The organism is Pseudomonas sp. B16120, from assembly GCF_044218845.1.
GTDB classification, from domain to species: domain Bacteria; phylum Pseudomonadota; class Gammaproteobacteria; order Pseudomonadales; family Pseudomonadaceae; genus Aquipseudomonas; species Aquipseudomonas paracarnis.
Genome location: NZ_CP162588.1, coordinates 6,016,249 through 6,364,262 on the forward strand (window position 1 = coordinate 6,016,249; position 348,014 = coordinate 6,364,262).

The 348,014-nt window shown below is 59.7% G+C and carries 313 protein-coding genes, 1 other RNA gene and 5 pseudogenes (1 of these 319 running past the window's edge); 156 read left to right on the plus strand and 163 right to left on the minus strand.

Annotation, left to right across the window (positions count from 1 at the left end):
• Nucleotides 1-260, plus strand: the 3' end of a protein-coding gene (tauA, locus tag AB4P90_RS28175) for a taurine ABC transporter substrate-binding protein (RefSeq protein ID WP_137271334.1). The gene continues 727 nt to the left of window position 1, outside the view; only the last 260 of its 987 coding nucleotides appear in the window; the start codon falls outside the window, past its left edge; its stop codon occupies nucleotides 258-260.
• A gap of 113 nt (nucleotides 261-373) precedes the next feature.
• On the opposite strand, the gene argA is transcribed toward tauA, so the two are convergent.
• Together argA and argE are read right to left on the minus strand one after the other, a co-directional pair.
• Nucleotides 374-1,672, minus strand: a complete 1,299-nt coding sequence (gene argA, locus AB4P90_RS28180) for an amino-acid N-acetyltransferase (protein ID WP_014720395.1) — start codon at nucleotides 1,670-1,672, stop codon at nucleotides 374-376.
• Between the two features lie 133 nt (nucleotides 1,673-1,805).
• The gene (argE, locus tag AB4P90_RS28185) at nucleotides 1,806-2,954 is read right to left on the minus strand and encodes an acetylornithine deacetylase (RefSeq protein WP_072435347.1); all 1,149 of its coding nucleotides are present in this window, start codon (nucleotides 2,952-2,954) and stop codon (nucleotides 1,806-1,808) included.
• 158 nt (nucleotides 2,955-3,112) lie between these two features.
• Here argE and AB4P90_RS28190 point away from each other — a divergent pair, with 158 nt between their 5' ends.
• Nucleotides 3,113-4,480, plus strand: coding sequence for an inorganic triphosphatase (locus tag AB4P90_RS28190; RefSeq protein WP_020301821.1), 1,368 nt, complete (start codon nucleotides 3,113-3,115; stop codon nucleotides 4,478-4,480).
• 72 nt (nucleotides 4,481-4,552) lie between these two features.
• On the opposite strand, the gene AB4P90_RS28195 is transcribed toward AB4P90_RS28190, so the two are convergent.
• The gene (locus AB4P90_RS28195) at nucleotides 4,553-5,023 is read right to left on the minus strand and encodes an Lrp/AsnC family transcriptional regulator (RefSeq protein ID WP_103451968.1); all 471 of its coding nucleotides are present in this window, start codon (nucleotides 5,021-5,023) and stop codon (nucleotides 4,553-4,555) included.
• A gap of 127 nt (nucleotides 5,024-5,150) precedes the next feature.
• On the opposite strand from AB4P90_RS28195, the gene AB4P90_RS28200 reads away from it, so the two are divergent.
• The 6 genes from AB4P90_RS28200 (at nucleotide 5,151) to AB4P90_RS28225 (ending at nucleotide 10,407) form a co-directional block, all read left to right on the plus strand.
• Complete coding sequence (locus AB4P90_RS28200) at nucleotides 5,151-5,489, plus strand: hypothetical protein (protein WP_395605530.1); 339 nt, start codon at nucleotides 5,151-5,153, stop codon at nucleotides 5,487-5,489.
• A gap of 79 nt (nucleotides 5,490-5,568) precedes the next feature.
• Entirely contained in the window at nucleotides 5,569-7,263 is a 1,695-nt protein-coding gene (locus AB4P90_RS28205; protein ID WP_020301819.1) for a GspE/PulE family protein, read from the plus strand.
• Nucleotides 7,264-7,339: 76 nt separating this feature from the next.
• Nucleotides 7,340-8,260, plus strand: a complete 921-nt coding sequence (locus AB4P90_RS28210) for an SPFH domain-containing protein (protein WP_003195285.1) — start codon at nucleotides 7,340-7,342, stop codon at nucleotides 8,258-8,260.
• A gap of 10 nt (nucleotides 8,261-8,270) precedes the next feature.
• Nucleotides 8,271-8,717 carry an NfeD family protein gene (locus tag AB4P90_RS28215; protein WP_014720400.1) on the plus strand — a complete coding sequence of 149 codons (447 nt, stop codon included), beginning with the start codon at nucleotides 8,271-8,273 and terminating at the stop codon, nucleotides 8,715-8,717.
• Nucleotides 8,718-8,785: 68 nt separating this feature from the next.
• Nucleotides 8,786-9,100, plus strand: a complete 315-nt coding sequence (locus AB4P90_RS28220; RefSeq protein ID WP_003176799.1) for a DUF2388 domain-containing protein — start codon at nucleotides 8,786-8,788, stop codon at nucleotides 9,098-9,100.
• Between the two features lie 164 nt (nucleotides 9,101-9,264).
• The gene (locus AB4P90_RS28225; protein ID WP_395605531.1) at nucleotides 9,265-10,407 is read left to right on the plus strand and encodes a DegT/DnrJ/EryC1/StrS family aminotransferase; all 1,143 of its coding nucleotides are present in this window, start codon (nucleotides 9,265-9,267) and stop codon (nucleotides 10,405-10,407) included.
• 130 nt (nucleotides 10,408-10,537) lie between these two features.
• On the opposite strand, the gene gcvH is transcribed toward AB4P90_RS28225, so the two are convergent.
• From gcvH to AB4P90_RS28270, 9 genes are all read right to left on the minus strand, one after another.
• Complete coding sequence (gene gcvH / locus AB4P90_RS28230; protein ID WP_003195293.1) at nucleotides 10,538-10,921, minus strand: glycine cleavage system protein GcvH; 384 nt, start codon at nucleotides 10,919-10,921, stop codon at nucleotides 10,538-10,540.
• 52 nt (nucleotides 10,922-10,973) lie between these two features.
• Nucleotides 10,974-12,056: a glycine cleavage system aminomethyltransferase GcvT gene (gene gcvT, locus AB4P90_RS28235; RefSeq protein WP_003195295.1), complete on the minus strand. Its 1,083-nt coding sequence runs from the start codon at nucleotides 12,054-12,056 to the stop codon at nucleotides 10,974-10,976.
• Nucleotides 12,057-12,212: 156 nt separating this feature from the next.
• Nucleotides 12,213-13,829 (minus strand): iron ABC transporter permease, encoded by a 1,617-nt coding sequence (locus AB4P90_RS28240; protein WP_020301817.1) that lies wholly within the window; start codon nucleotides 13,827-13,829, stop codon nucleotides 12,213-12,215.
• Nucleotides 13,830-13,979: 150 nt separating this feature from the next.
• Nucleotides 13,980-14,984: an extracellular solute-binding protein gene (locus AB4P90_RS28245; RefSeq protein WP_014720404.1), complete on the minus strand. Its 1,005-nt coding sequence runs from the start codon at nucleotides 14,982-14,984 to the stop codon at nucleotides 13,980-13,982.
• A gap of 162 nt (nucleotides 14,985-15,146) precedes the next feature.
• Nucleotides 15,147-16,364, minus strand: a complete 1,218-nt coding sequence (locus tag AB4P90_RS28250; protein ID WP_181004904.1) for a 2-octaprenyl-3-methyl-6-methoxy-1,4-benzoquinol hydroxylase — start codon at nucleotides 16,362-16,364, stop codon at nucleotides 15,147-15,149.
• An 8-nt stretch (nucleotides 16,365-16,372) separates the two neighbouring features.
• The gene (locus tag AB4P90_RS28255; RefSeq protein WP_019817788.1) at nucleotides 16,373-16,858 is read right to left on the minus strand and encodes a DUF4442 domain-containing protein; all 486 of its coding nucleotides are present in this window, start codon (nucleotides 16,856-16,858) and stop codon (nucleotides 16,373-16,375) included.
• Entirely contained in the window at nucleotides 16,851-18,038 is a 1,188-nt protein-coding gene (gene ubiH, locus AB4P90_RS28260) for a 2-octaprenyl-6-methoxyphenyl hydroxylase (RefSeq protein ID WP_019817789.1), read from the minus strand. Before ubiH ends, AB4P90_RS28255 begins: the two co-directional genes overlap by 8 nt.
• Nucleotides 18,035-19,357, minus strand: coding sequence for a Xaa-Pro aminopeptidase (pepP, locus tag AB4P90_RS28265; RefSeq protein ID WP_395605532.1), 1,323 nt, complete (start codon nucleotides 19,355-19,357; stop codon nucleotides 18,035-18,037). The genes ubiH and pepP overlap by 4 nt, the downstream gene beginning before the upstream one ends.
• Before the next feature lie 20 nt (nucleotides 19,358-19,377).
• A complete protein-coding gene (locus tag AB4P90_RS28270) occupies nucleotides 19,378-19,935 on the minus strand; it encodes a YecA family protein (RefSeq protein WP_014720409.1) in 558 nt (185 codons plus the stop codon).
• Between the two features lie 138 nt (nucleotides 19,936-20,073).
• Here AB4P90_RS28270 and AB4P90_RS28275 point away from each other — a divergent pair, with 138 nt between their 5' ends.
• The 4 genes from AB4P90_RS28275 (at nucleotide 20,074) to AB4P90_RS28290 (ending at nucleotide 21,497) form a co-directional block, all read left to right on the plus strand.
• On the plus strand, nucleotides 20,074-20,283 hold the full coding sequence (locus tag AB4P90_RS28275; protein WP_003177365.1) for a TIGR02449 family protein: 210 nt from the start codon (nucleotides 20,074-20,076) through the stop codon (nucleotides 20,281-20,283).
• A complete protein-coding gene (locus AB4P90_RS28280; RefSeq protein WP_014720410.1) occupies nucleotides 20,280-20,597 on the plus strand; it encodes a cell division protein ZapA in 318 nt (105 codons plus the stop codon). The genes AB4P90_RS28275 and AB4P90_RS28280 overlap by 4 nt, the downstream gene beginning before the upstream one ends.
• Nucleotides 20,598-20,627: 30 nt before the next feature.
• Nucleotides 20,628-20,806, plus strand: a non-coding RNA gene (gene ssrS, locus AB4P90_RS28285) — 6S RNA.
• A 58-nt stretch (nucleotides 20,807-20,864) separates the two neighbouring features.
• A complete protein-coding gene (locus AB4P90_RS28290) occupies nucleotides 20,865-21,497 on the plus strand; it encodes a 5-formyltetrahydrofolate cyclo-ligase (protein ID WP_014720411.1) in 633 nt (210 codons plus the stop codon).
• Between the two features lie 9 nt (nucleotides 21,498-21,506).
• Here AB4P90_RS28290 and AB4P90_RS28295 read toward each other — a convergent pair whose 3' ends face one another.
• Nucleotides 21,507-21,656 (minus strand): hypothetical protein, encoded by a 150-nt coding sequence (locus tag AB4P90_RS28295; protein ID WP_010207387.1) that lies wholly within the window; start codon nucleotides 21,654-21,656, stop codon nucleotides 21,507-21,509.
• A 195-nt stretch (nucleotides 21,657-21,851) separates the two neighbouring features.
• Here AB4P90_RS28295 and AB4P90_RS28300 point away from each other — a divergent pair, with 195 nt between their 5' ends.
• The gene (locus AB4P90_RS28300) at nucleotides 21,852-22,301 is read left to right on the plus strand and encodes an EVE domain-containing protein (RefSeq protein WP_395605533.1); all 450 of its coding nucleotides are present in this window, start codon (nucleotides 21,852-21,854) and stop codon (nucleotides 22,299-22,301) included.
• Between the two features lie 115 nt (nucleotides 22,302-22,416).
• Here AB4P90_RS28300 and AB4P90_RS28305 read toward each other — a convergent pair whose 3' ends face one another.
• The gene (locus AB4P90_RS28305; RefSeq protein WP_014720413.1) at nucleotides 22,417-22,824 is read right to left on the minus strand and encodes a flagellar basal body-associated protein FliL; all 408 of its coding nucleotides are present in this window, start codon (nucleotides 22,822-22,824) and stop codon (nucleotides 22,417-22,419) included.
• A gap of 150 nt (nucleotides 22,825-22,974) precedes the next feature.
• Between AB4P90_RS28305 and AB4P90_RS28310 the strand changes: the two genes are divergently transcribed.
• The 3 genes from AB4P90_RS28310 (at nucleotide 22,975) to glpT (ending at nucleotide 27,012) form a co-directional block, all read left to right on the plus strand.
• On the plus strand, nucleotides 22,975-23,952 hold the full coding sequence (locus AB4P90_RS28310) for an NADPH:quinone oxidoreductase family protein (protein WP_137270692.1): 978 nt from the start codon (nucleotides 22,975-22,977) through the stop codon (nucleotides 23,950-23,952).
• Between the two features lie 243 nt (nucleotides 23,953-24,195).
• Nucleotides 24,196-25,497 carry an IS4 family transposase gene (locus AB4P90_RS28315; protein WP_074059269.1) on the plus strand — a complete coding sequence of 434 codons (1,302 nt, stop codon included), beginning with the start codon at nucleotides 24,196-24,198 and terminating at the stop codon, nucleotides 25,495-25,497.
• Between the two features lie 177 nt (nucleotides 25,498-25,674).
• Nucleotides 25,675-27,012 (plus strand): glycerol-3-phosphate transporter, encoded by a 1,338-nt coding sequence (glpT, locus tag AB4P90_RS28320; protein ID WP_014720415.1) that lies wholly within the window; start codon nucleotides 25,675-25,677, stop codon nucleotides 27,010-27,012.
• Here glpT and AB4P90_RS28325 read toward each other — a convergent pair.
• Both AB4P90_RS28325 and AB4P90_RS28330 read right to left on the minus strand, forming a co-directional pair.
• Complete coding sequence (locus AB4P90_RS28325; RefSeq protein ID WP_395605534.1) at nucleotides 27,009-27,662, minus strand: gamma-glutamylcyclotransferase; 654 nt, start codon at nucleotides 27,660-27,662, stop codon at nucleotides 27,009-27,011. The genes glpT and AB4P90_RS28325 overlap by 4 nt on opposite strands.
• A 27-nt stretch (nucleotides 27,663-27,689) precedes the next feature.
• Nucleotides 27,690-30,077, minus strand: coding sequence for a TonB-dependent receptor plug domain-containing protein (locus tag AB4P90_RS28330; RefSeq protein ID WP_395605535.1), 2,388 nt, complete (start codon nucleotides 30,075-30,077; stop codon nucleotides 27,690-27,692).
• Nucleotides 30,078-30,404: 327 nt separating this feature from the next.
• Between AB4P90_RS28330 and AB4P90_RS28335 the strand changes: the two genes are divergently transcribed.
• Entirely contained in the window at nucleotides 30,405-30,887 is a 483-nt protein-coding gene (locus tag AB4P90_RS28335; protein WP_014720418.1) for a hypothetical protein, read from the plus strand.
• Nucleotides 30,888-30,947: 60 nt separating this feature from the next.
• Here the strand turns inward: AB4P90_RS28335 and AB4P90_RS28340 are convergent, their stop codons facing one another.
• From AB4P90_RS28340 to AB4P90_RS28365, 6 genes are all read right to left on the minus strand, one after another.
• Nucleotides 30,948-31,916 (minus strand): CDP-6-deoxy-delta-3,4-glucoseen reductase, encoded by a 969-nt coding sequence (locus AB4P90_RS28340; protein ID WP_060766870.1) that lies wholly within the window; start codon nucleotides 31,914-31,916, stop codon nucleotides 30,948-30,950.
• Complete coding sequence (ubiD, locus tag AB4P90_RS28345; protein WP_003195329.1) at nucleotides 31,916-33,382, minus strand: 4-hydroxy-3-polyprenylbenzoate decarboxylase; 1,467 nt, start codon at nucleotides 33,380-33,382, stop codon at nucleotides 31,916-31,918. Before ubiD ends, AB4P90_RS28340 begins: the two co-directional genes overlap by 1 nt.
• A gap of 59 nt (nucleotides 33,383-33,441) precedes the next feature.
• On the minus strand, nucleotides 33,442-35,424 hold the full coding sequence (locus AB4P90_RS28350) for an acyltransferase family protein (protein WP_395605536.1): 1,983 nt from the start codon (nucleotides 35,422-35,424) through the stop codon (nucleotides 33,442-33,444).
• 157 nt (nucleotides 35,425-35,581) lie between these two features.
• On the minus strand, nucleotides 35,582-36,841 hold the full coding sequence (gene rho / locus AB4P90_RS28355) for a transcription termination factor Rho (RefSeq protein WP_003176825.1): 1,260 nt from the start codon (nucleotides 36,839-36,841) through the stop codon (nucleotides 35,582-35,584).
• 234 nt (nucleotides 36,842-37,075) lie between these two features.
• On the minus strand, nucleotides 37,076-37,405 hold the full coding sequence (gene trxA, locus AB4P90_RS28360; RefSeq protein ID WP_014720421.1) for a thioredoxin TrxA: 330 nt from the start codon (nucleotides 37,403-37,405) through the stop codon (nucleotides 37,076-37,078).
• Between the two features lie 120 nt (nucleotides 37,406-37,525).
• On the minus strand, nucleotides 37,526-38,221 hold the full coding sequence (locus tag AB4P90_RS28365; protein WP_014720422.1) for a FadR/GntR family transcriptional regulator: 696 nt from the start codon (nucleotides 38,219-38,221) through the stop codon (nucleotides 37,526-37,528).
• Nucleotides 38,222-38,477: 256 nt separating this feature from the next.
• On the opposite strand from AB4P90_RS28365, the gene AB4P90_RS28370 reads away from it, so the two are divergent.
• Genes AB4P90_RS28370 through AB4P90_RS28385 form a run of 4 tightly spaced genes read left to right on the plus strand, consistent with a single transcriptional unit; the run spans nucleotide 38,478 to nucleotide 41,317 of the window.
• Nucleotides 38,478-39,263 (plus strand): transporter substrate-binding domain-containing protein, encoded by a 786-nt coding sequence (locus AB4P90_RS28370; protein WP_014720423.1) that lies wholly within the window; start codon nucleotides 38,478-38,480, stop codon nucleotides 39,261-39,263.
• A 14-nt stretch (nucleotides 39,264-39,277) separates the two neighbouring features.
• The gene (locus AB4P90_RS28375; protein ID WP_395605537.1) at nucleotides 39,278-39,946 is read left to right on the plus strand and encodes an amino acid ABC transporter permease; all 669 of its coding nucleotides are present in this window, start codon (nucleotides 39,278-39,280) and stop codon (nucleotides 39,944-39,946) included.
• Nucleotides 39,943-40,593, plus strand: coding sequence for an amino acid ABC transporter permease (locus AB4P90_RS28380; RefSeq protein ID WP_020301810.1), 651 nt, complete (start codon nucleotides 39,943-39,945; stop codon nucleotides 40,591-40,593). The genes AB4P90_RS28375 and AB4P90_RS28380 overlap by 4 nt, the downstream gene beginning before the upstream one ends.
• Nucleotides 40,580-41,317 (plus strand): amino acid ABC transporter ATP-binding protein, encoded by a 738-nt coding sequence (locus AB4P90_RS28385; RefSeq protein ID WP_395605538.1) that lies wholly within the window; start codon nucleotides 40,580-40,582, stop codon nucleotides 41,315-41,317. Before AB4P90_RS28380 ends, AB4P90_RS28385 begins: the two co-directional genes overlap by 14 nt.
• On the opposite strand, the gene AB4P90_RS28390 is transcribed toward AB4P90_RS28385, so the two are convergent.
• From AB4P90_RS28390 to AB4P90_RS28410, 5 genes are all read right to left on the minus strand, one after another.
• Nucleotides 41,289-41,864, minus strand: a complete 576-nt coding sequence (locus tag AB4P90_RS28390; RefSeq protein ID WP_108538234.1) for a hypothetical protein — start codon at nucleotides 41,862-41,864, stop codon at nucleotides 41,289-41,291. The genes AB4P90_RS28385 and AB4P90_RS28390 overlap by 29 nt on opposite strands.
• Nucleotides 41,830-44,331 carry a fimbria/pilus outer membrane usher protein gene (locus AB4P90_RS28395; protein ID WP_395605539.1) on the minus strand — a complete coding sequence of 834 codons (2,502 nt, stop codon included), beginning with the start codon at nucleotides 44,329-44,331 and terminating at the stop codon, nucleotides 41,830-41,832. The genes AB4P90_RS28390 and AB4P90_RS28395 overlap by 35 nt, the downstream gene beginning before the upstream one ends.
• Nucleotides 44,332-44,338: 7 nt before the next feature.
• Nucleotides 44,339-44,968, minus strand: coding sequence for a fimbria/pilus chaperone family protein (locus tag AB4P90_RS28400; RefSeq protein WP_395605540.1), 630 nt, complete (start codon nucleotides 44,966-44,968; stop codon nucleotides 44,339-44,341).
• Nucleotides 44,969-45,145: 177 nt separating this feature from the next.
• On the minus strand, nucleotides 45,146-45,793 hold the full coding sequence (locus tag AB4P90_RS28405) for a DUF1120 domain-containing protein (RefSeq protein ID WP_014720430.1): 648 nt from the start codon (nucleotides 45,791-45,793) through the stop codon (nucleotides 45,146-45,148).
• A gap of 48 nt (nucleotides 45,794-45,841) precedes the next feature.
• Entirely contained in the window at nucleotides 45,842-46,804 is a 963-nt protein-coding gene (locus AB4P90_RS28410; RefSeq protein ID WP_004577240.1) for an IS30-like element ISPpu17 family transposase, read from the minus strand.
• A gap of 536 nt (nucleotides 46,805-47,340) precedes the next feature.
• On the opposite strand from AB4P90_RS28410, the gene ppx reads away from it, so the two are divergent.
• A complete protein-coding gene (ppx, locus tag AB4P90_RS28415) occupies nucleotides 47,341-48,843 on the plus strand; it encodes an exopolyphosphatase (RefSeq protein ID WP_003195352.1) in 1,503 nt (500 codons plus the stop codon).
• Nucleotides 48,844-48,971: 128 nt separating this feature from the next.
• Here ppx and ppk1 read toward each other — a convergent pair whose 3' ends face one another.
• A complete protein-coding gene (gene ppk1, locus AB4P90_RS28420) occupies nucleotides 48,972-51,194 on the minus strand; it encodes a polyphosphate kinase 1 (protein ID WP_014720431.1) in 2,223 nt (740 codons plus the stop codon).
• A gap of 18 nt (nucleotides 51,195-51,212) precedes the next feature.
• A complete protein-coding gene (gene hemB / locus AB4P90_RS28425; RefSeq protein ID WP_019819828.1) occupies nucleotides 51,213-52,226 on the minus strand; it encodes a porphobilinogen synthase in 1,014 nt (337 codons plus the stop codon).
• A 208-nt stretch (nucleotides 52,227-52,434) separates the two neighbouring features.
• Between hemB and AB4P90_RS28430 the strand changes: the two genes are divergently transcribed.
• Nucleotides 52,435-53,070, plus strand: a complete 636-nt coding sequence (locus AB4P90_RS28430; RefSeq protein WP_014720433.1) for a DedA family protein — start codon at nucleotides 52,435-52,437, stop codon at nucleotides 53,068-53,070.
• Here the strand turns inward: AB4P90_RS28430 and AB4P90_RS28435 are convergent.
• Nucleotides 53,051-54,286, minus strand: a complete 1,236-nt coding sequence (locus AB4P90_RS28435; RefSeq protein ID WP_014720434.1) for a sterol desaturase family protein — start codon at nucleotides 54,284-54,286, stop codon at nucleotides 53,051-53,053. The two genes, AB4P90_RS28430 and AB4P90_RS28435, sit on opposite strands and share 20 nt — an antisense overlap.
• Nucleotides 54,287-54,401: 115 nt before the next feature.
• Between AB4P90_RS28435 and elbB the strand changes: the two genes are divergently transcribed.
• On the plus strand, nucleotides 54,402-55,067 hold the full coding sequence (gene elbB, locus AB4P90_RS28440; RefSeq protein WP_032902239.1) for an isoprenoid biosynthesis glyoxalase ElbB: 666 nt from the start codon (nucleotides 54,402-54,404) through the stop codon (nucleotides 55,065-55,067).
• 34 nt (nucleotides 55,068-55,101) lie between these two features.
• On the opposite strand, the gene AB4P90_RS28445 is transcribed toward elbB, so the two are convergent.
• From AB4P90_RS28445 to abc-f, 5 genes are all read right to left on the minus strand, one after another.
• Complete coding sequence (locus AB4P90_RS28445) at nucleotides 55,102-55,557, minus strand: YaiI/YqxD family protein (RefSeq protein ID WP_032902238.1); 456 nt, start codon at nucleotides 55,555-55,557, stop codon at nucleotides 55,102-55,104.
• Between the two features lies 1 nt (nucleotide 55,558).
• Nucleotides 55,559-57,454 carry an FTR1 family protein gene (locus AB4P90_RS28450; protein ID WP_014720437.1) on the minus strand — a complete coding sequence of 632 codons (1,896 nt, stop codon included), beginning with the start codon at nucleotides 57,452-57,454 and terminating at the stop codon, nucleotides 55,559-55,561.
• Nucleotides 57,455-57,654: 200 nt separating this feature from the next.
• Nucleotides 57,655-58,287, minus strand: a complete 633-nt coding sequence (locus tag AB4P90_RS28455; RefSeq protein ID WP_005792425.1) for a LysE family transporter — start codon at nucleotides 58,285-58,287, stop codon at nucleotides 57,655-57,657.
• Between the two features lie 96 nt (nucleotides 58,288-58,383).
• Nucleotides 58,384-58,950 carry a mechanosensitive ion channel family protein gene (locus AB4P90_RS28460; RefSeq protein ID WP_003195372.1) on the minus strand — a complete coding sequence of 189 codons (567 nt, stop codon included), beginning with the start codon at nucleotides 58,948-58,950 and terminating at the stop codon, nucleotides 58,384-58,386.
• Nucleotides 58,950-60,860 carry a ribosomal protection-like ABC-F family protein gene (gene abc-f / locus AB4P90_RS28465; RefSeq protein WP_014720438.1) on the minus strand — a complete coding sequence of 637 codons (1,911 nt, stop codon included), beginning with the start codon at nucleotides 60,858-60,860 and terminating at the stop codon, nucleotides 58,950-58,952. The genes AB4P90_RS28460 and abc-f overlap by 1 nt, the downstream gene beginning before the upstream one ends.
• Before the next feature lie 50 nt (nucleotides 60,861-60,910).
• Between abc-f and AB4P90_RS28470 the strand changes: the two genes are divergently transcribed.
• Complete coding sequence (locus AB4P90_RS28470; protein WP_175562974.1) at nucleotides 60,911-61,375, plus strand: TIGR02444 family protein; 465 nt, start codon at nucleotides 60,911-60,913, stop codon at nucleotides 61,373-61,375.
• Here the strand turns inward: AB4P90_RS28470 and AB4P90_RS28475 are convergent.
• Nucleotides 61,372-62,562 carry an AlgP family protein gene (locus tag AB4P90_RS28475; protein ID WP_395605541.1) on the minus strand — a complete coding sequence of 397 codons (1,191 nt, stop codon included), beginning with the start codon at nucleotides 62,560-62,562 and terminating at the stop codon, nucleotides 61,372-61,374. The genes AB4P90_RS28470 and AB4P90_RS28475 overlap by 4 nt on opposite strands.
• A 192-nt stretch (nucleotides 62,563-62,754) precedes the next feature.
• On the opposite strand from AB4P90_RS28475, the gene AB4P90_RS28480 reads away from it, so the two are divergent.
• A complete protein-coding gene (locus AB4P90_RS28480; protein ID WP_395605542.1) occupies nucleotides 62,755-63,432 on the plus strand; it encodes an FKBP-type peptidyl-prolyl cis-trans isomerase in 678 nt (225 codons plus the stop codon).
• Between the two features lie 54 nt (nucleotides 63,433-63,486).
• Here the strand turns inward: AB4P90_RS28480 and AB4P90_RS28485 are convergent, their stop codons facing one another.
• The 7 genes from AB4P90_RS28485 to AB4P90_RS28515 all read right to left on the minus strand — a co-directional run bounded on the left by AB4P90_RS28485 (nucleotide 63,487) and on the right by AB4P90_RS28515 (nucleotide 69,875).
• Nucleotides 63,487-63,945 carry an Rsd/AlgQ family anti-sigma factor gene (locus AB4P90_RS28485; protein ID WP_014720442.1) on the minus strand — a complete coding sequence of 153 codons (459 nt, stop codon included), beginning with the start codon at nucleotides 63,943-63,945 and terminating at the stop codon, nucleotides 63,487-63,489.
• 209 nt (nucleotides 63,946-64,154) lie between these two features.
• Nucleotides 64,155-64,676 carry a disulfide bond formation protein B gene (locus AB4P90_RS28490; protein ID WP_032901899.1) on the minus strand — a complete coding sequence of 174 codons (522 nt, stop codon included), beginning with the start codon at nucleotides 64,674-64,676 and terminating at the stop codon, nucleotides 64,155-64,157.
• 236 nt (nucleotides 64,677-64,912) lie between these two features.
• Entirely contained in the window at nucleotides 64,913-66,154 is a 1,242-nt protein-coding gene (locus tag AB4P90_RS28495; RefSeq protein WP_032901898.1) for a heme biosynthesis protein HemY, read from the minus strand.
• 5 nt (nucleotides 66,155-66,159) lie between these two features.
• The gene (locus AB4P90_RS28500) at nucleotides 66,160-67,275 is read right to left on the minus strand and encodes a uroporphyrinogen-III C-methyltransferase (protein ID WP_395605543.1); all 1,116 of its coding nucleotides are present in this window, start codon (nucleotides 67,273-67,275) and stop codon (nucleotides 66,160-66,162) included.
• A gap of 18 nt (nucleotides 67,276-67,293) precedes the next feature.
• Nucleotides 67,294-68,052 (minus strand): uroporphyrinogen-III synthase, encoded by a 759-nt coding sequence (locus AB4P90_RS28505; RefSeq protein ID WP_014720446.1) that lies wholly within the window; start codon nucleotides 68,050-68,052, stop codon nucleotides 67,294-67,296.
• Nucleotides 68,049-68,990, minus strand: coding sequence for a hydroxymethylbilane synthase (hemC, locus tag AB4P90_RS28510; RefSeq protein ID WP_019819816.1), 942 nt, complete (start codon nucleotides 68,988-68,990; stop codon nucleotides 68,049-68,051). The genes AB4P90_RS28505 and hemC overlap by 4 nt, the downstream gene beginning before the upstream one ends.
• Nucleotides 68,991-69,128: 138 nt before the next feature.
• A complete protein-coding gene (locus AB4P90_RS28515; RefSeq protein ID WP_003195394.1) occupies nucleotides 69,129-69,875 on the minus strand; it encodes a LytTR family DNA-binding domain-containing protein in 747 nt (248 codons plus the stop codon).
• Nucleotides 69,876-70,376: 501 nt separating this feature from the next.
• On the opposite strand from AB4P90_RS28515, the gene argH reads away from it, so the two are divergent.
• Nucleotides 70,377-71,771, plus strand: coding sequence for an argininosuccinate lyase (argH, locus tag AB4P90_RS28520; protein ID WP_020302866.1), 1,395 nt, complete (start codon nucleotides 70,377-70,379; stop codon nucleotides 71,769-71,771).
• A gap of 100 nt (nucleotides 71,772-71,871) precedes the next feature.
• Here the strand turns inward: argH and AB4P90_RS28525 are convergent, their stop codons facing one another.
• The gene (locus AB4P90_RS28525; protein ID WP_130174781.1) at nucleotides 71,872-72,531 is read right to left on the minus strand and encodes a glutathione S-transferase family protein; all 660 of its coding nucleotides are present in this window, start codon (nucleotides 72,529-72,531) and stop codon (nucleotides 71,872-71,874) included.
• 125 nt (nucleotides 72,532-72,656) lie between these two features.
• Between AB4P90_RS28525 and AB4P90_RS28530 the strand changes: the two genes are divergently transcribed.
• The 3 genes from AB4P90_RS28530 (at nucleotide 72,657) to AB4P90_RS28540 (ending at nucleotide 76,299) form a co-directional block, all read left to right on the plus strand.
• A complete protein-coding gene (locus tag AB4P90_RS28530; RefSeq protein WP_014720450.1) occupies nucleotides 72,657-72,941 on the plus strand; it encodes a hypothetical protein in 285 nt (94 codons plus the stop codon).
• 95 nt (nucleotides 72,942-73,036) lie between these two features.
• The gene (locus AB4P90_RS28535; protein WP_014720451.1) at nucleotides 73,037-73,291 is read left to right on the plus strand and encodes a TIGR02647 family protein; all 255 of its coding nucleotides are present in this window, start codon (nucleotides 73,037-73,039) and stop codon (nucleotides 73,289-73,291) included.
• A gap of 167 nt (nucleotides 73,292-73,458) precedes the next feature.
• On the plus strand, nucleotides 73,459-76,299 hold the full coding sequence (locus AB4P90_RS28540) for a class I adenylate cyclase (protein WP_019819815.1): 2,841 nt from the start codon (nucleotides 73,459-73,461) through the stop codon (nucleotides 76,297-76,299).
• On the opposite strand, the gene rnk is transcribed toward AB4P90_RS28540, so the two are convergent.
• The 3 genes from rnk to cyaY all read right to left on the minus strand — a co-directional run bounded on the left by rnk (nucleotide 76,296) and on the right by cyaY (nucleotide 77,394).
• Nucleotides 76,296-76,709, minus strand: coding sequence for a nucleoside diphosphate kinase regulator (gene rnk, locus AB4P90_RS28545; protein ID WP_014720453.1), 414 nt, complete (start codon nucleotides 76,707-76,709; stop codon nucleotides 76,296-76,298). The genes AB4P90_RS28540 and rnk overlap by 4 nt on opposite strands.
• Before the next feature lie 131 nt (nucleotides 76,710-76,840).
• Nucleotides 76,841-77,059 carry a DUF1289 domain-containing protein gene (locus AB4P90_RS28550; RefSeq protein WP_032873896.1) on the minus strand — a complete coding sequence of 73 codons (219 nt, stop codon included), beginning with the start codon at nucleotides 77,057-77,059 and terminating at the stop codon, nucleotides 76,841-76,843.
• 2 nt (nucleotides 77,060-77,061) lie between these two features.
• On the minus strand, nucleotides 77,062-77,394 hold the full coding sequence (gene cyaY / locus AB4P90_RS28555; RefSeq protein WP_014720455.1) for an iron donor protein CyaY: 333 nt from the start codon (nucleotides 77,392-77,394) through the stop codon (nucleotides 77,062-77,064).
• A gap of 238 nt (nucleotides 77,395-77,632) precedes the next feature.
• Between cyaY and AB4P90_RS28560 the strand changes: the two genes are divergently transcribed.
• Genes AB4P90_RS28560 through AB4P90_RS28585 form a run of 6 tightly spaced genes read left to right on the plus strand, consistent with a single transcriptional unit; the run spans nucleotide 77,633 to nucleotide 82,220 of the window.
• Nucleotides 77,633-77,800 carry a lipoprotein gene (locus AB4P90_RS28560; protein ID WP_003195417.1) on the plus strand — a complete coding sequence of 56 codons (168 nt, stop codon included), beginning with the start codon at nucleotides 77,633-77,635 and terminating at the stop codon, nucleotides 77,798-77,800.
• A 14-nt stretch (nucleotides 77,801-77,814) separates the two neighbouring features.
• Complete coding sequence (gene lysA / locus AB4P90_RS28565) at nucleotides 77,815-79,062, plus strand: diaminopimelate decarboxylase (protein ID WP_395605544.1); 1,248 nt, start codon at nucleotides 77,815-77,817, stop codon at nucleotides 79,060-79,062.
• Between the two features lie 3 nt (nucleotides 79,063-79,065).
• Nucleotides 79,066-79,896: a diaminopimelate epimerase gene (gene dapF / locus AB4P90_RS28570; protein WP_014720457.1), complete on the plus strand. Its 831-nt coding sequence runs from the start codon at nucleotides 79,066-79,068 to the stop codon at nucleotides 79,894-79,896.
• A 13-nt stretch (nucleotides 79,897-79,909) separates the two neighbouring features.
• A complete protein-coding gene (locus AB4P90_RS28575; RefSeq protein ID WP_122300676.1) occupies nucleotides 79,910-80,626 on the plus strand; it encodes a DUF484 family protein in 717 nt (238 codons plus the stop codon).
• Between the two features lie 2 nt (nucleotides 80,627-80,628).
• On the plus strand, nucleotides 80,629-81,528 hold the full coding sequence (gene xerC, locus AB4P90_RS28580; RefSeq protein ID WP_014720459.1) for a tyrosine recombinase XerC: 900 nt from the start codon (nucleotides 80,629-80,631) through the stop codon (nucleotides 81,526-81,528).
• Complete coding sequence (locus tag AB4P90_RS28585; RefSeq protein WP_014720460.1) at nucleotides 81,525-82,220, plus strand: HAD family hydrolase; 696 nt, start codon at nucleotides 81,525-81,527, stop codon at nucleotides 82,218-82,220. The genes xerC and AB4P90_RS28585 overlap by 4 nt, the downstream gene beginning before the upstream one ends.
• Nucleotides 82,221-82,347: 127 nt before the next feature.
• On the opposite strand, the gene sutA is transcribed toward AB4P90_RS28585, so the two are convergent.
• The 4 genes from sutA to glnK all read right to left on the minus strand — a co-directional run bounded on the left by sutA (nucleotide 82,348) and on the right by glnK (nucleotide 85,128).
• Complete coding sequence (gene sutA / locus AB4P90_RS28590) at nucleotides 82,348-82,680, minus strand: transcriptional regulator SutA (RefSeq protein ID WP_073843438.1); 333 nt, start codon at nucleotides 82,678-82,680, stop codon at nucleotides 82,348-82,350.
• A gap of 102 nt (nucleotides 82,681-82,782) precedes the next feature.
• On the minus strand, nucleotides 82,783-83,208 hold the full coding sequence (locus AB4P90_RS28595) for a secondary thiamine-phosphate synthase enzyme YjbQ (RefSeq protein WP_003195429.1): 426 nt from the start codon (nucleotides 83,206-83,208) through the stop codon (nucleotides 82,783-82,785).
• A 209-nt stretch (nucleotides 83,209-83,417) separates the two neighbouring features.
• Entirely contained in the window at nucleotides 83,418-84,755 is a 1,338-nt protein-coding gene (locus AB4P90_RS28600; RefSeq protein WP_395605545.1) for an ammonium transporter, read from the minus strand.
• A 34-nt stretch (nucleotides 84,756-84,789) separates the two neighbouring features.
• Nucleotides 84,790-85,128 (minus strand): P-II family nitrogen regulator, encoded by a 339-nt coding sequence (gene glnK / locus AB4P90_RS28605; RefSeq protein WP_002555808.1) that lies wholly within the window; start codon nucleotides 85,126-85,128, stop codon nucleotides 84,790-84,792.
• Nucleotides 85,129-85,551: 423 nt separating this feature from the next.
• Here glnK and AB4P90_RS28610 point away from each other — a divergent pair, with 423 nt between their 5' ends.
• Together AB4P90_RS28610 and AB4P90_RS28615 are read left to right on the plus strand one after the other, a co-directional pair.
• Nucleotides 85,552-85,815 (plus strand): accessory factor UbiK family protein, encoded by a 264-nt coding sequence (locus AB4P90_RS28610; RefSeq protein ID WP_003195432.1) that lies wholly within the window; start codon nucleotides 85,552-85,554, stop codon nucleotides 85,813-85,815.
• A gap of 155 nt (nucleotides 85,816-85,970) precedes the next feature.
• Entirely contained in the window at nucleotides 85,971-87,467 is a 1,497-nt protein-coding gene (locus tag AB4P90_RS28615) for a YifB family Mg chelatase-like AAA ATPase (protein WP_019819814.1), read from the plus strand.
• A 27-nt stretch (nucleotides 87,468-87,494) separates the two neighbouring features.
• Here the strand turns inward: AB4P90_RS28615 and AB4P90_RS28620 are convergent, their stop codons facing one another.
• Both AB4P90_RS28620 and AB4P90_RS28625 read right to left on the minus strand, forming a co-directional pair.
• Nucleotides 87,495-89,471, minus strand: a complete 1,977-nt coding sequence (locus tag AB4P90_RS28620) for a methyl-accepting chemotaxis protein (RefSeq protein WP_395605546.1) — start codon at nucleotides 89,469-89,471, stop codon at nucleotides 87,495-87,497.
• A 174-nt stretch (nucleotides 89,472-89,645) separates the two neighbouring features.
• Entirely contained in the window at nucleotides 89,646-90,566 is a 921-nt protein-coding gene (locus tag AB4P90_RS28625; RefSeq protein WP_014720465.1) for a LysR substrate-binding domain-containing protein, read from the minus strand.
• A 152-nt stretch (nucleotides 90,567-90,718) separates the two neighbouring features.
• On the opposite strand from AB4P90_RS28625, the gene AB4P90_RS28630 reads away from it, so the two are divergent.
• Nucleotides 90,719-92,122, plus strand: coding sequence for a NorM family multidrug efflux MATE transporter (locus AB4P90_RS28630; RefSeq protein ID WP_020302861.1), 1,404 nt, complete (start codon nucleotides 90,719-90,721; stop codon nucleotides 92,120-92,122).
• Nucleotides 92,123-92,186: 64 nt separating this feature from the next.
• On the opposite strand, the gene AB4P90_RS28635 is transcribed toward AB4P90_RS28630, so the two are convergent.
• On the minus strand, nucleotides 92,187-93,851 hold the full coding sequence (locus tag AB4P90_RS28635) for a bifunctional diguanylate cyclase/phosphodiesterase (RefSeq protein ID WP_014720467.1): 1,665 nt from the start codon (nucleotides 93,849-93,851) through the stop codon (nucleotides 92,187-92,189).
• A gap of 266 nt (nucleotides 93,852-94,117) precedes the next feature.
• Between AB4P90_RS28635 and rep the strand changes: the two genes are divergently transcribed.
• The gene (gene rep / locus AB4P90_RS28640; protein WP_005792464.1) at nucleotides 94,118-96,127 is read left to right on the plus strand and encodes a DNA helicase Rep; all 2,010 of its coding nucleotides are present in this window, start codon (nucleotides 94,118-94,120) and stop codon (nucleotides 96,125-96,127) included.
• Between the two features lie 58 nt (nucleotides 96,128-96,185).
• Nucleotides 96,186-96,758, plus strand: coding sequence for a xanthine phosphoribosyltransferase (locus AB4P90_RS28645; RefSeq protein ID WP_003195447.1), 573 nt, complete (start codon nucleotides 96,186-96,188; stop codon nucleotides 96,756-96,758).
• Between the two features lie 116 nt (nucleotides 96,759-96,874).
• Here AB4P90_RS28645 and AB4P90_RS28650 read toward each other — a convergent pair whose 3' ends face one another.
• The 6 genes from AB4P90_RS28650 to dadA all read right to left on the minus strand — a co-directional run bounded on the left by AB4P90_RS28650 (nucleotide 96,875) and on the right by dadA (nucleotide 102,971).
• Nucleotides 96,875-98,797 carry an acetyl-CoA hydrolase/transferase C-terminal domain-containing protein gene (locus tag AB4P90_RS28650; RefSeq protein WP_014720468.1) on the minus strand — a complete coding sequence of 641 codons (1,923 nt, stop codon included), beginning with the start codon at nucleotides 98,795-98,797 and terminating at the stop codon, nucleotides 96,875-96,877.
• 138 nt (nucleotides 98,798-98,935) lie between these two features.
• Entirely contained in the window at nucleotides 98,936-99,343 is a 408-nt protein-coding gene (locus AB4P90_RS28655) for a c-type cytochrome (protein WP_395606115.1), read from the minus strand.
• A 182-nt stretch (nucleotides 99,344-99,525) separates the two neighbouring features.
• Nucleotides 99,526-100,074 (minus strand): cupin domain-containing protein, encoded by a 549-nt coding sequence (locus tag AB4P90_RS28660; protein ID WP_014720470.1) that lies wholly within the window; start codon nucleotides 100,072-100,074, stop codon nucleotides 99,526-99,528.
• A 116-nt stretch (nucleotides 100,075-100,190) separates the two neighbouring features.
• The gene (gene alr / locus AB4P90_RS28665) at nucleotides 100,191-101,264 is read right to left on the minus strand and encodes an alanine racemase (protein ID WP_339232027.1); all 1,074 of its coding nucleotides are present in this window, start codon (nucleotides 101,262-101,264) and stop codon (nucleotides 100,191-100,193) included.
• A gap of 80 nt (nucleotides 101,265-101,344) precedes the next feature.
• Nucleotides 101,345-101,698: a RidA family protein gene (locus tag AB4P90_RS28670; protein WP_014720472.1), complete on the minus strand. Its 354-nt coding sequence runs from the start codon at nucleotides 101,696-101,698 to the stop codon at nucleotides 101,345-101,347.
• The gene (dadA, locus tag AB4P90_RS28675; RefSeq protein WP_014720473.1) at nucleotides 101,670-102,971 is read right to left on the minus strand and encodes a D-amino acid dehydrogenase; all 1,302 of its coding nucleotides are present in this window, start codon (nucleotides 102,969-102,971) and stop codon (nucleotides 101,670-101,672) included. The genes AB4P90_RS28670 and dadA overlap by 29 nt, the downstream gene beginning before the upstream one ends.
• Before the next feature lie 156 nt (nucleotides 102,972-103,127).
• Here dadA and AB4P90_RS28680 point away from each other — a divergent pair, with 156 nt between their 5' ends.
• Nucleotides 103,128-103,616, plus strand: a complete 489-nt coding sequence (locus tag AB4P90_RS28680) for an Lrp/AsnC ligand binding domain-containing protein (protein WP_003176896.1) — start codon at nucleotides 103,128-103,130, stop codon at nucleotides 103,614-103,616.
• Nucleotides 103,617-103,687: 71 nt separating this feature from the next.
• On the opposite strand, the gene AB4P90_RS28685 is transcribed toward AB4P90_RS28680, so the two are convergent.
• Nucleotides 103,688-104,041, minus strand: coding sequence for a YkgJ family cysteine cluster protein (locus AB4P90_RS28685; protein ID WP_003195461.1), 354 nt, complete (start codon nucleotides 104,039-104,041; stop codon nucleotides 103,688-103,690).
• A gap of 115 nt (nucleotides 104,042-104,156) precedes the next feature.
• Between AB4P90_RS28685 and AB4P90_RS28690 the strand changes: the two genes are divergently transcribed.
• Complete coding sequence (locus AB4P90_RS28690; RefSeq protein ID WP_103452384.1) at nucleotides 104,157-105,449, plus strand: FAD-binding oxidoreductase; 1,293 nt, start codon at nucleotides 104,157-104,159, stop codon at nucleotides 105,447-105,449.
• Here the strand turns inward: AB4P90_RS28690 and AB4P90_RS28695 are convergent, their stop codons facing one another.
• Nucleotides 105,450-105,674 (minus strand): DUF1127 domain-containing protein, encoded by a 225-nt coding sequence (locus AB4P90_RS28695; RefSeq protein WP_032901894.1) that lies wholly within the window; start codon nucleotides 105,672-105,674, stop codon nucleotides 105,450-105,452.
• A 166-nt stretch (nucleotides 105,675-105,840) separates the two neighbouring features.
• Here AB4P90_RS28695 and AB4P90_RS28700 point away from each other — a divergent pair, with 166 nt between their 5' ends.
• Together AB4P90_RS28700 and AB4P90_RS28705 are read left to right on the plus strand one after the other, a co-directional pair.
• Nucleotides 105,841-107,265: a PLP-dependent aminotransferase family protein gene (locus tag AB4P90_RS28700; RefSeq protein ID WP_003195467.1), complete on the plus strand. Its 1,425-nt coding sequence runs from the start codon at nucleotides 105,841-105,843 to the stop codon at nucleotides 107,263-107,265.
• A 61-nt stretch (nucleotides 107,266-107,326) separates the two neighbouring features.
• Nucleotides 107,327-108,895, plus strand: coding sequence for a phospholipase D family protein (locus tag AB4P90_RS28705; protein ID WP_014720476.1), 1,569 nt, complete (start codon nucleotides 107,327-107,329; stop codon nucleotides 108,893-108,895).
• Nucleotides 108,896-109,020: 125 nt separating this feature from the next.
• Here AB4P90_RS28705 and AB4P90_RS28710 read toward each other — a convergent pair whose 3' ends face one another.
• Nucleotides 109,021-110,163: an MFS transporter gene (locus AB4P90_RS28710; protein ID WP_054919722.1), complete on the minus strand. Its 1,143-nt coding sequence runs from the start codon at nucleotides 110,161-110,163 to the stop codon at nucleotides 109,021-109,023.
• 177 nt (nucleotides 110,164-110,340) lie between these two features.
• The gene (locus tag AB4P90_RS28715; protein ID WP_003195472.1) at nucleotides 110,341-111,834 is read right to left on the minus strand and encodes an aldehyde dehydrogenase; all 1,494 of its coding nucleotides are present in this window, start codon (nucleotides 111,832-111,834) and stop codon (nucleotides 110,341-110,343) included.
• A 230-nt stretch (nucleotides 111,835-112,064) separates the two neighbouring features.
• Between AB4P90_RS28715 and AB4P90_RS28720 the strand changes: the two genes are divergently transcribed.
• Nucleotides 112,065-112,427: a cupin domain-containing protein gene (locus AB4P90_RS28720; protein WP_014720478.1), complete on the plus strand. Its 363-nt coding sequence runs from the start codon at nucleotides 112,065-112,067 to the stop codon at nucleotides 112,425-112,427.
• A 149-nt stretch (nucleotides 112,428-112,576) separates the two neighbouring features.
• Here AB4P90_RS28720 and rpmG read toward each other — a convergent pair whose 3' ends face one another.
• Both rpmG and rpmB read right to left on the minus strand, forming a co-directional pair.
• Nucleotides 112,577-112,732: a 50S ribosomal protein L33 gene (gene rpmG / locus AB4P90_RS28725; RefSeq protein ID WP_003176906.1), complete on the minus strand. Its 156-nt coding sequence runs from the start codon at nucleotides 112,730-112,732 to the stop codon at nucleotides 112,577-112,579.
• 11 nt (nucleotides 112,733-112,743) lie between these two features.
• A complete protein-coding gene (gene rpmB / locus AB4P90_RS28730; RefSeq protein ID WP_003176907.1) occupies nucleotides 112,744-112,977 on the minus strand; it encodes a 50S ribosomal protein L28 in 234 nt (77 codons plus the stop codon).
• A gap of 457 nt (nucleotides 112,978-113,434) precedes the next feature.
• Between rpmB and AB4P90_RS28735 the strand changes: the two genes are divergently transcribed.
• Entirely contained in the window at nucleotides 113,435-115,027 is a 1,593-nt protein-coding gene (locus AB4P90_RS28735; protein ID WP_014720479.1) for an ABC transporter substrate-binding protein, read from the plus strand.
• A gap of 54 nt (nucleotides 115,028-115,081) precedes the next feature.
• Here AB4P90_RS28735 and radC read toward each other — a convergent pair whose 3' ends face one another.
• Nucleotides 115,082-115,756: a DNA repair protein RadC gene (gene radC, locus AB4P90_RS28740; RefSeq protein ID WP_014720480.1), complete on the minus strand. Its 675-nt coding sequence runs from the start codon at nucleotides 115,754-115,756 to the stop codon at nucleotides 115,082-115,084.
• A gap of 142 nt (nucleotides 115,757-115,898) precedes the next feature.
• Between radC and coaBC the strand changes: the two genes are divergently transcribed.
• From coaBC to argB, 4 genes and pseudogenes are all read left to right on the plus strand, one after another.
• The gene (gene coaBC / locus AB4P90_RS28745) at nucleotides 115,899-117,107 is read left to right on the plus strand and encodes a bifunctional phosphopantothenoylcysteine decarboxylase/phosphopantothenate--cysteine ligase CoaBC (RefSeq protein WP_003195481.1); all 1,209 of its coding nucleotides are present in this window, start codon (nucleotides 115,899-115,901) and stop codon (nucleotides 117,105-117,107) included.
• Between the two features lie 5 nt (nucleotides 117,108-117,112).
• The gene (dut, locus tag AB4P90_RS28750) at nucleotides 117,113-117,568 is read left to right on the plus strand and encodes a dUTP diphosphatase (RefSeq protein ID WP_014720481.1); all 456 of its coding nucleotides are present in this window, start codon (nucleotides 117,113-117,115) and stop codon (nucleotides 117,566-117,568) included.
• Nucleotides 117,569-117,822: 254 nt separating this feature from the next.
• Nucleotides 117,823-119,229, plus strand: a pseudogene (locus tag AB4P90_RS28755) (phosphomannomutase/phosphoglucomutase); the annotation flags it as partial.
• Nucleotides 119,230-119,249: 20 nt separating this feature from the next.
• Nucleotides 119,250-120,155 carry an acetylglutamate kinase gene (argB, locus tag AB4P90_RS28760; RefSeq protein WP_003213275.1) on the plus strand — a complete coding sequence of 302 codons (906 nt, stop codon included), beginning with the start codon at nucleotides 119,250-119,252 and terminating at the stop codon, nucleotides 120,153-120,155.
• A gap of 166 nt (nucleotides 120,156-120,321) precedes the next feature.
• Here argB and pyrE read toward each other — a convergent pair whose 3' ends face one another.
• The gene (gene pyrE, locus AB4P90_RS28765) at nucleotides 120,322-120,966 is read right to left on the minus strand and encodes an orotate phosphoribosyltransferase (protein ID WP_014720483.1); all 645 of its coding nucleotides are present in this window, start codon (nucleotides 120,964-120,966) and stop codon (nucleotides 120,322-120,324) included.
• Nucleotides 120,967-121,048: 82 nt separating this feature from the next.
• Between pyrE and AB4P90_RS28770 the strand changes: the two genes are divergently transcribed.
• A complete protein-coding gene (locus AB4P90_RS28770; protein ID WP_003195493.1) occupies nucleotides 121,049-121,828 on the plus strand; it encodes an exodeoxyribonuclease III in 780 nt (259 codons plus the stop codon).
• Nucleotides 121,829-121,887: 59 nt separating this feature from the next.
• On the opposite strand, the gene AB4P90_RS28775 is transcribed toward AB4P90_RS28770, so the two are convergent.
• Nucleotides 121,888-122,256 (minus strand): DUF4870 domain-containing protein, encoded by a 369-nt coding sequence (locus AB4P90_RS28775; protein ID WP_003195495.1) that lies wholly within the window; start codon nucleotides 122,254-122,256, stop codon nucleotides 121,888-121,890.
• Between the two features lie 22 nt (nucleotides 122,257-122,278).
• The gene (gene rph / locus AB4P90_RS28780) at nucleotides 122,279-123,001 is read right to left on the minus strand and encodes a ribonuclease PH (RefSeq protein WP_003195497.1); all 723 of its coding nucleotides are present in this window, start codon (nucleotides 122,999-123,001) and stop codon (nucleotides 122,279-122,281) included.
• A gap of 286 nt (nucleotides 123,002-123,287) precedes the next feature.
• Here rph and AB4P90_RS28785 point away from each other — a divergent pair, with 286 nt between their 5' ends.
• From AB4P90_RS28785 to AB4P90_RS28810, 6 genes are all read left to right on the plus strand, one after another.
• Nucleotides 123,288-124,151, plus strand: a complete 864-nt coding sequence (locus AB4P90_RS28785) for a YicC/YloC family endoribonuclease (RefSeq protein WP_014720484.1) — start codon at nucleotides 123,288-123,290, stop codon at nucleotides 124,149-124,151.
• A gap of 10 nt (nucleotides 124,152-124,161) precedes the next feature.
• On the plus strand, nucleotides 124,162-124,782 hold the full coding sequence (gene gmk, locus AB4P90_RS28790) for a guanylate kinase (protein ID WP_019818119.1): 621 nt from the start codon (nucleotides 124,162-124,164) through the stop codon (nucleotides 124,780-124,782).
• A gap of 167 nt (nucleotides 124,783-124,949) precedes the next feature.
• Entirely contained in the window at nucleotides 124,950-125,213 is a 264-nt protein-coding gene (gene rpoZ, locus AB4P90_RS28795; protein WP_003195508.1) for a DNA-directed RNA polymerase subunit omega, read from the plus strand.
• A 60-nt stretch (nucleotides 125,214-125,273) separates the two neighbouring features.
• On the plus strand, nucleotides 125,274-127,379 hold the full coding sequence (gene spoT / locus AB4P90_RS28800) for a bifunctional GTP diphosphokinase/guanosine-3',5'-bis pyrophosphate 3'-pyrophosphohydrolase (protein ID WP_003195510.1): 2,106 nt from the start codon (nucleotides 125,274-125,276) through the stop codon (nucleotides 127,377-127,379).
• A 24-nt stretch (nucleotides 127,380-127,403) separates the two neighbouring features.
• Entirely contained in the window at nucleotides 127,404-127,784 is a 381-nt protein-coding gene (locus tag AB4P90_RS28805; protein ID WP_003176922.1) for a RidA family protein, read from the plus strand.
• A 56-nt stretch (nucleotides 127,785-127,840) separates the two neighbouring features.
• On the plus strand, nucleotides 127,841-128,581 hold the full coding sequence (locus AB4P90_RS28810; protein ID WP_014720485.1) for a hypothetical protein: 741 nt from the start codon (nucleotides 127,841-127,843) through the stop codon (nucleotides 128,579-128,581).
• Nucleotides 128,582-128,706: 125 nt separating this feature from the next.
• Here the strand turns inward: AB4P90_RS28810 and AB4P90_RS28815 are convergent, their stop codons facing one another.
• Nucleotides 128,707-129,558 carry an SDR family oxidoreductase gene (locus tag AB4P90_RS28815; RefSeq protein ID WP_020302849.1) on the minus strand — a complete coding sequence of 284 codons (852 nt, stop codon included), beginning with the start codon at nucleotides 129,556-129,558 and terminating at the stop codon, nucleotides 128,707-128,709.
• Between the two features lie 188 nt (nucleotides 129,559-129,746).
• On the opposite strand from AB4P90_RS28815, the gene exbB reads away from it, so the two are divergent.
• From exbB to AB4P90_RS28845, 6 genes are all read left to right on the plus strand, one after another.
• Nucleotides 129,747-130,730, plus strand: a complete 984-nt coding sequence (gene exbB, locus AB4P90_RS28820; RefSeq protein WP_032873316.1) for a tonB-system energizer ExbB — start codon at nucleotides 129,747-129,749, stop codon at nucleotides 130,728-130,730.
• A 6-nt stretch (nucleotides 130,731-130,736) separates the two neighbouring features.
• A complete protein-coding gene (gene exbD / locus AB4P90_RS28825) occupies nucleotides 130,737-131,162 on the plus strand; it encodes a TonB system transport protein ExbD (protein WP_003195519.1) in 426 nt (141 codons plus the stop codon).
• Nucleotides 131,159-131,905 (plus strand): energy transducer TonB, encoded by a 747-nt coding sequence (locus tag AB4P90_RS28830; protein ID WP_003195521.1) that lies wholly within the window; start codon nucleotides 131,159-131,161, stop codon nucleotides 131,903-131,905. The genes exbD and AB4P90_RS28830 overlap by 4 nt, the downstream gene beginning before the upstream one ends.
• 156 nt (nucleotides 131,906-132,061) lie before the next feature.
• Nucleotides 132,062-132,982 (plus strand): hydrogen peroxide-inducible genes activator, encoded by a 921-nt coding sequence (locus AB4P90_RS28835; RefSeq protein WP_003195523.1) that lies wholly within the window; start codon nucleotides 132,062-132,064, stop codon nucleotides 132,980-132,982.
• 8 nt (nucleotides 132,983-132,990) lie between these two features.
• Nucleotides 132,991-135,066 carry an ATP-dependent DNA helicase RecG gene (recG, locus tag AB4P90_RS28840; RefSeq protein WP_003195525.1) on the plus strand — a complete coding sequence of 692 codons (2,076 nt, stop codon included), beginning with the start codon at nucleotides 132,991-132,993 and terminating at the stop codon, nucleotides 135,064-135,066.
• 77 nt (nucleotides 135,067-135,143) lie between these two features.
• The gene (locus tag AB4P90_RS28845) at nucleotides 135,144-136,544 is read left to right on the plus strand and encodes an aminoacyl-tRNA deacylase and HDOD domain-containing protein (RefSeq protein ID WP_395605547.1); all 1,401 of its coding nucleotides are present in this window, start codon (nucleotides 135,144-135,146) and stop codon (nucleotides 136,542-136,544) included.
• 129 nt (nucleotides 136,545-136,673) lie between these two features.
• Here the strand turns inward: AB4P90_RS28845 and AB4P90_RS28850 are convergent, their stop codons facing one another.
• The 13 genes from AB4P90_RS28850 to tagH all read right to left on the minus strand — a co-directional run bounded on the left by AB4P90_RS28850 (nucleotide 136,674) and on the right by tagH (nucleotide 154,160).
• The gene (locus tag AB4P90_RS28850) at nucleotides 136,674-137,048 is read right to left on the minus strand and encodes a hypothetical protein (protein WP_003195530.1); all 375 of its coding nucleotides are present in this window, start codon (nucleotides 137,046-137,048) and stop codon (nucleotides 136,674-136,676) included.
• Between the two features lie 124 nt (nucleotides 137,049-137,172).
• Nucleotides 137,173-138,096: a type VI secretion system-associated lipoprotein TagQ gene (tagQ, locus tag AB4P90_RS28855; protein ID WP_003195532.1), complete on the minus strand. Its 924-nt coding sequence runs from the start codon at nucleotides 138,094-138,096 to the stop codon at nucleotides 137,173-137,175.
• 84 nt (nucleotides 138,097-138,180) lie between these two features.
• A complete protein-coding gene (locus AB4P90_RS28860; RefSeq protein WP_020302847.1) occupies nucleotides 138,181-139,893 on the minus strand; it encodes an SUMF1/EgtB/PvdO family nonheme iron enzyme in 1,713 nt (570 codons plus the stop codon).
• Nucleotides 139,886-141,070 carry an FtsX-like permease family protein gene (locus tag AB4P90_RS28865; RefSeq protein ID WP_019818122.1) on the minus strand — a complete coding sequence of 395 codons (1,185 nt, stop codon included), beginning with the start codon at nucleotides 141,068-141,070 and terminating at the stop codon, nucleotides 139,886-139,888. Before AB4P90_RS28865 ends, AB4P90_RS28860 begins: the two co-directional genes overlap by 8 nt.
• On the minus strand, nucleotides 141,070-141,774 hold the full coding sequence (locus AB4P90_RS28870; protein ID WP_395605548.1) for an ABC transporter ATP-binding protein: 705 nt from the start codon (nucleotides 141,772-141,774) through the stop codon (nucleotides 141,070-141,072). The genes AB4P90_RS28865 and AB4P90_RS28870 overlap by 1 nt, the downstream gene beginning before the upstream one ends.
• Nucleotides 141,774-144,752: a serine/threonine-protein kinase gene (locus tag AB4P90_RS28875; RefSeq protein WP_395605549.1), complete on the minus strand. Its 2,979-nt coding sequence runs from the start codon at nucleotides 144,750-144,752 to the stop codon at nucleotides 141,774-141,776. Before AB4P90_RS28875 ends, AB4P90_RS28870 begins: the two co-directional genes overlap by 1 nt.
• Complete coding sequence (locus AB4P90_RS28880; protein WP_003195541.1) at nucleotides 144,749-145,468, minus strand: PP2C family serine/threonine-protein phosphatase; 720 nt, start codon at nucleotides 145,466-145,468, stop codon at nucleotides 144,749-144,751. Before AB4P90_RS28880 ends, AB4P90_RS28875 begins: the two co-directional genes overlap by 4 nt.
• Nucleotides 145,469-146,122 (minus strand): type VI secretion system-associated protein TagF, encoded by a 654-nt coding sequence (gene tagF, locus AB4P90_RS28885; protein ID WP_014720494.1) that lies wholly within the window; start codon nucleotides 146,120-146,122, stop codon nucleotides 145,469-145,471.
• A complete protein-coding gene (gene tssM, locus AB4P90_RS28890) occupies nucleotides 146,119-149,619 on the minus strand; it encodes a type VI secretion system membrane subunit TssM (protein WP_395605550.1) in 3,501 nt (1,166 codons plus the stop codon). Before tssM ends, tagF begins: the two co-directional genes overlap by 4 nt.
• The gene (locus AB4P90_RS28895) at nucleotides 149,616-150,905 is read right to left on the minus strand and encodes a DotU family type VI secretion system protein (RefSeq protein ID WP_014720496.1); all 1,290 of its coding nucleotides are present in this window, start codon (nucleotides 150,903-150,905) and stop codon (nucleotides 149,616-149,618) included. Before AB4P90_RS28895 ends, tssM begins: the two co-directional genes overlap by 4 nt.
• Before the next feature lie 6 nt (nucleotides 150,906-150,911).
• Entirely contained in the window at nucleotides 150,912-152,246 is a 1,335-nt protein-coding gene (gene tssK / locus AB4P90_RS28900) for a type VI secretion system baseplate subunit TssK (RefSeq protein ID WP_019818126.1), read from the minus strand.
• An 18-nt stretch (nucleotides 152,247-152,264) separates the two neighbouring features.
• Nucleotides 152,265-152,774, minus strand: coding sequence for a type VI secretion system lipoprotein TssJ (tssJ, locus tag AB4P90_RS28905; protein WP_019818127.1), 510 nt, complete (start codon nucleotides 152,772-152,774; stop codon nucleotides 152,265-152,267).
• A gap of 57 nt (nucleotides 152,775-152,831) precedes the next feature.
• Nucleotides 152,832-154,160 (minus strand): type VI secretion system-associated FHA domain protein TagH, encoded by a 1,329-nt coding sequence (gene tagH / locus AB4P90_RS28910; RefSeq protein WP_060766897.1) that lies wholly within the window; start codon nucleotides 154,158-154,160, stop codon nucleotides 152,832-152,834.
• 393 nt (nucleotides 154,161-154,553) lie between these two features.
• Here tagH and tssA point away from each other — a divergent pair, with 393 nt between their 5' ends.
• From tssA to AB4P90_RS28970, 12 genes are all read left to right on the plus strand, one after another.
• The gene (tssA, locus tag AB4P90_RS28915; RefSeq protein WP_019818129.1) at nucleotides 154,554-155,573 is read left to right on the plus strand and encodes a type VI secretion system protein TssA; all 1,020 of its coding nucleotides are present in this window, start codon (nucleotides 154,554-154,556) and stop codon (nucleotides 155,571-155,573) included.
• Between the two features lie 54 nt (nucleotides 155,574-155,627).
• Complete coding sequence (gene tssB / locus AB4P90_RS28920) at nucleotides 155,628-156,134, plus strand: type VI secretion system contractile sheath small subunit (RefSeq protein WP_003195557.1); 507 nt, start codon at nucleotides 155,628-155,630, stop codon at nucleotides 156,132-156,134.
• A gap of 2 nt (nucleotides 156,135-156,136) precedes the next feature.
• Nucleotides 156,137-157,633 carry a type VI secretion system contractile sheath large subunit gene (gene tssC, locus AB4P90_RS28925; RefSeq protein WP_003195559.1) on the plus strand — a complete coding sequence of 499 codons (1,497 nt, stop codon included), beginning with the start codon at nucleotides 156,137-156,139 and terminating at the stop codon, nucleotides 157,631-157,633.
• A gap of 155 nt (nucleotides 157,634-157,788) precedes the next feature.
• Entirely contained in the window at nucleotides 157,789-158,277 is a 489-nt protein-coding gene (locus AB4P90_RS28930) for a type VI secretion system tube protein Hcp (protein ID WP_003195562.1), read from the plus strand.
• Nucleotides 158,278-158,349: 72 nt separating this feature from the next.
• Nucleotides 158,350-158,865: a type VI secretion system baseplate subunit TssE gene (gene tssE / locus AB4P90_RS28935; RefSeq protein WP_003195563.1), complete on the plus strand. Its 516-nt coding sequence runs from the start codon at nucleotides 158,350-158,352 to the stop codon at nucleotides 158,863-158,865.
• Nucleotides 158,862-160,721, plus strand: a complete 1,860-nt coding sequence (tssF, locus tag AB4P90_RS28940) for a type VI secretion system baseplate subunit TssF (protein WP_020302842.1) — start codon at nucleotides 158,862-158,864, stop codon at nucleotides 160,719-160,721. Before tssE ends, tssF begins: the two co-directional genes overlap by 4 nt.
• On the plus strand, nucleotides 160,685-161,728 hold the full coding sequence (gene tssG / locus AB4P90_RS28945) for a type VI secretion system baseplate subunit TssG (RefSeq protein WP_395605551.1): 1,044 nt from the start codon (nucleotides 160,685-160,687) through the stop codon (nucleotides 161,726-161,728). The genes tssF and tssG overlap by 37 nt, the downstream gene beginning before the upstream one ends.
• Nucleotides 161,721-164,381 (plus strand): type VI secretion system ATPase TssH, encoded by a 2,661-nt coding sequence (tssH, locus tag AB4P90_RS28950; protein WP_019818130.1) that lies wholly within the window; start codon nucleotides 161,721-161,723, stop codon nucleotides 164,379-164,381. The genes tssG and tssH overlap by 8 nt, the downstream gene beginning before the upstream one ends.
• A gap of 156 nt (nucleotides 164,382-164,537) precedes the next feature.
• Nucleotides 164,538-166,484 carry a type VI secretion system Vgr family protein gene (locus AB4P90_RS28955; RefSeq protein ID WP_014720503.1) on the plus strand — a complete coding sequence of 649 codons (1,947 nt, stop codon included), beginning with the start codon at nucleotides 164,538-164,540 and terminating at the stop codon, nucleotides 166,482-166,484.
• A 15-nt stretch (nucleotides 166,485-166,499) separates the two neighbouring features.
• Nucleotides 166,500-166,934, plus strand: a complete 435-nt coding sequence (locus tag AB4P90_RS28960; protein WP_130174791.1) for a DcrB-related protein — start codon at nucleotides 166,500-166,502, stop codon at nucleotides 166,932-166,934.
• Between the two features lie 14 nt (nucleotides 166,935-166,948).
• Nucleotides 166,949-171,319 carry an RHS repeat-associated core domain-containing protein gene (locus AB4P90_RS28965; protein WP_395605552.1) on the plus strand — a complete coding sequence of 1,457 codons (4,371 nt, stop codon included), beginning with the start codon at nucleotides 166,949-166,951 and terminating at the stop codon, nucleotides 171,317-171,319.
• A gap of 10 nt (nucleotides 171,320-171,329) precedes the next feature.
• Nucleotides 171,330-171,704 carry a DUF4259 domain-containing protein gene (locus AB4P90_RS28970; RefSeq protein ID WP_044269929.1) on the plus strand — a complete coding sequence of 125 codons (375 nt, stop codon included), beginning with the start codon at nucleotides 171,330-171,332 and terminating at the stop codon, nucleotides 171,702-171,704.
• Between the two features lie 103 nt (nucleotides 171,705-171,807).
• Here the strand turns inward: AB4P90_RS28970 and AB4P90_RS28975 are convergent, their stop codons facing one another.
• The 3 genes from AB4P90_RS28975 to AB4P90_RS28985 all read right to left on the minus strand — a co-directional run bounded on the left by AB4P90_RS28975 (nucleotide 171,808) and on the right by AB4P90_RS28985 (nucleotide 173,626).
• On the minus strand, nucleotides 171,808-172,083 hold the full coding sequence (locus AB4P90_RS28975; RefSeq protein ID WP_003195589.1) for an HU family DNA-binding protein: 276 nt from the start codon (nucleotides 172,081-172,083) through the stop codon (nucleotides 171,808-171,810).
• A gap of 190 nt (nucleotides 172,084-172,273) precedes the next feature.
• Nucleotides 172,274-173,422: an NAD(P)/FAD-dependent oxidoreductase gene (locus tag AB4P90_RS28980; protein ID WP_395605553.1), complete on the minus strand. Its 1,149-nt coding sequence runs from the start codon at nucleotides 173,420-173,422 to the stop codon at nucleotides 172,274-172,276.
• Between the two features lie 36 nt (nucleotides 173,423-173,458).
• Nucleotides 173,459-173,626 carry a rubredoxin gene (locus AB4P90_RS28985; protein ID WP_014720509.1) on the minus strand — a complete coding sequence of 56 codons (168 nt, stop codon included), beginning with the start codon at nucleotides 173,624-173,626 and terminating at the stop codon, nucleotides 173,459-173,461.
• 195 nt (nucleotides 173,627-173,821) lie between these two features.
• Between AB4P90_RS28985 and AB4P90_RS28990 the strand changes: the two genes are divergently transcribed.
• Both AB4P90_RS28990 and ubiA read left to right on the plus strand, forming a co-directional pair.
• Nucleotides 173,822-174,385 carry a chorismate lyase gene (locus AB4P90_RS28990; RefSeq protein WP_072435258.1) on the plus strand — a complete coding sequence of 188 codons (564 nt, stop codon included), beginning with the start codon at nucleotides 173,822-173,824 and terminating at the stop codon, nucleotides 174,383-174,385.
• Nucleotides 174,385-175,275: a 4-hydroxybenzoate octaprenyltransferase gene (gene ubiA, locus AB4P90_RS28995; RefSeq protein WP_014720511.1), complete on the plus strand. Its 891-nt coding sequence runs from the start codon at nucleotides 174,385-174,387 to the stop codon at nucleotides 175,273-175,275. The genes AB4P90_RS28990 and ubiA overlap by 1 nt, the downstream gene beginning before the upstream one ends.
• Nucleotides 175,276-175,396: 121 nt before the next feature.
• On the opposite strand, the gene AB4P90_RS29000 is transcribed toward ubiA, so the two are convergent.
• Complete coding sequence (locus AB4P90_RS29000) at nucleotides 175,397-175,774, minus strand: hypothetical protein (RefSeq protein ID WP_014720512.1); 378 nt, start codon at nucleotides 175,772-175,774, stop codon at nucleotides 175,397-175,399.
• Nucleotides 175,775-175,926: 152 nt separating this feature from the next.
• On the opposite strand from AB4P90_RS29000, the gene phoB reads away from it, so the two are divergent.
• From phoB to AB4P90_RS29015, 3 genes are all read left to right on the plus strand, one after another.
• Nucleotides 175,927-176,616 carry a phosphate regulon transcriptional regulator PhoB gene (gene phoB / locus AB4P90_RS29005; RefSeq protein ID WP_003195617.1) on the plus strand — a complete coding sequence of 230 codons (690 nt, stop codon included), beginning with the start codon at nucleotides 175,927-175,929 and terminating at the stop codon, nucleotides 176,614-176,616.
• Between the two features lie 82 nt (nucleotides 176,617-176,698).
• Nucleotides 176,699-177,985 (plus strand): phosphate regulon sensor histidine kinase PhoR, encoded by a 1,287-nt coding sequence (gene phoR / locus AB4P90_RS29010; RefSeq protein WP_232246145.1) that lies wholly within the window; start codon nucleotides 176,699-176,701, stop codon nucleotides 177,983-177,985.
• A gap of 257 nt (nucleotides 177,986-178,242) precedes the next feature.
• Nucleotides 178,243-179,583 carry a hemolysin family protein gene (locus AB4P90_RS29015; RefSeq protein WP_003195620.1) on the plus strand — a complete coding sequence of 447 codons (1,341 nt, stop codon included), beginning with the start codon at nucleotides 178,243-178,245 and terminating at the stop codon, nucleotides 179,581-179,583.
• Between the two features lie 132 nt (nucleotides 179,584-179,715).
• On the opposite strand, the gene AB4P90_RS29020 is transcribed toward AB4P90_RS29015, so the two are convergent.
• The 7 genes from AB4P90_RS29020 to AB4P90_RS29050 all read right to left on the minus strand — a co-directional run bounded on the left by AB4P90_RS29020 (nucleotide 179,716) and on the right by AB4P90_RS29050 (nucleotide 189,207).
• Nucleotides 179,716-180,615 carry a response regulator gene (locus AB4P90_RS29020; RefSeq protein ID WP_014720514.1) on the minus strand — a complete coding sequence of 300 codons (900 nt, stop codon included), beginning with the start codon at nucleotides 180,613-180,615 and terminating at the stop codon, nucleotides 179,716-179,718.
• A 164-nt stretch (nucleotides 180,616-180,779) separates the two neighbouring features.
• Entirely contained in the window at nucleotides 180,780-181,541 is a 762-nt protein-coding gene (phoU, locus tag AB4P90_RS29025) for a phosphate signaling complex protein PhoU (protein WP_003195624.1), read from the minus strand.
• A 70-nt stretch (nucleotides 181,542-181,611) separates the two neighbouring features.
• Nucleotides 181,612-182,445, minus strand: a complete 834-nt coding sequence (gene pstB, locus AB4P90_RS29030) for a phosphate ABC transporter ATP-binding protein PstB (RefSeq protein ID WP_003195626.1) — start codon at nucleotides 182,443-182,445, stop codon at nucleotides 181,612-181,614.
• Between the two features lie 163 nt (nucleotides 182,446-182,608).
• Nucleotides 182,609-184,279, minus strand: coding sequence for a phosphate ABC transporter permease PstA (pstA, locus tag AB4P90_RS29035; RefSeq protein WP_034129126.1), 1,671 nt, complete (start codon nucleotides 184,277-184,279; stop codon nucleotides 182,609-182,611).
• Nucleotides 184,280-184,294: 15 nt separating this feature from the next.
• Nucleotides 184,295-186,328, minus strand: coding sequence for an ABC transporter permease subunit (locus AB4P90_RS29040; protein WP_172832677.1), 2,034 nt, complete (start codon nucleotides 186,326-186,328; stop codon nucleotides 184,295-184,297).
• Nucleotides 186,329-186,811: 483 nt separating this feature from the next.
• On the minus strand, nucleotides 186,812-187,798 hold the full coding sequence (locus tag AB4P90_RS29045; RefSeq protein ID WP_003195633.1) for a phosphate ABC transporter substrate-binding protein PstS: 987 nt from the start codon (nucleotides 187,796-187,798) through the stop codon (nucleotides 186,812-186,814).
• 119 nt (nucleotides 187,799-187,917) lie between these two features.
• A complete protein-coding gene (locus AB4P90_RS29050; RefSeq protein ID WP_014720517.1) occupies nucleotides 187,918-189,207 on the minus strand; it encodes an MFS transporter in 1,290 nt (429 codons plus the stop codon).
• 406 nt (nucleotides 189,208-189,613) lie between these two features.
• On the opposite strand from AB4P90_RS29050, the gene AB4P90_RS29055 reads away from it, so the two are divergent.
• On the plus strand, nucleotides 189,614-190,018 hold the full coding sequence (locus tag AB4P90_RS29055) for an acyl-CoA thioesterase (RefSeq protein ID WP_003176975.1): 405 nt from the start codon (nucleotides 189,614-189,616) through the stop codon (nucleotides 190,016-190,018).
• 58 nt (nucleotides 190,019-190,076) lie between these two features.
• Nucleotides 190,077-190,976 carry a D-hexose-6-phosphate mutarotase gene (locus AB4P90_RS29060; protein WP_102665839.1) on the plus strand — a complete coding sequence of 300 codons (900 nt, stop codon included), beginning with the start codon at nucleotides 190,077-190,079 and terminating at the stop codon, nucleotides 190,974-190,976.
• A gap of 116 nt (nucleotides 190,977-191,092) precedes the next feature.
• Here the strand turns inward: AB4P90_RS29060 and AB4P90_RS29065 are convergent, their stop codons facing one another.
• The 5 genes from AB4P90_RS29065 to AB4P90_RS29085 all read right to left on the minus strand — a co-directional run bounded on the left by AB4P90_RS29065 (nucleotide 191,093) and on the right by AB4P90_RS29085 (nucleotide 194,886).
• A complete protein-coding gene (locus tag AB4P90_RS29065) occupies nucleotides 191,093-191,629 on the minus strand; it encodes a DUF3299 domain-containing protein (RefSeq protein ID WP_014720519.1) in 537 nt (178 codons plus the stop codon).
• A 77-nt stretch (nucleotides 191,630-191,706) separates the two neighbouring features.
• Nucleotides 191,707-191,952 (minus strand): GlsB/YeaQ/YmgE family stress response membrane protein, encoded by a 246-nt coding sequence (locus AB4P90_RS29070; protein WP_005792540.1) that lies wholly within the window; start codon nucleotides 191,950-191,952, stop codon nucleotides 191,707-191,709.
• Nucleotides 191,953-192,057: 105 nt separating this feature from the next.
• Nucleotides 192,058-193,143, minus strand: a complete 1,086-nt coding sequence (locus tag AB4P90_RS29075) for a 5-(carboxyamino)imidazole ribonucleotide synthase (RefSeq protein WP_395605554.1) — start codon at nucleotides 193,141-193,143, stop codon at nucleotides 192,058-192,060.
• A gap of 11 nt (nucleotides 193,144-193,154) precedes the next feature.
• Nucleotides 193,155-193,646, minus strand: a complete 492-nt coding sequence (gene purE / locus AB4P90_RS29080; RefSeq protein WP_003195648.1) for a 5-(carboxyamino)imidazole ribonucleotide mutase — start codon at nucleotides 193,644-193,646, stop codon at nucleotides 193,155-193,157.
• A 331-nt stretch (nucleotides 193,647-193,977) separates the two neighbouring features.
• Entirely contained in the window at nucleotides 193,978-194,886 is a 909-nt protein-coding gene (locus tag AB4P90_RS29085) for a LysR substrate-binding domain-containing protein (RefSeq protein ID WP_014720521.1), read from the minus strand.
• Between the two features lie 181 nt (nucleotides 194,887-195,067).
• Here AB4P90_RS29085 and aspA point away from each other — a divergent pair, with 181 nt between their 5' ends.
• From aspA to AB4P90_RS29125, 8 genes are all read left to right on the plus strand, one after another.
• Nucleotides 195,068-196,492 carry an aspartate ammonia-lyase gene (aspA, locus tag AB4P90_RS29090; RefSeq protein ID WP_003195657.1) on the plus strand — a complete coding sequence of 475 codons (1,425 nt, stop codon included), beginning with the start codon at nucleotides 195,068-195,070 and terminating at the stop codon, nucleotides 196,490-196,492.
• A 392-nt stretch (nucleotides 196,493-196,884) separates the two neighbouring features.
• On the plus strand, nucleotides 196,885-198,330 hold the full coding sequence (locus AB4P90_RS29095; protein ID WP_019818140.1) for a sodium:alanine symporter family protein: 1,446 nt from the start codon (nucleotides 196,885-196,887) through the stop codon (nucleotides 198,328-198,330).
• A gap of 76 nt (nucleotides 198,331-198,406) precedes the next feature.
• Complete coding sequence (locus AB4P90_RS29100) at nucleotides 198,407-199,384, plus strand: asparaginase (RefSeq protein ID WP_014720536.1); 978 nt, start codon at nucleotides 198,407-198,409, stop codon at nucleotides 199,382-199,384.
• Nucleotides 199,385-199,434: 50 nt separating this feature from the next.
• Entirely contained in the window at nucleotides 199,435-200,427 is a 993-nt protein-coding gene (locus AB4P90_RS29105; protein ID WP_014720537.1) for an AraC family transcriptional regulator, read from the plus strand.
• Between the two features lie 132 nt (nucleotides 200,428-200,559).
• On the plus strand, nucleotides 200,560-201,594 hold the full coding sequence (locus AB4P90_RS29110; protein WP_020302826.1) for a histone deacetylase family protein: 1,035 nt from the start codon (nucleotides 200,560-200,562) through the stop codon (nucleotides 201,592-201,594).
• Nucleotides 201,591-202,682: a polyamine ABC transporter substrate-binding protein gene (locus tag AB4P90_RS29115; protein ID WP_019818144.1), complete on the plus strand. Its 1,092-nt coding sequence runs from the start codon at nucleotides 201,591-201,593 to the stop codon at nucleotides 202,680-202,682. Before AB4P90_RS29110 ends, AB4P90_RS29115 begins: the two co-directional genes overlap by 4 nt.
• Before the next feature lie 139 nt (nucleotides 202,683-202,821).
• Nucleotides 202,822-207,420 carry a dermonecrotic toxin domain-containing protein gene (locus tag AB4P90_RS29120; RefSeq protein WP_395605555.1) on the plus strand — a complete coding sequence of 1,533 codons (4,599 nt, stop codon included), beginning with the start codon at nucleotides 202,822-202,824 and terminating at the stop codon, nucleotides 207,418-207,420.
• A gap of 152 nt (nucleotides 207,421-207,572) precedes the next feature.
• Nucleotides 207,573-212,195, plus strand: a complete 4,623-nt coding sequence (locus AB4P90_RS29125; protein ID WP_395605556.1) for a dermonecrotic toxin domain-containing protein — start codon at nucleotides 207,573-207,575, stop codon at nucleotides 212,193-212,195.
• Nucleotides 212,196-212,199: 4 nt separating this feature from the next.
• Here AB4P90_RS29125 and AB4P90_RS29130 read toward each other — a convergent pair whose 3' ends face one another.
• Nucleotides 212,200-213,738, minus strand: coding sequence for a PLP-dependent aminotransferase family protein (locus AB4P90_RS29130; protein ID WP_106111408.1), 1,539 nt, complete (start codon nucleotides 213,736-213,738; stop codon nucleotides 212,200-212,202).
• Between the two features lie 87 nt (nucleotides 213,739-213,825).
• On the opposite strand from AB4P90_RS29130, the gene AB4P90_RS29135 reads away from it, so the two are divergent.
• From AB4P90_RS29135 to AB4P90_RS29145, 3 genes are read left to right on the plus strand one after another with little or no spacing between them, the layout of a single operon-like run.
• Nucleotides 213,826-214,464 carry an FMN-binding negative transcriptional regulator gene (locus AB4P90_RS29135; RefSeq protein ID WP_014720542.1) on the plus strand — a complete coding sequence of 213 codons (639 nt, stop codon included), beginning with the start codon at nucleotides 213,826-213,828 and terminating at the stop codon, nucleotides 214,462-214,464.
• On the plus strand, nucleotides 214,461-214,907 hold the full coding sequence (locus tag AB4P90_RS29140) for a GNAT family N-acetyltransferase (RefSeq protein ID WP_014720543.1): 447 nt from the start codon (nucleotides 214,461-214,463) through the stop codon (nucleotides 214,905-214,907). Before AB4P90_RS29135 ends, AB4P90_RS29140 begins: the two co-directional genes overlap by 4 nt.
• A 10-nt stretch (nucleotides 214,908-214,917) precedes the next feature.
• Nucleotides 214,918-215,589 carry a GNAT family protein gene (locus AB4P90_RS29145; RefSeq protein ID WP_323555097.1) on the plus strand — a complete coding sequence of 224 codons (672 nt, stop codon included), beginning with the start codon at nucleotides 214,918-214,920 and terminating at the stop codon, nucleotides 215,587-215,589.
• Nucleotides 215,590-215,704: 115 nt separating this feature from the next.
• On the opposite strand, the gene AB4P90_RS29150 is transcribed toward AB4P90_RS29145, so the two are convergent.
• Nucleotides 215,705-216,607, minus strand: coding sequence for a homocysteine S-methyltransferase family protein (locus AB4P90_RS29150; RefSeq protein WP_014720545.1), 903 nt, complete (start codon nucleotides 216,605-216,607; stop codon nucleotides 215,705-215,707).
• Nucleotides 216,608-216,721: 114 nt separating this feature from the next.
• Here AB4P90_RS29150 and AB4P90_RS29155 point away from each other — a divergent pair, with 114 nt between their 5' ends.
• Complete coding sequence (locus AB4P90_RS29155; protein WP_197865128.1) at nucleotides 216,722-217,543, plus strand: ABC transporter substrate-binding protein; 822 nt, start codon at nucleotides 216,722-216,724, stop codon at nucleotides 217,541-217,543.
• Complete coding sequence (locus tag AB4P90_RS29160) at nucleotides 217,540-218,310, plus strand: amino acid ABC transporter permease (protein ID WP_014720547.1); 771 nt, start codon at nucleotides 217,540-217,542, stop codon at nucleotides 218,308-218,310. The genes AB4P90_RS29155 and AB4P90_RS29160 overlap by 4 nt, the downstream gene beginning before the upstream one ends.
• Before the next feature lie 3 nt (nucleotides 218,311-218,313).
• Here AB4P90_RS29160 and AB4P90_RS29165 read toward each other — a convergent pair whose 3' ends face one another.
• A complete protein-coding gene (locus AB4P90_RS29165; protein WP_014720548.1) occupies nucleotides 218,314-218,592 on the minus strand; it encodes a helix-turn-helix domain-containing protein in 279 nt (92 codons plus the stop codon).
• On the minus strand, nucleotides 218,589-219,929 hold the full coding sequence (locus AB4P90_RS29170) for a type II toxin-antitoxin system HipA family toxin (RefSeq protein ID WP_395606116.1): 1,341 nt from the start codon (nucleotides 219,927-219,929) through the stop codon (nucleotides 218,589-218,591). Before AB4P90_RS29170 ends, AB4P90_RS29165 begins: the two co-directional genes overlap by 4 nt.
• A gap of 223 nt (nucleotides 219,930-220,152) precedes the next feature.
• Between AB4P90_RS29170 and AB4P90_RS29175 the strand changes: the two genes are divergently transcribed.
• Nucleotides 220,153-223,119, plus strand: a complete 2,967-nt coding sequence (locus tag AB4P90_RS29175; RefSeq protein ID WP_395605557.1) for an autotransporter domain-containing protein — start codon at nucleotides 220,153-220,155, stop codon at nucleotides 223,117-223,119.
• A gap of 109 nt (nucleotides 223,120-223,228) precedes the next feature.
• Nucleotides 223,229-224,530 carry an autotransporter domain-containing protein gene (locus AB4P90_RS29180; protein ID WP_032901867.1) on the plus strand — a complete coding sequence of 434 codons (1,302 nt, stop codon included), beginning with the start codon at nucleotides 223,229-223,231 and terminating at the stop codon, nucleotides 224,528-224,530.
• Between the two features lie 84 nt (nucleotides 224,531-224,614).
• Here the strand turns inward: AB4P90_RS29180 and oadA are convergent, their stop codons facing one another.
• Both oadA and AB4P90_RS29190 read right to left on the minus strand, forming a co-directional pair.
• Nucleotides 224,615-226,423: a sodium-extruding oxaloacetate decarboxylase subunit alpha gene (gene oadA / locus AB4P90_RS29185; RefSeq protein ID WP_003195730.1), complete on the minus strand. Its 1,809-nt coding sequence runs from the start codon at nucleotides 226,421-226,423 to the stop codon at nucleotides 224,615-224,617.
• 11 nt (nucleotides 226,424-226,434) lie between these two features.
• Complete coding sequence (locus AB4P90_RS29190) at nucleotides 226,435-227,850, minus strand: acetyl-CoA carboxylase biotin carboxylase subunit (RefSeq protein WP_003195732.1); 1,416 nt, start codon at nucleotides 227,848-227,850, stop codon at nucleotides 226,435-226,437.
• Between the two features lie 196 nt (nucleotides 227,851-228,046).
• Here AB4P90_RS29190 and AB4P90_RS29195 point away from each other — a divergent pair, with 196 nt between their 5' ends.
• Complete coding sequence (locus AB4P90_RS29195) at nucleotides 228,047-229,021, plus strand: LysR family transcriptional regulator (protein WP_014720552.1); 975 nt, start codon at nucleotides 228,047-228,049, stop codon at nucleotides 229,019-229,021.
• Here AB4P90_RS29195 and AB4P90_RS29200 read toward each other — a convergent pair.
• The 3 genes from AB4P90_RS29200 to AB4P90_RS29210 form a co-directional block, all read right to left on the minus strand.
• On the minus strand, nucleotides 228,951-229,148 hold the full coding sequence (locus tag AB4P90_RS29200; RefSeq protein WP_020302818.1) for a PA3496 family putative envelope integrity protein: 198 nt from the start codon (nucleotides 229,146-229,148) through the stop codon (nucleotides 228,951-228,953). The genes AB4P90_RS29195 and AB4P90_RS29200 overlap by 71 nt on opposite strands.
• A gap of 205 nt (nucleotides 229,149-229,353) precedes the next feature.
• On the minus strand, nucleotides 229,354-230,220 hold the full coding sequence (gene hexR / locus AB4P90_RS29205) for a transcriptional regulator HexR (RefSeq protein ID WP_003177007.1): 867 nt from the start codon (nucleotides 230,218-230,220) through the stop codon (nucleotides 229,354-229,356).
• A gap of 162 nt (nucleotides 230,221-230,382) precedes the next feature.
• Nucleotides 230,383-233,256: an EAL domain-containing protein gene (locus AB4P90_RS29210; protein ID WP_371359558.1), complete on the minus strand. Its 2,874-nt coding sequence runs from the start codon at nucleotides 233,254-233,256 to the stop codon at nucleotides 230,383-230,385.
• Between the two features lie 278 nt (nucleotides 233,257-233,534).
• On the opposite strand from AB4P90_RS29210, the gene uvrD reads away from it, so the two are divergent.
• The 3 genes from uvrD to AB4P90_RS29225 all read left to right on the plus strand — a co-directional run bounded on the left by uvrD (nucleotide 233,535) and on the right by AB4P90_RS29225 (nucleotide 237,345).
• Complete coding sequence (uvrD, locus tag AB4P90_RS29215) at nucleotides 233,535-235,718, plus strand: DNA helicase II (protein ID WP_014720554.1); 2,184 nt, start codon at nucleotides 233,535-233,537, stop codon at nucleotides 235,716-235,718.
• Between the two features lie 217 nt (nucleotides 235,719-235,935).
• On the plus strand, nucleotides 235,936-236,802 hold the full coding sequence (locus AB4P90_RS29220; RefSeq protein WP_003195740.1) for a Tim44 domain-containing protein: 867 nt from the start codon (nucleotides 235,936-235,938) through the stop codon (nucleotides 236,800-236,802).
• Between the two features lie 135 nt (nucleotides 236,803-236,937).
• Nucleotides 236,938-237,345, plus strand: a complete 408-nt coding sequence (locus AB4P90_RS29225) for an SMI1/KNR4 family protein (RefSeq protein WP_014720555.1) — start codon at nucleotides 236,938-236,940, stop codon at nucleotides 237,343-237,345.
• Between the two features lie 69 nt (nucleotides 237,346-237,414).
• On the opposite strand, the gene AB4P90_RS29230 is transcribed toward AB4P90_RS29225, so the two are convergent.
• A complete protein-coding gene (locus AB4P90_RS29230) occupies nucleotides 237,415-239,175 on the minus strand; it encodes a cation:proton antiporter (RefSeq protein WP_014720556.1) in 1,761 nt (586 codons plus the stop codon).
• Between the two features lie 282 nt (nucleotides 239,176-239,457).
• Between AB4P90_RS29230 and AB4P90_RS29235 the strand changes: the two genes are divergently transcribed.
• The gene (locus tag AB4P90_RS29235) at nucleotides 239,458-239,943 is read left to right on the plus strand and encodes an acyl-CoA thioesterase (RefSeq protein ID WP_003195747.1); all 486 of its coding nucleotides are present in this window, start codon (nucleotides 239,458-239,460) and stop codon (nucleotides 239,941-239,943) included.
• Nucleotides 239,944-240,076: 133 nt separating this feature from the next.
• On the opposite strand, the gene pdxY is transcribed toward AB4P90_RS29235, so the two are convergent.
• Nucleotides 240,077-240,949, minus strand: coding sequence for a pyridoxal kinase PdxY (gene pdxY, locus AB4P90_RS29240; protein ID WP_014720557.1), 873 nt, complete (start codon nucleotides 240,947-240,949; stop codon nucleotides 240,077-240,079).
• A gap of 117 nt (nucleotides 240,950-241,066) precedes the next feature.
• Here pdxY and AB4P90_RS29245 point away from each other — a divergent pair, with 117 nt between their 5' ends.
• On the plus strand, nucleotides 241,067-241,462 hold the full coding sequence (locus AB4P90_RS29245; protein WP_003195752.1) for a DUF3301 domain-containing protein: 396 nt from the start codon (nucleotides 241,067-241,069) through the stop codon (nucleotides 241,460-241,462).
• On the opposite strand, the gene AB4P90_RS29250 is transcribed toward AB4P90_RS29245, so the two are convergent.
• Genes AB4P90_RS29250 through dksA form a run of 4 tightly spaced genes read right to left on the minus strand, consistent with a single transcriptional unit; the run spans nucleotide 241,456 to nucleotide 244,744 of the window.
• Nucleotides 241,456-242,418 (minus strand): CobW family GTP-binding protein, encoded by a 963-nt coding sequence (locus tag AB4P90_RS29250; RefSeq protein WP_395606117.1) that lies wholly within the window; start codon nucleotides 242,416-242,418, stop codon nucleotides 241,456-241,458. The genes AB4P90_RS29245 and AB4P90_RS29250 overlap by 7 nt on opposite strands.
• Before the next feature lie 44 nt (nucleotides 242,419-242,462).
• On the minus strand, nucleotides 242,463-243,107 hold the full coding sequence (locus tag AB4P90_RS29255) for a DUF1826 domain-containing protein (protein ID WP_060766915.1): 645 nt from the start codon (nucleotides 243,105-243,107) through the stop codon (nucleotides 242,463-242,465).
• Entirely contained in the window at nucleotides 243,107-244,312 is a 1,206-nt protein-coding gene (gene zigA / locus AB4P90_RS29260) for a zinc metallochaperone GTPase ZigA (protein WP_130174798.1), read from the minus strand. The genes AB4P90_RS29255 and zigA overlap by 1 nt, the downstream gene beginning before the upstream one ends.
• Before the next feature lie 27 nt (nucleotides 244,313-244,339).
• Nucleotides 244,340-244,744: an RNA polymerase-binding protein DksA gene (gene dksA / locus AB4P90_RS29265; protein WP_003195761.1), complete on the minus strand. Its 405-nt coding sequence runs from the start codon at nucleotides 244,742-244,744 to the stop codon at nucleotides 244,340-244,342.
• Between the two features lie 126 nt (nucleotides 244,745-244,870).
• On the opposite strand from dksA, the gene AB4P90_RS29270 reads away from it, so the two are divergent.
• Nucleotides 244,871-245,239, plus strand: a complete 369-nt coding sequence (locus AB4P90_RS29270) for a hypothetical protein (protein ID WP_019818159.1) — start codon at nucleotides 244,871-244,873, stop codon at nucleotides 245,237-245,239.
• Here the strand turns inward: AB4P90_RS29270 and AB4P90_RS29275 are convergent.
• Nucleotides 245,236-246,447, minus strand: coding sequence for an N-acetylmuramoyl-L-alanine amidase (locus AB4P90_RS29275; protein ID WP_060766916.1), 1,212 nt, complete (start codon nucleotides 246,445-246,447; stop codon nucleotides 245,236-245,238). The genes AB4P90_RS29270 and AB4P90_RS29275 overlap by 4 nt on opposite strands.
• Before the next feature lie 128 nt (nucleotides 246,448-246,575).
• On the opposite strand from AB4P90_RS29275, the gene folE2 reads away from it, so the two are divergent.
• From folE2 to AB4P90_RS29305, 6 genes are read left to right on the plus strand one after another with little or no spacing between them, the layout of a single operon-like run.
• Nucleotides 246,576-247,466 (plus strand): GTP cyclohydrolase FolE2, encoded by an 891-nt coding sequence (gene folE2 / locus AB4P90_RS29280; RefSeq protein WP_395605558.1) that lies wholly within the window; start codon nucleotides 246,576-246,578, stop codon nucleotides 247,464-247,466.
• Nucleotides 247,463-248,131 carry a metal ABC transporter ATP-binding protein gene (locus tag AB4P90_RS29285; RefSeq protein ID WP_014720564.1) on the plus strand — a complete coding sequence of 223 codons (669 nt, stop codon included), beginning with the start codon at nucleotides 247,463-247,465 and terminating at the stop codon, nucleotides 248,129-248,131. Before folE2 ends, AB4P90_RS29285 begins: the two co-directional genes overlap by 4 nt.
• Nucleotides 248,132-248,998: a metal ABC transporter permease gene (locus AB4P90_RS29290; RefSeq protein WP_014720565.1), complete on the plus strand. Its 867-nt coding sequence runs from the start codon at nucleotides 248,132-248,134 to the stop codon at nucleotides 248,996-248,998.
• 9 nt (nucleotides 248,999-249,007) lie between these two features.
• A complete protein-coding gene (locus tag AB4P90_RS29295; RefSeq protein ID WP_038452035.1) occupies nucleotides 249,008-249,886 on the plus strand; it encodes a metal ABC transporter substrate-binding protein in 879 nt (292 codons plus the stop codon).
• Nucleotides 249,883-250,443 carry a DapH/DapD/GlmU-related protein gene (locus AB4P90_RS29300; RefSeq protein WP_014720567.1) on the plus strand — a complete coding sequence of 187 codons (561 nt, stop codon included), beginning with the start codon at nucleotides 249,883-249,885 and terminating at the stop codon, nucleotides 250,441-250,443. Before AB4P90_RS29295 ends, AB4P90_RS29300 begins: the two co-directional genes overlap by 4 nt.
• 3 nt (nucleotides 250,444-250,446) lie before the next feature.
• Nucleotides 250,447-251,784 (plus strand): dihydroorotase, encoded by a 1,338-nt coding sequence (locus AB4P90_RS29305; protein ID WP_395605559.1) that lies wholly within the window; start codon nucleotides 250,447-250,449, stop codon nucleotides 251,782-251,784.
• Here the strand turns inward: AB4P90_RS29305 and AB4P90_RS29310 are convergent.
• Nucleotides 251,781-252,302 carry a DUF3617 domain-containing protein gene (locus AB4P90_RS29310; protein ID WP_014720569.1) on the minus strand — a complete coding sequence of 174 codons (522 nt, stop codon included), beginning with the start codon at nucleotides 252,300-252,302 and terminating at the stop codon, nucleotides 251,781-251,783. The genes AB4P90_RS29305 and AB4P90_RS29310 overlap by 4 nt on opposite strands.
• A gap of 130 nt (nucleotides 252,303-252,432) precedes the next feature.
• On the opposite strand from AB4P90_RS29310, the gene cls reads away from it, so the two are divergent.
• On the plus strand, nucleotides 252,433-253,872 hold the full coding sequence (gene cls / locus AB4P90_RS29315) for a cardiolipin synthase (protein WP_014720570.1): 1,440 nt from the start codon (nucleotides 252,433-252,435) through the stop codon (nucleotides 253,870-253,872).
• 42 nt (nucleotides 253,873-253,914) lie between these two features.
• Here cls and cfaB read toward each other — a convergent pair whose 3' ends face one another.
• The 8 genes from cfaB to hflK (AB4P90_RS29355) all read right to left on the minus strand — a co-directional run bounded on the left by cfaB (nucleotide 253,915) and on the right by hflK (AB4P90_RS29355) (nucleotide 263,097).
• Nucleotides 253,915-255,099, minus strand: coding sequence for a C17 cyclopropane fatty acid synthase CfaB (gene cfaB / locus AB4P90_RS29320; RefSeq protein ID WP_014720571.1), 1,185 nt, complete (start codon nucleotides 255,097-255,099; stop codon nucleotides 253,915-253,917).
• Between the two features lie 87 nt (nucleotides 255,100-255,186).
• Complete coding sequence (locus AB4P90_RS29325) at nucleotides 255,187-255,975, minus strand: putative DNA-binding domain-containing protein (RefSeq protein WP_395605560.1); 789 nt, start codon at nucleotides 255,973-255,975, stop codon at nucleotides 255,187-255,189.
• Nucleotides 255,966-256,811, minus strand: coding sequence for a DUF692 domain-containing protein (locus tag AB4P90_RS29330; protein ID WP_014720573.1), 846 nt, complete (start codon nucleotides 256,809-256,811; stop codon nucleotides 255,966-255,968). Before AB4P90_RS29330 ends, AB4P90_RS29325 begins: the two co-directional genes overlap by 10 nt.
• 67 nt (nucleotides 256,812-256,878) lie before the next feature.
• On the minus strand, nucleotides 256,879-257,130 hold the full coding sequence (locus tag AB4P90_RS29335; protein ID WP_003195792.1) for a membrane protein: 252 nt from the start codon (nucleotides 257,128-257,130) through the stop codon (nucleotides 256,879-256,881).
• A 116-nt stretch (nucleotides 257,131-257,246) separates the two neighbouring features.
• A complete protein-coding gene (locus AB4P90_RS29340) occupies nucleotides 257,247-259,133 on the minus strand; it encodes a cation-translocating P-type ATPase (RefSeq protein WP_032901860.1) in 1,887 nt (628 codons plus the stop codon).
• Nucleotides 259,130-260,164, minus strand: coding sequence for a protease modulator HflK (gene hflK / locus AB4P90_RS29345; protein WP_014720575.1), 1,035 nt, complete (start codon nucleotides 260,162-260,164; stop codon nucleotides 259,130-259,132). The genes AB4P90_RS29340 and hflK (AB4P90_RS29345) overlap by 4 nt, the downstream gene beginning before the upstream one ends.
• Nucleotides 260,161-261,162 (minus strand): protease modulator HflC, encoded by a 1,002-nt coding sequence (gene hflC / locus AB4P90_RS29350; protein WP_165901698.1) that lies wholly within the window; start codon nucleotides 261,160-261,162, stop codon nucleotides 260,161-260,163. Before hflC ends, hflK (AB4P90_RS29345) begins: the two co-directional genes overlap by 4 nt.
• Before the next feature lie 9 nt (nucleotides 261,163-261,171).
• A complete protein-coding gene (gene hflK, locus AB4P90_RS29355) occupies nucleotides 261,172-263,097 on the minus strand; it encodes a protease modulator HflK (protein ID WP_395605561.1) in 1,926 nt (641 codons plus the stop codon).
• 310 nt (nucleotides 263,098-263,407) lie between these two features.
• On the opposite strand from hflK (AB4P90_RS29355), the gene AB4P90_RS29360 reads away from it, so the two are divergent.
• Genes AB4P90_RS29360 through AB4P90_RS29385 form a run of 6 tightly spaced genes read left to right on the plus strand, consistent with a single transcriptional unit; the run spans nucleotide 263,408 to nucleotide 269,085 of the window.
• Nucleotides 263,408-264,028, plus strand: a complete 621-nt coding sequence (locus tag AB4P90_RS29360) for a CDP-alcohol phosphatidyltransferase family protein (RefSeq protein ID WP_014720578.1) — start codon at nucleotides 263,408-263,410, stop codon at nucleotides 264,026-264,028.
• A 10-nt stretch (nucleotides 264,029-264,038) separates the two neighbouring features.
• On the plus strand, nucleotides 264,039-265,787 hold the full coding sequence (locus AB4P90_RS29365) for a bifunctional alpha/beta hydrolase/class I SAM-dependent methyltransferase (protein WP_122300933.1): 1,749 nt from the start codon (nucleotides 264,039-264,041) through the stop codon (nucleotides 265,785-265,787).
• Nucleotides 265,788-265,789: 2 nt separating this feature from the next.
• Nucleotides 265,790-267,088, plus strand: a complete 1,299-nt coding sequence (locus AB4P90_RS29370) for a phosphatase PAP2/dual specificity phosphatase family protein (RefSeq protein ID WP_395605562.1) — start codon at nucleotides 265,790-265,792, stop codon at nucleotides 267,086-267,088.
• Nucleotides 267,078-267,521 (plus strand): hypothetical protein, encoded by a 444-nt coding sequence (locus tag AB4P90_RS29375; protein ID WP_395605563.1) that lies wholly within the window; start codon nucleotides 267,078-267,080, stop codon nucleotides 267,519-267,521. The genes AB4P90_RS29370 and AB4P90_RS29375 overlap by 11 nt, the downstream gene beginning before the upstream one ends.
• A 9-nt stretch (nucleotides 267,522-267,530) precedes the next feature.
• On the plus strand, nucleotides 267,531-268,151 hold the full coding sequence (locus AB4P90_RS29380; RefSeq protein ID WP_032901856.1) for a 1-acyl-sn-glycerol-3-phosphate acyltransferase: 621 nt from the start codon (nucleotides 267,531-267,533) through the stop codon (nucleotides 268,149-268,151).
• 1 nt (nucleotide 268,152) lies between these two features.
• Nucleotides 268,153-269,085 carry a phosphatidate cytidylyltransferase gene (locus tag AB4P90_RS29385; protein WP_014720583.1) on the plus strand — a complete coding sequence of 311 codons (933 nt, stop codon included), beginning with the start codon at nucleotides 268,153-268,155 and terminating at the stop codon, nucleotides 269,083-269,085.
• Between the two features lie 167 nt (nucleotides 269,086-269,252).
• Here AB4P90_RS29385 and AB4P90_RS29390 read toward each other — a convergent pair whose 3' ends face one another.
• Complete coding sequence (locus AB4P90_RS29390) at nucleotides 269,253-269,618, minus strand: hypothetical protein (RefSeq protein WP_395605564.1); 366 nt, start codon at nucleotides 269,616-269,618, stop codon at nucleotides 269,253-269,255.
• A gap of 320 nt (nucleotides 269,619-269,938) precedes the next feature.
• Between AB4P90_RS29390 and AB4P90_RS29395 the strand changes: the two genes are divergently transcribed.
• From AB4P90_RS29395 to AB4P90_RS29420, 6 genes are all read left to right on the plus strand, one after another.
• Nucleotides 269,939-270,793, plus strand: coding sequence for a TnsA endonuclease N-terminal domain-containing protein (locus AB4P90_RS29395; RefSeq protein WP_019816909.1), 855 nt, complete (start codon nucleotides 269,939-269,941; stop codon nucleotides 270,791-270,793).
• The gene (locus AB4P90_RS29400; RefSeq protein ID WP_019816908.1) at nucleotides 270,790-272,958 is read left to right on the plus strand and encodes a Mu transposase C-terminal domain-containing protein; all 2,169 of its coding nucleotides are present in this window, start codon (nucleotides 270,790-270,792) and stop codon (nucleotides 272,956-272,958) included. The genes AB4P90_RS29395 and AB4P90_RS29400 overlap by 4 nt, the downstream gene beginning before the upstream one ends.
• Nucleotides 272,955-274,415 carry an ATP-binding protein gene (locus tag AB4P90_RS29405; RefSeq protein ID WP_019816907.1) on the plus strand — a complete coding sequence of 487 codons (1,461 nt, stop codon included), beginning with the start codon at nucleotides 272,955-272,957 and terminating at the stop codon, nucleotides 274,413-274,415. The genes AB4P90_RS29400 and AB4P90_RS29405 overlap by 4 nt, the downstream gene beginning before the upstream one ends.
• Before the next feature lie 17 nt (nucleotides 274,416-274,432).
• Nucleotides 274,433-276,100 carry a TnsD family Tn7-like transposition protein gene (locus AB4P90_RS29410; protein WP_082060923.1) on the plus strand — a complete coding sequence of 556 codons (1,668 nt, stop codon included), beginning with the start codon at nucleotides 274,433-274,435 and terminating at the stop codon, nucleotides 276,098-276,100.
• A 378-nt stretch (nucleotides 276,101-276,478) separates the two neighbouring features.
• A complete protein-coding gene (locus AB4P90_RS29415) occupies nucleotides 276,479-278,110 on the plus strand; it encodes a TniQ family protein (protein WP_225568932.1) in 1,632 nt (543 codons plus the stop codon).
• Between the two features lie 187 nt (nucleotides 278,111-278,297).
• The gene (locus AB4P90_RS29420; protein WP_032872197.1) at nucleotides 278,298-278,630 is read left to right on the plus strand and encodes a DUF2790 domain-containing protein; all 333 of its coding nucleotides are present in this window, start codon (nucleotides 278,298-278,300) and stop codon (nucleotides 278,628-278,630) included.
• Between the two features lie 303 nt (nucleotides 278,631-278,933).
• On the opposite strand, the gene AB4P90_RS29425 is transcribed toward AB4P90_RS29420, so the two are convergent.
• From AB4P90_RS29425 to AB4P90_RS29450, 6 genes and pseudogenes are all read right to left on the minus strand, one after another.
• A complete protein-coding gene (locus AB4P90_RS29425) occupies nucleotides 278,934-279,401 on the minus strand; it encodes a DUF411 domain-containing protein (protein WP_032872163.1) in 468 nt (155 codons plus the stop codon).
• Nucleotides 279,391-280,194 (minus strand): annotated as a pseudogene (locus AB4P90_RS29430) (c-type cytochrome). Before AB4P90_RS29430 ends, AB4P90_RS29425 begins: the two are co-directional and overlap by 11 nt.
• A gap of 9 nt (nucleotides 280,195-280,203) precedes the next feature.
• Nucleotides 280,204-281,178: a copper resistance protein B gene (locus AB4P90_RS29435; protein WP_019816897.1), complete on the minus strand. Its 975-nt coding sequence runs from the start codon at nucleotides 281,176-281,178 to the stop codon at nucleotides 280,204-280,206.
• Complete coding sequence (locus AB4P90_RS29440; RefSeq protein WP_131670796.1) at nucleotides 281,150-281,398, minus strand: hypothetical protein; 249 nt, start codon at nucleotides 281,396-281,398, stop codon at nucleotides 281,150-281,152. Before AB4P90_RS29440 ends, AB4P90_RS29435 begins: the two co-directional genes overlap by 29 nt.
• A gap of 12 nt (nucleotides 281,399-281,410) precedes the next feature.
• Nucleotides 281,411-283,387 carry a copper resistance system multicopper oxidase gene (locus AB4P90_RS29445; RefSeq protein WP_034115529.1) on the minus strand — a complete coding sequence of 659 codons (1,977 nt, stop codon included), beginning with the start codon at nucleotides 283,385-283,387 and terminating at the stop codon, nucleotides 281,411-281,413.
• A gap of 177 nt (nucleotides 283,388-283,564) precedes the next feature.
• Nucleotides 283,565-283,771, minus strand: coding sequence for a co-regulatory protein PtrA N-terminal domain-containing protein (locus AB4P90_RS29450; RefSeq protein WP_019816895.1), 207 nt, complete (start codon nucleotides 283,769-283,771; stop codon nucleotides 283,565-283,567).
• Nucleotides 283,772-284,154: 383 nt separating this feature from the next.
• Here AB4P90_RS29450 and flgB point away from each other — a divergent pair, with 383 nt between their 5' ends.
• On the plus strand, nucleotides 284,155-284,568 hold the full coding sequence (gene flgB, locus AB4P90_RS29455; RefSeq protein WP_019816894.1) for a flagellar basal body rod protein FlgB: 414 nt from the start codon (nucleotides 284,155-284,157) through the stop codon (nucleotides 284,566-284,568).
• 110 nt (nucleotides 284,569-284,678) lie between these two features.
• On the opposite strand, the gene AB4P90_RS29460 is transcribed toward flgB, so the two are convergent.
• A complete protein-coding gene (locus tag AB4P90_RS29460; protein WP_019816893.1) occupies nucleotides 284,679-284,879 on the minus strand; it encodes a heavy-metal-associated domain-containing protein in 201 nt (66 codons plus the stop codon).
• Nucleotides 284,880-285,239: 360 nt separating this feature from the next.
• On the opposite strand from AB4P90_RS29460, the gene AB4P90_RS29465 reads away from it, so the two are divergent.
• From AB4P90_RS29465 to AB4P90_RS29480, 4 genes are read left to right on the plus strand one after another with little or no spacing between them, the layout of a single operon-like run.
• Nucleotides 285,240-285,515, plus strand: coding sequence for a metal/formaldehyde-sensitive transcriptional repressor (locus AB4P90_RS29465; protein ID WP_019816892.1), 276 nt, complete (start codon nucleotides 285,240-285,242; stop codon nucleotides 285,513-285,515).
• Nucleotides 285,516-285,535: 20 nt separating this feature from the next.
• Nucleotides 285,536-286,456, plus strand: coding sequence for a CDF family Co(II)/Ni(II) efflux transporter DmeF (gene dmeF, locus AB4P90_RS29470; RefSeq protein ID WP_395605565.1), 921 nt, complete (start codon nucleotides 285,536-285,538; stop codon nucleotides 286,454-286,456).
• 39 nt (nucleotides 286,457-286,495) lie between these two features.
• Nucleotides 286,496-286,867 carry a hypothetical protein gene (locus AB4P90_RS29475; RefSeq protein WP_034115525.1) on the plus strand — a complete coding sequence of 124 codons (372 nt, stop codon included), beginning with the start codon at nucleotides 286,496-286,498 and terminating at the stop codon, nucleotides 286,865-286,867.
• Nucleotides 286,868-286,869: 2 nt separating this feature from the next.
• A complete protein-coding gene (locus AB4P90_RS29480) occupies nucleotides 286,870-287,052 on the plus strand; it encodes a DUF1289 domain-containing protein (RefSeq protein WP_034115524.1) in 183 nt (60 codons plus the stop codon).
• 37 nt (nucleotides 287,053-287,089) lie between these two features.
• On the opposite strand, the gene AB4P90_RS29485 is transcribed toward AB4P90_RS29480, so the two are convergent.
• The 3 genes from AB4P90_RS29485 to AB4P90_RS29495 form a co-directional block, all read right to left on the minus strand.
• Nucleotides 287,090-289,447 (minus strand): heavy metal translocating P-type ATPase, encoded by a 2,358-nt coding sequence (locus AB4P90_RS29485; RefSeq protein WP_395605566.1) that lies wholly within the window; start codon nucleotides 289,445-289,447, stop codon nucleotides 287,090-287,092.
• Between the two features lie 180 nt (nucleotides 289,448-289,627).
• Complete coding sequence (locus tag AB4P90_RS29490) at nucleotides 289,628-290,161, minus strand: plastocyanin/azurin family copper-binding protein (protein ID WP_019816982.1); 534 nt, start codon at nucleotides 290,159-290,161, stop codon at nucleotides 289,628-289,630.
• A 157-nt stretch (nucleotides 290,162-290,318) separates the two neighbouring features.
• On the minus strand, nucleotides 290,319-290,672 hold the full coding sequence (locus tag AB4P90_RS29495) for a co-regulatory protein PtrA N-terminal domain-containing protein (RefSeq protein WP_024616841.1): 354 nt from the start codon (nucleotides 290,670-290,672) through the stop codon (nucleotides 290,319-290,321).
• A 204-nt stretch (nucleotides 290,673-290,876) separates the two neighbouring features.
• On the opposite strand from AB4P90_RS29495, the gene AB4P90_RS29500 reads away from it, so the two are divergent.
• The 5 genes and pseudogenes from AB4P90_RS29500 to AB4P90_RS29520 all read left to right on the plus strand — a co-directional run.
• Nucleotides 290,877-291,563 (plus strand): heavy metal response regulator transcription factor, encoded by a 687-nt coding sequence (locus AB4P90_RS29500; RefSeq protein WP_019816984.1) that lies wholly within the window; start codon nucleotides 290,877-290,879, stop codon nucleotides 291,561-291,563.
• Nucleotides 291,563-292,951, plus strand: a complete 1,389-nt coding sequence (locus AB4P90_RS29505) for a heavy metal sensor histidine kinase (RefSeq protein ID WP_034115519.1) — start codon at nucleotides 291,563-291,565, stop codon at nucleotides 292,949-292,951. Before AB4P90_RS29500 ends, AB4P90_RS29505 begins: the two co-directional genes overlap by 1 nt.
• Nucleotides 292,952-293,310: 359 nt before the next feature.
• On the plus strand, nucleotides 293,311-293,694 hold the full coding sequence (copC, locus tag AB4P90_RS29510) for a copper homeostasis periplasmic binding protein CopC (protein WP_024014909.1): 384 nt from the start codon (nucleotides 293,311-293,313) through the stop codon (nucleotides 293,692-293,694).
• 3 nt (nucleotides 293,695-293,697) lie between these two features.
• Nucleotides 293,698-294,636 (plus strand): copper homeostasis membrane protein CopD, encoded by a 939-nt coding sequence (gene copD, locus AB4P90_RS29515; RefSeq protein ID WP_019816987.1) that lies wholly within the window; start codon nucleotides 293,698-293,700, stop codon nucleotides 294,634-294,636.
• A 73-nt stretch (nucleotides 294,637-294,709) separates the two neighbouring features.
• Nucleotides 294,710-294,933 (plus strand): annotated as a pseudogene (locus AB4P90_RS29520) (hypothetical protein); the annotation flags it as partial.
• A 290-nt stretch (nucleotides 294,934-295,223) separates the two neighbouring features.
• Here AB4P90_RS29520 and AB4P90_RS29525 read toward each other — a convergent pair.
• Nucleotides 295,224-295,631, minus strand: a complete 408-nt coding sequence (locus AB4P90_RS29525) for a helix-turn-helix domain-containing protein (protein WP_019816989.1) — start codon at nucleotides 295,629-295,631, stop codon at nucleotides 295,224-295,226.
• A 913-nt stretch (nucleotides 295,632-296,544) separates the two neighbouring features.
• On the opposite strand from AB4P90_RS29525, the gene AB4P90_RS29530 reads away from it, so the two are divergent.
• The 5 genes and pseudogenes from AB4P90_RS29530 to AB4P90_RS29550 all read left to right on the plus strand — a co-directional run.
• The gene (locus AB4P90_RS29530; protein WP_232392676.1) at nucleotides 296,545-298,617 is read left to right on the plus strand and encodes a heavy metal translocating P-type ATPase; all 2,073 of its coding nucleotides are present in this window, start codon (nucleotides 296,545-296,547) and stop codon (nucleotides 298,615-298,617) included.
• 130 nt (nucleotides 298,618-298,747) lie between these two features.
• A complete protein-coding gene (lspA, locus tag AB4P90_RS29535) occupies nucleotides 298,748-299,251 on the plus strand; it encodes a signal peptidase II (protein ID WP_395605567.1) in 504 nt (167 codons plus the stop codon).
• Between the two features lie 424 nt (nucleotides 299,252-299,675).
• Nucleotides 299,676-301,745: a bifunctional diguanylate cyclase/phosphodiesterase gene (locus AB4P90_RS29540; protein WP_033690316.1), complete on the plus strand. Its 2,070-nt coding sequence runs from the start codon at nucleotides 299,676-299,678 to the stop codon at nucleotides 301,743-301,745.
• A gap of 152 nt (nucleotides 301,746-301,897) precedes the next feature.
• Nucleotides 301,898-302,626, plus strand: a pseudogene (locus AB4P90_RS29545) (PAS domain-containing protein); the annotation flags it as partial.
• A 150-nt stretch (nucleotides 302,627-302,776) separates the two neighbouring features.
• Nucleotides 302,777-303,217, plus strand: a pseudogene (locus AB4P90_RS29550) (methyl-accepting chemotaxis protein); the annotation flags it as partial.
• Between the two features lie 132 nt (nucleotides 303,218-303,349).
• Here the strand turns inward: AB4P90_RS29550 and tnpC are convergent.
• From tnpC to tnpA, 3 genes are all read right to left on the minus strand, one after another.
• Nucleotides 303,350-304,897 (minus strand): IS66 family transposase, encoded by a 1,548-nt coding sequence (gene tnpC / locus AB4P90_RS29555; protein WP_034128274.1) that lies wholly within the window; start codon nucleotides 304,895-304,897, stop codon nucleotides 303,350-303,352.
• 61 nt (nucleotides 304,898-304,958) lie between these two features.
• A complete protein-coding gene (gene tnpB / locus AB4P90_RS29560; RefSeq protein WP_009682493.1) occupies nucleotides 304,959-305,294 on the minus strand; it encodes an IS66 family insertion sequence element accessory protein TnpB in 336 nt (111 codons plus the stop codon).
• Nucleotides 305,291-305,623, minus strand: coding sequence for an IS66-like element accessory protein TnpA (gene tnpA, locus AB4P90_RS29565; protein WP_009682494.1), 333 nt, complete (start codon nucleotides 305,621-305,623; stop codon nucleotides 305,291-305,293). The genes tnpB and tnpA overlap by 4 nt, the downstream gene beginning before the upstream one ends.
• 82 nt (nucleotides 305,624-305,705) lie before the next feature.
• Between tnpA and AB4P90_RS29570 the strand changes: the two genes are divergently transcribed.
• Complete coding sequence (locus AB4P90_RS29570) at nucleotides 305,706-306,392, plus strand: AraC family transcriptional regulator (protein ID WP_395605568.1); 687 nt, start codon at nucleotides 305,706-305,708, stop codon at nucleotides 306,390-306,392.
• Between the two features lie 56 nt (nucleotides 306,393-306,448).
• Here AB4P90_RS29570 and AB4P90_RS29575 read toward each other — a convergent pair whose 3' ends face one another.
• Nucleotides 306,449-307,342, minus strand: coding sequence for a cation transporter (locus AB4P90_RS29575; RefSeq protein WP_032872266.1), 894 nt, complete (start codon nucleotides 307,340-307,342; stop codon nucleotides 306,449-306,451).
• 158 nt (nucleotides 307,343-307,500) lie between these two features.
• Between AB4P90_RS29575 and AB4P90_RS29580 the strand changes: the two genes are divergently transcribed.
• From AB4P90_RS29580 to AB4P90_RS29600, 5 genes are all read left to right on the plus strand, one after another.
• A complete protein-coding gene (locus AB4P90_RS29580) occupies nucleotides 307,501-308,373 on the plus strand; it encodes a sterol desaturase family protein (RefSeq protein WP_034115612.1) in 873 nt (290 codons plus the stop codon).
• Nucleotides 308,374-308,729: 356 nt separating this feature from the next.
• The gene (locus tag AB4P90_RS29585) at nucleotides 308,730-309,896 is read left to right on the plus strand and encodes an SAVED domain-containing protein (RefSeq protein ID WP_034115613.1); all 1,167 of its coding nucleotides are present in this window, start codon (nucleotides 308,730-308,732) and stop codon (nucleotides 309,894-309,896) included.
• The gene (locus AB4P90_RS29590) at nucleotides 309,897-311,147 is read left to right on the plus strand and encodes a nucleotidyltransferase (RefSeq protein WP_041476534.1); all 1,251 of its coding nucleotides are present in this window, start codon (nucleotides 309,897-309,899) and stop codon (nucleotides 311,145-311,147) included. It abuts the gene before it with no gap.
• Nucleotides 311,131-312,915 (plus strand): HesA/MoeB/ThiF family protein, encoded by a 1,785-nt coding sequence (locus AB4P90_RS29595; RefSeq protein WP_395605569.1) that lies wholly within the window; start codon nucleotides 311,131-311,133, stop codon nucleotides 312,913-312,915. Before AB4P90_RS29590 ends, AB4P90_RS29595 begins: the two co-directional genes overlap by 17 nt.
• Nucleotides 312,912-313,394, plus strand: a complete 483-nt coding sequence (locus AB4P90_RS29600) for a Mov34/MPN/PAD-1 family protein (protein ID WP_019816998.1) — start codon at nucleotides 312,912-312,914, stop codon at nucleotides 313,392-313,394. Before AB4P90_RS29595 ends, AB4P90_RS29600 begins: the two co-directional genes overlap by 4 nt.
• Before the next feature lie 28 nt (nucleotides 313,395-313,422).
• Here AB4P90_RS29600 and AB4P90_RS29605 read toward each other — a convergent pair whose 3' ends face one another.
• Entirely contained in the window at nucleotides 313,423-313,971 is a 549-nt protein-coding gene (locus AB4P90_RS29605) for a 3'-5' exonuclease (RefSeq protein ID WP_019816999.1), read from the minus strand.
• A 127-nt stretch (nucleotides 313,972-314,098) separates the two neighbouring features.
• On the opposite strand from AB4P90_RS29605, the gene AB4P90_RS29610 reads away from it, so the two are divergent.
• From AB4P90_RS29610 to AB4P90_RS29645, 8 genes are all read left to right on the plus strand, one after another.
• Nucleotides 314,099-314,737 carry an antitoxin Xre/MbcA/ParS toxin-binding domain-containing protein gene (locus AB4P90_RS29610; RefSeq protein ID WP_080758811.1) on the plus strand — a complete coding sequence of 213 codons (639 nt, stop codon included), beginning with the start codon at nucleotides 314,099-314,101 and terminating at the stop codon, nucleotides 314,735-314,737.
• 287 nt (nucleotides 314,738-315,024) lie between these two features.
• Nucleotides 315,025-315,366: a hypothetical protein gene (locus AB4P90_RS29615; protein ID WP_034115510.1), complete on the plus strand. Its 342-nt coding sequence runs from the start codon at nucleotides 315,025-315,027 to the stop codon at nucleotides 315,364-315,366.
• Between the two features lie 100 nt (nucleotides 315,367-315,466).
• A complete protein-coding gene (locus tag AB4P90_RS29620) occupies nucleotides 315,467-316,723 on the plus strand; it encodes a TolC family protein (RefSeq protein WP_395605570.1) in 1,257 nt (418 codons plus the stop codon).
• Nucleotides 316,720-318,201, plus strand: coding sequence for an efflux RND transporter periplasmic adaptor subunit (locus AB4P90_RS29625; protein ID WP_198834853.1), 1,482 nt, complete (start codon nucleotides 316,720-316,722; stop codon nucleotides 318,199-318,201). Before AB4P90_RS29620 ends, AB4P90_RS29625 begins: the two co-directional genes overlap by 4 nt.
• Nucleotides 318,198-321,356: an efflux RND transporter permease subunit gene (locus AB4P90_RS29630; RefSeq protein WP_054916986.1), complete on the plus strand. Its 3,159-nt coding sequence runs from the start codon at nucleotides 318,198-318,200 to the stop codon at nucleotides 321,354-321,356. Before AB4P90_RS29625 ends, AB4P90_RS29630 begins: the two co-directional genes overlap by 4 nt.
• The gene (locus AB4P90_RS29635) at nucleotides 321,353-321,703 is read left to right on the plus strand and encodes a copper-binding protein (RefSeq protein ID WP_054916984.1); all 351 of its coding nucleotides are present in this window, start codon (nucleotides 321,353-321,355) and stop codon (nucleotides 321,701-321,703) included. Before AB4P90_RS29630 ends, AB4P90_RS29635 begins: the two co-directional genes overlap by 4 nt.
• Nucleotides 321,704-321,860: 157 nt before the next feature.
• Nucleotides 321,861-322,406: an arsinothricin resistance N-acetyltransferase ArsN1 family B gene (locus AB4P90_RS29640; protein ID WP_034115506.1), complete on the plus strand. Its 546-nt coding sequence runs from the start codon at nucleotides 321,861-321,863 to the stop codon at nucleotides 322,404-322,406.
• A 120-nt stretch (nucleotides 322,407-322,526) separates the two neighbouring features.
• Nucleotides 322,527-322,919 (plus strand): DUF6957 family protein, encoded by a 393-nt coding sequence (locus AB4P90_RS29645; protein WP_034115505.1) that lies wholly within the window; start codon nucleotides 322,527-322,529, stop codon nucleotides 322,917-322,919.
• A gap of 223 nt (nucleotides 322,920-323,142) precedes the next feature.
• On the opposite strand, the gene glmS is transcribed toward AB4P90_RS29645, so the two are convergent.
• The 16 genes from glmS to mnmG form a co-directional block, all read right to left on the minus strand.
• Nucleotides 323,143-324,975, minus strand: coding sequence for a glutamine--fructose-6-phosphate transaminase (isomerizing) (gene glmS / locus AB4P90_RS29650; protein WP_014720585.1), 1,833 nt, complete (start codon nucleotides 324,973-324,975; stop codon nucleotides 323,143-323,145).
• Nucleotides 324,976-324,985: 10 nt separating this feature from the next.
• Complete coding sequence (locus AB4P90_RS29655; RefSeq protein ID WP_014720586.1) at nucleotides 324,986-325,753, minus strand: DeoR/GlpR family DNA-binding transcription regulator; 768 nt, start codon at nucleotides 325,751-325,753, stop codon at nucleotides 324,986-324,988.
• 238 nt (nucleotides 325,754-325,991) lie between these two features.
• Nucleotides 325,992-327,359 carry a bifunctional UDP-N-acetylglucosamine diphosphorylase/glucosamine-1-phosphate N-acetyltransferase GlmU gene (gene glmU, locus AB4P90_RS29660; protein ID WP_166406517.1) on the minus strand — a complete coding sequence of 456 codons (1,368 nt, stop codon included), beginning with the start codon at nucleotides 327,357-327,359 and terminating at the stop codon, nucleotides 325,992-325,994.
• A gap of 122 nt (nucleotides 327,360-327,481) precedes the next feature.
• The gene (locus tag AB4P90_RS29665; protein WP_003195825.1) at nucleotides 327,482-327,898 is read right to left on the minus strand and encodes a F0F1 ATP synthase subunit epsilon; all 417 of its coding nucleotides are present in this window, start codon (nucleotides 327,896-327,898) and stop codon (nucleotides 327,482-327,484) included.
• A 44-nt stretch (nucleotides 327,899-327,942) separates the two neighbouring features.
• A complete protein-coding gene (gene atpD, locus AB4P90_RS29670) occupies nucleotides 327,943-329,319 on the minus strand; it encodes a F0F1 ATP synthase subunit beta (RefSeq protein WP_003195827.1) in 1,377 nt (458 codons plus the stop codon).
• Nucleotides 329,320-329,346: 27 nt separating this feature from the next.
• Nucleotides 329,347-330,207: a F0F1 ATP synthase subunit gamma gene (gene atpG / locus AB4P90_RS29675; RefSeq protein WP_005792602.1), complete on the minus strand. Its 861-nt coding sequence runs from the start codon at nucleotides 330,205-330,207 to the stop codon at nucleotides 329,347-329,349.
• Nucleotides 330,208-330,257: 50 nt separating this feature from the next.
• A complete protein-coding gene (atpA, locus tag AB4P90_RS29680) occupies nucleotides 330,258-331,802 on the minus strand; it encodes a F0F1 ATP synthase subunit alpha (protein ID WP_003195831.1) in 1,545 nt (514 codons plus the stop codon).
• Between the two features lie 21 nt (nucleotides 331,803-331,823).
• Nucleotides 331,824-332,360: a F0F1 ATP synthase subunit delta gene (locus AB4P90_RS29685; protein WP_003195833.1), complete on the minus strand. Its 537-nt coding sequence runs from the start codon at nucleotides 332,358-332,360 to the stop codon at nucleotides 331,824-331,826.
• Nucleotides 332,361-332,372: 12 nt separating this feature from the next.
• Nucleotides 332,373-332,843, minus strand: a complete 471-nt coding sequence (locus AB4P90_RS29690; protein WP_003195835.1) for a F0F1 ATP synthase subunit B — start codon at nucleotides 332,841-332,843, stop codon at nucleotides 332,373-332,375.
• Nucleotides 332,844-332,899: 56 nt separating this feature from the next.
• Complete coding sequence (atpE, locus tag AB4P90_RS29695) at nucleotides 332,900-333,157, minus strand: F0F1 ATP synthase subunit C (protein WP_002555987.1); 258 nt, start codon at nucleotides 333,155-333,157, stop codon at nucleotides 332,900-332,902.
• A 133-nt stretch (nucleotides 333,158-333,290) separates the two neighbouring features.
• The gene (gene atpB, locus AB4P90_RS29700) at nucleotides 333,291-334,160 is read right to left on the minus strand and encodes a F0F1 ATP synthase subunit A (RefSeq protein WP_003195886.1); all 870 of its coding nucleotides are present in this window, start codon (nucleotides 334,158-334,160) and stop codon (nucleotides 333,291-333,293) included.
• A 16-nt stretch (nucleotides 334,161-334,176) separates the two neighbouring features.
• Entirely contained in the window at nucleotides 334,177-334,584 is a 408-nt protein-coding gene (locus AB4P90_RS29705) for a F0F1 ATP synthase subunit I (RefSeq protein WP_010565865.1), read from the minus strand.
• Between the two features lie 148 nt (nucleotides 334,585-334,732).
• A complete protein-coding gene (locus AB4P90_RS29710; RefSeq protein ID WP_003195890.1) occupies nucleotides 334,733-335,605 on the minus strand; it encodes a ParB/RepB/Spo0J family partition protein in 873 nt (290 codons plus the stop codon).
• A gap of 9 nt (nucleotides 335,606-335,614) precedes the next feature.
• Nucleotides 335,615-336,412, minus strand: coding sequence for a ParA family protein (locus AB4P90_RS29715; RefSeq protein WP_003195891.1), 798 nt, complete (start codon nucleotides 336,410-336,412; stop codon nucleotides 335,615-335,617).
• A gap of 18 nt (nucleotides 336,413-336,430) precedes the next feature.
• Entirely contained in the window at nucleotides 336,431-337,075 is a 645-nt protein-coding gene (rsmG, locus tag AB4P90_RS29720) for a 16S rRNA (guanine(527)-N(7))-methyltransferase RsmG (protein ID WP_014720590.1), read from the minus strand.
• Complete coding sequence (gene mnmG, locus AB4P90_RS29725) at nucleotides 337,072-338,964, minus strand: tRNA uridine-5-carboxymethylaminomethyl(34) synthesis enzyme MnmG (protein WP_014720591.1); 1,893 nt, start codon at nucleotides 338,962-338,964, stop codon at nucleotides 337,072-337,074. Before mnmG ends, rsmG begins: the two co-directional genes overlap by 4 nt.
• 541 nt (nucleotides 338,965-339,505) lie before the next feature.
• Between mnmG and AB4P90_RS29730 the strand changes: the two genes are divergently transcribed.
• The 3 genes from AB4P90_RS29730 to AB4P90_RS29740 all read left to right on the plus strand — a co-directional run bounded on the left by AB4P90_RS29730 (nucleotide 339,506) and on the right by AB4P90_RS29740 (nucleotide 343,482).
• Nucleotides 339,506-340,012 carry a sigma-70 family RNA polymerase sigma factor gene (locus AB4P90_RS29730; protein ID WP_032901518.1) on the plus strand — a complete coding sequence of 169 codons (507 nt, stop codon included), beginning with the start codon at nucleotides 339,506-339,508 and terminating at the stop codon, nucleotides 340,010-340,012.
• Nucleotides 340,012-340,956: a FecR domain-containing protein gene (locus AB4P90_RS29735; protein WP_395605571.1), complete on the plus strand. Its 945-nt coding sequence runs from the start codon at nucleotides 340,012-340,014 to the stop codon at nucleotides 340,954-340,956. Before AB4P90_RS29730 ends, AB4P90_RS29735 begins: the two co-directional genes overlap by 1 nt.
• Before the next feature lie 135 nt (nucleotides 340,957-341,091).
• Nucleotides 341,092-343,482 (plus strand): TonB-dependent siderophore receptor, encoded by a 2,391-nt coding sequence (locus AB4P90_RS29740; RefSeq protein ID WP_014720594.1) that lies wholly within the window; start codon nucleotides 341,092-341,094, stop codon nucleotides 343,480-343,482.
• Nucleotides 343,483-343,500: 18 nt separating this feature from the next.
• Here the strand turns inward: AB4P90_RS29740 and mnmE are convergent, their stop codons facing one another.
• From mnmE to rpmH, 5 genes are all read right to left on the minus strand, one after another.
• A complete protein-coding gene (gene mnmE, locus AB4P90_RS29745; protein ID WP_014720595.1) occupies nucleotides 343,501-344,871 on the minus strand; it encodes a tRNA uridine-5-carboxymethylaminomethyl(34) synthesis GTPase MnmE in 1,371 nt (456 codons plus the stop codon).
• A gap of 79 nt (nucleotides 344,872-344,950) precedes the next feature.
• Nucleotides 344,951-346,633, minus strand: a complete 1,683-nt coding sequence (yidC, locus tag AB4P90_RS29750; RefSeq protein ID WP_014720596.1) for a membrane protein insertase YidC — start codon at nucleotides 346,631-346,633, stop codon at nucleotides 344,951-344,953.
• Nucleotides 346,634-346,635: 2 nt separating this feature from the next.
• Nucleotides 346,636-346,881: a membrane protein insertion efficiency factor YidD gene (gene yidD, locus AB4P90_RS29755; RefSeq protein ID WP_019816912.1), complete on the minus strand. Its 246-nt coding sequence runs from the start codon at nucleotides 346,879-346,881 to the stop codon at nucleotides 346,636-346,638.
• Nucleotides 346,874-347,281 (minus strand): ribonuclease P protein component, encoded by a 408-nt coding sequence (gene rnpA / locus AB4P90_RS29760; RefSeq protein ID WP_020302575.1) that lies wholly within the window; start codon nucleotides 347,279-347,281, stop codon nucleotides 346,874-346,876. The genes yidD and rnpA overlap by 8 nt, the downstream gene beginning before the upstream one ends.
• 13 nt (nucleotides 347,282-347,294) lie before the next feature.
• The gene (gene rpmH / locus AB4P90_RS29765) at nucleotides 347,295-347,429 is read right to left on the minus strand and encodes a 50S ribosomal protein L34 (RefSeq protein WP_003213577.1); all 135 of its coding nucleotides are present in this window, start codon (nucleotides 347,427-347,429) and stop codon (nucleotides 347,295-347,297) included.
• Nucleotides 347,430-348,014: the final 585 nt, after the last annotated feature.

The following is a 348,014-nucleotide window of genomic DNA, read 5'->3' on the forward strand; positions in this document are numbered from 1 at the left end:
ACAAAGACAGCTGGACGGTGGATTCCGAGCCAGTGCAGAAAATCGCCAAATTGACAGGTTCAAATGCCGACGACATTCCGGAACTGTTGGCCGGTACGACGTTTCCGGATGCGCAGGCACAGCAAACCGCTGCGCTGCTCAAGGGCGGCACGGCGAAGGCGATTGAGGAAACGGCGAAGTTCTTGAAGGAACAGGGGAAGGTGGAGACGGTGCTGCCGGATTATTCGGCCTATGTGACCGATAAATTCATCCCACAATAAATACAGTCTTTGGTGGGAGCTGGCTTGCCTGCGATGCCAGCAACTCGGTCCTGCAGTTAAACCGAGGCGCCGCTATCGCAGGCAAGCCAGCTCCCACACAGAGCAGTATTCTTTTACAGGGCCTTCTCGAAAATCTTCGAATTACGCTGATAGTTGTACAGAGACGCCCGCGCCGACGGCAGGCGGTCCACGCTGCTGGGTACAAAACCGCGTTCGCGGAACCAGTGGGCCGTACGGGTGGTGAGTACAAAGAGGGTTTTCAAGCCCTGGGCGCGTGCCCGGGTCTGGATGCGTTCGAGCAATACATCGCCTCGCGCGCCGTGGCGGTACTCCGGGTTCACTGCCAGGCACGCCAACTCCCCCGCATCCGAATCCGCGATCTGATACAGCGCCGCGCAGGCGATGATCATGCCTTCGCGCTCGACCACGCTGAACTGTTCGATCTCACGCTCCAGCACTTCCCGCGAACGGCGCACCAGAATGCCCTGCTCTTCCAGCGGGCTGATCAGGTCCAGCAAGCCGCCGACGTCTTCAATCGCCGCTTCGCGCACCAGTTCGAATTGTTCCTGGGCCACCAGCGTACCGCCACCATCGCGGGTGAACAGTTCGGTAAGCAAGGCGCCATCTTCGGCGTAGCTGACGATATGGCTGCGCCCTACTCCACCCCGGCAGGCTTCGGCAGCGGCATCGAGCAGTTCGGCTTGATAGTTGCTGCCCAGGCGCTGCAGGTGCGCGGGTACTTGTTGTGGGCGCAATTCACGCACCAGGCGGCCGTTCTCATCGATCAGACCGGGATCGGCGCCGAACAGCAGCAATTTGTCGGCGCCCAGGTCGATGGCGGCGCGGGTGGCGACGTCTTCGCAGGCCAGGTTGAAGATCTCGCCGGTGGGCGAATACCCCAACGGCGACAGCAGCACGATAGAGCGCTCATCCAACAGGCGGTTGATGCCCTTGCGGTCGACCCGGCGCACTTCGCCGGTGTGGTGGTAGTCCACGCCTTCAAGCACGCCGATTGGCCGTGCGGTGACCAGGTTGCCGCTGGCCACGCGCAGGCGCGAGCCCTGCATCGGCGAGGACGCCATGTCCATGGACAAGCGCGCCTCGATGGCAATACGCAGATGGCCCACCGCGTCAATCACACACTCCAGCGTCGCAGCATCGGTGATGCGCAAGCCTTCGTGGTAAGCCGGGGTAAGGCCGCGTGCTTGAAGGCGGGTTTCGATTTGCGGGCGCGAGCCATGCACCAGCACCAGGCGCACACCCAGGCTGTGAAGCAGCACCAGGTCGTGGACGATATTGCCGAAGTTGGGGTGGTCCACACCATCGCCGGGCAGCATGACCACAAAGGTGCAGTCGCGATGGGCGTTGATGTAGGGCGAAGCGTGACGAAGCCAATTGACGTATTCGGGCATAACACCTGGGCCTGTAATAAAAAGCAGCCAAATAAAGGATCAATCGTGAAAGCGCACAGCGGCTGATGGTTATCGTCGGAACAGGCTTGGCGACACGCTCACTCTCCTTATGTACGAATGGGCAAGGGCAAATTTATGCAGGTTTCAGGCAGTAGTGTTCGATCAGTTCCCGCAATAGACGCACTGTAGGCGTCAAGCGTGACATTTCAAGGTATTCGCCCGGCTGGTGAGCGCAGGCAATGTCGCCAGGCCCGAGCACCAGGGTTTCGCAACCGAGGCGCTGAAGATAAGGCGCTTCGGTGCCGAACGCTACTGCTTCGGCACGATGACCGGTCAAACGTTCCGCCACCCGCACCAACTCGGCGTCTTCGGGCTGCTCAAAGGGGGGGACTTCGGGGAACAACGGCGCATAGTCGATCTTGACCTTATGCCGCTCGGCCACGGGTTCGAGCTTCTGGCGAATCGCGGCGCGCAGCACCTCGGGGTCCATGCCCGGCAGGGGGCGCAGGTCGAACTCCAGGGAGCATTGGCCGCAGATGCGGTTGGGGTTGTCGCCGCCGTGAATGCAGCCGAAGTTCATCGTCGGCTGCGGCACGCTGAATTGCGCGTTACGGTACTCGCGCTGCCACGCCAGGCGCAGGCCGCGCAGTTCGCCGATGGCGTCATGCATGGCTTCCAGGGCGCTGTGGCCCAGGCTGGGGTCCGACGAGTGGCCGCTGCGCCCGAGGATGTCGATGCGCTCCATCATCACGCCTTTGTGCAAGCGGATAGGCTTGAGCCCGGTCGGCTCGCCGATCACAGCTGCACGACCTAATGGGCGCCCCGCCTCGGCCAGCGCACGGGCACCGGACATAGAGCTTTCCTCATCACAGGTGGCAAGGATCAACAGCGGTTGCTTGAAGGGTTGGTCCAGCAGCGGCAACACCGCGTCGATAACCAGTGCGAAGAACCCCTTCATGTCACAACTGCCCAGCCCTACCCAGCGACCATCGACTTCCGTCAGCTTGAGCGGGTCGGTGTTCCACAGCGCCGCGTCATACGGCACGGTATCGCTATGCCCCGCCAACACCAAGCCACCGGGGCCGCTGCCGAAACTGGCCAACAGGTTGAACTTGCCGGGGCTGACTGGTTGGATATCGATGGCAAAGCCCAGGTCGCCCAGCCAAGCGGCGAGCAGGTCGATCACCGGGCGGTTGCTCTGGTCGAGAGACGCCTGGGTGCAGCTCACCGACGGCGCGGCGATCAAGGCGGCGAACTGCTCTTTCATGGACGGTAACGGCATGCGCGGTCTCCCAACTTCCCGGATGAACCTCACTATAGAGGCATCTGCGCAACACAATAAACCGTTGCGGCACGTTGCCGGGCTCAGTCCTGTACACTGCACGACCTTGGCAGCCACACTTTTCCCCGGCTGCGCTCCCGATCCTGGATTTTCCGGCCATGCAGAAAGAAACCGAAATCAAGCTACGCGTCAGCCGCGAAACACTCGCCGCGCTGCGTGAGCACCCGTTACTGAAAAAACGCAACAAAAGTGGCTGGGAACGCCGTGAGTTGATGAACCAGTACTTCGACACCCCCGAGCGTGACCTGGCCCAGGCCAAGGTTGCCCTGCGCCTGCGCAAGGACGGTGACGACATCATCCAGACCCTCAAGACCCGCGGCCAAAGCGTCGCCGGCCTGTCGGAACGCAACGAATACAACTGGGACCTGCCCAAAGCCAAGCTCGACGTGAAGAAACTCGATGGCGAGTGCTGGCCCGAGCAACTGGCCGAGCTGGACAAAAAGACCCTCAAGCCGATCTTCACCACCGACTTCGTGCGTGAACGCGCCGAGATCGCCTGGGGCCGTGGCAAGGCCAAGGTGGTGATCGAAGCCGCCCTGGACCTGGGCCATGTGGTGGTCGGCAAGCAGAAAGAAGAAATCTGCGAGCTGGAACTGGAACTGCGCGAAGGCGAACCGGCGGCCCTGCTGGAACTGGCCGCCGAGCTGGCCGCAACCCTGGCCCTGATGCCGTGCGACATCAGCAAGGCCGAACGCGGCTACCGCCTGTATGACGCCAGCAGCTACTCCCTGAGCCTGCCGGCGCCACAGATCCACGCCGAAATGCCATTGGACGACGCCTTCGCCGCAATCCTGTGGCACCTGCTGGGCAGCAGCCAGCGCCTGGCTGAGCAATACCGCTTCAATGGCCACTGGCGCCTGCTGCAGGACTGGGTCGAGAACCTCGGCGAGTTGCGCGCCCTGATCGGCAGCCTCGGTCAGGCCGCGCCGCGCCAATCCACCAGCGAACTGCGCAGCGCCCTGGATGCGTTGCTGGAAGACTGGCGCCCGCTGGTCCAGGCCGGTGACGACGATGAAGACATTCGCAAAGCCGCGCCCGAGCAGTTCATCGAAGAGCTGCAAGACGTGCGCTGGGGCCTGTTCTCACTCAACCTCTCGCGCTGGCTGCTGGCCCGCACCTGGACGGCCGAGCGTAATGTGCGTGGCAACCGCCAGGGCGCTGCGCAAATCACCAACTGGCTGCCACGCCTGCTGGCCGACGACGCCGTCGCCCTGCAACTGCAGCGCTACCAGCAACAGCCGGAAGATCTGGCCGAGCAACTGCCGCGTATCGAACGCATTCAGGCCTGGCTGCACCATGCGCGCCATGTGGTGGACATTCCTGAGCTGGACCGATTGTACGGCGAACTGAACAAGCTGGCGCACCTGGCCAACCAGCCGATTACCGATGAATCCCTGGATGCGCGTATGCATCAGGCGATTGCGGTGTATCAGAATCGTGCCTGGAAGACCCTTCTGCGCCTGTAATACCGCTATCGCGGGCAAGCCCGCTCCCACATTTCCTGTGGAAGCGGGCTGCCCGCGATGAGGCCCTCCCTGTCAGCGCAAGACTGGCAGGCTGGTGGTGGACTTGATCTCCGACAGCGCCACAATCGAGTTGACCTCCTGAATCCCCGGCACCATCGACAACTTCTCGAAGAAAAACCGCTCGTACGCCTCGATATCCGAGGTGACGATACGCAGCAGAAAATCCACCGCCCCCATCAGCACATAGCACTCCAACACTTCCGGAAACCCGCGAATCGCCTCGGTGAACTCGGTGAAATTGGAGCGACCGTGGGCGTTGAGTTTGACCTCGGCGAAAATCTGCGTGTTGAGCCCGATTTTCTTGCGGTCCAGCAGGGTGACCTGGCCGCGGATCACGCCCTCCTCCTTGAGCCGCTGAATACGCCGCCAGCATGGCGACTGCGACAGGCCGACCTGCTCGGCAATCTGTGCACTGGAGAGCGAGGCATCCTCTTGCAGCAAGGCCAGGATGCGGCGGTCGTAGGCGTCCAACTCATTTTGCATAAAAGCACCCATGAATAGGCTTATCTTGAATTGTTTTGGTCTATTTATCGCCAAATAGGTTTATTTTAGATAAGAAATCTCCCGAGGCGAATGTAAAAATTTCTCCAGTCGAAACTGGAGAGTCAGCATGCATGCCGTCGAAACCGCCTACCCCGCCACCCGCGTCGATGCGTGGGCCGTCAATAGTAGCCACTGCCAGGCGCACTATCGCATCGTCGCCGAGGCTGAACCGGACGTGCTGTGCCGGGTGCTGAACTACTTCGCGCTGCAATTGCTCACGCCCACCCAGGTCAGCATGAACCGGGAAGCCGACCTGCTGAGCATCGATATCGTGATGACCGGCCTGAGCAGGCACCGCGCCCAGGTGATCGGTGAAAAGATTCGAAACCTGATCAGCGTCTGCACCCTGGAGCTGTGGTCGGCTGATTCCGAGCGGCCTCAAGCGCTGGCGGCGATGGCGCAGTAAAAACCGGCAATACAAACGCCAGCAGGATCTTCAGCGGCTGGCTAGCCTGGGATTACCCCCACGCCCCAGGAAAACCTGCATGCCCGTCGCCGCTCACGATCACCTCTTGGAACTGCAGCAATTGTTGCCGGCGCTGGTCGAGCAAGGGTTGATCACGGCGCAGGCGGCGCAAAAGGTAGCGCCAGCGTCCGGCAGCCAGCATCCCTTGGAATGCATCGCAGCCCAGGGCCCTTGTCTGGAGACCTTGATTCAATGGCTGGCCCGGCAGGTCGGCCAGCCTTACCTGCGCATCGACCCATTGAAGATTGATGTGGCGGCCGTGGTGCCCTTGATGTCCCACGCCTTTGCTCAGCGCCACGGCATTCTTGCAGTCGCGGTGGATGCCCACAGCGTGACGGTCGCTAGTGCCCAACCCCATATCACCACTTGGGAAGCCGGGCTGTCCCAGGTACTCAAACGCACGATCAAGCGCGTGGTTGCCAACCCTCAGGATATTCAGCGCTGTATCAACGAGTTTTACCGCTTGGCCAAGTCCGTCAGCGGTGCGGATCAAAAAATGACGGCGCCTGGCAATGTCGACTTGCTCAGCCTCGGCGCCAGCGACAAGGAGCCGGACGCCAACGACGCGCATATCGTCAACATCGTCGACTGGCTGCTGCAATACGCCTTTGGCCAACGAGCCAGCGACATCCATATCGAGCCCTGCCGCGACCAGGGTCGGGTGCGCTTTCGCATTGATGGGCTGCTGCATGACGTCTATCAATTTCCCCCGCAGGTCACCATGGCCGTGGTCAGCCGCCTGAAAAGCCTGGGGCGAATGAACGTGGCCGAAAAACGCAAGCCCCAGGATGGCCGCGTCAAGACCAGGAACCCTGCGGGTGTCGAAGTGGAATTGCGGCTTTCCACCCTGCCCACGGCATTCGGCGAAAAACTGGTGATGCGAATTTTCGACCCACAGGTGCTGCTCAAGGATTTCGACCAGTTGGGTTTGTCCAGCGCCGACCAGCAACGCTGGCACGCCATGACGCGACGCACCCACGGCATCATCCTCGTCACAGGCCCGACCGGCTCAGGCAAGACCAGCACCCTCTACACCACCCTCAGGCAACTGGCGACCCGCGAGGTCAACCTGTGCACGGTGGAAGACCCGATTGAAATGGTCGAGCCGGCCTTCAACCAGATGCAGGTCCAGCACAACATCGACCTCACCTTCGCCAGCGGCATCCGCGCCCTGCTGCGCCAAGACCCGGACATCATCATGATCGGCGAAATCCGCGACCAGGAAACCGCAGAGATGGCTATCCAGGCCGCGCTGACCGGGCACCTGGTGCTCTCGACCCTGCACACCAACGATGCACCCAGTGCCATCAGCCGCCTGCAGGAACTGGGCATTGCTCACTATTTGATCAAAGCCACGCTCATAGGTGTGATGGCGCAGCGCCTGGTGCGGCTTCTGTGCAGCCACTGCAAGCACCCCGCGGGCCTGGAGGACGATGGCGGCTACGAAGCTGTCGGCTGTGCACACTGCCGTGACAGCGGTTATCGAGGCCGGGCCGGACTGTATGAAATCATGCTCATGGGCCCGGCACTCCAGGCGCTGGTCACTCCAGGCGCGGACGTACAAGCCCTGCGCCGTGGGGCACTGGCGCAGGGCATGAGCAGCCTGCGCATGGCCGGCATCGAGAAAGTGAAGGCCGGGCTGACCACGATGACGGAGGTGTTGCGGGTCACGCCAGGGGATTCAGAAACAAATCCTTTGTTTGTTGGGCCATGAAACCGTCCTTATCCGTGACCAGACCGTTACAATCGGCCTAATGTCATTCACTGACACCTTCAGATAGGGAATCGCTATGCAGATCGGAACCGTACTGCTTCTTTTCGTGGGCTTGGCCATCGCCATCCTGTTCATGGGGTTCAAAGTGGTGCCCCAGGGCTACCAATGGACCGTCGAGCGTTTCGGCCGCTACACCAACACCCTCAAGCCCGGCCTGAATATCATCATCCCGGTCATGGACCGCATCGGTCGCAAGATCAACGTGATGGAAAGCGTGCTGGATATCCCGCCTCAAGAAGTCATCACCGCCGACAATGCCACCGTGCAGATCGATGCCGTGTGCTTCTTCCAGGTGGTCAACACCGCCCAGGCCGCCTATGAGGTCAATAACCTCGAACATGCTATCCGCAACCTGCTGCAGACCAATATCCGTACCGTACTCGGCTCCATGGAACTGGACGCCATGCTGAGCCAGCGTGACGGCATCAACGAAAAACTCCTGCGCACCGTGGATGAAGCCACTGCGCCATGGGGCATCAAGATCACTCGTATCGAGATCAAGGATATCAGCCCGCCTGCCGACCTGATGGCCGCCATGTCCGGCCAAATGAAAGCCGAACGGATCAAGCGTGCACAGATCCTCGAAGCCGAAGGCCTGCGGGCGTCGGCGATCCTGACAGCGGAAGGCAAAAAGCAGGCGCAAATCCTTGAAGCCGAAGGCAGCCGCCAGGCAGCGTTCCTGGAATCCGAGGCCCGCGAGCGCCAGGCCGAAGCCGAAGCGCGGGCAACACAAGTGGTGTCCGAAGCCATTGCGTCGGGCAACGTGCAAGCGGTGAACTACTTCGTCGCGCAAAAATACATCGACGCCCTGGGCAAGCTTGCGTCTGCCAACAACAGCAAGGTCATCCTGATGCCGCTGGAAGCCAGCCAGGTGATTGGCGCCGTGGGCGGTATCGGCGAAATCGTCAAGGCAACCTTCGGCAACCAGAAAGGCTGAGGCCAACACCATGTGGGACTTTTTGCTGCATTTGTCGTTTTGGGACTGGTTAGCCCTAGGCACCGTGCTGTTGATTCTCGAGGTGTTCGGTGCCGGAGGCTACCTGCTCTGGATGGGCATCGCCGCCGCAGCCGTGGGCGTGATCAAGTTCCTGTTCCCGCCGCTGGGGCTGGAATGGCAACTGCTGTTGTTTGCAGTGTTGTCGATACTGACCGCCGTGTACTGGTGGAAACGCCAACGCAGCAGTGCCAAGGCCAGCGATCAACCGGGGTTGAACGAGCGCGGTTCAGAGTTGGTCGGGCGCACTTTCGTGGTGCATCAAGCCATTGTGGATGGCCGCGGCAAGGTCAAAGTCGGCGATGGCGTGTGGATGGTCACCGGTGCAGACGCCCCCGTGGGCGCTCAAGTCCGCGTGGTTGGGCAGGATGGGGTGATTTTAAAGGTTGAAACTGTTTAGTCAGTGATGGAACTGGATCGGGTTAACTACAATCAAAACGTACAGATAACCCACCGGAGTCACCCATCATGCGTCTCAAATATGCTGTCGCAACCCTCGCTGTGCTTTCCCTACCTGTCGGCTCAGCCATGGCCGATAGCTTCTGGCGTAATGTCATCTCGTCGGGCGCCACCACTGGCTCGACTTACCTGACGTTCAAGGACCACAAGCTGGTGGTCGCCGCCCAGGACGACGCAGGCAGCTTCGTCGCCAGCGACGGCGGCATTCGCGGCCCGTACCTGGAAGCGGCCATGCAGAAGGTCCGCGCCGACAACCCTGGCCTCCAAGCCACCGACATGGAACTGGCTAACGCCATCCTGGCGAAGAATGCTGTAACCGAGTAACAACTGCCCTCATAAAAAATGCCGCTTTTTCAAGCGGCATTTTTTTGCCTGCTGCATGACGAATCGTTCATGGATGACAGGCTATATTCAGTCTCAGCGTGCAACCATGCCCTACTGACACGTCTATTTTTCATTGCCTACCTGAAACGGATGCCTTCTTCGTCATGAGCCAACAGCCCTTCCTGCCGTTTTCCAAACCGACCATTGATGAAGCCACCATCGCGGCGGTCGGCGATGTTCTGCGTTCCGGCTGGATCACCAGCGGGCCAAAGGTGCAGGCGTTCGAAGCACAGTTGTCAGACTATTTTGGCGGACGTCCGGTGCGCACCTTCAACTCGGGCACCTGCACCATGGAGATCGCCTTGCGCATCGCCGGGATCGGGCCTGGGGATGAAGTCATCACCACGCCAATCTCCTGGGTTGCCACGGCCAACGTGATTCTCGAAGTGGGCGCCACTCCCGTCTTCGCCGACATCGACCCGGTGACGCGCAATATCGACCTGGCCCAGGTGGAAGCCGCCATTACTCCGCGCACCAAGGCGATCATCCCGGTGTACCTGGCCGGCTTGCCCCTGGATATGCCGATGCTCTACGCGCTGGCCAACAAGTACAACCTGCGCATTGTCGAAGATGCTGCCCAGGCCCTGGGGTCCAGCTGGGATGGAGAACGCATCGGCGCAACTGGCGACTTCGTGTCCTTCAGCTTCCAGGCGAACAAGAACATTACGTCGTCCGAAGGCGGCTGCCTGGTGTTGAACAATGCCGAGGAGGCCCGTCTGGCAGAGAAGTACCGCCTGCAAGGCGTCACCCGCAGCGGCTTCGATGGCCTGGATGTGGATGTGCTGGGTGGCAAGTTCAACATGACCGACATTGCCGCCGCCATAGGCCTGGGGCAATTTGCGCACATCGAGAAGATCACCGCCCATCGTCAGAACCTGGCACGGCACTACTTCAAATGCTTTGGCAGCGATTTCGAAGCCCAATACGGCGCGCAACTGCCGCCGGCCGACTTCGAAAACAGCAACTGGCACCTGTTCCAACTGGTATTGCCGGAGCGCCAGGATGGCCTGCCAGCCCGTGCGACGTTCATGGAGCAGATGCAGGCCCACGGCGTGGGTATCGGCTATCACTACCCGCCGATCCACCTGCTGAGCCTCTATCGGGCACAGGGTTTCAAGGAAGGCATGTTCCCGGTGGCCGAACGTGTTGGGCGTTTGATCGTGTCGTTGCCGATGTTCACGGCGATGACAGAGGCGGATGTGGAGCGGGCTGTAGCGGCGGTTAAAGCCGTACTGAAAAAAGACTGATCACAACAAATCAACTGTGGGAGCTGGCTTGCCTGCGATGCTGGCACCTCGGTGTATCGGTGATACCCGGGTGATCCAATCGCAGGCAAGCCAGCTCCCACATTGAGGTGTGCTGTTGCAGCTGTTGCGTTTATTCGCCGATCGCGGCTTTGTAGCCGGCGGCATCCAGCAGTTTGTCCAGCTCGGCCTTGTCGCTTGGCTTGAGCTTGAAGATCCAGGCGCCGTACGGGTCAGAGTTCAGCAGCTCAGGGCTGCCACTCAGCTCTTCGTTGACAGCAATCACTTCGCCGGCAACCGGCGAGTAGATATCCGAGGCTGCTTTCACCGACTCAACCACACCCGCCTGGCCTTGCGCTTCAAAATTGGCACCCACTTCCGCCAACTCAACAAACACCACATCACCCAAAGCTTCCTGTGCATGGTCGGAGATCCCGACGGTCACGGTGCCGTCAGCTTCCAGACGGGCCCATTCGTGACTTTCGGCAAAACGCAGGTCGGCAGGGATATTGCTCATAGTCTGTGTCCTCAAGATGAAATGTCAGCGGCCATTGGCCTGCCGGAATTGGTTAGATCAGGGTTTTGCCATGACGCACGAAGGTCGGCTTGACCACTCGAACCGGATACCACTTGCCGCGGATTTCCACTTCGGCCCGGTCGGCAGTCGCCGTCGGCACACGCGCCAGCGCAATGGATTTGCTTAGCGTAGGCGAGAAACTACCACTGGTGATCTCTCCTTCGCCAACATTGGCGATACGAACCACTTGGTGAGCACGCAGCACACCACGCTCTTCAAGGACGAGCCCGACCAGTTTGAACTGCACGCCGGCTGCTTTTTCTGCTTCCAGCGCAGCGCGGCCAATGAAGTTACGCTCGACAGGTTCCCAGGCGATGCTCCAGGCCATGTTGGCCGCTAGCGGCGAGACGGCCTGGTGAATATCCTGGCCATACAGGTTCATGCCGGCCTCCAGGCGCAAGGTATCGCGCGCACCGAGGCCGATGGGGGAAATGCCCGCGCCCACCAAGTCGTTGAAAAAGCCCGGTGCCTGATCGGCCGGCAGCACGATTTCGAGGCCGTCTTCGCCGGTATAGCCGGTGCGGGCGATATACCAGTCGCCGTCGGCCCGGCCTTCGAACGGTTTGAGCTGATGGATCAGGATGCCACGGGACTGGGTCACCAGTTCGGCGATTTTCTGCCGGGCGTGGGGGCCTTGGATGGCGAGCATGGCCAACTCGGAGCGCTCATGCAGTTGCACTGAGTAGCTGCCCAGTTGCGCCTGCATCCAGGCCATGTCCTGATCGCGTGTGGCGGCGTTGACCACCAGGCGGTAACCGGTTTCGGTGCGGTAGACGATCATGTCGTCCACCACCCCGCCCTGCTCGTTGAGCATGGCGCTGTATAACGCACGGCCACAGCCGTGCAGTCGGTCGACATCATTGGCCAGCAGGTACTGGAGCCATTCCTTGGCCTGGGGGCCGGTGACATCGATCACGGTCATATGAGATACATCGAAGACCCCGCAGTCGCGTCGCACCTGGTGGTGTTCTTCAACTTGCGAGCCGTAATGCAAAGGCATATCCCAACCGCCAAAATCGACCATTTTCGCGCCGAGGGCGAGATGCAGGTCATACAGAGGCGTACGCTGTCCCATGGGTTTCTCCTTCCGGGCTTGGCGAAGGCGCGCAGAGCTGCCACGCGCGCCGAACACCTTGTACTACAAGGCCCGCAGCCACATACAGCAGGTCGATCCGAAAGACGGAGCGCACCGAATGCCGCGCATTGTAGCCTCAAGCCGTAGGACTGGCACCTAACCGATTTGCCGAGCCGAGCGACGAATCAGCCCGATGACCGGCAACAAGCCGACCAGCACAAGGGTCAGCGCCGGCAAAGACGCCCGTGCCCATTCGCCTTCACTGGTCATTTCAAAGATGCGGACCGCCAGGGTGTCCCAGCCAAACGGGCGCATCAGCAAGGTGGCCGGCATTTCCTTGAGCACATCTACAAACACCAGCAGCGCTGCGCTCAACGTGCCCGGCAGCAATAACGGCAGATACACTTTGCAAAACAGTCGTGGGCCGCTCACCCCAAGGCTGCGTGCCGCTTCGGGCAAAGACGGTCGGATTCGCGCCAGGCTGTTTTCCAGCGGCCCGTAGGCCACCGCCAGGAACCGCACCAGGTACGCCAGCACCAGTGCCGACAGGCTGCCCAGCAGCAAAGGCTTGCCCGCCCCGCCCAGCCAGCCGGAGAGCGGCACCACCAGCTCGCGGTCCAGATAGCTGAACGCCAGCATGATCGACACCGCCAGCACCGAGCCTGGCAAGGCATAGCCGACATTGGCCAGGCTGATACCAGAGCGAATCGCCCGGGTGGGCGCCAGACGGTTGGCAAAGGCCAGTATCAGCGCGACGCTGACGGTGATCAGGGCTGCGATACCGCCCAGGTAGAGGGTATGCACGATCAGCCCGGTGTAACGTTCATCTAGGTCGAAGCGGCCACGCTGCCAGAACCACGCCACCAGTTGCAGCATCGGAATCACGAACGCACAGGCGAAGACCAGGCTGCACCACGCACTGGCCGCCACGGCTTTGAACCCGCGCAAGTGGTACAACGCCTTGCCCCGCGGGCGCTCATTGCTCGGTCGACTGGCCCCGCGCGCACGTCGCTCGCCATACAGCACCAACATCACTACCAGCAGCAACAGACTCGCCAGTTGCGCGGCACTGGACAGGCTGAAAAAGCCGTACCAGGTTTTATAGATAGCGGTGGTGAAGGTGTCGAAATTGAACACTGAGACCGCGCCAAAATCCGCGAGTGTCTCCATCAACGCCAAGGCCACACCGGCACCAATCGCTGGCCGCGCCATTGGCAATGCCACACGCCAGAACGCTTGCCATGGCGATTGCCCCAGCACCCGGGCCGCTTCCATCAAGCCTTTGCCCTGAGCCAGGAACGCGCTGCGCGCCAGCAGGTAGACATAGGGATAGAACACCAGCACCAACACGATGACCACGCCGCTGGTAGAGCGTACCCGCGGCAAGCGCAACCCGGTGCCGAACCACTCGCGCAGCAGGGTTTGCACCGGGCCGGCGAAATCCAGCAGGCCCACAAACACGAAGGCCAGCACATAGGCAGGGATTGCAAAGGGCAACATCAGTGCCCAGTCGAGCCAGCGCCGCCCGGGGAACTCGCACAGGCTGGTCAGCCAGGCCAGGCTGACGCCCAGCAGCGTCACGCCCAGGCCGACACCGAGCACCAGGGTCAAGGTGTTGCCCAGCAAGCGGGGCATCTGAGTGTCCCAGAGGTGCGACCAGATCTGCGGGTCGATGCTTTGCCAGGACAGCAGCAGCACGCTCAGCGGCAACAGCACCAAGGCGGCGACGCTGAAAACCGGCAGGTACCAGCGACGTTGGGCGGGGTGGGCCAAGGAAAAGCTCTCAGAAAAATAAAGATGTTGAAGCGGCCACTAACCAATGTGGGAGCTGGCTTGCCTGCGATACAAGCACCTCGGTGTATCAGTGATACCGACGTGATGCAATCGCGGGCAAGCCAGCTCCCACAGTCGAGCGGCGCAGCTTCAGTTCCAGCCAGCGCGATCCATCAGGCGAATCGCTTCGGCCTGGCGCTTGCCTGCCACTTCCACTGGCAAGGTATCGGCCACGAACTTGCCCCAGGTCGCCACTTCCGCCGATGGCGGTACCGCCGGGTTGGCCGGGAACTCCTGGTTGACGTCGGCGAAGATCTTCTGCGCCTCAGGCGTGGTCATCCACTCCACCAGCGCCTTGGCCGCTTCCGGGTGTGGTGCGTGCTGGGTCAGGCCGATGCCGGAGAGGTTCACATGCACGCCGCGGTCGCCCTGGTTCGGCCAGAACAACTTCACTGCCAGGTCTGGCTTCTGCTTGTGCAGGCGACCGTAGTAATAGGTGTTGACGATACCCACGTCGCATTGCCCGGCGTTGATGGCCTCCAGCACGGCGATGTCATCGGAGAACACGTCGGTGGAGAGGTTATTCACCCAACCCTTGATGATTTCTTCGGTCTTGGCCGCGCCATGGGTCTCGATCAACGTGGCGGTCAGCGACTGGTTGTAAACTTTTTTCGCCGTGCGCAGGCACAGGCGGCCTTCCCACTGCTTGTCGGCCAGGGCTTCGTAGGTGGTCAGGTCGCCCGGTTTTACCCGGTCGGTGGAATAGGCGATCGTTCGCGCCCGCAGGCTCAAACCGGTCCAGGCGTGGGCCGATGAGCGATATTGCAGAGGAATGTTCTTGTCGATCACAGGAGAGGTGAACGGTTGCAGGATGCCCATCTGCTCTGCCTGCCAGAGGTTGCCGGCGTCAACGGTGAGCAGCAGGTCGGCGGTGGCGTTCTCGCCCTCGGCCTTGATGCGCTGCATCAACGGGGCTTCCTTGTCGGTGATGAACTTGACCTGTACGCCGGTCTTTTTGGTGTAGGCGTCGAACACAGGCTTGATCAGTTCGTCGATACGCGAGGAGTAGACCACGACTTCGTCGGCCGCCTGCACGGTGGTGCTGCCGATCAGGGTGAGTGCCAGGGCAGTCAGGAGGCGCTTGGGTGCCAACATGGGTGCGGTCTCTCATTTGCAAATGGAGGGCAAATGATAAGGACTCACATTTGGTAACGCTTGGTGGAGGCGTTACCAGATGTTGCACAGCCAGAATATGCGCCGGAGCTGACGGCCTCATCGCGGGCAAGCCCGGCTCCCACAGAGGGTTGTATTGTCAGTTCAGGGTTTGGCGAGTTCGGGGAGATCGCCAGTCAATCCGAGTGCCTGGCGCACAAACACGGCTTTGGCTTCGGGCATCTGGTCGACGATTTTCAAACCCGCGTTGCGCAACCAGCGCAGCGGCAGTTGATCGGCCTGGAACAAGCGCTCAAAGCCTTCCATCGCCGCCATCAGCGCCAGGTTATGGGGCATGCGGCGCCGCTCGTAACGGCTCAGCACTTTCACATCGGCCAGGCGCTCGCCGCGCTCGGTTGCCGCCAACAGCACTTCGGCCAGCACGGCTGCATCGAGCAAACCCAGGTTGACGCCCTGCCCCGCCAACGGGTGGATGACGTGAGCGGCGTCGCCGATCAGTGCCAGGCCTTCGGCCACATAGCGTTTGGCATGGCGCTGGCGCAACGGTACGCACACACGCGGGTCAGCACTGAGCACGGTGCCCAGGCGCCCCTCGAAAGCACGCTCCAGCTCACGGCAGAAGCCTTCTTCATCCAGCGCCATCAAGCGCTCGGATTCGGCGGGCGTGGTCGACCAGACTATCGAACACCAGTCTTCCTGCCCATCGCGCACCAGCGGCAGGAACGCCAGCGGACCGGTGTCGGTGAAGCGTTGCCACGCGGTGCGCTGGTGCGGCTGACTGCTGCGCACGCTGGTGACGATGGCGTTATGCAGGTAATCCCATTCACGGGTAGGTGTACCGGTCAGGCGGCGTACGGCGGAGTTGGCACCGTCGGCAGCCACCACCAGCGGCGCGCGCAGCTTGCGGCCGTCGGCCAGGGTCAGTAACCAGTCATCGCCGGAGCGGCGCATCTGTTCCAGGCGCGCACTGGCCAGCAGGCCGAGGTCGCAGTCATGCAGGCGATCGAGCAAGGCATCCTGCACCACGCGGTTCTCGACGATATGCCCAAGCACCTCGGCATGCACACTGGCCGCCGAGAAGTGGATCTGCCCGGTGCCGCTGCCGTCCCATACCTGCATTTCGCCATAGGGGCTGGCACGCCGCTCTACGATACCGTCCCACACGCCCAGGCGCTCAAGAATGCGCTGGCTGGCCGCCGACAACGCGCTCACCCGCGGTTCAAACGCCGCAGCCGGGTCAAATGGCTTGACGCTCAACGGGCTGCCGTCGAGCAGCAGTACTTGCAAGCCACTGCCCTGCAACGCCAGCGCCAGGGCGCTTCCGACCATTCCGGCCCCGACAATCAGCACATCTGCGCGCATGTCCATATTCAAGCCTGTCTCGCTGGCGGCTTGCGCCGCACATAAAGGGTTTTGTCGACCCGCGCCACCAGAGTGCCGGAGCCGTCATGAATCTCGACTTTGAGGTGGGGCAGATATTTCTCGCCACCTTCAGTCTGGCGCCGGATCTGATCGAGCAAAGCGTCGTCGATGGAGAATTCGGCATACACCGGGCCTTTGCCCGGCGAGATGAAGTCGATACTCGCAGCCTTGTCCCACACGATGTAGTCGCGGCCCAGGTTCTCGATCAACAGCAACATGTAGAACGGATCGACCATCGAATACAGGCTGCCGCCAAATTGCGTACCGACGTAATTGCGGTTGTACCAACCCAGGCCCATGCGCACCTTGGCATGTCGGAAATCGGCACTCAATGCCTGCACCCGCACCCCGGCGCCGAGGTACGGCGGGTACAGGGTGAGGAACCAGCGCAACAGCCGCGCCTTGCCCACGCGTTGGGTTAGCCACTTACGCATCGGAACGCGTACCCAGGCCCATGGCCTGACGGGCGAACCAGCGTTTGGCCGGTGGTAACAGGTCGAGGCCAAGCAAGCCCATATTGCGGCCCAGCGCCATCAACGGTTGGGCACTGCCAAACAGGCGCGTGACCTGGTCGGAGAAGCCTACGGTGAGTTGCTGGTCCAGGCGCTGGCGCTCGCGATAGCCTTGCAAGGTCGCCAGGTCACCCGGCACAGCAGGCCCGGCCAACAGGGCTTCGGCCAAGGCATTGGCATCGCGCAGGGACAGGTTGAACCCCTGCCCGGCAATCGGGTGCAGGCTGTGGGCGGCATTGCCGAGGACCACCAGGTGCGAACGCACTTGCTCTTCGGCTTCCACCAGGGTCAACGGGTACAGGTGGCGGGCGCCCACTTGCTTGAGGGTGCCCAGGCGATACCCGAACACACCCTGAAGTTCGCTCAGGAAGCTACGCTCGTCGAGGCTGGCCAAGCGCTGGGCGTCCATGCCGATGCGGGTCCAGACCAGCGCGCAACGGTTGTCCGGCAGCGGCAGCAAGGCCATGGGGCCTTCATCGGTAAAGCGCTCGAACGCCTCGCCATTGTGCGCTTCGCTCGGCGTGATGTTGGCGATCAGCGCGCTCTGGTTGTAGGGCCGGGTTTTCACGCCGATGCCCAGCTGCTCACGCAAGCCGGAACGGCCGCCATCGGCCAGTACCGCAAGGTCGCATTCCAGCACGGTTTCATCGTTGAGGGTCAGGCGATAGCCATCGGGCAGAGGCTCCATGCGCGTGACTTCTGCCGGGCAACGCCAGCTCACCACGTCCTTGTCCAAGCCTTGCCACAGGCATTGGCCGAGCCAGGCGTTTTCCACCACATAACCCAGGGCTGGCACGCCCTCCTCCATCGCGGACAAACGCGCGGTGGAGAAGCGCCCACGGTCCGATACATGGATCTGCTTGATCGGCTCCGCCCGTCGGGAAATGGCCTGCCACAGGCCCAGACGCTGGTAAATCTGGCGCGCGCCAAACGACAGCGCGGAAGAGCGCGCATCGTAGCTCGGCTGGTAGCTGTCGCCCGGTGCAAAGGGTTCGATCAGCACGATCTTCCAACCCCGCGCCTTGGCCCCGGCTTGCAATGCCAGGGCCAGGCTGGCCCCCACCAGGCCGCCGCCGACAATCGCCAGGTTGACCCGGCTCATCGGGCAGCCGCCATCAACGCTTCGATCTCGGCAACGGTCTTGGGCACGCCGCCGGTCAGGATTTCACAGCCTTGCTTGGTCACTACCACGTCGTCCTCGATGCGCACGCCAATGCCACGCCATTTCTTTGCCACTGTCTGGTTGTTCGGGGAAATATAGATACCCGGCTCCACGGTCAAGGCCATGCCCACTTCCAGCACGCGCCATTCACCGCCCACTTTGTACTCGCCCACATCATGCACATCCATGCCCAGCCAGTGGCCGGCACGGTGCATGTAGAAGGCGCGGTAGGCTTCGCTGGCGATCAGTTCGTCAACGTCACCTTGCAACAACCCCAGCTTCACCAGGCCGGCGGTGATGACCTGCACGGTCGCCTCGTGGGCCTGGTTCCAATGTTTGTTCGGCGCGATCTGCTTGAAGGCGGCTTCCTGGGAGGCCAGCACAATCTCGTAGATCGCCTTTTGCTCGGGCGAAAACTTGCCGTTGACCGGCCAGGTACGGGTGATATCGCTGGCGTAGCAATCGATCTCACACCCGGCGTCGATCAGCACCAGGTCGCCGTCCTTGAGCACCGCGTCATTCTGCTGGTAATGCAGGATGCAGCTGTTGCGCCCAGCAGCGACGATGGAGCCATAGGCCGGCATCTTCGCGCCGCCTTTGCGAAACTCGTAATCCAGCTCGGCTTCCAGGCTGAACTCATGCAGGCCGGCACGACTGGCCTGCATCGCCCGCACATGGGCCGCACAGGAGATTCGCGCCGCCTCGCGCATCACCTTCACTTCTGCCGCCGATTTATACAGGCGCATATCGTGGAGCAAATGATCCAGGGCAACGAATTCGTTCGGCGGCTGGGCGCCCAGGTGCGCTTTGGAACGGATCACGTTGATCCACTCCATCACGTGCCGGTCGAACTCGGCATTGCTGCCCATGGCCGAGTACACGCGGTCGCGACCTTCGATCAGGCCGGGCAGGATGTCGTCGATATCGGTAATGGGGAAGGCGTCATCCGCGCCAAAGTCGCGAATCGCGCCCTCGGTGCCCGCACGCAGGCCGTCCCACAATTCGCGCTCGGCATTGCGCTCGCGGGAGAACAGCACGTACTCGCCGTGCTGGCGACCGGGCATCAGCACGATCACCGCTTCGGGCTCGGGGAAACCGCTCAGGTACTGAAAATCGCTGTCCTGGCGGTAAACATGCTCGACATCGCGGTTGCGGATGGCCACGGCGGCGGCCGGCAGGATCGCGATGCTGTTGGGTTCCATCTGCGCCATGAGCGCTTTGCGGCGCCGGGTGTATTCCGCTTTGGGGATATGGATCATGGGCAGATGGGTGTCCTTTCTCAGTGCAACGACGGCTTGGGAGCAGCGGGCTCAGCGGACTTGCGGGTCTCGGTGAACAGCAGCAGCGGCGCGACGCGCAGGTACTCCATGACTTCCATGTAGTCGCCTTCGCCGTCTTCGGATTCTTCCAGGGCATCTTGCACCTGGGAGATGGCCGCCAGGTCCTGCAGCACTTCCTTGGCGTCGGTGCTCAGCTCCAGGCCGCCGGCATTCACGCCGAAACCGTGGAGGAAACCCTGGCACCATTGGCCCAGCGCGGCAGCGCGATCGGCCAGCGGGGCGTCGTCGGTGGGCAGCAGCAGGACCACGGTGACGTCATCACCGGTCAGTTCGCCCTTGACCATTTCTTGCAGGCCGATCAATGCGTTGCGCACATTGTCGGTGGGTTCGGTTTCCAGCAGCTCGGCCACATCGGCCAGCCAGTTGTCGGCATCAAAGCCGACACCGGTGCAACTGCGGCCCAACAGCACGCCGTGCAGTTCAGCAGGCGAGCATGGATGGCCGCTGGCGCTCAGCAGTTTGGAAAAAGCATCGTACGGGGAGTTCTGAATGGGCATGGTGAGCTAGGCGCCAGACGGCGCAATGTCTAGAATGGAGCGCTGTATCCTAGCACCGGCAGACGCACCAAGACTATCGAGGGCGTCAGATCGTTTATCCTGCAGTTGCCATTCATCAGACAAATCCAGTGGAACCCAATGGAAGACACCGACCTGCAAGCGCTGATGGCCAGACTCGAACTGCTAATTGATCGGGTCGAGCAACTTAAGAGTCAAAACGGACTCCTATTAGCTCAGGAAAAGACCTGGCGCGAGGAACGCGCTCACCTCATTGAAAAAAACGAAATCGCCCGGCGTAAGGTCGAATCGATGATTTCGCGCCTGAAGGCCCTGGAGCAAGACTCATGAGTTCAAGCAATAGCGTTACCGTGCAGATCCTCGACAAAGAATATTCGATCATCTGCCCCCAGGAAGAACGCAGCAACCTGGTGAGCGCTGCCCGCTACCTGGACGGCAAGATGCGCGAAATCCGCAGCAGCGGCAAAGTGATCGGCGCCGACCGCATCGCCGTGATGGCCGCGCTGAATATCACCCATGACCTGCTGCATAAGCAGGAGCGCCCTGACGTACAGGCCAGCGGCTCGACGCGCGAGCAGGTGCGTGACCTGCTCGATCGCGTGGATCTGGTGCTTTCCACCGATTCAGACACACCCAAGGGCTGATTGCCGAGCAGGTTTAAGGTATACTCGCCCCACTCCCTGGCGTGTTTGCCAGTCGGCGATGTCCCTGAGCCGATTCGCACTACCCTGGAAGTTGCACGTTGGGCTGGTGTGCATGTCCGCTAGACGGAAAGCCTTAAAGCCTACTGCTTCTTCCACCTTGAACTTTCGGGTTCAAGGGCTAAGTCGACAGCGGCTCTGTCGGGGAGCCTGAATTCCCAAACTCAATGCCAGTCCCCGGACTGGCATTGTTTTATGAGCCGAAAAATCATGACCGAACCTGCGCCGCTTTCCCGTCCGCAACTTCGACGCATGTTGCGCAAGGCCCGCCGCGCGCTCACGCCAAGCGAGCAGCGCCAGGCCGCTCAGGGTCTGTACCGGCAACTGGCACAGCACCCGCTGTTTCGCCGGGCCAAACATATCTCTTTATATCTGCCCACGGACGGTGAAATCGATCCGCGCCTGCTGCTGCGTGCGGCCCAGCGTCGCGGCAAAGCCACTTACCTGCCGGTGCTCAGCGCCTGGCCGCGCACCAAGATGGTGTTCCAGCGCGTACGCCCTGGGGATAGGTTGTTGCCCAACCGCTTTCGCATCCTTGAGCCACGGGTCAATGCCCATCACCAGCGCCAAGTCTGGGCGCTGGACCTGGTGTTGTTGCCGTTGGTGGGGTTCGATGATGTGGGTGGGCGCCTGGGCATGGGCGGCGGGTTCTACGATCGCAGCCTGGCCTATCTTGCCCGCCGCCAGAGCTGGCGCAAGCCAACGCTGCTGGGGCTGGCCCATGAATGCCAGAAAGTCGAACGCCTGGCGCAGGCAAGCTGGGATGTGCCGTTGGCGGGGACGGTGACTGATAAGCAGTGGTATGTCGCACAAACGCCGCTGGAAACAGCGGCGCCTTGGTGAATGCTTGAGTTAACGCTTGAACGGTTGTGGCTGCTGCTGAGCCAGTTCAACCGGTGCATCGGTCTTGTTCGACCACAGGCTCTGGGCATAACCGGTGGTCACGACGCCCAGACCAAACAAAATAACCAAAATCCATAGTAAATCCGGCTTACGTTGCATCGATTGCCCCCCTTTCAGGCACCTCGTACACGATGACAACAACGTTCCAAAGTAGTCCGTTGCAGCTGCGTCAAGCTTAAAAGCGCGCATTCTGCGGTAACGTGAACCAACACGCAAACCTTGACGCCAACCGACTGTCGGTTTGTCATGCAATTGCCCGACAACTTACCCAATGCCTTTTTCAGGAGCCCAACCATGGCCTACTGGCTGATGAAATCCGAGCCCGACGAACTCTCCATCAACGGCCTGGAAAAGCTCGGCGAAGCGCGCTGGGACGGGGTACGCAACTATCAGGCGCGCAACTTTTTGCGCGCCATGGCCGTGGGCGACGAGTTTTTTTTCTATCACTCCAGTTGCCCGGAGCCAGGGATTGCCGGCATCGGCAAAATCATCCGGGCCGCCTATCCGGACCCCACTGCGCTGGAACCAGAAAGCCACTATTTCGACGCCAAGGCCACCCCGGAGAAAAACCCGTGGAGCGCGATCGATGTCGCACATGTGCAAACCTTCTCCAAGGTGCTGGGGCTCAGCTATCTAAAACAGCAAACTGCACTGGCTGAAATGCCGCTGGTGCAAAAGGGCAGTCGGCTTTCGGTCATGGCGGTCACACCGGAGCAGTGGGCAGCGGTCCTCCAGTTGCTTTAATTGAAACTGGCTTCTTGCGGTGCCTGTCACGGCCTCTTCGCGGGCAAGCCCGCTCCCACACTGGAAATGCGAACCCCTCTGGGAGCGGGCTTGCCCGCGATAGTCGCGCAGCGACTTACTGGATGATCAGGTTGTTGAACAGCAGGTCTTCTACCACTGGCTTGCCGGTTTCATCATTCATCACCTGCTGCGTTTGCTTCAACGCTTCCTGACGCAGCTTTTCCTTGCCTTCCACACTGCTCATGGTCTCGTTGGTCTGCTGGGTAAACAGCGCCACCAGTTGGTTGCGAATCAACGGGTCGTTGGCCTTGACCAACTTCGCCGCCTCATCACCCGTCACGCGCAGTGCAATGTCGGCTTTGTAGACCTTGAGCTTGGCGGTGCCATCCAGGCCGTAATTGCCCACGAACGGCGGGCTCAGGCTGATATAGCTGACCTTCGGCGCCTCGCCCTCTTTGGCCTCTTCGGCCTGGGCTGCCATCGGCAAGGTCAGGGCCAGCATCAACAGGATCCACGCTTTCACAGTTCATTCCTCGAATTCGGTTGCCGGGTAGCATAACGCTAGCAAGGCTGAGCACAAGCTTATGGAGGCTTATCAGGCGCGGGCATGCTCGTTGACCCACGGGCGTACCCTCCTACACTTATCGGCCACGACGCCAAAAGGAATAGTCCGATGAAAGCTGTGCTGTGCAAAGCCTTCGGCCCCGCCGAAACCCTGGTGCTGGAAGAGATCGCCAGCCCCGCGATCAAGAAGAACGAAATCCTGTTGGACGTGCACGCGGCCGGGGTGAATTTCCCGGACACGCTGATCATCGAAGGCAAATACCAGTTCAAGCCGCCCTTTCCGTTCTCACCCGGTGGTGAAGCGGCAGGCGTGGTCAGTGAAGTGGGTGAGAAAGTCAGCCATCTGAAAGTCGGGGACCGTGTGATGGCGCTGACCGGCTGGGGCAGCTTTGCCGAGCAGGTCGCGGTGCCCGGCTATAACGTGCTGCCGATCCCGCCGAGCATGGATTTCAACACCGCCGCCGCCTTCAGCATGACCTACGGCACCTCCATGCATGCGCTGAAACAACGCGCCAACCTGCAACCTGGCGAGACCCTGCTGGTGCTTGGCGCGTCCGGCGGCGTGGGCTTGGCCGCCGTGGAGATCGGCAAGGCCATGGGCGCCCGGGTGATTGCCGCCGCCAGCAGCGCCGACAAGCTCGCAGTGGCCAAGGCGGCCGGCGCCGATGAGCTGATCAACTACAGCGAATCCAGCCTCAAGGATGAGGTCAAGCGCATGACCGATGGCAATGGCGCTGACGTGATTTACGACCCGGTGGGGGGTGACCTGTTTGACCAGGCCATTCGTTCGATCGCCTGGAATGGGCGCCTGTTGGTGGTGGGTTTCGCCAGCGGGCGTATTCCTGAACTGCCGGTGAACCTGGCGTTGCTCAAGGGCGCAGCGGTGGTCGGGGTGTTCTGGGGTTCGTTTGCCCAGCGCCAACCGCAGGACAATGCAGCGAATTTCCAGCAGCTGTTCACCTGGTATGGCGAGGGCAAGCTCAAGCCGCTGGTGTCGCAGGTGTATCCGCTGGAACAGGCCGCCCAGGCGATCAATGATCTGGGACAGCGCAAGGCGGTGGGTAAAATAGTTGTCCAAACCCGATAACACACCTGAAATGCAATCCATGTGGGAGCTGGCTTGCCTGCGATAGCGGTGGGTCAGCTGCTACAGATGAAGCTGACCCACCGCTATCGCAGGCAAGCCAGCTCCCACAGTAGTTACTTCGCGGTCTTAGGACCAGCCCTTTCAAGGTCTTCTGTAAAATCCCCTGAAATTCATTCAGGGGGTACCTAAACGATGTGGGCGGAAGTTCTAGCGCGTTTCGAGAAAAAAGCACCTGCCAGTGTCATGGCCAAACTGGCGCTGCAGCAGGCTATTGCCCCCGAGTGGATTGATCAGGTTTTCGAAGAACACCGGCAACGGCAGTATTCTCGTGAGCTATTGTTCTCGACCATCATCAAGCTAATGTCCCTTGTTTCATTGGGCTTGAAGCCATCTCTGCACGCCGCCGCGCGACAACTGGAGGACCTTCCGGTCAGCCTGGCGGCTCTCTACGACAAGATCAGTCGTACCGAGCCTGCTCTGTTGCGCGCCCTGATTACGGGCTGTGCACAGCGCCTGGCTCCAACCATCCGGGAGCTGGGCTGCACGGCGATGCTGCCGGGTTGGCAGGTTCGGGTAGTGGACGGTAATCATCTGGCATCCACTGAAAAACGTCTGGGAGCTTTACGCAACGAGCGCGGCGCCGCTCGTCCCGGTTTTTCGGTTGTTGCATACGATCCCGATCTGGATCAGGTCGTCGACCTTCAGGCGTGTGAGGATGCCTACGCAAGCGAGCGCGTTTGTGTGCTGCCTTTATTGGCCAATGCCGAGCCAGGCCAAGTGTGGCTGGCTGACCGGCTTTATTGCACGCTCCCGGTTATGGAGGCTTGTGAGCAAGTCCAAACTTGCTTTGTCATTCGTCAGCAAGCCAAGCATCCACGCTTGATTCAAGAGGGTGAGTGGCAAGAGCCAGTACCTGTGGAAACTGGCACTGTGCGTGAGCAGATCATCCAGGTCAAAGGCGGTTACCAATGTCGGCGTGTCGAACTGACGCTTCATTCGCCAACGGACTCCGGCGACAGCAGCTTGATGTTCTGGAGCAACCTGCCTGAGAGCGTCAGTGCGCAACAGATCGCCGAACTGTATCGCCGCCGCTGGAGCATTGAAGGTATGTTCCAGCGACTGGAAGCGATCCTGGAAAGTGAGATCGAAACCCTTGGCAGCCCAAAGGCTGCCTTACTGGGGTTCGCAACGGCGGTATTGGCTTACAACGTCCTGGCTGTTCTCAAACGCAGTGTTGAACAAGCTCATCGGGATACCCAGCCTGAAGGATGGGAAGCCTCGATTTACCATTTAGCGGTTCAGGTCAGGAGTGGATATGAGGGAATGCAGATTGCGCTGCCCTCGGAACATTTTCCTGTCATTCCGTTGGAAAAACTGGCTCAGCACTTATTGGCGCTTGCCAGAAATATCCAACCTAAACAAGTTGCGAAAAGCCCCCGTGGCCCCAAGGTACCCAAGCCCAAAACATGGGTTAAAGGCACCGCGGTGAATGCGCATGTTTCAACGGACCGGATAATCAAGGCTGCCAAGACGAAAAGACCTTGAAAGGGCTGGGTCTTAGGACCTAACCACGACCATCACTTATCTATAGGCGACATGTTCGTAAAAGAACATGCAATTGCTCTCGTTTCCTGTGTTTGCGGATAAGAGGCGATGCTATTTTCGGTAACGAAACTGTAACATTCGCATCCGCAGTCAAAACAAGAAATTTGGAGCTCTTGAATGTTTGCTTTCTTTCGTCCTGCCGCACACCAGGCGCCCCTGCCTGAAGAAAAAATAGACAGTACCTACCGACGGCTGCGCTGGCAGATCTTCGCGGGTATTTTCTTTGGTTACGCCGGCTACTACCTGCTGCGTAAAAACTTCTCCCTGGCCATGCCCTACCTGATCGACGAGGGTTACACCCGTGGTGAACTGGGCCTGGCAATGTCGGCGATCGCGATTGCCTACGGCTTGTCCAAGTTCCTGATGGGCCTGGTGTCCGACCGCTCCAACCCACGTTACTTCCTGCCCTTCGGCCTGCTGGTTTCGGCGGGGGTGATGTTCATTTTCGGTTTCGCGCCTTGGGCAACCTCCAGCGTGACCATGATGTTCATTTTGCTGTTCATCAACGGCTGGGCCCAGGGCATGGGCTGGCCGCCAAGTGGGCGGACCATGGTGCACTGGTGGTCGCAGAAAGAACGCGGCGGCGTGGTGTCCGTGTGGAACGTGGCGCATAACGTCGGGGGTGGCTTGATCGGCCCGCTGTTCCTGCTCGGCATGGCGTGGTTCAACGACTGGCATGCGGCGTTCTACGTGCCGGCCACCGTGGCCCTGGCGGTGGCGGCGTTTGCCTTCATCACCATGCGCGACACCCCGCAATCGGTGGGCCTGCCGCCTATCGAGCAGTACAAGAACGACTATCCGGAAGGTTACGACGCCAGCCACGAAGACGAATTCAGCGCCAAGGAAATCTTCGTCAAGTACGTGCTGCGCAACAAAATGCTCTGGTACATCGCCTTCGCCAACGTGTTCGTCTATCTGTTGCGTTACGGCGTACTGGACTGGGCGCCGACCTACTTGAAAGAAGCCAAGCACTTCACGGTCGATAAGTCGTCCTGGGCGTACTTCTTCTACGAGTGGGCAGGTATCCCGGGTACGCTGCTATGCGGCTGGATGTCGGACAAGATCTTCCGTGGCAACCGCGGCCTGACCGGCATCGTGTTCATGGCCCTGGTGACAGTGGCAACCCTGGTTTACTGGCTCAACCCGCCGGGCAACCCGATGATCGACATGATTGCGCTGTTCTCCATCGGCTTCCTGATCTACGGCCCGGTGATGCTGATCGGCCTGCAGGCACTGGAACTGGCTCCGAAGAAGGCCGCCGGTACCGCAGCAGGCTTCACCGGCTTGTTCGGTTACCTGGGCGGTTCGGTAGCGGCAAGTGCCGCCATGGGCTATACGGTTGACCATTTCGGCTGGGACGGCGGCTTTGTACTGTTGATCAGCGCCTGCGTACTGGCGATCGCGTTCCTGATCCCTACGCTGTGGCACACCAACAGTGTCAGCTCGGCGCGTTAACCGCCCAGGCAATCCTTGGCACAACGCTTGAGCCGCGCCTCCAGGTTTTTATCTGGCATGGCGTGGCTACGCAGGGCGTTCACGGTCTGCTCGACATAATCGCGAGTCGTACCGTAACGCCCGCAAGCGCTTTGCAGTACATGATTAAGCACGATATCGGGCAAGTTGCCGGCATAGCTGGGCAAATGCCGCTCCAACACAAACCCCAACGCCTGGACGGTGCTGCCATCTTCCAATCGGCAACTGAGCCAGTGCGGCCGGTACGAGGGGTAAGGCATCTCACGCTGCCACAGGGCGTAAAGCGAGGCCTCCAACTGGTCCTCCCGCAAGCGGTAGGCAAACCCGCTGCAGGAACCACCGCGATCCAACCCAAACACCAGCCCCGGCAGCTCCGGCGTACCGCGATGCTCGTGTGACCACAAATACAAGCCACGGTGATAACCGTGAACCCGTGCACGTACCCGCTCGGTCGACGAGCATTCAGGGCGCCAGATCAGCGACCCATACGCAAACAGCCACACCGGCCCACCCTTGTGCCGAGCCATGGTGGCTTGCATCGAGCTCATCAATTGTTCGTGAGTGAGTTGCGGCCCCAGATCGAGCCGCGGAGGGTAAGCCAATTGCAGAAGATCGGTTTCAATGGCGGTCATGGCGAAAAGCGGTGCGCCTCCTGTGTGTTACCAGTTGTAAGCGACTTTACCGTAATAGAACGCGCCGCTGTAACCGTACGGCGAAAAAGTGCTGTAGGCGAGGTTGCCGCCGCTGCTGGCGAAGGCGTTAACCTTCTCCGGGTACTTATCGGTGACGTTGTCGCCACCCAGGGTGAAGGTCCAGTTCTTCAACTTGTAATCCGCCGACAGGTCCAGCACCCAGGCGGCCTTGAAGGTCTGATCGTTGACCTTGTCCGTCTGATAACTGGTGAACTCACCATAGCGCACCAGGTTAGTGTGCAGCGCCCAATTACCGAAGGTGAAGTCATTGCCCAGGCTCAGCTTGTGCTGGGGCGTGGTATCGCCCAGCAAACCGATACGCTCGCGGCGGTCCACCCGCACCAGGTTGGCCCCCAGGCTGTCGAGAATCGCGGGGTTGGCTTTCACGTCGGTGACTTTGGTGTGGTTGTAGTTGTAGCCCACGGTACTGTTCCAGCGAATGCCGTTATCGAGCTGGTAGCGATAGTTGGCTACCAGATCGACGCCATCGGTGCTGGTGTCCGTGGCGTTGGTGAAGTAACGGGCCGTGGTGTAGTTGATATTGCCGACGCCATTGGCTTGCAGGTAGGCCACCGTGGCCGGGTTGAGATTGAGGTTGGACGACAGGCTGATGCGGTCGCGGATGTCGATGCGGTACACATCGAGCGTGACGGTCAGGTCATCGGCCGGCTCGAGCACCAGGCCGAGGCTGTAGTTGCGCGACTTTTCGGCCTTGAGGTCTTCGGCACCCAGCAGGCGCGCGACCTGACGGTTGGCCGGGAAAGTGCCGGCTTCCTGGATGGTGCTACCGATCAACTGCGATGAGGTGTAGGCAAAATTCTGCTGGGCAAGGGACGGCGCACGGAAACCGTTGGAGATGCTGCCGCGCACGGCCACCTGGGGGGTGAAGTCGTAGCGGGCCGACAGCGAGCCGCTGACGTTGGAACCAAAGTCACTGTAATCCTCATGGCGCACGGCAGCCGAGGCGCTGAGCTTTTCGGTGAAGTTGGTTTCCAGGTCCAGATACTGCGCCCAGTTATGCCGCGTGCTGGTACCGGCATCGGCATCGCGGAAACCACCCAGGCCGGAGCTGCCGGTCTGGTAATAGGACGCGGGCTCGCCCGCCTCGATTTCATAGCCCTGATGCAGGTACTCACCGCCGAACGCCACAGAGACCGGATACGGCAGAAAGCCCACATCGAATTCACGGGACAGGTCCAGGCTGACTTGCTTCTGATCGTTGCTCAGTGTGCCGTTATTGAATTTACGCGGCGTCGCGAGGCCCAGTGAGGTGTTGATGGTTTCAGTCCCCAATTCGTACTGGTTCTTGCCGTAGTTGGCCGACAAGTCGTAATGCCAGTCGTAGGCCAGCAGGCCGCGCAAGCCCACTACCAGCGAGGTGTCTTCCAGGTTGCCTTTGATCAGTGGCAGGTAGCCGTTGGGGTTGAGCGCCTTGATGTTGTTGGACGCGTTGCTTGCCCGGTAGAAGGCTGCCGTTTCACCGCGCCGCTTGCTGTAGCCACCGAAGGTGTAGAACTCGGCGGCATCGTTGAAGGCATACTCCGAGTTGAACTGGAATTTGCCTTCATTGGTGGCCGGCTCACCTTGGCGGAACACACGCTGGCCGTAAGTAGTAGAGCCGATGCTGCCGGAGCGGTAGTCGTTGCCGGCGCGGTTGGTGTAATCGTTGTCGGCGCCTTCGGCAGACAGGTTGATAAAGCCATTGTCGCCCAATGCCAGGCCCGTATTACCGCTGACATTACGCTGGATGCCGTCACCCTTTTTGTACTCGCCAAACTTGCTGGAAACCGAGCCGCCATGGTCGGCGTGCTTGAGGATCACGTTGATCACCCCGGCGATCGCATCGGAGCCGTAACGGGCAGAAGCGCCGTCGCGCAGCACCTCGATATGGTCCACCGCCGACAGCGAGATGGCATTCAAGTCTGCCGGAGCCGAACCGCGCCCAACCGCACCGCCCAGATTGACGAAGGCACTGGTATGGCGACGCTTGCCGTTGACCAGTACCAATACCTGGTCCGGCGACAAGCCGCGCAACTGCGCCGGACGCACGAGTTCGGCGCCGTCCACCAGGCCTGGTCGGGGGAAGTTGATCGACGGAATCAGGCGCGCTAATACGGCACCCAGCTCATCGGAGCCGGTGCTGCGCAGGGTTTCACCGGAGATTACGTCGATTGGCGACAGCGATGCACTGGCGGTGCGCTCTTGGGCGCGGGTGCCGGTGACGATCACGGTGTCGAGTTTAGGTGCATCAACCGCAGAAGTTTCGTCTGCCAGAACTGGATTGAATCCCACAACGGTCAGCAAATTTGCCGACAAAATCGCCGTGTATAGCGCGTGTTTCCTGTAGCTGCCCATACCGCTCCCCTTTGAATCAAAAATAGAACTGCAATGCGCGAAGTTCGTACGATCGATCCGGCTGGCGGGCGGTGGCGGTCAGTATCTGGTTATGGTCGGTGAAGTCGGTAGTCCGTTGCGATATAGCTTAAAGATATTCATCAACCAGAATAAATACCTTAAAAGAATAAGCAAAAGCATAAGCACACTCGCCCATTCGTCAGGATCCACGCGGCTAATCCCGGTACTTTCAGCCCCGGTTCAGCCTGGGCGGGTGCCAAGCCGTCAAACTGACGCGCCTATAACGACCCACTTAGCCGCTCATCAAATCGACTACCGAGGTCGCCCATGAAAAAATTCCGATTGCCTGGCCTGCTATTGCTTGCCCAGGCCACCACAGCACTGGCTAGCGAAACGCCAACGGTCACTGACGACAAAGGCTTCTGGTACGCCCAGACCAGCATCTACACCCGGCACTTTGCACCCGACCCGCAACACAACAACAAACAGGACTTGATCGGCCTGGAGCGCAATGAGGCGTCGGGCCTGGTGTATGGCGGGGTGACCTTTCGCAACTCGTTCCGCCAACGCTCGTACTACGCCTATGCGGGCAAGCGCTATGACATGGCCGACTATCCGGTGTATGCGAAGTTGACCGGCGGGCTGATCCAGGGCTATCGCGGCGAGTATCGCGACAAGATCCCATTGAATCGTTTTGGCGTAGCGCCAGTGATCATTCCATCGGTGGGAACGCATTACGGGCCGGTGGCGGCTGAGCTGGTATTGCTCGGGTTCAACGCGGCAATGGTGACGACTGGAGTGCGCTTCTGACACAGCACGGTCGCGGGTGGGAGCTGGCTTGCCTGCTCCCACATTATTCAGCGCAAGGTGTTAGGGCCTTGGGGCGTAGGCAAACACGTCAGCGCGCATCCGGTGAGCATCCATACCGGCGTCGACCAATGCATCCAAGGTGCCATAAATCATCGCCGGTGAGCCGCTGGCGTAGACATGTACCGTGTTGAGGTCGGCAATGTCTTCGCACACCACTTCATGCAGCAAACCGCAGCGCCCTTCCCAGCCACACAGGTCGCTGACCACTTTGTGCAGGAACAGATTGGGCAATTGCAGCCACTGATTCCAGTGCTCGATCTGGTAGAAATCTTCCGGGCGCCGTACGCCCCAATACAGGTGCACCGGGTGCTTGAAGCCCGAAGCGCGGCAGTGCTCGATCAGGCTGTGCATCTGCGCCATACCGGTACCGGCGGCCATCAGCACCAGCGGCCCGTCCGGCAACTCGGCCAGGTGGGTGTCACCGAACGGCAGTTCCACACGAGCCATCTGGTTGCGCTGCAATTGTTCGATCAGGTTGCGCGCACTGTCTTCGCGCACCAGCACATGCAGCTCCAACTCACGCCCGGCATGGGGCGCAGAAGCCAGAGAAAACGCCGACTTTTCGCCGTTCTCCCGTTCGAGCATCAAGTATTGCCCGGCGTGGTAACGCACCGCCTTACCGGCCGGGGCGCGCAGGCGCACACGCCAGACATCGCCGCCGACTTCCACGCACTCGATCAATTGGCATGACAATTTGCGCAACGGCAACTCTCCTGGCGCCAGTACGCCATCCCACAACACAATGCAGTCTTCCAGGGGCTCGGCGATGCAGGTGTAGAACTCACCATGATCGCGCACTTCCCCGGCTTGGCGTACCCGGCCCTCCACCAGCAACGCCGCGCAGACATGGCACACGCCATTGCGACAGGCCTGAGGGCACTCATAGCCCAGGCGACGGGCGCCCTCGAGGATTCGCTCGCCAGGGGCCAGTTCCAGCACAGCACCGGAAGGTTGCAGGGTTACACGCATCAATCTATTCCCAATTCTTTCCAGATCGCATCGACCCGCGCCGTGACGGCTTCATCCTTGACGATCACCCGGCCCCACTCACGCGTGGTTTCGCCCGGCCATTTGTGCGTGGCATCCAGGCCCATCTTTGAGCCAAGGCCCGATACCGGCGACGCGAAGTCGAGGTAGTCGATAGGCGTGTTGTCGATCATCACCGTGTCGCGCTTGGGATCCATGCGCGTGGTGATGGCCCAGATCACGTCGTTCCAGTCCCGGGCATTGATGTCGTCGTCGGTGACGATAACGAACTTGGTATACATGAACTGTCGCAAAAACGACCACACACCGAGCATTACCCGCTTGGCATGCCCCGGATACGACTTCTTCATGGTGACGATGGCCATGCGATACGAACAGCCCTCGGGCGGCAGGTAGAAGTCGGTGATCTCAGGGAATTGCTTTTGCAGGATCGGCACGAACACTTCGTTGAGCGCCACACCGAGGATGGCCGGCTCATCGGGCGGACGGCCTGTGTAGGTACTGTGGTAGATCGGCTTGACCCGATGGGTGATGCGCTCGACGGTGAACACCGGGAAGCTGTCGACTTCGTTGTAGTAACCGGTGTGGTCGCCGTACGGGCCTTCATCGGCCATTTCACCTGGGTGAATCACGCCTTCAAGGATGATTTCGGCGGTAGCCGGCACTTGCAGGTCGTTACCGCGGCACTTCACCAGCTCCGTGCGATTACCGCGCAACAAGCCGGCGAAGGCGTACTCGGAGAGGCTGTCAGGTACGGGAGTGACGGCACCGAGAATGGTCGCCGGGTCGGCACCCAGGGCCACGGACACCGGGAACGGCTTGCCGGGATGCTTCTCGCACCACTCACGAAAGTCGAGGGCGCCGCCACGGTGGCTGAGCCAGCGCATGATCACTTTGTTACGGCCAATGACTTGCTGACGGTAGATACCGAGGTTCTGGCGATCCTTGTTCGGGCCCTTGGTGACAGTCAGGCCCCAGGTGATCAACGGGCCGACGTCGCCGGGCCAGCAGGTTTGCACCGGGAGCATGGCCAGGTCGACATCATCGCCTTCAATGACCACTTCCTGGCACACCGCGTCCTTGACCACCTTGGGGGCCATGGCGATGATCTTGCGGAAGATCGGCAGTTTGGACCAGGCGTCCTTCAAGCCCTTGGGCGGCTCGGGCTCCTTGAGAAAGGCCAGCAGCTTGCCGATCTCACGCAGCTCGCTGACGGACTCGGCGCCCATGCCAAAGGCCACGCGCTCGGGAGTACCGAACAGGTTGCCCAGCACCGGGATATCAAAGCCGGTCGGGTTTTCGAACAACAGCGCCGGGCCCTTGTTGCGCAAGGTGCGGTCGCAAATCTCAGTCATTTCCAGCACCGGAGAAATCGGCATCTGGATACGTTTCAACTCTCCGCGCTGCTCAAGTTGCTGCACGAAATCCCGAAGATCCTTGAATTTCATTAACCATGCCACCCGTAAAATAGGCGTACATCCTACCTGCTCTGAGGGCGGCTGGCAGCTTAATTGGCCGTCAATCCACGTGATTGCAACGAACTGAACAACGGTTCCAGGAAGGCTTCGATGTGTCGCGCGCCGACGTCCGAAAGATGGTTATCGTCGGTATACAACGCGCGGCCATTGAGTTCGACCCGGCACAACCCATCGGCGCCGCACAGTAATGGCGCGGGGTCCAGCACCGCGACACCGCTGTCGGCAGCCGCCAATTCATCAAACAATTGCGTGATAAAGGCCTGGCGCTTCACATGCTCGGCCACGGCGAGCCCTTCACCGTCCACGGGCCGGTTCATCATGGCCAGGCGGCTGAGACGGTAAGGCACGATGATTTCCTGCAGCGGCACTTCCTTGACCAACCAGACCTTGTGGCCGGCAGCGCGCAAGTCCCGAATGCGCTCGCGCAGGCCCTGGGCAAAGCGTTGTTCGGCGACGGCACGCACATACTGGCCGGTGCCAGGATCTTTGAGTGCATGCTCCTTGTCACCGGACATTTGCCCATACACATACAGGCTCCAGCGGGCGGCCAACACCACATCGCTGAACGTCTGCTCGGCCATGGCCTTCTCGACGCGCCGGTTGAAATGCGCGCAGCGGGCAATATTTTCCAGGCCATCGAGGGGAATACAGCCGGCAAAACTGGCTTCGACCAGGCTGATATCGTGACGATCAGCGCCCTCTTTGAGTGCCGGTATCAGCGCGGTAGCGTGACTGTCACCCCATACCAACGCCGAAACCGATTGGTCTTTCGGGCCGAAATGGCAGAACAAGCGTTCATCGGGCGTATCTTTGTCGGCCATGCACGCCAGCAGGTCAGGGCTCCACTTCTTGGCCTGGGCAAAACGCAACGCCTGTTCGGACAAGCGCGAAGGCACGCCGTCAGCTTCGCGTATCGCAAGGCCAGTGAAGCCCAGCCCCAGAATGCCGACCATGGCTGACGCCAGAATCGCCTTACGCGAAGCCAGCAAACGTTTTTCCCGGAACGGCGTTTCCACGAAGCGCCAGGACAGATAGCCCAGCACCAGCGAAAGCAGCATCAGCCCCCCCAGTTCCAGCGCGCTCAAGCCATCCACCGCGGCGTAGTTGGCGTACACGAATACCGGCCAGTGCCAGAGGTACCAGGAATAAGAGATCAGCCCGATACCCACCATGATCCGCGTGCCCAACAGGCGAGCGACCCAAGTCTGTTGCTGGCCGTTGGCCCAGATCAACCCGACCACACCCAGCACAGGCAAAAACGCAGTCGCGCCTGGGAACGGCGTTTTCGCGTCGTAGCCCAGCACAGCGATGAGGATCAATGCCAGGGAAGCCAGGCTGATCCCTTGCGCCAAGGCCGGCGACGCGCGCCACTCACGCTTGGGCTGCACCGCCAGCATCGCACCGGCCAGTAGCTCCCAGGCCCGTAGATGCAACAGGAAGAAAGCTTTCTGTGGCTCATGCTGAACCGCCCAGACGCTCATGCCAAACGACGCCAGCAGCACCGCGAACAATGCCAGGCGCCAGTGCTTCAAACGGCTGGAAAGCAAGGTCAACAGCAATGGGAAGAAAATATAGAACTGCTCTTCTACCGCCAATGACCAGGTATGCAACAGGGGTTTGATGTCTGATGAAGCATCGAAATAGCCGTGCTGGCGCGAGAACAACAGGTTCGAGGTAAAAGTCACCTGATAATGCGCAGACCGCCCCAACTCTTCATAGTCCTTGGGCGCCAACAGAAACCAACCCACTGCCAGTGTCGCCGCGATCATCACAAACAGGGCCGGCAAGATACGCCGGGCACGGCGAGCCCAGAAGTCGATGAAGCTGAAGCGTCCGGCTTGACGCTCACGCCAGATAATTGACGTAATCAGAAAGCCCGAGATGACGAAAAAGACGTCAACGCCAACAAAACCGCCAGTAATGCCAGGGACACCAAAGTGGAACAACACGACTGCAAGGACAGCGATGGCACGCAGGCCATCGATGTCTCTGCGGTAAGCAAGGGTGGTCATAAGAATGTGGTCAGTCTGCGACGAAAGGGATGAGCGAAGTCACGCGTCAATTTTTGTTACTTAACGGATACTTATGCCACAAAAATCGCAGAATCTCGACGCAAAAAAAAATGGCCCCCCATTAAGGGCGCCATTTTTTTGGACCTGAAACGCTGTATTACTTGCGTTTCATCGACAGGAAGAACTCGTCGTTGGTCTTGGTGGTTTTCAGCTTGTCGATCAGAAACTCGATGGCAGCGACTTCGTCCATCGGGTGCAGCAGCTTGCGCAGGATCCACATACGCTGCAGTTCGTCGTCTGCGGTCAGCAGCTCTTCGCGGCGGGTGCCGGAGCGGTTGATGTTGATCGCAGGGAACACACGCTTTTCAGCGATGCGACGGTCCAAAGGCAGTTCCATGTTGCCGGTACCCTTGAACTCTTCGTAGATCACTTCGTCCATCTTCGAGCCGGTTTCAACCAGCGCGGTGGCGATAATGGTCAGCGAGCCGCCTTCTTCGATGTTGCGCGCAGCGCCGAAGAAACGCTTTGGTTTTTCCAGGGCGTGGGCATCGACACCACCGGTCAGCACCTTGCCGGAGCTCGGGATCACGGTGTTGTAGGCGCGGGCCAGACGAGTGATGGAGTCGAGCAGGATCACCACGTCTTTCTTGTGTTCGACCAGGCGCTTGGCCTTTTCGATCACCATTTCTGCAACCTGCACGTGGCGGGTTGGCGGCTCATCGAACGTCGAGGCAACCACTTCGCCGCGCACGGTGCGCTGCATCTCGGTCACTTCTTCCGGACGCTCATCGATCAACAGTACGATCAGGTGAACTTCAGGGTTGTTACGTGCGATGTTCGCTGCAATGTTCTGCAGCATGATCGTTTTACCGGCTTTCGGCGGTGCGACGATCAGGCCACGCTGGCCTTTGCCGATTGGAGCGCAGAGGTCAATCACACGACCGGTCAAGTCTTCGGTGGAGCCGTTACCGGCTTCCATCTTCATGCGCACGGTCGGGAACAGCGGCGTCAGGTTCTCGAAGAGAATCTTGTTTTTCGCGTTCTCGGGGCGATCGAAGTTGATCGTGTCGACCTTGAGCAGGGCGAAGTAACGCTCGCCTTCCTTCGGAGGACGGATCTTGCCAACGATGGTGTCACCGGTGCGCAAGTTGAAGCGACGGATCTGGCTCGGCGAGACGTAGATATCATCTGGGCCGGCGAGATAGGACGCATCTGCAGAGCGGAGGAAGCCGAAGCCGTCCTGGAGAATCTCCAGCACGCCATCACCGGAGATTTCCTCGCCGCTTTTCGCGTGCTTCTTGAGCAGGGAGAAAATCACGTCCTGCTTGCGCGAACGGGCCATATTTTCTATGCCCATTTCTTCGGCCAGTTGGAGCAGGTCGGTAATCGGCTTTTGCTTGAGTTCAGTCAGATTCATATAGGAATGACGTAATCATTTATGGAGGGGGGAAATTAAGCTTTTGGCTTAATGAGGCCGCGCCGCAGAGAAGGCGACAGGATCGCGTACTAATCGAAAAGGAATGCGTCGGCGACGGCTTGCAGGGGGCAGTGGAGAAACCACTGCGGGGCCGAATGTACCACCTGGATTTCGGAGCGTCTAGCCCTGTTTTACGAAAAAGCCCCGCAATTTGCGGGGCTTTTTTGACGACGCTTAGAGGCTCGCGTCGAGGAAAGCTTGCAACTGGGACTTCGACAGAGCACCCACTTTAGTCGCTTCGACATTGCCGTTCTTGAACAGCATCAGGGTCGGGATACCACGCACGCCATGCTTGGCCGGGGTGTCCTGGTTCTCGTCGATGTTCAGCTTGGCAATGGTCAGCTTGCCTGCGTAGGTGGTTGCAATGTCGTCCAGGACCGGAGCGATCATTTTGCAAGGGCCGCACCATTCAGCCCAGTAGTCAACCAGCACCGGGCCGTCAGCCTTGAGGACTTCGGCTTCAAAGGTCGCGTCGGTGACGTGCTTGATAAGATCGCTGCTCATGGATGTCTCCGGATTGTAAGCAAAAAAAACGTTGCCCATCATAGCCGCCCTTCCCCTGTTCAGGAAGCCGCGTCTGATTGAGTCTTGCTATGAGGTTGAATGAGCGTGGGTATGACTCTGTCACGGCGTGGCGGGCGTCATGAACGCAATGCCCGTGCGCAACGCTGCATTACGTATATGTTCCTGCATGGTTTTCTGCGCCGCCGTACTGTTGCGGCGGGCCAGGGCGCGCAGGATTCTGCGATGTTCCTGCCAGGTTTCCATGGCCCGTTCCGGCCGGATGAACGGTAGCTTCTGACTTTCCAGAAACACCTCGGCGCTGGCGCTCAGGATGCTCACCATGGCCTGGTTACCGCTGGCCAGCAGAATACGCTGATGAAATTCGAAGTCCAGGCGGGCGGCCGCTTCGAAGTCGCCCGCCTTGAGCACTTTGCGCATGGCTTGGACGTTGTCTTGCAGGCTGTCCAGTGCATCGAGGGTCAGTGTCACTGCTGCCAACCCCGCCGCAAACCCCTCCAAGGCGTAGCGCAGCTGGAAGATATCCGGCGGCGTGGCCTGCGCCGCGAAGGGCCAGGCGAACCCCGGTGCCTCTTGCACGTCCTGCACGAACACGCCCTTGCCCGGCTGCACGTTGACCACGCCCAAAGCGCTGAGGGACGACAGCGCCTCACGCAACGACGCCCGGCTCACCCCCAATTGCAGGGCCAGGTCGCGCTGGGATGGCAGCGCGTCGCCCGGCCCAAAGCCTTGCTCCTTGATCAGTTTGCGGATGGCCTGCAAGGCCGCTTCCGGTACGGCTTGGGCAATGGAATTCATAAAAAGCTCAGGGTTCCCGATAGCGTGTGTGACCCGTTGTAAAACTATTCATAGCTGGCTGCAAGCCACGCCCCAAAGGCGCTCGCGGCTTTTTGCAAACGCTCGAAAAGGGTGCTGGAAACCTGACCACTGTTCAGACCAGTAAGACCACTGCACCTCAACAAACATCAGCCTTGCAGACGATCCGAACGGTGCTGGCATGGGCTGTGCACTGGGCAAACTCAGAAAATTCCTTCGCCTTTTTCGGAGAGTTGCCATGACCAAGCGCTACAGCGCCCTGCTCACTGCCCTGTTTGCCAGCCTGATGCTGAGCCAGGCACCCGCCCAGGCGAGTGGTCTGGATGACATCGTCGCTCGTGGCACCCTGAAGGTTGCCGTCCCCCAGGACTTCCCGCCGTTTGGTTCGGTCGGCCCTGACATGCAACCCCGGGGCCTGGACATCGACACCGCCAAGCTGCTGGCCGACCAACTCAAGGTCAAGCTGGAACTGACGCCGGTCAACAGCACCAACCGCATACCGTTCCTCACCACTGGCAAAGTCGACCTGGTTATTTCCAGCCTGGGCAAGAACCCCGAGCGCGCAAAGGTCATCGACTTCTCCAACGCCTACGCGCCGTTCTACCTTGCCGTGTTTGGGCCGCCTGATGCCGCCATCGCCAGCCTCGACGACCTCAAGGGCAAGACCATCAGCGTGACCCGTGGCGCCATCGAAGACATCGAGCTGACCGCGGTAGCGCCCAAGGAAGCCACGATCAAGCGTTTTGAAGACAACAACTCCACCATCGCCGCCTACCTGGCCGGCCAGGTCGACCTGATCGCCAGTGGCAACGTGGTCATGGTGGCCATCAGCGAACGCAACCCCAAGCGCGTACCGGCACTGAAGGTGAAACTCAAGGATTCGCCGGTGTACGTAGGCGTGAACAAGAACGAGCCGGCGCTGCTGGAAAAGGTCAACCAGATCCTGGTGGCAGCCAAGGCTGACGGCAGCCTTGGGAAAAACGCGATGCAGTGGCTCAAAGAACCGCTGCCTGCCGACCTCTGACGCGGAGCTCAAAGATGGCCTATCAATTCGACTTTGTGCCGGTGCTGGCCAATACCGACCTGCTCCTGCGTGGCGCGCTGTTCACCCTTGAGCTGACGGCCATTGGCGCCATCCTCGGCGTGGCCCTGGGCACTGTCGGCGCCGTGGTACGGGCGTGGAAGATCCAACCGTTTGCGTGGGTCTTTGGTGTGTATGTCGAGTTGATCCGCAACACACCGTTCCTGGTGCAACTGTTCTTCATCTTCTTCGGCCTGCCATCCCTCGGGTTGAAAATTACCGAGTGGCAAGCCGCCGTGCTGGCGATGGTGATCAACCTGGGGGCCTACTCCACCGAGATCATCCGTGCCGGCATCCAGGCCATCCCACGGGGGCAACTGGAGGCGGCCGCGGCACTGGCAATGACGCGCTTTGAAGCGTTTCGCCATGTGGTGCTGCTGCCGGCCCTGGGCAAGGTGTGGCCCGCCCTGAGCAGCCAGATCATCATCGTGATGCTCGGTTCGGCGGTGTGTTCGCAGATTGCGACTGAAGAATTGAGCTTTGCCGCCAACTTTATCCAGTCGCGTAATTTCCGTGCCTTTGAAACCTATGCCCTGACCACCCTGGTGTACCTGTGCATGGCGCTGATGATTCGCCAATTGCTCAACTGGATCGGCCGACAGTTTGTCATGAGGAACAGCCGATGAGTGATTTTTCGTTCTGGGACATTGTGCGCAACCTGCTGACCGGCCTGCAATGGACGCTGTTGCTGTCATTGGTGGCGTTTGTGGGCGGCGGCCTGATCGGCTTATTGGTGATGACCCTGCGCATCAGCCGCAAAGCGTTCTCACGCAATATGGCCCGCACCTATATCGAACTGTTCCAGGGCACGCCACTGCTGATGCAGCTGTTCCTGGTGTTTTTCGGCGTTGCCCTGCTTGGCGTGGACATATCGCCCTGGCTGGCAGCGGCAATTGCCTTGACCCTGTTTACCAGTGCCTACCTGGCTGAAATATGGCGCGGTTGCGTCGATTCCATTGCCCACGGCCAATGGGAAGCCTCGGCCAGCCTGGCCCTCAACCCGCTTGAACAACTGCGCTATGTGATCCTGCCCCAGGCGCTGCGCATTGCTGTCGCGCCGACGGTGGGCTTTTCGGTGCAGGTGGTCAAAGGCACCGCCGTGACCTCGATCATCGGCTTCACCGAACTGACCAAGACGGGCGGCATGCTCGCCAACGCCACCTTTGAACCCTTCATGGTCTACGGCCTGGTGGCCCTCGGTTACTTTTTGCTCTGTTACCCCTTGTCCCTCAGTGCGCGCTACCTGGAAAGGAGACTGCATGCCTCTGCTTAGAATTTCTGCCCTGCATAAGTATTACGGCGATCACCACGTACTCAAGGGCATCGACTTGACGGTGGACGAAGGCCAGGTGGTCGCGATCATCGGCCGCAGCGGCTCGGGCAAGTCCACCTTGCTGCGCACCCTCAATGGCCTGGAGTCGATCAACGACGGTGTAATCGAAGTCGATGGCGAATACCTCGACGCCGCCCGCGCCGACCTGCGCAGCCTGCGGCAGAAGGTCGGCATGGTGTTCCAGCAATTCAATCTGTTCCCGCACCTGACCGTGGGCGAGAACGTGATGCTGGCGCCGCAAGTGGTGCAGAAAGTGCCCAAGGCCAAGGCCGCCCAACTGGCCAGGCAGATGCTGGACCGGGTCGGGCTGGGCGAAAAATTCGACGCCTTTCCCGATCGCCTGTCCGGCGGCCAGCAACAGCGCGTCGCCATTGCCCGCGCCCTGGCCATGTCGCCCAAGGTGCTGCTGTGCGACGAGATCACTTCAGCCCTGGACCCCGAACTGGTCAATGAAGTGCTGAGCGTGGTGCGCCAACTGGCCCAGGACGGCATGACCCTGATCATGGTGACTCACGAAATGCGTTTTGCCCGTGAGGTCGGCGACAAGCTCGTGTTCATGCACCAGGGCAAGGTACATGAAACCGGTGACCCGAAGATACTGTTCGCCAACCCGAAAACGGCCGAGCTGGCTAACTTCATTGGCTCGGTGGAACAGCCGGGCTAACCAGTTCGAAACGGCCCTGCCCTTCAAGGTGGGCCTGCGTGCGTACCATCAACGCGTCGAAGGGCAGTTCGGTGTCAATATCGACCTGGGCGGTGAGCCTGCGCCCTGTCACCGGCACACCTGAGACTCGCGCAATCAAGGCCTGGCCGGGTAACAACTGGCCGCTGGCCGACTCATCAGGTGCTTGAGCAGACGACCAGCCGACTGCTCGCCCGTCGACCTGGGCATGCTTGAGACGCAAGCGCAAACGCCCCTCACGACCAAACCGAAACCCTTGCCCATCGGCAGGCGCTGCGACAAAACGCAGGGCCATTGCCGCCGGCTCCGCGCAGAGTACGGTCATGCTGAACGTGCGGGTAGCCAGCACCACAGCGGCATTTTCAACCACTGCATCCCGGTATATCGGCCCATAGTCGATGCGCGACTGGCTCAGCGATAGCCGACAGTTTTCAGCTTGCGCATCAAGTGCTGCCAGCAACATGCATAACAGGGCCAAGGGCAGGCTTGCACGCTTAACCACCCTGGCACACCGCCGATACCGCTTCATAGAATTTGTCATTGTCAGGCTTGGCCTCGGGGTCGATGTGCAACAGGCAAGTGGAAGAGTCCGGCAATGAAACTTTCAGGCTTTGCGACTCGGAGACGTCGTTGAGGAAAATCATGCCCTCGCCCACCACACTGGTGATGAAGCGATTGCCCTTGCCCAAGACCGAGGCGCCCTGAGGCAATGGTCGGCCGTGCTGATCGTTGGCGGTTACCAGCATCCGGCGTACTTTCACCACGTCAAAATCCACGTTATTGAACGAGCCTCGGCCTGCCGCAAGGACCTGGGTGCCGTTTTTCAGGTCCACCCGTTTGGGCAAGGAAGGGGTCTGCACCTGGACGCGGCTGTTGGTGTAGGCCGGCAAGCCGGCGATTACCGCCTGGCCGCTGAAGTCGGTCCATACCGGGCCTTGTGGCGTCTCGACTTTCGCCGAGCCGATATCGCCGACCGAGACGATGCCGAACGTGTCCTGCACGCTGTAGGGCGAAAAGGTCAGCCCGCCTTCGTGAGCCACCGCACCACCCTGCCATTGGCCGGTGTAGCTGGTGCCCAGCGGGTCACGGCTAACGCCCAGGCCCACTCGCGTATAGCGTGGCAACAAGTCCACTTGCCCACGCAACGATTGCTCCCTGGCCCGCATGTCACGCTCAACTCCCACTTCGTAGTTCACATACTCGTTGACCCGCTCGCTCAGTGCAGTGCCAGCGGTAAATTGCTCCCCACGGCGGCTGGTGTAGCTGCTCACACGGCGATCGCCGCCCAGCGGCACGCTGACCTGCAACCGCAGGGACACATCGTTATCCACGGCACGATCACGCCGGCTGCCAGTATAGGTGGCGTCACGGCCAGCCCGTGAACCCCCTACCTGTGAATCAGCGATCAGCGCCACATCGGCATGGCCAAACGACTTGTTCCATGAGGCAAACACATGCTCGCTGGTTTGCCCGCCAAATTGAGCGCTGCGGGTGTAATTCAAAGAAAATACGCCCAGCGTGGGGTCGGCCCAGCTCACGCCCGCGGTGTACTGGTTTTTAAAGTGGGAATCGAGATCATCGGCCCTGAGCGACTGGCCCACTTCAGTGACTTCACGGTAACCACGCGTCTGGGTAGTGGCGCTGAGGTTGACGTCGATATTGGCCCCGACCGGGCTGCTCAGTGACAGGCTGCTGCGTGAGCCGGACACGGCTTTCTGGCTGTCCCGGGACAGGTTATGGCGTGCGTTGACAGAAACCCGCTGGAAAAACACGCTGCTCAGGGAGCCCCCTGCCGCCCAATAGTCATCGGTACTCAACAAGCCAAAACCCGCAGACGAGTGGCTCCCCAGCCCCCAGGTACCACTGCCCATGGCGATCACCGGTGAAGGCCCTTCCTCACCCGCCGTTCTGCGCAACTCGCCCACCGACAAATAGTATCCAGGCGCCGCCGGGGTAGCCCCCGCGAACGATGCCGCCGGCACCACGAAACTGCGCTTGGCACCCCGCACGTCAATTACACTGACCTCAAGGTCGCTGGTGGTGTTAAGCAGGGGCAAGCCCGTCAGCCGGAACGGTCCTTCAGGCACCAACGTACTGTGGACCAACACACCGGACTGGCGTATTTCGACCCGCGATTGGCTTTGGGCCAACCCCTCGACCACTGCGTTATTGCCGCCTGCGGGTGTTCTGGCCTGCCCATCGGGGGAGAACTGCACGCCCGACAGTTGGATCCCGCCAAACAACGGGTTATTGCTGGAGATCTGGCCTGCCTGGAACGTCGACTGCAACCCGGCGATATCCCGCTGGGCATAAGCGTGCAAGTGTTCGGTACGGGTCTGGCCGTTGTCAGACACATAGAACTGGCGGCTGCGGACAATCCAGTCGTCGAGGTTGAAGCCCGCCTCTGTATAAGCCGACACGAACCGGCTGGGCCCACTGCGCAAATGGCTGTCGTAACCCAGCACGTCATAGTTGAACAACGCTGCCGCGCCGCCGTGGGAAAAATTCCCGCTTTCCCACTGGGGTTCGCGCAAGGCCTGGGTCGGCACCACCAGCACCACTTCGTCGTTGCCGGGGCGCAGCCGCACCATCGTCGCCGGGAATGCGCCGAGAAAGTCATGGCAGGCCTGGTCGGGCCTGGCGCCGGGCTGCAGGATTGCGCCGGGTTTAACCAGCCCGGCCTTCTCAAGTAAACCTGGGGTGAAACACAACTCACCCTGCGAACCAAACCGGGCATCCACCCGCCCAAGCGGGTTGCCATTGACCCGCAACCCCACCACCTGGACACCTTCGCGAAAGCGCGCCGCACTGCGAAAGTAATCGGCAACCTTGGGGTCTATGCCGTGGGTTGTGAGGGCCGCCAGGTCAAACCCTTCCCCGAGTTCCAGCGCGGTCGCCATACCAGGCAGACTCCAGAGCGCCGCAAAGCCGATGGATAACGTGGATCGACCGGGCCAGGCAGTACCGGCAATGTCGCGCCTCGAAGGAAGCCTCATGAACCGATCAACCTTCATCGGTGATGACCGGCGCTCGGTAGCCGTCTACCGAAAACCCGTAGACCGTGGCGGGCTGGATCTCTACTTGAGCCACATTGCCCAGAGTACCTTCGCCCTTCGCCACCAATGCCTCACCCGGCAAGATGTAAGTGCGCGGCAATGTCGCCAGTGTGCCTTGTGGCAGCAGCTGCACATCTGGCGCCAGGCGCACCACATAGGCGCTGTCGTTGTGGACGCTGAGCCGGTCCCCGACGCGCTTCCAGGTCAACAATTCCCACGGCGTATGGTGTCGCGGCAGGCCTTGGGGGTGCAGGATAAGCGGCAAATTCTGCCGCAGGGTGATGCCAATGGTCGCACCACCCGCAGCCCGCGCCTGGGGGATGCCCTCAAACGACACGCGCTTGAGCCGCTGGGTCTTGAGCGGCTGTTTCAGGGTGCTGATAAAACGCACCAGCTGGGTGTCGCCTGCCTCCACACGGGTAACTGGCGGTGTGACAATCAGTAGCGGCTCCAGGTCTTCAGGCACATTCTCAACCACGGAATGCAGCAGCGCGGGCCCCGCATCGGTGTTCTTGATACTCAGGGTGGCTTCGCCGTCCTCTTCATAAAGCACCACCACTGTTGTTTCCGGCAACATACCGTCGGCGGTGGCAACAGCACTAAAAAAAAGATGCCACAGCCATACACAACTTATTAAAAAACCACGCACTCAGTATTCCCCTCAACTCATGCCATTGACGATTGGCAATCGCGCAGCCATAGAAAAACAGCCAATAAGAAAGGGTTAGTTTCTTGATCGGCTGCTTTCAGTTATTTAGATGTAACTCAATACAAGCGTGGCGCGCCCATCAATGGAAATGTCGCGGCTTAAATCCAGATCCCGAGCCTTGTTGATTACCGCTTTCACCGCGAGCGTACCGGTCAATTGGCTGATAGCGGCAGGGGTAATCGTCGTGCCATTACGCCAAGAGTACTGGCTCGGCGACTGGGCCACTTTGCCATCGCTGTTGTACCAGGCCCCCAGGCCGCTGCGCATGATCGGAAACAGCGTTGTGCCGGAGGACCTGAGGTCCTTGAGAGTCACCGAATAGCCACCGGTACGCCGGGCGCCTACCATACCCAAACCATAGTTCTGTGCTTCGGTGAAGCCCGCGCCGAGGATGCCCGTCACCTTGCTGCCCGCTTGCAGGTCGGTAAACGTGAGCCCGAACCTGGCAGGCGTGGTGCCGCAATTGATCACCAGCGAAGTGGTCCTCTCTTCGCGCGGGTTAAACGCTGTTTGGGACAATTCGCCCGAGCGAATCGTGCCGTAGTCGATGATGCCACTGCCCGCCAGGCTGAGGTTGCAGGCAGCAGGTGTAATGGTGCCCCTGACGACCAACTGCGCACTGGTGGTTGCCTGGGCATTGAGGGTTGCAGCCAGGCACACCATACCGACGGTTAATCCAATAATTTTTTTCATGCTCGTCCTGTCATTAGGAATTAACAGGCGTTCTTTATTTTCCTGAATTCAACACATAAGTGCAACGCTCACCCCTGTATGCACTTCGTACGGCGTCTTCCAGCCCAAGCGCTTGCGCGGGCGTAGATTGATCCTCGCTACTGTCCGATTGACGGCTTCGACGGTCAGCTTGCTGAAGTCGCTGCCCTTGGGGAAATACTGGCGGAGCAGACCGTTGGTGTTTTCATTGGTGCCACGTTGCCAGGATGAATAGGGGTCTGCAAAAAAGACCTGGCACTGGCTCCGTAGCGCGATGCGTTCATGCCCGGCAAACTCCCTTCCGTTATCCAGCGTCAGCGTGTGAGCGGCATGGCCCTGAAGCATCAGATTGATCGCCCGCGTTACCTGCCGGCGCGTTCTGCGCTTGACCGGATAGGCGCTCAGATAGCCGCTTTTGCGATCAACCAGGGTCACCAGGTTACCGCCCAGTCCATGTACCGTATCGCCCTCCCAGTCCCCCAGGCGCTCGCGGCTTTCGACCTCGGCTGGGCGTTCACTGATTGACACGCGATTACGCAGCTGCCCGCGCCGATCGTGGCTTCCATAGCGTTTCCGGTAGCGCTTTCGGCGATGTCGCAGATAGGTATAAAGCTCACCACCGGCGCGCTGTTCGGCGGCAATGAACCGATAAATCCACTCATGGCTGACCGCCCGGCTTGGCTGCTCCTGCTTCAACCGCTGGGCGATCTGCTCCGGACTCATGCCATGCTTGAGCCACACCGGGAGATGATGGCTGAGCCATGTCGCCGGCTTGCAAAACTTGCGCGCACCCGCTCGACGAGCATCACTTTCATGGGCCGCAGAAACAGCCTTGTAGATATTCTGGGTGCTGTTGCGGCGAACCTCGCGACTGATCGTCGAGGGATGCACGCCGACCCGCTTTGCAATGCTCGCCTGGCTCTCTGCGGCGCTCAAGCCAGCCTCAATCTGGTAACGTTGTCCCTGAGTCAGCTGCCGGTAATGCGTAGTCATCTGCGCTTGAATCCTTCGGTGTGAGAGCCTGGATTCTACCGGTGGCTGGCTCTCTGCCTCTCGTTTCAAGCGTTGCGCTTATTCTATGAATTCAGGTTTGGTTTCAGCGACTCCGTCGCTCAACGCTTTATCTTCCGTAACACAAAACTATAAATAAATAACACCCAGGCAGAATTGCCGAATGACAGTCTGGCGCCTTGGTGCCTGGCAAAAAAATCAGACAACACGGTATTTGCTGTGGGCCCTATTAAATTAGGCAACGGCTTTAATCGTTCAGCAAAGTAGTCCTCTGACTGAAATCGCATGATCTACAGCCCCGATCACTGTAAGCAATGTCATACACAACTTACGACGACATACAGTTAAAACGTCTTACGGTATCGGTTTACCTATTCGTTTAAAGCTTGCGAAGCTGCCCTACACTTCCCAGAGATTTCCCTACAGACAGCATCGGTCCAATTACCGAAGCACAACGCGTTGGCGTCAGCGGTCGATCGTGGCACGATGGCAAGGTTATCGACCGAGATCCTCAAACCATGCCGCAATCCCAAGCCAAGAATCTGTCCTTGATCGCCGCCATCGACCTGGGCTCCAACAGCTTTCATATGGTCGTGGCCAAGGCCCAGAACGGTGAGATCCGCATCCTTGAGCGGCTCGGCGAAAAAGTGCAACTGGCCGCCGGGATCGACGACGAGCGCAAGCTCAATGAAGAATCCATGCAGCGCGGCCTCGATTGCCTCAAGCGTTTTGCGCAACTGATCAACGGCATGCCCCCTGGCGCAGTGCGTATCGTTGGCACCAATGCCTTGCGCGAGGCCCGCAACCGCAACGAGTTCATCCATCGCGCCGAGGAAATCCTCGGGCATCCGGTGGAGGTCATCTCGGGCCGTGAAGAGGCTCGCCTGATCTACCTCGGCGTGTCACACACACTGGCCGATACGCCCGGCAAACGCCTGGTGGCAGACATTGGCGGCGGTAGCACCGAGTTCATCATCGGCCAGCGTTTCGAACCGCTGCTGCGTGAAAGCCTGCAGATGGGATGCGTGAGTTTCACCCAGCGTTATTTCAAGGATGGCAAGATCACTCCGGCGCGCTATGCCCAGGCCTACACCGCAGCGCGTCTGGAAATCATGAGCATCGAACACGCCTTGCACCGACTGACCTGGGATGAAGCCATCGGCTCGTCCGGCACCATCCGTGCCATCGGCCTGGCCTTGAAAGCCGGTGGCCATGGCACCGGCGAGGTGAACGCCGAGGGCTTGGCGTGGCTCAAGCGCAAGTTGTTCAAGCTGGGGGATGCAGAGAAAATCGACTTCGATGGCATCAAGCCCGACCGCCGTGCGATTTTCCCTGCGGGCCTGGCAATTCTCGAAGCCATCTTCGACGCCCTCGAACTGCAACGCATGGACCACTGTGACGGCGCCCTGCGCGAAGGCGTGCTCTACGACCTGCTGGGCCGGCACCACCACGAAGACGTGCGCGAGCGCACCCTCAGCTCGCTGATGGAGCGTTATCACGTTGACCTGGAACAAGCCGCACGCGTGGAGCGCAAAGCCCTGCACGCGTTCGACCAGGTGGCCGAGGACTGGGACCTGGAAGACGGCGTCTGGCGCGAGTTACTCGGCTGGGCAGCCAAGGTGCATGAAGTCGGCCTGGACATCGCCCACTACCATTATCACAAGCACGGCGCCTACCTGATCGAACACTCGGACCTGGCCGGTTTCTCCCGGGAAGACCAACAGATGCTCGCGCTGCTGGTACGCGGCCATCGCCGTAATATTCCCAAGGACAAGTTTGCCGAATTCGGTAAAGACGGCATCAAGCTGATCCGCCTGTGCGCGCTGCTGCGCTTTGCGATCCTGTTCCACCACATCCGCGGCACCCAGGAAATGCCCCAGGTCAAACTGCACGCCGATGGCGATAGCCTGGAAGTGATGTTCCCCAAAGGCTGGCTGGATGAAAATCAGCTGACCCAGGCGGACTTCGCCCAGGAAGCGGAATGGCTGACACGGGTGGGGTTCAGCCTGAACCTGCGCTAAAGCCCACTGCAAAACAAATGTGGGAGCGGGCTTGCCCGCGAATGCAGTGGATCAGTCACCAGATGCATTGACTGACACACCGCATTCGCGAGCAAGCCCGCTCCCACATGGAGTTGCGTATGCCTGGGCTAGTTCACCGTCAGAATCGGGCTACCCAACTTCTCCAATAATGTCGCCTGCGCGCTGCGCGGGTTCTGGTTGCCGGTCGGGGTGTTACGCACGTAGCGACCATCCGACTGCAGGCTCCAGCTGTGGGTGTTGTCGGTGAGGTAGCTTTCCAGCTCCTTCTTGACCCGCATGATCAGCTTCTTGCCTTCCACCGGGAAGCAGGTCTCCACGCGCTTGTCGAGGTTGCGCTCCATCCAGTCGGCACTGGAGAGGAACATCTGTTCTTCGCCGCCGTTAAGGAAGTAGAACACGCGGGTGTGCTCCAGGAAGCGGCCGATGATCGAGCGCACATGGATGTTATGCGACACGCCCACAATGCCGGGGCGCAGGCAGCACATGCCACGTACCACCAGGTCGATGCGCACACCGGACTGGCTGGCCTTGTACAGAGCACGGATGATCTTCGGATCGGTCAGCGAGTTGAACTTGGCGATGATGTGCGCCGGCTTGCCATCGAGGGCAAACTGGGTCTCGCGGGCAATCATGTCGAGCATGCCCTTCTTGAGCGTGAACGGCGCGTGCAACAGCTTCTTCATGCGTAGGGTCTTGCCCATGCCGATCAACTGGCTGAACAACTTGCCGACGTCTTCGCACAGCGCGTCGTCGGACGTCAGCAAGCTGTAGTCGGTGTAGAGCTTGGCGTTGCCGGCGTGATAGTTACCGGTACCCAAGTGGGCGTAGCGCACGATCTCACCGGCTTCACGACGCAGGATCAGCATCATCTTGGCGTGGGTCTTGAAGCCGACCACGCCGTAGATCACCACCGCACCGGCCGCTTGCAGACGGCTGGCCAGTTGCAGGTTGGACTCTTCGTCGAAACGCGCACGCAACTCGATCACCGCAGTGACTTCTTTGCCATTACGCGCCGCATCCACCAGCGCATCGACGATTTCCGAGTTCGCGCCGCTGCGGTACAGGGTCTGGCGCACGGCCAGGACGTGCGGGTCCTTGGCAGCCTGGCGCAGCAGGTCGACCACCGGGGTGAACGACTCGAAAGGGTGCAGCAGCAGGATGTCCTGCTTGCTCACCACGCTGAAGATGTTCTCGCTGTTTTGCAAAAGTTTCGGGATCTGCGGCGTGAACGGCTTGTATTGCAGCTCCGGGTGGCTGTCCAGGCCGGTAATGCTGAACAGGCGCGTGAGGTTCACAGGGCCGTTGACCTGGTACAGCTCCGATTCTGCCAAGTTGAACTGCTTGAGCAGGTAGTCCGACAGATGTTTCGGGCAGGTGTCCGCCACTTCCAGGCGCACCGCATCGCCATAGCGCCGTGAGAACAGTTCGCCGCGCAGGGCACGGGCCAGGTCTTCAACGTCTTCGGAGTCCAGCGCCAGGTCGGCGTTACGGGTCAGGCGGAACTGGTAGCAGCCCTTGACCTTCATGCCCTGGAACAGGTCGTCGGCGTGCGCGTGAATCATCGATGACAGGAATACATAGTTGTCGCCAGCGCCCCCTACCTCTTCCGGTACCTTGATGATCCGAGGCAACAGACGCGGCGCCGGGATGATCGCCAGGCCCGAATCGCGGCCGAAAGCGTCGATACCTTCGAGTTCGACGATGAAGTTGAGGCTCTTGTTCACCAGCAAGGGGAACGGGTGCGTCGGGTCGAGGCCGATAGGCGTGATGATCGGCGAAATCTCGTCCCGGAAGTAACGGCGCACCCAGGTCTTGATCTTGGCGGTCCAGTGACGACGACGAATGAAGCGGACTTGGTGCTTTTCCAGCTCCGGCAGCAGGATGTCGTTGAGGATCGCATACTGGCGGTCTACATGGCCGTGCACCAGCTCACTGATACGCGCCAGGGCCTGGTGCGGTTGCAGGCCATCGGCACCGGCTTGTTCACGGGCAAAGGTGATCTGCTTCTTGAGGCCGGCAACACGGATCTCGAAGAACTCGTCCAGGTTACTGGAGAAGATCAGCAGGAATTTCAGCCGCTCCAGCAAGGGGTAGGACTCATCCAGCGCCTGCTCAAGCACGCGGATGTTGAATTGCAGTTGTGACAACTCGCGGTGGATGTACAGGCTGCTGTCATCCAGGTTGGTGACCACGGCCACCGGCGCCGGCGCAGGCGCTTCGGCCACCACCGCAGGCGGTGCGGGCTCCAGCTCCGGCGGGGTCTGGGCGACTTGTTCAACCACCGGGTGAGCGTCTTTTACGGCAACTTCTGAGAGTCCTTCGGTATTCATCGAGTGTTCCTGTGAGGGCTATTGTTGCTCTCTAAGCAATTGGGCGGCGCGGGCGGCGAAGTAGGTCAGAATGCCATCAGCGCCGGCACGTTTAAAGGCAGTCAGGGATTCGAGGATCACCCCTTCACTCAACCAACCATTCTGGATGGCCGCCATGTGCATGGCGTATTCACCGCTGACCTGATAGACAAAGGTCGGCACTTTGAATTCCTCTTTGACCCGGTAAAGAATGTCAAGGTAGGGCATCCCCGGCTTGACCATCACCATATCGGCGCCTTCGGCCAGGTCGGCAGCCACCTCGTGCAGGGCTTCCTGGCTGTTGGCCGGGTCCATCTGATACGAGGCCTTGTTGGCCTTGCCCAGGTTCAGCGCCGAGCCTACCGCATCGCGGAATGGGCCGTAGTAGGCGCTGGCGTATTTGGCCGAATAGGCCATGATCCGCACATTGACGTGACCGGCCAGCTCAAGGGCTTCGCGAATCGCCTGGATGCGCCCGTCCATCATGTCCGACGGTGCAACCACCTGGGCGCCCGCAGCCGCGTGTGATAACGCCTGCTTGACCAGTGCATCGACGGTGATGTCGTTCTGCACATAACCGTCTTCGTCAAGAATGCCATCCTGGCCGTGGGTGGTGAACGGGTCCAGGGCCACGTCAGTGATCACCCCAAGCTCCGGGAAGCGCTCGCGCAAGGCACGGGTGGCGCGCTGGGCAATCCCGTCGGGGTTCCAGGCTTCAGCGGCGTCCAGGGACTTGAGTTCCGCCGGGGTCACCGGAAACAGCGCCAGCGCCGGAATGCCCAACTCGACCCAATTCGCCGCTTCTTCAAGCAACAAATCAATGGTCAGACGCTCCACACCCGGCATCGACGCCACCGCTTCCCGGCGATTTTCGCCGTCGAGCACGAAAACCGGCAGGATCAGATCATTCGTGGTCAGTACATTTTCACGTACCAGGCGACGAGAAAAATCATCACGACGATTGCGACGCAGACGGGTGGCAGGGAACAGGCGATTGGCAGGGGTAAAGCTCACGACAGACTCCTGAGCCCGTGTTTACGGGCGAGCGTTGCAGTTATAAGCGGCCATTATGACGAATGAATGACAGTTGTGCTTATCGACGCGACCTGTAGTCCCATTCGTCATTTGCATAGGAATTGTTCACTTCGTGACACATCTCGATACTTTCATGAATCTTCGTGAAGGCGTAGGCTGCGCGTTCATTTCGCCAGCACCCTAGACCATGCTTCAACAATTTCTGCATGACTTCGGCTACTTTGCCCTCTTTCTCGGCACGTTCTTCGAAGGCGAGACCATCCTTGTACTCGCAGGCTTCCTGGCGTTCCGTGGCTACATGGATATCAACCTGGTGGTGGTCGTTGCCTTTTTTGGCAGCTACGCCGGCGACCAGCTCTGGTACTACATGGGGCGCAAGCACGGCCGCAAGTTGCTGGCGCGCAAGCCGCGCTGGCAATTGATGGGCGACAAGGCGCTGGAACATATCCGCAAGCATCCGGATATCTGGGTATTGAGTTTCCGCTTCGTCTACGGCTTGCGCACGGTGATGCCCGTGGCGATTGGCCTGTCCGGCTATCCACCGTTGCGCTACCTGGTCCTCAACGGTATTGGCGCGGCGATCTGGGCCGCGGCACTGGGGGCGGCGGCCTACCACTTTGGCGCGGTGCTGGAAGGGATGCTCGGCAGCGTCAAGAAATACGAGCTGTGGGTACTGGGCGCCTTGCTGGTGCTGGGCTTTGGCCTGTGGCTGCGCCGTCGCTTCAAGAATGCCCGCATCGCCCGCCAAGCCTGTGCCGAGGCCAAGGCTCGGCTGGCTAACGAGCCAGCCCCGATCGAAACGCCTAAGACACCCACCGAGTAAGCCGGCTTCTGCAACAGTAGAGGCCGATGAGGCTGAGCAGGCTGTAGCTCGCCAGGCCCAGCCAGCCCAGGTTGCTGGCGGGCCACAACCCTGCCAGCGGCGCCAGCCATACCAAGGGAACATTCAGCACCAGGCGCGCCAGCTCGGCCTTCAGTGCCCATGGGCGATTCTCCAGCGCAACCCCCAGGGTAAACAATCCCAGTGCCATCGCGCCCCAACCGAGGACCAGCGCCGAGGTGGGCGAGCCCTCACCCACATTCATCAGATAGCTGCCAAACCCCACATAAGCCGCAAACTGCAAGGCGATGTAGACCTGGTGGCGCACGTCCAGCGGCACCTCGAATTTGCGGAACTGGCTCAGGTCCGGCTTGGCCATCGGGTACTTGGCCTTGACGTCCGCCGGCCGCCAACCGGTGCGCATGAACCAGATGCGCAGCTTGTCCCACCAACGCTCAGTACGCCTGGCGTCGCTCCAGAGCTGCGCATAAAACTGCAGGTTGGCCCACAGCGGATTCCAACTGGCCAGGGGTGTGGTTACGCCGAAAATCACCGGTTCGTTATCGTCTTCCTCTTGGAAGGTGCCGAACAGCCGGTCCCAAATAATGAACACCCCGCCGTAGTTGCGATCCATGTAGAGAGCGTTCTGTGCATGGTGGGCCCGATGATTGGACGGTGTGACGAAAAACCATTCGACCCAGCCGAGCTTGGGAACATGGCGTGTATGGACCCAGAATTGATACAGCAGGTTGAGCGACGCTACGCTGATAAACACCACCAGCGGCACACCAACCACCGCCAGGGGCAAGTAGAAGATCCAACTCAGCAGGAAACCGGTGCTGGTCTGGCGCAAGGCAGTGCTGAGGTTGTAGTCCTCGCTCTGGTGATGCACCGAATGCGCGGCCCACAGGATGTTGCGTTCATGCCCCATGCGGTGCAGCCAGTAGTAGCAGAAATCATAAAACACAAAAGCGAATACCCAGGTCCAGACGCTCTGGGTCGGCAACTCGAACAACGCTAGGTGCTTGAGGGCGAAGGCGTAGGTCAGCAGGCCCACACCCTTGGTGAGCAAGCCGGTGGTGGTGGACAGCACACCGGTGCTGAGGCTGTTGATGGCATCCGCCACTCGGTAGTTGCGCGCGCCGCGCCAACGGTCGGCCAGCAACTCCACCACAATCAGGGCGATAAAAAACGGTACTGCGTAAGGCACGAAGTCCATGGGCTAGTCCGGTCTATTTTTGTTACATCAAGATTAGGTGCAGCGACGTGAGATCCCATTGGCAACAGGTTACAAATTAGTAGACATTTAACGCCATGAATCAGGAGAAATGCCCATGAGCAAAAAGATTGCAGTGATCCTTTCCGGCTGTGGCGTGTACGACGGCGCAGAGATCCATGAAAGCGTGATCACCCTGCTGCGCCTGGACCAGCGCGGCGCTCAAGTGGAATGCTTTGCACCCGACGTTGCGCAGTTGCACGTGATCAACCACCTCACGGGCGAAGAAATGCCCGAGTCGCGCAACGTGCTGGTGGAATCCGCGCGTATCGCCCGCGGCGCCGTGAAGGATATAGGCCAAGCCAACGCCGCAGACTTTGACGCGCTGATCGTGCCGGGGGGGTTTGGTGCGGCCAAGAACCTGTCGAACTTTGCCGTGGAAGGCGCCGGTTGCAGCATCAACCCTCAGGTGCTGGCACTGGCTGAAGCCTTTGCCGAAGCGGGCAAGCCGGTGGGGTTGATCTGCATTTCGCCGGCCCTGGCCGCCAAGATCTACGGCCCTGGCGTGACCTGCACCATCGGCAACGATGCCAGCACCGCCGCAGCCCTGGACAAGATGGGCGCCACCCACCTCGAATGCACCGTGGAGGACATCGTCGAAGACCAGGCGCGCAAGCTGGTGAGTACGCCGGCCTACATGCTGGGCAAGAACATCAGCGAGGTGGCGTCAGGCATCAACAAGCTGGTGGATCGGGTGTTGGAGTTGACTCACGAGAACGACTGACGCCCTCTTTCTGTAGGAGCGAGCTTGCTCGCTCCTACAGTGGTTTCATCAAGCGGGTAAGGATTCGGTCCAGCGAATTGGCAAACGCCTGCTTGTCCTTTTCGCTGTGGGGCGGTGGGCCGCCGCCCATCTGGCCTTGCTCGCGCAGGTCGGTAAACAGGTTACGCACCGCCAACCGCTCGCTCATGTTCGCTGGGCTGAATTCCTTGCCACGCGGGTCAAGGGCCGTCACGCCCTTCTTCACCAGGCGGTCGGCCAAGGGCACGTCGCTGCAAATCACCAGTTCGCCGGGCACGGCGTGCTCCACCAGGTAATCATCGGCGGCATCCGGCCCGCTGGGCACCACGATCAGCTTCACACAGGCAAAGCTCGGTTTGATCTGGCTTTGCCCTGCCACCAGCACTACCTCAAACTGGCGCTTGAGGGCGAACTTCACCACTTGGTCCTTGGCCGCCCGAGGGCAGGCGTCGGCGTCGATCCACACGCGCATGCTACGCCGCCACCCGGCGCTTTTCGGTCAGGCGGCTACGGCCGTACAACACCACAATCGCCAGGATCGCCACGGCCTGTGCCCCCAACGAGTACGCATCGGCGTGGATGCCCAGCCAGTCGAAGTCAAAGAACGCCACCGGCCGCGTGCCGAAGATGCCTGCTTCCTGCAAGGCTTTCACACCGTGCCCGGCAAACACCACCGACAGCGCACACAGCAGCGCGGCGTTGATGCCGAAGAACAGCGCCAGGGGCAACTTCGCCGAACCGCGCAGGATCACCCAGGCCAGGCCCACCAGCAGCACCAACGCCGTGGCACCACCGGCCAGCACCGCGTTGTGCCCGGCAGGGCCGGCTTGCAGCCACAGGGTTTCGTAGAACAGGATGACTTCGAACAGTTCGCGGTACACCGAGAAGAACGCCAGCACGGCAAAACCGAAACGCCCACCGCCGCCCACCAGGCTGCTCTTGATGTAGTCCTGCCAGGCTGCCGCGTGACGCCGGTCGTGCATCCACACGCCGAGCCACAGCACCATCACACTGGCGAACAACGCCGTGCAGCCTTCAAGCAACTCACGCTGGGCACCGCTGACGTCAATGACATAGGCCGCCAAAGCCCAGGTACCCAAGCCTGCCAACAGCGCCAGGCCCCAGCCGACGTTGACGCTGCGCACCGCCGATTGCTGGCCGGTGTTACGCAGAAAGGCGAGGATCGCTGCCAGCACCAGAATCGCTTCCAGGCCTTCGCGCAGCAGGATCAGCAAGCCGGAGATATAGCTCAACGACCAGCTCAGGCCATCGCCGCCCAGCAAACCGGCCGATTCAGTGAGTTTGCCTTTGGCCAAGTCCAAGCGCTGCTGCACCTGCTCGATAGGCAAGCCGTCCTGCAACGATTGCCGATAGGCCATCAGGGCCTTCTCGGTGTCTTTGCGCACATTGGCATCGACGTTATCCAGGGAGCTTTCCACCAGTTCGAAGCCTTCCAGATAGGCCGCGACGGATAGATCGTAAGCCTGCTCATGGTCGCCGTTGCGGAAGGCCGCGAGGCTCTTGTCCAGGGTGGCGGCGGTGTAGTCGAGCAACTGCGCGGGGCCACGCTGAACCTGCGGCGGTTGGGCACGTTGAGCGCGGAATGTCGCGGCAGCGCCAGGGCCGTCAGCGGCGAGCACTTCATTGGGGGTCTGGCGGGCCAGGTCGGCAAGGTTGAATGTCTGCTCGCCTTTGGCGGCGGCCGGGTCGGCCGTGAAGCCGGCGATATAGGTTGCCAGGTCCCAGCGCTGGCGGTCGTCCAATTGGTCAGCGAACGACGGCATGTCGGTGCCCTCCACGCCCAGGCCGAGGGTGTTGTAGATCGCGTAGAGGCTCAGGCGATCCAGGCGCGTGGCATCGCGCAGGTTAGCGGGTGGTGGCGTCATGCCCATGCCTGCGGGGCCATCGCCGGCACCTGCTGTGCCGTGGCACACCGAACAATGCTGGGCGTAGAGCGGCGCGCCGCGCGTCGGGTCCGGCGTGATGGCCGGGGCCTGGCTGACTTCATACGCCACGGCCAGCTTGGCACCCAATTGACGGGCCTGGCGGGCAACGCTTGCGCCATCCTGGTGGGCAGTGACCGCGGCCAGCAGTTCATCAACGCCCTTTATCAGCTCGGCGCGCTCGGGTTTGTCTGGCAAATCCGCCACCAGCCCCTGCAACACTCCGAGAAATTCCACTTGTTCACGGTATTCCGAGTCATCCACCACCTTGCCCGCCTCCACCGTGGGTGGGTAGTCGGCGCCAATGTAGTCCAGCAAATGCAGGGCTTGCGGCGCGCCCTCGGCGGTCGCGGCCAACAGATTGAAGCTGCACGACAGCAACGCCGGCAACAGCAGCCAGGCGAGAAAGCGGAAAGGGGCGGTCATGAATGAATCTCAAGTGGAAATACGAAGTAACACTATTGTTGAGCTTTAATGGATTCGACTCAAGGTGTTATTTCATATCACCCTAAAACCAATGTGGGAGCGGGCTTGCTCGCGAACGCGGTGCTTCAGTCACTATTTTCTTTGACTGATACCGTATTCGCGAGCAAGCCCGCTCCCACATTTTTGAGCCAGTCGCTTGGTCAGGCCGTGGCGCGATGCAGGCTCGCCAGGAAACCGGCAGCGCCGACAAACAAGCCAGCAAAGGTGCGGTTTACGCGTTTCTGTTGTTTGGGCGTACGCAACAGGCGCAAGACTTTCGACGCCAACCCTGTGTAGCCCGCCATCACGATCATATCGACGCTGATCATAGTGGCACCGAGGATCAGGTACTGGATCAACAACGGCGCCTGCGGGTTCACGAACTGCGGCAGCACCGCCAGCATAAACACCAGCGCCTTGGGATTGCTGGCGTTAACCAGGAAGCCGCGGAACATCATCGCCATCGGTTTGCCGATCGGGCGCACGGCGGCGTCATCGGTCATGTCCATGGGCAGGGCACGCCATTGTTTGATGGCCAGATACACGAGGTAGGCCACGCCAAACCATTTGATCGCATAGAACGCAGTAGACGAGGCCGCCAGAATGGCACCCAAACCACCGGCGACCACCGCAATCTGCATCGCCAGGCCCAGTTGCAGACCGATGGCGTTCCAGTAGCCACGCACAAAACCGTATTGCAGGCCGCTGGACATCGAGGCGATGGCACCGGCGCCAGGAGAAAGGGAGATGATCCAACTGGCCAGGAAAAAGGCCAGCCATGTATCGAGAGCCATTGCACACCTCGTAAGGGAGTTAGCGGTTGTGCCTTAAGCTAACTCCAGCGACCAAAGGCTGGCTATAGATTTCTGTAGGAGCGAGCTTGCTCGCGCCTACAGGATATTAGTGCCAGAGCCGGGCCAACGGCGTACCGAACGCTGGAAGAACAGACTATTGGGCACCTGCACCATCGCGCTGTTGGTCCCGGCTTCCTCGACTTCGATCAGCGTGGTGTAGAGCAAGTTGATCGCCACGACCCGGCCCTTCACGCCCGGTTTGTCGACGGTGTCCACCAACTCGACGATATCACCGAGGCGAAACGGCCCGACCGTGAAGATCAGGATCGCGCACAGCAGGTTGGACAGCACCGACCACATGGCGAAGAACGCCACGGCCGCCACCGCGACAAAGCCTGACAGGGCCGTCCACAACACCGTGGCAGACACACCCAGGCGGCCCAGCACAAAGATCAGCGCACTGCCCATGATCAGCCAGCGCAAGCCGCCCCGCAGGGGCATCAGCAATTGCGGCGGGAACGGGTAGCGCTCACCCAGGCGCGTAAGGCCTTTTGCGACGAAGCGCTGAGCCAGGTAGCCAGCCAGCAGGATCAGCAGGATTTGCACGCCGATCCAGATGGGTTCGATCCATTGCACCGGTACCGGTAATTGCAACGCCTCCATCAGGACAGCGCCTCCAGCTCCGCTTGCAGGGTTTCGAGCAATTCGAGGGCCTCCATCCAGGTTTCCTCCAACTGCCCCTCGCGCACCTTGAGCTTGGCCTGTTCGGCCAGCAGGTCACGCAGCTCGTCCTTGCGCGCCGCCTCGTACACGGCGCTGTCGCCCAGGCTGGCTTCGATCTTGGCCAGGCGCTCATGCACCTTGCCCAGTTCGGCTTCCAGCTTGTCGGCCTCACGCTTGTGCGGCGCCAACTGCTGGCGCAGCGCGGCGGCGGCCTGGCGCTGGGCTTTCTTGTCGGTCTTGTCCGGGTTGACCGGCGTGTTGCTGGCCGGCGCATTGCGCAGGCGGTACTCCGTCAGCCAGCGCGCGTAGTCGTCCAGGTCGCCATCGAACTCTTCGACCTTACCGTCGGCCACCAGCAGGAAGTTGTCGGTGGTGCTCTTGAGCAGGTGACGGTCGTGAGACACCACCAATACCGCACCGCTGAATTCCTGCAGGGCCATGGTCAGCGCCAGGCGCATTTCCAGGTCCAAGTGGTTGGTCGGCTCGTCGAGCAGCAACAGGTTCGGGCGATCCCACGCGATCAGGGCCAGGGCCAGTCGGGCTTTTTCGCCACCGGAAAAATTCAGCACAGGTTCGTCAATGCGCGCGCCACGGAAGTCGAAACCGCCAAGGAAGTCGCGCAGGGTCTGCTCGCGCTCGGTCGGCGCCAGGCGTTGCAGGTGCAACAACGGGCTTGCCTTGGCGTCCAGCGAGTCCAGTTGATGCTGGGCGAAGTAACCCACCACCGTGTTCTCGCCACGAGTGAGGCGACCGGCCAGCGGCTCAAGCTCACCCGAAAGGTTCTTGATCAGTGTCGACTTGCCTGCGCCGTTCGGGCCGAGCAAACCGATGCGTGCGCCCGGCGTGAGCTGCAGCTTGACCTTCTCCAGGATGGTTTTGTCGCCATAGCCAAGGCGAGCGTCCGAGAGGTCCAACAGCGGGCTGGAGATCTTCACCGACTCACGGAAGACAAAGTCGAACGGCGAATCGACGTGGGCCGCCGACAGCTCTTCCATGCGTTCCAGGGCCTTGATCCGGCTCTGGGCCTGGCGGGCCTTGGTAGCCTGGGCCTTGAACCTTGCGATGTAACTTTCCATGTGCGCACGTTGCGCCTGTTGCTTTTCAAAGGCCTGTTGCTGCTGGGCCAGGCGTTCGGCGCGGGCGCGTTCGAACGCGGTATAGCCGCCACGGTAAAGGGTGATTTTCTTCTGTTCGACATGGGCGATGTTATCGACCACGGCGTCGAGGAAATCCCGGTCGTGGGAGATCAGCAGCAAGGTGCCCTGGTAACTCTTGAGGAAATCTTCCAGCCACAGGATCGCATCGAGGTCCAAGTGGTTGGTCGGTTCGTCGAGCAGCAGCAGGTCAGAGGGGCACATCAGCGCTTGAGCCAGGTTCAGGCGCATGCGCCAGCCACCGGAGAAATCGGCGACCGGGCGGTCCATCTGTTCGTTGGTAAACCCAAGGCCAGCGAGCATCTTGCGAGCGCGAGCGTCGGCCGTGTAGCCGTCGGCGCTGTCCAGCTCCGAGTGCAGGCGCGCCTGGGCGGCACCGTCCTGGGCTTTTTCGGCCTCAGCCAGGTCGTGTTGCACCTGGCGCAGGCGCAGGTCGCCATCGAGCACGTAGTCGATGGCGATACGGTCCAGGGTGTCGATCTCCTGGCGCATATGGGCAATGCGCCAGTCGGCAGGCAGCAGGCAGTCCCCGGAATCCGGGGTCAGCTCCCCCAGCAACAGGGCGAACAACGTGGATTTGCCGGCGCCGTTGGCACCGATCAGGCCGGCTTTGTGACCGGCGTGCAGGGTCAGCTCGGCGTCTTCAAGAAGACGTTGCGGGCCACGCTGTAATGTTAGGCTTTGAAGTCGGATCATAATGGCGGCGGAGTCTACCAGCTTCGTTGGCCGCTGGCTTGGGTGTGAATATGTGCGCTGACCTGTGGAGCTTTGCCCTTTCGACCTATGCCCGCCCGGGCGTGGAGGCCGCGTGCCTGCGCTTGCAGGAGCAAGGGGCAGACGTGTGCCTGTTGTTGTGTGGTGCTTGGCTGGAGCAACGTGGTGTGGCGTACAAGCCCGAACGCGTTCTGGCACTGCAACAGATGGCTCATCCGTGGCGGGTGCAGGTAGTCGAACCGCTACGACAAGTGCGCGTGCAATGGCGAGCCTTGGCCCAGCAGGATGCGCAATTGGCATCGCTACGCGAGCAGATCAAGACACTGGAGCTGGAGGCCGAAAGAACGTTGCTGGCGCGCTTGGAAGCGCTGGCGCAGACATGGCCGATCAATGAGGTGGTGGATCAGCAAGACTGGCTTGAAGGCCTGGCGACCGAAGCCGCCAACCTTGACCACGACGCGCTGCTGCAATTGCGCGTCATGGCCACCAACACTTAGGAAGCGCTGGTTGGGGTGGTGCTTGGCGCTACCGGTGCAGGGGTGCTGCTGGCCGATGCAGTTGGAGCGGTGGCTGCTGCCGGGGTGGCAGTGGGTGCTGCTGGAGCGGCTGGCTTTGCGGGCGCTGGCTTGGCGGCTGGCTTCACGGCTGGTTTAGCAGCCGCAGGTTTAGCGGCTGGCTTGGCAGCCGGTTTGACAGCAGCGGTTTTAGCGGCTGGCTTCGCGGCTGGTTTGGCAGCAGCGGTTTTAGCGACTGGCTTGGCAGCTGGTTTGGCAGCAGCAGGTTTAGCGGCTGGCTTCGCGGCTGGTTTGGCAGCAGCGGTTTTAGCGACTGGCTTGGCAGCTGGTTTGGCGGCAGCAGTTTTAGCAGTTGGCTTCGCGGCTGGTTTGGCAGCAGCGGTTTTAGCGACTGGCTTGGCAGCTGGTTTGGCAGCAGCAGTTTTAGCAGCTGGCTTCGCGGCTGGTTTGGCAGCAGCGGTTTTAGCGACTGGCTTGGCAGCTGGTTTGGCAGCAGCAGTTTTAGCAGCTGGCTTCGCGGCTGGTTTGGCAGCAGCGGTTTTAGCGACTGGCTTGGCAGCTGGTTTGGCAGCAGCAGTTCTAGCAGCTGGCTTCGCGGCTGGTTTGGCAGCAGCGGTTTTAGCGACTGGCTTGGCAGCTGGTTTGGCGACAGCAGTTTTAGCAGCTGGCTTCGCGGCTGGTTTGGCAGCAGCGGTTTTAGCGGCTGGCTTGGCAGCTGGTTTGGCAGCAGCAGTTTTAGCAGTTGGCTTGGCGGCTACTTTTGCAGGCGTACGAGCACCCAGTGCTTTAGCTACGGCTTCCTTCACACGGCCAACACCTTGGGCCAGTTTCAGGCTTTCTTGAGCGTCTTTTTTGAGTTGGGAAATGTAGCTGCGGGTTTCGGCTTGGCGATCCTTGAGAGCATCCAGCAGCTCTTCAAGTTCTTTGACCGCGCCTTTGGCTTTGGCTTGTGCCTTGGACTTGCCGGCAGTGGCGGCGTCTTGCAGTTTGGTGCGGGATTTGTGCAGCTTTTCTTGCGCTTTACCGCGTTGTTTTTCCAGTTTGGCGAGCAGCTTTTCTGCATCAGCCAAGGCTTGGGAGCACGCGCTTTCCAGATGTTCGAGCAGGCTGCCCGAAAGTTGTTGGAGCAAGTGCAACGGGGTATTTACAGGCTTCTGTTTGGCCGACATGGTTTACCTCCTGGCTGACGTGGGTGCGGCTCATACTAGCCCTCTGCTCTTACCGCCGCTAGGGCATGTTGACAGTATCCTTTGCGTTGCGTTGCAGCGTGCGAAAATTCTTATCGATATAACGGAAAACCGCGCCACTTTTTACGCACTCGCACTGGCATAATCCGTCGCACTTTCGCCGGGAGAATGCCCATGTCGCGTTACCTTTTTCTAGTGTTCGGCTTGGCGATCTGCGTGGCCGATGCAAGCGAGCAACCCTCGTCAAACACCACCGCCGCAACCCCGCACGATCTTGCCTATAGCCTGGGCGCAAGCCTTGGCGAACGGTTGCGCCAGGAAGTCCCCGAACTGCAGATACAGGCCCTGCTCGACGGACTCAAGCAAGCCTACCAAGGCAAGCCACTGGCGCTGGATAACGCGCGCATCGAACAGATCCTCGCGCAGCACGAAACGCAGAACGCCGCCGACGCCCAACGACCTCAAAGCGAAAAAGCACTCGCTGCCGAGCAGCAATTTCTCTCAAGGGAAAAAGCCGCAGCCGGCGTTCGTCAGTTGGCCGATGGGATCCTGCTCACCGAGCTGACACCCGGCACTGGCAACAAGCCGTTGGCCAGCGATGAAGTGCAGGTTAAATACGTGGGCCGACTGCCTGATGGAACTGTCTTCGACAAAAGTACGCAACCGCAATGGTTTCGCCTCAACAGCGTGATCAGCGGTTGGAGCAGTGCATTACAACAGATGCCGGTGGGTGCGAAATGGCGTCTGGTGATTCCTTCAGCCCAGGCCTATGGCGCAGACGGCGCAGGTGAGTTGATCCCCCCCTACACGCCGCTGGTGTTCGAGATCGAACTAATCGGCACTCGCCACTGACCCATAAAAAAACGGTGCGACATGCGCACCGTTTTTCTTACCTCGCCACCAGCTTCAAGCCTGGGTGGCGGGTTCTTCCTTATGAGCGTTGTGCAGCACTTCGATCAAGCAATCTTCCAGCTCGAAACGCTCATGCAACAGCGCCCCCAACTCTTTGAATTTTTCCGCGACACATTTCCCGGCATCACACAGGTCGGTGAACGCCAGCAGCTTTTCAGTGATCACATCGATGCGCGGATAAAGCGTCTCAGCCAACTCCAGGCCACGCTGATCATCGAAGGCTTCGGCCTCCTTGGTCAGTTGCTCGTAGACGCCGAAATGGCCGGCAGACACGTAGTCCACCAACACCTCACAGAACTCCTGCAACGGCTTGCGATTCTCGCCCAACGCTTCGGGCTTGGCGCCGAGAGCATCAAAGGCCCGAACCAGTTCGTGACGTGCCTTCAACCAGCTGTCGATCAGCTTGTGCACCCCACCCCAGCGTTCCTGAGCATTCTGACAACTTTCCAACATGATGATCTCTCTTCCCTATTGGGGCGCCGCAGCTCTGTACCTGCGCAACACTTCAAGGATGAAGCAGCAGACGGACAAGGCCGCGTCTGACAAGCGGTTTGGATAACGCGTGCGGGCCAGATTATGCCCGCATGACTATGGCTTCAAGGTACGCAGGAGAGAATGTTCATACAAGTGTTTAATCCGCTCCTACAACCTGAGTCTCGTTTTCAATGTGTTGCGAGGCGCAAATGCCTGCCGAACAACAGCCGTGACACCTGCATGAACCCCAGGATCAGCATCGCCACAAAAAACAGCAGGCTCCACTCAGGCAGGCTCAAGTCAAACAGCGTCCAGTTGATTTCAACGCAATCGACCGTGCCATTGAACACCGAGCGCATTGCCTGCCAGACAGACAGGTTTTCAAGCATGTCCTGCAGGCTGGGCCAGCAATCCCCCACCTGGCTTGCCGGCCTGTTCTGCAACAGGACTTGCCGGCCTGCGGTGATGGCGCCCAGCAACGCACAGCCCATGCTCGCCAACCCATAAAGACAAAGGCCGGAACGCCCAGGTTTGTGAAGCGCGGCAATCAGGTTGATCAAGGCAAAAGAGGCGAGGAACAGGCGTTGTACCTGGCATAGAAAACAAGGTCGTAGCAGCGCACCGTATTGAAGGTAGTAAGACGCGCCCAACGTCAGCGCACCCGCCATGAACGCCAGGAAAAACAAAGAGCGTAAAGGGGCCAGAGACATTGTTTATCCGCACTGCAAGAGATAGGTCGCTACGGTAGAGGAAAGGCCCGACCCCTTTCAATACGCCCTAGAGCGGACTTTTCCTCGAAAACATAAGGACATCCCGCCACGGGCCCGAGGAAAATCAGCCAAGACAAGTAGGAATTAGTAACAAAGCCAGTTAAGCCGAGGGGTTGCAGGGTTTGAAGGGTTGGGTGTCAGATCGGTCCTAGCCAACCCATCCACCCTTTCCTACTTCAAACTCGCGCAGGCACTGGCAGCGGCGAGGACAGCAGGCGATTGTCGAGCAACCCCAAGCCCTCCTGAAACAGCTGGTTGCTGCGCTCGGTATCGCCCAATTGGGCCAGCAGGCGAGCCAATTCGGCGCAGGCTTCGGGATTGCGCTGTACTTGCAGGCTGCTTTCCAGATAATCCCGAGCCTTGCCCCACAGACTGTTTTGCAGGCACAGACGACCCAGCGTCAGCAGCAGGCTGGCATCGCCTGGATGGTCCTTGAGCCAGCCTTCGGCAAACTTCAGTTGCCGCGCAGGATCACTGCCGCGCAGCAGGCCATACAACCGGATCAGGTGACTGTCATAACCGCGTTTAAGGGCGCCACGCAGCACTTCTTCGGCCTTGGCATCCGCGCCCAATCGACGCAGTTGGTCGGCATACGCCAAAACCAGTTGTGGCTGTTGGCGCTGGGCAGCGGTCAGTTGCTCCCATGCGCGTTCCAAGGACTGTAACCCGGCTTCGCCTTGCTCTTCACGCTGGGCCGCCAGGCTCAGGTTCTCGCCCCAGGCGCGACGCTCCAGCTCGGCCAGTTCATTGGCGGGCAAGACTTTGTCCTTGCGCAGCTCAGGCAGCAGGCGAATCACAGACGACCAATCGCCACGCTGCTGATGCAGGCGTTGCAGTTGTCGCAGCACTTGCGCGTTATGCGGGTGACGCTCATGCATCGCCTGAAGAGTGACCAGTGCGCCTTCCGTATCGCCACGGTCCATCTGCAACTGCGCATGGCTCAGTGCAATGGCCAGTTCGGCCTGGGGCTGGCGTTCCAACGCACGCTCCAGCAAGCCGTCGGATTCCTCATAACGGCCCTGTTCATTGGCCGCACGGGCGGCACCGATGTAATACAGAAGGGGTTGGCGCTCTGCTTCGGCGGCGCGGTGCAGGTGGCGTTCGGCGCTGGCCCAGCGGCCCTCGGCGAGGTCCATCTGGCCTTGCTCGATAGCGATCTGCACACGACGGCTGCGGTTGCGTCGTGACCAGGGGTTGACCACGCCACCGGATGTGCTGACCAGGCTCCATAACACGCGGATCAGGTAAATCGCCAGGCCAATGGCGAACACCGCCACCAATGTCGCCCACAGGCTTGATTCGTAATGCAGCAGGTGAGGATAAGTAATCAACACGTAGCCGGTGTGTTTCGAAATGCCCACACCCAGGGCCAGCGCGAGCGCAATCGCGAGCACCAGGATCACATAGAAACGCTTCATCAGCTCTACTCCTGGGTCGCCGGTTTGCCAGCCGAAGCCTTGGCTTCGTCGGCAGACTGATGACGGCGTTCAAGGTACGCCTGCACAGCAGCCAGGCTCGCAGCCAAGTCAGGCGTGACCACCGACACCGCCTTGGGCTCAAGCTCGGCAATACGCGCCAGCATCGCCTTGCTCTGCGGGTTGTCCTGGTTGAAGTTGTCCTGCAATACGCTGCGCGCTTCTCCCAACGAGCGGCTGTACACCGCCGCCTCGCCGTTAAGCGCAGCCCATTGGGCTTGCTCCAGCGCCAGGCTCAAGGCCAGCCGCACTTGGTTCAGGCCTTGGCCTGCCAACAAGGGACGGATGTTGTCATCCGGGTTGAAGTCGATGCGGAAATAACGGGAGATCTGCTCCCACCACTGGCTCAACTGGTTCTGCGTATCGCTGGTGGGACGCCCCTGGGAAGCAGGCTCCGTGAGCTGATACTCCGGGGCAATCGCCGCCAGTTGCACCACCTGGTCACGCAAGGCAGCCAATTGCAGGTACAGGCCGGTACGGTCCGGTTGCTCGGTGCTGCGCAGCGCGGCCACGCTCTTGGCCAATTGCTCCCGTGCAGCGAAAGCCCCTGGGTCGCTTTGCTCGCGAAGAATTTCGTCGGCCCCCTGCACCAGCGACTGGGCGCTGTTGATGTCTTGCAAGGCGGACAAACGCAAGCTGGCCAGACGGATCAGATGCTCGGCCTCTGCCAGGCGCCAGTCCTTGCGGCTGGCACCCAACACGGTTTCCAGACGCTGGTTGAGACGCTGCTGATCACCCTGCAACTGAGTGACCAGGCGGCGACGCTCTTCCAGCTCATCCGCACCCGGCAACTGCGCCAGGCGGGCGGCCAGCTGTTGCTGGCCTTGCTTGAGGCTCTGGGACTGGTCATCCAGGGTCTGCACCTGGCCCAGTTGGTGCTGGCTGCTGGCTTGCAGGGCACGGACCTGCCAGATCCCCCAGCCGCCGGCGGCTACGCCCGCAGCGCCCAACAGCAAGGCGACGACTGCCAGGCCATTGCCACGGCGTGGCGCGCTGACCGGTGTCTCGACCGGCGCATCAAGCGCGGGCTGAGCTTCATCTTTAGGCAAGGCTGTTTCGCTCACGTATCCGTCCTTTGCGTATCAGAGAGTGGGAACGGGATAGCTCCCTAACGCCACTAACAAAGCCGCGGCACTCGCGCCGCGACAATCCACAACTTTTTCTGCACCCGCGGCCCGCGCCATTTCATATACACGCGGGCTGGGCACGAACAACGGCAGCTGTGCCACCTCTGGCCAATCGGGGCCGGCTAACGCGTGCAGGTGTAAAAAACCCTGCCCACTGCTGACCACCAGGCCGTTCAAGCGTTCCAACTGGATGCGTTGCATCAACGCGCCCTTCTCATACACCGGAAGAAAACGCCGATACAATTCCAGGTAATCGACACTAGCACCTTGCTCGCGTAAACGCTCTGCCAGCAACTCACGCCCGCCCTCGCCGCGCAGGATCAACACCCGGGCACCCGGCGCTGCAATAGCCTCGCGCAAGGCGGGCAGTTCAAGCAAGGCCTCGCTGTCATCGCCCGTGGCGGGAAAGTGAACGTTGAGGCCATGATCGGCCAATATCTGGGCCGTGGCCGCGCCGACACTGAACCAGGGCATTGGCGGCACACTGCCCCCCAACCGCAGCAACGCCAGGCGCGCAGCCGGCTTGCTCACCACGATGACGGCGCGATAGCGCGGCAGCGCGCCGAACACCGCGTGTTGCTCTGCGGTCACCGGCAAGGCTTCAGTCTCCAGCAAAGGCAGGCAGTTGCTGTGAATACCGCTCTGGGCTAATAACGCCGCCAGGGCCGTCGACTCCTCGGCAGGCCGCGTCAGCAGCACTCGCCAGTCGGTCACTGCGGGCCGGCCTCGCCATAGACTTTTTGCAAAATGGTACCCGCGCCTTTTTCCAGCAACGCTTCGGCGACCTGAATCCCCAAGGCCGTGGCATCACGTTGCGGCCCACGTACCTCGGCGGTCAGCAGGTTACCGCCGTCCGGATCACCAACCAGGCCACGCAGCCACAGGTTCTCACCCTCGAGTACGGCATAGCAGGCGATGGGCACCTGGCAGCCACCGTTGAGGTGTTTGTTCAAGGCACGCTCGGCGGTGACGCGCACTTCGGTGTCTGCGTGATCGAGAGGTTTTAGCAGCGCATGAATTTCGCTGTCGGCGGTGCGGCATTCGATTCCGACTGCGCCCTGCCCGCCAGCGGGCAGGCTGTCTTCGACGCTGATGGCCGAGGTGATGCGGTCTTCAAAGCCCAGGCGGATCAAGCCGGCAGCGGCGAGGATGATCGCGTCGTATTCGCCGGCGTCGAGCTTGGCCAGGCGCGTGTTGACGTTGCCACGCAAAAAGCGGATCTGCAGGTCGGGACGCCGCGTCAGCAACTGGGCCTGGCGACGCAGGCTGGAGGTGCCAACGATACTGCCCAGCGGCAATTCGTCCAGGGACGCGAAGGTGTTGGAAACGAAGGCGTCGCGCGGGTCTTCGCGCTCGCAGATACAAAAAAGGCCCAGGCCTTCAGGGAAGTCCATGGGCACGTCTTTCATCGAATGCACGGCGATGTCGGCTTCGTTGTCCAGCAGCGCAGTTTCCAACTCCTTGACGAACAGGCCCTTGCCGCCGATTTTCGACAATGGCGAGTCCAGCAGCTTGTCGCCGCGACTGACCATGGGCACCAGGGAGACCTTGAGGCCGGGATGGGCCTGTTCAAGGCGTGCTTTGACGTATTCGGCCTGCCACAAGGCCAAGGCGCTTTTACGGGTGGCGATGCGGATTTCGCGAGAGGACATGGATCAATCCGTACTGAATAGATACGGCGGATAATAACAGCTCAGGCAAATACGCTTTGATTTGAATCAGCAAGTGCGGGGCCTCCCTGGCCACGTCGCACCGGGATAAGGAATGCAGACCGCGCCGCAACCCTTGGGCTAAAGCTGCTGCATCATCTTGCGCACGCCAGCGACATGGCGTCGGCTGACGATCAACGCATCGCCATTGAGCCCCTTCAGGAATAGCTGAAAGTGCCCCAGGGGCGTGCGCTGCAGGCGCTCGATGCGTTCACGGGCGACCAGCGCGTTGCGATGAATGCGCACGAAACGCTCGCCAAACTCGTCTTCAAGCGCCTTGAGCGGTTCATCAAGCAACACTTCACCGGTCTCGTGGCGCAAGGTCACGTATTTGTGATCGGCAATAAAGTAAACCACCTGGCCGAGTGGGATCAGCTCGATGCCCTTGCGGGTACGTGCGCTGATATGGCTGCGTGGCCCGTTACCACTTTGCGCAGCCGGTTGCGTCAAGGCAGCCAGTTGGGCGCGGCTGGGACGCTCGGCTTTTTTCAAGGCTTTGAGCAAGGCTTCGGCAGTGGCCGGCTTGACGAGAAAACTGACACCGCTGTCTTCCAGCGCTTGTGCAGAAAACTCATCCTGCGCCGCACACAACACCACGGCGGGCGGCGATTCGCGTTCGCTCAAGCGGGCGGCGACCTGCAGGCCATCAAAGCCCGGCATGCGGATATCGAGCAGCACTACATCCGGCTTGTGGCTGTCGATCAGCGTCAACGCCTCTTCGCCGCTGGTGGCGCTCGGTTCAAGGACTGTATAACCCTCGAGTTCACTGACCAGACGGCTCAGTCGCTCGCGGGCTTGGGGTTCGTCATCAACGATCAGGACATTCATATTGCGCTGGATTCCTGCGTGAGTCTCGCACAAGGATAGCGTAGACAGGTGCGGTGACTGACGTCACAGCGATCCACGCTAAGACTAGCGCGAGCGGCAAAAAGTGCCCTGAGAATGGCACCCAAATTTACCCGGACCTGTTCAATAGCGCCCAAGACCCGCTGCCTTCGGGCATCGTCGTAGGGTTCACTGATAAACAATCCGAATACCCCCCTGTTTAATGGATAGTCTGGTTATGACCGCATCACCCGACTTTGGTGCATTCACACACTATCAGTCCAACTGTAGACGCTCACTGAGGCGACATTGCTCAATCGTCAAATATCGTTTCAATAAGTACCTGCCCCCAGTCTCGTCCCGGATGCGGTCGGCGGCAAGGCACTTAGCCATCTCTTACACAAATAAAATTGCCGATCACCCGCAGCACCGCCTCCACGGGCAACCCTGTTATGATCGCCGGCACACCTTCATGCCTCTTTTAAGCAGATCACGAGCGAATCCATGAGCACCGACAAGACCAACCAGTCCTGGGGCGGCCGCTTCAGTGAACCCGTCGACGCCTTCGTCGCGCGCTTCACCGCCTCCGTCACCTTCGATCAACGCCTGTACCGCCACGACATCATGGGCTCCATCGCCCACGCCACGATGCTGGCCAAGGTCGGCGTGCTGACCGACGCCGAGCGTGACAGCATCATCGACGGCCTGACCACCATCCGCGGTGAGATCGAGGCAGGGACGTTCGACTGGCGCGTCGACCTGGAAGACGTGCACATGAACATCGAGGCACGCCTGACCGATCGCATCGGCGTGACCGGCAAAAAATTGCACACCGGTCGCAGCCGTAACGATCAGGTCGCCACCGATATCCGCCTGTGGCTGCGCGATGAGATCGACCTGATCCTGGGCGAAATCACCCGCCTGCAAAAAGGTTTGCTGGAGCAGGCCGAGCGTGAATCGGACACCATCATGCCCGGCTTCACTCACCTGCAGACCGCACAGCCTGTGACCTTCGGCCACCACCTGCTGGCCTGGTTCGAAATGCTCAGCCGCGACTACGAGCGCCTGGTCGATTGCCGCAAGCGTGCCAACCGCATGCCGCTGGGCAGCGCTGCACTGGCCGGCACCACTTACCCGATTGACCGTGAGTACACCGCACAGTTGCTGGGCTTTGACGCCGTGGGCGGCAACTCCCTGGACGGCGTGTCGGACCGGGACTTCGCCATCGAATTCTGCGCCGCCGCCAGCATCGCGATGATGCATCTGTCGCGCTTCTCCGAAGAGCTGGTGCTATGGACCAGCGCGCAATTCCAGTTCATAGACCTGCCGGACCGCTTCTGCACCGGCAGCTCGATCATGCCGCAAAAGAAAAACCCCGACGTGCCAGAGTTGGTGCGTGGCAAGAGCGGCCGTGTATTTGGTGCACTGATGGGCCTGCTGACCCTGATGAAAGGCCAACCATTGGCCTACAACAAGGACAACCAGGAAGACAAGGAACCGCTCTTCGACGCCGCCGACACCCTGCGCGACTCGTTGCGCGCCTTTGCCGACATGATTCCGGCGATCAAGCCCAAGCACGCGATCATGCGTGAAGCGGCCCTGCGCGGGTTCTCTACCGCGACCGACCTGGCGGACTACCTGGTGCGCCGGGGCCTGCCGTTCCGTGACTGCCACGAAATTGTCGGCCACGCCGTGAAGTACGGTGTGGACACCGGCAAGGACTTGGCGGAAATGAGCCTGGAAGAACTGCGCCAGTTCAGCGACCAGATCGAGCAGGATGTGTTTGCCGTGCTGACCCTGGAAGGCTCGGTGAATGCCCGTAATCATGTGGGCGGCACTGCGCCGGCACAGGTCAAGGCGGCGGTCGTGCGCGGCCAGCAATTGCTCGCCAGCCGCTAAAAGCATCGCAGGCAAGCCAGCTCCCACATTTGATTGGGTTCACATATCAAAATGTGGGAGCGGGCTTGCCCGCGATGGCGCCCTTACAGACGCCAAAGGTTTATTTCTTGGCCGCAATCATCGCCATGAATGCAGGCATCGCCGCCTGCCTGTCCGCCTCTACCTTCTGCGCATTGGGCATCCCATTCAGGCGCGCCAACAAGGCTTTCGCCTTCGGCAACTGCTCCAGCAGGTCCAGCCCAAACAGCTTCTCGCCCACACCGCAGGCCAGGTTCAGGCTGTACATGAAATACAGGTCCGCAAGGGTGAAGCTCTCCCCCGCCACATAAGGCGCAAACTTCCCGTGCCGGCCTAAGGTACCTACTCCAAGCAGCAGCTCGGCCCTGGACTTCTCCTTGATCGCCTCCGGCACCGCCATGCCGAAAAAAGCCTCGGCGAAACACGCCCGCGCAGGCAGTTCGATGTACAGCTCGATCTCACGGCACAGCGCCAGCACCTGAGCCCGCGCAAACGGGTCGGCGGGCAACAGCGCCGGACCTTCCTGGGTCTGTTCGAGGTATTCGAGAATGACGCTGGTTTCGTTGATGAACCCCTGCTTCACACCCAGCACCGGCACTTTGCCGCGGGGGCTTACCGCCAAGGCTTCGGGAGTTTGCCCAGCATAAAAAGGCACCTCTTCGAAGGGCAGTCCTTTCTCCAATAGCGCCAGCTTGACCATGTTGTAGTAGTTGCTGACCGAAAATCCGTAAAGCTTGAGCATCGCAAAGCCTCCAGGCCGGGTGTGGGGTTGGCTGCAAGAGTTATAGATCCTCGAGGGCACCCTGACCAGCAGCATCACCCACCTGAATGGGGGTAGACTGACGCCCTTTCCTTGAGGAGCCTGCCATGAGCGAGCCGACCGATATCGACAACGACGAAGAAGAATTCACCGAGACCACGCTGATCGAAGCCATCGAGAACCAGATCGAGAGCGATAACCCGCCAGCGGCCAAGGCTACGTTCAACAAACTGACCCTGGTGGGTTACGAGCGCGAAGATATCCTGAATCTGATGGCTCACGTGCTGGCGTTCGAGATCGACGCCATGCTCGAAGATGACCGCGCCTTCAATACCGAGTGGTATGAAACGGCACTGCGGGCACTGCCCGAGCTGCCGCCGGAAAAGGAATAACCCCGGCACGCAGCAACACGCTGGACAGTTCGGCAAAGTGCGTTCACCTTATGGCCTGCTAGCCTCTAATAAATTTTAGAAAGTCTGGAGTCCTTATGTCGTATACCCCTGAGTTGGTTGCCGAACTGGAAATCCTTGTACTCTTCCCCTTGGACAGCACCAAGGAAGGCTTGAAAGTCCATCAGACTGCCGCCCCTACTGCCATCGCCGCTGCCAAGCGCCTCCATGCCAAAGGGCTGATTGACCAACCGGACGGGGGCTACCTGACGAGCCTTGGCCGGGACGCTGCCGAGCAAGCCCAAACCCTGCTGACCATCCTGACCACTGCCAACACCAAAGAAGCCGCCTGATACTTGATACCGCCCATGGAGTCCGCCGCCTGCGGATTCCGCGGGTGTTGCTGCGCGGCATACGAAATTCTGACGCCAAAAAGCCACTTCCCTCTAAAACTCCTACGCTACTGTCTGTAAACTCCTGCATGGCCGCCCGCGTCGGGCTGCGAGCCACCGAGTTCGACATGACCCGCACCCATGAAATCCGCCCCGATCTGGACGAAGGCATCGACCGTAAGGTGCTGACCCAACTGCGCGCGCGTTTCATGACCCTCAATCAAGGCCGCATGGCCCGGGCCGTCGAGGGGCTGACGCCACGCCAGCAAAGCGTGCTGGCTTTGTTGCCGCTGTTTTTCCACGTCAATCATCCGCTGTTGCCGGGCTATGTCTCCAGTAACACACCGGCTGGCCTGTCGAATTTCGAACCGGACGCCCAGGCCTTGGCCGATGCCCAACGCCTGACCCGCTCGTTCTCCTATAAACCGCGCCATGGCAACCCGCCTACGCCGATCCACGGTTTGTTCCTGATGGGCAGCCTTGGCACGCTGGCGCAGGCCGATCAAAGCGATATGGACGTGTGGGTATGCCACGCTCCCGACCTGAGCGAGACCGAGCTGGCCGAGCTGCGCAAAAAGTGCCAACTGCTGGAAACCTGGGCCTTGAGCATGGGTGCCGAGGCGCATTTCTTCCTGATCGACCCGACGCGCTTTGTGTTGGGTGATCGCGATACGCCACTGAGTTCCGACGACTGCGGCACCACCCAGCACTACCTGCTGCTGGATGAGTTCTATCGCACCGCGATCTGGCTGGCCGGGCGCACCCCCATCTGGTGGCTGGTACCGGTCTACGAAGAAAACCGCTACGCCGAATTTACTCACGCCCTGGTGTCCAAGCGCTTCATCCGCGCCGATGAAACCCTCGACCTCGGCCATCTGGCTCATATTCCTCCGGGGGAGTTTATTGGCGCCGGGCTGTGGCAACTGTTCAAGGGCATCGAGTCGCCCTATAAATCGGTGCTCAAGCTGCTGCTGACCGAGGTCTACGCCAGCGAACACCCGAAGGTGCAATGCCTGAGCCTGCGCTTCAAACAGGCGGTGTTCAGCCATCAGGTAGACCTGGATGAGCTGGACCCGTACATCATGGTCTACCGCCGCATCGAGGAATACCTCAAGGCCCGCAACGAGCTGGAGCGCCTGGAACTGGTGCGCCGCAGCCTGTACCTGAAGGTCAACCGCAAGCTCAGCGCCGGCCAGCGCACCGCCGGTTGGCAACGGCAGCTGCTGGAACGCCTGGCGCATGAGTGGGGCTGGGACACGCGCCAACTGGCCCTGCTGGACAGCCGCAGCCAATGGAAAGTGCGCCAGGTAGCCTCCGAGCGCCGTGCTCTGGTCAATGAGTTGAACTACAGCTACCGCTTCCTCACCCAGTTCACCCGCAGCGAACACACCGCCAGCGCGGTCAATAAACGCGAACTCAATGTACTGGGCCGCCGCTTGTATGCGGCGTTCGAGCGCAAGGCCGGCAAGGTCGAGTTCATCAACCCCGGCATCGCCCCGGACCTGGCCGAAGACACTTTGACCCTGGTGCAGTCGCCCAACCGCAAGGAGCCGGGCCAGCACCATTGGGGCCTGTATAACGGCAACCTTACCGCTCTGGAGTGGGAACACTTCGCCCCGATCAAACGCAGCCGCGACCTGCTGGAAATGCTCACCTGGTGCCATCGCAACGGCGTGATCGACAGCAGCACCCGCCTGGCGCTGCACCCCGGCACCAGCGACATGACCGAGTTCGAGCTGTTCAACCTATTGGGCAGCCTGCAACAGACCATCGCCCTGCCCCTGTCCAGTGTCGATGAGAGCCGCTTGCTGCGCCCGGCAGTGCCGGAAGAGGTGCTGCTGTTGATCAACGTTGGGGTTGACCCGCTCAAACATCATCGCGACCTGAATATCCTGATGACCACAGAGCGCACCGACTCCCTGAGCTATGCCGGCGTGCGCGACAATCTGGTGCTGACCCTGGACCAGGTCACGCTCAACAGCTGGAACGAAGTGATGGTCAGCCGCTATGACGGCCCCCACGCCCTGCTCGACTGCCTGCGCGACTACCTCAACCAACTGCCCTCGAACCATCTGCCACGCCTGCGAGTGCGTTGTTTTTGCCACAACCGGGCACAGTTCATTGCCCAGCGGGTGGAAGAGGTATTCGACACCGCGCAGCATCTGCTGCTCGGCCAGGGCAATCATCGCTACCTGCTCCAGGTGCAGCAGCATTATCACGTCATGGAACTGGTACCGGGCCAGGCCACCCATGTGTCACTGCCGACCCAGGACGCGCTGATCGCCTACCTCAGCGAGGAGCTGGTCAGCTATAGCCCGTGGCACCTGGACGCCATGGCCTTGGAAGACCACGACCTGGCGCTGCTGCTGCCCATGGGCCAAGCCGAGTGTGTGCAGGTGTTCTACCGCGTTAATGAAGGCTTCGCCGACGTCTACGTGCTCGACGAATTCAACGCGCTCTGGCAACAGCGCTTGCCATTTCATGATGAGCAAAGCCTGTTGGCGCCGTTGCAGCGCTTTTTGCAATCGATCCTGTATCGCCGCGAAGCACTATCGTCCCTGGACACCCAGCAACCCGCGGGCGAGATACAGATCCTGTATTACCAACTGTTGCCATCGGGCAGCGGCCGTGCGCGGGGCGTTGAGCCAAGGCCGGCCCCGCAAGACCCGGCCAACAAGGCGTTTTATGACGTGCAGGCCATTATCGGCAAAGGCACGCCAGGCCACGTAGGGATCACCCTGTACTGCAATCAGCGGGAGTTTTGCGAACTGGAATTTGGCGACCAGCTGTTTACGGTGGTCGCCCGGGAGATCGTCGGGCAACGTCGGGAAACCGAGCGTTACCGCTGCTATATCACTGATCTGGATCTGTCGGGGCTGCTCGGTGATGTGCAAAGCCCAAGCAATCTGTACCTGCGCTATAAAGCCGAACTGGAACAGTCACTCAATGCGGCCTTGAATCAGGTTTAGAGCGGGAAGGCGCCGCCATCTTTGGGCTGGCCTTCGACGCTGAGCAATTCCAGCTTCAAGGTCTTGCCGCCTGGCGCCGGCCAGTCGATGTGCTGGCCCACTTGCAGGCCGAGCAATGCGCTGCCCACGGGTGCCATGATCGAAATCTTGCCTTCGTCGGCGTTCGCGTGCTTGGGGTAGACCAGCGTCAGATGATAGTCCTTGCCGCTGCTTTGCTCACGGCAATGCACGCTGGAGTTCATGGTCACGACACCCGCAGGCACTTCATCGTGACCAACCACGTCTTCGGCGCGGTCGAGTTCGGCTTGCAACGCTCGGGCGCCGGGAAACTCGTCGCCCAAGCGGTCGATCAGTTGCTCCAGACGCTGCACGTCAAGACGGGTAAGAATGATGGACGGTGCGGTGGTCATGATTCAGGCAGACTCCTTTTTTCTGCACAAAAAAGCAAAACCCCGCCAGGAAAAGGCGGGGTTCTCACGGACCTCGATGAATGGAGGTGTATCCGGACACTACCACAGCGACACAAATAAACAAGACGCCGTCAGGCGCTCGCCTTGCGCTGTTCAGCCTCGGCGCAGATCACCCGGCGCCGCGCATCGTCGGCAGAGCGCCATTCCCGGATGTCTTCCACGTGGCGGAAGCAGCCCAGGCAGACTTTCTGCTCGTCCAGGCGACACAAACTGATACAAGGTGACGGCACTGCCGGGCTGACATTGCTAAACAGCGGCTTGGGCGGGCGTACGGTTGCAGGCTCACTCACCATCAGACCTCGTCGAAATCCAGCTCGACGCCGGTGTATTCCTGGACCAGTCGGGTGAGCATCTCACCCAGCAACTCTTCACTCTTGTCGCACTGCCATTTGCCGCTTTCTTCATCGTAGTCGAAGTGAACGCCACCGGAGCGCGCCGCCAGCCACAGCTGACGCAGAGGCTCCTGGCGACTGAAGATCAATTGCGGGCCAGTCTCGAACTTGACGGTCAGCACACCGGCCGAGTTTTCCAGATCCACATCCAGGTCGCTGTCGTCGAAAATATCTTCCAGCTTCTCCTGGGTGGCATCCACCAGGTCGTGAAAACGGGCTTCGGTCAAACTCATTGTGGCAACCTCAAAAGTGTCTGGTTTTGCTCAAGCGCCGCACGATACGGGCGAGCCTCGCCGATTGCAAAGGATACTGATTTCATCACGGATGACGGTACGAAATATCCCCAGGCATCGTAGCCTGCTTCCCTACTGTCTCGGCAAACCCCCGCCGGACGGGTGTTGCGGCGCATAGGCAAGCTGGCGGGTGGTCGGTATACTCGGGCGCAATTAATGCATATTCAAGGATTTCGCCATGAAGCGCCTGATCTCTTCCCTTGCTGCGCTCGTCGCGGTCGCTTGCCTCGTTAGTGCCTGTGGCCAGAAAGGCCCGTTGTACCTGCCGGATGACAGCAAAGATCCAAACGAACAGGCGCAATCGTCGCAAAAGCCGTCAAAAGCCCATAAGCACGACACCTACTAAGTTAAGGGAAACTTATGGACGCTTTTAACTACCGGGACGGCGAGCTGTTCGCGGAAGGCGTGGCCTTGTCCGCGATTGCCCAGCGCTTCGGCACCCCGACCTATGTGTACTCGCGTGCGCATATCGAAGCCCAATACCGCTCGTTCACCGACGCCCTCGACGGCGTGCCGCACCTGGTGTGCTACGCAGTCAAGGCCAACTCCAACCTGGGTGTACTCAATGTCCTGGCGCGTCTTGGCGCTGGTTTTGACATCGTGTCCCGTGGCGAGCTGGAACGCGTACTGGCCGCCGGTGGCCAGGCGGACAAAATCGTCTTCTCCGGCGTCGGCAAGAGCCGCGAAGACATGCGCCGCGCCCTGGAAGTCGGCGTGCATTGCTTCAACGTCGAATCCACCGACGAACTGGAGCGCCTGCAAGTCGTTGCCGCCGAAATGGGCGTTCGCGCGCCGATCTCCCTGCGCGTCAACCCGGATGTCGACGCCGGCACCCACCCGTACATCTCCACCGGTCTCAAAGAGAACAAGTTCGGCATTGCCATCGCCGACGCCGAGGACGTGTACATCCGCGCAGCCCAACTGCCGAACCTGGAAGTGCTGGGCGTCGACTGCCATATCGGCTCGCAACTGACCACCCTGCCACCGTTCCTGGATGCCCTCGACCGCCTGCTGGCCTTGATCGACCGCCTCGGCGAGTGCGGCATCTACCTGCACCACATCGACCTCGGTGGTGGCGTGGGCGTGCGTTATCGCGATGAAGAGCCGCCACTGATTGCCGACTATATCCAGGCCGTGCGCGAACGCATCGAAGGCCGCGACCTGACGCTGATGTTCGAGCCGGGCCGCTACATCGTCGCCAACGCTGGCGTGTTGCTGACCCAGATCGAGTACCTCAAGCATACCGAACACAAGGATTTCGCCATCGTCGATGCGGCGATGAACGACCTGATCCGCCCGGCGCTGTACCAGGCCTGGATGGATGTCACCGCCGTGACGCCGCGCACAAGCGAAGCCCGCGCCTATGACATCGTCGGGCCCATCTGCGAGACCGGCGACTTCCTCGCCAAGGATCGTGAGTTGGCGCTTGAGGAAGGTGATCTGCTGGCCGTGCATTCGGCCGGTGCCTACGGGTTTGTCATGAGTTCCAACTACAACACCCGCGGGCGTACCGCCGAGGTGCTGGTGGACGGTGATCAAGCATTTGAAGTGCGTCGCCGCGAGACGGTAGCCGAGTTGTATGCTGGCGAAAGCCTGCTGCCGGAGTAAGCCATGCTGCTGCGTTTTACCAAGATGCACGGGCTGGGTAATGATTTCATGGTCCTCGACCTGGTCAGCCAGCACGCGCACATCCTGCCCAAGCACGCCAAACAGTGGGGTGATCGCCACACCGGGATCGGTTTCGACCAGTTGCTGCTGGTCGAGGCGCCGAGCAACCCGGAGGTGGATTTCCGCTACCGGATCTTCAACTCCGACGGTTCCGAAGTGGAACAGTGCGGCAACGGCGCGCGCTGCTTTGCGCGCTTTGTGCTCGACAAGCGTCTGACTGCCAAACGCCAGATTCGCGTCGAAACCAAAGGCGGCGTGATCGAACTGGACATCCGCAACGATGGCCAGATCAGCGTCAACATGGGCGCCCCACGCCTGGTGCCGGCGGATATTCCGTTCCAGGCCAGCGAGCAGGCCACCAGTTATGCACTGGATGTAGACGGCAAGACCGTCGACATCGCCGCCGTGTCCATGGGCAACCCTCATGCAGTGCTGCGGGTCACCGACATCAATAACGCCCCCGTGCACGAACTGGGGCCGAAGATCGAACATCACCCGCGCTTTCCGGCAAGGGCCAATGTGGGCTTCCTGCAGGTGATCGACCGCAACCGTGCGCAATTGCGCGTATGGGAACGCGGCGTCGGCGAAACCCAGGCTTGCGGCACCGGTGCTTGCGCCGCTGCCGTGGCCGCGATCAGCCAGGGGTGGATGGATTCGCCACTGTTGATCGACCTGCCCGGCGGACGTTTGTCCATCGAATGGGCAGGCCCTGGCCACCCGGTGATGATGACCGGGCCGGCCTCGCGCGTATACGAAGGACAGGTCCGTCTATGAGTGAGCCAAGCTAATGACCGATAAGCCTCAAGTACCCGCACACGCTACCCCGAGTGAAAGCCTGGAGGCTGCTGCTGTCGCGGCGTACCTTGAGGCTAACCCGGACTTCTTCGTCGAGCACGAAGAACTGCTGCCGGCCCTGCGCATCCCTCACCAGCGCGGCGATACCGTATCGCTGGTGGAGCGGCAGATGAAGATCCTGCGCGAGCGTAATATTGAAATGCGCCACCGGCTCTCGCATCTGATGGACGTGGCCCGCGACAACGACCGCTTGTTCGACAAGACCCGCCGCCTGATTCTGACCCTGATGGATGCCACCAGCCTGGAAGAAACGGTGATCGCCGTGGAAGACAGCCTGCGTGAGGATTTCCAGGTGCCCTTCGTCAGCCTGATCCTGTTCAGCGACAAACCGATGCCGGTGGGCCGCTGGGTCACAGGTGGCGAAGCGCAGACGGCCATCGGCGGCCTGCTGTCCGAAGGCAAGACCGTCAGCGGCACCTTGCGCGAGCATGAGCTGGACTTCCTGTTTGGCGCCGAACAGCGCAAGCAGATCGGCTCTACGGCCGTCATCGCCCTCAGCCATCAAGGCTTGCACGGGGTACTGGCCATCGCCAGCCGCGACCCGGCGCACTACAAAAGCTCGGTGGGCACGTTGTTCCTGACCTATATCGCCGAAGTGCTGGGCCGCGTCCTGCCACGCCACACCACCACCCTGCGCGCGGTGCGCTGATCATGGAGCGGCAACTGGACGCTTACTGCGCTCACCTGCGCAATGAGCGCCAGGTGTCGTCCCACACGCTGGAGGCTTATCGGCGGGACTTGAACAAGGTCCTGGCCTATTGCGAAAAGCAGCACGTCAGCAGCTGGAAGGCTCTGGACATCCAGGCCCTGCGTAGCCTGATTGCCCGGTTGCACCAGCAGGGCCAATCCTCCCGCAGCCTGTCTCGCCTGCTGTCGGCGGTGCGCGGCCTCTATCACTACCTCAATCGCGAAGGGCTGTGCGACCACGACCCGGCCAATGGCCTGTCACCGCCCAAAGGCGAACGGCGCCTGCCCAAGACCCTGGACACAGACCGAGCCCTGCAATTGCTCGACGGTGCCGTCGAGGATGACTTCCTGGCCCATCGCGACCAGGCAATCCTCGAGCTGTTCTATTCCTCGGGCCTGCGCCTGTCGGAGCTGACGGGCCTGAACCTCGACCAGTTGGACCTCGCCGATGGCCTGGTGCAAGTGCTCGGCAAAGGCAGCAAGACGCGCGTACTGCCCGTGGGCAGGAAAGCCCGCGAAGCCTTGCAGCTATGGCTGCCGCTACGCCTTCTGACCAACCCGGCAGACGATGCCGTGTTTGTCAGCCAGCAAGGCCGGCGCCTGGGGCCGCGGGCGATTCAGCTGCGGGTCAAGGCTGCCGGCGAGCGCGAGCTGGGGCAGAATCTGCACCCGCACATGTTGCGTCATTCCTTTGCCAGCCACCTGCTCGAATCCTCCCAGGACCTGCGCGCCGTACAGGAGCTGCTCGGGCACTCGGATATCAAGACCACGCAAATCTACACCCACCTCGACTTCCAGCACCTGGCAACGGTGTACGACAGCGCCCATCCACGGGCCAAACGCATCAAGGGCGGCGACTCATGAGTATCAAGCTGATCACCTTCGACCTGGACGACACCCTCTGGGACAACGTACCTGTCATCATCAGCGCCGAAGCGTCGATGCGTGAATGGCTGGCGACCCACGCGTCCAAGGTCGGCGACCTGCCCCTTGAGCATTTTGCCAGCCTGCGCCAGCAGGTGCTGCAGCGTCATCCCGAACTCAAACACCGTATCAGCCTGCTGCGCCACCGCGTGTTGATGCATGCGTTCGAGGAGGCCGGTTATCCCCAACCTGAGGCCACAGAGATGGCGGATGTCTGCTTCGAAGCGTTCATCCACGCACGCCACCAACTCACCGTGTTTCCGGAAGCCGAGCCGATGCTCAAGGCGCTGCGCCAGCACTTCCTGCTCGGCGTGATCACCAATGGCAATGCCGATGTGCAGCGTGTGGGCCTGGCGGACTACTTTCACTTTGCCCTGCGCGCTGAAGATATCGGCATCGCCAAGCCGGACGCACGGCTGTTTCATGAAGCACTGCAACGTGGCGGTGTGGACGCCAGCGCGGCAGTGCATGTGGGCGATCATCCTGGGGATGACATCGCCGGCGCGCAGCAGGCGGGACTGCGGGCAGTGTGGTTCAACCCCACGGGCAAGGCCTGGGAGGGTGACAAGCGCCCGGATGCGCAGATTCGCAGCCTGACGGAGTTGCCGCCACTGCTGAGTCGCTGGAGCTAACACTGGCCCCAATGTGGGAGCTGGCTTGCCTGCTCCCACAGGGTATTGCAGCAAACCGGTAAATTGCTCCAGGCATGAAAAAGCCCGCAGCGACGGCGGGCTTTTTCTTACAAGCAGGAGGCAGACCTCAGATGGGTCGGCTGCCGTACTTATTATCCGGCTTCTTCGGTGGATCAGCCACCACGTTGGCCTCGACTTCCTGCACTTTGCCGCCTTTAGCGAGGAACTCTTCCATCGCACGGGCCAGGGCATCGCGCTCTTTGTTCTTGGCTTCAACGCTCGGCAACTCGTCTACCGAAACAGCCGCCTTGGCTTTGCCTTTGGCTTTGGGAGCCGCGTCATCGCCAACACTGTCATCGACATCCTCAGCAACGTCTTCGGCCGCTACTTCAAGACCTTCTTCGGTGTCGTCTTCATCGCCTACTTCGAGGTCGTCTTGTTCCAGATCATCGTCGCTCATGTTCTACCTCATGACTTGCGAAAAGCAGATTAGTTATAGCCCAGCTTCACCCTCTGTCGAGGTCGCCGGAAAAAAATCAACATCCACCAGATAACCAGTGGCTTATGCCCCTTCACCGTGCAAGGTGGCGAGGACTTTACGAGCACCGCCATGATCACGGTGCTCGCCCAGATAAACACCTTGCCAGGTCCCTATCGCCAAGCGGCCGGCCTTGACCGGCAAACTCAACTGGCAGCCCAGCAGACTGGCCTTGAAGTGAGCCGGCAGATCATCCGGACCTTCGTCGTTATGTTCAAACCCTGCGCGACCCTGTGGCACCAGCAGGTTGAAAAAACGCTCGAAGTCACGGCGAACCGCCGGGTCGGCATTCTCGTTGACGGTCAACGAGGCCGAGGTGTGCTGCAGCCACAGATGCAACAGGCCCACACGGCACGCCTTCAACTCAGGCAAGCCGGCAAGCAACTCGTCCGTTACCAAGTGAAAGCCCCGGGGCTTGGCCCGCAGGGTAATCAGGGTCTGTTGCCACATACAGTTCTCCGCCCATCGGCGCGCATTCTAGCGCGCTCTGGGAAAAAACAAAGTGCCGAATACGCCTTCATGCCTGTAAGACATTTGCACCCTTAAAAGTGCTGTGTGGATCCCATCACAAAGTCGATAAAAAACCCATGCGCCTTTAGCCACAGACAAACGCCAGGCAAAAAAATGCCCGGCAAGCCGGGCATGTTTTTTTCGCCTGGTTACAAGTTGTAGCCGCGCTCGTTATGTTGCGCCAGGTCGAGGCCAACCGCCTCTTCTTCCTCGGTGACACGCAGGCCCATGACTATGTCGAGCACCTTGAGGATGACGTAGGTCACGATCGCCGTGTAGATCACGGTGAAGCCCACGCCTTTGCACTGGATCCAGACTTGGGCTGCGATGTCCGTCACGGTGCCGAAGCCGCCCAACGCCGGGGCAGCGAACACACCGGTAAGGATCGCACCGACGATGCCGCCGATACCGTGCACGCCGAAAGCGTCCAGGGAGTCGTCATAACCCAGCTTGCGCTTGAGGCTGGTAGCACAGAAGAAGCACACCACACCGGCGACCAGGCCAATCACCAGGGCGCCCATCGGGCCCACGGTGCCCGCCGCAGGCGTCACGGCGACGAGGCCGGCGACCACGCCCGAGGCGATACCCAGTGCGCTGGGCTTGCCGTGGGTGATCCACTCGGCAAACATCCAGCCCAGGGCCGCAGCTGCTGTAGCGATTTGAGTTACCAGCATCGCCATGCCCGCGGTGCCGTTGGCCGCCGCGGCGGAACCGGCGTTGAAGCCAAACCAGCCGATCCACAGCATGGCCGCGCCCACCAGGGTATAGCCCAGGTTATGCGGTGCCATCGGGGTGGTCGGGAAGCCTTTGCGCTTGCCGAGCACGATGCACGCCACCAGGCCAGCCACACCCGCGTTGATGTGCACAACGGTGCCGCCAGCGAAGTCCAGCACGCCCCAGTCCCACATCAGGCCGCCGTTGCCGCTCCAGACCATGTGCGCAATCGGCGCGTAGACCAGGGTGAACCAGATAGCCATGAAGATCAGCATTGCGGAGAACTTCATACGCTCAGCGAAAGCACCGACGATCAGCGCCGGGGTAATGATGGCAAAGGTCATCTGGAAGGTGATGAACACGGCTTCCGGAAACAGCGCCGCCGGCCCGGTGATGCTGGCCGGGGTGACACCCGCCAGGAACGCCTTGCCCATGCCGCCGAAGAAGGAATTGAAGTTGACCACGCCTTGTTCCATACCGGTGGTATCGAACGCGATGCTGTAGCCGTAGACGACCCAGAGGATGCTGATCAGGCCAGTGATGGCGAAACACTGCATCATCACCGACAGAATATTCTTGGAGCGGACCATGCCGCCGTAGAACAGCGCCAGGCCAGGGATGGTCATGAACAGCACCAGCGCGGTGGCGGTAAGCATCCAGGCGGTGTCGCCGGAATTGAGGACTGGAGCAGCCGCTTCATCTGCCGCCATGGCCAGGCTTGGCATTACGATGGACAGCAGGGCTCCGAGCCCTGCGAATTTACGCAGAGTCATATTGTTTTCTCCTGGGGCGTTGGGGTTTGGCGGCTTAGATTGCGTCGGTATCGGTTTCGCCGGTACGGATGCGAATAGCCTGTTCCAGATTGACCACGAAGATCTTGCCGTCACCGATCTTGCCGGTGTTGGCCGCCTTGGTTATCGCCTCGATAACCCGGTCAAGATCCTTGTCGTCAATGGCGACATCGATCTTCACCTTCGGCAGGAAATCGACCACGTATTCCGCGCCGCGATACAGCTCGGTATGACCCTTCTGCCGACCGAAGCCCTTGACCTCAGTAACGGTAATGCCCTGCACGCCGATCTCGGACAGTGACTCGCGAACATCGTCCAACTTGAACGGCTTGATGATGGCAGTGACTAGCTTCATGAAAACTCTCTCCCGAATTTGGTGGACTTGCCCCAGGAAAACAAACCCGTCTCAAGTCTAAGCGCAGTGCCTGGCTTTGTAACGCATCGTCGCCTCGGCATTTGCCGTCGCGACGCCAGCGAACCACTGGTGACGAGCCCTGTACCCCGGATCCGTCGGCGCACTGCATTCGTCACAGCGACTGCATCAGTGCATGGGTCATGATCGTCTAAGCAGAAACCTTGCCAGCTCCGTAAAAACCACTGAAATCAATCCATTGCCCGCTTGTGCCCACCTACGGGGCGCCTGCGCGACAGCATTGCGCATCAAAACAGTGCGCGGCCGCCCGCCCCAATGCGCGAAAACCGTGCGCAACAGAGCGTGAAAATGACTATAGACGCTGCGTGATACACTGCCGGCCAACTGTTTTCCGGAATATGTCCAATGCTCGCGCCCAAAGACTTCCTCGACGCCCTGAGCGGCCACGCCTCTCGCCTGTTCAGCGGCGACACCCCACTGCCCCGCAATGAAATCGAAAGCCAGTTCAAGGCTTTGCTACAGAGTGGTTTCAGCAAGCTCGACCTGGTCAGCCGAGAAGAGTTTGACAGCCAGATGGTGGTGCTGGCCCGTACACGTGCGCGGCTGGAGAGCCTGGAGGCGAAGGTGGCTGAACTTGAAGCCCGGTTGACGCCACCTTCTGCTGAGTGAACGCGATTGTTGTGGGAGCTGGCTTGCCTGCTCCCACACTTGTTTTGCGTTGCCGCCCGGATACGTTCTGTAAAACCTCCCCCGCCCCGCTCCATCCCACCTCGTCTACCCTTGAAAAAACCGCAGGAAGCGGCCCTCCCATTCAAGGAACGAGCATGTCCCTCGCCATTGTCCACAGCCGCGCACAGGTCGGTGTGGAAGCCCCAGCCGTCACTGTCGAAGTGCATATGGCCAATGGCCTGCCGTCTCTCACCTTGGTGGGTTTGCCCGAAACCGCAGTGAAGGAAAGCAAGGACCGCGTGCGCAGTGCCATCCTCAACTCGGCGCTGCAATATCCGGCCCGGCGCATCACGCTCAACCTCGCGCCCGCCGACCTGCCCAAGGACGGCGGGCGTTTTGATCTGGCGATTGCCCTCGGCATCCTGGCGGCCAGTGTGCAAGTGCCGGCCTTGATGCTCGATGACGTGGAGTGCCTTGGGGAATTGGCGCTGTCCGGCGAGGTGCGCGCGGTGAAGGGGGTATTGCCGGCCGCGCTGGCGGCGCGCAAGGCCGGGCGCACCGTGATAGTGCCGCGCGCCAACGCCGAAGAGGCGTGCCTGGCATCGGGGTTGAAGGTGATTGCGGTGGACCACCTGCTGCAAGTGGTGGCGCACCTGAATGGGCACGTGCCGATTGAGCCCTACAGGTCCGACGGCTTGCTGTACGTGAACAAGCCTTACCCAGACCTGCGTGAAGTGCAGGGCCAACTCGCGGCCAAGCGAGCATTGCTGATCGCGGCGGCGGGCGCGCATAACCTGCTTTTCAGCGGGCCACCGGGCACCGGCAAGACGTTATTGGCCAGCCGGCTACCGGGCTTGCTGCCGCCGTTGAGCGAGCAGGAAGCACTGGAAGTGGCCGCGATCCAATCCGTGGTCAGCCTGGCACCGCTGAGCCATTGGCCAAACCGCCCGTTTCGCCAGCCGCACCACTCGGCATCCGGGCCGGCGCTGGTGGGGGGCGGCTCGAAGCCACAACCGGGGGAAATCACCCTGGCCCATCACGGGGTGTTATTCCTGGATGAGCTGCCAGAGTTCGATCGCAAGGTACTGGAGGTCCTGCGCGAACCATTGGAGTCGGGGCATATCGTGATCTCCCGAGCCCGAGACCGGGTGAGCTTCCCGGCTCGCTTTCAACTGGTCGCGGCGATGAATCCCTGCCCCTGCGGCTACATGGGCGAACCCAGCGGGCGTTGCCGGTGTACGCCGGAGCAGATCCAGCGTTATCGCAACAAGCTATCCGGCCCTTTGCTGGACCGGATTGATTTGCACCTGACCGTCGCGCGGGAGGCCACTGCGCTGAGCCCCACTCAACCGGCGGGCGATACAACGGCCGATGCCTCGGTGCGGGTAGCCGAAGCACGCGAGCGTCAACAGCAACGCCAGGGGTGTGCCAATGCTTTTCTGGACCTGCCGGGGCTGCGCCAGCACTGCAAGCTGCCAAAGGTCGACGAGGGCTGGCTGGAGACCGCCTGCGAGCGACTGACACTGTCACTGCGGGCGGCCCATCGGCTGCTGAAGGTGGCGCGCACCCTGGCGGACCTGGACCAGATGGACGCCATCACCCGTGATCATCTGAAGGAGGCCTTGCAATACCGCCCAGCATCTCTCAGTTGAGCCTCCCACAATTTGATTGGCGGTGCCTCAACGAAACCGATCCACCTCATGACGCAAGCCTGCCGCCAAGGTCTCCAGTTCCTTGGCGGTAACCGCCAGGTTGGACACCACTTCACGCTGCTCGCTGTTGGCCAGCGCAATGCTCTGCAGGTTGCTGCTGAGCAAAGTCGCGGTGCTGCTCTGTTCCTGGGTGGCGGTGGTGATCGCAGCAAATTGCTGGCCGGCCGAGCGGCTTTGCTCGTCGATACGCGCCAGGGCCGAGGCCACGTCGGCGTTGCGCGACAAGCCTTCCTGCATCAGCGCATTGCCGTGTTCCATGGTGCTGATGGCGTTGCCGGTTTCCTGCTGGATGCTCTGGATCATGCTGGAGATTTCATCGGTGGCCTGGCGGGTACGCGAAGCCAAATTGCGCACTTCGTCGGCGACCACGGCAAAACCACGGCCTTGCTCACCGGCACGCGCGGCTTCGATGGCGGCGTTGAGCGCCAGCAGGTTGGTCTGTTCGGCGATGGCGGTAATCACGCCGACGATCCCGCCGATTTCCTGGGAACGCTGGCCCAGGGTGTTGATCACTGCAGCGGTGCTGTTCAGCGCAGTGGCGATATGTTCCAGGGACGATGACGCTTCTTGCATCGAGGTGCGGCCGATACGAGTTTGCTGGGCATTCTCTTGGGCCAGGCGCTCGGTGTTGCCCATGTTGTCGGCAATGTTCAGCGAGGTGGCACTGAACTCTTCCACCGCGCCGGCCATGCTGGTGATCTCGCCGGACTGCTGCTCCATGCCTTCGTAGGCACCACCGGATAGGCCCGACAACGCCTGTGCGCGGCTGTTGACCTGTTCGGCCGCGGTACGGATATGCGACACCATGGTCGACAGCGCTTCACCCATCTGGTTGAAACTGCGCGCCAACTGGCCGATTTCGTCATGGCTGGAAACGTTGAGGCGCGCACTCAAATCGCCCGCGCCCAGCGCCTGGGCCTGGCGCACCAGCTCGCTCAATGGCGCCAGCTTGCTGCGCAACAGCCACACCGTGGCGCCCACTGCCAGCAACATCGCCAACACACTGCCGATCACCAGGCGGATGCCGACTTCCCAGGTCACTGCGCGAATCTCAGCCTTGGGCATGCTCGCTACCACCGCCCAAGGGCCGCCTTCGAACGGCACCGATACGCTATAGAAATCTTCGTTATTGTCGCTCCAGAAACGGCCTGCGCCCGGCTTTTTCGCCAGGTCGAGCATCACGGCAATCGCCTGATCCGGCGCTTGCACGCCAGCCGGCGGCACCAGCCAGTGCTTTTGCTCATCGAGCAGCGCGAGGGAGCCGGTCTGACCGATACGGAAGCGCTTGAGGTTTTCAAACTGGGCGTTCTGAGCATCGGTGTAATCGAAACCGATGAACAGCACGGCGATGACCTGGCCACTGCTGTCACGCACGGGGCTGTATTGGGTCATGTAGGAGCGGTCGAACAACACGGCACGGCCGATGTAGGTCTGGCCGCCCACAACGCGCTGGTAGGCCGCGCCCTGACGGTCGAGCACGGTGCCAATGGCGCGATTGCCATCCTGCTTGGTCAGGGAGGTGCTGACGCGGATAAAGTCGTCGCCGCTGCGCACGAATACCGTGGCCACGCCGCCGGACATCTGCTTGAACTCATCCACCTCTTCGAAGTTGTTATTCAATACCTCGTTGCCCAGGTAGAGGCTTGGCGTCTGCATGCCGGCCACGGCCACGGGCTGGTCCGCACGTACACTCAAGCCGGCGCCGAAGCGCTTTTCAAACAGCCCGCTCAAACGCTGGGTGCTTTCGCGCAAGGTGCTGTGGAAGGTGTTGAGTTGGTCGGCGAGCAGACGCGCCTCGCTGGCCAGGTGTTCCTCGCGGGTGGCGAGGTTGGCGGAGTCGAGGGTACGCAAGGCAAAGACCGTACTGCCGCTAATCACGACAGCCAGAATCACGGCGAGTGCAAGGCCTAACTGGGAGGCAATCCGGGCACGAGGTTGAGACATGACAGCTCCTGGCCGAGGCCAGGATCATCCTGATCTCATAGCGCTGCTCGGCAAATTATCTAGTGGGAAACGTTGATGCACGATGGTTCCAACCTCCTTCTTCGGCGGCATTTGGCAATACTTGAGCGAATCACAGGGGTATCCCGCAAACGATTGCACACGGTCCGGCCCTACTCAATCGAGGCGTTCAACCTGGGGCAATTCCATCGCCTTGACTTCGCCCTGAAGAAATTCCGCCAGCCGTCGCAAACGCTCCCCGCCCGGGCGAGTTTTCGGCCACACCAGGTAGTAGCTTTCCCCACTGGCGACCGCCGTGGGCCACGGCAGGCTCAAGCGTCCCTGCGCCACGTCTTCGGCCACCATCAGCAAGTCACCCATGGAGACGCCATAGCCCCGCGCCGCAGCGATCATGCCCAGCTCGAGCGTGTCGAACACCTGCCCACCCTTGAGTGAAACGTGAGATGACAACCCCATGCGCTGCAGCCAGTAACGCCAGTCGCGGCGGTCCGGGGTCGGGTGCAGCAGTTCGGCGGTTGCCAGCCGCGTCACGTCCCAGGGACCGTCGTCCAACAGATTCGGCGCTCCCACCGGGATCAGCATTTCCGCAAACAGATAACTGGCCTCCCAGTCCGCCGGAAAGTGCCCGTTGCTGAGCAACACCGCACAGTCGAACGGCTCTTGGTTAAAGTCCACTTCATCGATGCTCATCCACGCACTGGTGAGTTGTACCTCATTGCCTGGCTGCAATGCGCGGAAGCGACTCAACCGCGCCAGCAGCCAGCGCATGGTCAAAGTGGACGGCGCCTTCATACGCAGGATGTCATCTTCGGCATTCAAGGTATGGCAAGCACGCTCCAGGGCAGCGAAGCCTTCCCGTACGCCAGGCAGCAACAACCGCGCCGCTTCCGTGAGCTGCAATGTGCGACCGCTGCGCTGGAACAATCGGCAGGCGAAATAATCTTCGAGCGTACGGATATGCCGGCTGATCGCACTTTGGGTAATCGACAACTCCTCAGCCGCGCGGGTAAAGGAGTGGTGCCGGGAGGCGGCTTCAAATGCCCGCAAGGCATAAAGAGGAGGAAGACGACGGGACATTCTGAAAGCTCCGACTGCGCAATCTGGAAACCCTACCAGAATCGCTCAAGCATGAGTTTTAATCATGCCAACGATCGCTTTTATCCTTTTGTGCAATGCGCTGAATGCGCCGAGAATCAACCCTTCCCCACCTTCCTGATTATTCGAGTGTGATGATCATGCAACATCCGGCACGTACCGAACTCTGGGCCATTCTGCGGCTGTCGGGGCCGTTGATTGCCTCACAGTTGGCGCACATGCTGATGGTGCTGACCGACACCCTGATGATGGCGCGCCTGAGCCCCGAGGCCTTGGCAGGCGGCGGCCTGGGCGCGGCGAGCTATTCGTTCGTGGCGATCTTCTGCATCGGCGTGATCGCAGCCGTGGGCACCCTGGTCGCCATTCGCCATGGCGCGGGCGATATCGACGGCGCCACCCACCTGACCCAGGCCGGGCTGTGGCTGGCGTGGTTGATGGCGCTGGCGGCGGCGTTGCTGTTATGGAACTTGAAGCCGGTACTGCTGATGTTTGGCCAGACCGAAACCAACGTGCAAGCAGCCGGGCAATTTCTGACGATCCTGCCCTTTGCCCTGCCCGGCTACCTGAGCTTCATGGCTCTGCGCGGCTTTACCAGCGCCATCGGCAAGGCCACTCCGGTGATGGTGATCAGCCTGTGCGGCACCGTGGTCAACTACCTGCTCAACCATGCCTTGATCGAAGGCATGTTCGGCCTGCCGAAACTGGGCCTGATGGGCATCGGCCTGGTGACTGCCATCGTCGCCAACGGCATGGCGCTGGCATTGATGTGGTACATCCGCAGCAACCGGGCCTACGCCGCATACCCGCTGGGCACCGGCCTGCTGCGCCTGAATACCCATTACCTGCGCGAGCTGTGGCGCCTGGGCCTGCCGATTGGCGGCACCTATGCGGTAGAGGTCGGGTTGTTTGCCTTTGCGGCGTTGTGCATGGGCACCATGGGCAGCACGCAGTTGGCGGCGCACCAGATCGCCCTGCAGATTGTCTCGGTGGCCTTCATGGTGCCGGCGGGGATGTCCTACGCGGTGACCATGCGCATCGGCCAGCATTACGGCGCCGGGCAGTTGCTGATGGCACGCCTGGCCGGGCGAGTCGGCATAGGATTCGGGGCCATGGTGATGTTGGGATTCGCAGCAGTGCTGTGGCTGTTTTCCGACCCACTGATCGGGCTGTTCCTCGACCATGACGACCCGGCGTTCCATGACGTCATCGTCCTGGCGGTGAGCCTGCTGGCCGTCGCCGCCTGGTTCGAATTATTCGACGGTGTGCAGACCATCGCCATGGGTTGTATCCGGGGTTTGAAGGACGCCAAGACCACCTTCCTGGTGGGGCTGGGTTGCTATTGGCTGATTGGCGCACCGTCTGCCTGGTTGATGGCGTTCACCCTGGGCTGGGGGCCCACCGGCGTCTGGTGGGGCCTGGCACTGGGCCTGGCGTGTGCGGCGGTGAGCCTGACCTGGGCGTTTGAGGCGAAGATGAAGCGGATGATTCGGCAGGAGCCAGATGCTCCTGTTGGTTTCCAAGCGGCAATGCCTGACTAGCAAGTGCACGCGGCCCATGTGGGAGCTGGTTTGCCTGCTCCCACATTTGAACCACTTTGAAGGCTTAGCCCAACAGCGCCTGCTGGCTTTGACCAAACAGCAGGTATTCCACCAGCTCCGGCAACGGCAACGGCTTGCTGATCAGGTAACCCTGGACCTGATCGCACCCAAACAAGCGCAAAAGTTCAAGTTGCTCAGGGGTTTCCACGCCTTCGGCGACCACTTCCAGATTGAGGTTGTGGGCCAGGTTGATCATGGCGTGCACCAGCTTGCGGTTTTCTTCGCGCTCTTCCATGCCGCCGACAAAGCTCTTGTCGATCTTCAACAAGGCAATCGGCAGGCTGTTGAGGTGCACAAACGACGAAAAACCGGTGCCGAAGTCATCCAGGGAAAACCGCACACCCAGCCGGCCAAGGGCGTCCATGGTCTGCTTGACCAGGTCGCTGCGGCGCATCACGGCGGTTTCGGTCAATTCGAACTCCAGCCATTGCGCTTCCACGCCGCGCTCGGCAATCAGGCGGCTGAGGGTAGACAGCAACTGACTGTCCTGGAACTGGCGAAACGACAGGTTGACCGCCATGTGCAGCGGCGGCAGGCCGCGTTCACGCAGGTCTTGCATGTCGCGCAGGGCTCGGGAGATCACCCAGTAGCCCAATGGCACGATCAAGCCACTCTGTTCGGCCAGCGGCACGAACTCGCTGGGCGGCAACAAGCCGCGCTCGCCGTGACGCCAGCGCACCAGGGCTTCGAGGCCAACGATATGACCGTCGTCCAGGTCCAGGCGCGGCTGGTAATGCAGCTCCAACTCATCGCGACGCAAAGCCCGGCGCAGTTCACTTTCCAGGTCGGCCAGGCTGCGGGCGTTGCGGTTGATGCGCTCATTGAAGATATGGAAGGTGCAGCCCTGGGTACTTTTGGCCTGCTGCATGGCGATATGGGCGTGCCACATCAACGGGTCGGCGCCAGCGCGGGCTCGAGCATGGGCCATACCCAGGCTGCAACCGATCAACAGGCTTTCACCATCCACCCAGTAGGGCTCGGCCATCACTTCGGTGATGCGCTCAGCCATCCACTCGGCGCGCTGAGGTGCCCGGCGGGTATCGATCAACAAGGCAAACTCATCGCTGCCCAGGCGCGCCAGTTGGTCCCCGGCTTCGAGCTGGCTCTTGAGCCGCGACACCACTTGCAGGATCAACCGGTCGCCCGCCTGATGGCCGAGGGCATCGTTGGCATGACGAAAATTGTCTAGGTCCAGATGACCGAGGGCCAGGCCACGGCCGTCATTGTCGGCCAAGCGTGCAGCGAGCAAGGTCTGGAAGCCCTGACGGTTGGCAATACCGGTGAGCGGGTCCTGCTCGGCCAGGCGCTGCAAGGTATTCTCCAGCACGCCGCGCTCGCGCACATGGCGCAGGCAGCGGCGCAATGTGTCGGCGTCCAATGCATCCAACACCAACCAATCGCTGACACCCAGCGGCGACACCAGTGGCTCCTGCTCCAGCAGCAATACACACGGCAGGCTGCACCGGCCAGGGCCTGGCTGCAGGCTGGGCGTGGTCAATAACACAGCACCCTGGTCGTCATCGAACAGGCGGCTTACCGAGTCCCAGTTGGGCGCACTGATCAGCACAGCCCCTTCGCCCATCGGCGCCAGGCACTCGCGCAACAACGCTGCCCACTCAGGCTCATCGGCCAGCAGCAGCAAACGCAAGGGTTCGACAGGCGTAGACACGCTAACTCCCTAGACTCTGCAAAATTTCATTAGCGGTGCCATTATGACGTGCGGCCTGACAATGACAAAGGATGACAAATGATAGGTGTTATCAAATACGCAGACTGTAAATAATCGTCTCGGATATTCCTCCACATCCTGCGGCAAAGTAGCAAAACCGGCAAATTTAGATCGAGTGGTACGTCACACCGTCGTTCTATGGCAGCAGAATCTTTCCAGCCTGTTAAAATGCCCGCCCTTTTGAACAACGACCCCTAAAATTCCGTATGTCCCGACTCAATCCCCGGCAGCAAGAAGCCGTGAACTACGTCGGCGGCCCTCTATTGGTGCTCGCCGGTGCAGGCTCCGGCAAGACCAGCGTGATCACGCGCAAGATCGCGCACTTGATCCAGAACTGCGGCATCCGCGCCCAGTACATCGTCGCCATGACCTTCACCAACAAGGCGGCGCGGGAAATGAAAGAGCGGGTCGGCACCCTGCTCAAGGGTGGCGAAGGCCGTGGCCTCACCGTGTGCACCTTCCACAACCTGGGCCTGAACATCATCCGCAAGGAGCATGTGCGACTGGGCTACAAGCCCGGCTTCTCGATCTTCGACGAGACCGACGTCAAGGCCCTGATGACCGACATCATGCAGAAGGAATACGCGGGCGACGACGGCGTAGACGAAATCAAGAACATGATCGGCTCGTGGAAAAACGACCTGATCCTGCCCGCCGAAGCCCTGGAGGCCGCACGCAACCCCAAGGAGCAGACCGCCGCCATCGTCTACACCCACTATCAGCGTACGCTCAAGGCGTTCAACGCGGTGGACTTCGACGACCTGATCCTGCTGCCGGTCAAGCTGTTCCAAGAGCACAAGGACATCCTGGAGAAGTGGCAAAACAAGGTGCGCTACCTGCTGGTGGACGAATATCAGGACACCAACGCCAGCCAATACCTGCTGGTGAAGTTGCTGATCGGTACGCGCAACCAGTTCACCGTAGTGGGCGACGACGACCAGTCGATCTACGCTTGGCGCGGCGCCCGCCCGGAAAACCTGATGCTGCTCAAGGAAGACTACCCCTCCTTGAAAGTGGTGATGCTGGAGCAGAACTACCGCTCCACCAGCCGCATCCTGCGCTGCGCCAACGTGCTGATCTCCAACAACCCCCACGAGTTTGAAAAACAACTGTGGAGCGAGATGGGCCATGGCGACGAGATCCGTGTGATCCGCTGCCGCAACGAAGACGCCGAAGCCGAGCGCGTGGCCGTGGAAATCCTCAGCCTGCACTTGCGCACCGACCGGCCCTACAGCGACTTTGCGATCCTGTATCGCGGCAACTACCAGGCCAAGCTGATCGAGCTGAAATTGCAGCATCACCAGGTGCCGTATCGCCTGTCGGGCGGCAACAGCTTTTTCGGACGCCAGGAAGTCAAAGACCTGATGGCCTACTTCCGGCTGATCGTGAACCCGGACGACGACAACGCCTTCCTGCGCGTGATCAACGTGCCACGCCGGGAAATCGGCTCCACCACCCTGGAAAAGCTCGGTAACTACGCCACCGAACGCAAGATTTCCATGTATGCCGCCACCGACGAAATCGGCCTGGGCGAACACCTGGACACGCGCTTCACCGATCGCCTGTCGCGCTTCAAGCGTTTCATGGACAAGGTGCGCGAGCAGTGCGCCGGCGAAGACCCGATCAGCGCCTTGCGCAGCATGGTCATGGACATCGACTATGAAAACTGGCTGCGCACCAACAGTTCCAGCGACAAGGCCGCGGATTACCGCATGGGCAACGTCTGGTTCCTGATTGAAGCGCTGAAGAACACCCTGGAAAAAGACGAAGACGGCGAGATGACCGTCGAGGACGCCATCGGCAAGCTGGTGTTGCGCGACATGCTCGAGCGCCAGCAAGAAGAGGAAGACGGTGCCGAAGGCGTGCAGATGATGACCTTGCATGCCTCCAAGGGCCTGGAATTTCCCTACGTGTTCATCATGGGCATGGAAGAGGAAATCCTCCCGCACCGCTCCAGCATCGAAGCCGACACCATCGAGGAAGAACGCCGCCTGGCCTACGTGGGCATTACCCGCGCACGTCAGACCCTGGCCTTCACCTTTGCCGCCAAGCGCAAGCAATACGGTGAAATCATCGATTGTGCCCCCAGCCGGTTCCTGGATGAACTGCCGCCGGACGACCTGGCCTGGGAAGGCAATGACGACACGCCCACCGAGGTGAAGGCCGTTCGCGGCAACACCGCCTTGGCGGACATACGCGCGATGTTAAAACGCTAGAATCGACTACTTTTTAATCTACTTTCGGCGCACAACGCGCCATTAGAGGAAGCTTTCCGTGGAAGCACTGCACAAGAAAATTCGCGAAGAAGGCATCGTGCTTTCCGATCAGGTCCTCAAGGTTGACGCCTTTCTGAACCACCAGATCGACCCGGCACTGATGAAACTGATCGGCGACGAGTTCGCCGCACTGTTCAAGGATTCGGGCATCACCAAGATCGTCACCATCGAAGCGTCGGGCATTGCCCCGGCGATCATGACCGGGCTGAACCTGGGTGTGCCGGTGATCTTCGCCCGCAAGCAGCAGTCGTTGACCCTCACGGAAAACCTGCTGTCGGCCACGGTGTATTCCTTCACCAAGAAAACCGAAAGCACCGTGGCGATCTCCCCGCGCCACCTGACCAGCAGCGACCGCGTGCTGGTGATCGATGACTTTTTGGCCAACGGCAAGGCGTCCCAGGCGCTGATCTCGATCATCAAGCAGGCCGGCGCGACCGTCGCCGGTTTGGGCATTGTGATCGAGAAGTCGTTCCAGGGTGGGCGTGCAGAACTGGATGCACAGGGTTATCGGGTTGAGTCGCTGGCGCGGGTGAAGTCGCTGGCCGGTGGTGTCGTGACCTTTATCGAGTAATCACTGTGTGGGAGCTGGCTTGCCTGCGATAGCGATGTGTCAGTCGACAGAGATGTCGACTGACAGGCCCTCATCGCAGGCAAGCCAGCTCCCACATTAGGTTTTGCGTTGCGCTGTCAGTGGGCGGTGGCCTGCAGTCCGGCCAGCAGCAAGCGTTGATACAGGTCTTCCTTGATGCCCTCCGGCTTATCCAAGCGCATCCGCTGCAAATGCTCGGGAAACGCCTCCGGCTCCGGCGCGTCGAGTGCCGCCTTGCCCAACTCCAGAATTTCCGTGAGCTTGAATTTGCTCTTGAGCCAGTTCAGCGCTCGTAACAAATCCCGCTCTTCATTCGTGAAGTCGCTGCCCAGGGGGTATTCCGGGAACAGGCGACGATGCCTGGCCTGAATCGCCTGAAGCCGCTCTGGCGTGTTGTCGGCAAAACGCGGATCCAACTGGAAATCCTTGGGCAGTTTGCCGGCCTTTTGCGCCTGCTCAATCAAGTCGTGCTGGAACCTTGAGTCAGTGATGTTCAGCAACGCTTCGATCACCTTGGCATCCGTCTGACCGCGCAAGTCGGCAATACCGTATTCGGTAATGACGATATCCCGCAGGTGCCGGGGAATGGTGCAGTGGCCGTACTCCCAGACAATATTGGAACTGACCTCACCCGCCGACTCACGCCAGCTGCGCAAAATCAGGATTGAGCGTGCACCTTCCAGCGCATGCCCCTGGGCCACGAAATTGTATTGCCCGCCCACACCACTGAGCACGCGACCGTCTTCCAACTGATCAGCCACGCCAGCACCGAGCAAGGTGACCATGATGGCGCTGTTGATAAACCGAGCATCCAGGCGCTGCAGGCGCTTGAGTTCTTCCTGCCCGTACAGCTCGTTGATGTAGCTGATGCGGGTCATGTTGAATGCCTGGCGCTTGGCATGGGTCATTTCCTGCAGGCGCTGGTAAAAACTGCGCGGTCCCAGGAAGAAACCGCCATGAATCGACACGCCATCAGGTTGCGCCGCGTCGTCCAGGGTGCCCGCGTTGGCCTGCATCTGGGTCGCCACATCCGGGTAGACCTTGCGCCGCACGATCCCGGCATCGGCCAATACCAGCAGGCCGTTGACGAACATCTCGCTGCAACCGTAAAGGCCACGGGCAAACGGCTCAACGCCGCCTTCGCGGCTGATCAACGGTGCCCACTGGTACACATCCAAGTCGGTGAGCAACAGGCGATAGGCTTCGTTGTCGGCCTGGCGCGCCAGCAGGGCAGCCGTCAGGGCATCGCCCATGGAGCCGATGCCAATCTGCAACGTACCGCCATCACGCACCAGGGTGCTGGCATGCAGGCCGATAAAATGATCCTGAAAGCCCACCGGCATATTCGGGGTGGAGAACAACGTGGTGCTGTCTTTTTCATCCAGCAGGTAGTCGAACTCATCCATGCCCAACTCGGCATCGCCAGGCATGTAGGGCAAATCGCTATGGACCTGGCCGACGACCAGGATGGTCTCCCCGGCCGCGCGGCGCTTGGCGATCATGGGCAGCAGGTCGAGAGTGATATCCGGGTTGCAGCTCAGGCTCAGGCGGTCGGGATGCTCGCTGCTACTGGCAACCAATTGCGCCACCAGGTTCAGGCCGGCGGCATTGATGTCGCGGGCCGCATGGCTGTAGTTGCTGCTGACGTAATCCTGCTGCGCCGCGGCGCTGTGGAGCAGGCTACCGGGCTGCATGAAGAATTGCTGCACACGGATATTCTTCGGCAGGCTGCCCCTGTGCAGGTCCGCGAGGAAATCCAGTTCGGGGTAGTCGCCAAACACCCGTTCGATGAAGGGTTCGAGAAAGCGCTTTTGAAGACCATCACCCTGCGTAGGCCGACCCAGGCTCAGCGCGGTATAAAGCGTCAGCGCCCGTTCGGGCAACTTTGCGATACGCCGGTACAGGGCGTTGACGAACAGGTTGGGCTTGCCCAGCCCCAGCGGCATGCCCATGTGGATATGCGCCGGCAGGCGCTCCAGTACGTCGTCAACTGCTTGCTCGATTGAACACAACTGCACCATCCGACTGCTCCCGAACATTCCATGAATTAGGGGTTGGACCGAGCTTGCCGGGTCTTTGCTGCAAAGAACAGCCTGAATACCAAATCGCGGGCACAAAAAAGCCGCTCGTAAGCGGCATTTTTGACGAAGATCGACCGATTACAGCCCGGACATCTTCTTGATCGCACCCTTGAGGTCGTCGTCCGAGCAATCAGCGCAGGTGCCTTTGGGCGGCATGGCGTTGATACCGGTGATGGCCTTTGCCAGGATGCCATCGAGGCCACCTTGATGGTCGGCGCGCTCTTTCCATGCGGCGGTGTCGCCAATTTTTGGCGCACCCAAAAGGCCGCTGCCGTGGCACGCGTTACAGTGCTTGGCGATGATATCATCGGGGGTTTTCGCGCCGCCGCCGGCTGCCACGGCAACTTCCATGCCCTTGCATTCCTGGCCCTGGACGCAAACCTGGCCCACAGGCTCCAGGCGCTTGGCAATGTCATCATTGGTCGCAGCTTGAGCGCTGACAGCCCATAGGGCCAGTACGGTTGCTGGTGCAGCCAGCATTTTCATAATTAGGTTCACGCGTTCACCCTCAATGGTGGCTATTCACGCCTGCGGCCACGGTTTCGCAGGCGGCGAAAGTATAACGGTTAGCCCGCCTGGCCGAAACAACCCTATTAAATAAAGGGAGATTCGGCCTCACGGTGTACAGCTGCGGGAACCTCTGCAACGCTGGCAGGGCGCCTCTATTCTTAAAAGTTCGCGGGTGTGGCTGCGCTGATTAGTCGCGCCGGCACGTCGAACGGATTGCGAAAACGATGAGGCCTGGTGCTTTCAAAGTAGTAGCTATCGCCCGCTTCGAGCACAAAAGTTTCAAGGCCGACCACCAATTCCAGGCGCCCTTCCACCAGAATTCCGGTTTCTTCGCCTTCATGAGTGAGCATTTCTTCGCCCGTGTCGGCACCCGGAGGGTAGATTTCATTGAGAAATGCGATGGCCCGGCTTGGGCGCGCCCGGCCCACCAGTTTCATGGTGACGGCACCGTCAGAGATGTCGATCAGCTCATTGGCTTTATAGACGATCTGCGTCGGTATTTCCTGGAGGACTTCTTCGGAAAAGAACTCGACCATGGACATGGGGATACCGCCCAGCACCTTGCGCAGGGAGCTGATCGAGGGGCTGACGCTGTTTTTCTCGATCATCGAAATGGTGCTGTTGGTGACGCCCGCACGCTTGGCGAGCTCACGCTGGGAAAGACCTTTGAGTTTACGGATGGATTGCAGTCGTTCGCCGACGTCCAATGCAGGAGCCTCCTAGGATTCAGGCTTTGTTGTAATTGAGCGTTATCATGGCGACAGCGTTCAGTATTTACAACACTTGGGCCTAAATCCCGGCGTGCTCGGTTCGTTGCCGGCGGCTAAGCGCCGCTATAGAGCCTTGGCACTCGGCGCAGATTGCAGAAAATCTGATAAGGGATGGTCTCGGCGGCCACGGCCACATCGCTGGCGAGGATGTGCTTGCCCCACAGCTCTACGGTGGAACCAAGGCCCGCCTGGGGCAAGTCGGTGAGGTCGACACACAGCATGTCCATGGACACGCGCCCCAGCAGCCGGCTGCGCTGGCCAGCGACCAGCACCGGTGTGCCGGTAGGCGCATGGCGCGGGTAACCGTCGGCATAGCCCATGGCAACCACGCCGATGCGCATCGGCTTGGACGTGACGAACCTGGCGCCATAGCCCACCGGCTCACCGGCCGGCAATTCGCGTACGCAGATCACTTTGGACTCCAGGGTCATCACCGGCTGCAAGCGCGCCGCAATGGCCTGGTCTTCGCCAAAGGGCGTTGCGCCGTAAAGCATGATACCGGGGCGCACCCAGTCGCTGGACACGCTCGGCCAGCCCAATACAGACGGTGAGTTGCGCAGGCTGACCTCAGCCGCCAGCCCCTGACGCGCCGCCTCAAACACCGTTACTTGTTCGTTGCTGCTGACGCAATCGAGCTCATCGGCGCGGGCAAAATGACTCATCAGCACGATTTTCGCCACTTTGCCACTCGCCAGCAGGCGCTGATACGCTTCCTGGTAATCCTTGGGGTGCAGGCCCACACGGTGCATGCCCGAGTCCAGCTTCAGCCACACTGTCAGCGGCTTGCTCAAACGAGCTTGCTCGATGGCGTCCAACTGCCACAGCGAATGCACCACGCACCACAAATCCTGCTCGATGATCAGCGGCAACTCGTCGGCTTCGAAAAAACCTTCCAGCAGCAACACCGGCGCACGAATGCCGGCGGCGCGCAGTTCCAGCGCTTCCTCGATGCACGCCACCGCGAACCCGTCGGCTTGCGCCTCCAGTGCCTGGGCCACGGGCACCGCGCCATGGCCGTAGGCATCGGCCTTGATCACGGCGAGGGCCTTGGCCCCGGTGACTTCTCGGGCCAATTGGTAGTTATGGCGCAGGGCTTGGAGATCGATCAGGGCACGGGCTGGACGCATGTCGGCAGGCTTCTAGGCAGCAAAGTCAATAAAAAAACCGGTGCAGACCAACAACGCCGGCACCGGGAGAGGGATCATTGTTAAGGCAGCGCAGCCACGACTGACAGCTCTACCAGAATCTCGGGTTCGCACAGCTTGGCTTGCACAGTGGCGCGGGCCGGGGCGACGCCTTTGGGCAGCCACTTGTCCCACACCGCGTTCATGCCGGCGAAGTCGGCGTCGATGTCTTTCAGGTAGATCGTCACCGACAGCAACCTGGACTTGTCAGTACCGGCCAAGTCCAGCAAGCGCTCGATATTGACCAGGGTTTCACGGGTTTGCTGTTCAATCCCGGCGCTCATGTCGTCGCCTACCTGCCCTGCCAGGTACACGGTACCGCTGTGGACAACGATCTGGCTCATGCGCTCATTGGTGAGCTGGCGCTGGATTGACATGTTGTGCGGACTCCTGGTGGTTGCCATAACGGGAAATATCGAGGCCTGCGGCGCTGATCTGCGGCGTTTTCTTCGCCATCAGGTCGGCCAGCAAGCGACCCGAACCACAGGCCATGGTCCAACCGAGGGTACCGTGGCCTGTATTCAGGAACAGGTTCTTGAACGGCGTGGCACCCACAATCGGCGTGCCGTCTGGGGTGGTCGGGCGCAGGCCGGTCCAGAAACTGGCTTGGGCCAGATCGCCGCCCTGAGGATAAAGGTCGTTGACGATCATCTCCAGGGTTTCACGTCGCCGCGGGTTCAGCGACAGGTCAAAACCGGCTATTTCAGCCATGCCACCGACGCGAATACGGTTGTCGAAACGGGTGATCGCGACTTTGTAGGTTTCATCGAGAATGGTCGAGGTCGGCGCCATTGCCGGGTTAGTGATCGGCACGGTCAGCGAGTAGCCCTTGAGCGGGTACACCGGCGCCTTGATGCCCAATGGCTTGAGTAACTTGGGCGAGTAACTGCCGAGGGCCAGTACATAGCGGTCGGCGGTTTCCAGCTTGCCGTCGATCAGCACACCATTGATGCGGTCGCCTGCGTAGTCCAGGCGCTGGATGTCTTGTTCGAAGCGGAATTCCACGCCCAATTGTTTGCACATGTCGACCAGGCGCGTGGTGAATATCTGGCAATCGCCCGTCTGGTCGTTGGGCAGGCGCAAGGCACCCGCGAGGATATCGGTGACGCTGCCCAGAGCCGGTTCAACCCGGGCAATGCCGGCTCGGTCGAGCAATTCGAACGGCACACCGGACTCTTTCAGCACGGCGATGTCCTTGGCGGCGCCATCGAGCTGGGCCTGGGTGCGGAACAGTTGGGTAGTCCCGAGGCTGCGCCCTTCGTAGGCAATGCCGGTCTCGGCGCGCAATTCGTCGAGGCAGTCGCGGCTGTACTCGGACAGGCGCACCATGCGCTCCTTGTTCACCGCGTAGCGGCTGGCCGTGCAGTTGCGCAGCATCTGCGCCATCCACAGGTATTGGTCGATATCAGCAGTGGCCTTGATTGCCAACGGCGCGTGGCGTTGCAACAGCCACTTGATTGCCTTGAGTGGCACACCCGGCGCGGCCCAGGGCGAAGCATACCCAGGGGAGACCTGGCCGGCGTTGGCGAAACTGGTTTCCATGGCAGCGGCAGGCTGACGATCAACCACCACGACATCAAAGCCGGCCCGCGCCAAATAATAGGCACTGGTCACCCCAATGACGCCGCTACCCAAGACCAGAACGCGCATTTTTATATCCTCATCGCGGGCTTGGCCGCTGACGTGTGTTATTCGAGCAATGATGGGCGCAGTGTAAAAAACAATCGACAGTGCATTTCACTATATAAATGCCTATATTTGGCGACAATTCTTGGCAAAAACCCTTTTGACAGAGGCGTATCCCCTATGCGTACCAACACCCAGACCAAACGGGAGCTGGACAAGATCGACCGCAATATCCTGCGCATCCTGCAAACCGACGGGCGCATCTCGTTCACGGAGCTGGGGGAAAAGGTCGGGCTGTCCACCACGCCCTGCACCGAGCGCGTGCGGCGCCTGGAGCGCGAAGGGATCATCATGGGCTACAACGCACGGCTCAATCCCCAGCATTTGAAGGGCAGTTTGCTGGTATTTGTCGAGATCAGCCTGGATTACAAGTCGGGTGACACCTTTGAAGAATTCCGCCGAGCCGTGCTGAAACTGCCTCACGTGCTGGAGTGCCATCTAGTGTCGGGTGATTTCGACTACCTGGTGAAAGCGCGAATCTCGGAGATGGCTTCGTACCGCAAATTGCTGGGCGATATCCTGCTCAAACTCCCCCATGTGCGCGAATCCAAGAGCTATATCGTGATGGAAGAGGTGAAAGAAAGCCTGAACCTGCCGATCCCTGACTGACCCACTGACACAACACGGTCAAATGTGGGAGCTGGCTTGCCTGCTCCCTTGGTTTTAACCGAATACATCCGCTAGACCAACACCTGCCGGGTACTCGCCATGTACTCATGAATCTGCTTCTCCACCCGCGGATGAATCAGCTCCACTGGCCGGCGGCCATTAGGGCACGGCAAGGTCTTGGTGGTGCCGAACAGGCGACAGATCAGCGGCCGCTCGTCATACACCGTGCAACCCTTGGGCCCCAGATGCACGCAGTTCAGCTCGTCCATCGCCGCCTCTTGCTCGGCAGCGGTCTTGCGCGGCAGGCGCGACATTTCCTCGGGCGAGGTGGTCACCGGCCCACAGCAGTCGTGGCAACCGGGGACGCACTCGAACGAAGGAATCTGGCGACGCAGCGCGCTGATTTTCTGACTGTTGCAACTCATCGAAACCCATACCGAACGGCGAATAGACGTGGATTCTGACGCAAAACGCCCCGCGCAGACAGCGTCGTGCGACCACTGTATCCTGCGTCAAATTTTCCAGACAGGGAGGTTCCCCATGACCGCCAGCGCCCGGCACACCGCTTCCTACTACGCCGCCAGCAGCGTGCCGCAACCGGATTACCCGACGCTGACCGGTGAGGTAAACGCCGATGTCTGTGTGATCGGCGGGGGGTTCTCCGGGCTCAACACCGCCTTGGAATTGGCCGAGCGCGGCTTTCGCGTGGTGTTGCTGGAGGCGCGCAAAATCGGTTGGGGCGCCAGCGGGCGCAATGGCGGCCAGTTGATTCGCGGTGTCGGCCACGGGCTGGATCAGTTCACCCAGGTGATCGGCAGCGACGGCGTGCGCCAGATGAAGCTGATGGGCCTGGAAGCCGTGGAGATCGTGCGCGAGCGTGTGGAGCGCTTCCAGATCCCCTGTGACCTGACTTGGGGCTACTGCGACCTGGCCAACAAACCCCGCGACCTGCAGGGCCTGGCCGAGGATGCCGAAGAGCTGCGCAGCCTGGGTTACCGCCACGAAGTGCGCCTGTTGCAAGCCAGCGAGATGGGCACCGTAATCGGCTCTGATCGCTATGTAGGCGGCATGATCGATATGGGTTCCGGCCATCTGCACCCGCTGAACCTGGCACTGGGTGAGGCTGCCGTTGCCCAGCAGTTGGGCGTGGCGCTGTACGAGCAATCCCAAGTGACCCGTATCGACTATGGTCCTGAGGTCAAGGTGCACACCGCCCAAGGCACTGTGCGCGCCAAGACCCTGGTACTGGCCTGCAACGCCTACCTGAACGGGCTCAACCCGCAACTGAGCGGCAAGGTGTTGCCCGCCGGCAGCTACATCATTGCCACCGAGCCCTTGAGCGAGGCGCAAGCCACCAGCCTGTTACCGCAGAACATGGCCGTGTGTGACCAGCGCGTGACGGTGGATTACTTCCGCCTGTCCGCCGACCGTCGCCTGTTGTTCGGCGGCGCCTGCCACTACTCCGGTCGAGACCCCAAGGACATCGGCGCCTACATGCGGCCGAAGATGCTGCAGGTATTCCCCCAATTGGCAGACGTGAAAATCGACTACCAATGGGGCGGCATGATCGGCATCGGCGCCAACCGCCTGCCGCAGATTGGCCGCCTGGCCGATCAACCCAACGTGTATTACGCCCAGGCCTATGCCGGCCATGGCCTCAACGCCACGCACCTGGCGGGCAAGCTGCTGGCCGAGGCCATCAGCGGCCAGCAACAGGGGCGCTTCGATCTATTCGCTCAGGTGCCACACATCACCTTCCCCGGCGGCAAACACCTGCGTTCTCCGTTGCTGGCCCTGGGGATGCTCTGGCACCGCCTCAAAGAACTGCTCTGATCAATCGCGCCAGAAGGGTTTCAAACCCTCACGGCGCGCCTGCTCGGCGGTCAGCCCGATGTCGCGTAACTGCTCGCGGCTCAGGTCCAGCAGGGCCTTGCGCGTATGGCGACGGCGCCAGAACAGATGCCAGCGGCCAGGCGCCGGGGCAGTGAGCGCCTGCTCCTGCCCCGCTTCCAGTTCCTGACTGCGTAACGCCAGCCGTACATCGCTCATGCCGCTCATTTGACTGCCCCTCATTGGCCTGTTGCCTTGAGTGACCAGCATGCGCGGGCGGCCAGAACCATTACAGATTCAGCCAACTTTTATTAGATCCATACAGATACTCCCTATGCGTGGCTGAATCCTGTATTTTCCCTTTATCTGTACTGGTCCCTCGGGAGCGACCACCATGACTCTTTACGTCAACCTCGCCGAATTGCTCGGCACCCGCATTGAACAGGGCTTCTATCGTCCGGGCGATCGACTGCCCTCGGTGCGGGCCTTGAGTGTGGAACATGGGGTGAGCCTGAGCACCGTGCAGCAGGCGTATCGGTTGCTCGAAGACAACGGCCTGGCGATGCCCAAGCCCAAGTCGGGCTATTTTGTTCCGGTGGGCCGTGAACTGCCGGCACTGCCCGAGATTGGCCGCCCGGCCCAACGGCCAGTGGAAATCTCCCAGTGGGACCTGGTGCTGGAACTGATTCGTGCGGTGCCGCGCAAAGACGTCATACAGATGGGTCGGGGCATGCCGGATGTATTGTCGCCCACCTTGAAGCCGCTGCTGCGTAGCCTCGCCCGTGTCAGCCGGCGCCAAGACCTGCCGGGGCTGTATTACGACAATATCCTCGGCTGTATGGAACTGCGTGAGCAAATCGCCCGGCTTTCATTGGACTCCGGTTGCCAACTGAGCGCCGAAGACATCGTGATCACCACCGGTTGCCACGAAGCCCTCTCCGCCAGCATTCACGCCATTTGTGAGCCCGGCGATATCGTCGCGGTGGATTCGCCCAGCTTCCACGGTGCCATGCAGACCCTCAAGGGCCTGGGCATGAAAGCCCTGGAAATCCCCACCGACCCGCTCACCGGCATCAGCCTGGAGGCCCTGGAACTGGCGCTGGAACAGTGGCCGATCAAAGTCATCCAGCTCACCCCAAACTGCAACAACCCCTTGGGCTACATCATGCCGGAAGCGCGCAAACGCGCCTTGCTGACCCTGGCCCAGCGCTTTGACGTGGCGATTATCGAAGACGATGTGTATGGCGAGCTGGCCTACAGCTACCCACGCCCGCGCACCATCAAGTCCTTCGATGAAGACGGGCGTGTGCTGCTGTGCAGCTCGTTCTCCAAAACCCTGGCGCCCGGTCTGCGCATTGGCTGGGTCGCACCGGGACGCTATCTGGAACGGGTGCTGCACATGAAATACATCAGCACCGGTTCTACGGCTACACAGCCGCAGATTGCCATTGCAGAATTCCTCAAAGGCGGTCATTTCGAGCCGCATTTACGCAGGATGCGCACCCAATACCAACGTAATCGCGACTTGATGCTGGATTGGGTCAGCCGTTATTTTCCCGCTGGTACGCGTGCCAGCCGGCCCCAGGGCAGCTTTATGTTATGGATCGAGCTGCCGGAGGGCTTCGACACCTTGAAGCTCAACCGCGTGCTGGTGGAACAAGGCGTACAGGTGGCGGTAGGCAGTATCTTCTCCGCTTCCGGCAAGTACCGTAACTGCTTGCGCATGAACTACGCTGCCAAGCCAACAGCGCAGATTGAAGAGGCCGTGCGCAAGGTAGGTGCTGCCGCTGGCAAGATGCTGGAAGAGACGGCGGACTGACCTTTCCCGAGCAATTGCCGTCATATGCCACAACCGCCCTGACCTGGAAGCAGTTTCCTTGATGATTCGACGGCTTTTACCGTTTTGCCTGCTGGCCGCCCTGGCCCTGGGCGGCTGCGCCACGGTCGACACCCCGCGCATCCCCAGCGATGCCCTGCCGGCGAAGGACTCCTCGTTCGGTCGCTCGATCCAGGCCCAGGCCGCCCCCTACCAAGGGCGCTCGGGCTTTCGTTTGCTGCCCAACAGCAGTGAAGCCTTCATGGCCCGCGCCGAGCTGATCCGCAACGCCCAGACCAGCCTCGACTTGCAGTACTACATCGTGCACGACGGCATCAGCACACGCATGCTTGTGGACGAACTGCTCAAGGCCGCCGACCGCGGGGTGCGCGTACGCATTCTACTGGACGACACCACCAGCGATGGCCTCGACCAGATCATCGCCACCCTCGCCGCCCATCCCAAGGTGCAGATACGCCTGTTCAACCCGCTGCACCTGGGGCGCAGCACCGGCGTTACACGCGCCATGGGCCGTGTATTCAACCTGTCGCTGCAACACCGGCGCATGCATAACAAGCTGTGGCTGGCCGATAACAGCGTGGCCATCGTTGGCGGGCGCAACCTGGGCGACGAGTATTTCGACGCCGAACCCAACCTGAATTTCACCGACATCGACATGCTCAGCGTCGGGCCGGTAGCCGAGCAATTGGGTCACAGCTTCGACCAGTACTGGAACAGCGCCTTGAGCAAGCCTATCGATGACTTCGTCTCGAACAAACCCTCCAAGGTCGACCTCGCCGTCGCCCGCGGGCGCCTTGAAGCCTCCCTGGCTCAGTCCCGTCAGCAGAACCACGCGCTGTATAACCGCCTGCGCACTTACCAGACCCAGCCCCGCATGGACATCTGGCGCCGCGAGTTGATCTGGGCCTGGAACCAGGCGCTGTGGGACGCACCGAGCAAGGTACTGGCCAAGGCCGACCCCGACCCGCGACTGTTGCTGACCACCCAGCTGGCGCCAGAGCTGGCGGGGGTCAGCCATGAGCTGATCATGATTTCGGCTTACTTCGTACCGGGCCAACCTGGGCTGGTCTACCTCACAGGGCGTGCCGATGCGGGTGTTTCGGTGCGCCTGCTGACCAACGCCCTCGAAGCCACCGACGTACCGGCCGTGCACGGCGGTTATGCGCCGTATCGCAAGGCGCTGCTGGAGCACGGAGTAAAGCTCTATGAGTTGCGCCGGCAACCGGGCGACCCCAGCGCAAGCAGCGGCCCGCACCTGTTTCGGCATGGCAGCTGGCGCGGCTCGGACTCCAGCCTGCACAGCAAGGCGATGATTTTCGATCGAGAAAAGTCGTTTATCGGCTCATTCAATTTCGACCCGCGCTCAGTGCTGTGGAACACCGAAGTCGGCGTACTGGTGGACAGCCCCGAACTGGCCGAACACGTGCGCAACCTGGCGCTGGAAGGTATGGCGCCAGCGTTGAGCTATGAGGCCAAACTGCAGGACGGCCAAGTGGTGTGGGTGACAGAAGACAACGGCCAGATGCACACTCTGACGCGCGAACCGGGCAATTGGTGGCGGCGGTTCAACGCCTGGTTCGCCACCAGTGTTGGCCTGGAACGCATGCTCTAAAACCCCTGCGGATCACCTGTGGGAGCCGGGCTTGCCCGCGATAGCGGTGTGCCAGACAACAAATCCGCTGGCTGACAAACCGTCATCGCAGGCAAGCCAGCTCCCACATTGGCCGCGTTTAAAGGTCAGGCCGGCTGCGTAGCGCCGAAAGCCCCCTGGCGCAGCAACAGCACCACCAACCCCAGCGCCCCGGCGGCCATCAGCAGCGGTAGCGCATGCCCGCTGATCCACTGGCTGCCCGCTCCTGCCACCAGCGGCCCGATCAGGCAGCCAATGCCCCACAGCTGCGCCACGTGAGCGTTGGCACGCACCAACGCATCGTCGCGGTAGCGCTCGCCAATCAAAATCAGCGACAAGGTAAACAAACCGCCGGCACTGGCGCCGAACAGCACCCACACCGGCCAGATCAGCAAGGTGTGCATCAATAACGGCACCGCCAGGCTCGACGCCAGTAACAGCAGTGCACAGGCCAGAAACAGAGTGCGTCGCGGCAGGTAGTCGGCCAGCGCGCCAATGGGCAATTGCAGCAACGCATCGCCCACCACCACCGTGCTGACCATCGCCAAGGCGATCTCAGCGGTAAAACCCTGTTGCAGGCAGTACACCGGCAACAACGTCAGAATCATCGCTTCGAAGGCAGCAAACAACGCCACGGCCCAGGCAATCGCCGGCAGGCCCAGGCAAAAGCGCCACAGGTCGCCAAAGGTCACGCTGAACGAATCCGCCGTCGGCGCGCCGGTACGTCCCAGCAACAGCAGCGGCGCCAGCACCAAAAGGCCCGCGCCGACCCAGAAGCCGTAGTCATGGTCGGTGCCAATCAGGCCCAACAGCAACGGCCCCGACAGTTGGCTCAAGGCATAACTGCAGCCGTAGAGCGCCACCAGGCGGCCACGCCACTGCTCGACCACCAATTGGTTGATCCAGCTTTCACCCAGGATAAATACGATGGTCAGGATCACCCCGATCATCAGCCTGAGCACCAGCCACACCGGGTAGCTGGGCAGGATCGCCAGCAAGCCGATGGACACCGCACCGGCCCACAGGCACAGGCGCATCAGGTTGGCAGTGCCGAGCCAGGACGCCATGCGGCTGGAGACCTTGGCGCCCAGCAGTACGCCGAATGCCGGCATCGCCGCCATCACGCCAATGGCGAAACTGCCATAACCCCAACCTTCAAGACGCAGGGATACCAACGGCATGCTGACACCCAGGGCCAGGCCAACGCTGAGTACCGAGGCCAGCACGGCGAAATATGTCGCCCAACGCATTGCCACGCTCCTGTGGATAATTCTGCTTCGCAAAACGAACTGTAGGAGCGAGCTTATGTGGGAGCTGGCTTGCCTGCGATACAGACGCCTCGGTGTGTCAGCCACACCTCAGTGATGCTATCGCAGGCAAGCCAGTTCCCACACAGGCTCGCTCCTACAGGGGATCAGCAGTGTTGCTTAGAGCTTGATCCAGGTCGCCTTCAGCTCGGTGTACTTGTCGAATGCATGCAGCGACTTGTCGCGGCCATTACCCGACTGCTTGAAACCACCGAACGGTGCGGTCATGTCGCCGCCGTCGTACTGGTTAACCCACACGCTGCCGGCGCGCAGAGCCTTGGCCGTCAGGTGTGCCTTGGAGATATCCGCCGTCCACACCGCCGCAGCCAGGCCGTATTGGGTGTCGTTGGCGATGGCGATGGCTTCTTCGGCGCTGTCGAAAGTGATCACCGACAGGACCGGGCCAAAGATCTCTTCCTGGGCGATCTTCATGGCATTGGTCACGCCGTCGAAAATCGTCGGCTCGACGTAGGTGCCGCCGGACTCTTCCAGGGTGCGCTTGCCACCCGCGACCAGCTTGGCGCCGTCGGCGTGGCCGGCTTCAATGTACGAAAGCACGGTGTTCATCTGTTGCGTATCCACCAATGCACCCACAGTGGTGGCTGGGTCCAGTGGATTGCCGGGTTTCCAGCCCTTGAGGGCCTCGATCACCAGCGGCAGGAAGGTGTCTTTGATCGAACGCTCGACCAGCAGGCGCGAGCCGGCAGTGCAGACTTCGCCCTGGTTGAAGGCAATGGCGCTGGCGGCGGATTCGGCCGCCGCTTGCAGGTTCGGCGCGTCGGCAAACACGATGTTCGGGCTCTTGCCACCGGCTTCCAGCCATACACGCTTCATGTTCGACTCGCCGGAGCGGATCAACAGTTGCTTGGCGATCTTGGTGGAGCCCGTGAACACCAGGGTATCGACGTCCATGTGCACCGCCAGGGCGTTACCCACGGTGTGGCCATAGCCAGGCAGCACGTTGAACACGCCTTTTGGAATACCAGCCTCAACGGCCAACGCGGCGATGCGGATGGCGGTGAGCGGGGATTTTTCGGACGGCTTCAGGATGACAGAGTTGCCGGTGGACAGCGCCGGGCCGAGTTTCCAGCACGCCATCATCAACGGGAAGTTCCACGGCACGATGGCGCCAACAACACCGACGGGCTCGCGGGTCACCAGGCCCAGTTGATCGTGGGGCGTGGCGGCGACTTCGTCGTAGATCTTGTCGATCGCCTCGCCGCTCCAGCTCAGGGCTTGCGCCGCGCCGGGGACGTCGATGTTCAGGGAATCGCTGATGGGCTTGCCCATATCCAGGGTTTCAAGCAGCGCCAGTTCTTCGGCGTTAGCCTTGAGCAGCGCGGCGAAACGGATCATGACGGACTTGCGCTTGGCCGGTGCCAGGCGCGACCACACGCCGGAATTGAAAGTGGCACGCGCATTTTCCACGGCGCGCTGGGCATCGCTGGCATCACAGCTGGCGACAGTGGCCAGCAAGCGCCCATCCACCGGGCTGATGCATTCGAAGGTGTCACCGGAAACGGCGGCGGTGTATTCGCCATTGATATAGGCGCGGCCTTCGATCTTCAGAGCCTTGGCGCGTTGTTCCCAGTCGGCACGGGTCAGGGTGGTCATGCGAGTGTCCTCCTCTTATTGAATACAAGGGCCTGGGAGGTTTATCCCGGCGCCATCACGAATGCTTGCCCGACCAGCCTGCTGTTCGGCTCAAGGCAGCTGCCACCCTAAACCAGCGGCTGGGGATGTTTCAATATATTTGACATAACGGCGGCAAACGCCCTTGCGATGTTCATTTTAATAAACATAGACTTTGGACTCTCCAACCGCAGGCCAGACGGGAAATGCACATGAGCATCCAGGACATCGTCGATTTCAGCCAAGCCAACACCGCCCCCGAACGCTACCGCCCTGCCGCCGAGAAAATCCTCAAGGGCGATCCCGAGCAGACACTCTACAACCACTACAACAGCCCATGCGGCCAGATGAACGCCGGCGTCTGGGAAGGTGAAGTGGGCCAGTGGAAGGTCAACTACACCGAGCATGAGTACTGCGAGATCGTGCAAGGCGTGTCGGTGTTGCGTGATGCCGAGGGGAATGCCAAGACCCTGCGGGCCGGCGATCGCTTTGTGATCCCTGCCGGTTTCAGCGGTACCTGGGAAGTGCTGGAAGCGTGCCGCAAGATCTACGTGGTGTTTGAAGAGAAAGCCTGATCATTGATTGATCGACAACGGGACGCTAAGCGTCCGAGACGGCATTCCCACGCAGAGCGTGGGAACGATCAGCAGAGCGTGGGAACGATCAGGCAAAAAAAAGCCCGCATCGTGAGATACGGGCTTTTTTTCACAAGGAGGAAAATCAATTACTTGATTTTGCCTTCTTTGTAGATCACGTGCTTGCGAACGCGCGGGTCGAACATTTTCTTTTCGAGCTTGTCCGGGGTAGTACGCTTGTTCTTGTCGGTAGTGTAGAAGTGACCAGTACCGGCGCTAGAGATCATTCGAATCAATTCACGCATGATAGAGCTCCTTAGATCTTGCCAGCGGCGCGGATTTCGGCCAGCACGACAGTGATGCCACGCTTGTCGATAATACGCATGCCTTTAGCAGATACGCGCAGACGCACGAAACGTTTCTCTTCTTCAACCCAGAAGCGGTGATGCTGCAGGTTCGGCAGGAAACGACGACGGGTTTTGTTATTTGCGTGGGAAATGTTATTCCCAGTCACCGGACCCTTACCGGTAACTTGACAGACTCTCGACATGCCTCAGCCCTCTAAAACCACATGCCCAACCCGGCATGGGTTGGCCGCTTAATCTCTCAGTCATTTGGCGCCAGGCGCCGCGTTTCTTTAGGGTCTTACCGGCTACACCTACAGTGAAGGAACCGGGCCCCTAGAAAAGAGCGCTGCTTTATACCAGAAAGACCCCAGTGCAACAACAACCTGTGTACTTTTAGCAGCGTAAATCTTGGCCACAAGTGCCTGAACCGCTGCCAGGAGGGGCCGCTGTAACAGCCGACCGCTCGTCGCACAGAATGATTTACAACGCCTGCGGTCACAGGGAAGTGCACGGCGAAACACGCTGAGGCGCCATCAAAACAGCATTTTGGCCAAAAGCACAGGCAAAAATGGGCTAGTCATTTATCAATCAGACCTCTACGGTAGGCTTTTTCCAGACTGCACTCGCAGATGGGCCTTCGATCTGCACAGGAAACCGAATATGCGCCTCGCTGCCCTACCGCTATTGCTTGCCCCTCTCTTTATTGCGCCGATGGCCGTTGCGGCCACCAACTTGAGCGTATGCACCGAGGCCAGCCCCGAAGGCTTCGATGTGGTGCAGTACAACTCACTGACCACCACCAACGCCTCGGCCGACGTGCTGATGAACCGTTTAGTGGAATTCGACGCGGCCAGTGGCAAGTTGGTACCGAGCCTTGCAGACAGCTGGGAAGTGTCGCCCGATGGGCTGACGTACACCTTCAAACTGCACCCCGATGTGAAATTCCATCGCACCAGTTATTTCAGCCCAAGCCGCACCTTGACCGCCGAAGACGTGCGCTTCAGCTTCGAGCGCATGCTCGACCCGGCCAACCCGTGGCACAAGATCGCCCAGAGCGGCTTTCCTCACGCCCAATCCCTGCAATTGCCCACACTGGTCAAGAAAATCGACGCCCTTGACCCACTGACCGTGCGCTTCACCCTCGACCATGCCGATTCCACCTTCTTACCAGCACTGAGCATGGGCTTTGCCTCGATCTATCCGGCTGAATATGCCGATAAATTGCTCAAGGCCGGCACACCCGAGAAGCTCAACAGCCAGCCAATCGGCACCGGCCCGTTTGTGTTCGTGCGTTTCCAGAAAGATGCCGTGGTGCGTTACAAGGCCAACCCGGACTACTTCGCCGGCAAACCGGCGGTGGATAACCTGATTTTCGCCATCACCCCGGACGCCAACGTACGCCTGCAGAAGCTGCACCGCGATGAATGCCAGATCGCCCTGTCACCCAAGCCCCTGGATGTGGGCGAGGCCGAAAAAGACTCGGCGCTGAAGGTGGAAAAAACCGCCGCCTTCATGACCGCGTTCGTCGCCATCAACAGCCAGCACCCACCGCTGGACAAGCCCGAAGTGCGCCAGGCGATCAACCTGGCCTTTGATAAGGGCAGCTACCTCAAGGCCGTGTTCGAAGGCACCGCCGAAGCAGCCAACGGTGTCTACCCGCCGAACACCTGGAGCTATGCCAAGGAGTTGCCAGGCTACCCGCAGGACCTCGCCAAAGCCAAGGCGCTGCTGGGCCGCGCCGGGCTCAAGGACGGCTTCAAGACCACAATATGGACCCGCCCTACGGGCAGCCTGCTGAACCCCAACCCGAACCTCGGCGCCCAACTGTTGCAGGCCGACCTGGCCAAGGTTGGCATCCAGGCCGAGATTCGCGTGATCGAATGGGGCGAGTTGATCCGCCGCGCCAAGGCCGGCGAGCACGACTTGCTGTTCATGGGCTGGGCCGGCGACAACGGCGACCCGGATAACTTCCTGACGCCGCAGTTCTCATGCGCAGCGGTGAAGTCCGGCACCAACTTTGCCCGCTATTGCGATCCCACCCTGGATAAGTTGATCAGCGCGGGCAAAACCACCAGTGAGCAAGGTGTGCGCAGCAAGCTGTATCAGCAGGCCCAGGCGCAGATCCAGCAACAGGCGCTGTGGCTGCCACTGGCGCATCCGACGGCGTTTGCCTTGACCCGCAAGAACATCCAGGGGTACCAGGTAAGCCCGTTCGGGCGCCAGGACTATTCGAAAGTCAGCCTCAAGCCCTAAGGCACACTCCCACCTGTAGGAGCGAACTTGCTCGCTCCTACAGAGGCCGGACCGTTACAACCAACCGTATTCAGCCATCGACAGCGGGTCGCCATCGCCCACGATGATATGGTCCAGCACTCGCACATCCACCACGTCCAGCGCCTTTTGCAGCAGCTTGGTCAATTTTCGATCAGCCGCGCTGGGCTCCGCGCTCCCCGACGGGTGGTTGTGGCACAGGATCAACGCCGCCGCGTTGTACGCCAAGGCGCGCTTGACCACTTGTCGCGGATAGACAATCGCAGCGTCGATGGTGCCCTGGGAAATGACCTCGAACCCCAGCACCCGATGCTTTGAGTCCAGAAACAGGCAGCCGAATATCTCATGGGGCTCATGGCGCAGCAGCGCCTTGAGGTACTCGCGCACGGCCAACGGGCTCTCCAGCACCGAGTCAGCCCGCAAGCGCTCAGCCAAGTGGCGCCGGGACATTTCCAGCACCGCCTGCAGTTGGGCGAACTTCGCCGGGCCCAGCCCCAGATGCTGGCTGAACAACGTCTGGCTGGCCTCCAGTAACGGGCGCAGGCCACCGAATTGCGCCAACAGATGGCGCGCCAGATCCACCGCACTTCGCCCGGCAACCCCCGTACGCAGGAAAATCGCCAACAGCTCGGCATCGGACAGGCTCGCTGCGCCGCCTTCCAATAATTTCTCCCGCGGACGCTCCGCCACGGGCCAATCACGAATACTCATCCCACCTCCCTGTATCTGCTCCGCTGTTGCCCGGCGGGCGCTGTGTTATCGTAGGGCCCTCTTTTTTGCCGGCGATTTCACCTGGGGAGGGGTCATCGCAGGCGTCACTGAACTGGCATCACTGAACTGGAAAGGCAAACCAATGCAGCGTCTGTATCGGAAACGCATCGTTCTCGGCGTCGGCGGCGGCATTGCCGCCTACAAGAGCGCAGAGTTGGTTCGCAGGCTCCTGGACCAGGGCGCCGAAGTGCGCGTGGTCATGACCCGTGGTGGCAGTGAGTTCATCACCCCGCTGACCATGCAAGCCCTGTCCGGCCACCCGGTTCACCTCGACCTGCTGGACCCGGCAGCAGAAGCCGCCATGGGCCATATCGAACTGGCCAAATGGGCCGACCTGGTGCTGATCGCCCCGGCCACTGCCGACCTGATCGCCCGCCTGGCCCAGGGCATTGCCGATGACCTGCTCACCACCCTGGTATTGGCCACCGACGCCACCGTCGCTATCGCTCCGGCCATGAACCAGGCCATGTGGCGCGACCCGGCCACCCAAGCCAATACCCAACTCCTGCAAACCCGCGGCCTCAAGGTGTTCGGCCCGGCGTCCGGCAGCCAGGCCTGCGGCGACGTCGGCCTGGGCCGCATGCTCGAAGCCACGGACCTCGCACAATGCGCCGCCGAGTGCTTCCAGCACCTGGCCCTGACCGGCAAGCACGTGCTGATCACCGCTGGCCCAACCCAGGAAAACATCGACCCGGTCCGCTACATCACCAACCATAGCTCAGGAAAAATGGGCTTCGCGTTGGCAGAAGCCGCGGTCGAGGCAGGCGCACGGGTCACACTGATCACAGGTCCCGTGCATCTGCCGACCCCTGATCGCGTCACGCGGATCGACGTAGTCAGCGCCCGGGACATGTTGGCGGCCTGCGAAGCCGCCATTCCCTGCGACCTGTTTATCGCCTCGGCAGCGGTTGCGGATTACCGCCCGGAGGTCGTGGCCCCGCAGAAGCTCAAGAAAGACCCTACGAGCGGCGACGGCCTGCTCCTGCAAATGGTGCGTAACCCGGACATCCTGGCCACCATCGCAACCCGTCCAGACCGTCCGTTCAGCGTCGGCTTCGCTGCCGAGACCGAGCACCTGCTGGACTACGCCGCACGCAAACTGAAAGACAAAAACCTCGACCTGATCGTTGCCAATGATGTCGCCAACCCGAGCATCGGCTTCAACAGCGAGGAAAATGCGTGCAGCGTGATCGACCGCGAACTGCACGCCACCCTTTTCGCCCAGACCAGCAAGGGCAAGATTGCCCGCCAACTGATCTCTTTTATCGCCCAACGGCTGAACCAGGTTTAATGTCCATGCACGCTTTGCAAGCCAAGATTCTCGACCCACGCCTCGGCAACGAATTCCCTCTGCCGGCGTACGCCACGCCGGGTTCCGCCGGCCTGGACCTGCGCGCCATGCTCAAAGAGGACACCGTCCTTGAGCCGGGCCAAACCATCCTGATTCCCACTGGCCTGTCGATCTATGTCGGCGATCCTGGCTTGGCGGCGCTGATCCTGCCGCGCTCCGGCCTGGGTCACAAACATGGCATCGTGCTCGGCAACTTGGTCGGCCTGATCGACTCCGACTACCAGGGCGAGTTGATGGTGTCGTGCTGGAACCGTGGCCAGACTGCTTTCAACATCGCCGTCGGCGAGCGCATCGCCCAACTGGTATTGGTGCCGGTGGTGCAGGCGCATTTTGAATTGGTGCAGGAATTCGATGAAACCCAACGCGGCGCAGGCGGTTTTGGGCATTCCGGCAGTCACTGACTAAGCTGAACGTGGCCGGATGCAATCGTCCGGCCACGCGCCACCGCCCGGCTTTTCAGGATGAAGAATGCGCGGAAATAATCATCGAGATTTCTCTAATGAAATCAAAGGACTACGTAAAAATAATGCTAGCGCCGAAGCGCCGATGGCATTTTTACACCACGAACTCTCTGCCGAAAACGCCGTCATACCCTTCAGTTTGAGCCTGCCGGCCAGCCACATCAGGCCCGCCTTGCCCCCTTTCAGATGGAGTTTCCCCCGCGATGAGTACCGCAGCCCGCGTAGCCCCGACCTTTCCCAACAGCATTTTTCGCGCCTATGACATCCGTGGTGTGGTCCCCAAGACCCTGACCGCCGAAACCGCCTACTGGATCGGCCGCGCCATCGGCTCCCAGAGTCTGGCCCAAGGCGAACCCAACGTTTCGGTAGGCCGTGACGGCCGCTTGTCTGGCCCGGAGCTGGTCGAGCAACTGATCCAGGGCCTGGCTGACAGCGGCTGCCACGTCAGCGACGTCGGTCTGGTGCCAACCCCCGCGCTGTACTACGCCGCCAACGTACTGGCGGGCAAATCCGGGGTCATGCTTACCGGCAGCCACAACCCGTCGGACTACAACGGCTTCAAGATCGTCATCGCTGGCGACACTCTGGCCAATGAGCAGATCCAGGCCCTGCACACCCGCCTGAAGACCAACGACCTGACCCGCGGCACAGGGACCATCACCAAGGTTGACATCCTGCAACGCTACTCCGATGAAATCACCCGTGACGTCAAGCTCGCCCGCCGCTTGAAAGTCGTGGTGGACTGCGGCAACGGCGCAGCGGGTGTGATTGCCCCGCAATTGCTCGAAGCCCTGAACTGCGAAGTGATCCCACTGTTCTGCGAAGTGGACGGCAACTTCCCCAACCATCACCCAGACCCGGGCAAACCGGAAAACCTGGTGGACCTGATTGCCAAGGTCAAGGAAACAGGCGCCGACGTCGGCCTGGCGTTCGATGGCGACGGCGACCGTGTGGGCGTGGTGACCGAAACCGGCGAGATCGTGTTCCCGGACCGCCTGTTGATGCTGTTTGCCCGCGACGTGGTTGCGCGCAATGCCAACGCCGAGATCATCTTCGACGTGAAATGCACGCGTCGCCTGACGCCATTGATCAAGGAGTACGGCGGTCGCCCTCTAATGTGGAAGACCGGTCACTCGTTGATCAAAAAGAAAATGAAGGAAACCGGCGCGCTGTTGGCCGGTGAAATGAGCGGCCACGTGTTCTTCAAGGAGCGCTGGTTCGGGTTTGACGATGGTATTTACAGCGCCGCTCGCCTGCTGGAGATCCTCAGCAAGGAAAAATCCACGGCCGAAGAGCTGTTTCAGACCTTCCCAAATGATATTTCTACGCCAGAGATCAATATCCATGTGACCGAGGAGAGCAAATTCAGCATCATTGACGCATTGCACGATGCGCAATGGGGTGAAGGCGCCAACCTGACCACCATTGATGGTGTGCGAGTCGATTACGCCAAAGGCTGGGGCCTGGTTCGCGCGTCCAACACCACACCGGTGCTGGTCCTGCGTTTCGAGGCGGATACCGAGGCTGAGTTGCAGCGCATCAAGGACGTGTTCCACGCCCAGTTGAAACGTGTTGCCCCTGATCTCCAATTACCGTTCTGATTTTTTGCCCGGAGCCCTGAATGACCCTCGAACGCGAAGCCGCTGCCAACACCGCCAAGGTCCTGTCCGAAGCGTTGCCTTATATTCGACGCTACGTCGGCAAGACGCTGGTGATCAAGTACGGCGGCAATGCCATGGAAAGCGATGAGCTGAAAACCGGCTTTGCGCGCGACATCGTGCTGATGAAGGCCGTAGGGATCAACCCCGTGGTTGTCCACGGCGGCGGCCCGCAAATCGGCGACCTGCTCAAGCGGTTGTCCATCGAGAGTCACTTCATCGATGGCATGCGCGTCACTGACGCGCAAACCATGGACGTGGTGGAAATGGTCCTCGGCGGCCAGGTCAACAAAGACATCGTCAACCTGATCAACCGCCACGGCGGCAGCGCCATCGGCCTGACCGGCAAGGATGCGGAACTGATCCGCGCCAAGAAACTGACCGTGACCCGCAAGACGCCGGAGATGACCCAGCCGGAAATCATCGACATCGGCCAGGTGGGCGAAGTCATCGGCATCAACACCGATTTGCTCAACCTGCTGGTCAAGGGCGACTTCATCCCGGTAATTGCGCCGATCGGCGTGGGTGCTAATGGCGAGTCCTATAACATCAACGCCGATCTGGTAGCCGGTAAGGTGGCGGAAGCACTGAAGGCTGAAAAGCTGATGCTGCTGACCAACATCGCCGGCTTGATGGACAAGGAAGGCAAGGTACTGACCGGCTTGACTACCCAGCAGGTAGACGACCTGATCGCCGACGGCACCATCTACGGCGGCATGTTGCCGAAGATCCGTTGCGCACTGGAAGCGGTGCAGGGCGGCGTCGGCAGCTCGCTGATCCTGGATGGCCGCGTGCCAAATGCAATCCTGCTGGAAATCTTCACCGATACTGGTGTGGGCACGCTGATCAGTAACCGCAAGCGTCCTTAACCGCTGCAAAGCAAAAAGCCCCGCTCAATCGAATTGAGCGGGGCTTTTTGTTTGTACACAGTTCAAATGTGGGCGCTGGCTTGCCTGCGATGACGGCAGTACATTCTAAAATGCACCGCCTGACACACCGCTATCGCGGGCAAGCCCGCTCCCACAGGATTCAGTGTCAGACGCCGAACTGCTCGCGGTAGGCACGCACCGCCGGCAAATGCTGCTTGAGCTGCGGGTCATCTTCCAGGAACTGCAACACCTGGTTCAACGACACGATGCTCACCACCGGAATGCCGAAGTCACGCTCCACTTCCTGGATCGCCGACAACTCACCGTTGCCGCGTTCCTGACGGTTCAAGGCGATCAGTACACCGGCAGCCTTGGCGCCGTCCTGGGAAGCGATGATCTGCATCACTTCACGGATAGCAGTACCCGCGGTGATCACGTCATCGATGATCAGCACCTCGCCGGTCAATGGCGCGCCGACCAGGCTGCCACCTTCACCATGGGCCTTGGCTTCCTTACGGTTGAAACACCACGGCAAGTCCTGCCCGTGATGCTCCGCCAGCGCTACCGCCGTCGCCGCTGCCAGGGGAATACCCTTGTAGGCCGGGCCAAAGAGTACGTCGAAGGAAATACCGCTCTCAACGATGGCTGCCGCATAGAAACGGCCCAGCTGAGCCAGGGCCGAACCTGAGTTGAACAGGCCCGCATTGAAGAAGTACGGGCTGGTGCGCCCGGACTTGAGGGTGAACTCACCGAAGCGTAAAACGCCGCGATCGATGGCAAAACGAATGAAATCGCGCTGATACGCCTGCATGAAAAAAGCCTCAGATACCACGGATTTAGCTAATTGGGTGGACGGCGTGTATCATACACGCACGCGATTTTTGGGGCCATTTATGCGGATCATCAGTGTGAACGTTAATGGTATTCAGGCTGCAGTCGAGCGTGGTTTGCTCAGTTGGCTGCAAGCACAGAATGCCGACGTCATCTGCCTGCAGGACACCCGTGCCTCCGCCTTTGAACTGGACGACCCAGCCTTCCAACTGGATGGCTACTTCCTTTATGCCTGCGATGCCGAAGTGCCCACCCAAGGTGGCGTGGCTTTGTACTCGCGGTTGCAACCCAAGGCGGTCATCAGCGGCCTCGGCTTCGAGACAGCCGACCGCTACGGGCGTTACCTGCAAGCCGATTTCGACAAGGTCAGCATCGCGACCTTGCTGCTTCCTTCCGGGCAGAACGGCGATGAAGACTTGAACCAGAAATTCAAGCTAATGGACGATTTCGCCCGTTACTTGGATAAACAGCGACGTAAACGTCGCGAGTACATTTATTGTGGCTCGCTGTACGTGGCGCAACAGAAGCTGGATATCAAGAACTGGCGCGACAGCCAGCAATCCCCAGGCTTCCTGGCGCCGGAACGCGCCTGGATGGACGAGATTGTCGGCAACATGGGCTATGTCGATGCCCTGCGCGAAGTCAGCCGCGAAGGCGACCAGTACAGCTGGTGGCCAGATAACGAACAGGCTGAGATGCTCAACCTGGGCTGGCGTTTCGACTACCAGCTGCTGACCCCAGGCCTGCGCCGGTTCGTACGCAGTGCACGCCTGCCGCGCCAGCCGCGCTTCTCGCAGCACGCGCCGCTGATCGTGGACTACGACTGGACATTGACCATCTGAGGTCGTTTTCCAGGCACAAAAAAACCGACACTGATGTCGGTTTTTTTGTGGCCGTTCGGTTACTTGACCAGGCGCCAGGTCCACGGATAGCGATAGGCAATGCCTTTGTTGGCCTTGATACCGGCGATGATCGTCAGTATCAACGCCCCGATCACCAGCACGGTCATCAGCAAGAAGCCAACAACCACGAAGCCCAACAAGAGGCACACCAGCCAGGCGATCGCCACGGTGATCTGGAAATTCAGCGCCTCCTTGCCCTGGTCATCGATGAGCGGGTCCATGTCCTTCTTGAATTGCCACAGGATCAACGGCCCCAGCAAGCTGCCGAAGGGGAATACCAACCCCAGGAATGCCGCAAAATGACACAACATTGCCCACTGGCGTACTTCCTTGGACGGGGCCGGGACCGGCAACTGGCTGTCATTCATGGCGCTTCTCCTTGGGGCCGGCTCAGTCAGCCAGCGCGGCGTTCTGCAATTCAAAGATTTCGGTCATGCCTTTCTGGGCCAAGGCCAGCATGGCGTTCAGCTCAGCCGGCTGGAATGGCGCGCCTTCGGCAGTGCCCTGCACTTCGATGAAACCACCGGTGCTGGTCATGACCACGTTGAGGTCGGTCTCGGCGGCCGAGTCTTCCAGGTAGTCCAGGTCCAACACAGGCTCGCCCTGGTACATGCCAACCGACACAGCGGCGATCATCTGCTTGAGCGGGTCACCCGCTTTCAGGCCGCCACGCTTCTTGATCACTTTCAGTGCGTCGACCAGGGCCACCATGGCGCCGGTGATGGACGCCGTGCGGGTGCCGCCATCTGCCTGGATCACGTCGCAGTCGACGTAGAGAGTCACGTCACCCAGCTTGGACATATCCAGGGCAGCACGCAGGGAACGGCCGATCAAGCGCTGGATTTCCAGGGTACGCCCGCCTTGCTTGCCACGGCTGGCTTCACGCTGGTTACGCTCGCCAGTCGCGCGCGGCAGCATGCCGTATTCAGCGGTCAACCAACCCTGGCCCTGGCCCTTGAGGAAGCGCGGCACGCCGTTTTCGACGCTGACAGTGCAGATGACCTTGGTATCGCCAAACTCGACCAGTACGGATCCCTCGGCGTGTTTGGTGTAGTTGCGGGTGATGCGGATCGAGCGGAGCTGATCGGCAGCGCGACCACTTGGACGTTTCATAGGGGATACCTGTACTGAGGACGAAAAACTGCCGAGCATTATAGAGCCGCAAGCCGGTTCGGGGCACTTCTAAAAAATCCGGTTACCAATGCCCGGGTTTGGGCGCCTACCTCCCACTGCGCTACAATCCTGCGCCTCCAGACTGTAGGAGCGAGCTTGCTCGCGAAAAACGCCAACAATTACGGGGGCTTCCTGATTCAGCGCGGCGCCTTGCGTTCTTCGCGAGCAAGCTCGCTCCTACAGGTCGGCCTGGCCAATTTCTATTTATCCAACGCGAGGTACCTCCATGGTGCACAGCATGACCGCCTTCGCCCGTGTCGAAAAAGCCGGGACCCAAGGCACCCTCAGCTGGGAACTGCGCTCGGTCAACAGCCGTTACCTGGAGCCGCACCTGCGCCTGCCAGAGTCGTTCCGCGACCTCGAAGGCGCCGTGCGTGAAGCGCTGCGCCAGGGCATTTCCCGTGGCAAGCTGGAATGCACCCTGCGCTTTACCGAAGAAACCACCGGCAAGCCGCTGCAGGTCGACCGCGACCGCGCCGCCCAACTGGTGGCCGCTGCCGAAACCATCGCCGGCCTGATCAAGCAGCCGGCCGCATTGAACCCTCTGGAAGTATTGGCCTGGCCCGGCGTGCTGGTGGCCGACGCGGCTGACCCACAGGCCCTGAATGCCGAAGCCCTCGCCCTGTTCAACCAGGGCCTGAAGGAACTCAAGGCCGGCCGTGAGCGCGAAGGCACCGAACTGGCGCGCCTGATCAGCGAGCGGCTGACATCGATCGAAGCCGACGTAGTGACCCTGCGTGAACTGGTACCGCAGATGCTCGCCACCCAGCGCCAGAAGGTCCTAGACCGCTTCACCGACATGAAGGCCGACCTCGACCCGACGCGCCTGGAACAGGAAATGGTCCTGCTCGCACAGAAGAGCGACGTGGCCGAAGAACTCGACCGCCTGAGTACCCATATCCTTGAAGTGCGCCGCGTACTCAAGTCGGGCGGTGCCGCCGGTCGGCGCCTGGACTTCCTGATGCAGGAACTCAACCGCGAAGCCAATACACTGGGCTCCAAGGCGTTCGACCCGCGCAGCACCACGGCGGCGGTCAACCTCAAAGTGTTGATCGAGCAAATGCGCGAACAAGTACAGAATATTGAGTAAGGCAACCTCCATGACCCACAGCACCGGCACCCTTTACATCATTTCCGCCCCTTCGGGCGCGGGCAAGAGCAGCCTGGTCAAGGCCTTGACCGACGCTGACGAGCAGATCCGCATTTCGGTCTCGCACACCACCCGCGCCATGCGCCCGGGCGAGGTAGACGGCGTGCACTATCACTTCGTCGAGCGTACCGAGTTCGTCAAGATGATCGAACACGGTGACTTCCTGGAGCGCGCCGAAGTGTTCGGCAACCTCTACGGCACCTCGCAGAGCCACCTGCAACAGACCCTGGACGAAGGCCACGACCTGATTCTGGAGATCGACTGGCAGGGCGCCGAGCAAGTGCGCCAGCTGATGCCCAAGGCGCGCTCCATCTTCATCCTGCCGCCCTCGCTCCAAGCCCTGCACCAGCGTCTGACCAACCGTGGCCAGGACAGCGACGAGATCATCGAAGGTCGCATGCGTGAGGCCGTCAGCGAAATGAGCCACTACGTCGACTACGACTACCTGATCATCAATGACGACTTCACCCACGCATTGGACGATTTGAAGGCGATTTTCCGCGCCAACCAACTGCAGCAAAAGCGCCAACAGCAGCGTTTCGGCAAATTACTCGCCGAATTGCTCGGTTGATTGGCGCTTCCCAAAACAGCTGCAAGGGCCTTACATTGGCACTTGTAGCGGTTTTGCGAAGGCCTGCGAAAAATCAGCGCTTCCCTAAACGCTGGTGATTTTTTAAACTGCTCAGTCCGCTCGCCCAACCGGGCAGCGCGCATCTTGCATTCGCTCCGAGGAATACCATGGCCCGCGTAACCGTTGAAGACTGCCTAGAACACGTGGATAACCGCTTTGAGCTGGTCATGCTCTCTACCAAGCGTGCCCGTCAACTGGCCACTGGCGGCAAAGAGCCCCTGGTCCAGTGGGAAAACGACAAGCCTACCGTTGTAGCCCTGCGTGAAATCGCTGAAGGCCTGATGAGCTACGAGTTCATCGCCAACGCCGAAATCGTTGAAGACGAACCGCTGTTTGCAGCGTTCGAAGGCGAGTCCAACGAGGACGTCTAAGCCTATGCCTGGTCGACGTAGCACGGCGCGGGGTCACAGCCATCGGCAGGAGTTCACACTTTGCCGAGCATAGACGCCCTCGCCGATCGCTTATCGGCCTACCTCGGCGCCGACCAGGTCAACCTGGTTCGCCGAGCGTATTTCTATGCCGAACAAGCCCACGACGGCCAGCGCCGCCGCAGTGGCGAGGCGTATGTCACCCACCCTCTTGCGGTGGCCAATATTCTTGCCGACATGCACATGGACCATCAGAGCCTTATGGCCGCGATGCTGCATGACGTGATCGAAGACACCGGCATTGCCAAGGAAGCGCTCAGTGCGCAATTTGGCGAAACCGTGGCCGAACTGGTCGATGGGGTCAGCAAGCTGACCCAGATGAACTTCGAGACCAAGGCCGAAGCCCAGGCGGAAAACTTCCAGAAGATGGCCATGGCCATGGCCCGAGACATTCGGGTGATCCTGGTCAAGCTGGCCGACCGGCTGCACAACATGCGCACGCTGGAAGTGCTGTCCGGCGAAAAGCGCCGGCGCATCGCCAAGGAAACCCTGGAAATCTATGCGCCCATCGCCAACCGGCTGGGCATGCACGCCATTCGTATCGAATTCGAAGACCTCGGCTTTAAAGCCATGCACCCCATGCGTTCGGCGCGCATCTACCAGGCGGTCAAGCGCGCACGGGGCAATCGCAAGGAAATCGTCAACAAGATCGAAGAGTCCCTGAGCCATTGCCTGGCGATCGACGAGATCGAGGGCGAGGTCAGCGGTCGGCAAAAGCACATTTACGGCATCTACAAGAAGATGCGCGGCAAGCGCCGGGCCTTCAACGAGATCATGGACGTGTACGCGTTCCGGATCATCGTCGACAAGGTCGATACCTGCTACCGCGTGCTGGGCGCTGTACATAATTTGTACAAGCCGCTGCCGGGCCGGTTCAAGGATTACATCGCAATTCCCAAGGCCAACGGCTACCAGTCGCTGCATACCACCCTGTTTGGCATGCACGGCGTGCCGATCGAGATCCAGATCCGCACCCGCGAAATGGAAGAGATGGCCAACAACGGCATCGCCGCCCACTGGCTGTACAAGTCCAGCGGCGACGAGCAGCCCAAAGGCACCCATGCCCGTGCGCGCCAATGGGTCAAGGGCGTGCTGGAAATGCAGCAACGTGCCGGCAACTCCCTGGAATTTATCGAAAGCGTGAAGATCGACCTGTTCCCGGACGAGGTCTACGTGTTCACGCCCAAAGGCCGGATCATGGAGCTGCCCAAAGGCTCCACGGCGGTCGACTTTGCCTACGCAGTGCACACCGATGTCGGCAACAGCTGCATCGCCTGTCGCATCAACCGGCGCCTGGCCCCGCTGTCCGAACCACTGCAAAGCGGTTCCACGGTGGAGATCGTCAGCGCACCGGGCGCTCGCCCCAACCCGGCCTGGCTCAACTTTGTGGTCACCGGCAAGGCGCGTACGCATATTCGCCACGCGCTGAAATTGCAGCGCCGCTCCGAATCCATCAGCCTGGGCGAACGCCTGCTGAACAAAGTGCTCAACGGCTTCGACAGCGCCCTGGACAAGATCCCGCAAGAGCGCGTGCAAGCGATGCTCCATGAGTACCGCCAGGAAACCATCGAAGACCTGTTGGAAGATATCGGCCTGGGCAACCGCATGGCTTACGTGGTTGCGCGCCGCCTGCTGGGCGAAGGCGAACAGTTGCCGAGCCCTGAAGGCCCGCTGGCAATTCGCGGCACCGAGGGCCTGGTGCTCAGCTACGCCAAATGTTGCACGCCGATCCCGGGCGACCCGATTGTCGGCCACTTGTCCGCCGGCAAAGGCATGGTGGTGCACCTGGACAACTGCCGCAACATCACCGAAATCCGCCACAACCCGGAAAAATGCATCCAGCTCTCGTGGGCCAAGGATGTCACCGGCGAATTCAACGTCGAGCTGCGGGTTGAGCTGGAACACCAGCGCGGCCTCATCGCCCTGCTGGCCAGCAGCGTCAACGCCGCCGACGGCAATATCGAGAAAATCAGCATGGACGAACGCGATGGTCGCATCAGCGTGGTCCAACTGGTGGTCAGCGTGCACGACCGTGTGCACCTGGCCCGCGTGATCAAAAAGTTGCGCGCCTTGACCGGTGTGATCCGCATCACCCGCATGCGTGCATAACCGATCCATTACAAGGAGTCATTCATGACCAAGACAGTTATCACCAGCGATAAAGCTCCAGCCGCCATCGGCACTTATTCCCAGGCGATCAAGGCGGGCAACACCGTCTACATGTCCGGCCAGATCCCGCTGGACCCAAAGACCATGGAACTGGTTGAAGGCTTCGAAGCCCAGACCGTACAGGTCTTTGAAAACCTCAAGTCCGTGGCTGAAGCTGCCGGTGGTTCGTTCAAGGACATCGTCAAGCTGAACATCTTCCTCACCGACCTCAGCCACTTCGCCAAGGTCAACGAGATCATGGGCAAGTACTTCGAACAACCTTACCCAGCCCGCGCCGCCATCGGCGTGGCCGCCCTGCCAAAGGGTGCACAGGTTGAGATGGACGCCATTCTGGTCATCGAGTAAAACACCCGGCGCAGCCCCAAAAGGCTGCGCCGACTTCGTTTCAGAAGGATTTCGTAATGCGCAAAGCGCTTGTAGCCTCTTCGTTGCTCGCCCTGTTGCTCGGTGGCTGTGCCAGTAACCCCGCCGACCTGGATGTAAGCGGCACCTGGATCAACCAGGCCGCCATCGACGCGGCAGCCAAGGGCGGCCCTTTGCGTGAAGCCCTGCAGTCTTATGGCCCCAACCTTGAGTGGGAGGTCAACACCAAGGCCTTGCAGGCCCGCTACTACAACGGTTTTGAAGTGGCGGAAGGCAAGTTGTCGGGTGAAGAGCCCGGCGCATGGAACGTGGATTTCTATGGCAGCTCTGCCACCGAACTCAAGCGCAAAGGCAAGCAACTGCTGCAAGTGGCCAACGACAACGAGCCCGAGCAGCTGTTTGCCCGCGCCAAAGACCCGGCCCCAGAAGGCGCGCCACTGGGCGCCAACTTCGAACGCGCGCTGTACGCGGCCTATATGGGCGGCGACTGGAAGATCAGCGACGGCACCGGCAGCGGCGCCACGGTGCAGTTCCAGGCAGACGGCAAGGTCGCCGGCCTACCGGGGGTTGATCGTTATTCACTCTGTCTGGCAGGCGATTGCGCCTCCATGAGCGGCGGCTATGACAGCATCTGGCTGCAACTGAACGGCCAGGGCAACCCTTGGATCTTCGCGCGCAAGGGTGAGCAACTGGAGATCTTCCAGGCGATCAATACCGCACAGGCCGATGAAGTGCCTTCGTTTACGCCAGGCCCTCGCCAATGGTTGCTTGAAAAGTAATAAAAGCCTCACCCAAATCCAAATGTGGGAGCTGGCTTGCCTGCGATGACGGTATTACATCCAACAAAGATGTGATTGATATACCGCTATCGCAGGCAAGCCAGCTCCCACATTTTTTGCGCGCTTCAGCCTTTCAGAATCGCCGCATAGCCTTCCCGGTAAGTCGGGTATGTCGGCATCCAGCCAAGCGCCTTGATACGCGCATTACTGCATTGTTTGCTGCCAGCACGGCGCACACTTGCATCTTCAGCCCACTCGGTCACGCCCAGGTACTCGCGCAACCAGGCCACCACCTCGGCCAGTGGTGCCGGCGCATCGTCAACGCCGATGTAGACCTTGTCCAGCGAACCGCCCTTTTCCACATGCCGCAGCAAAAAGGCGAGCAGGCCCGCGGCGTCATCGGCGTGGATACGGTTGCCATACAACGGCGGGTCAATCGCTACACGATAGCCTTGGCGAACCTGAGTGAGCAGCCATTCACGACCCGGGCCGTAAATCCCGGTCAGTCGCACGATGGTCGCTGGAATACCGCTGTTGAGCGCCACCTGTTCAGCCTCCAGCATCACCTGCCCGGAATAGCCCTTCGCTTGCGTCTCGGACGTTTCGTCGACCCACTCGCCGTTTTGCTGCCCATACACACTGCTGCTGGAGACAAACAGCAAATGCTTGGGCGTCTGGCCGTAGTCTTCCAGCCACTCCAGCACATGCAGCAACCCTTGCACGTAAGCGGCGCGATAGCCGGCTTCGTCGTGGTCAGTGGCAGCGGCGCAATACACTAGGTAATCCACCCCGCCGATGGGCCAAGTGTCAGGGCAGTCCTTTTTGAACAGGTCGCCGGCGATGCCGATCACCCCGTCGGGCAGGCGCGAAATATCGCGGCGCAGGCCGTGAACCTCCCATTCCGAGGCCAGCAATTGGCTAGCCAGCCGACTACCCACATCACCGCAACCGGCAATCACAACAGAAGGCACAGACATCACAAAACTCCATTCTCAAAGGCGCAGATTAGCCGCGCGAGTGGATCAACGGCCAGTAAAAAGCGAAATAAAGTAACAGTGCCACTTTAGTTAACAAGAATTACTTGCAATAATAACCGCCCATTTGTCCTCGACCCGAAATGGTCTGGAAGGACGATCACCCATTTTTTCTCTCAGGTCCGGCCAGCATGACACGTCATACAAACCCCGCTTCGCCAACCAAGCTTCACAGCCCCTCCCGCGCCTGGCGTGCGATTGCTGCGATGCTGTTCAGCGTATTGCTGGCACCGACCGCCGCATTCGCTGACGCCACTGCCCCCGCCGCTCCGGCAGCTGCCGAGCAAAATGCCGCTACTGCGGCAACGCCTGCCGTCGCGCCAGTGGCCACCGACCCGGCCCAGGCCGCCGGCGCCGCCGCACCTGCCGACGAAACCGGCGTGGTGCTTGAGGAAGACAACACCCTGGGCATGGCCCACGACTTGTCACCATGGGGCATGTACCAGAATGCTGACGTGGTGGTGAAAGCCGTAATGATCGGCCTGGCCATTGCCTCGATCATCACCTGGACCATCTGGATTGCCAAAGGCTTCGAGCTGTTGGGCGCCAAGCGTCGTCTGCGCGCTGAAATCGTCCACCTGAAAAAAGCCACCACCCTCAAGGAAGCGAGCGAAACCGCGACCAAGAAGGGCACCCTGGCTAACCTGCTGGTGCACGACGCACTCGAAGAAATGCGCCTGTCGGCCAACACTCGCGAAAAAGAAGGCATCAAGGAGCGCGTCAGCTTCCGCCTGGAGCGCCTGGTTGCCGCCTGCGGCCGTAACATGAGCAGTGGCACCGGCGTACTCGCCACCATCGGTTCCACTGCGCCCTTCGTCGGCCTGTTCGGTACCGTGTGGGGCATCATGAACAGCTTCATCGGCATCGCCAAAACCCAGACCACCAACCTCGCCGTCGTTGCCCCTGGCATCGCCGAAGCCCTGCTGGCTACCGCCCTGGGCCTGGTTGCCGCGATTCCTGCGGTGGTGATCTACAACGTCTTCGCCCGTTCGATTGCCGGCTACAAGGCTCAGGTATCGGATGCATCGGCTGAAGTCCTGTTGCTGGTCAGCCGTGACCTCGATCACCTGCCTACCGAGCGCAGCTCGCAACCGCACATGGTGAAAGTGGGGTAATCGGCCATGGGCCTGCATTTGAATCAAGGCGACGACGAACTCGTCGAGAACCACGAAATCAACGTCACGCCGTTTATCGACGTGATGCTGGTGCTGCTGATCATCTTCATGGTGGCGGCACCGCTGGCGACCGTGGACATCAAAGTGGACCTGCCCGCGTCCAGCGCCAAGCCGGCGCCGCGGCCAGAGAAACCGATATTCCTCAGCGTCAAGGCGGACCAACGCCTGTTCCTGGGCGAAGAAGAGGTCAAGGCTGAAACCCTGGGGCCGGTGCTGGATGCCAAGACCCAAGGCAAGAAAGACACGACGATCTTCTTCCAGGCCGACAAAGGCGTGGACTATGGCGACCTGATGAGCGTGATGGATGCCCTGCGGGCAGCCGGCTACCTCAAGGTAGGCCTGGTCGGACTTGAGACGGCAGCCAAGAAATGATCACGACGCGCCACAAACTGACGCGTTATGGCACCAGCCTCGCCGTCGTGCTGGGCGTGCATGCCGTCGCGATCATCATCGCGCTCCAATGGTCCGCGCCGCAGGCGATCCAGCTGCCACCTGCCGCCATGGTCATCGACCTGGCGCCGCTGCCAGCGCCACCGCCGCCTCCAGCACCGCCCAAGGTCGTTGCGCCGCCGCCACCACCGGTCGAAGAGCTGCCCCTGCCGAAGCTGGCCGAGGCGCCCAAGCCAACGATCCAGGTGCCCAAGCCGGTCAAGCCCAAGCCTAAGCCACAACCGCCAAAGCCGGTGGAGAAGAAGCCCGAGCCGCCCAAGGAGAAACCTTCCGAGGAGCCACCGAGCGAAACGCCGCCGAGCAACGCACCTGCGCAGAAGTCCGCCCAGCCTACACCGGGCCCGTCGGCACAGCAGCTGGCCGCCCAGGCATCCTGGCAAAGCACGTTGCTGGCGCACCTGCAGAAGTACAAGAAGTACCCGCCCGGCGCCCAACGCAGTGGCAAGGAAGGTATGAACCGCTTGCGCTTCGTGGTCGATGGCGAAGGCAATGTGCTGTCCTACGAACTGGAAGGCCGCTCCGGCAACGCCGACCTGGACCGTGCAACGCTTGAGATGATCCGCAAGGCTCAGCCGCTACCCAAGCCACCGGCAGACCTGTTGAAAAACGGCAGCGTCGAACTGGTCGCGCCGTTCGTCTACAACATCGACAAGCGTCGCCGCTGACAGAGCACTGTGGGAGGGACTGGTGCCCTCCCACATTCGCTTTATTACCTCAGCAAAATTCCGACACTCCCCACTCAATCCCCAGCAAAGTTCTGATAACGTGCGTCTATCGATTGCAGCCGGTATGCTTGGCCCGCAACCTCATGGACGCCCGCTATGACTCTCACAGAATTACGCTACATCGTGACCCTCGCCCAAGAACAGCACTTCGGCCATGCAGCCGAGCGTTGCCACGTCAGCCAGCCGACGCTGTCGGTGGGTGTGAAAAAGCTTGAAGACGAACTCGGTGTGCTGATTTTCGAGCGCAGCAAGAGCGCCGTTCGCCTCACCCCGGTGGGCGAAGGCATCGTTGCCCAGGCGCAGAAGGTCCTGGAACAGGCGCAAAGCATTCGCGAATTGGCCCAGGCCGGCAAGAACCAGCTGACCGCGCCGCTCAAGGTCGGCGCGATCTATACGGTCGGCCCCTACCTGTTCCCGCACCTGATCCCGCAACTGCATCGCGTCGCGCCGCAGATGCCGCTGTATATCGAAGAAAACTTCACCCACGTGCTGCGCGACAAACTGCGCAACGGCGAGCTGGACGCGATCATCATCGCCCTGCCCTTCAACGAAGCGGACGTGCTGACCCTGCCGCTCTACGACGAGCCGTTCTATGTGCTGATGCCAGCCTCTCACCCGTGGACCAAGAAGGACACCATCGACGCCGGCCTGCTCAACGACAAGAGCCTGCTGCTGCTCGGTGAAGGCCACTGCTTCCGCGACCAGGTGCTGGAAGCCTGCCCGACCCTGACCAAGGGCAACGACGGCGCCAAGCACACCACGGTGGAATCCAGCTCCCTGGAAACCATTCGCCATATGGTCGCTTCCGGCCTGGGCATTTCGATCCTGCCGCTGTCTGCGGTAGACAGCCATCACTACGCCCAGGGCGTGATCGAAGTTCGCCCACTCACGCCGCCGGTGCCGTTCCGTACCGTAGCGATTGCCTGGCGCGCCAGCTTCCCGCGCCCCAAAGCGATTGAGATCCTCGCGGACTCGATCCGTCTGTGTTCGGTGGCCAAGCCGCCCGTTGCGAGCTAAGCCACGGTATGACTGAGCTGTCGCAGGTGTCGGTGACGGCACTCAAGGGTGTCGGTGAGGCCATGGCCGAGAAGCTGGCCAAGGTCGGCCTGGAGAACCTTCAGGACGTGCTGTTCCACCTGCCCCTGCGCTACCAGGACCGCACCCGCGTGGTGCCCATCGGCCATTTGCGCCCTGGGCAAGACGCGGTGATCGAAGGCACCGTCAGTGGCGCCGACGTGGTGATGGGCAAGCGCCGCAGCCTGGTGGTGCGCCTGCAGGACGGCACTGGCGGCTTGAGCTTGCGCTTCTACCACTTCAGCAACGCGCAGAAGGAAGGGCTCAAGCGTGGCACCCGCGTGCGCTGCTATGGCGAGGCACGCCCAGGCGCATCGGGCCTGGAAATCTACCACCCGGAATACCGCGCCATTACCGGCGATGAGCCGCCACCGGTGGACACCACGCTCACGCCGATCTACCCGCTGACCGAGGGCCTGACCCAGCAACGCCTGCGCCAGTTGTGCATGCAGACCCTGACCATGCTCGGCCCGCAAAGCCTGCCCGATTGGCTGCCCCTGGAGCTGGCCCGCGACTATCAGCTGGCGCCCCTGGCCGATGCGATCCGGTATTTGCATCACCCGCCCGCCGATGCCGATGTGGACGAACTCGCCCTCGGTCATCACTGGGCCCAGCATCGCCTGGCCTTTGAAGAACTGCTCACGCACCAGCTGTCCCAGCAACGCCTGCGCGAAAGCATGCGTTCCCTGCGCGCCCCGGCGATGCCCAAGGCCACGCGGCTGCCTGCGCAATACCTGGCCAACCTCGGCTTTGCGCCGACCGGCGCGCAACAGCGTGTGGGCAATGAAATCGCCTACGACCTCAGCCAGCAAGAACCGATGCTGCGGTTGATCCAGGGTGACGTAGGCGCCGGCAAGACCGTGGTCGCTGCCCTCGCCGCCCTGCAAGCCCTGGAAGCTGGCTATCAAGTGGCGCTGATGGCACCGACGGAAATCCTCGCCGAACAACACTTCATCACCTTCAAGCGCTGGCTCGAACCGCTGGGCCTGGAGGTGGCGTGGCTGGCTGGCAAGCTCAAAGGCAAGAACCGCGTGGCCGCCCTGGAGCAGATCGCCGCCGGCGCACCGATGGTGGTGGGCACCCATGCGCTGTTCCAGGACGAAGTGCAGTTCAAGAACCTTGCGCTAGTGATCATCGACGAACAGCACCGATTTGGCGTGCAACAGCGCCTGGCCCTGCGCCAGAAAGGCGTGGGCGGGCGCATGAACCCGCACCAGTTGATCATGACCGCCACGCCGATCCCACGCACCCTGGCCATGAGCGCCTACGCCGACCTCGACACCTCGATCCTCGACGAACTGCCGCCAGGGCGTACGCCGGTCAACACCGTGCTGGTCACCGACACCCGACGTGTCGAAGTGATCGAGCGCGTGCGCGGTGCCTGCGCCGAAGGCCGCCAGGCGTACTGGGTGTGTACCCTGATCGAAGAGTCCGAAGAACTGACCTGTCAGGCCGCCGAAACCACTTATGAAGACCTCACCAGTGCCTTGGGTGAGCTCAAGGTGGGGTTGATCCATGGCCGTATGAAACCGGCGGAAAAAGCCGCAGTGATGGCCGAGTTCAAGGCCGGCAACCTGCAATTGCTGGTGGCTACCACCGTGATTGAAGTGGGCGTGGACGTCCCCAACGCCAGCCTGATGATCATCGAAAACCCCGAACGCCTGGGCCTGGCGCAGCTGCACCAGCTGCGCGGGCGGGTTGGCCGGGGCAGTGCCGCCAGCCACTGCGTGCTGCTCTATCACCCGCCACTGTCGCAGATCGGTCGCCAGCGACTGGGCATCATGCGCGAAACCAACGACGGTTTTGTTATCGCCGAAAAAGACCTCGAACTGCGCGGCCCCGGTGAAATGCTCGGCACGCGCCAGACCGGCCTGCTGCAATTCAAGGTCGCCGACCTGATGCGCGATGCCGACCTGCTGCCCGCCGTGCGCGATGCTGCGCAAGCATTGCTCGAACGTTGGCCCGATCACGTCAGCCCCTTGCTCAACCGCTGGCTGCGGCACGGCCAGCAATACGGCCAAGTGTGACGCCTGACGCACTTATCCGACCAACACCCGTATCAAGCTGGTTATACTCCAATGAATGTAAGAAATTGGATCAGGCCATGTCAGAAGTTGCCCTCGCCACAGCCCCACTGACCGCCCCGCCGGTCATTCGGGCGCTGCTCGCAAAGCTCGCCATCCCCTACACGGAAATCATCGAACAGCCTGGCCTGAACCCTGCACAAAAGGTCCAGGCGGTGTTGCTTGAAGATGCGGTTGGCGCGCTCATGGTGCTGTTCCCCCAAAGCCAGTTGCTGGACCTCAACCGCCTCGCCGAACTCACCGGTCGCCGCCTCACGGCCGTCGCCCCCGAGCGTGTCGAGCGCATGCTGGGCAAGCATGACCTGAGCCTGCTGCCGGGTTTGCCGCCCCTGACCAGTTCGCCGTGCCTGTACGAAGGCCGCTTGCTCAATGAGCCGAGCCTGCTGGTGCATTCGGGCGAAGCCGGGCTGTTGCTGGAAATCCCCAGCGACGCCTTCAAGAGCCTGCTCACCAAGGCCAGCGCCGCGCAGTTCGGGGAACCCTTGAGCAACATCCGCCCGAATCTCGACCGCCCCAATGATGACCGTGAGGAAATCACCCAGGCGATGCAAGCCTTCACCGCGCGTCGTATTCAGCAGCGCCTGGAAGCGACCATCGAGATTCCACCGCTGGCCGACACCGCGCAGAAGATCATCAAGCTGCGCGTCGATCCCAATGCCACCATCGACGACATCACCGGCGTGGTGGAAACCGACCCGGCCCTCGCCGCCCAGGTCGTAAGCTGGGCCGCGTCGCCCTACTACGCTTCGCCGGGCAAGATCCGCTCAGTCGAAGACGCCATCGTGCGCGTGCTGGGCTTTGATCTTGTGATCAACCTGGCGCTGGGCCTGGCCCTGGGCAAAACCCTGAGCCTGCCCAAGGACCGCCCGCACCTGTCCACGCCGTACTGGCACCAGTCGATCTACACCGCCGCCGTGATTGAAGGCCTGACCCGTGCCATGCCCCGCGCCCAGCGCCCGGAAGCCGGCCTGACCTACCTGGCAGGTTTGCTGCACAACTTCGGCTATCTGCTGCTGGCCCACGTGTTTCCGCCGCACTTCTCGCTGATCTGCCGGCACCTGGAGGTCAACCCGCACCTGTGCCACAGCTACGTCGAGCAACACTTGCTGGGCATCAGCCGCGAACAGATCGGCGCCTGGCTGATGCGCTACTGGGACATGCCGGACGAACTGTGCACCGCCCTGCGCTTCCAGCACGACCCGACGTACGACGGGCAATACGCCGAGTATCCGAACCTGGTGTGCCTGGCGGTGCGCCTGTTGCGCAGCCGGGGGATTGGCTCCGGGCCGGATGAATCCATTCCGGACGCACTGCTTGAGCGCCTGGGCTTGAGCCGCGAGAAGGCCGAGGACGTGGTGGGTAAAGTGCTGGATGCCGAAGTGCTGTTGCGCGAATTGGCTTCGCAGTTCAGCCAGGGGTAAATCTGGCGCCTGTTACACCACTATCGCAGGCAAGCCAGCTCCCACAGTGACCGCGTTCCAACGTTGAAATACGGTCAACTGTGGGAGCTGGCTTGCCTGCGATGAAGTCAACTCGGTCTACCTGACCACCTACTTCTTTTTCTTCGGCTTCAAATACTTGGTCAGGCCCTGGAACCAGATCACCAGTGCCGGGTTGCCCTTGATCTGGATCGACTTGTCCTGAATCCCCGTCATGAACGCCAGTTGCTTGTTCTTCGCCTGCATCGTGGCGAAGCCGTAGGCGGCATCCTTGAAGGCAATGGCGAAGGCCGGCGCCGGGTGGACACCTGAGCGGCTGGTGATGCGCTGGTCTTTGACGATGAAGTGACGGGCAACCTTGCCGTCGAGGGTCTGCAGCTGGAAGGCCAGGTCTTTGTCACCCAGTTGCTGCTGGAAGGCGGGGTTGGTGCGGCTGGCTTTGCCCATCATCAGGCCCAGCACCCACAGGAGAAGACGAAATTTCATGCACACGGCCTCGGTGTATTTATTGGAGTGGCCGCAGCAGTGTAACGATTTGCAAAAAGAACGCCACCGATCTCGCGCTTTAGGCGCAGATCGGTTGGCGTTTAACGCTTATAGCAACAAGTACTTAAACGTTAGGACATGGCACTGGCGCCCAATCGGCCAGGTTTGGATTGCGGCAGGTTGCTTCGATCTGGGTCTTGCCCGCACTGGCGACCTGCTTGCTTTCAGCTTGCTTGGCCTGCACGGTCTGGATGCTACGTTCGGTGGTTACCGCTTCTTTCGGCACTGTCGGCAGCACCGGCTTCTTGGCTGGCTTGACGGCTTTCTTGCCCTTGGCCGGAGCGACCACTGGCGTGGTATCGGCGGTGGCCACGGTCACCACATCGCTGCGCTGTACGCCGACCTGTTGCAGGTCTTTCTCGTACGCCTGGGTGTAGTTGTTCAGGTCTTCGCTGGCCTTGCCGTTGACCGTCACGATCAGGTCATTAGATTCCTTCAGACCCGCGACGATTTCCGCCAGGCGCTTGCGGCCTTCGGTGTCGTTAACGGTCTTGGCCTTGCGATCAGCCACCAGCTTGGTGAATGCGCTCTGGTAGCACTGCTGCGAGGCCTTGGCATAGGCGGTGCTGCGGTCGATGTCCGAGGCGCTTTTGTTGAAGTCGGTGGAGTAGGACGCGATGCGCTGGTTGTCATCGGTGATCTGTTTCTGGCGCTCGGTGTAGTAACCCGCCGCACCGCCAGCCAGGGCGCCGCCTGCGGCACCGATCGCGGCATTGCGGCCACGGCTGTCCTTGTCGCCGGTCAGCGCGCCCAGCAGGGCACCGCCGGCCGCGCCGATAGCGGCACCGGTGACGACCGACTTGGTCATGTCCGAATCGGTGGCGCGCAGGTGCTGCACCGGCTCGTAGCAGTTGGGGTAGTACTCGACCTTGGTGCTCGACGCCACCTTGGACGCAGGCGACGTAGCGCAACCAGTCAACACGGTACTGAAACCAGCTGCGATCAGCAGCAGGTGACGCTTGGAAACCGCCTTACGGGAAAAAAGCATAGATGTGATCTCTGTTAAGTTTGACTTGCCCAGCACGGCCCACCGCCGCCTGAGTCCCTTCCAAGCTCGCTAGACAGCCAACGATCAAGACCGCTGACCGCTCGCTGCGAGCAATTCCTTCAAGATCGTTGCCGGGTCGGCCCGCTGTTGCTTGCGGTAGTTGCCGACATGGCGAACGAACAGTGTCGCGCGCGTCACCAGGCTCTTGCCGAGCACTGGCTTGCGATCCAACTCTTCCTTGATCCGTTGAAACTGCGCCTGGATCACCGCATCGGTGTAGCGCGTGCCGGTGGCCAGGTTGTCGATGTAAATCGCCACCGCGCCGTCCAACGCGCTGCGTCCATTGGTAATGGCCATGTCAAACAGCTGCGCGCTGGCCTCGTCCTTGCTGTCCACCGCCTGCTGGCGACTCTTCTGCAGGTTGGCCAGGCGGATGTTGTAGTTGCTGATGGTCTCGGCCACCAACGCCGCCGACTGGATCAAATTGCCCGCGGCTTCTTCGCGTTGCTGGGCGATCAGCGACACGTTGCGCTTGAGCTCTTCGTTGACCAGGCCCAGCTCGGCTTGAAGCTTGGGATCGACACTGGCGGCGATGATGCTGTCCAGGCGCTTGGTCGGGTCCTGGGCGTCGTCGATGGCATCGGTCAGCGCGGCCAGGCGGCCTTCCTTCTGCCATTGGGCAAACAATTCCTTGTAGCGCGAGCGCGGCGCAGACAACGCGCCAATCGCCACGCGAAAGCCGGTGGTCTCGTTGCTTTGCTCGGTGCCATCAGCGGCAAACAACGGGTATTCGCGGCGCATGCCGGTGAACAACGTGCCCTCGCCTTCCAGGTAGTTGCCGCCCTTGACCACAAAGCCGCCGTAGGTGCCCTGGCGGCGGCCAGCGTGTACCAGCTGGAAGGATTCCTGGACCATTTCCGCGGCGTTGCCGATCACGTCGAACATGCCGATGGGGTTGGGCAACTTGGTACCGATGGGCATCAACCGCGCCGCCTGGCCGGTGCCGCCGGCCACTTGGTTGAACACCGCGTAATCGGCCAGCGGACCATCGCTTTCACTGCCCTCGGCGCGCCGTGGATACAGACGGCCTTCGAGGTCCTGGCGGCTCACCGCCTGGCCGCCGCGTGCGGCGTACTCCCACTCCACTTCGGTGGGCAGGCGCACAAAACCCAGGCCGCCGTCTTCGGCCGACGCACCGCGCCCGCTTACCGGCAGCAGTTCGCGGTGGTATTTCATCAGCCAGGCGCTGTACACCGCCGAGAAACGCTCGGCTTCAAAGCGCGACAGTTTCACCTTGGGCAAACGCCCGGCCATGCCGCTGGGCGCCTCACATGCGGGAGCCGGTTCTCCGCTGGCCAGGGATTGCGCCTGGGCCATCACCTGGGCGTACTGGCGAGCAGTCACTTCGTATTTGCCGATAAAGTACAGCATGGGCTTGAGCGGGGTCTTGGCGTCGGTCTTCGGCATCTGCGGCGCGATGACCTTGCTCCAGTCCTTGGGCAAGTCCTTGAGGGTGAACTGGCCGTTGATGAAGTCGCGCCGGTAGCCGGAAATAAACGACTGCTGATAACCCGCCTCGCCTTCGGCAAAGGGGTAGCCCAGGTTGATTTCACGGTCATCCAGGGTGCCCTGGGCCAGAATATAGGCGTAGCGGAATACCATGTTACCTTCGCAGGGCAGCGGCAGGCTCACGTCGTCCGGCAACGGCTTGGGGTTGTCGAGCTTGTCACTTGCCTCATCGGCCCAGGCCAGCGAGGCCAGGCTCAGCGCCACGCAGGCGCCCAGTAATTTATACATCTCTGATTCCTTCAGAAGCCTGGATACGTGCCACCCGCCAACCACCACAGGCGGCCGCCACGGCACTGACACCGAGCACCGCCACCAGGGCCAGGCCATAATGGCGCGCCAACAGGTGGCTGGCGTACTCGCCCGGCACCTGCACAAAAAGCTTGTTCAACGCCGCCTCAGCCAGGCCATACAGCCCAACGCTGAGCACAGCGGCAAAACCCGCGCTGTATAGCGCTTGCAGCAGCACAAACAGCAACAAGGCGGCGGTGGAAAACCCCAGCAGGCGCAACACCGAGAGTTCACGGTGCTTACGCGCTACCGCCGCCAGGGTGCCCGCGAAAATCGCCGCAAACGCCCCGGCCAACGCCAACCCGGCGATGATCCAGAACACAATCGACAGGTTGCGGCTCAACGATTGCACTTGAGCGATGGTGTGCGCCTGGGTTGAAACCAACAGGTTCTGCCCGGCGAAATACACCCGCAACGGTTCCACATCACTGAGGCTGCGCGCGTACAGGCGAAACGCCGGGTAGATACGCTGTTCGCTCACGCTCGCCGCTTCACCGGCCCAACCCAACGCCGGCACCGCACGGCCATCGCGATAATCTTCCGCTGCCTCCAACAACGCCAGATCGGCAAACAGGCCCTCGCGAACGAAGGCCTCCAGCGGCAACACCGCCAGCACCTGCAACCGCGTGCGCTGGGCCTCGACGCGCCCCGCCACTTGCCGCGCAAAGCTGGTTTCCAGCCAGTCACCGGGCCTTGCCGCGAGCTTTTCGGCGGCGGTATGGCTGAGCACGATCTGGTCCAGGCCGTGGGGCATCGGCAAGCCTGCCAACAACGGGTCGCCTGCGGCAGTCGGCAGCATTTCCAGGGTCAGGGTGCCCACCTGCGCCGTGGCGGCAATTTGCCGTGTGCGCGGCACAGCAAACGCCACCTCGCTGCGCTCACCCAGTTGCGCGATAAACGCCGCGCTGAATCGACCACCGCCCAATGGGATGATTTCACGGCTGGCGGGGTCGGTCTCCAAGCGTTCGGTCAAACTGCTAACCAGTCCAAATTTCAGCCCGAATAACACCAGCAATGGCGCGATAACCGCCACCAATGCCAACACCGAACAGGCCGACAACCACCCATCGTTGCGGTAGTCCTGCCACGCAAGCGAAGCAACCAGGCCGATGCGCATCAGCACGCCTCCCCGAGGGTTGCGGTGATACCGCCGTCTGGATCGCGCTGGTAACTGATACGCCGCACCTGCAAGCCACTGGCGCGGGCCAGCGGTTCATCATGGGTGGCGATCACACAGGCCGTACGGTGTTCGCGGGCCTGGGCCAGCAGCGCCTGCATCACGCGTTCGGCGTTGAGCGGGTCCAGGGACGCCGTCGGCTCATCAGCCAGCACCAGTTGCGGCCCATGGGCCAGGGCCCGTGCACAGCTGACCCGCTGGCGTTGGCCCACCGACAACGCCGCCGGGCGCTTGGCCAACTGATCGCTGATCTGCAACTGCTCAGCCAGGCGCGCCACGCGGCCGTCATCCTGCAAGCCCAGCAGTTGGCGCGACAGCGCGATATTGCCGCGCACGTCCAGAAACCCCAGCAACCCCCCGGTCTGCGGCACATAGCCCAAGTGCTGGCTGCGTAACGCGGCCAGCGCCGATTGCCGGTCGGCACGCCACAGCGCGCCGACGTCGTGTTGGTTGAATGCAAACTGCCCCACCTGATCCGGCGCCAACACCAGCGCCAGCAGGTCGAGCAAGGTGCTCTTGCCGCAACCACTGGGGCCGACAATTGCCAGTTGTTCACCCGCGCCCAGCTGCAACGCAGGGATCACCAGGCTGTAGCGCTGGCTACCGACGCCCCGGCTCTTGTGCACCGCGCTCAGGTTCAACATTACGGCAGCGTCGACAGCGGCACGCGATACAACGCATCGCCCGGTTCGGCATCGCCGAAACGGACCCAGTTGGCCACGTCGTTATGGAAGGTTTCATACAGACGGATTTTCGAATCCAGCTCGTCGATAAAGTCTTCCTGCTCGGCCACGCTCAATGACAACCACAGGTCCTGGGTCATGTTCAGCGACTTGCTGCGGTACGGCAGGCCCTCCAGGTATTCACCGAGCAGGCCACCGTCAGCCAGGTTGCCGCCCTTGCGCAGGGCCTGCGGGTCGCGGCTCATATAGGCCGAGGCGCTGGCGATTTCCTGGAAGAAATCCTTGGGCGAGCTTTGGGTCTTGCGCGCCGCATCCACGATCAACTTCAACGATTGTTGCAGGTCGTTGAGTTGCAGCTTGGTCAACATCACGCACACCTGGAACGCTGGCAGCGCCGGGTTGGTCAGGTCACGATCAGCGGTCCAGGCGCTGACCAATTGCGGTGCCTGGCTCGCGGTCTTGCGCCCGAGAAAGTCCATGTGCATGGCATAGCCGACGGCGGCGGACTTGTCCGCCAGGCTCGGCGCGGCACTGAGCAACGGCACGGGCTGCGGCGTGTTGCTGCGCACCTGATGCACCAGGTTGGCGAACACCGTGCCGATCTCATCGACGCGCTCACCCAGCTTGCGCACATCGCCCCCTGGCACCGGCGTGTACAGGTCGCCGATCTGCGGGTTGGCGTCGGCGGTGAGGACGCGATACTGGCTCTCGGCGCCGGCATGGGTTTTCTTGCCGGCATCGGTGCGCAGGTGCAGCGCGTAGATCTTGATCTGCTTGCCCAGCGCCGCCTGGCGCACTTCCGCTTCGTTCATCTGGGTGGCGGCGAACGGGTCGTTCTTGCGCAGCGCGCCGGCATCGGAGACCAGCAGGATGATGCGCCCGCCGTAGCCGGACCAATCCATGCCGTCCACTGCCTGCATCACCCCGGCAAACGCATCTTCGTTGAACGAGTGGCTGGACACCGTCGACGCTTTGACCTGGCGCGCCATATCCAGAAAGCGCTGCGGGTCGCGGCCTTGGTCGAGGCTGATCAGGGTCTTGGCGACATACTCAAGGCCCGGCGTTTTCTGGATGCTGCTGCGAAAGCCGACCATGCCGAAGCTGACGCTGTCCAACTCGCCACGCTCAGCAATGCGGGTTTGCAGCTCGTGCACCACGTCGCGAATCTGGTCGATGTAGGGCTGCATCGACACGGTGGTGTCCACCACCAGCACCACCGCCGTGCGGAACGCGTCGGCATTGGCGCTGAGCGTCGGGCTGGCGGGTCTGGCAGCGGCGCGGCTGCCTGGGTCGATGGAGGCCACGTTGAGCAACTGCACCGGCTGGCCGTTGTCGTCGAAGCTCTCCTTGGAATCGAAGATCGGCAACAGGTAGAACTGGTTCTGCGGCACCGCGCTGGCGGTGGGTTCCAGGGCCAGGACTTGCTGGTTGTCTTCACGGTTGTTCTGCGCCTTGGCCAAGGCGCTTTTCGCTGCGGCAGGGTCGGCCAGCAGTTTTTCCACCTCACCGGGCTGGCGCAGGAACATCACGGGAGCCCGGCCGGAGCGCTCGGTGAACTTGAGCACCAGGCTTTGTTTCCAGTCGCTGACCTGGGAGGCTGGCAGCCAACCGTCGCTGCGACCATCAGTGGCCGCGCCGACGCGTACCCACTGGCTGCCATCGACCTCTTTGCGCTGGTACACGTAGAGCACGGAAAACGCCGGCAGCGCTTTACCCGGCGTACTCCCGGCGTCCGCTGAAAGCTGGGCGCCGGGTTTGCTGAGTACACGTTGGAACAAGGTTTTCTTGCCTGCCATCAGCAACGGGCGCTGACCGCCATCCACTTCAGCGACAGCCACGGGCGGCGTCACCTTGGGCACCACGGCGGCTGGCGGCTTGGCCGGTTCATCGCCGCCGCTCAACCACCAGTAGCTGGCGCCACCAATGGCCAACGCGACGGCGACTGCCACGGCGGCCAAAGCCAATACCGGCCCACGGCGCTGCTCGGACGGGGCATTGTGCTGCGTCGGCGTCACCACCGGCTGACGCACTATTGGCTGCGGCTGCGGTTTATCCGTCGGAATGTCGATGGTGACAGGGGTCATACCCGCCAGATCAAAGCTCAATGGAATCGGCAGCGGCCGCACCAGCGTGGCATCCGATTCATCAGCCGGCAGTTGATCCAGCGCCAACAACAACGCTGCCGCATCCGGATAACGTTCCGCCGGCTCCTTGGCCAACAACTTGCGCAGCACGCCCTGATAGCGCCCATGGTGCACAGGCAATTCCGGCAAGGGTTCGGTCAGGTGCGCCAGCGCCGTGGAAAGCGCATCGGTGCCGTTATAAGGCAGCTTGCCGACGAGGATTTCATACAGCACCACGCCCAGCGCGTAGAGGTCGGCGCGGCCATCGATCTCCTGGCCCCGCGCCTGCTCCGGGCTCATGTAGCTCGGCGTGCCCACGGCAAACCCGGCCTGGGTGAACTGGGTGCGATCGTCCAGCGACTTGGCAATCCCGAAGTCCGACAACACTGCCGTGCCATCGGCGCGAAACAGAATGTTCGCCGGCTTGACGTCGCGGTGCACCAGCCCTTGGGCATGGGCATAGCCCAGGGCCGAGGCAATCTGGCGGATCAGCGTCACGCCCTGCTCCGGGGTCAGCCCAGCAGCGATGCGCTCCTTGAGCGTGCCGTTGGGCAGGTATTCCATGGCCATGTAATACAGCTCACCGACGTTGCCGATGTCATGGATGGTCACCGTGTGCGGGTGCGACAAGCGCGCCAGGGTCTTGCCCTCGCGCAGGAAGCGTTCGCAGAAACTCGGGTCGGCCGCCAGCGCCGCCGCCATCACCTTCAACGCCACCTTGCGCTCCAACGAGCGCTGGGTCGCCAGGTACACGCTGGCCATGGCGCCTTCGCCAATCTCGCCTTCGATGTCATAACCTGGGATGACGATGTTCATGACGAGACCTTCACGACGAGGGTGGTGATGTTGTCCGGTGCGCCGCGATTTAGGCCCAAGTGCACCAGGCTGCGCACGATTTCATCCGGTGCGTCATGGCTGAGCACCTCGCGGATTTCGTGGTCTTCGACGGTTTTGTTGAGGCCATCGCTGCACAGCAAATAGCTGTCGCCGGGAGCGATCAACAGGTCCACCGAGGCGACGTCCAACTGGGCCTCAACGCCAATGGCGCGGGTGACGATATTGGAGCGCGGGTGGGTGCGGGCGTCGGCTTCGCTGAGCAGGCCGCTGTCTTGCAGGTCTTGCACGTAGCTGTGGTCGCGGGAAATGCTTTCCAGCACGCCGTCGCGCAAGCGGTACAGGCGGCTGTCGCCGGCCCACAGGCACACCCCGCGCAAGCCGCGCGCGGCAAACACCACCACGGTGCTGCCCATCATGGTCACGCCACGGTTGGCGGTTTCTTCGCGCACGGCCGCGTTGATGCGCAGCAGGTCATTGCGCAGCGCCGCCGAGTATTCATCCAGAGAGCGGCCCAGCGGCACATGGCGCAGGCTGTCGACGATCAAGCTGCTGACATAGTCGCCCGCAGCGTGCCCGCCCATGCCATCGGCCACCACCCACAGGCGGTTTTCCGGCAGATCCAGAAAGGCATCTTCGTTGACTTGGCGAACCATGCCCACATGGCTTTTGCTCGCGGATTCGTACGTCACGCCCATCTACACCACACCTTCTTGTCCGAGCAAAAACTGCGCAAAATCGCTGGCGGCAGGCAGGCCCTGGCACCGTAATAAACCGGGGGAGATACGCTGCGAGCCTCGCCCCCACCACAGGCTTGCGCCCTCGCATGCCTGTTCGGCCAGTGCGGTCATACGCTGGTGCGGCACGGTGGCTGCCACCCTTTGCAGGCCGGCGAAACGGCTGTCCACCGCCCGCGGCTCGCTGGCCGGCACACCCAACTCGTCGAGCCCGGCGTTGAAGCTTTCGAAGGTCGCGCCGCTGTCGAGGGTGCTGAGCAACAAGGTTTCAGCCTGCTCGAACCAGGCGTCCGAACCGCCCACCAGCGACGCCGGGTTGGTGTCGTGATCCAGCAAGGTCACCACCGCCAGCGGAAAGTAACGCCCGACCCGGTCAATGCTCGGCATCACCACGCCCGCCGCCGCGTCCGGCCCGCACACGCCCGGGGCCAGCACAAAGCGCCACAACGGGCTGACCAGGTACGCATTCAGCCAGTCAGCGCCGAGGCTGTTCTGGCTGGCGAGCAAACCCGCCGCCAGCCAGCTGTCCCACGGGCCGATAAAGCTCTGCGGCAAGGCGCGGCTGACGAAGTCCCCGCGGCTGGCCAACTTGCCGTAGAAACCCAGGGCCGTCATAGCCGCTCCGGCAGGCTGAAGCCACTGAGCACGCGGCTCTTGAACGGGTTGAAGGCACTGTTGGCGCGCAACTCGTAGGCGATGCTCGCGCCATCGACTCGCAGGCGCAGGTTGAAACGATCCGGCGAGTTGCCTGCGGTGAGGTCTGATTGCTCCAGCAGACGGAACCAGGCCCACGGGCCGTCCAGAGTGATGCCGGAGCGACCACTGGCCGACGGGGGCATGATGGAAATACGCACCACGCCAATGCTGCCCGGGTTCGGCCATTGCATCGCCACCGGCCGGCTCGGGCCGTGGTCGTAGCTCAATTGCTGGCCGTCCAGGTCAAGCAGAAACTGAGTGATGGTAGGGTCCATCGACACCGGCTTGAGTTCGAAACGCACGATGGGTTGGGTGCCACCGGAGCGGAAGAACGCGTCCCGAATCGACGCCGCACGCTGGAAGGTTTGCAGCACGCCAGGAGCAATCCCCAGCTTCTGCGCCGCCCCAGGTTGCCAGCGCCAGGTCTGTGCCGATGTGTCCACATAGGGCTGCAGGTATTTGCGGAAGTAGTTGTCCATCACCCCGCCCACGCCGAAGAACTGGCCGAAGTCATCCAGGGTGGCGTCCCGCGCACTGCCCGGCGACATCGGGTAACGCCCGGCCAACGACTGGCGATACACGTTGACCACCTCACTGACCCAGGCCGCGTTCAGCTGGTTACGCACCCCGCCCATCATGCTGTTGGTGGTGGAATTGACCACCGACTTGACCATGCCCTGCACCAGCGGCGGCTGACGCTCGGCGTTCAGGCTGACCCGCGTGGCCGCAGCCGCCGCCTGGTTCTTGGCCTCACCGAGCAAGGCATCGCCGCTGGCACCGACCATGGCACTGACCTGCACATACAGTGCATTCATGTCCGACAGCAGGCCGTCGATGGCCGCCGGTTCACCTTCGTTTTTGCTGACGATGCTGTTGAGTTCGGCAAAGTGCGCGGTCACGGGATCATCCGCCGGTGCCGGTGCATTCGCCGTCGGTTGCGCCTCGCCCAGCAAACTGCCGAGGCGCTCCTTGAGCTTGTCCACGCCGCCTTCCACCGGCACGCCTTTGGCGGCCAGTTGGCGTTCTTCGGCTTGCAGGTCGGTTTCCCTGGCAACCGCCACCAGCAGCTTTTTCAGCGGCGAGGTGGGACCGGAAATCACCCGCAGCACATCGGCGGCCTGTGCCACGCTGGTGATCGGCACAAAGTCGATGTCGGCGAGCAACGCGTCCCACTGGCGCTGGTAATCCTGGAAGTACAAACGGCGCACGTCGGCGGCCAGGCTCACCACGTTCTGCTGGTCGGCCTGTTCATGGCCCAGCACCCATTGCTCTTCGGCCAGGGTGCCGGTCTGGTTCAAGCTGCTGAGCAAGAACGCCTGGCGATAGCCTTTGGCGGTAAAGAAACCACTCAACGGCTCACCCAACGGCTTGCCGCTCTTGCGGCTGAACACTAGCGCGGCATCGCGACCGGCGGCTTCGTTGAGGCGAAAGTCCGGGATACCTTCGGGCAGTTTCTGGCGCTTGACGCGGTCGTACACGCGCTGGGCTACCGGCAATTGCTGCAACTGCCGACGCAAATCGTCGATCAGCCGTGGGTCCAGGCGTGCGCTCGGCGGGTGGCGTTCGAACAGCGCCTGCAAGTGCCCGGCCAGGGCCTGACGCTGGTCGGCCGGCAGGTCGCGGGGCAGGTTGCGGTCCCAGTCCAGGGCGATCCAGGCCTTGATGAAGTCCGGGTCGTAATGCTCGGTGTCGGCGAGCATCAGGTAAGCCTTGAGGCCCTCGTAGAGAAAGTCCGAGTTACCGCCGCCGTGCAGTTGCTCTTCGATACGCGTCACCAGGCGTGGCGCGAACACGGCGATCAACAGTTTGCGGTACACGCTGGTGGACTCGGCTTCGAGCATATCGCCCTGGTACAGCCCCAGCCCTTCGGACCAGCTCGGCGAATCCCCCGCCAGGTTCTTCACCGCATTGAGCAACGGCAGCACGGCGAGCACTTCCCGCTGTGCCGGGCTCAGGTTCTGTACGGTCTGGCCCAGGGGCGCGACCTTCTGATCGACCTGGGCGATATATGCCTGGTTGGCGCGATAGCTCACCCACCACAGGCCGCTGACCACCACCACCAGCGCGACGGTGGCCGCCAGTACGCCACGGGCGATCCACTTGCGGCGCCGCTCGACTTTCGGGTTCACCCCCACCAGGCCGCGCTCGGCAAAGGCCACGGCGGTGAACAGTTTTTCGATGAAGTAACTGCGCCCGGTGCCGCTCTGGCGCGCCAGGTGCTGGCGGTCCAGGTTCATGCTCTGGGCCATGGCACCGATCAGGCGGTCAATCGGGCTGCCTTCCTGGGTGCCGCTGGTGAAGTACACGCCACGCAGCAACACGCGCTCTTCAAAGGCGTTGGGTTTGAACACGCCTTCGAGGAAGCTTTGCAGGCAATCTTTCAACGCGCCGAACTGCTGCGGGAAGCCGTAGATCAGGTCGCGTCGTGCCGGGTCGCGTTCCTGTTGCAAGCGCTCGACCAGGCGTTCGTTGAGGCGCTGCTCCAGGCCGGCGAATTCGCTTTGCAGGTGCGCCAGCGGGCTGTCGCTGTTTTTGCCGTCGTCCAGGGCAAAGGTCATGCCCCACACCTGGGCGCGCTCTTCCTTGCTCAGGTTGTCGAAGAACTCCATGAAGCCCGGCACCAGGTCGAGCTTGGTGAGCATCAGGTAGATGGGGAAACGCACGCCCAGTTGCGTATACAGCTCCTGGATGCGCAGGCGAATCGCGGCAGCATGGGCTGCGCGCTCGGCGTCGGTGCCCAGCAGCAGATCCGAGAGGCTGATGGCGATAAAGGCACCGTCGATAGGCCGGCGCGCACGCTGCTTTTTCAGCAAGTCGAGAAAGCCCAGCCAGGCGGCTTTGTCCACCGTGGAGTTGCTGTCCTGGGTGGTATAGCGGCCAGCGGTGTCGAGCAATACGGCCTGGTCGGTAAACCACCAGTCGCAGTTGCGCGTCCCCCCCACGCCCCGCACCGCACTGGCGCCCAATTGCGCCGCCAGTGGGAAATGCAGCCCGGAATTGACCAGCGCGGTCGTCTTGCCCGAGCCCGGCGGGCCGATGATCACATACCACGGCAACTCGTAGAGGTTGCGGCGCTCATCGCCGCCCAGCTTGGCCTTTTTCAGCAGTGCCAGGGCTTCGTCCATGCGCTGGCGCAGCGTGGACAGCTCTTCGGCGGTCGCAACGCTGTTGGGGTCGACCGGGGTTTCTGCGGCCAGGCTGCGCATCACTTCGGCGGCCTGGCGACGGGCCTGGATGATGCGGAACACGCGGTAGGCCACCCACAGCGCAAACACCAGCACGATCAGCGCCCAACGGCGCCCTTCGGGCACCAGCACGTCCAGCAGCGGGCCAACAAACCAGATGATCAGGCTCAGGGCAATCAGGCCCAGCACGGGGATCACCCAGCGAATCATGAAACTGAAAAACGCCTTCACTCGACGCCCTCCGCCAATACGGTGATTTCAACCCGACGATTGCGGGCACGGCCTTCGGCAGTACTGTTGGTGGCCAACGGCTCGGTGTCGCTGCGGCCTTCGGCGCTGAAGCGTTCGGCCTGGCCGGTCTTGGCCGCGAGAATCGCCAGCACCGACTTGGCCCGGGCTTCGGACAACGCCCAGTTGGACGGGAAACGCAACGTGGCAATCGGGCGGTTGTCGCTGTGCCCGGTGACACGCACCTGGCCCTTGACCTTGCGAATGGCGTCAGCGATGCGCAGCATCAGCGGCTGGTAGTCATCGACGATGCTGGAGCTGGCCGAGGCGAACAGCTCATCGCCACGAATGGTCACGACAGAGCGGTCGACCTTGTCTTCCACCGCCACGCGGCCGGCCTTGATGTCGTCGGCCAGGAACCCGGCCAGGCGCGGGCGCTCAATCACTTTGGGCTGCGCCACCGGACGGTCGATGGCCTGCACCGGGATCTCGCCCAGGGCATGAATATTCTTGAACACCGGCTCGGCGTCCGAGGCCAGCTTCAGGCGCAGGCCGAACAGCAACGCCAACAGCAGCGCCAAGCCAATCGCCACGGCAATCCATGGCGGCATGAATTGCGCCAGGCGATCACGGGCCACGGTTACACCGCGCCAGTGCGGCGACAGCTCACGCTCGTGCTCGCCACGGGCGCTGCGTATCGCTGCGGCGGTGCGTTCACGCAAGGCTTCCAACTGGCTGCGCCCGTCGGTCATCACGCGGTAACGCCCTTCAAAACCCAGGCACATGCACAGGTACAACAGCTCCAGCAGGTACAGGCGTTCCCGTGGGCTTTGCAGACAGTGGTCAAGCAACTGGAAAACCTTTTCGCCACCCCAGGCTTCGTTGTGCACGGTGATCAGCAGGCTCTGCTTACCCCAGTCACTGGTGCTGCCCCACGGCGTGCTCAGCACCGCTTCATCCAAGGCAGTGCACAGCGCGTAACGGGCCAACAGCACTTCATTGCGTGCCACACCGGCGGCTTCGGCGCGTTCTTCGAACTGGCGCAGGTACGCCAGCAACTGCGCACGCAGGCTGGCCGGCGCGGGATGGGCGATGGTGTTGCGCAACCGCGTCAACAACGCCAGCAACGGGCCGGCGGCACTTTCCAGCGGGTTGAGGCCCTGGCTCTTGCCGGTGAGGATCGGCGCAGCCGGCATCGACAGCGGCGCAGGTTCGGCACGCGCGGGTGCAGGTTCTCGGCCACCCGGGCGCGGCATGAACTGGGTGCGGTCATCATCATTGGGATGCATCGCCAATTATCCTCGGATCGCCCAGAAGGCCAGGTTCAAGCCCGGGAACTGCCCGGCGATATGGAAGGCGAAACCGCCGGAATTATTCAGCTGCTGCCAGTGCTCGCTGCCACGGTCCAGCTCGTAGTAGGTGCTGCCAGCGTGGTAAGGCAACTGGCGTGGCGCCACCGGCAACGGCAGCAGGCCGATGCCCGGAAGTTGCAGGTTGACCATGTCGCGGATGTGCTCCACCGAGCCGACCTTGCTCTGCTGGCCGAAACGCGCACGCAGGGTTTCGCCGGGCACATCGGCGCGTACCACGAGGATGAAACTGGCGTTGTCGAGCAGGGTCTTGTCGGCCAACATCGCCACATGGATGCCGTAGGCTTTCTCCACAATGGGGATCGGCGTGGCCTTGCTGTCGATGAGCATCGACAGCGCTTCACGCAGGGCCGCCATCACCGGCATGAAGCTCAGGGCCAGGTCGTCGTGCTGGTACTGCGGGTATTCGTGTGGACGGCGGCTGGAGGTTGAGAAGGTGGAAAACTCACCGGCCAGGCTGACCAGTTCGCTGAAGAAGCGCTCCGGGTGCAACGGGCTCAACTGGCTGAAGTGCTGGATCAGCGGCTGGGCGCGGTTGACCAGTTGCAACAGCATGAAGTCGGCGATCTCAGAGGCCCCCCCGGCACCCGAGGCCACAACGCGGCCGGCCAGGGCTTCGCCACGCTGGTGCAACAGGCCCAGCAGTTCGCTGCGAAAGGCCGTCAGCGGCTTGCTTGCGGCCACGTCCAGCACGGGCGGGATGTAAGTGTCATCGAGCACCAACGCACGGTCGGCACGCTTTTCCTTGATGCGTACCAGGCCGATGGCGGCGTAGTCGCTGATGCCGTCCTGCGCCGTCAGCAGGCGCAATGCCCGCGACCCCACCGCAACCGGTGCACGGTTTTCGAACGGGGCGTTGTCGTCGCGCACTTCACGCACCTGGCTCACGTAGCGCGCCGCTTCCAGGGCTTCACCCTCGTCCACCGTGTCACGGGCGCCGGCGCGCTTGAGCGGCAGGGCCAGGTACACCAGGCCGTCGCGCAGGTTGTCGTCGATGTTCAACGGGCTCGGCGCCAGGTCGTCCTGGGGAATATTGAACGGCGTGCCATCGGGCAGCAGGCCGCGGGCCGACACAATCGCCAGCTTGCCCTGGGCCAGCAGGCCCTGGTCGATCAGCAGTTCGGAGAACCCCCAGGCACCCGCTGACAACGGACGGCTGCGGGCATCGATCAGGTTTTCCAGGTAACGGTCATGCTGCTGGAAGTGCTGCGTTCCGATGAACATGCCTTCCGACCAGACCACGCGATTGTTCCAGGACATGGGGGCTCCGATTGCTTGTTATTGGGCTGGGCTGGATGGGGAAGCCACGACGTCGGCGCGCACGGCATGCACGTCGAGGCTGATCTGGTATTCGCTGTATTGGCGCGGCGGCACGTTGATGACCGTGCGCCATTGCGCACGGTCCAACTCGCGGTAGCCCACCAGCAAGCCGATCTGGCGCGTGGACGGGTCGAGATCGCGCTGCAGGCTCAGTTGTTGGCCGGGCTGCACCATCACTTCGTCCTGGTCCAGCAGGTCGAGGCCGAGGGTCGATTGCGCACGGTCCGCCAGGGCGAAGTAATCGGAGCGTGAAAAGGTCGCGGCGTTTTTCAATTCGAAAATGCGCACCCGCACCGGCGCGGCCTGGCCGTTGGCACCGGGGTTAAGCCCGGCAATCGCATGAAAATGCAGCTCAACGGCGGCCGTGTCAGCTTCGGCCTCGGCAGCCGCCTGGGGTTTGGCAGTGTCGTTGGCACACGCCGTCAGCAGCAGCGCGGTGGCGGCTGCGAGTAAAAACCTGGGAATCATCCTGCGTCCTCAATGACGTATTTAGCTATCCGTTTTATCCATTGGTGCGAGGCGTTTTCAGCGTCGCTGTCGTGCACTGTGTTCTTCGTAGGCCCGGCTGAATTCGCGACCGAACAGGTCCTGGAAATCGTCCTGGGCCTCGCGGGAAATGTTGCTGTAGAGCTCGGTGAACTGCTGCCAGTACTGGGCCTGGCGCGAACCGTTGAACAGACTCGAGAGGCCGCCGGGTTTGCCCATGCGCTCCTCCAATTGCGCCGGTTCAAAGCGCGTGAGCAGGTGTTTGATCGCCGCTTCCACGCCAGCCATCACGGCCAACTGGTGGGCGCGCAGGTCGTCGAAACTGTCACGTACGGCGAGGTCCGGCGCCATAAACGCCTGGTTGCCATGACGCAGCAACAGCAGTAACGCTTCATCGGCATTCGGGGCGAATTTCAACGGGTTGTTTTCGGCGGGGCGGATCATCGTCTGCTGCATGCGAAACTCGCCCTTGAGGCTGGCACGGGCGCGCAGTACGTCGATCAGGCCCTCGACCATCAGCCGGTAGCTGCGGCCGATGCTTTCCATCTGCGCGCAAGCGTCGGCTTTGTCCAGGCGCAACTGGTCCAGGCCCGCACCGCGCAGAAAGGCTTGCAGGAGGTCCGGTTGTGGCTCGGCATTGGCCACGGGGAGCGCAACAGGCTCGACCACAGGTGGCGGCGGGATGATCGGGTCTGGGGCGGGCGCAGCATTGACCACGGGCGCGGGCGCGTCGCCGAACAGGTCCCAGTCTTCGGGAATCACCGAGCCTTGCACCAATGGCTTTTCGGGCGCCGGTACGGTCACTGGGGCCGGGGGGCGAAAATCGTGTTGCTCGGACGGCACATGGTCCGCCACGGTGGGCGGCGGCACGGCGGTGGGGCTGAGGAAGTCGAACAGGTCTGGCAGGGTTTCCATGGCCGAGGCGCCCTGGAATTGCGGGGCGATCATCGGCGTGGGCGCAGGTTGGCTCGCCACGGCGCCCATCAGCGCTTCAAAGCTATTGGGTGAGTCACCGGCAAATGGCTGGCTGTCGATGGCCTGCACGTTGAAGTCGATACGCGCCTGGATTTCGTAATCGCCGATGCGGATCAATTCACCGTCTTGCAACGGCTCGCTGTTACCCCGACGCATACGAATACCCGCCTTGACCAACTCCACACCATTGGTGCTGTTATCAGTCAAATAATAACGGCCATCTTTGTATTGAATAACGCAATGTTGCGAAGAGACGAGACGCTCAGGGTCGGGCAATACCCAGTCATTGTCAGAACTGCGGCCAATAGCCATCACGCCCTGATCCATGGACTTTTCGGGGCATTGCCCAGGTGTGATCTTGTGATAACTAGTGATAGTCAAACACAGCGACATCTTGCCTCCTTGCTGATACATCGCGCGCAGTCTACCCAGGAGGCAGCACCGCCCTGGAGAGTCCCGTCCTGTCGTACAAACGACCGCCAAAATCTGCTTTTACCAGCATGATCGCTGATCTTAACTGGCTTCCATGACAAAAATCCGCTCTGTGCGCGCCTTTCGACTCGCCAGTCGCGCAGGTTGTTAAACACCGCACATCTGTCACAGAGGGCGAATAGCTTACCTTGACAAGCCATAAGTACTACACCAAAAATGCACAACTTCTTGAACATCAGTGATGGCGCAGTAGTGGCACGCTGAGTATATGACCAAGAAAACATGCAAAGTTCATTACGCAACTAATGCATGCATTGCCCGCCATCCAGCGGGCCGATAAGGAGATCGAATTCAGTGGATGTGCCGTTGCTGCTCACCGCCGTTTCCGCGACGTCGCCCTGTGGCGAGGACATGGAGTATGACGCGCAATTTCTGCAATTGGAACGTGATGCCAAGGGCCAACCCGAACGCAGCATGGGCGACTCGATCCTGCCCGCTGAGCCGCCCGAGTGGCGCAGCATCCAGCAGCAAAGCCTCGACCTGTTGCAGCGCAGCAAAGACCTGCGCATCACCCACTTTCTGCTGCAAAGCACCCTCGCCCTCCAGGGTGTGGCTGGGCTGGCCGAAGTCCTCACGCTGATCGACGCCTTGCTGCGCCAATACTGGGCCGATCTGCACCCGCGCCTGGATGCCGACGATGACAACGACCCCACCGTGCGCATCAACGCCCTTACCGGCCTGACCTGCGAGACCAATATTCGTCTGCTGCGCGAAAGCATCCTGACGCGCTCGCGCACCTTCGGGCCCGTGACCCTGCGCGCAGCGCTCAACGCCAGCGGCCTGCAGAGTTTTGCCGATGAGCAGTTGGGCAACCAGCAACTCAACGCCGCGTTCCTGGACAGCGACCCCGAACAACTGCAAGCCACCCGTGACGCCTTGAGCGCGGCGCGTGCGGCGTGCGAGGCCATTGAGCAACAGGTCAATGACCAAGTCGGTTCCGCCCAGGGCGTGGACCTCAGCGCCTTGAAGCAGCCGCTCAAACAGGCCCTGCAACTACTCAACCAAGCGGTGCCAGGCACCGACAGCAGCAGCGATCCCGAGGCCGTCAGTGAAGACAATGCCCCCTCGGTCGATAACGCCGCCGCGCCCGCAGCTCCTCGCCCTTCTGGCGACATCGCCACCCGCGACGATGTGCTGCGCAGCCTCGACAAAATCCTCGCGTACTACACCCGCCACGAGCCTTCGAGCCCGCTGCCGGTGCTGTTGAACCGAGCCAAGAATCTGGTACATGCCGACTTTGCGGCCATCGTGCGCAATCTGATTCCCGATGGCATGTCCCAATTTGAAAACCTGCGCGGCCCCGAAAGCGAGTAAGCCGCCGGACCGTGCAGTAACAACACCGTCGCTCAAGCGACCAGGAGCAGCAACGTGGCGAAGCAAAGTTCTCAGAAATTCATCGCGCGCAACCGTGCGCCTCGAGTGCAGATCGAGTACGACGTCGAGCTTTACGGCGCCGAGAAAAAGGTCCAGCTGCCCTTCGTGATGGGCGTGATGGCCGACCTCGCCGGCAAGCCTGCCGAGCCGCTGGCACCCGTGGCCGACCGCAAGTTCCTTGAGGTGGACGTCGACAACTTCGACTCACGCCTCAAGGCCATGCAGCCACGCGTCGCGTTCCACGTACCCAATGAGCTGACAGGCGAAGGCAACCTGAGCCTGGACATCACCTTCGAAAGCATGGACGACTTCAGCCCGGCCGCCGTGGCCCGCAAGGTCGACTCCCTGAATCAGCTGCTCGAAGCCCGCACCCAATTGGCCAACCTGCTGACCTACATGGACGGCAAGACCGGCGCTGAAGAAATCATCATGAAGGCGATCAAGGACCCGGCATTGCTTCAGGCACTTGCCAGCGCGCCCAAGCCTGCAGGGGAGCAGTAATCATGACGGACAATACCGCCCGCGAAGGCAGCCAGATCCTGGGTACCACCGAAGAAGCCAGCGAGTTCGCGAACCTGCTGCTGCAAGAATTCAAACCCAAGACCGAGCGTGCCCGCGAAGCCGTTGAAACCGCGGTGCGCACCCTGGCTGAACAGGCCCTGGCGCAAACCGACCTGGTGTCCAACGACGCGATCAAGTCGATCGAATCGATCATCGCCGCCATCGACGCCAAGCTCACCGCCCAGGTCAACCAGATCATCCACCACCAGGATTTCCAACAACTGGAAAGCGCCTGGCGTGGCCTGCATTACCTGGTCAATAACACCGAGAGCGATGAGCAACTGAAGATTCGCGTGCTCAACATCTCCAAGCCAGACCTGCACAAGACCCTGAAGAAATTCAAGGGCACCGCGTGGGACCAGAGCCCGATCTTCAAGAAGATGTACGAAGAAGAATACGGCCAGTTCGGTGGCGAACCTTACGGCTGCCTGGTGGGTGACTACTACTTCGACCAGTCGCCGCCCGACGTGGAACTGCTGGGCGAGCTGTCAAAAGTCTGCGCCGCCATGCACTCGCCTTTCATCGCTGCGGCCTCGCCGACCGTGATGGGCATGGGTTCGTGGCAGGAACTGTCGAACCCACGCGACCTGACCAAGATCTTCACCACCCCGGAATACGCCGGCTGGCGCTCGCTGCGTGAATCGGAAGATTCGCGCTACATCGGCCTGACCATGCCGCGCTTCCTGGCACGCCTGCCGTACGGCGCCAAGACCGACCCGGTAGAAGCCTTCGCCTTCGAAGAAAACACCGACGGCGCCGACAGCTCCAAGTACACCTGGGCCAACGCCGCCTACGCCATGGCAGTGAACATCAACCGTTCGTTCAAGCACTACGGCTGGTGCTCGCGCATCCGCGGTATCGAGTCTGGTGGTGAAGTGGAAAACCTGCCGGCCCACACGTTCCCTACCGATGACGGTGGCGTGGACATGAAGTGCCCGACCGAAATCGCCATCAGTGACCGCCGTGAAGCGGAACTGGCGAAGAACGGTTTCATGCCGCTGCTGCACAAGAAAAACACCGACTTCGCCGCGTTCATTGGCGCCCAGTCGCTGCAAAAGCCTGCCGAATACGACGACCCGGACGCCACCGCCAACGCCAACCTGGCCGCACGCCTGCCGTACCTGTTCGCCACCTGCCGTTTCGCCCACTACTTGAAGTGCATCGTGCGCGACAAGGTCGGCTCCTTCAAAGAGAAGGACGAAATGCAGCGCTGGTTGCAGGACTGGATCCTCAACTACGTCGACGGCGACCCGGCGCACTCCACCGAAACCACCAAGGCCCAGCACCCGTTGGCGGCGGCCGAAGTGATCGTGGAAGAAGTCGAAGGCAACCCGGGGTATTACAACTCCAAGTTCTACCTGCGCCCGCACTATCAGCTTGAAGGGCTGACGGTGTCGTTGCGCCTGGTATCGAAACTGCCTTCGGCAAAAAGCGCATAAGTAACGATTGAGCTAGCTCGTTCCCACGCTCCGCGTGGGAATGCCGCCCGGGACGCTCTGCGTCTCGGTGACGCGTAGCGTCACAGGATGCGTTACCACGCAGAGCGTGGGAACGATCACCCAATCAAGTGGCATGGGCCACACAGGGAGAAAACATGGCTGTTGATATTTTCATCAAGATCGGCGACATCAAGGGCGAGTCCATGGACAAGGCCCACAAGGACGAAATCGATGTGTTGAACTGGAGCTGGGGCATGTCCCAGTCCGGCAACATGCACGTCGGCGGTGGCGGTGGCGCGGGCAAGGTGAATATCCAGGACCTGTCGCTGACCAAGTACGTCGACAAGGCTTCGCCCAACCTGATGATGCACTGCGCCAGCGGCAAGCACATCGACAAGGTCAAGCTGACCGTGCGCAAGGCCGGTGGCGAGAGCCAGGTCGAGTACATGGTGATCAACCTGGAAGAAGTGCTGGTCACCTCCTTGAGCACCGGCGGTTCGGGCAGCGATGATCGCCTGACCGAAAACGTCACCCTGAACTTCGCCCAAGTGATGGTCGACTACCAGCCGCAGAAAGCCGACGGCACCAAAGACGGCGGCGCCATCAAGTTTGGCTGGAACATTCGCTCCAACACCAAACGCTGATAGCCCTTGTGGCCGTGGCCCGGTGCCACGGCCATTGTGTCCCTCTCGCAACCCGTCCGTGGAGCTGCTTTGGTGGTAACTGAAATCGCTTCCCGCGACCGTCTGCAACCGTCCCTGCTGGACCGGTTGACCGACGACGACCCGACCAACCCCAAGGAAAGCGCCGACAAACGCGTGCTGTCCCTGACCCAATTGAAGGCCTCGGTGCTGCGTGACCTGGCGTGGTTGCTTAACACCACCTCGTTACTCGATACCGATGCCACGCTGCACACCCCGGCCGGCACTTCGGTGGTCAATTACGGCCTGCCAGCACTGGCGGGCAACAGCGCGTCGAGCGTCGATATCAAAGCCCTGGAAGCCTTGATTTACCAGGCCATCGCCACTTTCGAGCCGCGTATTTTGCGCCACACATTGCGGGTCAAGGCGCGCATGGGCCATGGCGAGATGAATCACAACGCCCTGAGTTTCGAGATTGAAGGCGACCTGTGGGCACAGCCGGTGCCGTTACGTTTGCTGTTGCAGACCGACGTGGACCTGGAGTCCGGCCATGTGCGCGTGCTCAATGCCGACCAGCGGAGACGCCCATGAACCCGCGCCTGCTGGAGCTGTACAACCAGGAACTGCACCACGTGCGCGAAAGCGCCGCCGAGTTCGCCAAGGAATACCCGAAGATCGCCAGTCGGCTGACCCTGTCCGGCATGGACTGCGCCGACCCGTACGTCGAACGTTTGCTTGAAGGCTTCGCCTATCTCACCGCCCGCGTGCAGCTCAAGCTCGACGCCGAGTACCCGACCTTCACCCACAACTTGCTGGAAATCGCCTACCCGCACTACCTGGCACCGACGCCGTCGATGACCGTAGTGCAATTGCAGACCGACCCCGATGAAGGCTCCCTGGCCGGCGGTTTCCCGCTGCCCCGGGACACGGTGCTGCGTGCCGCCCTGGGCCGTGAAACCCAGACCTGCTGCGAGTACCGCACCGCGCACCCGGTGACGCTGTGGCCGTTGCAGGTCAGCAACGCCGAATATTTCGGCAACCCCGCCGCCGTGCTCGGACGCCTGGCCGCCAGCGAACCGAAAGCCAAGGCGGGCCTGCGCCTGACCCTGCGCACCGGTGCCGAGCTGCCGTTCAACAGCCTCGACCTGGATACCTTGCCGCTGTACCTGAGCGGCGCTGATGAACAACCGTTTCGCCTCTACGAACAACTGCTGGGCAATGCCTGCGCGGTGTTTGCGCGCCAGCCCGGTGGCGATTGGGTCGAGCGCCTGCCCCAGGGCGCGTTGCGCTCGCGGGGGTTCGATGATGCCGATGCGGCCATGCCGGTGGTGGCGCGGGCGTTCCAGGGCTATCGCCTGTTGCAGGAGTACTTCGCCCTGCCCCATCGCTTCCTGTTCGTTGAGTTCGCCGAGTTGAGACGCGCGGTCAAGCGGTGTGACGGCCAGGAGCTGGAACTGATCGTGTTGTTCGACCGCCACGAACCGAGCCTGGAAGGCAGTGTCGGCGCGGCGCAGTTCTTGCCGTTCTGCACGCCCGCCATCAACCTGTTCCCCAAGCGCGTGGACCGCATCCACTTGTCCGACCGGGTCAATGAACACCATGTGATCGCCGACCGTACGCGGCCGATGGATTTCGAGATTCACTCCTTGAGCGGCATTACCGGCCATGGCACCGGACCGGAGCAGCCGTTCTTGCCGTTCTACGCAGTGCGCGATCCGTCGCGCTATGGCCGCGACCAGGCGTATTACAGCGTGCGCCGCGAGCCACGGGTGCTGTCCAGCGACCAACGCCGCAATGGCCCACGCTCCACTTATGTGGGCAGTGAAACCTTCGTCAGCCTGGTGGACAGCCGCCAGGCGCCGTATCGCCATGACCTGCGCCAACTGGGCGTGACGGCGCTGTGCACCAACCGGGACCTGCCGCTGTTCATGAGCGTGGGCAACGGCAAGACCGACTTCACCCTGGCCGACAGCGCGCCGGTACTGGCCGTGCGATGCGTCGCCGGGCCAAGCCGCCCGCGTGCCAGCCACGCACATGACGCCAAGGCCTGGCGCCTGATCAGCCAGTTGTCGCTCAACTACCTCTCCTTGAGCGAACAGGGCCAGGGCGCCGGCGCCTTGCGCGAATTGCTGCGCCTGTACGGCGACAGCAATGACGCCGCCCTGCAATTGCAGATCGAAGGCCTGCGCGAAGTCAGCAGCAAGGCGGTGACCCGACGCCTGCCGATGCCTGGCCCGATTGTGTTTGGCCGCGGCCTGGAAATCACCCTGGAGTTCGATGAAAACGCGTTTCGCGGCACCGGCGTGTTCCTGCTCGGTGCAGTGCTGGAGCGCTTCCTGGCACGCTACGTGTCGATCAACAGCTTTACCGAGACGGTGATCCGTACCACCGAACGCGGCGAGATCATGCGATGGAAAGCCAAGCCCGGACGGCGTCCGACCCTGTGAGAACCCTGGACGCGATGCACCAGGAGCCCTGGGAATATGACTTCTTCCAGGCATTGCGGCGCATCGAGTGCGAAACGCCCGAGCTGCCACGCCTGGGCCATTCCCTGCGCCTGGCCGATGATCCGCTGCGCCTGGGGCAGCAGGCCGATTGCATCTTCGCACCCGCCACCCTCGCCTCGGTCGCCCCTGGTGGCGACGGCAAGCCGGCGCGGTTGGAGCAGTTCTTCTTCGGCCTCGGCGGCCCCAACGGGCCGCTGCCGCTGCACATCACCGAGTACGTGCGCGAGCGCCAACGCAACAACGCCGACAGCACCAGCAAGCAGTTCCTGGATGTGTTCCACCATCGCTTGTTGACCCTGTTCTATCGGGCCTGGGCCGAGGCGCGGCCAACGGTCAGCCATGACCGCCCGGACGATGACTACTGGTCCGCCCGCCTCGCCGCCCTGAGTGGCCGCGGGATGCCGAGCCTGCTCAATCAAGGGCTGATCCCCGATACCGCGAAGCTGCATTACAGCGGCCATCTGTCGGCGCAAACCCGTTACCCGGATGGCTTGAAAGCGATCCTGGGCGAGTACTTCGGCCTGCCGGTAGAGATCGAGGAATACGTCGGCCAATGGCTGGAACTGCCCGAACGCAGCCGCGTGGGGGTCAGCGCCAACCAGTTGGGCGTGGACTTCTGCCTGGGCAGCCACGTATGGGACCGCCAGCACAAATTCCGCATCCGCCTGGGCCCGCTCACGCTGGATGACTACATGGGCATGCTGCCCGGCCAACAGCCGTTCAACGAGCTGGTGGCGTGGGTGGCCGAGTACCTGGGCCATGAATTGGACTGGGACTTGAACCTGGTTTTGCAACAACCCGAAGTACCGGCGCTGCAACTCAACGGCCAGTTCCGCCTGGGCTTCAACACCTGGCTCGGCCAACCTGCGCATGACGCCAACGACCTAATCCTGGCCCGGCATTACGCCGACCACGCCACCACCTCAAGGAATCCAGAGCATGGGTGAAATCAGTCGCGCCGCACTGTTCGGCAAACTCAACAGCGTGGCCTACAAAGCCATCGAAGCCGCCACCGTGTTCTGCAAATTACGGGGCAATCCGTATGTGGAACTGGCCCACTGGTTTCACCAGTTGTTGCAACTGCAGGACTCCGACCTGCACCGCATCATCCGCCAGTTCAACGTGGAGCCGGCGCGCCTGGCCCGCGACCTCACCGAAGCCCTGGACCGACTGCCGCGCGGCTCCACGTCGATCACCGACCTGTCCTCCCATGTGGAAGAGGCCGTAGAACGCGGCTGGGTGTATGGCAGCCTGATGTTTGGCGAAAGCCAGGTGCGCACCGGTTATCTGGTGCTGGGCATCTTGAAGACACCGAGCCTGCGCCATGCGCTGCTGGGCCTGTCCGGCGAGTTCGACAAGATCAAGGCCGAGGCCTTGAGCGAGCGCTTTGACGAATACGTCGGTGACTCGCCGGAAAATGCCTTGAGCGCCAGCGACGGTTTCAATGCCGGTGTGCCAGGCGAGGCCAGCGGTGCCATGGCGCCCAGCGCGATGGGCAAGCAGGAAGCGCTCAAGCGTTTCACTGTGGACCTGACCGAACAGGCCCGCAGCGGCAAGCTCGACCCAATCGTGGGCCGTGACGAGGAGATCCGACAACTGGTGGACATCCTCATGCGTCGGCGCCAGAACAACCCGATCCTCACTGGTGAGGCCGGGGTGGGCAAGACCGCCGTGGTCGAAGGTTTCGCCCTGCGCATCGTCGCCGGTGACGTGCCGCCTGCGCTCAAGGACGTGGAGCTGCGCAGCCTCGACGTGGGCCTGTTGCAAGCCGGCGCCAGCATGAAAGGCGAGTTCGAACAGCGCCTGCGCCAGGTCATCGAAGACGTGCAGGCCTCGCCCAAGCCGATCATCCTGTTTATCGACGAAGCCCATACCCTGGTGGGTGCCGGTGGCGCTGCCGGCACCGGTGACGCAGCCAACCTGCTCAAGCCTGCCCTGGCCCGTGGCACCTTGCGTACCGTGGCTGCCACCACCTGGGCCGAGTACAAAAAGCACATCGAGAAAGACCCGGCCCTGACCCGCCGCTTCCAAGTGGTGCAGGTTGCCGAACCGTCGGAAGACAAGGCCCTGCTGATGATGCGCGGCGTGGCTTCCACCATGGAAAAACACCATCAGGTGCAGATCCTCGACGAAGCTCTGGAAGCCTCAGTGAAGCTCTCCCACCGCTACATTCCGGCGCGCCAGTTGCCGGACAAATCCGTAAGCCTGCTGGACACCGCCTGCGCCCGCGTCGCCATCAGCCTGCACGCGGTACCCGCGGAAGTGGACGACAGCCGTCGCCGTATCGAGGCCCTGGAAACCGAGTTGCAAATCATCGCCCGTGAGCATGCGATCGGCATTGCCATTGGTGCGCGTCAAACCAATAGCGAAGCGCTGCTGACCGCCGAGCGTGAGCGTCTGGCCACGCTGGAAAGCCGCTGGGCTGAAGAGAAAGCCTTGGTGGATGAACTGCTCGCCACCCGCGCAACCTTGCGCGAGAAAGCCGGTGTGGTGGACAGCGGCAACGATGAGTTGCGTGCGCAATTGGTCGACCTGCAACAGCGCCTCACCGCCCTGCAAGGCGAAACCCCGTTGATCCTGCCGACCGTGGATTACCAGGCCGTGGCCTCGGTGGTCGCCGACTGGACCGGCATCCCGGTGGGCCGCATGGCGCGCAATGAGCTGGAGACTGTGCTCAACCTCGACCAACACTTGAAGAAACGCATCATCGGCCAGGACCATGCCCTGCAGATGATCGCCAAGCGCATCCAGACCTCCCGCGCCGGCCTCGACAACCCGAGCAAGCCGATTGGCGTGTTCATGCTGGCCGGCACCTCGGGTGTGGGCAAGACCGAAACCGCCCTGGCCCTGGCCGAAGCCATGTATGGCGGTGAGCAGAACGTCATCACCATCAACATGAGCGAGTTCCAGGAAGCCCACACCGTGTCCACCCTCAAGGGCGCGCCACCGGGCTATATCGGCTACGGCGAAGGCGGTGTGCTGACCGAAGCGGTACGGCGCAAACCCTACAGCGTGGTGCTGCTCGATGAGGTGGAGAAAGCTCACCCGGACGTGCATGAGATCTTCTTCCAGGTGTTCGACAAGGGAGTGATGGAGGACGGCGAGGGCCGGGTGATCGACTTCAAGAACACCTTGATCCTGCTGACCACCAATGCCGGGACAGAGCTGATATCCCAGGTGTGCAAAGACCCGGCGAACATCCCCGAGCCCGAGGAAATCGCCAAGGCCCTGCGCCAGCCACTGCTGGAGATTTTCCCGCCGGCCTTGCTCGGCCGCCTGGTGACCATCCCGTACTACCCGCTGAGCGATGAGATGCTCAAAGCGATCACGCGCCTGCAACTGAACCGAATCAAGAAGCGCGTGGAGAACACCCATAAAGTCGCGTTCGAGTATGACGACGCAGTGGTCGACCTGATCGTCTCGCGCTGCACCGAGACCGAAAGCGGCGGGCGCATGATCGACACCATCCTGACCAACAGCCTGCTGCCGGACATGAGCCGCGAGTTCCTCACGCGCATGTTGGAAGGCAAGGCACTGGCGGGGGTGCGGATCAGTAGTCGGGATAATGAACTGCACTACGACTTCAGCGACACCGAATAACTATTGTTGGAATACGGTCAGTGTGGGAGCTGGCTTGCCTGCGATAGCGGTCTGACATTCAGCATTGATGTTGACTGATCCACCGCTATCGCAGGCAAGCCAGCTCCCACAGTTGATCCGGTTCCGTCAGTGATGACGGTATTTACGGGACTACCGATGCTATTCAACCAAGCCTCACGCCTGGCCAAGATCAACAGCCCCCTCGGGCCGGATGTGCTGCTGCTCAACGAAATGGGCGGCGGTGAAGAGTTGGGCCGGCTGTTCAACTATGAGCTGCAACTGACGTCCCTGGACGCCAACATCGACCTGAACCAATTGCTGGGTAAACCGATGAGCGTCGGCCTGCAACTGGCGGACGGCGGCGAGCGGCATTTCCACGGGATCGTTGCGCGGTGCAGCCAGAACATCGACAAAGGCCAGTTCGCCAGTTACCAAGTCACCCTGCGCCCTTGGCTGTGGTTGCTCAGCCGCACCTCCGACTGCCGGATTTTCCAGAACCTGAGCATCCCGCAGATCATCAAGCAGGTGTTCCGTGACCTGGGTTTTTCCGACTTTGAAGACGCCCTCAGCCGGCCGTATCGCGAGTGGGAGTACTGCGTGCAGTACCGCGAGACCAGCTTCGATTTCGTCAGCCGACTGATGGAACAGGAAGGCATCTACTACTTCTTCCGCCATGAACAGGACCGCCATGTGCTGGTGCTGGCCGACGCCTATGGCGCCCACACCAGCGTGCCCGGCTACGCGTCGATCCCCTACTACCCCAAGGACGAGCAGCAGCGCGAACGCGACCATATGCACAATTGGCACCTGGCGCAGGAGGTGCAGCCGGGCTCGCTGGAGCTGAACGACTACGACTTCCAGCGCCCCAGCGCGAGCATCGACGTGCGCTCGGCCATGCCGCGCCCGCACACCGCCGGCGACTACCCGCTGTACGACTACCCCGGTACCTACGTGCAAAGCGCCGACGGCGAACACTATGCGCGCACCCGCATCGAGGCCCTGCAAACCCTGCATGAACAGATCGAGTTCAGCGGCAATGCGCGCGGGCTGGGCTCGGGCCATCTGTTCAGCCTCACCGGTTTCAGTCGCCAGGACCAGAACCGCGAGTACCTGATCGTCGGTTGCCGCTACTTCATCGTGCAAGAAAGCCTGGAAAGCGGTGGCGGTTCAGGCTCGGCGCAGTTTGAAAGCAGCCTGACCTGCATCGACGCCCAACAGAGTTTCCGCCCGCTGGCCAATACTCACCGCCCCATCGTCAAAGGCCCGCAGACCGCCTTGGTGGTAGGCCCCAAGGGCGAGGAAATCTGGACCGACCAGTACGGCCGCGTGAAGGTGCATTTCTACTGGGACCGCCACGACCAATCCAACGAGAACAGCTCGTGCTGGATTCGTGTGTCGCAATCCTGGGCCGGCAAGAACTGGGGCTCGATGCAGATTCCGCGCATCGGCCAAGAGGTGATCGTCAGCTTCCTCGAAGGCGACCCCGACCGACCGATCATCACCGGGCGGGTCTACAACGCTGAGCAGACGGTGCCCTACGACTTGCCGGAGAACGCCACCCAGAGCGGCATGAAAAGTCGCTCCAGCAAAGGCGGCACGCCGGCCAACTTCAATGAAATCCGCATGGAGGACAAGAAGGGCTTGGAGCAGTTGTATATCCATGCCGAGCGTAACCAGGACATCGTGGTGGAGGTGGATGAAAGCCACTCGGTGGGGCATGACCGCAACAAGAATATTGGGCATAACGAGACGGTGACCATTGGCAGTAACCGCCTGCGGGTTGTGCGCAATAACGACACGGTGATCGTGGGCGGTGCCAAGTCCGACAGCGCCGCCACGAGTTACACCATCGAGGCCGGCGAGAGTCTTCGCCTGGTGTGCGGCGACAGCGTGATTGAGCTCAAGGCTGGCGGCGACATCAACCTGACCTGTGGCTCGTTCAACCTGTTTTCCACCGGCAGCAGCAAGATCCAGACGAAGGGCAAGCTGGACATCAACCTGGGCAGCGACAAAGGCACTTCGCCGGGTGCCCAGGGCGTGCAAAGCACGATCAAGTCCGCCGTCGAGTCAAAATTCCCCGGTAAGCCCGGTGCTGGTCAATAACGAGATTTTGTCACCATGAACTACCTGATCAACGAAGCCCAATTCATCCTTCCCGACGCCGAGGTACAGGACACCTCCATCAATATCCTCAAGTTCGCCAAGCTGGGCACCACCCTGGTGGTGAGCCGCAGCCCGTTGGCGGACGGCGAAAGCCTGCAAAGCAATTTTGAAGGCCAGCTGAAAAAACTCGAGCAGCAGGTCAAAGATCTGCGCTATAGCCCTGCACAAGCGGTCAAGGTCGGCCCAGCGCAGGACATCGATGCGTTTGAAGTGCAGAACCACTTCAACAAAGGCAGCGACAACATTTACCAGTATCAGCTGGCGATGCAGATACCTGGCACCCGCAATCTGATTGCCCTGAGCTACGTCAAGACCCAGCCCCTGGGCCCTGCCGAAGCGGCACACTGGGCAACGCTGAAAAACACACTCCACTTCCTCGCCACGCCCTGAGTCGAGTCTGAGCAATGAGTGAGGATCTTTGGGCGGCCCGCGAAGGCGACGCACTGCTGCACACCTCGGTGATGGCCGATATTCTCGGCGGCGTGCTGGAAGTGGCCGCCTATGCGGCGCTCACCACCGTGGGCTGCCTGGCCGTTGCCGGGGCGGTGTTCCTCGCGACGGGTGCAACCATCGCCACCGGCGGTGTAGCCCTGGTGTTGGTGGTGGGCGCGGTCGTCGGTATTACCGCTGGCCTCACGGGGGCGGACTTGAAGATATCCAGTTGGTGCGAGTCCGCCGCCAACTGGGTGTTCCCGCCGGTGATCGATGCCTTCATCACCAGCGGTTCGCACAACGTGTTCATCAATGGCAAAAAGGCCGCCCGCGCCGCAGGCAAGATGACGGCTGTACCGGTCGCGCCCAGCGAGCCGGCAGCGCCGAGCTTCCTGGATATGGCCGGGGAGTTTTTCTCGCAGATGTGGCGCCCGACCGTCGCCTCGCCCGCCCCCGGCACCGAGCCGTGCCCGCTGGACACCGTGGCGTGCAACAAGCATCCGCCCATGCCCCTGCAGTTTATTGCCGAAGGTTCCAGCTCGGTGTTCATCAACGGGCAGCCTGCGGCACGCAGCGGTGATCGCAGTACCTGTGACGCCAAGATTGGGACGGCTGAGGGCCTGATTTCGCCGGATGTGCGCATTGGTGGTGAGACCATTGTGGTGCAGGAGATTCGTAGCGGGAAAACGCCGGGGGTGGGGCTGGCGATTGCCGTGGTGATGGCGCTACGGGGCAATGTGAAGTGTTTCTGGACCAAGCTGCCGTGCCTGGTCGGTGGCTTGCTGGTGGGGGGCGCCGTCTCTTACGCAACCAGCAAGGTCACCTCCGCGCTCAAGAGCGCCATGAATGGCTCGCCCAATCCAGTGCACAGCGCGACGGGAGCCAAGATCCTGGGCGGGGATGAGGAACTGGACTTCACGTTACAGGGATTGCTCCCGATAGATTGGCAGCGCTTTTACAGCAGCCTCGACACACGCCGGGGCGGCCTATTTGGCGCTGGCTGGAGCGTCGCATATGAGGTGTCGATCGAGATAGAAGCGGACGAAAACCTGGTCTACATCGACGAGCAAGGACGCCGCCTGGAGATCGGTTACATCCCATTGTCCGGCGGAGCGTTCGATCCGGGCCAAGGCCTTGCAGTCAGGCGCAGCGGCGACGGCGCGGTATTGATCGAGAGCATCGACGGCCTGTATCGCCTGTTCGAGCCCGACCCGCTGAATAACTCGCGGATGCGCTTGCATCTGCTGGGTGATCGCAATGAGGGGCGGATCTTCCTCGACTACGACAGTCAGGGCCGACTGTATCGCCTGCGCGACACCCACGACTTGATGCATGTAGAACTGAACTACTCGGCTGAACACCCTAGGCGTGTGAGCTACATCGAGCGGCGTTACCTGCGCCAGGACCATTTCGATGCGCGCAGCGATGTGCTCGTCAGTTATCGCTACGACAGCGTGGGCGATCTGGCTGAAGTGCTGGACGAGCAAGGTACAACCCTTCGACGCTTTGCCTACGACAATGACCGGCGAATGGTCGAACACCAATTGCCGAGTGGCCTGCGCTGCTTCTACCAATGGGCTGAAGTACCTGGGCCAGGCGGCCCGGAATGGCGCGTCAGCCGCCACTGGACAGATGCGCGTGATGAATACAGCTTCCATTACGACCTGGACGCCGGCATTACCCGCGTGACCGACGGCCTGATGCGGGTCAGCACCCGGCATTGGAACCCGCAGTTCCAGATCACTCGCTACGTCGATAACCTGGGTCATACGTGGCAGTTTGAGTGGGACGATGATCGCCAGTTGCTCGGTGCGATTGATCCGCAAAAAGGCCAGTGGCGTTTCAACTATGACGCGTCCGGCAACCTGAGCGCCGTCATCGATCCGCTGTCCAGAACCAGTAGCACGCAATGGCTGGCGCACTGGGCATTGCCCCAAGTGGAAACCGATCCGGCAGGCAACAGTTGGCATTATCGGTACGACCAGCGTGGCAATTGCGTCGAGGAAATCGACCCACTGGGAAACCGTACGCGCTATGTGTATGACGGGTTCGGTCAGCCGGTGCAAATCATCGACGCCACTGAAAAAACCAAGACACTGCATTGGAACGAATGGAACCAGTTGGTCGAGGCGGTAGATTGCTCGGGTTACCCCACCCGTTATCAATACGATGCGTTCGGCAATCTGGTGGTGCAGACCAATGCGGAAGGCGAGTCGGTGCGCTACCGGTACGGACCTCGAGGGCTATTGCTGGAATGCCAGCTTCCGGATGGTCGCGTGGAACAGTTCCAGCGCAGCGCCACTGGTTATCTGCTTGCTCACATCGATCCCGGCGGCGCCGTCACACGCTATGCCTATAATAGTCGCGGCTTGGTCAACCAACGGTGGGATGCGCATAACCGCAGCGTGATGTTCGACCATGACGACTATGGGCGACTGCGCAAACTGACCAATGAGAACGGAGAGAGCTATCACTTTGAATGGGACGCAGCGGATCGCATGGTACAGCAGCAGGATCTTGACCAGAGCCGGCGCCGCTACACCTATGATCCGCTGGCTGATGTCGTCGCCGTGGATTACCTGCCGGGGACGGAAGGCGAACCCGTAGCCCCATTGTCGCACCAGTTTCAGCGAGATCCGGTTGGACGCCTGGTCAGCAAAATAACTGCGGACGGTACTACCAGCTACGTCCACGACCTGAGCGACCAACTGATCGGTGTCACTTTCACAGCGCCTGATGGGAGTGAGCAATCACTCGGTTTCAGCTATGACGCCATGGGGCAGCTCCTAGAGGAACAAAGCTCGGCCGGTTCTGTGCAGCATCGTTACGACGAACTGGGAAACCTGATTCAAACCGGCTTGCCCGATGGTCGGTGGCTCAATCGCTTGTACTACGGCAGTGGCCACCTGCATCAGTTGAATCTCGATGGTAAGGTCATTAGCGACTTCGAGCGGGATCGTTTGCACCGCGAAGTGCAACGCACTCAGGGCCAACTCAAAACGAGTACCGCCTATGATCGAAGTGGACGGGTTCGCTCGCGACAGCGTCGTAGTATTGACCAACCGTGGCAATTGCCACCGTTGGTTGAGACTGAATACTGCTACGACCCAAGCGATAACCTGATCGGGCGTCGTCGTACTGACCGTCAAGAGCTTTTGGGCTACGACAGTACGGGACGTATCCTCGTCAACCACCAAGCAGGACGCAGCGAAACCTACGCCTATGATGCTGCCGCCAATTTGCTCGACGGCCCGACCCAAGGCGGCCTGGTAAGGCATAACCGCCTGCTCACCTATCAAGACAAACGTTACAAGTACGACACCCTTGGACGGATGATCGAGAAAAGCAGCACGGCGCGCGGGTTGCAACGGTTTACTTACAATGCCGAGCATCGCCTGATCGAAGTGCATAGCCAGAAAGGCGCGCTGAACACGATTGTGAGGATGGTGTACGACCCTCTGGGGCGGCGTGTTGGCAAAACCGAACACGATGCCAATGGGCTCTGCCTGGGAGAAACACGCTTCGACTGGGATGGCTTGCGTCTTTTACAGGAACATCGGCATAGCCAGACCAGCCTTTATCTATATGACAATTACAGCTATGACCCGCTAGCTCGAGTGGACGGTACGGGGAAACACCAGTGTGTACGGTATTACCACAATGACCTGAACGGACTGCCAGAGTACCTCACTGAGACTGATGGGCTCATAGTTTGGCAAGCGCGCTACGAAGCATGGGGCGCGCCCCTTGAAGAAGTGCGAGAAGCGTACTTCATCGAGGAGCAAAACCTGCGATTCCAGGGTCAGTATCTTGATCGAGAAACCGGGTTGCATTTCAATACCTTGCGGTATTACGACCCCGACATTGGCCGTTTTACGACACCTGACCCTATAGGTCTGGCAGGTGGTTTGAATCTTTACGCTTATGCCTCGAACCCGCTGACTTGGATCGATCCTCTTGGACTGAACCCAGCGCTCCTGGAGGCGCTTGGCTCGGATGCAAAATCAGTCGGTGTTTATCGATTTACTGACAAAAATGGCAAGCTCTACGTAGGTTCTACTACTGATCAAACCTTCGGTTCAAGACTGAGTCAGCATGTCGCTTCTGGAAAACTGCCGGCTGACAAAATCAGCTCGGTACAGTTACACAGTATGAACGGGGCCACCGCCCAGGAAATCTACAAGGTCGAAGCCAGTGAAATTGTGCGAAATGGCGGCAGGAGCGTAGACGGCGGGAAAACCTCCAACCTTCGAGCGCCTGCCGGTACACGTGAGCTATTCAAAAACCCCAACTGGGTCGCAACAGAAAAATCTAAACCATCACGTTTCGGAAAATGTGGCTAAGGAGTCAAAAATGGGCGCCTGGAATTACAACCCTTGGGAAAACGATGAAGCCGCGGACTGGTTTCAGGAGTTCTGGAAACAACAAAATTTTGCGGTCTTGATCAACGAAATCAGCCAGTTTGATCCCGCTGAAGAACGTTATGACGCCTTTAGGGCTGCCTGTTATCTATTACAAACCCTAGGCAACCCCTATATATGGCCAGCTGAATATCTGGCACAACTCAAACCCCTGATCGAGCAGGCTATTTCAATACTGACCCAACTGATTGATCCGCCCAATGACGAATGGGGGTTTCTTGATATGTGGGGCGACAGCGCCGATGTTATCAACGCAGTGGAGGAACAAATCGACGCTCTGAAAATGCGATTAGGCGAGCTGGCTTAATCTGGCATACGCATCAGCACCCAACAAAAAATGGGCACCCGACCCAGTCGGCGTGCCCATCTTCTTTACCGCCCCGCCTCCCTTCGAGACGGTACCGCTTAACTTACGGGTTGACGCTGTCTTTGAGCGACTTGCCCGGCTTGAACGCTACCGTGTTGCTCGCCTTGATTTTCACTGGCTCACCGGTTTGCGGGTTTTTGCCGGTGCGGGCGCCGCGGTGGCGTTGCAGGAAAGTGCCGAAGCCGACCAGGGTGACGCTGTCCTTGCGGTGCAGGGCGCCGGTGATTTCTTCGAGGACGGCATTGAGGACGCGGTTGGCCTGTTCTTTGGTGAGATCGGCTTTTTCAGCGATGGCGGCTGCGAGATCTGGTTTACGCATATGTGAAGCCTCTTTGACGGTTTTTTGTTGTTATGTCCGTGCTGCTCTCTGGTGGAGCAGCGCCAAGGCGCCGCAGGCTCTACTCTGCGGCAGACGGGAGTGAGGATGGCACGCCCTCGGGCGCCGCGCCAGTCTCGCGGCGGCCTTTCTACGGGTATGAACGTGATGTTTGCGACAGAACGGGTGGTATTTACGCCAGTAACGGCGGAAGTTCTTTGTTCAGCGCCAGTTTTTCCATGACAGCGCTGCCGGTCAGTGCATAACCCAGCAGACGGCCGCTGGCATCGCGGCACAGGGCCTTGATGTCGGCACCCTGCCCTTCGACGCTCCAGACGCCTTCGGTGCCTCGTGGCGCAGGTGATACCACCAGCGGGCAGACCGGGGTTTTCACGGTGATGGGCATCGGCCCATAGCTCACCGCCGTGGCATTGCCAGCCAAGGTTTGTGCCAGGGCGCGAGCGCAGCTCATCAGCGGCATCACGTACAACAGGTTCAGGCCATCGACCTCGGCGCAGTCGCCCAAGGCGTAGATATTAGCGTGGGAGGTCTTGAGGTGACGGTCCACCATGATTCCGCGGTTGATTTGCAGGCCAGCGGCTGCGGCCAGGTCTACGCGTGGGCGCAGGCCGATGGCGGACACCACCAGGTCACAGTGGATCACTTCGCCGTCCGAGAGGTGCGCTTCAAGGCCATCAGCGGCGCGTTGCAGGCGATTGAGCACCGGGCCCAGGTGAAAGCGCGCGCCGATGCCTTCGAGCCCGGCTTGCACCGCGGCGGCCGCCGCCGGGTGAAGCAGGGTCGGCATGACTTGCTCACAGGGCGCGACCAGGTCGATTTCATAGCCGCCCAGGATCAGGTCGTTGGCAAATTCGCAGCCGATCAGGCCGGCGCCGAGCAGCAGCACGCGCCGTTTGCCAGCAGCAGCGGCACGAAAGCGTGCGTAGTCTTCCAGGTCGTTGATCGGGAAAATCAAATCAGCCGCATCGCCTTCGACCGGTACGCGCACGGTTTCTGCGCCCCAGGCCAGGACCAGGTCGCGATAGGTCACCGCTTCCTCGCCGATCCACAGACGCTTGTGGCCTGGGTCGATGCCGCTGATACGCGTATGGGTGCGCACCTGGGCCTTGAGCTGCTCGGCCATGGCGCCGGGTTCGGCCATGCTCAGGCCATCGGCTTCCTTGCTCTTGCCAAAGCCGGTGGAGAGCATGGGCTTGGAGTAGGAGCGTCCGTCATCGGCAGTGATCAGCAGCAATGGGGTCTCGCTGTCGAGCTTGCGAAACTCCCGGGCGACGTTGTAACCGGCCAATCCTGTGCCGATGATCACGACAGGTGCGTTCATTCCTTTCTCCTTGTAGTACGTTTCTTAAATTCGGGATTACGCGATTTCGATCATTTCGAAGTCCGACTTACCCACGCCGCAGTCCGGGCACAGCCAGTCTTCCGGAACGTCCTGCCACAGAGTGCCTGGTGCAATACCGTCATCCGGCCAGCCGTCCGCTTCGTTGTAAATAAGGCCACAGACGATACATTGCCACTTCTTCATTACGTGCTTCCTCAGGTTCAGGCGTGTTGGCCGGCGGTCGATGGATCCAGCGTTGCCGCGCGGCTCAGGGCGTTTTGTACTGATCGGGGCCGGCAGATGCAAGCACGTTCGACGCAAACGGCCGGTTTGGCGCGGCAAAAGTTCAGGGTGCCATGGTAAGCTCGCCGCCTCTTTTGCTGCCAATACTGACTCACCGTGCCGCACTCAATCGCCCTTCCCGATGCTTGCCAATGGCTGACCCAGAGCCTTCTGAGCCCCTTGCCCACGCCCTTGACCCTCAACTGGCTATTTGACGAAGGCTCGCTGACGCGACGGCTGACGTGGCTGTCCAACGAGGCTTTCAGCGTGACGCCGCTGTTCGAAGGCTGGCAACCGTTGCGCGATGATGAATGCGCCGCCCTGGACCTGCCGCCGGCCAGTATCGGCTGGGTACGCGAGGTGTATTTGCGCGGGCACGGCCTGCCTTGGGTGTTCGCCCGCAGCGTGGCGGCCCGCAGTGCTTTGCAGGGCGATGGCCTGCACATGGACGAGCTGGGCAGCCGTTCGCTGGGCGAGTTGCTGTTCTGCGACCGCGCCTTCACCCGCCAGGCCATTGAAGTGTGTCACTACCCTCGTGCCTGGCTGCCGACAGCGGACCAGGCCGATAATCTGTGGGCACGCCGCTCGCGCTTCGACCGCGGAGCGCTGAGCGTGCTGGTGGCGGAAGTCTTTTTGCCGAGTTTCTGGCGCGCGTTGCACGATCATCCGGAGAACTGCTGATGTACCAACGTCTGCTCAAGTCCTTGAACCGCCTGAACCCCAGGGCCTGGGATTTCATTCAGTTGACGCGCATGGACAAGCCCATCGGCATCTACCTGCTGCTGTGGCCGACGCTGTGGGCCCTGTGGATCGCCGGCAAGGGTTCGCCGTCGCTGATCAATATCGTGATTTTCGTGCTGGGCGTGGTGCTCACCCGGGCCGGCGGCTGCGTGATCAACGACTGGGCCGACCGCAAGGTCGATGGCCATGTGAAACGCACCGAGCAACGCCCGCTGGTGAGCGGCAAGATCAGTTCGAAAGAAGCGCTGGTGTTTTTTGCCGTGCTGATGGGCATCAGTTTCCTGCTGGTACTGCTGACCAATGCCAGCACCATCCTGCTGTCCCTGGGCGGCCTCGCACTGGCGGCAAGCTACCCGTTCATGAAGCGCTACACCTATTACCCCCAAGTGGTGCTGGGCGCAGCGTTTTCCTGGGGCATGCCGATGGCGTTTACCGCCGAGACCGGCCATTTGCCTGCCACCGCGTGGCTGCTGTACATCGCCAACCTGTTATGGACGGTGGGCTACGACACCTATTACGCCATGACCGACCGCGATGACGATTTGAAGATCGGGGTGAAATCCACCGCCATTCTGTTCGGTGACGCTGACCGCGTGATCATCCTCACCCTGCAAGGCCTGGCGCTGGCGTGCCTGTTGCTGGCCGGCGCGCGGTTCGAGCTGGGCGGGTGGTTCCACCTCGGGTTGCTGGCGGCAGCGGGCTGTTTTGTCTGGGAGTTCTGGTACACACGGGACAGGGACCGCATGAAGTGCTTCAAGGCGTTCTTGCATAATCACTGGGCGGGGTTGGCGATTTTTGTCGGGATCGTGGTGGATTACGCGGTTCGCTGAGGATTCTGTGGTGGCTGTTGGGACGCCATCGCAGGCAAGCCAGCTCCCACATTTTGACTGTATTCGCAGATCAAAAAATTGGGAGGGGCTTGCCCCCGATGGATTCAGCAGCGCCGCAGACTTAAGGCTTGATGATGTGCCAGACGCTACCCTTGCCATCACCGGTCTTGTCACCGGCTTTCTTGTCGTCCTTGTAGGTGTAGACAGGCTTGCCTTTGTAGGCCCACTGGCTGGTCTGGTCGTCGCGGGTGATCACCGTCCAATCGCCGGTCTTGGTGTCAGTGGACTCTGCCTTCAGCGGTGGCCAGTTGGTCGCGCACTGGTCCTTGCACACTGATTTGCCATCAGCGTCCTTGTCGAAGGTATAGAGCGTCATCCCCTTGTGATCCACTAACATCCCGTCTTGGGTCATCGCCGGCTCTGCCGCAAACGCCAGGCCTGGCAGCGTCAACACCGCAGATACCAGCAGGGCTTTCCAGGAAACAGTGCTGTAAGTCATCGGAACCTTCCTTTTGTGGTTGTCAGGATTCGGACCCAAAGGGTAGTCCAGAGTGCCGTTAATTGCCCAAGCGACTAAATTACTGTCACACGACTGCAATAATTCCGTTATCTAATGCGGCGCAAGACAGTTAAATGACAAGAGGATTGAGCATGGTTGGCAGGAGCATTCTGATCGTTGACGACGAAGCGCCCATTCGCGAAATGATCGCCGTCGCGTTGGAAATGGCCGGCTATGACTGCCTGGAGGCGGAGAACTCCCAGCAGGCCCACGCCATTATCGTCGACCGCAAGCCGGACCTGATCCTGCTCGACTGGATGCTGCCCGGCACCTCAGGCATCGAGTTGGCCCGCCGTCTCAAGCGTGACGAGCTGACCGGGGACATCCCGATCATCATGCTCACCGCCAAGGGCGAAGAGGACAACAAGATCCAGGGCCTGGAAGTCGGCGCCGATGACTACATCACCAAGCCGTTCTCCCCACGGGAACTGGTGGCGCGCCTCAAAGCCGTGCTGCGCCGCGCCGGCCCGACCGATGGCGAAGCGCCTATCGAAGTCGACGGCTTGATCCTGGACCCGATCAGCCACCGCGTGACCATCGACGGCAAGCCTGCGGAAATGGGGCCGACCGAATACCGCCTGCTGCAATTCTTCATGACCCACCAGGAGCGCGCCTACACCCGTGGCCAACTGCTCGACCAGGTATGGGGCGGCAACGTCTATGTGGAAGAGCGCACTGTGGACGTGCATATCCGCCGCCTGCGCAAAGCCTTGGGCGATGCGTACGAGAATCTGGTACAAACCGTGCGCGGTACCGGCTATCGGTTTTCTACCAAAGGCTGAGCCAGTCCCTTTCCTCCCTTAACAGCTGACAAGGACGCATGTTTAAGTGAACCAGAACTGGCACGGCACCCTGATCCGCCACATGCTTCTGTTGATCACTGCCTGCCTGCTGGTCGGGCTGATCAGTGGCTATTACGGCTGGAGCCTGGCCGCCGGCATCGCGTTGTACCTGGGCTGGACCCTCAAACAATTGCTGCGCCTGCATGAATGGCTGCGCCAGCACAAACCCGACGAAGCACCGCCCGATGGCTATGGCCTGTGGGGCGAGGTGTTCGACAGCATCTACCACCTGCAACGCCGCGACCAACGGGTACGCGGGCGCCTGCAAGCGGTGATCGACCGGGTGCAGGAGTCCACCGCCGCACTCAAGGACGCGGTGATCATGCTCGACAGCGACGGCAACCTCGAATGGTGGAACCGCGCCGCCGAGACCCTGCTGGGCCTCAAGACCCCTCAGGACAGCGGCCAGCCGGTAACGAACCTGGTACGCCACCCGCGCTTCAAGGAGTACTTCGAGCAGGACAACTACGAAGAAGCCCTGGAAATCCCCTCGCCCACCAACGACCGCGTGCGCATCCAGCTGTACCTGACCCGCTACGGCAATAACGAACACTTGATGCTGGTACGTGACGTGACCCGTATCCACCAGCTGGAACAGATGCGCAAGGACTTCGTCGCCAACGTCTCCCACGAGTTGCGCACGCCCTTGACGGTGATCTGCGGCTACCTGGAGACGTTGCTGGACAATGTCGATGAGATCAACCCGCGCTGGAGCCGCGCCCTGCAGCAGATGCAGCAACAAGGCTCACGCATGCAAACCCTGCTCAACGACCTGCTGTTGCTGGCCAAGCTTGAAGCCACGGACTACCCCTCGGATAACCACCCCGTGGCGGTGCAGAGCCTGTTGCAGACGATCAAGAACGATGCCCAGGCGCTCTCAGGCGAACGCGGGCAGCAGATCACGCTGGAGGCCGACCCAACCGTATTGCTCAAGGGCAGTGAAGGCGAACTACGCAGCGCCTTCTCCAACCTGGTGTTCAACGCGGTGAAGTACACCCAGGACAAGGGCAATATCCGCATTCGCTGGTGGGCCGACGAGCATGGCGCACACCTGAGTGTGCAGGACTCGGGTATCGGTATCGACGCCAAGCACCTGCCGCGCCTGACCGAGCGCTTCTACCGTGTCGATTCCAGCCGTAACTCCAATACCGGCGGCACCGGGCTGGGCCTGGCCATCGTCAAACATGTGCTGTTGCGCCATCGGGCCCGCCTGGAAATCAGCAGCGTGCTGGGGCATGGCAGTACCTTTACCTGTCATTTTCCGCCGGCGCAGGTCACCCGTTCGCGAGCGGTCGAGGCCGATGACTAATTTGAAGTGAGCACAGCCCACTGTGGGAGCTGGCTTGCCTGCGATGGCGGCGGGTCAGCCAAATCATCGGTAGCAGGCAGACCGCCATCGCAGGCAAGCCAGCTCCCACACGGGTTCTGTGAGACGATTTTGCAGCCCCGCCCGGCAGCAGGCACTAGGCAAGCGCCCCGTCAGCCGCTACATTGGCCGACTTGTGCCTGCCTTTCAGGCCCACCTGTCACCCCTTATTGAACACACGGAACCTGCAAAACCCCATCATGGACCCTTCCCCTGGCATCACCCTCGCGACACTCTTCGCCGATTTCGGCATGATTCTTTTTGCACTGATCCTGGTACTGCTCAACGGTTTCTTCGTTGCGGCGGAATTTGCCATGGTCAAACTGCGCGCCACCCGCGTCGAGGCCATCGCCCATAAGAACGGCTGGCGCGGGCAGATCCTGCGTACCGTGCACAGCCAGCTCGACGCCTACCTGTCGGCTTGCCAGTTGGGTATCACCCTGGCGTCCCTGGGCCTGGGCTGGGTCGGTGAACCGGCCTTTGCGCACATCCTCGAGCCGATGCTGGGCGCGGTCGGCGTGCAGTCGCCTGAAGTGATCAAGGGCGTGTCGTTCTTTGCCGCCTTCTTCGTGATTTCCTACCTGCACATCGTGGTCGGTGAGTTGGCCCCAAAATCCTGGGCGATTCGCAAACCCGAGTTGCTGTCGCTGTGGACGGCCGTGCCGCTGTACTTGTTCTACTGGGCGATGTACCCGGCTATCTACCTGCTCAACGCCAGTGCCAACGCCATTCTGCGTATCGCGGGCCAAGGCGAGCCTGGCCCCCACCATGAGCACCATTACAGCCGCGAAGAACTCAAGCTGATCCTGCACTCCAGCCGTGGCCAGGACCCCAGCGACCAAGGCATGCGCGTACTGGCCTCCGCCGTGGAAATGGGCGAGCTGGAAGTAGTGGACTGGGCCAACTCCCGGGAAGACCTGGTGACCCTGGACTTCAACGCCCCGCTCAAGGAAATCCTCGCGCTGTTCCGTCGCCATAAATTCAGCCGTTACCCGGTGTATGACGCGGTGCGCAACGAGTTCGTCGGCTTGCTGCACATCAAGGATTTGCTGCTGGAACTGGCGGCCCTGGACCATATCCCCGAATCGTTCAACCTGGCCGAATTGACCCGTCCATTGGAACGCGTATCGCGACATATGCCGTTGTCGCAACTGCTGGAGCAGTTCCGCAAAGGCGGCGCGCACTTCGCCCTGGTGGAAGAGGCCGACGGCAAGATTATCGGTTACCTGACCATGGAAGACGTGCTGGAAGTGCTGGTGGGCGATATCCAGGACGAACACCGCAAGGCCGAGCGCGGCATCCTCGCCTACCAGCCCGGCAAACTGCTGGTGCGTGGGGACACGCCGTTGTTCAAGGTGGAACGCCTGCTGGGCGTCGACCTGGACCACATCGAAGCCGAAACCCTGGCCGGCCTGATCTACGACACGCTCAAGCGCGTGCCGGAAGAAGAAGAAGTGCTGGAAGTTGAAGGCTTGCGGATCATCATCAAGAAGATGAAAGGGCCGAAGATCGTGTTGGCCAAGGTGCTGCTGCTGGACTAACTGCAGGCGCAGTGCTGCGTGTGGGAGCGGGCTTGCCCGCGATAGCGGTGGGTCAGCCAGCGCATCGTTGACTGAGAGATTGCTATCGCGGGCAAGCCCGCTCCCACATGGACTAAGCGTCGCCTTGAAGGGTCACGCACCCGGCACGAAATGCTTCTGCGCCGTGCCACGGGCGATCAGGCGGGAAATGTAGTCCAGCTTCTGCGCATCCTGGTCGATAAAGCGGAAGGTCAGCTGCAACCAGTCGCTGTCGGGCTTGGGCTCGTAGGCGACGATGGCGTGCAGGTAGCCGTTGAGCCGTGCGACTTCGGCGTTGTCGCCCTGCTCAAGGTCGAGCACGGCGCTTTCCAGCACCTGAGGCAGGACCTCGCCACGCTTTACCACCAGCAACGCTTCCTTGATGCTCAGGGCCTTGATCACGCATTGCTGGGTGCCGCTTGCGAGGCGCAACTGGCCCTGACCGCGACTGCCAGCCGGCGCCGCTGCGGCGGGGGCCTTGACTGGCGGTGTATTGAGCAAACCTTTGCTGGGCGCCGCCACCGGGGCCGGCTTGACCGCTTCGGGTTTGCCGCCGGTCAGGGCGCTCAGGGAGTCGTTGCCAAAGGCTGAGTTCATCTTGGTCGGCGCGCTGGCAATCAGCGCATCGAGGCGACCGATCTTGTGCAGGGCTTGCTTGACCTTGTTCAGCAACTGCTCGTTGGTGAACGGCTTGCTCACGTAGCCGGAAACGCCGGCCTGGATGGCCTGCACCACGTTTTCCTTGTCGCCACGGCTGGTCACCATCACGAACGGCATGGCCTTCAGGTGCGCTTGCTCGCGGCACCAGGTCAACAGCTCAATACCGGACATTTCCGGCATTTCCCAGTCACACAGCACCAGGTCGAAGGTTTCGCGCATCAGGATGGATTGCGCCTTTTTGCCGTTCACCGCATCTTCGATCTTGATTCCGGGGAAGTAATTGCGCAGGCACTTCTTCACCAGGTCGCGAATAAACGAGGCGTCATCCACCACCAACACACTGACTTTACTCATCGACCCTTCATCCTATAAAAACGTCTGCAAAACGCCTGACTGATGGCATTTTGCCAAAACTCGCGGGTCACAGAAGGACTTTATGGCGCCTGCTGTGCAAAAAATTCAGATGCCACAAACGAAAACGCCCGGCCAGAGGCCGGGCGTTAATTTCTCGGGCAACCTTACTTATCGTCAGATTCGCCCGAAACATTAGGGATTAGATCAGCAGTCCCTTCAACTTCGGCTTTCATGCGCTTGAGGCCCATGTGCCGCACATCGGTGCCGCGCACCAGATAAATCACCAATTCCGAGATATTGCGCGCGTGGTCGCCGATACGCTCCAGGGAACGCAGCACCCAGATAATGTTCAAGACCCGCGAGATCGAGCGCGGGTCTTCCATCATGTAAGTGGCCAACTCGCGCAGCGCGGTCTTGTATTCGCGGTCGATGATCTTGTCGTACTGGGCCACCGACAACGCCAGTTCGGCGTCAAAGCGGGCGAAGGCGTCGAGGGCATCGCGCACCATGTTGCGCACCTGATCGCCGATATGGCGCACCTCCACGTAGCCACGGGGGGCTTCACCCTCTTCGCACAGCTGGATGGCGCGGCGGGCAATCTTGGTGGCTTCATCACCGATGCGTTCCAGGTCGATCACCGACTTGGAAATGCTGATGATCAAACGCAGGTCCGAGGCCGCTGGCTGGCGGCGGGCAAGAATGCGCAGGCACTCCTCGTCGATATTGCGTTCCATCTGGTTGATCTGCTCGTCAATCTCACGCACCTGCTGAGCCAGGCCCGAGTCGGCCTCGATCAGCGCGGTGACCGCATCATTGACTTGCTTCTCCACCAGCCCGCCCATCGCCAGGAGGTGGCTGCGCACTTCCTCAAGCTCGGCATTGAACTGCGCGGAGATGTGGTGGGTAAGGCCTTCTTTGCTAATCATGTTGGCGTCCTTGGAGCGTCCGGTAAGGTGCGGAAAACCGCAGCGTCAGTGCAATCAGAACCACAGCTTCCTAGCCGTAGCGACCGGTGATGTAGTCTTCGGTCTGCTTCTTCGCCGGATTGGTGAACAGGGTGTCGGTGTCGCCGAACTCCACCAGCTTGCCCATGTACATAAACGCGGTGTAGTCGGAAACCCGCGCCGCCTGTTGCATGTTGTGGGTCACGATGACGATGGTGAACTTGGACTTGAGCTCGTAGATCAGCTCTTCGACTTTCAGGGTGGAGATCGGGTCGAGGGCCGAGCACGGTTCGTCGAGCAGCAGCACTTCCGGCTCTACGGCGATGGTACGGGCGATCACCAGACGCTGCTGCTGGCCGCCGGACAAGCCGAGTGCCGATTCGTGCAGGCGGTCCTTGACCTCGTCCCACAATGCCGCGCCCTTGAGCGCCCACTCAACGGCTTCATCGAGGATGCGTTTCTTGTTGATACCCTGGATACGCAGGCCGTAGACCACGTTTTCGTAGATGGTCTTGGGGAACGGGTTGGGCTTCTGGAACACCATGCCCACGCGGCGACGCAGCTCGGCCACGTCCTCGCCCTTGCGGTAGATATTGGTGCCGTAGAGGTTGATCGCGCCTTCCACACGGCAACCGTCCACCAGGTCATTCATGCGGTTGAAGGTACGCAACAACGTCGACTTGCCGCAGCCCGACGGGCCGATAAAGGCGGTCACACGCTGTTTTGGGATGTTCATGCTGACGTCGAACAGCGCCTGCTTGTCACCGTAGTACAGACTCAGGCCCGGTACTTCGATGGCCACGGTTTCCTGGGCCAGGCTCAGGCTCTGCTTGTCGCGACCCAGGGCAGACATGTTGATGCCGTGGGATTGGGTTTCGTGTTGCATGGGATGCTCCCTGTGCTACCAATTCATTCGTTGAACCGCCGGGGCGGCTTACTCAAATTCTGTGTCTGTGGGAGCTGGCTTGCCTGCGATGGCATCACTGCGGTCTTACTGATACACCGCGTCGTCTGCATCGCAGGCAAGCCAGCTCCCACATTGGATCGCATTAGCTGTCCAGCGCTTTGTATTTTTCGCGCAGGTGGTTACGAATCCACACTGCCGACAGGTTGAGCGTGGCGATCACCAGCACCAGCAGCAACGCGGTGGCGTACACCAGAGGCCGTGCCGCTTCGACGTTGGGGCTCTGGAAGCCGACGTCATAAATATGGAAGCCCAGGTGCATGATCTTCTGGTCCAGGTGCAGGTACGGGTAGTTGCCGTCCAGCGGCAGCGACGGCGCCAGTTTCACCACACCCACCAGCATCAGCGGCGCCACTTCACCGGCGGCGCGGGCCACGGCGAGGATCATGCCGGTCATCATCGCCGGGCTGGCCATCGGCAGCACGATCTTCCACAGCGTTTCCGCCTTGGTCGCGCCCAGTGCCAAGGAGCCTTCACGCACGGTTCGAGGGATCCGCGCCAGGCCCTCTTCGGTGGCCACGATCACCACCGGCACCGCCAGCAGCGCCAGGGTCAGCGAAGCCCAGAGCAGCCCCGGCGTACCGAAGGTCGGCGCAGGCAGCGCTTCAGCGAAGAACAGACGATCGACCGAGCCCCCCAATACATACACGAAGAAGCCAAGGCCGAACACGCCGTAGACGATCGCCGGTACACCGGCCAGGTTGTTCACGGCGATGCGGATGATGCGCGTCAAGGTGTTCTGCTTGGCGTATTCACGCAGGTACACCGCGGCCAGTACGCCAAACGGGGTCACGATCATTGCCATGATCAGGGTCATCATCACGGTGCCGAAGATGGCCGGGAAGATCCCGCCTTCGGTGTTGGCTTCCCGTGGGTCATCGCTGAGGAATTCCCAGACCTTGCTGAAGTAGAAACCGATCTTGGTCATCGTGCCCATGGCGTTCGGCTGGTAGGCGTGCACCACTTTGCCGATGCCGATTTCCACTTCCTTGCCGTTGCCGTCACGCGCCGTCAGGGCGTCGCGGTTGAATTGGGCATGCAGGTCGGCCAGGCGCGCTTCGATGTCCTGGTAGCGCGCATTCAGCTCGGCGCGGTCGGCGTCCATGTCGGCCTGGGCGGCAGCGTCGAGCTTGCCTTCCAGTTCCAGTTTGCGACCGTGCAGGCGGATGCGCTCCAACCCGGCGTTGATCGCGCCAATATCGGTTTTTTCCAGGCTCTTGAGCTGAGCGGCCAGCTTGTTCACGCGGTCCACGCGAGCTTGCAGCTCCGGCCACGCGGCCTCGCCTTCGGCAATCACCTTGCCGTCCTGCTTGACGTTGACCAGGGTGCCGTAGAAGTTGCCCCACTCACGACGCTCGATGGCCATCAGGTTCGCAGGCTTGGTCTGGTCCTTCAGCCACTCACCGACAATCCAGGTGAAGTCGTTACCGTTCAGGTCGCGATTGCCGACCTTGATCAGCTCACGGGTCATGAATTCCGGGCCTTGGTCCGGCACTGGCAGGCCCGCGCTTTTCAGACGCTCACGCGGCACTTCTTCTTTCTGGACCACTTCGCCGATGACGATGTGGTTGGCCTGGCCTGGCACGTTGTAGTTGGCCTGGATCAGGTCGGCCGGCCAGAAATGGCCCAGGCCCCGCACCGCAATCACAGCCAGCAAACCAATGGTCATGATGACCGCGATGGACACCGCGCCACCGCTGATCCAGACGCCGGGGGCGCCGCTCTTGAACCATCCATTCAGGGAGTTCTGTTTCACAGACTTCTACCTTTCTTAAAGCGACGAGTATTTCTTGCGCAGACGCTGACGAATCAGCTCGGCGAGGGTGTTCATGATGAAGGTGAACAACAGCAGCACCAGCGCCGAGAGGAACAGCACGCGGTAATGACTGCCGCCCACTTCCGACTCGGGCATCTCCACCGCAACGTTGGCCGCCAGGGTGCGCAGGCCCTCGAACAGGTTCATCTCCATCACCGGGGTGTTACCGGTGGCCATCAGTACGATCATGGTCTCGCCCACGGCGCGGCCCATGCCGATCATCAGCGCCGAGAAGATGCCCGGGCTGGCGGTGAGGATGACCACGCGGGTCATGGTCTGCCACGGCGTGGCGCCCAGTGCCAGGGACCCCAGGGTCAGGCCGCGTGGCACGCTGAACACGGCGTCTTCGGCGATGGAGTAGATGTTCGGGATCACGGCAAAACCCATGGCCAGGCCGACCACCAACGCGTTGCGCTGGTCGTAGGTAATGCCCAGATCGTGGGAGATCCACATGCGCATGTCACCGCCGAAAAACCAGGTTTCCAGGTACGGGCTCATGTACAGCGAGAGCCAACCCACGAACAGGATCACCGGAATCAGGATCGCGCTTTCCCAGCCATCGGGAACGCGCAGGCGGATCGACTCAGGCAAGCGGCTGAAGACAAAGCCGGCGACCAGGATGCCAATCGGCAACAGCATCAACAGGCTGAAAATGCCCGGCAGGTGCCCTTCCACATACGGCGCCAGGAACAGGCCGGCGAAGAATCCGAGGATCACCGTCGGCATGGCTTCCATCAGTTCGATCACCGGCTTGACTTTGCGGCGCAGGCTCGGCGCCATGAAGTAAGCGGTGTAGATCGCTGCAGCAACCGCCAGTGGCGCCGCCAGCAACATGGCGTAGAACGCGGCCTTCAAGGTGCCGAAGGTCAGCGGGGCCAGGCTCATCTTGGGTTCAAAATCGGTGTTGGCGGCCGTGGATTGCCAGACGTATTTAGGCTCGTCGTAGTTCTCGTACCAGACCTTGCTCCACAACGCGCTCCACGACACTTCCGGGTGCGGGTTGTCGAGCAACAACGGTTGCAGCTTGCCACCCGCCTCGACGATCACACGGTTGGCCCGTGGCGACATGCCGAACAGACCCTGACCGTCGACCACCGGGTCGACCAGCAAGGTGCGATGAGCGGTGCTGTGGAACACGCCGAACTGGCCAGCAGCATCCAGGGCGGTGAAGCCTTTGCGGCGCTCCTCAGCGCTGATTTCGACGATGGGTGCAGTGCCCATCTGGAAGGTGCGGATCTGCTTCAGGCGTTGCTCGCCATCCGGGTCACGGGCCATGAACCACTGGGCCAGGCCGCCTTTGGAGTTACCCAGGATCAGCGAGATGCCGCCGACCAACTGGGTGCTGGCGGTGATTTCCGTGTCGGCGTCTTCCAGCAGTTTGTAGCGCCCGTTGAGGCTCTTGTCGCGCAGGCTGAACACGTCGGCCAGGGCACGGCCGTTGATCACGTACAGCCACTGCTGGCGTGGGTCGATGAAGATCGCCTTCACCGGCTCGGTCATCTGCGGCAGCTCGACACGCTTCTGCTCGCTGGTGACCTCACCGGTCATCATGTTTTCTTCGCGGCTCAGGGTCAGCACGTTCAAGTGCGAACCGGCGGAACCTGCCACCACCAGGGAGGTGTCGGTGGCGTTGAGCGCGACGTGCTCCAGCGGGCGACCGGCGTCATCCAGCACGATCGGCGTTTCGCCGTAGGGGTACTCGATCGCTGGGGTAATGGTTTTCTTGCCGTCGGGGTACGACACCTTATAGGTGTGGCGGAACACTAAAGACTGGCCATTGGACAAGCCGAGAATCACCAGCGGGCTGCCCGGCTGATCTTCACCAATGGAAGCAACACTGGTACCGGCCGGAATCGGCAGGTCGACACGCTTGAGCTCGGCACCGGTGTCCACGGCAAAGAACAGCGCCTGGCCCTTGTCGGAAACCCGCATGGCGACCTGGTTCTGTTCTTCGAGGGAGATCATCAACGGCTTGCCGGCGTCCTGCATCCAAGCGGGCGTCAACGCGTCTTCCTTGGTCAACGAGGCGCCCTGGAACAATGGCGCAACCACATAGGCGAGGAAGAAGAAGATCAGGGTAATGGCGGCCAGCACGGCGAGCCCGCCGACCAGCACATACCAACGGGTGAAGCGATCCTTGAGCGCGCGGATTCGGCGCTTGCGTTGCAGCTCAGGCGTATTGAAATCAATGCGCTTGGGAGGGGAAGTCGTCGTCATGGTGGAATTGGCCAGATCATTCATGCGCACACCCTAGCGATCCTGTATGACAGAAAGATGACAGTGCAGTGACGCAACAAATCCGCCGCGAAGCAGGGCTGGCAGCGGATAAAAATTAGGGATGCAGACTGCTTATGTGGGAGCAGGCTTGCCCGCGATGGCATCAACACGGTTTCAACGCTAAACCGCGTCGCCAGCATCGCGGGCAAGCCCGCTCCCACAGAAAAGCATGCGTCTACATCAGGTATCGCAGGCTTAGTTGCCTTCTTTCAGACCCAGGTCAGCCAGGGCCTTGGCGGCGACTTTGGCTGGCAGCGGGATGTAGCCGTCTTTGACCACCACTTCCTGGCCCTGCTTGGACAGCACCAGTTTCACGAACTCAGCTTCCAGCGGCGCCAGTGGCTTGTTCGGGGCTTTGTTGACATACACGTAGAGGAAACGCGACAGCGGATACTTGCCGTTCAGGGCGTTTTCTTCAGAGTCTTCGATGTAGTCAGTGCTGCCTTTCTTGGCCAGTGGCACGGTCTTCACGCTGGCGGTCTTGTAGCCGATACCCGAGTAACCGATGCCGTTCAGCGAGGAGCTGATCGACTGCACGACCGAAGCCGAGCCCGGTTGTTCGTTCACGTTTGGCTTGTAGTCGCCTTTGCACAGGGCTTCTTCCTTGAAGTAGCCGTAGGTGCCGGATACCGAGTTACGCCCGAACAGTTGCACTGGCTTGTTGGCCAGGTCGCCGGTCACGCCCAGGTCACCCCAGGTTTTCACATCGGCTTTGGCGCCGCACAGACGCGTCGACGAGAAGATAGCGTCGACCTGTTCCATGGTCAGGTGCTGGATCGGGTTGTCCTTGTGCACAAATACCGCCAGAGCATCCACCGCAACCGGGATTGCCGTTGGCTTGTAGCCGTACTTCTGCTCGAAGGCCGCCAGTTCGGTGTCCTTCATCTTGCGGCTCATCGGGCCCAGGTTGGAGGTGCCTTCAGTCAGCGCAGGTGGCGCAGTAGCGGAGCCGGCAGCTTGAATCTGGATGTTGACGTTCGGGTATTCCTTTTTGTAACCCTCGGCCCACAGGGTCATCAGGTTAGCCAGGGTATCGGAACCGACGCTGGACAGGTTGCCCGACACACCAGTGGTCTTGACGTAAGCCGGGATTGCCGGATCAACACCAGCGGCCACCGCGTTGGCGGTCGCAACGCCAGCAGCGACAAAAGTCATTGCCGCCATCAAACGTTTCAGTTTCATGCCTTGCTCCTAGCAGATAGGGATAATTGGATCGGGGCCAAGTATCGGCAGGCCGTGTGAACACTCTATGTCTGAAATATGACAATTAGATGAAAGGCCACTATCTGAATGTGCAGGCTTCAGCGACCGCGTTTCCACAGATACCCGCCCACCAGCATCCCCATCACACACAGGACGGCCACATAGTAAGCCGGGCCCATCGGGCTCTCCTTCATCAGCAGCGACACCGCCAAGGGCGTCAACCCGCCGAACACGGCATAAGCAACGTTGTAGGAGAACGACAGACCGCTGAAGCGCACCACCGGCGGGAAGGCTTTGACCATCACGTAGGGCACCACGCCGATGGTGCCGACAAACAGGCCGGTCAGGGCATACAACGGGAACAGCCAGTCCGGGTGGGCCATCAGGCTGTGATACAGCGTCCAGGAGGTCGCCAGCAGCAGTGCGCAACCGGTGACCAGCACGCGACCGGCGCCAAAACGGTCGGCCAGCGCGCCTGCGGCGATGCAACCCAGGCTCAAGGTCACGATGGCCAGGCTGTTGGCCTGCAGTGCCACCGTGGGGCTGAAGTGATAGATAGTTTGCAACACGGTCGGGGTCATCAGGATGACTACCACCACGCCGGCCGACAGCAGCCAGGTCAACAGCATCGACAGCACAATGGCGCCACGGTGATCGCGCAACACTGCGCGCAAGGGCAGTTCAGCGGCCAGGCTCTTGCGTTGCTGCATCTCGGCGAAGATCGGGGTTTCATGCAGCCAACGACGCAGATACACCGACAGCAGGCCGAATACGCCGCCGAGTAGGAAAGGAATCCGCCAGGCGTAATCAGAGACCTGTTCCGGTGTATAGGCGCTATTGATGGCGGTAGCCACCAACGAGCCCAGCAGAATACCGGCGGTGAGGCCGCTGGTCAGGGTGCCGCAGGCGTAGCCGATGTGGCGCGGCGGCACGTGCTCGGAGACGAACACCCAGGCGCCCGGTACTTCGCCGCCAATCGCAGCGCCCTGGATGATGCGCATCAGCAGTAACAGGACCGGCGCCCACAGGCCGATCTGCGCGTAGGTCGGAAGCAAGCCCATGATCAGGGTGGGCACGGCCATCATGAAGATGCTCAAGGTGAACATTTTCTTGCGGCCCAGCAGGTCACCAAAGTGCGCCATGATGATGCCGCCCAAGGGGCGGGCCAGGTAGCCGGCGGCGAAGATGCCGAAGGTCTGCATCATGCGCAGCCATTCGGGCATGTCGACGGGGAAGAACAGTTTCCCGACCACGGTGGCGAAAAACACAAAGATGATGAAGTCGTAGAACTCCAGCGCCCCGCCCAAGGCAGACAGCGACAGGGTTTTGTAGTCGTTGCGGGTCAGCGGGCGCGAGGGTTGCGCACTGCTTGCAGGCACGGAGGACATGGCAAGGCTTCTCTTATAGTAATCATCGTAAAGGACTGCACGCCCGTGACTTGCGGCGGGTTTGGCAAGATAGCAAATCGCCTGAAAAAGCACAGCGCCAGGAGCACAGTTGCGCGCAAAAGCCCCGATACAGCGTCTATTTACCGACCAAATGAGCGTCGGGAGGTCGTCGTGGCGCCAGGGTCTCGATATACTCGCCGGTGCAAGCGCCAGACCCGCTGTCTTGACGGGCTGCTGTGCCAAAACGCTGTTGGGTACCATCCAGCCGATTTGGCAGAGTTTCCCTTTAGTTCGCCTTACGAGAAACGCATCGAGCGGTGTATGTTGGTGCTGAAACGTTTTTCTGAGAAGACGGCTATCCACTTGAAATACCCATGAAGCGTCACGGGTCAGAGGCACCCTCGGCATGATCGAACTCGAACAAGAAGATCCTATCCCGCAAGGCGATCTCGCCCTGCAAATCACCGCGCTTCCGCGTGAAACCAACGGTTTTGGCGATATCTTCGGCGGCTGGCTGGTCGCGCAGATGGACCTGGCCGGCACGGCAATGGCCAGCAAGGTCGCCGGTGGGCGCGTGGCCACCGTGGCCATTGATCGCATGGCGTTCCTGGTGCCGGTAGCCGTGGGCGCGCAGCTTTCCTTCTATACCCAGGCCCTGGAAATCGGCCGCAGCTCGATCCAGATGATGGTCGAAGTGTGGAGCGACGATCCGTTGTCCAGCGAATGGCGCAAGGTGACCGAAGCCGTATTTGTGTTCGTCGCCATCGATGGCAGCGGCCGCACGCGCTCGGTACCGTCACGGGCGCGTTAAACCTCGCCGGGTTTTAACGGTCAATTGCCCCATTGCCTGCCACTAAGAGAGCTTTGTCATGCCTACGCCCCACGTTGAGACGGTAAAAATCGACGAGCTGGACTGCTGGCGCATCCGCCACAACGGCGCCGAGTTGATGGTGGCCCAACAGGGTGCGCATATCTTCAGTTACCAGCGCGAGGGCGAACAGCCGCTGATCTGGCCGAACCCTGAGGCCGTGTTCAAGCAGGGCAAAGGCATTCGTACTGGCGTACCGGTGTGCTGGCCGTGGTTCGGGGTGTTCGACCGCAACCCGCAAAGCGTCAAAGCCATGCGTCAGAGTAATCAGCCTGCCGGCGCCCACGGTTTTGTGCGCACCGCCCGCTGGGAATTGGCCGCCACCGAACTCGACGGCCAGACGCTGCGAGTGGACCTGGTTTTGCCGGTGCCGGCTGGCGGCTTTCCAGGCTGGCCCCATCAGGTAGACCTGACGCTGAGCCTGCTGTTGGATGACCAACTGCACATCCGCCTGACCAGCCACAACCGCGGCGCCGACATCGTGACCCTCAGCCAGGCATTGCACACCTACTTCGCCGTGAGCGATGTGCGCAAGGTTCAGGTCGAGGGCCTGGATGGCGTGGCTTACATCGATACCGCCGACGGGTGGGCCGAGAAACAACAAGCCGGGCTGCTGCACTTCAGCGCCGAAACAGACCGCATTTACCTGAATACGCCGGCACAGCTGAATATCGTCGATAGCGATTGGCAGCGCCGTATCCAGCTCACCAGCGAAGGCTCGAAAACCACCGTGATCTGGAACCCCTGGACCGAACGCGCCAAGGCTTTCGACGATATGGCCGATGACGGCTGGCAGGGGATGTTGTGCATCGAGACGGCCAACGTGCTGGACGATGTGGTGAACCTGGCACCCGGGGAAAGCCACACCTTGGGCGTGAGCATCACGGCCCTGGCCTTGTAAACCCAACCCAATGTGGGAGCTGGCTTGCCTGCGATGCAGACAACTCGATGTGTCAGGAACACCGAGGCGCTGTTATCGCAGGCAAGCCAGCTCCCACAGGGGTTATGCTTTGGGCTTTAGAGATCAGACTCCTGCACCACCCGAACCTTCCCGGCCTCCAGCGCATACGCGGCATCCGCCAAGTCGTTATTGACCTTCTCCACCTTCAACGTGCCCGTGACCCACAGCGGCGTGTAGATATCATCCAGCTTCAACCCCTTGGGATAGCGCACCAGCACCAGTTGATTAGGCGGCGGTGGTGGCACGTGTATGCAGGCGCCCGGGTAAGGCACCAGGAAGAACAATGTGCTGCGGCCCTTGGCGTCCGTTTCAAGCGGCACCGGATAGCCGCCAATGCGGATATTTTTGCCGTTCATGGCTGCGACGGTCTTGGTGGAATACATCACCGCAGGCAGGCCCTTGCTCTGCTTCAAGCCACCCTTTTCGGTGAACGTGCCTTGAGCTTCGGGAGAGTTATGGTCGATCTCGGGCATGGCTTCGAGAGCTTTCTGATCCGACAGCGGCATCAGGTCGAGCCAGTCGGTTTCCGGCAGTTCGCCAGCGTGCGCCAGGCCAGAGCCCAGCAGAAGAAGCGTTAACAGAAGACGGCGCATGGAGAGGCTCGGCAAATACAAGTGCCGAGCATTCTAGCCCTCTGCGCCTGCGCAGCGCAGAGGACTTTGTCGGCTGATTACTTCTTTTTGATCAGGCCGTAGATCACCAGCAACACGATGGCACCCACCAGCGCGCCGATGAAACCTGCGCCCTGGCCTGCCTGGTAGATCCCCAGGGCCTGACCGCCGTAGGTCGCGGCCAGGGAACCGGCGATACCCAGCAGGATGGTCATGATCCAGCCCATGCTGTCGTCGCCAGGCTTGAGGAAGCGCGCCAGAAGGCCGACGATCAAGCCGATAAAGATGGTTCCGATGATACCCATGGCATTTCCCTCTGATTGGTATGAGTCATGCCAAAGCCTAGTCAGGCTTTGGCATCCTGCAATCAGAGAGACGCAGAACCCCAATGGTTCCCGCCGTGGCCAGGCTTATTGTTCGGCGATCAGTGCTTCAACCTTGAGGATCTGCGCCTGCAGCGTCGCACGATCCTTGCAACGCAGGTTGACGTGGCCGACCTTGCGCCCGGCCTTGAAGGCCTTGCCGTAGTGATGCACGTGGCAATCGTCGATCGCCATCACACGCTCCACCGGCGGTACAGAGCCGATGAAGTTGAGCATGGCGCTCTCGCCGACCTTGGCCGTGGAGCCCAACGGCAAGCCCGCCACCGCCCGCAGGTGGTTTTCGAACTGGCTGCACTCGGCGCCTTCAGTGGTCCAGTGTCCGGAGTTGTGAACGCGCGGGGCGATTTCATTGGCCTTGAGGCCACCGTCGACTTCAAAGAACTCGAACGCCATCACGCCAACATAATCCAGCTGCTTGAGCACACGGCTGGAATAGTCTTCGGCCAGGGCCTGCAGCGGGTGGTCAGTGCTGGCTACCGACACTTTCAGGATGCCGTTGACGTGAGTGTTGTGCACCAACGGGTAAAAGCGGGTTTCGCCATCACGGGTGCGTACGGCAATCAGCGAGACTTCGCCAGTGAACGGCACGAAGCCTTCCAGCAGGCAGGCAACGCTGCCCAGCTCGGCAAAAGTGCCGACCACATCGGCCGCGGTACGCAGGACTTTCTGACCCTTGCCGTCGTAACCCAGGGTGCGGGTTTTCAACACCGCCGGCAGGCCGATGCTGGCGACCGCGGCGTCCAGGTCCGCCTGGGACTGGATGTCGGCGAAGGCCGGCGTCGGAATGCCCAGGTCCTTGAACATGCTCTTTTCGAACCAGCGGTCGCGAGCGATGCGCAAGGCTTCGGCGCTCGGGTACACCGGCACGAACTGCGACAGGAAGGCCACGGTTTCGGCCGGGACGCTTTCGAATTCGAAGGTCACCAGGTCGACTTCATCGGCCAGTTGGCGCAGGTGGTCCGGGTCGCTGTAGTCAGCGCGCAGGTGTTCACCCAGGGCCGCAGCGCAGGCGTCCGGCGCCGGGTCCAGGAAAGCGAAGTTCATCCCCAGCGGCGTACCCGCCAAAGCCAGCATGCGGCCCAGTTGGCCGCCACCGATTACACCGATTTTCATCAATAACAACCTCAGGCGATGCGTGGGTCTGGATTGTCCAGCACGCTGTCTGTCTGCTCAGCACGGAATTTTTTCAGCACCGCATGAAACTGCGGGTGCTTGGCGCCCAGGATGCTGGCGGACAGCAAGGCTGCGTTGATCGCGCCGGCCTTGCCGATCGCCAGGGTTGCCACCGGAATGCCAGCCGGCATCTGCACGATGGACAACAGCGAATCCACGCCCGAGAGCATCGACGACTGCACCGGCACGCCAAGCACGGGCAGGTGAGTCTTGGCCGCGCACATGCCAGGCAAGTGCGCCGCGCCGCCGGCACCGGCGATGATCACCTCGATGCCACGGGATTCTGCTTCATCGGCATACTGGAACAGCAAATCCGGGGTGCGGTGGGCGGAGACCACCTTCACTTCGTACGGAATGCCGAGTTTTTCCAGCATATCGGCGGTGTGGCTAAGGGTGGACCAATCGGACTTGGAGCCCATGATCACGCCAACCAATGCACTCATCGTCGTGCCTCTTCTCTCTGGGCGCCCGCAGGCGCGTCAAAAAACAACAAGCCACGCGGGAGACCGGCGTGGCTTGGTGTACGAATTAAGGCCGGTTGGACCGGCCGAAGGCCGCGCAGTATACCGTAATAATCCAGATAAACAGCCCCTGGGATGACCATCTGTCTAGCGGCGCAAAGTGGCGGTTTTATTGACTTAAGAGTCAGCGAAAACACCACGAAATCCTGTGGGAGCTGGCTTGCCTGCGATAGCAGTGGATCAGCGCAAAATAGGTTGGCTGACACACCGCTATCGCAGGCAAGCCAGCTCCCACATGTGTTCTGCGCTGGGCTCAAGCGCTTTGCGCCGCCCCACCTTCAAGCTTCCTCCACAACAACCGCACATTCGCCTTGCGCACCAACGCGCAGCGATACAGACGAATCTCCAGCGGCACGTGCCATTGCGGCCCGCCACACACCACCAGTTCGCCGCGCGCCAACTCTGCACGTACGCTCAACTGCGGTACCCAGGCGATTCCCAAGCCTTCGAGCGCCATGCTCTTGAGGCTGTCGGCCATGGCGGTTTCATAGATGGTGGTAAAGCGCAGAGCCCTCTGGCGCAGCAGCAAATTCACCGAGCGGCCAAGGAACGCGCCGGCGCTGTAGGCCAGCAGTGGCACGCTGCCCTCGCCTTCCAGGTCGAACAGCGGCTTGCCGTCGGCATCGGCGGCGCACACCGGGAGCATTTCAGTGTTGCCCAGGTGCAGCGACGGGAAAATCTCGGCGTCCATTTGCATCGCCGCGTCCGGGTCGTAGAACGCCAGCATCAGGTCGCAACCGCCTTCGCGCAGGGCGTGCACGGCATCGCCGACGTTGGTGGCCACCAGCCGCGTGGCGATATTCAAGCCCTCGTTGCGCAACTGCGCGATCCAGCGCGGGAAGAACCCCAAGGCCAGGGAGTGGGCGGCCGCCACTTGCATGACTTCGCCCTGCCCGCCTTCCAGGTGATGCAAATGGCGCAGTACTTCACCGAGCTGTTCGACCACGGTGCGCGCCGTCACCAGAAACAACTGCCCGGCCGCTGTCAGTTCCACCGGCGTGCGTGAACGGTTGACCAACGTCAGCCCCAACGCGGCTTCCAGGCTGCGGATACGCCGACTGAACGCCGGCTGGGTGACAAAGCGCCGCTCAGCCGCCTGGGAAAAACTACGCGTCGCCGCCAGGGCGCTGAAGTCTTCCAACCACTTGCTCTCAAGGTTCATCACTGCCTCCCACGGAATGCACCATTTTGGCACACACGCCCGCCAAGATAACCGGGTCACATCCACATTATGCCGTTTGTGCATAGGCCAGTGTTTAACAGCATTGGCCCAAAAAGTTCTACAAGCCTAGCATTCGCAGCGTTCCGGCCAGTTCCGGGTCCATATTGAGATGATTTCCGTCATGTCCTCTGCTGCATCATTCCGTACCGAAAAAGACCTGCTTGGCGTACTCGAAGTACCGGCTCAAGCGTATTACGGCATCCAGACCCTGCGAGCGGTGAATAACTTCCGCCTCTCGGGCGTTCCGATTTCGCATTACCCGAAATTGGTGGTCGGTCTGGCAATGGTCAAGCAAGCGGCCGCTGACGCCAACCGCGAGTTGGGCCAGCTCAGCGAAGCCAAGCACGCTGCCATCAGCGAAGCCTGTGCGCGTCTGATCCGCGGCGATTTCCACGAAGAGTTCGTGGTGGACATGATTCAAGGCGGCGCCGGCACTTCAACCAACATGAATGCCAACGAAGTCATCGCCAACATCGCGCTGGAGGCCATGGGTCACCAGAAAGGCGAATACCAGTACCTGCACCCCAACAACGACGTGAACATGGCGCAGTCGACCAACGACGCCTACCCGACCGCGATCCGCCTGGGTCTGCTGTTGGGCCATGACGCGCTGCTGGCCAGCCTCGACAGCCTGATCCAGGCGTTCGCCGCCAAAGGCGCCGAGTTCAGCCATGTGCTGAAAATGGGCCGCACCCAGTTGCAAGACGCCGTGCCGATGACCCTCGGCCAGGAATTCCGCGCCTTCGCCACTACTTTGGGTGAAGACCTGGCCCGCCTGAAAACCCTGGCACCGGAGCTGCTGACCGAAGTGAACCTGGGCGGCACCGCCATCGGTACCGGCATCAACGCCGACCCACGCTACCAGGCCCTGGCCGTACAACGCCTGGCCACCATCAGCGGCCAGCCGCTGGTACCGGCGGCCGACTTGATCGAAGCCACCTCCGACATGGGCGCCTTTGTACTGTTCTCCGGCATGCTCAAGCGTACTGCCGTGAAGCTGTCGAAGATCTGCAACGACCTGCGCCTGCTGTCCAGCGGCCCACGCACCGGCATCAACGAGATCAACCTGCCGGCTCGCCAGCCAGGCAGCTCGATCATGCCCGGCAAGGTCAACCCGGTAATCCCGGAAGCGGTCAACCAGGTAGCGTTCCAGGTCATCGGCAACGACCTGGCCCTGACCATGGCAGCCGAAGGCGGCCAACTGCAGTTGAACGTGATGGAGCCGCTGATCGCCTTCAAGATCTTCGACTCGATCCGCCTGCTGCAACGCGCCATGGACATGCTGCGCGAGCACTGCATCGTCGGCATCACCGCCAACGAAGCGCGCTGCCGCGAACTGGTGGAACACTCCATCGGCCTGGTCACCGCGCTGAACCCGTACATCGGCTATGAAAACGCCACCCGCATTGCGCGTATCGCTCTGGAAAGCGGGCGCGGCGTGCTGGAACTGGTGCGTGAAGAAGGCTTGCTCGACGACGCCATGCTCGACGACATCCTGCGCCCGGAAAACATGATTGCCCCACGTTTGGTCCCGCTGAAGGCCTAAGCGTTTGTTGCACCGCTCACCAGGTTGAGGGACTAGACACCTCTCACCTTTTGAGGGCCTGAAGGCTCGTTCTTCAGGCCCTTTTTTTTGCCTTGAGGTTGCTCCATGACGCCCATAAAAAATCTAATATCGCACCGCAAACCTTCCTCGCCTTGCGCGACCGCGCTGAAACCTTTAATCGCCCCGTGCAGACGGATCACGCTCGCCTAGGTATAGTGCCGCCCCTCTTCGCGTCTGCGGCTGTCGGTAACGAGGCCCGGGAACCACGCGAAAGCGCATGAATAACAACACCCGCAAAAGGATGGGGATCGAGCGTCGTGCACTGCCTGGTGCCGAGCGATGCGTCGGACCGTCCTGCGTTTGCCATTAGAAAAATCAGCGAGGAACACTCCATGCTCGAAGTCATCAACGACTTCCTCTCAGGGAAAGTACTGATCGTGCTCATAGTCGGGCTCGGCGGTTATTTCACGATCCGCTCGCGTTTCGTGCAGTTGCGTCACTTTTTCCACATGTTCTCGGTGTTTAAAGACAGCCTCAAGAGCAGCGCCGGCCAACTCAGCTCGTTCCAGGCGCTGATGCTCAGCCTGGCCGGCCGAGTGGGTGCCGGTAACATCGCCGGAGTCGGCATTGCCGTGACGTTGGGTGGCCCGGGTGCCGTGTTCTGGATGTGGGTCACCGCGCTGGTGGGCATGTCTTCGAGCTTTATCGAGTGCTCCCTCGGCCAGTTGTACAAGCGCACCGACGCTGAAGGCACCTACCGTGGCGGCCCGGCGTATTACATCCAGCACGGCCTGCAGAAACGCTGGCTGGGGATGGTCATGGCGTTCCTGCTGCTGGTGACCTTCGGCTTTGCCTTCAATGGCCTGCAAGCCCACGCTGTAACACACTCGTTGAATAACGCGTTTGGCCTCGACACCACCTACACCGGCCTGGCGCTGGCGGTGTTGCTGGGCCTGGTGTTCATTGGCGGGATCAAGCGTATTGCCTCGATTGCCGACCTGCTGGTACCGGTCAAGACTCTGGTGTACATCGCCGTGACCCTGTACGTGATCGTGCTGCAATTCGACCACGTACCGGCCATGCTCGCGACCATCGTCAAGAGCGCGTTCGGCCTCGACCAAGCCTTCGGTGGCCTGGTGGGCAGCGCGATCATCATGGGTGTAAAACGCGGCGTGTTCGCCAACGAAGCAGGCTTGGGCAGTGCGCCTAACGTGGCGGCAGTGGCGTCGGTAGAACACCCTATCGCCCAAGGCGTGGTGCAAGCGTTCAGCGTGTTCCTCGACACCTTCGTGATCTGCACCTGTACTGCGTTGCTGATCCTGCTGTCGGGTTTCTACACCCCAGGCTTTGAAGGCGACGGCATTGCCCTGACCCAGAACTCCCTGGCGGCGGTGGTGGGTGACTGGGGCCGCATGTTCATCTCGGTGGCCCTGGCGTTGTTCGTGTTCACCTCGATCATGTACAACTACTACCTGGGCGAGAGCAACCTGCGCTTTCTGGTCGGCAATAACCGCAAGGTGCTGATGGGCTATCGCGCCTTGGTGCTGGTGCTGATTTTCTGGGGCTCGATCGAGAACCTGAGCACCGTGTTCGCCTTCGCCGACATCACCATGACCATGCTCGCGTTCGTCAACCTGTTTGCCCTGGCGTTCCTGTTCAAGATTGCCATGCGCATCCTCAATGACTACGACAACCAGCGCGCAGCGGGCATCAAGACCCCGGTGTTCGACTCCAGCCAGTTCCCCGACCTGGACCTGGACCGCAAGGCATGGCCAGCCAACCCGGTGAAAACCGAGGCGGCTCCGGCAGCTGAACTGAGCGCTCAAGCGCAACGTTAATCACGGCTAGATGACACGCCGCCCGGCCTTGGGCATGCTCTGGGCCCGGCGGCGTTTTTCGTTCAGGAGATTTTCGATGCAATCAGCTAACAACGTCATGGTGCTCTACACCGGCGGCACCATCGGCATGCAGGCCAGCGCCAATGGCCTGGCGCCCGCGTCTGGTTTTGAAGTGCGTATGCGAGAACAGTTTGCCGACGCAGACCTGCCCGCGTGGCGCTTCCGGGAAATGTCACCACTGATCGACAGCGCCAACATGAACCCCGCCTACTGGCAACGCCTGCGCAGCGCCGTGGTCGAGGCGGTAGACGCCGGCTGCGATGCCGTACTGATCCTGCACGGCACCGACACCCTGGCCTACAGCGCAGCGGCCATGAGCTTCCAGCTGCTGGGCCTCCCGGCGCCGGTGGTGTTCACCGGTTCGATGCTGCCGGCCGGTGTGCCCGACAGCGATGCCTGGGAAAACGTCAGCGGTGCGTTGACGGCCTTGGGCGAAGGCCTGAAGCCGGGTGTGCACCTGTACTTCCACGGCGCGCTGATGGCGCCGACTCGCTGCGCGAAGATTCGCAGTTTTGGGCGCAACCCGTTTGCCGCACTGCAGCGCAACGGCGGTGTCGCCCTGGCAGACAGGCTTCCCGCCGCGCTGGCCTACCGCAACGACAAGGCCCCGGCCAACGTTGGCGTCCTGCCGCTCGTTCCGGGCATTGCTGCCGCGCAACTGGATGCATTGATCGACAGCGGCATCCAGGCATTGGTACTCGAATGCTTCGGCAGCGGCACCGGGCCAAGTGACAATCCGGCCTTCCTCGCCAGCCTGCAACGTGCGCAGGATCAAGAGGTGGTAGTGGTTGCAATCACCCAATGCCATGAAGGCGGCGTGGAACTGGATGTCTACGAAGCCGGCAGCCGCCTGCGCGGCGTGGGTGTACTGTCCGGCGGCGGCATGACCCGAGAAGCGGCCTTCGGCAAGCTCAACGCCTTGATCGGCGCGGGGCTGGACAGCGGAGAAATCCGCCGCCTGGTGGAATTGGACCTGTGCGGCGAGCTGAGCTGACCGGCATGTAACTTGCTCCACTTCCAGCCATCCCCTGGCTGGAAGTTCCCATGCTGCATTCCCACCTCACCACCCTCAATGCCGTGTCCCTGGTGCTGCGTACCTTCGAGGCCGAAGGCTTGCCCCATGAAGCATTGCTGGCCGGCAGCGGCATCTGTGCGGCGGATTTGAGCCGCGCCGACACGCGTATCGCCACACATCAGGAGATGCAAGTGTGCGCCAATGCCGTGGCCCATCAGCGTGATATCGGCTTGATCGTTGGGCGGCGTATGCATGTTTCCTCGTACGGCCTACTGGGCTATGCCCTGCTCACCAGTGCCACTTTCGGTGACGCTTTGCGCCTGGCCCTGCGGTATCCGGCGCTGTTGGGAACACTCTTTGAACTGAGCCTGGACGAAGACGGCGAACGCATCTGGTTCACGGCCGGCGACTACCGCGAAAACCCGGCACTGACTGCCTTCAATGTCGAGCTGTGCCTGGGATCACTGAAGGTCATTTGCGACGACCTGCTCGGCCATCCCCTGCCGTTGTTGGGCGCTCGGTTCGAGCACGAGGCGCCGGATTATCAGGCCCGCTACGCCGAGAGCTTCGACTGCCCGCTCCAGTTTCAGGCTATAGCCAACGCGTTCGCCTTTGATAAACGCTGGCTCGCCCAACCTTTGCCCCTGGCCGACGCGGTCACCCACCAGGCCATGGTCGAACGTTGTCGCAAACAGAACACCGAATTCACCGGGCGCGAGGCCTGGCTGGGGCGAATCCGCCAGTTGCTGGCTGCACAATTGCACGCCGCACCTGGGCTCGATGGCCTGGCCCAGCAGATGAACTGTTCGGCGCGCACCCTGCGCCGGCACCTGCACAACCTGGGTTGCAGCTATCAGGAACTGCTCGATGAGCTGCGCTTCGAACGCGCCAAACAGTTGTTGGCTAACGACCTGTGGCCGATCCACCGGATTGCCGAGACGCTGGGGTTCAGCGAAACGGCGAGCTTCAGGCATGCGTTCGTGCGCTGGAGCGGCGTCACGCCGAGCCAATTTCGAGCATGACGCGCCAATAAGGGGCGAATTGCGGACACACACTTTGGCCATATTTATCTCCTTTTGGCCGCTCCTGTCGTTCTCATAAAGCGCGTGCGCCGCAAGACTGCACTCACGAATACAGCCTGCGGAGAACAACAAATGCTGACGATCTACTCGGACGATCACCACCTGCACCATGGCCGCTGTGAACTGATGGACGGGCAACTGATGCCCTGCTTCGAAATGCCCTCGCGTGCCGATCACGTGCTGCAACGGGTCAAGGACCGTGAACTGGGCCCCGTGCAGGCCCCTCAGGACTTCGGCCTGGCGCCGCTGCAACGTATTCACAGCCGTGACTATCTCGACTTCTTCAAAGGCGCCTGGCAACGCTGGACCGAGTACGGCCAGGACGGCGACCTGTTGCCCTACACCTGGCCCGCTCGTACGTTGCGCCGTGTGCTTCCCACCAGCCTGCACGGCCAATTGGGCTATTACAGTTTCGATGGTGGCGCGCCGATCACCGCCGGCACCTGGCAAGCGGCCTACAGCGCGGCGCAAGTGGCCCTTACCGCGCAGGCCGCCATCGCGCAAGGCGCCCACAGTGCCTTCGCCCTGTGCCGCCCGCCGGGGCATCACGCCGCCAGCGATTTGATGGGAGGTTATTGCTACCTCAACAACGCGGCCATCGCAGCCCAGGCATTCCTTGATCAAGGCTGCAAAAAGGTCGCGATCCTCGACGTGGACTACCACCACGGTAACGGCACGCAGTCGATTTTTTATGCGCGCAGCGACGTGCTGTTCACCTCGATTCACGGCCATCCGGAGGCAGAATTTCCGTTCTTCCTTGGCTACGCCGATGAGCATGGCGAGGGCGCCGGCGTTGGTTTCAACTTCAACTATCCGTTGCCGGCCGGGTCCGGCTGGCAGGCCTGGAGCGCGGCGCTGGAACAGGCCTGCGCCGAGATCGAGCGCTACGCCGCCGATATCATCGTGGTGTCCCTGGGCGTGGACACGTTCAAGGACGACCCTATCTCGCAGTTCAAGCTCGACAGCCCGGACTACCTGGCCATGGGCGCGCGCATTGCCCGTCTGGGCAAGCCTACGCTGTTCGTGATGGAAGGCGGCTACGCGGTGGAGGAAATCGGCATCAACGCCGTCAACGTGCTGGAAGGTTTCGAGGAAGCAGCCCAATGAACATACTCAAGTCGCTCGCCCTGTGCGCCGTGGTTGTCAGCGGCGCAGCCCAGGCCGAAGAAAAAACCCTGAAGGTCTACAACTGGTTCGACTACATCACGCCCAAGGCGCTGGAAGACTTCAAGGCCCAGCACCCGTCGATCAAGCTGGTGTACGACATCTTCGACACCAACGAAGCCCTGGAAGCCAAACTGCTCACCGGCAACTCCGGCTATGACGTGGTGGTACCCTCCAACGTGTTCCTGGCCAAACAGATCGAAGCCGGCGTGTTCCAGCCCCTGGACCGCAGCCAACTGCCCAACTGGAACCACCTCGATCCCAAGCTGATGAAGCTGATCGAGGCCAACGACCCCGGCAATCAATACGCCGTGCCCTACATGTACGGCACCATCCTGATCGGCTTCAACCCAGCCAAGGTCAAGGCGGCCCTGGGCGACAACGCCCCCGTGGACAGCTGGGACCTGATCTTCAAGGAAGAGAACATCAGCAAGCTCAAGCAATGCGGCGTCGCGCTGCTGGACTCGCCCTCGGAGATCCTGCCCCTGGCGTTGCAGCACCTGGGCCTGGACCCCAACAGCAGCAACCCCAAGGACTACGACAAGGCCGAAGCGCTGTTGATGAAGATCCGCCCGTACATCACCTACTTTCACTCTTCCAAATACATGGCGGACATCGCCAATGGCGATATCTGCGTGGCGGTGGGCTACTCCGGCAGTTTTTCCCAGGCCGCCAACCGCGCCAAGGAAGCCAAGAATGGCGTGACCGTGGATATGCGCTTGCCCAAGGAAGGCGCGCCGATCTGGTTCGACATGCTCGCCATTCCCAAGGGCGCTAAAAATCCGGGCGACGCCTACACCTTCATCAACTATTTGTTGCAACCCGACGTCATCGCACCGGTCAGCGATTTTGTCGGTTATCCCAACCCGAACAAGGACGCTACCGAGCGGGTCGACCCGGCCATACGCAACAACCCCAACCTGTACCCGACCGACACGGCCATGACCACGCTCTACACCCTCAAACCCCTGGACAGCAAAGCCGAACGCGCCAGGACAAGGGCCTGGACCAAGATTAAGTCCGGGAGGTGAAGCGCTGTACTGGCGTACGTGCATTTAACAGCAGGCCTATGTAAGCATCGCCTACCTGTCTGGCCGAGCCCTAGCATGGAAATTCCGAACCTATACCTCGGGCTATCTCCATCAACCGGTCAGACAGGGAAGCCACTCTATGACCTCACCCGCTGCAAATAACCACACGAACGCCAAACGGCTGGATGAGCGCTCAGCGCTGTTCACCCAACTCTATGTCGGCCCTTCATTCAGGGAGACCGCATCGGCTCTGTTGCGCCAGTCACTTCGGGAACAGTACCCGACGCTGGATATCAACCCGGACATCGCCATGGTCGGCACGCCGACCTGGCGACTGATTGACGACGAGATTGTCGCGGGGCCCACGGAATATCAGGCACTCAGCGACATCCTCGCTCAACAGGCAGTTCTGTCAGTGCCGACCCTGTACATCGAGGGCGAACACTTTCTCACCCAGCAACCGATCGTCGAGCCGACGGTTCACTTGCCCGTGCGTATCTGTGAAATCGCCAAAACCCTCAACCTGCTGGCTCCTGTCATGCTGCGGGCCTTCCAGCAACAGTTGGTCGCCTACTGGAATCAAACCAACGGCAGCGGCCCCCATTGGCACGAGTTGTCGAGCATGTTGCGGGCAGTCTGGAATGTCGAGACCGCAGACGACTGGAGCGCCACCGAGTGCGCCATGGCGCGCACCCTGTTCACCCACCCCGATAAAGCCGACAGGAAGGGCAAATACCCTTACAACCTCAAGGCCTGCCTGATCGATATCGACCGCGTCGACGCTGACCACGTGACGCACCAGAATGAAGTGGTGATCGCGGTACTGCTCGGCGAACATGAAGGGCAGCGTTCGATCCTCATGTATTCACTGCTCAAGGGCTATGAAAAATTTTCTTCGCTGGAGCACCTGGGCAATTCATTGTCGTTGCACCTGCCAGCCTCTGCTTCGAACCAGGAAATTCATTGGCGGCTGTTCGAGCCTGATGGCGACTTTTTTGATCATCAGGCCTGCGCAATGGTGTCCGTGCTGGTCGAGGCCGTGGGTGCAATCGACTTCTCGGACCTGCGCCAGACCCATAACGCCGATGTCGTCCTCGGCACGCCGCCAGCCATCGCCCCGCTTGCCCCTGAAAAGGGCCCAGGGCTTGCCTGGTATCAGAACCAGTTGCCCGACTGGCTGACGAAGGCGTCCGTCGCCGACCAGAACTTCTTTGCCCGGCACTTGAAGGACCTCGCCGCCCTGCACAACCAGAACGCCGGCCGCTCTTACCTCGACGACGTTCCCTCCATCGAGGCTTACGCGTTGAAGGTGATCAAGGCGCAAATGATCAAGGATCATCCTGCCAGCGCCAACGTTCCCTTGGATAAAATCCGCCTGACGGTGAAAAGCCCGGTCATCTGGGGCACCTTCGTGGTGCCGGGTCAGTTCGAAACCACCTCTTTGAGCGTGGTAGAACTGGCCTTGCAAAACCTGATTGCGCTGCCGACCGGCAATCGATCTGTCGAGATCGATAAGGGGTTCAGCCTGCCTGGATGGATGACCTCAGGCTATTTTGTAGACTTGGTCACCGATGCCGATATCGGCAGTGCCTATCCCGCGTTGATCAAACAAAAACTGCTGGACGACCCGCAGGAGTCATTACGCCGTAAAACCCTCTATAGCCAGCACCTGCGTATCCAACTGCCTATGCAGGCCTTGCAAGCCAAGATTCGCCAGCAAGAAGGCATTGACGAGCGAGGCTACCGCTATGTGGCGGCGGTGTTACAAGACGAGGCCACTGACCGCCAGGTTGACGGGCAAACCATTGTGCTCAGGCCATTGGCGTTTCGGCCCCTGCGGCGCGCGGAAGCGACATTGGACACCGTTGCCAACATGTACGTGATCGGCCCCGAGGACCTGACGGCCGGCCCATGCCTGTTGTATCGACCGATGTTCACACCGCCCCTGATGCAGTTCCCGACTCCGGCCAATCTGATCTATGGGATTTCGCAATCGAGCACCCTGCGCGAGTCGGTACTGGCCTGGCTACCGGATGCGGTGCGTAACGACTACGCCAATTACGTATTCCCCGGCGCACTGCCTACGCCTTGGCAGGTGGCCGATTACCTGATCGAGCCTGACAAACTATGGACCATGAGCGGCCCCATGGCGCTGGGTGAACAAGTGCTTAACGGCGACCGATTTTCCACTCTGTTCAAAGCCAACGCCAATGCCTTGATCGAACTGTCGGATCGGCAATCGGTTTCCAATGCCGAAAACCGTTGGGCCACGTTCAAGCAAGCCGGCTGGCTGATATTCAACGCCGTGCTGCCCTTTCTCGGTCGTACCGTGGGCACGGCGGTGTGGATCTGGCAGGTGGTCGATCAACTGCAGAACTTTATCGAGGCCCAGGAGCACGGTGAGCAGCAAGCCGAGTGGTCGGCGCTCAGCGATGTCCTGCTCAACCTTGGCATGGCCATCACCCTGCATGTCGCCAGCCGCAGCCACCGTCCAGGCTACCCACGTAAGGCCCAGCCAACCCTGCCGCAGCCGACAAGCGCCACGGACGTCACCGTCAAACAACAGCCGTCCCTGACCCAGGCGTTGGCGTCCAAACATTCACCTCACTTGCACATCAGTGGCGCAATCAAGCGCGCCCCTGGCGAACTTGCCACCCTGCTCGACAGCTTCAAAATCAATAAGCCCGACGGCCTGGGCCCCGCTGAAAGCGCGGCAGGCCAGCACCAGCACCTATTCCGGCATGCACAGCGCTACTACGCCCCCGTGGGGGAGCGCTGGTTTGAGGTGAACACCGATGACGATGAAACAGTGGTCATCATCGACCCCAAGCAACCGGAGCGCACAGGCCCGACGTTGATTCACAACGCCCAGGGCCAATGGTTCATCGACACGCGTCTGCGTCTGCGCGGCGGCGGCCCGAAAAAACAACAGCAAAGGTCCAAATCCGAAGCGGACGTCAAGACAGTGGAAGCCCAGCGGCGATTGTCAGAATTTGAGCGAGACAAGAGCGCCACGCAATTGGAGATACAGGCGGCCCGCGCTGAGATGGAGGACCCCCAGGCCAGCACTTCGGCCGATGCCCGCCGTGAGATCTACCTGCAAAAGCTCGAGGCCCAGCGAAATAACTACGAAACGGCGCTGCAACAACTCAAGATCTTGAATGTGTTTGCCCCGACTGCGAATTATCAAGAGCAAGTCGTGCGCTACGTCGGCGCCCAGTTGGACCTGACGGAAACCGGTATACGCGAAGCTCAAGTCACGTTCACACCGAAGCTTAAAACCGTGCTGGACCAGATTGAGCGCCAGGCCAGCCATCCCGAGGAGCGTCATATCGAGGACGCCCAAACCTTGACCGAGATGAGCCAGGACATGATCGCACGCCTGAACTACACAGAGTCGCGGTTCGCTCAACTTAGAACGATGGGGCGATCCGGCTTCAAGGCTATCTGCCAACACCGCAAAAGCTTGCCGATTTACACGGCCCGCGACCTCAGGTTCCTGCAAGTGGCCCTGGCGCGCAATCTGTGCGTGGACGAAAACAGCATGACCACGGCTCCGGATGCCTGGAACGCCATCGACCGTATTGTCGACAGCGCCAATCTGTCGATTCAGACCTTGCGTGAAACCCTGTTCGAACGCAGCGAGTCGCGTCTGGACGAACGCATCGAAACCGTGGGCAGCCTGGTCGAACAGTTCAATGTCCTTGATGAACGCCTGCAGGACTTTCCAGCGGAATTTACCAACGTTGCACTGACCACCCCCCTTACGCGCCTGCGTGAAAAAATCCGCAGCTTCTACAACGAAACCGTTGGCCACCTGGAGCTGCTGCACAGTGACCGGGACGCCATCAGAAACCGGCCAACTCCGCCGCCGACCCCGCCTAAAGCCAGGAAAAAAGTCATTTATACGCGTTACAACGGTGTGCTGGTCGGTGACCCACGCCTGTCAGCAACAGGCGAGGAAACCGGTCTGGTAGATATCAGATCTCCACTGACTCAGGACATCATGGCGACCTTCCACGAAAAGCCCGCAGGCGTCTGGGTACAGCGCGTAACGCCCGCCGAAACACAACCCAGTGTTGTCGTGGACGTTGCCACCCGCATCAAACAGGCACAGGACCTGTTGGACGCACTGGAGACTTTCAAGCAGCGGACCGCCGAACAAGCGGCCAAGCCGGAGCGCACGGCCATCGGCATAGAAACGTTGTTTCACCAGCACGCATTGGCGCTGGAACAGGCGTCTTCGAATATTAAAGAGGCCCTCACCCAAGGCAACGCAACCGAGAGCCACAAGGACTCGGCTGCGCTTGTGGACAGGAAGCTCAACGAGGCGGCCCAAGCCCTCTACAAGGAGGCTTCACGCTACAAGTCGTTGTTGTTCAAAAAGCATCCACCCACCGTGCATGCTCTGGAATGGCTGCTGAAAAACCAAGAGGTCGTCATCAAGAAAACCGTCACGCGGCGACGGCTCAAAGGTCCGGAGAAGGACTATCTGGACGAGTACACCATCCACAACCGCGAAGACCATAGCGTGCTGTGGTATGCCCACTTTCATTACTCAACCGACTGGGTGCCCGCCAAGGCATTCCTGCGCGCGCGCCTGAAAACCCCGCAGGAGCACGCCCGTGGCGCGGAGTCCGACACCCTCAACGGCCTTGGCGAGAAGCAGAAAACCGCGGTGTATCTCAGTGAAATCAATCTAGACCAGGCCCGGCGGTTGTTTTTCACGGTGAAATGACTCGCCCCCCTGAGGCGGGGGCGTTCGCGCCCTCGACTCATGACCGCAGCCAGCCGCAGCGCGACGTATCTACCACCCCTGCGGTAACGTCGCTCGCTACCTTGCGCGTTCCTTAAAGCCCGTACGGGCCATTGAATGCAAAGGAGCTGCGCATGCCCAATGACACTGTCAACAATCACCGTCCACCTACTACCTATGAACTGCTGACCCAGTTAACCAGTGGCCCCACTATCCGCGAAGTGGCCGCAACGGCATTGCGCTCAGCCATCAAGGCGCTATATCCCACGCTGGATATCGAACCCGACCTGGCCATGGTCGTCAGCCCTCAATGGGTGGTGGTCGGCAACGACGTCGTGCGTGCGCCGGCCACTGTCGAATCGCTCACCTCAGTGCTGGCCCGCCAGGCACTGTCCAGCGAGAGAGTGACCTATATCGACGGCCAACATTTCCTCACCTTGCAGCCGTACGCTCTGATTCCTGTGCATCTGGCAGTGAAAATCGATGCCATCGCACGCCTGATCAACGAGCTATCCGACCTGCTGTTCACTGCATTCCAGGAACAGCAACTGGACTTCTGGAACGCGTCCAATGGCACCACCGGTCCGCGCTGGCAATCCTTATCCAGCACACTGAGGAAGGTGTGGAACATCACCGAAGAGCAAGGCCTGAGTGAGCACGAAAGCGCGATGGCACGTGCATTTTTCCAGGAACCCGACCTGGCCAGACGCTCGCTGAAAGACCCTTACAAGACCCACGCGTACCTGGTCGACGTGGACATTCTTGAAGCCGGCCGGTCCACCCATGCCAGCTTCTTGGATATCACCGTATTGGTGGGCGAGCACGCCAATCGCCCGATGATCCTGACGCACTCGTTGGTGAGCGGGTATGAAACGTTCGAGTCACTGGCACAATTGGGTGCCGCGCTGCCTGCGCGAATGAGTGCGCCCGCCAGGGACGCCACCTTGCAATGGCGCTTGTATGAACCCGACGGCAACTTCTTCGATACGCTGGCCTGCAATCTGATCTCGTTGCAAATCTACGCCATAGGCAGTTATGGCGAATCCGGCCTGGGTAACCTGGCCGAAGCAAAGGTGCCCGCGACCACGGTTGCCCGCATCGTGCCCAGTATCGAAGAAATGAGCGATCACCAGCTGTCGAATATCCGCGATATTCACCGACAACTTCCAGACTGGCTGGCTTCGGCAACGGACTCCGATATCGCCGCCTACGGCCGCTATATGATCAACCTGGCCCAACTGCACAGCCATTATCACGGCGAAACGTTTCATGACGGCATTCCAGCCATTCGTGACTACGCCCGGACACAGCTGCAAAACCTTATCCGCTCCCCCCAAGCGGGGGCGCGCCTGAACCTGGATAACATCGAAATCGTTATCGAGAGCCCAGTGCTGTGGGGCACGTTTATCGTCCCCGGAGCCGTGGACACCACACGACGCAGCCTGATCGACCTAGCCTTGGAAAACCTCACCGGCCTGCCCACCGGCAACGTGACAGTGCACTACAACGGCAGGGGCGGTGACGCCCCCGCATGGCTGACCTACAGCTACCTGAAAGACGTGATCGAGGACATCGACATCGGTCAGCGCTACCCCGCGCTGGTCAAACAGCAACTGCTCGATGACCCCACCCAGTCGAGTCACCGCCAACAGCTCTACATCCGCCACCTGCAGATTCAACTGCCGTTGCTGGCCCTGCAGATGAAAATCCGCAGCCAGGGCGGCTTCGATGAGCTGGGTTATCGCTACGTCGCCGCCGTCATGCATCCCGATGAACATGCGCGCCGTGTCGACGGGCACCCCATTGTCATCCGCCGCCTGGCCTTCGTGCCCAGTCTGCGCCCCGGGCCTGAGCAAGACGTGGTCACCAATATGTTCGTGATTGGCCCGAAGCATTCCGGCAACGGTCCCTGCGTACTCTATCGGCCATTGCTGGAGCCGGCCCTGATGCAATTTGCGTCGCGGCAAAACCTGCTCTATGCCATCAAACATGAGCGCTCCTTGCGCGAGTCGGTGTTGGCCTGGCTACCTGAACCGCAAAGATTCAACTACGCCCAATACGTTTTCCCCGACACCCTTCCTTCGCCCTGGACCGTGGTGCGCGCACTGGTCGAACCGCTCACCGTGCTGTACATGAGTGGCCCGGTGACGTTGAGCGATGAAGAAATGGGCAATGACATTTTTGCCACGCTGTTCAAGGCCAACGCCAATGCCATGGTCGAGTTGGCGACACGCCAGTCGGTGTCCAACGTACAGAAACGCTGGGCGACCTTTCGACAGGCCGGCTGGCAAATTTTCAACGCCGCCCTGCCCTTCCTGGGCCGCACCCTTGGCATCGCCGCTTGGGTCTGGCAAATCATGGACGACCTGCAGGCCGCTGAGGAGGCCGTGAACAAGAGTGACCAGCCCGCCTCCTGGACAGCGTTGGTGGATGTCTTCCTCAACCTCGGCATGGCCCTAACGCTGCACATCGCCCTGCGCCACCCTCGAGCGTCCAAGCGATCCGCTTCCCCCAGGGTCGGCACTGAACCCACGAAAACGACGATTGAAACGGTAGGCAGGCCGTCCGTTACCGAGAAGACATTTACTTCAGTCCAACAGGCCACTATTTCCGACAGCCAACTTTCAGCCAAGCATCAAGGCCCCGTGCACACTCGCGGAGCCCTCAGTCACAGCCGCCTCGGACTGGCCAAGACGCTCGACAGCTTCAAGGTCGCCAAGCCCGAAAAACTCGGTGAACAAAATAAAAACCCCGGTCACCATCTCAATCTCTATCCGCTTGCAGATAAGTGGTACGCACCGGTCAGCGAGCGTTGGTTCGAGGTCACGGTGGATGACAACGACAGCGTCGTCATCATCGACCCGAAGGAACCTTCGCGTACCGGCCCACCGCTGATCGGCAACCTCGCGGGGCAATGGTTTGTCGATGTCCGTTTGCGGCTACGCGGCGGCGGTCTTCGAAACCGGCGGCGTGCGGTCAAGATCGATCAGCCGGCGCGCATTGCGGCACTTATGACTCAACTCAACGCCTTCGACGCGGTCGCCGCCCGCCAACAGCTGGACGTGCTTGAGGCAAAGCCTGCGCTGGACGCTGCCCCTGGCCCATCCACGGACCTTCGGCGTACAACGTTCATCGGTAAAGTCGACAGCCGGCTGGCGGCGTATGACGAAGCGATCAGCCAACTGAAGTCCTTGAGCATCATCGACACGGTGCCCACCTACAAGAGCACTATGAGCGGTTACCTGAAACAGCAATTGCAACTGACTCAGATCGCTTTGGAGCAACAAGTGGTGAGTTATAGGGAGGCCCTGAAGTCGTCGTCCCCAATCCTCGACGCCGAGGTGGACATCGACTATAAAAACCAGGCTCGCAGCGCCCAAGACCTGTCCACCCTGAACCAGGCAATCATCAAGCGCCTGCAGTTCATCAACGACCGTTTCAACGATCTCAGAGCATTGGGAGATGAGGGTGCAGCCGTCATTCGTAAAACCATCGGGGAGTTGCCACAGCTGACCCTCACTGAACTCAAATCCCTGGAGATCATCCTGGGCCGCTACTTGTGTATCGATGAAGAGCAACGCCAGATCCCCGCCACGCTGCGCGAGCGGATGGGCCAGATCGTCGATAGCGCCGAACTGAACGTCGAGAGTTTCAATGAGATTGTGGAACGCGGTAATGGCGCATCGCTGGATGAGCGCATCGATGTACTCAACAGCCTGGTAGAGCAATTTTCCACTGCCGACCAGCGCCTGCTCGATCTTCACGCCGATTACCCACAACACTTGCACAAAAGCCGCCTGGAAAGTTTCCGCCAACAGATTGGCGAGTTCAGCCAACGGGCCGTGCACGACCTGGCGCAATTGCTGCGAACGAAGAAAGCCCTGGAGCCCAAGCCCGGCAGCTCGAAGACCGAGCCCCGCCCGCGGCGCAAAGTAATCAAAACACGCCATCACGGCTTGGTAATGGGTGAACCGCGTGAAACCGACAGTTCCCTGGTAGACGTCAGGGCCGGCATGACCGGCAAGGTGATCGCCACATTCCATGAAAAGTCGCCAGGGGTGTGGGTCACACGGCACAAAACTGCGCTGCACCCACCCGTGCCTGTTTCGGTGGACCTGGACACCAGCATCAACGCTGGGCAAACGCTATTGGAGGGCGAACACGCCGAAATTCGCAAATACAAGGGTTTCTCAACAAAGCCCTGGCATGCTCCGCAAGACATTCAAGATATGTTCGATGACTATGCGAAGACGCTGGAAGACGCGTCAAAGAACATCGAAGAAGCGCTGACCCAGCGCAATCTCACAGAAAGCGAACATACCTCCGCTGCTGTGACCAATCGTCATCTCAAAGACGCGGCACAACGTTTCTATCGGCAGGGCAAAGAAACCTACATCGACATGATCAAGCGCCAGCCCCCAACCGCGGAACGGGTGAACTGGCTGCACAGCCAGGGGCTGATCACCATCGTCAAGGTCATCACTCGGCGTGCCCTCAAGGGGCCCAGAAAGGACTTTCTGGACGAGTACGAGATTCGCGATAACGAGAATGGCACGGCGCTGTGGTACGCGCACTTTCACTATGAAACCAAGAACGCTGCATTGGAGAATTTCACCAAGGATCATCTCAAGACCCGCGAACAACATCGGCTCGGCGGCGCCCACCAACGTACCGGGCCCAGTGACTGGGACATCATAGAAATCCACCGCCGCAGTATCGGTGAGCAACTGGCCAAGTCGCTGTTCTTCAAGAACTGATCGGCTACGCCTTCCACGCTTGACGCAAACGCGCCAGCGCCTGCGCAATGGCCGCCTCCGGCACGGCGGCAAACCCCATCACCAGGCCAGCATGCTGGTCCGGTGGCGGGCGTGTGCCAGCCAGCCAATAGCTGCTCAAACCATTGATCTCGACATCCACTGCACGGGCCTGAGCGAGCAACGCCTGCTCCCGGGCCAGGCTGTCCACCCGCACCGTGATGTGCAAACCCGCCGCGGCATTTGGCAACGCGCCGACCCCGGGCAACCCGGTGGGCCATCCGGCCAACAACGCATTGCGCCGGCTGAGCGCGGCGCGACGCATCCGACGAATGTGGCGCTGGAAGTGCCCCGCCGCCATGAACTCGGCCATCACCGCCTGGGTGCTGACTTCGGAGTGACGCACGTCCACGGCGCGGCGCCGGGTGAAGGCTTGCACCAGGCCCGGTGGCAACACCAGATAACCCAGGCGCAACGCCGGGAACGCCACCTTGCCGAAGGTGCCCACATACAGCACGCGGCCACTGCGATCCAGCGCGGCCAACGGTGACAGCGGCGCGCCGCTGTAGCGGTACTCGCCGTCGTAATCGTCTTCCACGATCCAACCGCCTGAACGTTCGGCCCAGGCCAGCAATTCCAGGCGCCGAGCCAGGCTCATCACCACGCCCAGCGGGTACTGATGGGAAGGCGTGACATACGCCACGCGGCAATCATTGAGGGTACTGAGCACCTGGCAATCCATGCCCTCGCCGTCGACCGGCACGCCATGCAGTCGCCCGCCGGCCAAAGCGAATGCATGGCCGGCCGCGCGATAGCCAGGGTTTTCCACCGCCACGCCATCCCCAGGCTCCACCAGCAACTGTGCACAAAGGCTAATGGCCTGCTGTGCGCCGCTGGTGATCACAATTTGTTCAGCCGTGCATTGCATGCCGCGCGAGCTGCGCAGGTACGCGGCGATCAAACCGCGCAGGCGACCGTCACCGGCCGGGTCGCCATAGCACAGCTGTTCCAGGTCGGGTTTGCGCCAGAACGCCCCATTCAGCTTGGCCCATACCTCAAACGGGAACAGATCGAAGGCGGGTACGCCCACGCGAAATGCCCGGGGCGGTCCCAACGGCGGCTGAGGCAGATGATGGTCTTTTACCCGTGCCAAACCGGCGCTGTGGATAACTTCGTCATCTAAATCCTCGGGCATATTCGCCCATTTTGTGGATAAGCCTGGGGATAAGCCTGTTGACAACCCTGTGGATACTTTTGTGGATAGTTTTTCGGCCATCGGCAATTGGGCAACATAGGTGCCATCACCGACCCGGCTTTCGATAAACCCCTCCGCGTACAGCTGATCGTAGGCGCGCACCACGCTGTTGCGGGAAATCGACAAGGCCGCCGCCAGATCACGGGTAGCGGGCAGCCGCGTGCCACTGACCAATCGCCCATCCAATACCCGCTGGCGCAGGGCCTCATACAGCTGGCGCGTGAGGCCCTGGCGGCGGTCTAGCTCGATACCGGCGGGGTTGAAGGACAACGGTGGCGAAACAGGCGGCATATTGGACCTATAAAAATAGCGCTAGATGGCTCTTACAACGAACCAATAGCCTGCCTAGGATGCAGGCATTCGCCAAGGAAAATCTCCATGTACACACCCCGCGCCTTTGCTCTCGATGACTTGCCCGAAATCCAGCAACTGATCCAGCACACCCGTCTGGCGCAGTTGGTAACCGTGGGTGAAAACGGCCTGCAAGCCAGCCACTTGCCCTTGCTGCTCAACCCCGATGAAGGGCCCAATGGCACGCTGTACGGTCACTTGGCCAAAGCCAACCCGCAATGGCGCGAGCTGCAAAATGGCGGTGAAGCGCTGGTGATCTTCGCCGGTGCCGACGCCTATATCAGCCCGGCGTTTTACCCCGCCAAGGCCGAGCACGGCAAAGTGGTCCCGACCTGGAACTACATCGCCGTGCACGCCTATGGCACGCCTGCGGTATTCAGCGACGCCGAGCGCTTGCTCAAGGTGGTCACCGCCCTCACCGACCGCCATGAAAGCGGCCGCGCCCAACCCTGGCGTGTCAGCGACGCACCGGCGGACTACATTGACGGCATGCTCAAGGCCATCGTCGGCTTTGCCCTGCCGATCAAGCGCCTGGTGGGCAAACGCAAGCTCAGCCAGAACCGCAGCGCCGCCGACATGGCCGGTGTGCGTGACGGCCTGGCCGCCAGTGCCGATGTACGTGACCAGACCCTCGCCCGCTTTATTCCCCAAGGAGTTTCAGAATGAGCTTGATCGACATTCGCCAGGTTACAGCCGCCGACCAAGCCGCCTGGCTGCCGCTGTGGCAGGCCTACTTGGCGTTCTACAACACCGAACTGCCGGACGCCGTCAGCCAAAGCACTTGGCAACGCCTGATCGACCCCCGCGAGCCGACCCATTCGGCACTGGCCTGGCAGGACGGCAAGGCGGTGGGCATGGTCAACTTCATCTACCATCGCTCCAACTGGAGCATCGAGAACTCCTGCTACCTGCAGGATTTGCTGGTGGACCCGACCCAACGTGGCACGGGCGTAGGTCGCAAGCTGATCGAATTCGTCTACGCCACCGCCAAGGCCGATGGCTGCTGCAAAGTGCACTGGTTGACCCACGAGACCAACGCCACCGCGATCCAACTCTACGAGCGCATCGCCGAACGCCCAGGCTTCATCCAATTTCGCAAAGGTCTTTAAGGAGCACAGCATGATCACTTCCCTCGCTGATTGGAAAGGCATCCCGGCGCCGACTGCGCAACTGCTTGAAGGGCGTTTTATCCACTTGGAAAAGCTCGACCCGGCGCGCCATGCCGATCAACTGTGGCAAGCCCTTGAAGGCCCAGGGGCCGACCCGAAGCTGTGGGATTACTTGCCCTACGGCCCGTTCACCGAGCGCAGTGCCTTCGACGCCTGGTTGAACAACCACGCCGCCCACAGCGACCCGTACTTTTTCAGCGTGATCGACCGCGCAACGGGCCAGGTTCAGGGCATCCTCAGCCTGATGTCCATCGTCCCGGCGCAAGGCCGTATCGAAATCGGCCACGTCACCTTCGGCGCACCGATGCAGCGCTCGCCGAAAAGCACCGAAGCGGTGTACCTGCTGGCCAAATATGCGTTCGAGCAGGGCTACCGTCGGCTGGAGTGGAAGTGCAACAACGGCAACGCGCGGTCCAAGTACGCAGCCGAGCGCTTGGGGTTCAGTTTTGAAGGGGTGTTCCGCCAGCACATGGTGGTCAAAGGGCAGAACCGCGATACGGCGTGGTATTCGATCCTGGATTCGGAATGGCCGAAGGTCGGTGCCGGGTTTGAGGCGTGGTTGTCGCAGGCGAACCAGAGTGGGTCGGGCCAGTTGAAGACACTCACAGAGTGTCGGGGTTAATACTCACATGTGTGGGAGCTGGCTTGCCTGCGATACAGACACCTCGGTGTATCAGGCAAAACCAGTTGATGCCATCGCAGGCAAGCCAGCTCCCACAGGTTTGACTAGCGGTGAATCAGTCGGTCAGGCGCTGCGCCAGCACCGCAATATGCTCCGGTCCGATGCCGCAGCATCCACCCAGATGGCTAGCGCCGCGCGCTTGCCAATCGGCCGCCCATTGCAAGTAGCCGGGTGGGTCGAGGTCATCGCGCAACGGGTCCAGGCCATCGTTGGCCGTGGCTTCCTTGGGTTGCGGCGGGAAAGCGTTGGCGTAGGCGCCGATCTGAATCGCTACACCCAAACGGTCGAAGGTCTGGCGGGCAGCGTCAATCGCCGCGCCGATCACTTCCGGCTGGCTGCAGTTGAACAGCAATACCTGCACCCCCAGTTGCGCCGCCGCCTCGGCTGCGTCCGCCACCGGTTCGCCGGAGCGCAGGCGCGGCACCTCGTCGGTGTCTTCGTCTTTCAAGGTAAACGACAGCCAGAACGGCTTGCCATCCTTAGGCAGCCCGGCATGGATCGCCCGTGCTTCAGCGATTGAGCTCTGGGTTTCCGCCAGCCACAGATCGACATGCGGGGCCAGGCCGTTCACCAAGGGGGTGAGCAACTCACTGACGCGCTCGGCCTGGAACAGATCTGGGCGATAAGAGCCAAATAGCGGCGGCAGTGAGCCGGCTACCTGCACGGCTTTACCGGAGGCCTGCACCGCCCGTCGCGCCAACTCACCGGCCAGGGCGGCGAGCGCCTGCCCTTCTTGGGCGAACCGCGCTTCGCCGATATGGAACGGCACCACCGCGTAACTGTTGCTGGTGATCACATTGGCGCCGCTGTCGATGTAGGCCGCGTGCACCGCCTCCACCGCTTGCGGCGCTTCGCTCAAGGCCAGTGCCGACCATTCCGGCTGACGGAACGGCGCCCCACGGCGTTGCAGTTCACGGCCCATGCCACCATCGAGAATTACTGTGCTTACTGCGCCCATATGCTTTTTACTCATATGCTTATGAAAATAACTCACTATGAGAGTCGTTCTTATAACTATTTAATGCGTACCGTTCGGTTAATAACAACCTCTTTTTTATTCAGGTGTTCGATTTTGAAATTCAGACCGCTGTTGGCCCTGGGCCTGACGATGTTGGCTGCTTCAACCCAAGCCTTTGGCGGTGCCACGCTGGATCGTGTCGAGCAGAAGAAAGAGCTGGTCGGCGTGCTGATGGAAAGCTATCCGCCGTTTTCATTTCTCAATGACCAGAACCAGCTCGACGGTTTCGACGTGGACGTGGCCAAGGCCGTGGCGCAAAAACTGGGCGTGAAGTTGCGCCTGGAAACTCCGTCCTGGGACGTGATCGCCGCCGGCCGCTGGAGCGGGCGCTACGACATCTGCATCTGTTCCATGACCCCAAGCAAGGCACGCGCCGAGGTGTTCGACTTCCCGGTGGAGTACTACGCCTCGCCCGCCGTGATTGTGGTCAATGCCAAGGACGACCGCATCCACGACGCCCGGGGCCTGACCGGCAAAAAAGTCGGCCTCACCAGCGCCTCGAGCTACGAAAGCTACCTGAACAAGAACCTGGTGATCGAAGGCGCCGAAGACACGCAGTTGCAGTACCCGTTCGAGGAGGTGCAGATCGCCCCGTACGACACCGACAACGTGGCGTTTCAGGATCTGGGCCTGGGCGCTGGCGTGCGCCTGGATGCGATCCTCACCAACCTGGTCACCGCGCAGCCGCGCCTGACCCAGGACAAGCGTTTCAAGCTCGCCGGTGCGCCGCTGTACTCGGAGCCCAACTCGGTGGCCATCGAGAAAGGCGACCCGCAGTGGGACAGCAAAGTGCGTGAGGTCTTCGCCCAGCTCAAGCAGGACGGAACCTTGAGCGCGCTGTCGCAAAAATGGATCGGCGCCGATATCAGCCGATGAGTTTTCGCCTACGGCTTTACCTGACCTGGGCGGCGCTGTTCGCGCTGTTTGCGAGTTTCTTCCTGAGCTTTGACCTGAAGTTCTCGATCATCCTCGACAAGCTGCCCAACCTGGTCGGCCTGCACCTTGCGCCCAACGGCTTCCTGCAAGGCGCGGCGCTGACGCTGTTCTTGTGCCTGTGCGCCATTGTCGCGTCGTCGGTGCTGGGCTTTATCACCGCGTTGGGGCGCCTGTCCAAAAGTGCCGTGGCGTTCGGCATCGCCAGTTTCTACGCCTCGTTCTTTCGCGGCACGCCGCTGCTGATCCAGATCCTGTTGATCTACCTGGGCCTGCCGCAATTGGGGCTGGTGCCAGGCGCCATCGTCGCCGGGATCATCGCGTTGTCACTGAATTACGGCGCCTACCTGAGCGAGATTTTCCGCGCCGGCATCCTCGGCGTGCCCCACGGCCAACGCGAGGCCGCGCTGGCCCTGGGCATGCGCGACAGGGCGATCTTCTGGCACGTGACCCTGCCCCAGGCCATGCGCACCATCATCCCGCCGGCCACCAACCAGTTCATCTCGATGCTCAAGGACTCCTCCCTGATCTCGGTGATGGGCGTGTGGGAAGTGATGTTTCTGGCGCAGTCCTATGGCCGCTCAAGCTACCGCTATATCGAGATGCTCACGACGGCGGCGATCATTTATTGGGTGATGTCCCTGGGGCTCGAATTGATCCAGGCGCGGATGGAGCGGCATTTCGGCAAGGGCTACGTGCGGCGCGGTTGACGGTCAGGGCCTGTTGCGCCGCACCTTGACCACGCCCATCTGCAAACCGAAGGGCCGAAACACGGCATTCAGCGATTTCAGGGTTGGGTTGCCATCGCCATGTTCGATATGCACCAGGGTACGCACCGAAATTTTGCACATTCTGGCGAACTGGCTTTGGTGCAGGCCGGTCACTTCGATGCGCAGGCGGCGTACGGCGGAGCCCAGCTCAAGCGAGCCACCGGCCAAGCCTTGTTCGACGCTGTCGATCAACAACGCACGAGCATCCATGCTAATCGTCATCTCAACCCCCACTGCCTGAGACGCAGGTCCAGTTTCCCTAATGGGATGCTTGGGTGATTCAAGGTCACAGCGGGCACGCCACTGGCCACCAGAAGATCCGGTAATGCACGCAGGTGCTCGGCTGTTTGTCGCAGGCGTTCAAAGCTTTGCTCGGGGTCGACGAGGTCGGCCAGAGCCTCGCATACCGCTCGCCAATTGATATCCCCGGCGAGTTCCAAGGGTTTGGGCCATTTGGTGGTTCGAGTGACGGCTTCAGCGTCCATTACCATGGGTGCCAAATCATAAATGGGGGCCAGGCGCAGCGCCTTGGGCTCGCGGATGATCGATGTATTGCGGCCGTGGTTATCCGAATTACCCAGCACTTTATTCAGCAAATCCCGGCGCAGGTACTCTGCGACCAGATCTGCGACGTGGTCCTCTTGTCCCACTGCTCGCCATTGATCGACCAACAGCCTCACCACCTCCAGATGATCCATGTAGCTGCCAGGGGTGGTCACACCGGCCAAGGAATAGATCGACTCGACGGCCAGCCGTTCAACACCGCCCTCACCCAGCCTGCGATCAAAACGATGCATCCACAGGCTGGGTTTTGTCGCCTCTTCCAGCGCCAGCCCTTGGGTGGCGACCGTTTCGATGCCAAGAGACTCAAGCGCCCGGTAATAGTGGTACTCACTTCGCAGGATATCTTGATCAGTCTGCGTAGCCTGGTTGCGCGCGAACTTGATGAACCAGTGCTGAGCGACGTCAGCGTCATTCAGGATCGCGTCTGGATACAGCAAGCCATCTACGCCTTGGGTCATCAACAATTTCGGTGCCTCGCCCCCTGCTCCGGTAGCACCGCCGATGGCAGCACCTTGTTCATAGGCATATTCCAGGAAACGGCTATCGCGACTGACGACCTCATGTCGTGCAAACCCCATCGGGGTTTCACCGCCCAGGGCTTGGATGGACTCCTTGATCCGCATGTTGCCAATCGGCGCCGACGTACTGCGCCCCAGCAAGAACAAGTCTTCATCGATGGCCTGAGGTTTCTCACGACCAAGACGCTGCATCAAAAAGCGCTTGGCCGCGCCGGCTGGCGCGATATCGTGCAAAAAAGCGGGGGCTGACTTGAGCACCGTAACGTCCCAATCCAGCGGGCACCGGGCACTGGCCGCGTAGCAAAAAGGCTGCTGGATCTCTTCGAGGTGATCGGCCAGATAATCCTGGCGGTAATGAAACCTGCAGGGCCCGACAAAACCCCGTTGCGGTTCAGGAAATTCAAGCCGCATAGCATCATGCCAGTGCCCGGCGGTGAAAATTTGCAGCGTCAAAGAGTAAGCGGTGTCTTTCTGCAATTTAGTGCACCTGCTAAGCAGTGATGAGAGCAACACATGCAATATAGTGCATTTCTCACTCATAGAGTGTCTTTATATATGCATTAAAATGCAGATATGGAGGGGAAAGACCTGGAGATATGCAATTTAATGCATACGACTTGACCGTCATCACTGCGACACATTTCTGCAACGACCTTGCGCTATACCAGTCGACTCGCTTGCCATAACAAGGTCGCCCAGCATGCCCCCGTGTCCACAACGCCTCGCGCTCGCCATCACCCTGTTGGCCAGCGGCGGTTTCATTGAAGCAGCCGCAGCCAAGACCCTGCAGATCGACACGCCTACGACACAGGGGCAAACCCTGGGTGGCAGTGATACGTTGACCACGTCGGCGCCTGGCAGCATTACAACCTCCGGGGTGGCGGTGACGCTCAAGGACGGCACCCGCGGTGCGGGGGTGGTGGTGACTAACGCGGGCAAGCTGGTCTCCAGTGGCGGTCGGGGTATCGACAGTTCGGGGAACGTCAGCGGGGAGCGCAGGTACAGCATTTACAACCTTGCCGGTGGGGTGATTCAAGGTGCCAATGATGCGTTGCGCATCAACAGTAACGTTGTCAGCGGCAGCGTGCTGATCGACAACAGCGGCACCCTTCGCTCGGCCACCGGCCAAGGGCTGGACCTGGATGCGCTGCGCAGCAGCAACGTCACCACCACGATCATCAACCGTGCCGGTGGCTTGATTCGCGGGGAGGCCAGCGACGGCATGAAGACTGGCGCCAACGCCTCTATCACTAACTACGGTGAGATCTCCACCGGCAACACCTTCTCCCGCGATGACAAGTTCGATGGCGTGGACATCGACTCCGCCAGCGGCGTGACGGTGACCAACTATGGCCTGATTTCCGGTGGCCGCCATGGCATCACCACGGACGAGGGCGCCACGCTGACCAACTACGGCACGGTGATCGGCCGCAACGGCTCGGGCTTTGGTTCCGATGGCGACGGCACTGTGATCAACCACGGCACCATCACCGGCGCGTTCTCCGGGCTGCAACCGGATGGCGACGGTGACGGCGTGGACATCGACAAGATCGCCCATATCGAAAACTACGGCGTCATCCAGGGTGTCGGCGCCGGGGGTGTCGACAAGAACGGCTTTGCCAACGGCAGCGAAGGGATCGCCCTGGGCGGTGGCTCTCTCTACAACGCCAAAGGCGCGTTGATCAGTGGTGCCAACAATGCCATCCTGGTGGACGACGGCAGCGACGGGCCGGGGCTCGCGGCTACCATCCTGGAGAACCACGGCACGATTCAGGGCCTGGATGGCTTTGGCGTGAAGTTCGTCGGCAACTATGCCGACACGGTTATCAATAGCGGCACCATCAGCGGCAGTAATGGCCTGGCCCTGGATTTGGGCGGCGGCGATGACCAGCTGATCTTGCGCAACGGCAGCCGCTTTATCGGCACGGTGGACGGCGGCAGTGGTTACGACCGACTGACCCTGGACGACGTCGCAGGCGGCAGTTTTGGCGACAGCCGCAACCTTGAATGGCTGGAGGTCAAGCAAGGTACCTGGACGTTGACCGGCCAGGGTGATTTCAGCGACGGCGGCAAGATTTCCAGCGGTGCCAAGCTGGTCAACCAAGGCGGGATTACCGGTAACGTGACGGTCGACACAGGCGGTGTGTATGCCGGCGGCGGCTCGGTGGGCAGCCTGGTGGTGAACGGCACCCTGCAGACCAACACCGCGTTGGGCACCGCCACCATCAACCGCGACTTGCGCATGGGCAGCGGCTCGACCCTGGCCTATGGCGTCAACGCCGACGGCAGCAGCGCGCCGATCAAGGTCGGCGGCACCGCTTACCTCAATGGCGCGACCCTGGCGGTCAACCCCGGCGAAGGCACCTACCCCTGGCAAAGCCATTACAGCGTGCTGCAAGCCGGCAGCATCAATGGCACGTTTGGCAAGGTCACCAGCGACTACGCCTTCCTGACCCCAACCCTGGATTACAGCGCCACTCAGGTCGGCCTTACATACACCCGTAACGACATCGCCTTCAACCAATTCGCCAGCACCGGCAATGGCGCCAGCGCCGCCAACAGCCTGGCAGGCCTGGGCACGAACAACCCGCTGTACAACGCCCTGCTCAATACCACCAGCGCCACAGCCGGGGCAGCCATCGAGCAACTGGCGGGCAGTAGCACCGCCAACCTCACCAGCGCCACCCTCAATGCCAGTGCGCAAGTGGGCCACAGCATGCTCGCCGCCATGCACCAGGTGGGTGGCGGTGCGGGACTGCTGGTGGGGCTCAATGACCAAGATACGCCGGTACTGGCCGCCACCGGCGTGCCCGCCGATGTGCGCAACCTCAATGACCCGAACGCGCGCGGCCGCCTGTGGCTGCAAGGCATCGGCAGCTACGGCAAGCTCGATGGCGAGCACGGCAGCAACGGCTTGACCCAACGCACCAAAGGTACAGTGCTCGGCGCCGATTGGGCGCTGGATAGTGACTGGCGCCTGGGTGTGCTGGGCGGTTACTCCAAGACCGACCTGGACACCACCGGTGTGGACGGCAGCGTCGACAGCTGGCACGCCGGCGTCTATGCCCTGCGCCAGAGCGGCCCACTGGCCTTGCGCCTGGGTGCGGCCTACAGCGGGCATCAGGGCGACAGTAAACGCACGGTGGCCTTCAACGGTTTTAACGACCGCCCCAAGGGCGACTATGACGCCAACAGCCAGCAGGCTTTCGCTGAACTGGGCTACGCCATGGGTAGTGGCCGCTTGAGCGCAGAACCGTTCGCCAACCTCGGCTACCAGCGCTACCAACGCGACGGCTATAACGAAAAAGGCGGCGCCGCTGCGTTGCATGTCGAGGGCCAGACCCAGGACAACTTCAGCAGCACCTTCGGCCTTCGCCTGGCGCACCTGAGCCAGCTGGACAACGGCGTCAGCCTCACACCTCGTGCCAGCGTTGGCTGGAAGCACACCTATGGCGATGTCGACAGCACCACACGCCAGGCTTTCCTGGCCGGTGGCACCGTCTTCAATGTGCAAGGCAGTGCGCTGGATCGGGACAGCCTGTTGCTCGAAGCGGGCCTGGACGTAGGCTTATCCGTCCGTCATCGCCTGGGCCTGGGCTATACCGGCGAAGTGGGCAGCAACAGCCGCAACCATGCGCTGACCGGCCAATGGCAGATGAGTTTTTAATCGCACCGTACTAGAGACAACTCCCGCAAAACGGTGGTCGATAGCCTGACAGTTATCCCCCCGCACCTCGCCTAAATTCCCGGCCTCATTCATCAGAGGTTGGGAATTCATGCCCTTTACACTTCAAAGAACCGCAATCGTCATCGGCCTGGCAGTGGCCGCGAGTTTTCAGCCCGCCCACGCGCGAGGCGATATCGAATATAAGCCCTATGAGAACCATCCCTACGACGCCACCGACTATAGCGGGGCGTTTATACCCAAGTTCGAAGCGCCGCCCATTCCACCGCCCTTCGACGGATTCCTCACCCAGCAGGCCACTTCGCACAACGGCCTGCAGGTCGCCAAGGTGCTGGAGCCGGCAGTGATTCAACTGGTGGCCTCCGGCGAGTTGGACTCGGAAGACCTCAAGGAGCTGCAAAAATCACTTGAGCAATTGAGCAAGCAACCCGGAGGGATCGGCGCAGCCCTTGAGCAACTGGCCGCCAGCCAAAACGCCAACCTGGCCACCGCAACCCAGGCCACCACCCAGCACCTGAGCCGCCAATTGCTCGCCACCCTGCGCACACTGCCTACTGACGACGACGGCCACTTCTGGGTGCAAGGCCTGGGCAACGGCGGCAGCCTAGACGCACAACACGGCAGCGCCGGCTTGAAGCACGATACCCAAGGCCTGTTGCTGGGCGCCGACTGGGCGCTCGACCATGCCTGGCGGGTGGGTGTCATGGGCGCCAAGACCTCCAGCCACTTCGATGCCCCGCGTTATGCCGCCAACCTGGACAGCTGGCACTTGGGCGGCTACGCCGTGCGCCAGGACGGCCCCTTCGCCCTGCGCCTGGGGGCGATCTACAGCAACCATGCCGGGCAGAACAAACGCAGCGTCAGCCTGCTCAATTACCACGACTCGCTCAAAAGCAAATACAACGCCAGCAGCCAGACACTGTTCTCCGAACTCGGCTATCAATTGGGCAGCGGTGATTCCACTGTCGAACCCTTCGTCGGCCTCGGCTACCAACGCTATCAGCGCGACCGTTTCAAAGAGAGCGGCGGCGTAACCGCATTGAACGTCGGCCCACAAACCCAGCGAAACTTGAACAGCACCTTTGGCCTGCGCCTGGCAACGCTGTATCGCTTCGACAACAACATGAGCCTCACGCCTCACCTAAGTACGAGCTGGAAGCACCTGTATGGCGACGTCAATAGCCAGGTCCGCCAAACCTCGCGCTATGCGCCAGGCCTGATCGACGGTTACACCATCACTGGCACCGCCCTGGACCGCGATAGCTTTGACTTGCAAGCAGGCCTGGACCTTGCCTTGTCCACCCAACACAGCGTCGGCCTGACCTATACCAGCCAAGCCGGCAACCATGGCCACGACCAAGGCCTGATGGGCCAGTGGAAAATGAGCTTCTAAGCCCGGGAACGCCTGAATTTCAGGCGAAAAAAAAGGGGAGCACCTGCCCCCCCGAGGATTAAACGTCAGTCTCGAAGGCTGTGATCAGCCTTCGATCTCAATCAGGATTTCGCCAGGATTCACCCGGTCGCCCTTGGCCACATGTACAGCGCTCACCTTGCCGGCAATCGCTGCCTGCACTTCGGTTTCCATCTTCATGGCTTCGGTAATCAGCACGGCCTGGCCGGCCTTGACCACGTCGCCGACCTTGACCAGCACATCGACGATATTGCCCGGCATCGCCGTGCTGACATGGCCCGGTTCGGTGGCATGCTTGCGCTTGCTGCCGCCGCTGCTGACAAACTCGTTGAGCGGTTCGAACACCACTTCTTCCGGCATGCCGTCGATGGACAGGTAGAAGTGACGCTTGCCTTCGGCCTTCACGCCGACACCGGTGATATCCACGCGGTAGCTTTCGCCGTGCACGTCGATAACGAATTCGGTCGGTACGCCTTCGCCGCCAGCACGGGCCACGCCGCCCGCTTCAGGGATCGGCAACAGCACTTCAGGAGCCAAGGTGCCGGCGTCGCGCTCTTCGAGGAACTTGCGCCCGATGTCCGGGAACATGGCGTAGGTCAGCACGTCTTCTTCGGACTTGGCCAATGCGCCGATTTCACCGCGCAGCTTGGTCATTTCCGGCTTGAGCAAATCCGCCGGGCGCACGTCGATCACGTCTTCGCTGCCGATGGCCTGGCGGCGCAGTTTTTCGTTCACCGTGCCAGGCGCCTTGCCGTAACCGCCTTGCAGATAGAGCTTCACTTCGTTGGTGATGGTCTTGTAGCGCTCACCGGCCAGCACGTTGAAGAACGCCTGGGTACCGACGATCTGCGAGGTCGGCGTTACCAGCGGCGGGAAGCCAAGGTCTTCACGCACTCGTGGAATCTCGGCCAACACTTCACTCATGCGGTTAAGAGCGCCCTGCTCTTTGAGCTGGTTGGCCAGGTTGGAGATCATCCCGCCCGGCACCTGGTTGACTTGCACACGGGTGTCGACGGCGGTGAATTCGCTCTCGAACTGGTGGTACTTCTTGCGCACGGCGTAGAAGTACAGGCCGATCTCTTGCAGCAGTTCCAGGTCGAGGCCGGTGTCGAACTCGCTGCCTTTAAGGGCCGCTACCATCGACTCGGTGCCCGGATGGCTGGTGCCCCAGGCAAAGCTGGAGATGGCCGTGTCGATATGGTCGGCACCGTTTTCGATGGCCTTGAGTTGGCACATCGCGGCCAGGCCGGCGGTGTCGTGGGAGTGGATGAAGATCGGCAGGTTCTGTTCGGCTTTGAGTGCCTTGACCAGTTCGCCAGTGGCGTAGGGCGTGAGCAGGCCAGCCATGTCCTTGATCGCGATGGAGTCGCAGCCCATGGCTTCCAATTGCTTGGCCTGGGCCACGAACGCTTCCACGGTATGCACTGGGCTGGTGGTGTAGGCGATGGTGCCTTGTGCATGTTTGCCAGCGGCCTTGACCGCTTCAATGGCCACGCGCAGGTTACGCACATCGTTCATCGCATCGAAAATGCGGAACACGTCGATACCGTTGACCGCCGCCTTGGCCACGAAGGCCTTGACCACGTCGTCGCTGTAATGGCGGTAGCCCAGCAGGTTCTGGCCGCGCAGCAGCATTTGAAGGCGCGTGTTAGGCAGTGCGGCGCGCAGTTGGCGCAGGCGCTCCCACGGGTCTTCCTTGAGGAAGCGCACACAGGCGTCGAAGGTTGCGCCGCCCCAGACTTCCAGGGACCAGTAGCCGACTTTGTCGAGCTTGTCGCAGATCGGCAGCATGTCGTCGGTGCGCATGCGGGTGGCCAGCAACGATTGGTGGGCGTCGCGCAGGATGGTGTCGGTTACGAAGATCTTCTTGCTCATTGTTATATTCCTCACAGGCCTGCGTGGGCGGCGATGGCGGCGGCGATGGCCAGGGCCAGCTCTTCGGGTTTGCGCTTGATCGAGTAGTTGGTCAGCTCAGGGTGGCTTTCCACAAAGCTTGTATTGAACTGGCCGCTACGGAATTCCGGGTTGCGCAAGATTTCCTGGTAGTAGGCGGCGGTCGTCTTCACGCCTTGCAGGCGCATGTCGTCCAGGGCACGCAGGCCGCGGTCCATGGCTTCTTCCCAGGTCAACGCCCACACCACCAGTTTCAGGCACATGGAGTCGTAGAACGGCGGGATGGTGTAACCGGTGTAGATCGCCGTGTCAGTTCGCACGCCGGGACCGCCGGGGGCGTAGTAACGGGTGATCTTGCCGAAGCTTGGGAGGAAGTTGTTCTTCGGGTCTTCGGCGTTGATACGAAACTGCAACGCGAAACCCCGGTGCTGGATGTCTTCCTGCTTGACCGACAACGGCAGGCCGGAGGCGATGCGGATTTGCTCGCGAACGATATCGATGCCGGTGATTTCTTCGGTGATGGTGTGTTCCACCTGCACCCGCGTGTTCATCTCCATGAAGTACACCTCGCCCTCGGCGAGCAGGAACTCCACGGTACCGGCGTTCTCGTAGCCCACAGCCTTGGCCGCGCGCACCGACAGGTCGCCGATGTAGGCGCGCTGTTCGGGGGTCAGCTGTGGGCTGGGGGCAATTTCGATCAGCTTCTGGTTGCGACGCTGGATCGAGCAATCACGCTCGAACAGGTGCACCACGTTGCCAAAGCTGTCACCGAGGATCTGCGCCTCGATGTGCTTGGGATTGACGATGCATTTTTCCAGGAACACTTCCGCCGAACCGAAGGCCTTGGTGGCTTCGGAAATCACGCGGGGGAAGGCTTGCTCGAGTTCTTCGCGACTGTTGCAACGACGAATGCCACGGCCGCCACCACCGGAGGTGGCCTTGAGCATCACCGGGTAACCGATACGGTCGCCTTCGGTGAGGGCTTCATGGATGTCGGCAACGTTGCCTTCGGTGCCCGGCGTGACTGGCACACCGGCCTTGATCATGCTGCGGCGCGCTTCGGTCTTGTCGCCCATGCGGCGAATCACTTCTGCCGACGGGCCGATGAACTTGATGCCGCGCTCGGCACAGATATCTGCCAATTCGGCGTTTTCCGACAGGAAGCCGTAGCCGGGGTGTAGCGCATCGCAGCCGGTTTCCACCGCCAGGTTCACCAGCTTGCGCGGGTTCAGGTAACCGGCCAGTGGCTCGGCACCGATGCTGTGGGCTTCGTCGGCACGCTTGACGTGCAACGCGTGGCGGTCGGCGTCCGAATAAACCGCGACCGAGCGAATGCCCATCTCGGCGCAGGCACGCACGATTCGTACGGCAATTTCACCACGGTTGGCGATCAGGATCTTTTTTATCACTTGGAAATTCCCTTGAGCCGATTGCTGCGTTCTTCGACCCGCTTGAGGCGGGTCGGCGCGTGACCAAATGTTTCATGACAGTCGCGAGACACACACTATGCGCACAGGAGAATTAACAAAAATCAATAATTATTGGGTTGTGTATAAGTAAAGACTTATAGTTGGCCGGACGACCGAAGAGCCAAGGGCTTATAAAATGCGTAAGTCATTGATGCGTATGACATTGCGTCAATTGCAGATCTTCAATGAAGTGTGTGATTTGCGTTCCTACAGCCGTGCCGCCGAGGAAATGTCACTCACCCAACCGGCGGTCAGCCTGCAAATTCGCCAGCTGGAAGAACTGGTCGGCCAGCCGCTGTTCGACTATGTCGGCAAAAAACTCTACATGACCGAGGCCGCCGAAGCCTTGCAACGGGCCAGCCGCGATATTTTCGGGCGCCTGGAAAACCTCGATATGCAGCTGTCGGACATGCAGGGTTCACTGCAAGGCCAACTGAAACTGGCGGTGGAGTCCAGCGCCAAGTATTTCGTGCCGCACCTGTTCGCCGCCTTCAAGCGCCAGCATCCGGAAGTGCAATTGCAGCTCACGGTGGTCAACCGTGCCCAGGTAATCCGCCGGCTCTCGGACAACCGTGATGACCTGGTGATCATGTCCATGGTGCCCCAGGACATGGGCCTGGAGTTCCTGCCGTTTCTCAACAACCCGATTGTGGCCGTGGCATTGCCGGATCATCCCTTGAGCCTGCAAGGGCCGCTGCGCCTGCAAGACCTGGAGCCTTATACCCTGCTCATCCGCGAACCGGGCTCTGGCACGCGGCTGGCCTGCGAAGAATACTTCAAGGAAAAACGCGTGCACTTCACCCAAACGGTAGAAGTGGCCTCGGCGGAGGCGCAGCGTGAGTGTGTGGCGGCAGGGTTGGGCGTGGCCCTGCTGACGCGCCACGCCTTGAACCTGGAGCTGGCCACCGGCGGGCTCAAGGAGCTGCCGGTGGAAGAACTGCCGCTGTACCGCAGTTGGTGCCTGGTGCAGGCCAAGGCTAAACGCCTGTCACCGGTGGCCCATGCGTTCCTGGGCTTTATTCGCAGCGAACGGGTGCAGATCAGCGCGTTGGCTGAGCGTTTCGCTGGGCAGCCACGGGTGCCTGCCAATGCAGTTCCGGGTAGTCACTGATGCTCTGGAGCAACTGGCGCTCCTCGCAACGGTCTTCGATGGCGCGACGGAACGCCATGCGGCGCTGGTCTTCCTGCTGACGACGGGTCTTGACGGTGCTGTTGCTGTCTTCGTAGGGCCGGGTCATTTGGAGTCTCCCAATGCGAGTACGGGGAGTACAGGATGGGCGCGGGGGATGACGGTTTGGCGGCGCGGGGGTTACAGGATGATGAATCTTGCGAAGCTGGCGCAAATCCATGTGGGAGCTGGCTTGCCTGCGATGGCGGTGTATCAGGCAATGAAGAGGGTAACTGGCAGACCGCTATCGCAGGCAAGCCAGCTCCCACAGACCCTCAGTCGTCGAGGGCTTTGACGGATTTTGGCGAGAGGCGAAGGCTGCGCAAACTGCGCTTCACGCTCTTGAGGTGGTTGACCAGGCTCGGGCCACGGGCCATGGCCACGCCCATTGCCAACACGTCGATGACCACCAGGTGGGCAATGCGCGAGGTCAGCGGCGTGTAGATTTCGGTGTCTTCATGCACGTCGATCGCCAGGTTCACCGTGGAGAGCTCCGCCAATGGCGTCTGGCTTGGGCACAGAGTGATCAGCGAAGCGCCGCTTTCACGCACCAGGTTGGCGGTGATCAGCAGGTCTTTGGAACGACCTGATTGGGAAATGCAGATGGCCACGTCTGTGGGCTTCAAGGTCACCGCCGACATCGCCTGCATGTGCGGGTCGCTGTAGGCCGCGGCGGTCAGCAGCAGGCGGAAGAACTTGTGCTGGGCATCGGCCGCCACCGCGCCGGACGCACCGAAGCCGTAGAACTCGACGCGCTGGGCCTGGGACATCGCGGTCACGGCCTTTTGCAGCTCCACCGGGTCGAGCTTCTCGCGCACTTCCATCAAGGTGTGCAAGGTGGTGTCAAAGATTTTCAGGCTGTAGTCGGCGACGGAGTCGTCTTCATGGATTGCAAACTGGCCGAAGCTCGCACCAGCAGCCAGGCTTTGCGCCAGCTTGAGTTTCAGATCCTGAAACCCGGAGCACCCAATGGCGCGACAGAAGCGCACGATGGTCGGCTCACTGATGCCCACGCTGTGGGCCAGGTCGGCCATGGAACTGTGCATCACGGCCGCAGGGTCAAGCAGCACATGATCGGCAACCTTGAGTTCCGATTTGCGTAACAGGTGGCGCGACTGGGCGATATGTTGCAACAGGTTCAAAGGGCAGGACTCTTGTTATTGGCAGGCGCCAGGGATGTAGCAAGCTTGTAGTTATACTACAAGAATTGTCGTTTTGCCCGTGTGATGCATCACTAAATCGCCCTGCTCCCCCCTGATTCAGCGGGCAGGCGCTATGTAGCCATAAAGGCGGCCTACGCTGCGCTAAGAAAAATCTGCATTTTTACGTAACAAATCTGCCAGCCCCTCGGCCCGCATGGGCGGGCTGATCAGGTAACCCTGTACCTCGTCACACTGCTCGCCGCGCAGGAAATCCAGCTGCTGCTGATCCTCCACGCCTTCGGCCACTACCTTGAGCGCCAACCCGTGGGCCATGGCGATGATCGCACGGGTGATTGCCGCATCCTCGCGCCCCTGGCCAAGCCCGCGAATAAAGGCCTGGTCGATCTTTACGTAGTCCACCGGGATACGTTTGAGGTAGCTGAGGGATGAGTAACCGGTGCCAAAGTCGTCGATGGCCAGCTTCACCCCCAGGTCACGCAGTTGCTGGAAGGTGGCGATGATGTGTTCAACGCTGTCGAGCAACTGGCTTTCGGTCAGTTCCAGCTCCAGGTATTGCGGGTCCAGTGCGGTTTCTTCCAGCACTTGGCGCACCAGGCTGACCAGCTTGCCCTGGCGCAACTGATGCACCGACAAGTTGACCGACACGCGAATCGGCGCCAGCCCTTGACGCTGCCATTCGCAGGCCTGCCAGCAGGCCTGGCGCAGCACAAATTCGCCCAACGGCACGATCAAGCCGGTTTCTTCCGCCAAACCGATAAAGTCGCTCGGCGGCACCATGCCCCACTGCGGATGCTCCCAGCGGACCAACGCCTCGGCAGCCTTCAGCTTTCCCGTCGCCAGGCACAGCTTGGGTTGGTAAAACACCGTGAGCTGACGCTCGTCGATGGCTTTGCGCAGGTGGTTTTCCAGCTGCAAACGCTCCAGGGTGCTGGCTTGCAGGCTGTCGGTGAAGAACTGGAAATTATTCCCGCCCAAATGCTTGGCGTGCTGCATCGCCATATTCGCCTGGCTGACCAGTGCAGAAATTTCCCGTGCGTTATCCGGCAACAGGCTGACGCCCATCGAGGCGCTGACCACCAGTTCATGCCCCTCCACATTCACCGGCACGCGCAATTTCGCCAGCAGCCGGGTCGCCACCCGCGCCAGGCTCGATAGGTTGCCATAGGCGTCAAACAACACGGCGAATTCATCACCGGACAGGCGCGCAATGGTGTCGGCCTCCGGCAGCGCGTTGATCAAGCGCCGCGCCATTTTCTGCAGCAGTTGGTCGGCCACTTCATGGCCCAGGCTGTCATTAAGCAATTTGAAGCGGTCGAGGTTGATATGCAGCAGCGCAAGGCTGCGACCGCCTTGGCGCACGCGCTGGTGAGCCTCGCGCAGCCGTTCGCGAAACAGCGAACGGTTGGCCAGGCCCGTCAACTCGTCATAGTGGGTGAGGTAGCGCATGCGCTCCTCCGACTCGCGCCGGGCGGACAGATCGGCGAAGAAGCCTACGATATGACTGACGTTTCCCCGCACATCGCGCACCACGTTCAGTTGTAGCCACTGCGGGTACAGTTCGCCGTTCTTGCGCGTCTCCACCAATTCGCCCTGCCAGGTGCCGTGGCTGAGCAATGCCTGGCGGATCAGCGGGAAGTGGCGCCGCGCATCGCGACTGCAGGGCAGTTCCACGACGTTGCGGCCAAGCATGTCGTCGATGTCAAAGCCGGTGACGCGGCTGAACGCCTGGTTCACGGCGATCAGCGCGTAGTTCGGGTCGAGGATCACAATGCCTTCGCTGGCCGCCTCGAACACCGTCGAAGCCAGGCGTTGCTGCTCTTCTACGGCCTTGCTGGCACTGATATCGCGACGCGTGCCCAGCATACGGATAACGCGGCCACTGGGCGTGCGCTCCACGGCGCGCCCGCGGTCTTCGATCCACACCCAATGCCCATCGCCATGACGTATCCGGTATTCCACCTGATAGTCCTCGCTGCGACCCTTGAGGTGCTCTACCAGCGCGTGCTTGAGCAGTGGCAGATCGTCGGGGTGCAAGCGCGGTTTGAGGTGGCTGAGCATCGCCGTGACGTATTCGGGCTCCAGGCCAAACAACTCCTTGAGTTGCGTGTGGTGGACCTCGTCGGTTTGCAGGTTCCAGTCCCACAGGCCCAGTTCACTGGCTTGCAGGGCCATGGCCAGGCGCGCTTCGCTTTTACTCAAGGCGAGGCTGGCAGCATCCAATTGCTGGCTGCGTTGCGCCACACGGTCTTGCAAGCCGACTTGGGCTTCACGCAAGTTCTGCTCCACCTCGCGGCGCTGCTCGACTTCGCGCACCAGGTCTTGGTTCAACTGCTCACTGCGTTGCTGCGCCTGCTGTAAATGCTCGATCAGGGCCTGGTTCTGGAAACGGCGCAACAACCCGCGCTGGATCAGGCGGTTGACCTGCCACGCCACCAGGCTCAGGGACGCCAGCAGGATCAGCCCGAGCACGCCCCAGCCTTGTTGCTGCGGTGTGCCATTCCAGAACAGGTAGACGATGGCCGGCACCAGGCACGGCAAGGCAAACGACAGGTAGGCCCAAAAGCTCACGGCATAGGCAACGCTGGCCGACAAGGTGGCGGCGCCGATCAGGCCAAACACCCAGGCTTGATGCATGAAACTGTCCGTGGGCACCAGGGCAATGGCCGCAGCCGAGAGGGTCAGGCCACTGACCGCCGAGCCGAGCATGAACATACGGCGCCACACGGGCTGGGCCTGCCGGCTGGGCATGGCCGCGTCAAAGGCCGCTACTTGAATCACGCGCATCGCCACCAGGGCCAGCAGCCAGAGCAGCCAGACGCTGTCCAGCAGGTATTGATTGGGGTTCCACAGCAACCAGGCGCAGACCAGCCCGTTGACCAGCATCAGCAGCGTCGGCAGCAACGAGCCCTGATAGAGCAGGCGCGTGCGCTCAACCGCGATTTGGGTTGCATAGTGTTTACGGATGACCTGTGCTGGGGCCGGCGAGGGGCCAAACAGGTCGGTGCTAAGGGTCATAGGCGGTGTTCTTATAATGGTGAGCCCGAAACGTCGACGGAGCATACACAAGCAAGCGCCTGGGCCAAACTGCTACAAGTCATAAAAAACCCGCTGCGATCGGCCGCAAACCTTTGGCCCAGACCGCTTGAGCAAGACACGGCACGGGTTGCGGCCGATGACCAACCGGTCATCACCCCCGTCAGAATGTTCGCCGCGTCGCTAGCCTGCAGGCGTTTTGCATCGACCATCCGGCATTGGGATTTGCCCAGGCCCCCCAAGGCCCATAGAATGCGTCGATGCGCGATGATCTCTCTCTTTTGCTGAACTCCCTCAACGATGCCCAACGCCAGGCCGTAGCGGCCCCCGTTGGCCGTCAGTTGGTCCTGGCCGGTGCTGGCTCCGGTAAAACCCGAGTGCTGGTGCACCGTATCGCCTGGTTGATCCAGGTCGAAAACGCGTCCCCGCATTCCATCCTGTCGGTGACCTTCACCAACAAGGCCGCTGCCGAGATGCGTCATCGCATCGAGCAGTTGATGGGCATCAGCCCGGCCGGCATGTGGGTGGGCACTTTCCACGGCCTGGCGCACCGCCTGTTGCGGGCGCATTGGCAGGAAGCGGGGCTGAGCCAGACCTTCCAGATTCTCGACAGCGACGACCAGCAACGCCTGGTCAAGCGCGTGATCCGCGAACTGGGCCTGGACGAACAACGCTGGCCGGCGCGTCAGGCGCAGTGGTTTATCAACGGCCAGAAAGACGAGGGCCTGCGCCCGCAACATATCCAGGCCAGCGGCGACCTGTTCCTGGCCACCATGCGCAGCATTTATGAGGCCTATGAAGCGGCCTGCGTGCGCGCCGGCGTCATCGACTTCTCCGAACTGCTGCTGCGTGCCCTCGACCTGTGGCGCGACAACCCCGGTTTGCTGGCCCATTACCAGAAACGCTTCCGCCATATCCTGGTGGACGAGTTCCAGGACACCAACGCCGTGCAGTACGCCTGGTTGCGCCTGCTGGCCAAGGGCGGCGACAGCCTGATGGTGGTGGGCGATGACGACCAGTCGATCTACGGCTGGCGCGGCGCGAAAATCGAGAACATCTACCAGTATTCCGAAGACTTCCCGGACGCGGTGACCATCCGCCTGGAGCAGAATTACCGCTCCACCGCCGGGATCCTCAAGGCGGCCAACGCCTTGATCGCCAACAACACCGGGCGCCTGGGCAAAGAGTTGTGGACCGACGGCGGGGAAGGCGAAGCGATCAACCTGTACGCGGCGTTCAATGAGCACGATGAAGCGCGCTATGTGGTGGAAACCATCGAAAGCGCACTGAAAACCGGCCTGGCCCGTAGCGATATCGCGATTCTGTACCGTTCCAACGCCCAATCGCGGGTGCTGGAAGAAGCGTTGCTGCGCGAGCGCATCCCCTACCGCATCTATGGCGGCCAGCGCTTCTTCGAACGTGCCGAAATCAAGAACGCCATGGCCTACCTGCGTTTGCTTGAGGGCCGTGGTAACGATGCGGCGCTGGAGCGGGTGATCAATATCCCGGCGCGTGGCATTGGCGAGAAAACCGTTGAAGCGATCCGCGACCATGCGCGCCATGCCGATGTGTCGATGTGGGAAGCCATGCGCTTGCTGATCGCCAACAAAGGCCTGACTGGCCGTGCTGCCGGGGCGTTGGGGGTGTTTGTCGAGCTGATCGAGAACCTGGCCGCCAAGTGCGCAGAGATGCCACTGCACCTGATGACTCAGACCGTGATCGAGCAGTCCGGGCTGATCGCCTATCACGAAGCGGAAAAAGGCGAGAAAGGCCAGGCCCGGGTAGAAAACCTTGAGGAACTGGTCAGCGCCGCCCGCGCGTTCGAAAACACCGAGGACGACGAAGAGCTGACGCCGCTCGCCGCCTTCCTGGGCCACGCCTCGCTGGAAGCCGGCGATACCCAGGCCGACGAGCATGAAGACAGCATCCAGCTGATGACCTTGCACAGCGCCAAAGGCCTGGAATTCCCTTACGTGTTCCTGGTGGGCATGGAAGAAGGCCTGTTCCCTCACAAGATGAGCCTGGAAGAACCCGGCCGCCTTGAAGAAGAACGCCGCCTGGCCTACGTGGGCATTACCCGGGCGATGCAGAACCTGGTGATGACCTACGCCGAGACCCGACGCCTGTACGGTAGCGAAACCTACAATAAGGTGTCGCGCTTCGTACGTGAGGTGCCCAAGGGGCTGATCCAGGAAGTGCGCTTGTCCAACAGCGTCAGCCGCCCGTTCGGCGGTGGCCAGCAACAGAACTCCAGCAGCATGTTTGCCGGTTCCGAAATACCGGAAACCCCGTTCAGCCTGGGCCAGCAGGTCAAGCATGCGATCTTCGGCGAAGGCGTGATCCTCAACTTCGAAGGCGCCGGCGCCCAGGCCCGGGTGCAGGTGAACTTCGCCGAGGGCAGCAAGTGGCTGATGATGGGTTACGCCAAGCTCGAAGCGGTCTGAGCTGGCCACAATAAGCCCACCATCATGAAACACTGCGTAACATGAAGATTATTGGCCCACCCTTGTTTTAGAGGCGTGCGGGCCAATATCTATAATTAGTCCTACAGACCCTTCGGATTTGGTCTTACGCAAAAGCCCGAAACATTATGCCGCTAGCCACTGCCACGACACCTGTGCAACATGGCGCGCGTGCAATCCACAAATGGGAATTCCCTATATGAAACGTTTTCTTAGCATCGCCATGGCGTTGTGCATCGGCCTGACGATGAGCCTCGACGCCAACGCCAAACGCTTCGGTGGCGGCAAAAGCTCGGGCGCGGCACCGACTCACCAGACCAGCCAAATGGCTCCATCCGCCGGTGCGGGCGGTGCTGCGGCTACTGCAGGCGCAGCCGGTGCCGCTGGCGCTGCTGCCAAGGCCGGCGGTGCTTCGCGCTGGCTGGGCCCACTGGCCGGCATCGCCGCCGGTGGCCTGCTCGCGTCCATGTTCATGGGCGACGGCTTCCAGGGCATGCAGATCTTCGACATCCTGATCATGGGCGTCATCGCCTTTTTGGTCTTCCGCTTTATCGCCGCCCGTCGCCGCAAGCAGCAGGAGCACCTGGCTCCAGCCGGCGCGCCGATGCAGCGTGAAGCGTTCGAACAGAAGCCTGCCATGGGTTCGATCTTCGGTGGTTCGGCAGCCCCTGCCGCCCGTCCGGTGATCAACGCACCGGCCTGGTTCAACGAAGAGCGTTTCGTCGAAGCGGCCCGCAGCCACTTCCAGTCCCTGCAGCAGCACTGGGATGCCAACGAAATGGACAAGATCTCCGAGTTCGTGACCCCGCAACTGCTGGAGTTCCTCAAGCGCGAACGTGCCGAGATCGGTGACGCCTTCCAGTCGACCTACATCGACGACCTGCGCGTACAGCTCGATGGCGTGGACGATCGTGCCGACAAGACCATCGCCACCCTGACCTTCAGCGGTGTGTCGAAGTCCTCGCGTTTCGACCAGGGCGAAGTGTTCAGCGAAAGCTGGAACATGGAACGCGCCCAGGGCGACGACCAGCCATGGCTGGTCGCCGGTATCCGCCAGAACGGCTAATACCTGCGCGTTTGAGCAAGCGGTAACAAAAACCCCGGACATGTCCGGGGTTTTCTATTTCACGGTTGCACTTATAGCGAGCTACTGTATAAAACGCCCCTATAAACCGCGCCATCTAGCAAGAGGATCCCGGCCGTGGAAGAAATCATCGAACAACTGCGTGAAGCCAACGAACCGGTCCCGGTTCCTTTGGAGCTACCTGACGAAGACCTGCTGGTGGAAATCGAGGAACAACTGTTCATCGACATCCCCTTTGTCTTCCGTGAATTCTTGCTGACCGTCAGCGACGTAGTCTATGGCAGCCTGGAGCCAGTGACCGTCACCGACCCGCAGTCCCACACTTACCTGCCGGACGTTGCGGCCAACGCCTGGGATGCCGGTGTTGATCGCAGCCTGATCCCTATCTGCCAGGACGGCGACGACTACTACTGCGTCGAAGAAGACGGCACCGTGGTGTTGTGGTCCGCCGAAGAAGAATTGGTCACCGAAGAAACCTGGGAATCGGTGTGGCACTGGGCACGGGACGTCTGGCTGGAAAGCTGATACTTGATAGCTTTTGTGGCGAGGGAGCTTGCTCCCGCTGGGCTGCAAAGCAGCCCCCGCCAACGCCAGTCAGTGTTCCGTATCCTTGTGGTTGTCCAGCGTCTCCAGCAACGCAACCTGCATCCGCGTATGCACACGGATAAACCAGCGCCAGAGCACTGCAGCCACCGCCGCCGTGACCACGGCAATCAACACCAGCAACTTGTTGGTCGGCAGAATACTGGCCGACAAGGCTGCCAATAGCAGGAAGATCACCAGCAGCGACAAGAGGGGGATCAGCTCCGCAATCACCCTTCGCACACGCTGGGTATGACGCCCGGCCATCTCTGGCTTCACGCTCATCTCCGCCAGCAGCATCGACAGCGCCTTGAGCTTGCGATACGCCGCAATCAGAAACGGCAACGACACTAGCAGCGCCCCGCCCCAGATCAACGCCTTCTGCCAGCTTTGATCGCTGACCCAGCCTTCCAGATACCCACCGATGCGCCCTGCGAAAAAGCTGCCGGCAAAGAAGATTGCGATCACCAATGCCAGGTTTACCCCGACTTGCAGGATGATCTTGCGGATCATCGCGGCCAACATCGCCCCCTCGCCCTGGGGCTGAATGCTGCGCAACCATTCTCCATACATGCCGAACACTCGGCTCATTCGCGTGGGCATCAGTGCGGCGATCTTCAATGATAGCGGGTCGGCCCCGCGAATCAGGTAGGGCGTCAGCAGTGTGGTGATCGCCGAAACGGCCACCGCCACGGGATACAGAAAGTCGCTGGTGACCTGCAGGGTCATCCCCAGCGCCGCGATGATGAAAGAAAACTCGCCAATTTGTGACAGCCCCATACCAACCCGCAGCGAGGTGCGACCATCGTTGCCGGCGATAAACGCGCCCAGCCCGCACGACAGCATCTTGCCCAGCACCACGGCCACGGTGATCACCGCAATGGGCCAGGCGTATTGCAGCAGAATCTGCGGGTCGATCATCAAGCCAATCGCCACGAAGAAAATTGCGCTGAACATGTCGCGAACGGGCTCGATCAGACCCTCGATCTTAATCAACTGGCGGGATTCAGCCATGATTGCGCCGATCAAAAAGGCTCCGAGCACCATGCTGTATTCCAACTTCACCACCAACAGGCAGAAACCGAAGCACAGCCCCAATACAGTGATCAGCAGCATCTCGTTGCTTTCAAACTTGGCCACATAAGCCAGCAGGCGCGGCACCAGCAAAATACCAATCACCAGGGCGACAATCATGAACAGCGAGAGCTTGCCGACCGTGGAGAACACCTCGCCGGAGCTGACCGTGCCACTCACCGCAATGCTCGACAGCAACGCAATGATGCCGATACCCAGGATGTCCTCCACAATCAGCACGCCGAAAATCAGCTGGGCGAACCGCTGGTCTTTCATCTTCAGGTCGTTGAGGGCCTTGACGATAATGGTGGTCGAGGAGATTGCCAGGATCGCGCCGAGGAACAGCGAGTCCATAGTGCTCCAGTCGAACCAGCGGCCGATCTCGTAGCCGATCCAGATCATCAACACGATTTCCAGGAACGCCGCGATAAACGCCGTGGCCCCTACCTTGAAAAGCTTGCGCAGGCTGAATTCCAGGCCCAGGCAGAACATCAGGAAGATGACCCCCAGCTCCGCCAGGGTCTTGATCGTGTCTTCATCGTGGATCAGGCCAAACGGCGGGGTGTGGGGGCCGATAATGAAGCCGGCAACGATGTAGCCCAGCACCACCGGCTGCTTGAAGCGGTGAAACAGGATGGTGACCACCCCTGCCACCAGCATGATCACGGCCAAGTCCTGGATAAAGCTGATGGCGTGCATGGCGAGGGGCTCCTTGAGGGTGCCGGCGCTTTTCCCACTTCCGGCCGCGCCTTTGAAGGGTCGGAAAAGTCTGCCTTGATCGTAAGAAAAGCCCTGAGAAGGGCTTTTGAAGGGTAACACCGCGACTTCTGCTGGAAAGCCGGTGCAATATATGGAAACAGATCGCTGCGCGCGTGACGGCAAGCCGCCTGACGGCGTCCCGTTAGGGATGGCGCTGCAAAGATTTTGAGTACCCGCAGAGGTGCCTCCCCCCAACCAATGCCTACAACCCGTGAGTGTGCTATGGAACCCGGAAACGCCCAGCTGTCGATGACGGTACTGATGACCCCTGACATGGCCAACTTCTCTGGCAATGTGCACGGCGGCACGCTGCTCAAGTACCTCGACGAAGTGGCCTATGCCTGCGCCAGCCGTTATGCCGGTCGTTATGTGGTCACGCTGTCGGTGGACCAGGTGATTTTTCGCGAGCCGATTCATGTCGGTGAGCTGGTGACCTTCCTCGCGTCAGTCAACTACACCGGCAATACGTCGATGGAAGTGGGCATCAAGGTGGTGACCGAGAACATCCGCGAACGCTCGGTGCGCCATACCAACAGCTGCTTCTTCACCATGGTGGCCGTGGACGACCAGCGCAAACCTGCCGCCGTACCGCCCTTGCAGCCGCAGAACAGCGAGGACAAGCGCCGCTTTGTGCAGGCTCAGCAACGTCGGCAGATTCGCCAGGAACTGGAAAAGCGCTACCGGGAAATCAAAGCCGACGCGCCGTAAACTCCAAGCGGCGAATCAACTCAAAAACGTGTGGGAGCGGGCTTGCCCGCGATAGCAGTGGTTCAGTCGACATCGCTTTGACTGAGACTCCGCCATCGCGGGCAAGCCCGCTCCCACATTGGGTTTTGTGTGCTTACAGGCTGATCGGTGTGGCTTCGAAGCGCACACGAGGGTGGGCAATACGGTCCTGGGCCCGCACCAGTTCCAGTTCATAACTGGCGCAGGCCTGGGTTTCCAGCAGCACTTCATGCACGGCCGCAGCGGTGAACTCAAAAGCGGCCACCAGGCTATCCCCCAACAGTACCCGCGCCAGGAACAGCCCGGACGTCAGGTCGCCCACGCCCACTGGCTGACGCGGAAACGCCAGCAGGGGCCGACGCAAGTGCCAACTGCCGTCGGCCGTCACCAACAGCATTTCAAACCCTTCTGGCAGTTTGCCTGGGTAATCCAGGTGCTTGACCAACACAGCCTTGGGCCCGCGCGCCAGCAAGGCCTTGGCCATCGCCAGGCAATCGAACAGCGATTGCGGCTTGCGCCCGGCAAAACTGTCCAGCTCCAGTTGGTTGGGGCACAGGAAGTCCGCCATGGCGGCAGCCTCATCCAAGAGGAAATCGCTGACCTCCTGCGGCACGATGCAACCCTTTTCCGGGTGGCCCATCACCGGGTCGCACAGGTACAGCGCCTTGGGGTTGATCGCCTTGATGCGCGCCACACCGCTGAGGATGGCACGGCCCTGGTCTGCACTGCCCAGGTACCCGGACAGCACCGCATCACAGTTGCCCAGCTCGCCAATCGCGGCAATACCCTCCACCAGCGCAGGAATTTGCAGCGGCGCCAACACTTCGCCCGCCCACTGTCCATACTGTGTGTGGTTGGAAAACTGCACCGTGTTGAGCGGCCAGACATTCACCCCGACCCGCTGCATGGGGAACACGGCGGCGCTGTTTCCGGCGTGGCCGAAGACCACATGAGACTGGATCGCAAGCAGGTGAGGTGTACGTTTCATGCGGGAGATTTCCGTAAAACCGTTGAATTTCTGGCCGAGCAGTATGCGACTAAACGCAGCCTGTACGACAGACCGGCGACACAGTTAAGCTGCGCTCACTTTGTTGGAGTTCATGGAATGCTGACCCTGGGAAACATCTTCGTCTTGATGCTGCTGGCCACCGGCGCCGCCTGGGTTTGGCACAACCACGGCTTGCGTGAACGGGCGTTGGCGCGGGTCAAGCAGCATTGCGCCAAGCTCGATATCGAGCTGCTCGACGGTGCCGTGGCGCTCAAACGCATCGGTTTCGTCAAGGATGCCAATGGCCGCCGACGCCTGGCGCGCATCTATAATTTCGAGTTTACGGTGACCGGCGAAACCCGGCACGCCGGGGTCATCACCCAATTCGGCGCCCACAGCGCGCAGATCGAACTGGCGCCCTACCCGTTCGAAACCAAGGAGCCGCTGCCCAGCGCCGAGATCATCGAATTGAGCCAGTGGCGCCAGGACCACGCCAGCAAGAAACATCAGTAACGGCAGGCTGCCAGGGCGCTTTGCAATGCGGCCACGTCCTGTGGTGCGCTGAAGATCAACTCAACACGTGAATCGCGCCGCCAAGCGCTGGGTTGCCAGTGCAGTGGGCTGTTATCCACAGCGTTGGCGGACACCCAGCCGTCAACGCTGTGGATAACCAATTTGGCACGGCGCCAGTCGATACTCGATAGCCACTGATGCAGACGGCTGACATCGAATCGCTGGCTTGGGTGCCAGCGCCAGCCAATGCTCCAGCCGCCCTCCTGGCTCTGGCTCAAACAGATCGGCAGCCCAGGGTCACTCCAGATCGCCGGCATTTGCCCCACCGCTTCAGGCACGTCGAAATTATCCACAGCTACTTGGGCCTGTGCTTTCAAACCGGGCAACCGGTCGAGTGGCAATTGCGCCTGGCATGTCCAATGGCGCGGGCAATCGGGTAATTGCGCTTCGATCGCCTGACGTTGCGTAGCAGTCAGCGTCTCGTCCTTGTTCAGCACCAGCAGGCCGGCACTGGTCAACGCCTCCTGCTGTGCCTGGGGCAACGGCCTGCCCGCCGCCAATGCGTGGGCATCGAGTACCAGCACGCAAGGCTGCACGGCCAGCACGTCTTGCCATGGCGCCTGCCGCAGTTGCTTGAGCAATTGCGCCGGATGGCCCAGGCCTGAGGGTTCAATAAACAGCCGGTCCGGCTTAGCCTTACGCAACAAGCGGCCCAGCCCTACCTGGAACGGGGCGCCGTTCACACAACACAAACAGCCGCCTGCCACCTCGCCCAGGGCGATACCGTCATCGTCTTGGGTGAGTAAGGCTGCATCCAGGCCGATCTGGCCGAACTCGTTGATCAGCACCGCCCAGCGCTCGTTGGCCGGGCGCTGGGCAAGCAGGTGCTTGATCAGGCTGGTCTTGCCGGCGCCCAATGGCCCGGCAATCACATGGGTAGGAATGTTCTGCAGCATAAGAGGCATGGTTCAGGTCGTGTAGAGCGTTTGATCCTACGCGGTTATGCCAGCCAATCCAGCGTCAGGATCAACCGTCGCTCATCGGCCTTGAGCGCTGGCGAACGATGGATCAGGCCGTGCCCTTCATTGCCGTGCCATTTGGTGCCTTTGAGCAGCGCCACATCACCGCAGTGGATCTGCTCGATGCGCTCAGTGGGCTCGGCATCCGCCTGGCTCAATGTGCGCCGGTCCATGACGCCTTCACGCAACCATTGGCTGCCGATACCGGCGTAGGTGGTGATCAGCCGAACCGGCACGTGATCGACGTGAAAGCGCGGGCACATGGCCTTGTCCAATAGCCGTAAACGCACGCCGATGCGCTTGGCGCCCAGCAGACAGGCGAATGCACTGACCAGCCACGACACATCGGCGATAAACCCATCATAGCCTTCAAGATCGTGACAACTGGACGCCAAACCTTGCAAGTTCGGCACGCAGTCTTCGCTAACCAACTCGACCACCAAAGACTCGGCCAACGGTTCATTGAGCGCCACCAGCAAAGCGCCAAACTCAGCGATATGCAGGGGCAGTTGGCGCTGCCAGATGGCCAGGTTGACGCCGTCATTGAGGATATCGGACAGCGCCAGCGGCGTTTCCCCATGTGTCTGGCGGATGACGGGGCGCAGGGGAATGACCGGGGCCAGCATCAGGCGACCTGCTCATACCAAGGGCCAAACGGGTCGGGCAACTGGCGCCAACCTTCGACGCCCAGGGCCATTTCTTCATCGTTGAGCAAGCAGGCGTCCAACTCGGTACGCATCTGGACAAAATCGATGTTTTGCCCGATAAACACCAGTTCCTGACGGCAGTCACCCGTGCTCAACTGCCAGTTAGCCATGATCGCCGCCACGCTTTCTTCGTCCTGAGGCCACTGGCTTTTCGGCACAAACCGCCACCAACGCCCGGCAAACCCATGACGCATCAGCCCGCCCGCCTGGGACCAACTGCCCGCATCCTGATGTTTGCTCGCCAACCAGAAGAAACCCTTGGAGCGCAACAGCTTGCCGTTGACCCAGGGGCGGTCGATAAAGTCGAAAAACCGCTGTGGATGGAACGGCCGGCGCGCACGGTAAGCCGTGGACGCTATGCCGTATTCTTCGGTTTCCGGCACATGCTCACCGCGCAATTCCTGCAACCAGCCCGGGGCCTGGGCGGCGCGTTCGAAGTCGAAACGGCCAGTGTTGAGGATCTTGTTCAGCGGCACTTCGCCCATGACCATCGGGATGATTTCCGCCTGGGCGTTGAGGCGCTCGAGGATGGCCATCAGTTCTTCGCGCTCGCGGCTGCTGATCAGGTCGATCTTGCTGATCAGGATGACGTCGGCGAATTCGATCTGTTCGATCAACAGGTCGGTGATGGAACGTTCATCCTCCTCACCGAGGGTTTCGCCCCGTGAAGCCAGGCTTTCTGCAGCCTGGTAGTCGAGCAGGAAATTCATACCGTCGACCACCGTGACCATGGTGTCCAGGCGTGCAATGTCGGCCAGGCTTTGCTCGTTTTCATCGCGAAACGTGAAGGTTTCGGCCACGGGCAAAGGTTCGGAAATACCGGTGGATTCGATCAGCAGGTAATCGAAACGACCTTCTTTGGCGAGTTTTCCCACCTCTTCAAGCAAGTCTTCACGCAAGGTGCAGCAAATGCAGCCATTGCTCATCTCCACCAGTTTTTCTTCCGAACGATTGAGCGTGACATCACGCTGCACCTCGCTGCCGTCGATGTTGATCTCACTCATGTCGTTGACGATCACCGCCACCCGCAGGTTGTCGCGGTTGCGCAGGACATAATTGAGCAGCGTGCTTTTACCGGCGCCGAGAAAGCCGGACAACACGGTCACAGGGAGACGATTGGGCATCAGGTATTCCTCATCAAGGTTGGCCGGTCAAACTGCCCGTTTATGGCGTTCGCGCAGCTCTTCACGTTCTTTGGCTTCGATACACAAGGTGGCGGTGGGGCGCAGCAGCAGGCGTTGCAGGCCGATGGGTTCGCCGGTTTCACGGCACCAGCCGTATTCGCCACGGGCCAGCAATTCCAGGGCATCGTCGATCTTGTCCAACAGCTTCTTTTCGCGCTCGAGCAGGCGCAATTGCCATTGGCGTTGCTCTTCGGCACTGCCGATATCCGCCAGGTCGCTGTTGGTTTCCTGCTCGCGCAGTGCCTGGAACTCAGCATCGATACGGGCTTGCAGGTCATCACGCTGAGCCAGCAACAATTCGCGGAAGAAGCGCTGCTGGGCCTCATTCATGTAGTCGGCCGCTGGTTGGGCCAAAAGATCGTGTTCGGTCATGGGAAGGGGTTCGCGGGTCGGGCTGTACTTTTATGTTATAGTATAACAATACAAATAAGCCAATCCCTCTTGCTCGCCGCGACGAAGGGCGCAATGCTGGGTCACCTTCTTACGCTGAGAAACCCGATGAGATACCTGCTGTGCGCCCTGCTATTGGCAGCCGCCGGGCCTGCCTGCGCCCAGGCACCCAGCCTGTTGGCCAAGTGCACACGCAGCGCAAACCTGCTGGCGTGTGTAGACCCGTTGGGCAATGCCTATAGCGTGGCAACCGTCGGCAGCACCACCTACTTGCGCGGTTTCGAAGTGATCGGCAAACGCTATTGGGCGCAGACCAACAGCCGTTATGGGCAACTGACGTTTTTTACCGGGTTGGCATCGGATGGCGAGGCGTGGGTTGGCTACACGCGGCGCGTAGGCTGGACCACCATCAATCGGTTTTCCAGCTCTGGGGGCGCCAGCGCCAAGTTCACCTGCAGCCGAATGACCGGCTGTTAGGCCTGGCTGTTTTTCTGCGCCTGCACCCAGGCCATGTAGCTGTTCATGGGTGGGTTCTTCTGGAAGTAACGCTTGAGTCCTTCGAAAAGGCCATCCGCCACCGCCTGTTGATGGCGCGCCGTCACCAGCCGCTGGGCATCCCGAGGGTTGGAAATGAATCCCGTCTCCACCAGGATCGAAGGGACATCCGGTGACTTGAGCACGGCGAACCCAGCCTGCTCCACCCGTTTCTGATGCAGGCTGGTGATGTTTTGCAGGCTGCCCAATACCGAGCTGCCCAACTGCAGGCTGGAGGCGATGGTCGCGTTCATCGACATGTCGAGAATCACTCCGGCCAGCATCGGGTCCTTGTCCTTCAGATTGAGCAAGGTGGTGGCGCCCAGCAAGTCGGCGCCATTTTCGCGCTGGGCCATGAAACGCGCTGTGGCCGAGGTGGCGCCGCCTTCAGACAACGCATACACCGAGGCGCCCGACGCGGTCAGCCGTGGCGCGGCGTCGGCATGTACCGAAATAAACATATCGGCCTTGTGCTGACGGGCAATGTCCACGCGCTTACGCAGCGGCACGAAGAAGTCGTCGTTGCGCACCAGTTTCACGTCAAAACCCTTTTCGCGTTTCAAGCGTTTAGCCAGTAACTGGGCGATCGACAGCACCACATCTTTTTCGCGCTGGCCCTTGGAGCCGATGGCGCCGGGGTCTTTGCCGCCATGGCCGGGGTCGACCACCACGATGATGTCGCGCTTGGGATGCGCCTTGTCTACCGGCGCCACCAAGGGTGCTGGCTCAGCGGCGAGTTGACGGGGCGCACGGGTCGCGTTGGTCAAGTCCAGCACCAGGCGATGGCCTTGTCCCTCCTGCGGCGGCAACACGAAACTGTTGAGCTGCATGGGCTCGACCAGGTCCAGCACGATGCGCGTGTCGCTCTGGCCGAAATGCCCGGAACGGATCGAGGTAATCCCACTGTTCTTCAACGCCAACTGGGAAAAGTCGCCGCTGAGCCCGGCGCCACTCAAGTCGATGATCAATCGGTCGGGTGAGGTTAGGGAAAAGGTCTTGTATTGCACCGGGCCGCTGAGGTCGAACACCAGGCGCAGCTTGTCGTCTGAGCGCCACAGGCGTGCATTGCGAATCTGCGTGGCGTGAGCCCCCAAAGGCAAGGCAAACAAGGGGCTGACCAGCAGCAGGTTGAGGAGCTGACGTCGGTGCATGGCATATACCGCAGATAAAGGAGCATCCCTACTCGACGTGACTGAACAAAGGCAGGTGCAGAAAATTCATCGTGGCTCGTATTGTTATACTATAACATGTCGAATTATTTCCAACGATGGACCTGCTTATGAATGCGCTGACTCTGCCGGATATCGCCGCGCAGGCTTCACGCCAAGCCTTGCCACTCGACTGGGTGGGGATGCGCGGCATCGCCTTGCCAATCCTGATTGACGGTCAACACCTGACCGCCACCGCTGATGCGGGCGTAAGCCTGGACGACGGCACGGCCCGTGGCATTCATATGTCACGCCTGTACCTGGCTCTGGAAATGCTCGATCAACAGCCGCTGACATCTGCACTGCTGCGTAATGTACTGCAGCGTTTTCTCGACACACATGAAGGTTTATCTAAGAACGCTTACCTGCGCATCCACACCCAGCTGCTGCTTAAACGCCCTGCCCTGGTCAGCCCATTAGCCGGCTGGAAAACCTACCCCGTGAGCATCGAAGCGCGCCTGGAAAACCAGATGTTCCACGTGGAACTAAAAATTGACGTTACTTATTCCTCAACTTGCCCTTGCTCCGCCGCCCTCGCCAGGCAGTTGATTCAGCAGCAATTTGTCGATGATTTCGCCAATACGCCGTTACAGCATGAAGCGGTGCTGGCCTGGCTCGGCAGTGCCGACGGCATCGTCGCCACACCCCATAGCCAGCGCAGCAGCGCGCAGTTGCACGTCCAGTTGCAAGGTACTGACCTGCCGATAGTCGGCTTGATCAACGCTGCCGAAGCCGCGCTCGGCACCGCCGTACAAACCGCGGTGAAACGCGCAGACGAACAAGCCTTCGCCCTGGCCAACGGGCAGAACCTGATGTTCTGTGAAGACGCCGCTCGCCGCCTGAACATCGCCTTGAAACGCTCGGATGCCATCAAAGCCTTCCACCTCCAAGTGATCCACGCCGAAAGCCTGCACGCGCACGATGCCGTGGCTGAAAGCCGCTGGACGAGAGACTTTGCATGATCACTTGTAACTCTTTGCGCTGGGGCGCCCCCGGGCAACCGCTCACCCCGGCACTGGATTTGACCCTGGAAAAAGGCAGCCTCACCGGCATCATCGGCGCCAATGGCACAGGCAAAAGCAGCCTGCTCAAGGTCATTGCCGGCCTGCAAAAACCGCTGGCGGGAAAGGTCATTGTGGATGTTCCACGCCGTGGCGGCCTGGCCTTCTTGCCCCAGCAGCAACACTTGGACCGCCAGTTCCCCATCAGCCTGCAAGAGCTGGTCGCTGCCGGTTTCTGGGGCATCCAACACACCCCGCAACAACGCAGCCAACGCCTGCAAGCGGTACTCGAAGACTGGTGCCTGACTGGCTTGGAACACCGACCGTTGATGGCATTGTCCGGCGGCGAATTGCAGCGCGCCCTGCTGGCACGCATGAGCCTGGCCGACGCACCCGTCCTGCTGCTCGACGAACCTCACGCAGCTCTCGACGAGGATGGCCAGGCGCTGTGCTGGAAACACATCCACGCCTGGCACAACGAAGGCCGCACCCTGGTGATCGTCTGCCATGACCTGGCCTCCGTGCGTCACCACACCCAGCACGTACTGCAGATCAAAAACACCGGCTGCGTATTCGGCCCCAGCAAAGAGCTGATCCGCCCGCAACCGCAGATGCAGGTGGCCTGAATGCACTTCACTGCCCACTTATGGATGCCGTTTCATGAGTTCGTCTTTATGCGCCGCGCACTCCTCGGCGGTTTGGTACTGGCTTGCAGCACCGCGCCGCTAGGAGTGTTTCTGATCCTGCGGCGCATGAGCCTGATCGGTGATGCGGTGGCCCACGGCATCCTGCCCGGTGCCGCCCTGGGTTTCTGGTTCGCCGGCCTGAGCCTGCCCGCGCTGACCCTCGGTGGCCTGGGTGCAGGCCTGAGCATGGCCGGCCTGGCCGCGTGGATCACCCGCCGCACCGGGCTGCGCGAAGACGCCAGCCTCGCCGCCATCTACCCCATCTCTTTGGCCGCCGGGGTGCTGATCCTGGGCCTTGCCGGCAAGCGCCTGGACCTGCTGCACCTGCTGTTCGGCTCCGCCCTGGCCGTGGATCAAACCACCCTGACCGGCATGCTCTGGGTCTCGGGTTTCAGCCTGATCGCCATGGCGCTGATCTACAGACCGCTGTTGCTGGACACCCTCGACCCGCTGTTCCTGCAAACCGTCAGCCGCCTCGGCCCCCTCGCCCATGGCGTGTTCCTGACCCTGGTGGTGCTGAACCTGGTGATTGGTTTCCAGGCCATCGGTGCGCTGATGGTGGTCGGCTTGATGATGTTGCCGGCCATCGCCTCACGCTTCTGGAGCCGACGCCTGCCGGTGCTGATTGCGGTATCGGCGCTGCTGGGCTGCCTGTCGGTGTGGTTGGGTCTGCTGCTGTCGTTCTACTACTCACTGCCCAGCGGCCCGGCGATCGTGCTGGTGGCGGGCGCTGGGTATTTGTTGTCCGTGGTGTTCGGTCCGGTGCACGGTTTGTTGCGCCGCCCGCCTTTGCTCACATCCCAATGAGGTGTTCCGATGCGCGCTCTACTCGTGCTGTTCAGTCTGCTGCTGCCGCTTTCGATGGCTCACGCCGCCGACAAACTCCAAGTAGTCACCAGCTTCAGTATTCTCAATGACATCACCCACCAGATCGGTGGCGAGCATATCCAGATCAGCAACATGGTCGGCCCGGACGCCGACGCCCATACCTATGAACCCACGCCGGATGACGCCAAGGCATTGCTCAAGGCCAAGGTCATCATCAAGAACGGCCTGGGTTTCGAGCCGTGGCTGGACCGCCTGGTTACCAGCACCGAAACCAAGGCAACGGTGGTCACCGCCAGCAAAGGCGTGATTTCCCACACCATGGACGAGGATGGCGAAACCATTCCCGACCCGCACGCCTGGCACAACCTGGCCAATGCCGAGATTTATGTGAGCAACATCACCAAGGCCCTGGTGGCCGCCGACCCGGCCAACAAGACCGCCTACCTGCGCAACAGCCAGGCCTACCTCAAACAAATCCATAGCCTGCTGGAAGAGGCCAAGGCCAAGTTCGGCGCCCTGCCACCGGGTAACCGCCGCATCGTCACCTCCCATGACGCCTTCGGCTACCTGGGCCAGGCCTATGGCATCCAGTTCCTCGCGCCCCAGGGCTTGTCCACTGAACGTGACCCTTCGGCCGCTGAAGTTGCCGCACTGATCACCCAGATTCGCAAGGACAAGGTCAAAGCCGTGTTCATGGAAAACATCAAAGACTCGCGCCTGCTCAAGCAGATCGCTGACGAAAGCGGCGCACAGATCGGCGGCACGCTGTACTCCGACGCCCTCGCCGCAGAAGGCCCGGCCAGCACCTTTATCGGGCTGTTCGAATACAACCTCAACACCCTGTGCGCCGCACTGAGCCAGCCATGATCCGCAAAAATCCTTCCGGCGACCTGCCGGTGATTGCCGAATCGGCCTACGTCGACAAGACCGCGATCATCTGCGGCAAAGTCATCATCGGTGAGAACGTGTTCGTCGGCCCTTACGCCGTGATCCGCGCCGACGAAGTGGATGCCAGCGGCGCCATGGACCCGATCACCATCGGCGCCAACTCCAACATCCAGGACGGCGTGGTCATCCACTCCAAATCCGGCGCAGCAGTGACCATCGGCGAATTCACCTCCATCGCTCACCGCTCCATCGTCCACGGCCCCTGCACGGTGGGCGACCGCGTGTTTATTGGCTTCAACAGTGTGCTGTTCAATTGCGCCGTGGGCGATGGGTGCGTGGTGCGCCACAACTCGGTGGTCGACGGCCGCGACCTGCCCGCCGCTTTCTACGTGCCCTCCACCACGCGTATCGGCCCCTACACCGACTTGTCGCAATTCCCACCGGTGAGTGTCAGCGCCTCGGAGTTTTCCGAAGACGTGGCACGCACTAACGTCGACCTGGTGCGCGGCTACAAAGCCCTGCAAAACGAGTTCTGAACCATGAGCCGCCTGCTGATCCGCAACGCCCGCCTGGTCAACGAGGGCCAGGTATTCGACGCCGACGTACTGATCGCCAATGGTCGTATCGAGAAGATTGCCGCCAGCATTCAAGGCGATAACGAACCGGTGGAAATCGATGCCAACGGCCAGTGGCTGCTGCCAGGCATGATCGACGACCAGGTGCACTTTCGCGAACCCGGTACGCCGGAAAAAGGCAGCTTCTACAGCGAATCCCGCGCGGCGGTGGCCGGTGGTATCACCAGCTTCATGGATATGCCCAACACTCACCCGGCCACCTTGAACCTGGAAGCCCTGGCCGATAAAAAGCGCCGTGCCGCACTGCATTCAGTGGCCAACTACGGCTTTCATTTTGGCGTGAGCAACGACAACCTCGACACCGTCGCGGCCCTCGCTCCTCGTGAAGTGGCTGGAGTCAAAGTGTTCATGGGCGCATCCACCGGCAATATGCTGGTGGACGACCCACGCGTTCTGGAGCGCCTGTTTGCCGAGGTGCCGACCATCCTGCTCGCTCACTGCGAACACACGCCCAGCATCCTGGCCAACGAGCAACGCCTGCGCGAACGCTTCGGCGAGCATATTCCCGCAGTCGCCCACCCGCTGATCCGCGATGCCGAGGCCTGTTATCGCTCGTCATCGTTTGCCGTGGAATTGGCCAAACGCCATGGCACGCGCCTGCATGTGTTGCACCTGACCACCGCGCGGGAACTGGCGTTGTTCGAAGACAAGCCCCTGGCCGACAAGCACATCACCGCCGAGGTCTGCCTGCACCACCTGCTGTTCGATGACCGCGATTACCACCACCTCGGCCACCAGATCAAATGCAACCCGGCGATCAAGACCCGCACCGACCGCGACGCGCTGCGCCTGGCATTATTGAGTGATCGTCTGGATGTGATTGGCACCGACCATGCGCCGCATACCTGGGCGCAAAAACAGTTGGGCTATCGGCAAGCACCCTCGGGCTTGCCTCTGGTGCAGCATGCCCTGCCGGCGTTACTGGAGTTGGTGGCCGACGGGCATTTGCCCTTGACCACTCTGGTAGCCAAGACCAGCCACCGCGTGGCCGACCTGTTTGCCATCGCTGATCGCGGCTACGTGCGCGAAGGCTACTGGGCCGACCTGGTACTGATCAAACCGGAGCCTGCCGGCAAGCCGGTCAACAGCCAGCCTATTCTCGCCCGCTGCGGCTGGACACCCTTTGCAGAACGCAGCTTTCGCCACAGCGTGAGTACCACACTGGTCAGCGGCCACCTGGCCTGGCACAACGGCCAGGTGGTCAACAGTTGCCAGGGCTTGCCCCTGCAGTTCGGGCGTTAAGCGCGGGGTTTGACCGAACCGCAATCGTTGCCCAGCCACTGAGCGTGGCTGTCCAGGCTACCCTTCTGCTGGATCCCGGTGGCATTGAAGGTACCGTTGACGCTGGTGGTGAATTCTTTCTGGCTCTGAAACGTTGCCACCCCAGTGCCCTGGGCTTTCGGGCAACTGAAGCGGAACTTCCACTGGTTGCCGCTCTTGTCGGTGACTTCCTGTTTGCAGCCCGATTGAGGGTCGGTCAGGGGGATCGAATCGGAGGCCACCTGGGCCGGGGTCAGGCACACCTGTACGCCTTTACCGGCCATGTTAATGCCTTGTTTTTCGAGCATGGCGCGCTGTTCAGGGGTCATCTGTTGCTTGAGTTGACCGAGGATCAGCGACAAGTCCGGCAGGTCCTGGTTATCGACTTTCATATTGCTGGTGGTCAATTCCCACAAGCCCGGCGCCAGCATCTGCGCCTGTGCCGCCACAGGCAGCGACAAACCAACAACCATGGCCAAACCAAGCAGACGAGCATTCATCGGGTAACTCCTGGGTAATTGTGGGCGTTAGACGTCGCAAAGCAGCCAGTGTTGCATGGCAAATAAAATAGCGACATTCACAGCCGTTCATGGTCTGTTACGCACTGGACTGCCTGGAGTTACGTCGTTCATGGATTTCTTTGGCCCGCACCTGCTCGCCTACGTCATTGCCACGCTGCACTTTCTCGGAACGCTCGCCGCGATCCACGCAGTACTGACGGTGCGCACCGCACAAGGCTCGATCGCCTGGGCGTTGTCACTGATGTTCATGCCCTACCTGACGCTGATCCCCTACCTGATTTTTGGCCGCAGCACCTTCGACGCGTACATCCAGGCCCGTCGCCAGGCCAACCAGGAAATGCACACGGCCATCACCGAATTGAACTGGCGCCCCTGGGTGGAGGAAGCGCTCGCGGCGCGCAATTCCAGCGCCTATGCCTCCTTGCGCGCCATGCCCAAGCTGGGCCGCATGCCGTGCCTGGCCAACAACGAAGTGCGCCTGTTGATCAATGGCGATGCCACGTTCGGCGCGATCTTCGAGGCTATCCGTAACGCAAAGACCGCCGTGCTGTTCCAGTTTTTCATCATTCACGATGACGAACTGGGCCGTCAATTGCAGGCCCTGTTGAGGGAAAAAGCCGCTCAGGGCGTGGCCATTTATGTGCTGTACGACCGCATCGGCAGTCACGCCCTGCCCCATCGTTATGTGCAAGCGCTGCGTGACGCTGGCGTGCAGGTCAAGGCATTCGCCACCCGCAGTGGCTGGCTCAATCGCTTCCAGGTCAACTTCCGTAACCATCGCAAGATCGTCGTGGTGGACGGCATCACCGGTTTTGTCGGCGGGCATAACGTAGGCGATGAATACCTGGGTAAAAAACCGCCGCTGGCGCCATGGCGCGATACCCATGTGCAGGTCGCAGGCCCAGTGGTGGCATGCCTGCAGGAGTCGTTTGCCGAGGACTGGTTCTGGGCCGCACGGGAACTGCCGCCGCTGATCCTGCCGGACGCCTACCCGGAAGACGGCGTGCTCTGCCAGTTGCTTGCCAGTGGGCCAGCGGACCCTTATGAAACCTGCTCGCTGTTTTTCGTCGAGGCCATCCATGCCGCGACCAAGCGGGTGTGGATCACCAGCCCCTATTTCATCCCCGACGAGGCGGTGTTTGCCGCCCTGCGCCTGGCGGTATTGCGCGGAGTCGATGTGCGCCTGCTGCTGCCGTCACGGCCCGACCACCGCATCGTATATGCCGCATCCAGCCTGTACGCCAACGAAGCGGTGCGAGCAGGCGTGCGAGTGTTTCGCTACACACCGGGCTTTTTGCATCAGAAGGTGGTGTTGGTAGACAGCGAAATCAGCGCCATTGGCAGCGCCAACATGGACAACCGTTCGTTCCGGCTGAATTTTGAAGTGATGCTGCTGACGGTGGATGAAGCCTTCGCCAGCCAGGTTGAACAAATGTTGCTGGATGACTTTGCCCTGGCCCATGAAGTCAGCCAGGAAGAAAGCCGCGAGACCCGTCGCCTGCAACAACTGGGGATGCGCATTGCACGCCTGATCTCACCCATCCTCTAACCGCCAATACAAAACCAATGTGGGAGCTTCAGTGCCTGGTGGTCAACGGTAGAGATCTTCCCGCGTCCACGGCAGTTCATGCCCGCCATCAGCATGGGGTTTCACTGCCAGTATCTGGTGCAGGTTGATCCAGCCACGGGCAAATGCATAAGCGCAACCGGCCAGGTACAGCCGCCAGATGCGTAGCGCCTGCTCTGGCACCATCTTCGCCGCTGCTTCTAGGTTGTCTTCCAGGCGTTCGCTCCAATGGTCCAATGTGCGGGCGTAATGCATACGCAGGCTTTCGACATCGACCACTTCCAGCCCTGCTTCGCTGATCTCGGCGGTCATCATGGCCAGGTGCGGCAGTTCACCATTAGGGAACACGTAGCGCTCGATAAACTCGCCGGCTCCACGGCCTACGGGGCGGCCGTCGGTGTGCTTGGCGGTGATGCCATGGTTCATCACCAGGCCGCCTTCACGCACTGCGCCGAACAGGGTCCGGCAGTATTGCGCCAGGTTGGCGTGGCCGACGTGTTCGAACATGCCCACGCTCACGACTTTGTCGAAACGACCGTCCTGGGGCAGGTCGCGGTAGTCGAGTAATTGCAGGTCGACCTGGTCTTCCAGGCCTTCGGCTTTCACCCGCTCCTTGGCCAGCGCCAGTTGTTCCTTGCTCAAGGTGATGCCGAACACCTTGACCCCGAACTCACGTGCGGCATAACGCGCCAGCCCGCCCCAGCCGCAGCCCACATCGAGCAGATACTCACCCGGCTGCAGCCGCAACTTGCGGCACAGGTGGCGGAATTTGTCTTGTTGGGCCTGATCGATCGACTCGCTGCCGGTTTCGAAATAACCGCAGGAGTAGGCCATGTCCTGGTCCAGCCATAGCTGGTAGAACTCGTTGGACAGGTCGTAATGGTAGGAAATGGCCGCCGCGTCGGTGGCCTTATCGTGAATCGAGCGCACCGGACGACTCTCCTCGTCGTCATCGACCAAAGCGTGACTCAACTCGTCACATACCCTGATCACTTCGGTGATGGAGCCTTCCAGCTCCAGCTTGCCCTCGACGAAGGCTTCGCCCAGTGAGTCGAGTGTTGGATGGGTCAGCCTGGATACAACCGTGGGGTCCTTGACCACGATGGTGACACTGGGCTCAGGGCCCAAGTTGAATTCATGGCCGTCCCAGAGTCGAAGACGCAGCGGTAGCTGAAGATTCTGTAAGGCCGGTGGAAGTTGCGCGAGCATGAGTAGTCCCCCCTTGTTTCAGACGTCTGCTGTGAGGGTAGACCATGCCAAACAAAGTAGGAAGCTATCGAATGAATAGCTCCCCTTCTATGGCGCTCGGCGCTCGAGCAAACCTTCCTGGACCCACTGTTTCAGCCAAGTGGCCGCTTGCAGCGACGCCCCCTCTGAATAAGTGACCGTCAGCTCAGTACACAGTTCTGAAAAATTCCAGCCCATGGTCACCATGCCCGACAGCGCACAGGCTTCAGCGGCTTCCAGGCTGCGGTAGTGGCAGCGGTTCTGGTTGCGCCACACCAGGCAGATCTGCGCCGGTTCCAGCGCCTGGCTGCCGGGGAAATCCGACTCATCCTTGCTGGCTCGCCAGATCGCCACCGTGTTGAAACGGCAAAGCAACTGCTGCACCGAAGGCGCCAGCGCAACCTGCAAGCTGGGCCAGTCTTCAGGCGCCAAATGCGCCATGTCATTCAAGGTCAGCGGCTCCCCTTCGGCGGCGTCAAACGCCAAGGTGAACGCCCACTCCAGGCGTGCCAACTCAGCCAAAGGCGCACTTTGCGCAGCCATGAAATGCTCAACGATAAACATCGCAAAGCGCTCGCCCAACCAGCGCACGCTGTAATGGGCCGAGGGATAACGGCGGATATAGGCATCGGTCAGTGAGCAAAACTGCTCATCTCCCAGCCAATACCAGATGGCACCGAAGTCATGGCGCAGCACCTCTTGCAGTCGCGAAAGATAGGCGTTGTGGTAAATCGCCAGGCCGGTGTCCACATCCAACGTCGGCCCTCCCAGCAAGGTGGCGGCAAAGCCGCTGTTGGCCGGGGGCGCTTCGGATAATAGATGCTGTTCAAACGCCAACTGCCAGTCGATCAGGCGCATAACGCTCTCCGGGCCAAGGCGCTGGCACCCAACTCACGGGCTTTGTTCAACTCGGTGAGTAATTCTTCGAAGGGTGGAAAATGGTCATCGCGTTCCAGCAGCGTCGACACGGGGCCCAGATGTTCGAGAGTCTGCTGATACAGCGCCCACACCGGGTCGCACACTGGATGGTCATGGGTATCGACCACATAGTCGCCATAGTCCATATGCCCTGCCAAATGCAGCTGGCGAATGCTTTCGGGTGGCAGGTTGCGAATGAAGGTCCAGGCATCAAAACCATGGTTACGTGCGCTGACATAGACGTTGTTGACGTCCAGCAGCAACTGGCATCCGCTCAGGTGGGCCAAGGCGTTGAGGAACTCCCACTCGGTGAATTCATCCGCCTTGGAACGCACGTAGCTGGAGACATTTTCCAGTACCAGCGGTCGCTGCAACACGTCCTGCACCTGACGTACACGGCCGGCCACGTGGTAAAGGCTTTCTTCGGTGTAAGGCAGGGGTAACAAATCATGTAACTGGTGCGCGCTGCCACGGCTCCAGCACAGGTGATCGGAAATCCATGCCGGCTGAATGCGCTCTGCGAGCTGTTTGATGTGATTCAGGTAATCCATATCGAGGGCATGTGGCCCGCCGATGGACAACGACACACCGTGCATCACCAAGGGGTAACGCTCGGCTATCGCATCCAGGTAGTACAAGGCCTTGCCGCCCTGCACCAGGTAGTTCTCGGAGATCACTTCGAACCAATCCACAGCCGGCGACTGTTCAAGGATCTGGTGGTAGTACTCACTGCGTAAACCCAGGCCGTAACCCAGACTTGGAAGGGACGCGGACATGACTCACTCCAGGGCAAAGTGTCCGCAGCGGTGGCAGGCAGCCGCCGCGGTTGCACTCGTTTGCCGGTTACTCGCCGACTTTACCGCCAGCGGCGTCACAGGCCGATTTGGTCATGGCCTTGAAGCCCATCCCTTTGCACTCGCCCTGGCCCTTGCACGCGTGGTCCTTGGTTTTGCAGTCGTTCATGCCTTTGCAGGAGGTCACGCCGTAGCAGTGAACGGTGGCGTCTGCCGCTTGTACCTGGGTGGCCACACCCGCGAACAGAGAAGCAGCGGCCATTGCGAGGGCGGCACCAGCAGCAGCGGATTTAATGCTCATTGTTGTATTCCTCATGATCAGTAGTGGAGCCGATCTGAACGGATTGTTCAGTCTCGACACAGCACTAGAGTGAGGCCCCCTGTCGGCGTTACAGCCGTGTGCAAATATTTGTGAAATTATTCGTCGAGCTTCAACAGCGGCTCCTGGAAGCGCAGTAAACGCCCGGCGTTCCCCAATACCAACAAGGTGCTGAGGTTATGCAGCACCGCCGCGATCATCGCGCCCGCCGCCCCCAGCCAGCCAAATGCGGCGAACACCACGATGGCCAGTGTCCAGCCCAAGCCAATGATCACATTGACCTGCAACGTCTGCCGGCACTGGCGACTCAAGCGCACACAGGTGCCCAAGCGGCGCAAGTCGCTGCCGATCAGCACCACGTCCGCCGAGGCCAGGGCGATGTCGGCACCGCCCGCGCCCATGGCCACGCCGACCACGCCGGCCTTGAGCGCCAGGGAGTCGTTGATGCCATCGCCCACCACCATTGGCCGGAAGCCACTGCTGATTTCGCCCAGCACGCGGTTGAGCTTGTCTTCCGGCAGCGCTTGGGCTTCGACATCACTGATGCCCACGTCCAGCGCCAGGCTGTCGGCCACGCTTTGGCGGTCGCCGGTCAGCAGCAGTTGGCGGCCCAGGCCCAAGTCACGCAGCTCTTGCAGGGCCTGGCGCGCTTCGGGTTTGACGCTGTCGGCCAACAGCAGCCAGGCGAGGAACTCGCCGTTCAACGCCAGCCCGGCAATCGGGCCATCATGGGCGGGCACGGCGGTGGTGACGATGCCCAACTGTTCAAATAACTCCGGCCGCCCCAGCGCCGCTTCGCCCTGCTCGGTCTGGGCGACCACGCCCAGGCCCTGACGCTCGCGGATGTCGCTAAGCACCCGCATCTGCTCCTGGCTCGCCAACCCCGCCAACGCTCGGCTGACCGGGTGACTGCTTGCCGAACCAAGGCTGGCCGCCAGGTTCAGCAGCTTTTGGCGATCCGGCGCGGTAGTCTCGATGGACTGCAAGCGCAGGGTGCCAAAGGTCAGGGTGCCGGTCTTGTCGACCACCAGTGATGTCAGGTCGGCCAGTTCTTCGAGGAACGCCGAGCTGCGAATCAGGATGCCATGGCGCGCCGCCACGGCAATCCCGGCAATCGCCGTGGCCGGTGCCGACAGCACCAAGGCACAGGGGCACGCAGCCACGAGCACCGCGAGCATCGCCTGGGCGTCATTGGTGACAAACCAGGTGACGGCCGCCAGCAGCAACACCAGCACCATGTAGCTGCCGGCATAACGCTCCAGCAGCCGGGTGATCGGTGGCTTGGACCGCTCGGCGTTCTGCATCAGCGCAATAACTTTGCCCAACGTCGATTCGTTACCGGTGCGCGTGACCTCAAGGCGCAGCAGGCCATCGAGGTTGATCGCCCCACCAAACACCTGCACGCCCACGCTGGCTTCCAACGGCACCGACTCGCCGGTGATCGGCGCCGTGTCCAGGCTCGCCTGGCCGGACAACACCACGCCATCGGCCGGCACGCGGTCACCGGCTCGCACTTCGACGATATCGCCGGTGTTCAAGGTGCCGTTATCCACTTCGGTGATGCTGCCGTCCGCCTGCACCAGGCGTGCATGGCTGCGGGTGAGTTTGCCCAGGGCATGGATCGCTTCCTGGGAGCCAATCACGCTGCGCTCTTCCAGCACATGGCCGAAGATCATGATGATCGGCAGCAACGCGGCGGTGAGCAGATCACCGGTGGCCCAGGCGCCGAGCATGGCCAGGGCGATCAATTGATCGGTGATGCCGTGCAGGCTTGGAAAGCGCAGGCTGTACCAGGCTGAACGCATCACCGGCACCGCCACCAACAGCGAAGCCACGCCCAGCAGCAGCTGGCTGACGCCGCTCTGGTCCGGCGCGAGCCAGCGCCACACCAGGCCCAGCACGAGCAAGCCCAGGGCGAGCATCGCCAAGGTCAATTGCCGGGCAGCGCTGCGCTGTTCGGCAGAGGTCAGCATGGGTGCGCTCATTGTTCGGCTCCCTGGATGATCAAGCGGGAGTCGTCTTTGGGATCGACAGTGGTCACTGAACCGGCCTGGCCGAGAATCTTCGGCAAGCGTTCACGGTACAGGCGCAACAGCAAACCGGGATCTTTGACCTGGGCCAGGCTGGCAACGGTAGCGGTCTGCGCCTGGGCATTGGCCAAGCGCTCACTGGCCTGGGCATGGGCGACTTGCACCTGGCGATCAGCTTCCTGGTTGGCGGTCTGGGTGAGTTTTTCCGCTTCAGTGCGGGCGTTGGCCACGGCTTTATCAGCCTGCTGGCTAGCGGTCAGTACCGCGTTGAATGCATTCACCGCAGGCCCAGGCAGGCTCGATTGCACATCGACGCGGGTGGCTTCGATACCCAGCCCCAAGCCGCTGGCCGCCAACTCCGCCAGGCGTTTGTTGATGCCTTGCACCAGGTCGCCGCGCAGCCGCTCACGCCGTTCGGCGGCGCCATTGTCGCTGCCGATCAGTTCCGGGCGGGCTACCAGGATGGTGTCCAGATCCCGCGCAGCGGTGAGGGCCACGGCGCTGCGTGTCACCAGTCTGTCCAGGGCAGGCAGCACGTGGTCGCCCTGCAACACAAAGGCGTAGGGCTCGGTCACCTTGTAGAACACCCGCACGTCCAGTTGAACCACCCCGGCATCACCGGTCAGCAGGTAGCCGGAACCGGCCAGGGCATCGCTTAACGGCGTGGCGAAACTGGCCACGCGATCGGCCTGCAACGCCGCGTCGGAACGCAGCAGGTTTTCCACCCGGCGTTCGATCACCCGGTCGGCCGCTGGCAGCAGGATGACTTGCTCAAAAGGTTGCGGCCAGGCCAGCAACAACCCGGCGTTCTGAATGCGATCAAGGGCGCCGAAGTGCAAGACCACGGCGCGATTCTGCGGGTCGATCTGGCGCACATTGGAAAAGGCCCAGGCCAACGCCGCCAATACGGTGACCGCGTACAGTGCCAGGAACGTCAGGCGCCCGGCCTGGATCCACGGGCTGTCCGGGCTTTCAGGCTCGCTCATGGCTGCAGGTCCTTCGGCCCATCCACCAGGGCGCGGAACGGCGCAGCGTCGGTGCGCAGGATGATCTTGGTCCCCGGCGTGACCACCGTGCCCAAGGTATCCAGCGAACGCAGCAGGTTGTACAGCTGCGGATTGCCAGCGTAGGCGCGGCCATAAATCTGCGCGGCTTCAACCCGCGACTGCGCTTCGATATCGGCGGCTTTCACGGTGGCATCGGCCTGCATGATGCGCGCATCTCGCTCGGCAGCGGAGCGGATCTGCGCCGCTTCGCGCTTACCCACGGCGGTGCGTTCGGTGGCGATGGTCTCACGCTCGGCGCGCATGCGGTCAACCGTGGCGGTGAGGGTCACCGATGGCAACGTCAAACGCTCGATACCGACCTGCGCCACGCGCACACCATAGGTGGTGAGCAATTGTTGATCAATCTGCTGGCGCAACTGCGCTTCAAAATCGGAAATGCGCACTTGGCTGGCGTCGGTGTTGATCAAGCTGGACAGGTCAAAGCTGGCCGCCGTGGTTTCTAGCGCCGAGCCGACAAAGGTGCGAATCTGCCGCGCCGCCTCATCCGGCTGGTTCTGCACCGCACGCATAAAGCGCTGCACGTTGTCGGCATCGCCCTGCACCTGCCACGCCACATAGGCCTGCACAATAATCCGCAAGCCATCGCGGGTGCCCACATCCTGCAGGCCGCTGGAGGTGGTGCGCAGACGCAGGTCCACCGGGATCGCCGCTTCGAACGGTGCCGGCCAGCGCCAGCCCAGGCCCGGCTCCAGCAGCACGCGCGCCGGGTTGCCGAAGCGGGTAATCACCGTGGCCTCACCGGAACGCACTTGCACCAGGCTTGCCGCTGCCATGGCAAACAGCACCAGCAACACCGCCCACGCCATGCGCCGCCAGGGAAAAGGCCCGGCCGCCTGCTCATCGCCGTGATGGTGATGGTGGTGGCCGTGATGGTGGTGATGACCGTGATCATGATCGTGGGAATGAGCGCTCAACAGACAGACTCCTTATTGAACGGCTTTGCGCGGCGCCGACGGGTCGGCGGGCAAGGTAAAAGAACGCAGATCGATCGTCGGCGCACTGTCGGCACCCAAACGATGATCCAGAATAAGCAGCTTGGCCTGGGCCAGGCCCTGGCTCAGTTGGCCCAGGTACTGTTCCAGCACGAAGGCTTGGCCCGCAGCGGCGTAGGCCTTTTGTTCGGCGGCAAAGCGCAGGTTCGCTGCTTGGGCGCCGGCATTCACTTCGCGGGCACTGGCCTGGGCCTGATCGCGGGCGGTACTGGCTTGAAGCAGCGCCTGATTGGTCTGTTCGCTGGCTGCACCGCGTTCACGGGCGATCAGCGCCTGGGCGCCGATCTGCGCGGCCTGCACACCGTGATAAGCATTGGCGGCACCGGCCGGCGGGTGGATCGCCTCGACCACCGTGGCGAGGATTTCCACTCCGCTGTCGAGGGTTTGCAGGTCGGCTTGCACGCTGCGAGCAATCTCGTCCGCGAGGCTGGTGCGCTCTTCCCCGAGCAACTCATCCAGGGTGCGCGAGGCAAAATCGTGCACCAGGATGCGGCTGGCGGTGCTGCGGATCAGGGTCGGGATATCCGCGCTGTTGTAGGTGGCGGCAAGCGCGGCCTGATCGGTGAGGCCGATGCGGTAGACAAAGCGCACGTCCATATTGACGATCTGGAAGCCCTGCTTGTCGCCGCTGCTGCTGGCAATAACCTGGGATTTGTCATTCACATGGCTGGCGTCCCACAGGCGGTTGGCGATCAACGGCGCCGGGCCTTCGGCGGCGGCCAGCTGCGGTGTGGCGGCGTCACTGACGCTGGTCGCCAGCTCATGCACCACGCCGTTTTCCACGTTCAGCACGCGGCCCAACGGCCACGGCAAACCGGCATGCAGGCCGGGGCCGAACACCTCGACCGGTTTACCAAAACGCTCGTAAATCCCACGGCCTTGCAGGGGCACTTCATGCAGACCGGTCAGCGCCCAACCTACCGCCAGCACCACCAGCAACACCGGGAAAAACGCCCGGCGCATGTATGTAAAGGCCCAGATCTGGCGCAGGTCGATGCCAAAGCGGTTGTGCAACTCATGCTGCAACGCCAGCAAGGGCTGAGGCGGCCAACGCAGCAGGCCGGCAATGAAACTCTGCGCCATCAAGCGCGGCTCAAGGCGCGGCTGACGCGGGCTGAACAGCGACAGCACGCCCCTGAGCAGGAACTCCAACGCTACCAACGCTGGCAACAGCCCGATGAGAGTGGCCAGGCGCAGCGGCCAGACCGACTCCGCATTGGCAAACAGCAGGCAGATCGCGCTGAGCACCAGACAGATAATTGCCATCCGGCTCAACTGCGCCAACTGTGAGGCTTCCGGCCATTGGGCAGCGGTTTCCTGGGCCAGGCGGCGTTCGAATACCAGCAGGCCAAACGCCAGGGCCAAAGCGAGCGCTGCGCCAATACTTGCCGACTGCCCGATGGCAGCAGCGGGCAAGCCCAGGTTCCAGAACTGCAGGATGCTGACCAGCGCCAACAGCGACCAGCCGCCCAACCACAGCACCGGCGCGCCAATCTGCGCCAACAGGCCGTTGCCGAACCGGTTGATCAGGCCTTTATGCCAGGGAGTGGGCTCGATGGATTGTTCGACCGCTTCACCGCTCGGCGCTTCCAACGCCTGGGCACGCCAATCGGCCACCCACCAGGCCGATTGCAAACCGGCCACCAGCAGCAGCAAGGCCGACGCGCAGTTGATCAATACCACCGGCCAGATCGACAGCGGGGCAAACAACGCTACGAACAGCGCCAATATCCAACCACTGAGGGCCAGGGTTGTCAGGCCGATACCGGCTTGGCGCAATCGACGGGCGTGGAACAGCCCCTGCTGAAAACGCGCGAGGCCTTCAACCGAAGCCCCGTCAGCCTCTAGATCCACTTGCATCTGCTCAACGCCCACTTGTACACAATTCGTTACGATATAACACGAAGCGTGAAATTTTTGTTCGCTTTTGAATTCACCCTGAATCCCTTGTGGGAGGGGGCTTGCCCCCGATAGCAGTGTGTCAACCGACTGATTAGTTACTGGTACACCGCAATCGGGGGCAAGCCCCCTCCCACATTTGTTCTCATGGTGTTCTTCTGATTGTGACTAACCCCCTATAAACACGAGCCATCACTGGTGTCGGCTGCGATTAGTCGGCACACTCCAAAACAGTTTTTCGCGGGTTCACGGACAAGGAAGCGCCACCCCCATGATTTCCATCTACCAACTCAAACCGCGTTTTCAAAACCTGCTGCGGCCTCTCGTGCAGCGCCTTTATGACAACGGCACCACCGCCAACCAGATCACCGTGCTGGCCGGGGTTGTTTCCCTGCTGGTGGGGCTGTTGATCGCGGGCTTTGCCCAACACCTCTGGCTGTTTGCACTGATCCCGCTGTGGATGATTGTGCGCATGGCGCTCAATGCCATCGATGGCATGCTGGCCCGGGAATTCGGCCAACAGTCGCGCCTCGGTGCTTACCTCAATGAATTGTGCGACGTGATCGCCGATAGCGCGCTAATCCTGCCCTTTGCATTGATCCCCGATGTGAGCCTGGCGCCGGTGCTGCTGGTGACGCTGCTGGCGGTATTCAGCGAATACGCCGGGGTGCTGGGGCCGATGGTGGGCGCGTCGCGCCGTTATGACGGGCCCATGGGCAAGAGTGATCGGGCGTTCGTACTCGGTGTGTTGGCCACTGGCGTGGCGCTGGGCTGGCTCGGCGCCGGTTGGGTCGAGGCGGTGATGTGGCTGGTGGCCGCCCTGCTCGCCTATACCTTGGTCAACCGGGTGCGTCAGGGCCTCAAAGAACAACAATCTCTCCCTTCTGCATAAGGATTTTGCGATGCGCGAACAGCAAGAGCACACCTTCAGTACCCATGATGGCGTCGAGCTTTTCTACCGGCACTGGCCGGCCACGGCAGGCGCCGGGCCGCGCAAGGCGATCCTGTTGTTCCATCGCGGCCATGAGCATTCGGGGCGTATTGCCCACCTGGTGGATGAACTGGGCCTGCCTGAATTCGACTTCTTCGCCTGGGACGCCCGTGGCCACGGCCAATCCCCAGGCGAGCGCGGCGACAGCCCCAGCTTTGCCACCAGCGCCCGCGACGTGCAGACGTTCTGTGATCACATCAATGCCACCTACAGCATCGAAGAGGAAGACATCGCCGTCATCGCCCAAAGCGTCGGCGCGGTGATTGCGGCCACCTGGGTTCATGATTACGCGCCAAAAATCCGCGCCCTGGTGCTCGCCTCGCCAGCCTTCAAGGTCAAGCTGTATGTGCCCCTCGCCCGCCCGGGCCTGGCACTGATGCGCAAGTTTCGCGGCAACTTTTTCGTCAACAGTTACGTCAAGGCCAAGTTCCTCAGCCATGATCCGGAACGGGTGGCGTCCTACGACAGCGACCCCTTGATCACCAAGGCCATCTCGGTGAATGTGCTGCTGGGCCTGTACGAAGCCGCCGACCGGGTTGTAGCCGATGCCCAGGCGATCCAGGTGCCGACCCAACTGCTTATTTCGGGCTCCGACTTTGTGGTGCACCGTAAACCCCAGCAGCAGTTCTTCGACCGCCTCGGCAGCCTTAAAAAAGAGCTGCATATCCTCCCCGGCTTTTTTCACGACACCCTCGGCGAACGTGATCGCATCGTGGCTGTGACCAGCGCCAAGCGCTTTATCTTGCAGAACTTCGCCCACCCGCTGGACCGCGCTTCTTTACTGGATGCAGACAAACTTGGCGCCACGTGCGCCGAATCCGAATCCCTCGCCGCGCCGCTGCCACGCAACTCCCTGCGCGACCTGTACTGGCGCATGACCCGCGCCAGCATGGGCCTGGGCAAGAACCTTTCGGACGGCGTGAAGCTGGGCTTCGACACCGGCTTCGATTCCGGCAGCACCCTGGACTACGTGTATCGCAATAAGCCTGCCGGCAAGGGCGGGCTGGGGCGGATGATCGATACCAACTACCTCAATTCCATTGGCTGGCGCGGTATTCGCCAACGCAAGCTGAACGTCGAAGAGCTGCTGCGCCTGGCCATGGCCAAGCTGCGTGATGACCAACGCGAAGTGCGCATTGTCGACATCGCCGCCGGCCACGGCCGCTACATCCTGGAAGCCTTGCAAGGCGTATCGCCGCTGCCGGAATCGATCCTGCTGCGCGACTACAGCGACATCAACGTGCGCGACGGTGGCGCGCTGATTCGCGAGAAGGGCCTGGGGGACATCGCCCAGTTCGTCAAAGGCGATGCGTTCGACCGCGCTGACCTGGCTGCCCTGGCCCCTAAGCCGACGCTGGCCGTGGTATCCGGCCTGTACGAATTGTTCGCCGATAACGCCATGGTCGGCGGCTCGCTGGCGGGCTTGGCCGAAGCCGTGGAGCCAGGTGGTTACCTTGTCTACACCGGGCAGCCGTGGCACCCGCAGTTGGAGCTAATTGCCCGTGCGCTCACCAGCCACCGGCAGGGCCAGGCCTGGGTGATGCGCCGGCGCAGCCAGGCGGAAATGGACCAACTCGTCGAAGCGGCGGGCTTTCGCAAGATCACCCAGCGCGTGGATGAGTGGGGCATTTTCACCGTGTCCCTGGCACAGAAGATCTGAACATGCGCGAACCCGGTTTATTGAAACCTGCGGTGCTCTGGCTGCTGCTGTTGGCGCCGCTGTTTTTCAGCACCTATGGCTTTGCCACCTGGGTCACCAGCCAGCGCAGCGACGTCGGCACGCTGGTGTTCGGCTGGGAAACACACATGCCGTTCTGGGCCTGGACCATCGTGCCCTACTGGTCCATCGACCTGCTCTACGGCTTCTCCCTGCTGCTGCCCAATACACGGCATGAGTTGAAACAACATGCACGGCGCCTGCTGAGTGCGCAGGTGATTGCCGTGAGTTGCTTCCTGATCTGGCCATTGCGCTTCACCTTCGAGCGACCGGAACTGGACGGTGTGTTCGGCTGGCTGTTCGCCGTGCTGGCCGGTTTCGACAAACCGTTCAACCAGGCGCCTTCACTGCATATCGCGCTGCTGGTGATCCTGTGGGTCATGTATCAGCGGCACACCCAGGGGATTTGGCGCTGGGTGGTGCATGGCTGGTTTGCGCTGATCGGCATCTCGGTGCTGACTACTTATCAACATCACTTTATCGACTTACCCACAGGCGCCCTCGCGGGGTGGTTGTGCGTGTGGTTATGGCCGGTGGAACACCCGAGCCCATTGTTGAGTGCCCGGTTAACGCGCGATACCCAACGCTGGCGCCTGGCTGTTCGCTATGGGCTGGGTGCGATAGTACTGCTGACGCTGGGTTTGTTACTTCGCGGCGGCTGGCTGTGGTTGCTGTGGCCAGCGGTTTCCCTCGGCTTGATCAGCGCCAACTACCTGGTGATCGGCGCGCCGGGCTTTCAAAAACGTACAAATGGCCGCCTGACGCCTGCCGCTCGCTGGCTGTATGCGCCTTACTTGGCAGGGGCGTGGACCAATTCGCGGCTGTGGACACGCAAACATCCACAGCCGGATCTGATTGTGGATAACGTCTGGCTGGGGCGTGTTCCTACAACCTCTGAGCAAGGCCCGTTCAAAGCCATTGTCGATCTGTGTGCCGAACTGCCGATTAATCCACAGGGCCGTGCTTATGCCTGCGTGCCGGTACTGGACCTGATCACCCCGACAGCCGACGAATGCCTGAAGGCCGCGCACGCCATTGAACGTCTGCGAATGAGTGGCCCCTTGCTGGTGTGCTGCGCCCTCGGTTATTCCCGTAGCGCGACTGCCGTCGCCGCCTGGCTGCTGACCACCGGGCGCGCCGCAACGGTTGACCAAGCACTGGCTATTATTCGTACAGCACGGGCCACTGTGGTCCTGCACCCCGCACACCGTAAAGCGTTGGAGGGTTTGCATTATGCCCGCTGATATGGAACTCCAGGTAGTCGCCAGCCTGCTACGTCGTGGCCGTTCCCTGGATCAGTTATCCACAGGCCTGACGTTGCTCGGCGTACTGTTCGGCCTTGCCCAACTGTTGTTGGCCAGTATTTCGACGACCTGCCTGCTGCTGGCCCTGCGGATGATCGTGCTGGGCCTGCTGCAAAAATACTGGGCGCTACGGGTGGCCTTTGACGCCGATCTGTTCGCCTTGCTGGCCCGCGACGTTACCCGCACGCCAGACCTTGACCAAGCCTTGCAAACCCTTGGCCTGCAATTGCCCAAGCGAGCCGGTCGGCCATGGAGCGAACGCCGGCGCGGCGCTCTCAAACTGTTGCGTAAACAAGCCTGGCTACTGGGCGCGCAAGCGCTGCTGACCCTGGGCGTCATCCTTGCCAGCCCTTGGCTGCCTTTTGCCGGATAAGGAATCCTCATGTTCGAACCCGTGGTCGCCACGCTGATTACCTCCATGGCCCGCACCGTCACCGGCGCTCGCAGCCTGTGGCTGGGGTGCGCGCCAGTGCCGGTGCAGCGCATCTATTTCGCCAACCACAGCAGCCACGGTGACTTCGTGCTGGTGTGGGCGTCACTGCCGCAGAACCTGCGCAAGTTCACACGCCCGGTGGCCGGCAGCGATTACTGGAACAAGAGCGCGTTGCGCCGCTACATCATCAACCGCGTATTCAATGGCGTGCTGATCGACCGCGAGCGCAAAGAGCCTGTGGATAACCCACTGATGCCCATGCTCGCGGCCCTGGAAGGCGGCGATTCGTTGATCATCTTTCCCGAAGGCACGCGCAATCTCGAGGATGGCTTGCTGCCGTTCAAAAGCGGCTTGTATCACTTGGCAAAGAGTTACCCACAGGCCGAGTTGGTCCCTGTGTGGATAGCCAACCTGAACCGGGTCATGCCCAAGGGTCGCGTATTGCCATTGCCGTTGTTATGCACCACCAGCTTCGGTGCCCCCCTGCAATTGGAAGAAGGCGAAGACAAAGCCGCCTTCCTCGCCCGCACTCGCGACGCCCTGCTCGCCCTTGCCCCGGAGCATTCCTGAGATGGATAGCCAAACCCTGATGTTATTTGGCGGCATCGGCGCGATCCTGGTCATCGCCTCGCTGATCGGCCTGATCCTCAAGCTGCGCACCCGTGGCAGCCCGAATGCAGTGATCGACAACCTCAACGCCCGCATCAACGCCTGGTGGGTGATGGTGGTGGTCATCGGCATCGCCTTCTGGCTCGGCACCGGCGCGGTGATCCTGCTGTTCTACGCGGTGTCGTTCTACGCCCTGCGCGAATTTCTCACCCTCACCCCGACCCGGCGCAGCGACTACCCGGCCCTGGTGGCCGCGTTTTACCTGGCCCTGCCGCTGCAATACCTGCTGATCTACGCCGACTGGTATGGGCTGTTCTCGATCTTCATCCCGGTGTACGTGTTCCTGCTGCTGCCGATCCTCGCCTCCCTGGGCGGCGACAGTACGCACTTTCTGGAACGGGCATCGAAGGTGCAATGGGGGTTGATGATCGCCGTGTTCTGCGTGTCTTTCGTCCCGGCGCTGCTGACATTGGACATACCGGGTTACGAAGGCCGTAACCTGCTGCTGATCGCCTATCTGGTGATCGTGGTGCAACTGTCGGACGTGCTGCAGTACGTGTGCGGCAAGCTGTTCGGCAAACACAAGATCGCGCCCAACCTGTCACCGTCGAAAACCGTGGAAGGTTTTGTCGGCGGGATCCTGTTGTCGTCGCTGATCGGCGCAGCGCTGTGGTGGACCACACCGTTCAATCCCTGGCAATCATTCCTGATCGCGCTGCTGATCAACCTGCTGGGGTTTGCGGGAGGGATTGTGATGTCGGCGATCAAGCGTGACCGCGGGGTGAAAGACTGGGGCCACATGATCGAAGGGCACGGCGGGATGCTGGATCGGCTGGATTCGGTGTGCTTTGCGGCGCCGATCTTCTTTCATCTCGTGCGCTACTGGTGGACCTAACCCACCCCTTTCTCAAACCCGATGGAGATCAAATGTGGGAGCTGGCTTGCCTGCGAAGGCGGTGGTGTAGTAACAGATGCAGCGACTGACACGCAGCCCTCGCAGGCAAGCCAGCTCCCACAGGGGATATGCGCCTACCTGTAGGTTTTATGGTGCTTTCAATACCTCTAGCCAGTGATCTCGATATAGCTAGACTCTCCGCCTCCGGTCGCACCCGATAGCCAGCCCCAAACGAAACTCAGGGTAGTGCGCCCGGCGTGATCAACACCTACCGTGCCTCGTGACCACCCTGCGAGCAGCTCCCCGTCCAGGGTGACGCACTGATAAAGCAGCTCGATAGTATCTGGGCCGGTCACCCGCCCGACCTGCGTTCCCAGGCGAATTCGGCCACCGTGGTAAGTGCTCGAAATCACCCCGCCTTCGACTTCGTAATGAAACACGGTGCCGGTACCGGACAACCCTTGGGCGTTGTTGGCGACCACGAACCGGCGATTGCGCAAACGTGCGTGGACGGTAGCAGGAGGGTTTTGCATCAATACGCATCCTTGAATTGAGCGAATTCAAAACACAAAAAAGGGGCTGTTGAAAACAGCCCCTTGGTTTTTAACAATAAAGATTGACACAAAACAATAAAGTTTGACACTGGCGAACATAGATTGACACAAGGCTCAAACCCCCGTATCTACGGGGGTTTTCCTTTCCAGGCTTTCCCTTTGGTCTGGAATCATCGCTTCAACTTTCAGCGGGTGTAGTCTAGAAAACGTTTTGTATACGGCCGCTTTGCCGGTCGTGTCCTTCTACGACTTTTTCTCGGCGCGAGGTGAAGCGGTCCGCATCGACTGAGGAGGCGTGGTTGCGAGGTCGTAAGTTTGCATCACAGCAGGACATTGAACGGCACATTGCAAATGGATTTGGCGAAGGCGCCGGGGCAAGCTACGTGCCTTGGCTGCGGGTACAAGATGTCCCGTCGATAGGTCGTTCGCACAAGATTCAAGGCGTGAAGATCGAGAGGATTCATCACCTCCTGTCAGATCTCGAGCGTTCGTACTTCCTTGTGTGTGAATTTTCTGAAGACGTCGTGGATATACGGGAGCAATACCCTTTACTACCCACAGAGCGTGCGCAAGCGATAGCGTCGGCGATCGATGTACGCTATCCAAGATACCCTAGAACAACACTGCCTTATGTGATGACAACAGACTTCCTGTTAACTGTTAAGGACCCGAGCGGAAACTTCAAATCGGTAGCTAGGACGGTGAAGTATCGTTCCGATTTAATTGGCAATGGAAGTAAAAGAACGCTTGAAAAACTTGAAATTGAAAAGCGTTTTTGGGAAAGCCAAGGTGTAGATTGGAAAATCGTAACAGACGAGTTTTTTACACGAGATTTTATAAAAAATCTCGGACTAGTCAGGAGATACTCGAAGCTCTCGCGTGATCTAATGAAAGTGCCGTTGCATTCGAATTTTATTGAGTGCTTGGTAAACAGCCGGGAATATTCGTGGACCTTGGCCACCTGTCTAAGAAAAATAGCATCACTTCTGTCCATTTCCTATATAGACGCTCAAGCAATTTTCTTTCATCTGGTTTGGAACAAAACACTCAAAATAGATTTGGTTAACACTCCTCTCCACCTTACTGGTCTAGTTCCTGACTTCGAAGTTTCCCCGAGCCCTGTCCAAGTATCGTTGAAGGAGAAAATGTCATGACTGTTCTCGTTAATGACGTTTTCGAGCCTGTAACCGATCTGTCGGTCATCGCTACGATAGCCAGGCTCCTTTACCAAGATGAAACGCATGACTTAGCAGTTGTGATGGATCTATCTGACCCACCCCGGCAGCCATACGCTGTGGGTCTGGAGGAGCTTCGTCGATCGTTAGCGTCTGGTCACACCAAACCAGCAGCCATTGCCACGCCCGAGTTCATGCTTGTGCTTGAGGAACAGTTGGATGAGAGAGCCAAGCAAGGCCGGGACGAAAAGTGGGCCGTCATCGCCCCTCTGCTAGATCCTGAATACCCAGGACAAATATTTGTACGAGGTGAGTTAGGCCGACTTGTTAGCAAACGGGCGTCAGAGCTCGGAATCCAGCGGAAAACGATCTATCGACTTCTTTACCGCTATTGGTTTTATGGTCAAGTTCGCAACTCATTGCTTAACAATTATACGGCAGTAGGGGTTGCCGATAGAAAATATGATCCGAGCAGGCCACCAGGGCGAAAGCCTAAATTTCAAGGCGTTCTTACTTCGCCTTCCAAGATGCTCAGTGCAGTTGATAAACGATGCATCCGTGTTGGATATGCTCTTTATGTAAGAGATAAGAAATCATCTATTTCGAGCGCATATGACGAAATGTTGAGACGATTCTACTCTGTTCGAGACATCTCTAAAAACAGTGAAGAAGAGCTTCGTTTGTTGCCTGGTTCAGAACTCCCCAGCTTGAGGCAGTTCCAATATTGGGGACAGATTTTTTTCGACGAGATTGAAACCGAGCGTGGCCGTAAAGGGTTGAGGAGGTGGTTAAAGGATTGCCGTCCGCTTTCAGGTACCGTTCGAGATTGGCTGCGTGGACCCTGTCATCAGTTCGAAATCGACGCAACGATTGCCGATATTTATTTGGTCAACAGCTACTCTAGACGGATGCTCATTGGTCGGCCCGTTGTTTATATCGTAGTGGATAGTTTCTCCGGAATAATTGCTGGTCTCTATGTAGGATTGGAGGGCCCTAGTTGGAATGGGGCGAGACAAGCGCTGTTCAACGCGTTTACCTCCAAAGTCGAGTTCTGCGCTCAGAACGGCGTTGACATCAATGCAGATGATTGGAATTGTCACCACCTGCCCCACCAGATTTACGCCGACCGGGGAGAGATGCTGTCACTCGCAGCAGAGGGGTTATCCTCAGGGTTGGGAATTGAGATGGGCACTGCCCCACCTTATCGGCCTGATTGGAAGCCTATGGTAGAAAGTCGGTTTGGCATTTTGAATGATTTGACGGGTATCAGGTGGCTACCTGGCGGGGTAGCTGCGCGGGACAAAGAGCGCGGCGAGCGAGATTACCGGCTCGATGCCACGCTGAACCTCAAAGAGTTCACCCAAATCCTCATCAATTGCGTGCTCCACTATAACCGTCACCATCGACAGCCTGACCGACTGACTCAAGCGATGATGAATGACGGCGTAGAACCTACGCCTAACGGTATATGGAATTGGGCCTGCGACAACGACCTGATCGAATCCAACAAACGTCCCGACGAGCTGGTTTATCTCCACCTTTTACCGCGTGAGCGCGCGACCGTTCAAAAGGGCGGAGTGATGTTTCGCGGCATGCACTACGTGTGTGATATGGCCATAGAGAAAGATTGGTTTGCCAAGGCTCGCAAAGGGGGCGTTTGGTCAATAGAGTGTTGGTTCGATCCGAACTCTGCGGCACACATTTGGATTCAAGGAGAGGCCAAGCAGTTTATCCGTTGTGATCTTCGACGATCGGATGCCGGTTACGCGAATTATCGCTCGGACGAGATTTTTGATCTGCTCGAAGCCTATCGCCAAAAACCGCCTACTCGCCGTCGAGCTGAGCTGGAAAGCCGTGTGCAGCTTAGCGATCAGGTCCACCAGATCATCAGTCACGCGCTCGCAGAACGAAAACAGGAACCTGCTCCGCCTACTAAGGCAGAGGCCACTGGAAACATCCGCGAGAACCGCGCAGAAGAACGTCTCCGCGAGCGTGAAAATGCGGTTGTTCCTGAAGGCGTCAGGGTGGAGCCAGCTTCACTTCAATCTGAAACGACACAGAAAGCGCATGATTCATATGCCGGTGAGCGCACCGCTCAGGTTATCGATTTGCTCAAAAGAATTCGGCCAGGACAGGCAAAATGAAAGGTGCACAGACGTTTGCCAATTACGTCAGACAGGACATTAGTGAGTATGCGGGTAACCCGCTTATCGAAGCTTTGCCTCCGATATTGTCGGAGGCGGCGGCTGTTGAACTGATTTCGAACTTTCCTCAGCCGGTGGATCCGAAAGAGCTGACGCTGGAAGGAGCCACTCGAATTCACTGTATCGACAGGCTGAGAACCGTCGTACAGCCGTTCTTGCTACATCTGGAACTGGAGGCCCTGTTCTCACTGCTCATCCGTCGAGGGTATGTCGGGCGTAACCCGATGTCGCCCGCTACCGTCCGGCATTTGCATTCTTTATCGGGAGCTCAGCGTTACCACGATGCGTTCAAGTCCACTGCAGAAACGTTTACGGTCGTCGGCCTGAGCGGCATTGGCAAGTCAACGGCACTCCACGCCATCTTGAGCCTTTATCCACAGACAATCCGTCATGAGCGCTATGAGGGAAAGCAGTTTGTTCATACCCAAATCACATGGCTGAAGCTTGACTGCCCTCGGGATGGATCGCTGGCTGGATTTTGCCAGCAGTTTTTTTATGCGGTTGGAGACGCTCTAGGAGACAAGGACTACCACAAGCGCTACCGGCATCGAAACATCAATGATGCGCTGCAACAGATGGAGCAGGTGGCCAGCACGTTTTTCATCGGCGCCTTGTTGATCGACGAGCTGCAAAACCTCCACCTGGCGAAAACCGGTGGTAAGGAGAGCATGCTGAATTTTTTCCTGCACTTGGTAAACAACATCGGTATCCCGGTGGTTTTCAGTGGCACGAACTCGACGATTAGCCTGTTCTCAGAAGCCATGCGGACTGCCCGCCGAGTTTGTGGTGCTGGTACGCTCGAATTCAAACGATTCGAAAAGGATGATGAGGAGTGGCGGTTGTTGGTCGAAAATCTCTGGAGCTATCAGTGGTGCAAACAGACGGCTGAGCTGACCGACGAGATTTTTGACACGCTGTATGAGCACACTCAAGGCGTCACGGATTTCCTGGTCAAGCTGCTGGTATTGAGTCAGCGTTATGCGGTCCAGAGTGGCTCGGAGTGTTTGACTGCCGAGATCCTGGTGAAGGTAAGCAACTCAAAAATGCAGATTCTAAAGCCAGCCCTTTCAGCTCTGCGTAGCCGTGATCCGAAGCGGATGCGACAGTTTGACGATTTGCTGCCGATTGAGGATCAGCTGAGCGAAATGATGGTTTTCGATGGATTGGCACGAGAGGATCGCCTCACCTTGCTTCGAAGCGTTGTATCCCGTGAGAAGCCGGTAGACCCATCTCCGACCATTTTTGCGAAAGATCACCCATCGCCGATTGCTACTGCTGTGGAAAACTCAGAGGCTAAAGCGCTTAGCGAACATGACGCTCCCCTCGACGCTCTGCGCGCTGCGGGCTGGCTCAACGAGGACCTGTTTGAGTTCTCACCGATGTATCACAAAGCGTGAGTCGGAGGGGGGGTGAAGTGCAACTTAAACTCCATTTCTTCCCCGCCGCGTTTCCCGACGAGACGCTGCACAGCGTGATTTCTCGTTATGCCCGTCTTTGCGGTGTTCGTAATTGCCAAGCAGCATTTGCCGGACTGAAATCGGCGGCAGCTTTTTCGCAAAATGTGGCATTCCCGAGTCATTTAGGGGATTTTGTCGATGCGCTACCCAGCGGTACTGAGCTATCGGTAGCCGAGGTCCTCATGCGCCACACATTATTACCCTACTATGCGCCGTTTTTGAGGATGAGCCAGGTCGAACACGCTCGGACGCTGATGACCGCTGATGGGAAAGGCTTGATGTTGAAGCTGGGCGTCAACGCGAGCCGTATTGGATTCGCCTCCCGAGTGCGGTTATGCCCAGAATGTATCGCACAAGATCAGGCTCAACGGGGAGTCGCTTACTGGCACAGGGTCCACATGCTTCCAGGCGTGCTGGTATGTCCGCATCACGGTACGTCACTCAGGATCCTTGATCCTCGCTGGTCCAGCCGCAGCTCTCGACAACTCAATCTGCCCAATGATGAGAATGTGCAAGCACACACAGTACTTCTCGACACCCCGTTGCGGTGCATGCCACCGCTTCACGAAATAGCGTTGCGCTCACTTCAGGTCCTCGAGTCTGACGTCACTGCTTTGTCGGCGGAGGCGGTGCGCTTCACGCTTTTACACAGGGCAACGCAGCTCAACCTTGCTTCTGATAACCATCGCTTGCACCTGCACATGCTGGCGCAGCACATGGCCGATTTTTTTGCTGCACTCCCGCGAGAATGGGAGTTTTCTATACTCGGAGATGTTCGTGCAGGTACACCCGCCTCATGGGTCACGAAGCTGCTTCGTACGCCTATAACCTCTCACCATCCGCTCAAATACATTTTATTGGCCGGTGCTCTGGGCGTTGAAATGGTGAGCTTGCTTCATGGTCAATGCCCAGTGAAAGAGGCGGTGGCATGTGATCCGAAAGCTCACATTCGGCTTCACGCGCGCCTTTCTCCGGTGATGCCTGGTGAAGGCCTGGACTGTTCGTCAGCCGCTGTGTGGCAACATGCTCTTGAAGGAGCTGATGCCAAAAAGATCGCTGCCGTTCTAGGCGTTTCATCAGCGTATGTCTATCGTCACATCAGAAATGTACCCGGCGGGCAAGATGCTTGGAGGGAGGCACGATTTCACACTGAGCTATGCGCAAGACGCGCGGCTTTCGAGGCTGATTATCGATTTTACAAAGCACATGCATGCAGGGGGTATGCGTGGCTGTATCGCCACGATAAGCAGTGGCTTTCGGAGTCAACTGCAAACCCAAGCCCCCATCGTACGCCTCGTCTAAATAGCACCGAAATGTTCGCTGCCCTCGATGCGAGACTGGCCGGCGAAGTCCGTCAGTGTGCCGACGCGCTTTATGCTCTTGCGGGTAAGCCTGTCCGCATTTCGCGTACCAGGATAGGTCGGGAGCTTCATGTTCTTTCTCGCTTCGAAAAGCAGCTTTGCAAGCTTCCTCTGTGTGCAGCAATGCTCGAAAAAGTATGTGAACCAATCGAAGGCTTTCACGATAGGCGTCTGCGATGGGCTAGACGCCAATTGCTCTCAGAGGGCAAGGCTGTATCACGTTCTTCGCTCTACAGGGTCGCGAGCATTCGACCCATGCTGTAATCCAGCTGGGCATTCCCCCTCCATCTAAAAAGTTCTAAATCAATTCACCATAAACCCATTATTTTTCTGTTAATGAAAAAATTCCCCTCCAGAATAGGTCCGGCATACGCTGGATCATCACGATCAGCATGTAAACGTACTAACCCGCGATCAACTGAAATAGTTTTGCAACCGGCATGGGCTGACCTACGCGGGTTTATCGATACGTGTTTTGTATTCGAGGAATACGGGCGCGGCAGGATTTAGATGAATTCACTACGATTCAAAGTTGAGCGGCTTGTCATTTCAAATCCAGACCGGATGCAGAATTTTAGGGGTTGCATATATACTGCCCCCGGATGCACATTCTCTTCGAGCCCTACCTTTAATCGGTAAATGATGTCTGATCTATTATTTTTCCCCGTTTCGATGCCGGATGAAATGCTTTACTCTCGTGTCACCCGATATCACTATCTGTCAGGTAACAGAACCGCGACGGAAACCTATCGCGATTTGTTCGCATCGAAACCCTTTTGCATCGGTGGCATCGTACCCAAGCAGATCGAGAGGCTCGCGCACAGGCTGCCGGGGCAATCGGAGAGCAATCTCGCAGAGTTGATCAGAAGCAATACTACTTTTCCTGCTTACCGACCGTTTCTTGGGGTTAAGCAGGGGCCAGAGAACGACGTAGGGCCACTGGGTTATGACGGGGTGGTACGGGTGCCCCGCAGAGAAGAGTCCACCCATGGCAAGGCTAAGCTTTGTCCTACCTGCGTTCAGGAAGATTTGATTGAGCGGGGTTCTGCCTACTGGCATCGATCTCACCAGATACCCGGTGTTGCCGTCTGTTGGCGTCATGGCGACGCATTGATCCATGCCTGCCCCGAGTGCTCTCGCCCGTTCTACCGTAAATTGAAGCTGCTTCCCAATCTGACTGAGCCATGCGCATGCGGCTGGAGCCCGTTAAACAGCGCAGCAATACACAAGGGGTCAAAGATGGAACAGAAAGTCGCTCTGTTCGCACACGATATCCTGCAACGCAATATCCCTCCGATAGGCAGTACGGTATTAAGTTCGTGCTACGTCCGCCAATGCAAGAAACGCGGATTCATTTTCGGAAAAAATGCGGGTATCGCAAAACTATTCGACAGCATCCAAAGCGCTTACGGCGATGAGCTTTTGGCGCAGATTGATCCAGCCTACAACACCGGAAAGCATGAGCAATGGATCCGGCTCAAATCAGATAAAGGTCAGCTAAATATGCCGCTCGCGCGGCATTTGATCATTGCTCTTCATTTGTTTTCCAGTGCAGATGGCTTTGAAGAGGCTCTGAAGAATGAGTCTATTCTGCTGAGTGCCGCTGTTTCTCCGCGAGCGCCCAAAGTCGAAGAATCGCGTCTTAGTCAAAAAACTAGATATCGCCAAAAAATCGAGTTGCTTTTAGCGCTACGTACCGATGCCAATATCGAGTACCTCTGGAAGAAGGCGTACAAACCTACGCAATGGATTCTAGAAAATGATAACGCATGGTTAATGGCAAAACTCCATGCCCCTAAAAAAGCTACAGTTAAGGTCGAAAAGTCCGTCGACTCAAGAGACGACGCCTATGCAGCCCTTATCGAAGCGGGCGTAGATGAGCTGTATAAAGTTACGAAAGATCCGAAGAGAGTGAACATTCGGAATTTGCAATCGCTGCTCCCAGGTTCGTTACCTCATGAGCTGGATCTACGCAAGCAGAGGTTCCCTCTTACTTATCAACAGATCAAGATTCATCAGGAGTCAGTATGGCATTTTCGTCTAAGAACTTTGGTGTGGACTGTCTCTGAACTCATCAGGATGAAGCTCCCCGTGAATTACTCGACGGTAAGATTGACCTCAGCGGTATCAAGCAAGGTTTTCCTGGTTTTTTGCAGTTTCTTCGAGTGGGATCTGGAAAGCCTGGCAAGAACCGGGGTCGACGCGGAGGCCCTGCTCAGGTCTACCGGCGTATCGAGGAATTGGGAGGGACCACCGGTTCAAATAAGCTTTTGAGGGCATCTTTGTTCCGTCAGCGTCTGCCAACCTTTGGTGTTAACAAAAATCCCATCTGGCTTGAAAGCGTAAATGCGGGGTAGCGTCCACCTTTCACATTAGTAACCTTCGCGGCAGCTTTCTGAAAGCTTTCACTTGTTACTCTTTAACTCAGTAAATTGAGCTTTAGGAGAAAATCATGAAAGCAATGACAGCAGTGAAAGCGTTTTGCGCCGCTTCGATTTTGACCTTATCTTCATTAGCCATGGCTGAAGGTGGCGGTGACCGCGTGTATGGTCGAATGATGCAAGAGAACCAACAAGCAATGGAGCAATATGCCTCAAGGAACGGCAAGACTCCTCCTGAAGTTGTTCATTATGAATATGGTATGAACCTCGATATCCACAAGGTCGTCAGTGTCACGCAAGCCAATAAAACCTGTGGGGTTGCCCCTTCGCGCATGACCTATGAAGACTCTACGGGCAAGCTTAACACCGTGGAATATAAGGTCATGGCCGACAACTGCCCCCATGGAAGCTAGACAATGAAATTATTTAAGAACTGCATAATTCTCCTTTGTCCGAAACTAGCTTACTGCTCGCTGACGTAGAAGTAATTTTCAGGAAAGCCTGAAGTTATCCATTTTATGAAATCATTCCGTCAGTCGAAGGGTTTCTAACGTGCAGTAAACAATTGCTCGACCACCTGATACATCCCGCCTCCTTGTTTTTCCTTTGGTTTGGGAGGTGGTTTAGGCGCCCTAGTGGCGCCTTTTTTACGTTCGAAATGAGCTATGTCCTCTGCACGGCCATGACCTTCACCATGCAGGAGTGAGATTAGAAGATCAGTTTTCGGGGTATTCAGCAACGACGTGGTCTGTGCCTGCCTTTGACAAGCCGATTACGTTATACGCGTCATGTTTCCCGTCCACTTCCATTCCTGGGGAGCCGGCCGGCATGCCTGGAACGGCAATCCCGAGCAGGTCATCACGTTTGCTCATCGCAATGATTTGCTCGGCGGGCACGTGACCTTCAACAAACTTTCCGTTGATGGTTGCTGTGTGACAGGACGAGAGCTCAGGAGAAATCCCGAGACCGCGCTTGATCGCGCTCATGTTGGTTTCCACGTGATCAACGACGGTAAAGCCGCTGGCTTCAAGGTGCTGGACCCATTTCTTGCAGCATCCGCAATTAGCGTCGCGATGTACATCGATCGTCAATGGCTCTGCTGCGTGACTGGCTGAACTGATGAACAGAGCCACGAGAGCAGCGAGACGAAGTGCCCGTCTGCGACGAAGAGAATTATTTCGCATGGGTATGTTCCTTCCCATCAGTATGTGTATGTGATTTGGGCTGTACGGTTGGAGTCGGGGCCGCGTCATCTGAAGCTTCCCTACCCTTATGATCGGCGTGGTCCGCAGGCTCCTTTGCAGACGGCGCTGCGGAGGGGCCATGGGCATGTGCCGTGTTTTTCTCGTCATCATTAGCGCGGACTTCCGCCCTTTGGTTGGCAGCACCTGCGCCACTTTGCCCCTGGGTCGTTCCATGTTGACCCTCATGGTTGTGCATCACGCTTTCGCCACCACCGTGTTGATGGCCACCGCTACTCGTGATCAGGGCTTTGTATTGCTCTGTATCAAGTGACGGAAGCTGCTGGAGAAATGCGACCATCCCCTATATGTACGGATCGGCCATGCTTTTGCCCCACGCGGGCATGCCGGTGGATTTGATGCCGTGCTTGATGATCCAAAAAGCTGCGGCTGGGTGCCCATCGACGCCCAGTTTTGAAAGGTTCGGAGGTGCGGGGTAAAGGCTGTTACTCAGTTCGGTGCCTGTAAGGCCCGGAGCCAAATGGCAACCGACACACATCGAGTTGTAGTTGCCAGCACCTTCACGGATGAGGGCTTCTTGGCTCAGGTCGGGGACCTGAATGTCGCGCGAGCGCACTTCGATCGAGCGATCCCGAGCAATAGAAAGTAGCGCGTAGACAGGGGCAGAGTGGGGATCATCCGCCCCGACATTGATCACGCCGAAATATACCACGCCGGCAGCCGCTGCTACGGTGGCCAGACCAGCAGCTATCAGTGCCTTCAGTGTAATCTTCATGCCCGGTTCTCAGAACCACATCCGGATACCGGCGACAAAGCGTGCCTCGCTGGCATCTTCACCTTCCTCACGTGCAAAGTCTGCCGTATTGCCATAGGAACGGCTCCAACTCACCCCGATATAAGGGGCAAATTGGCGGACAATCTCATAACGCAATCGGAGCCCCACTTCGGTGTTGGCTAATCCGGACCCGATGCCGCGCTGAGGGTCATTCTTCCCATAAAAATTGACCTCGGCCGTCGGCTGCAAGATCAATCGATTCGTCAGCAGAATGTCGTAATCGCCTTCCAGTCGAGCAGCCGATTGACCGTTCTCACCGATGTAGGCAGTCGCTTCGGCCTCGAAGTTGTAGAGGGCCATGCCCTGAATGCCGAGTGCGGCCCAGGTTTGAGGAGACCCTGGTTTGAAATCCTGTCGTACACCGGTGACGACGTCCCACCACGGTCCGATGGAGTGCCCCCAGAGCGCGGATAATTCAGCACTTTCCGTCACGCCATTGGTACGTTCGCCTTCCGAGCGCAACCACAGTCGATCAATGTCACCGCCGATCCATCCTTTCGCATCCCAAGCCAACGCACTACCGTTGTCAGCATCCTGGTATTCAAACTTATCCAGCAGCATGAAAGAGTTGATTGTTTTGTCGTGGACACCATGACCAGCGACATCTGGAAAGGCGGCTGCACGGTCAGCATCGGTAAGTACGGGGACAGGGGTTCGACTGGTTGTCGTCGTCCCTTCATCCATACTTTCCATGCCGGTCATTTGACCGTCGTCCATTTTCATCTTGCTGTGGTCCATAGCCCCCATGTTGCTATGGTCCATCGCTCCCATGGAGCCATGGTTCATCTTCGAGTGATCCATCTCTTCAGCGGCGTGAGCCACGGCAAAGAAGACAGGACTCGTAGAAACTGCCAATACCATCAACGTTGGGCGTAAAAAATTCTTGGTCATGATCTCAATCCGCCTTCTTGTTTTCATGGTCATGATCCATCGACTCATGGCGCATCTTGGTATGAGGTATCGTCGCGTGATTCGGCGTTGCCTCGTTTGACGTGGTCGCAGTCTTGTTCGGCGCATCCGCAGAAGTAGCAGGTGAAGGATCACCACGTTCTTCGACTGCCAATGCTACGCAGGAGAATCCACCCATCAGGCCAAAAGCAAAGAGGCAACCGATCAGCGATTTACGATTTAGGTGTGTGCTCACAGATCGTCTCCTTTACTCATCAACCCGTACTTCACGGAACATGCCCATTTCCATATGGAAAAGCAGGTGGCAGTGATAGGCCCAGCGACCTAAAGCATCGGCGGTTACTCGATAGCTGCGCTTGGTACCCGGTGGCATGTCGATTGTGTGCTTACGTACCATGAACTTGCCGTTTTCATCTTCAAGGTCGCTCCACATTCCATGAAGGTGGATGGGGTGCGTCATCATGGTGTCGTTTACCAAGGTGATGCGAAGACGCTCCCCGTACTTGAGACGAAGGGGCTCAGCATCAGAAAATTTGATGCCGTTGAAGGACCAGGAAAACTTTTCCATGTGACCGGTCAGATGCAGCTCAATGGTGCGATTGGGCTCTCGGCCATCAGGGTCCTGGAAAGTGCTCTTCAGATCTGAGTAAGTGAGCACCCGTCGACCGTTGTTCCGCAAACCGATACCTGGATCGTTCAGTTTTGGCGTTGGGTTCATGGCCTGCATGTCAACCAACGGGTTGTTGGTTTCGGACGCTGGGTGAGATTGCATCTCGCCTCCCATACCGCCCATCCCTGCCATCTGGCTGTGGTCCATGCCGGCCATGTCGGACATGTCGCCTTTGTCCATCCCCGCCATCTTGCTGTGGTCCATGCCGGCCATGTTGGACATGTCACCTTTGTCCATACCTGCCATCTTGCTATGGTCCATGCCGGCCATGTTGGTCATGTCACCACTGCCCATGCCGGTCATCCCGGTCATGTCACCTTGGTCCATTCCCTGCATCTTGCTGTGATCCATGCCAGCCATACCTGACATGTCACCCTGTTTCATATCGCCGCCGCCCATGCCAGCCATGCTGCCATGGTCCATGCCAGCCATACCGCCCATGCCCATGTCATCCATGGTCAACAGCGGACGCGGATCGATCGCCGGTACCGGTGCTTTCAGTCCTTCACGAACTGCCAAGGTCCCCCGCGCATAGCCGGTTCTATCCATGGACTGGGCAAAGATTGTGTAAGCCTCCTCGGTGGCAGGCTCAACAATCACATCATAGGTTTCTGCCACGGCGATTCGGAATTCATCGACACTGACTGGTTGGACATATTGGCCGTCGGCCGCCACCACGGTCATTTTCAAACCAGGAATGCGAACATCGAAATAGCTCATCGCTGAGCCATTGATAAAGCGCAGGCGTAGCTTCTCGCCAGGCTTAAAAATACCGGTCCAGTTGCCGTTCGGCGCTTGGCCATTCATGAGGTAGGTGTAAGTATCCCCGCTGACGTCTGCCAGATCAGTTGGGTTCATTTTCATTTCGGCCCACATTTTCCGGTCGGCGACGGCAGCAGACCAACCTTGCTTGCTGACGTCGTCGATGAAGTCGCCCACGGTACGTTTGTGGTGGTTGTAGTAGTCCGATTGTTTCTTGAGTTTGGCCATGACGCGCCCAGGATCCTCATCGGTCCAGTCAGTCAGCATCACCACATAGTCGCGATTGTATTGAAACGGCTCAGGCTCTTTCGAATCGATGACTATTGGCCCGTAAACACCTGCCTGCTCTTGCAACCCAGAATGGCTGTGGTACCAGTACGTGCCGTTTTGATGCACCTTGAACTTGTATTCGTACATGCCGTCGGGCGCGATGCCGTGGAAGCTCAAACCCGGTACGCCATCCATGTTGGCAGGCAAAATAATGCCGTGCCAGTGGATGGAGGTGTCTTGATCCAGACGGTTCTTCACGCGCAGAGTGACCGTCTCCCCTTCGCGCCAACGCAGCAAAGGCCCCGGCAACGAGCCATTGATGGTCATGGCTGTGCGCGGCGAGCCAGTGATGTTTACCGGCGTTTCACCAATAAACAGATCAAATTCGTTGCCGGTGAGGACGCTCGGCAGGCCGGGACTGGTCACTGCCCATACAGGAGTGCGCCACAGACCAAGGCCACCAAGGATGCCGCCGGCGGCCAGGCCTTTAACGAATGTCCGTCTAGAGGTTTTGGAATGCATGCCGTTTATTTCCGATCAGTCAAAAGGGAGCCGTTCAAATCAACCCGTGAGTTGGCAAGATGAGCTTCGCGTACCGAAAAAAAGACGAATTTTTCATTGCAAGCGAGCTCAGAAATTGCCACATCTAAACCACCTTCGTGATTACATTTCTGTCAGCTTGGCCGCGTGCCTGATCGTTCAGCAGTTTTTATGGTCCATCGCTTTGGCTTTGCTTTCAGCGACAGGCGGTTGAGCGCTCTGCGTTTGAGCTACCTGGTACGATTCCATCGAATTCGTCCTGGCCACTTCCATACGTGCGAAAGTCCGGTCACCACCGCCTTCAGCCATGGCCAGAGTGGAAACAGTCAGCGCTGCGACGACGAACAAGGTTTTGATGGTGTTCATATGGGCTACCTCAGATGTGTGAAAATATCCCCTCTGAATCACATCATGGATTGGACTCTTTGGGGGTGAGCAAAAGACTCAGTTGGACTATAAGAGACACCCCCTGTCAGGAAGCTTAGGCCAATATTACAGTTGTGTCAGTTTGGAATATTTTTCTTGAAGTACACGCTATTTAATACGTATGGTCTCCATCTTTTCGCATTGCGCGACTTTTATTGAATATAAGATTGAAGTGTAATCATTGCTTTGGGTTCCATTAATTCTCACGGAGGCGATGTTCTAGGTCTCTGCATTAAAATTAAAAGGAGACTTGAATGCTCTGCTGCAACAGCTGGGTGTTCAATGATCAAAGAAGATAGTAATGCCACCGAGGGTGATTAATTGTGAGTATTAATTTTGAGAAAGCATTAGGCTCCGCAGAAAGAGCGTTAGTTTATCGTGGCCAAAGAGCTGAGATCTTAAGTAACAATATCGCGAACGCTGACACTCCGAACTTCAAAGCCCAAGACTTGGATTTTTCTACTGTGCTCGCCAGCCAAACCAAAGAACCTGCTACCACTGCGTTTTCTTTGAAAACAACAAACGCAAAGCATTTTCTTAAGAAAGAATCGGCGGTGGCTATATACGGGCGCGACTTGCTTTACAGCACGCCGGCTCAGCCTGCCTTGGACCAAAATACTGTCGATCAGCAGGTCGAGGTCGCGAAATACACGGAAAACGCGATACGTTTCGATGCCGCTTTTACTCGGCTAAATGGAGCATTCAAGGGTTTGCTCAAAGCTCTGCGCGGTGACTAGCAGCATAGGCGCATGCGAGCCAACTTTGGCCGATACAGCGGCTCAGGTACTTTCGGATTCAAAGGTATTCACCATCAGACGACGCTCTACTCAGGAGCAGGCGTCTCCATTCAATGGCTGATCTTGGAAGGAAAACCAACAGCCTCCACAGCTTTACGGAGCTGTTCAGCGTTTTCGCTACTTTCAACACTCACCTTACCGGTTGATCGATCGACGGAGACCGTAGCGTTGTCGTCCAGTGCCTGGATCGCTCTGGTGATTTTGCCGACGCAGCTGCCGCAACCAATGCCTGATACATCTAAGACAACCATGTAAATTACCCTCGTGCTGAGCGGTGTCTTTACCCGCAGCGACAGCATCGACGTTGACACCATGGCAAGGTCAACGATTATCTAATCAAAGCCGTGAGCGCAGATTTCGAGAAGTTTTACGGGACTTGACCACTCGGCTGCTAATTAGCTCGCTACCATTTGAACGGTTTCCAGGAGTGCGCCCTATTGTTCTCGTCGGTAAAGGTCGGCTAACGGCAACATTGCGGCTCTCTCGCTTGATCCAACGATTTTGTATGCCTCTCGTTTCGTCAACGGCTTTGATCTGTCCTCCCGCGAACCTTGCATAGGTATAGGGGGGAGGCCTATCATGCGACCCTATATAGGTAGGGGGGGTATAGCGTGGGTCATATCGCATCACACAAAGACGATCTTCTTAAACGTGTAAAACGTATTGCCGGGCAAATTCAAGCTGTTGAACGAGCATTGGAATCGGACTTCGACTGCGCCAAGACACTACATCTTGTTGCGGCCACTCGGGGTGCCATCAACGGGCTGATGGAGGAGATCATCGAGGATCACGCACGAGCACATGTCGCGAACCCCGCGCTCAGCGAAGAAGAGCGTAACAAGGGCGTCGAAGAGCTTCTTGAAGCTATCCGCCGGTACTCCAAGTGAATGCATCCAGGTAAACACGTATGAGCAGGACCGACATCGATTACACACACGACCACGTGTTTCTAGGCTCAGCGCACGATGAGAATGCCAAGCGTACGCTTTGGGTTGTAGCACTCACGGTGGTAATGATGATCGGGGAGATCACCGCCGGCTATATCACGGGTTCGATGGCGTTACTGGCCGATGGCTTCCACATGGCAACCCATGCCGGCGCATTGGGCATCGCGGCGGCCGCTTACGGATACGCAAAACGCCACGCTACCAGCCAGCGCTACAGTTTCGGTACAGGAAAGGTTGGAGACTTGGGCGGGTTCGCCTCGGCGCTGATTCTTGGCATGATTTCGTTGGGCATTGGCGTTGAATCGTTCATGCGTTTGTTGCAGCCAACACCGGTTCAGTTTGGCACCGCGACCCTCATCGCCGTTGTCGGTTTGCTCGTCAACATTGTCAGTGCCCTGCTGCTGGGTCATGGGCATGGGCATGGACATGGGCACGACCACGATCACCCTCATGCCCACAACGGAAACGACAACAACTTGAGGTCCGCCTATGTCCACGTCGTTGCAGACGCGCTGACGTCGATTCTGGCCATCGCTGCCTTGCTTGCCGGTCGATATCTGGGTTGGGTGCGGCTCGACCCGGTCATGGGTATCGTCGGCGCTATCGTTATCGCGCGTTGGGCCTGGACCTTGATGGGGGTAACTGCGGGCGTGTTGCTCGATCAGACCGACGCGCACGTTGCCGAGGAAATCCGCGAACTCGTTGAGAAACCTGGTGGCGCTACCATTACAGACTTGCACGTTTGGAGGGTGGGACCTCAAGCGTGCGCGGCGATCGTCAGCGTTCTAGGTGAAGCCACTGTGAACGCCGAGAGCATTCGTGAGCGTCTCAAAACAGTTCACGAAGTCAGCCACCTGACCGTCGAGTTCCGGCAGACATGACTCAGCGCCTGTCCAGCACAACCTCTATAGGACACACCGATGCCGCCCGGTAAACGTGAACTGGCTCGGATCGAGCGCCAGTTGATCGTCACGCTCACCGACGCGTGCGAAACAGCAAAGGATGAGATAAAGGGGTTTATTTGGCTCACTCACACCGCTGACCTAAGTGCGTTGGCTGAAACCCTGAAGGTCATCTGGGTGTTCGAAACCCTGGCTGACAGGAAGCGGGCCGAGATTGACGCGAAGGCCCGCATCTTTGAGTTGACGGCGATCGCCTTGAAAGAGGCCAATCTTGACCTGCCTGTTTCAGACCGCAATGTCCGCTTCGACTCGGAGCAAGAGTGCCAACGCACGCACATAGGCGACTGGAAACATCGCGTGGCTGAATTACATAAAGCTAAGGGGGGCTGACTATGGCAAAAGAGATCGAGAATCCCTGTATCTCGGTTTGCCAACTCAGTGGTGATCTGTGTGTGAGCTGCGGGCGGAATAAGGAAGACATCAGAAAGTGGAAGCGCATGAAGCGGCCTGAAAAAATGGCCGCTGTGCAACGGGCGAATGCGCGCTTAAAGGAATTGAAGAAAGCACATGGATAGCCATTCCCCCCGAGTTAAAACGCTGCAATTTTGAAGGTCAGTCAACTCGGGTATTCCTCAGCCTCAATGCATTGAAAACTACCGACGCGGAACTGACGCTCATGGCTATGGCAGCGATCATTGGCGACAGGAGGTGCCCCGTCAATGGATAGAGCAAACCAGCGGCAAGAGGTATACCCATTGAGTTGTAGAGAAAAGCAAAGCCCAAATTCTGGCGCATGTTTTTAACTGTGGCGACCGAAAGAGCTCGTGCTCGTAAGATCCCCATCAGGTCACCTTTTACCAGCGTGAGTTGCGCGCTATTCATCGCCACGTCTGTCCCCGTTCCCATGGCTATCCCCACATCTGCTCGCGCCAGGGCCGGAGCATCGTTGATACCGTCACCCGCCATGGCCACTTTTCGCCCGTATTGCTGTAGGTCTGCCACCAGGCGCTCCTTGTCTTGGGGTTTGACTTCACCGTGGACCTCTTCAATCCCCATTTCCCTAGCGACAGCCCGAGCGGTAGTAAGCCCGTCCCCAGTAGCCATGATGATTTTAACGTTGTGAGCCTTAAGCTTGGTGACGGCCTCTTTTGAGGTCGGCTTGATCGGATCTGAGACGGCCAACAAACCTGCCAATGCGCCGTCGACGGCGAGGTAGACAATACTGATGCCGTCAAGTCGCAATACCTCAGCGCGCTCTTGTAGGGGGCTGGTGGTCACGCCTGCGGCTTCCATCAACGCGGTGTTCCCCAGCTGGAGCTTTTTGCCATCGACAACGCCACTGACGCCGATACCCGAATCAGACTCAAAGGATTCCGGCTTGGTCAGCTTGATGTTCTCGGATCTGGCGTGATCGACGATCGCATGTGCTAAAGGATGCTCGCTGCCCTGATCAAGGCTGGCAGCCAGGTGAAGGACGTCGTCGGGATTGAAGGTGGGAGTGGCCTCCACGCTGTGAAACACGGGCCGTCCCTCTGTCAGGGTGCCTGTCTTGTCGACAATCAGCGTGTCGATTCTGCAAAGGCTTTCAATTGCACTGGCATCTCTGAACAAAACACCCTTGCTGGCTGCTTTACCTGTCGACACCATGATCGACATAGGCGTAGCAAGTCCCAACGCACAGGGACAAGCGATGATCAGCACGGCGACAGCGTTGATTAGACCAAACACCCAACTGGGCTCAGGGCCGAAAAGCCCCCAACCGATAAATGTCATTATCGCAATCGTGATAACACCCATCACGAAGTAGCCGGCAATCGAGTCGGCCATTCGTTGCATAGGAGCCTTGGAACGCTGAGCTCTCGCGACCATCTGTACGATCTGGGACAGCATGGTTTCGGCACCGACCTTCTGCGCCTCCATTACCAGGCTTCCATGCGTATTCAGCGTGGCGCCGATCAGGCTATCTCCAGCTTTCTTCATTACCGGGACTGGCTCGCCAGTGAGCATCGACTCATCCACCGCACTTTCACCCTCAAGTACCGAACCATCAACTGGCACCTTTTCACCTGGTCTGACCCGTAAGTGGTCTCCCAGGTGCACATGGGTGAGAGGAATGTCTTCCTCTTCGCCATCGGCATTGATCCGACGTGCAGTTTTGGGCGAAAGGCCGAGAAGTGACTTAATGGCGGCGGAAGTTTGTGATCGGGCTTTGAGCTCAAGGATCTGGCCAAGCAACGTGAGCGAGATGATGACCGCTGCCGCTTCGAAGTAAACGCCGATACGTCCATCTTGCATGAAATTGGCGGGAAAACTTTGGGGGAAGAGCGTTGCTATGACGCTGTACAGATAAGCTGCGGCGGTGCCCAACCCAATCAGAGTCCACATGTTGGGACTGCGATTTTTAACCGAGGCCAGTCCCCTTACAAAAAAAGGCCATCCTGCCCATAAGGTCACGGGTGTCGCCAGAGCGAACTCGATCCAGTTTTGAGCCGAACCATGAAGAAGTTGTAACGAGTGACCCGCCATCGCGAGCACGGTTACGACCACGGTTAAGGGCAGCGACCACCAGAAGCGGCGATTGAAATCCCGGAGTTCAGGATTTTCTTCTTCATCAAGCGCCGGCATGACAGGCTCTAGTGCCATGCCACATTTAGGACAGTTACCGGATCCGGTCTGCCGTATTTCAGGATGCATCGGGCACGTAAATTCAGTGCCCGTTTGTACCGCAGACTCCGGCGTTGTGCTGCCTGACTCGTTGCGCACCACGTGGCCACTGTAGCGCTCAGGGTCCGCTCGAAACTTCTCCTGACATTTCAGGCTACAGAACCGATACGTCTGTCCTTGGTAAGTCTCAGCAAATTTACTCGACGAAGTGACTGCCATTCCACACACCGGGTCATGTAGATCAGCATCATCCCGGGAAGCAGCATGGGTGTGATTATGGTCGTGATGGCCAGAGGTGGTAGGCATGTCTATTCCCCTTGTAAGGTGCTACTAGAAATGAGCATATTCAGTACAACGCTGATTTGCGGCTCCACAGTGGTGCGGTGATGTTTCCGCACGGACCCCGGCTGAGAAGCGTTGCTATGTTACTTGCGACTTAGCGTAGCCAACTCTTGCGTCGGGCCGGCAGAAACAGCCGACTCCGGTTTATTTCAGATCAAATTCGCCGACCATTCCCGATTGGTAATGCCCCGGCACGTTGCAGGCAAACTGAAGCCCTGCACTGTCGTTGAAGGTCCAGATCAGCTCTTGGGTTGAGCCAGGCTCAATCAGGACACTGTTAGGGTCGTCATGCTCCATTGCGACCATCTTCATTCCGCCCATGCCGTGGCTCATGCCGCTCATCTTCCCGGTACCGGTAGGGCTTAGTGTTCCGTTCTTGAACATGCTTGCCATTTCTTTCTGGTGTGCTGCATGAGCAGCGGCTTTGCCGATGTTGAACTCATGCAGCAGCGAACCCTCGTTGCGAAGGACAAAGCGGATTGTTTCACCAGGTTTTACGTCGATGCTTTTAGGCTTGAAAAAAATGTCGCCCATCTCGACCTCAACCGTGCGGGTAACGTCAGAGGCCACACCAGGCTGGCCTATGTCGTCTTGTCCATGCCCTGCATTAGCCATAGCCGTGGCAGCGAAAAACAGGGTCATTGCTGCGATGAACGGGGTAGCGAGCGTAGTTTTCATGGTGACCTCAGGAATACGTGGGAACATTGGCTATGCTAATGATGCTCAGCTGCCAGCTAACTGACTTGGGCATTACTTCTTTGTCAGTTTTCTAAATAGATACGGCGTCCAATTGACGCCGCAACAAGATGCTGACAAGTACTTATCCAGGGGGCGTTTATTGATGGTTTTCTGAAAGCATCAATTTGTGCTCGCGCTGCATCTGGCGCAAAACGTCATCAACGATTTTGTCGTGCTTCTCCATCCAGGCTAGATGCTCTTGGGGTGACATTGAGGCATCTGGGTGATCGTTGTGGAGCTGGCTCATGATGTCCCCAAGCATCTTCATGTGTTCTGCCATGTGGACGTGACGCTCTCCTTCAGGGGCTTGTTCAGCTTTCATCAACGTGGCTTCGGCCTTGTCGCGCAAACCTTCCATACGCTCAATGACTCGATCTCCGCCGCTTTCAGCCCACACAGAAGCCGAGACCAGTATCGAGCTTACAAAAAACAGCATTTTCAGGCGGTTCATAGGGGTAGCTCCTCATGAGGGAATCCGACTTCCATACGATTCATCGCTCAGAGGTCGGTCGAGCACCAATGAAGTACTCATGTCTGAACCCTAGCCAGCACTCGCTGACATCTACCTGAAGCCAAGATTACTTTTCTGTCAGTTGCTGGTTGGCAGCCAGTTTTCGTTGCAGACTCCGCTTAACCTTTATCTGAGAACGACCTCATGAGACTTCTTGTCGCTGAAGACGAACCAAAAATAGGTATCTATTTGCAGCAAGGGCTCAACGAGGCCGGGTTCAATGTCGACCGTTTCACGAATGGAAAAGAGGCGCTTCAGCACGCTTTGAGCGAAGCCTATGATCTGCTGATTCTCGACGTCATGATGCCGGGTTTGGATGGCTGGGAAGTCCTGCAGAAGGTTCGCGCTTCCGGGAAAGACGTCCCGGTGCTTTTTCTCACCGCCAGAGACCGCGTTGAAGACCGAGTGAAGGGACTTGAACTCGGTGCGGATGACTATCTGATCAAACCCTTCGCGTTTTCTGAATTGCTTGCTCGAGTCAGAACGCTGTTGCGTCGCGGTAGCAGCGCACCTTCGCAAACCTTTATGAAACTGGCTGACCTTGAAGTGGACCTGCTCAAGCGTCGAGCCATCCGAGGAGGCAAACGCATAGACCTTACGGCCAAAGAGTTCGCGTTGCTTGAGCTTCTGCTGCGTCGTCGAGGGGAGGTGCTGCCAAAGTCTCTTATCGCCTCCCAGGTTTGGGATATGAACTTCGACAGCGATACCAACGTTATCGAGGTTGCAGTGAGACGGCTCAGGGCCAAGATAGACGACGATTTTGAGGTCAAGTTGATTCATACCTCAAGGGGAATGGGTTACATGCTCGATGCACCAGATTCGGAGTCGTGATGAACCGGATGTCCCTGACGACTCGTATGAGTCTGATGTTTATGCTCGCGGTTACGGCCGTGCTCACGGTCGCCGGACTCAGTTTCAATAACCTCAGTCGGCATCATTTCAAGATGCTGGATCAGCAGGCATTGTACGAGAAGCTCCACTCGACCCAGCGAATCTTGTCCGGGCTGAGCAGCATCGATCAATTCAGCGAGGCTAAACCGGAGTTAGAGGCGCTGCTTGGCGCTCACCGTGATTTGACCGCGCTTATCATCGATGGCGACGGCAAGGTGCTGTTTGCGGATCCCGGCCCGGTCAACGTGCCAGAGGCGTTTCGCAAAACCACAAACACAACCGTCTGGGAATGGCGGGAGCAAGACCAGATGTTCCGTGGTGTGACTGCGCAATCCGTAGTGACGGGACAAGAAAGGCCATTAATTGTCATGTTGATTTTTGACGTGACGCAGCATATGTCCTTTTTTGAGACGCTCGAACGATGGTTTTGGATAGGGTTGGTGATCAGCGCATTGGTCAGTGCTGCACTCGGCTGGATGGTCGCTAGCAGTGGCATGCGGCCTATTCGCCAGGTCACACGGGTTGCTGCCTCCATGTCAGCAAAATCACTCAAGGAGCGTATTCCCCTGGCACCCGTTCCGAAAGAGCTTCAACAGATGGTGTTGTCGTTCAACGCCATGTTATCCAGGCTCGACGATGCATTTGTCCGGTTATCCAACTTTTCGGCCGACATTGCCCACGAACTACGGACCCCCGTAAGCAACTTGATGACCCACACTGAAGTGGTGCTTTCAAGAAAAAGAAACATCGAGGACTACGAAGACAATTTGTACTCCAATCTTGATGACTTGAAGCGCATGAGCCGGATGATTGATGACATGCTTTTTCTGGCGAAATCAGACAACGGTCTAATTACCCACGAGAACAAGCCAATAGACCTGGTGGCTGTCGTGGAAAAATTGCTTGAGTACTACCGCCTGTTGGCTGATGAACGAGGGATCGAGCTCAAGGTTTCAGGACGGGGGAGCGTGCGAGGTGATGTCCTTATGCTCCACCGAGCGATTTCCAATCTGCTCTCAAATGCGCTGCGCTACACCTATGAAGGGACGTCAATCAGTGTCGATATTCAGCACAAGGACGCGTCGGTAACGGTTGTCGTGGAAAACCATGGTGAGCCCATTGCTCCCGAACACCTTGAAAAGCTGTTTGACCGTTTTTATCGCGTGGACCCAGCTCGGCGAGAAGGAAGTCCGAGCAACGCAGGGCTAGGTCTGTCAATTACCCGATCAATTGTCGAAGCGCACAATGGCAAGATCTGGTGTACGTCAGGCGACGGGAAAACGGCTTTTCATCTTGAGTTTCCGGCCGTCGATTCCACGGTTAGCTGAGCGACAAAACATTGGGACCAACGACGTCTTGGCGTTCTGCGTTTGCTACGCCTCTGCGGATTTTTCAAAGTGATTGAGCTCCCCTGTCCTGCGGTACGCCGTGTCTTTTCCAGGTCTTGCTACGCTCAACGATTAGATGCCAAACATCGGATCAAGCTGACTGAAATGTAATCGAACAGTTTGTGATCGTGTGGCATCGTGTTCTCGCACTGTGACGTTAGGGCTAGCGAGTTTCTCCTGTTCAACCTGGCGAAGAGGACGGGGGCTCCAAGTTAATCAACAGTGGTTTTTAAAGAAATTAAAAACTAGTTCCTCCCAAAAAACCTCGAATCAACAGCGCTTGCTGTGAGGAGTCTTGCATGTCATTCCTTAAAACTACGTCCGTGGCTGTTGCAATCACTGCTGGTTTGCTTCTGAGTGCAGTGGCCCAGGCACATCCAAAACTACTTTCTTCCACTCCGGCAGAAGGCTCGGATGCGGCGGCTCCGTCGAAAATCGAACTGCATTTTTCTGAGAATCTCACCACTCAGTTCTCCGGTGCAAAGCTGATCATGACCGACATGCCAGGCATGCCTAACTCACCCATGGGTGTAAAGGCCGCCGTCGCTGCTGGTGGTGATCCGAAAACCATGGTGATTACGCCGGCTGCACCGCTGACCACCGGCACCTACAAAGTTGAATGGCGTGCAGTGTCTTCGGACACCCACCCGATCACCGGCAACTTTTCATTCAAAGTGAAATAATCCATGAGCGACTCATTAAATATCGTGGTTCGCTTTGCTCTCTATTTTGACCTGATGTTGTTATTTGGACTGGCCATATTTGGCTTGTACAGCCTCAGGGGAAAGGAAAGGGTATCGGGCACGGTCTTGAACTTTGAGTCGCTTCTCTACGGTACTTCTGTTGCAGGTGTAGTTCTGTCCCTTGCTGCGATGTTGTTGCTTGCAAAAGCAATGAGCGGTGTATCGGAGCTTATGGAGCTACATCACCACATTTTTGAAATGGTCATCATGGGCACCGACGTTGGGCTGACCTGGATGGTTCGGATAGCCGCCTTGGTGGGGGCAATTCTGGGCGTCGCGTTGAATAAACGATATCCGACACCCAGCCTCTGGATCGTCACCGTCTGTGGAGCAATCGCGTTGGCCACGCTAGCCTGGACGGGGCATGGTGCAATGGACGAAGGCAGCCGCCGCTACTGGCATTTTCTCAGCGACATTTTCCATTTATTAGCGGCAGGTGGCTGGTTGGGTGCTCTAGCGGCCTTCGCTCTACTGCTACGGTTGAAATCGCTGAAGGGTGAGGAGGAAGCACGTATTCTTGCCCGCGTGCTGACTGGCTTTGAGTCGGCCGGCGGTGTGATTGTTGCGATCATAAGCGTTACGGGAGTAGTAAATTACCTTTTCATCGTCGGTCCCAACCTTGATGAGGTCATGCTCAGTACCTATGGCCAGTTGCTGTTTTTGAAGATCCTGCTCTTTGCCGGGATGATCGTTTTAGCGACGCTGAACCGCTTTCACTTAAGCCCGCTATTGGAGCGCTCGGTTCGCAATGGTCAATACTCTGTAGCGGTCAATGCCTTGCGCCGCAGCATGAAATTCGAATTCCTGATGGCAATCCTCATCATCTGTCTTGTCGCATGGTTAGGCACGCTAAGTCCTGAAATGGAAATGAGCGCGCAATAGAGGTTTCTGGCAGCTAACCCAGAAGCCTGGAGCGTGATTGTTAGCACCATTTCTACTGGCTACACTTCAGCCCATGACACGCTGTCTACGGCTTTGCCTGATTTTCCTGATTAGCCTGGCGCTTCCCCTCAGCGGGATGGCGGGTGTTCAAGCGCCGGAGAGCCATGTCCAATGAAACCCTTGGATGGCGGATGACAACATGGGCCAACGCTGCCGCCGTGACATGAAGTCCCCCGAACTCGGTGAACCCCGTAAGCCGAGCAAGGGTGCAAAACAGGCGGTAAGCTGCACATTTCAAAGCGGCAATGAATTTACCCTGTCGCACGGTTAAGCACTTTGCGTCAGAAATTTAATAAGCACGGAGGTGTCGGTGGTTCAATAATGATAACTGAGCACGGTTAACTTAGAGCTATTACCATCGATTTTCCCACATGTCGCCGCATGCGGTTTTAATGGGATGGCAAATTTGCGAACCACAGGACAATCCTAAGGCACGCATCCTGAAATAAACCAAGATAGCGGACTTTATTGCACAATGACGATTCTCACCTCGTACAATCTCTACGCACATGGAGTCTTTTGCCGCGTTAACTACGATTCGACAATGATTCAATGATGCGACATTGCTCTATAACACCACCGTGGCAGCAAACACTCAGTCGTGTCAGTTCGGCTTCTAAACCTCGTAAGTCCTGAATACGGATTCGAACTTGTTGGAGTTGCCCTTGCACTTTCGCATCCACAGCGGCGCAGGAAGCGTCGCGTCGGTCAGCCAGGCCGAGTAGATCGCGAATGTCATCGACGCTGAACCCAAGCGCGCGGCTGCGACGGATAAACAGCAGCCGGTTGCGCTCTTCATCTGTGTAAAAGCGATAACCCGACGGTGATCTTCCAGCAGAAGGCAGCAGCCCTGACTGCTCGTAATAGCGGATGGTTACGGCTTTGGTATCGGTCAGCTTCGCCAAGGCACCGATCGTGTACGTGGGCGCATTCATTTCTCTTGACCCTATAGTTGCTGGAATCCTCATTCTACTCGCGTCAGGCAACAAGCAAATCCTTGCTCACCGTTCTACCGATCGCCAGGCCTCTGATCGATGAAAACCCTCCCCGCCGATCTCTTCAACTCGAGTTTGGACGCTTTGCTCTGCACATGGCTGCTTACCTTCGTAGCAGAGCTTCTGTGCTGCTCGTCGGCCGCCGCATAGGGCAAGTGCCCTGTGTGCTTTGCTGTGAGGACGGGATGCCGCCTGATATTAGCGTCACGAAATAGGACGCCGTTGATGCCAACACCGTAGGCGCGAGGGGAAGCAGCATTTCCTATCTACTACCGGCCACTTACTCACTGTGATCACGTTGAACATGAATGGTCGCTGGTGGATGCCTTAAGGCATCGAAGAATCTCTTGACCTTATAGTGGCTATAAGGTGTTCACTCTCGCCATGAAAAGCGGAGAGCGTTCTCATGAAAAACTGTTGCGGTGACGAGCAAGCACCAAAAAAGCCAGCGGGCGTGGACGTTTTTGACCCTGTCGCATCCGGGAGCTGCTGTGCGACTTCCGCAACATCGGGTGAAGACGAAACCGATCGAGATCGAACTACCAGTTGCTGTTCTTCTAAGACCTCGGACGTGAATCCTGCGCTTTCAACAACCAAAAGTGCGGATGGCTGCTCTGCTGGAGGCAACGGCGGAAAGACAAGCTGCTCCACTTCATCTCCGACATCTTCTCAATATCCACCTACCGAACCGAACGAGCCCACCACCTCGGTTGTTACCGATGCATGTTGCTCTGCATCTGGAACGGATGGCCCAAGCGCGTGCGCATCCAAAGTGTCATCAGCCGTTGTCAACGACACGGCTCGCTTGAGTCGTTTCCGGATTGGGCAAATGTGCTGTCCTACCGAGCAGGCGATGATTGAGGGCAAGCTTGCAAAGATGCCTGGAATTCAGAAATTGGAATTCAACATGATGAACCGTACTCTAGGTGTCTGGCACGAATTGCCACATACCCTGGGAATCGAAGCGGCCGTGTCATCGCTTGGTATGCAGGCGGAACCGTTGAATGGCGCGGTCGACGTACCAGGCGCGGATAAGCAGCAAAGCCAGTTTGAAGCTGAATCACTGCGCAAAAGCACCTGGTGGCCGTTAGCGCTGTCTGGTATTGCTGCGGTAGGCGCGGAAATTTTGCATTTCACCCAGGCAGCCCCCGAATGGGTGATTGCTGCTGTAGCTTTAATCTCGGTAGCACTCTGCGGGCCCGCGACTTACAAGAAAGGTTGGATCTCTCTCAAAAATTTCAATCTCAACATAAACGCGTTGATGAGCATTGCGGTGACGGGAGCGGTCCTGATTGGGCAGTGGCCAGAAGCGGCGATGGTCATGTTTTTATTTACTGTTGCCGAATTGGTTGAGGCCAAGTCGTTGGATCGTGCACGCAATGCGATCAAAGGACTGATGGACTTGACCCCAAATCATGCAACGGTGCGCCAGGCAGACGGCAGTTGGCTGGACGTAGATGTCAAAACCGTCCAGATCAGCTCCTTGGTTCGAGTTCGCCCCGGCGAGCGCATTGGTCTGGATGGCAACGTGATCTCCGGCAACTCTACCGTAAACCAAGCCCCTATCACCGGGGAAAGCTTGCCCATCGAGAAAGCTGTCGGTGACCCTGTTTATGCCGGCTCGATCAATGAGTCCGGTTCCTTCGAGTACCGCGTGACGGCTGAGGCCAGCAATACGACACTGGCCCGGATTATTCATGCTGTGGAGGAAGCCCAAGGTTCACGCGCCCCGATCCAGCGGGTCGTCGATAAGTTCGCCAAGGTTTATACGCCATCGGTGTTTTTCTTCGCCCTTGCCGTTGCGATATTCCCGCCCCTGTTTATGGCCGGATTATGGGCTGACTGGATTTATCGGGCGCTGGTGCTTCTGGTAGTCGCTTGCCCTTGCGCACTGGTGATTTCGACCCCGGTGACCATTGTAAGCGGCCTCGCGGCAGCGGCGCGAAAAGGCATTTTAATCAAGGGCGGGGCGTACCTGGAAAGCGGTCGCAAGATCACCCATCTGGCCTTGGATAAAACTGGGACCATTACCCATGGCAAGCCCGTACAGACCGATTTCCTGCCTCTAGCTGATGGATTATCTAGAGATTATCGCATTGCCGCCGCGAGCCTTGCCCAACGTTCGGATCATCCGGTTTCGCGGGCTATTGCCAAACAAACGGCCCAGCAATCGCTGCGGTTGCTGGAAGTGGATAACTTCGAAGCGCTGCTGGGCCGAGGGGTCCGCGGCGAGATCGAGGGTAAGCGCTATCAGTTGGGTAACCATCGTTTGTTGGAGGAGTTGGGGTTCTGCTCACCTAATACCGAAGCCGCCCTGGGCCACCTTGAGCGGCAAGGGAAAACTGTAGTCATTCTGTCCGATGACAAACGGGCGCTGGCGTTGTTTGCAGTCGCCGATACGGTAAAAGCCACCAGCCGAGCCGCAATCGAGGAGCTTCACGCGTTAGGTGTGAAGACTGTGATGTTGACAGGGGACAACCCACATACCGCGCTGGCAATTGCCGCGCAGGTAAACATTGACGAGGCCAAGGGCAATCTCCTACCGATCGATAAGCTCAAAGCCATCGAAGCCTTGATCGATCATAAAGGCACCGTCGGCATGGTCGGTGACGGAATAAACGATGCCCCTGCGCTTGCTCGGGCTGATGTGGGCTTCGCGATGGGGGCAGCTGGCACCGATACGGCGATCGAGACTGCTGACGTAGCAATCATGGATGATGATTTGCGCAAGATTCCTGCCTTCATTCGTCTCTCCCGCCAGACCGGAGCAGTACTTACGCAAAACATTGCGCTCGCGCTGGGCGTTAAAGCCATCTTCCTAGCCGTTACGCTCACTGGTCACGCTACGATGTGGATGGCGGTATTCGCGGATATGGGGGTAAGCCTGTTGGTAGTACTGAATGGCCTGCGCTTGCTGCGCAAATGATACGGACACGATGCCTGCTTTGCTGTTCCAAGACCTGGATCCCAGTGGGTGATACCGCACGAGCAAGAGTCAGTGCTTTTCAAAAAATACCAGTTTCAGATGTACTGGAACGGTTACTACGGAATAGCCAATGAACGGTTTCCCAATGACAGCTCGTGTACAGCCGCCTACTTTGTGGTGGGGAATTGCAGCGGTCCTGGCGTTGATCGATCAAAGTCTAAAGCTTGGCGTCGAGCACCTTTATGAGCTGGGCTCATCGGTCGCCGTAGGCTCATTTTTCAACATAGTGCATGCACGCAATCCCGGCGCCGCGTTCAGCTTCTTGGCTGACGCTGGAGGCTGGCAGCGTTACCTTTTCGTTGTTGTTGCGCTAGCCGTAGCATTGACGCTCGTCGCGATCCTTCAACGGGAACGTCACTGGAGCGAAGCCTTGGGCTATTGTCTCGTTTTGGGTGGGGCTGTTGGCAATCTTATCGACCGTTCTTTGCGAGGCTTTGTCGTGGACTATCTGGATTTTCACTATCAAGGCTGGCACTGGCCCGCGTTTAATCTCGCAGATATATGTATTGTCAGCGGCGCATCGTTTTTATTGGTCATAAGCGTGATTAGCCCCGCGTCGCCAAGCAAACGTTGACGATGGAGCGCCACCTTCCAGTACGTGTCCTAAGGTGGTCTGGTCGCGCATGGCTAACGCCTGGGTTAGCGGTTTTTGCGTAACCGTCCGGCCATGTCATCTACCCAGCCCCGCAAAGCCAAGACATCGTGTGCACTCAAATTTAAGTGAGCACCAGATCTAGCCTTTTAAACGGGTATTTCATGCAGCCAACACTCGGTTCCTATTCCAAGGCCTTCAAAGCCCAGGTCATTCAATATGGGTGCCCAGCACGGCACTACAATTTCCAGCATCGCATTCAGCCGTAAGCGTGCCCGTGGAAGTCGCAAGGCTGGCATGACGCTTTTTTTTGTAAAATTTTTGACGATAGGATGAAGCGTACTCTTCAGAAACTGCTCGTGCCGCCGATGGCCCAGAGGAGCCAAATTCAACCTTCGGGGTTTCAATGCTAGTAAGCAGCTATAACAGCGTGTATGTGCTGTTTTCCTTCGCCGTAGCGATCCTGGCGTCTTATACCGCGCTGGACATGACTGGTCGAGTCACCCGTACCGAAGGCAAAGCATCGGCACTTTGGCTTGCCGGTGGATCTTCCGCCATGGGCACGGGCCTCTGGTCGATGCATTTTATTGGCATGTTGGCCTTCCAACTGCCCATCGAGCTGGGTTACGACCCGACGCTGACTGGCTTATCGTTGTTGATCGCCATCGCCTCCTCCGCCTTTGCTTTGTGGCTAGCATGCCAGACGGAAATGCCACTGCCGCGTTTGCTGCTTGGTGCGGTGCTCATGGGTATCGGAATTGCATCCATGCACTACGTTGGAATGGCGGCGCTGCTGATGAATCCTGTAGTGGAATACGTTCCGTCTTTGTTCGCGCTATCGGTGCTGATTGCTATCCTTGCTTCGGGCGTGGCTTTGTGGATCGCTTTCCGCCTGCGTGGCGAAGGTCAGTACATCAATCGTACACGCATCGGCGCCTCGTTAATTATGGGGTGTGCCATTGTTGGAATGCACTATACCGGAATGGCGGCTGCCCAATTTCCTATCGGGAGCGTGTGCGGAGCGGTCAATGCAGGCATTGATAGCAACTGGCTAATGGTTTTGGTGATTCTGATCACGCTGGCTGTCTGCGCTATTGCCTTGATCGTATCAATGCTTGACGTCCGCACCAGCATACTTGCCAGCTCCCTTGACCTCGCAAACAGTGAACTGGTGCAGCTAGCTCTTCACGACAATCTTACTCGCCTCCCTAACCGTATCCTCCTAAACGACCGTCTTCAGCAAGCGATTCATAAAGCCATCAGGCAGAAGAGCCACTTTGCCGTACTCTTCATGGATCTGGATGGTTTCAAAGCTGTTAACGATACTTACGGTCATCACACTGGCGACCAGTTGCTTCTGCAAGTAGCAAAGCGAATCAACGACGCCAAACGCGGCGAAGATACGGTGGCTCGCCTCGGAGGCGACGAGTTCGTTCTGCTTATCGATCCCGGCGAACCTGAAGACGCTGCGATGTTGGCGCAACGCTTGGTGGAAAATATTCGATTACCTTACGTACTTGGGCGGCAGACAGTGCATGTGTCCGCTAGCATCGGTATCGCTATATTCCCAGAAAATGGCCTAACCGAGCATGAGCTGATGGTCAATGCCGATGCGGCTATGTACCACGCCAAGGAGCAGGGCCGCGATGGCTACTGCTTCTTTGAAAAAGCTATGAACGTTAACGCTCACCTGCAGTTGGAAATGCAACAGGATCTGCGGTGCGCACTGGATCGGAATGAATTTATCCTGCACTTCCAGCCGAAGATGCTCGCCCCAAATGGCCCTATGATCGGCGTTGAAGCTTTACTGCGTTGGAACAAGCCAGGTTTTGGCTTGGTGCCGCCCGTCCGTTTCCTGCCCTTGGCAGAGCGTACTGGATTGATCGTGCCAATCGGTAGCTGGGTAATCCATGAGGCGTGCCGGCAGATGGCCGAATGGCAAGCGTTAGGCGAAGGTAAAGACGAATGGAGTATTGCGGTCAACATTTCGACGGTACAACTGGCCCATGCAAAGCTCGTTGATGTCGTGCGCAATGCCCTGCAAAGCAGTGGCCTGCCCCCCCGTTTCCTGACACTGGAAGTTACCGAATCTACGGCGATGCGGGACGCTGAAGCTGCTTTGATTGCTCTTGATCAATTGGCAGCATTGGGCGTGAATATCTCCATCGACGACTTTGGTACCGGTTATTCCAGCCTGCTTTATCTTAAGCGCCTACCAGCCAACGAACTGAAGATCGACCGAGGTTTTATCACCGAGCTGGCTAAGTGTAACGATGACGCGGCTATCGTTTCGGCCATAGTAGCGCTCGGTAAAACGCTGGGGCTGAGGATCGTTGCAGAGGGTGTGGAAACCGCTGAACAACAACAGATGCTTACCGAGTTGGGTTGCGACATTTTGCAAGGTTACCTGCTGGGCAAGCCGATGAGCGCAGAGAGGATGCTGGAAAGCTTAAGCGCGACCAAGACTCTAGCGTGATACTGCACAAGCCATAGATTCAAGTTGGTGCTTGCTGGTGCAATTTGCAGACCCGCTACATCACCTGATTTAAGCATCAGTTAAACATTCGAATTGGGATTTACGGCTTCTCCTCATTCGTCCGATAGTAAAATTCACTCTAAGGCTAATCAATGTTCAACAAGGCAATCAAGCAGACCTTGGCTGAGGCTCTGCAAAAGCTTCAGGCCGCAGAAGCAAGGGCCGTGGCCGTTGACCGTTCGACGGCAACAATTGAATTTAAACCCGATGGCACCATCATAGGTGCCAATGAGAACCTTCTTACCACCATGGGCTACCGACTGGAGGAGATCGTCGGACAGCACCATCGTATTTTCTGTTTTCCTGATTACCAGGCGAGTGCCGACTATCGTAAGTTCTGGCAGCGCCTGGCTGGTGGCGAGTACATACGTGAACGTTTCCTGAGGCGTAATAAGCAAGGCCTGGAGGTCTGGCTCGAAGCCAGCTACAACCCTATCCGAGGCGCCGATGGTCGCGTCGAAGGCGTGCTGAAGCTGGCCACCGACATTACTACTCAGGTGATCCGTGAGCAGGAGCAGAGCAGCATGGTTCAGGCCATCAGTCGCTCGATGGCTGCGATTTCCTTTAACTTGAAAGGTGAGGTTCTCGACGCCAACGAAAACTTCGAGCAGGCCATGGGCTATCGCCTGGATGAGATTCGGGGAAAGCACCACCGCATGTTCTGCACACGAGGTGAAGCGGACTCTCCTGAATACCGCGATTTCTGGGAGCGACTGAACCGTGGTGAGTTCTTCTCTGGACGCTTCCAGCGACTCAACCGGCATGGCGATACCGTCTGGCTGAGCGCAACCTACAACCCGGTATTCGATGCCAGTGGCCGGCTTTACAAAGTAGTTAAGTTTGCCCGTGATATTACGTCCCAAGTGCGCCAGCAGCAGGCAGAATCCGATGCAGCCACGCTCGCCTACAATATATCCCAGCAGACGGACAGAAGCGCTCGCCATGGTGCCAAGGTCATTAGTGAAACGGTCGAGGTGGTACAAGGCATAGCAGCCGAGCTCTCACGAGCGGCTGAAGGCATCACTGCAGTCAATCAGCAGTCAGAGATGATCCGCAGCATCGTGCAGACCATCCGAGGTATCGCCGAGCAGACCAACCTACTTGCTCTAAATGCTGCTATCGAAGCTGCAAGGGCGGGTGAACAAGGCCGAGGTTTTGCGGTGGTCGCCGATGAAGTACGAAACCTTGCAGCCCGCACGGCGCAGGCCACCGTGGAAATCGTCGATGTTGTGAAGCGCAACCATGAACTAGCGCAGGATGCTGTGGAGAGCATGCAGGCTAGTCGCCAAAAGGTCGATCAAGGCGTCGATTTGGTCAGCCAAGCCGGCTTTGTGATAGAGGAAATTCAGAGCGGAGCACGGCAAGTAGTCGACGCCGTGCGCCAGTTCGCCGAGGCAAAGGAAGAGCTCTGATGTAACTGTATCGGGCACAACCTCGTAAGGCTGTTCCAATTTCTCACGATAAGCGTGCTTGTCCAATATGACATCATCGCTGCTTACTGGGCGCAACTGAACGTTTGCATCCGAGCATCACGTCTTACGCAATTAGACCGGTTGCCAAATATGCGGCAGCAAATGATCGATTTCACTCGCCCGCTGCGTCGGCAGGCGTGTGAGCACGTCCTTCAAATAGGCATACGGATCATGACCGTTGAGCCGCGCAGACTGGATCAAACTCATGATCGCCGCCGCCCGTTTTCCGCTGCGTAGCGACCCTGCGAAGAGCCAGTTCTTGCGTCCAAGAGCCCATGGTCGGATCTGGTTCTCTGCCCAATTGTTGTCTATGGGTACAGCCCCGTCATCGAGGTAGCGCGACAGCGCTGCCCAGCGTTTCAGGCTGTAATCGAGTGCTTTGCTGATGGCTGAGCCTTCGGGCACAAGGTCGCGCTGGGCGCTCATCCAGACATGTAGCATGTCCATTACCGGGACGGCTTTTTCTTTCCGTATTCGCCGCCGTAAATCCGGCTCCAGATCGCGGACTTCGCTCTCGATTTCGTACAACAACTGGATATAGCGCAGGGCTTGCTCAGCAAGCGTGCTTTTATTCGTAGCGTGCAGCTCGAAGAATTTGCGCCGTGCATGGGCCATGCAGCCGATTTCGGTCACGCCGAGTTCGAAGCTGGCTTTGTAACCGCCAAAATCGTCACAGACCAGCTTGCCCCTCCAGCCTTGCAGGAAGTTGCGAGCATGCTCTCCGGCACGGCTGGGGCTGAAGTCATAAACCACCGCTGCCACATCCGAGAACTGGCTGGTGGCGTAGGCCCAAACATAGGAACGGTGGGTTTTCTTTGTTCCCGGCATGAGCATTTGCACGGGTGTTTCATCGGCATGAATAATCTGCTGCCCGAGTACCACTTCGCGCAGCGCATCGACCAGCGGCTGCAACTGAACCCCAGTCACGCCAACCCATTCGGCCAAGGTTGAGCGTGGAATCGCCAGGCCCGCTCGACCGAAGATCGATTCCTGACGGTAAAGCGGTAAATGGTCAGCAAACTTGGCAATCATGACGTGGGCCAGCAGCCCAGCGGTTGGGATGCCCTTGTCGATGATCTGAGCCGGAACCGGTGCCTGGATAAGCGTTTCGCAGTCATCGCAGACCCATTTGCCACGTACATGACGCTCGACGGTGAACACGCCCGGTGTGTAATCCAACTTCTCACTGACATCTTCACCGATGCGTTTCAGCGCGCAGCCGCATGGGCAGTGAGTGTTGTCAGGTTCGTGATGGATCAGTGTGCGTGGAAACTCAGCCGGCAATGCAGTGCGCTTGGGCTTCTGCTTTTTCTCGGTCGCCGCTGGCACTGTTTGCAAGGCCTGAAGCTCTGCTTCAATCGCTGCGATATCTGTATCGATCAGGTCATCGAGCAAACTGGCCTGCTCAGGATTCATCTGCTCGCTGCGCTTGGCAAATTTCAAGCGCTTGAGCTGCGCAATTTCGAAGGTCAGCTTCTCGATCACCGTCTGATCGCGGTTGATCTTCTTGCCCATGGTTTCGACCGTCTTACCCATTGTTTCGACTTGCGAGAGCAATTGCGCAGCTAAGGCACGCAGTTGGTCGGGAGTCATTTGGTCGAGATTGGGAGAAGAAGTCATGCGCCGAATTTTGCCAGAGCAGGCGCTTCGCGGCGATAGACCGATAGGCTAATGGCAGCCGTTAAAGCAGTGTGATCGAGCCGCCGGAACCTGCTCGTTGCCATGGCAGGCCCAATACCAAGGCTTGGAGTTGCTCGGTGTCCAACTGCATTTCAGAGCCATGACGAATGCTTGGCCAGTGGAACTTGCCCTGGCTCAACCGGCGCGCCGCCAGCCATATGCCGAAGCCGTCATGCACCAGCACTTTCATGCGATTGGCGCGGCGGTTGGCGAAAAGATAAGCACAGTGCGGCTGCGCCGCACCGAACACCGCAATCACCTTGGCTAATGCCGTTTCGGTACCAGCGCGCATGTCCATCGGCTCGGTGGCGAGCCAGATGGAGTCGATGCGAATCATCGCAGAAGGTCTCGAAGAAAGGTCGCGCAGGCAGCAGCATTTTCAGTGGGCCAGTTCACTGTGACGGTGCCACGCGGGTGCTGTATTTCAACGCAAATATTCGATGATGATGTGTGGGATTTCGCCCCTGCCAGCGGCACGGGTAACGGAATAAATGCAGGTTGCAGCGCTGTGCTTTTCTGCGCTTGCAGGCGAATCCATTTGTGGACGAGGTTTGCGTTGAGGTTATGGCTGAGTGCGATGCTGGCAATCGAAGCACCGGGCTGGGCACACTCTTGAATGACCTGAGCTTTGAAGGATTTGGAATAGGAACGGCGTGTTGGCTGCATGAAATACCCGCTTAAAAGGCTAGAACTGGTGCCCACTTAAATGTAAGTGCACACCATGTCTTGGCTTTGCAGGGCTGGGTAGATGACTTGGCCGTACGCATACGTTTTTGCTGGGCATGCTGGTCATCAAGATTGGCATCAGCATCAGGCTCACCAAATAGCTATAGGTATCGACGTGCCTGTAACAGTGGAATGCCTGCCGCGTCAGCACACCGAGTTTGCAGTGTTTATTCCAGCCGGTGTTCGGCATCGAATCAGCGGAGCCCTCATCGTTTCAATCTACTTGGACGTCTTGGCAGAAGAGGGCCAGGTTTTGCCGAAGACCATGACGCCGATTCCGATCAATATCGCCCCGGCTGACGCCGCACTAATTGCTGACTCCTTGAAGGCAGGCGCGGGAGACACTCGGTCCGCAGTGCGAAAAGCCCTACAGATAACCGATGCACCTCCAGTCGCCGATCCTCGCCTGGCAATAGTCAGCACGGCCATTTACCAGGGCATTGTACGACGTGAAGAGTTGGCAGCACTGGTACACCTGTCCCCAACTCGATTCTCGCATTGGTTCGTGGAACAAACCGGTTTGCCGCTGCGTAGCTATGCTAAATGGCTACGACTGACCCAAGCTGTTCGACATCTGGCATCCGGAGAACCTATAACCACCGCTGCGCACGCGTCAGGCTTCTCCGACTCAGCCCACTTTTCCAGAACCTTTCGCTCGCTGTTGGGTATAGATCCCTCATCGGCGCTCGCCGAAGTGAGCTTGCATTAAGCGACTAGGTTAGAGGCTTGCGGCCTTAGCTACAGGCCGCTCGCCGATTGGAATAGTTAAGCTTTTAGAGCCAGGATTCGACGTGCGCCGTTCAAAACGATCAGGCCAACGACCGTACCAATCACCAAGTCTGGGTACGGAGACCCTGTCCAAGCGACCAATGCTCCTGCAGCGATTACGCCAACGTTCGCAATCACATCGTTGGCTGAGAAAATCCAACTCGCTTTCATGTGTGCTCCTCCTTCGCGGTGGCTGTAGATCAGCCACAGGCAAGTGACGTTTGCCACCAGCGCGACGGCGCCTATCCCCATCATCAGCATGGATTCAGGTTCACTGCCATAGAGAAAGCGTCGAGCAACTTCCAAAAGCACACCCAAAGCTAGAATGATCTGAAACATACCTGCCAGGTGTGCTGCACGTACTTGCATTCCCGCGCTGCGGCCGACCGCAAAGAGGGCCAGCCCGTAAACGGCCGCATCAGCAAACATGTCCAGCGAGTCGGCAATCAGCCCCGTCGATTGGGCAATCAGGCCAGCACTCATTTCGGCGAGAAACATTGCACCATTGATGCCGAGCAATATTTTTAATGTGCTGGCTTCCTTTGAAGCGTTTTGCTCTTCATTGGCACTGTTGGCTGATACGGACTCTGGGCTGATGGGCTGCGTATCTAATAGCCTTGCCCCCAAGCCAAGTGACTCCAACTTGGTAGCGATCTGCTCTACGGCCCCTTCGTGAAAAACACTCACCTGTCTACCGGATAGGTCAAAAGAAAGTGAAGCTATTTCCTGCAAGCCATTCAGCGCGAGTCTGATCATCCGTTCTTCGGAAGGACAGTCCATTTTTGGTACTGAAAATTTGCTGATCCATGTCCCTTCATTTAATGGCTTAGCTGCTGCTTCTGGGCCTGCTGAAGCCGGGCCACAGCCACAGGATTTGTCACACGAACTCATGGGGCCGCTCCTCTAAATACACTTGATCCTGTCGATTACAAACCTTCTAGCCGCTATAAGGTCAAGCGAGGATATTCATCATTCGATTGTAGCTCTTTCGTTCAATCCAAACGCCAGCCTGTGACTTATCGTCTTCGCTTCCTAAAAGGAGGTGAGCGATGATCATTATTTTCCGATACGTCATACGTTGGATGAGCTATCCGCTCATATTTGGTGGCACCGCTGCGTTCATGGTTTGGGCGCTTTACACCGGGATTCCGCCATGGCCCACAACACTCCTGATCGCTATTGTGAGCTTGTTCACGATCGCCGCGCTGGAGCAATTCCAACCCTTTCGTCAATCCTGGCTCGAAGATCATCAAGACACCTCGACCGATTTATTGCATATGCTGGTCAACCTTTCTGTCATTCAGTTCACTGCTGAAGTCCTCGCCAAGCTTGGCGATGCGGTGCCGGCATCAGTTCGCCTTTTTCCCAGCGAGAGTCCCCTCTGGTTACAGCTGGTTCTGGTCGCAACCGTCCTCGATTTAAGCCTGTATGTCATGCATCGCATCAGCCATCGGGTGCATTGGCTGTGGCGTATGCACATGATTCATCACAGCGCTGATCGCCTTTATTGGATGAATGGGGAGCGCAGACATCCGCTGCATGCGGCGCTAATGGCCGGACCGGGGCTGGTGGTTCTGCTCGCCTCAGGTGCGCCGTCGGCCGTTATCGCGACTTGGTTCAGCATCTTGACCGTTCATTTAGCCTTCCAGCATTCGAACCTGGACTACTCGTTGGGCTGGTTACGCAACGTGATTGGAGTCGCCGAGACACATCGCTGGCACCATAAGCGAGAGTTCGAAGATGCCCAGGTCAACTTCGGAGAGTTTTTACTTATTTGGGATCACCTATTTGGAACCTTCTATGACGCAGCAAACAAGCTCGGTGATGCGCAGGTAGGGCTAAAAGAGCGAGACTTTCCAACAGGCTATCGTGCGCAGCTAATCGCGCCGTTTAGGCGCAAGCCTCAGAACCGTATGATCTGAAGTTGCGTACCACGAAACGCCTATTCGCGCATTTACTGCCATGTGTTGTAGGGTCGCGTAGTGACGAACGTCGTAGGGTATGAGGAAGGTATGTATCGAAATTAGGGAGTTTATGTCTTTCGCATAAACTCCCTAATTTCAATACATACGCTGTGCTCAGCACCCCATTCCCAGCACTTGCTCAAAACGAATGCGGCCATCACTTCGTTTCGCTGAGTCACAAAGTGTCCGGTTCGAAGCCGATCCAGCGCCCATCACCCTCGAATCGCTCTTGAAATCAAAGCAAATGGCCTTAAGATGATCTTATCTTGCCATCATCGTTTTTAATCATGGATGTTTCTCGGGGGTAGGTCGGAATGGCAGAACAAGAAGATGCTAAGCCCGCAAGCGGGCGCTTCAACACAAATGAAGAGACGAAGCGGATCGTATGGACACAGACCGCTGGTCATTGTGAACTGTGCGGTACGGATCTGACGTTCGACTATCGTGCTGGCAAGCCAATGAGATGGGGCGAAGTGGCGCATATTCTGCCCGCCAGTCCCAAAGGCCCTCGGGGACGCGCGGATCATGATGCTGAGGCGCACACTAACGATACCGCTAATCTGATGCTCCTGTGCCCAGGTTGTCATGACAAAATTGATCGTGATGCAGACGGGTATCCTGAAAATGATTTGAGTGGTTTACACCAAGCGTACCTGGAACGCATCCGACTCGCCGCAACGACCCCCGATGGTGGTAGAGCCATTCCTCTCATCGTCCTGAGTCAGCATTTCCAGACGATCAACGACATTCCCGTTCGCGATCTGTTGACTGCGATGTCGGCTGAAGGACTAACGGCCTTCGATCAAGGCATTAAAATCACTTTCCCTGCACCCGGACCGCGAGGTAGGGACGCGACCTATTGGCAGAACATCAAAGACAGTGTCCAGTATGAGTTGGAGCAGCAACTCAAGCGTCGCGGCGGCACCTACGGCGATGCGCCTGCACTAGCTGTAGTGGGCTTGGCCGATATCCCGGCATTGATGATGTTGGGCCAGGGTATCGGCGACCGTTCCAAACGCTTGATCTTCTCCTTCCACCGCGAGCATCGGTTGCGCTGGCCCGATCAGTCCGCTGAGCCGCCCGCTTTTTTGTTTACACCTCCCTCCGACGGCGACGGGCCACTGGCGCTTGTGCTCTCCATTTCTGCGCAAGTCCCGGTTCGCGACGTGACCGACGCTCTGCCCGGTGCACGTATTGCAGAGCTGTCGATCCCAGAACCAAGCTATGCGATGGTACAGAACCGTCGGGTGATTCATGCCTTTCGTGACGCACTTCAAATACGGCTGAGCCAGCTTGAAGCTCTGACTCCTGAACCGATCCACGTCTTCGCCGCTATTCCTGCGGCATTGGCCATCGAGTTTGGTGCGTTGCTCACAACGCAGCATCAACATACGTACCTGATCTTTGATCGGGACAAAGAAAACCAAGATCGGTTTACGCAAACGCTGCAATTGGGCTCGATAGCCCAGGAGGCTAGGTAAATGCTGTTGAGCAACGAACAGACCAAGCGCAACAGTTGGGAATATTTTCTGCTTCGCGCCGCGCGGGAAATCTCGCTGTCGGAAGCGCAGTACCAGAAAATCAATGACCGCTACTCCCAACTGGAAAAAATCCTCTCGGCCTCCGACAACCCGCTCCTCGCTGAGGCCCATATCTTCGTTCAAGGCTCGATGCGGCTGAAAACGACCATCAAGCCAATCCCCGGTGCGCCTGCGGATCTGGACACCATTGATGCGGACGCGATTATCTGGCTCCCTCACGCTCAAGGCGCTAGTGCGAAGGAAGTTCTAGAAGCGATTGAGCAGCGTTTTAGGGAAGGCTCCCGCGTTCAGGAAGAAGTTAAGCAATTACGTCGTGGCATCCGGATTGTTTATGCCGACGAGAATCCAGGCTTCCACATCGATGTCACCCCCGCACGTGCGATCAACGGAAATGGCGAAGCCAACGGCGAGGGTAAACTGGAGGTTCCGGATCGGGTCACAGGGTGGAAAGCAAGCAGCCCTATCCCGTACTCGAATTGGTTACAGGTTGCCTCTGCCCAGGAAATTTCTCTGGAAAGCTTGGTAGTTGCCAAAAGCCAGCGGATGCTCGATGCCGCGACACAAGATCCTTTGCCGCATTATCAGGATTACATCGATCAAGATCCCCTGCGTGCGACCATAAAGCTGCTCAAGCGGCATCGCGATGAATGGGCCATCAACACAAGGAGCGCTGATACTCGCCCCATATCCGCTGTCATAACCACTTTGGCCACTCACGCATACCTGGATGTCGTGAAGGAATCACAGTCGAAGCCTTTGGCTCCGCTCGATGCAATTTTGGAAATCGTTCGTAGAATGCCGCAGCACATCGCGCATAGAGGTAACGATTGCTTTGTCTGCAACCCTGCCGATAACGGCGAAAACTTTGCAGAAAAGTGGAATCGACCAGGCGAGGGGCAAGGCTATCGACAAGCATTTGCCAAGTGGCATGCGGACGCCAGTGCATCCGTATCATTGGGTTTGGAAAGTTTTGAATCCAATGATTCCTTTGCAGAAGCAGTGAAAAAGAATTTCGGTATTGCACCGGCATTCATTTCGGCAGTGAACAATGAGATCCCTGCGAATTGGACCATGCCCGGCCGACCGGATGGCACTACTCGAAACTCTGCTTCGATGGGTTCGCTCTTCGGAGGAGCCAGCGGTGGCGGAACCTCTCAGTCGAGCGTAAAGCCAGTTGGACGCCTTGGCTGATCCTATTACGACGCCATTGCAGCGCGGAATCGCCGCACTGCGAAATACCCTAGGTCAGGATGCTGCCGATGCGTTGCTCCAGCCCGCACCCATGCGGGCTGACGAAGCGGCGTCCTTTCACTTTCCCTTGCCCATCGATTACACGGGCCAGGAGCGGCGACTGCGTATTGGTTTTCCCTCCAACTTCCCCCGTGGGCTTTTGCGACTGAACGTCGAACCCTCTCCGTGGCTGGTCTGGCCGCATGCCACCAAGTCGGGGCTTTGCCTTCATGGCTTTCAGGAACGCCCCATTATGGGCTCCCCGGAGGTCGTTGTAGAGGACAGCCTTAATCGCCTAGCCCAGATCGTTTCGTTGTCCAAGATGGGATCAAGCCAGGCAACGCGCGATATCGAATTTCAGAATGAGATCACTACCTACTGGTCTTTCCAGCACGGTCAGTCATTCCAGAACCTCTTACTTTTGGATCGACCCCAGGCCGCCTCGCAATTGTTTGCGCTCAGCGATCCGCGCCGGGCTGTGCCATCCGGACAGGAAACGGTTTGGCTAGCATCGAACGTAGCTGCACTCAAAGGGCATTACCGACGGGTTGTCGGGCGCTCCGCTGTCATTCGCGCGGCCGAAACTCCCGGTTTTTACGTCAAGCTTCAGACCTATCCGGATATCCGCACCCCGGATCCAGAAGATCTAATGCTGTGGCTAACACCACATCTTCAACCAGACGATGCCGAGCAATTGCTGGCATGGTTTGAGCAGCATGGAACGTTGGCAAATCGATGGATTGTTCTAGAGCTTCCAGGGGGGACGGATGCTCCAACTTATTGCCTCAATGTACGCTCGCTTGGCGTACAGCAGGAGCGGGGGGCAAAGTTTGGCTTGCGTACAGCGCGCCGCAGGCCAGCGATCGCAAATGCACATCTTCCGGCGCTCGTCCGAGCAACTGCCCTGGACGTGCTTGATCGAGCGTCCATTCTGTCCCGCGATAAAAGCGGCACTGCACAGCGCCTTGAAAATGCTCGGGTAGTTTGCGTTGGTGTTGGCTCGCTAGGCAGTGCGGTGGCAATACAGTTGGCACGATCCGGTGTTGGCCACCTTACCCTCATCGATCCTGACACCTTGGTGTCAGCCAATCTGGGAAGGCATGTTCTGGGAGCGGATAGCCTAGGGAGATTGAAAGCGTCAGCGTTGAGGGACAAGATTCTGTTAGATCTCCCGACGACAGAATGCACCGCTTATTCGACATTCGCCGAAGTGGTGATGAGCAGCAAACCAGAAGTGTTCGATAATGCAGATCTGGTGGTGATTACGACAGCAGACTGGCAGTCGGAGGTCACTGTATGGCGAGCCAAATCCAGCGGCGTTCCTTGGGGGGTCTTACAAGCCTGGAGCGAACCGTACACCCAGGTAGGCCATGCGCTATTCGCACCAGCCGGCACCTTTGATGGCCGTCATCTATTCACGGACGTCGGCGATTTCTTGCATAAATTTACAGAGTGGCCGGGAGGGGGTGTGGTTCCATTGCCCGCTTGTGGGGAGAGCTTTATCCCAGGCGGCTCGCTGGGGATGACCAATATCGCCTCTATGGTTTCGCACACGGCCTTACGCGCATTGACCGGCAACATTGCCACTGCATCTTGGGTCAGCAGTATCTACAGGCCTGAAGATGTGCCGAGCCTGGGAGGCCAATACCATGGGCCCGAACTGCCAGATGGGGCGCAGCAAATTTTACTCGAGCGCGGATGGCCGGAAGATAAGGACGAAACGGTATGACGGATATTGCGTGGCGCTGGCGATGGCCGGAAGTTAATTCCGAGCTATTGGTGTCCCAAGCTGTCGCGGACATCTTGAATAGTCATCGGCAGGGCCTTTTTGGCGTGGAGCGAGGGGGACAGTTATTCGTCAATCCGGTTGATCCCAAAGGGTTGCTGCTGGCCTCGGCCACGTTGCCTCATCGCGCTGATCGGTCAGGCTGGTCTTGGCTAGAATTGGATGCGGAGCGATGCCGTCTGGAGATCCAGGCTGCCAACGAACAAGGGTTACGTCTAGTGGGCTATTGGCATACGCATCCCCAATCCATTCCAGTGATATCTCCGGCAGACATCGGAAGTTTTTCCAAATTTGCTGCACGTTACACGCAGGATCTGCCGCACCCCATAGCCGTTATTGTCGGCAAGTCCGAAAAACCAGAAGGTATCAAGGCTTGGTCATTCAGGGACGGCAGATACATTGAGGCAACCTGGGTCGGATGAGCTTCAAGTCCGTGCGGTGGAAGGCGGATCAGCGGTTACCTTTACCCGCTAACATTAGGGCGAAGAGCTCCGCCTGAAAGCGGGCATCATCCAATGCGTTATGGTTGGGTTCGCTGATTGGCTTCAGCGCAGCGGTCATTTTGGATGATTTTGTTTCCTGCCAATTGCAACCTACAGCGCCCATAAAGTAGGCCTTCATGTCGATAGCTGTGAAACCAAAGGGGTTGGTTTCCAAATATTTGTGGAAGTAGTAATTGACGAATGACCAGTCAAACGGTGCGTTTAGCCCTACGAAAATGACCTTCTGCCCCGTTTGGCAGGACGATTTCAGCCATTCACTAAGTGTCAGCATCGCCTCTCGCGGAGCGAGGCCCTCGTGCTCCAGCTTTTCCAGACTCAACCCCGATACTGCCAGTGCTTCTGGATCGTGTTTTGGGCTATCAGGTCGCAGTTCAAGATAGATGGACATTGCAGGTTGGTTTACAAGGCAAGCTCCAATGGAAAGCAGACTGTATTCGCCTGGTATAGGCCCAGACGTCTCGACGTCGACGGAAACATATAGCTCATCAGCGTTCATGTCATATCCTTTTCGTGTAATTGCCTGATCACGCCACCAGCGTATTGCGCGTTCCTTTGGTCAGCTCTGCGCCCGAGCATAATGATGTGTGTCATTCTCTGATGGCTTTGATGAGGGCCAGGCGATCATGAGTGAAACTGAGCGGTGGGTAGCCAAATGCCAGAGTACTGAGGACGGTACTGGCGACATCATCATTGAGCTGCCTCCAGAGTTGCTTGACCAAATGGGGCTAGGTATTGGGGACGATCTGGAGCTAACGGTAGCGAATGGCACAATAGTGCTAACGCCCATGCACAACGTAACATCGGTGCTGCCCATGTTTGCTGGCATCCTGCGACAGGATGTCTATCATGCTTACCGCATGCGTCTGGAGGCCCTTCTTGATATCTCTGTCAATGCTTCGTGTCTGGACATTCACCACATGATAGTAGCTGGATTCCCGGCCAGTCTGGTCCATGTGCTGTGTGATGGTGGGACCCTTAGCAATGAAGAACGCGACAGAATCGTTCAACCCAAAGCGCTCAAAACAAGGTTGGCAGCCAATCAGCTCTTGACGCTGCATGAGAGCGATCGCCTGTTCCGGTTTGCACACATCAGCGCCTTGGCCGAGGTGATCTTCGGTGACAAAGGCAAGGCCAAACAATGGCTTTCCAAGCCCAAAGCCCGTTTTTTGGGTGAAAGCCCATCAGCGATGGTCACTACAACCATTGGCACACATCTAGTCGAAGAAATGCTGATTCAGGTGTCTGAGGGCCTTTCATTCTAGTTCCACCGCAGCCGAGTGGAACCAACCCTAAGTAATTATGCGAGCACAGCACGCATTGCTAAGGCGGCGCGCTCCATTAAAGTCGGGCGCTACAGAATTGAATATTTTTCTCGCCGACCTTCAGATAGCGCGCTGATCCGTGCTGCGTCAAAAGGTAACTGAAAAAATAATGCAGGCTTAATGCTGATGGGCTTACATCGTGCGTTATTAAGCGGCTCGCATGCGCTAGCTGAAAGCCAGCGTTAATTAATTGTTCGCGCCAATTCTGACGGCTACACTCCAACCCCATGAAACGCTACCTGCGGTTTTGTCTTATTTTCTTGATCAGCCTGGCGCTTCCCCTCAGCGGGATGGCGGGGGTGCAGGCACCGACAGAACCGTGCCCGATGAAAGCCACGGGCATGGCGATGATGGACGACATGGGCATGGATTGTTGCAATGACATGAAGAGCCCGACCGAGCATGGGAAACCCTGCAAACCGGGTCAGGAGTGCAAGACGGGCGGGATGCTACAAGTTTCGATCGTCAAGCCGCCCGTGACTCTGTTCAGCCCCGTCGTGCTGGCCTTTTCCAGCGATTCCGTTCCTTTGTCCACCCCATCCGGTGTATGGCGACCGCCCCGCGTCTGATTCCTGTCCGTTATTGAACCTCATCCTGTTTTTAACGGGATGGCATGGCTGTGCGCAGGCCTTTTGAAGCGCTCAGCGGATCATCGCAGGAATCGCAAACATGAACCCCAAGTGCTTTTGCACAGGTTGGTCCCTAGTGGCCGGTCTGGCGGCAAGCGTACTGGCCTTGCCGAGCTTCGCTACCTCGCTGACGCTCGAAGAGGCCTTGCGGCTGGCCGAAAACACCGCGCCGTCGCTGTCTGCACAGGATGCAAAGATTCAGGCTGCCAGCAGTGCGGCCATTCCAGCGGGTGAGCTACCTGACCCGAAGCTGCTCGCTGGTCTGCAGAACTATCCCATCGGCGGCCCAGATCGCTGGAGCGTCAATGATGACTTCATGACCATGCAAATGGTCGGGGTCAGGCAAGACATGCCCAATAGTGACAAGCGCAGGGCGCGGATCGAGGTTGCGAACGCAGGGGTTGAGCGTGCCGCTGCCGAGCGTCAGGTCGAACGCCTGAACGTGCGCCAAGCCACGGCGCTGGCTTGGATCAGCAGCTATTCAATAGAGCGCAAAGACGCGCTGTTCCAGGACTTCTACAAGGAGAACCGCTTGCTGAGCGACACCGTCCGCGCGCAAATTGCCGGCGGTCGCGCACAACCGGCCGATGCCGTGACACCGAAGCAGGAAGCGGCGCAACTGGCCGAGCAGCAAGACGATCTGATACGCCAGCGTGCTCAAGCGCGCGCGGCGCTGAAACGCTGGGTTGGTCCGGCCGCCAACGCAACGCCGGCGGGAAGTCTTCCGCAGTGGCCGATCGATACGTCAGGCTTGCCCCATAAACTGCAACATCATCCCGAGCTGGCCGCGTACGGGCCGATGACCCGTGAAGCGCAAGCCAAGGTGCGCGAGGCGCAGGCGGAGAAAAAGTCCGACTTGAGTTGGGAGGTGGATTATCAGCACCGTGATCGGCAGTTCGGCGACATGGTCAGCGTGCAACTTTCCTGGGATCTGCCGTTGTTTCCGCAGACCCGGCAAAACCCAAAAATTGCCGCACGAGAAGCCGAAGTCAACCAACTCGAATCCGAGCGCGAAGCCTTGTCACGCGAGCATACCGAGCAACTGGAAAGTGTACTGGCTGACTATGAACGGCTCAATCGTGCGGTCCAGCGCAATGCGCAAAGTCTGCTGCCGCTGGCCAAAGAAAAAGTCGAACTCAGCATGGCCAGCTACCGCGCCGGTAAAGGCGATTTGAATGCGGTTGTCGCCGCCCGACGTGAACTCATCGAGGCTCGCCTCAAACAAGTCGAAGTGGAGGAACAGCGAGCACTGATCAATGCACGACTGTATTTTGCGTATGGAGAGGTCAGCCAATGAGCCTTAAAAAGAGTGGGGTTTTGCTGGCAGGCGTTGCAATGGCAGTGGGCATCGCCGGTGGTTACTGGCTAGCACTTCAACGCGTCAGCGAAGTACGGGGCGCTTCGCCTGAGCAAAATCAAAACGCACCAAATGAACGCAAAGCCATGTACTGGTATGACCCGATGTACCCCCAACAGAAGTTCGACAAACCGGGTAAATCGCCGTTCATGGACATGCAGCTGGTTCCGCAATACGCCAGTGGCGGCAACGATCAAGCGACGATCAGCATCGATCCGAGCGTGGCGCAGAATCTCGGTCTGCGCTCGGCGATGGTCAGCCGTGGAGTGTTTGCATCCAGCCTTGATGTGAGTGGCATCCTCGGCTTTAACGAACGGGATGTTGCGGTTATCCAGGCTCGTACTCCAGGCTTTGTAGAGCGGGTCTACGCCCATGCACCCGGTGATCTGCTCAAAGCCAATGCGGCGCTGGCGGATATTCTGGTGCCCGAGTGGGCGGCGGCTCAGACTGAGTTCCTGGCCCTGAAAAATAACGGTGATCACGACTTGCTCGCCGCTGCGCGGCAGCGCTTACTGCTTAGTGGAATGCCGCCGGGAGTGATTGCCCAGGTCGAACGTAGCGGTAAGGTCCAACCTTATCTGACTTTGACCAGCCCGATTGGCGGGGTGCTGCAAGAGCTCAACCTGCGCATAGGCATGACCGTCGCGGCAGGCGAGACACTGGCGCGAGTCAATGGTCTGAGCAGTGTCTGGCTGGCGGTGTCCGTTCCTGAATCCGACGCGGGTACCATCGCCGAGGGGCAAAAGGTCGAGGCGCAGTTGCCGGCCTTCCCTGCGACCAAGGTCAATGGCACTGTCAGCACAATTCTGCCGGACACCAATGCGGACAGCCGCACCCTGCGCGTACGGGTCGAACTACCCAATCCAGACGGTCGCCTAAAGCCCGGTTTGACGGCGCAAGTGCGCTTGAGCAGCTCAACTGAGCAGGGTGTGTTGTGGGTGCCGAGCGAGGCCGTCATTCGCACCGGTCGACGTGCCTTGGTGATGCTAGCCGAAGATGCTGGCCGATATCGCCCCGTTGAAGTGCAGCTCGGGCAGGAAAGCAGTGGCAAGACAGTAATTGTTAAAGGTCTGGATGAAGGTCAGAAGGTAGTTACCTCGGGCCAATTTCTGCTCGATTCGGAGGCCAGTTTAAAGGGTATCGTGGCCAGTTCAGCAGACGTACCACCCCGTATCGCAGCAGCCTCAGGTCTGCATGAGGCGGACGGGCAGATCGTCGAAATCGACGATAAAGAAGTCACACTCGCCCACGGCCCCTTCAAGACACTGGGCATGCCGGGCATGACGATGACGTTTCCACTTGCCAATCCTACCCTGATTCAGGGTCTGAAAACGGGCGACAAGGTTCGGGTCGCGGTGAGCCAAACCGACGATGGATTGCGTGTCGAACGTCTAGATAAAACGGGAGGTCAGCCATGATCGCTGCCCTCATCCGTTGGTCTGTTGCCAACCGCTTTTTGGTGCTGTTGGCGACACTTTTCGTCACAGCTTGGGGCATCTGGTCAGTTCAGAACACACCCATCGATGCACTACCGGATCTCTCCGATGTACAGGTGATCATCCGTACCCCTTATCCGGGACAAGCACCGCAGATTGTCGAGAATCAGGTCACCTATCCGCTGGCCACCACCATGCTTTCAGTACCTGGAGCCAAGACCGTGCGCGGGTATTCCTTCTTCGGCGACAGCTTTGTTTACGTGCTGTTCGAAGATGGTACCGACTTGTACTGGGCTCGCTCTCGGGTGCTGGAGTATTTGAGTCAAATACAAAGCCGGTTGCCAGCCAGCGCAAAGCCCGCATTGGGGCCGGACGCAACGGGAGTGGGCTGGATCTATCAGTACGCACTGGTGGATCGCACTGGTGGGCACGATCTCGCGCAACTTCGTGCGCTTCAAGATTGGTTCCTGAAGTTTGAACTCAAGACGCTGCCCAATGTTGCGGAAGTGGCCACCGTGGGCGGCATGGTCAAGCAATACCAAGTACAGCTCGATCCGCTCAAGATGGCCAATCTCGGGATCACTCAGGCACAGGTGACTGAAGCCATCGGCAAGGCCAATCAGGAAACCGGTGGTGCTGTGCTGGAAATGGCCGAAACCGAGTTTATCGTGCGAGCTTCGGGTTATCTAAAGACACTCAACGATTTTCGGACGATCCCGTTGAAGTTGGAATCAGGCGGTGTGCCTGTAAGCCTTGGCGATGTCGCCACGATTCAGCTTGGGCCGGAAATGAGACGAGGCATCACTGAACTTGACGGGGAAGGCGAGACCGTCGGTGGCGTAGTGATTTTGCGCAGCGGTAAGAATGCTCGCGAGACCATTACGGCGGTGAAGAGCAAACTGGATGAGTTGAAAAGCAGTCTCCCAGCAGGCGTAGAAATCGTAACAACCTACGATCGCAGCAAGCTGATCGACCGCGCAATAGACAACCTCAGTTACAAGCTGCTGGAAGAGTTCATCGTCGTTGCCCTGGTGTGCGGGATCTTCCTCTGGCACCTGCGCTCATCCTTGGTGGCAATCATTTCGCTACCTGTGGGGGTGTTGATTGCATTCATTGTCATGCGATATCAGGGCATCAACGCCAACATCATGTCCTTGGGTGGGATCGCTATCGCTATCGGTGCCATGGTCGATGCCGCAGTGGTGATGATTGAAAATGCACACAAGAAAATAGAATTCTGGCACACCTCTCATCCTGGGCAGGAGTTGAAGGGTGAGCAGCATTGGCATGTGATGACCGATGCAGCGGCCGAGGTCGGCCCCGCGCTTTTCTTTTGTCTGTTGATCATCACGCTGTCGTTCATTCCGGTGTTCACATTGGAGGCTCAGGAAGGAAGATTGTTTGGCCCACTGGCGTTTACCAAGACCTACGCCATGGCGGCAGCGGCGGGATTGTCGGTGACGTTGGTGCCGGTGCTGATGGGTTATTGGATTCGGGGACGAATTCCGAGTGAGCAACATAACCCTTTAAACCGCTGGTTGATACGGATCTACCAACCCGCGTTGGACGCAGTTCTGCGCCGTCCGAAAACTACTCTGCTGGTGGCGCTGTTGGTATTTGTCAGTGCGCTATGGCCAATGTTTCGCTTGGGTGGGGAGTTCCTTCCACCACTGGACGAAGGGGATCTGCTCTACATGCCTTCAGCCCTGCCGGGGTTGTCGGTGCAGAAGGCTGCACAACTGCTGCAACAGACCGATCGCCTAATCAAAACAGTCCCTGAAGTTGAACACGTTTTCGGCAAGGCCGGTCGTGCTGAGACCGCTACTGATCCAGCGCCGTTGGAAATGTTTGAAACCACGATTCAGTTCAAACCGCATGAGCAATGGCGCCCAGGCATGACCCAGGAAAAATTGGTGGAGGAGCTGGACCGCGTGGTACGCGTGCCTGGCTTGACCAATATTTGGATACCCCCGATTCGCAACCGCATCGACATGCTGGCCACAGGGATCAAAAGTCCCATCGGGGTGAAAGTTGCCGGCACTAACCTGACGGAAATCGATTCGGTCACCCAGGCGGTTGAAAAGGCAGCCAAAAATGTGCCCGGTGTCAGCTCCGCGTTGGCCGAGCGCCTGACCGGTGGCCGCTACATCGATGTGGATATCGATCGTAATGCAGCCGCCCGCTACGGCATGAATATCGCTGATGTGCAGTCCATCGTGGCTGGTGCTATCGGAGGCGAAAATATCGGGGAGACCATTGAGGGGCTCGCACGTTTTCCGATCAGCGTCCGTTATCCGCGAGAGTGGCGTGACTCACCGGGAGCCTTGGAACAATTGCCCATTTACACATCGTCAGGCATCCAGATCACCCTCGGTACTGTGGCAAAAATAAAAATCACTGACGGTCCACCAATGCTCAAGAGCGAGAACGCGCGGCCTTCGGGCTGGGTATACATCGATGTGCGTGGTCGGGACATTGCCTCCGTGGTCGCCGATCTTCGTCAGGTCGTCAATCAACAGGTCAAGTTGCAGCCTGGTATGAGCCTGAGCTACTCGGGGCAGTTCGAGTTTCTCGAAAGAGCTAACGCACGACTAAAGCTGGTCGTACCGGCCACGCTATTGATCATCTTCGTGCTGCTTTACCTGACATTTGCTCGATTCGATGAGGCCCTGTTGATCATGGCCACACTCCCTTTTGCTCTCACCGGAGGGGCATGGTTCCTCTATTTGCTCGGTTTCAATCTGTCGGTGGCAACGGGGGTCGGCTTCATCGCACTGGCCGGGGTTTCTGCAGAGTTCGGCGTGATCATGCTGCTCTACCTGAAGAATGCTTGGGCTGAACGTGTGGACCTTGGCGATAACTCTGAACATGCACTAGTGGCGTCGATTCGTGAAGGCGCTGTGCAGCGGGTGCGTCCCAAAGCTATGACTGTGGCTGTCATCATCGCGGGCCTGTTGCCCATACTGTTGGGCAGTGGTACCGGCAGCGAAGTGATGAGCCGAATTGCCGCGCCAATGGTCGGCGGCATGGTAACTGCGCCCTTGCTTTCCCTGTTTGTCATCCCGGCGGCCTATCGCTTAATGCGTCGTCGAAATCTACCTAGCAAACCCGTAACTCTGAAAGGAAATGTCGTATGAAACTGACCCTTATTACAGTTGCCAGCACTGCGGTTGTGCTCTCTTTCGCTGCCCATGCACAAGACACGTCAGCAATGAAAATGGACGGTATGGAAGGCATGGAAATGAAGCAGGAATCAAAGCAGATGGCTGTCGCCGATGCCGAGGGCACGATCAAGGCCATTGATCCTGCGAAGCATACCGTGACACTCGCTCACGGTGCCGTCCCAGCTGTTCAATGGCCGCCGATGACCATGGCCTTTTCCGTGTCGGATGACCAATTGGCAGGGTTGAAGGTAGGAGATCGTGTGTCATTCACCTTTCGGGTCGAAGGAGGTAAAGGAACGATTGTTTCCATAAAAAAATGAGTTACTAATGCTGTCGGTTACCTGCACGCATCGTCACGCTGGTAACCGCGCTGTTCCAAGCGAAGCTCACGGATCTAACGCGACATTCTAAAGGGCTGAAAACCCGGCAAGTGGCAGCCCTTCAAACACGATTCTTTACGGGGCAGCAAAGAAAGACATGAACTACAAAGTGAGGGTTGCGACATCTGATGACGCATCTGCCGTCCAGGCCATCTATGCGCCAATGGTTTTGGACACAGTCATCTCGTTCGAGTTGATACCACCGACGGTTGATGAGATGGCAGCACGAATAGCCGCAACACTGCAGATATATCCCTTTCTGGTAGCAGAGGTAGAAGGCAAGGTCGTTGGATACGCTTACGCAGGTCAGCATCGAGCCAGGGAAGCTTATCGCTGGTCGGTAGACGTCACCGTCTATATCGACCCTGCGGTACACAGAAAAGGACTTGGTCGTGCGCTTTATCAGCGACTTCTACCGCTCCTCGAAAAACAGGGGTTTCATGCAGCCTATGCCGGCATTGCCTTACCTAACGCAGGAAGCATAGGTATCCATGAAGCGCTCGGATTTACCCACATCGGCACCTACCCCGAAGTTGGGTACAAGCACAGCCAGTGGCATAGCGTGGGCTACTGGCGCAAACCGCTGTGTGCGGTGACGCCGCCTAAAGAAATCATCCCGTTCATTGAGGTAGAGGGAGTGTAAAGGTGAAGGGTGAGATGACATTGCTGCTATTCGTCGGCATTGAAACCAGGCGGTTCACTTGGAGCTATGCTGATTGATGATTCTCGTTCGAGTCGGTGTATTGATCGACTGGAGGAACGGATGAATTTGGCTGATTTTATCTCAGTGCTTTCCGCAGGTGAGGAAATAGGCGGGTGCCAACTCGCCAATTCAGATGCTGTGGCACTCGCCAATCTGCATTTTCCTTTCCGTGCCTATTGTCTTGTTTCTGAATGGGCGATATTGGACCTCGACGTCACAACGTCTCAGCGGCAAGCGATCGTCGATAGAGAGCTAATCCCTGCTCTGGTTTACGCTTTAACCGTTATCCAAGACAGCAGAGGCCGCTTCCAACCTGGCGATTGGGTCAGAACAACGTTGGGGGTTTCCTTCACTCACGCGTGCTTATTTGAGACGAAAAATACGGTTTATGTGCTTATGGGCGCCGGCCGTAGGGTGAGCACAGACCTAAACATCGCATTGAGCTTGTGTTGAAGGCCTCAGCTTATGCGATCCCCCTTCATGACTGCTTACATTAACTGTTCGTGTCAAACTATGTTGTGAAAAGCCGGACCCTGTATTTGAAGCTCAGTCCATCTGTGTCAGTCTATATTGCTGTTGTCTCTACCCCGAGTCGTCGTACAGACCCCGATTTACGCGAGGTGCTGTGTCAAACTATGTTGTTGTTAACCACCCCTTTTGGGTACGCCAGTAAGGCTTACTCCACCGTCACCGACTTCGCCAAGTTGCGCGGCTGGTCAACGTCGGTGCCCTTGAGCACGGCGACGTAGTACGACAGCAACTGCAGCGGGATGGTGTAGAGGATCGGCGACAGGGTGTCGTGGATGTGCGGCATGTTGATGACGTGGGTGCCTTCACCGTTGGTCATTCCGGCCTTCTCGTCAGCGAAGACGATCAGTTGGCCGCCACGGGCGCGTACTTCCTGCAGGTTGGACTTGAGCTTCTCCAGCAGTTCGTTGTTCGGCGCCACGGTGACCACTGGCATGTCGTCATCCACCAGGGCCAACGGGCCGTGCTTCAGCTCGCCGGCCGGGTAGGCTTCGGCGTGGATGTACGAGATTTCCTTGAGTTTCAGCGAGCCTTCCATCGCCACCGGGTACTGCGCACCACGGCCGAGGAACAGGGTGTGGTTCTTGTCGGCGAACAGCTCGGCGACTTTTTCCACGGTGCCGTCCATGGCCAAGGCTTCGCCCAGGCGGGTCGGCAGGCGGCGCAGTTCTTCCACCAGAGTGGCTTCGACACCGTCGGCGAGGGTGCCGCGTACTTGGCCCAGTGACAGGGTCAGCAGCAACAGGCCCACCAGTTGGGTGGTGAAAGCCTTGGTGGAGGCGACACCGATTTCACGACCGGCCTGGGTCAGCAGGGTCAGGTCGGATTCACGCACCAGGGAGCTGATGCTGACGTTGCAGATCGCCAGGCTGCCGAGGAAGCCCAGTTCCTTGGCGTTGCGCAGGGCGGCCAGGGTGTCGGCGGTTTCGCCGGACTGGGAAATGGTCACGAACAGGGTGTCGGGCTGCACCACCACCTTGCGATAGCGGAACTCGCTGGCGACTTCGACCTGGCATGGGATGCCGGCCAGTTCTTCCAACCAGTAACGCGCCACCATACCGGCGTGGTAGCTGGTGCCGCAGGCGACGATCTGCACATTGCGCACTTTGGCGAACAGTTCAGCGGCTTGCGGGCCGAAAGCATTCACCAACACTTGGTTCTGGCTCAGGCGACCTTCCAGGGTGCGCTGTACCACGGACGGCTGCTCGTGGATTTCCTTGAGCATGAAGTGGCGGAACTCGCCCTTGTCGGCGGCTTCGGCACCGTCGCGGTATTGCACGGCTTCACGTTCCACGGACTGACCGTTCACGTCCCAGATCTGCACGCTTTCACGGCGGATGTCGGCAATGTCGCCTTCTTCCAGGTACATGAAGCGGTCGGTCACTTGGCGCAGGGCCAGTTGGTCGGACGCAAGGAAGTTCTCACCCAGGCCCAGGCCAATTACCAATGGGCTACCGCTGCGGGCGGCCACGACGCGGTCAGGCTGGCTCGCGCTGATCACGGCCAGGCCGTAGGCGCCGTGCAGCTCTTTGACCGTGGCCTTGAGGGCGGTGGTCAGGTCGCTGTGGTCCTTGAGCTTGTGGTTGAGCAGGTGGGCGATCACTTCGGTGTCAGTGTCCGAGGTGAAGACGTAGCCCAGGCCCTTGAGTTGTTCACGCAGCACTTCATGGTTTTCGATGATGCCGTTGTGCACCACCGCCAGGTCGCCCGAGAAGTGCGGGTGAGCGTTACGCTCGCACGGAGCACCGTGGGTGGCCCAACGGGTGTGGGCGATCCCTAAGCGACCTACCAGTGGCTCACCGGCCAGGGCCTGGTCCAACTCGCTGACCTTGCCCGGGCGGCGCATGCGCTCCAGCTTGCCGGCGTTAGTGAAGACGGCCACACCGGCGCTATCGTAGCCGCGGTATTCGAGGCGCTTGAGGCCTTCGATCAGGATGGCAGTAACGTTACGTTCGGCGACTGCGCCAACAATTCCACACATGGTGCTTCTCCTAGATGATTGCCGCGCATATCAGCGTAATGCCGCGGGCTTGGATCTGGTCGCGGGCCTCGAGCGGCAGGCGATCATCGGTAATAAGGGTATGGACGCTGCTCCAGGGCAGTTCCAGGTTGGGAATCTTGCGGCCGATCTTGTCGGATTCGACCATCACCACCACTTCACGGGCGACCTCGGCCATGACGCGGCTCAAGCCCAGCAGTTCGTTGAAGGTGGTGGTGCCGCGCTGTAAATCGATGCCATCGGCACCGATGAACAGCTGGTCAAAGTCGTAAGAACGCAGGACCTGCTCGGCGACCTGGCCCTGGAACGAATCCGAATGCGGGTCCCAGGTGCCCCCGGTCATCAACAGCACCGGTTCGTGTTCCAGTTCGCTCAAGGCGCGGGCCACGTTCAGGGAGTTGGTCATCACCACCAGGCCCGGCTGATGGCCCAGTTCGGGGATCATCGCGGCGGTGGTGCTGCCGCTGTCGATGATGATGCGCGCATGTTCACGCAAACGCTTCACGGCCGCACGGGCGATGGCGCGCTTGTAGACCGAGATGGGCTGGGCAGCGTCACCCACCAGCTCTTGGGGCATAGTGATTGCACCGCCGTAGCGACGCAGGAGCAAGCCGTTACTTTCGAGGGCAGCAAGGTCCTTGCGGATGGTCACTTCCGAAGTTTCGAAATGTTTGGCCAATTCGTCCACGCTGACTTCGCCCTGTTCGTTGAGCAAGGTCAGGATATTGTGGCGTCGTTGGGGGGTGTTTCGTTTCGACATGGTAGTGATAAGTTTCGTTTCGAAAGATAACGAAGGCAATCAAAACCTATTGGTGAAAGATCGTCAAGAGGCGGAAGGCATTTTTGTAGAGCTTTCGGACATGCCACTAAACAACTGTGGGAGCTGGCTTGCCTGCGATAGCGGCGTGTCAGGCGACATCATGATGAATGTCAGACCGCTATCGCAGGCAAGCCAGCTCCCACAGGAGTGAATCTCAACGTATGGAGTTGTGGATAACTCAGGTGTTCTTGATTTTGACCGGGCGTTTCCAGCCGTCGATGTTGCGTTGGCGAGCCCGGGCAACCGCCAGTTGGGACTTATCCACATCCTGGTTGATGGTCGAGCCCGCTGCGGTGTTGGAACCATCGCCGATGGTCACCGGAGCAACCAGCGAGTTATTGGAGCCGATGAACACATCTTCACCAATGGTGGTCTGGTACTTGTTGGCACCGTCATAGTTGCAGGTGATGGTGCCGGCACCGATGTTGGTGCGGGCGCCGATGACGGCATCGCCCAGGTAAGTCAGGTGGCCGACTTTGGCGCCTTCGCCCAGGTGAGCGTTTTTCAGTTCGACAAAGTTCCCCACATGGGCCTTGGCCCCCAGCTCGCTACCCGGACGCAAGCGCGCAAACGGCCCGGCATCGCTGCCCTCGCCCATCACCGCACCGTCGATATGGCTGTTGGCCTTGACCACCACGCCTTTGCGCAAGGTGCTGTCCTTGATCACGCAGTTCGGGCCGATCACCACACCGTCTTCAATGATCACGCGGCCTTCGAGGATCACATTGATATCGATCAGGATGTCGCGGCCCACCGTGACTTCGCCACGTACATCGAAACGCGCCGGGTCTCGCAGGGTCACACCCTGGGCCATCAGGCGCAGGCCTTCGCGCAGTTGATAGTGACGTTCCAGCTCTGCCAGTTGTTTGCGGTCGTTGGCGCCCTGCACTTCCATCGGATGGTGGGGCTGCTCGGTGGCGACCAGCAGGCCATCGCTGACGGCCATCTCGATGACGTCGGTGAGGTAATACTCGCCCTGGGCGTTGTTGTTGGACAGGCGGCTCATCCAATCGGCGAGCTTGTTGGCAGGCACCGCGAGAATGCCGGTGTTGCCTTCAGTAATCGCGCGCTGGGCTTCGCTGGCATCTTTGTGTTCAACGATGGCAGCCACCTTGCCGTCGGCGTTGCGCACAATGCGGCCGTAGCCCGTAGGGTCGTCCAGCTCCACGGTCAGCAGGCCCATCTGGCCAGGCACCACGTGCTTGAGCAGGCGTTGTAAGGTTTCCACTTCAATCAGCGGTACATCGCCGTAGAGGATCAATACCGTGTCCGCGGTGATGAAAGGCACAGCCTGCGCGGTCGCGTGGCCGGTGCCCAGTTGCTTGTCTTGCAATACGAAATTCAGGTCGTCCGCGGCCAGACGCTCACGGACCACATCGGCACCGTGGCCAATCACCACATGAATACGTTGTGGGTCCAGTTGCCGGGCGCTGTGGATAACATGACCCAGCATGGAATTGCCCGCGACCGGGTGCAGCACCTTGGGCAGGGCCGAACGCATACGAGTGCCCTGGCCTGCGGCGAGAATGACGATTTCAAGAGACATGAATGGCTACCAATCCTGGGCGGTCCGGGTTCAGACCAAAGAAGTGTTTTGCAAAAAAGAAAAAGGGTAGCCGAGGCTACCCTTTTTAATCAATCACGCATCAAGCAAAACGGCGTGGCCGCTTACTTCTTGCGGATCTGCTGGAGAGTACGCAGCTGGGCTGCGGCCTCGGCCAGACGGACTGCAGCAGCGCTGTAGTCGAAGTCTGCGCCTTTTTCGTTCAGCGCCTTCTCGGCAGCCTTGACGGCTTCCTGAGCGGAGGCTTCATCCAGGTCGCCAGCACGTTGCACGGTGTCGGCAAGTACCTTGACCATGTTCGGCTGAACCTCGAGGAAACCACCGGAGATGTAAAAAACCTCACGTTCCCCGCCTTGCTTGGTCAGAGTGATCGGACCTGGCTTCAAGCTTGTGATCAGCGGGGCGTGACCCATGGCGATACCAAGATCACCCAAGTCGCCGTGCGCTGTTACAAACTCGACCAGACCGGAGAAAATTTCCCCTTCCGCGCTGACGATATCGCAATGGACTGTCATAGCCATCTGATTGCCTCAACCTGATGAGCGCCCGTTTCCGGGCGCCAGGATTACAGTTTCTTGGCTTTCTCGATCGCTTCTTCGATGCCGCCGACCATGTAGAACGCTTGTTCTGGCAGGTGGTCGTAGTCACCGTTGAGGATGCCTTTGAAGCCAGCAATGGTGTCTTTCAGGGAAACGTATTTACCCGAAGCACCGGTGAAGACTTCAGCCACGAAGAACGGCTGCGACAAGAAACGCTGGATCTTACGAGCACGGTTTACCAACTGCTTGTCGGCTTCCGACAGCTCGTCCATACCCAGGATCGCAATGATGTCCTTCAGTTCTTTGTAACGCTGCAGCACGTACTGAACGCCGCGAGCGGTGTCGTAGTGCTCCTGGCCGATCACGTTCGGGTCCAGCTGGCGCGAAGTCGAGTCGAGTGGATCGACCGCTGGGTAGATACCCAGGGAAGCGATGTCACGGGACAGAACGACGGTGGCGTCCAAGTGGGCGAAGGTGGTAGCTGGCGACGGGTCGGTCAAGTCATCCGCAGGTACGTATACCGCTTGGATCGAAGTGATCGAACCTTCCTTGGTCGAAGTGATACGTTCTTGCAGAACGCCCATCTCTTCAGCCAGGGTCGGCTGGTAACCTACTGCAGAAGGCATACGGCCCAGCAGTGCGGATACTTCAGTACCGGCCAGGGTGTAACGGTAGATGTTGTCGACGAACAGCAGAACGTCGTTACCTTCGTCACGGAATTTCTCGGCCATGGTCAGGCCAGTCAGGGCTACGCGCAGACGGTTTCCCGGCGGCTCGTTCATCTGACCGTAAACCAGTGCCACTTTGTCCAGAACGTTGGAGTCCTTCATCTCGTGGTAGAAGTCGTTACCCTCACGAGTACGCTCACCCACACCTGCGAACACGGAATAACCGCTGTGCTCGATGGCGATGTTACGGATCAGTTCCATCATGTTTACGGTCTTGCCTACACCGGCACCACCGAACAGACCGACTTTACCGCCTTTGGCGAACGGGCAAACCAGGTCGATAACCTTGATGCCGGTTTCCAGCAGGTCGTTGCCGCCCGCTTGTTCTGCGAACGAAGGTGCTGCGCGGTGAATGCCCCAGCGCTCTTCGGTGGCAATCGGGCCAGCTTCGTCGATCGGGTTGCCCAGTACGTCCATGATCCGGCCCAGGGTCGCTTTACCGACCGGTACGGAGATGGCAGCGCCAGTGTCGACAACGTCCAGACCGCGCTTCAAGCCTTCGGTGGAACCCATCGCAATGGTACGAACTACGCCGTCGCCCAGCTGCTGCTGAACTTCCAGGGTAGTTTCCGCGCCTTGTACTTTCAGCGCGTTGTAGATGCTCGGTACGCTGTCGCGTGGAAATTCCACGTCGATAACGGCGCCGATGATTTGAACGATACGTCCGCTACTCATAGCTGGATCCTCTGAATATTTGAACCGTTAAACCGCGGCAGCGCCGCCGACGATTTCCGAGATCTCTTGGGTGATCGCAGCCTGACGCGCCTTGTTGTAGATCAGCTGCAAATCGCTGATCAGATCACCGGCGTTATCGGTAGCGTTTTTCATCGCGATCATCCGCGCCGCTTGTTCAGCTGCGTTGTTCTCGACCACCGCCTGGTACACCTGCGACTCCACGTAGCGCACCATCAAGCCGTCAAGCAGCTCTTTGGCGTCTGGTTCGTAGAGGTAGTCCCAGTGGTGCTTGAGTTCCTGATCCGGGGTTGCCACCAGTGGAATCAATTGCTCCACGGTTGGCTGCTGGGTCATGGTGTTGATGAACTTGTTGGATACCACGGACAGGCGGTCAATCCGGCCTTCCAGGTACGCATCCAGCATCACCTTCACACTGCCGATCAAATCATTGATCGACGGCTCTTCACCCAGGTGGCTGATAGCTGCAACGACGTTACCGCCGAAGTTGCGGAAAAAGGCCGCACCCTTGCTACCAACAACACACAGATCGATCTCGACGCCGTTTTCGCGGTTTACCGCCATGTCCTTGACCAGGGCCTTGAACAGGTTGGTATTCAGACCACCGCACAAACCACGGTCACTGCTCACTACCACATAACCTGCACGCTTGACGGCGCGCTCGATCATGAACGGGTGGCGGTATTCCGGGTTGGCGTTGGCCAGATGCCCAATTACCTGGCGGATACGCTCCGCATAAGGACGGCTAGCAGCCATGCGCATTTGTGCCTTGCGCATTTTGCTGACCGCCACTTTTTCCATGGCGCTGGTAATTTTTTGCGTGCTTTTGATGCTCGCAATCTTACTGCGAATCTCTTTTGCGCCTGCCATGTAACACCTATCAGGTTAGCAAGCGGAAGCCTTGCGGCTCCCGCTGCGGCTTACCAGGTTTGGGTGGCCTTGAACTTCTCGATACCGGCTTTCATGCCAGCGTCGATATCGTCATTGAAGTCACCCTTCACGTTGATCTTCGCCATCAATTCGGCGTGATCGCGGTTGAAGTAAGCAATCAGCGCTTGTTCAAAGCTGCCGACCTTGGCGATTTCAACGTCGGTCAGGAACCCACGCTCAGCGGCATACAGCGACAACGCCATGTCAGCGATCGACATTGGGGCGTATTGCTTCTGCTTCATCAGCTCGGTAACGCGCTGACCATGCTCAAGTTGCTTACGGGTCGCTTCGTCCAGGTCAGAAGCGAACTGGGCGAATGCCGCCAGTTCACGGTACTGAGCCAGAGCGGTACGGATACCACCGGAGAGCTTCTTGATGATCTTGGTCTGAGCGGCACCACCCACACGGGATACCGAAACACCGGCGTTCACTGCAGGGCGGATGCCCGAGTTGAACATGGCCGATTCCAGGAAGATCTGACCGTCGGTGATGGAAATCACGTTGGTCGGAACGAACGCGGAAACGTCGCCAGCCTGGGTTTCGATGATCGGCAGTGCGGTCAGGGAACCGGTTTTGCCGGTCACTGCGCCGTTGGTGAACTTCTCTACGTATTCTTCCGAAACGCGGGATGCGCGCTCCAGCAGACGGGAGTGGAGATAGAACACGTCGCCTGGGTAAGCTTCACGGCCTGGTGGACGGCGCAGCAGCAGGGAAATCTGGCGATAAGCCACTGCTTGCTTGGACAGATCGTCATAAACGATCAGCGCGTCTTCACCGCGGTCGCGGAAGAATTCACCCATGGTGCAGCCGGAGTACGGTGCCAGGAATTGCAGCGCAGGAGATTCCGAAGCACTGGCAGCCACGATGATCGTGTTGGCCAGGGCGCCGTTTTCTTCCAGCTTGCGAACTACGTTGGCGATGGTCGATTGCTTCTGACCGATGGCTACGTAGACGCAGAAAATGCCGCTGTCTTTCTGGTTGATGATCGCGTCGATCGCCAGAGCGGTTTTACCGATCTGACGGTCACCGATGATCAGCTCACGCTGGCCACGGCCGACCGGGATCATGGCATCGACAGCCTTGTAGCCAGTCTGTACAGGCTGGTCTACCGACTTACGCCAGATCACGCCTGGAGCAACTTTCTCGACCGCGTCGGTCTCGGTGTTGCCCAGTGGACCTTTACCGTCAACAGGGTTACCCAGTGCGTCGACTACGCGACCCAGCAGTTCCTTACCAACCGGAACTTCCAGGATGCGGCCTGTGCACTTGGCGCTCATGCCTTCAGCCAGACTGGTGTACGCGCCCAATACAACGGCACCTACGGAGTCTTGCTCCAGGTTGAGGGCCATACCGTAGACGCCGCCCGGAAACTCGATCATCTCGCCGTACATGACGTCGGCCAGACCGTGAATCCGCACGATGCCGTCAGATACGCTGACGACAGTGCCTTCGTTACGGGCTTGGGAGGTCACATCGAGCTTGTCGATGCGGCCCTTGATAATTTCACTTATTTCGGAAGGATTGAGTTGCTGCATTGCTCTGCTGCCCCTTCAAACTCAAGATTTCAATGCTTCGGCAAGTTTCGCGATTTTGCCGCGAATCGAGCCATCGATAACCAGGTCGCCGGCACGGATAACAACACCACCAATAAGCGATGCGTCCTCCGAAGCTTGCAGGCGCACTTCCCGATTGAGTCGTGCACTGAGAACCTTGGCGAGTTTGTCTTGCTGTTCTTGGTTCAATGCGAAAGCACTGGTCACTTCAACGTCTACCGATTTCTCTGCTTCGGCCTTGTACAGGTCGAACAGAGCGGCGATCTCCGGCAATAGCGGGAGACGGTCGTTTTCGGCAATGACGTGGATGAAGTTCTGCACCTTCACATCAAACTTGTCGCCGCACACTTCAATAAAAGTGGCGGCCTTGTCTGCGCTCGTCAGGCGCGGGGCCTTGAGCACGCGCTGCATGGTGTCGTCTTGCGACACTGCTGCAGCCAGGCCGAGCATGGCTGACCAAGAGGCCAGCTGCTGGTGGGCCTGGGCGTGCTCGAAGGCTGCCTTAGCGTAAGGTCGGGCCAACGTGGTCAGTTCTGCCATGATCGCCCTCGCTTAAATTTCAGCAGCCAGTTTGTTAACCAGCTCCGCGTGCGCGTTTTGATCGATTGTGGCACCGAGGATCTTCTCGGCACCGCCAACGGCCAGAGCACCCAGTTGGGCACGCAGCGCGTCTTTGACACCGTTCAGTTCCTGTTCGATCTCGGCATGAGCCGAAGCCTTCACACGGTCAGCTTCGACGCGGGCTTTTTCAACAGCCTCTTCGACGATCTGGTTACCGCGTTTCTTGGCTTGCTCAATGATCTCGGCTGCCTGTGCTTTAGCTTCGCGCAGTTGCTGACCCACTTTCTCGTGGGCCAACTCCAGGTCGCGAGCTGCACGGCTGGCAGCGTCCAAACCATCCGCGATCTTCTTCTGACGTTCGTGCAAAGCCGCGATGACCGGAGGCCACACGAACTTCATGCAAAACACTACAAAAATGAAGAACGCAACGGATTGGCCAATCAGGGTTGCATTAATGTTCACGCCAACACCTCGCTCATTCGTTGTCCATCACCCCAATCACTCGAAAATTCGAGTGATTAGCCAGCGAGTTGACCAACGAAGGGGTTCGCGAAGGTGAAGAACAGTGCGATACCAACGCCGATCATGGTCACGGCGTCGAGCAGGCCGGCGACGATGAACATTTTAACTTGCAGCATTGGGACCATTTCTGGCTGACGCGCTGCGCCTTCCAGGAATTTGCCGCCCAGCAGGCCGAAACCAATGGCAGTACCCAGGGCGCCCAGGCCGATCAACAGTGCAACAGCGATAGCGGTTAGACCAACTACAGTTTCCATCTTTCCTCCCGACTTTTACGTCGTATGGTTTAGGTTTTTTAGATTTTAAAGCGGTAAAACAAATCGTTTCATAGCCCTGTTGGGCCACCTTCCCGTTTGACCGGGAAGGACATCAGACTAGTCGAGACTGGTCTTAATGGTTCTCTTCGTGCGCCATCGACAGGTAGACGATGGTCAGCATCATGAAGATGAAGGCCTGCAGGGTAATGATCAGGATGTGGAACACAGCCCACGCCCACTGCAGAACTACGCCCAGGCCGCTAAGCCAGAGCAGGCCGCTGCCGAACATCACAGCGATCAGAATGAACACCAACTCGCCGGCATACATGTTGCCGAACAGTCGCAGAGCCAGGGAAATCGGCTTGGCGATCAGGGTGACGAATTCCAGCAGGAAGTTCACCGGGATCAGCAGGGCTTGAACGAAGATGTTCTTGCTGCCGAACGGGTGCAGGGTCAATTCGCCGATGAAGCCGCCGATGCCCTTGACCTTGATGCTGTAGAAAATGATCAGCGCGAATACCGACAGAGCCATGCCCAGTGTGGCGTTCGGGTCAGTGGTGGATACGGCGCGGAATGGAATGTGCGGGTCGCCGGAGATCGCCATGGCCAACTGAGGAATCCAGTCCACCGGGATCAGGTCGACGGCGTTCATCAGGAACACCCAGACGAAGATGGTCAGTGCCAGCGGTGCAATCACCGGGCTACGGCCATGGAAGCTGTCTTTCACGCTGCCATCGACGAATTCGACCAATACTTCAACGAAGTTCTGCAAAGCACCTGGCTGACCCGAAGTCGCCTTCTTTGCCGCCATGCGGAAAATCAGGACGAAGATCAGACCCAATGCGACCGACCAACCCAGAGTATCCAGGTGGAAAGCCCAGAAACCCATTTCTTTGGCTTCTGCTGCGGTGTGGGCAAAGCCCCAGCCGCCATTAGGAAGCTGACCGAAGGTCAGGTTCTGCAAGTGGTGCTGGATATAGCCCGAAGCGGTTGTTTCTGCCATGGTTGCCTCAAACGCCCTAAGGTTTCGAAAGTCTTGTTTTCATTAGCAGGGGAGCGAACCAGCTGACCAGTTGGGTCAACACGAAGACGCCGAATACAGCCAGCGGCGCCAATGGCTTCACACCTGCAAAGGTCAGTGCAAACAGCACTGCCGTCAAAATCAGTTTCCCCGCCTCGCCGGCATAAAAAGACCGGACGATAGCCTGGGCTGCTCGGGCGCCGGAAAACCGAAAGGCCCTGTGAGCAAAATACATATTGGGCAGCAAGGCTATCAGGCCTCCGCAGAGTCCTGAATACCCGGCTACGACTCCATGCCAATACCAAAGCGCCAATGCGGCGATCAGCAAAATGACAAATTGAGCCAGTAGAACCGGAAAAACAGCCAAGCGATGGAACGGCAACGTGTTTGGCGTGCGGGTTTCCATCACTCTTGCTCCTCAATGGTCGGCTGCCGGAAATCAATAACTTGGCATAATTTGTGCCGACAAAATGCGCGCAGAGTATAGGGGCGGTTCAGCCCCTATTCAACTGTCGGGTAGTGATTTCCGATCACGCGCTACATAAGCAAATGTTTCAGCGGATGTGGGCAAGGACGCCTTGAAGCTCGTCAAGGGAGTTATATCCGATGACCAATTGCCCTTTGCCCTTCTTGCCGTGACGAATTTGCACCGCAGAGCCCAGGCGCTCGGCCAGGCGCTGCTCGAGTCGCGCGATATCCGGATCAGGTTTGGCGGTTTCCACCGGTGCAGGTTTGCCGCTGAGCCATTGGCGCACCAGCGCTTCAGTCTGACGTACGGTCAGGCCTCGTGCGACAACGTGTCGCGCCCCTTCAACCTGTTGATTTTCCGGCAAACCGAGCAACGCACGGGCATGGCCCATTTCCAGGTCGCCGTGGGACAACATGGTCTTGATCACTTCCGGCAGCGCGATCAAACGCAACAAGTTGGACACGGTGACGCGGGACTTGCCCACTGCCTCGGCCACTTGTTGCTGGGTGAGCTGGAATTCCTGCTGCAAACGCTGCAACGCAATCGCTTCTTCGATCGGGTTGAGGTCTTCACGCTGAATATTCTCGATCAGCGCCATGGCGATCGCGGTTTCATCCGGCACGTCGCGCACCATCGCCGGGATAGTCTCCTTGCCGGCCTGCTGGCTGGCACGCCAGCGGCGCTCCCCGGCGATAATCTCAAAGCGGCCACCGCCAATGGGGCGCACCACGATGGGCTGCATCACGCCCTGAGCCTTGATCGAGTTGGACAGTTCTTCCAGGGCCTGGGGGTCCATGTCCCGACGTGGCTGGTATTTGCCGCGCTGGATCAGGTCCAGCGGCAAGTGCTGCAGCTCGCGCTCGTCGGCCTGCACCGCTTGTTCTTCAAGCGATGTGACGGTCGGACCACTCAACAGTGCATCCAGTCCACGTCCGAGACCTCGTTTCTTGACGGCCATGGGGATTCCTTAAGTTGGCTGGGCTGCAGCGGTGCGTGAATTACGGCGTTGGCGGCGAACCATCTCGCCAGCCAATGCCAGGTAGGCGATGGCGCCACGCGAGGATTTGTCGTACGCCAGCGCCGGCATGCCATAGCTTGGCGCTTCGGCCAGACGGATGTTGCGTGGAATCACGGTGTCGTACAGCTGGTCACCGAAGTGTTCCTTGAGCTGCGCCGACACATCGTTCATCAGGCTCAGGCGCGGGTCGAACATGGTCCGCAACAAGCCTTCGATCTGCAGTTTCGGGTTGAGCAACTCGGCAATGCGCTTGATGTTATCCACAAGGTCGCTCAGGCCTTCCAACGCGTAGTACTCGCACTGCATGGGGATAATTACCCCATCGGCGGCCACCAGCGCGTTAAGCGTGAGCATCGACAGCGACGGTGGGCAGTCGATCAAGATGTAATCGTAGTTGTCGCGAATGGGCGCCAGGGCGCTGCGCAGACGGCTTTCTTTCATCTGCATTTCCAGCAACACCACTTCCGCCGCGGTCAGATCGCGGTTGGCCGGCAGCAGTTGGTAACCGCCGTGCTCGGAATAATGCATGGCCTGGGCAAGGTCGCATTCGCCAATCAGCAAATCGTAGACCGAGTTTTCCAGGCCGTGTTTATCCACACCGCTACCCATGGTGGCGTTGCCCTGTGGATCGAGATCGATCAACAGCACCCGACGCTTGGTCGCGACCAGGGATGCTGCGAGGTTGATACAGGTGGTGGTTTTACCCACGCCACCCTTCTGGTTCGCTATCGCGAATACCTTAGCCATTCTTGCTTGTGTTCCCAATCATGCCGTGCGGCGCAGTATCAGCAGATGGCGTTGGCCTTGGCAACCAGGTACGGCCAAGGCGTGTTCGCTATCGAGGTGGAAGTCTGCCGGCAATGCTAACAGCTCGTCGCTTGGATGGACGCCCTTCATTGCCAGCCAGCGCGTGTCGCGATCGCCAAGGTGGCGGGTCCAGTTGCTGAAGTTCTCCATGCTGCTGAACGCCCGGGAAACAATTCCGTTGAAGGGCTGTTCAGGCGTGAAGGCTTCGACGCGGCTGTGGATAACTTGCAGGTTGTCCAGCTTGAGTTCGAGCTTGACCTGGGTCAGGAAGCGGGTTTTCTTGCCGTTGCTGTCCAGGCAGGTCACTTGCGACTCGGAAAACAGAATCGCCAGCGGAATACCGGGCATTCCGCCGCCGCTGCCGACATCCAGCCAGCGACCATTTTCGATGAATGGCATAACACTAAGACTATCGAGCAGATGGCGCGAGACCATTTCGTCCGGATCACGCACTGCGGTCAGGTTGTAAGCCTTGTTCCATTTGATCAACAGGGCCAGGTAGCCCAGCAGTAGCTCATGCTGGGCTTCGGTCAGCGCAACGCCCAACTGGCGCGCCCCTGTGGATAACTCTTCGGCGTGTTGCGAGGTGACCAACGAACTCAAGCGCTTTGCTCCAACTGACGGCCCGCGCCGCGTTTTTTCAAATGAATCATCAACAGCGAGATGGCTGCCGGGGTGACGCCAGGAATACGTGAAGCCTGCCCGAGGGTTTCCGGACGAGTTATCCCCAACTTGCTTTGGATTTCTTTCGACAACCCGGAAATCCCGGTGTAGTCGATATCCACAGGCAGCTTGGTGTCTTCACTGGCGCGCAGGCGAGCAATTTCGTCCTGCTGGCGATCAATGTAACCGGCGTACTTGGTCTTGATCTCCACCTGTTCGGCAACTTGTGGGTCTTCAGCGCCCTGGCCTGTCACTTCGACCAAACCAGCGTAGTCGATTTCCGGACGGGAAAGCAGGTTGAGCAAGTTGTACTCATGGGTCAACGGCGTGCCGAATTTTTCTGCGATGGCGTCGCCCTGCTCCGTGCCCGGGCGAACCCAGGTACTTTTCAGACGCTGTTCTTCGAGCGCAATGCTTTCGCGTTTCTTGCAGAAGGCCGCCCAGCGGGCGTCATCGACCAGGCCCAGCTCGCGACCTTTTTCGGTCAAGCGCAGGTCGGCGTTGTCTTCGCGCAGGATCAGACGGTATTCCGCCCGAGATGTGAACATCCGGTACGGTTCCTGGGTACCCAGAGTAATCAGGTCGTCGACCAATACGCCGATGTAGGCTTCATCGCGACGCGGGCACCAGCTGTCTTTGCCCTGTGCACGCAATGCTGCGTTGGTCCCGGCCAGCAAACCTTGGGCCCCGGCTTCTTCATAACCGGTGGTGCCGTTGATTTGGCCGGCGAAGAACAGGCCACCGATCACTTTGGTTTCCAGGCTGTATTTCAGGTCGCGCGGGTCGAAGTAGTCGTACTCGATGGCGTAGCCCGGACGCACGATGTGCGCGTTTTCCATACCGCGAATCGACTGCACGATCTGGATTTGCACATCGAACGGCAGCGAAGTGGAAATTCCGTTGGGGTACAGCTCGTGGGTGGTCAGGCCTTCGGGTTCGATAAAGACCTGGTGGCTTTCCTTGTCGGCAAAGCGGTGGATCTTGTCTTCGATCGACGGGCAATACCGCGGGCCAATGCCTTCGATCACCCCGGAATACATCGGCGAACGATCAAGGTTCGCGGCAATGATTTCGTGGGTACGGGCGTTGGTGTGGGTAATCCAGCAGCTGACCTGTTTCGGGTGCTGTTCTTTGGAACCCATGAACGACATGACCGGGATCGGCGTGTCGCCGGCTTGCTCGGTCATCATCGAGAAATCCACAGAACGCCCATCAATGCGTGGCGGGGTCCCGGTTTTCAAGCGGCCGACGCGCAGCGGTAGTTCACGCAGACGTTTTGCCAGAGCAATCGACGGCGGGTCACCGGCACGGCCACCGGAATAATTTTGCATACCGATGTGGATAAGTCCGCCCAGGAACGTGCCCGTGGTCAGTACGACCGAATCTGCATGAAAACGCAGACCCATTTGCGTAACAACACCACGTACCTGGTCCTGCTCGACGATCAAGTCATCGGCGGCCTGCTGAAATATCCACAGGTTCGGCTGGTTTTCCAGGGTTTCGCGTACCGCTGCCTTGTACAGGATGCGGTCGGCCTGAGCCCGGGTAGCACGTACGGCCGGGCCTTTACGGCTGTTGAGCACGCGAAATTGAATACCACCCTTGTCGGTGGCCATCGCCATTACCCCGCCAAGGGCATCGATTTCCTTGACCAGATGGCTTTTGCCAATCCCGCCAATTGCGGGGTTGCAACTCATGGCACCGAGGGTTTCCACGTTATGCGTCAGCAACAGGGTTTTTACACCCATGCGTGCTGACGCCAGTGCTGCCTCGGTACCGGCATGACCGCCGCCGATGACGATCACTTCAAAACGGGAAGGGAAATCCACCACGCACCTCGTGCCTGCTTATGTAGGTAATCAGGAATTGTTTGTTGAAAGGGTTTTAGAGCTTTGCGGGCAAGTATAGGGACTTAGGGCTTCCTAAAGAACCCTTTGCACAAAATTTAACCAGCTGTGGATGAATCACAGACAATAGAAATTAAAAGAGAGAAATTTATTAAATCTTTGTTTTTATGTTTATTTATACTGAGCAACATTTCTGTGGATAGATCTCTACAGGCCTTTGTTTACAATGTGTACAGCGATTCAAAACGTTGTGGTCATCTGCCAATGAGGCCCTTGGATAAGTGCTTTAAGCCTGTGGATTAAACGACCGGTTATCCACAGATGGGTTTTTACGCAGGTTTCACGCCCTGTTATCAACTGGGCACAGGAGCGGTTATTCACAGGGCTTAATCCACAGAAACGGCCGATTTCGTCCACGGCAAAGCTGGGAATTAATCCCGGGTGGGACAAAAACAGATCTATTGTGGGAAAACACTGGGCCAGTTAATAATAGCGATTATCATTAACCTGCCTTGTCGCGCCTATGCCTCCCTCCTCACATACCGCAGCGGTCCACCACATCTATGAACAGCACCATTCGTGGTTGCGCGGATGGCTCAAGGGAAAATTGCATAACGCCAGCGATGCAGCCGATGTGGCCCACGACACGTTCGTGCGCATGCTCGGTGGACGACATGCGGCGCAGATCCTCGAACCACGGGACTATCTGGCCACCATCGCCAGGGGCCTGGTGATTGATCGGTATCGCCGGCATGCCATCGAGCAGGCCTACAGGCAGACCCTGGCAGAGCGTCCTGAAGCCACGGCTATCAGTGAGGAAGACAAGGCAATCATCATCGAAACCCTGGTGGCTGTGGATAAAGCGCTGTCTGGGCTGGGTGAGCGTGCACGGCGAATTTTCATGCTGGCACAGATTGAAGGGCTGACTTATCAACAGATCGCCGATCTACTGCAGGTATCGCTGACCACGGTGAAGAAACACATGATCCGTGCCCTCACCGAGTGCTCCCTGATCATGGCCAGCCGGTAATGGTCAGCCCTGACCGCAAGACGTTCGAGGTCGCTGCCAGTTGGTATGTGCAATTCCAGTCGCAATCACCGACGCCCGCACAACATCAAGCCTGGCAGCAGTGGCTTAATCATGACCCGTCCCACCAGGCGGCTTGGGACCAGATGGAGCAGTTGCAACGCAGCCTCGGTGGCCTGCCCCCTGATCTCACACGCCGCGCGTTATCCACCACGCAACAGCGGCGCCAGGTACTCAAGTGGATGCTGGTGCTTGGCGGCAGTGGCTACCTGGGCTGGAACGTCCAGCAACATACGTCGTTGGGTAACGCATGGGCTGATTACCGCACGTTGGTGGGCCAGAGGCGGCGCATCGAGTTGGCGGATGGCACGCAGATCAATCTCAATACTCATACCGCTATCGATGTGGCCTTTGACGGGCACCAACGTTTGATCCGTCTGCGCGAGGGTGAAGTACTTATCCACACCGGCACGCGGGGTGGGCACGTACCGTTTTATGTAGAAACTCGCCAAGGCCGGGTCCAGGCGCTGGGCACTCGGTTTACTGTGCGCCAACTGCCGGACGCCACGCGGGTGGGCGTCTTGGAAGAAAGGGTTGAGATATCCCCCGGCGACCAACCCGAACTTCGCCGCACTATTGGCGCGGGTGAAAGCGCAGAGTTTGATCGGCACAATGTGCGCCCTGCCCAGCGATATGGCGGTGTACAGGCCGCCTGGGTCGATGGCCAACTGATCGTGCTCGATGCTCGGCTAGGAGAAGTTATCGATGAGTTGGCGCGCTATCGGCCGGGCGTATTGCACTGCGACCCAGCCTCTGCGGGCCTACGCGTTTCCGGGACATTCCGTCTGGACTCAACCGATGCCGTCCTCGCTAACCTGCAATCGAGCCTGCCGATTCAAGTGAAATACTTTACGCGCTATTGGGTGTCGGTCACCCGGATCGGCTAATCGAAAAATAATCCACAGAGGGGTTATCTTTTTTTGACCTGGTGCGGCCCTACAGGTAATCACGACGCTACCTTCAGGGCTTACTCACCTATGCGCCTTCCCACCCCGCTCCGCAAACGACTTTCCTGCCATGGCATGACGTACGGTCTGCAGTTCATCACCGCTACGACCGGTGTGTTGTTATCCACCACCGTCATGGCCGCCAGCGCAACGCAACACTTTGCCATTGCCGCAGGCCCGCTGGACAACGCCTTGAGCCAGTTTGCCGCCAAGGCCAATGTGATTCTGTCCTTCTCGCCACAGCAAACGGCGCGTTTGAATACGCCAGGGCTGCAAGGTGACTATTCGGTGGACCAGGGCTTTGCGCTACTGTTGCAGAACTCGGACCTGCAGGCGGTCGCACAGGCTCCCGGCAGCTATGTATTACAGGCGGCACCTGCTGGCCAATTGACCTTGGCCCCTACCACCGTCAACGCTTATCAACAGGGCGGCTTCAATCAAGAGATCGCCGGGGATGTAGGCTACAAGGCTCAGAGCAGCCGGATCGGCACGAAGACCAGCACACCGCTGTCCGAGACCCCGCGTTCGGTGTCCGTTGTCACTGGCCAGCGTATCAAGGACCAGAAGTCCCAGACCCTGACAGAAGTGCTGGGCTACGTACCGGGAATCTTCGCCCCACCGTTCGCGGCGGGCGACGGCTTGGCAGGCGATCTGTTTTTCATACGCGGTTTCAACGCCACGGATTACGGCTACGGCCTGCTGCGAGATGGTCTGCGAGTTCAAGGCAATCGATACGACACCACCAGCGAACCCTACGGCCTGGAACGGGTCGAGATTTTCCGCGGTCCTTCTTCCCTGCTCTACGGTGAAAACGCACCCGGTGGCTTGGTTAATCTGGTGAGTAAACACCCGACTGCAACCCCGCAAGGCGAGGTGCAGGTGAGTTATGGTTCGAATAATCGACGCCAGTTGGGTGTGGATATCTCGGGCCCGCTCAACGACAGTGACACTATCCTGGGTCGGGTGGTGATGCTGGGGCGTAAATCCGACACGCAGACCGATCACGTTCCGGACGATCGTCTGTATATCGCGCCATCCTTGACCCTGAACTTCGACGACTACAACACCCTGACGCTGCTGGCCAACTATCAGAAAGACCATACCAACCTGGAACTCGGCCTACCCGCCGCCGGTACCCTGCTTACAAATCCCAACGGCAAGCTGTCCAAACACACCTTGCTGGGCAACCCGGACTGGAACACCTTTGAACGCGAAGCGTGGAGCACCGGCTATGAGTTCAGCCACAGCTTCAATGATGACTGGCAGTTCCGTCAGAACTCGCGCTATATGCAGTCACGTATCAACCGGCACGAAACCTGGCCTGGCTCATTGAATAACGGTGGCTTCGGCACCCGGCTGAACATGAACGCCTACGACCGCTACAACAAGTCGATGGTCTATTCCCTGGATAACCAGCTCGAAGGCAAGTTCCAGTTGGGCAGTGTGGAAAACACAGTGCTATTGGGCGCCAGCTATGACCGAACCTCGTTCAATCAAGACTGGGATGCGGGTTTCGCCGGCACCATCGATGTGTATAACCCGGTGTACCTGCGCGACCCGCTCACTCCCCTGGCAGTGCAAAACACTTTGCTTGAACAGCAGATGAAAGGGGTTTATGCACAGATCCAAAGCAAATACGACCATTGGCTCTTTCTGCTCGGAGGCCGCCAGGACTGGGTCGACAGCGATTACCGAGACAAGGTCAAGCCATCGAGCAATATCAACTCACAGGATCGGAAATTCACTTACCAGGGCGGGGTGATGTACCAGTTCGACAACGGCCTTACGCCGTATGTCAGCTATTCCACCGCGTTTGTCCCCGTGCAGCAGATCTCCAACGCCGGCTCGCCGTTGAAACCGATCACCAGCAGCCAATACGAAGTGGGCGTTAAGTACGAACCGATCGGCTGGGATACGGCAATGACCGTGTCGGTGTATGACCTGCGCAAGCAGGACGATACCTACCTTGATGCCACCACCAACAGCTATCGCCAAGTCGGTGAAAGTCGCGCCAAGGGCGTGGAAGTCGAGGTCAACAGTAACATCAGCTCCAACTTCAACGTGACGGCAGCCTATACCTACACTGACGCTCGGATAACCAAGGATTCGGCCACATCGCTGGTAGAAGGCCGTCAGATGACGGGCGTGCCGCGTAACCAGGCTTCGGTGTGGGGCAAATATCGCTTTCTCGACGGCCAACTCAAGGGTTTCTCCGTGGGCGGCGGGGTGCGCTATTTCGACAGTACCTTTTCCTACACCCCGCCTACGCTCTACGGGAAGCTGGACGCAGGAAGCGTCACCTTGGTGGATGCGGCACTGGGTTATCAGATCAACCCACACTGGTCGGTGGACCTGAACGCCAAGAACCTGTTCGACAAGGAATATGTATCCGGTTGCAACGATGCGGGGCGTTGCTATTGGGGCGACAGCCGTACCTTGCTCGGTACGGTGTCTTACAACTGGTAGACGGTGTGGATAACTCGGTTACTTGCCAATGCAAAAGCTTGAGAAAATCCGCCCCAGCAAATCATCCGAGCTGAAAGCGCCGGTGATTTCACCCAACAGCTGCTGCGCCTGACGCAGATCTTCAGCCAGCAGCTCCCCAGCCCCCGCCAAGGTCAGCTGGGCCCGCCCGTGCTCCAGGGCCGCGCTGGCATGACGCAGCGCTTCCAGGTGCCTGCGCCGCGCACTGAAGCTGCTTTCCGAGGTCTGTTCGTAGCCCATGCAGGCTTTAAGGTGTTCGCGCAGCAATTCCAGACCCTCACCGGCCGATTTCGCGCTCAAGCTGATCGTGACGTGGCCATCTTCACTGGTTTCCAGGGCGATGGCTTCACCCGTAAGGTCGGCCTTGTTACGGATCAAGGTGACTTTGGCCGGGTCTGGCCGTTGTTCAAGGAATTCGGGCCACAAGGCAAAAGGATCCACAGCTTCCGGTGCAGTGGCATCCACCACCAGCAACACACGATCGGCTTCGCTGATCGCCTTGAGCGCACGTTCCACGCCGATCTTTTCCACCTGGTCGTCGGTGTCGCGCAGACCAGCGGTGTCCACCACGTGCAGCGGCATACCGTCGATGTGGATATGTTCACGCAAGATATCCCGGGTAGTGCCGGCGATCTCGGTGACGATGGCCGCCTCGCGCCCTGCAAGAGCATTGAGCAGGCTGGATTTGCCGGCATTGGGCCGGCCGGCAATTACCACCGTCATACCATCGCGCAGTAAGGCGCCCTGCCCGGCTTCACGCAGCACTGTGGATAACTCATCGCGGACTTTGTCCAGCATCGCCAATACATGGCCATCCGCCAGAAAGTCGATTTCTTCTTCCGGAAAATCAATCGCGGCTTCGACGTAGATGCGCAGACTGATCAACTGCTCGGTCAAATTATGCACACGCAGGGAAAAAGCCCCCTGCAATGAGCGCAACGCGTTACGTGCAGCCTGTGCAGAACTGGCTTCGATCAAATCAGCGATAGCTTCGGCCTGGGCCAGGTCGAGCTTATCGTTCAAGAATGCGCGTTCGCTGAATTCCCCGGGTCTGGCCAGGCGGCAACCCAATTGCAAGCAGCGCTGCAGCAGCATGTCCAACACCACAGGACCACCGTGCCCTTGTAGTTCAAGGACATCTTCACCGGTGAACGAGTTTGGCCCTGGAAAATAGATGGCCAGCCCCTCGTCCAATACGCTGTGGTCGGCATCCAGGAACTGGCCGTAATGGGCATAACGGGGTTTCAGCTCCCGGCCGCTGATAGCCTTGGCTGCCACGCCCGCCAATGGCCCGGAAATTCGAACGATGCCGACACCGCCCCGACCTTGAGCGGTAGCGACAGCAGCGATGGTTTCACGAGGAGCGCTCATCAGCAGGTTCCAGAACAAAAGTGACGGAAAGCAAAACGCCCCACTAGGGGGCGTCTTGAGTGGTTATCCACAGAGTAAATTACGCCTCGGCTTTTTTGGTAGCCGCTTCGATTTTACGTGTGATGTACCACTGTTGAGAGATCGATAACACGTTGTTGACCACCCAGTACAGTACCAAGCCAGCAGGGAACCACAGGAAGAAGAAGGTGAAGATGATTGGCATCATTTTCATTACCTTGGCCTGCATCGGATCCGGCGGGGTTGGGTTCAGACGCTGCTGGATAAACATGGTAGCGCCCATGATGATCGGCAGGATAAAGAACGGGTCTTTGATCGACAGGTCAGTTATCCACAGCATGAACGGCGCCTGGCGCATTTCCACGCTTTCCAGGAGTACCCAGTAAAGCGACAGGAACACCGGCATCTGTACCAGAATCGGCAAGCATCCACCCAGCGGGTTGATCTTCTCTTTCTTGTACAGCTCCATCATGGCTTGCGACATTTTCTGCCGGTCATCACCATGTTGTTCTTTCAGCGCGGCCAGTTTCGGGGCCACGGCGCGCATACGCGCCATCGACTTGTAGCTGGCTGCCGACAGAGGGAAGAAAAGCCCTTTGATCAGCATGGTCAGGAAGATGATCGACCAGCCCCAGTTACCGACGATGCTGTGGATATGCTGCAACAGCCAGAAGATCGGCTGGGCAATGAACCACAGGAAGCCGTAGTCCACAGTCAATTCCAGGCCTGGGGACAACTCTTTCAGTACCGCCTGGCTTTTAGGGCCGGCGTACAGGGTAGCGCTGGTTTCAGCCTTGGCACCTGGAGCGACGGTCAACGCCGGGCCAGTGAAACCAATGATGTAGTTGCCCTGGCTGTCCTTGCGGGTCTGAACCAGGTTCGCGTCACCCTTGTTAGGAATCCAGGCGGTCACGAAATAGTGCTGCAGCCACGCTACCCAGCCACCTTGGACGGTTTCTTTCAGCGAGCCCTTGTCGATATCTTTCATCGACACTTTTTTGTACGGCTCGTTACTTGTCCACAGGGCGGCGCCCAGGTAAGTGGCGGTACCGGTGGCGGTGCTGGAAGACGGATCGGAGCTGGCGTCACGCTTGAGCTGGGCAAACAGGTTGCCGCTCCAGGCTTTGTCGCTGGTGTTGTCGATCAGGTAAGTGACCTTCAAATCGTACAAACCGCGGGTAAAGCTGAAACGCTTGATGTAGTTGACACCGTCGAGGCTGAATTTCAGGTCGACGTTCAACTGGTTCTGGCCGTCTGCCAGTTGATAAGTCTTCTGCTCGGTCGAATAAACCGGACGACCGGTAGCACGTGCATCCGGACCATTGGTGCCGGTCAGGCCGCTTTGCGCCAGATAGGTACGTTCACCGCCGTTATCGAACAGTTGGAACGGCACATCCGGATGGTCTTGGCGACGTGGATAAAGCGGCAGCTTCAGCTGTGCGATATCACCACCTTGTGGGTCGATAGCCAGGTCGAGCACATCCGTTTTTACGTGGATGAGGTCTTTGTTGGTGACCACTGGCGTTTCTAACGGGGCACTTGTCTCGCCATTCGCGCTGGGAACATCGGCACTCGCGGACGCATTGTTACCCAGCGGGGTGTCCGGAATAGCCGGCGCAGCCTGATTGGTAGCAACATTCTGAGTCGGCAGGGCAGCCTGACCGTAGTCCTGGTTCCATTTAAGGACCATGACATAGGACACGATTGCCAGGGCGACGATCAGGATTGTGCGTTTAATATCCATGATTACTCGGCCATCGAAGAAGAACGGGAGGTAGGGATAGGTGGAACCGGGTCATAACCACCGGGATTCCACGGATGACAGCGACCTAAACGACGAAAGGTCAGCCAGCCACCGCGCAGAAGACCATGATTTTCTATGGCCTCTAACGCGTAGCAGGAACAACTGGGGTAGAAACGACAGTGGCTGGCCATCAGAGGACTAATGGCATAGCGATAAAACTGGATCGGAACGATTGCCAGTTTACGCATCAAGGCTGTCTACCCCTACAGTTTCGGTGCTGACTGCTGGTGCTGGCTTGTGGGTACGCGCCAAACGTTTCCAGAGCTTGCCGAAATGCTGAATCAATTCGGGGTTTTCTACATCACCCAAGCCTTTGCGCGCGACGATAACAATATCCCAACCAACCAGAGTGTCCTGGTGGAGGCGAAACGATTCGCGCATCAGACGCTTGAGGCGATTGCGCTCAACGGAGAGCTTTACGCTCTTCTTGCCGATCACCAACCCGAGACGGGGATGATCAAGATCGTTGTTACGCGCAAGGAGCAGGAGATTTTTCCCCGGAACCTTGCCGGTGGGGGAGTCAAAGACTGCCTTGAAATGCCGGGGGGTTAGCAGACGCTTTTCCCGACTGAAGTCCTGACTCACCACCAGTACCGGATTATCAAACTGCCAGACGCGCACGACCTTTGGCGCGGCGACGCGACAGGACAGCACGGCCGTTCTTGGTAGCCATGCGAGCACGGAAGCCGTGAGTACGGGCGCGTTTGATGGTGCTTGGTTGGAAAGTACGTTTCATGGCGTTGTTACCTGGTTCGTCCACAACGGGCCGGAATGGCCCCCGTTTTAAGAGACCGGCGATTCTAGAGAAAGCAAGCCTCTAGGTCAATTTCCAACCAGCTTTTCCTTTAATTAGATGTCGACGGGGTCCTGGCGCCCTTCTCCCCGTCTGACTTCCATCTGCCATGCGATAGATATAAAAATAAAGAAGGAAGTTATTTAAAGCTTTTCTGTAAAGCTTATAAAAGCTAGGGACGCGATCATCTGTGGATAACTGCCTTGAGCCCTTGTTCCACGTGTTGTACAGAGAATGACAACACGGGGGAGAAGCGGTGCTCTGCCTGTGCTGCGCTATCGGATAAGCTGTGTGTGGAACAGCTACTTATCCACAGGCCGGTTACCCACAGACTTTCGACCCCACTTGTACAACGAGCTTAGGTGGGTTTATCCACAGAGCTTATGCACAGACCACTGGTCGCATTTTTTGCGGTTAAGGCATTGATTTTGGGTGGCCTGTGAACAACCTACATGTGGATAAGTGGACGGCTGGCCGCTACAATGGCGGCTGTTTTTGCCTCACCGGCTTTCAACTTAGGGGATATCC

Excerpts from the sequence above, each read along its gene's own strand:
- argA (WP_014720395.1), bottom strand. The coding sequence starts at position 1,672 with ATGCCCGAATACGTCAATTGGCTTCGTCACGCTTCGCCCTACATCAAC.
- argE (WP_072435347.1), bottom strand. The coding sequence starts at position 2,954 with ATGCCGTTACCGTCCATGAAAGAGCAGTTCGCCGCCTTGATCGCCGCG.
- AB4P90_RS28190 (WP_020301821.1), top strand. The coding sequence starts at position 3,113 with ATGCAGAAAGAAACCGAAATCAAGCTACGCGTCAGCCGCGAAACACTC.
- AB4P90_RS28195 (WP_103451968.1), bottom strand. The coding sequence starts at position 5,023 with ATGCAAAATGAGTTGGACGCCTACGACCGCCGCATCCTGGCCTTGCTG.
- AB4P90_RS28200 (WP_395605530.1), top strand. The coding sequence starts at position 5,151 with ATGCATGCCGTCGAAACCGCCTACCCCGCCACCCGCGTCGATGCGTGG.
- AB4P90_RS28205 (WP_020301819.1), top strand. The coding sequence starts at position 5,569 with ATGCCCGTCGCCGCTCACGATCACCTCTTGGAACTGCAGCAATTGTTG.
- AB4P90_RS28210 (WP_003195285.1), top strand. The coding sequence starts at position 7,340 with ATGCAGATCGGAACCGTACTGCTTCTTTTCGTGGGCTTGGCCATCGCC.
- AB4P90_RS28215 (WP_014720400.1), top strand. The coding sequence starts at position 8,271 with ATGTGGGACTTTTTGCTGCATTTGTCGTTTTGGGACTGGTTAGCCCTA.
- AB4P90_RS28220 (WP_003176799.1), top strand. The coding sequence starts at position 8,786 with ATGCGTCTCAAATATGCTGTCGCAACCCTCGCTGTGCTTTCCCTACCT.
- AB4P90_RS28225 (WP_395605531.1), top strand. The coding sequence starts at position 9,265 with ATGAGCCAACAGCCCTTCCTGCCGTTTTCCAAACCGACCATTGATGAA.
- gcvH (WP_003195293.1), bottom strand. The coding sequence starts at position 10,921 with ATGAGCAATATCCCTGCCGACCTGCGTTTTGCCGAAAGTCACGAATGG.
- gcvT (WP_003195295.1), bottom strand. The coding sequence starts at position 12,056 with ATGGGACAGCGTACGCCTCTGTATGACCTGCATCTCGCCCTCGGCGCG.
- AB4P90_RS28245 (WP_014720404.1), bottom strand. The coding sequence starts at position 14,984 with ATGTTGGCACCCAAGCGCCTCCTGACTGCCCTGGCACTCACCCTGATC.
- AB4P90_RS28250 (WP_181004904.1), bottom strand. The coding sequence starts at position 16,364 with ATGCGCGCAGATGTGCTGATTGTCGGGGCCGGAATGGTCGGAAGCGCC.
- AB4P90_RS28255 (WP_019817788.1), bottom strand. The coding sequence starts at position 16,858 with ATGCGTAAGTGGCTAACCCAACGCGTGGGCAAGGCGCGGCTGTTGCGC.
- ubiH (WP_019817789.1), bottom strand. The coding sequence starts at position 18,038 with ATGAGCCGGGTCAACCTGGCGATTGTCGGCGGCGGCCTGGTGGGGGCC.
- pepP (WP_395605532.1), bottom strand. The coding sequence starts at position 19,357 with ATGATCCATATCCCCAAAGCGGAATACACCCGGCGCCGCAAAGCGCTC.
- AB4P90_RS28270 (WP_014720409.1), bottom strand. The coding sequence starts at position 19,935 with ATGCCCATTCAGAACTCCCCGTACGATGCTTTTTCCAAACTGCTGAGC.
- AB4P90_RS28275 (WP_003177365.1), top strand. The coding sequence starts at position 20,074 with ATGGAAGACACCGACCTGCAAGCGCTGATGGCCAGACTCGAACTGCTA.
- AB4P90_RS28280 (WP_014720410.1), top strand. The coding sequence starts at position 20,280 with ATGAGTTCAAGCAATAGCGTTACCGTGCAGATCCTCGACAAAGAATAT.
- AB4P90_RS28290 (WP_014720411.1), top strand. The coding sequence starts at position 20,865 with ATGACCGAACCTGCGCCGCTTTCCCGTCCGCAACTTCGACGCATGTTG.
- AB4P90_RS28295 (WP_010207387.1), bottom strand. The coding sequence starts at position 21,656 with ATGCAACGTAAGCCGGATTTACTATGGATTTTGGTTATTTTGTTTGGT.
- AB4P90_RS28300 (WP_395605533.1), top strand. The coding sequence starts at position 21,852 with ATGGCCTACTGGCTGATGAAATCCGAGCCCGACGAACTCTCCATCAAC.
- AB4P90_RS28310 (WP_137270692.1), top strand. The coding sequence starts at position 22,975 with ATGAAAGCTGTGCTGTGCAAAGCCTTCGGCCCCGCCGAAACCCTGGTG.
- AB4P90_RS28315 (WP_074059269.1), top strand. The coding sequence starts at position 24,196 with ATGGCCAAACTGGCGCTGCAGCAGGCTATTGCCCCCGAGTGGATTGAT.
- glpT (WP_014720415.1), top strand. The coding sequence starts at position 25,675 with ATGTTTGCTTTCTTTCGTCCTGCCGCACACCAGGCGCCCCTGCCTGAA.
- AB4P90_RS28325 (WP_395605534.1), bottom strand. The coding sequence starts at position 27,662 with ATGACCGCCATTGAAACCGATCTTCTGCAATTGGCTTACCCTCCGCGG.
- AB4P90_RS28330 (WP_395605535.1), bottom strand. The coding sequence starts at position 30,077 with ATGGGCAGCTACAGGAAACACGCGCTATACACGGCGATTTTGTCGGCA.
- AB4P90_RS28335 (WP_014720418.1), top strand. The coding sequence starts at position 30,405 with ATGAAAAAATTCCGATTGCCTGGCCTGCTATTGCTTGCCCAGGCCACC.
- AB4P90_RS28340 (WP_060766870.1), bottom strand. The coding sequence starts at position 31,916 with ATGCGTGTAACCCTGCAACCTTCCGGTGCTGTGCTGGAACTGGCCCCT.
- ubiD (WP_003195329.1), bottom strand. The coding sequence starts at position 33,382 with ATGAAATTCAAGGATCTTCGGGATTTCGTGCAGCAACTTGAGCAGCGC.
- AB4P90_RS28350 (WP_395605536.1), bottom strand. The coding sequence starts at position 35,424 with ATGACCACCCTTGCTTACCGCAGAGACATCGATGGCCTGCGTGCCATC.
- rho (WP_003176825.1), bottom strand. The coding sequence starts at position 36,841 with ATGAATCTGACTGAACTCAAGCAAAAGCCGATTACCGACCTGCTCCAA.
- trxA (WP_014720421.1), bottom strand. The coding sequence starts at position 37,405 with ATGAGCAGCGATCTTATCAAGCACGTCACCGACGCGACCTTTGAAGCC.
- AB4P90_RS28365 (WP_014720422.1), bottom strand. The coding sequence starts at position 38,221 with ATGAATTCCATTGCCCAAGCCGTACCGGAAGCGGCCTTGCAGGCCATC.
- AB4P90_RS28370 (WP_014720423.1), top strand. The coding sequence starts at position 38,478 with ATGACCAAGCGCTACAGCGCCCTGCTCACTGCCCTGTTTGCCAGCCTG.
- AB4P90_RS28375 (WP_395605537.1), top strand. The coding sequence starts at position 39,278 with ATGGCCTATCAATTCGACTTTGTGCCGGTGCTGGCCAATACCGACCTG.
- AB4P90_RS28380 (WP_020301810.1), top strand. The coding sequence starts at position 39,943 with ATGAGTGATTTTTCGTTCTGGGACATTGTGCGCAACCTGCTGACCGGC.
- AB4P90_RS28385 (WP_395605538.1), top strand. The coding sequence starts at position 40,580 with ATGCCTCTGCTTAGAATTTCTGCCCTGCATAAGTATTACGGCGATCAC.
- AB4P90_RS28390 (WP_108538234.1), bottom strand. The coding sequence starts at position 41,864 with ATGAAGCGGTATCGGCGGTGTGCCAGGGTGGTTAAGCGTGCAAGCCTG.
- AB4P90_RS28395 (WP_395605539.1), bottom strand. The coding sequence starts at position 44,331 with ATGAGGCTTCCTTCGAGGCGCGACATTGCCGGTACTGCCTGGCCCGGT.
- AB4P90_RS28400 (WP_395605540.1), bottom strand. The coding sequence starts at position 44,968 with ATGTTGCCGGAAACAACAGTGGTGGTGCTTTATGAAGAGGACGGCGAA.
- AB4P90_RS28405 (WP_014720430.1), bottom strand. The coding sequence starts at position 45,793 with ATGAAAAAAATTATTGGATTAACCGTCGGTATGGTGTGCCTGGCTGCA.
- AB4P90_RS28410 (WP_004577240.1), bottom strand. The coding sequence starts at position 46,804 with ATGACTACGCATTACCGGCAGCTGACTCAGGGACAACGTTACCAGATT.
- ppx (WP_003195352.1), top strand. The coding sequence starts at position 47,341 with ATGCCGCAATCCCAAGCCAAGAATCTGTCCTTGATCGCCGCCATCGAC.
- ppk1 (WP_014720431.1), bottom strand. The coding sequence starts at position 51,194 with ATGAATACCGAAGGACTCTCAGAAGTTGCCGTAAAAGACGCTCACCCG.
- AB4P90_RS28430 (WP_014720433.1), top strand. The coding sequence starts at position 52,435 with ATGCTTCAACAATTTCTGCATGACTTCGGCTACTTTGCCCTCTTTCTC.
- AB4P90_RS28435 (WP_014720434.1), bottom strand. The coding sequence starts at position 54,286 with ATGGACTTCGTGCCTTACGCAGTACCGTTTTTTATCGCCCTGATTGTG.
- elbB (WP_032902239.1), top strand. The coding sequence starts at position 54,402 with ATGAGCAAAAAGATTGCAGTGATCCTTTCCGGCTGTGGCGTGTACGAC.
- AB4P90_RS28445 (WP_032902238.1), bottom strand. The coding sequence starts at position 55,557 with ATGCGCGTGTGGATCGACGCCGACGCCTGCCCTCGGGCGGCCAAGGAC.
- AB4P90_RS28450 (WP_014720437.1), bottom strand. The coding sequence starts at position 57,454 with ATGACCGCCCCTTTCCGCTTTCTCGCCTGGCTGCTGTTGCCGGCGTTG.
- AB4P90_RS28455 (WP_005792425.1), bottom strand. The coding sequence starts at position 58,287 with ATGGCTCTCGATACATGGCTGGCCTTTTTCCTGGCCAGTTGGATCATC.
- AB4P90_RS28460 (WP_003195372.1), bottom strand. The coding sequence starts at position 58,950 with ATGGAGGCGTTGCAATTACCGGTACCGGTGCAATGGATCGAACCCATC.
- abc-f (WP_014720438.1), bottom strand. The coding sequence starts at position 60,860 with ATGATCCGACTTCAAAGCCTAACATTACAGCGTGGCCCGCAACGTCTT.
- AB4P90_RS28470 (WP_175562974.1), top strand. The coding sequence starts at position 60,911 with ATGTGCGCTGACCTGTGGAGCTTTGCCCTTTCGACCTATGCCCGCCCG.
- AB4P90_RS28475 (WP_395605541.1), bottom strand. The coding sequence starts at position 62,562 with ATGTCGGCCAAACAGAAGCCTGTAAATACCCCGTTGCACTTGCTCCAA.
- AB4P90_RS28480 (WP_395605542.1), top strand. The coding sequence starts at position 62,755 with ATGTCGCGTTACCTTTTTCTAGTGTTCGGCTTGGCGATCTGCGTGGCC.
- AB4P90_RS28485 (WP_014720442.1), bottom strand. The coding sequence starts at position 63,945 with ATGTTGGAAAGTTGTCAGAATGCTCAGGAACGCTGGGGTGGGGTGCAC.
- AB4P90_RS28490 (WP_032901899.1), bottom strand. The coding sequence starts at position 64,676 with ATGTCTCTGGCCCCTTTACGCTCTTTGTTTTTCCTGGCGTTCATGGCG.
- AB4P90_RS28495 (WP_032901898.1), bottom strand. The coding sequence starts at position 66,154 with ATGAAGCGTTTCTATGTGATCCTGGTGCTCGCGATTGCGCTCGCGCTG.
- hemC (WP_019819816.1), bottom strand. The coding sequence starts at position 68,990 with ATGTCCTCTCGCGAAATCCGCATCGCCACCCGTAAAAGCGCCTTGGCC.
- AB4P90_RS28515 (WP_003195394.1), bottom strand. The coding sequence starts at position 69,875 with ATGAATGTCCTGATCGTTGATGACGAACCCCAAGCCCGCGAGCGACTG.
- argH (WP_020302866.1), top strand. The coding sequence starts at position 70,377 with ATGAGCACCGACAAGACCAACCAGTCCTGGGGCGGCCGCTTCAGTGAA.
- AB4P90_RS28525 (WP_130174781.1), bottom strand. The coding sequence starts at position 72,531 with ATGCTCAAGCTTTACGGATTTTCGGTCAGCAACTACTACAACATGGTC.
- AB4P90_RS28530 (WP_014720450.1), top strand. The coding sequence starts at position 72,657 with ATGAGCGAGCCGACCGATATCGACAACGACGAAGAAGAATTCACCGAG.
- AB4P90_RS28535 (WP_014720451.1), top strand. The coding sequence starts at position 73,037 with ATGTCGTATACCCCTGAGTTGGTTGCCGAACTGGAAATCCTTGTACTC.
- AB4P90_RS28540 (WP_019819815.1), top strand. The coding sequence starts at position 73,459 with ATGACCCGCACCCATGAAATCCGCCCCGATCTGGACGAAGGCATCGAC.
- rnk (WP_014720453.1), bottom strand. The coding sequence starts at position 76,709 with ATGACCACCGCACCGTCCATCATTCTTACCCGTCTTGACGTGCAGCGT.
- cyaY (WP_014720455.1), bottom strand. The coding sequence starts at position 77,394 with ATGAGTTTGACCGAAGCCCGTTTTCACGACCTGGTGGATGCCACCCAG.
- AB4P90_RS28560 (WP_003195417.1), top strand. The coding sequence starts at position 77,633 with ATGAAGCGCCTGATCTCTTCCCTTGCTGCGCTCGTCGCGGTCGCTTGC.
- lysA (WP_395605544.1), top strand. The coding sequence starts at position 77,815 with ATGGACGCTTTTAACTACCGGGACGGCGAGCTGTTCGCGGAAGGCGTG.
- dapF (WP_014720457.1), top strand. The coding sequence starts at position 79,066 with ATGCTGCTGCGTTTTACCAAGATGCACGGGCTGGGTAATGATTTCATG.
- AB4P90_RS28575 (WP_122300676.1), top strand. The coding sequence starts at position 79,910 with ATGACCGATAAGCCTCAAGTACCCGCACACGCTACCCCGAGTGAAAGC.
- xerC (WP_014720459.1), top strand. The coding sequence starts at position 80,629 with ATGGAGCGGCAACTGGACGCTTACTGCGCTCACCTGCGCAATGAGCGC.
- AB4P90_RS28585 (WP_014720460.1), top strand. The coding sequence starts at position 81,525 with ATGAGTATCAAGCTGATCACCTTCGACCTGGACGACACCCTCTGGGAC.
- sutA (WP_073843438.1), bottom strand. The coding sequence starts at position 82,680 with ATGAGCGACGATGATCTGGAACAAGACGACCTCGAAGTAGGCGATGAA.
- AB4P90_RS28595 (WP_003195429.1), bottom strand. The coding sequence starts at position 83,208 with ATGTGGCAACAGACCCTGATTACCCTGCGGGCCAAGCCCCGGGGCTTT.
- AB4P90_RS28600 (WP_395605545.1), bottom strand. The coding sequence starts at position 84,755 with ATGACTCTGCGTAAATTCGCAGGGCTCGGAGCCCTGCTGTCCATCGTA.
- glnK (WP_002555808.1), bottom strand. The coding sequence starts at position 85,128 with ATGAAGCTAGTCACTGCCATCATCAAGCCGTTCAAGTTGGACGATGTT.
- AB4P90_RS28610 (WP_003195432.1), top strand. The coding sequence starts at position 85,552 with ATGCTCGCGCCCAAAGACTTCCTCGACGCCCTGAGCGGCCACGCCTCT.
- AB4P90_RS28615 (WP_019819814.1), top strand. The coding sequence starts at position 85,971 with ATGTCCCTCGCCATTGTCCACAGCCGCGCACAGGTCGGTGTGGAAGCC.
- AB4P90_RS28620 (WP_395605546.1), bottom strand. The coding sequence starts at position 89,471 with ATGTCTCAACCTCGTGCCCGGATTGCCTCCCAGTTAGGCCTTGCACTC.
- AB4P90_RS28625 (WP_014720465.1), bottom strand. The coding sequence starts at position 90,566 with ATGTCCCGTCGTCTTCCTCCTCTTTATGCCTTGCGGGCATTTGAAGCC.
- AB4P90_RS28630 (WP_020302861.1), top strand. The coding sequence starts at position 90,719 with ATGATCATGCAACATCCGGCACGTACCGAACTCTGGGCCATTCTGCGG.
- rep (WP_005792464.1), top strand. The coding sequence starts at position 94,118 with ATGTCCCGACTCAATCCCCGGCAGCAAGAAGCCGTGAACTACGTCGGC.
- AB4P90_RS28650 (WP_014720468.1), bottom strand. The coding sequence starts at position 98,797 with ATGGTGCAGTTGTGTTCAATCGAGCAAGCAGTTGACGACGTACTGGAG.
- AB4P90_RS28655 (WP_395606115.1), bottom strand. The coding sequence starts at position 99,343 with ATGAAAATGCTGGCTGCACCAGCAACCGTACTGGCCCTATGGGCTGTC.
- alr (WP_339232027.1), bottom strand. The coding sequence starts at position 101,264 with ATGCGTCCAGCCCGTGCCCTGATCGATCTCCAAGCCCTGCGCCATAAC.
- AB4P90_RS28670 (WP_014720472.1), bottom strand. The coding sequence starts at position 101,698 with ATGTCAATCCAGCGCCAGCTCACCAATGAGCGCATGAGCCAGATCGTT.
- dadA (WP_014720473.1), bottom strand. The coding sequence starts at position 102,971 with ATGCGCGTTCTGGTCTTGGGTAGCGGCGTCATTGGGGTGACCAGTGCC.
- AB4P90_RS28680 (WP_003176896.1), top strand. The coding sequence starts at position 103,128 with ATGCGTACCAACACCCAGACCAAACGGGAGCTGGACAAGATCGACCGC.
- AB4P90_RS28685 (WP_003195461.1), bottom strand. The coding sequence starts at position 104,041 with ATGAGTTGCAACAGTCAGAAAATCAGCGCGCTGCGTCGCCAGATTCCT.
- AB4P90_RS28690 (WP_103452384.1), top strand. The coding sequence starts at position 104,157 with ATGACCGCCAGCGCCCGGCACACCGCTTCCTACTACGCCGCCAGCAGC.
- AB4P90_RS28695 (WP_032901894.1), bottom strand. The coding sequence starts at position 105,674 with ATGAGCGGCATGAGCGATGTACGGCTGGCGTTACGCAGTCAGGAACTG.
- AB4P90_RS28700 (WP_003195467.1), top strand. The coding sequence starts at position 105,841 with ATGACTCTTTACGTCAACCTCGCCGAATTGCTCGGCACCCGCATTGAA.
- AB4P90_RS28705 (WP_014720476.1), top strand. The coding sequence starts at position 107,327 with ATGATTCGACGGCTTTTACCGTTTTGCCTGCTGGCCGCCCTGGCCCTG.
- AB4P90_RS28710 (WP_054919722.1), bottom strand. The coding sequence starts at position 110,163 with ATGCGTTGGGCGACATATTTCGCCGTGCTGGCCTCGGTACTCAGCGTT.
- AB4P90_RS28715 (WP_003195472.1), bottom strand. The coding sequence starts at position 111,834 with ATGACCACCCTGACCCGTGCCGACTGGGAACAACGCGCCAAGGCTCTG.
- AB4P90_RS28720 (WP_014720478.1), top strand. The coding sequence starts at position 112,065 with ATGAGCATCCAGGACATCGTCGATTTCAGCCAAGCCAACACCGCCCCC.
- rpmG (WP_003176906.1), bottom strand. The coding sequence starts at position 112,732 with ATGCGTGAATTGATTCGAATGATCTCTAGCGCCGGTACTGGTCACTTC.
- rpmB (WP_003176907.1), bottom strand. The coding sequence starts at position 112,977 with ATGTCGAGAGTCTGTCAAGTTACCGGTAAGGGTCCGGTGACTGGGAAT.
- AB4P90_RS28735 (WP_014720479.1), top strand. The coding sequence starts at position 113,435 with ATGCGCCTCGCTGCCCTACCGCTATTGCTTGCCCCTCTCTTTATTGCG.
- radC (WP_014720480.1), bottom strand. The coding sequence starts at position 115,756 with ATGAGTATTCGTGATTGGCCCGTGGCGGAGCGTCCGCGGGAGAAATTA.
- coaBC (WP_003195481.1), top strand. The coding sequence starts at position 115,899 with ATGCAGCGTCTGTATCGGAAACGCATCGTTCTCGGCGTCGGCGGCGGC.
- dut (WP_014720481.1), top strand. The coding sequence starts at position 117,113 with ATGCACGCTTTGCAAGCCAAGATTCTCGACCCACGCCTCGGCAACGAA.
- argB (WP_003213275.1), top strand. The coding sequence starts at position 119,250 with ATGACCCTCGAACGCGAAGCCGCTGCCAACACCGCCAAGGTCCTGTCC.
- pyrE (WP_014720483.1), bottom strand. The coding sequence starts at position 120,966 with ATGCAGGCGTATCAGCGCGATTTCATTCGTTTTGCCATCGATCGCGGC.
- AB4P90_RS28770 (WP_003195493.1), top strand. The coding sequence starts at position 121,049 with ATGCGGATCATCAGTGTGAACGTTAATGGTATTCAGGCTGCAGTCGAG.
- AB4P90_RS28775 (WP_003195495.1), bottom strand. The coding sequence starts at position 122,256 with ATGAATGACAGCCAGTTGCCGGTCCCGGCCCCGTCCAAGGAAGTACGC.
- rph (WP_003195497.1), bottom strand. The coding sequence starts at position 123,001 with ATGAAACGTCCAAGTGGTCGCGCTGCCGATCAGCTCCGCTCGATCCGC.
- AB4P90_RS28785 (WP_014720484.1), top strand. The coding sequence starts at position 123,288 with ATGGTGCACAGCATGACCGCCTTCGCCCGTGTCGAAAAAGCCGGGACC.
- gmk (WP_019818119.1), top strand. The coding sequence starts at position 124,162 with ATGACCCACAGCACCGGCACCCTTTACATCATTTCCGCCCCTTCGGGC.
- rpoZ (WP_003195508.1), top strand. The coding sequence starts at position 124,950 with ATGGCCCGCGTAACCGTTGAAGACTGCCTAGAACACGTGGATAACCGC.
- AB4P90_RS28805 (WP_003176922.1), top strand. The coding sequence starts at position 127,404 with ATGACCAAGACAGTTATCACCAGCGATAAAGCTCCAGCCGCCATCGGC.
- AB4P90_RS28810 (WP_014720485.1), top strand. The coding sequence starts at position 127,841 with ATGCGCAAAGCGCTTGTAGCCTCTTCGTTGCTCGCCCTGTTGCTCGGT.
- AB4P90_RS28815 (WP_020302849.1), bottom strand. The coding sequence starts at position 129,558 with ATGTCTGTGCCTTCTGTTGTGATTGCCGGTTGCGGTGATGTGGGTAGT.
- exbB (WP_032873316.1), top strand. The coding sequence starts at position 129,747 with ATGACACGTCATACAAACCCCGCTTCGCCAACCAAGCTTCACAGCCCC.
- exbD (WP_003195519.1), top strand. The coding sequence starts at position 130,737 with ATGGGCCTGCATTTGAATCAAGGCGACGACGAACTCGTCGAGAACCAC.
- AB4P90_RS28830 (WP_003195521.1), top strand. The coding sequence starts at position 131,159 with ATGATCACGACGCGCCACAAACTGACGCGTTATGGCACCAGCCTCGCC.
- AB4P90_RS28835 (WP_003195523.1), top strand. The coding sequence starts at position 132,062 with ATGACTCTCACAGAATTACGCTACATCGTGACCCTCGCCCAAGAACAG.
- recG (WP_003195525.1), top strand. The coding sequence starts at position 132,991 with ATGACTGAGCTGTCGCAGGTGTCGGTGACGGCACTCAAGGGTGTCGGT.
- AB4P90_RS28845 (WP_395605547.1), top strand. The coding sequence starts at position 135,144 with ATGTCAGAAGTTGCCCTCGCCACAGCCCCACTGACCGCCCCGCCGGTC.
- AB4P90_RS28850 (WP_003195530.1), bottom strand. The coding sequence starts at position 137,048 with ATGAAATTTCGTCTTCTCCTGTGGGTGCTGGGCCTGATGATGGGCAAA.
- tagQ (WP_003195532.1), bottom strand. The coding sequence starts at position 138,096 with ATGCTTTTTTCCCGTAAGGCGGTTTCCAAGCGTCACCTGCTGCTGATC.
- AB4P90_RS28860 (WP_020302847.1), bottom strand. The coding sequence starts at position 139,893 with ATGTATAAATTACTGGGCGCCTGCGTGGCGCTGAGCCTGGCCTCGCTG.
- AB4P90_RS28865 (WP_019818122.1), bottom strand. The coding sequence starts at position 141,070 with ATGCGCATCGGCCTGGTTGCTTCGCTTGCGTGGCAGGACTACCGCAAC.
- AB4P90_RS28870 (WP_395605548.1), bottom strand. The coding sequence starts at position 141,774 with ATGTTGAACCTGAGCGCGGTGCACAAGAGCCGGGGCGTCGGTAGCCAG.
- AB4P90_RS28875 (WP_395605549.1), bottom strand. The coding sequence starts at position 144,752 with ATGAACATCGTCATCCCAGGTTATGACATCGAAGGCGAGATTGGCGAA.
- AB4P90_RS28880 (WP_003195541.1), bottom strand. The coding sequence starts at position 145,468 with ATGGGCGTGACGTACGAATCCGCGAGCAAAAGCCATGTGGGCATGGTT.
- tagF (WP_014720494.1), bottom strand. The coding sequence starts at position 146,122 with ATGACGGCCCTGGGTTTCTACGGCAAGTTGGCCAGCCGCGGGGACTTC.
- AB4P90_RS28895 (WP_014720496.1), bottom strand. The coding sequence starts at position 150,905 with ATGCATCCCAATGATGATGACCGCACCCAGTTCATGCCGCGCCCGGGT.
- tssK (WP_019818126.1), bottom strand. The coding sequence starts at position 152,246 with ATGTCCTGGAACAATCGCGTGGTCTGGTCGGAAGGCATGTTCATCGGA.
- tssJ (WP_019818127.1), bottom strand. The coding sequence starts at position 152,774 with ATGATTCCCAGGTTTTTACTCGCAGCCGCCACCGCGCTGCTGCTGACG.
- tagH (WP_060766897.1), bottom strand. The coding sequence starts at position 154,160 with ATGTCGCTGTGTTTGACTATCACTAGTTATCACAAGATCACACCTGGG.
- tssC (WP_003195559.1), top strand. The coding sequence starts at position 156,137 with ATGACGGACAATACCGCCCGCGAAGGCAGCCAGATCCTGGGTACCACC.
- AB4P90_RS28930 (WP_003195562.1), top strand. The coding sequence starts at position 157,789 with ATGGCTGTTGATATTTTCATCAAGATCGGCGACATCAAGGGCGAGTCC.
- tssF (WP_020302842.1), top strand. The coding sequence starts at position 158,862 with ATGAACCCGCGCCTGCTGGAGCTGTACAACCAGGAACTGCACCACGTG.
- tssG (WP_395605551.1), top strand. The coding sequence starts at position 160,685 with ATGGAAAGCCAAGCCCGGACGGCGTCCGACCCTGTGAGAACCCTGGAC.
- tssH (WP_019818130.1), top strand. The coding sequence starts at position 161,721 with ATGGGTGAAATCAGTCGCGCCGCACTGTTCGGCAAACTCAACAGCGTG.
- AB4P90_RS28955 (WP_014720503.1), top strand. The coding sequence starts at position 164,538 with ATGCTATTCAACCAAGCCTCACGCCTGGCCAAGATCAACAGCCCCCTC.
- AB4P90_RS28960 (WP_130174791.1), top strand. The coding sequence starts at position 166,500 with ATGAACTACCTGATCAACGAAGCCCAATTCATCCTTCCCGACGCCGAG.
- AB4P90_RS28965 (WP_395605552.1), top strand. The coding sequence starts at position 166,949 with ATGAGTGAGGATCTTTGGGCGGCCCGCGAAGGCGACGCACTGCTGCAC.
- AB4P90_RS28970 (WP_044269929.1), top strand. The coding sequence starts at position 171,330 with ATGGGCGCCTGGAATTACAACCCTTGGGAAAACGATGAAGCCGCGGAC.
- AB4P90_RS28975 (WP_003195589.1), bottom strand. The coding sequence starts at position 172,083 with ATGCGTAAACCAGATCTCGCAGCCGCCATCGCTGAAAAAGCCGATCTC.
- AB4P90_RS28980 (WP_395605553.1), bottom strand. The coding sequence starts at position 173,422 with ATGAACGCACCTGTCGTGATCATCGGCACAGGATTGGCCGGTTACAAC.
- AB4P90_RS28985 (WP_014720509.1), bottom strand. The coding sequence starts at position 173,626 with ATGAAGAAGTGGCAATGTATCGTCTGTGGCCTTATTTACAACGAAGCG.
- ubiA (WP_014720511.1), top strand. The coding sequence starts at position 174,385 with ATGTACCAACGTCTGCTCAAGTCCTTGAACCGCCTGAACCCCAGGGCC.
- AB4P90_RS29000 (WP_014720512.1), bottom strand. The coding sequence starts at position 175,774 with ATGACTTACAGCACTGTTTCCTGGAAAGCCCTGCTGGTATCTGCGGTG.
- phoB (WP_003195617.1), top strand. The coding sequence starts at position 175,927 with ATGGTTGGCAGGAGCATTCTGATCGTTGACGACGAAGCGCCCATTCGC.
- phoR (WP_232246145.1), top strand. The coding sequence starts at position 176,699 with ATGCTTCTGTTGATCACTGCCTGCCTGCTGGTCGGGCTGATCAGTGGC.
- AB4P90_RS29015 (WP_003195620.1), top strand. The coding sequence starts at position 178,243 with ATGGACCCTTCCCCTGGCATCACCCTCGCGACACTCTTCGCCGATTTC.
- AB4P90_RS29020 (WP_014720514.1), bottom strand. The coding sequence starts at position 180,615 with ATGAGTAAAGTCAGTGTGTTGGTGGTGGATGACGCCTCGTTTATTCGC.
- phoU (WP_003195624.1), bottom strand. The coding sequence starts at position 181,541 with ATGATTAGCAAAGAAGGCCTTACCCACCACATCTCCGCGCAGTTCAAT.
- pstB (WP_003195626.1), bottom strand. The coding sequence starts at position 182,445 with ATGCAACACGAAACCCAATCCCACGGCATCAACATGTCTGCCCTGGGT.
- AB4P90_RS29040 (WP_172832677.1), bottom strand. The coding sequence starts at position 186,328 with ATGCAGGACGCCGGCAAGCCGTTGATGATCTCCCTCGAAGAACAGAAC.
- AB4P90_RS29045 (WP_003195633.1), bottom strand. The coding sequence starts at position 187,798 with ATGAAACTGAAACGTTTGATGGCGGCAATGACTTTTGTCGCTGCTGGC.
- AB4P90_RS29050 (WP_014720517.1), bottom strand. The coding sequence starts at position 189,207 with ATGTCCTCCGTGCCTGCAAGCAGTGCGCAACCCTCGCGCCCGCTGACC.
- AB4P90_RS29055 (WP_003176975.1), top strand. The coding sequence starts at position 189,614 with ATGATCGAACTCGAACAAGAAGATCCTATCCCGCAAGGCGATCTCGCC.
- AB4P90_RS29060 (WP_102665839.1), top strand. The coding sequence starts at position 190,077 with ATGCCTACGCCCCACGTTGAGACGGTAAAAATCGACGAGCTGGACTGC.
- AB4P90_RS29065 (WP_014720519.1), bottom strand. The coding sequence starts at position 191,629 with ATGCGCCGTCTTCTGTTAACGCTTCTTCTGCTGGGCTCTGGCCTGGCG.
- AB4P90_RS29070 (WP_005792540.1), bottom strand. The coding sequence starts at position 191,952 with ATGGGTATCATCGGAACCATCTTTATCGGCTTGATCGTCGGCCTTCTG.
- AB4P90_RS29075 (WP_395605554.1), bottom strand. The coding sequence starts at position 193,143 with ATGAAAATCGGTGTAATCGGTGGCGGCCAACTGGGCCGCATGCTGGCT.
- purE (WP_003195648.1), bottom strand. The coding sequence starts at position 193,646 with ATGAGTGCATTGGTTGGCGTGATCATGGGCTCCAAGTCCGATTGGTCC.
- AB4P90_RS29085 (WP_014720521.1), bottom strand. The coding sequence starts at position 194,886 with ATGAACCTTGAGAGCAAGTGGTTGGAAGACTTCAGCGCCCTGGCGGCG.
- aspA (WP_003195657.1), top strand. The coding sequence starts at position 195,068 with ATGTCCTCTGCTGCATCATTCCGTACCGAAAAAGACCTGCTTGGCGTA.
- AB4P90_RS29095 (WP_019818140.1), top strand. The coding sequence starts at position 196,885 with ATGCTCGAAGTCATCAACGACTTCCTCTCAGGGAAAGTACTGATCGTG.
- AB4P90_RS29100 (WP_014720536.1), top strand. The coding sequence starts at position 198,407 with ATGCAATCAGCTAACAACGTCATGGTGCTCTACACCGGCGGCACCATC.
- AB4P90_RS29105 (WP_014720537.1), top strand. The coding sequence starts at position 199,435 with ATGCTGCATTCCCACCTCACCACCCTCAATGCCGTGTCCCTGGTGCTG.
- AB4P90_RS29110 (WP_020302826.1), top strand. The coding sequence starts at position 200,560 with ATGCTGACGATCTACTCGGACGATCACCACCTGCACCATGGCCGCTGT.
- AB4P90_RS29115 (WP_019818144.1), top strand. The coding sequence starts at position 201,591 with ATGAACATACTCAAGTCGCTCGCCCTGTGCGCCGTGGTTGTCAGCGGC.
- AB4P90_RS29120 (WP_395605555.1), top strand. The coding sequence starts at position 202,822 with ATGACCTCACCCGCTGCAAATAACCACACGAACGCCAAACGGCTGGAT.
- AB4P90_RS29125 (WP_395605556.1), top strand. The coding sequence starts at position 207,573 with ATGCCCAATGACACTGTCAACAATCACCGTCCACCTACTACCTATGAA.
- AB4P90_RS29130 (WP_106111408.1), bottom strand. The coding sequence starts at position 213,738 with ATGCCGCCTGTTTCGCCACCGTTGTCCTTCAACCCCGCCGGTATCGAG.
- AB4P90_RS29135 (WP_014720542.1), top strand. The coding sequence starts at position 213,826 with ATGTACACACCCCGCGCCTTTGCTCTCGATGACTTGCCCGAAATCCAG.
- AB4P90_RS29140 (WP_014720543.1), top strand. The coding sequence starts at position 214,461 with ATGAGCTTGATCGACATTCGCCAGGTTACAGCCGCCGACCAAGCCGCC.
- AB4P90_RS29145 (WP_323555097.1), top strand. The coding sequence starts at position 214,918 with ATGATCACTTCCCTCGCTGATTGGAAAGGCATCCCGGCGCCGACTGCG.
- AB4P90_RS29150 (WP_014720545.1), bottom strand. The coding sequence starts at position 216,607 with ATGGGCGCAGTAAGCACAGTAATTCTCGATGGTGGCATGGGCCGTGAA.
- AB4P90_RS29160 (WP_014720547.1), top strand. The coding sequence starts at position 217,540 with ATGAGTTTTCGCCTACGGCTTTACCTGACCTGGGCGGCGCTGTTCGCG.
- AB4P90_RS29165 (WP_014720548.1), bottom strand. The coding sequence starts at position 218,592 with ATGACGATTAGCATGGATGCTCGTGCGTTGTTGATCGACAGCGTCGAA.
- AB4P90_RS29175 (WP_395605557.1), top strand. The coding sequence starts at position 220,153 with ATGCCCCCGTGTCCACAACGCCTCGCGCTCGCCATCACCCTGTTGGCC.
- AB4P90_RS29180 (WP_032901867.1), top strand. The coding sequence starts at position 223,229 with ATGCCCTTTACACTTCAAAGAACCGCAATCGTCATCGGCCTGGCAGTG.
- oadA (WP_003195730.1), bottom strand. The coding sequence starts at position 226,423 with ATGAGCAAGAAGATCTTCGTAACCGACACCATCCTGCGCGACGCCCAC.
- AB4P90_RS29195 (WP_014720552.1), top strand. The coding sequence starts at position 228,047 with ATGCGTAAGTCATTGATGCGTATGACATTGCGTCAATTGCAGATCTTC.
- AB4P90_RS29200 (WP_020302818.1), bottom strand. The coding sequence starts at position 229,148 with ATGACCCGGCCCTACGAAGACAGCAACAGCACCGTCAAGACCCGTCGT.
- AB4P90_RS29210 (WP_371359558.1), bottom strand. The coding sequence starts at position 233,256 with ATGACCCTTAGCACCGACCTGTTTGGCCCCTCGCCGGCCCCAGCACAG.
- uvrD (WP_014720554.1), top strand. The coding sequence starts at position 233,535 with ATGCGCGATGATCTCTCTCTTTTGCTGAACTCCCTCAACGATGCCCAA.
- AB4P90_RS29220 (WP_003195740.1), top strand. The coding sequence starts at position 235,936 with ATGAAACGTTTTCTTAGCATCGCCATGGCGTTGTGCATCGGCCTGACG.
- AB4P90_RS29230 (WP_014720556.1), bottom strand. The coding sequence starts at position 239,175 with ATGCACGCCATCAGCTTTATCCAGGACTTGGCCGTGATCATGCTGGTG.
- AB4P90_RS29235 (WP_003195747.1), top strand. The coding sequence starts at position 239,458 with ATGGAACCCGGAAACGCCCAGCTGTCGATGACGGTACTGATGACCCCT.
- pdxY (WP_014720557.1), bottom strand. The coding sequence starts at position 240,949 with ATGAAACGTACACCTCACCTGCTTGCGATCCAGTCTCATGTGGTCTTC.
- AB4P90_RS29245 (WP_003195752.1), top strand. The coding sequence starts at position 241,067 with ATGCTGACCCTGGGAAACATCTTCGTCTTGATGCTGCTGGCCACCGGC.
- AB4P90_RS29250 (WP_395606117.1), bottom strand. The coding sequence starts at position 242,418 with ATGCTGCAGAACATTCCTACCCATGTGATTGCCGGGCCATTGGGCGCC.
- AB4P90_RS29255 (WP_060766915.1), bottom strand. The coding sequence starts at position 243,107 with ATGCTGGCCCCGGTCATTCCCCTGCGCCCCGTCATCCGCCAGACACAT.
- zigA (WP_130174798.1), bottom strand. The coding sequence starts at position 244,312 with ATGCCCAATCGTCTCCCTGTGACCGTGTTGTCCGGCTTTCTCGGCGCC.
- dksA (WP_003195761.1), bottom strand. The coding sequence starts at position 244,744 with ATGACCGAACACGATCTTTTGGCCCAACCAGCGGCCGACTACATGAAT.
- AB4P90_RS29270 (WP_019818159.1), top strand. The coding sequence starts at position 244,871 with ATGAGATACCTGCTGTGCGCCCTGCTATTGGCAGCCGCCGGGCCTGCC.
- AB4P90_RS29275 (WP_060766916.1), bottom strand. The coding sequence starts at position 246,447 with ATGCACCGACGTCAGCTCCTCAACCTGCTGCTGGTCAGCCCCTTGTTT.
- folE2 (WP_395605558.1), top strand. The coding sequence starts at position 246,576 with ATGAATGCGCTGACTCTGCCGGATATCGCCGCGCAGGCTTCACGCCAA.
- AB4P90_RS29285 (WP_014720564.1), top strand. The coding sequence starts at position 247,463 with ATGATCACTTGTAACTCTTTGCGCTGGGGCGCCCCCGGGCAACCGCTC.
- AB4P90_RS29290 (WP_014720565.1), top strand. The coding sequence starts at position 248,132 with ATGCACTTCACTGCCCACTTATGGATGCCGTTTCATGAGTTCGTCTTT.
- AB4P90_RS29295 (WP_038452035.1), top strand. The coding sequence starts at position 249,008 with ATGCGCGCTCTACTCGTGCTGTTCAGTCTGCTGCTGCCGCTTTCGATG.
- AB4P90_RS29300 (WP_014720567.1), top strand. The coding sequence starts at position 249,883 with ATGATCCGCAAAAATCCTTCCGGCGACCTGCCGGTGATTGCCGAATCG.
- AB4P90_RS29305 (WP_395605559.1), top strand. The coding sequence starts at position 250,447 with ATGAGCCGCCTGCTGATCCGCAACGCCCGCCTGGTCAACGAGGGCCAG.
- AB4P90_RS29310 (WP_014720569.1), bottom strand. The coding sequence starts at position 252,302 with ATGAATGCTCGTCTGCTTGGTTTGGCCATGGTTGTTGGTTTGTCGCTG.
- cls (WP_014720570.1), top strand. The coding sequence starts at position 252,433 with ATGGATTTCTTTGGCCCGCACCTGCTCGCCTACGTCATTGCCACGCTG.
- cfaB (WP_014720571.1), bottom strand. The coding sequence starts at position 255,099 with ATGCTCGCGCAACTTCCACCGGCCTTACAGAATCTTCAGCTACCGCTG.
- AB4P90_RS29325 (WP_395605560.1), bottom strand. The coding sequence starts at position 255,975 with ATGCGCCTGATCGACTGGCAGTTGGCGTTTGAACAGCATCTATTATCC.
- AB4P90_RS29330 (WP_014720573.1), bottom strand. The coding sequence starts at position 256,811 with ATGTCCGCGTCCCTTCCAAGTCTGGGTTACGGCCTGGGTTTACGCAGT.
- AB4P90_RS29335 (WP_003195792.1), bottom strand. The coding sequence starts at position 257,130 with ATGAGCATTAAATCCGCTGCTGCTGGTGCCGCCCTCGCAATGGCCGCT.
- AB4P90_RS29340 (WP_032901860.1), bottom strand. The coding sequence starts at position 259,133 with ATGAGCGCACCCATGCTGACCTCTGCCGAACAGCGCAGCGCTGCCCGG.
- hflK (WP_014720575.1), bottom strand. The coding sequence starts at position 260,164 with ATGAGCGAGCCTGAAAGCCCGGACAGCCCGTGGATCCAGGCCGGGCGC.
- hflK (WP_395605561.1), bottom strand. The coding sequence starts at position 263,097 with ATGCAAGTGGATCTAGAGGCTGACGGGGCTTCGGTTGAAGGCCTCGCG.
- AB4P90_RS29360 (WP_014720578.1), top strand. The coding sequence starts at position 263,408 with ATGATTTCCATCTACCAACTCAAACCGCGTTTTCAAAACCTGCTGCGG.
- AB4P90_RS29365 (WP_122300933.1), top strand. The coding sequence starts at position 264,039 with ATGCGCGAACAGCAAGAGCACACCTTCAGTACCCATGATGGCGTCGAG.
- AB4P90_RS29370 (WP_395605562.1), top strand. The coding sequence starts at position 265,790 with ATGCGCGAACCCGGTTTATTGAAACCTGCGGTGCTCTGGCTGCTGCTG.
- AB4P90_RS29375 (WP_395605563.1), top strand. The coding sequence starts at position 267,078 with ATGCCCGCTGATATGGAACTCCAGGTAGTCGCCAGCCTGCTACGTCGT.
- AB4P90_RS29380 (WP_032901856.1), top strand. The coding sequence starts at position 267,531 with ATGTTCGAACCCGTGGTCGCCACGCTGATTACCTCCATGGCCCGCACC.
- AB4P90_RS29385 (WP_014720583.1), top strand. The coding sequence starts at position 268,153 with ATGGATAGCCAAACCCTGATGTTATTTGGCGGCATCGGCGCGATCCTG.
- AB4P90_RS29390 (WP_395605564.1), bottom strand. The coding sequence starts at position 269,618 with ATGCAAAACCCTCCTGCTACCGTCCACGCACGTTTGCGCAATCGCCGG.
- AB4P90_RS29400 (WP_019816908.1), top strand. The coding sequence starts at position 270,790 with ATGACTGTTCTCGTTAATGACGTTTTCGAGCCTGTAACCGATCTGTCG.
- AB4P90_RS29405 (WP_019816907.1), top strand. The coding sequence starts at position 272,955 with ATGAAAGGTGCACAGACGTTTGCCAATTACGTCAGACAGGACATTAGT.
- AB4P90_RS29415 (WP_225568932.1), top strand. The coding sequence starts at position 276,479 with ATGTCTGATCTATTATTTTTCCCCGTTTCGATGCCGGATGAAATGCTT.
- AB4P90_RS29420 (WP_032872197.1), top strand. The coding sequence starts at position 278,298 with ATGACAGCAGTGAAAGCGTTTTGCGCCGCTTCGATTTTGACCTTATCT.
- AB4P90_RS29425 (WP_032872163.1), bottom strand. The coding sequence starts at position 279,401 with ATGCGAAATAATTCTCTTCGTCGCAGACGGGCACTTCGTCTCGCTGCT.
- AB4P90_RS29435 (WP_019816897.1), bottom strand. The coding sequence starts at position 281,178 with ATGACCATGAAAACAAGAAGGCGGATTGAGATCATGACCAAGAATTTT.
- AB4P90_RS29445 (WP_034115529.1), bottom strand. The coding sequence starts at position 283,387 with ATGCATTCCAAAACCTCTAGACGGACATTCGTTAAAGGCCTGGCCGCC.
- AB4P90_RS29450 (WP_019816895.1), bottom strand. The coding sequence starts at position 283,771 with ATGAACACCATCAAAACCTTGTTCGTCGTCGCAGCGCTGACTGTTTCC.
- AB4P90_RS29460 (WP_019816893.1), bottom strand. The coding sequence starts at position 284,879 with ATGGTTGTCTTAGATGTATCAGGCATTGGTTGCGGCAGCTGCGTCGGC.
- dmeF (WP_395605565.1), top strand. The coding sequence starts at position 285,536 with ATGAGCAGGACCGACATCGATTACACACACGACCACGTGTTTCTAGGC.
- AB4P90_RS29475 (WP_034115525.1), top strand. The coding sequence starts at position 286,496 with ATGCCGCCCGGTAAACGTGAACTGGCTCGGATCGAGCGCCAGTTGATC.
- AB4P90_RS29480 (WP_034115524.1), top strand. The coding sequence starts at position 286,870 with ATGGCAAAAGAGATCGAGAATCCCTGTATCTCGGTTTGCCAACTCAGT.
- AB4P90_RS29485 (WP_395605566.1), bottom strand. The coding sequence starts at position 289,447 with ATGCCTACCACCTCTGGCCATCACGACCATAATCACACCCATGCTGCT.
- AB4P90_RS29490 (WP_019816982.1), bottom strand. The coding sequence starts at position 290,161 with ATGAAAACTACGCTCGCTACCCCGTTCATCGCAGCAATGACCCTGTTT.
- AB4P90_RS29495 (WP_024616841.1), bottom strand. The coding sequence starts at position 290,672 with ATGAACCGCCTGAAAATGCTGTTTTTTGTAAGCTCGATACTGGTCTCG.
- AB4P90_RS29500 (WP_019816984.1), top strand. The coding sequence starts at position 290,877 with ATGAGACTTCTTGTCGCTGAAGACGAACCAAAAATAGGTATCTATTTG.
- AB4P90_RS29505 (WP_034115519.1), top strand. The coding sequence starts at position 291,563 with ATGAACCGGATGTCCCTGACGACTCGTATGAGTCTGATGTTTATGCTC.
- copC (WP_024014909.1), top strand. The coding sequence starts at position 293,311 with ATGTCATTCCTTAAAACTACGTCCGTGGCTGTTGCAATCACTGCTGGT.
- copD (WP_019816987.1), top strand. The coding sequence starts at position 293,698 with ATGAGCGACTCATTAAATATCGTGGTTCGCTTTGCTCTCTATTTTGAC.
- AB4P90_RS29525 (WP_019816989.1), bottom strand. The coding sequence starts at position 295,631 with ATGAATGCGCCCACGTACACGATCGGTGCCTTGGCGAAGCTGACCGAT.
- AB4P90_RS29530 (WP_232392676.1), top strand. The coding sequence starts at position 296,545 with ATGATTGAGGGCAAGCTTGCAAAGATGCCTGGAATTCAGAAATTGGAA.
- lspA (WP_395605567.1), top strand. The coding sequence starts at position 298,748 with ATGAACGGTTTCCCAATGACAGCTCGTGTACAGCCGCCTACTTTGTGG.
- AB4P90_RS29540 (WP_033690316.1), top strand. The coding sequence starts at position 299,676 with ATGCTAGTAAGCAGCTATAACAGCGTGTATGTGCTGTTTTCCTTCGCC.
- tnpC (WP_034128274.1), bottom strand. The coding sequence starts at position 304,897 with ATGACTTCTTCTCCCAATCTCGACCAAATGACTCCCGACCAACTGCGT.
- tnpB (WP_009682493.1), bottom strand. The coding sequence starts at position 305,294 with ATGATTCGCATCGACTCCATCTGGCTCGCCACCGAGCCGATGGACATG.
- tnpA (WP_009682494.1), bottom strand. The coding sequence starts at position 305,623 with ATGCAGCCAACACGCCGTTCCTATTCCAAATCCTTCAAAGCTCAGGTC.
- AB4P90_RS29570 (WP_395605568.1), top strand. The coding sequence starts at position 305,706 with ATGACTTGGCCGTACGCATACGTTTTTGCTGGGCATGCTGGTCATCAA.
- AB4P90_RS29575 (WP_032872266.1), bottom strand. The coding sequence starts at position 307,342 with ATGAGTTCGTGTGACAAATCCTGTGGCTGTGGCCCGGCTTCAGCAGGC.
- AB4P90_RS29580 (WP_034115612.1), top strand. The coding sequence starts at position 307,501 with ATGATCATTATTTTCCGATACGTCATACGTTGGATGAGCTATCCGCTC.
- AB4P90_RS29585 (WP_034115613.1), top strand. The coding sequence starts at position 308,730 with ATGGCAGAACAAGAAGATGCTAAGCCCGCAAGCGGGCGCTTCAACACA.
- AB4P90_RS29590 (WP_041476534.1), top strand. The coding sequence starts at position 309,897 with ATGCTGTTGAGCAACGAACAGACCAAGCGCAACAGTTGGGAATATTTT.
- AB4P90_RS29600 (WP_019816998.1), top strand. The coding sequence starts at position 312,912 with ATGACGGATATTGCGTGGCGCTGGCGATGGCCGGAAGTTAATTCCGAG.
- AB4P90_RS29605 (WP_019816999.1), bottom strand. The coding sequence starts at position 313,971 with ATGAACGCTGATGAGCTATATGTTTCCGTCGACGTCGAGACGTCTGGG.
- AB4P90_RS29610 (WP_080758811.1), top strand. The coding sequence starts at position 314,099 with ATGAGTGAAACTGAGCGGTGGGTAGCCAAATGCCAGAGTACTGAGGAC.
- AB4P90_RS29615 (WP_034115510.1), top strand. The coding sequence starts at position 315,025 with ATGAAACGCTACCTGCGGTTTTGTCTTATTTTCTTGATCAGCCTGGCG.
- AB4P90_RS29620 (WP_395605570.1), top strand. The coding sequence starts at position 315,467 with ATGAACCCCAAGTGCTTTTGCACAGGTTGGTCCCTAGTGGCCGGTCTG.
- AB4P90_RS29625 (WP_198834853.1), top strand. The coding sequence starts at position 316,720 with ATGAGCCTTAAAAAGAGTGGGGTTTTGCTGGCAGGCGTTGCAATGGCA.
- AB4P90_RS29630 (WP_054916986.1), top strand. The coding sequence starts at position 318,198 with ATGATCGCTGCCCTCATCCGTTGGTCTGTTGCCAACCGCTTTTTGGTG.
- AB4P90_RS29635 (WP_054916984.1), top strand. The coding sequence starts at position 321,353 with ATGAAACTGACCCTTATTACAGTTGCCAGCACTGCGGTTGTGCTCTCT.
- AB4P90_RS29640 (WP_034115506.1), top strand. The coding sequence starts at position 321,861 with ATGAACTACAAAGTGAGGGTTGCGACATCTGATGACGCATCTGCCGTC.
- AB4P90_RS29645 (WP_034115505.1), top strand. The coding sequence starts at position 322,527 with ATGAATTTGGCTGATTTTATCTCAGTGCTTTCCGCAGGTGAGGAAATA.
- glmS (WP_014720585.1), bottom strand. The coding sequence starts at position 324,975 with ATGTGTGGAATTGTTGGCGCAGTCGCCGAACGTAACGTTACTGCCATC.
- AB4P90_RS29655 (WP_014720586.1), bottom strand. The coding sequence starts at position 325,753 with ATGTCGAAACGAAACACCCCCCAACGACGCCACAATATCCTGACCTTG.
- glmU (WP_166406517.1), bottom strand. The coding sequence starts at position 327,359 with ATGTCTCTTGAAATCGTCATTCTCGCCGCAGGCCAGGGCACTCGTATG.
- AB4P90_RS29665 (WP_003195825.1), bottom strand. The coding sequence starts at position 327,898 with ATGGCTATGACAGTCCATTGCGATATCGTCAGCGCGGAAGGGGAAATT.
- atpD (WP_003195827.1), bottom strand. The coding sequence starts at position 329,319 with ATGAGTAGCGGACGTATCGTTCAAATCATCGGCGCCGTTATCGACGTG.
- atpG (WP_005792602.1), bottom strand. The coding sequence starts at position 330,207 with ATGGCAGGCGCAAAAGAGATTCGCAGTAAGATTGCGAGCATCAAAAGC.
- atpA (WP_003195831.1), bottom strand. The coding sequence starts at position 331,802 with ATGCAGCAACTCAATCCTTCCGAAATAAGTGAAATTATCAAGGGCCGC.
- AB4P90_RS29685 (WP_003195833.1), bottom strand. The coding sequence starts at position 332,360 with ATGGCAGAACTGACCACGTTGGCCCGACCTTACGCTAAGGCAGCCTTC.
- atpE (WP_002555987.1), bottom strand. The coding sequence starts at position 333,157 with ATGGAAACTGTAGTTGGTCTAACCGCTATCGCTGTTGCACTGTTGATC.
- atpB (WP_003195886.1), bottom strand. The coding sequence starts at position 334,160 with ATGGCAGAAACAACCGCTTCGGGCTATATCCAGCACCACTTGCAGAAC.
- AB4P90_RS29705 (WP_010565865.1), bottom strand. The coding sequence starts at position 334,584 with ATGGAAACCCGCACGCCAAACACGTTGCCGTTCCATCGCTTGGCTGTT.
- AB4P90_RS29710 (WP_003195890.1), bottom strand. The coding sequence starts at position 335,605 with ATGGCCGTCAAGAAACGAGGTCTCGGACGTGGACTGGATGCACTGTTG.
- AB4P90_RS29715 (WP_003195891.1), bottom strand. The coding sequence starts at position 336,412 with ATGGCTAAGGTATTCGCGATAGCGAACCAGAAGGGTGGCGTGGGTAAA.
- AB4P90_RS29730 (WP_032901518.1), top strand. The coding sequence starts at position 339,506 with ATGCCTCCCTCCTCACATACCGCAGCGGTCCACCACATCTATGAACAG.
- AB4P90_RS29735 (WP_395605571.1), top strand. The coding sequence starts at position 340,012 with ATGGTCAGCCCTGACCGCAAGACGTTCGAGGTCGCTGCCAGTTGGTAT.
- AB4P90_RS29740 (WP_014720594.1), top strand. The coding sequence starts at position 341,092 with ATGACGTACGGTCTGCAGTTCATCACCGCTACGACCGGTGTGTTGTTA.
- mnmE (WP_014720595.1), bottom strand. The coding sequence starts at position 344,871 with ATGAGCGCTCCTCGTGAAACCATCGCTGCTGTCGCTACCGCTCAAGGT.
- yidC (WP_014720596.1), bottom strand. The coding sequence starts at position 346,633 with ATGGATATTAAACGCACAATCCTGATCGTCGCCCTGGCAATCGTGTCC.
- yidD (WP_019816912.1), bottom strand. The coding sequence starts at position 346,881 with ATGCGTAAACTGGCAATCGTTCCGATCCAGTTTTATCGCTATGCCATT.
- rpmH (WP_003213577.1), bottom strand. The coding sequence starts at position 347,429 with ATGAAACGTACTTTCCAACCAAGCACCATCAAACGCGCCCGTACTCAC.